The organism is Lishizhenia tianjinensis (assembly GCF_900116425.1).
In the GTDB taxonomy this organism is placed as follows: Bacteria; Bacteroidota; Bacteroidia; order Flavobacteriales_D; family Crocinitomicaceae; genus Lishizhenia; species Lishizhenia tianjinensis.
In genome coordinates this window covers 115,344-576,716 of sequence record NZ_FPAS01000001.1, presented here as the reverse complement: position 1 = coordinate 576,716, position 461,373 = coordinate 115,344, and the positions used below count along the sequence as shown (strand labels likewise).

General features: G+C 37.1%; 450 protein-coding genes, 3 tRNA genes and 1 riboswitch (2 of these 454 running past the window's edge). Of the genes, 261 read left to right on the top strand and 192 right to left on the bottom strand.

All coding sequences use genetic code 11. The features are described 5' to 3' along the window. The 3 genes in view from BM327_RS02825 to BM327_RS02815 are tightly spaced (at most 1 nt apart) and all read right to left on the bottom strand, a layout consistent with a single transcriptional unit that may run on beyond the window. Positions 1 to 609 carry the 5' portion of a shikimate dehydrogenase family protein gene (locus BM327_RS02825; protein WP_090246096.1) on the bottom strand. It extends 123 nt beyond the left edge of the window, so the window shows 609 of its 732 coding nt (coding positions 1-609); it begins with the start codon at positions 607 to 609; the stop codon falls past the left edge of the window. Further along, a complete protein-coding gene (locus tag BM327_RS02820) occupies positions 606 to 1,541 on the bottom strand; it encodes a DUF368 domain-containing protein (RefSeq protein WP_090246093.1) in 936 nt (311 codons plus the stop codon). Before BM327_RS02820 ends, BM327_RS02825 begins: the two co-directional genes overlap by 4 nt. Position 1,542: 1 nt before the next feature. Continuing rightward, a complete protein-coding gene (locus tag BM327_RS02815) occupies positions 1,543 to 1,860 on the bottom strand; it encodes a rhodanese-like domain-containing protein (protein ID WP_090246092.1) in 318 nt (105 codons plus the stop codon). 140 nt (positions 1,861 to 2,000) lie between these two features. Here BM327_RS02815 and BM327_RS02810 point away from each other — a divergent pair, with 140 nt between their 5' ends. Then, positions 2,001 to 2,585: a pseudouridine synthase gene (locus BM327_RS02810; protein ID WP_090246090.1), complete on the top strand. Its 585-nt coding sequence runs from the start codon at positions 2,001 to 2,003 to the stop codon at positions 2,583 to 2,585. Here the strand turns inward: BM327_RS02810 and BM327_RS02805 are convergent. Together BM327_RS02805 and BM327_RS02800 are read right to left on the bottom strand one after the other, a co-directional pair. Beyond that, positions 2,577 to 3,158, bottom strand: a complete 582-nt coding sequence (locus BM327_RS02805) for a hypothetical protein (protein WP_090246089.1) — start codon at positions 3,156 to 3,158, stop codon at positions 2,577 to 2,579. The two genes, BM327_RS02810 and BM327_RS02805, sit on opposite strands and share 9 nt — an antisense overlap. After that, positions 3,155 to 4,096: a 1-aminocyclopropane-1-carboxylate deaminase/D-cysteine desulfhydrase gene (locus BM327_RS02800; protein WP_090246087.1), complete on the bottom strand. Its 942-nt coding sequence runs from the start codon at positions 4,094 to 4,096 to the stop codon at positions 3,155 to 3,157. Before BM327_RS02800 ends, BM327_RS02805 begins: the two co-directional genes overlap by 4 nt. A gap of 153 nt (positions 4,097 to 4,249) precedes the next feature. Between BM327_RS02800 and BM327_RS02795 the strand changes: the two genes are divergently transcribed. The 12 genes from BM327_RS02795 to BM327_RS02740 all read left to right on the top strand — a co-directional run bounded on the left by BM327_RS02795 (position 4,250) and on the right by BM327_RS02740 (position 12,911). Next, a complete protein-coding gene (locus BM327_RS02795) occupies positions 4,250 to 4,396 on the top strand; it encodes a C1orf53 family protein (protein WP_317614728.1) in 147 nt (48 codons plus the stop codon). A gap of 168 nt (positions 4,397 to 4,564) precedes the next feature. Beyond that, positions 4,565 to 4,774, top strand: a complete 210-nt coding sequence (locus tag BM327_RS02790) for a hypothetical protein (RefSeq protein WP_139230220.1) — start codon at positions 4,565 to 4,567, stop codon at positions 4,772 to 4,774. 113 nt (positions 4,775 to 4,887) lie between these two features. After that, positions 4,888 to 5,343 carry a DUF6584 family protein gene (locus tag BM327_RS02785; protein ID WP_090246081.1) on the top strand — a complete coding sequence of 152 codons (456 nt, stop codon included), beginning with the start codon at positions 4,888 to 4,890 and terminating at the stop codon, positions 5,341 to 5,343. A gap of 40 nt (positions 5,344 to 5,383) precedes the next feature. Continuing rightward, a complete protein-coding gene (locus tag BM327_RS02780) occupies positions 5,384 to 6,082 on the top strand; it encodes a hypothetical protein (protein WP_090246079.1) in 699 nt (232 codons plus the stop codon). A gap of 71 nt (positions 6,083 to 6,153) precedes the next feature. Further along, complete coding sequence (locus BM327_RS02775) at positions 6,154 to 7,011, top strand: hypothetical protein (RefSeq protein WP_090246077.1); 858 nt, start codon at positions 6,154 to 6,156, stop codon at positions 7,009 to 7,011. Between the two features lie 205 nt (positions 7,012 to 7,216). Further along, positions 7,217 to 7,459, top strand: a complete 243-nt coding sequence (locus BM327_RS02770) for a lysozyme inhibitor LprI family protein (RefSeq protein WP_170853650.1) — start codon at positions 7,217 to 7,219, stop codon at positions 7,457 to 7,459. A gap of 219 nt (positions 7,460 to 7,678) precedes the next feature. Further along, positions 7,679 to 8,122 (top strand): Imm7 family immunity protein, encoded by a 444-nt coding sequence (locus BM327_RS02765; RefSeq protein ID WP_090246073.1) that lies wholly within the window; start codon positions 7,679 to 7,681, stop codon positions 8,120 to 8,122. A gap of 176 nt (positions 8,123 to 8,298) precedes the next feature. Next, the gene (locus BM327_RS02760; RefSeq protein WP_090246071.1) at positions 8,299 to 9,945 is read left to right on the top strand and encodes a SulP family inorganic anion transporter; all 1,647 of its coding nucleotides are present in this window, start codon (positions 8,299 to 8,301) and stop codon (positions 9,943 to 9,945) included. A gap of 64 nt (positions 9,946 to 10,009) precedes the next feature. Continuing rightward, entirely contained in the window at positions 10,010 to 10,714 is a 705-nt protein-coding gene (locus tag BM327_RS02755; protein ID WP_244526183.1) for a pseudouridine synthase, read from the top strand. Between the two features lie 173 nt (positions 10,715 to 10,887). Beyond that, positions 10,888 to 11,286 carry a hypothetical protein gene (locus tag BM327_RS02750; RefSeq protein ID WP_090247595.1) on the top strand — a complete coding sequence of 133 codons (399 nt, stop codon included), beginning with the start codon at positions 10,888 to 10,890 and terminating at the stop codon, positions 11,284 to 11,286. Positions 11,287 to 11,344: 58 nt separating this feature from the next. Then, complete coding sequence (locus BM327_RS02745) at positions 11,345 to 12,178, top strand: HvfB family MNIO-type RiPP peptide maturase (protein WP_090246069.1); 834 nt, start codon at positions 11,345 to 11,347, stop codon at positions 12,176 to 12,178. Then, complete coding sequence (locus BM327_RS02740) at positions 12,171 to 12,911, top strand: HvfC family RiPP maturation protein (protein WP_090246067.1); 741 nt, start codon at positions 12,171 to 12,173, stop codon at positions 12,909 to 12,911. Before BM327_RS02745 ends, BM327_RS02740 begins: the two co-directional genes overlap by 8 nt. A 27-nt stretch (positions 12,912 to 12,938) precedes the next feature. Here BM327_RS02740 and BM327_RS02735 read toward each other — a convergent pair whose 3' ends face one another. Continuing rightward, positions 12,939 to 14,660, bottom strand: coding sequence for a DUF255 domain-containing protein (locus tag BM327_RS02735; protein WP_090246065.1), 1,722 nt, complete (start codon positions 14,658 to 14,660; stop codon positions 12,939 to 12,941). Between the two features lie 141 nt (positions 14,661 to 14,801). Here BM327_RS02735 and BM327_RS02730 point away from each other — a divergent pair, with 141 nt between their 5' ends. From BM327_RS02730 to BM327_RS02720, 3 genes are read left to right on the top strand one after another with little or no spacing between them, the layout of a single operon-like run. Further along, the gene (locus tag BM327_RS02730) at positions 14,802 to 15,353 is read left to right on the top strand and encodes an acyl-CoA thioesterase (protein ID WP_090247594.1); all 552 of its coding nucleotides are present in this window, start codon (positions 14,802 to 14,804) and stop codon (positions 15,351 to 15,353) included. Further along, positions 15,354 to 15,956, top strand: coding sequence for an alpha-ketoglutarate-dependent dioxygenase AlkB family protein (locus BM327_RS02725; protein ID WP_090246063.1), 603 nt, complete (start codon positions 15,354 to 15,356; stop codon positions 15,954 to 15,956). 29 nt (positions 15,957 to 15,985) lie between these two features. Then, the gene (locus BM327_RS02720) at positions 15,986 to 16,456 is read left to right on the top strand and encodes a hypothetical protein (RefSeq protein ID WP_090246061.1); all 471 of its coding nucleotides are present in this window, start codon (positions 15,986 to 15,988) and stop codon (positions 16,454 to 16,456) included. 94 nt (positions 16,457 to 16,550) lie between these two features. Here BM327_RS02720 and BM327_RS02715 read toward each other — a convergent pair whose 3' ends face one another. Further along, the gene (locus tag BM327_RS02715; protein ID WP_090246059.1) at positions 16,551 to 16,943 is read right to left on the bottom strand and encodes a YchJ family protein; all 393 of its coding nucleotides are present in this window, start codon (positions 16,941 to 16,943) and stop codon (positions 16,551 to 16,553) included. A gap of 225 nt (positions 16,944 to 17,168) precedes the next feature. Between BM327_RS02715 and BM327_RS02710 the strand changes: the two genes are divergently transcribed. The 12 genes from BM327_RS02710 to BM327_RS02655 all read left to right on the top strand — a co-directional run bounded on the left by BM327_RS02710 (position 17,169) and on the right by BM327_RS02655 (position 26,134). Further along, the gene (locus BM327_RS02710) at positions 17,169 to 18,089 is read left to right on the top strand and encodes a lactate/malate family dehydrogenase (RefSeq protein ID WP_170853648.1); all 921 of its coding nucleotides are present in this window, start codon (positions 17,169 to 17,171) and stop codon (positions 18,087 to 18,089) included. A 536-nt stretch (positions 18,090 to 18,625) separates the two neighbouring features. Then, positions 18,626 to 19,576, top strand: coding sequence for a hypothetical protein (locus BM327_RS02705; RefSeq protein WP_139230219.1), 951 nt, complete (start codon positions 18,626 to 18,628; stop codon positions 19,574 to 19,576). Positions 19,577 to 19,608: 32 nt separating this feature from the next. Next, positions 19,609 to 20,403: a DUF3108 domain-containing protein gene (locus BM327_RS02700; protein WP_090246052.1), complete on the top strand. Its 795-nt coding sequence runs from the start codon at positions 19,609 to 19,611 to the stop codon at positions 20,401 to 20,403. A 143-nt stretch (positions 20,404 to 20,546) separates the two neighbouring features. Next, on the top strand, positions 20,547 to 21,116 hold the full coding sequence (locus BM327_RS02695) for a carboxypeptidase-like regulatory domain-containing protein (protein ID WP_090246050.1): 570 nt from the start codon (positions 20,547 to 20,549) through the stop codon (positions 21,114 to 21,116). Between the two features lie 84 nt (positions 21,117 to 21,200). Beyond that, entirely contained in the window at positions 21,201 to 21,692 is a 492-nt protein-coding gene (locus tag BM327_RS02690) for a YxiG-like protein (RefSeq protein WP_170853647.1), read from the top strand. 81 nt (positions 21,693 to 21,773) lie between these two features. Then, positions 21,774 to 22,205: a YbbD-related protein gene (locus tag BM327_RS02685; RefSeq protein WP_090246046.1), complete on the top strand. Its 432-nt coding sequence runs from the start codon at positions 21,774 to 21,776 to the stop codon at positions 22,203 to 22,205. 4 nt (positions 22,206 to 22,209) lie between these two features. Beyond that, positions 22,210 to 22,818, top strand: coding sequence for a hypothetical protein (locus BM327_RS02680; protein WP_090246044.1), 609 nt, complete (start codon positions 22,210 to 22,212; stop codon positions 22,816 to 22,818). 85 nt (positions 22,819 to 22,903) lie between these two features. Next, complete coding sequence (locus BM327_RS02675) at positions 22,904 to 23,293, top strand: hypothetical protein (RefSeq protein ID WP_139230218.1); 390 nt, start codon at positions 22,904 to 22,906, stop codon at positions 23,291 to 23,293. Between the two features lie 522 nt (positions 23,294 to 23,815). Next, on the top strand, positions 23,816 to 24,235 hold the full coding sequence (locus BM327_RS02670; protein WP_090246040.1) for a nucleoside-diphosphate kinase: 420 nt from the start codon (positions 23,816 to 23,818) through the stop codon (positions 24,233 to 24,235). A gap of 99 nt (positions 24,236 to 24,334) precedes the next feature. Further along, complete coding sequence (locus BM327_RS02665; protein WP_090246038.1) at positions 24,335 to 24,883, top strand: hypothetical protein; 549 nt, start codon at positions 24,335 to 24,337, stop codon at positions 24,881 to 24,883. Positions 24,884 to 24,994: 111 nt separating this feature from the next. Further along, entirely contained in the window at positions 24,995 to 25,585 is a 591-nt protein-coding gene (locus tag BM327_RS02660; RefSeq protein WP_090246036.1) for a hypothetical protein, read from the top strand. 93 nt (positions 25,586 to 25,678) lie between these two features. Further along, positions 25,679 to 26,134: a DUF1801 domain-containing protein gene (locus tag BM327_RS02655; RefSeq protein ID WP_090246034.1), complete on the top strand. Its 456-nt coding sequence runs from the start codon at positions 25,679 to 25,681 to the stop codon at positions 26,132 to 26,134. A gap of 6 nt (positions 26,135 to 26,140) precedes the next feature. Here the strand turns inward: BM327_RS02655 and BM327_RS02650 are convergent, their stop codons facing one another. Genes BM327_RS02650 through BM327_RS02640 form a run of 3 tightly spaced genes read right to left on the bottom strand, consistent with a single transcriptional unit; the run spans position 26,141 to position 27,930 of the window. Continuing rightward, positions 26,141 to 26,839, bottom strand: a complete 699-nt coding sequence (locus BM327_RS02650) for a tRNA1(Val) (adenine(37)-N6)-methyltransferase (protein ID WP_090246031.1) — start codon at positions 26,837 to 26,839, stop codon at positions 26,141 to 26,143. An 8-nt stretch (positions 26,840 to 26,847) separates the two neighbouring features. Beyond that, a complete protein-coding gene (gene rimM / locus BM327_RS02645; protein ID WP_090246029.1) occupies positions 26,848 to 27,378 on the bottom strand; it encodes a ribosome maturation factor RimM in 531 nt (176 codons plus the stop codon). 12 nt (positions 27,379 to 27,390) lie between these two features. Continuing rightward, complete coding sequence (locus BM327_RS02640; protein WP_090246027.1) at positions 27,391 to 27,930, bottom strand: 30S ribosomal protein S16; 540 nt, start codon at positions 27,928 to 27,930, stop codon at positions 27,391 to 27,393. 214 nt (positions 27,931 to 28,144) lie between these two features. Between BM327_RS02640 and BM327_RS02635 the strand changes: the two genes are divergently transcribed. The 7 genes from BM327_RS02635 (at position 28,145) to BM327_RS02605 (ending at position 36,320) form a co-directional block, all read left to right on the top strand. Continuing rightward, positions 28,145 to 28,762 (top strand): HD domain-containing protein, encoded by a 618-nt coding sequence (locus BM327_RS02635; RefSeq protein WP_090246025.1) that lies wholly within the window; start codon positions 28,145 to 28,147, stop codon positions 28,760 to 28,762. Further along, positions 28,752 to 29,672: an ROK family protein gene (locus BM327_RS02630; RefSeq protein ID WP_090246023.1), complete on the top strand. Its 921-nt coding sequence runs from the start codon at positions 28,752 to 28,754 to the stop codon at positions 29,670 to 29,672. Before BM327_RS02635 ends, BM327_RS02630 begins: the two co-directional genes overlap by 11 nt. Before the next feature lie 4 nt (positions 29,673 to 29,676). Beyond that, positions 29,677 to 32,532: a GH92 family glycosyl hydrolase gene (locus tag BM327_RS02625; RefSeq protein WP_170853646.1), complete on the top strand. Its 2,856-nt coding sequence runs from the start codon at positions 29,677 to 29,679 to the stop codon at positions 32,530 to 32,532. 97 nt (positions 32,533 to 32,629) lie between these two features. Next, positions 32,630 to 33,271: a tetratricopeptide repeat protein gene (locus BM327_RS02620; protein WP_090246018.1), complete on the top strand. Its 642-nt coding sequence runs from the start codon at positions 32,630 to 32,632 to the stop codon at positions 33,269 to 33,271. Then, the gene (gene ribH / locus BM327_RS02615; RefSeq protein WP_090246016.1) at positions 33,271 to 33,762 is read left to right on the top strand and encodes a 6,7-dimethyl-8-ribityllumazine synthase; all 492 of its coding nucleotides are present in this window, start codon (positions 33,271 to 33,273) and stop codon (positions 33,760 to 33,762) included. Before BM327_RS02620 ends, ribH begins: the two co-directional genes overlap by 1 nt. Continuing rightward, positions 33,763 to 35,148 (top strand): phosphoglucosamine mutase, encoded by a 1,386-nt coding sequence (glmM, locus tag BM327_RS02610; protein WP_090246014.1) that lies wholly within the window; start codon positions 33,763 to 33,765, stop codon positions 35,146 to 35,148. It begins immediately after the preceding gene. Positions 35,149 to 35,162: 14 nt separating this feature from the next. Further along, the gene (locus tag BM327_RS02605) at positions 35,163 to 36,320 is read left to right on the top strand and encodes a cysteine desulfurase family protein (protein ID WP_090246012.1); all 1,158 of its coding nucleotides are present in this window, start codon (positions 35,163 to 35,165) and stop codon (positions 36,318 to 36,320) included. A 273-nt stretch (positions 36,321 to 36,593) separates the two neighbouring features. Here the strand turns inward: BM327_RS02605 and BM327_RS02600 are convergent, their stop codons facing one another. The 4 genes from BM327_RS02600 to BM327_RS02585 are packed head-to-tail and all read right to left on the bottom strand — an operon-like array spanning position 36,594 to position 39,650. Further along, on the bottom strand, positions 36,594 to 37,259 hold the full coding sequence (locus tag BM327_RS02600; RefSeq protein WP_090246009.1) for a KdsC family phosphatase: 666 nt from the start codon (positions 37,257 to 37,259) through the stop codon (positions 36,594 to 36,596). A 3-nt stretch (positions 37,260 to 37,262) separates the two neighbouring features. Then, positions 37,263 to 38,264, bottom strand: coding sequence for a 3-deoxy-7-phosphoheptulonate synthase (gene aroF / locus BM327_RS02595; RefSeq protein ID WP_090246007.1), 1,002 nt, complete (start codon positions 38,262 to 38,264; stop codon positions 37,263 to 37,265). After that, complete coding sequence (locus BM327_RS02590; protein ID WP_090246005.1) at positions 38,261 to 39,265, bottom strand: CBS domain-containing protein; 1,005 nt, start codon at positions 39,263 to 39,265, stop codon at positions 38,261 to 38,263. The genes aroF and BM327_RS02590 overlap by 4 nt, the downstream gene beginning before the upstream one ends. Before the next feature lies 1 nt (position 39,266). Further along, positions 39,267 to 39,650, bottom strand: a complete 384-nt coding sequence (locus tag BM327_RS02585) for a hypothetical protein (protein WP_090246003.1) — start codon at positions 39,648 to 39,650, stop codon at positions 39,267 to 39,269. 93 nt (positions 39,651 to 39,743) lie between these two features. Here BM327_RS02585 and BM327_RS02580 point away from each other — a divergent pair, with 93 nt between their 5' ends. Beyond that, entirely contained in the window at positions 39,744 to 40,556 is an 813-nt protein-coding gene (locus BM327_RS02580; RefSeq protein WP_170853645.1) for an alpha/beta hydrolase, read from the top strand. 5 nt (positions 40,557 to 40,561) lie between these two features. Next, entirely contained in the window at positions 40,562 to 41,056 is a 495-nt protein-coding gene (locus tag BM327_RS02575; protein ID WP_090245999.1) for a hypothetical protein, read from the top strand. Here the strand turns inward: BM327_RS02575 and BM327_RS02570 are convergent. Further along, complete coding sequence (locus BM327_RS02570) at positions 41,053 to 41,502, bottom strand: FKBP-type peptidyl-prolyl cis-trans isomerase (protein ID WP_090245997.1); 450 nt, start codon at positions 41,500 to 41,502, stop codon at positions 41,053 to 41,055. The genes BM327_RS02575 and BM327_RS02570 overlap by 4 nt on opposite strands. A 138-nt stretch (positions 41,503 to 41,640) precedes the next feature. Between BM327_RS02570 and BM327_RS02565 the strand changes: the two genes are divergently transcribed. Next, positions 41,641 to 42,033, top strand: a complete 393-nt coding sequence (locus BM327_RS02565; RefSeq protein WP_090245996.1) for an RNA recognition motif domain-containing protein — start codon at positions 41,641 to 41,643, stop codon at positions 42,031 to 42,033. Positions 42,034 to 42,149: 116 nt separating this feature from the next. On the opposite strand, the gene BM327_RS02560 is transcribed toward BM327_RS02565, so the two are convergent. From BM327_RS02560 to surE, 7 genes are all read right to left on the bottom strand, one after another. Beyond that, positions 42,150 to 43,358: a sensor histidine kinase gene (locus BM327_RS02560; RefSeq protein ID WP_090245994.1), complete on the bottom strand. Its 1,209-nt coding sequence runs from the start codon at positions 43,356 to 43,358 to the stop codon at positions 42,150 to 42,152. A gap of 166 nt (positions 43,359 to 43,524) precedes the next feature. After that, a complete protein-coding gene (locus tag BM327_RS02555; RefSeq protein WP_090245992.1) occupies positions 43,525 to 44,400 on the bottom strand; it encodes a cation diffusion facilitator family transporter in 876 nt (291 codons plus the stop codon). Between the two features lie 68 nt (positions 44,401 to 44,468). Next, entirely contained in the window at positions 44,469 to 45,896 is a 1,428-nt protein-coding gene (locus tag BM327_RS02550; protein ID WP_090245990.1) for a nicotinate-nucleotide adenylyltransferase, read from the bottom strand. A 100-nt stretch (positions 45,897 to 45,996) separates the two neighbouring features. Continuing rightward, positions 45,997 to 47,184, bottom strand: a complete 1,188-nt coding sequence (locus tag BM327_RS02545; protein ID WP_139230217.1) for a SpoIID/LytB domain-containing protein — start codon at positions 47,182 to 47,184, stop codon at positions 45,997 to 45,999. 4 nt (positions 47,185 to 47,188) lie between these two features. After that, positions 47,189 to 48,301: a lipid-A-disaccharide synthase gene (gene lpxB / locus BM327_RS02540; RefSeq protein ID WP_090245986.1), complete on the bottom strand. Its 1,113-nt coding sequence runs from the start codon at positions 48,299 to 48,301 to the stop codon at positions 47,189 to 47,191. A gap of 2 nt (positions 48,302 to 48,303) precedes the next feature. Then, a complete protein-coding gene (locus BM327_RS02535) occupies positions 48,304 to 48,606 on the bottom strand; it encodes a hypothetical protein (protein ID WP_090245984.1) in 303 nt (100 codons plus the stop codon). 3 nt (positions 48,607 to 48,609) lie between these two features. Continuing rightward, positions 48,610 to 49,374 carry a 5'/3'-nucleotidase SurE gene (gene surE, locus BM327_RS02530; protein WP_090245982.1) on the bottom strand — a complete coding sequence of 255 codons (765 nt, stop codon included), beginning with the start codon at positions 49,372 to 49,374 and terminating at the stop codon, positions 48,610 to 48,612. A 162-nt stretch (positions 49,375 to 49,536) separates the two neighbouring features. Between surE and BM327_RS02525 the strand changes: the two genes are divergently transcribed. From BM327_RS02525 to fahA, 5 genes are read left to right on the top strand one after another with little or no spacing between them, the layout of a single operon-like run. Next, positions 49,537 to 50,127 carry a DinB family protein gene (locus BM327_RS02525; RefSeq protein WP_170853644.1) on the top strand — a complete coding sequence of 197 codons (591 nt, stop codon included), beginning with the start codon at positions 49,537 to 49,539 and terminating at the stop codon, positions 50,125 to 50,127. Between the two features lie 3 nt (positions 50,128 to 50,130). After that, the gene (locus BM327_RS02520) at positions 50,131 to 50,895 is read left to right on the top strand and encodes a C40 family peptidase (protein WP_090245977.1); all 765 of its coding nucleotides are present in this window, start codon (positions 50,131 to 50,133) and stop codon (positions 50,893 to 50,895) included. Between the two features lie 57 nt (positions 50,896 to 50,952). Further along, positions 50,953 to 51,870 carry an NAD-dependent epimerase/dehydratase family protein gene (locus BM327_RS02515; protein WP_090245973.1) on the top strand — a complete coding sequence of 306 codons (918 nt, stop codon included), beginning with the start codon at positions 50,953 to 50,955 and terminating at the stop codon, positions 51,868 to 51,870. A 3-nt stretch (positions 51,871 to 51,873) separates the two neighbouring features. Then, positions 51,874 to 53,145, top strand: coding sequence for a serine hydroxymethyltransferase (gene glyA / locus BM327_RS02510; RefSeq protein ID WP_090245971.1), 1,272 nt, complete (start codon positions 51,874 to 51,876; stop codon positions 53,143 to 53,145). A 9-nt stretch (positions 53,146 to 53,154) separates the two neighbouring features. Next, positions 53,155 to 54,426, top strand: a complete 1,272-nt coding sequence (gene fahA, locus BM327_RS02505) for a fumarylacetoacetase (RefSeq protein WP_090245969.1) — start codon at positions 53,155 to 53,157, stop codon at positions 54,424 to 54,426. Between the two features lie 79 nt (positions 54,427 to 54,505). Here the strand turns inward: fahA and BM327_RS02500 are convergent, their stop codons facing one another. Together BM327_RS02500 and BM327_RS02495 are read right to left on the bottom strand one after the other, a co-directional pair. Continuing rightward, the gene (locus BM327_RS02500) at positions 54,506 to 55,138 is read right to left on the bottom strand and encodes a nitroreductase family protein (protein WP_090245967.1); all 633 of its coding nucleotides are present in this window, start codon (positions 55,136 to 55,138) and stop codon (positions 54,506 to 54,508) included. A 61-nt stretch (positions 55,139 to 55,199) separates the two neighbouring features. Further along, positions 55,200 to 55,832: a Crp/Fnr family transcriptional regulator gene (locus tag BM327_RS02495; RefSeq protein WP_244526182.1), complete on the bottom strand. Its 633-nt coding sequence runs from the start codon at positions 55,830 to 55,832 to the stop codon at positions 55,200 to 55,202. Between the two features lie 226 nt (positions 55,833 to 56,058). Here BM327_RS02495 and BM327_RS02490 point away from each other — a divergent pair, with 226 nt between their 5' ends. From BM327_RS02490 to BM327_RS02480, 3 genes are all read left to right on the top strand, one after another. Further along, positions 56,059 to 58,293 (top strand): RelA/SpoT family protein, encoded by a 2,235-nt coding sequence (locus BM327_RS02490; RefSeq protein WP_090245966.1) that lies wholly within the window; start codon positions 56,059 to 56,061, stop codon positions 58,291 to 58,293. A gap of 74 nt (positions 58,294 to 58,367) precedes the next feature. Then, positions 58,368 to 59,024 (top strand): fructose-6-phosphate aldolase, encoded by a 657-nt coding sequence (gene fsa / locus BM327_RS02485; protein WP_090245964.1) that lies wholly within the window; start codon positions 58,368 to 58,370, stop codon positions 59,022 to 59,024. A 42-nt stretch (positions 59,025 to 59,066) separates the two neighbouring features. Beyond that, the gene (locus BM327_RS02480; RefSeq protein WP_090245962.1) at positions 59,067 to 60,128 is read left to right on the top strand and encodes a hypothetical protein; all 1,062 of its coding nucleotides are present in this window, start codon (positions 59,067 to 59,069) and stop codon (positions 60,126 to 60,128) included. A gap of 56 nt (positions 60,129 to 60,184) precedes the next feature. On the opposite strand, the gene BM327_RS02475 is transcribed toward BM327_RS02480, so the two are convergent. The 4 genes from BM327_RS02475 to gyrA form a co-directional block, all read right to left on the bottom strand. Next, on the bottom strand, positions 60,185 to 60,463 hold the full coding sequence (locus BM327_RS02475) for a DUF3817 domain-containing protein (protein ID WP_090245960.1): 279 nt from the start codon (positions 60,461 to 60,463) through the stop codon (positions 60,185 to 60,187). Further along, on the bottom strand, positions 60,463 to 61,227 hold the full coding sequence (locus BM327_RS02470; protein ID WP_090245958.1) for an MBL fold metallo-hydrolase: 765 nt from the start codon (positions 61,225 to 61,227) through the stop codon (positions 60,463 to 60,465). Before BM327_RS02470 ends, BM327_RS02475 begins: the two co-directional genes overlap by 1 nt. A 126-nt stretch (positions 61,228 to 61,353) precedes the next feature. Beyond that, positions 61,354 to 62,478: a tetratricopeptide repeat protein gene (locus tag BM327_RS02465; RefSeq protein ID WP_170853643.1), complete on the bottom strand. Its 1,125-nt coding sequence runs from the start codon at positions 62,476 to 62,478 to the stop codon at positions 61,354 to 61,356. A 13-nt stretch (positions 62,479 to 62,491) separates the two neighbouring features. Then, positions 62,492 to 65,029: a DNA gyrase subunit A gene (gene gyrA, locus BM327_RS02460; protein WP_090245954.1), complete on the bottom strand. Its 2,538-nt coding sequence runs from the start codon at positions 65,027 to 65,029 to the stop codon at positions 62,492 to 62,494. Between the two features lie 231 nt (positions 65,030 to 65,260). Here gyrA and BM327_RS02455 point away from each other — a divergent pair, with 231 nt between their 5' ends. The 7 genes from BM327_RS02455 to BM327_RS02425 are packed head-to-tail and all read left to right on the top strand — an operon-like array spanning position 65,261 to position 72,826. Further along, the gene (locus tag BM327_RS02455) at positions 65,261 to 67,792 is read left to right on the top strand and encodes an ATP-dependent Clp protease ATP-binding subunit (RefSeq protein WP_090245952.1); all 2,532 of its coding nucleotides are present in this window, start codon (positions 65,261 to 65,263) and stop codon (positions 67,790 to 67,792) included. A 54-nt stretch (positions 67,793 to 67,846) separates the two neighbouring features. Then, complete coding sequence (locus tag BM327_RS02450) at positions 67,847 to 68,713, top strand: hypothetical protein (RefSeq protein WP_090245950.1); 867 nt, start codon at positions 67,847 to 67,849, stop codon at positions 68,711 to 68,713. A 35-nt stretch (positions 68,714 to 68,748) separates the two neighbouring features. Then, positions 68,749 to 70,170, top strand: coding sequence for a CCA tRNA nucleotidyltransferase (locus tag BM327_RS02445; RefSeq protein WP_090245948.1), 1,422 nt, complete (start codon positions 68,749 to 68,751; stop codon positions 70,168 to 70,170). Positions 70,171 to 70,207: 37 nt separating this feature from the next. After that, positions 70,208 to 70,768: an IS1096 element passenger TnpR family protein gene (locus BM327_RS02440; RefSeq protein ID WP_090245946.1), complete on the top strand. Its 561-nt coding sequence runs from the start codon at positions 70,208 to 70,210 to the stop codon at positions 70,766 to 70,768. A 1-nt stretch (position 70,769) separates the two neighbouring features. Beyond that, positions 70,770 to 71,480 carry a class I SAM-dependent methyltransferase gene (locus tag BM327_RS02435; RefSeq protein ID WP_090245944.1) on the top strand — a complete coding sequence of 237 codons (711 nt, stop codon included), beginning with the start codon at positions 70,770 to 70,772 and terminating at the stop codon, positions 71,478 to 71,480. Further along, a complete protein-coding gene (locus BM327_RS02430) occupies positions 71,473 to 72,366 on the top strand; it encodes a TraB/GumN family protein (protein ID WP_090245942.1) in 894 nt (297 codons plus the stop codon). The genes BM327_RS02435 and BM327_RS02430 overlap by 8 nt, the downstream gene beginning before the upstream one ends. Before the next feature lies 1 nt (position 72,367). Further along, positions 72,368 to 72,826: an FKBP-type peptidyl-prolyl cis-trans isomerase gene (locus BM327_RS02425; protein ID WP_090245940.1), complete on the top strand. Its 459-nt coding sequence runs from the start codon at positions 72,368 to 72,370 to the stop codon at positions 72,824 to 72,826. A 37-nt stretch (positions 72,827 to 72,863) separates the two neighbouring features. Here BM327_RS02425 and BM327_RS02420 read toward each other — a convergent pair whose 3' ends face one another. The 7 genes from BM327_RS02420 to BM327_RS02390 are packed head-to-tail and all read right to left on the bottom strand — an operon-like array spanning position 72,864 to position 79,757. After that, positions 72,864 to 73,211, bottom strand: coding sequence for a translation initiation factor (locus BM327_RS02420; protein WP_090245938.1), 348 nt, complete (start codon positions 73,209 to 73,211; stop codon positions 72,864 to 72,866). Beyond that, on the bottom strand, positions 73,201 to 74,019 hold the full coding sequence (locus tag BM327_RS02415; RefSeq protein WP_090245936.1) for a glycerophosphodiester phosphodiesterase: 819 nt from the start codon (positions 74,017 to 74,019) through the stop codon (positions 73,201 to 73,203). Before BM327_RS02415 ends, BM327_RS02420 begins: the two co-directional genes overlap by 11 nt. After that, positions 73,982 to 74,452, bottom strand: coding sequence for a hypothetical protein (locus BM327_RS02410; protein WP_090245934.1), 471 nt, complete (start codon positions 74,450 to 74,452; stop codon positions 73,982 to 73,984). The genes BM327_RS02415 and BM327_RS02410 overlap by 38 nt, the downstream gene beginning before the upstream one ends. Further along, positions 74,452 to 76,080 carry a DUF389 domain-containing protein gene (locus tag BM327_RS02405; protein ID WP_090245932.1) on the bottom strand — a complete coding sequence of 543 codons (1,629 nt, stop codon included), beginning with the start codon at positions 76,078 to 76,080 and terminating at the stop codon, positions 74,452 to 74,454. The genes BM327_RS02410 and BM327_RS02405 overlap by 1 nt, the downstream gene beginning before the upstream one ends. Beyond that, complete coding sequence (locus BM327_RS02400) at positions 76,077 to 78,335, bottom strand: hypothetical protein (RefSeq protein WP_090245930.1); 2,259 nt, start codon at positions 78,333 to 78,335, stop codon at positions 76,077 to 76,079. Before BM327_RS02400 ends, BM327_RS02405 begins: the two co-directional genes overlap by 4 nt. Positions 78,336 to 78,355: 20 nt before the next feature. Further along, positions 78,356 to 79,336 carry a formimidoylglutamase gene (locus BM327_RS02395; RefSeq protein ID WP_170853642.1) on the bottom strand — a complete coding sequence of 327 codons (981 nt, stop codon included), beginning with the start codon at positions 79,334 to 79,336 and terminating at the stop codon, positions 78,356 to 78,358. After that, complete coding sequence (locus BM327_RS02390) at positions 79,326 to 79,757, bottom strand: acyl-CoA thioesterase (RefSeq protein ID WP_211664702.1); 432 nt, start codon at positions 79,755 to 79,757, stop codon at positions 79,326 to 79,328. The genes BM327_RS02395 and BM327_RS02390 overlap by 11 nt, the downstream gene beginning before the upstream one ends. A 375-nt stretch (positions 79,758 to 80,132) precedes the next feature. Here BM327_RS02390 and dnaA point away from each other — a divergent pair, with 375 nt between their 5' ends. Both dnaA and BM327_RS02380 read left to right on the top strand, forming a co-directional pair. Next, complete coding sequence (gene dnaA, locus BM327_RS02385) at positions 80,133 to 81,563, top strand: chromosomal replication initiator protein DnaA (RefSeq protein WP_090245925.1); 1,431 nt, start codon at positions 80,133 to 80,135, stop codon at positions 81,561 to 81,563. Positions 81,564 to 81,696: 133 nt separating this feature from the next. Beyond that, positions 81,697 to 82,578 (top strand): transglutaminase-like domain-containing protein, encoded by an 882-nt coding sequence (locus tag BM327_RS02380; protein ID WP_170853641.1) that lies wholly within the window; start codon positions 81,697 to 81,699, stop codon positions 82,576 to 82,578. Between the two features lie 3 nt (positions 82,579 to 82,581). Here BM327_RS02380 and BM327_RS02375 read toward each other — a convergent pair whose 3' ends face one another. Beyond that, positions 82,582 to 83,037: a tRNA (cytidine(34)-2'-O)-methyltransferase gene (locus tag BM327_RS02375; RefSeq protein WP_090245922.1), complete on the bottom strand. Its 456-nt coding sequence runs from the start codon at positions 83,035 to 83,037 to the stop codon at positions 82,582 to 82,584. 329 nt (positions 83,038 to 83,366) lie between these two features. Between BM327_RS02375 and BM327_RS02370 the strand changes: the two genes are divergently transcribed. The 6 genes from BM327_RS02370 (at position 83,367) to BM327_RS02345 (ending at position 89,483) form a co-directional block, all read left to right on the top strand. Then, positions 83,367 to 84,122, top strand: a complete 756-nt coding sequence (locus tag BM327_RS02370) for a hypothetical protein (protein ID WP_090245920.1) — start codon at positions 83,367 to 83,369, stop codon at positions 84,120 to 84,122. Between the two features lie 128 nt (positions 84,123 to 84,250). After that, positions 84,251 to 85,360 carry a DUF4386 domain-containing protein gene (locus BM327_RS02365; protein ID WP_090245917.1) on the top strand — a complete coding sequence of 370 codons (1,110 nt, stop codon included), beginning with the start codon at positions 84,251 to 84,253 and terminating at the stop codon, positions 85,358 to 85,360. Between the two features lie 477 nt (positions 85,361 to 85,837). After that, positions 85,838 to 86,554 (top strand): hypothetical protein, encoded by a 717-nt coding sequence (locus BM327_RS02360; protein WP_090245916.1) that lies wholly within the window; start codon positions 85,838 to 85,840, stop codon positions 86,552 to 86,554. An 85-nt stretch (positions 86,555 to 86,639) separates the two neighbouring features. Next, positions 86,640 to 87,779 carry a hypothetical protein gene (locus BM327_RS02355; protein ID WP_139230215.1) on the top strand — a complete coding sequence of 380 codons (1,140 nt, stop codon included), beginning with the start codon at positions 86,640 to 86,642 and terminating at the stop codon, positions 87,777 to 87,779. Between the two features lie 629 nt (positions 87,780 to 88,408). Next, the gene (locus BM327_RS02350; RefSeq protein WP_090245911.1) at positions 88,409 to 88,894 is read left to right on the top strand and encodes a hypothetical protein; all 486 of its coding nucleotides are present in this window, start codon (positions 88,409 to 88,411) and stop codon (positions 88,892 to 88,894) included. A 31-nt stretch (positions 88,895 to 88,925) separates the two neighbouring features. Beyond that, a complete protein-coding gene (locus BM327_RS02345; protein WP_090245908.1) occupies positions 88,926 to 89,483 on the top strand; it encodes a hypothetical protein in 558 nt (185 codons plus the stop codon). 27 nt (positions 89,484 to 89,510) lie between these two features. On the opposite strand, the gene BM327_RS02340 is transcribed toward BM327_RS02345, so the two are convergent. After that, positions 89,511 to 90,125 (bottom strand): hypothetical protein, encoded by a 615-nt coding sequence (locus BM327_RS02340; RefSeq protein ID WP_090245905.1) that lies wholly within the window; start codon positions 90,123 to 90,125, stop codon positions 89,511 to 89,513. Positions 90,126 to 90,259: 134 nt separating this feature from the next. Between BM327_RS02340 and BM327_RS02335 the strand changes: the two genes are divergently transcribed. The 12 genes from BM327_RS02335 to BM327_RS02285 all read left to right on the top strand — a co-directional run bounded on the left by BM327_RS02335 (position 90,260) and on the right by BM327_RS02285 (position 98,478). After that, positions 90,260 to 90,904, top strand: a complete 645-nt coding sequence (locus tag BM327_RS02335) for a hypothetical protein (protein WP_090245902.1) — start codon at positions 90,260 to 90,262, stop codon at positions 90,902 to 90,904. Between the two features lie 23 nt (positions 90,905 to 90,927). Next, a complete protein-coding gene (locus BM327_RS02330; protein WP_090245900.1) occupies positions 90,928 to 91,530 on the top strand; it encodes a hypothetical protein in 603 nt (200 codons plus the stop codon). Between the two features lie 12 nt (positions 91,531 to 91,542). Next, a complete protein-coding gene (locus BM327_RS02325) occupies positions 91,543 to 92,187 on the top strand; it encodes a hypothetical protein (RefSeq protein ID WP_090245897.1) in 645 nt (214 codons plus the stop codon). Between the two features lie 205 nt (positions 92,188 to 92,392). Next, complete coding sequence (locus tag BM327_RS02320) at positions 92,393 to 93,829, top strand: hypothetical protein (RefSeq protein ID WP_090245894.1); 1,437 nt, start codon at positions 92,393 to 92,395, stop codon at positions 93,827 to 93,829. A gap of 103 nt (positions 93,830 to 93,932) precedes the next feature. Next, the gene (locus BM327_RS02315) at positions 93,933 to 94,478 is read left to right on the top strand and encodes a GNAT family N-acetyltransferase (RefSeq protein ID WP_090245891.1); all 546 of its coding nucleotides are present in this window, start codon (positions 93,933 to 93,935) and stop codon (positions 94,476 to 94,478) included. Positions 94,479 to 94,550: 72 nt separating this feature from the next. Then, entirely contained in the window at positions 94,551 to 94,967 is a 417-nt protein-coding gene (locus BM327_RS02310; protein WP_139230214.1) for a DUF8192 domain-containing protein, read from the top strand. A 24-nt stretch (positions 94,968 to 94,991) separates the two neighbouring features. Further along, positions 94,992 to 95,153, top strand: coding sequence for a hypothetical protein (locus BM327_RS15825; RefSeq protein ID WP_170853640.1), 162 nt, complete (start codon positions 94,992 to 94,994; stop codon positions 95,151 to 95,153). Next, a complete protein-coding gene (locus tag BM327_RS02305) occupies positions 95,150 to 95,782 on the top strand; it encodes a hypothetical protein (protein WP_090245886.1) in 633 nt (210 codons plus the stop codon). Before BM327_RS15825 ends, BM327_RS02305 begins: the two co-directional genes overlap by 4 nt. Positions 95,783 to 95,824: 42 nt before the next feature. Then, entirely contained in the window at positions 95,825 to 96,502 is a 678-nt protein-coding gene (locus BM327_RS02300; protein WP_139230213.1) for an MBL fold metallo-hydrolase, read from the top strand. Positions 96,503 to 96,648: 146 nt separating this feature from the next. After that, entirely contained in the window at positions 96,649 to 97,179 is a 531-nt protein-coding gene (locus BM327_RS02295) for a carboxymuconolactone decarboxylase family protein (protein WP_090245882.1), read from the top strand. Next, positions 97,169 to 97,597 (top strand): nuclear transport factor 2 family protein, encoded by a 429-nt coding sequence (locus BM327_RS02290; RefSeq protein ID WP_090245880.1) that lies wholly within the window; start codon positions 97,169 to 97,171, stop codon positions 97,595 to 97,597. The genes BM327_RS02295 and BM327_RS02290 overlap by 11 nt, the downstream gene beginning before the upstream one ends. Beyond that, a complete protein-coding gene (locus BM327_RS02285; protein WP_211664701.1) occupies positions 97,594 to 98,478 on the top strand; it encodes a helix-turn-helix domain-containing protein in 885 nt (294 codons plus the stop codon). Before BM327_RS02290 ends, BM327_RS02285 begins: the two co-directional genes overlap by 4 nt. Here BM327_RS02285 and BM327_RS02280 read toward each other — a convergent pair. Further along, entirely contained in the window at positions 98,475 to 99,893 is a 1,419-nt protein-coding gene (locus tag BM327_RS02280) for an SDR family oxidoreductase (RefSeq protein ID WP_090245878.1), read from the bottom strand. The genes BM327_RS02285 and BM327_RS02280 overlap by 4 nt on opposite strands. A gap of 225 nt (positions 99,894 to 100,118) precedes the next feature. Here BM327_RS02280 and BM327_RS02275 point away from each other — a divergent pair, with 225 nt between their 5' ends. From BM327_RS02275 to BM327_RS02265, 3 genes are all read left to right on the top strand, one after another. Beyond that, positions 100,119 to 100,916 (top strand): hypothetical protein, encoded by a 798-nt coding sequence (locus tag BM327_RS02275; RefSeq protein ID WP_139230212.1) that lies wholly within the window; start codon positions 100,119 to 100,121, stop codon positions 100,914 to 100,916. Positions 100,917 to 101,060: 144 nt separating this feature from the next. Continuing rightward, complete coding sequence (locus tag BM327_RS02270) at positions 101,061 to 101,657, top strand: class I SAM-dependent methyltransferase (protein WP_090245872.1); 597 nt, start codon at positions 101,061 to 101,063, stop codon at positions 101,655 to 101,657. A 24-nt stretch (positions 101,658 to 101,681) separates the two neighbouring features. Further along, positions 101,682 to 102,092 (top strand): DUF4870 domain-containing protein, encoded by a 411-nt coding sequence (locus BM327_RS02265; protein ID WP_090245870.1) that lies wholly within the window; start codon positions 101,682 to 101,684, stop codon positions 102,090 to 102,092. A gap of 37 nt (positions 102,093 to 102,129) precedes the next feature. Here BM327_RS02265 and BM327_RS02260 read toward each other — a convergent pair whose 3' ends face one another. Beyond that, positions 102,130 to 103,371, bottom strand: a complete 1,242-nt coding sequence (locus tag BM327_RS02260; RefSeq protein ID WP_090245868.1) for an NAD(P)/FAD-dependent oxidoreductase — start codon at positions 103,369 to 103,371, stop codon at positions 102,130 to 102,132. 248 nt (positions 103,372 to 103,619) lie between these two features. Between BM327_RS02260 and BM327_RS02255 the strand changes: the two genes are divergently transcribed. The 6 genes from BM327_RS02255 (at position 103,620) to BM327_RS02230 (ending at position 109,364) form a co-directional block, all read left to right on the top strand. Continuing rightward, positions 103,620 to 104,219 carry a hypothetical protein gene (locus tag BM327_RS02255; protein WP_090245866.1) on the top strand — a complete coding sequence of 200 codons (600 nt, stop codon included), beginning with the start codon at positions 103,620 to 103,622 and terminating at the stop codon, positions 104,217 to 104,219. Between the two features lie 63 nt (positions 104,220 to 104,282). After that, positions 104,283 to 105,377: an FAD-binding domain-containing protein gene (locus BM327_RS02250; RefSeq protein ID WP_090245864.1), complete on the top strand. Its 1,095-nt coding sequence runs from the start codon at positions 104,283 to 104,285 to the stop codon at positions 105,375 to 105,377. Continuing rightward, a complete protein-coding gene (locus BM327_RS02245) occupies positions 105,370 to 106,818 on the top strand; it encodes a cryptochrome/deoxyribodipyrimidine photo-lyase family protein (RefSeq protein WP_090245861.1) in 1,449 nt (482 codons plus the stop codon). Before BM327_RS02250 ends, BM327_RS02245 begins: the two co-directional genes overlap by 8 nt. A gap of 157 nt (positions 106,819 to 106,975) precedes the next feature. Continuing rightward, on the top strand, positions 106,976 to 107,104 hold the full coding sequence (locus BM327_RS02240) for a DUF2256 domain-containing protein (RefSeq protein WP_090245859.1): 129 nt from the start codon (positions 106,976 to 106,978) through the stop codon (positions 107,102 to 107,104). Next, positions 107,079 to 107,744: a flavin reductase family protein gene (locus BM327_RS02235; RefSeq protein WP_244526181.1), complete on the top strand. Its 666-nt coding sequence runs from the start codon at positions 107,079 to 107,081 to the stop codon at positions 107,742 to 107,744. The genes BM327_RS02240 and BM327_RS02235 overlap by 26 nt, the downstream gene beginning before the upstream one ends. Positions 107,745 to 107,885: 141 nt before the next feature. After that, entirely contained in the window at positions 107,886 to 109,364 is a 1,479-nt protein-coding gene (locus tag BM327_RS02230) for a cryptochrome/photolyase family protein (protein WP_090245855.1), read from the top strand. A gap of 4 nt (positions 109,365 to 109,368) precedes the next feature. Here the strand turns inward: BM327_RS02230 and BM327_RS02225 are convergent, their stop codons facing one another. The 5 genes from BM327_RS02225 to BM327_RS02205 form a co-directional block, all read right to left on the bottom strand. Further along, the gene (locus BM327_RS02225) at positions 109,369 to 109,707 is read right to left on the bottom strand and encodes a hypothetical protein (RefSeq protein ID WP_139230211.1); all 339 of its coding nucleotides are present in this window, start codon (positions 109,705 to 109,707) and stop codon (positions 109,369 to 109,371) included. A 15-nt stretch (positions 109,708 to 109,722) separates the two neighbouring features. Continuing rightward, positions 109,723 to 110,646 carry a DnaJ C-terminal domain-containing protein gene (locus BM327_RS02220; RefSeq protein WP_090245850.1) on the bottom strand — a complete coding sequence of 308 codons (924 nt, stop codon included), beginning with the start codon at positions 110,644 to 110,646 and terminating at the stop codon, positions 109,723 to 109,725. Positions 110,647 to 110,652: 6 nt separating this feature from the next. Continuing rightward, the gene (locus BM327_RS02215) at positions 110,653 to 111,093 is read right to left on the bottom strand and encodes a hypothetical protein (protein ID WP_090245848.1); all 441 of its coding nucleotides are present in this window, start codon (positions 111,091 to 111,093) and stop codon (positions 110,653 to 110,655) included. Positions 111,094 to 111,153: 60 nt separating this feature from the next. After that, positions 111,154 to 111,564: an Hsp20/alpha crystallin family protein gene (locus tag BM327_RS02210; RefSeq protein ID WP_090245846.1), complete on the bottom strand. Its 411-nt coding sequence runs from the start codon at positions 111,562 to 111,564 to the stop codon at positions 111,154 to 111,156. A gap of 135 nt (positions 111,565 to 111,699) precedes the next feature. After that, positions 111,700 to 112,923 carry a BaiN/RdsA family NAD(P)/FAD-dependent oxidoreductase gene (locus BM327_RS02205; protein WP_244526180.1) on the bottom strand — a complete coding sequence of 408 codons (1,224 nt, stop codon included), beginning with the start codon at positions 112,921 to 112,923 and terminating at the stop codon, positions 111,700 to 111,702. Between the two features lie 68 nt (positions 112,924 to 112,991). Between BM327_RS02205 and BM327_RS02200 the strand changes: the two genes are divergently transcribed. From BM327_RS02200 to BM327_RS02150, 10 genes are all read left to right on the top strand, one after another. Further along, the gene (locus tag BM327_RS02200) at positions 112,992 to 113,510 is read left to right on the top strand and encodes a hypothetical protein (protein ID WP_090245842.1); all 519 of its coding nucleotides are present in this window, start codon (positions 112,992 to 112,994) and stop codon (positions 113,508 to 113,510) included. 80 nt (positions 113,511 to 113,590) lie between these two features. Next, entirely contained in the window at positions 113,591 to 114,085 is a 495-nt protein-coding gene (tpx, locus tag BM327_RS02195) for a thiol peroxidase (RefSeq protein ID WP_090245840.1), read from the top strand. A gap of 88 nt (positions 114,086 to 114,173) precedes the next feature. Beyond that, positions 114,174 to 114,671 (top strand): thiol peroxidase, encoded by a 498-nt coding sequence (gene tpx / locus BM327_RS02190; RefSeq protein WP_090245838.1) that lies wholly within the window; start codon positions 114,174 to 114,176, stop codon positions 114,669 to 114,671. Positions 114,672 to 114,945: 274 nt separating this feature from the next. Beyond that, a complete protein-coding gene (locus BM327_RS02185) occupies positions 114,946 to 116,391 on the top strand; it encodes an amidohydrolase family protein (protein ID WP_211664700.1) in 1,446 nt (481 codons plus the stop codon). 289 nt (positions 116,392 to 116,680) lie between these two features. After that, complete coding sequence (locus BM327_RS02180) at positions 116,681 to 117,751, top strand: pirin family protein (protein ID WP_244526179.1); 1,071 nt, start codon at positions 116,681 to 116,683, stop codon at positions 117,749 to 117,751. 317 nt (positions 117,752 to 118,068) lie between these two features. Further along, a complete protein-coding gene (locus BM327_RS02175; protein ID WP_090245836.1) occupies positions 118,069 to 118,890 on the top strand; it encodes a T9SS type A sorting domain-containing protein in 822 nt (273 codons plus the stop codon). Between the two features lie 246 nt (positions 118,891 to 119,136). Continuing rightward, entirely contained in the window at positions 119,137 to 120,162 is a 1,026-nt protein-coding gene (locus BM327_RS02170) for a hypothetical protein (RefSeq protein WP_090245834.1), read from the top strand. Between the two features lie 382 nt (positions 120,163 to 120,544). After that, positions 120,545 to 121,678, top strand: coding sequence for a hypothetical protein (locus BM327_RS02160; RefSeq protein WP_090245830.1), 1,134 nt, complete (start codon positions 120,545 to 120,547; stop codon positions 121,676 to 121,678). 53 nt (positions 121,679 to 121,731) lie between these two features. Next, positions 121,732 to 122,196 (top strand): hypothetical protein, encoded by a 465-nt coding sequence (locus tag BM327_RS02155; RefSeq protein ID WP_090245828.1) that lies wholly within the window; start codon positions 121,732 to 121,734, stop codon positions 122,194 to 122,196. A gap of 92 nt (positions 122,197 to 122,288) precedes the next feature. Beyond that, on the top strand, positions 122,289 to 122,939 hold the full coding sequence (locus tag BM327_RS02150; protein WP_090245826.1) for a hypothetical protein: 651 nt from the start codon (positions 122,289 to 122,291) through the stop codon (positions 122,937 to 122,939). A 1,235-nt stretch (positions 122,940 to 124,174) separates the two neighbouring features. Here the strand turns inward: BM327_RS02150 and BM327_RS02130 are convergent. Further along, positions 124,175 to 126,358, bottom strand: a complete 2,184-nt coding sequence (locus BM327_RS02130; protein ID WP_090247587.1) for a glutamine synthetase III family protein — start codon at positions 126,356 to 126,358, stop codon at positions 124,175 to 124,177. A 160-nt stretch (positions 126,359 to 126,518) separates the two neighbouring features. Then, the gene (gene lhgO, locus BM327_RS02125) at positions 126,519 to 127,730 is read right to left on the bottom strand and encodes an L-2-hydroxyglutarate oxidase (RefSeq protein WP_090245815.1); all 1,212 of its coding nucleotides are present in this window, start codon (positions 127,728 to 127,730) and stop codon (positions 126,519 to 126,521) included. A 176-nt stretch (positions 127,731 to 127,906) separates the two neighbouring features. Here lhgO and BM327_RS02120 point away from each other — a divergent pair, with 176 nt between their 5' ends. Then, the gene (locus BM327_RS02120; protein ID WP_090245813.1) at positions 127,907 to 129,013 is read left to right on the top strand and encodes a transporter substrate-binding domain-containing protein; all 1,107 of its coding nucleotides are present in this window, start codon (positions 127,907 to 127,909) and stop codon (positions 129,011 to 129,013) included. Beyond that, a complete protein-coding gene (locus BM327_RS02115) occupies positions 129,013 to 129,480 on the top strand; it encodes a YehS family protein (RefSeq protein WP_090245811.1) in 468 nt (155 codons plus the stop codon). Before BM327_RS02120 ends, BM327_RS02115 begins: the two co-directional genes overlap by 1 nt. 47 nt (positions 129,481 to 129,527) lie before the next feature. On the opposite strand, the gene BM327_RS02110 is transcribed toward BM327_RS02115, so the two are convergent. The 5 genes from BM327_RS02110 to BM327_RS02090 all read right to left on the bottom strand — a co-directional run bounded on the left by BM327_RS02110 (position 129,528) and on the right by BM327_RS02090 (position 136,186). Next, positions 129,528 to 130,178: an outer membrane beta-barrel protein gene (locus tag BM327_RS02110; protein WP_090245809.1), complete on the bottom strand. Its 651-nt coding sequence runs from the start codon at positions 130,176 to 130,178 to the stop codon at positions 129,528 to 129,530. A 122-nt stretch (positions 130,179 to 130,300) separates the two neighbouring features. Then, the gene (locus tag BM327_RS02105; RefSeq protein ID WP_090245807.1) at positions 130,301 to 132,577 is read right to left on the bottom strand and encodes an aconitate hydratase; all 2,277 of its coding nucleotides are present in this window, start codon (positions 132,575 to 132,577) and stop codon (positions 130,301 to 130,303) included. A 223-nt stretch (positions 132,578 to 132,800) separates the two neighbouring features. After that, positions 132,801 to 133,916 carry a toxin-antitoxin system YwqK family antitoxin gene (locus BM327_RS02100; RefSeq protein WP_090245805.1) on the bottom strand — a complete coding sequence of 372 codons (1,116 nt, stop codon included), beginning with the start codon at positions 133,914 to 133,916 and terminating at the stop codon, positions 132,801 to 132,803. Position 133,917: 1 nt separating this feature from the next. After that, positions 133,918 to 134,310: an acyl-CoA thioesterase gene (locus BM327_RS02095; RefSeq protein WP_090245803.1), complete on the bottom strand. Its 393-nt coding sequence runs from the start codon at positions 134,308 to 134,310 to the stop codon at positions 133,918 to 133,920. Continuing rightward, positions 134,294 to 136,186: a polysaccharide biosynthesis protein gene (locus tag BM327_RS02090; protein ID WP_090245799.1), complete on the bottom strand. Its 1,893-nt coding sequence runs from the start codon at positions 136,184 to 136,186 to the stop codon at positions 134,294 to 134,296. Before BM327_RS02090 ends, BM327_RS02095 begins: the two co-directional genes overlap by 17 nt. Before the next feature lie 184 nt (positions 136,187 to 136,370). Here BM327_RS02090 and gcvT point away from each other — a divergent pair, with 184 nt between their 5' ends. Further along, positions 136,371 to 137,453 carry a glycine cleavage system aminomethyltransferase GcvT gene (gene gcvT, locus BM327_RS02085; protein WP_090245797.1) on the top strand — a complete coding sequence of 361 codons (1,083 nt, stop codon included), beginning with the start codon at positions 136,371 to 136,373 and terminating at the stop codon, positions 137,451 to 137,453. Between the two features lie 55 nt (positions 137,454 to 137,508). After that, positions 137,509 to 138,978 carry a 1-hydroxycarotenoid 3,4-desaturase CrtD gene (gene crtD, locus BM327_RS02080; protein ID WP_090245795.1) on the top strand — a complete coding sequence of 490 codons (1,470 nt, stop codon included), beginning with the start codon at positions 137,509 to 137,511 and terminating at the stop codon, positions 138,976 to 138,978. 3 nt (positions 138,979 to 138,981) lie between these two features. On the opposite strand, the gene BM327_RS02075 is transcribed toward crtD, so the two are convergent. Beyond that, entirely contained in the window at positions 138,982 to 139,539 is a 558-nt protein-coding gene (locus tag BM327_RS02075) for a 1-acyl-sn-glycerol-3-phosphate acyltransferase (protein WP_170853639.1), read from the bottom strand. Between the two features lie 141 nt (positions 139,540 to 139,680). Between BM327_RS02075 and BM327_RS02070 the strand changes: the two genes are divergently transcribed. Beyond that, a complete protein-coding gene (locus BM327_RS02070; RefSeq protein WP_090245791.1) occupies positions 139,681 to 141,018 on the top strand; it encodes a hypothetical protein in 1,338 nt (445 codons plus the stop codon). Here the strand turns inward: BM327_RS02070 and BM327_RS02065 are convergent. The 3 genes from BM327_RS02065 to BM327_RS02055 form a co-directional block, all read right to left on the bottom strand. Beyond that, positions 141,008 to 141,763, bottom strand: a complete 756-nt coding sequence (locus BM327_RS02065) for an ABC transporter substrate-binding protein (RefSeq protein ID WP_262987293.1) — start codon at positions 141,761 to 141,763, stop codon at positions 141,008 to 141,010. The genes BM327_RS02070 and BM327_RS02065 overlap by 11 nt on opposite strands. 19 nt (positions 141,764 to 141,782) lie before the next feature. Further along, a complete protein-coding gene (locus BM327_RS02060) occupies positions 141,783 to 143,144 on the bottom strand; it encodes a pyridoxal-phosphate dependent enzyme (RefSeq protein WP_090245787.1) in 1,362 nt (453 codons plus the stop codon). A 92-nt stretch (positions 143,145 to 143,236) separates the two neighbouring features. Next, positions 143,237 to 144,283, bottom strand: a complete 1,047-nt coding sequence (locus BM327_RS02055; protein ID WP_090245785.1) for an acyl-CoA reductase — start codon at positions 144,281 to 144,283, stop codon at positions 143,237 to 143,239. 113 nt (positions 144,284 to 144,396) lie between these two features. On the opposite strand from BM327_RS02055, the gene BM327_RS02050 reads away from it, so the two are divergent. Beyond that, the gene (locus BM327_RS02050) at positions 144,397 to 144,750 is read left to right on the top strand and encodes a 4Fe-4S dicluster domain-containing protein (protein WP_090245783.1); all 354 of its coding nucleotides are present in this window, start codon (positions 144,397 to 144,399) and stop codon (positions 144,748 to 144,750) included. 318 nt (positions 144,751 to 145,068) lie between these two features. Here BM327_RS02050 and BM327_RS02040 read toward each other — a convergent pair whose 3' ends face one another. Together BM327_RS02040 and BM327_RS02035 are read right to left on the bottom strand one after the other, a co-directional pair. Continuing rightward, positions 145,069 to 146,055, bottom strand: coding sequence for a T9SS type A sorting domain-containing protein (locus tag BM327_RS02040; RefSeq protein ID WP_090245777.1), 987 nt, complete (start codon positions 146,053 to 146,055; stop codon positions 145,069 to 145,071). A 371-nt stretch (positions 146,056 to 146,426) separates the two neighbouring features. Next, complete coding sequence (locus tag BM327_RS02035; protein ID WP_090245775.1) at positions 146,427 to 147,605, bottom strand: acetyl-CoA C-acyltransferase; 1,179 nt, start codon at positions 147,603 to 147,605, stop codon at positions 146,427 to 146,429. Between the two features lie 176 nt (positions 147,606 to 147,781). Here BM327_RS02035 and BM327_RS02030 point away from each other — a divergent pair, with 176 nt between their 5' ends. After that, entirely contained in the window at positions 147,782 to 148,735 is a 954-nt protein-coding gene (locus BM327_RS02030) for a DUF3078 domain-containing protein (protein WP_090245773.1), read from the top strand. 116 nt (positions 148,736 to 148,851) lie between these two features. On the opposite strand, the gene BM327_RS02025 is transcribed toward BM327_RS02030, so the two are convergent. The 4 genes from BM327_RS02025 to BM327_RS02010 all read right to left on the bottom strand — a co-directional run bounded on the left by BM327_RS02025 (position 148,852) and on the right by BM327_RS02010 (position 151,966). Further along, the gene (locus tag BM327_RS02025; protein ID WP_090245770.1) at positions 148,852 to 149,652 is read right to left on the bottom strand and encodes an XRE family transcriptional regulator; all 801 of its coding nucleotides are present in this window, start codon (positions 149,650 to 149,652) and stop codon (positions 148,852 to 148,854) included. An 83-nt stretch (positions 149,653 to 149,735) separates the two neighbouring features. Continuing rightward, positions 149,736 to 150,620: a YihY/virulence factor BrkB family protein gene (locus tag BM327_RS02020; protein ID WP_090245767.1), complete on the bottom strand. Its 885-nt coding sequence runs from the start codon at positions 150,618 to 150,620 to the stop codon at positions 149,736 to 149,738. Then, the gene (locus BM327_RS02015) at positions 150,613 to 151,539 is read right to left on the bottom strand and encodes an ABC transporter ATP-binding protein (RefSeq protein ID WP_090245765.1); all 927 of its coding nucleotides are present in this window, start codon (positions 151,537 to 151,539) and stop codon (positions 150,613 to 150,615) included. The genes BM327_RS02020 and BM327_RS02015 overlap by 8 nt, the downstream gene beginning before the upstream one ends. After that, positions 151,532 to 151,966, bottom strand: a complete 435-nt coding sequence (locus BM327_RS02010) for a hypothetical protein (protein WP_090245763.1) — start codon at positions 151,964 to 151,966, stop codon at positions 151,532 to 151,534. Before BM327_RS02010 ends, BM327_RS02015 begins: the two co-directional genes overlap by 8 nt. Positions 151,967 to 152,190: 224 nt before the next feature. On the opposite strand from BM327_RS02010, the gene BM327_RS02005 reads away from it, so the two are divergent. The 14 genes from BM327_RS02005 (at position 152,191) to BM327_RS01940 (ending at position 164,845) form a co-directional block, all read left to right on the top strand. Next, on the top strand, positions 152,191 to 153,360 hold the full coding sequence (locus BM327_RS02005; protein ID WP_090245761.1) for a class I SAM-dependent rRNA methyltransferase: 1,170 nt from the start codon (positions 152,191 to 152,193) through the stop codon (positions 153,358 to 153,360). Then, positions 153,360 to 154,688 (top strand): MATE family efflux transporter, encoded by a 1,329-nt coding sequence (locus BM327_RS02000; RefSeq protein ID WP_090245759.1) that lies wholly within the window; start codon positions 153,360 to 153,362, stop codon positions 154,686 to 154,688. The genes BM327_RS02005 and BM327_RS02000 overlap by 1 nt, the downstream gene beginning before the upstream one ends. Further along, complete coding sequence (gene fmt, locus BM327_RS01995; RefSeq protein WP_090245757.1) at positions 154,688 to 155,647, top strand: methionyl-tRNA formyltransferase; 960 nt, start codon at positions 154,688 to 154,690, stop codon at positions 155,645 to 155,647. Before BM327_RS02000 ends, fmt begins: the two co-directional genes overlap by 1 nt. A 315-nt stretch (positions 155,648 to 155,962) precedes the next feature. Continuing rightward, positions 155,963 to 156,235 (top strand): HU family DNA-binding protein, encoded by a 273-nt coding sequence (locus BM327_RS01990; RefSeq protein ID WP_090245755.1) that lies wholly within the window; start codon positions 155,963 to 155,965, stop codon positions 156,233 to 156,235. 55 nt (positions 156,236 to 156,290) lie between these two features. Continuing rightward, positions 156,291 to 156,965 (top strand): TrmH family RNA methyltransferase, encoded by a 675-nt coding sequence (locus tag BM327_RS01985; protein ID WP_090245754.1) that lies wholly within the window; start codon positions 156,291 to 156,293, stop codon positions 156,963 to 156,965. A gap of 97 nt (positions 156,966 to 157,062) precedes the next feature. Then, a complete protein-coding gene (locus BM327_RS15995; protein WP_090245753.1) occupies positions 157,063 to 157,371 on the top strand; it encodes a 30S ribosomal protein THX in 309 nt (102 codons plus the stop codon). Between the two features lie 242 nt (positions 157,372 to 157,613). After that, on the top strand, positions 157,614 to 158,672 hold the full coding sequence (serC, locus tag BM327_RS01975; protein ID WP_090245751.1) for a 3-phosphoserine/phosphohydroxythreonine transaminase: 1,059 nt from the start codon (positions 157,614 to 157,616) through the stop codon (positions 158,670 to 158,672). A 29-nt stretch (positions 158,673 to 158,701) separates the two neighbouring features. Continuing rightward, positions 158,702 to 159,667 carry a D-2-hydroxyacid dehydrogenase gene (locus BM327_RS01970; RefSeq protein WP_090247586.1) on the top strand — a complete coding sequence of 322 codons (966 nt, stop codon included), beginning with the start codon at positions 158,702 to 158,704 and terminating at the stop codon, positions 159,665 to 159,667. 74 nt (positions 159,668 to 159,741) lie between these two features. Further along, positions 159,742 to 160,989: a DUF1015 domain-containing protein gene (locus tag BM327_RS01965; RefSeq protein WP_090245749.1), complete on the top strand. Its 1,248-nt coding sequence runs from the start codon at positions 159,742 to 159,744 to the stop codon at positions 160,987 to 160,989. Next, a complete protein-coding gene (locus BM327_RS01960; RefSeq protein WP_090245747.1) occupies positions 160,986 to 161,651 on the top strand; it encodes a YggS family pyridoxal phosphate-dependent enzyme in 666 nt (221 codons plus the stop codon). The genes BM327_RS01965 and BM327_RS01960 overlap by 4 nt, the downstream gene beginning before the upstream one ends. A 1-nt stretch (position 161,652) precedes the next feature. Beyond that, the gene (locus BM327_RS01955; protein WP_090245745.1) at positions 161,653 to 162,261 is read left to right on the top strand and encodes a DUF1684 domain-containing protein; all 609 of its coding nucleotides are present in this window, start codon (positions 161,653 to 161,655) and stop codon (positions 162,259 to 162,261) included. 30 nt (positions 162,262 to 162,291) lie between these two features. Then, the gene (corA, locus tag BM327_RS01950; RefSeq protein WP_090245744.1) at positions 162,292 to 163,302 is read left to right on the top strand and encodes a magnesium/cobalt transporter CorA; all 1,011 of its coding nucleotides are present in this window, start codon (positions 162,292 to 162,294) and stop codon (positions 163,300 to 163,302) included. Positions 163,303 to 163,341: 39 nt separating this feature from the next. Continuing rightward, positions 163,342 to 163,929, top strand: coding sequence for a thioredoxin family protein (locus BM327_RS01945; protein ID WP_090245742.1), 588 nt, complete (start codon positions 163,342 to 163,344; stop codon positions 163,927 to 163,929). A 130-nt stretch (positions 163,930 to 164,059) separates the two neighbouring features. Then, on the top strand, positions 164,060 to 164,845 hold the full coding sequence (locus BM327_RS01940) for a penicillin-insensitive murein endopeptidase (RefSeq protein ID WP_090245739.1): 786 nt from the start codon (positions 164,060 to 164,062) through the stop codon (positions 164,843 to 164,845). Here BM327_RS01940 and BM327_RS01935 read toward each other — a convergent pair. The 3 genes from BM327_RS01935 to BM327_RS01925 form a co-directional block, all read right to left on the bottom strand. Beyond that, complete coding sequence (locus tag BM327_RS01935; RefSeq protein WP_139230210.1) at positions 164,838 to 165,215, bottom strand: hypothetical protein; 378 nt, start codon at positions 165,213 to 165,215, stop codon at positions 164,838 to 164,840. The genes BM327_RS01940 and BM327_RS01935 overlap by 8 nt on opposite strands. 104 nt (positions 165,216 to 165,319) lie before the next feature. Then, complete coding sequence (locus tag BM327_RS01930) at positions 165,320 to 165,952, bottom strand: peroxiredoxin (RefSeq protein WP_090245734.1); 633 nt, start codon at positions 165,950 to 165,952, stop codon at positions 165,320 to 165,322. Between the two features lie 115 nt (positions 165,953 to 166,067). Further along, positions 166,068 to 166,514 carry a Dps family protein gene (locus BM327_RS01925; protein ID WP_090245732.1) on the bottom strand — a complete coding sequence of 149 codons (447 nt, stop codon included), beginning with the start codon at positions 166,512 to 166,514 and terminating at the stop codon, positions 166,068 to 166,070. Between the two features lie 95 nt (positions 166,515 to 166,609). Between BM327_RS01925 and BM327_RS01920 the strand changes: the two genes are divergently transcribed. Further along, a complete protein-coding gene (locus BM327_RS01920) occupies positions 166,610 to 167,524 on the top strand; it encodes a LysR family transcriptional regulator (RefSeq protein ID WP_090245730.1) in 915 nt (304 codons plus the stop codon). Positions 167,525 to 167,801: 277 nt separating this feature from the next. Here BM327_RS01920 and BM327_RS01915 read toward each other — a convergent pair whose 3' ends face one another. The 5 genes from BM327_RS01915 to BM327_RS01895 form a co-directional block, all read right to left on the bottom strand. After that, positions 167,802 to 168,224, bottom strand: coding sequence for a hypothetical protein (locus tag BM327_RS01915; RefSeq protein ID WP_090245728.1), 423 nt, complete (start codon positions 168,222 to 168,224; stop codon positions 167,802 to 167,804). Between the two features lie 103 nt (positions 168,225 to 168,327). After that, a complete protein-coding gene (locus BM327_RS01910) occupies positions 168,328 to 169,119 on the bottom strand; it encodes a (Fe-S)-binding protein (protein ID WP_396442386.1) in 792 nt (263 codons plus the stop codon). A 4-nt stretch (positions 169,120 to 169,123) separates the two neighbouring features. Further along, a complete protein-coding gene (locus tag BM327_RS01905; RefSeq protein WP_090245724.1) occupies positions 169,124 to 169,546 on the bottom strand; it encodes an LNS2 domain-containing protein in 423 nt (140 codons plus the stop codon). Further along, positions 169,536 to 170,870, bottom strand: coding sequence for a 4Fe-4S dicluster domain-containing protein (locus tag BM327_RS01900; protein ID WP_090245722.1), 1,335 nt, complete (start codon positions 170,868 to 170,870; stop codon positions 169,536 to 169,538). The genes BM327_RS01905 and BM327_RS01900 overlap by 11 nt, the downstream gene beginning before the upstream one ends. A 19-nt stretch (positions 170,871 to 170,889) precedes the next feature. After that, the gene (locus BM327_RS01895) at positions 170,890 to 171,930 is read right to left on the bottom strand and encodes an MlaD family protein (protein ID WP_090245720.1); all 1,041 of its coding nucleotides are present in this window, start codon (positions 171,928 to 171,930) and stop codon (positions 170,890 to 170,892) included. A 254-nt stretch (positions 171,931 to 172,184) separates the two neighbouring features. Between BM327_RS01895 and BM327_RS01890 the strand changes: the two genes are divergently transcribed. From BM327_RS01890 to BM327_RS01830, 13 genes are all read left to right on the top strand, one after another. Further along, positions 172,185 to 173,027, top strand: a complete 843-nt coding sequence (locus BM327_RS01890; protein WP_090245718.1) for a transketolase — start codon at positions 172,185 to 172,187, stop codon at positions 173,025 to 173,027. 36 nt (positions 173,028 to 173,063) lie between these two features. Then, entirely contained in the window at positions 173,064 to 174,380 is a 1,317-nt protein-coding gene (locus BM327_RS01885; RefSeq protein WP_090245716.1) for a vWA domain-containing protein, read from the top strand. A gap of 12 nt (positions 174,381 to 174,392) precedes the next feature. After that, a complete protein-coding gene (locus tag BM327_RS01880; RefSeq protein ID WP_090247585.1) occupies positions 174,393 to 175,346 on the top strand; it encodes a transketolase family protein in 954 nt (317 codons plus the stop codon). Positions 175,347 to 175,355: 9 nt separating this feature from the next. Then, the gene (locus tag BM327_RS01875) at positions 175,356 to 175,919 is read left to right on the top strand and encodes an RNA polymerase sigma factor (protein ID WP_090245714.1); all 564 of its coding nucleotides are present in this window, start codon (positions 175,356 to 175,358) and stop codon (positions 175,917 to 175,919) included. Between the two features lie 20 nt (positions 175,920 to 175,939). Further along, the gene (locus tag BM327_RS01870) at positions 175,940 to 176,386 is read left to right on the top strand and encodes a hypothetical protein (RefSeq protein ID WP_090245712.1); all 447 of its coding nucleotides are present in this window, start codon (positions 175,940 to 175,942) and stop codon (positions 176,384 to 176,386) included. A 10-nt stretch (positions 176,387 to 176,396) separates the two neighbouring features. Next, positions 176,397 to 176,852: a hypothetical protein gene (locus tag BM327_RS01865; RefSeq protein ID WP_090245710.1), complete on the top strand. Its 456-nt coding sequence runs from the start codon at positions 176,397 to 176,399 to the stop codon at positions 176,850 to 176,852. Positions 176,853 to 176,990: 138 nt separating this feature from the next. Further along, positions 176,991 to 178,187 (top strand): aspartate aminotransferase family protein, encoded by a 1,197-nt coding sequence (locus tag BM327_RS01860; RefSeq protein ID WP_090245708.1) that lies wholly within the window; start codon positions 176,991 to 176,993, stop codon positions 178,185 to 178,187. A 4-nt stretch (positions 178,188 to 178,191) separates the two neighbouring features. Then, positions 178,192 to 178,644, top strand: coding sequence for a YcxB family protein (locus tag BM327_RS01855; RefSeq protein ID WP_139230209.1), 453 nt, complete (start codon positions 178,192 to 178,194; stop codon positions 178,642 to 178,644). Between the two features lie 7 nt (positions 178,645 to 178,651). Continuing rightward, positions 178,652 to 179,074, top strand: a complete 423-nt coding sequence (locus BM327_RS01850; protein ID WP_090245704.1) for a hypothetical protein — start codon at positions 178,652 to 178,654, stop codon at positions 179,072 to 179,074. A 258-nt stretch (positions 179,075 to 179,332) separates the two neighbouring features. After that, positions 179,333 to 179,920, top strand: a complete 588-nt coding sequence (locus BM327_RS01845) for a hypothetical protein (protein WP_090245701.1) — start codon at positions 179,333 to 179,335, stop codon at positions 179,918 to 179,920. 305 nt (positions 179,921 to 180,225) lie between these two features. Beyond that, positions 180,226 to 180,918 (top strand): aquaporin Z, encoded by a 693-nt coding sequence (gene aqpZ, locus BM327_RS01840; RefSeq protein ID WP_090245699.1) that lies wholly within the window; start codon positions 180,226 to 180,228, stop codon positions 180,916 to 180,918. Between the two features lie 131 nt (positions 180,919 to 181,049). Beyond that, positions 181,050 to 181,754, top strand: coding sequence for a hypothetical protein (locus BM327_RS01835; RefSeq protein WP_139230208.1), 705 nt, complete (start codon positions 181,050 to 181,052; stop codon positions 181,752 to 181,754). Between the two features lie 130 nt (positions 181,755 to 181,884). After that, the gene (locus BM327_RS01830; protein WP_090245693.1) at positions 181,885 to 182,109 is read left to right on the top strand and encodes a putative antibiotic biosynthesis monooxygenase; all 225 of its coding nucleotides are present in this window, start codon (positions 181,885 to 181,887) and stop codon (positions 182,107 to 182,109) included. Here BM327_RS01830 and BM327_RS01825 read toward each other — a convergent pair. Further along, complete coding sequence (locus BM327_RS01825) at positions 182,106 to 182,678, bottom strand: TetR/AcrR family transcriptional regulator (protein WP_090245691.1); 573 nt, start codon at positions 182,676 to 182,678, stop codon at positions 182,106 to 182,108. The genes BM327_RS01830 and BM327_RS01825 overlap by 4 nt on opposite strands. Positions 182,679 to 183,249: 571 nt before the next feature. On the opposite strand from BM327_RS01825, the gene BM327_RS01820 reads away from it, so the two are divergent. The 4 genes from BM327_RS01820 (at position 183,250) to BM327_RS01810 (ending at position 184,999) form a co-directional block, all read left to right on the top strand. Then, positions 183,250 to 183,579: a hypothetical protein gene (locus BM327_RS01820; protein ID WP_090245690.1), complete on the top strand. Its 330-nt coding sequence runs from the start codon at positions 183,250 to 183,252 to the stop codon at positions 183,577 to 183,579. A gap of 52 nt (positions 183,580 to 183,631) precedes the next feature. Beyond that, complete coding sequence (locus BM327_RS01815) at positions 183,632 to 184,459, top strand: HAEPLYID family protein (RefSeq protein WP_090245689.1); 828 nt, start codon at positions 183,632 to 183,634, stop codon at positions 184,457 to 184,459. Positions 184,460 to 184,523: 64 nt separating this feature from the next. Further along, the gene (locus BM327_RS15820; RefSeq protein WP_170853638.1) at positions 184,524 to 184,661 is read left to right on the top strand and encodes a hypothetical protein; all 138 of its coding nucleotides are present in this window, start codon (positions 184,524 to 184,526) and stop codon (positions 184,659 to 184,661) included. 17 nt (positions 184,662 to 184,678) lie between these two features. Next, the gene (locus tag BM327_RS01810) at positions 184,679 to 184,999 is read left to right on the top strand and encodes a thermonuclease family protein (RefSeq protein ID WP_170853637.1); all 321 of its coding nucleotides are present in this window, start codon (positions 184,679 to 184,681) and stop codon (positions 184,997 to 184,999) included. Here the strand turns inward: BM327_RS01810 and BM327_RS01805 are convergent. Next, complete coding sequence (locus tag BM327_RS01805) at positions 184,996 to 185,364, bottom strand: winged helix-turn-helix transcriptional regulator (RefSeq protein ID WP_090245685.1); 369 nt, start codon at positions 185,362 to 185,364, stop codon at positions 184,996 to 184,998. The genes BM327_RS01810 and BM327_RS01805 overlap by 4 nt on opposite strands. Positions 185,365 to 185,464: 100 nt before the next feature. Here BM327_RS01805 and BM327_RS01800 point away from each other — a divergent pair, with 100 nt between their 5' ends. Continuing rightward, positions 185,465 to 186,337: an SDR family oxidoreductase gene (locus tag BM327_RS01800; protein WP_090245683.1), complete on the top strand. Its 873-nt coding sequence runs from the start codon at positions 185,465 to 185,467 to the stop codon at positions 186,335 to 186,337. A 13-nt stretch (positions 186,338 to 186,350) separates the two neighbouring features. Beyond that, positions 186,351 to 187,253, top strand: a complete 903-nt coding sequence (locus tag BM327_RS01795; RefSeq protein ID WP_090245681.1) for a dioxygenase family protein — start codon at positions 186,351 to 186,353, stop codon at positions 187,251 to 187,253. A 167-nt stretch (positions 187,254 to 187,420) separates the two neighbouring features. Here the strand turns inward: BM327_RS01795 and BM327_RS01790 are convergent, their stop codons facing one another. Continuing rightward, positions 187,421 to 188,107: a hypothetical protein gene (locus BM327_RS01790; RefSeq protein ID WP_090245679.1), complete on the bottom strand. Its 687-nt coding sequence runs from the start codon at positions 188,105 to 188,107 to the stop codon at positions 187,421 to 187,423. An 87-nt stretch (positions 188,108 to 188,194) separates the two neighbouring features. On the opposite strand from BM327_RS01790, the gene BM327_RS01785 reads away from it, so the two are divergent. The 15 genes from BM327_RS01785 to BM327_RS01710 all read left to right on the top strand — a co-directional run bounded on the left by BM327_RS01785 (position 188,195) and on the right by BM327_RS01710 (position 201,841). Beyond that, positions 188,195 to 188,593 (top strand): hypothetical protein, encoded by a 399-nt coding sequence (locus tag BM327_RS01785; protein WP_090245677.1) that lies wholly within the window; start codon positions 188,195 to 188,197, stop codon positions 188,591 to 188,593. Between the two features lie 1,101 nt (positions 188,594 to 189,694). Continuing rightward, entirely contained in the window at positions 189,695 to 190,573 is an 879-nt protein-coding gene (gene sucD / locus BM327_RS01775) for a succinate--CoA ligase subunit alpha (RefSeq protein WP_090247584.1), read from the top strand. Positions 190,574 to 191,277: 704 nt separating this feature from the next. Further along, positions 191,278 to 191,736: a WapI family immunity protein gene (locus BM327_RS01770; RefSeq protein ID WP_090245673.1), complete on the top strand. Its 459-nt coding sequence runs from the start codon at positions 191,278 to 191,280 to the stop codon at positions 191,734 to 191,736. 166 nt (positions 191,737 to 191,902) lie between these two features. Continuing rightward, positions 191,903 to 192,313 (top strand): hypothetical protein, encoded by a 411-nt coding sequence (locus tag BM327_RS01765; RefSeq protein ID WP_090245671.1) that lies wholly within the window; start codon positions 191,903 to 191,905, stop codon positions 192,311 to 192,313. Between the two features lie 170 nt (positions 192,314 to 192,483). Continuing rightward, positions 192,484 to 193,077: a hypothetical protein gene (locus BM327_RS01760; protein ID WP_090245669.1), complete on the top strand. Its 594-nt coding sequence runs from the start codon at positions 192,484 to 192,486 to the stop codon at positions 193,075 to 193,077. Positions 193,078 to 193,204: 127 nt separating this feature from the next. Continuing rightward, the gene (locus BM327_RS01755; protein WP_090245667.1) at positions 193,205 to 193,621 is read left to right on the top strand and encodes a hypothetical protein; all 417 of its coding nucleotides are present in this window, start codon (positions 193,205 to 193,207) and stop codon (positions 193,619 to 193,621) included. 208 nt (positions 193,622 to 193,829) lie between these two features. Then, positions 193,830 to 194,645 (top strand): hypothetical protein, encoded by an 816-nt coding sequence (locus tag BM327_RS01750; RefSeq protein ID WP_090245665.1) that lies wholly within the window; start codon positions 193,830 to 193,832, stop codon positions 194,643 to 194,645. An 86-nt stretch (positions 194,646 to 194,731) separates the two neighbouring features. After that, positions 194,732 to 195,481, top strand: a complete 750-nt coding sequence (locus BM327_RS01745; protein WP_090245663.1) for a hypothetical protein — start codon at positions 194,732 to 194,734, stop codon at positions 195,479 to 195,481. A 93-nt stretch (positions 195,482 to 195,574) separates the two neighbouring features. Beyond that, positions 195,575 to 196,216 carry a hypothetical protein gene (locus BM327_RS01740; RefSeq protein WP_090245661.1) on the top strand — a complete coding sequence of 214 codons (642 nt, stop codon included), beginning with the start codon at positions 195,575 to 195,577 and terminating at the stop codon, positions 196,214 to 196,216. Positions 196,217 to 196,304: 88 nt separating this feature from the next. Beyond that, positions 196,305 to 196,655 (top strand): hypothetical protein, encoded by a 351-nt coding sequence (locus tag BM327_RS01735; RefSeq protein WP_090245659.1) that lies wholly within the window; start codon positions 196,305 to 196,307, stop codon positions 196,653 to 196,655. A 55-nt stretch (positions 196,656 to 196,710) separates the two neighbouring features. After that, positions 196,711 to 197,430 (top strand): hypothetical protein, encoded by a 720-nt coding sequence (locus BM327_RS01730; protein ID WP_139230206.1) that lies wholly within the window; start codon positions 196,711 to 196,713, stop codon positions 197,428 to 197,430. Positions 197,431 to 197,595: 165 nt separating this feature from the next. Next, positions 197,596 to 197,973, top strand: coding sequence for a hypothetical protein (locus BM327_RS01725; protein WP_090245652.1), 378 nt, complete (start codon positions 197,596 to 197,598; stop codon positions 197,971 to 197,973). Positions 197,974 to 198,543: 570 nt separating this feature from the next. Continuing rightward, entirely contained in the window at positions 198,544 to 200,193 is a 1,650-nt protein-coding gene (locus BM327_RS01720) for a serine hydrolase domain-containing protein (protein ID WP_090245650.1), read from the top strand. Positions 200,194 to 200,463: 270 nt separating this feature from the next. Beyond that, positions 200,464 to 201,066, top strand: a complete 603-nt coding sequence (locus tag BM327_RS01715) for a hypothetical protein (RefSeq protein WP_090245648.1) — start codon at positions 200,464 to 200,466, stop codon at positions 201,064 to 201,066. Positions 201,067 to 201,154: 88 nt separating this feature from the next. Further along, entirely contained in the window at positions 201,155 to 201,841 is a 687-nt protein-coding gene (locus tag BM327_RS01710) for a hypothetical protein (protein ID WP_090245646.1), read from the top strand. Between the two features lie 10 nt (positions 201,842 to 201,851). On the opposite strand, the gene BM327_RS01705 is transcribed toward BM327_RS01710, so the two are convergent. Then, positions 201,852 to 202,565 carry a hypothetical protein gene (locus BM327_RS01705; RefSeq protein WP_090245644.1) on the bottom strand — a complete coding sequence of 238 codons (714 nt, stop codon included), beginning with the start codon at positions 202,563 to 202,565 and terminating at the stop codon, positions 201,852 to 201,854. 155 nt (positions 202,566 to 202,720) lie between these two features. On the opposite strand from BM327_RS01705, the gene BM327_RS01700 reads away from it, so the two are divergent. The 15 genes from BM327_RS01700 to BM327_RS01630 all read left to right on the top strand — a co-directional run bounded on the left by BM327_RS01700 (position 202,721) and on the right by BM327_RS01630 (position 214,244). Then, positions 202,721 to 203,356, top strand: coding sequence for a hypothetical protein (locus BM327_RS01700; RefSeq protein WP_090245642.1), 636 nt, complete (start codon positions 202,721 to 202,723; stop codon positions 203,354 to 203,356). Between the two features lie 22 nt (positions 203,357 to 203,378). Then, positions 203,379 to 204,620: a hypothetical protein gene (locus tag BM327_RS01695; RefSeq protein WP_139230205.1), complete on the top strand. Its 1,242-nt coding sequence runs from the start codon at positions 203,379 to 203,381 to the stop codon at positions 204,618 to 204,620. A 225-nt stretch (positions 204,621 to 204,845) separates the two neighbouring features. Next, on the top strand, positions 204,846 to 206,096 hold the full coding sequence (locus BM327_RS01690; RefSeq protein ID WP_090245639.1) for a thioredoxin fold domain-containing protein: 1,251 nt from the start codon (positions 204,846 to 204,848) through the stop codon (positions 206,094 to 206,096). A gap of 54 nt (positions 206,097 to 206,150) precedes the next feature. Next, the gene (locus BM327_RS01685) at positions 206,151 to 206,540 is read left to right on the top strand and encodes a hypothetical protein (RefSeq protein ID WP_090245637.1); all 390 of its coding nucleotides are present in this window, start codon (positions 206,151 to 206,153) and stop codon (positions 206,538 to 206,540) included. Between the two features lie 56 nt (positions 206,541 to 206,596). Beyond that, entirely contained in the window at positions 206,597 to 207,343 is a 747-nt protein-coding gene (locus BM327_RS01680; RefSeq protein ID WP_090245635.1) for a metallophosphoesterase, read from the top strand. 41 nt (positions 207,344 to 207,384) lie between these two features. After that, complete coding sequence (locus BM327_RS01675) at positions 207,385 to 207,909, top strand: hypothetical protein (RefSeq protein WP_090245633.1); 525 nt, start codon at positions 207,385 to 207,387, stop codon at positions 207,907 to 207,909. A gap of 19 nt (positions 207,910 to 207,928) precedes the next feature. Beyond that, entirely contained in the window at positions 207,929 to 208,822 is an 894-nt protein-coding gene (locus BM327_RS01670; RefSeq protein WP_090245631.1) for a DUF2262 domain-containing protein, read from the top strand. Positions 208,823 to 208,854: 32 nt separating this feature from the next. Continuing rightward, positions 208,855 to 209,181 (top strand): hypothetical protein, encoded by a 327-nt coding sequence (locus BM327_RS01665; RefSeq protein ID WP_090245629.1) that lies wholly within the window; start codon positions 208,855 to 208,857, stop codon positions 209,179 to 209,181. Positions 209,182 to 209,226: 45 nt separating this feature from the next. Next, the gene (locus BM327_RS01660) at positions 209,227 to 209,454 is read left to right on the top strand and encodes a hypothetical protein (RefSeq protein ID WP_090245627.1); all 228 of its coding nucleotides are present in this window, start codon (positions 209,227 to 209,229) and stop codon (positions 209,452 to 209,454) included. A gap of 264 nt (positions 209,455 to 209,718) precedes the next feature. Continuing rightward, positions 209,719 to 210,258 (top strand): hypothetical protein, encoded by a 540-nt coding sequence (locus tag BM327_RS01655; RefSeq protein ID WP_139230204.1) that lies wholly within the window; start codon positions 209,719 to 209,721, stop codon positions 210,256 to 210,258. Between the two features lie 39 nt (positions 210,259 to 210,297). After that, positions 210,298 to 210,675, top strand: a complete 378-nt coding sequence (locus tag BM327_RS01650; RefSeq protein ID WP_090245623.1) for a hypothetical protein — start codon at positions 210,298 to 210,300, stop codon at positions 210,673 to 210,675. 159 nt (positions 210,676 to 210,834) lie between these two features. Continuing rightward, positions 210,835 to 211,137 carry a hypothetical protein gene (locus tag BM327_RS01645; RefSeq protein ID WP_090245621.1) on the top strand — a complete coding sequence of 101 codons (303 nt, stop codon included), beginning with the start codon at positions 210,835 to 210,837 and terminating at the stop codon, positions 211,135 to 211,137. A 116-nt stretch (positions 211,138 to 211,253) separates the two neighbouring features. Beyond that, on the top strand, positions 211,254 to 212,348 hold the full coding sequence (locus BM327_RS01640; protein ID WP_090245619.1) for a hypothetical protein: 1,095 nt from the start codon (positions 211,254 to 211,256) through the stop codon (positions 212,346 to 212,348). Between the two features lie 115 nt (positions 212,349 to 212,463). Then, a complete protein-coding gene (locus BM327_RS01635) occupies positions 212,464 to 213,009 on the top strand; it encodes a GNAT family N-acetyltransferase (RefSeq protein WP_090245617.1) in 546 nt (181 codons plus the stop codon). Positions 213,010 to 213,200: 191 nt separating this feature from the next. Continuing rightward, complete coding sequence (locus BM327_RS01630; protein ID WP_090245615.1) at positions 213,201 to 214,244, top strand: sensor histidine kinase; 1,044 nt, start codon at positions 213,201 to 213,203, stop codon at positions 214,242 to 214,244. A gap of 12 nt (positions 214,245 to 214,256) precedes the next feature. Here BM327_RS01630 and BM327_RS01625 read toward each other — a convergent pair whose 3' ends face one another. Both BM327_RS01625 and BM327_RS01620 read right to left on the bottom strand, forming a co-directional pair. Next, a complete protein-coding gene (locus BM327_RS01625) occupies positions 214,257 to 214,721 on the bottom strand; it encodes a hypothetical protein (protein WP_090245613.1) in 465 nt (154 codons plus the stop codon). Between the two features lie 4 nt (positions 214,722 to 214,725). Beyond that, on the bottom strand, positions 214,726 to 217,374 hold the full coding sequence (locus tag BM327_RS01620; protein ID WP_090245611.1) for an ankyrin repeat domain-containing protein: 2,649 nt from the start codon (positions 217,372 to 217,374) through the stop codon (positions 214,726 to 214,728). A gap of 153 nt (positions 217,375 to 217,527) precedes the next feature. Here BM327_RS01620 and BM327_RS01615 point away from each other — a divergent pair, with 153 nt between their 5' ends. The 5 genes from BM327_RS01615 to BM327_RS01590 all read left to right on the top strand — a co-directional run bounded on the left by BM327_RS01615 (position 217,528) and on the right by BM327_RS01590 (position 221,578). Continuing rightward, on the top strand, positions 217,528 to 218,073 hold the full coding sequence (locus tag BM327_RS01615) for a hypothetical protein (RefSeq protein ID WP_090245607.1): 546 nt from the start codon (positions 217,528 to 217,530) through the stop codon (positions 218,071 to 218,073). Between the two features lie 719 nt (positions 218,074 to 218,792). After that, on the top strand, positions 218,793 to 219,380 hold the full coding sequence (locus tag BM327_RS01605) for an acyl carrier protein (RefSeq protein WP_090245603.1): 588 nt from the start codon (positions 218,793 to 218,795) through the stop codon (positions 219,378 to 219,380). Positions 219,381 to 219,410: 30 nt separating this feature from the next. Next, the gene (locus BM327_RS01600; RefSeq protein ID WP_090245601.1) at positions 219,411 to 219,974 is read left to right on the top strand and encodes a Crp/Fnr family transcriptional regulator; all 564 of its coding nucleotides are present in this window, start codon (positions 219,411 to 219,413) and stop codon (positions 219,972 to 219,974) included. Between the two features lie 60 nt (positions 219,975 to 220,034). After that, positions 220,035 to 220,646, top strand: a complete 612-nt coding sequence (locus tag BM327_RS01595) for a hypothetical protein (protein WP_090245599.1) — start codon at positions 220,035 to 220,037, stop codon at positions 220,644 to 220,646. 152 nt (positions 220,647 to 220,798) lie between these two features. Then, positions 220,799 to 221,578, top strand: coding sequence for a hypothetical protein (locus BM327_RS01590; protein WP_090245597.1), 780 nt, complete (start codon positions 220,799 to 220,801; stop codon positions 221,576 to 221,578). A 98-nt stretch (positions 221,579 to 221,676) separates the two neighbouring features. Here the strand turns inward: BM327_RS01590 and BM327_RS01585 are convergent, their stop codons facing one another. Together BM327_RS01585 and BM327_RS01580 are read right to left on the bottom strand one after the other, a co-directional pair. Next, positions 221,677 to 222,690 (bottom strand): S41 family peptidase, encoded by a 1,014-nt coding sequence (locus BM327_RS01585; RefSeq protein WP_090245595.1) that lies wholly within the window; start codon positions 222,688 to 222,690, stop codon positions 221,677 to 221,679. A gap of 11 nt (positions 222,691 to 222,701) precedes the next feature. Beyond that, a complete protein-coding gene (locus BM327_RS01580; protein WP_090245593.1) occupies positions 222,702 to 223,514 on the bottom strand; it encodes a hypothetical protein in 813 nt (270 codons plus the stop codon). A 226-nt stretch (positions 223,515 to 223,740) separates the two neighbouring features. On the opposite strand from BM327_RS01580, the gene BM327_RS01575 reads away from it, so the two are divergent. The 13 genes from BM327_RS01575 to BM327_RS01515 all read left to right on the top strand — a co-directional run bounded on the left by BM327_RS01575 (position 223,741) and on the right by BM327_RS01515 (position 236,068). Next, positions 223,741 to 224,118, top strand: coding sequence for a response regulator transcription factor (locus BM327_RS01575; RefSeq protein ID WP_090245591.1), 378 nt, complete (start codon positions 223,741 to 223,743; stop codon positions 224,116 to 224,118). Further along, the gene (locus tag BM327_RS01570; protein ID WP_090245589.1) at positions 224,115 to 224,927 is read left to right on the top strand and encodes a YaiO family outer membrane beta-barrel protein; all 813 of its coding nucleotides are present in this window, start codon (positions 224,115 to 224,117) and stop codon (positions 224,925 to 224,927) included. Before BM327_RS01575 ends, BM327_RS01570 begins: the two co-directional genes overlap by 4 nt. Beyond that, on the top strand, positions 224,918 to 225,619 hold the full coding sequence (locus BM327_RS01565; protein WP_090245587.1) for a HEAT repeat domain-containing protein: 702 nt from the start codon (positions 224,918 to 224,920) through the stop codon (positions 225,617 to 225,619). The genes BM327_RS01570 and BM327_RS01565 overlap by 10 nt, the downstream gene beginning before the upstream one ends. Next, the gene (locus BM327_RS01560; protein WP_090245585.1) at positions 225,609 to 227,060 is read left to right on the top strand and encodes a glycosyltransferase family 2 protein; all 1,452 of its coding nucleotides are present in this window, start codon (positions 225,609 to 225,611) and stop codon (positions 227,058 to 227,060) included. The genes BM327_RS01565 and BM327_RS01560 overlap by 11 nt, the downstream gene beginning before the upstream one ends. A 191-nt stretch (positions 227,061 to 227,251) precedes the next feature. Further along, the gene (locus BM327_RS01555) at positions 227,252 to 228,448 is read left to right on the top strand and encodes a hypothetical protein (protein ID WP_139230203.1); all 1,197 of its coding nucleotides are present in this window, start codon (positions 227,252 to 227,254) and stop codon (positions 228,446 to 228,448) included. 7 nt (positions 228,449 to 228,455) lie between these two features. Then, positions 228,456 to 229,196, top strand: a complete 741-nt coding sequence (locus tag BM327_RS01550) for a hypothetical protein (protein ID WP_139230202.1) — start codon at positions 228,456 to 228,458, stop codon at positions 229,194 to 229,196. A gap of 122 nt (positions 229,197 to 229,318) precedes the next feature. Further along, positions 229,319 to 229,519 (top strand): hypothetical protein, encoded by a 201-nt coding sequence (locus BM327_RS01545; RefSeq protein WP_090245579.1) that lies wholly within the window; start codon positions 229,319 to 229,321, stop codon positions 229,517 to 229,519. Between the two features lie 58 nt (positions 229,520 to 229,577). After that, positions 229,578 to 230,108 carry a hypothetical protein gene (locus tag BM327_RS01540; RefSeq protein WP_090245577.1) on the top strand — a complete coding sequence of 177 codons (531 nt, stop codon included), beginning with the start codon at positions 229,578 to 229,580 and terminating at the stop codon, positions 230,106 to 230,108. A gap of 372 nt (positions 230,109 to 230,480) precedes the next feature. Then, a complete protein-coding gene (locus BM327_RS01535) occupies positions 230,481 to 230,810 on the top strand; it encodes a PadR family transcriptional regulator (protein ID WP_090245575.1) in 330 nt (109 codons plus the stop codon). Next, a complete protein-coding gene (locus tag BM327_RS01530) occupies positions 230,807 to 232,381 on the top strand; it encodes a PspC domain-containing protein (RefSeq protein WP_090245574.1) in 1,575 nt (524 codons plus the stop codon). Before BM327_RS01535 ends, BM327_RS01530 begins: the two co-directional genes overlap by 4 nt. Before the next feature lie 210 nt (positions 232,382 to 232,591). Further along, complete coding sequence (locus BM327_RS01525) at positions 232,592 to 235,036, top strand: alpha-ketoacid dehydrogenase subunit alpha/beta (protein WP_090245572.1); 2,445 nt, start codon at positions 232,592 to 232,594, stop codon at positions 235,034 to 235,036. 121 nt (positions 235,037 to 235,157) lie between these two features. Beyond that, positions 235,158 to 235,700, top strand: a complete 543-nt coding sequence (locus BM327_RS01520; RefSeq protein ID WP_090245570.1) for a hypothetical protein — start codon at positions 235,158 to 235,160, stop codon at positions 235,698 to 235,700. After that, positions 235,679 to 236,068: a hypothetical protein gene (locus BM327_RS01515; RefSeq protein WP_090245568.1), complete on the top strand. Its 390-nt coding sequence runs from the start codon at positions 235,679 to 235,681 to the stop codon at positions 236,066 to 236,068. Before BM327_RS01520 ends, BM327_RS01515 begins: the two co-directional genes overlap by 22 nt. 85 nt (positions 236,069 to 236,153) lie before the next feature. Here BM327_RS01515 and BM327_RS01510 read toward each other — a convergent pair whose 3' ends face one another. After that, positions 236,154 to 236,834, bottom strand: coding sequence for a DUF4386 domain-containing protein (locus BM327_RS01510; RefSeq protein ID WP_090245566.1), 681 nt, complete (start codon positions 236,832 to 236,834; stop codon positions 236,154 to 236,156). A 197-nt stretch (positions 236,835 to 237,031) separates the two neighbouring features. Between BM327_RS01510 and BM327_RS01505 the strand changes: the two genes are divergently transcribed. The 5 genes from BM327_RS01505 (at position 237,032) to BM327_RS01485 (ending at position 241,483) form a co-directional block, all read left to right on the top strand. Beyond that, positions 237,032 to 238,804, top strand: a complete 1,773-nt coding sequence (locus tag BM327_RS01505; RefSeq protein WP_244526177.1) for a TrkH family potassium uptake protein — start codon at positions 237,032 to 237,034, stop codon at positions 238,802 to 238,804. 1 nt (position 238,805) lies between these two features. Next, positions 238,806 to 239,483: a potassium channel family protein gene (locus BM327_RS01500; protein WP_090245564.1), complete on the top strand. Its 678-nt coding sequence runs from the start codon at positions 238,806 to 238,808 to the stop codon at positions 239,481 to 239,483. 49 nt (positions 239,484 to 239,532) lie between these two features. Further along, complete coding sequence (locus BM327_RS01495) at positions 239,533 to 239,874, top strand: tRNA-binding protein (protein WP_090245562.1); 342 nt, start codon at positions 239,533 to 239,535, stop codon at positions 239,872 to 239,874. A gap of 39 nt (positions 239,875 to 239,913) precedes the next feature. Continuing rightward, positions 239,914 to 241,032 (top strand): glycosyltransferase family 4 protein, encoded by a 1,119-nt coding sequence (locus BM327_RS01490; RefSeq protein WP_090245560.1) that lies wholly within the window; start codon positions 239,914 to 239,916, stop codon positions 241,030 to 241,032. Between the two features lie 109 nt (positions 241,033 to 241,141). Next, entirely contained in the window at positions 241,142 to 241,483 is a 342-nt protein-coding gene (locus tag BM327_RS01485; RefSeq protein WP_090245558.1) for a hypothetical protein, read from the top strand. A gap of 2 nt (positions 241,484 to 241,485) precedes the next feature. On the opposite strand, the gene BM327_RS01480 is transcribed toward BM327_RS01485, so the two are convergent. From BM327_RS01480 to BM327_RS01395, 18 genes are all read right to left on the bottom strand, one after another. Beyond that, positions 241,486 to 242,253: an ABC transporter ATP-binding protein gene (locus BM327_RS01480; RefSeq protein ID WP_090245556.1), complete on the bottom strand. Its 768-nt coding sequence runs from the start codon at positions 242,251 to 242,253 to the stop codon at positions 241,486 to 241,488. After that, positions 242,254 to 243,264 (bottom strand): FecCD family ABC transporter permease, encoded by a 1,011-nt coding sequence (locus BM327_RS01475; protein ID WP_090245554.1) that lies wholly within the window; start codon positions 243,262 to 243,264, stop codon positions 242,254 to 242,256. It abuts the gene before it with no gap. After that, positions 243,257 to 244,147 (bottom strand): heme/hemin ABC transporter substrate-binding protein, encoded by an 891-nt coding sequence (locus BM327_RS01470; RefSeq protein WP_090245552.1) that lies wholly within the window; start codon positions 244,145 to 244,147, stop codon positions 243,257 to 243,259. The genes BM327_RS01475 and BM327_RS01470 overlap by 8 nt, the downstream gene beginning before the upstream one ends. 44 nt (positions 244,148 to 244,191) lie before the next feature. Continuing rightward, positions 244,192 to 246,516 (bottom strand): TonB-dependent receptor, encoded by a 2,325-nt coding sequence (locus tag BM327_RS01465; protein WP_090245550.1) that lies wholly within the window; start codon positions 246,514 to 246,516, stop codon positions 244,192 to 244,194. An 84-nt stretch (positions 246,517 to 246,600) separates the two neighbouring features. Beyond that, on the bottom strand, positions 246,601 to 247,152 hold the full coding sequence (locus BM327_RS01460) for a hypothetical protein (RefSeq protein WP_139230201.1): 552 nt from the start codon (positions 247,150 to 247,152) through the stop codon (positions 246,601 to 246,603). Positions 247,153 to 247,212: 60 nt separating this feature from the next. Beyond that, a complete protein-coding gene (locus tag BM327_RS01455) occupies positions 247,213 to 247,569 on the bottom strand; it encodes a hypothetical protein (protein ID WP_090245545.1) in 357 nt (118 codons plus the stop codon). 87 nt (positions 247,570 to 247,656) lie between these two features. Then, entirely contained in the window at positions 247,657 to 248,601 is a 945-nt protein-coding gene (locus tag BM327_RS01450) for a transporter family protein (RefSeq protein WP_090245541.1), read from the bottom strand. Beyond that, entirely contained in the window at positions 248,558 to 249,598 is a 1,041-nt protein-coding gene (locus BM327_RS01445; protein ID WP_090245539.1) for a cytochrome-c peroxidase, read from the bottom strand. The genes BM327_RS01450 and BM327_RS01445 overlap by 44 nt, the downstream gene beginning before the upstream one ends. A gap of 1 nt (position 249,599) precedes the next feature. Beyond that, on the bottom strand, positions 249,600 to 250,445 hold the full coding sequence (locus BM327_RS01440; protein ID WP_139230200.1) for an MbnP family protein: 846 nt from the start codon (positions 250,443 to 250,445) through the stop codon (positions 249,600 to 249,602). Between the two features lie 82 nt (positions 250,446 to 250,527). Further along, entirely contained in the window at positions 250,528 to 250,965 is a 438-nt protein-coding gene (locus tag BM327_RS01435) for a hypothetical protein (protein ID WP_090245535.1), read from the bottom strand. Between the two features lie 55 nt (positions 250,966 to 251,020). Beyond that, a complete protein-coding gene (locus BM327_RS01430) occupies positions 251,021 to 251,665 on the bottom strand; it encodes a 2OG-Fe(II) oxygenase (RefSeq protein ID WP_211664699.1) in 645 nt (214 codons plus the stop codon). 82 nt (positions 251,666 to 251,747) lie between these two features. Continuing rightward, on the bottom strand, positions 251,748 to 252,593 hold the full coding sequence (locus BM327_RS01425) for a patatin-like phospholipase family protein (RefSeq protein ID WP_090245533.1): 846 nt from the start codon (positions 252,591 to 252,593) through the stop codon (positions 251,748 to 251,750). A 76-nt stretch (positions 252,594 to 252,669) separates the two neighbouring features. Then, positions 252,670 to 253,662: a T9SS type A sorting domain-containing protein gene (locus BM327_RS01420; protein WP_090245531.1), complete on the bottom strand. Its 993-nt coding sequence runs from the start codon at positions 253,660 to 253,662 to the stop codon at positions 252,670 to 252,672. 176 nt (positions 253,663 to 253,838) lie between these two features. Then, positions 253,839 to 254,819 carry a T9SS type A sorting domain-containing protein gene (locus tag BM327_RS01415; RefSeq protein WP_090245529.1) on the bottom strand — a complete coding sequence of 327 codons (981 nt, stop codon included), beginning with the start codon at positions 254,817 to 254,819 and terminating at the stop codon, positions 253,839 to 253,841. Between the two features lie 144 nt (positions 254,820 to 254,963). Continuing rightward, positions 254,964 to 255,560: a CHAP domain-containing protein gene (locus BM327_RS01410; RefSeq protein WP_170853636.1), complete on the bottom strand. Its 597-nt coding sequence runs from the start codon at positions 255,558 to 255,560 to the stop codon at positions 254,964 to 254,966. 122 nt (positions 255,561 to 255,682) lie between these two features. Continuing rightward, entirely contained in the window at positions 255,683 to 258,313 is a 2,631-nt protein-coding gene (locus BM327_RS01405; protein ID WP_170853635.1) for a T9SS type A sorting domain-containing protein, read from the bottom strand. A gap of 233 nt (positions 258,314 to 258,546) precedes the next feature. Then, entirely contained in the window at positions 258,547 to 259,665 is a 1,119-nt protein-coding gene (locus BM327_RS01400; protein ID WP_090245525.1) for a lipid II:glycine glycyltransferase FemX, read from the bottom strand. Between the two features lie 212 nt (positions 259,666 to 259,877). Then, a complete protein-coding gene (locus tag BM327_RS01395; RefSeq protein ID WP_090245523.1) occupies positions 259,878 to 260,414 on the bottom strand; it encodes a hypothetical protein in 537 nt (178 codons plus the stop codon). A gap of 204 nt (positions 260,415 to 260,618) precedes the next feature. Between BM327_RS01395 and BM327_RS01390 the strand changes: the two genes are divergently transcribed. Together BM327_RS01390 and BM327_RS01385 are read left to right on the top strand one after the other, a co-directional pair. Beyond that, entirely contained in the window at positions 260,619 to 261,515 is an 897-nt protein-coding gene (locus tag BM327_RS01390; RefSeq protein ID WP_090245521.1) for an AEC family transporter, read from the top strand. A gap of 152 nt (positions 261,516 to 261,667) precedes the next feature. After that, entirely contained in the window at positions 261,668 to 262,999 is a 1,332-nt protein-coding gene (locus BM327_RS01385) for an AbiH family protein (protein WP_090245520.1), read from the top strand. A 374-nt stretch (positions 263,000 to 263,373) separates the two neighbouring features. On the opposite strand, the gene BM327_RS01380 is transcribed toward BM327_RS01385, so the two are convergent. From BM327_RS01380 to BM327_RS01345, 8 genes are all read right to left on the bottom strand, one after another. Beyond that, a tRNA-Arg gene (locus BM327_RS01380) sits at positions 263,374 to 263,447 on the bottom strand. Between the two features lie 92 nt (positions 263,448 to 263,539). After that, positions 263,540 to 263,812 (bottom strand): ATP-dependent Clp protease adaptor ClpS, encoded by a 273-nt coding sequence (locus BM327_RS01375; RefSeq protein WP_090245518.1) that lies wholly within the window; start codon positions 263,810 to 263,812, stop codon positions 263,540 to 263,542. A 61-nt stretch (positions 263,813 to 263,873) separates the two neighbouring features. Next, positions 263,874 to 264,509: a glycerol-3-phosphate 1-O-acyltransferase PlsY gene (plsY, locus tag BM327_RS01370; protein ID WP_090245515.1), complete on the bottom strand. Its 636-nt coding sequence runs from the start codon at positions 264,507 to 264,509 to the stop codon at positions 263,874 to 263,876. Continuing rightward, positions 264,509 to 269,092: a hypothetical protein gene (locus BM327_RS01365; protein WP_139230199.1), complete on the bottom strand. Its 4,584-nt coding sequence runs from the start codon at positions 269,090 to 269,092 to the stop codon at positions 264,509 to 264,511. The genes plsY and BM327_RS01365 overlap by 1 nt, the downstream gene beginning before the upstream one ends. 199 nt (positions 269,093 to 269,291) lie before the next feature. Further along, positions 269,292 to 270,131 carry a 50S ribosomal protein L11 methyltransferase gene (prmA, locus tag BM327_RS01360; protein WP_090245512.1) on the bottom strand — a complete coding sequence of 280 codons (840 nt, stop codon included), beginning with the start codon at positions 270,129 to 270,131 and terminating at the stop codon, positions 269,292 to 269,294. A gap of 24 nt (positions 270,132 to 270,155) precedes the next feature. Then, positions 270,156 to 270,908 carry a triose-phosphate isomerase gene (gene tpiA / locus BM327_RS01355; RefSeq protein ID WP_090245510.1) on the bottom strand — a complete coding sequence of 251 codons (753 nt, stop codon included), beginning with the start codon at positions 270,906 to 270,908 and terminating at the stop codon, positions 270,156 to 270,158. A 9-nt stretch (positions 270,909 to 270,917) separates the two neighbouring features. Then, positions 270,918 to 272,813: a DoxX family protein gene (locus BM327_RS01350; protein WP_090245508.1), complete on the bottom strand. Its 1,896-nt coding sequence runs from the start codon at positions 272,811 to 272,813 to the stop codon at positions 270,918 to 270,920. Between the two features lie 13 nt (positions 272,814 to 272,826). Continuing rightward, positions 272,827 to 273,369: a DUF1599 domain-containing protein gene (locus BM327_RS01345; RefSeq protein WP_090245506.1), complete on the bottom strand. Its 543-nt coding sequence runs from the start codon at positions 273,367 to 273,369 to the stop codon at positions 272,827 to 272,829. 28 nt (positions 273,370 to 273,397) lie between these two features. Here BM327_RS01345 and folP point away from each other — a divergent pair, with 28 nt between their 5' ends. The 8 genes from folP to BM327_RS01305 all read left to right on the top strand — a co-directional run bounded on the left by folP (position 273,398) and on the right by BM327_RS01305 (position 281,461). Next, complete coding sequence (folP, locus tag BM327_RS01340) at positions 273,398 to 274,249, top strand: dihydropteroate synthase (protein ID WP_244526176.1); 852 nt, start codon at positions 273,398 to 273,400, stop codon at positions 274,247 to 274,249. Between the two features lie 6 nt (positions 274,250 to 274,255). Next, positions 274,256 to 274,996 carry a Dph6-related ATP pyrophosphatase gene (locus BM327_RS01335; protein WP_090245499.1) on the top strand — a complete coding sequence of 247 codons (741 nt, stop codon included), beginning with the start codon at positions 274,256 to 274,258 and terminating at the stop codon, positions 274,994 to 274,996. A gap of 232 nt (positions 274,997 to 275,228) precedes the next feature. Next, complete coding sequence (locus BM327_RS01330; protein ID WP_090245497.1) at positions 275,229 to 276,149, top strand: ankyrin repeat domain-containing protein; 921 nt, start codon at positions 275,229 to 275,231, stop codon at positions 276,147 to 276,149. A gap of 8 nt (positions 276,150 to 276,157) precedes the next feature. Continuing rightward, entirely contained in the window at positions 276,158 to 276,673 is a 516-nt protein-coding gene (locus tag BM327_RS01325; RefSeq protein ID WP_090245494.1) for a hypothetical protein, read from the top strand. A 76-nt stretch (positions 276,674 to 276,749) separates the two neighbouring features. Beyond that, positions 276,750 to 277,514, top strand: a complete 765-nt coding sequence (locus BM327_RS01320) for an SUKH-3 domain-containing protein (RefSeq protein WP_090245492.1) — start codon at positions 276,750 to 276,752, stop codon at positions 277,512 to 277,514. Between the two features lie 366 nt (positions 277,515 to 277,880). After that, the gene (locus BM327_RS01315; RefSeq protein ID WP_090245490.1) at positions 277,881 to 279,926 is read left to right on the top strand and encodes a DUF262 domain-containing protein; all 2,046 of its coding nucleotides are present in this window, start codon (positions 277,881 to 277,883) and stop codon (positions 279,924 to 279,926) included. Positions 279,927 to 280,024: 98 nt separating this feature from the next. Then, on the top strand, positions 280,025 to 280,285 hold the full coding sequence (locus BM327_RS01310; RefSeq protein ID WP_090245488.1) for a hypothetical protein: 261 nt from the start codon (positions 280,025 to 280,027) through the stop codon (positions 280,283 to 280,285). 291 nt (positions 280,286 to 280,576) lie between these two features. Next, positions 280,577 to 281,461, top strand: a complete 885-nt coding sequence (locus BM327_RS01305) for a pirin family protein (RefSeq protein WP_090245486.1) — start codon at positions 280,577 to 280,579, stop codon at positions 281,459 to 281,461. Between the two features lie 657 nt (positions 281,462 to 282,118). Here the strand turns inward: BM327_RS01305 and BM327_RS01300 are convergent. Then, entirely contained in the window at positions 282,119 to 282,748 is a 630-nt protein-coding gene (locus BM327_RS01300) for a TetR/AcrR family transcriptional regulator (protein ID WP_170853634.1), read from the bottom strand. 149 nt (positions 282,749 to 282,897) lie between these two features. On the opposite strand from BM327_RS01300, the gene BM327_RS01295 reads away from it, so the two are divergent. Beyond that, a complete protein-coding gene (locus BM327_RS01295) occupies positions 282,898 to 283,770 on the top strand; it encodes an alpha/beta fold hydrolase (protein ID WP_090245482.1) in 873 nt (290 codons plus the stop codon). A gap of 213 nt (positions 283,771 to 283,983) precedes the next feature. Here BM327_RS01295 and BM327_RS01290 read toward each other — a convergent pair whose 3' ends face one another. The 3 genes from BM327_RS01290 to BM327_RS01280 form a co-directional block, all read right to left on the bottom strand. Then, positions 283,984 to 284,586, bottom strand: a complete 603-nt coding sequence (locus tag BM327_RS01290; RefSeq protein WP_090245478.1) for a YdeI/OmpD-associated family protein — start codon at positions 284,584 to 284,586, stop codon at positions 283,984 to 283,986. A 79-nt stretch (positions 284,587 to 284,665) separates the two neighbouring features. Further along, on the bottom strand, positions 284,666 to 285,280 hold the full coding sequence (locus BM327_RS01285; protein ID WP_090245476.1) for a deoxynucleoside kinase: 615 nt from the start codon (positions 285,278 to 285,280) through the stop codon (positions 284,666 to 284,668). A 62-nt stretch (positions 285,281 to 285,342) separates the two neighbouring features. After that, positions 285,343 to 286,137 (bottom strand): hypothetical protein, encoded by a 795-nt coding sequence (locus BM327_RS01280; protein ID WP_090245474.1) that lies wholly within the window; start codon positions 286,135 to 286,137, stop codon positions 285,343 to 285,345. Positions 286,138 to 286,430: 293 nt separating this feature from the next. Here BM327_RS01280 and bioB point away from each other — a divergent pair, with 293 nt between their 5' ends. Continuing rightward, positions 286,431 to 287,531: a biotin synthase BioB gene (bioB, locus tag BM327_RS01275; protein ID WP_090245471.1), complete on the top strand. Its 1,101-nt coding sequence runs from the start codon at positions 286,431 to 286,433 to the stop codon at positions 287,529 to 287,531. A 1-nt stretch (position 287,532) separates the two neighbouring features. Then, positions 287,533 to 288,606: an aminotransferase class I/II-fold pyridoxal phosphate-dependent enzyme gene (locus tag BM327_RS01270; RefSeq protein WP_090245469.1), complete on the top strand. Its 1,074-nt coding sequence runs from the start codon at positions 287,533 to 287,535 to the stop codon at positions 288,604 to 288,606. A 7-nt stretch (positions 288,607 to 288,613) separates the two neighbouring features. Here BM327_RS01270 and BM327_RS01265 read toward each other — a convergent pair whose 3' ends face one another. After that, positions 288,614 to 289,225 (bottom strand): hypothetical protein, encoded by a 612-nt coding sequence (locus BM327_RS01265; protein ID WP_090245466.1) that lies wholly within the window; start codon positions 289,223 to 289,225, stop codon positions 288,614 to 288,616. Positions 289,226 to 289,385: 160 nt separating this feature from the next. After that, positions 289,386 to 291,383 (bottom strand): flavin monoamine oxidase family protein, encoded by a 1,998-nt coding sequence (locus BM327_RS01260; RefSeq protein WP_090245463.1) that lies wholly within the window; start codon positions 291,381 to 291,383, stop codon positions 289,386 to 289,388. A 219-nt stretch (positions 291,384 to 291,602) separates the two neighbouring features. Between BM327_RS01260 and BM327_RS01255 the strand changes: the two genes are divergently transcribed. Beyond that, positions 291,603 to 294,062: a PIG-L family deacetylase gene (locus tag BM327_RS01255; RefSeq protein WP_090245460.1), complete on the top strand. Its 2,460-nt coding sequence runs from the start codon at positions 291,603 to 291,605 to the stop codon at positions 294,060 to 294,062. Between the two features lie 109 nt (positions 294,063 to 294,171). Further along, positions 294,172 to 295,830: a sodium:solute symporter family protein gene (locus tag BM327_RS01250; RefSeq protein WP_090245458.1), complete on the top strand. Its 1,659-nt coding sequence runs from the start codon at positions 294,172 to 294,174 to the stop codon at positions 295,828 to 295,830. Positions 295,831 to 295,962: 132 nt separating this feature from the next. Here BM327_RS01250 and BM327_RS01245 read toward each other — a convergent pair whose 3' ends face one another. The 3 genes from BM327_RS01245 to BM327_RS01235 form a co-directional block, all read right to left on the bottom strand. Further along, the gene (locus BM327_RS01245) at positions 295,963 to 296,355 is read right to left on the bottom strand and encodes a hypothetical protein (protein ID WP_090245457.1); all 393 of its coding nucleotides are present in this window, start codon (positions 296,353 to 296,355) and stop codon (positions 295,963 to 295,965) included. 158 nt (positions 296,356 to 296,513) lie between these two features. Next, positions 296,514 to 297,974 (bottom strand): acetyl-CoA carboxylase biotin carboxylase subunit, encoded by a 1,461-nt coding sequence (locus BM327_RS01240; RefSeq protein WP_090245455.1) that lies wholly within the window; start codon positions 297,972 to 297,974, stop codon positions 296,514 to 296,516. Between the two features lie 17 nt (positions 297,975 to 297,991). After that, a complete protein-coding gene (locus tag BM327_RS01235) occupies positions 297,992 to 302,539 on the bottom strand; it encodes a translocation/assembly module TamB domain-containing protein (protein WP_170853633.1) in 4,548 nt (1,515 codons plus the stop codon). 34 nt (positions 302,540 to 302,573) lie between these two features. On the opposite strand from BM327_RS01235, the gene tsaD reads away from it, so the two are divergent. Then, entirely contained in the window at positions 302,574 to 303,596 is a 1,023-nt protein-coding gene (gene tsaD / locus BM327_RS01230) for a tRNA (adenosine(37)-N6)-threonylcarbamoyltransferase complex transferase subunit TsaD (RefSeq protein WP_090245451.1), read from the top strand. Here tsaD and BM327_RS01225 read toward each other — a convergent pair. Continuing rightward, a complete protein-coding gene (locus tag BM327_RS01225) occupies positions 303,585 to 305,594 on the bottom strand; it encodes a ComEA family DNA-binding protein (RefSeq protein WP_090245449.1) in 2,010 nt (669 codons plus the stop codon). The genes tsaD and BM327_RS01225 overlap by 12 nt on opposite strands. Beyond that, positions 305,587 to 306,417: a PorV/PorQ family protein gene (locus BM327_RS01220; protein ID WP_090245446.1), complete on the bottom strand. Its 831-nt coding sequence runs from the start codon at positions 306,415 to 306,417 to the stop codon at positions 305,587 to 305,589. Before BM327_RS01220 ends, BM327_RS01225 begins: the two co-directional genes overlap by 8 nt. A gap of 162 nt (positions 306,418 to 306,579) precedes the next feature. Between BM327_RS01220 and BM327_RS01215 the strand changes: the two genes are divergently transcribed. The 3 genes from BM327_RS01215 (at position 306,580) to BM327_RS01205 (ending at position 309,452) form a co-directional block, all read left to right on the top strand. Next, positions 306,580 to 308,148 carry a hypothetical protein gene (locus tag BM327_RS01215; RefSeq protein ID WP_139230198.1) on the top strand — a complete coding sequence of 523 codons (1,569 nt, stop codon included), beginning with the start codon at positions 306,580 to 306,582 and terminating at the stop codon, positions 308,146 to 308,148. A 69-nt stretch (positions 308,149 to 308,217) separates the two neighbouring features. After that, positions 308,218 to 308,646 carry a VOC family protein gene (locus BM327_RS01210; RefSeq protein ID WP_090245441.1) on the top strand — a complete coding sequence of 143 codons (429 nt, stop codon included), beginning with the start codon at positions 308,218 to 308,220 and terminating at the stop codon, positions 308,644 to 308,646. A gap of 89 nt (positions 308,647 to 308,735) precedes the next feature. After that, complete coding sequence (locus tag BM327_RS01205; protein WP_090245438.1) at positions 308,736 to 309,452, top strand: hypothetical protein; 717 nt, start codon at positions 308,736 to 308,738, stop codon at positions 309,450 to 309,452. Between the two features lie 69 nt (positions 309,453 to 309,521). On the opposite strand, the gene BM327_RS01200 is transcribed toward BM327_RS01205, so the two are convergent. After that, on the bottom strand, positions 309,522 to 310,544 hold the full coding sequence (locus BM327_RS01200; protein ID WP_090245435.1) for an LLM class flavin-dependent oxidoreductase: 1,023 nt from the start codon (positions 310,542 to 310,544) through the stop codon (positions 309,522 to 309,524). Positions 310,545 to 310,791: 247 nt separating this feature from the next. Beyond that, positions 310,792 to 310,977, top strand: a riboswitch (cobalamin riboswitch). Between the two features lie 176 nt (positions 310,978 to 311,153). Between BM327_RS01200 and BM327_RS01195 the strand changes: the two genes are divergently transcribed. After that, positions 311,154 to 311,540 carry an acyl-CoA thioesterase gene (locus BM327_RS01195; RefSeq protein WP_090245434.1) on the top strand — a complete coding sequence of 129 codons (387 nt, stop codon included), beginning with the start codon at positions 311,154 to 311,156 and terminating at the stop codon, positions 311,538 to 311,540. 297 nt (positions 311,541 to 311,837) lie between these two features. Here BM327_RS01195 and rpsA read toward each other — a convergent pair whose 3' ends face one another. The 3 genes from rpsA to gap all read right to left on the bottom strand — a co-directional run bounded on the left by rpsA (position 311,838) and on the right by gap (position 316,160). Beyond that, positions 311,838 to 313,622, bottom strand: a complete 1,785-nt coding sequence (gene rpsA, locus BM327_RS01190) for a 30S ribosomal protein S1 (protein ID WP_090245431.1) — start codon at positions 313,620 to 313,622, stop codon at positions 311,838 to 311,840. A gap of 809 nt (positions 313,623 to 314,431) precedes the next feature. After that, positions 314,432 to 315,163 carry a subclass B1 metallo-beta-lactamase gene (gene bla / locus BM327_RS01185; protein WP_090245428.1) on the bottom strand — a complete coding sequence of 244 codons (732 nt, stop codon included), beginning with the start codon at positions 315,161 to 315,163 and terminating at the stop codon, positions 314,432 to 314,434. 1 nt (position 315,164) lies between these two features. Next, positions 315,165 to 316,160, bottom strand: a complete 996-nt coding sequence (gene gap / locus BM327_RS01180; RefSeq protein WP_090245426.1) for a type I glyceraldehyde-3-phosphate dehydrogenase — start codon at positions 316,158 to 316,160, stop codon at positions 315,165 to 315,167. Between the two features lie 126 nt (positions 316,161 to 316,286). Here gap and BM327_RS01175 point away from each other — a divergent pair, with 126 nt between their 5' ends. After that, positions 316,287 to 317,228 (top strand): SPFH domain-containing protein, encoded by a 942-nt coding sequence (locus BM327_RS01175; RefSeq protein ID WP_090245424.1) that lies wholly within the window; start codon positions 316,287 to 316,289, stop codon positions 317,226 to 317,228. A gap of 61 nt (positions 317,229 to 317,289) precedes the next feature. Continuing rightward, positions 317,290 to 317,718: a hypothetical protein gene (locus BM327_RS01170; protein ID WP_090245422.1), complete on the top strand. Its 429-nt coding sequence runs from the start codon at positions 317,290 to 317,292 to the stop codon at positions 317,716 to 317,718. On the opposite strand, the gene dinB is transcribed toward BM327_RS01170, so the two are convergent. Continuing rightward, positions 317,704 to 318,777 carry a DNA polymerase IV gene (gene dinB, locus BM327_RS01165; RefSeq protein WP_090245419.1) on the bottom strand — a complete coding sequence of 358 codons (1,074 nt, stop codon included), beginning with the start codon at positions 318,775 to 318,777 and terminating at the stop codon, positions 317,704 to 317,706. The genes BM327_RS01170 and dinB overlap by 15 nt on opposite strands. Before the next feature lie 91 nt (positions 318,778 to 318,868). Then, the gene (locus BM327_RS01160) at positions 318,869 to 319,327 is read right to left on the bottom strand and encodes a hypothetical protein (protein WP_139230197.1); all 459 of its coding nucleotides are present in this window, start codon (positions 319,325 to 319,327) and stop codon (positions 318,869 to 318,871) included. A gap of 135 nt (positions 319,328 to 319,462) precedes the next feature. On the opposite strand from BM327_RS01160, the gene BM327_RS01155 reads away from it, so the two are divergent. Beyond that, positions 319,463 to 320,578, top strand: a complete 1,116-nt coding sequence (locus BM327_RS01155) for a T9SS type A sorting domain-containing protein (protein WP_090245414.1) — start codon at positions 319,463 to 319,465, stop codon at positions 320,576 to 320,578. Here the strand turns inward: BM327_RS01155 and BM327_RS01150 are convergent. Further along, positions 320,553 to 320,801, bottom strand: coding sequence for a hypothetical protein (locus tag BM327_RS01150; protein ID WP_090245411.1), 249 nt, complete (start codon positions 320,799 to 320,801; stop codon positions 320,553 to 320,555). The genes BM327_RS01155 and BM327_RS01150 overlap by 26 nt on opposite strands. A gap of 16 nt (positions 320,802 to 320,817) precedes the next feature. On the opposite strand from BM327_RS01150, the gene BM327_RS01145 reads away from it, so the two are divergent. Genes BM327_RS01145 through BM327_RS01135 form a run of 3 tightly spaced genes read left to right on the top strand, consistent with a single transcriptional unit; the run spans position 320,818 to position 323,047 of the window. Next, positions 320,818 to 321,444, top strand: a complete 627-nt coding sequence (locus tag BM327_RS01145) for a tetratricopeptide repeat protein (protein WP_090245408.1) — start codon at positions 320,818 to 320,820, stop codon at positions 321,442 to 321,444. A 1-nt stretch (position 321,445) separates the two neighbouring features. Beyond that, positions 321,446 to 322,090, top strand: coding sequence for an endonuclease III (gene nth, locus BM327_RS01140; protein ID WP_090245405.1), 645 nt, complete (start codon positions 321,446 to 321,448; stop codon positions 322,088 to 322,090). Between the two features lie 36 nt (positions 322,091 to 322,126). Beyond that, positions 322,127 to 323,047 (top strand): DUF58 domain-containing protein, encoded by a 921-nt coding sequence (locus tag BM327_RS01135; RefSeq protein WP_090245403.1) that lies wholly within the window; start codon positions 322,127 to 322,129, stop codon positions 323,045 to 323,047. A 3-nt stretch (positions 323,048 to 323,050) separates the two neighbouring features. Here the strand turns inward: BM327_RS01135 and BM327_RS01130 are convergent, their stop codons facing one another. Continuing rightward, the gene (locus BM327_RS01130; RefSeq protein ID WP_090245400.1) at positions 323,051 to 323,503 is read right to left on the bottom strand and encodes a DUF2147 domain-containing protein; all 453 of its coding nucleotides are present in this window, start codon (positions 323,501 to 323,503) and stop codon (positions 323,051 to 323,053) included. A gap of 172 nt (positions 323,504 to 323,675) precedes the next feature. Here BM327_RS01130 and BM327_RS01125 point away from each other — a divergent pair, with 172 nt between their 5' ends. Further along, positions 323,676 to 324,566 (top strand): 3-hydroxybutyryl-CoA dehydrogenase, encoded by an 891-nt coding sequence (locus tag BM327_RS01125; protein ID WP_090247580.1) that lies wholly within the window; start codon positions 323,676 to 323,678, stop codon positions 324,564 to 324,566. 69 nt (positions 324,567 to 324,635) lie between these two features. Here the strand turns inward: BM327_RS01125 and BM327_RS01120 are convergent, their stop codons facing one another. Then, the gene (locus tag BM327_RS01120; protein WP_090245395.1) at positions 324,636 to 325,352 is read right to left on the bottom strand and encodes a DUF3575 domain-containing protein; all 717 of its coding nucleotides are present in this window, start codon (positions 325,350 to 325,352) and stop codon (positions 324,636 to 324,638) included. 159 nt (positions 325,353 to 325,511) lie between these two features. On the opposite strand from BM327_RS01120, the gene BM327_RS01115 reads away from it, so the two are divergent. The 4 genes from BM327_RS01115 (at position 325,512) to BM327_RS01100 (ending at position 331,913) form a co-directional block, all read left to right on the top strand. After that, positions 325,512 to 327,695, top strand: a complete 2,184-nt coding sequence (locus BM327_RS01115; protein WP_090245393.1) for a S9 family peptidase — start codon at positions 325,512 to 325,514, stop codon at positions 327,693 to 327,695. A gap of 2 nt (positions 327,696 to 327,697) precedes the next feature. Next, positions 327,698 to 328,210: a thioredoxin family protein gene (locus tag BM327_RS01110; RefSeq protein ID WP_090245390.1), complete on the top strand. Its 513-nt coding sequence runs from the start codon at positions 327,698 to 327,700 to the stop codon at positions 328,208 to 328,210. A 117-nt stretch (positions 328,211 to 328,327) separates the two neighbouring features. Then, entirely contained in the window at positions 328,328 to 329,617 is a 1,290-nt protein-coding gene (locus BM327_RS01105; RefSeq protein ID WP_090245387.1) for a citrate synthase, read from the top strand. Positions 329,618 to 329,729: 112 nt separating this feature from the next. Further along, positions 329,730 to 331,913: a hypothetical protein gene (locus BM327_RS01100; protein WP_090245384.1), complete on the top strand. Its 2,184-nt coding sequence runs from the start codon at positions 329,730 to 329,732 to the stop codon at positions 331,911 to 331,913. On the opposite strand, the gene bshC is transcribed toward BM327_RS01100, so the two are convergent. Then, entirely contained in the window at positions 331,910 to 333,502 is a 1,593-nt protein-coding gene (gene bshC / locus BM327_RS01095; RefSeq protein ID WP_090245381.1) for a bacillithiol biosynthesis cysteine-adding enzyme BshC, read from the bottom strand. The two genes, BM327_RS01100 and bshC, sit on opposite strands and share 4 nt — an antisense overlap. Positions 333,503 to 333,746: 244 nt before the next feature. Between bshC and BM327_RS01090 the strand changes: the two genes are divergently transcribed. Both BM327_RS01090 and BM327_RS01085 read left to right on the top strand, forming a co-directional pair. Further along, positions 333,747 to 334,178 carry a peptidylprolyl isomerase gene (locus tag BM327_RS01090; RefSeq protein ID WP_090245379.1) on the top strand — a complete coding sequence of 144 codons (432 nt, stop codon included), beginning with the start codon at positions 333,747 to 333,749 and terminating at the stop codon, positions 334,176 to 334,178. 95 nt (positions 334,179 to 334,273) lie between these two features. Then, positions 334,274 to 335,509: a purple acid phosphatase family protein gene (locus BM327_RS01085; RefSeq protein ID WP_090245376.1), complete on the top strand. Its 1,236-nt coding sequence runs from the start codon at positions 334,274 to 334,276 to the stop codon at positions 335,507 to 335,509. A 331-nt stretch (positions 335,510 to 335,840) separates the two neighbouring features. Here the strand turns inward: BM327_RS01085 and BM327_RS01080 are convergent, their stop codons facing one another. From BM327_RS01080 to proS, 8 genes are all read right to left on the bottom strand, one after another. Then, positions 335,841 to 337,019, bottom strand: coding sequence for an OmpA family protein (locus BM327_RS01080; RefSeq protein WP_170853632.1), 1,179 nt, complete (start codon positions 337,017 to 337,019; stop codon positions 335,841 to 335,843). 10 nt (positions 337,020 to 337,029) lie between these two features. After that, complete coding sequence (gene hemE / locus BM327_RS01075) at positions 337,030 to 338,061, bottom strand: uroporphyrinogen decarboxylase (RefSeq protein WP_090245370.1); 1,032 nt, start codon at positions 338,059 to 338,061, stop codon at positions 337,030 to 337,032. Positions 338,062 to 338,141: 80 nt separating this feature from the next. Next, a complete protein-coding gene (ung, locus tag BM327_RS01070; RefSeq protein WP_090245367.1) occupies positions 338,142 to 338,804 on the bottom strand; it encodes a uracil-DNA glycosylase in 663 nt (220 codons plus the stop codon). A 61-nt stretch (positions 338,805 to 338,865) separates the two neighbouring features. Beyond that, positions 338,866 to 339,117 carry a 30S ribosomal protein S20 gene (gene rpsT, locus BM327_RS01065; RefSeq protein WP_090245364.1) on the bottom strand — a complete coding sequence of 84 codons (252 nt, stop codon included), beginning with the start codon at positions 339,115 to 339,117 and terminating at the stop codon, positions 338,866 to 338,868. A 32-nt stretch (positions 339,118 to 339,149) separates the two neighbouring features. Beyond that, positions 339,150 to 339,221 (bottom strand) — tRNA-Glu (locus BM327_RS01060). Between the two features lie 87 nt (positions 339,222 to 339,308). After that, positions 339,309 to 339,383, bottom strand: a tRNA-Glu gene (locus BM327_RS01055). A gap of 92 nt (positions 339,384 to 339,475) precedes the next feature. Further along, positions 339,476 to 340,156, bottom strand: a complete 681-nt coding sequence (locus BM327_RS01050; RefSeq protein WP_090245362.1) for a hypothetical protein — start codon at positions 340,154 to 340,156, stop codon at positions 339,476 to 339,478. A 29-nt stretch (positions 340,157 to 340,185) separates the two neighbouring features. Continuing rightward, the gene (proS, locus tag BM327_RS01045; RefSeq protein ID WP_090245360.1) at positions 340,186 to 341,658 is read right to left on the bottom strand and encodes a proline--tRNA ligase; all 1,473 of its coding nucleotides are present in this window, start codon (positions 341,656 to 341,658) and stop codon (positions 340,186 to 340,188) included. A gap of 84 nt (positions 341,659 to 341,742) precedes the next feature. Between proS and BM327_RS01040 the strand changes: the two genes are divergently transcribed. Both BM327_RS01040 and BM327_RS01035 read left to right on the top strand, forming a co-directional pair. Further along, positions 341,743 to 342,813, top strand: coding sequence for a hypothetical protein (locus BM327_RS01040; protein WP_139230196.1), 1,071 nt, complete (start codon positions 341,743 to 341,745; stop codon positions 342,811 to 342,813). Positions 342,814 to 342,815: 2 nt separating this feature from the next. Further along, positions 342,816 to 344,318: a hypothetical protein gene (locus tag BM327_RS01035; RefSeq protein WP_090245355.1), complete on the top strand. Its 1,503-nt coding sequence runs from the start codon at positions 342,816 to 342,818 to the stop codon at positions 344,316 to 344,318. A 46-nt stretch (positions 344,319 to 344,364) separates the two neighbouring features. Here the strand turns inward: BM327_RS01035 and BM327_RS01030 are convergent, their stop codons facing one another. From BM327_RS01030 to BM327_RS01020, 3 genes are all read right to left on the bottom strand, one after another. After that, positions 344,365 to 345,894 carry a hypothetical protein gene (locus BM327_RS01030; RefSeq protein WP_139230195.1) on the bottom strand — a complete coding sequence of 510 codons (1,530 nt, stop codon included), beginning with the start codon at positions 345,892 to 345,894 and terminating at the stop codon, positions 344,365 to 344,367. A gap of 75 nt (positions 345,895 to 345,969) precedes the next feature. Continuing rightward, entirely contained in the window at positions 345,970 to 347,013 is a 1,044-nt protein-coding gene (locus BM327_RS01025; protein WP_090245349.1) for an NAD-dependent epimerase/dehydratase family protein, read from the bottom strand. A gap of 64 nt (positions 347,014 to 347,077) precedes the next feature. Continuing rightward, on the bottom strand, positions 347,078 to 347,671 hold the full coding sequence (locus tag BM327_RS01020; RefSeq protein ID WP_317614727.1) for an RNA polymerase sigma factor: 594 nt from the start codon (positions 347,669 to 347,671) through the stop codon (positions 347,078 to 347,080). Positions 347,672 to 347,939: 268 nt separating this feature from the next. On the opposite strand from BM327_RS01020, the gene BM327_RS01015 reads away from it, so the two are divergent. The 5 genes from BM327_RS01015 (at position 347,940) to BM327_RS00995 (ending at position 351,994) form a co-directional block, all read left to right on the top strand. Continuing rightward, on the top strand, positions 347,940 to 349,136 hold the full coding sequence (locus tag BM327_RS01015) for a pyridoxal phosphate-dependent aminotransferase (protein WP_090247579.1): 1,197 nt from the start codon (positions 347,940 to 347,942) through the stop codon (positions 349,134 to 349,136). Between the two features lie 96 nt (positions 349,137 to 349,232). After that, positions 349,233 to 349,742: a CAP domain-containing protein gene (locus BM327_RS01010; RefSeq protein WP_090245346.1), complete on the top strand. Its 510-nt coding sequence runs from the start codon at positions 349,233 to 349,235 to the stop codon at positions 349,740 to 349,742. Positions 349,743 to 349,829: 87 nt separating this feature from the next. Then, positions 349,830 to 350,198: a DUF3703 domain-containing protein gene (locus tag BM327_RS01005; protein ID WP_090245343.1), complete on the top strand. Its 369-nt coding sequence runs from the start codon at positions 349,830 to 349,832 to the stop codon at positions 350,196 to 350,198. A gap of 1 nt (position 350,199) precedes the next feature. Then, positions 350,200 to 350,826, top strand: a complete 627-nt coding sequence (locus BM327_RS01000; protein WP_090245340.1) for a Pr6Pr family membrane protein — start codon at positions 350,200 to 350,202, stop codon at positions 350,824 to 350,826. 82 nt (positions 350,827 to 350,908) lie between these two features. Further along, positions 350,909 to 351,994: an FUSC family protein gene (locus BM327_RS00995; RefSeq protein WP_090245339.1), complete on the top strand. Its 1,086-nt coding sequence runs from the start codon at positions 350,909 to 350,911 to the stop codon at positions 351,992 to 351,994. On the opposite strand, the gene BM327_RS00990 is transcribed toward BM327_RS00995, so the two are convergent. Next, complete coding sequence (locus BM327_RS00990; protein WP_139230194.1) at positions 351,995 to 353,935, bottom strand: tetratricopeptide repeat protein; 1,941 nt, start codon at positions 353,933 to 353,935, stop codon at positions 351,995 to 351,997. 255 nt (positions 353,936 to 354,190) lie between these two features. Between BM327_RS00990 and BM327_RS00985 the strand changes: the two genes are divergently transcribed. The 8 genes from BM327_RS00985 to BM327_RS00950 all read left to right on the top strand — a co-directional run bounded on the left by BM327_RS00985 (position 354,191) and on the right by BM327_RS00950 (position 361,163). After that, the gene (locus BM327_RS00985; RefSeq protein WP_090245335.1) at positions 354,191 to 356,920 is read left to right on the top strand and encodes a fibronectin type III domain-containing protein; all 2,730 of its coding nucleotides are present in this window, start codon (positions 354,191 to 354,193) and stop codon (positions 356,918 to 356,920) included. 134 nt (positions 356,921 to 357,054) lie between these two features. Continuing rightward, positions 357,055 to 357,879, top strand: coding sequence for a 4,5-DOPA-extradiol-dioxygenase (gene ygiD / locus BM327_RS00980; protein ID WP_090245333.1), 825 nt, complete (start codon positions 357,055 to 357,057; stop codon positions 357,877 to 357,879). A gap of 2 nt (positions 357,880 to 357,881) precedes the next feature. Further along, positions 357,882 to 358,451, top strand: a complete 570-nt coding sequence (locus BM327_RS00975) for a Crp/Fnr family transcriptional regulator (protein WP_244526175.1) — start codon at positions 357,882 to 357,884, stop codon at positions 358,449 to 358,451. Positions 358,452 to 358,512: 61 nt separating this feature from the next. Continuing rightward, positions 358,513 to 358,935: an SRPBCC domain-containing protein gene (locus BM327_RS00970; RefSeq protein ID WP_090245329.1), complete on the top strand. Its 423-nt coding sequence runs from the start codon at positions 358,513 to 358,515 to the stop codon at positions 358,933 to 358,935. A 264-nt stretch (positions 358,936 to 359,199) separates the two neighbouring features. Further along, positions 359,200 to 359,661, top strand: coding sequence for a hypothetical protein (locus BM327_RS00965; RefSeq protein WP_090245327.1), 462 nt, complete (start codon positions 359,200 to 359,202; stop codon positions 359,659 to 359,661). Positions 359,662 to 359,663: 2 nt separating this feature from the next. Then, positions 359,664 to 360,023 (top strand): hypothetical protein, encoded by a 360-nt coding sequence (locus BM327_RS00960; RefSeq protein WP_090245326.1) that lies wholly within the window; start codon positions 359,664 to 359,666, stop codon positions 360,021 to 360,023. Next, positions 360,016 to 360,552: a Crp/Fnr family transcriptional regulator gene (locus BM327_RS00955; protein WP_090245323.1), complete on the top strand. Its 537-nt coding sequence runs from the start codon at positions 360,016 to 360,018 to the stop codon at positions 360,550 to 360,552. Before BM327_RS00960 ends, BM327_RS00955 begins: the two co-directional genes overlap by 8 nt. Before the next feature lie 59 nt (positions 360,553 to 360,611). After that, positions 360,612 to 361,163, top strand: a complete 552-nt coding sequence (locus BM327_RS00950) for a DinB family protein (protein ID WP_090245319.1) — start codon at positions 360,612 to 360,614, stop codon at positions 361,161 to 361,163. Here the strand turns inward: BM327_RS00950 and BM327_RS00945 are convergent. Beyond that, the gene (locus tag BM327_RS00945) at positions 361,160 to 361,534 is read right to left on the bottom strand and encodes a Fur family transcriptional regulator (protein WP_090245314.1); all 375 of its coding nucleotides are present in this window, start codon (positions 361,532 to 361,534) and stop codon (positions 361,160 to 361,162) included. The genes BM327_RS00950 and BM327_RS00945 overlap by 4 nt on opposite strands. An 89-nt stretch (positions 361,535 to 361,623) precedes the next feature. Here BM327_RS00945 and BM327_RS00940 point away from each other — a divergent pair, with 89 nt between their 5' ends. Continuing rightward, positions 361,624 to 362,535, top strand: a complete 912-nt coding sequence (locus BM327_RS00940) for an NAD(P)/FAD-dependent oxidoreductase (RefSeq protein WP_090245311.1) — start codon at positions 361,624 to 361,626, stop codon at positions 362,533 to 362,535. 113 nt (positions 362,536 to 362,648) lie between these two features. Here BM327_RS00940 and BM327_RS00935 read toward each other — a convergent pair whose 3' ends face one another. Together BM327_RS00935 and secDF are read right to left on the bottom strand one after the other, a co-directional pair. After that, entirely contained in the window at positions 362,649 to 363,356 is a 708-nt protein-coding gene (locus BM327_RS00935; protein ID WP_090245308.1) for a hypothetical protein, read from the bottom strand. Positions 363,357 to 363,420: 64 nt separating this feature from the next. Then, on the bottom strand, positions 363,421 to 366,525 hold the full coding sequence (gene secDF, locus BM327_RS00930) for a protein translocase subunit SecDF (RefSeq protein WP_090245305.1): 3,105 nt from the start codon (positions 366,523 to 366,525) through the stop codon (positions 363,421 to 363,423). Positions 366,526 to 366,653: 128 nt separating this feature from the next. Here secDF and BM327_RS00925 point away from each other — a divergent pair, with 128 nt between their 5' ends. Further along, positions 366,654 to 367,211 (top strand): GNAT family N-acetyltransferase, encoded by a 558-nt coding sequence (locus BM327_RS00925; RefSeq protein ID WP_090245302.1) that lies wholly within the window; start codon positions 366,654 to 366,656, stop codon positions 367,209 to 367,211. A gap of 73 nt (positions 367,212 to 367,284) precedes the next feature. Here BM327_RS00925 and BM327_RS00920 read toward each other — a convergent pair whose 3' ends face one another. Continuing rightward, positions 367,285 to 367,710 carry a hypothetical protein gene (locus tag BM327_RS00920; protein ID WP_090245299.1) on the bottom strand — a complete coding sequence of 142 codons (426 nt, stop codon included), beginning with the start codon at positions 367,708 to 367,710 and terminating at the stop codon, positions 367,285 to 367,287. 119 nt (positions 367,711 to 367,829) lie between these two features. On the opposite strand from BM327_RS00920, the gene lpcA reads away from it, so the two are divergent. From lpcA to BM327_RS00900, 4 genes are all read left to right on the top strand, one after another. Beyond that, entirely contained in the window at positions 367,830 to 368,408 is a 579-nt protein-coding gene (lpcA, locus tag BM327_RS00915; RefSeq protein ID WP_090245296.1) for a D-sedoheptulose 7-phosphate isomerase, read from the top strand. Next, positions 368,395 to 369,783: an FAD-binding oxidoreductase gene (locus BM327_RS00910; protein ID WP_090245293.1), complete on the top strand. Its 1,389-nt coding sequence runs from the start codon at positions 368,395 to 368,397 to the stop codon at positions 369,781 to 369,783. Before lpcA ends, BM327_RS00910 begins: the two co-directional genes overlap by 14 nt. Positions 369,784 to 369,855: 72 nt before the next feature. Next, complete coding sequence (locus BM327_RS00905) at positions 369,856 to 371,691, top strand: T9SS type A sorting domain-containing protein (protein ID WP_090245290.1); 1,836 nt, start codon at positions 369,856 to 369,858, stop codon at positions 371,689 to 371,691. A 79-nt stretch (positions 371,692 to 371,770) separates the two neighbouring features. Then, positions 371,771 to 372,553, top strand: coding sequence for a hypothetical protein (locus tag BM327_RS00900; protein ID WP_090245287.1), 783 nt, complete (start codon positions 371,771 to 371,773; stop codon positions 372,551 to 372,553). A gap of 58 nt (positions 372,554 to 372,611) precedes the next feature. On the opposite strand, the gene BM327_RS00895 is transcribed toward BM327_RS00900, so the two are convergent. From BM327_RS00895 to BM327_RS00865, 7 genes are all read right to left on the bottom strand, one after another. Beyond that, a complete protein-coding gene (locus tag BM327_RS00895) occupies positions 372,612 to 372,869 on the bottom strand; it encodes a type B 50S ribosomal protein L31 (RefSeq protein ID WP_090245284.1) in 258 nt (85 codons plus the stop codon). Positions 372,870 to 373,031: 162 nt separating this feature from the next. Then, a complete protein-coding gene (locus BM327_RS00890; RefSeq protein WP_244526174.1) occupies positions 373,032 to 374,531 on the bottom strand; it encodes a GH3 auxin-responsive promoter family protein in 1,500 nt (499 codons plus the stop codon). Positions 374,532 to 374,890: 359 nt separating this feature from the next. After that, positions 374,891 to 375,487, bottom strand: a complete 597-nt coding sequence (locus BM327_RS00885; RefSeq protein ID WP_090245279.1) for a hypothetical protein — start codon at positions 375,485 to 375,487, stop codon at positions 374,891 to 374,893. Next, complete coding sequence (gene map, locus BM327_RS00880) at positions 375,488 to 376,267, bottom strand: type I methionyl aminopeptidase (RefSeq protein WP_090247578.1); 780 nt, start codon at positions 376,265 to 376,267, stop codon at positions 375,488 to 375,490. Positions 376,268 to 376,755: 488 nt separating this feature from the next. Then, entirely contained in the window at positions 376,756 to 377,286 is a 531-nt protein-coding gene (locus tag BM327_RS00875; protein WP_090245276.1) for a hypothetical protein, read from the bottom strand. Between the two features lie 381 nt (positions 377,287 to 377,667). Continuing rightward, on the bottom strand, positions 377,668 to 378,879 hold the full coding sequence (sucC, locus tag BM327_RS00870; protein ID WP_090245274.1) for an ADP-forming succinate--CoA ligase subunit beta: 1,212 nt from the start codon (positions 378,877 to 378,879) through the stop codon (positions 377,668 to 377,670). A gap of 99 nt (positions 378,880 to 378,978) precedes the next feature. After that, positions 378,979 to 379,206, bottom strand: a complete 228-nt coding sequence (locus tag BM327_RS00865) for a hypothetical protein (protein WP_139230193.1) — start codon at positions 379,204 to 379,206, stop codon at positions 378,979 to 378,981. A gap of 5 nt (positions 379,207 to 379,211) precedes the next feature. Here BM327_RS00865 and BM327_RS00860 point away from each other — a divergent pair, with 5 nt between their 5' ends. Then, positions 379,212 to 380,897 carry a hypothetical protein gene (locus BM327_RS00860; RefSeq protein WP_139230192.1) on the top strand — a complete coding sequence of 562 codons (1,686 nt, stop codon included), beginning with the start codon at positions 379,212 to 379,214 and terminating at the stop codon, positions 380,895 to 380,897. 137 nt (positions 380,898 to 381,034) lie between these two features. Here BM327_RS00860 and BM327_RS00855 read toward each other — a convergent pair whose 3' ends face one another. Next, complete coding sequence (locus BM327_RS00855) at positions 381,035 to 382,174, bottom strand: geranylgeranyl reductase family protein (RefSeq protein WP_090245266.1); 1,140 nt, start codon at positions 382,172 to 382,174, stop codon at positions 381,035 to 381,037. Positions 382,175 to 382,342: 168 nt separating this feature from the next. Between BM327_RS00855 and BM327_RS00850 the strand changes: the two genes are divergently transcribed. Beyond that, positions 382,343 to 384,010 carry a hypothetical protein gene (locus tag BM327_RS00850; protein WP_090245264.1) on the top strand — a complete coding sequence of 556 codons (1,668 nt, stop codon included), beginning with the start codon at positions 382,343 to 382,345 and terminating at the stop codon, positions 384,008 to 384,010. Between the two features lie 65 nt (positions 384,011 to 384,075). On the opposite strand, the gene BM327_RS00845 is transcribed toward BM327_RS00850, so the two are convergent. The 3 genes from BM327_RS00845 to trxB form a co-directional block, all read right to left on the bottom strand. Further along, on the bottom strand, positions 384,076 to 385,692 hold the full coding sequence (locus BM327_RS00845) for a T9SS type A sorting domain-containing protein (RefSeq protein ID WP_090245261.1): 1,617 nt from the start codon (positions 385,690 to 385,692) through the stop codon (positions 384,076 to 384,078). 293 nt (positions 385,693 to 385,985) lie between these two features. Then, positions 385,986 to 387,677 carry a T9SS type A sorting domain-containing protein gene (locus BM327_RS00840; RefSeq protein ID WP_090245258.1) on the bottom strand — a complete coding sequence of 564 codons (1,692 nt, stop codon included), beginning with the start codon at positions 387,675 to 387,677 and terminating at the stop codon, positions 385,986 to 385,988. Positions 387,678 to 387,888: 211 nt separating this feature from the next. Beyond that, a complete protein-coding gene (gene trxB, locus BM327_RS00835) occupies positions 387,889 to 388,839 on the bottom strand; it encodes a thioredoxin-disulfide reductase (RefSeq protein WP_090245255.1) in 951 nt (316 codons plus the stop codon). Positions 388,840 to 389,088: 249 nt separating this feature from the next. Between trxB and BM327_RS00830 the strand changes: the two genes are divergently transcribed. After that, a complete protein-coding gene (locus BM327_RS00830) occupies positions 389,089 to 390,603 on the top strand; it encodes a DEAD/DEAH box helicase (RefSeq protein ID WP_090245252.1) in 1,515 nt (504 codons plus the stop codon). 84 nt (positions 390,604 to 390,687) lie between these two features. Continuing rightward, positions 390,688 to 391,056: an iron chaperone gene (locus tag BM327_RS00825; RefSeq protein ID WP_090245249.1), complete on the top strand. Its 369-nt coding sequence runs from the start codon at positions 390,688 to 390,690 to the stop codon at positions 391,054 to 391,056. 4 nt (positions 391,057 to 391,060) lie between these two features. On the opposite strand, the gene BM327_RS00820 is transcribed toward BM327_RS00825, so the two are convergent. The 16 genes from BM327_RS00820 to BM327_RS00745 form a co-directional block, all read right to left on the bottom strand. Continuing rightward, a complete protein-coding gene (locus tag BM327_RS00820; RefSeq protein WP_090245247.1) occupies positions 391,061 to 391,960 on the bottom strand; it encodes a hypothetical protein in 900 nt (299 codons plus the stop codon). Further along, positions 391,957 to 392,895: a hypothetical protein gene (locus tag BM327_RS00815; RefSeq protein ID WP_090245244.1), complete on the bottom strand. Its 939-nt coding sequence runs from the start codon at positions 392,893 to 392,895 to the stop codon at positions 391,957 to 391,959. The genes BM327_RS00820 and BM327_RS00815 overlap by 4 nt, the downstream gene beginning before the upstream one ends. Next, positions 392,892 to 393,842, bottom strand: coding sequence for a hypothetical protein (locus BM327_RS00810; protein ID WP_090245242.1), 951 nt, complete (start codon positions 393,840 to 393,842; stop codon positions 392,892 to 392,894). The genes BM327_RS00815 and BM327_RS00810 overlap by 4 nt, the downstream gene beginning before the upstream one ends. A 47-nt stretch (positions 393,843 to 393,889) precedes the next feature. Further along, positions 393,890 to 394,780, bottom strand: a complete 891-nt coding sequence (locus tag BM327_RS00805; RefSeq protein ID WP_211664697.1) for a DUF4846 domain-containing protein — start codon at positions 394,778 to 394,780, stop codon at positions 393,890 to 393,892. 78 nt (positions 394,781 to 394,858) lie between these two features. Next, positions 394,859 to 397,408: a T9SS type A sorting domain-containing protein gene (locus tag BM327_RS00800; protein WP_090245239.1), complete on the bottom strand. Its 2,550-nt coding sequence runs from the start codon at positions 397,406 to 397,408 to the stop codon at positions 394,859 to 394,861. A gap of 135 nt (positions 397,409 to 397,543) precedes the next feature. Continuing rightward, complete coding sequence (locus BM327_RS00795; RefSeq protein ID WP_090245236.1) at positions 397,544 to 397,849, bottom strand: hypothetical protein; 306 nt, start codon at positions 397,847 to 397,849, stop codon at positions 397,544 to 397,546. 119 nt (positions 397,850 to 397,968) lie between these two features. After that, positions 397,969 to 401,841: a T9SS type A sorting domain-containing protein gene (locus BM327_RS00790; protein WP_139230191.1), complete on the bottom strand. Its 3,873-nt coding sequence runs from the start codon at positions 401,839 to 401,841 to the stop codon at positions 397,969 to 397,971. An 81-nt stretch (positions 401,842 to 401,922) separates the two neighbouring features. Continuing rightward, positions 401,923 to 402,540, bottom strand: a complete 618-nt coding sequence (locus BM327_RS00785) for a matrixin family metalloprotease (RefSeq protein WP_090245232.1) — start codon at positions 402,538 to 402,540, stop codon at positions 401,923 to 401,925. 4 nt (positions 402,541 to 402,544) lie between these two features. Beyond that, the gene (locus BM327_RS00780) at positions 402,545 to 403,753 is read right to left on the bottom strand and encodes an MFS transporter (RefSeq protein WP_090245229.1); all 1,209 of its coding nucleotides are present in this window, start codon (positions 403,751 to 403,753) and stop codon (positions 402,545 to 402,547) included. Positions 403,754 to 403,809: 56 nt separating this feature from the next. Continuing rightward, positions 403,810 to 404,610: a metallophosphoesterase family protein gene (locus BM327_RS00775; protein ID WP_090245227.1), complete on the bottom strand. Its 801-nt coding sequence runs from the start codon at positions 404,608 to 404,610 to the stop codon at positions 403,810 to 403,812. Continuing rightward, positions 404,610 to 405,311 carry a hypothetical protein gene (locus tag BM327_RS00770; protein ID WP_090245225.1) on the bottom strand — a complete coding sequence of 234 codons (702 nt, stop codon included), beginning with the start codon at positions 405,309 to 405,311 and terminating at the stop codon, positions 404,610 to 404,612. Before BM327_RS00770 ends, BM327_RS00775 begins: the two co-directional genes overlap by 1 nt. Beyond that, positions 405,308 to 406,048, bottom strand: a complete 741-nt coding sequence (locus BM327_RS00765; protein WP_090245221.1) for a GNAT family N-acetyltransferase — start codon at positions 406,046 to 406,048, stop codon at positions 405,308 to 405,310. The genes BM327_RS00770 and BM327_RS00765 overlap by 4 nt, the downstream gene beginning before the upstream one ends. After that, entirely contained in the window at positions 406,038 to 407,399 is a 1,362-nt protein-coding gene (locus BM327_RS00760) for a sodium:solute symporter family transporter (RefSeq protein WP_244526173.1), read from the bottom strand. The genes BM327_RS00765 and BM327_RS00760 overlap by 11 nt, the downstream gene beginning before the upstream one ends. Further along, on the bottom strand, positions 407,387 to 408,805 hold the full coding sequence (locus tag BM327_RS00755) for a SusD/RagB family nutrient-binding outer membrane lipoprotein (RefSeq protein WP_090245219.1): 1,419 nt from the start codon (positions 408,803 to 408,805) through the stop codon (positions 407,387 to 407,389). The genes BM327_RS00760 and BM327_RS00755 overlap by 13 nt, the downstream gene beginning before the upstream one ends. 11 nt (positions 408,806 to 408,816) lie before the next feature. After that, positions 408,817 to 412,014, bottom strand: coding sequence for a SusC/RagA family TonB-linked outer membrane protein (locus BM327_RS00750; protein ID WP_090247575.1), 3,198 nt, complete (start codon positions 412,012 to 412,014; stop codon positions 408,817 to 408,819). Positions 412,015 to 412,082: 68 nt separating this feature from the next. After that, positions 412,083 to 412,784, bottom strand: a complete 702-nt coding sequence (locus tag BM327_RS00745) for a DUF2064 domain-containing protein (RefSeq protein WP_170853631.1) — start codon at positions 412,782 to 412,784, stop codon at positions 412,083 to 412,085. Between the two features lie 182 nt (positions 412,785 to 412,966). On the opposite strand from BM327_RS00745, the gene BM327_RS00740 reads away from it, so the two are divergent. Further along, positions 412,967 to 413,839, top strand: a complete 873-nt coding sequence (locus tag BM327_RS00740) for a helix-turn-helix domain-containing protein (protein WP_090245214.1) — start codon at positions 412,967 to 412,969, stop codon at positions 413,837 to 413,839. A 73-nt stretch (positions 413,840 to 413,912) separates the two neighbouring features. Here the strand turns inward: BM327_RS00740 and BM327_RS00735 are convergent, their stop codons facing one another. From BM327_RS00735 to BM327_RS00725, 3 genes are read right to left on the bottom strand one after another with little or no spacing between them, the layout of a single operon-like run. Continuing rightward, positions 413,913 to 415,295 carry an efflux transporter outer membrane subunit gene (locus BM327_RS00735; RefSeq protein ID WP_090245213.1) on the bottom strand — a complete coding sequence of 461 codons (1,383 nt, stop codon included), beginning with the start codon at positions 415,293 to 415,295 and terminating at the stop codon, positions 413,913 to 413,915. Further along, positions 415,295 to 418,411: an efflux RND transporter permease subunit gene (locus BM327_RS00730; protein ID WP_090245211.1), complete on the bottom strand. Its 3,117-nt coding sequence runs from the start codon at positions 418,409 to 418,411 to the stop codon at positions 415,295 to 415,297. Before BM327_RS00730 ends, BM327_RS00735 begins: the two co-directional genes overlap by 1 nt. Before the next feature lie 3 nt (positions 418,412 to 418,414). Continuing rightward, the gene (locus BM327_RS00725; protein ID WP_090245209.1) at positions 418,415 to 419,509 is read right to left on the bottom strand and encodes an efflux RND transporter periplasmic adaptor subunit; all 1,095 of its coding nucleotides are present in this window, start codon (positions 419,507 to 419,509) and stop codon (positions 418,415 to 418,417) included. Positions 419,510 to 419,721: 212 nt separating this feature from the next. Between BM327_RS00725 and BM327_RS00720 the strand changes: the two genes are divergently transcribed. The 7 genes from BM327_RS00720 to BM327_RS00690 all read left to right on the top strand — a co-directional run bounded on the left by BM327_RS00720 (position 419,722) and on the right by BM327_RS00690 (position 426,685). Then, a complete protein-coding gene (locus BM327_RS00720) occupies positions 419,722 to 420,525 on the top strand; it encodes a helix-turn-helix domain-containing protein (protein WP_090245206.1) in 804 nt (267 codons plus the stop codon). Between the two features lie 49 nt (positions 420,526 to 420,574). After that, positions 420,575 to 421,192: a hypothetical protein gene (locus BM327_RS00715; RefSeq protein ID WP_090245203.1), complete on the top strand. Its 618-nt coding sequence runs from the start codon at positions 420,575 to 420,577 to the stop codon at positions 421,190 to 421,192. A gap of 296 nt (positions 421,193 to 421,488) precedes the next feature. After that, positions 421,489 to 422,205, top strand: coding sequence for a pirin family protein (locus tag BM327_RS00710; protein WP_090247574.1), 717 nt, complete (start codon positions 421,489 to 421,491; stop codon positions 422,203 to 422,205). Between the two features lie 23 nt (positions 422,206 to 422,228). Further along, a complete protein-coding gene (locus BM327_RS00705) occupies positions 422,229 to 422,747 on the top strand; it encodes a YceI family protein (protein WP_211664696.1) in 519 nt (172 codons plus the stop codon). A 187-nt stretch (positions 422,748 to 422,934) separates the two neighbouring features. After that, complete coding sequence (locus tag BM327_RS00700; protein ID WP_090245198.1) at positions 422,935 to 424,068, top strand: ABC transporter substrate-binding protein; 1,134 nt, start codon at positions 422,935 to 422,937, stop codon at positions 424,066 to 424,068. A gap of 2 nt (positions 424,069 to 424,070) precedes the next feature. Further along, the gene (locus tag BM327_RS00695) at positions 424,071 to 425,204 is read left to right on the top strand and encodes an ABC transporter substrate-binding protein (RefSeq protein WP_090245196.1); all 1,134 of its coding nucleotides are present in this window, start codon (positions 424,071 to 424,073) and stop codon (positions 425,202 to 425,204) included. Continuing rightward, positions 425,201 to 426,685: a sensor histidine kinase gene (locus BM327_RS00690; protein ID WP_090245193.1), complete on the top strand. Its 1,485-nt coding sequence runs from the start codon at positions 425,201 to 425,203 to the stop codon at positions 426,683 to 426,685. Before BM327_RS00695 ends, BM327_RS00690 begins: the two co-directional genes overlap by 4 nt. A gap of 249 nt (positions 426,686 to 426,934) precedes the next feature. Here the strand turns inward: BM327_RS00690 and BM327_RS00685 are convergent, their stop codons facing one another. Continuing rightward, positions 426,935 to 430,315: a methylmalonyl-CoA mutase family protein gene (locus BM327_RS00685; RefSeq protein ID WP_090245190.1), complete on the bottom strand. Its 3,381-nt coding sequence runs from the start codon at positions 430,313 to 430,315 to the stop codon at positions 426,935 to 426,937. 148 nt (positions 430,316 to 430,463) lie between these two features. Between BM327_RS00685 and BM327_RS00680 the strand changes: the two genes are divergently transcribed. The 5 genes from BM327_RS00680 to BM327_RS00665 all read left to right on the top strand — a co-directional run bounded on the left by BM327_RS00680 (position 430,464) and on the right by BM327_RS00665 (position 433,204). Further along, complete coding sequence (locus BM327_RS00680; protein ID WP_244526172.1) at positions 430,464 to 431,321, top strand: EamA family transporter; 858 nt, start codon at positions 430,464 to 430,466, stop codon at positions 431,319 to 431,321. A 42-nt stretch (positions 431,322 to 431,363) separates the two neighbouring features. After that, positions 431,364 to 432,053, top strand: a complete 690-nt coding sequence (locus BM327_RS00675) for an SDR family NAD(P)-dependent oxidoreductase (protein ID WP_090245187.1) — start codon at positions 431,364 to 431,366, stop codon at positions 432,051 to 432,053. Continuing rightward, positions 432,054 to 432,323: a TIGR03643 family protein gene (locus BM327_RS00670; RefSeq protein WP_090245178.1), complete on the top strand. Its 270-nt coding sequence runs from the start codon at positions 432,054 to 432,056 to the stop codon at positions 432,321 to 432,323. It begins immediately after the preceding gene. A gap of 61 nt (positions 432,324 to 432,384) precedes the next feature. Continuing rightward, positions 432,385 to 432,699, top strand: coding sequence for a hypothetical protein (locus BM327_RS15760; protein ID WP_139230190.1), 315 nt, complete (start codon positions 432,385 to 432,387; stop codon positions 432,697 to 432,699). Positions 432,700 to 432,871: 172 nt separating this feature from the next. Beyond that, entirely contained in the window at positions 432,872 to 433,204 is a 333-nt protein-coding gene (locus BM327_RS00665; protein ID WP_090245176.1) for a hypothetical protein, read from the top strand. A 48-nt stretch (positions 433,205 to 433,252) separates the two neighbouring features. On the opposite strand, the gene BM327_RS00660 is transcribed toward BM327_RS00665, so the two are convergent. The 3 genes from BM327_RS00660 to purL all read right to left on the bottom strand — a co-directional run bounded on the left by BM327_RS00660 (position 433,253) and on the right by purL (position 437,469). Then, complete coding sequence (locus BM327_RS00660) at positions 433,253 to 433,453, bottom strand: hypothetical protein (protein ID WP_090245173.1); 201 nt, start codon at positions 433,451 to 433,453, stop codon at positions 433,253 to 433,255. Positions 433,454 to 433,545: 92 nt separating this feature from the next. Further along, positions 433,546 to 434,859 carry a 30S ribosomal protein S12 methylthiotransferase RimO gene (rimO, locus tag BM327_RS00655; protein ID WP_090245171.1) on the bottom strand — a complete coding sequence of 438 codons (1,314 nt, stop codon included), beginning with the start codon at positions 434,857 to 434,859 and terminating at the stop codon, positions 433,546 to 433,548. Positions 434,860 to 435,228: 369 nt separating this feature from the next. Further along, positions 435,229 to 437,469: a phosphoribosylformylglycinamidine synthase subunit PurL gene (gene purL / locus BM327_RS00650; protein WP_090245169.1), complete on the bottom strand. Its 2,241-nt coding sequence runs from the start codon at positions 437,467 to 437,469 to the stop codon at positions 435,229 to 435,231. 465 nt (positions 437,470 to 437,934) lie between these two features. Between purL and BM327_RS00645 the strand changes: the two genes are divergently transcribed. After that, positions 437,935 to 438,762 carry a hypothetical protein gene (locus BM327_RS00645; protein ID WP_090245166.1) on the top strand — a complete coding sequence of 276 codons (828 nt, stop codon included), beginning with the start codon at positions 437,935 to 437,937 and terminating at the stop codon, positions 438,760 to 438,762. A 97-nt stretch (positions 438,763 to 438,859) separates the two neighbouring features. On the opposite strand, the gene BM327_RS00640 is transcribed toward BM327_RS00645, so the two are convergent. The 3 genes from BM327_RS00640 to BM327_RS00630 all read right to left on the bottom strand — a co-directional run bounded on the left by BM327_RS00640 (position 438,860) and on the right by BM327_RS00630 (position 440,666). Then, the gene (locus BM327_RS00640; RefSeq protein ID WP_090245164.1) at positions 438,860 to 439,696 is read right to left on the bottom strand and encodes an SPFH domain-containing protein; all 837 of its coding nucleotides are present in this window, start codon (positions 439,694 to 439,696) and stop codon (positions 438,860 to 438,862) included. After that, a complete protein-coding gene (locus tag BM327_RS00635; RefSeq protein WP_090245161.1) occupies positions 439,686 to 439,886 on the bottom strand; it encodes a hypothetical protein in 201 nt (66 codons plus the stop codon). The genes BM327_RS00640 and BM327_RS00635 overlap by 11 nt, the downstream gene beginning before the upstream one ends. Before the next feature lie 150 nt (positions 439,887 to 440,036). After that, positions 440,037 to 440,666, bottom strand: a complete 630-nt coding sequence (locus BM327_RS00630) for a helix-turn-helix transcriptional regulator (protein WP_244526171.1) — start codon at positions 440,664 to 440,666, stop codon at positions 440,037 to 440,039. Between the two features lie 203 nt (positions 440,667 to 440,869). Here BM327_RS00630 and BM327_RS00625 point away from each other — a divergent pair, with 203 nt between their 5' ends. The 3 genes from BM327_RS00625 to BM327_RS00615 all read left to right on the top strand — a co-directional run bounded on the left by BM327_RS00625 (position 440,870) and on the right by BM327_RS00615 (position 442,595). Continuing rightward, the gene (locus BM327_RS00625; RefSeq protein WP_090245158.1) at positions 440,870 to 441,493 is read left to right on the top strand and encodes a superoxide dismutase; all 624 of its coding nucleotides are present in this window, start codon (positions 440,870 to 440,872) and stop codon (positions 441,491 to 441,493) included. A gap of 62 nt (positions 441,494 to 441,555) precedes the next feature. Beyond that, positions 441,556 to 442,056, top strand: a complete 501-nt coding sequence (locus tag BM327_RS00620) for a DUF2480 family protein (protein WP_170853629.1) — start codon at positions 441,556 to 441,558, stop codon at positions 442,054 to 442,056. After that, positions 442,053 to 442,595, top strand: coding sequence for an NADPH-dependent FMN reductase (locus BM327_RS00615; RefSeq protein WP_090247572.1), 543 nt, complete (start codon positions 442,053 to 442,055; stop codon positions 442,593 to 442,595). The genes BM327_RS00620 and BM327_RS00615 overlap by 4 nt, the downstream gene beginning before the upstream one ends. 324 nt (positions 442,596 to 442,919) lie before the next feature. Here the strand turns inward: BM327_RS00615 and BM327_RS00610 are convergent, their stop codons facing one another. The 14 genes from BM327_RS00610 to BM327_RS00545 form a co-directional block, all read right to left on the bottom strand. Next, positions 442,920 to 443,633: a 3-oxoacyl-ACP reductase family protein gene (locus BM327_RS00610; RefSeq protein WP_090245151.1), complete on the bottom strand. Its 714-nt coding sequence runs from the start codon at positions 443,631 to 443,633 to the stop codon at positions 442,920 to 442,922. After that, on the bottom strand, positions 443,618 to 444,502 hold the full coding sequence (locus BM327_RS00605) for a GNAT family N-acetyltransferase (protein WP_090245146.1): 885 nt from the start codon (positions 444,500 to 444,502) through the stop codon (positions 443,618 to 443,620). The genes BM327_RS00610 and BM327_RS00605 overlap by 16 nt, the downstream gene beginning before the upstream one ends. Further along, positions 444,492 to 445,487 carry a polysaccharide deacetylase family protein gene (locus BM327_RS00600; protein WP_139230189.1) on the bottom strand — a complete coding sequence of 332 codons (996 nt, stop codon included), beginning with the start codon at positions 445,485 to 445,487 and terminating at the stop codon, positions 444,492 to 444,494. The genes BM327_RS00605 and BM327_RS00600 overlap by 11 nt, the downstream gene beginning before the upstream one ends. Positions 445,488 to 445,741: 254 nt before the next feature. Further along, complete coding sequence (locus BM327_RS00595; protein WP_170853628.1) at positions 445,742 to 446,926, bottom strand: McrC family protein; 1,185 nt, start codon at positions 446,924 to 446,926, stop codon at positions 445,742 to 445,744. A 42-nt stretch (positions 446,927 to 446,968) separates the two neighbouring features. Beyond that, positions 446,969 to 449,725 (bottom strand): AAA family ATPase, encoded by a 2,757-nt coding sequence (locus BM327_RS00590; protein ID WP_090245135.1) that lies wholly within the window; start codon positions 449,723 to 449,725, stop codon positions 446,969 to 446,971. A gap of 5 nt (positions 449,726 to 449,730) precedes the next feature. Continuing rightward, positions 449,731 to 449,880, bottom strand: coding sequence for a UvrB/UvrC motif-containing protein (locus BM327_RS00585; RefSeq protein ID WP_090245132.1), 150 nt, complete (start codon positions 449,878 to 449,880; stop codon positions 449,731 to 449,733). A gap of 68 nt (positions 449,881 to 449,948) precedes the next feature. After that, positions 449,949 to 452,546, bottom strand: coding sequence for a toxin-antitoxin system YwqK family antitoxin (locus BM327_RS00580; protein WP_139230188.1), 2,598 nt, complete (start codon positions 452,544 to 452,546; stop codon positions 449,949 to 449,951). Between the two features lie 67 nt (positions 452,547 to 452,613). Beyond that, the gene (locus tag BM327_RS00575) at positions 452,614 to 453,099 is read right to left on the bottom strand and encodes a GIY-YIG nuclease family protein (protein ID WP_090245126.1); all 486 of its coding nucleotides are present in this window, start codon (positions 453,097 to 453,099) and stop codon (positions 452,614 to 452,616) included. Positions 453,100 to 453,223: 124 nt separating this feature from the next. Further along, positions 453,224 to 456,658, bottom strand: coding sequence for a DEAD/DEAH box helicase family protein (locus tag BM327_RS00570; protein ID WP_170853627.1), 3,435 nt, complete (start codon positions 456,656 to 456,658; stop codon positions 453,224 to 453,226). A 6-nt stretch (positions 456,659 to 456,664) separates the two neighbouring features. Continuing rightward, complete coding sequence (locus tag BM327_RS00565) at positions 456,665 to 457,753, bottom strand: HigA family addiction module antitoxin (RefSeq protein ID WP_090245119.1); 1,089 nt, start codon at positions 457,751 to 457,753, stop codon at positions 456,665 to 456,667. A gap of 13 nt (positions 457,754 to 457,766) precedes the next feature. Then, positions 457,767 to 458,099: a type II toxin-antitoxin system RelE/ParE family toxin gene (locus tag BM327_RS00560; RefSeq protein WP_090245116.1), complete on the bottom strand. Its 333-nt coding sequence runs from the start codon at positions 458,097 to 458,099 to the stop codon at positions 457,767 to 457,769. 51 nt (positions 458,100 to 458,150) lie between these two features. Further along, positions 458,151 to 459,347 carry a restriction endonuclease subunit S gene (locus BM327_RS00555; RefSeq protein WP_090245111.1) on the bottom strand — a complete coding sequence of 399 codons (1,197 nt, stop codon included), beginning with the start codon at positions 459,345 to 459,347 and terminating at the stop codon, positions 458,151 to 458,153. Then, the gene (locus BM327_RS00550) at positions 459,347 to 460,825 is read right to left on the bottom strand and encodes a type I restriction-modification system subunit M (RefSeq protein ID WP_090245105.1); all 1,479 of its coding nucleotides are present in this window, start codon (positions 460,823 to 460,825) and stop codon (positions 459,347 to 459,349) included. Before BM327_RS00550 ends, BM327_RS00555 begins: the two co-directional genes overlap by 1 nt. 281 nt (positions 460,826 to 461,106) lie before the next feature. Continuing rightward, positions 461,107 to 461,373, bottom strand: partial view of a hypothetical protein gene (locus BM327_RS00545; protein WP_090245102.1) — the final stretch only. The gene runs 393 nt beyond the window's last position; only the last 267 of its 660 coding nucleotides appear in the window; its start codon lies off the right edge, out of view; it ends in the stop codon at positions 461,107 to 461,109.

Below are 461,373 nucleotides of genomic sequence, written 5' to 3'. Positions count from 1 at the left end.
AATCAAATCAACCACCAAGTGATCGGGAGTTAAATACTCTACCGGGAAATCGGGCATTTCATCAACGTTGGGATACATGCCAACTGGTGTGGTATTTACAATTAATCCACAGGCTTGTACCATAAAGGAATTGATGGCTGAGTAAGAAAAATGTTCTTCGTTTTTCGGATCTCTAGATACAAAAAGCACGTCTAATCCTATGTTTTCTAATACGTGCGCTACTGCTTTAGATGCTCCACCTGTTCCTAATATCAAGGCCCTGTGGTGGGTGTTTTTCAAGAAGGGTTTAATGCTACGCGCAAATCCATAGGCATCGGTATTATGACCTATCGTTTTACCATTTTGAAAAGCTATCGCATTCACTGCACCAATTTGCTTGGCTTCTTCAGAAACTTCATCTAAAAAAGGAAGTATAGCTTCTTTATAGGGAATGGTTACGTTAAGACCGTGCAAATCTCCTCTTTTGAGGATTTCTTTTACATCCTTAATGTCGCTGATTTCGAAGTTGTGGTATTCGGCTTCGGTGTTTTCTTTGATAAATTTCTCTGTAAAAAAATCTTTTGAAAAACTGTGTTTTAATGTTCTACCTATGAGTCCGTAATTTTTCACGATGTTTCTTTTGGTGCAAATCTATCCATCAACAAAATCAAAGCTAATCCTGCCAATACCAAGAGTATTGCGAGTGTTAATTGACTATCTCCATTGTAATTCTGTGGCAAAACGTTCGCTTGCATGAACTCTGCTCTACCATCTGAATGTACCAAATAAGGGACGTCACTAATATTATTTTTCCAAGGCCAAATTTTCAAAAGAGATCCCAACAAGAATCCACTTAAAATAGCCAGGGTTAAGTTCTTATAATGTGCAAATAAATACTTCAGCAATTTAGAGAAACTTAAAAGTCCTACCAAACAACCACTTGCAAAAACCGCAATCAAAGCAAAATCTAAGCTTTTCAAACCATTCATCGCCGTAGCATAACTTCCCATCAATACTAAAATGAAAGCTCCACTAATACCCGGAAGTATCATAGCACAGATGGCTATAGCGCCACTTAAGAAGATGTACCAGTATTCGTTGGCCTGACCAGCGGTATTCTGTGCCAATGAAATGTATCCCGCTATTACTGCTCCTATAATTAAACCAATGATGTTGGCAAGGTTCCAGTTTTGTATTGTTTTAACGATCAACAAAGTACTGGCAATTACCAACCCAAAGAAGAAAGACCAAAGCAAAACAGGGTGATGCTCTAACAAACCTACGATGATGCGGGAAAGCGTAATCAAACTCACGGCTATTCCTCCGAATAAGGCCACAAAGAAATTACCGTTGATGTGTTTCCAAAAAGCTTTCAATCCTTCTGCTTTCAAAACTTTTAAAGCCGATAGGTTGATGTTGCTTAAGCTAGAAATTAACTCTTCGTAAATACCTGTAATAAAGGCGATGGTTCCTCCTGATACACCAGGCACGGCGTCAGCAGCTCCCATGGCAAGTCCACGTAAACTCACCATTAAATATTGAAGTAGGTTGCGTTCTTTCATCTTAGTACAATTCTAAGCTGTTGTCAATTTCTTTGGCGTAAGCCTCTACTCCACCTTCTATCACTACCAAGTTTTCAAAAGCATAGTCTGTAATTAATAAATTACAAACAGCCTCCGCTCTTTTTCCTGATTTGCAACAAACGTAAACTGGATCTTCTCTTTCCAACTCATCAACACGCTCTGTAATCTCTCCCATTGGAATATTTACAGCACCCTCTATTCTACAAATGTTGTATTCGTATTCTTCTCTAACATCTAAGATGATAAGACTTTGGTTCTGTTGTAAGGCTTTAAGATCGTTAACGTTTATTGTTTTCATTTACTTCTATTAAACATGGTTTTTGAAATGGCCTTCGTTTCGGCCTCGACAAAAGTATCCATTTTAACGAAAAATTGAAGATAATTAGTCATAAACTTATTGTAAACGATTTGGATTATAAGCTTAATTTTGTCTCTGAAATGGAACACAAATACTTTATTTTTAACAAACCTTTTGGTACGCTTTGTCAGTTTTCTGGAGAGGAAAGCGATAGCTTATTGGGTGATTTTTATAACTATCCTAAAGATGTTTATTCAGTAGGTAGACTCGATAAAGACTCTGAAGGCTTACTGTTACTCACTAATGATAATAGACTGAAAGATAAAGTTTTGAACCCTTCCAAAAAGAAGGCTAAAAAGTATTTAGTGCAAGTAGACGGAGCCATAACTCCTGAGGCGGTAAACCAATTGCAAAATGGGTCCCTTCAAATCAAACACAAAGGAAAAACACACCAAGTAGCACCGGCGAAATGTAAAATCGTACCTCAACCCAATATAGAAGAAAGAGATCCTCCCATCAGAGTTAGACAAAACATACCTACTTCTTGGATAGAATTAGAACTTACAGAAGGTAAAAACAGACAAGTACGCAAAATGACCGCCGCTGTTGGTTACCCTACCCTACGTTTATTACGTATTTCTTTAGGTGAGATTCTTTTGGAAGGATTGAAAATAGGTGAAGTAAAAGAATTGAGCCGAGAAGTAGCCTACAAAGCCCTACGATAAGGTAGTTGTATGGTTGGAGATAAAATCGAAAGCAGTGAGTATTTCTAACATCTCTTCTTTGTTTTTCGGTAAGGATTTCAAGTCTAAAACCAAACTCTCCTTTTTAGGTTTAGCTGCTAGCGCTTGACTATTTGCATGGTCTCTTATGTTCTGAATTTGCACGCAAGGTGAAAGTGCACATAGTTTCACCAATTCTGGTTTTAAGACCTCAATGTTCAAAGGTTGAGAGGCATGAACATGCATGCGATGAAACTGATTTCCTGCATAAAGCAAGTTGCGCTTGTAAAGCCCTCTCACATACTTAGGAATTTGTTTTATCGCTAGAGAAAAAGAAAATCCTAAATCGGCTTCTGTAATAATTATTGTTTCGGAGTAAGAAATGAACTTGATATGATAGGCTTTTTCCTTAAAGAGGATGTTAAACGTGATGCGTATGTCATCAAAACCATCTTCAGCATGCGCTGATGCATCTCCCAAAGGGTTTTTAACTCTGTGATTGAGCACCAAACCTGGAGAAAAATCCTCCAAGAGCATTTGATAATGTTCGAGATGTTTTTGGTGCTCTTCTGTCATGACTCTGGATATAAATTTACAGCTAATTTTTCTTGCATGTACTGTGCACCTTGCACCCCGCCCGTGTGTAAGAAAACAAGTTTTCCTGTAGGCGAACATTGCTTCCAATTCTTTTGCAACCACAACATGCTTTTCCCTGTATAAACGGGGTCTAATTTCACGCCCGTCTGTTCGTAGATAGATTGTATAGAAGCAATCAGTTCAGGTGATGTTTTGGCATAGCCTCCACAATGTGCATCATAGATGAAATGGGCCCTTTGCAAAAGTTCATCCACGGCTTCTTCATCAAATAAGCTATACATCAATAACTTTTTCACCTCCTCTTCCATCCATTCTCCTTTTAAGGCAGAAACGATATGTATGGTTTGGTGCGACCTACTTCCCATAAGGAGTCCAGCAGCAGTTGTTCCCGTGCCAGCGCTCACAAAAATATCACTCACATCATCTGGCAATTCACCTATGATTTCAGAACAACCTATAATGCCGTAGTAATTTGCACCACCTTCTGGAACGATGTAGACATTGGGATGATCTACGTGCAATTCATCGGTATAAAACTTTTCACTTTTTAAATTGTATTCTTCGCGAGAAATGAAATGCAATTCCATACACAGTTCAGCACATTTTTGCAAGGTAGGATTCGCGTTCTCGTTCAGCTCCTCTCCCCTTACAAAACCTATAGATTTTAACCCCACTTCTTTACACGCTGCAGCAGTTGCTACCAAGTGATTACTTAAAGCTCCTCCAAAAGTTAGGATGGTCTCATTTTTATTTTGTTGAGCCTTCGCAATGGAATACTTCAATTTTCGCCATTTATTCCCAGAAACAATGGGATGAATTAAATCATCTCTTTTCACCCAAAGATCGATTACTTCATTGGCATCTACAGTTGAAGTAAATTGCAGGTTTTCTAATGGAGAAAATTGTATGGTAAGCATGTGTTATCCTTTCTTACAAAGAAAAGAAATTCCCCTCATTAAATAATCATCTTTCTTAGGAGATACTTGCACTGCACGACAAAGGTTTTCAACAATTGTACTTATTTTTGTGACATGAATGATGATTACAGCGCTTTCTCGGGAAGGAAAAAAATGGATCCTGAAGATTATTACGAAAGTCCAGACGGATACATCGTCTTTACAGAAAAGTACCACTTAAAGCGCGGACATTGCTGTAAAAGTGGTTGTAGACATTGTCCTTACGGATTCAATGGGAAAACAGGAAGAATAAAAAGATAGAGCCGAAAATACTTCGGCTTTTTTTTGTGGCTTTTCCCTCTTTCAGCACCTTCTCTCCTAGCTCAGCATTAACCAAAATAATTTCTATTTTTAGAGTCCTGTTTCAATACATGCTTGAAGATGTCAAGTTCATTAAACAGCAGAATAACCTTAAACACATCACTGATCATGAAAAACGAAAAAATCATCTTTATACTAGGAGTTGTAATCGCAATCATAGGCGCCGCAATGAAATTCTTCGAATTACCTTATGCACAATTCGGCGATATTCTTTTTAAAATCACTTTTGTGGCCATCACCTTTTACTTGGCTTTGAGGTATACGCATTTGAAAAAGAAAGTGAAGCAGTTGAAGAGTAATAACAAATACACTGCTTAATCAGACACTGTTAAGCCTATATTGATGATTTAGTAGTGAAGAACAGATAGTAAAAATAAACGGTATTGCGTTTATGCATATGTTGGCAGTTATTTCAGAGAAAGACCAGAAAAATGAATAGTTTGGATCACAAAATTGTAAAAAAGATTGAACTGATTCTAATAGAAGAATCCACTGAAGTTGCCATCGAAAGGATTCAGGGTTATATGGAGCACTATTTTTGGTCTGATTGGATTAGAGAGAAATTAGGTGGTTTATATTATAAAGTTGGGAACTATCCATTAGCTGGAAGATATTGGTACTTTAAAGAAGACTTAAACTCAGAAGAAGAAAAATGTATCAACTTATATACGGAGTCTAAGGGTAAAAACTTAATCGACATAGCTAGAGAACAAATAGGTCATGAATTTAAATCTCCAAGAAACCTTAGTGAAGCATTTAAAAATGGATTATGGTCTGTTTTGACTGAAATTCAAAAAACAAATGGGCAAGTACCTGATTTCGCAAAAAACTGGTACGCTTTTATTAAAAAAGAAAAACAACTGCAAACAAAAAATAAACAACATTAAAACGACGGTTTATTCAAACCGTTAACTACAACGAAAAAGGATGAAAACAGTTGAAAAAAATGCTAAATGGACTAAGATTATAAATAATCAAAAGTTCGAAAACATAAACTTTGAAGATCTAACTGTGCATTCAAAAAGAATAGAGAATTGCGTATTTCTTAAGGTAGATTTTAAACAATCAACTCTAGGGGCTACAACCATATACAAAAACTGTAAATTTATAAAATGCAACTTTAGTGGAAAGCACACATCGCTTGGCAATCCAGCTGATTATATAAATTGTGAATTTGAAGACTGTAAATTTGAAGGTAAGAGGATTTTTTTAGGATCAATTTTTAAGAATTGTAAGTTGTCTGGAAAGATGAAAAACAATCTTCTGATTAATGAAAAAAGATTCCTAAAAAAAACTTTCAAGTTTGACAATTGCGACTTGACGGAGACTGAATTTGAAAATATTACTTTTAATGGAAATAGGTTCTTTAAGGCATGTAATCTCCCTAGAACTTCAATCAGAGTTTTTAAAAATGACAATGATGAACTGATTAATTATGCAGTAAATCAAATTGCAACATTAGATGAAGAAACAAAAAATAGCCTATCCATTCTCTTACACAAAAAATTGAGAACCGGATTTAATCCTTTTATAATAGATACACCTTTCCTGAATGGTTTCCTTGAAAAAAAGGGAATGTTAGAATTTGAAAAAATTGTAAAGGAATTTGAAATTATAAACAGTTAACAAAACCTGAACTGTTTCGAAAAGCAGTTTAATCAAACCGGTATTCATACGAACAAAACTTTATTTACATCATGAAATTTTTCTTACTATTTGTTTTTATCTTATCAGTAACTCAATCTGCCTTAAGTAATAAGAACAGTTCTATTCAGGTAACTACCTTCATCATTATTGAAAAAGATGCACTTGACGCTGAAGAAATCGGTTTACTTTTTGAAAATACTGAATATGGTTTCACTTTTAAATTTACAGAATTGATGAAGGCAAATGGTTATTTCCTCAACCAAAACATTTACGCCTACTCTCAGCAAGTCCATTTGAATAAAGAACTTAATGTAAAAGTTAATTTTCAAACTCAAGACACAGTTAGCAATTTTTCAGAGTCTTTGTTCCTTAATTCTAATTTGTCTAGTGTCACTATAAATTGCTTTATAAAAAAGAATGAGCGCGGACTAAGTCGGTTAACAAACATTGAAGTTGAAAAAATAGTAAATAACCCGGAAGACATTTACTTGGAAAAAATCAATAATCCTGAATATCCTAACCAGTATATTTTCCAATTAATTAACAAAACAACAGACACGCTATACCCTGCTAGTTATTTTAATACAGTTAGCAATGGAAAACTTTGTGCGTCTTCTTTCTTTGGAAAAACATCAAAATTCAAAAGCTATGGATATATTCATGTTTCAGGGTATAGCTTTTGTGATTCTCTAGATAACACAATGCGAGAGTTATTACCACCTCATGAATCTACTTTATGTTTTTCTCTAGGTGAACAAAATTGTTCTCCTTATAATCACAAAGACCAAGGTAAATACGCTTTCTATCTTAATGTATCAAAAAGTCCAAGTTACTTTAGGAAGAACGAATCCAGTATTTTTAGCTTTAAAGATGTGTTTCATCTTTTTCAATTCTACGAATTGAAGTGAGAGGCCTTGTAAAAGGTTATTAACATCAAATAATAACTAATAGCAAACGTATATAAATACTGACCAAAGGTGTCTAAATTGCAGAATATTGTACAACACATAAAACATGATTAAACTTTTAGGTATATTACTAGTTGTCATTTCTACTCAACATCTCTACGGTCAGGACACAACTGATGTACATAGGCTTAGACAAATGAGTTATATGCAATACGCAAACAAAATTGATTGCGACAGTACTTCGGGATCTAACCTTGAACATAGAATTTGTCTAAATCTTGAATTCCAAGAATTAGACTCTTTAATGAATAACAACTTTCGTGAATTACTCCAAAGAACTGAAAATGATTCAATCAAATCTAAGTTGAGTGATTATCAATTGACTTGGGTAAACAACAGGAGATTGCAAAGTGAGTTAATATCAGGAGGCTATACTGGACATATGTGAGGAATTGTCTATTTACATTGTATGGTTGAAGCTACTCGCTGTAGAAATGAAGAATTAATAGAAATATTAAAATTAAAATAACATAACAACGGGTATATGGTACTCCTTTTGGACCACGCACGATACCCAATCCCATGTAAATGGCAATACATTTCTTTATTCATATTCCTTTGATACAGGTACACCTCCATTTAAGAGGAATAAATACACAGATAAAAAATGATAGAATATCACGGTTGGATTACATTACGCTTTAGCGATTATCATGTTGGTAACAAAAAACAGGAAGATTTTAAGAATAAATTGAATACATTTCTCAAAACAGAGTTTCCAGTAGTATTAGAAACTAATATTAAAATAGGAAGCTTTAATGGTATGGACATGTTAATGATGAATGGATGTCATAACCATAGAGGAACAGACAGGTTTTATCCCCTTCAGATTTTTAGATGGATTTCTGAAAATGGCCCTGGATCTTACGGACTTTTATATATTCAAGATGATGAAGACCGTAGAAAGGATTATGCAGATAATTTCCGTGTTTGGGTGCTAAAACGTGGACAATTGGAGGAAAAAGAGGATACTCTATTATCCCCGTATATTCCTCAATGTGAGAAAGAATTTGATGAAGAAAATCCTCCGATCGATTATGATTCTGAATAAAAAGAACACTACCTTTTTCCTTTTTATACTTGAAAGCCTAGTCAGTTTGATAAAACCATAATACTCCCCTTCCTCCCTGCTAAATCTATACTAACTCCTCTCCATTCTCAAATTTCTCCCTCATCATTCGCTATTGCATTTTGAGTTCTCTATCTTTGCCCCCTTAAAATTTTGGTATGAAGAAGTTTTTCCACGGATTTACAGCAAATCCTAAGAATGATATTTTAGCAGGAATGACCGTTTCTTTGGCAATGATACCAGAGGTTGTAGCCTTTGCCTTTGTGGCGAGGATAGATCCTTTAGTAGCCTTGTCGGGAGCATTTATCGTAGGTCTAATTACAGCGCTTTTTGGTGGTAGACCCGGTTTAATTTCTGGCGCTGCAGGTGCCGTAGCAGTCATCTTCGTGAACATGATAGCCGAAGGTCACGAAAAAGGTTTGGCCTTTGAAACTCCTGTGGAAAACATGGGCTTCTTTTACCTTTTTGCCTGTGTTATCTTAATGGGTATTATACAAGTGGCAGCGGGTTACTTTAAGTTAGGGCGCTTTGTCCGACTAATACCCCACCCTGTAATGTTGGGCTTTGTAAACGGTTTGGCGGTTGTGATTTTCATCGCACAATTAAAAATGTTCCCGGTGCACGCAGGTACAGAAACTCAATCCGCATTTTCAGCTTTCTTTAGTGATTTGTTTTCGTGGAGCGCATTAAGCAAGATGTCAATTTTGGTGGCGGTAACCATGGCCATCATTTACTTACTACCTAAATGGAAGGTAACAGCGAAATTACCAGCAGCATTAACTGCCATATTAATTATAACCTTCTTTGTCATTTTCTCAGGAATGGATGTTGCAACCATAGGTTCTTACATCAGAGAAGGTGGTGGTGAAGGTTTAAAAGGTAAATTCCCAACGCCTAACCTAGAATTGTGGGCCAACTTACCCTTGAATTTAGATACCTTGAGCTTCATTTTCCCTTATGCATTTTTAGCTGCTTCTGTAGGTTTAATTGAGTCATTGATGACCATGAACTTGGTGGATGAAATTACAGAAACACGTGGGAATGGAAACAGAGAATGTGTTGGACAAGGTTTCGGAAACATCGTAAGTGGATTATTTGGTGGTACAGGTGGTTGTGGTATGATAGGTCAAACCATGATTAACGTGAATGCTAAAGGTCGTGGTAGATTATCGGGTGTAATAATGGCCTTGACTTTATTGTCTTTCATCGTATTTGCAGCTGAATACATAGAAATGGTGCCTATCGCAGCATTAGTAGGTGTTATGTTTGTTATGGTGATAGATACTTTTGCTTGGTCGAGTTTACGTATCATGAAAAAGATCCCAAAATCTGATGCCTTTGTATTGGTAGCCGTTTCTGTCATTACCATCGTTGCCGATTTAGCGATTGCGGTATTCGCAGGTGTTATTATCTCTGCTTTGGTATTTGCTTGGGAGAACGCTGTTAGAATTAGAGCGCGTAAGAAATACAAGGAAGATGGAACAAAGGTGTACGAAATCTTCGGACCTTTATTCTTTGGAAGTATACAAGCCTTTAATCAGAAGTTTGACATTAAGGAAGATCCTGAAAATATAGAAATTGACTTCTTAGACTCTAAAGTTTCTGACCACTCTGGAATTGAAGCCTTGGTAAACTTGGTCAACAAGTATGAAGCACAAGGAAAGAAAGTGAAATTAACCCATTTGAGTCCGGATTGTAAGACCTTGTTGATTAAAAACAACGAAGGGTTTAAAGACATCATAGAAGAAAGTATAGATGATCCTAGATATTATGTAATGACCGATACACCGGCCGTTACAGATTAAAAAATAAAAGCAGGACGTAGCAATACAACCTGCTTTTTTTAGCTTTACACTTTAGCTTAAAACTGTGGAAGAATTAGCAACACAAAAGGAATTGGACGTCCTTTATCAGGATGAACACTATGTAGCGGTAAACAAGCCTACAGGACTTCTGGTACACCGTACAAATTTGGCATCAGATGCAGAAGAATTTGCACTTCAAATTGTAAGAGACCAAACCCAAAAGCACCTCTATCCTATACACAGACTCGATAGAAAAACTTCAGGGGTACTCTTGTTTGCCTTTAGTTCTGAAGCTGCCCAAAAGATGCAGGAAACTTTGGCTTTTACAGAAACACAAAAGAGATACGTAGCCATAGTACGTGGTCATTTTCCAGAAGAGATCTATGTGGATCATCCTTTAAAAAACTTAAAAGGAAAGGAACAGGAGGCACAAACCAACTATCGCTGTTTAAAACAATCCGAATGTGATTTTCCTTCGGGTAAATTTTCCACCTCTAGATATTCTTTAATAGAAGCTTTCCCGAAAACTGGACGTATGCATCAAATCAGAAAGCACTGTAATCATTTACGCCACCCTATCATTGGAGATAGACCCCATGGCTGCAACAAGCAGAACAAACTCTTAGGTGAGCGTTTTGGATTGGAGCAAATGATGTTGCATGCACTTGATTTTACATTTAAACATCCTTATTTAAAACAGGAAATCATCATAAAAGCACCTTTGTTTGACGAATTTGAACGTATGCTAAGTACCTTACAACTAAAATAATTTCAATTTTATTTCATCCAACAATCACCCCCTACTACCCTTTCATTTACAAGCGTTTTAGTCAAATACATTTAAACTCAGGTGTCCATCAATTTTATTTTTTTTCACCTTTTTAAAATCCAAAAGAAGTGGAGGGTAGTATGTATGTCAAATACGATACAAAACTCAAAAAGATGAAAGCAAGTAAAAAAAACACGACGAAATTAGGATTATTAGCAGGAGGATTAGCATTAGCAACTTTAGGTTCTGGAGCATTCGCAGCAACTTCTTTAGGTTCTGCAGGTGAATTAAGAAGCGAGTTAGCAGCAGAAACTATCCAAGCTGGAATTGATTTCAAATCACAAGATGCAAAATGTGGTGAAGCTAAATCTACAGAAGCAAAATGTGGAGAAGAAGGTAAAGCAACAGAAGCGAAATGTGGTGAGGAAGGAAAAGCTACAGAGGCAAAATGCGGTGAAGAAGGAAAAGCTACAGAAGCAAAATGTGGTGAAGAAGGTAAAGCGACGGAAGCGAAGTGTGGTGAAGAAGGTAAAGCTACTGAAGCTAAATGTGGAGAAGCAGGAAAAAAATAAACTCCCTTTACATAGAATTAATGGGAGGATTTGTTCCTCCCTTTTTTATTTTTAGAAGATGCAGAACGTAGGACTAGGATTTAGAAAGGATATTTACAAGGATATTCTCAAGCTGGAAGACGAAAACCGCCCGGCTTTTGTTGAATTGGCACCCGAAAATTGGATAGACTTAGGTGGTTTTTGGGGAGGAGTGATGCGTGAAGTCGCGGAGAAGTTTCCCATAACTACGCACGGACTCTCACTTTCTATCGGAAGTCCAGATCCTTTAAACTGGGAATTCATTAAGAAAATCAAAAGCTTTTTAAAGACCTATAACGTTCAAGTCTATTCAGAACATTTGAGTTACAGTCACGCACAAAACGCACATTTGTTCGACCTTCTACCTATACCCTTTCGTGAAGATGCTGTAAAACACATCGTTCAACGCATTAAGGAAGTCCAAGATTATTTGGAAATGCCCATTGCCTTGGAAAACGTTTCTTATTACACGCCTGTAGCCGCTGAAATGGATGAAGCAACATTTATTCGCTCCATAGTGGAAGAATCGGGTTGTAATTTACTTTTAGATGTGAACAACGTGTATGTTAATGCTTTTAACCACAACTATGATGCGACAGCATTTATTGACGCTTTGCCACTCGATAAAGTGGCCTACGTCCACATGGCCGGCCATACACAAGTTTCAGAAGATACTATTATTGACACCCACGGAGAAGCGATTATAGATAAAGTCTTTGAATTGTATACAGCCACTTTGCCTAAACTCAAAGAAGTTCCCGTCCTTTTAGAGCGCGACTTCAACTTCCCCGAGATGACTGAAATTCTAACAGAAATGCAAACCTTGGACACCATTGCTCAAAAAGCTTGGAAAAAAACACTACATCATGCTTAAAAAAGAAACACAACACATACAAGAAGACTTGGCACTTTACTGTAGAACCAATGTTCAACAGGACTTACCCAATGTTAGAGAAGATAGGTTACACCATTACCGTAGACTTATTTTTACCATAGTCAACGATGCGCTTAAGGGCAACTACCCCATAGCATACAAACAGTTTTCATCCAAAGCTTGGGAAGAAATTGTTACAGAATTTTTGGCTGAGCATGCTTTTCAAAACAACCAGCTTTTTAAGATGCCCGGTGAGTTTATTGCCTTTGCTGAGGAGAAAAATTATGCAGAGAAATACGCCATCCCCTATTTAATTGATCTTTTAAAATTCGAGTGGGTAGAGGTTGAAGTGCACACCATGGCAGATGAAGATATCCCTGAGGTCCAACAAGACTCAGATCTCATTACAGATACCTTGTACTTTTCTCCCTATCTAAAATTATTGACTTTAAACTACCCTATTCATTTATTGAAACGTCAAGAAAAACTTGAAGAGAAAGCTACTTACCTCTTGATATACAGACAAGAAAATGGAACTGTTCAATACATGGAACTGGCACCCTTGATGTTCAATATAGTAGAGAATTTAATAGGATCTGGTCAGTCTGTTTCAACTTTATTGGAAGAAGAATTAAACCAATTACCAGAAGTTCAAAAACAAGAAATACTTCAAGGTATTAGCGCTAGTTTAATGGACTTACTTCACAAAGGAATAATTCTCGGAACGAAATAGAAGTCCCGATAAAACATTTACCCAAGCCTAAGGTTCTACAAAGAATGCTTGGGCTTCTTTTTTGGTACTTACCGGAGGCGAACAATAGCGATCTGTGCAAATCAAAGTGGTAGATACTTCAAAACCTTCAAACAGTTCTTTTTTATCTAAAGGTAAATCTCCTTGGGCATAAGAGTGCAAATAGCTGTAAAAAGGAGCATAAGCTTTAAGTATTTCATAGGCTATATTCTCCTCCTCCATTTTTAAATTTACATAATGAAAAGCTTCCTGCTTAAGTTCTTGGGCAAGCATTAGTACTGCAGGTTCATTGTAATAGGTTTTCATGGTTTCATCTTGCAAGACATACACTAAAATCTTCTCTGCGTAATCTTTAAAATTATCATCCTTTGAAAATTCGGCATACCAATTAAAGATTCTCCCCATGTGAATATTCTCTTCCACTATGGGTAAAGCATCCAAACCTATATTCCCAACAAAACTTTTGAGCGAGCCATTGGTTAAACCGTACTGCTTGGCAATGTTGACCATTAAATCATCCAAGGCTTGTGTGTATTTGTTCGTTGCCTCTCCTTTATCTTTGATGAGAGCAATTAACATGTTCGCCATAGCAATTTGATCTTTCAAACTAAATACGGGCCTTTGTTTATCGGCATGGAAATACAGTCCGTTACTCGCTACGCGTTGAAGTAAAACATCTGCAATAGCATAAGCCCTATCTTTGGGCACTTGCGCATTTTTCACACTCCCATAGAGTAACAAAGAAGCGGCAATTTGTGCATTTCGTTCCGTAAAAACATTGCTATCTATAGCCGGTATACCTTGCGCTAAACGTTGTGCTTCATTTAATGCAAAAAATGCCTCAGCGTGTTCTCCTTTAATAACATCCGCATCCTGGGCATTGGAATACAAAACACCATCATAATTCAAGAACCTATCTATATACGCTATAATTTGATCTGCTTTGTCCAGAGAATTAGGATTGTGCGTATAGAGATAATCGTAGAGGAAGATGTTGAGGTAACGTGCTTGTACCATCATCAATTTCTCAAAGTGCAAATGCTCCCAATCGTTGTGCGTAGAATATTGATATACACCTCCCCAAACAGGATCTACTAAACCATAAGCCCCATTCACACTTGCGTTGAGCCATTGTTGTGTACTGTCCGTAGTTTTAAAAAAGCGTGCATATTCGTAAGTATCCCAAGCAATGTATTTTTGATTTTGATCAAAACCTCCCCTTTCATAATCCAGGGAAGCGTCGAAATTGTTTTCTACACGCTTAAGTTTAGCTGTTAAGTCTATATCGTAATTTAGATCGGCTTTCGTTTGTGCTAATGGTAACTCTGGACTTGGATCTTTCACTATAGCCTTCATCAACTTTAAAAACCATTGTGGCGCTATATACCCCGCTCTTTTTACGATGTCTTCCCCATCTGCATTCAAAAAGATAGTCGCTGGCCAACCATATTCCTTGTAGCGTATAGATAATTCTGGAGAAGCATCTTGGTCTGCACTTACTGGAATGAAATGCGCATTGATGTAAGCAACAACCTCAGGATTGGAATAGGTAGAATCGTGCATGACATGGCACCAATGACACCAATTGGCTTCTAAATTCAAGAGTACCATTTTGTTTTCTGCCTTTGCTTCTTTAAAGATTTCACCACTCATTTTTCGCCATTGAATCCCCTCAGCGGCTTGTAGGGATATTGTGAAAATTATAAATAAAAGTAGAAGAGCTCTGCGCATAACAATTTTAAAAGATATACGTCGAGAATTTGAATTTAGATTGAAAACAATAGTTCTAAAATGACCATTTCACTAACTTGAACCATGCTTTTTACTTTCACGACAGGTATTTCCTTATCTTCAATTCCTAAAAGTGAAGCTATGAAAGAATTTAAACACAATTCAGCATCCCAAACCGTACTTTCGGAACTCATGGTACCCTCATACGCCAACTTTGGTGGTCGTGTGCATGGTGGAACCATATTATCTATGATGGACAAAGTAGCCTATGCCTGTGCTACCAAACATGCCGGAAACTACTGTGTTACAGCATCCGTAGAAACGGTTGACTTCCTAACCCCCGTTGAAATTGGAGATCAATTGTCCTTATATGCCAGTGTAAACTATGTAGGAAATACATCCCTGGTGGTAGGAATTAAAGTGGTTTCTGAAAATTTAAAATTGGGAACGGTAACCCATACCAACAAATCTTACTTTACCATGGTGGCCATAGATGAGGATAAGAAACCCGCACAAGTACCTGGTTTAATATTGAGAAACCACGAGGATGTACGTCGTTTTTCTGAAGCTAAAAAGCGTAAGGAAATCAATAAATACGTAAAGCAACAGTTCATCGATTTTACCAACAATATGGATCTACTTTCTGAAATAGATAATTTGCAAAACGACAACTGTAAAATAGAAATTGACTAGATGGATTTGTTTCAAAACCCAGATGAAAATTTACTCCCTCAAGATGGCACTTTGTTGGATTTTGGATGTATTTATTCCGTACAAGAATCCCAACGTTTGTTTGATGAATTATTAGCATCTGCGAATTGGAAAAATGATGAAGTCACCCTTTTTGGGAAGAAGCACATTACTGCACGAAAAACAGCTTGGTATGGTACTAAGGACTTTGCTTACACCTACTCCAACTCCACCCGTTTTGCAGAACCCTTCACAGGTGAACTCCTCTCAATCAAAGACAAAGTAGAAGATCACTTAAAGGAAAGCTTTAACTCTTGCTTATTGAATTTATACCACGATGGTAACGAAGGTATGGGCTACCATGCAGACGACGAAAAAGACTTGGTTCGCCATGGAAGTATAGCTTCTTTAAGTTTTGGAGCCACACGTAAATTTGTCTTTAAACACAACACAGAACCTTTGAAAAAAGAACTCATTCTTCACCCCGGTCAACTGATCCTAATGAAAGATGAAATCCAAGATTTTTGGAAACATGCCTTGCCCAAATCGAAAAAGGTAAAAGCACCCAGAATTAATTTGACGTTTAGGAACATTAGAACGAATTAAAGACTTTACTATTTTTATCAAAAAAACTAATGAAAAAGCTACTCCTCCTATTGTCATTGTTCTTAATCAGTATTTCCTATGGTCAAGACAAACCAGGTCAGATTTTACCTGATATTACTTGTTGCGATAGTTTGATTAAGGTAAAACAAGATGTGACCCAACTCTTAGATGAATTAGATTCAAGAAAAAAAGAATACATCATTACTGTAGAAAAATTAATAGTTGAAAACCGAACCTTACGAAAAATAATGAAGGGTTATCTTTTCCAAATCGATAGCATACTTACAGAGAACGTTAATCAATCCGAAGAAAATGAAAGGCTAAAGAATGACACAATTCTATTATCTAAAGAAAAAGAACAGCTAGAATTAGAAGTCCAAGCTTTAAAAATTAGGAACAAAGAAGTGAATCAAGAATTATTAGACCTTAAAACTGAAAATGAAAAATTAAAAAAGGAGTTGTTAAAGGAAGAAGAGGAAAGAACAATCAAAACGGAATAAGCAAATCAATCGACCCTTGAGACTTATCAATTAAAAAAACTTCAAACCATCAAACAGAGCTTCCTGAGCAAAACTGAAGGACAAACTCCTAGTCTCACCTCGCATCCATATAATACCACTGCCCATCTATTCGCTCGAAGTAGGAATCTTCGGCAATCACCTCTTGTTTCCCATCCATGGTAAAGAAAGCTTCGAATTTTACGCGTCCGTTTTGGTCGGTAGCTTGACCTTTTTTGGTCTTTTTCACCTTTAGTTTAGTAAACTTAGCCTGACCACAGAACAAGAACAAATCATGAATATCTAAATTCACACGTGTTTTAGGATGATGGGTTTCCACCAAGTAATCCACGGTTTTAGTGGCAAAAGCCGTGTAGCGTGAGCGCATCAATTGTTCAGCGGTTTCTGCCTTTTGCTGAAACTCTATCAAAGGTTGGCAACATTCCTCAAAACTCTTTTTACTTCCACAATAACACGCTGTACTTTCCATTTCACTAAAATTGAAGGACAAAAATAAAGAAAGTAATTAAGAGATAGTGATTATTATTCTAAGTGAACAACTGAATTTAAATTAGGACCTATCCACTACCTAACTTCGATACAATTAATTGCACCTAAAAACCATCCTTCAACCCTTTTCTTGATAGTTATCAATGTTTGACCGCTCCAAATAGTTTATCTTTAAGTGTAGATCTAAGGAAAAATTATGCAACAGATGATTACACTCATTGGCTTTGGAAACATAGGGAGAACTTTGACCGCTTTAATAATGGCGAATTCCAAAGAACCTATTCATTTCAATATCATGGAAGTATCTCAAAAAATTGGAGGTACTTTGCTAGATGTAGAACACGCCTTGGAGCTTTATCCACAACACACTTGGAGCTTGAATGATCAGGACAAAATGAACCATTCTGATTTTATTATTCATACGGCTGGAGCTATAGTACCGCCGGGAAAAACAAGAAGAGATGCCAGTGAAATCAGTATAGCGATTACAGAGGAAGTTTTCTCTAATTATACGCCCATCACCATTCCTTTTATTATCGTTGTTGCCAACCCTGTAGACATTATTGCTTATGTAACTCAAAAACTGACTGCCCTTCCACCAGAACGAGTTTTTGGAACGGGTACTTTTTTGGATAGCATACGCATGAACCATTATCTCAAACCTCATTTGCCCATAGGTGCCGACATCAACAGTGTGCTTTTGGGAGAACATGGTAGTGCCATTTTTATGAGTCAACAACTCTCTAAAGCCAACGATAAACACCTCCACAAACTCCTAACCGAAGATGAACTAGACGCCTGTATGGAGGAGGTGAAAAATGCTGCGAATTTGATCAAACAAACCCAAGGCGCAACTATTTATGGGGTGAGTCACATCCTTTACCAATTGTACTCGGCCTTAAAAGCGGAAGAAGTCCAACACCTCCCCTTAAGTACGCTTATCCCGAGGTCTTATTTGCAAGATCCATCCATCACCTCCATCTATCTCAGTACCTATTGTGAAATCAATAAAGAAGGTGTCATTCCCTGCACCCATTACCATCCCGATCCCATAGAAGCTGCTAAATTTCACCACACCATACAAGAGTTAATCGCTTTGATTCCCCAGAAATATTTGGAGAGTTAACACTATACAGTATGAAGATGTGTGAACCTCCAAATCATCGCTTCTCTCTACTCTACCTACCTAAGCTTTCAGACCTGCAACGCAACATTTATCGAACTTTTCATCATTGATGATCTTTAATTAAATCAGAAAATTGGAGGAGGTTTTCGGCTTTTTGTTGCTTAGGAAATTCAGCCTTTTTTGAAGATAGATAAACTTTATTTTGACAAATATTTCCATTAATTTATTTGTACCTCCCTTCTATTCATGAGGAACAAATAATCAAAACTTGAATTGAGTTTATTCCCCAATATTGGTGGTATAAACGCATTACATATATACTACCATATACCGAGATAAAGCGTACTTTTTAAGTCATAACCTCACTCCGATAACAAAGAAAAACCAACTTTGCACCGAAAGAATTTCAAAAAAATAACTAGCTTTAAACCGCTTAGACTTACAACCACCACTATTCTCAAGAGTAAAGGCGGTTTTAAATAATTATAATTTATTAAGGTGTATTTATACACTTGTTAGCCGTAATTATAAATAGGATGAGACACATATTGACAGTGATATTATTACTTTGTTTATTGGATTCTTTTGGTATGCGACCATCAAAAGGATTTTATCAATTTCACGATCCAATTTCCAGTATTAAGCCTGTTTGGAAGACCTCAAAGCAAAGATCATCATACATTTTAGCCAGTAGTTCTATTCAGAAAAAGAATAAATATTTGACTTCACTCAATTATTACGACCCTAATGGAGAGCTTTTAAAAATTGAATCGTGGATAGAAAACAGAAAGAAGAAAACGGCCAAACTAGTTTTCATTGAAGAATACACAAATCGCAACTTATTCGATTCTGTTCAAGGTTTTCAAGTCTCTTCATATGAAACAGAATCCTATTATTACTATGATTCTGTAAAATTTATAAATGATAGCACATTGGGATATCGATTAGAATATTCAGTTGATATAATTTCTAGGGACACTTTTAGAACCGAATATAACTTAACTGAAATATATGATGATATTAAAAAATACAAAGTCATAACCGCATTTAATGATACATGTTTATACACTTATCATAATAATCGACCTATTTATGTGAATAGAAGTAATTATTCAGATTCAATAGTATATGATGATTTTGAAAATCACACAATAGCAACATACTATTTTAAAGGTAATACGGATTCTCTGTATTTTATTGGTCAAATGGATTCAATCAGTAACAATCTAATTTATAGTAGACAACGCCATGAACGCTACTATCCTCATGTCATGATTCGCGAAAGCTATTTTTACGACAGTCTAAATAGATTAGTTTTAAAAACAGAAAACGATTATCACTGCTTATTTATTTATAATGGAGTAAAGACTATAGAAATTTCAGTTTTTCCACACGGAACATATAGAAGCATCAACATAAAATACAAAAAATTTCCATTTGAAGGATGGACAATAAAAGAACGGCTAACAAAACCTAAACTGCATTAAAACGCAGTTTAGCCAAAACGTTACCACCAATTATGAAAAACAGAATTTTAATATTGATACTGCTAATTTCAAATCTATCTTTTGGGCAGCAATATGATGGCTTACATATTGAAAAAAGAAAAGTTGATAAAAATAATCGAATCTACACTTTAGGTAAAGAGTTTGTTTTCAACATAAAAATTACTGAAGACGATTCGACTCTATTTTTAAAAGAAAATGATTCAGATAATTTTAAACTTACTAATAACATTGATTCACTTAAAATTTCTGAAATTCATTTAACAATGATAAAACCGAGATTATTTCAAAGAACAAATACAAAACAAACAGAAGTCTGTTACAGCTATGAACCCAATCCAAAAATAATCGCCTTTACGGGAATTGTGGAGAATAAAGAAAATATTTGGATTCACCCACCAAGAAGTGGATTTTTTAAATCTCTAGAAACTTGTCCTTTTCCATATATAAAACTAAACAAACCTAAAGGTTATAAGTGGACTGACAGTATGAGTATAGGCAATCATTGGTCTAATGAAAAATGGGGGAAATGGGACGGTAGGCTATTATTAAACTACCGTTATGAGATTACTGGAAAAGAGAAACTTAATTGCAAACTCGGAGAAATAGACTGTTTCGTAATTAATGCTGTTGCAACATCTAATAGTGGGAAGTCCAAACTTAAAGCCTACTATTCTAACAAATATGGATTTATTAAGTTAGAATACACCCTATTCACAGGAATCAAAGTTGAACTAGAACTTGAGAAAGTAGTAAATGGAACTATATTGAGAGATGGAAAGGATTTTTTTGAAAGTAAGTATAATTAACTGGTGTTAACAAGGCATATAGCTTATGGCAGGTGAACGAGTGCGAGCAAGGTTTCGCTCCGTAGCAAGCTTTGGTTTCTAGGGACGGTAAAGTGCTTCGAAACCGCCACAAAGCCATATGCAAAACGTTATAGTACATTAAGATGAAACTGACATTTCTCATATTATCAATACTTTTTACTGTTCAATGCTTTGGCCAAAAATGGCACTTAAATAAGGTTGATAAGAACGAAGATTACCCGTACGAATATTGGTTTCAATTTGAGAATAAAGAAGATACTTCTTCGTATCAACTGACTACAAAATTAAATAGGGAAAATTCGACAATAAGATTAATTGACAACCAAGGTGATACCGTAATTTTTGCTAATATCAAGGTAATAAATCTTGCAATTGAATCCGAAACAAATCTGACTTCCGATTTCAACGGTAATACTCAACTTCGTCTTGAAAATGGAAAATATAGAATTGAAGTAAAAGCTTCTAATTATGCCCCCTTCAATTTAGAATTTGAAATTGGAAATGGTCAACAGATTGATCTAAATATAATATTAGGGCTTGCTCCTGAATTGGAAGTTTACCAAATTGACTCTAAAACAGAATTAGAAGAGACCGAAATACTTGAAATAATCAAATGTGTAAGAATAAATCGGGATGATTTTCATAAGATTTGTTCTAACTTGAAAAAGTATCGAATAATGATGCACATATGAAAATGAAAACATGCAACAACAACACCTATGCGCAATGCCCTAAGGTAAACTGCGCATAGCCAAACCGTTGTGTACAAGCGAAAAATGACAATGGGAATTGACGATATAAAATTAGAAGACATATACGATGTTGCCATTTTAAAACATGGTTTTGCTGATTATGTTCGAGACTACCAATTTGAAATCGAGGCAAATTGGATTGGCGACTCGGCAGGTCGATATATATTAACATTCAAGCACTGTTACGATTTAACGTACAAAACATTGGTAAAAGATGACGTACTTAGAAAATCGTGGGACGACCTTTTCACCGACTATCAAATTTGGGAAAAGAATAATGAACCAGATGGCTTTGTATGGGGTACAAATTGGTCATTGGCATATCCAGGATTTAAAGTAATCAGAAACTCTGACAAGGCAACCAATTGGAGTGACAGACTTGGAAAGAAAATAAATGAAGTAAAATTAGAGACTAATTCGTTTCAGATGAATTTGATATATGAGACATGGACCTTAGAAAAAATAAATGATGACAATTCACTTATTAATCAAGTGATTATGCCATTGAATGAATAAAAGAAAAAAGCCATAACACAATAACACTTATACGCAATGACCTACGATAAACTACTCATAGCCAAACCGTTAGCGTAAATCATGAAATTTCTCGTTCTTCTGATAATATTGATAGGAATTGCATCGTGTTCTGATGAGTTCCGACAAGAATATGAAACATTAAAAGAGTTTGATAAATCTAACCTTCGAGCAAAGAGCTGGTTTCCTGATTGTGTTGGTAAAGATGCTTTTAATTTCAAAAGTATTTCCGGTCTTGACTCTCTATACGCTTTTTCCAGGTTTGAATATATGGAGGTAGGATTCTATGACTCAATTTTAAGTTCTTCTGATTACACTAAAATTGATTTTTCTAATTTGGAAAAAGTCATTGAAAAACTCTCAGGTGCCAAGCCAGATTGGTTTATAGATTTGGAGACAAACAATAAGGGAAAACTGATATATCGCAAAAACGATCGTTGGTATATTATCAAGGATTCAGAAGATAAAACAATTTACTCGCTGTTAACGAATTGAAATAATGAAGATTCTAATTTACATATTGATTGTATTGACATTTTTTGGATGTGTTAATACTCAGGAAAACGATAATATTGCTACCTCTGACGGAATAGAACTTACTCCAGGACCAGATAAGGAACAAAGAGAAGAATATGCTAAGTCAATGGAAAAAGATTCAGAGCAAGTTGCTTCTACAATTTGTATGGGAAAAGCTGAGGATTTTTTGAAACTTAAGGGCACAGGACTTCAGGCAGATTTCTTTTCCAAACTAGATTCAATTAGAAAGGTGCAATATCCTAACAATGATCAAGAAACATCAATAATGGTCGACTTGACACTGGAATATTTAAAGGAGTTTCTAGCTGACATTAACTTGGACTCACTAACTGCTAACAACCAGTTCGAAAAAGAGTATCATTTTAACATAGCTCCTAAGGGTTATACAGACCCCGAGATTTGTAAAGACAAGATTGCTATGAATTTTGAAGCTAAGAATTGCTCATTCAGATTGAGCGTTTACAACACCTTTCTAGCTCAACCTGATTGGTGTGTAGAATCAATGGTCATTTATGGATTCAAAATAGAAAATGATAAAATCGTTCACTTTTGGAGGCAAGAAGCCGGATGAAAAGTTAAAAACGTGTTCCAACAAGTAATTTAAAGATATATTTAGCGTCCTGATCGTTAAGCAGGCAACCTTAAAACCAAATTTAATGAAGACTCACATCTTAGTAATAGCAAGTATTTTCCTTATAGTTTTTATGCTAGGCTGCTCTAAAGAGAAACCAAGTGTAGGTAAGTATCAAGGAACATTCACCTACAGCACTCCTCAAGGAGTAGTTGAAACTGCTGAAATAGAAATATCAGCATCTTCTAAAAACAAAATTATCATCAACGATTCTGAGCTAACGAAAAATGGTAAAATCATTGAAGGAAAAATAGAAAACATTTCCTTCTCCCAATTTGGAATGGATATAGATGGAGAATGGTCCAACAAATTATTTAGTAAAGAATACTTCATAAAAGGAAACTTTACAGAAGTTTATTACCAAGGAGGAAGCCAATACGAAAACCACGGAACATTTGAAATTAAATCCAACTAATCCTCTAAAAGCACGAAAAATTCAATTTTAAGTCTAGTATAAACTTAGCAATAATCGAAGTTTACTAAAACCTATCTCCAATTTCAAATCTCCAATTTCAAATCTCCAATTTCCAATCTATTTTCCCTACAAGGGATAGCAGCGGATACCCCGGAGGAACAAAAGCTATTGAATAGCCAAGCCTATAAAGCGACTAAAGAAGCTTTGCAGGGTGGTTGATGAAAAGCTTTTGGGGAGAGGAGTAATAGCGTATAGCCCGACCCAAGCGGACATCGGTAGCTTGGGATGTAGCCGAATGAGTTCAAAATTCAAAGTTCAAAAGTCAAAAGTCATAAGTCAAAGTTCAAATTTCAAATCTCCATTTCTAATTTCCAATCTCCAATCTCCAATTTCAAATTTCCAATCTTTACATTGTTTCCAAAACGTTAAACTTTCCCTTCCAAACACACTTTTATAGTGAACTATTGAATTAAGAACTTTATATGTATATCTTTGCACCAAATTTTTTGAAAAACATTTATAATGGCAACGAATAGAACATTTACAATGCTTAAGCCTGACGCAATTGAGAACGGGCACATGGGGAAAATCATCGATATGATTATCGAAGCTGGTTTTGACATCAAAGCGATGAAATACACACGTTTAACTGAAGAGCAAGCTAAGAAATTTTACGAAGTTCACGCTGAGCGTCCATTCTACGGTGAATTAGTTGAGTACATGACTTCTGGTCCTATCGTTGCTGCTATCTTAGAGAAAGACAACGCTGTTGCTGATTTCAGAACATTAATCGGTGCTACTAACCCAGCTGAAGCTGCTGAAGGAACTATCCGTCAGAAGTACGCTGAGTCTATCGGAAGAAACGCAGTTCACGGATCTGACTCTGATGAGAACGCTGAGATCGAAGGTAACTTCCACTTCTCTGCAAACGAGATTTTCTAAGGAGCTACTTAAGTAAGCTTTAAAATATATTAACAGGTCGGCATAATTGTCGACCTGTTTTTTTATGTACTTTCCTCATCTAATTCTAATCAAATAAATATGAAAGTTTATAAATTATTGATCGCGACAATAGTTGCAAGCTTAGGTATGATTACCACCACCTATGCCCAAGCACCAACCAAGGGTAAAGCTGTAGGACTAAGAACCAGCAATTTCAACAACCTAGACCTCACCTTTTCACTCATGCACAAGGAAAACAAAGCCATCCGTTTTAGAGCAGGAGGGTTAAATTACAATTATCATGTAGATACCAAAAGTTCGACAGGTGGTTTAAGACTAGCTGTAGGTTTTCAACGATTTAAACCCATCAACGATAAGTTCTCTTTTCAGCATGGATTTGAACCGGCCATTAACTTTGCCTTTACAGCCGTCCAAGGCCTACAGCAAAGTAATACATCTTTAGCACTTGGGTACATGCTAGGGTTTAATTATGCCCTCAACCAAAACTTCAACATCTACCTAGAAACGATACCGGCGTTGTACGTGAATAATAACCACTACCCTTCGAATCCAGGTTTATCCACCACCTATGTAGGTTTTAATACGAGTAGTCAATTAATAGGTCTGGGAGCAACCTATAATTTCTAAGGTAAAATATGATGAAGGTGAGTATAATACTCACCTTTTTTTGTTTATCATTTGAAATCTCCAAAATGAATTTATTTTTGTAAATCATTTTGAAAATAACACTTAAATCACATGAATAGAATTTTTACCCTTACTACGTTTATTGCCTTCTTCATCGCACAAAATTTTTCCGTACACGCTCAAGGAAATACAGATTCTAAACTATATACAAAACCAAGTGTAACCCTTGGTAAAGAAATGGGAGTACGTGTAGATATGAAAGGAAACCTAGGTTTTACTTATCTAAAACATAAAAACGAAAATCGGGCTTTTAGGTTTAGAACGGTAAGTACGGGTCTTGTGGGGTCAAATGTAAGTAGCTTGAACCGACCTTTGGATAGAGAGTATTTGGCCTTAGGAGCAGGTGGAGCCTTTTCTTTCCTTAAAACAAAGCAATTGGATAATAAATTCACCTATTACCATGGTTGGGAACCCTTTGTTGGAGCCTACGTTTCTCTAAAGCATTTTGGTTTGTACGCAGGTATTGGTCACACTTTTGGACTAACTTATGACTTATCAGAGAAATTTATTCTAAATCTAGAATTTGTACCTAATGTAGGTTTTGGAATGAGCCAGTTCCACACTGGAAAAAACAGATCTCTACTTTTCAAAAACTCAAGTAATTCTTTAGCCTTTAGTTTGCATTACAAAATATTTAATTAATAAAAAGGTGAGTGTAATGCTCACCTTTTTTATGTCCTCAACTTTTGAACTCTCCGAATTAGCTTTAATTTAGTGTTTACATAAAATTTAAACATGCAATACAAAGCCAATACGCCAGAAGAGTACATTGCTCAGATTCCTGAAGAAAGAAGAGAAGTCATTCAGAAATTAAGAGAAATCATTAATGAAAACATTCCGGAAGGTTTTAAAGAAACGATAAGTTATGGTATGTTGGGATGGGTTGTACCTCATGATATATACCCTAGCGGTTACCACTGTACACCAGAGTTACCCCTTCCCTTTTTGAGCCTTGCTTCACAAAAGAATTTTATTGGTTTTTACCACATGGGGATTTATGCTAACCCAGAATTGTACAAATGGTTTGTGGAAGAATATCCGAAGCACAGCAAATACAAATTAGATATGGGCAAAAGTTGCTTGCGTTTGAAGCGAATGAATGATATTCCTTATGATTTGATCAAAGAGACGGTTCAAAAAATGACCGTTCAAGATTGGATAGATTTATATGAAAAGAATTTGAAACGTTAGTTTCGTTTATAATGCTCGGTCGTGCAACTCTTTGGTTAAAGCGATGTATTCGGCCGAGTATTTTCCATCCATGTTGCGTATAGTAAAGTCCTGATACTGCTTCTCCTTTTCCTCCTTTTCAAGTACCAAAATTTTACGCTTTAAAACTGATGGTTTACCGAATACATTGATTTCTTTAGTGATGTAGAGCTGATGATGTTTTATAGCTTTAAGATAAGTAGTCATGAAATCTGCCGACAAAATCAACCAGCATATTCCAGAATCACTTAAAAGTTCGGCAACGTTAGAAATTAATTCCTCTGCACTTAAACCATTGTTGTGTTTCACCCTGTTGTTTACATCAGAATCTGCTGCACTCGAATTCTCAAAAAATGGTGGATTACTTACGATAAGGTCGTAAGTAGCATGACTTTTATAGTCTTGAAGAGCAGTATGATGAATATGCAAACGCTCTTTCCATTTCGAATTAGTAAAATTAAGATTTGCCAACTGCGCACTTTCTTCATCTATCTCAACAGCATCAATATGTGCCCTGTTGAATTTCTGCGCGGCAATTAAAGACAAAACACCGGTTCCTGAACCAATATCCAAAACGCTTTTCGGTGAGGTAGCCTCCATAAAAGCTCCTAAAACAAAAGCATCCGTACCCACTTTAAGTACGGCATTGCTTTGTTCAATAGAAAAATGTTTAAAATTGAAGATCATAGTGGATACTATGCTTCTAGATACATTTCAACCAACCCATCCGGTGCTGCAACATGCAATTCTTTGTTTGCTCTGTCTACCTTTTGAATCAATCCATCAATAAAAGGAATCAACACTTCTTTTTCACCGTTTAATACTTGTATTAACGGGTTAACGTTGTTATCGATAATACTTTCCAATATACCTACTTCACCGTAAGTTGCATCTATCACTTTCCACCCCACCACTTCATGGTCGTAAAAGTTTAACCCATCTAATTCTGGTAAAAGCGACAAAGGCAAAAACAGATCTTTACGCAAAATAACTTTCGCATCGTTTTCTGATTCTACACCTTCGAATTTTACTTGAACAAAACCTTTTTGTTTGGGCTTGATAGATTCTACAAAAAAGGGTGTAAGGTTGTCGTTGATGTCTATGTACACTGCATCGAGTGTGTGATAATCTGAAGGATTTGTGACATCAAAAAAAAGCGAAACTTCACCTTTAAAACCGTGAAGTTTCGCCACATATCCTAGATTAAAGCAATCCGCTTTATTCATAGTTCAATGTTTTTACTCTGCAGACTCTTCTGCGTTTTCATCAGCTGCTGGTGCTTCTTCAGTAGCTTCAGCTTCTGGAGCCTCTTCTACTTCTGGAGTGTTTTTAGCAGCGATTTCTGCAGCTCTCTTGTCGTTAGCTTCTTTTTCAGCAGCTAAACGGTCAGCAGCCATTTGCTCAGCAGATTTAGTAAGTCCAGATCTTTTTGCTTCAATCTTCGCTTCTTTTTCTTTTGCCCAAGCTTCAAATTTAGCTTCAACTTGCTCAGCAGTTAAAGCACCTTTTTTAACACCGTTTACTAAGTGGTTTTTGTATAAAACACCAGTGTACGACATCAAAGCTCTTGCAGTATCTGTCATTTGAGCTCCAGTTTGTACCCATGATAAAGCTCTCTCGAACTGTACATCGATAGTTGCTGGGTTAGTGTTTGGGTTGTAAGTACCGATTTTCTCGATAAATTTACCGTCTCTCTTCGCTCTTGAATCAGCTACTACAATGTGGAAAAATGGTTTACCTTTTTTTCCGTGTCTTTGCAATCTAATTTTAGTTGCCATAATTGTTTATTGTTTTGGGTTCGAAACCCACGTTAATAATTAAGGCTGCAAAGATAGAAAGAAAAAACTTTAGTGAGAAAAGAAATTCACTAAAAATCAAGTAAAAAGAAGGAATTAAAAAGTCCTTATTAACAAATCATAAAGATTTTTGTTAAAAACAATCCGCTAGTCTTTGTAAACCACCATAGTTATCCTTTTAAATTTATCCTCATTCATGGAATTATTTGAAACATATAAAGGACTTGTAGAAGAAGTGAAAAAGGACTTTTTAGGCGAAGGAAGTGGTCACGATTGGTCGCACATTGAACGCGTGTTACACCTTGCCTTAAAACTTCATAAAGTAGAAGGTGGAAATCAAGACATCATCTTTCTTGCAGCACTCATACACGATGTGGGTGATCACAAATTTCATGATGGTGATTATTCTGTAGGACCCAAACTGCAGCAAAGACTTTTAGAAAAACATGCGGTGAGTTCCGAAATCATTAAAGCCGTAATAGACATTACTGCCAATATGAGCTATAGCAAGGGAGCTCCAGCACTTTCAACCCTAGAAGGTAAAATTGTACAAGATGCTGATAGATTGGACGCCATGGGTTATATGGGAATAGCTCGATGTTTTGCCTATGGTGGAAATAAAAACAGACCCCTCTACTCGTCTACAGATTCCGGAAATTCACTACAACACTTCGACGATAAGCTTTTAGAACTTTATGGGTTATTAAATACGAAGGCGGCTCGAGAAATTGGAAAAGAACGTCACACCGTGATGCAAGCCTTTAAAGATGGCTTTTTAAATGAATGGAATTTAACACTAGAACATGCAAACTGATTTAACATTAGGTATAGATATAGGTGGAACCAACATTGCTTTTGGTTTAGTCAACCAAGAGGGAGAAATAGTATTTGAAGGAAACTTAAGTACAGCAGAAGTAAGAAACCCATCACTACTACCTGAATTAATAGAAGAACAAACTCAAAACTACACCTTCAGAGAAATAGGTATAGGTGCGCCAAGCTCAAACACCTTTAGTGGTATGATAGAAAACGCACCCAATTTAAGATGGGGCGTAAACATTCCTATCGTGGAGTACTTTGAGAACTATTTTAAAGTACCAACAAAACTAACCAACGATGCCAACGCTGCGGCTGTGGGAGAAAAACTCTTCGGCGCAGCAAAAGATTTTTCTGAGTTTGTAGTAATTACACTCGGAACCGGACTAGGAGCTGGAATATTCATCAACAATGAAATATTTAACGGTAAGTTTGGAACAGCAGGTGAATTTGGTCACGTAATGGTTGATAAAGACGGTAGACCCTGTGGATGTGGTCGTAAGGGGTGTTTGGAAACTTATTGCTCGGCAACGGGAATGCTACGCAGTATAGATCTTTTAACTTCTCCACATAAAGCCAACTCTCCCCTTGTTGAATTAGAGAATCCTAATCCGCTTGATATTTTCAATGCTGCCCAACAAGGCGATCAATTTGCAGAATACATCATCGATTTTACCGCAGAAAAACTAGGATATTGGCTGGCTAATTTTGCGTGCTTTTCAAATCCTGAAGCTTTCATACTCTTTGGAGGCATTGCAAAGAATGGTGAATATTTCCGCCAAAAAGTAGATCACTATACGCAAGCGAATTTATTGAATTTATACCAAGGTAAAGTTCAAGTATTAAGCTCTGAATTACACCATAGAAACGCAGCTATACTTGGAGCTGCAGCCTATGCAAAATATTAAAAACATGAAAAAAACTGTACTGACCCTTCTCACAGCGCTATTCACGTTTGGCGCAAATGCTCAGAATGAAACAAGAAATTATGCGCACGTTGTAAATCCCTTTATAGGAACGGGGGGACATGGGCATACTTTCCCGGGGGCAAGTTCACCTTTCGGCATGGTTCAATTGAGTCCGGATACCCGAAAAGAAGGTTGGGATGGTTGCGGAGGATACCATTACACAGATACAACCATTCATGGATTTAGTCACACCCACCTAAGCGGAACAGGCGTGCCCGATTATGCAGATTTACTCATCCTACCATTACTAGGAAAACACCAAATTAAAGCCGATGAAACTTATGCAATTCCCTTTTCTCATGCACATGAAAAAGCACATGCCGGTTACTATACAAACACGTTTCACAACAATAAAGTAAAAGTTGAATTAACTACGAGTAATAGAACTGGCTTCCATAGGTATACATTTCCAAAAGATAAACAAGATAAGTACCTCTTACTTGATTTAGATTACCGTGATCAACTCCTTGATGTAGAATTTAATAAAGTAGATAAAAATCATCTTTCTGGTAAGCGTATTTCAAAAGCCTGGGCAAGGGAACAACATTTCTATTTCTACCTAGAATGTAATGAGGATATAGCAAAGATTGAACGCGTAGGAAAATCAAATAAGTACCTGATTTACTTTTCTCCTAAAACAAAAGAACTCGAACTTAAGGTAGGCATATCAGCTGTAGATGTCGCGGGCGCACAAAAAAATCTTAAAGCGGTAGATAAATCTAATTTCAAGACAGTCAAAACTCAAAATGAGACAGCTTGGAATAAAGAACTTAATAAAATAGAGATCTTTACTTCAAATAAAAGTGTAGATACCATCTTCTATACAGCACTATACCATAGTTTTATCGCTCCTAATTTATTTAGTGATATTGACGGCAGATATAGAGGTACTGACCTTAACATTCATCAACTCAAAGAAAACGAAAAGCAATACACCGTATTTTCTTTATGGGATACTTTTAGAGGTGCCCACCCCCTCTTCGCTTTAACACAGAGAGAAAGAAGTGTAGATTTTATCAATACCTTTTTAAACCAATACCAAGAAGGCGGAAAACTACCCATGTGGGAACTTTCTGGTAACTACACAGGATGTATGATAGGTTATCACGCCGTTCCAGTTATCGTCGACGCTTACTTTAAAGGCATTCGAGAATTCGACCATGAATTAGCTTTAGAAGCGATGATTTCAACTGCAAATGCCAAGGAGTTAGGGAAAGACTTTTACAGAACACAAGGTGTAATCTACCAAGAAGATGAGGCTGAATCCGTTTCAAAAACTTTGGAATACGCCTACAACGATTGGTGTATAGCACGTTTTGCGGAAGCGTTAGGAAAAGATGAAATTGCACAGGAATTCTACCTGAGAAGTTTAAACTATCGCAACCTTTTCAATCCAGCAAACAAATTCATGCAACCCAAAACCAATGGAGCCTTTGTAGCTAATTTTATCCCTTCAGAGGTAAACTTCAATTATACAGAGGCAAATTCTTGGCAATACTCCTTGTTTGCTCCACATGATATTGAAGGGTTAACTCAGCTTTTAGGCGGACAACAGGCCTTGGAAAAATGGTTAGACAACTTATTCTCCACTTCAAGTGATTTAGCGGGTAGACACCAAGTGGATATTACCGGACTTATAGGTCAGTACGCCCACGGAAACGAACCCTCTCACCACATGGCTTACCTCTACAACTACGCGGGTAAACCTGAAAAAACAAGACAAATGCTTCATAAAATCCTCAAAGAGCAATACAGCAATGCACCTGATGGCTTGAGTGGAAACGAGGATTGTGGTCAAATGAGTGCTTGGTATGTTTTAAATGCCTTAGGCATGTATTCTGTTACACCGGGAGCATCTTATTACGACCTAGGTCTGCCTTTAGTTGATAGCGCTAGAATTCACCTGGAAAACGGAAATACACTTATCATTACTAAAACCAATGATCCAAAAGGTCAAATTACCTGGAACGGAAAAAAGTTAACCGATTTATCCATTGATGCACAAACCCTTCAGCAAGGTGGTCGACTTCAATTCGCAGGTTTGAACACTTCCCTTCCGGCGCCGAATTCTCAGGTACACGATGAAAACTTCCTTACAAACCCTGTTTTTGAGGCTACGCAGAGAGTATTTCAAGATAGCATGCGTGTTAAACTTATGAGTACTGATGACAACCCTATCTATTACAGCATCAACAACGCCTTGAACTGGAATTACTATCAGGATGAATTTTACATTTACGAAGACACCAAAATATTTGCAAAATCAGCTACTAAGCTCGGTGAAAGTAAAACAGTAATTGCCACTTTCCATAAAGACTTCAACAACTATAGTTATCAATTACTCACTCCCTATGACAACCAATACAACGGTGGTAATGAACAAGCCTTAATGGATGGATTGAAATCGGGTAACAATTACAGAACAGGGCTCTACCAAGGGTTTGAAGGAAAGGATGTAGAACTCCTTATAGACCTCGACACCTTAGTAAACCTTGAACGCGTTGAAATATCTTTCTTGCAATACATAAATGCATGGATTTTCCTGCCACAGCAAGTAGAGGTTGATTATTTAGATGCAAACATGAAAGTTATAGCTTCAGATCTTGTTCAAGTGAATGATCCGGCCTTGGAAAGCGAATACAATTTAGAGAAAAAAACTACTCTCGCACTCGATAAAGAAAGCACTGCGCGTTACCTCAAACTAAAAATTAAGAACTACGGATCCTGTCCGGACTGGCACCTTGGATCCGGTGGAAAAACATGGATTTTTATGGATGAAATTGAAATTTTCACGAAATAGGTGGATAATTCGCTTTTATTAACCACATCTTGTTTATAATAAAGTATGAATCCCTGAAAAAAAATTATATTTTTGCAACGCTAAAAACGCTAAATAAATGGATGAAAATTTAAACACAGAAGAACTTATTGATCAATTAAAAGGAAACAAAGTTCTTAAAGGATTTACAATTGCAGTTGGAGTTATTGTTGTGATTGTTTTAGGAATCTTTGGATACAACAAATTAATTGTTGAGCCAGGAGAAGCTGAAGCATCAGATTACAATTCAACAGCAATCAGTTTATTGCAGAAAGATAGCGTAAACCTTGCCATCGCCGAATTTGAAAATCAAGTAGCTGACTACGACGGGTACAACCAAGGAGAAATGGCTCAATTCCAATTAGCGAGCTTATACTTCGATAAAGGAGATTACCAAAGAGCTTTAGAAGAAGTAGAAGGAGTTGAATTAAACGACGAATTTATTGCTACGCTTGCCAAAGGTTTAGAAGGAGACTGTAACGTTGAATTAGGAAACTTAGAAGACGGTATAGCTGCTTACGTTACTGCAGCAGAAAGAAGAAAGAACGAACTTACTACTCCACACTTCTTGTTTAAAGCAGGAAAAGTTTGTGAGGAACTAAAAGACTTCGAAAAGGCAACAGAAATTTACCAGACAATTATAGATGAATATCCAGCTTTTGCTAGTCAAAACACAGTTGAAAAGTACAAAGCTAGAGCAAGCAACTCAACAGCTAAATAATGGCAACAGAGAATAGAAATTTATCAGAATATAATCAGGAGTATGTTCCTAATGGTGCCGATTTTAAAATCGGCATCGTTGTTTCTGAATGGAATGAAAACATTACCCTGAATTTATTAAAAGGTGCTAAGGAAGCACTTTTAGAAAACGGTGTTAAAGAAGAGAACATCATCGTTCGTTTTGCACCAGGAACCTTTGAATTGCCTTTGGCAGCACAGTACATGTACGAATATACAGACGTAGATGGTGTGGTGGCAATTGGATCAGTAATACAAGGTGAAACACGTCATTTCGACTTCGTGTGTGAAGGTGCGACATTAGGACTAAAAGATGTAGGATTAAAATACAATAAACCTACTGTGCTTTGTGTTCTAACTGATAACACCCTTCAACAGGCCATAGATAGATCTGGTGGTAAACACGGGAACAAAGGAATTGAATGTGCTATCGCTTGTATGAAAATGGTTGGACTTAAAAAAAACTTTGAATAAATGACATTAATCAAATCTATATCAGGAATTAGAGGAACGATAGGAGGAAAAGTGAACGAAGGTTTGACTCCGATTGATGCAGTGAAATTCGCTGCAGCTTACGGTACTTGGCTTCAGAACAGAAACAATGCAAAGAAATTAAGTGTTGTGGTTGGAAAAGATGCTCGTATCTCAGGACCTATCATTTCTGACTTAGTTGTTTCTACCCTACGCTCATTAGGTATATCTGTTACAGACTTAGGTTTATCTACTACTCCAACTGTTGAAGTTGCTGTAGCTATGGAGAAAGCACACGGAGGAATTATCTTAACGGCGAGTCATAATCCAAAACAATGGAATGCCTTAAAGTTATTGAATGAAAAAGGAGAATTTATTTCTGCCGAAGACGGAGCTGAGGTATTGCGAATAGCAGAGGCTGAAGAATTCATCTTTGCTGAAGTAGATGATTTAGGAAAATACAAAGAGGATAACACTTATTTAGACAAGCACATTGATGCTGTATTAAAATTAGATGGTGTAGATGTTGAAGCAATTAAGGCTGCTAATTTTAAAGTAGTTGTAGATGCCGTAAACTCAACTGGAGGAATGTTCGTTCCTGCACTATTGAAAAAACTAGGTGTTTCAAATATTACAGAGTTATACTGTGAACCTACAGGTCATTTCCCGCATAACCCTGAGCCTCTTCCTGAGCATTTGACAGATTTATCAAATGCAATTCTAGAGCACAAAGCAGATTTGGGAATAACAGTAGACCCAGATGTAGATAGATTAGCTTTCGTTTGTGAAGACGGATCTATGTTTGGAGAAGAATATACTTTGGTTGCTGTTGCAGATTACGTTCTACGTAATACACCAGGAGCAACGGTATCTAATTTATCTTCTACAAGAGCTTTACGTGATGTAACTGAAAAATCAGGAAATCAATACTTTGCATCAGCAGTTGGCGAAGTGAATGTTGTAGAAAAAATGAAGGCAGTTAATGCTGTTATCGGAGGAGAAGGAAATGGAGGAATCATTCTTCCTGCCCTACACTACGGTAGAGATGCATTGGTTGGAATTGCACTTTTCCTAAGTCACTTGGCGAAAGAAAAGAAAACAATTTCTGCATTAAGAGACAGTTACCCGAAGTATACTATTTCTAAGAATAAAATTGAATTGACACCTGAAATCAATGTGGATGAAATATTGAAAAACATGGCTGTGAAATACCAAGATAAAGAGGTAGACACAACAGATGGTGTTAAAATTTATTTCGACAAGGAATGGGTACACTTAAGAAAAAGTAATACAGAACCTATCATTCGTATTTATTCAGAAAGTTCTACTACAGAAATGGCGAATAAATTGGCTGAGCGCATTATGGATGATATTATGGCTTTAAACTAATTAGAAGAAAATCAATGAGAGTTTATTTAGATAACGCAGCAACTACTCCTATTGACCCTGAAGTAGTAGAAACAATGATTCCTTACCTGCAAGACGGTTTTGGAAATCCATCTTCTACGCACTACTATGGTAGACAAGCAAAAGCAGCGATTGAAACTTCAAGAAGAACAGTTGCAAAGATTATCAATTGCCTTCCTTCAGAGATTATTTTTACTTCAGGAGGAACGGAAGCTGATAACATGGCAATTAACATCGCTGTGAAAGAGTTGGGATGTAAAACTATCATCACCTCTCCTATCGAACACCATGCTGTTGGACATACGGTAGAAAACATTTGTGAAGAAAAGAATATAGAATTCAAACTCGTTAAGTTCGACGAAAAAGGTCATGTGGATTTAGCGCATTTGGAAGAATTGTTAGCCAACGCTCAAGGACCAGCATTTGTTTCTTTGATGCACGGTAACAACGAAGTTGGAAACTTACTTCCTTTAAAGAAAGTAAGTGAGATGTGTCGTAGACATGGAGCCTACTTCCACTCTGATACAGTTCAAACCATGTCGCACTACAAATTCGACATGCAAGAATTGGACATAGATTTCATTACCTGCGCTGCGCACAAATTTCACGGACCTAAAGGAATCGGATTCTTATACATTAAGAAGGACATCAAAATAGGTAACCTTATTTTTGGTGGTGGACAAGAAAGAGGATTTAGAGGTGGTACAGAGAATCTATATGGAATCGTTGGTTTAGCCAAGGCAATGGAAATTGCCGATAGACATTTGGAGCAACACCAAATTCATGTTCAAGCTTTAAAAAGCTACATGATAGAACAACTACAAAATCGTTTTGAGGATATTAAATTTCACGGAGATGTTACTCCTGAAAAATCCTTATACACGGTTTTGAACGTATGTTTCCCAAATACTGAAAAGTCAAACATGTTGCTTTTCACCTTAGATTTGAAAGGAATCGCTTGTTCAGGAGGATCTGCTTGTAGTTCAGGATCTGTAAATGCATCACATGTGTTACAGGGAATAAAGGCAGACATATCTCGCCCAAATGCAAGGTTCTCTTTCTCTAGATTTACAACCAAAGAAGAAATTGATTATGCTTTAGAAGTTTTGGTAGAAGTTTTCGAACACAATTTGAAATCTACACCCGTGGCATAATTCCAAAAATATTCAATGTCAAAAGGTCAGGTTGTAAAGCTTGACCTTTTTTTATGCATTCCTAGCAAGCTTAAATCAATATTTCCCACAGATAAAGGGAAAATTAAGGTGACTGGCACATTTATTGACTAATTTATATTACATAAAACCAGGAAATCATGAAAAAGAACAAAAAGAACAAAGGATTTGATGATGCACTTTTAAGATTAGGGATAAAAATTAAGGGTGACAAACCTAATTATCACCCTCAACCAAAATATGTATGCACTACAACTAAATAGCTTCTTGTAGTAAATAGTTATCAATAAACTCTCTTACACAGGCTTTACCTCCATTCATTCTCAAATGAATATTCGCCGCATTTTTAATTTTGTCAACCGCATCATTCGGGCAAGCGGCTATTCCAATATTTTCCATAACTTCTAAATCATTGATGTCGTCACCTATCATGGCTACTTCATCTAAAGTTATATTGAGCTCAGCGCACCAGGCTTTTAAAACATCAAGCTTTCTATCTCTACCGACATAAAAATGTTGTATTCCCAATAAATCAGCTCTAGCTTTAACCATCTCAATTTTAAAACCACTAGAAATAATTCCAACTTGGTACCCCCTTTTGATCAAATGCATAATGGCCATTCCATCTTTGGTATTGTATTTCTTGATTTGATCACCATTCTCTGTGAAATACATTCCACCATCTGTCATTACTCCATCGACATCCAAAATCAAAAGTTTTACATTTTTCAATTTTTCATGGTTCTTCTCAAATGAAGAAAACAACAAATCTCTCAATGTAGTTTGATAGTGCTCGGCAATTTCATTTAAAGCATCAATAGAAAATTCATCTACGTCTTCCACTTCATTTCTATCCAGAAACTCCTCCAATTCTACATCTTTTTGTTGGAGTAAATACGCCAGGTTTTCTTTTAAATACATGTCTTAAACGATTTTGTATCCAACCGCCTGAGCGATAGGATTTAATTCATCTATTAAATGAGAGAAGCTTTCATGATCCAACTGCTGAGAAGCGTCAGATTTTGCCAACTTTGGTGTTGGGTGTGCTTCAATTAATAGTCCGTCAATTCCCATAGCCACACATGCTTTTGCTAAAGGAAGTACTCCATAAGCAAATCCCATTGCGTGAGAAGGATCTAAAATTATTGGAAGGTTGGTATGTTCTTGCAAGTAAGCAACTCCACATAAATCTAAGGTAAATCTTGTTTTTGTTTCAAAGGATCTGATACCTCTTTCACAAAGAATTACATTTTCATTTCCTCCAGATAAAACAAATTCCGCACTTTGCACAAACTCCTGTAAGGTTGTACCAAATCCTCTTTTGATCAATACTGGTTTTTGTGTTTTTGCACAAGCCCTTAGAATACCTTGATCATACATGGCCTTGGCCCCCACTTGTATTACGTCACTATGCTCTATAACTTCATCTACGTGTGTAGCATCTCTCACCTCTGTGATCACTTTAAGTCCATACTCTTCTCGCATTTTTGCCAAAAGCATAAGTCCCTCTAAACCTAACCCTTGAAAACTGTAAGGAGAAGTTCTTGGCTTATAACAACCACCTCTTAGTGTTGTTAAGCCCATACCCTTGATCAATTCTGCAGAAGTTCTAATTTGTCCTTCAGATTCTACAGAACAAGGTCCACCTATCAAAATAGTATTGCCTGTATCACCACCAATGCGTGTATCTCCTATGGCAACGGTTCTCGTTTCTTTTTTATATTCACGAGAAGCCAATTGCATATCATTTGGAAAAACCCAAAAGTCATTTACTTTATCTTCCACCTCTTTTGGTAATTCCTTCACTGAAGAAGAAGTCACCAAAACCTTTTTCCCTTCTTGGTCTTTAAAATAGAAAGCTTGAACACTCTCCGCTAAGTGATGAGCATCTTGCTCGTTTATGTTATTTTTTAAGTGTATTATCATAATTCTCCTTTTATCAAGTTTACAAAAGTAATCATACCAACAGCCTTATTTTCTTGAGATATAACTGGAAGATAAGAAATAGGAAAAGCTTGTTCCTTTACATGGTTTAACATTTCCTCTACCGTGGCGGTTTCTGGTATAACTACGGGTGTTTTATTTATCATATCACTCACCTCCGCTGCATACACATCGGTGATATTCGCCAGCAAAAATCTTCGAACATCTGCATTGGTTATTATTCCCAAAAAGTGTCCATCTATATTTTTCACGATGGCTAAACCTTTATTTCCTAATTCGATCGCGTTTAAAATTTTCTCCAAATTCAATCCTTCTATGTAAACAAAAATATCTTCATGGAGCATCTCCATAAAGTCCTTTACACAAAAAGAAGAAACGTGCTCTCTGTTGGTCAAATTCATCAAAGCTTCACCTACACTGGCACTTTTAAACAAGTAACTTCCAGATACGCTCGAACGCACCCCTAAATTTCTTAGAATAAAGGAAACTTCCGCATTTACTCCACCATCTACGTGTATCGCTTTTCTCGGATAGAGTTTTTTAAAATCCCTTACTTTTTGAAAGTTTACCGGGTCAAAAACTCCCCCACTTTGTCCGGGCACCGTTGCCATAACTAGTAAGAAGTCGAAATCAGCAAACTCATTAAATACGTATATAGGAGTTGGCGTTGTAATTGCCAAGCCTTTTTCTCCAGCAATATCTAAAGGTAAACTAAAATCAGCAGGCAATTGTTCGTATTGAAAAGTTAGGTATTCAACAGGAACCTCTCTTAATTTATCGAAATACTTTTCAGGTTCTTCGGTGATGATGTGCAAATCTATTGGTAAATCACACCAAGTTCTGATCTCTTTTATATCGTCGAAAACAGACAAATCATCGTTACAATCTACATGTAATAGATTTACATTATGGGCCACCAAATCTTCAATTACTGCTTTTAGTGGACGTTTTTTATCTGAATATATAGATGCTGAAATCTTCATGTTATTGTTTTACGAGAGGTCTAAATGTATTGTCACACGGTACTACCCTAACCTTGGTAGCTGTAAATACCTCCTTTTCTAAAGTACGGGCTAATTTAGACAACATAGCCTGTTCATCGAGCGATAACCTACTTTGTTCAAACTTTTTGTCTTCTATCAGTTTTACAATTAACTCCTTGTATTCATTTCTTATTAATTGTATGGTTTGTTTTTGATCGCCCACAAAACCGTTGTCTCTCCAATACGTGGCAAAATCAACGGCCTCCTGTGCACTTACTCCATCCATATAATAAACATGTAAATTCTTAGAATCGATACGATCTCCCAAGGAAGCTCCACATGCTGAAAGAGTTAAGAAAAGTAAGGCTACGAAAAATAATCTCATTGTCTTCATTACAGCCTAAAAATAGTAGTTTTAGGCTATCAATTTCAGGAAATACAAGGTATTTTTGAAGATTAAGCAGTGGATATTATGAGGATGGATAAGCGAAACGAAATTTACACGGGTGCTCAAGGCAGAAAATCTGTCTACGATCTAATTGTTCCAGAAAATTGGAATGGACAACTCATACTTTTCATGCACGGATACAAAGGTTACAAAGATTGGGGTGCATGGCACTTAATGGGAAAAGCTTTTACAGATGAGAACTATGCCTTTTGTGCTTTTAATTTTAGTCATAACGGAGGAAGCGTTGAAAACCCCATAGATTTCCCAGATTTAGAAGCTTATGCTCAAAACAGATACAGTTTCGAGGTAAAGGATGCTCATATAATGGTAGACCTCTTGAAAGAAAAGTTTGCGCCTTCCCATATCCACCTCATTGGTCACTCCAGAGGTGGAGGAATAGCAGCTTTATGCGCTGCTCAGAACCAAAATATTAATACACTTATCACCTTGGCAGCTGTGGATGATTTTGAAAAAAGATTCATACAAGGAGAAGCACTCAATAATTGGCAGAAAGAAGGAGTATTTTCTGTAAAAAACGGAAGAACTCTCCAAGACATGCCTCATTATTATAGTTTTTACACAGATTATTTTGAAAATGAGGCCCAGTTAAACATAGGTGAGAATTTAAAAACACTCCAGAAACCCGCCCTGCACATACATGGAAGCGAAGACGAAGCAGTGGACCCTAGCTGTTCCCTTTCCTTAGCGAAGCATTCAAAGGGTAAATTGGTCATTGTTGAGGGGACGGGACATACCTTCCATAGCAAACATCCATGGGAAAATGATCAACTACCAACGCCTATGCAAGAAGCGGTACAACATATTTTAAACTTTATTCAATAAATCAGATGGGACTTTTTAGTAAAAAACGAAAGAAAAAAAGACAAGTTGATATTACGAAAACAACAAAGTTAGAAAGTAAGGAACTTACCTATCACCCGAAGATTATTATAGCCTGGGCAAAGGCCATAGAAGGAAATAACGATTTATTAAACTACCTCAACGAAAATGGTTTTGAAGAGCTGTTTATGGCTACCTATGCACTGAAATTAAAGGATGAAGCCCGAGATTGGTTGATGAAAAATGGTTACCCTCACTTAATGGCTTTCATCAATGCTGCAGAAGGAAACCAGCAAGCCTTAAGATGGTTAAAGATGAACAATTTCACGGCACTTTACTACATGGCCGAAGCTGTAGATGGAGAAGAAAATGGATACAAAGGTTTTGCTTGGTTAAAAAACAATGCAACTCCAGACGTGTTCGAACTTACACGTATCATTAAAAAACTAAAAGATGGAATAGAGGAAAACCACAACGATGTTCACTCCTTCGGGGTAGATTAAAGTACCTCTATTAAGTGAATGTCAAAAATCAACACTTTATTGGGAGGAATAGAACCTGCACCAGAGGTACCATATCCAAGTGCAGATGGAATATATAGAGTTCCTCTTGCTCCTTGTTTAAACAAAGGAATACCTTTTGTCCACCCTTTTATTACTTGTTGAAGATTAAAGCTAATTCCTTCAGGCTCACTTTCATCAAAAACACTTTGGTTGGTGAAGTATCCTGTATAGGCAACTAAAACATCTGAGTATTCTGTGGGTTGAGGTCCTGTTCCTGCTTTTTCAACAGAATAGTATAAACCGTTGTCTAATTTCTCAGCAACAATTTCATAGGTCTCTAAATAATCCTGAATAATTTCATCATCTATTTGTGCTTGCTCAGCAGGATCTACCTTTTTACATGATAAAACCACTAATACCAAACTTACAAACAATAAAAATCTCATATCCCTCAAATATTTTTACAGCAAATATAATATTCTAACAGTTAAGATTTAATTCTCAGAGATTTATTGTTGATTTTGAGTTAAGAACTTTAAACAGTACATTTGTGGTGCATACTGCATTAGATTAATAATTTTTAGATGACAAATATCTTTATTGCCAATTTAGACTTTGGTATTACTTCAGAAGATTTAAAAGCAACATTTTCCCAATTCGGTGAAGTTAGCTACGCCCATGTTGTTTACGACAAGAAAACAAAAAAATCGAGAGGTTTTGGGTACGTAGAAATGGAAGATACCGATCAAGCCATTGCTGCAATTCAAGCATTAAATGGTGTTGAGGTGAATGGAAGAGCTTTAGATGTAAAAATTGCATCACCAAAAGGATCACGACCAGATACCCCGAAAAAACCAACGAAAAGCTTCAAGGATAAACCACAACGTTCTTTCTCTAATAACACGAGAGATAATTCTAGCAGAGAGGCAGATGGAGAACAAAAACGTGTAATGCGTCCGAGAAGAAAACGTATTTAATACAAAAAGGGTGATCATACGATCACCCTTTTTTTTCTACCTCAAAAAAAGGAAATATCAATTGAATAATGATACCTTCCCTATTTTACTTTCTAGCCTCTTTGATATAATTTCTCTTACTTAATGTCTTTTATTTTGGGGATCACTACCGTAAAGCAACTCCCCTCTCCCAAGGTGCTGGTTACCGAAATTTCGCCCCTATATTGCTCTACTATTTTCTTCAATATAGACAAACCTAAACCACTACCGTAATTCCCGTATTTGTCTTTAGTTTTTAATGTAGTGAAGGTTTCAAAAACCTTTTTATAATTCTCAGGTGCTATACCCACCCCATTATCCTTAACGGTTAAGGTACATTCTTCTTCATTAGAGCTTAAATTGATCTCTATTTTTACATGATCTTTATCGTTGTACTTTATAGCATTAACTACCAAGTTATGCAAGATCTGGTAAAAGGATAACTCACTAAAATATACTATTTCTCTGTCTGTAGAGACTTTTATATTCACGCTGTCACTAGAATGTAAGTCAACAATGGTGTCCATGACCTCTTGAACATTCACCTCCTTTACCTCATTCATCTTTGCATCTACCTGAGAATACTCAAGCAATGCATCTACGAGTCTTTTTAATTTATCGGATGTATTTTGTATCATCCTCAATTTGGTTAAAACTCCTTCACTTAAATCATCCACATCTTTTTTCAAGATCAAATCTACCAATGCGCGTATATTGTTCAAAGGAGATTTAATATCGTGTGCTGCGACATACGCGAACTGCTCCAGTGATTCGTTCTTTAATTCAAGCTCTCGTATGATCTCATCCAAAACCATCTGATTTTTACGCAACTTGAGTAAGTTTTCCACTTGTTTACCCAAAGCAATTAAAGCTTCTATCTGTGCTTCACTCAATTGCTTTTTCTCTGAGTCAATAACACATAAACTTCCTAGTTTGTAGCCGTCATTCCCCTCTAAGGGTACACCTGCATAGAACATAATGTGTGGAGGTCCGGTAACTAAAGGATTGTCTTTATAAGTCGGATGTTCTTTTGCATTGTCTATGATGTAAATGTCCTTTTGACTAACAATTGCACGCGAACAAAAAGAATATTCTCGGGGTGTTTCTGTGGCATCTATTCCTAAATGGGATTTAAACCATTGTCTATCGGCATCCACTAAACTCACCAAAGAAATTTCTGTATCACATATTTGTGCAGCAATTTTTGTGATAGCATCATAATCCGCCTCAGGCAGAGTATCTAAAATGGAGTAGCTTTCTAACTCCTTTATACGTTTTTTTTCAGCCTCATTTAGCTTATAATGCATACTTCAGTTTGTTTGATTTACTCAAAATACTACAAGCTAAAAAAGTAAAACTTCTTTAGTTTGCCGTTATCAATATGTAATTTGAGTTGTTTGTGTAGTGTGGGAGTTAAAATAGGAAATATTCTAGAATATATACCGCCTACCGTCAATAAATTTCTCCACTAATTTAATTCTCAGAAAATGGTTCTACATGTATTAACACCACTCCTATCTCTGAAAAGGTATTTTTTAAATGATCTTGCAGCTGATGTGCTATGGTATGTCCTTCTGTTACCGTTAAACGTCCATCTACCTCCGCATGTAAATCAACATGGAATTTCTTTCCAATTTTTCGGATGTAACATTTTTCTGTTCCTAACACACCTTTAACTTTCATTGATTCCACACGAATACCTTTTTCCAATTCCTCGTGCAAATGCTCATCCATAAATTCAGCAATGGCCGGTCTAAACACACCATAGCTGTTGTACACGATAAAACCAGAAGCTACAAGAGCTGCATAATCGTCGGCTACCTCAAATCCTTCACCAAAAAATAAGGCGATGGATATACCAATAAAAGCCAATAAGGAAGTAATTGCATCACTTCTATGGTGCCAAGCTTCAGCCTTTAATGCCGAACTATTCAGCGCTTTACTTTTCAATAGCAAGCGTCTGTAATTGATTTCTTTCCAGGCTATAATTACCAAAAGTACAAGTAAGGTCCACCATTCCGGTAAAGCATGGGGAGTTTGTATGTTGATGATACTTTGATAGGCTATAAAAAAAGCCGAACACATTAAGAAGAAAACCACAAAGAAGGAAATCAGCGGTTCAATTCTTCCATGTCCATACGGGTGATTTTCATCTGCAGGTTTTGCTGCGTACCGTAAGCCAAAAAAGACCAATAAAGAAGAGAATACATCTGCGGTAGATTCTATAGCATCGGCAATCAGCGCATAAGAATTACCAAAAACTCCAGCCAATCCTTTAACTACGGCGAAAAACACGTTGTTGATTACGCTATATAGACTTAATTTGACAGCTTGATCTTCTTCTCTCATCTCCTCTAATTTACACAAAATCACAGAAAAGAAAAGGAGGTAAAAACTTACCTCCTCTCACTTTTATATTAGTCTTGTGTTACCTTTTCTTTTTTTCGCTTGTAACCAAAAAGCTCCAAGAATTTAATGGCTTTTACAACGCGTGGTGGAACATCTTCTTCCCAGATCTTGGTTCCTGCTTTAATTTTAGAAAGCACATCATCTGATAGAATGTGTAATAGTTTTTCGTCGTATTCTTCTATTCCTTCCAACTTGTTGTTTGCGATCATAAAATCTAACAAACCTTTGAGCTTAGCAGGAATTCTAACATCTTCAAATTTGTACAACTCACCCGTTTCAACATCACGTGCTGGGTAAACGTACATTTTTACTTTGTGACCAAATCCTCTACCAAACGCCTCTAACAATCCACCGGGTAAATTGTCGTAATATTTCTCATCGAAAATGGTTTGTAAGTTATAGATACCTACCAAAACCCCCATTTGTTTACCTCTAGCAATGGTTGAAAGGTAATCCACCATTTTGTAGTGTTTCAGATAGTTAGATATCATTACTGTATATCCAAGTGAACCAAGTAATTCTGCTCTATCTACGAAATCTTTATCTGATATTTTACCATCTGCTGTAAGGTCTTTAAGCGTTAATTCAAACACTACCCTTACATTGTCTTCCTTTACATCTGGCTCTTTGCGGAACAATTTCTCTCCCGCTTCTATCATGTCTATGTGTACTTTCGTTACTGGTCTAAAACGACCACGCATCAAAAGAATATTTTTCTTGTATAGCGCTGCTGCAGGTTGTAAAACATTCCCTGTTAAATCGAACATAGTAGCATCCGTTAAACCTCTTTTTACAAGGTTTAAAGCTATGATACGGTTATCCACATCTTCGAAATCAGGACCGTTTACACGCAACATATCAATTTCCATACGCTCTCTTGGTAATCTGTGTACCAATGCGTCTAGAAATTCATTAACATCTTTCGAAAGGAAGTATGCACTGTGAATAAGGTTTACCCCTAAAATACCCAAGGCATCTTGTTGTGCACGGTTACTATTATCGTGCATTTTAACGTGCAAAATAATATCGTTCGGTTCGCTTTCTGGTGTTAATTGAAAACGCAATCCTACCCAACCTTGACCTTGGTTTGTTTTATGATAGTTTAAAGATTCAACCGTGTTACTGAAAACGAAGAATTTTGTATCCGGTGCTCTGTCTGGTAAATTCATCGTTAACGACTCATACTCTGTAGTTAACATCGTTAATAACCTATCTTCACAAACATAACGGTGCGCCTTACCATACTTGGCATCAGAAACTGTCATGTCGTAAGCCGAATGAGTATATGCAATTGTACCTGAGCTTCCTCCTGCCTTAAAAAAATTAGCTGCTACTTCCTGTCCAGCTCCAATTTCGGCAAAAGAACCGTAGATATCAGGACTTAAGTTGATTTTAAGTGCCTTTTCTTCTGTTGTTAATCTTCTTTCATCTATCATTCTCTAATCTCCTTCGATCTTTAGCTAATAAAAACAAAATTAGTAAGAATTCACAAGTATTACACGCAATTAAAAGGAAATAAGAACAGAAGTTACCAACCTACAAAAGTTCATTATCTTTTTGTTGATTTTCTTGGGTAAAAAAGATTTCATTATAATTCCCTATCACTTCGATGTTTGAGAAGTAAAACTTTAAAATTTGCTCATACGTAAAACCTCTCTTTGCCATCTCCATCGCTCCTTCTTGACACAGTCCTACTCCATGCCCGTAACCTTTTCCTACTATCACCACATCATCCCCATCTTCATAACACGAGAAAAAGGTAGATTTCAGCTTAAATTTATAACGTAGACTCGTTAACTTTATTCCAGTGGATTCATCCTGAAAATACTTTTGCCTATCGTATTGTATAAAATTGTAAAGTAAAGGACCATATACGGGATCATTCTCTGGATATCCGAGCTGGTTTACTAAGTAATTTCTCCATTGAGCTTTCGGCACGCGTGTGGTATAGTTGGCCTGAACTGTATAAATGCAGAAACTGTCTTGTATAGGAGCTAAATAAGGAATTCTATTGCGCCAAACATAGTCTGTCCAAGTTGTTTGTCCCCCACAATTAGCATGAAAAAAACCTTCAACCAAGTGCAAGTCTTCATCTACCATGACCTCACCGACTGTAGCCAAAACTGCCGTGTCTATACTTGGCGTATATTTTTGTCGGTTGTGGTAGGCCTGACAATGCACCTGATCACACAACTGGAAACCATCTCTTCGATGTCTATCCAATCTATCTCTGGCATAGGTTCTCGAGATCACCGCTTGGGCCTTGTAATATTCCAGTGGTTTTCCTCCTCCTCCTTCTGACTCAACAACTCCCGCTAAATAATGATGTTCTTGCACCAAATTTACAATAGTTAGATGTCCACGCTTCCCAAAGATTACAAAATCATCGAGGTACTGCTTTTCATGCCTATTCGGAGATTTAGGAGTTAAACGCAAACCATAATCTTTTCCGGTTTGTTTGAGCTGTATAGAATCGAAAATACCTAAAGATTGAACCCCGAATAACAACTCCACTTTGTCATTGGCTCTATAGCGTATATCCACAAACTCATTAGGCAAAATTGTTTTTAAGCGCGCCGTATCACCGTAAACATTGTAGCTACCGTTATAGTAAGAGAAAATTACACGGTCTATATCATGAGATCTTACCACACCTATTCTCATTTGTTGGCCCATCACAAAGCTCAAACAAAAAGAAAGTAATATGGTAAATATCGTTTTCAATGTTTTAATTTATTGTCTTTATAATGCCCTCTGCAATTCGATCAGAGGCACCACCTCCACCTAAGATTTGTGAAAGATTTTGGTAATCTTCTAACACCTGATGCCTTCTATTTCCATTTGGTAAAACGGCCTTCAATTCCTTGGCTATGCGTTTTGGATTGCAATCTCCTTGTATCAATTCAACAACACTGAGTTTGTCCAAAATTAAATTCACTAAAGAGATGTACTTAATTTTAACCAAACGCTTTGCGATGTGATAGGAAATTGGAGAAGCTTTATAGCACACCACTTGAGGAACTTTAAACAAAGCAGTTTCTAAAGTAGCAGTTCCTGAGGTTACCAAAGCAGCTGTAGCCACATTCAAGACATCGTACGTTTTCCCAAAAACGATTTCAGTTCCTTCGGGTAAAGGAAAAGAGGTGTAAAAATCTTCGTCTAAAGAAGGTGCGCCTGCTATAACTACTCTATACTGACCAAAGTCTTTAATAGCCTCTAACATTACGGGTAATTTTCGAGAAATTTCTTGCTTTCTTGACCCTGGCAACAAGGCAATAATTTCTTTCTCCTCATTTTCAAATTGCGGATGATTATTGGCTTTGTATTGCTGTATGGCATCTAACAAAGGATGACCAACATACTCCACTTCGTAATCAAAACGTTGGTAAAACTCCTTTTCAAAAGGAAGAATTACAAACATTTTATCGACCACTTTTTTGATCTTGTGCACACGGTTTTGTTTCCAGGCCCAAATTTGAGGAGAGACATAGTAAATCACCTGTATGCCTTGTGTTTTGGCCCATTCAGCGATACGTAAATTGAAACCAGGGTAATCTATCATGACGATAGCATCTGGTTTATATTTTAATATATCTTGTTTACAAAAATTGATATTCCCCAGGATAGTTCTTAGGTTCATCACTACTTCTGCAAACCCCATGAAGGCCAAATCTCTGATGTGTTTAACCGATTTTTGCTGGGTTTGGGCTTCCATTTTATCTCCTCCCCAAAAACGAAAATCTAAAGTGGAATCTTTCTGTTGCAAAGATTTGATCAAATTGCTGCCGTGCAAATCACCACTTGCCTCACCAGCTATAATATATATTCTCTTTTGCCCCATCTTTAAACCACTAAACTTACCACAACTCCCAAGGCTAAAAGTACCGTTACAAACACAAGTCCTTGTGTAAACTTATCCCATCGCCATTGGTAATTTGAAAAGTAAAAGAGCACTAAATTAGGGATTAAAGGAAAAATCACTAACTCGTTTCTATTATTCGCACTCGCTTTCATAAATCGCCAGAGCTGATCCCAAGGTTTATTGGCGTAATTCAATTCTTTAAAGAACAGAAAACCAAGCACTGGTAAAATCAATGCGATCAATCCTCCCACAAGAGGTTTATCTATTTTTTGCTTAAAACTCATATATTATAAATCCCATTCAGTTAATTCAGGAATTAAATGGTGTGCTGTCATATCATATTGAATAGGAACAACACTCGCCCAGTTTTGATCTAAAGCCAAGGTATCCGCTTCCGAACCTTTATCCACTCTTTTAAATTCTCCGGTCAACCAATAATAAGGTTTGCCAAATTGATCCAATCTTTTATCAAATCTATCTTCCCAATGTGCTTTACCTTGTCTACATATCTTTATTCCTTTTAGATCTTCAACAGCGCAATTCGGAATATTCACATTCAAACAAGTACCCAAGGGAAACTTTTGGGTTAAGAGCTGTTGCATCACCTTTTTAACCACGTGTTTCGAAGTGGTAAAATCTGCATCTGATCCGTGGTCCAACAAAGAAAAACCTACACTAGGTATTGCTTCCATGGCACCTTCTACTGCTGCCGACATCGTACCAGAATACAAAACATTAGAAGAAGAGTTATCTCCATGATTGATGCCCGATACTAAAATATCTGGTTTGCGTTTAAAGATTTCGTATATGGCCAATTTTACGCAATCAACCGGTGTTCCTGTGCACGTATATGCCTCTATGCCTTCAAAAATTGTTGAAGCAGTTAATCGCAAGGGTTGGTTTACTGTAATGGCGTGCCCCATACCACTTTGTGGACTATCTGGAGCTACAACTACCACATCACCAAACTCTTGCACGGCCTCTACTAAGGATTTTATTCCTTTCGCAGTTATACCATCATCGTTGGTTACTAATATCAAAGGTTTTTTCATTAGATATACGCTTTAAATCTCTTGCGAAAATAAAAAGAAATCTGGCAATAAACACGGCAAATGCTTCTCAGACGATAATGCTAAAGAAAACTCTACAAAAAGACTTCTTTTAGCTTGTCCTGTTAGAATTAGATGTTATTTTTGATTCAGAAGTTAAAGAAAATGAAAACAGTGGTAATAAATAGCTGGGTGGACGAGTTGACACAATTGAGTCAAGACCAAATCCAAAGAATTCAGTCGAAATTTAAACACCTGAGTGACAAGCAAAAAACTTGGCGCCCAAATGAAAGCACCTGGAATTTATTGGAGATTTTCGCACACTTAAATCAGTTTGCTAAATATTATCATCCTGTTTTTGAAGATAAAATTGAAAACACGAAGTTTAAAGAAGCCAAAGCACCTTTTGTTTCCTCTCCGCTGGGTAAATCTGCTTGGAAAAGCATGAAGTTAGGTAGAGCCCGTAACGTAAAGCGTAAATTCAATGCGCAGAAAAATTACAACCCCACCCTAGACCCAAGTATGGTTACAGGAAATGATATAGAGGAATTCGTTAGTGGACAACAAAGGTTTTTAAAGATCTTAGAAGGTGCCAAACACATTAATCTAAGAAGAACGAAAGTTCCAATTTCTTTATCGCGTATCGTACGTTTAAGAATGGGTGATGCTTTATTATATGTTGCCTACCACGAAGAACGTCACGTAGAACAGGCTTTCAATTTATTTAAACATCCAAATTTTCCGAAAAAGAAATAAACTATGATAGGAGAAAACTTCTTTTGTTTCTTACCCGTAATTCCCGTTCGTGCAGCAGCTAGTGATCCTTCTGAAATAGTTACACAACTACTTTTTGGAGAAGTAGGTGAAATTCTAGAATTTGAAGAGCCTTGGCTGAAAATAAAAAATGCCCACGATGGATATGAGGGATATATTGATTACAAACAAATCTTTACCATCAGCAATGCTGCGAAAGAAGAGATTTTGAATAGTGGTCAACGACAAAAGTCAGCTCTCCTCTCCTACAACACCCCCATTGGTCCTATACAAACCTTGAAAGGATCTATGCTCAACGAAAATCTATCACAGTTTAAGGTAGATGACTATTCCTTCGAGAAAATCACTCAAAATAACAGTCCTTCTAAGCATGCAAACATAGGAGAAGTTGCATTGGAATTTTTAAACGCACCTTATTTATGGGGAGGGAGAACACAATTTGGGATTGACTGCTCTGGCTTTACTCAGGCGGTATTGCGTGAGTTTGGCGTAGAACTACTCAGAGATGCCAGCATGCAGGTTACACAAGGTATAGCCATAGGTTTTGAAGATATACAAGTGGGTGACTTAGCTTTCTTTTCAAACAGTAAAGACAAGGTTACCCATGTAGGAATACTTTTAGAAGACAATAAAATCATACATGCCAGTGGAAGGGTTAAAATTGAAACCTTGAACAAAGAAGGCATTTTTTCTACAGAATTAAATAAACAGACACATCGCTTAACACACTTGAGAAGATATTTAATTTAAGTACTTTTGCAAAAAGTAAAACTTAGGTTAACATTTCTTCTAGGGAAATACAACACTATGAAAATATTAATAACAGGAGGCGCAGGATTTATTGGAAGTAATCTTTGTAAAAGATTAGTAAACGATGGTCATGACGTTACTGTACTCGATAATTTACTGAGAGGAAATAAAATTGACCCTGAAGTTTTTAAGCAGATTCACTTCATTAAGGGTGATGTCAAAAACTATTCTATCGTCAATACGGCTTCAAAAAATGTGGATATAATTTTCCATTTTGCAGCTGTTTTAGGTGTGGATGTTGTGGCAGACAACCCCGTTGAAACAATGGATGTGGAAGTAATAGGTACGCGCAATGTTGTAGCTGCTGCTCAGGAGAACAACATCAAACAAATACTCTACGCCTCTACTTCTGGTATTTACGGTCATTCTGCCATAGAAAATGCTTTATCTGAAGAAGTTTTGGTAGACCCGAGAACTTCTTATGCCATGGCCAAAAGGTACAATGAAATCTATTTAGCTTCTCACAATGAAGAGAAAGGTTTGGAAGCCGTTTCCTTACGTTTCTTTAATGTATACGGAGGAAATCAAGACAACAGAATGGTCATCCCACGTTTCTTTGAACAAGCGCAAAAAGGAGAACAAATTACCGTGTATGGTAATGGTGAACAAACCCGAGATTTCACCTACATAGATGATACGATAGAGGCTTGTGTTCGACTCATGAATATCAAAGGCTACCACATTGTGAACATTGCCAATGAAGAAGAATGGAACATAAAAACCTTGGCAGAGCACATTTTAGAAATCACAAATTCAACTTCTAAAATAGCCTATATAGATGCCCCAAAAAAGCGATATGACTATGAAGTTGAACGCAGAGTGGGTAGCTCTAAAAAATTAAAACAACTTGTGAATTATAAACCCTCTACTCCCTTAGTAGATGGCTTAAAAATGATATATAATATAAACAATTAAAAAATGGTGAAGGACACTGAAATTTTTGGACTCATTGAAGACGAAAGAGCTCGTCAAACAAATGGTATAGAACTTATCGCTTCTGAAAACTATGTAAGTGATGAAGTACTTAAAGCAATGGGATCTATCCTTACAAACAAGTATGCTGAAGGTTTACCTGAAAAGCGTTACTACGGAGGATGTGAGGTAGTTGATAAAGTAGAACAACTTGCCATTGATAGATTGTGTAAATTATTTGGTGCAACTTGGGCTAACGTACAGCCTCACTCAGGAGCACAAGCAAACGCTGCAGTAATGCTAGCATGTTTGCAACCGGGAGATAAAATTTTAGGATTTGATCTTTCTCATGGTGGTCACTTAACACACGGTTCTCCCGTAAACTTCTCTGGTAAATTCTACGAACCACACTTCTACGGTGTAAAAGAAGAAACAGGAACGATAGATTACGAAACTTTGGAAGAAAAAGCACGAGCTGAGAAACCAAAATTAATCATCTGTGGAGCTTCTGCTTACTCAAGAGATTGGGATTACGCACGTATTAGAAAAGTAGCAGACGAAGTGGGAGCTTTGGTTTTAGCCGATATTTCTCACCCAGCAGGTTTAATCGCTGCAGGTTTATTAACAGATCCATTGGAGCACTGTCACATCGTTACTTCTACTACCCACAAAACATTACGTGGACCAAGAGGTGGAATCATCATGATGCGTCACAACTTTGATAACCCATTTGGAATTAAATGGAAAAATGGAAACCCTCGTTCTATGGCAAGTTTATTAGATGCTGCTGTATTCCCAGGAACACAAGGTGGACCTTTAGAGCACGTAATTGCAGCCAAAGCTGTAGCTTTCGGTGAGGCACTTTCTGATGATTACAAAGCTTACGCAAAACAAGTAGTGAAAAACGCTGCTGTTATGGCGGAAGAATTAGTGAAGAGAGGATATAAAATCATTTCTGGTGGTACAGACAACCACTCTATGTTAATTGATTTAAGAGCGAAAAACATTACGGGTAAAGATGCTGAAATCGCTTTAGGTAAGGCAGAAATCACTGTAAATAAAAACATGGTTCCTTTCGACACTGAATCTCCTTTCGTAACTTCAGGAATTCGTGTAGGTACTTCTGCAATTACAACACGTGGAATTAAAGAAGACAGCATCGCGACTATCGTTGAATACTTAGACGAGGCAATTTGCAACGCGAACGACGAGCAAAAATTAGAACAAATTAAAACAAAGGTACATTCATTAATGAGTGGATTACCATTATTTCAATAGTATATACATATGATACAAGCAAACAATCCGGCGTTAAAATCATGGGTAGAAGTTCCATCAGGATCTGACTTCCCTATCCAAAACATTCCGTTTGGAGTTTTTAAAACAGGAAACTTAACACCACGTGTAGGAACACGTATTGGTGATTTCGTTTTGGACTTGAAAACACTATATGTTTTAGGTTATTTGGAGAATTTGCCCTTCGAATTAGAAGATTTCGATACAGATAGCCTTAACCCTATGATGAAAAAAGGGAAACAGGCAACAAGAGATTTAAGAAACAGAATTTCTAAATTATTAGCTACAGATCACAAAGATCTTTCTGGAAACGAACACCACGTTGGTCAAGTTTTAATAGAAGCAGAAGCCGTAGAAATGTTAATGCCCGTGCAAGTTGGTGATTATACAGACTTCTACTCTTCTAGAGATCACGCAACGAACGTAGGTACGATGTTTAGAGATCCGAACAATGCATTATTGCCAAACTGGTTGTGGATTCCTGTTGGATACCACGGTCGTTCTAGCTCTATCATTGTTTCTGGAGAAAGCATACACCGTCCAAAAGGTCAAATTAGACCAAATCCAGAAGAAGATCCAATTTACGCTCCATGTAGATTGTTAGACTTCGAATTGGAAATGGCGTTTGTTACTTTTGACGGAAAACCATTAGGAGATTCTATCACAACTGCAGAAGCTGAAGACTACATTTTTGGTATGTGTTTATTCAATGACTGGTCAGCTCGTGATATCCAAACATGGGAATACGTTCCATTAGGACCTTTCTTGGCGAAGAACTTTGCTTCATCTATTTCTCCATGGATCGTTACTATGGATGCATTAGAGCCTTTCAAATTAGAAGGACCTGTTCAAGATCCTAAGGTTCTTTCTTACTTAGAATACGAAGGAAAACACCACTACGATATCAACTTAGAAGTTGCTATTACTCCAGAAAACGGTGAAGAGACGGTGATTTGTAATTCAAACTACAAGCACATGTACTGGAACATGGTTCAGCAGTTGGCGCACCACACAGTAAATGGATGTAACATCAACTGTGGAGATATGATGGCATCTGGAACAATTTCTGGTCCTGAGCCTAATTCTTACGGTTCTATGTTAGAATTATCATGGAGAGGTACAAAACCACTTCAAATGAAAGATGGTTCTGAGCGTAAATTCATTCAAGACCACGATACGGTAACGATGAGAGGTACATGTATGAACGGAGACGTTAAAATTGGATTTGGTGAGGTAGCTACGAAAGTACTTCCAGCTAAATAAGAGATACAAGAAACTAAAAAGCCCCGATGATTTTTTTATCGGGGCTTTTTAGTTGAACAAATTCTTACGTCAACTCGGCTTAGTCTACTTTTATCAATAAGTCTTCTTTGCTCTTTCTTACTTTAGGTAGGTTTACCAACCAATCGTTTTCAGCATCTCTGTAACCCAATGGCAACATAACACAACTCTTCAAACCTTTGGCTTCCAATCCTAAAATTTCATCTACAGCTGCTGTATCAAACCCTTCCATAGGAGTAGCATCAACACCTTCGAATGCTGCCGCTGCAATAGCTTGAGAAAAAGCAATGTATGCTTGTCTTGCTGCGTGTTCAAAGTTTTCTTGTGCCGGACGAGGTACATAAACACCTAACAATTGCTGTCTGTAATTTTCCCATCCTTCATTTTTAAACCCTCTAACTTCGTTTGTTAAGTCAAACATAAAGTTAATTCTATCTGCTGTATAAGTATCCCATGCTGCGAATACTAATAAGTGTGAACAATCAGAAACTACAGACTGGTTCCAAGCTACTGGTCTAATTTTATCTTTTACTTCTTGATTGGTTATTACCACTACTTCGAACGGTTGTAATCCACTTGAAGTTGGCGCTAAAGAAATCGCCTCTATAATGTTATCGATCTTTTCTTGAGAAATTTTTTCTCCATTCATTGCCTTTGCGGCATATCTCCAGTTTAATTTTTCAATTAATTCCATGTGTCTTTTTCAATTTGACTGCAAAGTTCGTTGCCAAAGACTAGTAAAAAATTGACCTATGTTAAGAAATCGCCCTAGCCTTGTCTTTGCGCGACAATTCTCTTCGAATTCTACTTAAACTCTCAGAAGTGATCCCTAAATAGGAAGCAATGTGATAATTCTTCACTTCCCTTTCAATATCGGGATAAGCTTGAATAAAATTTAGATATCTCTCCTTTGCAGTTTTGGAAAGATTTTCCATAATCCTGCGTTGAAAGGCTGCAAAAGCCCCTTGTAATTTTCTTCTGTGGAAACGTTGAACATCTGGGAATTTATCACAAGTTTCTTCCAAATCATCCATGTGTAGGGCAAATAAAACGGTATCCTTAAGTGCCTCAATATTCATCATGGCAGGTTCTTTCTTCAACATTGCATTGTAATCAGATGTCCACCAATCACTTAAAGCAAATTGAAAAGTATGTTCCTTCCCTGCATCATCAATAAAATATGCACGCACACACCCATCAAATAAATAATAGTTGTGCTCTACTCTATTCCCTGCTCTTAGCAAATGCTCGCCTTTTTTTAATTCTATACGTTCAAACTTAGAGGCCAAATAAGCAAATACCTCTTCCGATAAATCTAGCGTACTAAAAACTTGTTGTATCTCGCGTTGCGTAATTCCCATAATCGAGACAAAAATAAGGGAAAGCATTGGCCAAAGCTCATTTTGGTGGGGCAATCTACACCACTTGACTTGTAAAATACCTAAACCTAAGATTTCCAGAAGCCTAGTTCCTTACGAATTTATACCATTATTCAACTTTACATCATCAACAGTACTATCTTCATAAAAAAAAGTGCAAAAGCCTCTATTTTATTGGGCTTTAGATTTCACATGTTTAACATTCTTATTATTTTAGGTATATAATTATACACGTATGGCTGAGGACGCTGGGAACATAGATTTAGAAAAGGAAAGAAAAGATATACTCAATGCTTTTAGGGGCTTATTGCGCACCTTTAAGCAGGGAACAAAAGAGGAGAATAAAATGATACGTAAAGCCTTTGATGTTGCTGTTGAAGCACACAAAGACATGCGTAGAAAGTCTGGAGAACCCTATATTTTTCACCCCATTGCCGTTGCAAGAATTTGTTCGGAAGAAATGGGCTTGGGTGCTACAGCAATAGCTTGTGCACTGTTGCATGATACGGTTGAAGATACACATATCACCCTTGAAGATATAGAAGAACTTTTCGGTCCAACAGCCAGAAAAATAATTGATGGTCTTACAAAGATCCCTGAGGTTTTCGATGAAAATGTTTCTATACAAGCAGAAAACTTTAGGAAGATGGTGTTAACTATCTCTGATGATTTAAGGGTACTCCTTATTAAGTTAGCGGATAGACTCCACAATATGCGTACGCTAGAAAGTATGCGTCCAGATAAGCAATTAAAGATAGCATCTGAAACCAACTTTTTATACTCTCCTCTGGCCCACAGATTAGGGTTGTATTCGATAAAGAGTGAGTTGGAAGATTTGGGATTGAAATACATGAACCCGCCTATCTACAACGAAATACAATCTAAATTAAAATCGAGCAAGGAAGCAAGAAATCGATTCATTCGTCGATTTATGCAACCTATAAAAGATAGCTTAACCAAGGAGGGCTACGATTTTGAAATCAAGGCGCGAACAAAATCAATTTCGTCTATCTGGCGTAAAATGCAAAAGAAAGGAATTCCTTTTGAAGAGGTGTACGATCTTTTTGCCGTTAGGATCATCTTAAATACACCTGAAGAATTAGAAAAACCAGATGCTTGGAGAGTCTATTCTATTGTAACTGATTATTACCAACCCAACCCAGACAGGTTAAGGGACTGGATTTCTACGCCACGTGCAAATGGGTATGAATCCTTACATACAACGGTAATGTCGCCACAAGGTAGATGGATAGAAGTTCAGATACGTTCGAAACGTATGGATGAAATTGCCGAAAAAGGATTGGCAGCACACTACAATTACAAAGAATCTAAAAACGGCGATACTAAGTTTGACAGGTGGATAGCAGAAATCAGAGATTTAATTGAAAATCCTTCTACAGATGCTATGGATTTCATCAATGATTTTAAACTGAATTTGTTCAGTGAAGAAATCTATGTTTTTACTCCAAAGGGAGAACTTCGCGTATTACCCAATGGTGCTACTATTTTAGATTTTGCTTTTGATATTCACACCCAAGTTGGTTTAACATGTATAGGTGCAAAGGTTAACAATAAGCTCGTTCCTTTAAGTCACCAATTAAAAAGCGGTAACCAGGTTGAGATCATTACCTCTTCGAAACAAAAGCCGAATGATGAATGGTTAAAATATGTAATTACTGCTAGGGCCAAACAAAAAATTAAAAATGCTTTAAATGAAGAACGCAAGGAAATCGCTGCTGATGGTAGAGAAATACTTGAACGTAAACTAAAGAATTACAACATTAAGTTTACTAGCGAGAATGTAACTACTCTCGAACGTTTCTTTAAAGTACCCGGTGCAACAGAGTTATACATAAAAATTGCCAAAGGAAAGATTGACTTACCGAGAGTTAAGGAAATTCCGCAGGAAGGTGGACATTTTAAATCAGACAAAAAACGTCCGAAGAAAGGAGTGCAAACAGATGCTCCTGAACCTAAAACGGTGTTAAATCCTAAGGACACCATAATTATAGGAAATAATAACGTTGAACTAGATTACAAATACGCCAAGTGTTGTAATCCACTTCCAGGTGATTCAATTTTTGCGTTTAACTCTATAAGTGAAGGATTAAAAATTCACAGAACCAATTGTCCGAATGCAGAAAACATGATGAGTAAAATGGCTTATCGCTGCATACCTGCCACTTGGGAATTAGATGATGTAAAAGAACACATCGGTAAATTAAGGTTGATAGGTATAGACGATTTGGGATTGGTAAATAAAATTACAGACATCATTTCCCACCAACACAGCGTTAACATGAAATCTATCTCTTTCTCCTCTCATGATGGAGTGTTTGAAGGATGGGTTGAAGTTTATGTTCACGATTTACAACACTTGGAATCTTTGATACACAAGTTTGAAATTGTTGAAGGTGTGAAACGCGTTGAACGCTGGGATGAAGCTGAAATTGAAAAAATCAGTGATTGATTCCTAACAAAGATTTAAAACAAAGACAAGGAATAGTCGAACAAAAGGTGATAACTTTCTAAAAAAAGAATGATATGAAATTTTTTATTGATACAGCCAACTTAGCAGATATTAAACAAGCATACGATTTAGGCGTATTGGATGGAGTAACTACCAATCCTTCTCTAATGGCAAAGGAAGGAATTACCGGACAAGAAAACATATTAAATCACTACGTTGAGATTTGTAATACAGTTGAAGGAGATGTATCTGCTGAAGTAATTGCCACGGACTTCGACGGAATGGTAAAAGAGGGTCATGAATTGGCTGCTTTACACAAAAACATCGTAGTTAAAATACCGATGACACCAGCGGGAATTAAAGCCATTAAACATTTCTCAAATAAGGGAATTAGAACCAATTGTACCTTGATATTCTCAGCGGGGCAAGCACTTCTGGCTGCAAAAGCGGGCGCTACTTACATATCTCCTTTTTTAGGAAGACTAGATGATATTTCCTTTAACGGTCTTGATTTGATTGAACAAATTCGCGGTATTTACGACAACTATTTATTTGATACGGAAATATTGGCTGCATCGGTTCGTCACCCTATGCATATAATAAAATGCGCAGAACTAGGCGCAGATGTGGTAACTGCACCATTGAAAGCAATTATGGCTTTGGCCAATCACCCCTTAACAGATGCTGGATTAGCTCAATTCTTAGCCGATCACGCCAAAGGAAACCAATAACATTAACAGGCACTCGATTTTATATGGAGTGCCTTCTTTTTTATGCAAATATTATCGCAAAACATAGCTTGGGCACTACCCTTTCTACTGCTCTTATCTACAGTTGCTTTTGGTCAAACAAAAACTACCCAAATCGATTTACTGAAATATTTAAACCTAGAGGAAGGAAGTCATGCTATTTATTACAACACCTCAAAATACACCCGTGAAAATAGCATAGATACCTTAAGGCTTCAAAGCGTTCATACTCGCGGAAAGGACTATTTCTATTATGTGCAGAACAAAGCCCCCATGTACTTTGTCAACGAACATTTTATTAAAGGACCCTTTCGCATAGAAAACGACAGTCTTTTCTATTTCCCGGTAAGCGCAGAGCGAGAAATTTTATCTAGCAACGCACCAGAACAATATTTTCTGCCACGTTTTATAGATACCAAGAAACCGTACCTTTCCAAAAACATCTTTCAACAAAAGGTAAATTATCAATTTTTCAAACCCTACACTTCTATAGACACACTTGGTATTAGCATACAGACAGCTACTTTTCTGGGAAATAGTTCCGATACGGTTTATTTGGTTTTAGGTAAAGGACTTTTTAGTTATAAAATGGAAGGAAACGCTTCCAAAAATATGATAAAGACCTATTACCTCCCTGAGCCAGTAAAACAGCCGACAGGTGTTTTGTATATAAACAGTTACGGAGACACCTTAGATCAAGTACTTCTAAAAGAAAGTTACAAATACCAAAGTGATTTTTCAACGGCCGTCTATAATAAACATGGAAAATTAATCAGAGAAGATTTTTATGGCACAACAGGAGATCAAGGTGTAAAATTCATCATCTACACGTTTGATAAAAAAGGAAGACTTATAAAAGAAGAATTGCACTACACAGGAAGCTATGAACCGAAAACACTCATCATAGGGATCTGGGTAAATGAATATTACTACAATAAAAAAGGTCAACTCATAGAAAGTAGACATAAAAGGAATGCATCAGACGCTGATTATTATGCCATTGAAACCTACCTCCCAGAGGGAGGAATAACAGCAAATGAAAAACGATTTAGTCAACGACACGCATTAGAACTCTCTAAAAAATAGGATTCATAAAAAAGGGAAGTGCATCAACACTTCCCTTTTTTACTAGGTAAATTATCCTACATATTCTTCAAATATTTTTTATCTAAATAAAAGGTACCGAAGGGTAAAAGTGAAGCGACAAAGGCTAAAACACCAAAACCAAACTTCCATTTTTTTGTGTACAAAAAGTACAAGAGGAAAAAAACATAAGCTATGAACAAAAAGCCATGCGCATAGCCTACAATTTTATTGGGCCAATAAATATCCATTCCATATTTCATTCCCATGGTCACCAATAACAAAAGCCAGCTTACTCCTTCTAGGATGGCAATTTTTCTAAAGTTTTCTAAATTCATTATATATTTATTTCTAATCCATCATAAGCCACAAAAACATTTTCGGGCAATTCATTTTCAATTTCTTCTTGGGTACCAAACATGTGACTAATGTGCGTAAGGTAGGCTTTCTTTGGTTTTACTTTAGCAATAAGTTCCAATGCTTCATCTTTTGTAAAGTGAGAGATATGTTCTTCTCTACGCAAGGCGTTTACAATTAACACTTCACTCCCTTTTAACTTTTCTATCTCTTCGTCTGCAATAGTTTTTGCGTCCGTTACATAGCTAAAGTTGCGAATACGAAAACCTAAGACTGGCATTTTATAATGCAATACTTGTATGGGCGTTATCTCTTCACCACAAGGTAAAAGAAACTTCTCATTTGTTATGGTATTTAAATTCACCTTAGGTATTCCTGGATAAGTATTTCCGCCAAAAATATAATGGAACTCTCTGTGCAGAGCCTCTTGAACCTGAGTCGAGGCAAAAACTTCCATATCTCTTTTTTCTTTGAAATTGAAAGCCCTTACATCATCCATTCCTGCTACGTGATCTTTGTGCTCATGTGTAAAAATTAATGCACGTAGAGATTGCACTTTTTCGCGTAACATTTGCTGTCTAAAATCAGGTCCAGAATCAATCACATAATTTTCTCCATTTACCGTAAACATAACAGAGGTTCTTAAACGATTATCCTTTGGGTCCTCACTTAAACACACCTCACAATTGCAAGCAATTACGGGTACACCTTGGGAGGTTCCAGATCCTAAAACAACAATTTTCATAGCGTAAAAATTTCGTTTATAAATGTAAGGTTCATTTTATAAAAGGACGAATGACAGAAAGGAAAAAACATAAAAAAAGGGAGACAAACATCTCCCTTTTCACTTTTAATTATTTCAACTCACTTTTTATAGTGCGTCTAATCTCTTTTTGTAAGATAAAGCTTTCTCAGTATCTCCAGCTTGTCTACTCGCCTGCATTAAAATCGTTAAGATTTGCTTGTTCTCTCCTGTAGCATTTAAGTAAATCTCAAAAGGAGTAACTGCTTTCGTGTACATAGCTTTGTACGCTTTTTCAGCTTCGTTCATTCTAGGATCATCAATGTTCATGTTCCCGTATTCTCTTTGCAACATTTTAGCTTTCTCTAAGTAAGAAGCTCCTAAAATGTAGTTGTAATCTGCGTTTTGAGAATCCAAAGCAATTGCTTTTTCTAATACACTGATAGCATCATCCATACGGTTAGCATTGTACATGATAGAACCGTAGCTGTAGAATAAATCAGCATTTTCACTTTCATACTTCAACACTTTATTGAAGTAATCGTTTGCCTTGTCGTAATCCTTACCAGCGATAGCAATATCAACAGCAGCTAAGGTTAAATCCACGTTTTCAGGTGCAAATGCAATAGCATCATCAATTGCATTGTAAGCCATAAGCGTATCACCTTGCTTAACCAAAGTATCTACTGCACGTTGAGCAGAAACAATTGCGTTATCTTTAAATTGCTCATCTGCTTGTCCAACACCTTCACTAAATTCGTAACCCGATTTAAATACCATGTAAGCACCCGCGAACTGTTTCGCTGAAAACGCTCCTGCACCTAACCTCATTAATTCAGCTTTTTGCTCTTCAACGTAAGCCTCTGCTCCTCTTTTAGTTTTACCGTTAGAGTTTTCAGAGTTAATTGCGTAATTCAAAGATTTCATGGCTTTGTTGGCTACCTCTTCATTGATCATGGCAATCATTGTTGTGTCACCAGTCATCCCAGCTACCTGCATGATTTCAGAATAAATCATACCATAGTACCAGTTTGCCTTACCATCTTCTTTCGTATCCACGTGTGCTATCGCTTCATCGATGTACTTTTTTGCCGCTAACAATGCTGTTTTTGCTTCGTCAACTTTACCTGTAGCGATTGAACTTGAGTAATCTCTATATTCTAAAGCCGCATTTACTACGTTACTATTTTGTGCGATAGCTCCAGTAGTTAATACTAAACTAGCTCCTAGAACTAAATTCTTAAACATTTTCATTTTCCCTTTATTTTTATTCTTCCTCCTCTGATGTAGCATTTTCCATACCACCTTCAGTTAATTCCTCATTTTGCTCTTCGTCTTCGTCTCCTTTTGGAACTTTAGCAACGGCCGCAATTTCGCCATTTTTCTTTAAAGTTATCATACGAACACCTTGAGCTGTTCTACCCATCACACGAATTGTACTTAAATCGAAACGAATGGTAATTCCTGACTTCGTAATGATCATTAAATCATCCTCATCACTTACGTGCTTAATAGCGATCAAAGAACCTGTTTTTTCAGTAACAGACATCGTCTTCACACCAACTCCACCTCTGTTTGTAACACGGTATGTTGGCTCTCCTGTTTCAGGATCATTCAAGTAAGAACGCTTACCATATCCATTTTCAGAAACTACTAAGATGGTATCCTTTGTATCGTTTTCAACACAAATCATTCCTACCACTTCATCGTCTTCTGACTTGAATTTAACTCCTTTAACACCAATAGAATTTCTTCCTACTGTACGAACAGTTGATTCGTTGAATCGGATAGCGTAACCCGACTTCTTAGCCATAATGATTTCATTCTGACCATTTGTCAATTTCGCTTCTAATAGTTCGTCTCCTTCATTAATGTTAATAGCGTTGATACCATTTGTTCTTGGTCGAGAGTAAGCCTCTAAACTCGTTTTCTTAATGATACCTTTTTTCGTACACATTACGATGTAGTTCGACTTCACGTAATCCTCATCCTTCAAATCATTTACACAGATGTAAGCTTTAATTCTATCATCTGGTTCAATGTTGATTAAGTTTTGGATAGCTCTACCTTTAGAAGTTTTGTTTCCTTCTGGAATTTCGAATACACGCATCCAGAAACATTTTCCTTTTTCAGTAAAGATCAACAAGTAATTATGGTTGGTTGCCACAAAGATTTCTTCCAAGAAGTCCTTATCTCTAGTATTCGAACCTTTCGATCCCATACCACCTCTTTTCTGAACTTTGTATTCCGTTAAGTTTGTACGCTTGATGTATCCTGCATGAGAAATTGTAACCACTACTTCTTCATCTGGAATCAAATCTTCGATTCTCATTTCTGTAGCAGAGTACTCAATTACAGATCTTCTTTCATCTCCGTACTTATCTCTAACGTAAATTAATTCTTCTTTAATGATGTCCATTCTTCTAGACTCATTTGCCAAGATGTCTTTTAAGTCCGCAATCAACGTCATTAAATCGTCGTATTCTGCTCTTAACTTATCTTGCTCCAGTCCTGTTAACTGACGCAATCTCATCTCAACAATAGCTCTCGCTTGTAAGTCTGATAAATCAAAACGACCCATCAATTTTTCTCTTGCCTCATCTGGAGATTTAGAACCTCTGATTAAAGCAATTACTTCGTCTATGTTATCAGAAGCGATGATTAAACCTTCCAAGATGTGCGCTCTATCTTCCGCTTTCTTAAGGTCAAACTTCGTTCTTCTAACAATTACTTCGTGTCTAAAATCAACGAAGTGAGCGATCAATTCTTTAACATTTAACTGCTTTGGTCTACCATCAACCAAACAAATGTTATTTACTGAGAATGAACTCTGTAATGCTGTGTACTTGTATAATTTATTCAACACTACATTGGCCAATGCATCACGTTTAATTTCATAAACGATACGCATACCATTTCTATCCGATTCATCTCTAATATCAGAGATACCGTCTATCTTTTTCTCGTTTACTAAATCAGCAGTTTTCTTAATCATGTCTGCCTTATTTACTAAATAAGGAATCTCAGTTACGATGATTTGTTCTCTATCTGATTTGGTAACTTCTATTTCTGCTTTCGCTCTAAGTACTACTCTACCTCTACCTGTTGTTAACGCTTGTTTAACCCCTTCGTATCCGTAAATAATACCTCCTGTTGGGAAGTCAGGTGCTTTTACGTATTGGATTAATTCCTCTACGTCTATATCTCTGTTGTCTACGTAAGCAATAGCTCCATCAACTACTTCAGTAAGGTTGTGAGGGGCCATGTTCGTAGCCATACCTACAGCAATACCAGAAGCTCCATTCACTAAAAGTTGAGGGATTTTTGTAGGAAGTACAGTTGGTTCTTTTAAACTCTCATCAAAGTTAGGTGCAAAATCTACGGTGTCTTTTTCAAGATCCGCTAACATATCTTCTGCTACCTTTTGCAATCTAGCCTCCGTATAACGCATGGCTGCCGGACTATCACCATCTACAGAACCAAAGTTACCTTGTCCATCTACTAAAGGATAACGTAAAGACCAAGGCTGCGCCATACGCACCATAGTATCATAAACAGAACTATCTCCGTGTGGGTGATACTTACCTAATACTTCTCCAACAATTCTTGCTGACTTTTTATATGCTCTATTCGAGAATACTCCTAAATCTTGCATACCGTATAAAACACGTCTATGCACAGGCTTAAAACCATCACGCACATCGGGCAATGCTCTAGAAACGATTACCGACATTGAATAATCAATGTATGCGGATTTCATTTCATCCTCAATATTTATCTGAATTATTCTTTCACCATCTGCCATGTTGTCACAATTTATTTAATGTTTGACACCCATTAGGGTTCAACGTTACGAAGTTTCGAAAATAAGTATAAAATCTAGAGTTTTAAAGTAAGAGAAGTCATTTTACTAACAAATTTCTGTGAAAAATTGTGGACAACTTAAACAGTTTTGGTTTGTTTTCGTTTTATATTTGGTAAATGGACTAATTATTGATTTTAGTCTACCAAAATAAACAAACACAGAACTCATTATATGGAAGCAAAATTTTCACCCCGAGTAAAAGATGTGATCAACTTTAGTAGAGAGGAAGCCTTACGCTTAGGCAACGACTACATTGGGGTTGAGCATTTGTTACTTGGATTAATTCGAGAAGGTGAAGGTCTTGGAATAAGGGCTTTAAAAGAGTTCAATTTAGACCTTAAGCAAATAAGATTAGAAATTGAGTCATACTTAACTCGATCTTCAAAGAGCAACATCAACCTGACAAATATTCCTTTAGTAAAACAAGCTGAAAAAGTTTTAAAGGTTACCTATTTAGAAGCGAAATTGTTTAAAAGTCCGGTGATAGGAACAGAGCACTTACTCTTGTCTATCTTAAAAGACGAAAACAATGTTGCGTGCAGAACATTGAACAAGTATGGCGTTATATACGACAACATTAAAGACGAAATAGAAGCTATGCTAGAAGATGAACAATTACCAAAAGCTGAATTCCCTGGAACAGCAGATGAAGGTGGAGACACTGGATTTACAGGCGGAGCTGGAGGTGCTCGTAAACCTGGAGAAGGAAAAAGTAAAACTCCAGTACTCGACAACTTTGGTAGAGATTTAACCAAATTAGCAGAGAGCGGTAAGCTTGACCCTATTGTTGGTAGAGAAAAGGAAATCGAACGCGTTTCTCAAATCCTATCTAGACGTAAAAAGAACAACCCTATATTAATTGGAGAGCCTGGAGTTGGTAAAAGTGCCATAGCCGAAGGTTTGGCTTTAAGAATTGTTCAACGTAAAGTCTCTAGAGTTTTATTCGATAAAAGAATTATCTCTTTAGACCTAGCGAGTTTAGTAGCCGGTACAAAATACAGAGGTCAGTTCGAAGAAAGAATGAAAGCCGTAATGGCCGAAATCGAAAAGAACCCAGACATCATTCTATTTATCGATGAAATTCACACCATAGTTGGTGCGGGGGGAGCAAGTGGTTCTTTAGATGCTTCTAACATGTTTAAACCAGCCTTAGCGCGTGGTGAAATGCAAGCTATAGGAGCAACTACTTTAGATGAATACAGACAGCACATCGAAAAAGATGGAGCTTTGGAAAGAAGATTCCAGAAGGTTATCATCGAGCCAACAGACATCGATGAAACTGTTCAGATTTTAAATAACATTAAGGAAAGATACGAAGATCACCACTCTGTAACTTATACAGACGAAGCTCTTTTGGCTTGTGTTAAGTTAACAGATAGATACATTTCTGATAGACATTTGCCAGATAAGGCGATTGACGCTTTAGATGAAGTTGGATCTCGTGTTCACCTTACCAACATTAACGTTCCTAAAGTAATCGTGGATATAGAAGCGAAAATTGAGGAAGTTAAAGAGAAGAAAAACGAAGTAATCAAATCTCAGCAATACGAAAAAGCAGCTGAATTAAGAGATGACGAACGCAAGCTTCAAGAGCAATTAGAGTTGGAGAAAAACAAGTGGGAAGAGGAAACAAAAACGCATAGAGTTACCGTAACAGAAGAACATGTTGCAGAAGTAGTTTCTATGATGACAGGTATTCCTGTTCAACGTGTTGCAGAGAAAGAAAGCGGTAAGTTGGCGAAAATGGCCGAGACCATGAAAGGTCAAGTTATTGGACAAGACGAAGCTGTTGATAAGGTTGTAAAAGCCATTCAAAGAAACAGAGCTGGATTGAAGGATCCTAACAAACCAATTGGTTCTTTCTTCTTCTTAGGGCCAACAGGTGTGGGTAAAACACAATTGGCAAAAGTATTGGCCAAAAATGTATTTGATACAGAAGACGCTTTGATTCGTGTGGACATGTCTGAATACATGGAGAAATTCTCTATCTCTCGTTTAGTTGGAGCACCTCCGGGATACGTTGGTTACGAAGAAGGTGGACAGTTAACAGAGCGCGTAAGACGTAAGCCCTACTCTATCATCTTATTGGATGAGATAGAAAAGGCTCACCCTGATGTTTTCAACTTGTTGCTTCAAGCTTTGGATGACGGACACATGACAGACGGTTTAGGAAGAAAGATAGACTTTAAGAATACGATCTTAATTATGACTTCTAACATCGGTGCACGTCAGTTGCAAGACTTCGGTACTGGAGTTGGATTTGGAACAAAATCTAGAGAAGAATCTAAGGAGGAAGATCAGAAAGTTGTGATTCAAAACGCTTTAAGAAAAGCCTTCTCTCCAGAATTCTTAAATAGAATTGATGATATGATCTTGTTCAAATCATTAGATAGAGATAGTATCCACAAAATCATCGATTTGGAGTTAGACAAACTTTACGGAAGATTAAACAACTTAGGATACCAAATTGAAATGACAAAAGAGGCCAAAGACTTTATCGTAGACAAAGGTTACGACGAGAAGTTTGGAGCACGTCCATTGAAAAGAGCTATCCAAAAGTATGTTGAAGATCCGTTAGCTGAAGAAATTATCAATGCTCACCTTCAAGAGGGTGATACGATTAAAGTGAAAGCAAATACAGATCATTCTGCATTAGAAATTGAAATCGAAAAAGGAACAAAAGAAACCGATTCGGCGAAATAATTTCCTAACACATTATAGGGGGATAATACTATCCCCCTTTTTTTATGTTTCAAAATGAAATTCTACATCACCCTTATTGTTTTAAGTTTTAGTTTTATAAGTAAGGCAGCAGGAGTTGTGTATGAACACCTTCCCCTTAATATGATCCATGGTCTACGCACCCATGTAGATAGCGTTTTTATTGCTACTCCTGAATTAAAAGAAGCTGTAAAAACCCTGTACACAGGGAAAATGATTAATCATTATTTAGAAGATGATGGTCGCGAAAACTTCGAAACTTACTTTAGCCTTTACAAGGAATTTTGGCATTTTATTGATCTTAACCAAGACGGCCAATTAGAATTACTTTTTCAAGGTAAATACGAGGCTACCGACGATAGAGCTTACACAGAAATTTATACTTTATCTGAAAATAAATACGTGCTCAGCTATGTAGAAATAGGCGCTCTGTTGGGGTATAAAATCAACCCTAACAACAATGAAATTATCCTGTACACACATGAATATCCTTGTTGTGAAAGTTACACCCACAACATAAGCACGCTCCGTTTTATCCGTGGTGAAATTAAAGTGAAAAAGAAGTTTTTCATCGCCAGAGACAAAGAAGACATGAAGGGTGAATTCTTTCCAGATAGCCTTCATTTCAAAGGAACCTATCAAATAAGTAAACAAGAAATTGCTCTGTATTGGTCACCTACCCCAATTACAGAAAATGCCTTTGTTGGAGGCATACGTAGGTTGCAAACGAATTTAATTTGCCACTTCCCCGAACATACACTTTTTAGAATATTAGCAGAGACCCCAGATGCGTATTACATCTTAATAACGGGTAAGGCAAAGGAGGAAAATGGACTTCCTATAAATGTCGCCAACTTAGAAATGATACCGATTTATGGTTGGATACAAAAGAAAGCCCTTTAAATTGTAGAACTCTCCTTATATTTGCAAGCTCGAAAATGAAAACAAATTACGCAGAATATTTAAAGCACCCCGTTTTTAAGGTTGCCAAAGAAATCGTTACCAAAAACAATCAAGAAGCTTATGTAATTGGAGGTTTTGTGCGCGATTTAATTCTAGAACGTCCTTCAAAAGATATAGATATCGTTGTGGTAGGAAACGGACTGGATTTGGCCAAAGAAATTGGGGAGAAATTACGAGTTAAGAAAGTCTCTTATTTTAAGAATTTTGGAACAGCGCAATTTCGCTATAAAGATTTAGAGGTAGAATTTGTAGGAGCTAGAAAAGAATCTTACAGTAGAGACAGCAGAAAACCCATAGTAGAAGACGGTAGTTTAAGTGACGATCAAAATAGACGTGACTTTACCATTAATGCTTTGGCTCTCTCTTTACACGAGGATAACTTTGGTGATATCATAGATCCATTTAATGGATTAGAAGATCTAGAAAAGGGAATAATCAGAACTCCTCTAGAACCTGGTCAAACCTATAGTGACGATCCCTTGCGCATGATGCGTGCCATACGTTTTGCGACTCAGCTTGACTTTACCATAGAGAAAGCAAGTTTAGAAGCGATTCAAAACAATGCAGAACGCTTGGACATCATTTCTGGAGAACGAATTATAGATGAATTGAACAAAATCATTCTTGCACCAGTACCTTCTCGTGGGTTTAAATTGTTGAATGCAACAAGTTTATTGGAGCGTTTCTTCCCAGAACTCGTTAAGTTAAAAGGAGTTGAAACCAGAGATGGTAAATCTCACAAAGATAATTTCTACCATACTTTAGAAGTACTCGATAATATTTCAGAAAATACCGATGATTTATGGTTGCGCTGGTCGGCAATTATGCACGACATAGCCAAAGCCCCCACAAAACGTTTCGACAAGCGTGTGGGATGGACCTTCCACGGTCATGAAGAAATAGGTGCACGTATGACGCCAAAAATCTTTCGTCGTTTGAAACTTCCCTTAGATGCTAAGATGAAGTACGTCCAAAAGATGGTTAGACTCCACCTCCGCCCTATCGCTTTGGTAAAGGGAGATGTTACGGATTCTGCTGTACGAAGATTATTGAACGACGCCGGAGACGACATGGAAGATTTGATGACTTTGTGTAATGCAGACATCACCTCAAAAAACGAGTTTAAGGTAAAGAAATACAAGCGCAACTTTGAACTGGTAAATGAAAAGTTGAAAGCCGTTGAAGAGAAAGATAAAGTAAGAAATTTCCAACCACCGGTAAGTGGAGAGCTAATTATGCAAACTTTCGGTATAGGACCTTGCCAAGAAATTGGTACCATTAAATCAGAAATCAAAGAAGCCATCCTTGACGGAAAAATCCCTAATGAATATGACGCCGCTTATCAAATGATGCTTTCTCTGGGAAGCTCACTTGGTTTAGAGGTGAAAAACAATTAATTTTAATACATACGTAGCAATACAAAATATACTTTTTATGTCTGCACTAAAATTCCGTGTTTTACTTGATTCTGAAACAAAAGAAGAAGTTTTTAGAGATATACTTATACACGACGAGGCAAACTTTGAAACGTTTTACAACACCATCTTAGAGGCTTTCAACTTTAAAGGAGGACAAATGGCGTCCTTTTACAGCAGTAATGAAGATTGGGATAAAGGTCAAGAAATTGGCTTGATGGACATGAGTTTTGGCGACGAAACAGATGCCGATGCTCCGTTAGTGATGTCGAATACATCACTCAAACAACTCATAGAATCTCCAGAGCAAAAATTCATCTTGGTTCACGACTTCTTAAACATGTGGATCTTCTTGATTGAATTGCAAAGCATAGAGAAAACTCCCGTAGATGAGCCACAAGTTATTTTAGCTATAGGAGACGCACCGGATGAAAACTCAAAGCAAGGAAACGAAGATATTCAATTCTCTACTGAGCAAATGAGTGCCGATGACTATTTAGATGGTTTTGACGAATTCGATGATTTCGACGAAGAATATTCTTCTTCTGACTTTGATAATATAGACGACTTAGATATATAAGATGCTAAAAGAAAACGATGCTTTCGGAGCAGCGATTGCAGACTACGAAAACGGAATTCACGGCGAAAACATAATTGTTCACTCAGATATTTGTGAGGACGATGTTATACCTGTAGACTGGTTATTTAGAACAGAAAACCAAATGCCCGAAATTGAAAAGAAGGCATTAGAGCTGTGTAAAGGAAAAGTCCTGGACATAGGAGCTTGTACAGGTGTACATGCGGAAGCCTTGATATTAAAAGGATTTGAAGTTGAAACCATAGATGTTTCCCCTGGTGCTGTTGCTTTTCAACAAAAACTTGGCATACATGCAAAGGAGCAAGATTTCTTTGAAATGACAGGTGGTGATTACGATACACTTTTAATGATGATGAATGGAATCGGAATTGCTGGACGTTTATCTGAATTAGAAAATACCTTGTTTCAAGCCAAAAAACTCTTAAATCCAGGTGGTCAAATTTTGTGTGACTCTACAGACATTAAATACCTCTTTGAAGATGAGGAAGGTGGAATGTGGGTTGACTTAAGTACAGAGTACTATGGAAACTTTCAATTCCAAATGGAATACAAAGACGCAAAATCAGAATGGTTTGATTGGTTGTACGTTGATTTCGAAAACTTAAAACAAACAGCTAGTAAACTTGGTTTTGATGTGGAATTGGTTTTAGAAGACGGTCAAAGCTATTTGGCAAAACTTACATTAAATGCATAAAATAAAGATACTCAGCCTAGCCCTTATTTCAACCTTAATACTAACGGCTTGTTTCCACAAAAAGCAAGTTACCCCTCTTGCACCTGCAGAAAAATCTACCTTGCTCTGGCGCGTAGAAATGGATGGTCAAACCAAAGCTTACCTCTTTGGAACTATGCACATCATCGCAGAGAAGTACTATTATTTCCCTGAGAATTTAAAGCAGCTCGTTTTAGATGCTGATAAGGTTGTTTTGGAAATTGGTGAAAAACCAGGTCTTTTAGAAGTGATGCGACTTATGCAATCCTCAGACGGTAATATTTTTGATAAAATGACGTCGGAACAAAAAGACTCTGTTTATACCTTCATCGATAAAGAAATGGGGAAAAACCCGGAGAAAATTGCCCCGCGTTTAGGTAGGATGAAACCTATGCTCTTGCAACAATTTCTAGCCTCTGCTGCTTTTCCTAATAACTTTGAAAGCTACGAGGAAGACATCTACAAACTTCAAAGTAAAGCAAAAGCTCCTTACATTGGTTTAGAAACGATGGAAGAACAAATCGCACTTCTTGATCAAGCAGGCACAAAAGAAAACATAGAAAGCATCATGGCTACGATACGCGATATAGAAGGAGCTCGACAGGAAATGATGGAGCTATCTAGACTTCACAGAGAAGGTGACGTAGAAGCGCTATACGACATGATTAATGGTCACCCAGAAATGGACGGCTTAAACATAGACGATTTACTTTTTAAACGCAACGCCAATTGGATACCCAAACTCATAGAAATAATGGATAAGGAAAATGCATTTATTGCTGTAGGTGCAGGACATTTAGGAGGAGAAAAAGGTTTGATTAATCTATTAGAAAAAGCTGGGTATACCCTAAGCCCTATGAATTATTAGTATGAAAAGATTTCTAACATTTAGTTTACTGGTATTTACAGCTTTTGCGTGTAAAACTTATAATGACGACCAGAAGGCAATTTTTAATGCAAAAATAGAAGCACATATAGACAGTGTTTACACCCAAAAATTCGAATCTTTAGAAAGTGGTTTGTATTATAGAATCATTAAAGAAGGCGAAGGAAAACATAAAATAAAATACACCGATAATGTAGATATTTACTACACAGGATCCTTACTTAATGGTGATGTATTTCAGGTTATCACACCAGAAGAAGCCCTAAATTTTGATGTAAAAGATCTAATTATCGGTTGGCAAGAGGCCTTAAGCTTGATTAGTGAAGGTGGAGTAGTTGAAGTCTACATCCCACCCTATTTAGGCTATGGTGATAGACAAACCGAAAAAATTCCACAAAACTCCATTATACATTTTGTGTTAGGAGTCAAGAAAGTGATATAAAACAAAAAAGCAGCTACAAACGAGCTGCTTTTTTTATTTAATTCCCTCCTTTTTTCTTGGTCTTATAACCTTCAGCTGTTAGTATCTCAGCCACTTTATCTTTAAAATTTCCTTGAATCAAAATCTCACCATCTTTAGCACTTCCTCCTACTCCACATTTGTTTTTCAGAATTTTGGCCAAATCTTTTAAATCTTCAGCAGAACCAATAAAACCTTCTACTAAGGTCACTTCTTTTCCCTTTCGCTTCTTTCTATCAATAGATACATACAAGAGCTGATCTCCCGGATCTAAAGTCTCCTCTTCCAACTCATCATCATAGTCGTAGGAAAAATCTTGATTGGTACTGTATACGATATCTACTCTCTTTTTCTTTTTATTTCCCATTACTCACAATATTTATCGCGGTTTTAAAATCGTCCGTTTCTATAAAGTCTGGATACAAATTTATTGCTTTTCGTATAGTTTTGGCAGCTCTTGTCTGAAAAACCCCAACATAAAGTCCTTGATTCTTCCAAGAATTGATTTGCGCCGCATTTGTTTCTGAATATTTCACCTCTATGCCGTACAAGCCTGGATGCTCTTCCAAAATGTTCTCAAATCCTTCTCCCGAGTTAGCAACAAAAATTACACGTTCATAACTACCTATCACCGTATCTAACCAAGTTTCTGTGCTAAATAGTAAATGAACTTTTGCGGTTCCAACACCTGACCAGTTCATTTTACTCAAACCTTTCATTAGAATTTCTTCTGTATATAACCCACAGTCATTCCAATGCTTAATGTCCAAGTAAAAGGACTTATTGGGATAGCGAGAAAAGTCAAAATCGTTTAAACAAATCAATCCTTCTCCATTGGCATATTGTAAATCCCTTAATTCTTCATCTGTGTAAGAACTGACACAAAATTCATTATCAAATTTCTCCAGGAGATTTGGATCATGAAAAACCCACATGGCACTATCCTTACTGAATTGAACATCTAGTTCTACACCTTCACACTGCTCAAAACTCAAGGCGTAATTCACGGCTTCTAAAGAATTATCTATGTAAGGAGAATGTATGGCAGTTATACCTGCACCAGCATGACTCACAACAGCTACATCAGAGTATTTGGCTTTTTGACAAGCAGAAAAAAGTATGAGAAACATCAATAAACTAAAACGCATAGCTCCATCCCATATTAAGATTTGCATTCAAATAAGTCGTAGTTCCCTTTGGGAAGGATTCTAAGCCTACCCCCCCCCCTAGGTTTAGGTGGTATTTCAAACGTGTTCCCACAACCAAACTCGTGTGCAGTCCTACTTCATTGAAAAAAGTACTATTCTTTTCACCAACTGGCAGATATGTAGAAAGCGTATTTCCTCCTATTATTAAATTCAATTTCTTGCGCTGCAAATACGCATAGTTATAACGTATGTTCAAAGAAGGATGTAGCGTTCTAGCTGCAAAAGTAGAGCGCACACCAGTACCTATTGCAAAAGTAATATCCTGATTGCTTTGAATAGAATGTATGTAGCTTATCTGCGTATACACATCAAACCTATTCACCAAGGCCTCTATTCCCCATTGCTTTTGTGACCGAACAAAGAAAGAGGTAAGAAAAAGTACAACAAGACAAATTCGCATTACTGATTGTACACTTTCACTTTAAAATTACCCAGTAAATTCTGATCTTTCAATTGAATTTCTAATTGCCTTCTCAACTTTTCATTCACCTTTAACTTATCTACTTCTAAACTATCAAAATAGTGAACTGCCAAAGCAAAGATGGTATCGTTTACCTGATCATTTTGAGCGTGTACACCCGACAAAACTTCAATAGATTCAACTTCTGGATAGTGCAAAGCAATGGTAGATGCTAAGGTTCTTGCGTTTACCTTTTGGTTCTTTAATTGATCTATAGAGTTCTTTAGCGTTGCATTTTGAATGTTTAAATCTCTAATCAATTCATCTTTTTGCTTGATAACATCATAACCTGCACCAGAAGAAAGGTTTTTGTTTTTGAATTCATCCAAATATTCCTTCAACTTCTCATCTACATCTTCTCCCTGAATAATAGAGATATTATCTGTACTTAGGTTGTACGTTTTCAATTGTGCATTCCAGACATCCAACGTAGATTGAGGTACTGTTTTGTTGGTTAAGATTACCTCTACCTTAGGTACTTCCCCAGTTAAATCAAACTTCTGGTTTACATCCAAGGTCTCATCCGTTTCTATTACATTACGTATGTAGTTGGTTGCATTTTCTGTAAAGATTGTTTCCTGTACTTTTCCGTAGAATAAGTATACCGATGGAACTATAACCAAGAAAATCAATACTGTAGAAACTACCTTAACCTTCTTCTCCACTTTTGGGTTAATAAAATGACGAATAGGGAATTTCAAATACCTCACTACCAAAATAGTAGACAAACAAATGAAAAGTGTATTGATTAAAAATAAGTAGGAAGCTCCAAAGAAAAACTGCCAGTTACCATTGGCCAATCCGTAACCTGCCGTACAAAGTGGTGGCATCAAAGCTGTTGCAATGGCTACCCCCGGAATTACTGTATTGTTATCTCCCCTACTAGCCGCTATAATTCCTGCCAATCCCCCGAAAAAGGCAATGAAAACGTCCATTAAATTAGGTCCAGTTCGTGCTTCTAATTCAGGAGTTAAACCGTGTAAAGGTGTGATCAGGAAGTAAATGTATGCCGTGAGTAAAGATATACCTACTGCTACGCCGAAGTTCTTCAATGAATCTACGATAAGCTTTATGTCGTTGGTTCCTACACCGAGTCCCATACCACGTATAGGTCCCATTAAAGGCGAAATCAACATGGCTCCAATAATTACCGCCACAGAGTTGGTATTCAAACCTACAGAGGCGACAACAATAGAACACATCAACACCCAAACATTGGGACCAACAAAGTTTATCCCTTCTCTAATGTTTTTGATGGTACCATTGATATCAGCTCCATCTTGGAAGGATACAGTGTCCTTTAAGAAGTTGAAAATGGACTTTACTCCTTCTTTAACATCTGTATTGATTTTAATTTTTGTGGGATCCCCTTCTATCGGGTCATCGTACATGTTATCGTTGTTGTACAGATGTTCAAAAGCCTTTTTGCGCCTTTGTTTTTCTGCGTGTAAATCATCTGCTGGTTGATCAGAAGATGAAGTTTCGTTTGTGGCATCGTTTGTTGATTCAGATGCGTCATTTTGAGCCTTATTTTGCTCGTCTTTAGGGTCTAATTTTTCCTCGTTCATTGTAATAGCTTAAGCAACCTTTGCATTTCCTTAGAATTCCTTTCTGTTGAAAGTGCCTTCTTAATGAGTTGTTTCTCTTGCTTGGTCAGATGCCAAGATAATGAAATTTTGTCCTTCGGTGTTTCTCTTAAATTTAAACTTACGATGTCTATGGGGTAATTTTGGTAGCGCAAGAATAAATTCACCAATTCATCTTGGTTGTAATCCTGTACTTTAGGGAAGTTTCCGTAAACATTCGACAATGGTTTAAACATTTTCTCAAACAGCGTAATGGAATGCTCTTCTTCTTGCTCAAGTCCTTTCTTTGTATCCCTAATCTGCACAATGACCACCCCACTCGTATTTTCCTTGATCCAATCTTCCAAAGCGCTTAAGTACCTTAAAGTGGTTTTAGCTCCGTAATTATCCCGTATACCAGCATCCATAATGTGAATTTCTGGATGGGTCGGCAAGGTAACCATGGGTGTGATATAAGGGAAAGTTGCATTCATTCTCAATGCTGTGGTAAACCTTAACTCTCCCGCATCTTGGTGTTGAATGATCTTACTCAATTCCACATTTTCACTCAAAACAGAATCTTCTTCCACTATGTTGGGCACAAACATAAATCCTATGTCTTGACTACAAATTATCAACCTTCGCCCATCCTCTATAATGGTGGGTGAAAAAATAAAAGTTGGAATAATCGCCTCCTGTTCTGGTTGTCTGTAATCCTTCAATTGTTTATCGAGTACATAATTGGTATTGCTCAAGAGTTGTTGTTCTAAAGAATACCCCCTGTCTGTTGTGTAGGTTTGACCGTTGTAATCGAACTTTTGGTACCTAAAGAAAATATCATTGGTGGCCAAAGACACGCCTATACCATTCAACAAATCTTTGGCGATATTATTGGCATAATAGGAAGAAACCATACTCTGGTGCAACAAGGTATCGTAATTCTCCAAATACATCTCTCTGTAATAAGATGCACCCACCATACCCCCAGAGGCCCCTGTGACCATTTGTACCGATTTGGTGAAAGCACCTTTGGAGACACTGTCTAGGTGCTGCATTACTCTGAAGGTCCACAAAGCACTTCTTAAACCACCTCCACTGGTATTGATAATTACTAATTTGGGTTTCTGTTTATCTCCACTTCTCTTCTTCCAATTGGTCAGTGTTTGCTTAAAGTCTTTTTCATCTTTGAGGTTTTGTGTGAAATCCTGTTGAAGATGTAGTAAAACAGTATCATTATAAGGTGAACTTTCTTGGTAATTTAAACCATAGGCAAAGTTCTTAAACTGCATGTAGTCGGTATGCTGACTCATGAAATTCATCACCAAAAAGAGCACAATGAGTATGGGGTAGGTCCATAATTTAAACCAGCTAAAAAAGGCACTGATTAACATCAAAACGATGGTTAATAGCAAGAAAATACTAGAAGCTGCCGGCAAAACAAAGACTTCTTGGTTTCTCAATAAACCTAAAATGAAGAAAGATAAAATTACCGTAATCTCAAAGATGGACGCATTGATGTGGTTTTGACTGAATACATTTTGTATCACCTGATAATCGTAATGCTGTACCCCTCTCGAACGCTTAAAACCGAAGTTTTTACCGATGTAAACGTAAAGTTTATCATCTACTTCTTTAAACTCTTTATCCCAAGATAAATTTCTGTGTAAGGAGGATTTGATACTCGAATTTTTAGGTTCTTCTGGTCCGAGTACCTTGCGTTTCTTCTCAATTTTAAAAATGTCTTTGTTGGTGGGAAAGAAATATAAAAGCGATAATAGCACAAATATCAACGACCCTCCGAAAACAGACAGAATGTAAAGGGTTATGTCCCAATTATTCAGAAATTCCTCCTGACTTTGGAAAACAGCAATTTTATACCCCAACACCACAAAGAAGATAAAGGGAAGTATACTGTTGTTTACACAAAACTTAAAAAAGGGTCTGTGGAGCGTAGCAATGAAAGGGAAATGCGGCCCCATTCTGATGTAGCTGTAGGTATGAAAAGCCATGGTAAACCCACCTATACTAAATCCAAGAAAAAGAAAACTCAGCCAAGAGGTTTTTCCGAGGTATTCAGGACCATAGAAGAGATATGCCATACCAAAGCTTTCTCCAATAACACCATAAAGTACCAAGAAGAGGAAAACCCAATACAACACCGCAACGATGTTGTATTTTAAATGGGCTATTAATAGATGAAAAGGAAAAAAATCAAGTATGCCTTTGAGCACATCTTTGAACGTTATTTTTCCTTTCATGGTCTTTTATCTTTAGGAGATTATTTAATCAACTCTCTTTTATTTACGGTCTTAATGAAATCACTCACAAGGTAAGTTAGTGACTTACCAACGGCAATATTTTCTTGGGTTGTAGAAGGGGCAGCCTCGGGTAAATGAAGATACGCAACTTTTTCGACATTAGAAACTGTTTTCAAATAAATTCTGGCTCTTTCTAAGGTCATTCCACTCGGTGTTCTTGCACTCGACGGCATATCAATAATTGAATCCATATCCAACTCTACTCCCAATGGTTTTTTCATATTCTCCTTACATACATTCAAGAAGTCCTCATTGATGTTTGCTTGTCCCGCCAAATAGTCTTCAAATATGGTAAAGTAATGACCGTCTTTCTCTAAACGCGACAACATTTCCTCTGAGTTATAATTCTCGTGTAGACCTATCACATGGTATTTCTCGAGGTAACCTTGTTGAAAAGCATAACTAAAAGCATTACCACTGTGACGTCCCTCGTGTTTTCTATAATCCGCATGCGGATCTAGATTCACTACATTAATACCCTTCTTTAAACGTTGTGCAGAGAATTTCATTAATGGGAAAGCATTGTTGTGTCCCCCACCAATTACGATAGGAATTTGATTAGGCCCTACATGTTTATTAAGTACTTCAAGTACAAAATCATCCAACTCTTCCACCAAGACTCTGTTCTTCTTCAAATCCGAAAAGCGATTCAACGCAGAGATTCTTCCCGCTATTTTCACTCCTTTCCCCAAAAGAAAACGATTGGCTTGTATGTTCAAAAAGGTAGATACAAAAGGCGCAAAACCACCCTCAGCACCTGGCTTACCTAAATTCGCAACGGGGCCAACAGATTCCTCTATACCAAAAATGACAAACTTCTTTTGTTCCTCACTGACTACATTTTCACCCAAACGCTTTTCGCCTTCACGTAAGGACACCATATTCAACAACTCCTCTGAAGTGTAAGGCGTATAAATAAAATTCTCTTCTCTACTTTTCATTCTCATTCACTTGATAAGAAGCAATGGCTTCTAAAAATGCAACCGGTGGCTGAATCGGACGCATATTTTCTTTACTTACAAAAACCAAAGTGGTACTCGCTTTACTCAAAACTTTACCTTCTTCATTTTCTATGGCATAATTAAAGTAAATTCTAGAACCTTCCACCCTGGCAATTTTTGTAATAATAGTTAATTTATCATCATATAAAGCAGGACGAATATATTTCACATTGTATTCACTTACGGGTAACATCACGTGTTCTTCTTCCATGCGTTTGTATGACATTCCAATTGCACGCAGTGCTTCTACCCTTCCTACCTCAAAATATTGGGCATAATTACCGTAATAACAATATCCCATTTGGTCCGTTTCTCCGTATCTAACACGTAAAGTTGTACTATGTTCAAAATCGTAATTCACTCTGTTCTAATTTGGTAAAAAACAAAGATGTAAAAAAAGAAAAAATATGTTTCAATTTTTGTAACTTTCAAACAACTTTGCCAGTAAATAGTTGTCGAAACTATTGATATCACTAGGTTACAGCACTTTTGATTCATTTTTAAAATAGAATAAAAACTGACAATTCAAACTTTATTCTAGATTAAATTTTCGGAAGGAATAAACTAAATTTTACTGTAAAAAAAACTATAAAATCAAGAGCGATTTGACTTTTTTTTTAACTTTTTTCTGTAAATATTTGTTCCGCTCGTAACTCAGAAAGTTAACTACGTTGTTTACAGCGTTTTAATAACTAGAAAAAGTTTTAAACACAAAAAATTAATAAAGTCTACATCAATGAGTGCATTACACGAAGAAAAATGGGAAGCCTGTTTAAAGGTAATCAAAGACAACATCTCGATTCAAGCTTTTAAAACATGGTTCTCACCCATTACTCCTATTAAATTAGAAGACAGTGTATTGACGATCCAAGTTCCTTCTCACTTCTTTTACGAGTGGTTGGAAGAACACTACATCTCGCTGCTTAAAAAAGTCATCAAAAAAGAATTAGGTCAAAACGGTAGGTTGGAATACTCTATTATTATGGAGAAAAACCAAACCAACTCAACACCTTATACAGTAAAGTTGCCTGCATCTAACAAAAGTTCGTTGCACAACTCACCTGTAACTATGCCTTTGCATGCGAGCGAAAAACAAATCAAAAACCCTTTTATTATACCAGGGTTGAAGAAAGTAAATGTAGATTCAAACTTAAATCCGTCTTACTCTTTTGAGAATTTTGTTGAAGGAGACTGTAACCGTTTGGCAAGATCAGCAGGTTATGCTGTAGCTAAAAAGCCAGGAGGAACTGCCTTTAACCCTTTATTAATTTATGGTGGTGTTGGTCTAGGTAAAACCCACCTTGCGCACTCTATAGGAATAGGTATTAAAAATCAATTCCCAAACAAAACAGTGCTTTACGTAAGTTCTGAAAAGTTTGCACACCAATTTATTGATGCCATTAAGAACCAGACAACCAATGATTTTATTCACTTCTACCAAATGATGGATGTGTTGATCATTGACGATGTTCAATTCTTTAGTGGAAAAGAGAAAACGCAAGATGTATTCTTCCACATCTTTAACCACTTGCACCAAAACGGAAAGCAAATCATTTTAACTTCTGATAAAGCTCCGGTAGAAATGCAAGGTATGGAACAGCGTTTATTGTCGCGTTTCAAATGGGGATTATCAGCAGATTTACAGGCTCCTGATTTAGAAACAAGAATTGCCATCCTAGAAAACAAGATGTACGGTAACGGTATAGACCTTCCAAGAGAAGTTGTTGAATACCTTGCATACAGCATCAACACCAACATTAGAGAAATGGAAGGTGCACTGACTTCTTTATTGGCACAAGCTTCATTAAACAAGAAGGCAATTACCCTAGATTTAGCAAAACAAATGATAGACAAGTTCGTGAAAAATACAGCACGTGAAGTTTCTATCGAATACATACAAAAAGTAGTTTGTGATTACTTCGACTTACCGATTGAGTTGTTGAAATCTAAAACAAGAAAAAGAGAAGTTGTACAGGCGCGTCAAATTGCCATGTTCTTCTCTAAGAAAATGACAAAGTCATCGTTAGCAAACATTGGTGCTCACTGTGGAGGAAAAGATCACGCTACAGTATTGCACGCTTGTAGAACGGTTAACAACCTTTCAGAAACAGACAAGCAATTCAAAAGCTACTTGGATGATTTGGAAAAGAAATTATCGATTCAATAAGAATCAAACAGATAAAATGCAATGTCTCTCCTTTCTGGAGGGACATTTTTTTTGTAATTAACATTACCCTTTTCATAAAAACGATTATGCACGTTTAAAACATGGGAGTTCTCCCCCTACCTTTGTAGTGTATATGTCTAATTACTCTTCCATAAGTGCACTCATTAAATTGATAGATGATCCAGACGACGCTATCTTTTTACAAGTGCGTAAAGAAATATTGAACCTTGGAACAGATGCCATTCCTTTGTTGGAATCATCTTGGGAAGAGGATGATTATGGTTTACTCTTTCAAACGCGTATAGAGGAAATCATTCATGACATACAGTTTCTTGCCACCAAAGACAATTTAAAACAGTGGTTAGAAAGCGATGAAAAAAACCTTTTGGAAGGAGCTTACATCATTGCCAAATATCAGTTCCCCGATTTGGAGCTAGATACCTTGAAGAATGAAATCCTTAACATACGTAAAGATATTTGGCTAGAGATCAATACCCAACAAACCATCTTTGAGCAAATCAAGGCTTTTAATGAGGTGTTTTACAGGATACATGGTTTTCAGGGGAACACAAAGAACTATCATTCTCCTTTGAACTCTTATTTGAACGTGGTACTTGAAACACGTCGAGGAAACCCTTTGAGTTTAAGCATACTCTATAGCATCATTGCGCAATCTTTAGATTTACCTATTTATGGGGTGAATTTACCCAACCATTTTGTGTTGGCCTATGTAGATAAACATAAGAATTACTTGAACCTGAATGAGGAAGACGATAATTCTGGAGTACTGTTTTACATCAATGTTTTCAGCAAAGGAGCTGCTTTTAACCGAAAGGAAATTAAAGACTTCTTGAAGAAACTGAAAATCGACGAGAAAAGAGAATATTTCGAGCCTTGTCCAAATACAACCATCATCAAGCGCATGTTAACCAACCTTATTGTAGGTTATCAACAACAAGGAAATGCGGATAAAGTAGATGAACTTACAGAATTGAAGAATCTCTTTGATAAATAATAACTAGTCTTTTAACCTTCTTATTCCTTCATAAACAGCTATAGCTACGGCATTGGCAATGTTGAAACTTCTAATTTTATCAGAAAACATAGGAATTTGATAGGTATCACGCGCATACTTATCTGTAATCCATTCATCCAAACCTTTGGATTCTTTTCCGAAGACTAAAAATAAATCATCTTGGTAAGGTATTTCCCAGAAAGACTTTTCTCCCTTGCTACTAAAAAAAGCAAACTTCGCTTCTGGATGTTGAGCAAAAAACTCTTCTACGGAGTTGTATTCCCTTAAGTTGATATGTGGCCAATAATCCAAACCTGCACGTTTGAGCTTTTTATCAGAAATCTCAAAACCGTAGGGTTTTACCAAATGTAAGTTACATCCCGTTCCTAAAGCGAGTCTTCCTATGTTCCCTGTGTTGTTGGGTATTTCTGGTTCAAAAAGTACAATGTTTAAGGCCATAATTCTGCTTTGCGGCGAAGATAAGTGTTGTCGCGTAAACTTAACAAAACAAGAGCGTAGAAATCATGATTGAATTTCACAAACCGTACATACTTCCGAACAATCACATAACTAAACCTCACAAAAACAACCTTTTAAAGAGTTACTGCGTTTATTCTATACACGCTAACTAATCATAAACAAGAATGCTTAATTCACGAGTGGGTTAGGCATTTTTGTTTTGAGTCCCCTTTTCAAAAGCATAAGCTCAGCTTGAATTTATTCTTTGCTTTCGAACACAATCTACGAAAGATTCCCCCGTTATCATTTCAACATCAACACTTTAAATCATGAAACTACTCTTTTCAAGCTTTACGCTATTCCTCTTATTTACGGCTTGTAAAAAAGAAATTCCTCCCATCACTAAAGAACCAGATGTTCAAGAGAGATTTATAAGTGCCATTAGTGAATACATAATATACACAAGGCTGGATAATTATTGTGCCTTTGAAAACTCTACTGATCCAGACCATTATCATTATGAAAGAAATTATAGAATGGTAGAAGGCTATGCAAAGGACAATCAATATTATTATAAAGTTCAATGTAAAACAACTGAATATTTTAAGTCACCCGGTGACACTGGACCCTATGAATATCTATATATCTCTGATTGGGAGGAGATTAATTTCCTATACAGATACGACTGGGCAAATAAAAAGTCCTTTGTTTATAGGAATGAAGACTTTGAACACCCGACAGAGGTGATGGATTTCAATTTAGAGGTAGGTGAAAGCTATGATGTTGCGCACCACATCGACTCATTAAGTAGGTCCATTCTTATAGATAGTATTGGGTACAATACCATAGACGGATTGGAATTCCCTATCCTTTTTATGAATGTAGGAACTGGTAATAAATATTATGGTTACAGCTTTCTTTTTCCAAATGCCCTTGCTTTTGAAGAAGATTCTGCACACAAAGTATTAAAAACAAATGCCAATGTTCCACCTTGTGGAAACAATTACCCGGCGCATGAATCGTATAAATATTTCGTTGACGGTCTAAATACTTCCTACTCTCATTTTCTCTTTTTCACCAATTAAAACACACAAATAATTTAAGTAAGCCAACTTTTAGCTGAGACTTTTTTACCCTTCCGTCAAAGTCTTAACTTAAGTCAATAGATTCCATATGCACCCGCGCTAATTTTACGTCAATAAAGCTTAGCGTCATGAAACGATTACATTTTATAGGGTGCACTATCCTTGTTTTAATAAGCACCGTTCTCCTTGCTTCTTGTACCCTACACAAAAGGGTACATAGACCCGGTTATCACATCAGCAATTCCTTTAAAGGCAAGGTTTTCTCTACGAAAAAGAAAGAAAAAGAGCTTGTTCTCAACTTGGACTATAATACAGACACCACGCTACAAAGCTTGTCTCAAATTCCACATGATAGAATCAGTCGAGAGTATAATGCGCTTGAAAAGAATAATTCATCCACTCAATCAAGAACTACAAAAAAGTCACCAACACTCAAAAACAGCGTGGGAAGAATAAATTCTACTCCTGAAAAAAACACCCCAAAAAAAATAAGTTTAAACTCAAAACAACCCACAAAAAAGAGTACTCAAACCGAAGACCTAAAAACAGCTAAAACAAAGACAAACAACGCCAGAAAACTAGCGATTATCATAGGGCTTTCACTTTTACTCATGGCAATTTTAGCTGGACTCTCCGTGCCTATTTTAAACAAGGTGTTCTCTCCCACCTCACCTCTTACTACTTTTACGCAAATAGGTGTCAACAAGTCCAGCTTTTTAGGATCTCTATTCGGATGGATAGGCATATTTCTACTCGATCTTTTGGTAGCGTGGGGTGTTTTCAAATACTACCAAAAAAGCGACGAAGGCAAAGCCAAAATTTCTGGACTTCTGAGATTGATTTATTCCCTTGTATTGGGTGTTGCCATCCTTCAATTGTTTAGAAGTTACAGTGCCGGTACTGCTCTACTTGCCCATCAATCGCTATCAAGTTTCTTTACCCTTTGGAATGCCGGACTCATCGTTATTGGAATTCACCTCATGGTATTGGCCTTTTTATTCAAAGCAGACACAAGCAAAAAATGGTTAAACATTGCCTTGTCCATAGCCCTCTTTCTCGGTGGCTTGGGTTATGTTTTACAGTACGCCACTTACTTCCTTTTCCCCCAACAATTAATCATAAGTACCACCATAGAAAGTCTTTTCATTGTCTTTATGATCTTGGGTGAAATTGGTTTTGCACTTTGGATGTTGGTTAAAGGAGGGAAATCAGTAGAGAGTGTGAGTAGAGAGTATTGAGAAGTGGTGTGAGGAATGAGCGTAGAACGTTTTAACCACAAGGGAAGCAAAGATTTTCACAGAGCTCATAAAGAAATTTCTAACACAATAAAGAGCTTAGTACATCCTCTAGCTTTTCAAAAAAAATCTAGATATCTAAATATGATTCTATCTGTCTAAAAGTCTTAGGACAGTATTGAGAGTAAAAATCGAGAGGTTAACGAACGGACCACCTCCCAAAAGAAGTTCACATTCCCACCCCTCTTTTGTGAACTTCTTTTTATCCACCAACTCACCCACTCTGCTATTAATTTATTAGTTTTAGTCCGCCCTCTCCTTTTCGAGACCACCGTAGATCAATTTTCAGAAATTTATAGGTGGATTAGAATATTGGAGAAGCTGTGTTTTATCTGCTGATTTGGTAGGTGAATGCAATGAAGAATTAACTAGAATGAATGCAATTGTAGGTGTACAGTTGTAATACTCAATTAAATAATTATGCCTTATTCAATATTAGATGCAACGAACGATTTCACAGACCTTTCAAACGAAATAGGAATGTTCAAAAAGAAATTATGTGAAGACCAAGATATACCATATTCTGAAGAAGGTGTGAAGCTTATTACTCCTACTAATGATATCAGATTTATAACCTTGGATAGTATTCAGCAAATACTATTATCGCTGAGCGGATACATTAGAGGATTCATGGATCTACAAAGAAGAATAAACAATACTGAAGAGTTTCTGAAGGTTTTGAATTTAGGAGTTACAGTTGATCAAATGGAGAAAGGCTTAGTATACAAATTCCCAATCGAATCCTTAGTGACTATGGTACATTTTCAAATTGATTCTTATTTTGGTGAAGTTTGTTCATCGCTAAATGAACCTAAGACAGGGTTTTACAATAGAATGGTGAAAGTTTTAGAAGAACAAAGTGAAAAAGAACAATATCAAAATTCATTACAATGTTTAGCAAGTATTCGTAATTCATTTCATAGTAGGGGATTCCATACGATTCATAAAAGCAATTGGAATAATGGTGGCGAGCCACTACTAGGAATTCTAGATAGAGAATTTGAAAAAGATGGATATAAAATTGAGTTTAAACATAAAGAAGTTATAAGATACAATTGGAAAAGTATGTTTCTCCTCATTAAAGAATCAGTGTGTATATTAAAAAAGGTAATAAGCGCCAATGAACAATGCGTATAATACGCTCTATAAAAAAAGGCCGTAACAATTCTCAAGAAAAAAGTCTTCTTTTCATTGCGCGAAAATGTTAGGGTACATTAAAAAAATGAAAAAGGACTTAAATAGAAAAACAAGGGGAATTAATCATTATCTCCATTTCAAAAGTGACTATGAAAAGAAGTCAGATAGACTTTTTAATAGCTTACCTCTCTTTTACCGAATAATGTATTTAGATCAACCCAACCCTTGGGTCAATGAAATCAATCGATTTGATTTTATCCGTTTAGCTACTTTATCAGCAAAATTTAATGTATATCAACCAATAAAAATTGCCAACTTCGAATATAAAAGAATTACACCAAACTCTAAAAAGGATATCCTCGAAATCAAACTTGATGAATTCTTCAACAGCAATATCCTGAAGTATAAAAAGGAGGAGTTCACCGTTCAGGAGTTCATTATGACCTTGGGGTACAATGGTGGGATTCATATGATTCCTGATAATAATGTTGATAAAGTAAACCTTCTTTACGAAACACTTTTTCTCGAACAACCCGATTTCTGCTTTGATATAACGATGTCAATTTCAAAAGTCCTTCTAAATATTTATGATGAGCTGCATAGTCTTACTGTTGGAGATAATAATGGTCATTCACCAAATATCAACTATCAAGCAAAAATTGTTGACCAAGGTAAAATGCTAGACGGAATATTTTTTGAAAGAGCATACATGCAATTTCCTATTAGAGCAAAAAGAAATAAAGGAATTCGTTTTTGCATTGAGATTAAGTTGAGTGAAAGTCATACTAAGAATTTCATTTTGTCCTATGGTCATAGAAAAAATGACAATTTGAGAATTTCTATTTGGCAGCAAAAAACAAAACTTATTTCAAAGGTATCAACTGCAAATTCTAAAAAGACTATTGTTGTTGACATCAAAGATAAAATTGACAATTTCTTTCTACTTGAAATAACTTGTTATCCAAACGGAAAGGTAGTTTGTGCGATTGATGAGACCCTAAAAGCAACTGAAGAATTACAAACTGAAATAAATATCATAGACGGAAAAGTCATTTTAGGGTCTAACCTAAATGGAGATGAATTCGGAACTTTTTTTGAAAAGTGCTTAGTCACACAATCAATTGATAAAAATGATAATACAAGAAATTTGGGAGTTTATGGCCTGAGAAAGATGAATATTATGACTCAGAACTTACCCTATAACATAATAAAAAGAAAAATATAAAAAACGTGCCCCAACAAAATGTTTGGTGAATACCCAGTGGGATACACACCAAAGTTAGACCATTACCAAAAATATTGCAATGAGAGAATCGTACACATCAATGAAAGATAGCTTCAATGTAATCGTGAATAGTCCAAATGCTATTAAATTATTACTGCTTCTTTTTTTCTCATCTTATGCATTAAAAACATTTATCTATACAACTACAAATAGTCTCTACAACCCAGAAATATCAGAGCTCCTAGCACCTGTAGACTTTTATTCCATGCTATTTATGGTAAGTTCAGGTTTGATTCTTTTAATTTATTACCTGTTACAAAATAAACTCAATGATTATTTGATTGTCGGCTCAACTCTCTTAATATTGACATCATTAGTTTTAGCGTTATATGATTTTCTGCCATGTTTATTTAAGCATTCGAATTCCTTTGAAGACCATATTCATCCGCACACCAATGAATATATTTTAAAACAATCATTTTTATGTCCATCTTATTCTCAAAGATCAAGGTTGAACTTATTAATGTTAACCAGTTTTGGAATTACGACGTTAATAATATCAATTTTGATAAAAAGAAAAAGGTATAAAATGCCTTAAAATATAGTTTATACATAACGCTAAACATTCTATGACCCCAAACAAAACAATCGGATTACTCGGAACAGGGATTTTCTTATGTCTAACACTTCAAGGCTTTTCCTTCTTATCCTTCACGATATTGGAAGAAATTCTTCTGTTTAGCCCACTAAGTCCCATGTTGATATATGGAATTTCAGCTTACGGAACATTATTGTTCGAACTGCTCCTTTTCGTTTATGCTTTAAAACGGATTAAGAAAATCGATTTAGATCAACCACCATCTCTTAAGCGAGTTTTCTGGACATTTCTTATCGCCTTTATCTTTACCCAAGTTCTAAGCTTTTTACAACCTATGGTTTCAAGTCTGTATTTAACCGAAATGTATTATAACTTAAAACAGACGTACTATGAAGGCCTAAGAGAACATTATGCCGTGCAAAGTTTTGCCATCGACACACCAGTTTGGACCTTGAAGTACGTCATTATGGCCTTACTGATTTTAAAAGATATAAAGTATTTTAAGGATACAATTTAAATGACATCATCCCCGGTTTAGCCATAAATTAATGAAAACAATCACATATATCTCAGCTATACTTATTTCAATAATAGGTTTCTCGCAGTCGAAAGAAGATGTTCAACAGATAACCCAAGTTTTGGTAAATAACTATGCGAAAGATTCAATAAAAGTTTATAACAAGTATGTCAATTCATCACTGATTAAAGAACTAGAAGACTCAAAGCTAAACTTGTTTATAGAATGGTTAGATAGGGAAAAGATTAAAGAAGATACCCTTTCAAAAGATCGACAAATTGATTTTTTCAATGATAGTATGAAGTTTGACTTTGAAGGAATTGAAGTGATTTATTGTTCTGATGAAAGACTAGAAAAAAAGAATAACTCAAAGTTCAAAGCCAAAGCAAATAAAGAGTATTTAACACGAAAAAGGAAGACGCCCATGGCGTATATTTCATTTCCCATAGTTTCAGTAAACGGCAAAAATGCAATTGTCTATTGCACTTATCTCTGTGGTCCTTTATGCGGTGAAACGGGAGTTCAATTCTTAAAAAAAGAAAATAATCGGTGGATAATTGTCAAATATGAAACTCGATCAATATCATAATCTATATCGTTATCCAAATTGTAAGCATTAAATTGAGGGTTTTCTATTTGGATCAATATAGTTCATCAAAAGTTCTCCAGTTTTCGATTTTAACCAATCTTTACCATCATGCGTTTTAAGCCAATCCCTTCCATTTTTTGATTTAATAAAAATTAGAAAATCCTCCTCTTGTGATTTTAATAAAAAACTATCATTTGACCCTCCAATAATTAATCCCAGATTCTCTTTAACAGTATTAAAACCGTCAATATCAACACCTTCTCCTAACTCAGTCATTTCTATCGCTATTAAAATCAATTCAAGATAAACTTCCACCGGAATTGTTTTAAGATAATTTGAATGTTGAAAGACAAACTGTTTATCCACATCCCAATCCAAACCATCTATTTCAACGATATGTTTTTCAGGAAATACAATTACAAATGTTTTTTCCTTCGTTTTCCTATTTAAAAAGGATTCTTTTATTTGCACGTTATCGACTAAATCCGCTTGAACCGAAAGAATAATAGAATACTCACTTAACTTATGTTTAAAGGATCGATTTAATTCCTTCTCTAACATTTTTGTAAAAGCAACATTCATACGAAAAAAAAATCTCGGATTTGTTTGCAATGAGATAATCTTTATTTGAAAATTTTCCATTTAAGCTAAAATATTAACTTATTTTCTTCGGCGCTAAGAAGATTAAAAAAATCGCAATAGTATTTACCCACTTTGAAATAAAAATTTATAAACCGTATATTGCTCTGCAATAACAAAATCAAATACTAATCACTATGAAAAAATTCATGCCCCTACTGGCCATCGCCCTAATCACTCTTTTGAGTTGTAACAACCAAAACAAAATTCCCGAAAACTTTGACTTTGGACAAGTCTCAAACGGTCTCTATACCAACGATTACTTTGAAATGGAAGTTCATTTTGACCCTAATTGGGCGGTTCAAAACAAAGAGGAAATGAACAATTTGATTGAAATGGGAAATGAGTTGGTTTCTGAAGGTGATGAGGAAATGAAGAAACTCATTGAGGCTTCGAAAGTAAATACAGCTTATTTGCTCACTGTTTTCAAATATGAGGTTGGAACGCCTGTAGAATTCAATCCTTCTTTTATGATCATTGCTGAGAATACCAAAAACTTCTCTCGTATTAAAGATGGTGGAGATTACTTGGTTGAAGCAAAAAAAACGTTAAAGCAAACTCCGATGAATTATAGCTTTAACAAGCCAGTCTATGAAAAGATCATCAACAACACTAGCTATCATATTTTGGAAGCCGAACTCAGCTACGTTGGAAAAAGCATTACCCAAGAGTATATTTCAACCGTTAAAAATGGCTTTAGTTTGCTCTTTACCCTTTCCTATTCTACAGAAGAAGAAAAAAGCGAACTATACAAGGTGTTGAATAAAATTAAAATGAAATAAGAATCAACTAAGGAAGATAATACATGACCAATAGTTACGATAGACAAGAAGCAAAACGCAGGGCTGCAGAAAAAATAAGGTTAAAAAAAGAGCGCGAAGAACGCGAGAGTAATGCATTTTACGAGCGCATAACCAGTGGAAAACAGTGGTTACTGTTCAAAGTGGTAGTGGTGATCTGTACCTTGATGTCCATCGTCTTTACCATAGAAACTTTCGTGGATGGTCCTACCAAAACCCTCACCGAGGAGGATTGGAAAATCAACAGAGATTGGGAATGGACTTGGCACCAAATATTGGATGTGGAAGACTATATCTTCGCCCCTTTAATGTCAGATTGGTTTGATCACGTCGAAAACACCTTAGAAATCACCTATACTCCCATTTTCAAAACGGGAAAGAAACTCAGCTACGAAATCAAAATAGACGAAAACACGACTAGACACCATGTAGAATGGAGGTATCGTTCCATCTTTAATTGGTTCCCTTGGTTGCAAATCTTCTTGCTCATTCCTTTGTTCACTTTCATCTTTAAAAGAAAGAGTCCGTGGTTTGTTTTTGCCCGAATTATTTCCTTGGTTTTCGTACTTCCAGGAACAATTATGGTAGTTATTTTCGCGATGTATTAAAAAAACACAAACATGAAAACCCTACCTTTCCTTATCGTTTCTCTCATCATTTTCTCTTGCACAAGGGATATAGAGCCTCTTAAGATTCCGGTTGTCAAATTGGAACCAGGTAAAAAAATTCCAAAGGAAGAAAATGTCGATGCAGATAGTTTACATACTGTTTTTAATTGGGAAGAAAGCTTTGATGAAGATATACAGGATTGTGTACTTGAAGCGGTGGTGAACAAAGAGTATATAGAAAACCTTCGGCCACAAGCCAAAGCGGCGCTCGCCTATGCAGCTACCTACGTTGGTTCTGATTGTGAATGGGATGGCGAGGCCAATGTCGACAAAAGCAACCTTTTGTGTAAATTAACCCAAACCTTAGATATTGGTTATCAATGTTCTGAACAACACCTTGATTTTTTGCGTAAATATTTCGCAAAGGATGATAAGAACTTGAAAAGAATTACGAAAGACAAATGTTATTGCGTTCCAACCACCGCCACAGTACAGAGAGGACTCAATTTTTTGAAAATGAAACAAAATGGAGATACCATAACCATCCAGTCAGAAGTTGATTTTGTAGACCTGGCAGTAAAGGAATATTACACGGATAATTTTGTTTTAGAATTTTTGATTGAGGGTGAGTTTATTCGATTATTGGATGAAAAATAGACTTGTTCAAAACAATAGTTTTATAGAATTGTTGAATGTATAGTTTATTTTCGTGCACCTATAACCCTTCTAAAAACGCTTTTCTCTACCTATCTCCCTAAAACTCCCTTAGGAAAACTCCCCTATTTGAGTTTCAACAAGTTATATCTTTTTCAACTAAAGATTTAATAGTTTACATTGCGGTGAAAATGATAAACACACTACAATGAAAAAACACACGTATGCACTAGGAGTACTTACGTTGGCAGGAATGATGAGTTCTTGTGGCGGTGAAACCACTCCTATTACGAAAACGGATGAAGGTCAGGAGCTAAAATTCCAGTACCAGGCCATCACCCCCACTCCTATGCCCGATTTAAACATTGAGGGCTTTAACTTCCCACAAGATTCAACAACCTTGAACAAGTGGATCAAAGCAGACCAAACCGATAGTATCTATTTACACGGTTGGGGAATTTGGGCTGGATTAACCAGTAAAACAAACATCAAAGCAGATGGCGATAAAGATTTCTTGCGTGTATTTGAAACGTGGATGACACCTGAAGAAATGATAGAGGCCATCAAAACGAATCCTAAACTTTACCGTTCTAGCACGCGATCTAACCGTGCCAACTTAAAACGACCCCATCAATTTACCCACTTTGCTTCCCTCAACCAAACCATAAACGACAGTATACACGAGTCGGTTTCTTACAACCCAGCCGCAGCTCAATTTGCCATAGACAACAAGATATTTATGGCGACTAGTTTATATGACATGGCTCAAAATGGTCAAGATGAAGTTACTTTCTTCCCCAACAATGCCGTAACCATTAAACCAGTATTTAAAGTGTTACCTGCGTCAAACGGAGATAATAAATTCCACATCACCGCTTGGAACGGACCAAAGGATACGCCAACAGGTTACCCAGAGCAAGATTGGGCTTCTTACGTAACCATAGATATCTCTAAGAATGCCAAACAAGAGGGTTCTGTTTACCCACTAGAAGATTTTATTCACTACACCCTTAATGAGGAGGATGCACATTTCTTCAACAAAGAATTTACAGAAAACTCAGAGAATAAAATGAAGGCAAAGGCAGGTGATATCGCCGTATTGGTAGGTATGCACGTAGGAACCCGTGAAATTACAAATTGGACCTGGCAAACCTTCTGGTGGGAAGATACACCAGACAACCCAGAGTTGCCAAGTAGCAAAGCGATTGCAGACATGCGTCCAAAGGAATTAAAAGGAGCCGCGCGTCACTACGCCATGGCAGTTGCCTATTACATGGTAGCACCAAAAGAGCCCTATTCAGGAAAAGATGTGGTAGGTCCTGGTTTATATGCCTACAACCCGTATCTAGAAGCTGGTTTTGGCCCGAGTACTTTTGACACTACTTTGAGTCGCTTTACAGATTCTACAGGTAAAATTAATACCACTTACCTCGGAGTAAAAACCAACTGTATGAGTTGTCACCGTATGGCTACCGTAAATCCAGAAGCTTTAGGAACACAACACAATTCTAAAACTCCTTACGTAGGAAATGCCTACATCAGTAGAAACGACAGTTTATTTAAGGGCCAGTTGTTGTTAGATTTTGCATGGTCTATACAAGGAAACATAGATACCACAGGGTTTAAAGCCCACACCAAACAGTAATTGTTTACATATACTTCCAAAAACACAGTGCTTTAGGGTACTGTGTTTTTTTGTGTTCAACTTTTATGATATTCACTAATTTAGTCCCAATATTTTATAGACAATGAACACAGCATACCTCTTTACTTCCTCACGCTTAGGCTTTAGAAACTGGAAAGCATCCGACCTCACTCCTTTTGCAGCAATGAATGCAAATGCGGAGGTTATGCGCTTCTTCCCTACACTTTTAACTCCAGAAGAAAGTGAAGCAAGTGTGGAAAGATTTAAGCAACAACTTCATGATATAGGCTACACTTATTACGCCGTAGATGAATTGGGAAGTGGCGAATTCATTGGTTTCATAGGTTTGAGTTGGAAAGATTTTGAATCACCTTTTACTCCAGCAACAGACATAGGTTGGCGACTCAAACCCGCTGCTTGGGGAAAAGGATATGCAACAGAAGGTGCTAAGCGATGTTTGGAATATGCTTTTCAGGAGTTAAACCTAGAGAAGGTAATTGCGATTTGTCCTGCGGTAAATACTCCTTCCGAACGCGTTATGCAGAAAATTGGCATGCAACTTAAAGGCAGGTTTGATCACCCTTTCCTTCAAGCTCACCCTAAATTACAGCCCTGCTTGTGCTATGCCATCACCGGAAAAGAGCTCTAAATGAATATTAAACTTCCGTGTTAAACCTTTTGAATGTTGGAAGGTCTAAACTTCAAATCAACAACATTGAGAATGAAACATTTACTAATTACCCTCCTGCTTTTTCCTTTCGGAATTTTAGCACAGTACAAGCTAGACAGTATAGGATTGAACGACGATATCCTACTAAATACGCACGAGGTACTCTACTTAAAAGAGTTGTTAAGCAAACATGATAGTGTTCCTACTTTGGAAAACCAGCGTATACACTTCGCTGCTAATAACTGGGGTGCAAAGCATCTGAGTAAGTCGGCATTTTTCAACACGTATTGTAAACCGAGAACAGAGGCAGAATTATCTATGAGTCTGGTTGTTCTTGTACTTACACCTGAAGAACGTGAAGAACTCAAGGTAGATGTGATGATCGTGGCATGGAGTAAAATTACCCCAGTGGGAAGAGCACGAAAAAAGTTCATAGCAAACATTAAAAATTCTACTTCTGAAAATTAACTTCTATATTTTATCCTTTAATCTTTGTATTTTTCAGAGGTAAAACAAGGAAAAGGTTGGAACTTCTACGCTGAAGAAGAATATGAAAAAGTCATAGAGGCAGGGCATGACCTACAGGAGAAGTACCCGAATTACGCTGATGCCTACCTTTACATATTTCAATTAATGTTAGAGGAAAAAACATGACATCTCACTTTCAAAAATATCATTCCCCTTACATCCTTAAACTAGGACTTTTATTACTTACACTTTGCTTGAGCAATGCTCTACACGCACAATTTGGCCTTATTCGCTTAATGAATAGACCTAAAGGAGGCATAGAAATACATCCCCATTACCTTTGTGTTGAAAGCGGTGTGTTTAACCGTGCGGTTACCGGTATATCTTACTACAACAATGAAGAGCTCCTTCCCAATCATTCTTTTGTGTCGACTTTTATTTCTGTAGGAAACCGGGGATTTAAAATTGAAGAAGGGTCTAATTTCTACAGCACCGTGGGAATGGCCTACAACAGGGGATCTTACAACAATTATTTTACAGCAGGATTAGATCTAAAATACGTGCGCTTATATTATTGGGAAGACCTCGACTGGAGTGTATCTACAGGTAATTTCGCTGGAGGAACCTATGGAGGATTTTTAGGTTATACGCGCTTCAATGGCGCCTTTATGTTACAATGTAGAATTTCCTACATGCGCTCTTTCAATGATCTTCAAGACGATGAACCTTGGTATAATTTAGGTAGACAAAAATTATCTGCTCTAGGTTTTGGTATTTCCTTGGGTTGGAACCTTCGATTCAATAAGGGCTTATAAAATTTAAAATAACTGCTACCTTCTATTTTTAAACACGAATTCATGAGGCTACTATTCACCATGCTGTTACTTTGTCTTTCCTTCACCATGAAGGCTCAAGACACTACTATTACCGCTAAATTCATTGGTAATTGCGGACTCTACCTAACCGATGGTCACTCGCATTTATACATAGATTTTCCCTACAAATCAGGGGCACACAAATACATGGAGTATGACGCTGGCGAATTAGACAGCATACAGGAAAATGCCATTTTCCTTTTCACCCATCATCATTCCGATCATTATTCTAGAAAACTGATGCGCAAAACCAAACAAGCCAAGGGAGGTAAAGTGTTTGGTAATTGGAATGCTGGAGAACTCGACAGTTTAAAGGAAACCTTTACAATAGAAGCCATAAAAACCTCACACCGTTTCTCCATGAAACACTATTCTTACGTGGTGACTTGGCATGGCAAACGCTTTTATTTTTCGGGAGATACAGCCAGTACTAAGGAAGTGAGCACACTCGAAAACATAGACTGGGCCTTTATCAACCCTTGGCTATTTATGAAATTACAGCGCGAAAGAATAAAGATAGATACGGACTTTTACGCCCTCTACCACTTCTATCCTACCCAAGTCTTGCCCGAAGAAAAACCAGACAATGTATTTTTCTTAATGAACCAAGGAGAACAACTTATTTTACATAAAAAGGAAGAAGAATCTGCGGAAAAATAAAACAACTCCTCTTTCTGAAATAAGAAGGCAAATAAATCACATAAGTAAAATTGTCCATGCCTTGGCATAATCTGTCTATTCTCTCAGGGGACTAGTCTTCCCAACTTTGCAGTGTCGATAATGACAAACAATTTAAACACTGTAAAATGAAAAATTTAAATGTACCCACAAGAGAGGAAGTAAATGCAAACAACCAAGCCATTTTTGATAACCTTAAAAGTTCTTTAGGTTTTGTACCTAACCTTTACGCTGCCATGGCGCATTCTGAAACTGCCTTGGATAGATACTTGACTTTTCAAGGAGGAAAATCATCTTTGAGCAACAAAGAAAAAGAAGCCGTTAACCTTGTAGTGAGTGAAAGCAACAATTGTCGTTACTGTCAAAGTGCACACACGGCCTTAGGTAAAATGAATGGATTCGCAGAGGATGAAATTCTGAAGCTTAGAAAAGGAAGTGCTTCTGATGCTAAACTCAATGCTTTGGTTAAAATTGCCCAAGACATTACCTTAAACAAAGGAAGAGTATCTGATGCTCATCTAGAAAACTTCTACGCACAAGGCTACAACCACGGAAGCTTGGTAGATGTAATCGTTCAAATTGGAGATAAAATCATCATGAATTACTTGCACAACTTATCGCAAATTGAAATAGATTTTCCTTTGGCAGATGAGCTTTAATGGTAAAGTAGAAAAGCGTCCACCACTTCCGCCATTTGATTATGAAAGTGCCACATTAAAAGTTCAATTGGCAGAAGAGGCTTGGAACAGTAAAAACCCACAGCAAGTAGCGTTGGCCTATACTCCAGATAGCTTGTGGAGAAATAGAAATCAATTCTTACGCGGTCGGCAAGAAATTGAAGAATTTCTAACGCAGAAATGGGAAAGTGAACTTGATTACAAACTTAAAAAAGAACTCTGGAGCTATAATTTTAACCGCATTGCTGTAAGGTTTTTCTATGAATACCGAACCAAAGAAGAGCAATGGTTTAGAGCCTACGGCAACGAGATGTGGGAATTTGCTTCTAACGGACTCATGCAAAAACGCTTTGCAAGTATTAATGACATCCACATAAATAAAAACGACAGATTACTGTGATAGCAAACAATACATATACTTTGCTGGATGAAAAAAATGGTGAATTGGCTTTCAAACTATATACGTTTGAAAGCCTTCATCAATTTGATCATATACAGCGGCTGCCCTATTATTCCATCATTTGGATACAAAGTGGAAAGGGCAAAGCCTTGATAGATACAGAAGTATACAACTACGAAGCAAACACACTTTTTGCTTGTTCCCCTTTTCAACCCTTTATGTTTGCTCCTCAAATGGAAAGCAAGGGCGTGGTACTTCATTTCCACCCCAACTTCTTTTGCATTCACAAACACCATTCAGAAATTGCCTGCGATGGCATCTTGTTTAATAATGTCTACGAGCATCCTTTTGTTGAAATAACAACTGAAGATGTACAACAATTATCTTGGCTGATTGAAGGCATGAAAAACAATGTTTGCGCCGATAAATTGGCCACACAGGATGCTATTTTGTCTTATTTAAAGCTCATACTTATTCAATGCTCTAGAATAAAACAAGAAACTCAAGAACCTCAATCTGATCCAGCATCAATTGTAGAAGAAAACGAACTCTTACACCGCTTTAAGGGAGCCATAGAACAACACTATAAAAACTTACACGCGCCTAAGGATTACGCCGAATTACTGCATATTTCTCCCAACGCATTGAGCAAATTTGTAAAAGCCAATTATGGAAAAACACCCTCTCAGCTCATCGCCGAACGCATCATTATAGAAACCAAAAGAGAATTGTACTTGACCAATAAAACCGTAGAAGAAATTGCCTATGAATTGGGCTATGAAGATCCTTTTTACTTCAGTCGTTTCTTTAAAAAGCATGTGCAGGTATCTCCGAGTGCTTACAGACTCAGAATGGGATCCAACAAAGCAGCTGCCCTTTAATCTTCGGCTATGCCCTTCAACATCTTGCTAAACACAACTCCGTGGAAGGGTAAAACAGCATACCAATAGAGTCGGCCCATGAGTCCACGCGGACGAAAAGTTGCCGTTTGCACCAGTCTTCCATTGACTATCTTAAACTCCAACCAAGCCTCGCCAGGTAATTTCATTTCGGCAAACAAGAGCAGTCTGCACTCTTCCTTATCGGCATAGAGTACACGCCAAAAATCTATGGCATCTCCAACATCTATTTTGTTTTCGTGGGTTCTCCCCCTTCTCAAGCCCACACCACCTACAAATTTGTCCAAAAGTCCGCGCATACGCCACAAAAAATTGGCGGCATACCATCCCCTTTCTCCTCCAATTTGCCAAATCTTTTCTCTACTACTCTTCTCATCATCAACGCGCATGCTGCGTACGTCTCTAAAACAACCGTAGCGGGGAACGGTAATAAAATCTGATATTTTAAAGTTGAGGTGACCACTGGCAAAGGCATCCTTCCAACTCGATACAATTTCGTGTTGACTTATTTTATCAAAAGCACGTTGTAAAGCCTCGTCATAACTGAGCAAATCTTGCTTAATAAACAAACGTATATCCTGGTTTTTACACACGACTTCCACCTTCATGCTTTCCACCAAAGCACTGGCCAAAGGATAAGAAGTGGAGGTCACAAAATAAAGCCAATACGACGACAGTTTGGGCGTCATCACCGGCAGAGTAATTATGGTGCGTTTCAATCTTCTAACCTTGGAAAAATGTAACAACATCTCTTTGTAGGTCAACACATCTGGTCCGCCTATATCAAAGACTCTATCCTCCACAAAAGGTAGGTGTATGGCCTTTTTTAAATAGGTTAACACATTAGATATTGCGATAGGTTGCGAACGCGTATTTAACCATTTTGGGGTGATCATAAAAGGCAGCTTCTCTACCAAATCTCTAATAATTTCAAAACTCGCACTCCCCGATCCTATGATAATCCCCGCTCTAAAAACCAAGGTATTAAAAGCTCCCTCCATCAATATCTCCTCCACGCGTTTGCGCGACTTCAAATGTTTGGAAAGTTGCTTGTCATTGGCTATTCCACCTAAGTAAATTACGCGCTCTGTCTGACGCTCCTCTAAAATTTGAACAAAATTCAGGGCCGCCCGCTCTTCTAATTTCGCATAATCTTTACCCGTTGACATGGAATGGATGAGGTAGTAAGCGATGTCTATCTTCTCCGGAAAATTGGCAGGTTTATCCCCCGTTAAAAAATCAATTTCAACTACTTCTATGTTTGCGCGTAAAGAATCCTCTACCTCAAACCTATCCTTATCACGCGTACAGCAATACACCGTGTGTCCATCGGCTACCAACAAAGGCAATAAGCGTCGACCAATATATCCCGTAACTCCAGTAAGTAGTATGTTCATGATTTAAAAACACTTAGTCTCCACCTATTGTTTGGTCCATCACTTGGACTTGTATAATTTGGGGCTTCCCCAAGCTAACTATGTCCGCTTGCGTCGGGCTTTCCGCTATAGTCCCCAAGCGGCTTGGGGAGCTGCCGCTACTATCCCTAAGCCGTAGCAAAAGACTTTGGTTACTTTTTAGATTAAAATTCTTATTTTGGTTCAAATTCAACAAAACAAGAAACCATGCATCTAAAAATAACGCTTTCTACTCTACTAATCACCTTTTTTACCTCGTTGACATTTGCACAATATTCTACCGATAGATACTACAACCTTGATTCCATTGTAAAATACAAAGTCAAGAGCAGCTATCAATACAAAGTAAAACCAGATGGATCACGTTTTTTATTAGAGCAAGTGAATTTTGATAGCATAGGTAACATCATAGAAATTCTCCGTCCAGAAACTGAAGAATGGACGCGTTTCACTTACAACTCAGACAATCAACTTATTCAGCAAGAACAATATGCCGCCACGATAGATTTTTATGAACTCACGGAGTTTTATTACAACAAGAAAGGATATCTCACCAAAGAAGTAGTGCGCGATAGCACTCAAATTACCTACATTAAAGAAAATAAATACAAAGGTGGATTGTGTATTGAATCCCACAAAGCACGTGTCAACTCAAAGAATAACTACGAAATCACTTGGTATTATCAATATGACGATCAAGGTAGATTAGAATATGAAGGAACAACAAAAGGTTCTAAAAACACACAATTTATATACAATGAAAATGGTTTACTTATCAACTTTCTTCAAAAGAGTGGTAGTGAGATTTCCCTTAACCACGAATTCTATTACCAAAATAACTTTCGCGTTGGGGGATATTTAAAAACAAAATATAGTCAAAGCGCCTACATCATAACTTACGATGAAAAAGGTTTTCCACTGCAATACTTAGATTGCGATGATTGTGATCGAAACACTTCTCAAGATGAAATGAAAGTACTTTTTGAATATGAGTTTAAAAAATGAAAGTGGAAAGTGTCCATTTTCAATTAAGAAACACCAATAAAGTTTATTGGAAAATTGATTTTTCAAGGTGTGAAACTCCAAAAAGAATTTGTACGCCTATCATGATGTGGCCTGTAAAAATTAGTGATGTTTAAATAGAGTTTTATGAAGGGTAAAATTAAAGCTAACACAGTAGATAAGTACCTCCTACCTATTCGCAAACAAATTGTTGATCTTATTGGGAGTAATTCCTCCGTTGTAGAATTAGGTTGTGGAAATGGTGATTTACTTTTTCATCTCTCCTCTAAAATTAATCAAGGAATAGGTTATGATAATAACCCGCAACTTATCACCTATGCCAAAGAAAAATCTAAAACACTTAACTTAAAGCATATTAGTTTTGAATGCTCAGACCTGAGTCAGTCAACAGAGGCACCTTGTAGTGATTACTCCATTGCAAGTTTATTTTACCATGTTATGCCAAAGGAGACAGCAATAAACCTCTTGAAACTTCAACTCAAACATGCAAAAACAGTTATTATTTGTGGGTTTAGCGCACCTTCTTCAAGTAAACAGTCTTTTCTTCTTTGGTTAGACCAAAGGTTTAGTGGTCATTTCAAAAACTTTAAGGAATATCAAAACTTTGGATACATGGAAGGTCTTCTCAATTCAATTGAAAACCTGGAATATAGGTGTATAGATACTTTTGATCCTGTGATTAAGATTTATTGCTTAGAGCAGCTTGACAAGCTAAGTTATTAATACCTTCACTTTAAAATCATTCACATGGAAAATGATAATCTTTATTTAGACGATGAACTACTTGATCTCGAAAACGAAGATAAAAACTATAAACCTTGGGGTATGTCCATCAATCAATACTCCATGCTTATGCATTTATCGCCATTAACCTCTATCCTATTCTCATTTGTAGGTATAGCCCTCCCTATTATCATGTGGAGTACACAAAAAAATCAAAGTAAAACGATAGATAAGCATGGTAAAAACATTCTCAACTGGATGATCAGTTTAATCATCTATTTCACCTTATCCTATTTATTAAGTATTATTTTTATTGGACTTATTTTCCTAATAATTCTGGGAGGACTAGGACTAATATTTGCTATAATTGGAGCCGTAAAAGCCAGTAATGGTCAATTTTATAAATACCCTTTGAGTATACCCTTCTTTAAATAAAACAAAAGCCCAATTCAGTAGATTTGCGCTTTATCATTTAAATATCCTTTCCTTTCAGCATCATATTCCAATACATAAAAGGCAATCCATATTTCTTGAGCATCCACAAACGCCAAAGTTCTTGGGAAGAATCACGGATGAACATCATTTTTAGTTTAGGATCTGGAATAAAGTTGTTGTCGTAGTCAAATTCGGCCAAGACCATCTTTCCATATTCTGTAACTATCGGACAAGAAGAGTAACCGTTGTATTTTTTAGTCCCCAAACCACCATTGGCTTTGAGGGCTTTAATATTTTCTATGACCACAGGTACTTGTTTACGAATAGCAGCTCCTGTTTTAGCCGTTGGCAACGCCGCCGCATCTCCAATACCAAAGATGTTCGGGTATTTCTTGTGTTGTAGCGTATGTATGTCTACGTCTAACCATCCTCCCTCATTTACTAATTCTGAATAACGCAAAAAAGCGGGAGTAACAGAAGGAGGCGCCGTATGCAACATATCGTAATGTATTCCTGTCAAATCACCATCTTTCTCCATTTTAAGATCCTTAGGGTGCACTTCTCCCTCATGTTTATTCATTCTGTACCAAGCAATTCTCTTTTCTCCATCTATTTTAACCAGTTCATGACCAAATTTCACATTGAGCTCCTTTCTATCCACTACGGCCTGCAGTGTTTTCTTTATTTCTGGTATTCCAAAAATTGTAGAACCTGGCATGGCCAAAACCACATTTGTTTGGTCTTTTATTCCTTTCTTTTTAAAGTAAGCATCCGCTAAATAGGTAGCTTTTTGAGGTGCACCACCACACTTAATAGGAGTTGTGGGTTGGGTAAACAAGGCTGTTCCTCCCTTAAAATTTTGCAAAACCTCCCAGGTGTGTTCCGGGTTGGTGTAATTACTACATACCACACCCTTTCCCAAAGCATCTTCCAATCCTTCCACCAAACTTAAATCATATACCAATCCTGGAGATAGGACTAAAAAATCATAAGTAAAAGATCCACTTTTGGCTGTTTTCACCGTGTTTTCAGCACCTTTAATTTCTATGGCACTGTCTTGTATCCATTTCACCCCTTTAGGTATAAGTGAAGCCATGGAGCGCTTTGTCTTTGCCAAGCTGTAATCTCCAGCCCCAACGAGCGTAAAAGCAGGCTGGTAATAGTGGTGTTCTGAAGGATCTACAAGAGCAATCTGCTGACTCACACCTTGTCGTTGCATTTGCGCAGCCAACATTAACCCTCCTGTTCCTCCTCCAATTATTATGATTTCGTAGTGCATATATCTTGTTTTTGTAAGCAAGTTAGCTCACTTCCAAAAGTAAATCTGTAACAAGAGTTACCCATTGACAATTGTCAATTATACTTCCTACAACTATCAATAGCTTGAATAATGGATTAAGAAACCACCTTCATTTCAACCTCGGAATCAATCACTTAACATTCCAGATGAAATACCTATTTTTATTATAACAAATTGGCAAAGAACCATTCGTAGCGTATATAGCTGAGGGAGTAAAAAAAGTAGATATGAGTAAATTGAGATTCGGTATTACCTGTTTAAGTTTGGTACTTGTTTTCACCTCTTGTTTAAACATTGAGTACACCAGCCCTCAACCTTTTCTGTCCAAAAATTTACAGGAATTCCCGAAAGAATTACAAGGAGATTGGTATGATGTATACTTGAAAGATGGAGATACTTCTGAAACCTTTCACATTGGTGTGGATGCACATGGATTTGTAGTCGAAAACACAGAAAAACTTGAGATAAAACGTAGATATTACGGACTTTCAGACAGTGTTCAACTAAGAAAGAAAAAAGATGTTTACATGTTGAATTGTAGGGAGGATAACATGTGGAAAATAAGTATAATTCAAGTTCTAGAAAATGGTGATATAAAATATGTAGACCCTTTGAATTTAAACCTATTACTCACTGATCCTCACTTAAAAGTTAGCCAAGCCTATTACAAAAAAAACAGTGTAACCGTAAGCAAAGACAGTTTGGAACATGCTGATGTTGACCATGTTATTTTTTCTGGTAAAATGACGTATAAAACTCTGCAGAAATGCTTAAACGAAGAAGAATACACAGTTTTTAAAAGGAATGGTGAAATCATAAATTTTTAGAACCACTTCTCAACCATCGAACCTTTCTTTCTTCCATTTGTTTTGCCTTTAAAGCAAAGCAATATGAATTTTCCTACTTCTTATTCTGAAATACTAGAACGCATAGAACAAATAGATGTAGAAGCTTACGGCCGAACAAGGAATTTCAAAAATGGAGCGGTTAGTAACCTGAGTCCCTACATATCTAGAGGGATTATTTCAACAAAATTCGTTTACGACAACATTAAAGCATCTGGAGCGAGTTTTCATGCCGCAGAGAAATTCTTACAAGAACTTGCTTGGAGAGACTATTGGCAATTGCTGTGGTTGGTAAAAGGGAATGCAATCTTCAAGGATTTAAAGCACAAACAGAGTCCTGTAATGAGTCATGCTATGCCAAGGGCTATCTTGGAGGCGAAAACAGGCATAAAGGCTATAGATGAGGCTTTGATTACGATAAAAGAAACAGGCTATATGCACAACCACATGCGCATGTACGTGGCTTCCATTGTTTGTAACATTGCCCAAACGCATTGGAAAGTTGGAGCAGATTGGATGTATAGTCAACTTTTAGATGGAGATTTGGCTAGTAACTACTTAAGTTGGCAATGGGTAGCAGGTACAAATTCCAACAAAAAATACTACGCCAACCAAGAGAACATCAACAAGTTCTTCGGTACAGATCAAAGTGGTACTTTTTTAGATACCAGTTATGATGCCTTACCTAACATGGAACTTCCAGATGTCTTGGCGGAAAGGTCTGAATTTGAACTTAAAACGGACTTGAGTCACCTTGAAACAGACGATATCACTCCTTCTACCCTAAGTTTAATTCACACTTACTACAACATTGATTACCAAAAGAATAAAACTAAGCAAATTCAAAACATACTTTTATTAGAACCCGAACATTTCAAACGTTATCCGGTAACTCAGCATTGTATAGATTTCACCCTAAAATTGGCTAAAAATATGGATGGCATTAAAATATTTGTCGGTGCATTTGATGAGCTTTTAGAACTATTGGGAGAGGAAAACATCATCTTTAAAGAGCATCCAACACACCAACATTTTAAAGGGAACCGACTAGAAAGAGATTGGATGACTAGCATCAAGGGTGACTTTCCTTCCTTTTTCAAATTTTGGAACAAGGCCAAAAAGGAATTGAGCTATGAATAAATCGGTAAATGTAGTTTGGTTGAAGAGAGATTTACGTCTTAACGATCACGCACCTTTCTTCCATGCAGAACAAGAAGAGTTGGACTACATCATCCTCTATTGTTTTGAACCCAAGCTCATCGCGCACACAGATACCTCTTTGCGTCACCTCCAGTTTATCTATCATTCTTTGGAAGAAATGAAGGGAAAACTTCACGAAGTAAATAGAGAAATAACCACTACCTACTCTTCTGCTTTAGAAGCATTTAATCACATCAATCAAAAGTATAACATTAATAAAGTTTTTTCTTACCAAGAAAGTGGAATTCAATTGACGTGGGAGCGAGACAAGGCTTGTACGAAATGGTTTGCAACACAAAATATTACATGGATAGAATTTCAACGTGATGGCATTTTGCGTGGTATAAAGAATAGAGAAAAATGGGACAAAGCCTGGTACCGTGTTATGCATGCCCCTATGTTAAAAAATGGCTTCACCCCTTCTCAACTTCCGAAATTGGATCATCCCTTTGCTTTACCGAAAGAATTTGAACAAGACTTAAAAATCTACCCTGAATCCTATCAAAAACCTGGAGAACACTATGCTTGGAAATACTTGATTTCCTTTTGCGCGGATAGAGGAAAAAACTATAACAAGTACATATCAAAACCGGCAGAAAGTCGACATTCATGTGCGCGTATTTCACCTTATTTGGCTTGGGGAAACATCAGTATACGTCAAGCCTACCAATTTATAAAGACACACCCCAATTATGAGAGATACAAGCGTCCTTTTAACGGCATGATTACCCGTTTGCATTGGCACTGTCATTTCATTCAAAAATTTGAAGTAGAATGCAGTTATGAAACGCTGTGTATCAATAAAGGCTATGAAGAATTGGTATACAGTAACAACGAAGTACTTCTTCAAAAATGGAAAGAAGGAAGAACGGGAATTCCTATTGTAGATGCCTGTATGCGCTGTTTAACCCAAACGGGCTGGATCAACTTTAGAATGCGCGCCATGTTGGTTTCTATACTTTGTCTTCACTTTGATGTTTCGTGGAAAAAAGGTGCTTATCATCTTGCTCAATTGTTCTTGGATTATGAACCCGGTATTCATTATCCGCAAATACAAATGCAGGCAGGTACAACGGGTGTAAATACTGTCCGACTCTACAACCCAGTTAAACAATCCAAAGACCATGACCCTCAAGGAGAATTCATCAAAAAATGGGTTCCGGAATTAAAAGAAGTACCTGTTGCATTTATCCACGAACCTTGGAAAATGACACTTTTCGAGTTGGCCGATTTTAAAGAACCCTTTACCTACCCCGTGTTAAACATGGATTTGGAGGAAACAGCACGTAAAGCAAGAGAAAAGATTTGGGGACATAGAAAACACCCAAAGGTTAAAGCTGAGGCCAGACGCATTGTAGCAACTCATGTGAGGCAGTCGTGAGCGTGAGCTTGATGGTTTGAGAGATTGAGACTTGGAGGGATTTAAAAATTTAAACTCTCAATGGTATCGAGAGATTTAAAGATTTAAGAAGTAATTAATTCCTTAAATTTTTAAATCCTGAGCCTGCGAAGACTTAAATTTTTAAATAATTCTTAAGATGAAAAAAGAACATTTACCTACTAAAATTTGTCCTGTATGTAAGCGTCCCTTTTCCTGGCGTAAGAAATGGGAGAAAAATTGGGACGAAGTAAAATATTGCAGTGAACGCTGTAGAAGAAACAAATAAATACATGGAATTTACACAGTACGAATTAACACAACTAGACCGCAAATACAGACTCAATCTTATCAACTCCATTTCAGGGATAAAACCTGCAAATTTGATTGCTACAAAATCAAAGGATGGGAAAGAAAACGTAGCAATTTTCAGCTCTGTGGTTCACTTAGGGTCCAACCCAGCACAATTGGGCTTTGTACTTCGTCCACAAGGAGATGAACCGCGTGACACCTACGCCAATATTCTGGAAACGGGTGTTTATACCATCAATCACATTCCCGAACATTTGCACAAAAATGCGCATTACACTTCGGCTAAACTGGAACGTGGTGTTTCCGAGTTTGAACGCATGAACATTGCTCCTGTTTACTTAAAGAACTTCCCAGCACCTTTTGTGAAAGAAAGTCCGGTTAAACTGGGTATGAAGCACCTACACAGTATTCCTTTGCCGAACGACTGCTCTTTTATTATCGGTGAAATTGTACACATAGATCTTCCCGAAGAGGCTGTAAATGAATTAGGACAAATTGATTTAGCGCACAACAAAACCGTGGGTATAGGCGGTTTAAACACCTACTACAAACTGGAAAAATTAGAAACTTACCCTTACGTCCGAACGCATGAAATTCCAAAGAAAGAAGATTTTTAGACCGTTAGAGATGGAATTCTAAGATTAAAGAAAGTAATGTTAACAATTGCCTTCTCTTTAAATTTTTAATCCTGAGCCTGCGAAGAATTAAATCTTTAAATCCCCCTTAAAGCCTAGTAGAAACAAAGAATAAACGAGAACATGAAAACATCCATAGCCCTTGTATTTCCGCATCAATTGTTCAAAGAGAGTAAACTATTGGACCTGGGTGTAGACGTTTATATCATAGAAGAGTTTCTTTTTTTCAAATTGTACAAATTCCACAAACAAAAGATAGCTTTTCATCGCGCATCTATGCAGGCGTACAAAAGCTACCTGGAAGCCAAAGGATTGAACGTACACTACATTTCTAGTCAGGATAAAGGTTCAGATATACGTGAATTGGATATTCTCTTGAACCTCGGAGAAATTGACACCATACATCTTTTACACCTAGTGGATAATTGGTTGGAAAAACGCTTGTTTGCATTTAAGGGTAAAGTAAAATTTGAAGTCTATGACACCCCTTCTTTCGTATTGAGTAGAGCTGATATAGGAAAAGAATTCAAAAGCTCGCGCAAATCCTTTTTTCAAACTACCTTTTACAAGAAGCAAAGACAACGCTTCCAATTACTTTTAGATGAAAAGGGAGAGCCTGAAGGTGGACAATGGAGTTTTGATGCCGATAACCGAAAGAAATATCCCAAAGGTAAAACCCCACCTCCAACAAGTTTTCCAAGTGCTGATAAGGCTTGGGAAGAAGCGATCATTTATGTAGATAACTATTTTTCCGAGAATCCAGGAGAACTTCAACCCAACAGTCATTATCCTTTAAATTTTCAAGAGGCTGAAGCGTGGTTCCAACAATTCTTAGATTATCGTTTCCACGAATTCGGTGTGTATGAAGATGCCATCGTTAGAGAAGAAAGTGTGCTCAACCATAGTTTACTTTCTCCCTTGCTAAATGTAGGACTTCTTCTCCCTATGGATGTAATCAACACCAGTATAGACTTTGCCAAAAAGAATCAAGTTCCTATTAATTCTTTGGAAGGATTTGTTCGTCAAATTATTAGCTGGCGCGAGTTTATAAGAGGTTTGTATGTGAGTCATGGTGTTTCTTCAAGAACCCAAAACTTTTGGAAGTTTACCCGACCTATACCTCCCTCCTTTTACACGGGGGAAACAGGCATTCCTCCCATAGATGAGACCATCAAGAAGGTATTGAAAACAGGGTATTGTCACCACATAGAGCGACTCATGGTTTTAGGAAACTTCATGCTGCTTTGTCAATTCGACCCCGATGAAGTGTACCGTTGGTTTATGGAGTTATTTATAGATGCTTACGATTGGGTGATGGTACCGAATGTTTACGGTATGAGTCAGTTTGCAGACGGTGGACTTTTTGCTACCAAACCTTACTTATCCTCTTCCAATTACATCTTAAAAATGAGTAATTATTCCAAAGGTGATTGGCAACAAACATGGGACGGACTTTTTTGGAACTTTATCGCCCAACACGAGGATTTCTTTGCGAAAAATCACAGAACCGGTTTCATTTTAGCTAATTATAGGAAACAAAGTAATGAGCAAAAAGCCGCACATTTAGAGGCGGCACAAACATTTTTGAACAAATTGAATTAAAGGATTACTGGAACAAATCTATTTGTACCTTGGCCACATAAAGATTATTTGGGTCTCCATTGATGACAACGAGTTTACGGGCCAAAGCAGACAAACGCCAATCTCTGAGTAGTATCCCTTCTCTACACAGGTAAATAGCCTTGAAATGTTTACGCACCTCAACCCCTGCTACTTTACAAATATTCATGGCACGCTTTACGGCTTGTTGCATTTCTTCAAAGCCCATGTGACCAGTAGTTACCAATTCCGTTGCTCTGTAACGCAAATCAATATCGATTAAATGTTCCTCCAAATCATTTAAATCTACATTGGTATTCACCGAGTTATATAGTATAATATGCATTGTAATAAGTTTTAATTAATTCACCTCTACCGTGTTCATGCTTTTCAATTTCAAGAAAAGCTCTTTTTCTTCGGGACTTAAGTGTTCTGGGAGGATTACATTTAAAACAACGAATAAATCACCAAAGGCATTCTTGCCATAAACAGGCATCCCCTTACCTTTCAAGCGTAGTTTTTGTCCGTTCTGAGCACCTTGAGGAATTTTTATTTTCAATTCCCCGGCTAGTGTTTTCAATTGTATCTCACCTCCTAAAACAGCTGTAAATAAGTCAACATTAAGATACTGTATTAAATTGTCATTTTCAACTTTAATTGAGGGATGGGGTAAAACATGAATTTTCACATACAAATCTCCCGACTCTCCACCATTAATTCCCGGTGCTCCTTTTGCTTTTATCTTCAAAGTTTGCCCATCTCTAGTTCCAGGTTTGGTGTTGATTCTAATTTTCTGGTTTTCCAATTGTATAATCCTACTCGCTCCGTGATAGGCCTCAGACAAACTCAATTCAATTTCTCCTTGATAGTCACTTCCCTTAAAAGACCGCTGTCTCCTATAATTATTAGCCCCTTGTTGGCCAAAAATGCGTTCGAAGAAATCTGAAAAACCCTCTTCACCAAACATTTCAGAAGGATCACCTTGATAGTGAAATTCATCCCCACCAGCAGATTGCCATTGATTTTGATTAAACCCAGCACCAGGGCCACCTTGTTGAAAACGGTTCCAATTCGCACCCAGCTCTTCGTATTTTTTCCGCTTCTCAGGATCTCCAAGAACTTCGTAGGCCTCGTTGATTTCTTTAAACTTCTCTTCTGCTGAAGCATCTCCTTGGTTTTTATCGGGATGATATTTCACCGCCAATTTCCGGTAAGCCTTCTTGATTTCCGCCTGAGTCGCTTTTTTATCAACTCCCAATACCTTATAATAATCCTTGTAGTCCACTTGAATTTAACGGGTTAACAAATGTTGTAACTTTTCCTCATCCATAACGGTTTCAGTAACCTCAAACAATTTGCGCTTCAAAATTCTAAAGTCCACAGAAGCTCTTTTGAAATCATCCTCTAGCACCTCATGTTCTGCTCTAAACACTTCCTCCTCTTGTACAAAAGCATTTTCCAGTAACAAAACCATTCTCGATCTGTGTTTGACCATGCGTTCGGACAAGCTATTAAAGGTTTTATCAAGCTGGTTAAGTTCTGCGCTCAATGCACTTACTTTTTCTATATGTTCATCTTGGGTCATCCAAATGAAATACCTATCAATTAATCCATACAAGAATCTAATTTCATCCTTGTAAAAGGCTATATCAGATTCCCAATACTTTGTCAATACATACAGATTAACCCAAGATGCTTTTTGGAGATAATCACTTTTTGGTCTTAGTCTCATTTTGTTTTCGTTTAGTTGTAAAAAAGAAAGAGCAGTAGGCCTACTCTTTCGTGTTGAACTTTAAGCAATGGTGATTTCTTTTTTGGGCGGAAGTTCTTTATCCACCTTATACAAGGTTAATTTCAAAACACCGTCATCATATTTGGCTTCTATGTGATCGGCGTCTACATTTTCGGGAAGTGTAAATGATTTTGAAAAAGATTTAGAGCTAAATTCCTTACGGGTATAATTTTTCTTTTTCTCTTCTTCCTCTTTTTGGGTTTGACCAGAAATGTTCAAAACCCCATTTTCACAAGAAACAGAAAATTCATCCTTTTTTAAGCCTGGAGCGGCAATTTCGATTTCATAATTTTCTGCATTATCCACCACGTTTACCGCGGGCGACCAACTTGTATTTGAGAATCTACTTTTCATCCATGATTCATCAAATAAATCTGACAACGTTGGCCATTCATGTTTAATCAGTGACATAACTTTTCGTTTTATTAGCAAAGAAAAAGTTACAACCTAATTCATTCAGGCACAACTTATTTACACATTAAAAATATTGAGATTTATCATTGTGCAAATTGTACAAAAAGTGTATATGAAGTGAGCTAAAAGGTTTTATTCCTTATTGAAACGATGGGCCAAATATGCACCCATACTAAAGCAAGATTGCAACAAGTATCCACCTGTAGGCGCGTCATAATCGAGCATTTCACCTATACAGTAATGCTTGGGCAATGCTTTCAATTCAAAGTTATCTTTTACTGCATCAAGGGCAACCCCACCCACCGTTGAAATGGCTTCATCCAATAGAGCTTGTCCTGTTACGGTTAAAGGATAAATTTTTATTAAATGGGCCATGTGTTTCTTAGACAGGAATTCTTCTTTGCTTGTAATCCCTTTCAACAAATTGATTTGAACCTTACTCAAACGAAGGTCTTTCTTGAGGATGTCCGTCATTTTCGTTAGACGAGAATTCTGCATCACATCCATGACTTTTTTCTTGGACCAAGTCGGTTTAAAATCAATTTCTAAACGAGCACTTCCATCCTTCTCTAAGGCGGCTCTTAAATCCGGACTCAACGCATAAACTGCATTCCCTTCTATACCTTTCTCAGTAATAACCGTCTCCCCTTTTTGTGTTTGTCCCCCAGCAGAATAGGTACAATTTTTCAAAGGCTCTCCCGTATTTTGTTGGATGAAAGATTTGTCCCAATCTACCGTGTAAGCACAATTCGAAGCTTGAAAAGGAAGCGTATTGACTCCCTGCGCTTCAAAAGGTTCACGCCATGAACCATCAGATCCTGTTACCTTCCAGCTCCCACCTCCAAGGGCAAAAACAACTTTGTCCGCTTGTACCTCTTGATCATTTTGAAAAAGCAAAGTATGGGAATCACTCCATCCTAACCATTCCTGTTCATAATTGATCTCAACACCTCGTTTTTGTATAACATCCAAAAGGGTTGACAACACCTCTATGGGTTTGATATGATCTTCGGGGTATACTCTTCTACTACTACCAATAATCGTTGGCAAACCTATTTCTTTTAACCACGAACGCAAATCAGCATTGGAAAAATGTTGAAGCGCGGGTATTAAAAATTCTTGGGGTGTATAACGGGTGATAAATTCATCCAAAGGCTCTGAGTGTGTTAAGTTAAAGCCACCTTTACCTGCTACTAAAAATTTACGTGCTCCTTGTTTTTTCTTTTCGTAGATGGTTACCTGGTATTTTGAGGTATCTACAAAAGCGGCAAAAAATAAGGCTGCAGGACCTAAACCTATAACTGCAATGGATTGTTTGGACATGGTGCAAAAATACGCTTTTATTAAACTTAGCATAGAAAAAAACGTTCAAAACGCTGAGATTTACTCGGCTTTTGCTACATTCGCCACCGAAAATAAACAACATGAACACACCACTTTTAGAAAAAACTGGAACACGTAAATCGACTTTATTAGTTTTTAGTGCTATAGCGCTTTATGCCAATGAGGTATTGAATAAAAATGAGTCTTGGTTTCAAATTAGCATCACCATCTTCATGTTACTTTTCTGCTTATATGTCTTTTTTAATGAACTCATTAAAATCAAGTTTTCATCTGAAGAAATAGTAATAAAGAGTATACTGAACAAACTTTCTTTGAACTACGATGATATAAAAAAGCTACATGTAACAAGGAGTAACAAATATTCTCATTTTACATTCCGAATGACATCAAATGAAGGGAAAACATATTTATTTCATAACAATAACTTTTGGAGCGAAGATCTTTGCAATTTGATGTATAAGAATGGTGTTCCAATAGAAGTACATAAAAAAGCAACTAAATGGTTGAGTTTTGATGATAACAAAGAAGTTTATACCGTAGACTCTAAGCACCCCAGAAATGAAAAGGAGTACAAGAGAAAAGTAAACATTTTCGCTTAAGTCAAGAATTTTCCCACGCAACAATTCTCCAAGTCATTTGTTTCAATAAAAAGACTATTTTCAAATCAAAATAAAACAAGATGGCGATAACAAAATTAAAAGGTGATGAAGTAGTAACTTCAGGAAACCTACCAGAAGTTGGGGTTGCGGCTCCAAACTTTGAATTGATAGCAGGAGATTTATCACGCAAAACTTTAGAAAATTACAAAGGTCAGCGTTTGATCCTAAACATATTCCCTAGTGTGGATACGAGTACATGTGCAACTTCGGTAAGAACCTTCAACCAAAAGGCAGCGCAATTAGACAATACCAAGGTGTTGTGTATCTCAAGAGATTTACCCTTCGCTCAAAAACGTTTTTGTGGTGCAGAAGGAATTGAAAATGTAGAGATGTTATCGGACTACGCAAAAGGAAGTTTTGGTCAGGATTACGGATTAGAAATTGAAAATGGCGCGCTTTACGCCTTACATGCAAGAGCGATAGTTGTAGTGGATGAAAATGGAATTGTTCAGCATACAGAATTGGTTCCAGACATCGTTGATGAACCCAATTACGAAGCAGCATTGAATGCATAGTATTACGAATCCCCGAGTTTAAGCTTGGGGATTTTTTTTATTCAAGCGATAATACCGTACCTTTAATACTGAACTAAAACCTTGTGTTATGTCAGTAGTATTATTAAGCGGGAACAAAGTCCACACCTCAGGAGACTTGCCCAAAATTGGAGATCAAGCTAAAGATTTCGAACTCACAGCCACCGACATGAGCACCAAGACCTTGGCAGATTTTAAAGGTCACCAACTCATTATCCTTACCTTTTTAAGTGTAGACACTTCTACGTGTTCTGCCGAATTACGAGAATTTAATAAAAGCGCAACCGCCTTTAAGAATACCAAAGTACTTTGTGTATCTAGAGACCTACCCTTTACCCAAGATCGTTTTTGCGGTGCGGAAGGAATAGACAACGTGGTTATGCTTTCCGACTTTAAGAGCGGAGCTTTTGCCAAGAGCTATGGCATAGAAATGATAGATGGCCCCCTGCAAGGACTTCCTTCTAGAAATGTTATTATCATAGACGAAGAAGGAAAAATTCAATACACCCAGCAAGTACCAGAGGTTTCGCATGAACCGGACTATGCAGATGTGTTGGATGTGCTGTAGGTCAGTTTTGAGTGTGAGTCATCAGTTTGAGTGTGAGTTGGGAGAATATTTAAGAATTTAAACTCCCGATGGTATCGGGATATTTAAAGATTTAACAAGCAATCATTCTCCTTTTCTTTAAATCTTTAAATCCTAAACGCAGTTTAGACTTAAATTTTTAAATCTAACCTACTTGCCCCTTTTCTATATAGGAAAAACACGAAATCTTTAGTTTAACATCTTTCATTTTGAATTTATTCCATTTCTTTGGCGGCGAAACTCACTATTCAAAAAAATGAAAAAACTCAGTTTAATGGTACTGACCCTTATCAGTGCCTATGGTTTGCATGCGCAAAACATTGATGTAAAAAGCAAAAACTTTAAAGCTACATCTAACTACTACAACAGCATAGTTGAGGGCGACGCCCAAATTTCTTTGCTTAACCTTTTCTTTAGCAACATGCCCAAGGGTGCAGATCTTCATCACCACTATACGGGAAGTATCTATGCAGAAACTTTCTTGGATTGGGTAGAAACTAAGAATTGGAGTATTGACCAAACCACCTTGAAAATCGAAAAATCACCGGCTTCAAGTGGTACAGATTTAATTAGTGTTGCTGAATTGCGCGCGAATGATGCTTTGTATAGAGAATTATTGACCTTATGGTCGGACAAAGACTACGACAACCACTATCACCAACAAGTAGCTCCAGACCAGAATTTCTTTAACACTTTTGGTTATTTCGGAACCGTATCAGATGAATACATGCTGGATGGTTTGACTTTACTGAAAGAAAGAGCGAAAAAAGAAAACATACAGTACTTAGAAACTATGTTAAGTTCTGTGGGTGTAAGTAGTAAAAACTACCCGAATGCAGACACTATGGTGGCGCATCTAAGAGCTGCTAAAACCCAAGCGCAAGTAGATGCTATTTTGACACAAATTGATACTTACTACCAAAGCGATGAAAGCTATACGGGTCGTATTACAAATTTTGTGGCAGAGGTTGATAGCTTACACCAAAAGGTAGAAGACGAAGATTTCACCTTGCGTTACCAAAGTTATACAGCGCGTGTTATGAATCCTTTGGAAGTTTACACAGATTTATCAGCAGCATTTATAGCGAGTACAAAAACACCTTTGATTGTTGGAGTAAACATCGTTGCTCCAGAAAACAATGTAACCGCTTTGGAGGACTACACCCTGCACATGATGATGTTCAACTACTTGAACAGAAAATACCCTACTGTACACAGAGCTTTGCATGCTGGTGAATTAACTTTAGGCATGGTAAGACCAAAAAACTTGACTTTCCACATCAACGAGGCGATTCATATTGCACACGCACAACGTATTGGACATGGAGTTGATATCCCTTACGAAAGCGGATCTATGGATTTGATTCAATACATGAAAGACAGCACAGTTGTGGTTGAAATCAATTTGACGAGTAATGAATTTATTTTAGGAGTAAAAGGTCAAGAACACCCCTATTTGATTTACAAAAAATACGGAGTTCCTATGATTATCTCAACGGATGATTCTGGTGTTTCAAGAAACAATTTGAGTAATCAATACATGTTATTGGCAAGCAGGTACGCACCAAGTTATGCTGAAATTAAGCAATATGTGTACAACAGTATTATCCATTCTTTCTTAACGGAAGAAGACAAACAAAGAGAATACAAAAAGTTAGATGCCAAATTCGCTGCATTCGAAGCAATAATGGCCAAGAACTAAGATTTTCACACGTTTTTCAAACCAAGAGTCCTGCCAATTTGGTGGGGCTTTTTTTGTGAGTTGTAATGCCATCAGTTAAAGGTTTTAGACAAGTATATTTAAAATTTAATCACGCGCATTGCGCTTGTTTAAGGATTCAAAGACATCCATAAGCTTCTTCCTTAAATCTTTAAACTTCGACCGAAAGGTGGTACTTAAATTTTTAAATTTTGTCACCTCTTCTAACAATCTAAAAGTCTAAGGGTCTAAATGTCTAGCATACCCAAATATTCTATACTTTGGTCTATCAATGGATGGAAGAATACCTATCCAAAAGTCAATACAATTAATTACAGAATACATGAATACAACATCTATACTTCGCACAGAGCCCTTGAGCTCACCTTTTAGAACAGAAGACCCTTTTATGTTTTGTGCTTACCACAAAGACCATTACCCGAAAGGAAATGAAAATCTGGGTATAAACCCAGATCAGTTAAAAGGACATAGCATGGGGAGTGATTTTGATCCAAGACTTGATTTTAGAATGTATCACGGAAGTGATGTGCCCGGTTTCCCTTACCACCCTCATAGTGGTTTTGAAACCGTAACTATAGCCGTTGAAGGCGCTGTTGATCACTCCGATTCTTTAGGTGGTGCCGGAAGATTTATGAATGGAGACGTTCAATGGTTGACAGCCGGAAATGGTGTACAACACTCGGAGATGTTCCCGCTCTTGCATACAGACAAAGACAACCCTTTTGAACTCTTTCAAATTTGGTTGAATTTACCGAGTAAAAGTAAAAAGGTAGATGCTCACTATAAAATGCTTTGGAGTGAAGATATTCCAGTAGTTGAGTCGAAAGACGACAATGGAAAGCTAACCAAAGTAAATGTAATTGCAGGTACTTTAAACGGAACCAAAGCCTTGGATCCCAACCCAAATTCTTGGGCCGCTGACCCAGCAAACGAAGTTGTGATTTTGACACTTAAATTAGATGCTGGTGCAACTTTCACCTTACCTGCAGCACAAACAGCTGTAAATAGAAATGTTTACTTCCACGAAGGGGATGCACTAAGCATAGATGGACAAAACATTAAGAATAACACTAGAATCGTATTAAACCCAAGTACACCAACAACTATTGTAAATGGAGATAAAGAAACTTCTCTACTCCTACTTCAAGGTAAACCTATAGGTGAACCTGTGGTACAGTACGGACCATTTGTTGCCAATACGCAAGCAGAATTGCATGAGACGATGTCGCTCTACCAACGTACAGAATTTGGAGGCTGGCCCTGGCCCATGCGCGAGCAAGTTTGGGACAAAGACAAAGGTAGATTTGCCAAGTTCGCAGATGGTACCGAAGTGGTGAGATAAATGAATTGAAGGAGTGGGTAAATGAATACCTGCTCTTTTTTTTGAGTTAATCTTAAACTGAGTAATGATTTGAAAATTTGAGAGATTTGACGGATTTGAAAGATTTGAAGGATTTGAAGGATTTGAAGGATTTGAAGGATTTGAAGGATTTGAAGGATTTGAAAGTTATTTGAAGTAATAACTTGAAGAACAGTTGAAAAAGATATCTCAACATTTCCTTAAATTTTCTAAACCCAAAATAAACCTTTCGGCTTAAATCTTTAAATTCACTTGCAACCCTTATTCGTTGAGCTTCATTATAAAAAGAAAAGCTTATAATGAAATCAATTTTACTCGCAATTTCAATTCTAGTTTCAATTCTTGCAGCAAAGGCTCAAAATGTTTACTATACAGGATGGGATAATGCTGCTGAAAATGCAGGATGGACACAAATTCAAAAAGGTGATATCGGCCTTTACCAATGGGACAAAGATGCTTCTACATCTGTGAGTCCGGATTCTTGTTTAGCACATTATTACCCTGTTGGTGGAACAGTACCGACAGACAATTGGTTCATTTCTCCGGTATTTGACTTCAGTGCTGGCGGTTGGATAGATACCTTGTGGCATAACTTCAGCGGATTCGGTACACCAATGACAGGGGATTCCATAGTTTTATATTTGCTAAATGGTTCAGCAGATCCCGATTTAGCAACGAAAACCGTTCTTTATAATTTTTCAGATTCGACCTACACTCCAGACAATACATGGTATGAGCATTTGATGATTCCCGTAGGTACACATCCTGGTAATTCTTATTTAGCTCTCAAATATTACACCACCAACAACTGGCTGGATGTTAAGTTTGATAATCTATTTGTTACTTCTTTAAGCACTGCTTCTATAGGTGAAAATATAAAAAATGAACAGATCAAAGTACACCCTAATCCTGCTACAAATTTGGTCCATATAGATATTCCAACCGACTTATACAATGAAATGATATCAATATCTATCTATGATAACTGTGGAAGTTTGGTTCAAGAAATTGAAGTAGATCAAAAATCTATTGATGTTTCGCAGTTGGAAGCTGGCCTCTATTTTATCAAGCTTCTCTCTGATGAACAAGAAATTACAAAGCAGCTAATTATCCAGAATTAGTACATTTTTCTAGTAAATGTTGGCGGAGCTTAAAGTACCTTTCAAGGAATAATGCATACTTAGACTTGGTCAAATTTATACTATGTGTTTTCGGGAATTTAAGCTTCTTAAAAGCTCTCAACTCTGTTTTGAATTTCGGCCAACAATCATTACCTTAACACCGGTTTCGGGGGAATTACATTTATACTCGAAACCAAGGTGTTTCCTTATTCATTAGACGTCATTTATAAGTTTTAAACGTAAGCTATGCATTCCACGATCAAACTACAAAAAAAACTATTAATCTTTGGTCTCCCCCTTCTGATCATTGGGTTTTCGGTGTTTCTAGCGCAATCCCATATCTTTCAAAGTCACGCTGATAGTTTAGCCATGGGTATAACCTTTGACTTGTTGATCGTTGGTCCCATATTGTATTTTCTCTTCATACGTAAAACCAGTATACCCAACACTACTGTAGTCCCAATTTTTATCCTTGGAATTGTAGTTTGTTCCCTTATTATTCCTGTCGAAAATCAGCATTACTTAAACCTTTTCAAATCATGGGTACTGCCCGTGGTAGAAATATTTGTTTTGACTTTTTTCATCTACAAGACCCGTAAGGCTGTGAAAAGTTTCCAGCATAAGAAACATGAATCCATTGATTTTTACGATGCTCTAAAACTAACTTGCTCAGAAATACTTCCGCGAAGAGTAGTAAACCCCGTTGTAACTGAAATAGCTGTTCTCTTTTATGGATTTATTTATTGGAGAAAAAGAAAGTTAAAAGAAAACGAATTCACCTACCATAAAGATAATGGTGCTGTTACACTTTATTTTGCATTGCTTTTTATTGTTGCATTGGAAACCATTACACTTCACGTGCTTCTTTCTAAATGGAGTACAACGGCCGCTTGGATATTAACTTTGCTAAGTGTCTATTCCGGAATACAGATTTTCGGTTTTGTAAAAGCTATGTTTAAAAGACCCATTTACCTCAAAAACAATACGCTTTACCTTAGATATGGAATAATGAAGGAAACTACCTTAAACCTAGCTAACATCGAGAGTATAGAAGTTTCATCAAAAGATATAGAAATCGGGGATGAAGCACAAAAATTGTCGCTATTGGGTGAGTTGGAAAGTCACAACCTTATACTAAAACTAAAGGAGCCAGAAACGATGTTTGGACTTTATGGTACACAACGAAAATATAAGACCCTCGCTTTACATGTTGACCAAAAAGAGGAATTTGTACAGCTTATTCATAAAGCCCTAGAACAGAAACAATCATGATTCCTTATCTAGATGTATATCTTTTCTTACAATGCCTTTCTACTGTCATATGGGCCTTAAATATTAAAGGTGATCAAAGAGCTTCGCGAAACATTGTGAGACTAAGACCCTTTCTAATTCTTTCGCTTGTATTAACATGTTTACTTCCCCTTCTAGCCAGCTTAGGACTTTTTCGTATTACTATAGAACCCTTTCTTCGTTGGTTCATCTACCTACTGTTGATATCTCCTCTAGTCCTTACAGCATGGATACTTATACTCTTATTCAAAGTAAGCATTCCTCGCTTTTCATTTTCACATGAAAAAAGAAACTTAATTATCTTACTTGCGATTGTTTTTGTGCCCTTTGGTTTATTATTTTTAAAGCAAAACACATCAATACAATGACCCGAATCACACTTATCATCACCACTTACATCATTTTATTCTCTAACCATGTTTCCGCTCAAAATATCTATGTTGATCTATGTTTACAGCAAAATGTAGAACTGTTCAAATTGAGGGAGCCACTTAAATTATGGTTGGACTTTTTACATTCCGAAGACGAAAGATCGGGTGCTGTTTACTGGAACCAACAAGAAGTTGAACAATTTAGTGATAGCACTTATTTTCAGCTGCAAGACTTGGACTATTTTGAAATGGGTGATAAAATTCAAACCCTACAATATGGACTTACTGTTCTTAGCATAACGCAACAGGACTCCCTATATAAAATCACTTCTAAATTTGGTTTTGCTTACAATGACAGCATGAGTGTTACACCTTTCATTTTTCATGTTTATGCCAAAACTGAAAGTGTTACCAATAAATTAAAACTCTACAACCCTTTCCCCATTAACCAGCGCTTACATATGACAGAAACAAGAGTGGGCAATATCACCTATATCTATCCAAACAATTATAAATTCAATACATCTTTGGCGAAAAAGCAAAACAAGGAAATCAAGCAAATTGCAAAAGACTTTGGTTTCATGCTTGAAGATTATCGTTATTTCTTTACAACGAATAGAAGCAACTATTATGAAATGAAAGGCTTTGATTTTCACTTTGAAAATATAGGTCATGAGCGTCCATTCGGAAAGGCAGATACAACAAACAATATCGCATATACTTACGGAGGTGGTGAATATTTCCCTCATGAACTCATACACCTCTTTTTAAATCCAGAATACCCCGAGGCTCATCCTTGGTTCATAGAAGGATTTTGCACCTACTTTGGAGGAAGTACAGGTCAAGATTTAAATTGGCACAAAGAAAGGCTCAAAAATTATTTACTAGAACACCCTGATTTCGATCTAAATCAAGCACCAGAACTCCTCAACATGGATGAATTCACAGGTTACAAATATGTACTTGGTGGATATTTTATTGAATTGGCCTACGAAAAAGGCGGTGCTCAAAAGGTAAAAGAAGTTCTCTCCTTTGGAAATAGTAAAGCAGAATTTTACAGCGCACTAGAAAAGGTTCTAGGCATTCAAAAGGAAGATTTGAATGCGTTTGTTAGGGAGAATTTGTAAAACCAAAAATCTCTATCTTGATTCTAAAAAGTAAATAATTCATATTTAACCACATGACATTCATTGATTGGCTTGACACATTTTTCACGCACTCAAAACGGAAAAAAGTTTTGGGAGAAAAATATACATCCCACCTAAGTACGCGAAAATTTACAACAAGTGAACTCCTCCAACTCAATCCAAAGCTAAATAAATCGGATATCGAGTACATATATAGAATAGGTTGGTGTTCAGCAGACGAGAAATACCTCAACAAAATTAAAAAGTGTATAGCCAAAGATCAGTTGAACAAAATTTCTAAACTCAGTGGAATTACCTATGCACACGACGATTTGGGAGAAATACCAACAGGGAATTATATACAGACCTTTTTATTTAAACTAAAAAATGGATCTAGTTTTGTTCAACTTGTTTCGGCTTCCTTTGAGGAAAAAGGCGCAACTGTTTTGTATCAAAAAGAAATTGCAATAGTCAATGTGAATAGATTGAAAACTCGACTATTGATTTATCCGATTTAAAGAATGAAATAATTAGATTTAAACCTACTTTAAAAAAACAACCTTGTCGATTTACACATTTTAAAATTCAACACTATTACAAGACATCACCAATGAAAAACACGATTATCACTTCTCTCTTATTTGTTATCATCTTGAATAGTTGCAGAAATAATGTTAACGAAAATCAATCTATTGAAATTGAAGCAGGTATTGAAACAAGCATTGAAAAAGTTGATACCCTGCAGCCTATAACCAACATAGATAAAATAGAGAGAGCTCGTGAGCTTATGGTAAACGTGCTTCAGTGGAGCGATTCTGTTCAATCTTTTCACCTTCTTACTTTCAATCAAAATGATTCTGTATTTAATAGTATCGATACACTACAACTCGAAAGAAACTTGGAACTTCTAAATTCAAGTCGATATTTTACGCAAAACTTTATAGACAATTACGAAAATATTATTCGAACGATAAGCAAAAAACTGAATAATGGTGAGTATCCTATATGGTATCCGGGTGAACTTCCTCCCTTCTATTTTTCGAGTGATTTAAATCCTTGGTGCTTGTGTCAGGACAACTACGGTTGGAACAGCATAAAGGTGGAAGTAATCAATGAAAAAGAAGGTGAATTTAAATGGACCTGGAAAGAATTAAACACAAACAATTGGAGTTACACTTTCAAAGTAATAAACGTAAAAAATCAAATCAAAATTGACTATCTAGAAGGCTTTGATTATGCGAATAGTATTAATGCAGACTGAATTAACAAAAGGAAAAAATAACACTCTTTTTATCTAAAATGATCAAGAAACTGCTAACATCAAGCTTTTATTCAATGATAGTATTCTGTATACTTTCATTCTTTTCGGTAATTTATTCTCTACTACTTTCCGCTGGAAATCCCTTAACAAAACCCGTTACTAATATCGGATTTCCTTACAAGTACTATTATCAATTTTGGCTTTCAGGTGCTGACGCTCCTAATTGTGGTTGGAGGATGGATTATTTTATTTTTGATGCTTTTCTCATATGGATAGTAGTAAGTATAGTATATTTCATTATTAAAATGAAAAGGCCCTTAGTCTAAACTTTACAAATCATCAAAATGACAAATCTCAAAGAGTACATAAGCAACACAAAATGGGTAAACAAACTTCTATTTGTTTTATTTCCATTCACAGGCGCTTTAATTTTTTTAATACTTGTATTTTTTTTACGACAATTCAGGACTCATGAATTAGTTATCATCCTAACCTATATGGTAATAGGTGCATTTACAACTATCTTGTACTACCACTTCGAAAACAAAGCTAAGCTATTCAAAACCTTAATCTTAATAATCATTTACTATTACATTTGTTCTGGAGAGGATTATCTACTATACCCTAAATCTATGCTTCCAATGACCCTCGAGAACATAATTACACCAAGACTTGTTAGATCAGTTAATTTCTTTACAACCGAACTTGGTATCGTACTGTTTATCAGCTTATTCTTTACGGAAAAATTTAAAAACAAATTAAGGTAGCTTATTCGGTTTTAGGATGACAGCTTGACTCTTTATTCCAATGATAGATATACTCCATTTAGCCTAAAGCAAAACACTTTCAATTCATTTTCATTGTGTGTCCTTTTTACTTTTATTGGTTTAGAAGGAACAGTTTACTCAAATAAGGAAAACAATCACTTCGACTTGAACCCTAAGCTTGGTTTCGATTATGGTTCTTGGAGTTTGTTTTACGGATATAAACTCCCTATTTCAAAACCCCGTTTGGAGGAGTATTCTGGACACAACATTAGTTTTAAATATCATCTTTATTTAAGTTCATTCAAATACCACAAAACGAGAAGAAAATCAATGGGATATTAAAACCAACCCCTCAAATCGAAATTTTACATAAATTTTAAATCACCTTCTCTAGCCATCTAGCTATCTAAACAAAAAAGAGAGTGCCCTTACGAACACTCTCTCCTTATCATCTATATTTTTTGTCTACTATTTTGTAAACAACATCTCTCTCAATTTTGGGAAAGGCCATAACTCATCGTCAACTAACATTTCTAATTTGTCAGCGTGGTAACGAATTTGGTCAAAGAATACCTTCACTGTATCACAGTAAGCTGTTGCTTTGTCACCGATGTTTGCTATGTTGTTGGCTACTTTTCTAGCTTCTAACATTTCATCACATAAAGCTTTCATTTTGTTCAAGTGCATAGAAATTTCTTTTACCATACCCAATTGAACTTTAGAAGCCTCTGCAGCATCTGCACCCAATACATCGTTTAATCCTTGAATATTTTTAATCAACTTGTTTTGGTAGTTGATTACTGCAGGAATGATGTGGTTTTGAGCCAAGTCATTGATCATTCTCGCCTCGATTTGAACACGCATGATGTACGATTCGAATTCAATTTCTTGACGCGCCAATACTTCACGCTCAGAGAAAATGTTCAAGTCTTCGAACAACTTGATCGTCTCAGGACGCTCCCATACAGCTAATGCTCTTGGTGTATCTTTCAAGTTAGATAATCCTCTTTGTTCAGCTTCAGCAACCCACTCGTCACCGTAACCATTACCTTCGAAACGGATTTTCTTAGACTCCTTGATCAACACTTGTAGTTCTTTCAAGATTGCTTCGTCTTTGCTGTCTCCAGCTTCGATTCTAGCATCTACAGAAGCTTTGAACAATCTCAACTGGTTAGCCATAATCGTGTTCAATACGATCATAGACTGAGAACAGTTTGCCATAGAACCTACCGCTCTAAACTCGAATTTGTTTCCAGTAAATGCGAAAGGAGAAGTTCTGTTTCTATCTGTGTTATCTAATAAGATTTGAGGAATTTTTCCGATGTTTAATTTCAACTCCGTTTTATCCTCTGGTGTCATCTTACCAGCTTTAACGTTTTCTTCTAAATCATCCAAAGCCTTTGTTAACTGAGACCCGATGAAAGCAGAGATAATTGCTGGTGGCGCTTCGTTTGCTCCTAAACGGTGATCGTTAGATGCAGATGCGATAGCTGCTCTTAATAAATCAGCATTATCGTGAATTGCTTTAATCGTGTTCACAAAGAAAGTTAAGAACTGTAAGTTGCTCTTAGGGTTCTTACCTGGTGCTAACAAGTTCACTCCTGTGTTTGTAGAAAGTGACCAGTTGTTGTGCTTACCAGAACCGTTCAATCCTGCGAATGGCTTCTCGTGTAACAATACTCTAAAGTCGTGCTTACGTGCAATCTTCTCTAACAAGTCCATCAACAATTGGTTGTGGTCGTTTGCTAAGTTACACTCTTCAAAGATAGGCGCACACTCAAACTGGTTTGGCGCTACCTCGTTGTGACGTGTAGTTACAGGAATACCTAAACGGATTGCTTCGTTTTCGAATTCTCTCATGAAAGCAACTGCTCTCTCTGGAATAGAACCGAAGTAGTGGTCATCTAATTGCTGACCTTTAGCAGGAGAGTGTCCAAACAATACTCTACCTGTCATTTGCAAGTCAGGACGTGCATTGTACAATGCTTTGTCGATCAAGAAGTATTCTTGCTCCCATCCTAAAGTTGCGATTACTTTATTTACGTTCTTATCAAAGTACTGACAAACGTCAACAGCTGCTTTATCAACTTCGTGTAATGCTTTTAATAAAGGCATTTTAAAGTCAAGCGCTTCACCTGTGTAAGAAATAAAAATCGTTGGAATACATAAAGTTCTCCCGATTACGAAAGCTGGAGATGAAGGATCCCATGCTGTGTAACCTCTTGCTTCGAAAGTATTACGAATACCTCCGTTCGGAAAAGATGATGCATCAGGCTCTTGCTGAACCAATAAATCACCGTCAAATCTTTCAATTGCTCTACCAGGACCAACAGGCTTAAAGAAAGCATCGTGCTTCTCTGCTGTAGCACCTGTTAAAGGTTGGAACCAGTGTGTGTAGTGTGTAGCTCCTTTAGAAATTGCCCAGTCTTTCATTGCTGAAGCAACTTGGTCTGCAATACGTCTGTCTATACGCGCTCCTGTATTGATCGCTTCTTTGATAGACTTGTATGCTTCTTCTGGTAAATACTCACGCATTACCTCTAAGTGGAATACGTTCTCACCAAAAATCTCAGAGATTCTTGTTACTGGTTCTGAGTGCTTAGGTGTTCTGTGAAGAACATCTTGATAAGCTTGTTTTCTAATAGATGACATTTGAAAAAATTTAATTTGCGGCAAATATACACCATTTTGTTCTCCACACAATATTAATTTATCGTAAAATTAAAAACACCCCCTTGTTGATAAGGGGGTGTTTTTACAAATCACCTAATTTTATTAAGAACACCCTTTAATTTTTAGGGGTGATTTTTTTCTACTTCAAATTAAAATGCTTTTCTGCCTTGTCTGCAATCTGACCACCTATGGCTAAAGATGCCGTGGCAGCAGGAGAAGGTGCGTTCAATACGTGTATAGAGTTTTCCATGTATTCTATACGGAAATCGTCACGTGTATCACCGTCTTGTCCTAATAACAAAGCTCTTACTCCAGATCTACCCGGACGAATATCATCCATCGTTAAAGAAGGAATCAATCCTTGAAGTGTTTTTAAGAATAACTTTTTAGAGAAAGCTCTTCTGTACTCGTCTATACCAAACTTCATGTTATTAAAGAACAATTTCCATGTTCCACCATAACTTAAAGCATCTGCTGTATCTTTTAAACTGAAATCTGTTTTACCGTACCCTTCTCTTTTAAATGTAAACACGGCGTTAGGTCCACATTCAATTTCTCCATCTGTCATACGTGTAAAGTGTACACCTAAGAAAGGAAAGTCAGGATTTGGAACAGGGTAAATCAAGTTATTTACTTTGTGTTTCGCTTGATCCGTTAACTCGTAGTAGTCACCTCTAAAACCTACAACTTTCTCTTTTAAGTCAACCCCATCTTTTTTCGCCATTCTATCGGCTTGTAGACCTGCACAGAAAATCAAATGTTTAGCTTCATATTTAGTAGAAGCACAAACTACAGTACTTTTCCCCTCACCTTTTTCAATGGCAATAACTTCTTCACCCAAAATAGCTTTCGAAGCTTCGTTCATACCTTCAGCAATTTCTACCATTTTTTCGGTAGCACCTCTAAAGTCAATAATACCCGTACAAGGTACCCAGATACCTGCTATACCCTCTACAAATGGTTCGTGGTCTTTTACTTGTTCTGCCGTAATCTTCTCTATTCCTTCTGTATTGTTGGCAATACCGTTTTCAAAGATCTTGTCCATGAAAGGCAATTCAGATTCTTTGGTAGCTACAACCACTTTACCACATACATCATGGGCAACGTTGTGCTCTTTGGCGAAGGCAACCAATTCGTGTCTACCTTTTACACAGTTCTCTGCTTTCAAAGAACCCGGCTTATAATACAAACCAGAGTGAATCACACCTGAGTTATTACCCGTTTGGTGATCTGCAAAACGCTTTTCTTTTTCAATCAAAACGATGTTTAAACCAGGATTTTGCTTTTGCAATTTGTAAAAAGTTGCTGCTCCAACAATTCCTCCTCCAATAATAGCTACGTCGTAAGTCATTCTCCTTTTATTGTATTATTTTGGGTGCTAATTTAAGAAATCGTAAAGCTTGAACGTCATTTCAGACCATAAAAAGAAGAACAAAAACTAAGGTACATAATATCGATAAGATATTACCTCATTTTTAAGCTCCCTGCTTTCCATTATATTTGTCCCTCATTAAAGTTCAATTGCATATGACAAAACAGTTCGTCTATATAGTGATTTTGGTATTTTCGCTTTCTGCTCTATCAAAAATTTCTTTCGCTCAAACTGACAGCTCCTATCATCAATCCGATTCCTCCTTAAACATTGCCTATCACATCACTCCTCCTTTTGTGAGTGTAGAAAACAACAATATTCAAGGTCCGGGTGCTTGGCTTTGGAAACAAGTAAACCTAGAAATAGATTTATACCAACAACCACAAATCTTGAGTTTTGAACAAGTTCTCTCCAATTTAGAAAACGGTGAAGTAGACATTTGTATTTCGCCCTTGAGCATAACCAGTCAACGCATGGAAAAATTTGATTTTTCTGTTCCTTTCTATACCACCAAAACAACCCTATTAACAAGATCTATTCCTACTTGGAAACGCAGTTGGAGGTTTTTCAAATCCTTCTTTTCTTTGAACTTCTTTAAAGCATTGGGCGCCCTTTCTTTTGTTATCTTGATATTTGGCTTTGCCGTTTGGTTATTTGAACGCAAACACAACAATGAGGAATTTGGGGAAGGAATTAAAGGCTTGTGGAATGGCTTCTGGTGGAGTGCTGTAACTATGACAACTGTGGGATATGGTGATAAATCTCCCAAAACACTTGGCGGTAGAGTTATTGCGTTATTCTGGATGTTTACCGCCATTATAATAATCAGTGGTTTTACAGCGGGAATTACCTCTAGTTTAACCACCAATGAAATGAGTACCAATATAGCATCTACCCAAGATTTAAAAAATAAAAATGTAGCCACTGTTAAGAATTCTGGAACCGCAAAATGGTTCGAAGACAATTTCTTTAATCAGGTGCATTATTATACGACCCTTGAGGAAGCGCTCGAAGCCCTTGAAAACGAAGAGATAGATTATATAGCTTACGACCAACCTATTTTGCAACACGTCATCAATACAGATGAAGCCAACAGCTTTGAACTTATTGACTTTAGTTTTAATGCTCAGTTTTACGCCATGGCTTTTCGCAAAGAAATACCTGCAGAACTAAAAAAGAAAATATCTTTACAAATTACCAAGGCAACAGAAAGTTTAGAATGGAAGTTGCTTTTGAATGAATACAATTTAATTAAGGAATAATGACCAACAACGATATCATAAGAAAACTTAGATACATACTCGACTACGGAGATGATCAAATGATGGCAACTTTTGCTTCTGCCGGAAAAGAAGTAACAAGAAGTGAGGTTAGCGATTGGTTAAAAAAAGACGATGATGAGCAATTTGCAGCCATCAACGATGAAAACCTGGCTTACTTTTTAAATGGGGTGATCAACAACAAAAGAGGAAAGAAGGAAGGACCTTTACCGGTTGCGGAAAAAAAACTAACCAATAACCTTATCCTTAAAAAGTTGAAAATCGCTTACGCTTTAACAGATACTGATATTTTAGATTTGTTCACCCTCGTGGGCTTGAACGTAGGAAAAGCAGAATTGAACGCACTCTTTAGAAAGCCGGGACACAAACATTATAGAGAATGTCACGATCAATTTTTAAGAAACTTCATTTACGGATTAGATAAAAAATATGGTCCGAAGAAAGCATAAAAAAAGGCTGTCGAAATCGACAGCCTTTTTTTGTGGTTAATTATATTTTAAAATTTGAAAGTAAAACCACCCGATACCAATGGTCCACCTAAACCTAATTCTGCATTAATAGCTATATCATCTGTTACAAAGAAATTAGAACCAAAAGCAACTCTAGCAGATACAGGAAGGAAGGTTGCGTTAACCCCTGAAACTTGTCCATCCTGAATGTCTTGACCGTTATCTACTATAGAAATAAATCTTCCGTTGTATCCAAGACCTGCACCAAAATAAGGTTTAAACACTTCTGAGTTTGTTTGAAACATGAAGTTAAATCTTGCATGAACTCGAATTCTATTCATTGTAAGTTCTCCAAAATAAACTTGTTGATTTCCTTGATCATCAAAATCTGTGTAACTGTAGTCTACATTAAATCCGTTGTAAATAAAATCCAATCCAAAAAACACTTTATCTGTGATCATGTAACCACCTCGAATTCCCAAAGGTCCCAAACCTGTTGTTCTTACACTACCGGTTTGAACTTGTTGACCGTTGATAGCAACATCTGCTCCTGAAAACAGATTTTTCCCAAAATTAGGTCCTCCATAATAAGGATTGATGAGTATATCTCCTTGAACAGGAGTTGATTGTGCTTGAACACTTGATGCCATCAATAAAGAAGCTGCACAAAGTAAAAGGGTACTGTAGATTTTTTTCATAATGTCTTAATTTATTCAAATATTAGTTTCTTTTTCGACTAAAGCAATAGTCGGGCCATTTTTGACATAAAAAAAGGGAGGACCAAAATTGATCCTCCCTCATCTTTAAAAAGCTAAAGTGCTTATGCGTTTGCTGCTGCTTGTGCTTTGATTAAGTTCAATGCAGAACCTGCTTTGAACCATTCAATTTGCTGCGCATTGTAAGTATGGTTCAACATAATTGTATCTGTTGATCCATCCGCGTGTGCTACTTCTAATGTCAATTGTTTTCCTGGAGCAAAGTCTGCTAAATCAGTAAAGTTGAAAGTATCATCCTCCTTGATTAAATCGTAATCTGCTTCATTGGCAAACGTTAATCCTAACATACCTTGTTTTTTCAAGTTTGTTTCGTGGATACGTGCAAATGATTTAACGATTACCGCTCTCACTCCTAAGTGACGTGGCTCCATTGCCGCGTGCTCTCTTGAAGAACCTTCACCGTAGTTGTGGTCACCCACAACAACTGTAGGAACTCCAGCTGCTTTGTAAGCTCTTGCTGCTGCAGGAACTTCTGCTTTATCTCCCGTTAATTGGTTTACTACTTCGTTTGTAGCACCACCGAATGCGTTAACCGCACCGATTAAACAGTTGTTAGAGATATTATCTAAGTGACCTCTGTATCTCAACCATGGTCCAGCCATAGAGATGTGGTCAGTTGTACATTTACCTTCAGCTTTGATTAACAACTTCGCACCTGTGATGTTTTGACCATCCCATGCATCGAAAGGAGTTAACAATTGTAAACGCTCAGATTCTGGATTAACGATTACTTCAACGTTAGAACCATCTTCTGCTGGCGCTTGGTATCCGTTATCTTCTACAGCGAATCCTTGTGTTGGAAGCTCGTCACCGTGTGGTGGATCTAATTTTACTTCCTCTCCGTTTTTGTTAGTTAAAGTATCAGTAATTGGGTTGAAATCCAATCTTCCTGAGATTGCGATTGCTGCAACCATTTCTGGTGATGCAACGAATGCGTGTGTATTTGGGTTACCATCAGCTCTCTTCGCGAAGTTACGGTTGAAAGAGTGAACGATAGAGTTTTTAGGAGCGTTCTTAGGATCGCTGTATCTTCCCCATTGACCGATACATGGTCCACAAGCATTTGTAAAGATAGTAGCATCTAAATCTTCGAAAGTTTTCAATAAACCATCTCTTTCTGCTGTAAATCTTACTTGCTCAGATCCTGGGTTAATACCAAATTGCGCCTTAGTAACTAATCCTTTATCTACGGCTTGTTTTGCGATAGATGCAGCTCTTGATAAATCCTCGTAAGAAGAGTTTGTACAAGATCCGATTAATCCCCACTCTACGTCTAATGGCCATCCATTTGCATTTGCCTTCTCTGTCATAGATCCTACTTCAGTCGCTAAGTCTGGAGTAAATGGTCCATTTAAGTGAGGCATTAAAGTATCTAAATTGATTTCGATAACTTGATCGAAGTATTGTTCTGGGTTTGCGTAAACTTCAGCATCACCTGTTAAGTGCTCTGCTACTTGGTCAGCTAATTCAACAACATCAGCTCTACCTGTAGACTTTAAGTATCTTCTCATTGAATCATCGTAACCGAAAGTAGAAGTTGTAGCTCCAATCTCAGCTCCCATGTTACAGATAGTACCTTTACCTGTACAAGACATAGATTCTGCTCCATCTCCAAAGTATTCAACGATACATCCTGTACCACCTTTTACTGTTAAGATATCAGCAACTTTTAAGATAACGTCTTTAGGGGCAGTCCACCCGTTTAATTTACCAGTTAACTTAACACCGATAAGTTTTGGAAACTTCAACTCCCAAGCCATACCTGCCATTACGTCTACTGCGTCAGCACCACCAACACCAACTGCAACCATACCTAAACCTCCGGCATTTACAGTGTGTGAGTCAGTACCTATCATCATTCCACCTGGGAATGCGTAGTTCTCTAAAACTACTTGGTGAATAATACCTGCTCCTGGTTTCCAGAAACCGATACCGTATTTATCACATACAGAACTTAAGAAGTTAAATACCTCGTTGTTCTTGTTGATTCCTTCTTGTAAATCTTTAGAAGCACCTAACTTGGCTTGGATAAGGTGATCTGCGTGTGCTGTTGAAGGCACTGCAACCTTATCTTTTCCTGCTTGCATGAACTGTAACAAAGCCATTTGCGCTGTTGCATCCTGCATAGCTACTCTATCTGGAGCAAAATCAACGTAAGAGTTACCTCTTTCAAATGCTTGTGTTGCTTCACCTTCCCAAAGGTGAGTGTATAAAATTTTCTCAGCAAGCGTTAATGGTTTATTAACAACTTTACGAGCCGCCGCAATACGCTCAGGGTATCTGTCGTATACAGCTTTAATCATGTCTATATCAAACGCCATAGTCTTTTTGTGCTTTATAAATTTAAAGATGTGCGAATTTAACAAATTTGAATCTTATTTAAAAGCGCATTGGACTTAGATTTTTTAAGATTGAATAGTTCTAAATAAAGGTGACAAAAAAAGGAAGCCGTCTTTAAAGACAACTTCCTTTTTATTTAAAGATTTAAAGATTTGAGAATTTAAAGCTCATCGGTGGAAGAACTTGAATCTTTAGTGGATATCCTCATTCTTCTTTGTTGACTTCCTTCTCTTTTTTCTTCTTACGTTTCTTTTTCTTTCCTTTTTCAGTAGGCATGGCGTCATCTTCGGCCGCATTTTCATCTTGTTCTACCCCAAAGGTTTTGATTTCATTCCCATACTTATCAAAAACGTGCTCTTCAATCAACACATCTTTTTCATACAAAGCTCTGCGTTTGATTGAATTATCCGGGAACCTTTCCTCAAACCATCCGTTTTTTTGTCCTTTTTTGTAGACTTCAGTACTTTGAACATGACCTTGAATGTAGAAGGTTGTGAAAGTCCCTTCTTTTTGAAACTTCTTCCAATTCTCCGTTCTTAAAGGCGCTCCATTGTCGTAGTAATATTTCTGTTCACCTTCTTTCTTACCCTCCTCAAAATTGAGGTCTTCCAAAAGGGTTCCATCTTCTCCATAGGTTTTAAAACTTCCGTGTAACTCTCCCATTTTGTAGTTCACATCACGCTTAATTTTAGAGTCCTTGTAGAATTCCTTTTTATTTCCGTGCAATATTCCATCCACGAAGTTCTCTATCTTAACCGTATCTATGGTATACCTTGGTCTACCCTCTCTATCTTTACCATTTGGATATTGTTCAAAATAGATGCTTCTACCGTTCTTCTTTTCGTTGAGGTAATTGATTTCCCATGCAACATAACCCGAGCTATCAAAATAATAGGTCCATGTTCCATTTTCCTTTCCAGCAGTGTAACTGGTTACAACTTGTGGACATCCAGATTCGTAATACGTAGTGTCCTTTCCATTCTGCAATCCCTCTTCGAAATACACCAAACGCTTTCTGGTTCCATTGTCATGACAAGATTCACAATACCCAGTAAACAATTGTCCACCCGTCGAAAAGTTGTCTGTATTCCCATTGGTATACACCCTTTCGGTTTCAGGATCCAACTGCAGGGCTTGGTTACAATCCACTATCTCCGGATCTCTTCCACATTCCCAACTTACATACCTTGATTTACTTTTCTTCATGGCCTCTTGTCTATCCAAGGTTTTTTGGTAACAAGGTTGTCCTAATTTCTCCACTTGCCCAAAGGCTAAGAATTGAAATAAGGCGACCAGAGCTATTAAACTAATTCTTTTCATACTATGCCATTTTCGTAAGTGCTTCCTTCATTTCTGGATAAACATCAGCTGTTTTATTTGCTATAAAATCAAAACAAACCAAAATCGATTCTCCTTTGGTTTTTGTAATGCCGTTTACCTGTAAATCATAAGTCATGGTAAAACTTTTGTTACCAATATGACTCACATTAATGAAGATATTCGGTTCATCGTGCAGAAAAACAGGAGCAAGGTATTCAACTGTATTTTTAACCAATACTATACCTTGTTTTTTCCAATCCCATTTCTGATCAATAACTTGTTCGAAGTAATGCATACGCGCCATTTCGAAATAACTGAGGTAAACAGCATTGTTTACATGTCCCATCATATCACAATCGGCAAAACGTACTTGAATTTTAGCTGGCTTTATCATTATCTAAACTCTCGTATTCGGAATTATTACTCTTAAACTCTGGAACTATAGCCTTCATACTTCCAACAATTTGGTAATTATCCTGGTTATCAAATAAGGTTATTAACTCCTCCACCTTCTCAATATTGTTCATATCTACCTGAGGTAGTATGGCTTTTAATATTTGAGGGTGATGTGTTTCTATCGTATTCTCTGTATTCGAAAGTAGCTCTTCATAAAGTTTTTCACCTGGTCTTAGTCCGGTAACTTTTATACTTATGTCTTTACCTAACTCTAAACCACTTAAACGTATCATCTTCTTGGCCAAATCCATAATTTTCACAGATTCACCCATGTCGAAAACAAAGATTTCTCCACCCTTCCCCATGGTTCCTGCTTCTAAGACCAATTGACATGCTTCAGGTATGGTCATAAAGAAACGCGTCACCTCCTTATGGGTCACCGTTATTGGTCCTCCCTGATCAATTTGCTTTCTAAACAAGGGAATTACAGAACCATTCGAACCCAAAACATTTCCAAACCTTGTGGTAATAAATTGAGTTTTAGAGTTAACATTAATGGCTTGAGCAAAGAGCTCGGCAACACGTTTAGAAGCCCCCATTACATTGGTAGGATTGACGGCCTTATCTGTGGAGATCATCACAAATTTATCTACACCATATTGGTCGCTTAATTTCACCAAATTACGCGTTCCCTTAATGTTGGTCAACATGGCCTCAGAAGGATTCTCTTCCATTAAAGGTACATGTTTGTAAGCCGCAGCGTGATACACCATTTGAGGCTTACGGGTACGGAAAAGTTTATCCATGCGGTGGTAAGATCTTATATCTCCTACTACCAATTCAAAATCATGAAAATCTAGGTTATTGATGAGTTCATTTTGAAGATCGTACAAAGGAGATTCGGCCTGATCTAACAAAATCAATTTCTCAGCTCCATACCTTGTAAGTTGTCTTACCATACCGCTACCAATAGACCCTGCAGCTCCAGTAATTAACACAACTTTTCCTTGTATATCTTCTTTTATCTTCTCCTCATCTAGAACAATTTGTTTTCTTCCGAGTAGATCTTCTATCCTCACCTTTTTAATTTGTTTGGTAGAAAACTCCCCGTCTATCCAGCTTTTAACCGAAGGCACATTTACTACATCCACCTCCAACTTTAACGCTCTTTCAATGATTTCCTTCTTCCTATTGGCGTCGGGTTTCTGAATGGCTATAATCAATTCATTCACCCCTTCCTCTGACACGAGTTTTTCCAACGAACTGGTGTGGTAAATGATTTTACCCTCTAACCTATTGCCTTTAAGTTTTTTATTATCATCTAAAAAGCCAATAATTTGATAATCGGTCAAAGTATCTTTCTCTATGGTTCTTTTGGTAATTAAACCAGAAACTCCTGCACCGTATATCAATACACGTTTGGATATTTTCTGTTTGTCTTTCACCTTATCGAGGTGCAAACTTTTTACGGCAAACCTACTTGCTGTTAGGAGTACTAGCGACACAAAAAATTCGATAATCAGAACAGAGGTTGGAAATAAAAAGTACTCATCAATTAAGGTATATCGAAACAAGCCCACTACGCCAAATAACAAACTTGAACTCAGCACGGCTAAAAACAGTCTTTTTAAATCTTCTGTTGAAGTATACCTTACTAAACCCTTATGAACCTGATAAGTATAAAAAACCAAATACTTAATCAATAAGAAAACAGGTAGAGAAAAAACAACAATGGAAAGCTCTGCTTTTATTTCGACAACATCTGAATAGAAATCAAAACGAATTAAATATGCGATCACCAGAGCCAAAAAGGAGATGAATAAATCTCCCAATATGATTATCCACCTGGGGGTACTCGTACTTGGTAATTTCATAAATAAAGTAAATAGTGCTTGTGGGCAAAGATAAAATTAATGTAATTAAAGTTAGGATTTCAATAAAATTGATTGATGCTTAACGAAAGTTATTAATTTTGCGCCCTCGGCTATTAAGCGAAGAAACTAGAGTTATAATTGTAAACGCCCACTGGGATAGTTTACCCTAAAAAGCACGATTGAGATGAAAAATACAGCTTTAACACATGTGCACGAAGCACTAAACGCAAAGATGGTTCCTTTTGCAGGTTATAACATGCCTGTACAATATGAAGGAGTAAAGGTAGAACACGAAACTGTTAGAGAAGGTGTTGGTGTTTTTGACGTTTCTCACATGGGTGAGTTTTTTATTGAAGGTGACAAAGCCTTAGAGTTGATTCAAAAAATCTCAACAAACGATGCTAGTAAATTAACAGATGGAAAAGCACAATACAGCTGTATGCCAAACAATGATGGTGGTATAGTTGATGACTTAATCATCTACCGTTTCAACGCTGAAAAATATTTATTGGTAGTGAATGCTTCTAACATAGAAAAAGATTGGAATTGGATTTCTTCTCACAATACTATGGGAGCTAAAATGACGAACGCTTCAGAAGAATACTCTTTATTGGCGATTCAAGGACCAAAAGCTGCAGAGGCAATGCAAAGCTTAACGAACACTGATTTGGCAAACATCAAATTCTACACTTTCGAAGAGGGAACTTTTGCTGGAAGAGAGAATGTGATCATTTCAGCTACAGGTTACACAGGTTCAGGAGGATTTGAAATTTACATCAAAAACGAAGATGCTGAGCACGTATGGAATGAAGTGTTTAAAGCTGGGGCTGTCTTCGGAATTAAACCTATTGGTTTAGCAGCACGTGATACTTTGCGTTTAGAGATGGGATACTGTTTATACGGAAACGACATCAACGATACAACTTCTCCTTTAGAAGCTGGTTTAGGATGGATTACAAAATTCACCAAAGATTTCGTGAACGCCGATGCTTTAAAAGAACAAAAAGAAGCAGGTGTTAAACGTAAGTTAGTTGCCTTCGAAATGGTTGAAAAAGGTATTCCAAGACACGACTACCCATTGGTTGATGCTCAAGGAAACGAAATAGGTATAGTTACTTCAGGAACAATGTCGCCTTCTTTAAACAAAGGAATAGGATTAGGATATGTTACCGTTGAAAACGCTGATTTGGATACGGAAATTTTTGTTGCGGTTCGTAAAAAGAACGTAAAAGCAAAAGTGGTAAAATTACCTTTCTACAAAGGATAAAATTTAGTACATTAACCAACGGGTATTGAAGTTTCAATACCCGTTTTTTTATGGTATGAAAAAAGCAATAGTAATAGGTTCTGGCATAGGAGGTTTGGCCGCAGCAGTACGTTTGGCCAAAATTGGTTGTAGTGTAGATTTATTTGAAGCCAATCCCTTTATAGGTGGAAAAATAAACAACAAACAGATGGGAGAATATAGGTTTGATACTGGACCTTCTGTTTTTACAGCACCTAATTATATTGAAGACCTTTATGCTTTTGCCAACAAACCCTGTCAACTCCCCTACAAAAAAATTGGAGAAGGATTCAGGTATTTCTACCCCGATGGAACACGCTTTACCCTTCCCAACTCACGAGAAGAACAAGTAAATTTGCTTTCTGAAAAGTTAGGTGAAAACCCTGTTACTTTAAATCAATATTTAGACAAAGCAGCGCGTAATTATAAACTCATCGCACCTTTGTTTATAGAGAAGTCATTGCACAATTTCAAAAGTTTGTTGGGTTGGAAATTAGTGAAGGCCTTACTAAACATTCGCCAGTATGCTTTATCTGAAACCATGCACAGCGAAAACAAAAACTTCTTTTTCAATCCTAAAACGCTTCAGTTCTTCAACCGTTTTGCAACCTACAACGGAAGTGATCCTTACAAAGCTCCAGCTATGCTGAATATGATTTCCCACCTTGAGGTAAATGAAGGTATTTATTTACCCGAAAAAGGCATGCAACAAATTTCGAGTGCTTTGGGGAAACTCTGCAAAGATTTAGGCGTGAAATTTCACCTAAATGAGAAAGTAGAGGAAATAGAATTAAACGGTAAAGACATCAGTGGTATACGTACTAAAAATGGCCTTTATTCCGCCGATATCATTGTTTCTAATATGGACATTAACTTCACCTACGAGAAACTTATGCCCAAGGTTAAAATTCCTCGCAACATCCTAAAACAAGAAAAGTCCAGCTCGGCTGTAGTTTTCTATTGGGGAATTAAAAAGGAATTTCCTGAATTGGGGCTACATAATGTCTTTTTCAATTCTGATTACAGAGATGAATTCAATACTATTTTTGACGATAAACAAATATATTTCGACCCAAGTATATATATAAACATCACCTCTAAAGAGGTACCTGGTGATGCCCCAAAAGGTTGTGAGAATTGGTTTGTGATGGTGAATGTACCGCACAATGTAGGACAAGATTGGAAAGAAGCCATACCTACCCTACGCAACATTATTATCTCGAGGTTGAACAAAGAGTTGAAGGTGGACCTTAACACACTTATAGAAGTGGAAGATGTTATGAGTCCTGTAAGTATAGAAAAAGATTACTTTGGAAAAATGGGTGCAATTTACGGCAACGCTAGCAACAATAAATTTGCCGCTTTTTATAGACACTCCAACAAACACAAGAGCATTAAAGGACTCTATTTCGCTGGTGTTTCTGTTCACCCAGGAGGTGGAATACCACTTGCTTTAAATGCAGCAAAATTAGCTGTAGAATACGCCAAAAAGGACTTTAAACTCTAGTAGTTATTCCTCTTCTACCCTGCGTATTCCGTTTTCAGGAAATCTACCTTCAAATTGGCTTAAGGTAGCTTTGATTTCTGCGATATCAGCATCGACGTCTTCTGTCATTTCAAAAGGTTTTAAGAAGCCCCCTTTTTTGTTCTTGTAGTCTAAATAACAAATGTAAATAGGAACCTTTGCTCTTTTAGCGATATAATAGAAGCCTAATTTCCAATTCGGGTTATAGCTACGGGTTGCCTCTGGAGTAAAAATCAGGAACATCTCTTCATTGTCCGTAAAATAACGCACCGCTTGATCGGTAAAATTATGGTTCTTGTTTTTTCTATCCACAGGGATTCCTCCTGCTCTTTTTAAAAACCATCCTAGCGGACCAACAAAAAGCTCTTTTTTAATGAGAAACTTAGCCTTAACCTTGTAGGAACGCAGCGCTAAATACCCGATTACAAAATCCCAATTCGAAGTATGTGGCCCCACCACAATCACCATTTTCTTTACACCAACAGGAGCTGTTTTGTCTACATCCCATCCTGCTAACCTTAATATTCCATTCCAAAATGACATAGCACAAATGTACATTTTTTTCAGTGTTTCAAGGAGTTAAAAAATCAACATCAAAACAGGAAATAAGTTATTTAAACTAAAGCTTTAAATTCCCTTTACGCCCCGAATATTTGGCTATTTTTGTAATTACAAGAACAAGCAATGCAGAAGATCAAAAACTTACTTGTTGTACTGAGCCTGATTTCCTTTTCATGGATCTCACTTTATGTTTTCAAAGAAATCAAGGCCTATACTCCAGAAAAATTGGAGAATCATTTACCTCAAGACACTTACTTCGCATTAAAAGTCAACAATAAAAAGTTATTAGGTCCTGTAATCAGCGACATTATTTTCAAGCAAAAACTAAGACGCAAGGACCTTATTAAACTAGACAAATCAGAAAAAGGTGATTTCAACGATGTGATGAAACATCTTTTCCCAAAAAATGAACTTTTACTATTTCAGGAAAAATGGAACGACAAGTTTATAACTGCCATTTTATTTAAGCCACAAACACCACCTTCAGAAATAGCCGAAATTAAAGACTTCCCCTACTACATAAGCTTTCATAACGACTTAGCCTGCTTGGTGATTTCTGACACCAATGATGTAGAATTTACACAAGAAATTAGACAACACATAGATAATTTACTGGTACAAGACCTCATAAAATCTCCCGCTCGCAGTAAATTTGTTCAAGCAAAAAATAAGGAAGATCAAATACAGGTATATATTTCTGGAGATTTGGAAAGTAATGTTCAAGAAAGTATTTCTGCGGTTAACCTTATCGCTAACAAAATTGAACTACGAGGGATAGGTACAAAGAATCCTGTGAAAGTAAAGCAAGGTCAAAAATTCCATTATATCAAGGAAGATACAAGCTTGGTAAATACGGTTACTGGAGAACTTCCAGACACCTTGAATTACTACTTTACCAGCAGCTTAAAAATGCTTGGGATACCTTCTACCAACATCGTTTCTACCCAATTTCACTACAAGGGAGTAAAACTAAAAACGGATCACACGCAGTTAAAGTTATTACCAGAATACAACGGTGTATTCCGTTTTGAGGATAGTTTGCGCGTAGAAGATTTTCAAACAAAAGGAATAACTGTAGATGAATTTGGTAAAATGGAATTTCCTCCTCTAAAAGTTCTCGGCGAATACTTTTATGTACTGCATTTAAGTGCCAACGAACTCTATATAGGGATGGATGAAAACCCTGAAATTATTAGCACTCCTAAACCCAAGGAGTTTGAGTTAAAAGGAGATATTAAAGATTTATTGACGGTGGATACAGATCCCTTTATGTTGGGCATACTCAACAACTTCCCTTTGTATAAAAACTCTCGCACTCTCCTGGACAATGTAGAGCATTTCGAAATCTGTGCCCATGAGGTAGAAAATAATCAGTTGAGAATTGAAGGAGAACTTCGATTTAAAAACCAACAAGAAGCGAGTGTACAACTGGTAAAGTACCTACTCTCTTTTATTCACTAAAAAGTTGCTGAAAGTATTGAGGAGCTCCTAAGAGTCGAGAACCATACCAAGAAAAATACTCTCCATCTACCAACAATATTTCCGCCTTCGGAAAAAGCATTTGAAGCTCTAAGCTGTGTTTTTCTTTAAAAGGAAAGGGTTCTGAACTCAACAATATCATTTCTGGTTGAGGCATTAAATTAGCAAGTTCCAAAACAGGATACCTCTCCTCTTCCAAAATATTTATAGCACCTAGATGGTCTTCCAAAATATGATGGACAAAGGTATTGGGACCAACCCCCATATAAGGATCTTTCCAAATCAGATACAACACCTTTTTGTTGAGATGAAGCGGTTTTAACTTTTGAAACTCTTTGGTAATGTCTTGACATAATCCTTCCGCTTTCTGCTTCACATCAAGCATTTCCCCGAAGGAATTAATCATGGAAAGACTATCTTCCAAATTAAAGATATCCGACATCCAAACTGGAGCTATTTCTTCGAGCGAAAGAATATCTGACTTTTCATTCTCCTCCTTATTCCCGATAATCAAATCAGGTTGAAGGGCTTTTACCTTTTCTAGGTTTACATTTTTAGTACCACCAATGCGGGTTTTATTTCTGAACCACTCCTCTGGATGTATGCAGAATTTGGTAATCCCCACAACTCTATCTCCTAGGCCTAAATCGTAGAGCAATTCGGTTTGTGAGGGCACTAACGAAACAATCCGCTCAGGCACTTGGCCCAGGCGGATTGTTCTATGCATTTGATCAATAAATTCCATGTTATGCTATCGCGTCTATGATATCGTAACGAGTAATTATATTGTATTTTCCGTTGTCTAATTTCACCAATACTGCTGGAGTATCTCTGTTGATTAACTTTGAAATCTTATCAATGTTTGCAGAAGCTTCTACAACAGGTAAAGGATCTTTCATTACTGAAGAAATAGGATCATCAACGATGCTTGGGTTGTCGATTAACAATTCAAAAATTGTTTTATCATCTACCAAACCTACAAACTCTCCGTCTTTCATTACTGGAATTTGAGAGATCTTGAAATCACGCATTTTAGAAACAGCATGAGAAATTAACTCTTCACTCATTAAAGAAACTAAAGGTAAGTTAGCATGACTTTCAATTAAATCCAATGCTGTCTTTTTTGTCTCTTCCAAGAAACCTCTTTCGCGCATCCAATCGTCGTTAAACATTTTACCTACGTAACGCGAACCATGATCGTGGAATAAAACAACCACAACATCATCTTCTGTCAACTCCTCTTGTAACTGCAACAAACCTTTGATGGCCGCACCTGCAGAGTTTCCAACAAAAATTCCTTCTTCACGTGCCAATCTACGTGTGTAAATAGCAGCATCTTTATCCGTAACCTTTGTAAATTTATCTATGATATCGAAATCTACGTTTTTCGGTAAAATATCTTCACCAATCCCTTCAGTGATGTAAGGATAGATTTCATTTTCATCAAAAATTCCTGTTTCGTGGTATTTTTTAAATACAGAACCGTACGTATCTATACCCCAAATTTTAATGTCTGGATTTTGTTCTTTCAAGAATTTACCTACTCCTGAAATCGTTCCTCCAGTACCTACACCTACAACAAAGTGAGTAATCTTACCTTCTGTTTGCTCCCAAATTTCTGGTCCAGTTTGTTCGTAGTGTGCCTGACGATTGGCCAAGTTATCGTATTGGTTCACATACCAAGAATTTGGTGTTTCAGCGGCCAATCTTTTAGAAACAGAATAGTAAGAACGTGGATCTTCTGGCTCAACTGCAGTAGGACAAACAACCACCTCTGCACCTACGGCACGCAAGATGTCCATCTTTTCCTTACTCTGCTTATCTGCCAATACACAAATTAGTTTGTAGCCCTTTGCAATTGCTGCTAGCGCCAATCCCATACCTGTGTTTCCTGAAGTACCTTCGATGATGGTTCCACCTGGTTTGATCCAACCCCTTTCTTCTGCATCTTCAACCATTTTCACGGCCATTCTATCTTTTACAGAGTTTCCAGGGTTTGTAGTTTCTACTTTGGCCAATACCAAAGCTTTAACGTCCTTAGTTAATTTGTTAATTTTCACCAAAGGAGTGTTTCCTATGGTTTCTAATATATTGTTGTAATACTTCATATCAATTTGTTGTATTCTAAATACGCACACAAAAATAACAGTACTTTAGAAAAGCGAAAGTATGATGCGTGTTTATTTAAGACATGTTTACATTAAGCTAAAGTGGCAATGAACTCCATGGTGTTCACTCCATCAGCATAATCTTCTAACCCAGGGGTTTGAACAGAACCAAAAGGCAAATAGTTTTTCCCGACCACCGCTTGTATGTCTTCGGCTCTATCTTTTAAATATTGTTCCACCTCTTCTTGATTTTCATACCTATGGTAAAACAACACACCTATAGGAGAGAATAACTTGTCGTCTTCTTTAGTTAATAAAAACCCGTTCTCTAACAAGTCATCTTGGTTCATTAAATAAATGGCTCTGTAGTAATCATAGTTATTTGCATATTTATTATGATTGATGATTTCACCATAGCCTACAATTGCACCAAAAAATCTATCTAAATCAAAGTCCTTGGGCATTAACAACTGTGTTACATTTCGGCATCCTAAACCAAAGTGAGTAAAGATATCACTCCCCAAAGCTTCCAACTCCTCTTTGGTCTCCTCTCCAGTTAACACAGCCAAAGAAGTTCTTCCTTTACGTATGATATTTGGGTATGCACCAAAGTATTTTTCGAAGTATTGTGCAGAATTATTAGAACCAGTTGCGATAACAGCATCCGGATTTTTAAGGTTTCCTTGTACAAACTCTATGTACTCAAAAAATTGAGGATCAAATTTGGCCAACACTTCACAAAAGGCAGGAAGCAAGTGCTTATCTTCAGATGACAACTTACACACGGCTTTATTTCCAGAAAGTAAAACGCATAAAAAGTCGTGAAAACCTACCATAGGAATGTTACCTGCCATGATAATAGCGATGCGTTTACCTGTGGCTGTAAACTTATATTTACTCACCCACTCTATCAAAGCATCTTCTTGCAACATGGAAGCAAGGTTTCTCAAACTGGTTTGTACATTATCTTTTGAAAACCAACCGTTGTGGTGGATTTGTGTATTGATTACGCGTTGTAATTTTTCATATTCAGCAGCGGTAACACCTAATGCTGTACTTTCCCACTCTTTCCCTTCTCCTAAATGTTGCATAACCTTACCTAAGGCTACAAAAGCTTTAATGCGTTGCTCTATTGTCATATTGTTGTTAACAATGAATATTTTACAAATATTTTTCAAAAACGAACCAAATATAAGCTTGCTTCGTTTTATATTTGCAAACTTACGTTTTAACGTTTAAAAAATACAAGAGAATGGCAATAATGATTACGGATGAGTGCATCAATTGCGGAGCATGTGAGCCAGAATGTCCGAATAATGCAATATATGAAGGTGGAGCTGAATGGAATTACGCAGACGGAACATCTTTAGCAGGTATAATAACAACGCTTGACGGAGAAGAAATGGAGGCCGATCAAGACCACGAACCAAAAGATATGGATGTATACTACATTGTATCTGACAAATGTACGGAGTGTGTAGGTTTCCACGATGAGCCTCAGTGTGCTGCTGTTTGTCCGGTTGACTGTTGTGTAGACGATCCTGACTTCGAAGAATCAGAAGAAGAATTGTTAGCGAAGAAAGACTTTATGCACTTAGGTGAATAAAGAAAAGATACAAGAATAGAAAGCTGCTCGATTGAGCGGCTTTTTTTATGTCCATTAAACAAGTCATAAAAGCAAGAATTTCATTCGCATTAGCGGTAGTACTGGAAAGCCTGGAGTTTTTTTACTGTAGAAAAGCAGGAGAAGGAAAAGCGGTTGAGCTTTTTAGGCGACTAACTTTTTTAAGTGAAAAACGAAGCCTTGAAGGGGATGACGCGGTATTTTACTTACTGTAGTTTACGGAAGGAAGGAAAATGAATGCCCAAAAAAAGGGAAAGACCATAAGCTCCTTCCCTTTGAATATTTTTGGACTACTTCGTATTATTGTTTCACCACCTTTTGTGTATCTAACACCTCTCCTTCTTCACCAAAGGCCTTTAAGATGTACATCCCTTTTTGAAGGTCATCTGTAGCGATAATGGTTGAAGTAACATTTTCGGTAACTACAGTTTTAACCACTTTACCAGAAAGATCGTAGATTTCAATTTTCTCAACAGACTCTGTTAGGTTGTCAATTTTCACCTCTGTGTTAAACGGGTTTGGAGAAATAGTTAAAGTCAAATCCTCTTCTACTTCTTCTGTACCTATTGTTTGATCAACGAACATAGCTCCAGATTGCGCAGTTTGACCTTGAGAAGTAAGCGATGAGAATTGTAAGATATAACCATGAACTCCCGCTGCGTACCATGCATAAACTTCCGTGGTTGTTGTGGCATATACTTGGCCCATATATGCATCTTCTATTGTAGAGGTAACGTGAACACGCAAAGCATTTTGGTAGGTCTGATTCGGTAAAATCAAGGTACCTTCTCCATCTATGGTAACTGTAGTAGTTCCTGTTCTATCTATGGTCATTCCTTGCCCTGTCATGGTTGCAGTAAAAGCATCCGTTTGCGCATCATTTAATGTCATAGGAAAGAACATAGCTAATTGAGGATCTGAATAAACGATATCTGCACCCGTCACTTCAATTCCGTGTACCAAAACGCTATTTGCCGTGAGGTCAACAAAGTTAGAAGTTACACTTGTCTGTCCCCCATTTACAGCTGTAGTAACATAATTAAAGTTAGCACCAGGATAATTTGCATTCGATGCAAAAACTTCTGTTTGAGCGGTAACATTTGTGGTAGTGATATTTGAAAAATCCCACGTTTGGTTTGCACCAGCTGATCCAGGATTAACATAGTCTACCCCAACGATATCAACGACTTCTCCCATTACCGGGCTTACATCTGAAGAACTAAGGGTTGTTTGTGCGCATAAGACACCGGCGCTGAACAGCGCTGCTGAAAGTATTAAGTGTTTCATAGTATTGATTTATAACGTTGCGTTAAAATTAATAATGATTCTCAAGAATTTGAGGGATGAACTAAGAAAAAACTCAGGGTATGGTTAAATGAAGTATGTGAAAAACATTCCTCTCAACTTTGTATTTACTCCATCGCATGAGCTGTAGTACAGGAAAGCCTGGAGGTTTTTGATGTAGAAAAACAAGAGAAAGAAAAGCGGCCAAGCTTTGAAGGCGACGAGTTTTTGTAGTTAAAAGAGGAAGCCTTGCAAGGAATGACGAGGTAGTTTACGCTTTGGAGTTTATGGAAAAGAGAAAACTACATGCCCAAAAAAAGGGAAAGAACCTAAAGCTCCTTCCCTTCCTAATATTCTGTAGATAAAACTACTGCTTACGCGATGTTTTCTATCACCATAGCAGAAGCACCACCACCACCATTACAAATACCAGCAGCACCGATTTTACCATTGTTTTGTTTCAATACATTGATCAAAGTAACCAAGATACGAGATCCTGAAGAACCTAGTGGGTGACCTAAAGCAACCGCACCACCGTTCACGTCAACTTTGTTGGCATCAATTCCTAAGATTTTAGTGTTCGCTAAACCTACAACAGAGAAAGCTTCGTTTAATTCCCAGAAATCAACATCATCGTTAGTTAAACCTGCTTTTCCTAATGCGATAGGCAATGCTTTAGCTGGAGCCGTTGTAAACCATTCTGGCTCTTGAGCTGCATCTGCATAAGCAACGATTTTCGCGATAGGCTTCAATCCGTGCTTTTCAACAGCCTCTTTAGAAGCTAAGATTAAACAAGAAGCTCCGTCATTTAACGTAGAAGCGTTGGCTGCAGTAACTGTTCCGTCTTTTTGGAATGCTGGACGCAAGCTCGCGATTTTATCCATTTTCACATTCTTGTATTCCTCATCTTCAGCAACGATAATAGCGTCACCTCTTCTTTGTGGAACCTCTACAGGAACGATTTCATCTGCGAATTTACCTTCTGACCAAGCTTTTGCAGCTTTTTCGTAAGAAGCGATAGCGAAAGCATCTTGCTCTTCTCTTGAGAAGTTGTGCTCAGCTGCACATTTCTCAGCACAGTTCCCCATGTGGGTATTGTTGTAAACGTCAGTTAAACCATCTTTAACCATACCGTCTACCATTTTCATATCACCTAATTTTGTTCCTACTCTACCTTGAACGTAGTGAGGAACCGCACTCATGTTTTCCATACCTCCAGCAACAACGATGTGGTTGTCACCCGCAAGAATACTCTGAGCTGCAAGGCTAACTGCTTTCATTCCAGAAGAACATACTTTGTTAATTGTAGTACATGGAACGTTTTCTGCTAAACCAGCTCCCATTGCCGCTTGGCGTGCAGGTGCTTGACCTAAGTTCGCTTGTAGAACATTACCCATAAATACTTCATCAATCAATTCTTTGGCTACACCACCTTTGTCTAAAGCACCTTTAATAGCTGTTGCTCCTAATTGTGTTGCTGGAACACTAGATAAAGCTCCAAGGAAGCTTCCCATTGGCGTTCTTACCGCCGAAACAATATATACTTCTTTCATGTTTTTTAATTTCGATTTTTGCGAAAATAATAAAACTAAATGGTACCCTTATGGAAAAGCGATGGAACTTATCGACAAAGATGCACTTTTACACCGTAGGCTCTTGATAAATACTATGCTTAACACGCCAAATATTGGATAAAAAGTGCCATTTTTGGAACATTAAACAACACATTATGAATAAACTTTTTACACTTACAGCAGTAATTTCATTTGCGCTGAGCTCTTTTGGAGCAGAAAATGATACTGTACAAAAACCGCTAAATCCAGACTGGAAATTAAAATCTTTGTTTGGTTTAAACTTAACGCAATCTACATTTACAAATTGGGCTGCTGGAGGTAGAAATAACCTCTCGGGTTTAGGATTTGCAAACTTACAAGCCAATTATAAAAAAGATAAGATTAAATGGGACAACCGTTTGAATTTTGCTTTAGGGGGGATTCAATATTTAGATGACGGTGATGGAGACATGTTGCAAAAAACAGATGATGTTATTGATTTCCAAACCAATTTTGGCTACGGACTAAAAGACCCATGGTACATTACAGTATTAGGAGGCTTTAAAACACAAACTTTGAATGGTTTTGTTTCACCAGAAGATTCTTTATACTCTTCTACTTTTTTAGCTCCTGGTTATGTAAACTTATCACTGGGGATAGAATATGCACCGAATGATAATTTCAACGTATTTGTATCGCCTGTTTCGTCTAAAATGACCATCGTTAGAGACCAAAGATTGGCGAATCAAGGTGCATTTGGCGTAGAACCAGGATTATTTGATGTAAATGGATTACTCTTAACTCCTGGAGAACAATTTAGGTTTGAACTCGGATCATACGCCAGAATCTTGTACAACAGAGAATTGATGGAGAATATACAATTGAAATCAAGATTAGAACTTTTCTCTAACTACATGAACAATCCTCAGAATATTGACGTTAACGCTGAAGCAATTATCACCTTTAAGGTTAACTCATGGTTTTCAGCTTCAGTTCAAGCCAATTTAATCTATGACGATGATATTACCATTAGAGATGCGAAAGGAAACTCAGGACCTCGAACGCAATTCAAACAGGTGATAGGAGTTGGTTTAGCGTACACCATGGCTAATTACCGTGAGAAAAAATAGAACTTATTCAACAAAAAAGCCCTGAAATAATTCAGGGCTTTTTTATGCTTTAAAGTTTCCTATCTAATTACTGGAAGTCTTTTCTGAAAAAGTCAAAATAAGAGAGAGTTACTATTCTAACGTTTCAATGTATTTTTCAATTCGTGAATTTCGGCTTGTAAATGCTTCATGGTGGCCAACAATTCTCCTTCCTCTAGTTTAATATCTGGCAATTCTGGAGAGATGTAATTTACAAACTTCCACATTTCCACAATTTGATTCACGTGAACATAATAAGGATCGTAGTTTAAGTTTGTAGAGCACAATTGGTAAGATTGCTTTTCCTCCAAATGGTTGTTAACGATTTTAAAAACGATTCCATCTTCTTTCGTCACCACTATACAAGGCGTTCCTGATTTAATGGTTGCCCAATTCTGTATAAATTCAGCCACTACAAAAGAACCCGGACCAACTGGCGGCATACTATCTCCCTGAATAGGAAAAGACCTGTACTTTCTGTTTTTAGATAAGAAAGGTAAAGAGAAGGTTGGCAGAACTTTAATATAATCAGGATCTGCATAACCTGTTGTATATCCAGCTCTCGCCTTTTCGGGTATCATTTCTATGATTTCTTCATTGTCTTCGGTCAACACCGTAGTTAAAACTCTCAGGTTTTTTCCCGAAACATCCGCATACAATCCTTTTTCGACAGAACTTAAGGTAGATTCATTCATTTTTGAAAAATCCTTCTTAATCAAATCGTCTAATGGAATGTGGAAATACTTCGAGATATTCACCAAAGTTTCTATACCTGGCTCAGCAACACCGTTTTCGTAACCACTGTAAGTAGAACGCGTTAAACCAAGCTTTTTAGAAATATCTTCTTGGGATTGTTTCTTGAGTTTACGGAGTATTTTAAGATTTTGACCTAAATGCATGATGAGTTTATTAGCGAATAAATGACTGAATTTCAATCAAAGATATAAATAAACTATTAAAATCCCATCATAGAAACGCTTAATTATTTGGCAACAATAGGTCTACCCACCATTTTCGCATACACCGCTGTAAATTTGGCACCTAAAAAAATAATTTGTGAAGAATAGAACATCCAAGTAAGGATAACCATCAAAGTACCTGCAAAACCGACGTTGGCCGCAAAGAAATAATTGACCAAATAGAACTTGATTAATAAGTGTCCGAGATAGAGCAAGATGGAGGTAAACAAACTTCCTCCCCAAGCTAATTTCCATTTCACTGTACCATCGTGGAGGTACTTAAAAATAAAGGCAAAGAGTATAACATTCACCGCTATTAAAGAGCCATGCTCTACGATAAGGTAAAAGGTAGAACGCACGCCGCTTCCCGAAGCGATAAATTGATCAGTTAAAGAAAAAATGATGGTTTGCGTAAAATAAGTCACTATTAAACACACCCCAAACAAGGATAAAATACCTATGCTAATGGCTCTAGAAATCAAGGTTTCGAGCACGAAATTCTTATTCTTCTTAGGCGTAATTCCAAAAAAGTTATTGATGGAATTTTTAAGGGCATTTAATAAAGCCGTTGAGGAGAAAAGTAAAACCACGATCCCCACAACTTTCAATATGATATTACCCTGAGAAATATTTAGTTCAGCAACGAAGGCCATAATACCACTCACATCTGTAATGCCAATATTTTGTTGTAAAACATCTTGAATGATTTCTAAAATCACCTCCTCACCCACTACACTTCCAAAGATGGTAATGGCCAAATAGACTATGGGAACCAAGGCGAAAATTGCATAGTAGGCCAACGCCGCACCGTGCATAAAATTGTCCGCATTGAAAAACTCCATCAAACTGGTTTTACTCAATTTAAAAATTTCCTTCCAGCTGAGTTTTCTTACTTGGTCTTTAGACATAACAGGTGTTTAGTTCTTTTAAGTTGTTTGGTGCATACAACACAATCTCTTCCTCACCACATGTAAAGAAATTAGCGAAATAAGCACCTCTAAAATCGGCGTATTGATATGAAATTTCTAATTGATGTTTATAGGTATCATCTTTCGATAAGCCGTAAGCGTGTGGTCTAAAGAAATATTCCTTTTTATCGATAACAACCACATTGCATTCTCCAAAAAATGAAGCCTCAAAATAATCTTTGGGCGCATTGTACACCGCTAAAGGTGCACCTCTTTTCTTCATTTTGTGCTTGTAAAAAAAGTAAAGTGTATCTGCCCAACTTAAGGCTTCTTCTCCTTCGTGGGTTACCAAAATCACACTCATTTTACGTATTTCACACAGCTTTTTAATGTAGTGTCCTACTTTACGACGCAAGTGAATATCTAAATGTGAAAACGGTTCATCTAACAACAATAACTTGGGTTCCTTGGCCAATGCTCTGGCTAATGACAAACGTTGGCGTTCACCTCCAGAAAGGGTAATAGCTTGTTGCTTAGCCACCAAATTCAAATCCAAGAGATCCAATAATTCTTGTACAAATTCATCTCTTTCCTTTTTAGGAAGATTTAAGATGATGTTGCGTATGTTCTCTTCTGTTGTATGATAATCATCTAAAGCAAAATCTTGGTTTACCAAAGCGATGTCATCGTGTCCTGCTATTAACTGTTCAAAAAGTCCAAGTACCTTTTCTCCGTTTATTTTAATTTTCCCTTCCTTGGGTTGTAACAAACCACCCAAACACTGTAAAAAAGTCGATTTACCAGAACCAGAAGGACCAACAACGGCGGCAACTTCACCTTCTGCCACTTCCATATTCAGCTGAGTAAAGGTGTCTGGATTATCCGGATAATTAAACGAGAGATCGGTAACTTTAAGCATATTCTAAAATCAATTTCGTAGGGTAATCTTGTGAAGCAATGTACACTCCTGGAATAGGATTTGCCAATGGTTCATAATCTTTTAAATACACCTTCAAAACCTTCTTATCCTCTTCGTCTTCTATGGTGTAGTGATCGATAATAGAAGTTGAAACGGCAAAATAAGTTTTACTTTGATCGTCACCCAAGGCTTCAAATAAGGTCATGTTAGGAACAGCCTCATTAAAAGCTTCTCCATTGGGCAATTCACCTTGTAAGGGATATTCTCCTTCAAAAACATCTAATGCTACAATTTCATTTTTTAAACTCATAGCATCCTCCCACTCGTATTTTATGTTGTTTTCAGACTCCTCTCCATTGTGATGGGCTGCTGCATATTCGGGTGAAAAATCTATGTTCAACAAGTAAAAATGTGCCTTTAACTTCATAATGATGCGTTCTATTTTATCTCTAAATTAATTATTTTCTCTAAGTGCGTGCTAAGTTAATTTCTTTCTTTCATTCTCCTCTTTATTTTCAGCTCAAGAACTACTATCATTTGCTCTTTTCCTTCATTAACGAACTTTTTTGGATAAGATTTAACCTCAAAGCAACGCCAGATGCACGGCAATTTCTATTTTAGTCGCCTCAATATACATACACGAAAGAAAAGATGAAAAATATCGCCATACGCAAATCGAAATTAGATGCCATTAAAAGAAAGCACCCTTGGATTTTTTCAGGAGCTATTTTAACCGATACTTCTGAATTCGAAGATGGGGAATTGGTAAGATGTGTAGACCCCTATGAAAACTTTTTGGCCGTGGGTCATTTTCAACCGGGTTCTATAGCGGTTCGTGTATTGAGTTTTGACGACGTTGAAATCAACCAAGAGTTTTGGAACCAGCGTATTGTCAATGCCGTTGAAATGCGCCGTACGCAAGGATTGATTTCTGAAAACAACCAGATTTGTAGGTTGGTGCACGGTGAAGGAGATAATTTACCCGGATTGATCATCGATTACTACAACGGAGTGGCCATATTCCAAGCTCATGCTGTGGGAATGTTCTTGTCTGCGGCGAATATCGTTGAAGCTTTAAAAGTAGCTCTAGGAGATGATTTAAAAGCGGTGTATTCCAAATGTAAAGAGACCTTACCAAATCGTGTAGATGTGGAAAATGAATATTTATACGGTGAAGTCCCTGTGCCACACATTGCTAAGGAGAATGGTATTCCTTTTTCTATCAATTGGATTTCTGGACAAAAAACAGGATTCTTCATTGACCAACGTGTAAATAGAAAATTATTGGCCAACTACTGTAAAGGCAAAAAAGTATTGAACACCTTCTGTTACTCGGGAGGATTTAGTCTCTACGCCTTAGAAGCTGGTGCTACGCAAGTAGATAGTTTAGACTCATCTCAAAAAGCGATTGATTTAGTAGAAGAAAACGTAGCCTTGAATAATTTAGGAGAACGTCATAACAGCATAGTAGCCGACGCAGTAAAATACGTACACAATCTTGAAACAGATTACGATGTTATCGTATTGGATCCTCCTGCTTTTGCCAAGCATAGGGACAAACGTCACAAGGCCATCAAGGCCTATACGCGTTTGAATGCAAATGCTATTCGTCAAATTAAACCGGGAGGAATTATTTTCACCTTCTCCTGTTCGCAAGTGGTAGATAAGTTCTTATTTAACAAAGCGGTTATCGCTGCGGCCATTCAATGTGGAAGAAACGTAAGAATATTGGAGCAATTGCACCAACCTTCAGATCACCCTATCAATGCCTTCCACCCAGAAGGTGAATATTTAAAAGGATTGGTGATTCAAGTTGACTAATGCTAAACCCGAGTTACATATCTATTTTAAAAATTGCCATTCCTATGATGTTGGGAATGTTTGTGCAGTCTATTGTAATGATAACAGACGCGGCAATTTTAAACCATTTCGATACTTTAAGTTATGACGCTTCGGGTAACGCCGGTTTGGTATATGTAACCCTATTCATGGGTATGAGCGGATTGGGAGATGCTTCGCAAATATTGATTTCTAACCGTATAGGGGATAAAAAAATTGATGCCGTAAAGTACATTGTTCCTTCCAGTATCTTAAGTAATCTAGGTTTAGGACTCTTGTTTTTCCTTTTCCTACAATTCTTGATGCCCTCTGCCCTTCTATCCTATTCCAATAGTCAAGCACTCGCCTACGAACAAATCGACTTCCTTTCCATAAGGAGTTTTGGTTTCTTCTTTGGTGCTTTAATGCTTGCCTTAAATGCCTACTTTTTATCACTGGGTAAAACCTGGATAATAATGTTAGGCTCTATTATACTGGCCATCTCTAATATAGGACTTGATCTTCTCTTGGTTTTTGGAGCAGGAAGCATACCTGCCATGGGAATAAAAGGCGCGGCCCTAGCAAGCGTTATTGGCGAAGTATTGGCCAGTCTTTTCTTACTCACCGTACTTTTTAAATCGAAGGAAAACAAAACCTATAAGGTATTTTCTGAATTAAAAGTAAAATGGAGTAACATTAAGGAATTGTGGAAAATAGGTACTCCTTTGGTTTTGCAAGGATTTTTAGCATTGGCAACATGGACAGCCTTTTTCACTTGGATAGAACAAAGAGGCTTGTATGATTTAACCGTTTCACAGAACATCAGAAACATTTACATGCTGGCTTTTGTGCCCATTTTTGGATTCGCAGCCACTACCAAAACCTATGTATCTAATTACATGGGAAGCAGAAATTTTGAGGGCATCAAACTTGTGCAAAAGCGCATCATTCTTCTCGTAATTGCCTTTACGCTACTTATATTTCACGGGGCGCTTTTGTATCCAGAAAAACTTATAAGCATAGTAAATAGTAAAGAAGAATATTTAGAGGAAAGCGCTCGTATACTCAGAATGGTCTTTGGTTCCATGTTAATATTCGGCTGTTTTACGCCCTTTTTTCAAACCATCAATGGGTCGGGAAATACACGCGTAACCCTAATCATTGAAATTACTAGTATTATCATTTACCTTGTATGCGCCTACTTCTTTGTGAAGGTTTGGCAATTTGACATATTCAATGTGTGGTTTGTAGAGTACATCTATTTTGGAAGTTTAAGTATACTTTCCATAGGATATCTCAAATTTTTTAATTGGCAACAAAAAGTTATTTAATGAAAAAGTTGAACATCGTTTTTATGGGAACTCCTGAGTTCGCCGTTACTATATTAGATACATTATATAAAAGCACAGAGGTTAATGTAGTAGCTTGTATTACTGCTCCAGACAAACCTGCTGGACGTGGACAAAAGATCAATCAAAGTGCCGTTAAGCAATATACTTTGGAACACGACATTCCTTGTTTACAACCTACCAACCTTAAGGATGAAAATTTCATTGGTAACTTAAAAGCAATCAATGCCGATTTATTTGTAGTTGTAGCCTTTAGAATGTTGCCAGAAGTAGTTTGGTCTATGCCGCCAAAAGGAACCATAAACCTTCACGGTAGTTTACTACCACAATACAGAGGTGCTGCGCCTATTAACTGGGCTGTGATTAACGGCGAAAAAGAAACTGGAGTAACAACCTTCTTTATAGAAAAAGAAATAGACACTGGTATGGTTATCGAAAGAGAAGCCATTGCCATAGGTGAAAACGAAACTGCGGGAGAATTACACGACAGATTAATGCACCTCGGAGCAAAACTTACCCTCCAAAGTGTTTTGAAAATATCAAGTGGAGAGTTCGAAGCAATTGATCAAAGTCAATTAACGGAGGAAGAATTGAAACCTGCTCCGAAAATATTTAAACCCGATTGTGCTATTAATTTTGATTGGGATGTACAACAGATACACAATTTTGTGAGAGGAATGTCGCCCTACCCTACAGCTTGGTTTACCATGCACAATACGAAGGCCGACAATAATAAAACATTCAAGGTTTTTAAAACGACCCTACACTCTTCTAAAGCGAACGAAGTTCCAGCGCTTATAGAATTGGATGGAAAATTAATTTTAGCCCTAAGAACAGGAAGCTTAGAAATTCATGAAATTCAAATGGAAGGTAAAAAGCGTTTAACTGCGCAGCAATTTATGCAAGGTTACCGTCCGGAAGAATGGGAAATTACCTTGTAAGAAGAGCTTGACGAGTATCTCGTCAAAACTTTTGACAAAGCCCGGTTCTACTAAGTAATACGTTGTAGGGAAAAACCTCAGTAAAATAGGGGGATTAAAGCGTTTATTATACAAAATTGAAATTCGCAGTATTTTTTTTATTATTCGCACAACACCTTCAAAACCCTCGAATACAAAGGTTTACAAGGATTCTTATCAACATTTTGCCGGAATTATCAACAGAAGCGACTATTTTTTTTCTGAAACCCTTGCTAAATAAGCTTATTCGTATATATTTGTTACAGTTAATTTTGAAAACAAACAAAAACCAAAACTATGAACAAAGCAGAATTAATTGAAGCGATGGCTTCAGATGCTGGATTATCAAAAGCTGATGCAAAAAAAGCATTAGACGGATTTATCAACGCTACAACTGACGCGTTGAAAAAAGGAGATAGAATCTCATTAATCGGATTTGGATCTTTCTCTATCTCTGAGAGAGCTGCTAGAACTGGAAGAAACCCACAAACTGGTAAAGAAATTCAAATCGCTGCTAAGAACGTTGTTAAGTTCAAAGCAGGTGCTGATTTACAAGACAAAGTAAACTAATAAGGTTTATCAAAGATGAAGGGAGCCTCGGCTCCCTTTTTTTATTGCTATAAATATGGATAATCAAAGAGAACAAGTACTCGCCGCCTTTTACGATATCATTACAGAGAACAAACAAGAAATGTTTGACCGTCTCTCTCAATTGAGAACACGCCACATGGCCATAGTTGTTGAAAATATGTACCAACAACACAATGCCTCTGCGGTTGTAAGAAGTTGCGATTTATTTGGTTTTCAAGATTTACACATCATAGAAAACGAATTCAAATATAAAGTTGATCCAGAAATTGCGAAAGGTGCAACACAATGGATAGACTTAAAACAGTACACTTCGAAAGAGAATGCAACCAAAGATTGTATCAATCATTTAAGAAGTCAAGGCTATAAAATTGTAGCTACAAGTCCACATAAAAAAAGTGTAACCATACACGATTTAGACATCACTCCCAAAACCGCCATCATGTTTGGGACGGAGTGGACTGGACTTTCGGATACAGCCATGGAAATGGCCGATGAATACGTGCATATTCCTATGTATGGATTCACCGAAAGTTTCAACGTGTCAGTTTCAGCAGCATTGGTGATGCACACCCTTAGAAATCGATTAGAAAACTCCGAAGTTGATTGGAAGTTATCTCCTGAAGAAATCGTTGAACTAAAAATTTCTTGGTGTAAGCAAATACTGCGCAATGCAGATGAAATGGAAAGAGAAATCATAAAACGTCTATAAGTCGCGCTATACACAACTTCTTCTCCTCTGCCCTTCAAGTGCTTGATAATTAAGTTTTAAATACTTACATTAGAGCAAACTATAAACAAAAAAGCACATGGGAAAAGGAGATGTGAAAACAGCAAAAGGTAAACGATTTAGAGGCAGCTACGGAATTACTCGTCCGAAGAAAAAAGCGATGCCCAATGCAAAACCAAGCGCTGAAAAAGCAACGAAAGCTGAACCGGTGAAAAAGAAGGCACCTGCAAAAAAAGCAAGTACAACAACGGCAGCTAAAAAAACTACCACGGCTAAAAAAACCACAGCGGCCAAATCAACAAGTACAACTGCAAAGAAAACTACAGCAGCTAAAAAGACTTCCACAGCAAAGAAGTCTACCGCTAAAAAGAAAGACGAAGAAGAATAGTATAAACATAAGATGAACAAAAAGTCTCCATTCTATTAAGATTGGGGACTTTTTTTTATTGTGTTAAAATCTTTTCATTTTAATTCATTTTATCTCCTTAAATTGTGGTGAATTTCATAAATAATTTTACAATTTTGTGCTGTGGATAAATCACTGTAATACACACTTGTAATAAACTATACTTACACATTGATTACAAAGTATTTACACCGCACAATTGAACATATCAAAAAATATCAAAAATGAAACACAATTTTGGAGCTGGTCCTTGTATCTTACCACAAGAAGTTTTTAAAAAAGCTGCAGCAGCAGTTATCGATTTTAATGGACTATCAATTTTAGAAGTTTCTCACCGTAGCGCTGACTTCGTTGCAGTAATGGAAGAAGCTAGAGAGAATGTTAAGAAAGCATTAAACGTTCCGGCTGGATACACTGTATTGTTCTTACAAGGTGGAGCGAGTTTAGGTTTCTTGATCACGGCTTACAACATGATGGGGAAACACAAAAGAGCTGGTTACATCAACACTGGTACTTGGGCTACAAACGCAATTAAAGAAGCAAAAGGAATTGGTTTAGATGTTGTAGAAATTGCATCTTCTCAAGACAAAGGTTTCTCTTACATCCCTAAAGGATTCGAAATTCCAGAAGATATAGATTTCTTACACTTTACTTCTAACAACACCATTGCTGGTACGCAATTCAAAGACTTCCCAAAAACAAACGTTCCTTTAGTGTGTGATATGTCTTCTGACATCTTCTCTAAAGAAATCAACGTTGCAGATTTTGATATTATTTACGCAGGAGCGCAGAAAAACTTAGGTCCAGCAGGAGCTACTTTATACATCGTTAAAGATGAAATTTTAGGTAAATCTACAGCTGAGCACATCCCAAGTTACTTAGACTTAGCGATCCACGCGAAAAAAGATTCTATGTTCAATACACCTCCAGTATATTCTGTATTTGTTGCTAACTTAAACTTGCAACACATGTTAGAAAATGGAGGAGTTCAAGCAATTGCTAAAGAAAACCAAGCAAAAGCTGAATTGATTTACAAAACAATAGACGAAAACCCATTGTTCGAAGGAACTACAGCGGTAGAAGATAGATCTGAAATGAACGTTACTTTCCGTTTAACTGACGAAAGCTTAACAGATAAGTTCAACGCAGCTTGGAATGCAGCAGGTATTGTTGGATTGAAAGGTCACAGATCAGTTGGTGGATTTAGAGCATCTATGTACAATGCATTGCCATTAAGCAGTGTTGAAGTACTTGTTGATGTAATGAACAACTTCAATAAATAATACGCTTAATTCCAAAAGAAAATACAATGATGAAAATATTAGCAAACGACGGTATATCAGCAGAAGGTAAAGAAGCTTTGGAAAAAGCTGGACATACAGTTAGCACAGAAACGATAGAACAAGACAAATTAATCGAGGTTATCAACAACGAAAACTACGAGGCTTTGATCGTTAGATCTGCTACTGTAGTGAGAGAAAACTTAATCGATGCTTGTCCTAACCTTAAATTCATCGGAAGAGGTGGTGTAGGTATGGACAACATAGATGTTGAGTACGCGCGTAACAAAGGAATTATTGTTTCTAATACACCTGCAGCTTCTTCTCAATCTGTAGCTGAGTTGGTAATGGGACACTTATTCTCTATCTCTCGTTCTTTACACGATTCTTTTAAAAACATGCCAGCGAATGGTGCAAATGACTTTAAAGTATTGAAGAAAAAATACGGTAAAGGAGTTGAGTTAAGAGGGAAAACTTTAGGTATTATCGGATTCGGTAGAATCGGTCAATCTTTAGCATCTTATGCCTTAGGATGTGGAATGAAAGTAATTGCTGTTTCTAGAGAAGAAGAAAGCGTAAGCATCCCTTTAACGATAGAAGGTGTGGGTAGAATTGAAGCAGAGGTTAAAACAACTACAGACATTTCTGCAATGTTGGCTGCTTCTGATTTCATCTCTTTACACGTTCCAAAACAAAAAGACGGATCAGCAGTTCTAGGAGCTTCTGAATTTGATAAAATGAAGGATGGTGTTCGCATCGTTAATGCTGCCAGAGGTGGTGTTATTGATGAAGATGCTTTATTGGCAGCTATAGAATCTGGTAAAGTAGCAAACGTTGCTTTAGACGTATTCGAAAACGAACCAAACCCTCGTCAAGATTTATTGACAAACGACAAAATCGCTACTACGCCTCACATTGGTGCAGCTACAGTTGAAGCTCAAGCACGTATAGGTTTAGAATTAGCAGATATCATTGTTTCGAACTTCGGTTCTAAATAATTTTTTACAAATACTTTTAAAGGTTGGGCTTCTGTCCAACCTTTTTTGTGTCCCCTTTTTACTCAATTGATATTATGGCAAAACTTAAAGCATTTAAAGCAGTACGACCAACAAGAGATAAAGCTCATTTAGTAGCTTCACGCCCTTATTACACGTACAAACCCAACATTCTTGAAGCCAAACTAGAGGATAACCCTTACACCTTTATACACATCATTAACCCAGAACACAACATTTCGGAAGAGTTGAGAACAGAACCCAATTCACCCGAAAGATTTAAAAATGTGCGTAACGTTTTTGAAGAGTTTTGTGCACAAGGTATCCTACAACAAGAAGATGAGGAAGCTTTATATGTTTATCAACAGACTAAAAATGGACACGTTTACACAGGTGTAATTGCCGGTGCCAGTGTTGAAGAATACAACAACGATCTCATTAAAAAACACGAAGCAACCCTAACGGAGCGCGAGGAGATGTTTACCAACTATTTAGACATCGTTGGTTTTAATGCAGAACCTGTTCTTATTTCTCACCGCAAAGACAAATTGATAGACGATTTATTAGAAATCATTTGTTCGGCACGACCAGAATATGAATTTTGTACAGCAGATACCGTTAAGCACGAATTGTGGGTAGTACAAGATGTATTGAAGGAAAAATTAATTGAAGCTTACCAAAGTATAGAGGCAACTTATATTGCTGATGGACACCATAGATCGGCAAGTTCTGCGCTTTTAAGTGAACGATTAAAGGAAAGAAATCCTAATGCAACGGGAGACAAAAACTACAATTACATCCTTGGTTTCTTAATCGACGAAACGCGTTTAACCATTTTAGAATTTAACCGTTTGGTGAAAACTATGAATGGTCATACACCGCAAGAAATCTTATCCGCCCTTGAGGAAAACTTTGAAGTTAGCAAACTAGATGGAGCCTGTTCACCAGAAAACATGCACGAAATGCACTGTTGTATGGATGGGAATTGGTACAAGTTAAAATGTAAACCCAACATCTTAAAATCGGATGACGTTGTGGATCAAATTGATGCACAAATTTTGACAAAGTACATTCTCTCCCCTATCTTTGATATAAAGGATTTAAAAACCAACAAAGACATCAATTTCATTTCGGGTGAAGAAGGTCATTTAGGTGTAGAAAGAGAAATCGCCAAAGGGAAATATAAAGTAGGATTTGTATTGTTCCCCGTAACGATAGATCAGGTAAAGGCCGTTGCCGACGAAAATAAAATCATGCCGCCAAAATCTACTTGGGTAGAGCCAAAAATGCGAAGTGGTTTAACCATTTATAAGATTAACGAATGATAGTTGAAACGATAAATAGGATAAAGGAAGAAATTGGTGAAGAGGTTACCCTTGTTGCCGTATCCAAAACAAAACCTGTTGCTGATATAGAAACTGCCTACCAGGGTGGTCAACGTATTTTCGGTGAAAACAAAGTGCAAGAACTCGTTGAAAAACACGAAGCTCTTCCCAATGATATTAAGTGGCATTTAATCGGGCATCTACAGCGTAACAAGGTGAAATACATTGCCCCTTTTGTAGATTTAATACATGCTGTAGACAGCATGCGTCTGTTAAAAGAAATCAATAAGCAGGCCGCTAAAAATGATAGAATCATCAAGGTGCTACTTCAATTTCATATCGCCCAAGAAGACACAAAATTTGGATTCTCTTTTGAAGAAGCCAAAGAACTTTTAAACGACAATGAATTTGTGGAAATGCAAAACATCAATGTTGTTGGGGTAATGGGTATGGCAACCAATACAGAAAACACTTCGCAAGTAGCAGACGAATTTAGAACCTTACATAACTACTTTCAAATCATCAAAAGTCACTACTTTAAATTCAACCCAGATTTTAAAGAAATCTCTATGGGTATGAGTGGTGACTACAAAATTGCCGTTGAAGAAGGCAGCACGATGATACGTGTAGGAAGTACTATTTTTGGAACTAGAAACTACTGATATGAAAACACTATTTACCTTTTACGCGCTACTCCTTACTTTTATAAGTATAGGACAAAACAGCTACGTTGATTCTATAACACAACTTAGAATAGAACGCAACCAACACATGTTAGACAGCACCTCATTTTTAAATGAAGATGAAAAAGCACACTTTGTACGTTTAGACTTCTTTGAGGTTGACAGCAACTGGGTAATCACTGCCGGTTTCAGAAAAGATGTGGGGGACGTGATTAAGATGAAAACCAGTACATCAAGAAGACCTAAATACAGAAGGTACGGATACCTAAGCTTTTACGTTGGAGACTCCTTGTTAGAGGTTCCTGTATATCAAAACATGAATCTTTTGGAAAAAGAAGAATACGAAAACTACCTCTTCTTCCCTATTGATGACTATACCATACCTGATGAGAGTTATCCTACGGGTAGATATTTGGATATCAATAAACCTGAAAAAGGAGATAGCATAGTACTTGATTTTAACATGTTGTATAACCCTTATTGTGCTTATTCTTATAGATATTCTTGTCCGGTTACCCCAAGAGAAAACAAAGTACACGTTAGAATAGAGGCCGGAGAAAAGATTCCAATTTTAAGAGAGGACCCATAAGTATATCGTCAATTCTACTATTTTAGTAGTATGGACGACAACAAATTGAAAATACCTACGCAGTATTACGCTTACAATGCTGAGGAGGTGAACCTTATCAAAAGCAATGCGCAGGAATGTTTTCCTGTTTGGTTAGACAATTATAAACACGATCACAGTGTACATTGGCTCAACTTTCATTCTATAGATTGCAAGGAAGAAATTGAAGATTTCGCCACAGAAATGGGCTTGCACCCACTTTCTGTAGAAGATATTTACACCTTTGTACAACGCCCTAAGGTAGAAGAATTTGATAGCTACATTTTCTTTTCCCTGCGCTCTCTAGAGCCAAACACAACAAGTTTAGAACTTAAAAAAGAGCAGCTTAGCTTTATTTTAGGATCGAATTATTTAATCTCCTTCCAAGAGAAAAAATCTGATCACTTTACAGATGTAAGAGAGCGTATAGAGTTTGACAAAGGTCGAATTCGTAAACGCGGTGCGGATTATCTTTTGTATAAGCTCCTCGAAGCCATTATTGATAACTATTTTGAGGTAATTGAAGACGTTCAGCAAAAAATCGAAGAATATGATATACGCATGGCTGAGGAAGATGATCACAGTCTGTTCAAAGAAATAGAAGCTGAAAAACGACAACTCATAGAATTAAGACAGGTTGTATTCCCACTTAAAGAATTATTCGGTCAACTCGAAAAACTCAACAACATTCAAATAGATGAAGAGAACAAATACTTCTTCTCCGATTTACGCGATAATTGTTTGAGTTTACTGGATGAGATAGAGAGTAATAAATCCATTTTAGAAGGTTTGGGCAATATCTACTACGCCATTCAAGGTCAAAAAATGAATGAAATCATGAAGGTATTGACCATCGTTGGTGCCATATTTATTCCCTTAACTTTCATTGCAGGTATCTATGGTATGAACTTCGACAACATTCCAGAATTGCATTATAAAAACGCCTATTTCTATTGCATGGCCGTTATGATAATCTTAGCCATTGCCATGCTCATTTATTTCAAACGAAAAAAATGGTTGTAAGGAAATAATTTTCAAACGTTCAAAAGGAAAAACAATATTATGGCAACATCAAACATCCTTACTTGGGAAGAATATTTAGAACAATTTAATGCTATTTTAAGCGGAGCAATTACAGCCGCACCTTACGACAAAGAAGCCTATCTTAATTATGTGAAATTAAATAGATCAAGGCAAGATAGATGGCTTAAGAAACTAGAATTGAATGAAGCTTTGATACACCAAGTTAAAGGCATAGATGCACCCCAAACCTGGTATGCCATAACAGAACCTTGGTGTGGAGATGCTGCCCACAACCTTCCCTTGTTCTATTTGTTGTCCGAATTAAACAGTAACATCAATTTTAAAATTGTATTGAGAGATACTCCTCCCTTTATGATAGATGATTACTTAACCAATGGCGGTAAAAGTGTTCCTAAAATTGTAGTGCGCAATGCTAAGGAAGAAGATCTTTTTACTTGGGGACCAAGACCGAAAGAAGCACAAGAACTCTATTTGGGATTCAAGAAAAACAATACGCCCTTTGAGGAGCAAAAAATTATACTCCAACAATGGTATAATAAAAACAAAGGACAAGACTTACAGCAAGAAGTACTTGAACTGTTGAAAACAGCAGAAGTTGCCGTTTAAACAACTATATTTTAAAATACAACAAGGAAAACCCCTAAAGACTTCAATATCTGTAGGGGTTTTTACCTAAATTACATTTTACCCTAATTGGGTGATGCATCTAAATTGATTTTTCTGTTTTCTTTGCAACATGAAACGACTACCTTCCATCCTTCTTGGTCTTCTAATATTCGGGTGTACAGAAACCTCCGAAACAGAAGTAATATACCTTACAGACAAACAAAATGACACTTGCAACACCTGTGCCTTTAGCTTGGTAGATTACTATTCAATCAATAGTTTGGACACCCTACCCTCAACCTATACAGGAACACCCGCAAACGGTAGTTTAAATCATGCCAAAATTCTTCCTCCCAAAGGAAAAAACTTCTTTTATTTCGACTCTACGAGTTACTTAAAAGACAGGGCCTTTACCCATTCAGATATACGAGATATCGTTCTAAACACCTACGCCAACTTGGATGTTATCTATCCCGGAAGAATATTCTCCATTATGGAAGCCAGTAATAAAAAGGGAGGGAAAATGGATCCACACCGCACCCATCAAAACGGTATGAGTGTAGATTTTATGTTTCCAAAACTAAAAAACGGTGTTCCCTATCATCATTTGGATACTTTAGGATTTTTACACTATCTCTTAGATTTTGACGAAAACGGAAGATATACCAAAGACACAACAATAAGCATAGATTTTGAAACCAGTACCCATCATATTTACCTGCTTGCTTTAGAGGCTGAGAAACTAAATTACGCTATAGAAAAGGTACTCATTTACACAGAATACAAAGACGAACTCTTCCGAACCACCTATGGTAAAAAACTAAAGCAAAAAGGAATTTACTTTGCGCAATACCTCACACCAAAAATCAATAACCTTCACGATGATCACTATCACATCGATTTTAAGGCTAAATAGTATCTTCCTTTTTTAAAAGAAGCATAATTATACCCATCAAAGGAGAAAGAACGAGAAAAAGCGAACCAAAATCTGTTACATCATGCAACCACTCGCCTTCTTCGTATTTAAGAAGTAAAGGAATGAGTATGGCGATTAACCCGAAGTAATACAACCAGTCGAACCAATACATACGCTTAAACAAAAAGCGCTTTAATAATTGCAAAACTATAAAAATAGCTACGGCTATCAATACACTATTGGGCAAGGCTCTTAAATCTGCCATACTTTCTGCCGCCTGGTAATATCCCACCAAATAAACGGCTGCTATCAAACTCAACACTAAAAATACATAGTGTATTACTTTTCTAGTTTTAACATTCTGCATCATAGCTTCAAAGATAAAAGGATTCTGTATGAAAAATAAGTGCACATAAAAAAGAGTGGCTGAACAAACAACCACTCTTTCTTTTATCTTAAAACTTGTATGTTCTACTAGTTTGCGCTTAAGTATTCTGCAACACCTTCGAAATCAGCTTTCATTCCTGATTCACCTTTTTGCCAGTTTGCTGGACAAACTTCACCGTTTTCTTCGAAGAACTGTAAAGCATCAACCATACGCAAAGCTTCGTCAACGTTTCTTCCTAATGGGAAGTTGTTTACGATTTGGTGTTGTACAACTCCTTCTTTGTCGATCAAGAACAATCCTCTGTAAGCGATCATTGGTCCTGTAGCAACTAATCCTTTTTCGATATCGTATTCGTACTCACCAGCCAATACTCCAAATGCATCAGAGATAGTCTTAGAAGTATCTGCTACGATAGGGTATTTAATACCTTCGATTCCACCTTTGTTTTTAGGAACTTGTAACCATCCCCAGTGTGACTCTTCTGTATCTGTAGATACAGCAACAACTTTACATCCTCTTTCTTCGAATTCTGCTAACTTGTTTTGGAAAGCGTGTAATTCTGATGGACATACGAAAGTGAAGTCTTTTGGGTAAAAGAACAATACTACTGGGTTCTTTCCAACGTACTGATCTAAAGAGAAGTTCTCAACAATTTCTCCTCCGTTTACAACTGCTCCTGCGCTAAATGAAGGAGCTTTTTTTCCTACTAATACTGACATTATATTGTATTTATTTGTTCTTAAAATTCTGTGCAAAACTACCGCTTTTCGGCAGTATAATCAAATCTTTACCTTTATTCTTTGGTTGTGCAATTAACAATTCACCAAATCTGTTTTACTTGTTAATCCAAGCCTTGAACATCCAGTTCGTTTTCTCTTTTTCTCCGATTAAGTCGGATGCCAAACTGTTTGTACCTTCGTCTTCCAGTTCACCAGAAACTGCTAATATCTCTCTTTCTAACACTAACAATTCTTCTTGTGCTTTTACCACGTAGCTCATTCCTACTCGCGCTTCAGAAATGTGCTCATTTTCTGCAATTACAGATTTATCTAAGTAAGCTTGGTAAGAATGTAAGGGTTGTGCCTCTAAGGTTAAAATACGCTCTGCTAAATCGTCTATAATTGTTTGAGTTCTTAAGTATAACTCTTCGTATTTAGCGTGGATTTCGAAGAAGTCATTCCCTCTAATATTCCAGTGTAAAGCACGCAAATTTTGGTAGTGAATTTGATACGTTGCTAACAATGTGTTTAAGAGTTTTACTAATTTTTTTGACTTTTTCATCTTCGTTCTTTTTGTTTTGGTTCACTACAAATATAAGGGGGATAAGTCTTAGTTTTCATCTATAAATTTTATATTTACATAAATTTAATTTATACATGATTTCACACGCTCAGATTCAGTATATCATACACGTATATCAAGAGAAATCTTTTCAGAAGGCAGCTGATAAGTGTTTTGTAACCCAGCCCACTTTATCTATGCAAATTAAAAAAGCAGAGCAAACCTTAGGATACCCCATTTTTAACAGGGATACCAATCCTATTTGTTTAACTTCTTTTGGCGAAGAATTGATGCCGCGTTTGTTTGACATAGAAGAGTCGTTTCAAAAACTCGATATTTTCATACAACAAAAGGAGGGGAAATATCAAGAAGAAATCAAATTGGGAATTATACCTACGGTGTCTATTTACATGGTTCCTTATTTATACAAGGTTTGGGACAAGGAGTTTCCGAATGTGAATCTTAAAATTGTTGAATTACCTACAGAAAAACTATTACAAGCTGTGGGTGAGAAAAAAGTAGATGCAGGAATCATGGCCGGTCCTGTTCCCGGTGAACGTTTTGACGATTGTATATTATTTAATGAAGAAATTAAAATCTACGCACCACAATACGAGGGGAACGGGGTTCTTGCAGACGATTTAAAAAACATGAAACCGTGGCTCTTGAGTAAAGGAAACTGTTTGCGTACGCAGATGATTAACTTCTGTGCCTTAAAGCAAGAAGAGAAATCTTCGTGGGATTATGAAGGTGGAAACTTAGAGTTGTTAACCAAAATGGCCAAATTACATGGTGGATTCACTCTACTGCCAGAGTATTACTTACAAATGCAACCTAAACTTCAAAAAACAGTTTTAACCGCAGAGAATCCAGCACCCGCACGATCAATAGTGGGGTTCCATCTACCAAGAAACACCAAGCGCGTTAACATACAGAAAATTTACAATGTCTTGAAAAAGGGTTACCCGCAACCATCGGATAAAAAATTGAATATACTCCCATGGAAATAGGCACTTTTCTTACCCTTTCCTTAGGAATTATCTATGTAGGTTTCACGCTGTGGGTAAGAAGGAAAATTACAAAAGCTTTGTACCTTTCTTCCAAAAGGAGAACCCTTCATTTGTGGTTTATATGGTGTGTCCCATTTCTTGGTCCGTTAATTCTTCGAGGTTTTTGGAAACAAAGAGAAATTCTAAAAACTAGGACAATTAAGGATAGAAACCCAAAATCTGATCATTTTTTTTGAAAGTAAAACAGGCTTTCCTGGAAGCCAATAAGTATTAAAATTTAATACACGATACTTTCCTCTTTCTCTTCAGGATAAAACAGGGCTTTTACTTCTGGTTTGGTTATTTCTATTAAGGTAAATATTCCTAGAACAAGTCGTAAAACCCCACTTAAACAAGCCACTATTGCCATAACAAAGATAAAGTTATAGTTTTTTCTACGCCTTAAACAAGAAGCAGTGTACAGGTTTAAAACACCTAAAAGCGCACAAATAAATGCACCTACCCCACTAATCAATAACATTATCCACCCTACATCCTGATCTGTATTTTGAAAATCTTGGATAAAAATAAAACCAAACACTGCATATAAGCCAAAACCAAAAACACCTAAAAAATTCAGTACTGCCGAAACAATGTATAATATCCTGTAGGTATCTAAATTGTTTTTATACACTCCCAATTCATCTATTACTTGCTTCATACTTGAGATTTTGATTCTAAAATACGAATTAATAAGATCAACCACCTATAAAAAAAGCCGCTTCAATTGAATGAAACGGCTTTTCAATATGTTTGAAAAAATCTTAAAGATCAGCAGCTGTTGCTATTAATTCGGCAACATCCAATACTTCAATTTCTCCTTCTTTTTCGAAGTTTTTAACTCCATCTGTCATCATCGTATTACAGAAAGGACAACCTGTAGCAATTACGTTTGGCTTCACTTCTAACGCATCCTCTGTACGCTCAATGTTTACTTCTTTGTTACCTTTTTCAGCTTCTTTAAACATCTGTGCTCCACCAGCTCCACAACAAAGTCCGTTTGTTTTACAACGCTTCATTTCTACCAATTCGGCATCTAACTTTTGCAATAACTCTCTTGGTGCTTCGTACACATCATTTGCTCTACCTAAGTAACAAGGATCGTGGAAGGTAATTTTCTTTCCTTTGAAAGTCTCGCCTCCCTTAATAGCCAATTTACCGTCGTTTATTAACCCTTGGATCAATTGTGTGTGGTGAATCACTTCGTAATCGCCTCCCAACTCTGGATATTCATTTTTCAAGGTATTGAAACAGTGTGGACATCCCGTAACTATTTTCTTTACCTCATAACCATTTAAAACCTGTATGTTCATCATGGCTTGCATTTGGAACAAGAACTCGTTTCCGGCTCTTTTTGCAGGATCTCCTGTACAACCTTCTTCCGCTCCTAACACTGCAAATTTAACATCACAATGGTTCAATATTTTAACGATCGCTTTCGTGATCTTTTTTGCTCTGTCATCAAAACTACCCGAACAACCTACCCAAAACAATACGTCTGGCGTTTCTCCTGTAGCTAGCATTTCTGCCATCGTTGGCACTTTCAATCCACTCATAATATTATGACTTAAATACTTGAATTTTTGTTGTTTTATCTACCAAATCCGTAAACTTCCCTTCGAAACGTGTTGCACGTACAATGTGGTTGTCTACCCAATGGTAATTTCCTCCTCTTGGTTTTCCAAACATAATTCCATGGTATTTAAAACCATGTTCTTTCAACCAAGTTTCAGTTACTTCACGATGTTCTTCTAAACGCGAAGTGAAAAATGTAATGATATGACCTTGATCATACCATTTATTTAAAGTTTCCAATGCGTCTGGATATACATTGGCTGTGGCCATACGCTCTGGTTCCTCGTTTGGAATATCATCACATACAGTTCCATCTATATCTATAAGGTAGTTTTTTACCTCTTCGGGTAAAACAGGACTGATATGTTTTCCGTCCACTACCTTATTTATAAGCTTTTTACTGCTCATCTCTCCAGTTTAATCGGTCGGCTTGACTAAATTGCCATGGCGCACCGTTATTCTCTATGTTTGTAAACATCGTTGTTAATTCAGAAGGAGCTTTCGACTCTTCCATCACCAAGAAACGACGTAAATCAACAATGATAGATAAAGGATCTATGTTTACAGGACATTCTTGAACACAAGCGTTACAAGAAGTACATGCCCAAAGTTCCTCTTCAGAAATATAATCTCTTAATAAAGATTTACCATCGTCGTGATCTTTTCCATGCTTACGGATGTTATTTCCAACTTCCTCCAAACGGTCACGTGTATCCATCATAATTTTACGAGGAGACAATAATTTACCTGTTTGGTTAGCCGGACAAGATGACGTACATCTACCACACTCTGTACATGTGTAAGCATCCAATAAGTTCTTCCAAGTAAGGTCTGTAACATCTTTGGCTCCAAAACGCTGTACTTCTCCTTCAGCAGGAGCTGGTGCTGCAAATGGATCAGCGGTTGGATCCATCATTAACTCCACCTCTTTTTTCACTGCTTCCATGTTATTGAACTTCCCTTTCTTCTCTAAGTTAGAGTAGTAAGTATTAGGGAAAGCTAACAAGATGTGGAAGTGCTTAGAGAAGGGCAAGTAGTTTAAGAAACCAAAAACCATAATGATGTGTCCCCACCATCCGATACGCTCAATAATGTGAAGTGTGTGTGCATCCATACCCCCAAAAAGAGCAGGTCCGATGAACTGAGAAATAGTTAATCCGAAAGAACCAGACTCACCCGTATTGTAGTGAGAAGCTCCTTGGTTATACAGAGCTTCATCAGCTCCGTTCATCATAAAGATGAAACACACCAATAAAAGTTCAGCAAACAAAATGATGTTACCATCCATTTTTGCCCAACCTGCCATTTCTTTCATGTTGAAACGCGGAATCTTCAATACGTTTCTTCTCAATAAGAAAATGAAAGTAGCTACAAAAGCTAAAACAGATAGTACTTCTATAAAAGAGACCATAAAGGTGTAGAATCCACCCAATCCATCTCTAAATATTCTGTGTTGACCACTTAAACCGTCAACAATAATTTCAATTAATTCAATTTGTGTGATGACAAAAGCGGCATACAAACAGAAGTGTAAAATTGCCGGTATAGGACGCTGGAACATTTTCTTTTGTCCGAAAGCCACCAACAACATGGTCTTCCATCTTTCCTTTTTGTTATCAGATCTGTCGATGTCTCTACCCAACAGAATGTTCTGCCTTATTTTGTTCACGTTCATCGCGAAGTAACCACCACCTGCGATCAACAATAAAGCAAATAAAATAATAGCTATCATAGATTTCGAGTTTACAAGTTTAATTAATAGAGTCTAGAATTTTTTTCAATTTTCTTTCTTCATCCTTTGTAAGTGGAGCACCTTTTGTTCTGGCACCAAAAACACTTACGCTGATGTAACGCTCTGGGTGATGTCTAAGATCTTCCAACAAGATACTTAAATTATCACTGGCATCTGTAATTTTATGGTAAAGCTCTTCGTCTTCCAATAATTTACCTAAGGTTCCTTCACCTGAATTCACTCTTGTTAATACCGTATTAAACTCAGCCAAGGCTAAATTTGCCATATCTATAGTTCCATTGATATCTGCCTTCTTTAAAGAATCTGTAATGGTACCTACATTTTTAGTTATGTAGTTTACTTGGTGAATGGTTTCATTTAAGCTATCTGTTAAAACTTCCACATTTGTAAAAATTCTATCCAATTTCGCACGCTCATCGTCTATCATTCCATCTAGGTTCTCCGCTACCCTACCAAAAGTATTGATGGCTCTTTTCACCTCACCTAAACTCGCGTCTAAGGAATAAGCTGCAGAAGTATCCCAGAATGCATTAATAGAAACTACGATATTGTCTACAGACTCCATTAAGTTTTCTAATTTTTGCTTCACTGGTAACAATTCTGTTTGCAATTGTTCTGTGATTTCTTGCGACACGGTTCCGACTAAAGTATCTCCTACTTTGTGGAATCCACCATCTGCTATGTAGTGCTGATCTAAGTTCATGGCAACACTCAACAAACCTGGAACTATTTCCACCTTGCTACCTAGCGCCGGTTTTAATTCGTTGTCTTGTATGCTGAATTTCACCAAAACACGCTTGTTCTTATCTATAAATTGGTTTGGGCGTACTAAATCAACATCCAATACCTTACCTACTTCAACACCATTTAAAGTTACAGAAGCAGAAGGAGTTAACCCTCCTGAAGTTGGGAAATATGCGTAGTAAAAATCATCTCCTCCAAAGAAACTATTTCCCTTGAGGTAGTTCACTCCAAAAATGAGCAGTAAGATGGATAAGACCACTACTAATCCCGTTTTGAATTCCTTTGTTACTTTCAAACTCTTTAATTTTTGTGGCTAATTTAATAGATAGATGTTAAACAAACTACTTTAGGCCCTAAAACCCTTAGTATTTCTTTCCTTATTTATATGTTAATAACCGCCAGATAAATCAAAATGTAAAAATTAAAATTCAAAATAGGAGATGTGTTTTGAATTTTGAACTTTGAATTTTAAATGAATTTATTCGTCATCTTAAAAGAGAAAAACTTAGATTTGCAGCACCAAATAATAGAGTAAAAGCATCCGTAAATATGGACACATTGAAATTAGAAGAATTCGCTTCGCAAGTAAGAAGAGATATCGTAAGAATGGTAGCAGCTGTTAGTTCTGGACACCCTGGAGGTTCTTTAGGTTGTGCTGACTTCTTAACAGTTTTGTATCAACATACCATGACTCACAATCCAGAGAACTTTACAATGGACGGTTTAAACGAAGATATTTTCTTCCTTTCTAACGGACACATTTCTCCAGTATGGTACAGTGTTTTAGCGAGAAGCGGATACTTTAATGTGGCGGATTTAGCTGGATTTAGAAAATTGGGATCTCCTTTACAAGGTCACCCAAGTACAGATAAAAATTTACCGGGAATTCGTATGGCTTCTGGATCTTTAGGTCAAGGTTTATCTTGCGCTTTAGGAACAGCAGAAACAAAAAAACTAAACGGCGATAAAGCTTTAGTTTACACCTTACACGGTGACGGTGAATTACAAGAAGGACAAATTTGGGAAGCGGCAATGTACGCTGCAGCCAACAAAGTAGATAACATCATTGCTACTATAGATTACAACGGTAGACAAATTGATGGAGATTGTGACGATGTACTTTCTTTAGGAAATTTAAGCATGAAATGGCAAGCTTTTGGTTGGGAAGTATTAGAGATGGATGGTCATAACATGGCAGATATCATCGCAACTTTGGATAAAGCTAAATCAATGACAGGACAAGGTAAGCCTATCGTTATCATCATGAAAACAGAAATGGGTCAAGGTGTTGACTACATGATGGGAACACACAAATGGCACGGTTCTGCTCCGAATGATGAGCAATTAGCTTCAGCTTTATCTCAGTTAAAAGAAACTTTAGGAGACTATTAATTGAAACGCTTTTTAAGCATATTATTATTTTGTTGGGTGAGTGTTTTTACATTCGCCCAACAAGATTTGACGCGCATCCTTTTCATTTTGGACGCGTCCAACTCTATGAATGGTAAATGGGGTTATGAAGCCAAAATTGATTTGGCCAAAGACATACTCTCTAAAACTGTTGATAGCTTAACCGGTGTAGAAAACCTAGAATTAGCACTCCGCGTTTACGGTCATCAAACACCAATTACAGCAACCTACCAAGATTGCGCCGACACTAAATTAGAGGTGCCTTTTTACTCAGGAAATGAATCCTTAATAAAAGGAAAAATCAAGACATTAGAAGCGAAAGGTACCACACCTATCGCAAGATCTCTAGAGGCAGCAGCCGGAGATTTTCCAGACAATAAAAGTCGAAACATTATTATTCTTATAACAGATGGTGTAGAAGAATGTGATGATGAACCATGTGTTATCGCAGATAAACTCAGGGCGAAAGGAATTAAAATTAGTCCTTTCATTATTGGTCTAGGCTTAGACACTGCTTACCTTTCAAAGTTCGATTGTGTTGGTCAATTTGCCAATGCCGATGACAAACAATCTTTTGAAGTATTACTCAAAACTGTTGTAGATAAAGCCCTGGTGAATACTACAGTGCAAGTAAATTTAAACCGCTTGGATGGTCGCCCGTTAGAGACCAACTCTACCCTCTTCTTTTATGAAGCAGGTACTAAAAAATTGGTGTATAGTTACATGCACACTTTAAATGAGAACAACCTTCCGGATACTATAGTTATAGACCCGAACAAAAAATACGACCTTGTAGTTAATACCCTGCCCCGTGTTGAGAAGAAGAACATTAACATCAAAAAATACCAGCACAACATCATAGAGGTAGATTGTCCGCAAGGCTATTTAGATATTAAAATTAGTAACAAAACAACCAACTATTATTTCCCTTACAGGGTGGTACAAGACGGTAAAGAAGTTACTTTGAATCATCAAGAATTAGAACAAAAGCAGAAATATTTAGTCGGTGATTACAAGGTGGAAATTTACACTTTGCCGCGTATTACTCTAGATGCGACAATTTCTCAAAGTAAAACAACAACACTTACCATTCCAGCTCCTGGGCAAGCAAAATTCAGGGCTTACAATTACAATACAGGACAACTTTTCGTATTCAGAAATGGTGAATGGGAATGGGTAATTGATATCAATGCAAATACCAAACAACAAGAATTTATTTTGCAACCTGGAAACTACAGAATCGTTTATAGAGATATAAATGCCAAAGAAACCGAATACACCAAAAATCAAGAATTTAGAATAACATCAAATAGAACAATTTCAATAAATCTTTAAATGGAATTAAAAATGAAAAAAATAGAAGTACTTGGCAAGAAAGACACGCGCTCTGGATTTGGAGCTGGACTTCACGAATTAGGTAAAAAGAACCCAAATGTTGTTGGTTTATGTGCTGACTTAACAGGTTCTTTAAAAATGGATGCATTTAAAGAAGAATTCCCAGAAAGATTTTTCCAAGTTGGAATTGCTGAAGCAAACATGATGGGTATGGCAGCTGGTATGACTATCGGTGGTAAAATTCCTTACACAGGAACTTTCGCAAACTTCTCTACAGGTAGAGTTTACGACCAAATCCGTCAATCGATTGCTTACTCTAACAAGAATGTTAAGATTGCAGCATCTCATGCAGGTTTAACTTTGGGAGAAGATGGTGCAACTCACCAAATTTTGGAAGACATAGGAATGATGAAAATGTTGCCAAACATGACCGTTGTTGTTCCTTGTGACTACAACCAAACAAAGCAAGCTACTATTGCATTGGCAGATCACGAAGGACCAGCATACTTAAGATTTGGTAGACCATCAGTTCCAATTTTCACTCCTGAGGATGCTAAATTTGAAATTGGTAAGGCAGATGTTTTAATCGAAGGAACTGATGTAACTATCGTTGCATGTGGTCACTTAGTATGGAAAGCTATCGAAGCTGCGGAGCAATTAGAAGCTAAAGGAATTAGTGCAGAAGTAATAAATATGCACACCATTAAACCTTTTGATGCAAAGGCAGTCTTAGACTCTGTAAGCAAAACAAAATGTGTTGTTACTGCAGAAGAACACATGATTAACGGTGGTTTAGGTGACTCTGTTGCCCAGGTATTGGCACAAAACACTCCTACTCCTCAAGAGTACGTTGGTGTTAACGATCAGTTTGGACAAAGTGGTAAACCAGATGAGTTAATGACCAAATACGGAATAGACACAGTTAACGTTGTTCAAGCTTGCGAGAAAGTAATTAAACGTAAGTAACAAAAATATATGCTCCTCCTTGACGATAAAGAAATTTTAAGATTACATCGTAAAGGAGGAGCTTTTTCACAAAAGGCCTTTAACGCCCTTGTTAGCCAATACGCCCAACAATTGTATTGGCAAATTCGCCGCCAAACCAAAAACCACGAAGATACCAACGACGTACTTCAAAACACCCTTCTTAAAGTTTACAAAGCCCTCGATAAATTCGAAGGTAAAAGTGCGCTTTCTACTTGGATGTACAGTATAGCACGCAATGAAACCTATACTTTCCTGGAGAAAAGAAATAAGCAAGTAAAGCAAGAATATGATGACGCCAGCTTGGAGCTTATCAACCGCTCCGGAGATTTGGGCGGACTCACCCCAACACAAATAGAAAATCTTCTTTTTGAAGCACTAGATACGCTGCCCGAAAAACAGGCTCAAGTCTTTCAATTAAAATATTTCGAACACCTTAGTTTTAATGAAATTAGTAAGCAACTTGGAACCAGTGTAGGCGGACTAAAAGCTTCCTACCACCATGCCGTTAAAAAAATTGAAGAAAATTTAAAAAACGCATTAAACCTATTATAATTCTAATAGTCTAAAGAACAGTGAAAGAGGAAAACAACATATTCAATCAGTTTAAACCCAGTGAAAAGCCAGGAATACCAGCGGGTTATTTTGAACAACTCCAAAAAGAGCTGAACCAAAGCATTACTCCAGGAGAAAGTCAACGCAAAAGCAGCTTAAAACTGGTACTTTACAGCGTAGCCTCTGTTGCTGCGGTGCTTCTGTTATTTTTCACGTTAACACACAAGGAAATCACTACTACCCCTAGCGTTGCGGATATAAAAGAAATTAATACCCAAGAAATAGACGGTTACATAGAAGATAATATTCAAAACTTCGATGAAGAACTCTTTGTTGAAGCAGGATATATAGCTTCCGCTACGCCGAGTGCTGTAGAAAATATAGACCAACAATTAGATGCCTTAGATTTAGATGACATCTCCAATTACTTATCGGATGATGATGATTTTACCTTAGAGGATTTTTAAAACGAAAACAATGAAATACATACTTATAACACTTTTAAGCATTATAGCCTACACAACAAGTTTTGCCCAAGGTCCGCATCCAGACAAACGCCCAAGTAAGGCTGAACATGCAAAAATAGAGCAATTAAAGCGCACTTATTTCTCGAAAGAACTGAGATTAAGCAAAGAAGACTCTATCGCTTTTTGGCCTATTTACGATGATTATTCTAAGCAGCTTAAAGCCTTACATCATTCAATTAAATCGAAATACAGATGTAAAGAAGACAATACACTTACTGAAACCGAATACAAAAAACTCATCCAAGAAATTATTGTTTTGGAAAAGAAAGAAGTAAACCTCAAAGCCGAATTCATGTTAAAAATAGGCGAAACCATAGGTTACGAAAAAGCCTTAAAGCTTCCTTGCTTAGAGCACGAGTTCAGGAAAAAACTGTTGGCAGAACTCAAGACCAGAAAAAAATACTAAGACTTTTTAGTTTACATAAGTACAATTTACAAGTAAAGGCAGTTAAGTAATCTTAGCTGCCTTTTTTGTGTTATAAACAGACAATTATCACTGTAATTCTCGCGCTTAAACAGGCAATTATTCACTAAATTCGCTGCCATGGACAGACGTGAGAAATTTCTATCGCTACAAGGGCAAACTACCCCATTTCCCTATCTATTGGATATAGATTACGCCAAGGGAATTTATATGTACGACAAACAAGGAAAAGCTTTCATGGATATGATAGCCGGTGTTGCCGTCAACAACATTGGGCACAATCACCCTAAAGTTGTAGACGCCTTAAAACAGCAAATAGACAAGCACCTTCACGTCATGGTTTATGGTGAATTCATTCAAGACGCTCCTTTGTTAATGGCTGAACGTTTGACAGCTATTTTACCTGAACAACTCAATTGTGTTTACTCCGTAAATTCTGGTGCAGAAGCTAACGAAGCAGCCCTAAAACTTGCCAAACGCGTTACGGGAAGATCCCAAATTATCGCTTTCAAAGGAGCGTATCATGGAGGTACGCATGGTGCGCTAAGTGTTTCTGCCAACGAAACCAAAAAAGAGAAGTTTAGACCGCTCTTGCCAGGTATAAAATTTATCACTTTCAATAGCATTGAAGAACTAGAAGCCATTACCGATCAAACAGCAGCGGTAATCATGGAAACCGTTCAAGGAGATGCGGGGGTGCGAAAAGCTCAACCTGATTTCATGCGCGCACTTAGAGACAAATGTACCCAAACGGGTGCACAGCTTATTTTCGACGAAGTACAATGCGGTATAGGAAGAACAGGACAAAATTTTGCTTTTGAAATGTATGAGAATGTAGTTCCTGATATCTTGACCTTAGGTAAAGCCCTTGGTGGTGGAATGCCCATAGGTGCTTTTGTATCCAGTCAAGAAAAAATGAAGGAGCTGACCCACGATCCCATGTTAGGGCACATTACCACTTTTGGTGGACACCCCGTAGTTGCCGCAGCGGCAGCAGCCACGCTAGAGGTATTGACAACTGAAATAGATTACACGCAAGTAGAAGCCAATGGTCAATTGTTGGTCGACATGCTTCAGTACGATCCTGAAATCAAAGAAATCCGTCGTGTAGGTATGATGTTCGCCTTTGATATGGAATCTTTTGAGCGCGTAGAAAAGGTGGTGAATAGATGTTTGGAACTCGGTTTAATTTCTTTCTGGTTCCTTTCTCACCCCTACTCGTTTAGGTTGAGTCCACCCATTAACATTACCCGAGAAGAAATGAAAAAAGCCGGAGAAATTATCCTCCAAGCCATAGAAGAAACCAGAGAAAAATAAACAGATGACCATAACACAAACACTTACACAAAAAGAATTTAGAAACGCCAGCATGAGCATACTATGGAGTAAAATAGGTGTGCGCATTTTCACCGCCTTATTTCTCGTCGGAATGATCATCTTCCCTATTATATCTGCCTTTTACACGGGTAACTACCAAGAAATAGTATCGCCTCTATTGTTCATCGTCGTTTTTGCTGTCTTCATCAATTTCACCTACAAAAGAGCCTACACCCAAAACACAGATTTACAACATCCGGTAAGCTATACTTTTAAGAAAAATGAATTAATCATTAGTGGAAACTCTGGGAAATCTACCTTAGAATTACCCCTGAAGAAGGTCCATGAGTTCAAACATTCTTTCGGTTTGCAACAAAGTAAGCAAGTCTTTTACATCATTTCTAAAGCTGGTTTAAGCGAGCAAGAATTGGAGTTTTTAAGGAAGATGGTCAATTAATTCGAGCATGATCAAAGGTCTCTACTTGCTTTATTTAACCGCCCTTTTCGTGGGATGTGTTAGCCTCTTTTTTAATTTTGTATCCCTCGGTTTTTACACCATTCTCATCTGGGTGTTCTTAGGAAATATTCCAACTTCCTTACTTTTTTATCGAAAGGTCAACGCCTTTTTAACCTTACTCACACAAGCGTATCCAGAACAAGTTAAAGAACACAAACTACCCATTTCGACAAGAAGAAATAAGCCCTACATGTTCTCGCTAGAGCTATTTAGTTACTACGATATCATCTCTAAGTTTTCGGAAGAATGCCAAAGGAAACTCAATGAAATAAGATCTTTTAACAACGTACTGATGTTGAGCTTTCTGGGTATATTGTTTTTAGGAGGAATCATTTTCATAATTAATGTCCTTATCCTAGAAAATCCTTAGCAAATTGGTGAAGAATATCAACCTTTAGGCAAACGGCCGGGCTATTCCTTTTAGTCCCTCGGCGTTGGTGTTTTCGCCTAAGTACCGGCCTTCGCTCCTAAGGTCGCACATGCCTGCACAGGCTCAATACACAAACGCTGTCGGGCGCTGCCAGTGCTATCCCTGTTTGACTTTAATTATTTCTGAATCAAACTCGTAATAGCAGCGATGAAATTAAAGTAGTTCTATTATATTCGTATTCTTAACTATTTGAATCAAATGAGAACACTAGAAAAAATACTTATCCTACTATTTGTCTTAACACTCGGACTCCAATTCTTTCTAATTGCAGGTACAACGCTACTTTTTGTATTGGTGGCTATGCTTTTATCTTGTATTTACTTTTACTTAGGTTTTGCCGTACTCAATGGAGTTCGCTTCAGATCAATATTCAAAAAAGCAGCTTACGAAGAATTCAAGGGGAAAGAAATAGCTTTTGCCATAGGTATTGGACTCTCACTTAGTACACTTGTAATCGGTATACTTTTTAAAGCGCTTCAATGGCCAGGTGCAGAATTTATGCTTCAATTTGGACTCGGAAGTGGCCTTATTTTATTACTCGCTGTTGTTCTATTTTTTCGTAAGAACAACCCTGTTTTTTTCAAATTCAATACGCTGAGAATAGGAATATTTGGTCTTCTAGGAATTATTTTCTACTTCATATCCAACAACACCTTTTTAGAAATAAAATACGGTGAATATCCAGAATACGTAGAACTCAGAAAGCAGCTTTACAATGACCCAACCAACCTTGAGCTTCAACAACAAGTAAACGACGCATACTTTAAAATAGAACAAGAACACTAGTACGAGTCACGTTGAATTTAGGCGCCTTTTAATTATACATCCTGTCTGTTCAGTCGAGCATAACTGTATAATAAGCCCAAAGAAACAGTTGAATTGCGCAGCTAAAAAAAACGCATTTAACAACATGTATTCTGAAAATTTCACTTTGAACACATTTTTTTATTAAAAAAATATTTCCCTGCATCCCTTGTAAAATAACTAGCTACAAAACTTTTGCACAATCCCTAGTACCCACAATGCTTATTTTGAAGGCATTTAGTTCAATTAAAAAAGTAATTTTGGCGGCACATTACAACTAAACTTTTATGACGCAAAAATTTCTAGCAGAGTACTTTGGTACGATGTGGTTAGTTTTCGGTGGCTGTGGAAGTGCCGTATTATCTGCCAACTTCCCAGAATTGGGTATAGGCATGTTGGGCGTTTCACTTGCCTTTGGCCTTTCTGTACTTACCATGATTTATTCCATAGGTCCAATTTCTGGAAGTCATTTAAACCCAGCCATTTCTTTAGGACTTTGGGTAGCGGGTAAATTTGAAGGAAAAAACCTTCCCTATTACTTTGTAGCACAACTCTTAGGTGCCTTAAGTGGAGCAAGCTTTTTATACGTCATCCTAATGGGTAAACCCGATGCGATAATTGGCTCTTTTGCTTCCAATGGATATGGAGAACTCTCTCCTGGAAAATTTGAATTACCCTCCGCCTTTTTGATGGAACTGGTCATGACCTTCATGCTTATTTTCATCGTATTAGGGGCAACTTGCGACAAAGCTCCCAAGGGTATCTCTGGTATCTCCATCGGTTTAGGGATTACACTAATTCACCTCATTAGCATACCAGTAACCAACACTTCTATAAACCCTGCAAGAAGTACGAGTCAAGCAATATTTAGTGAAACCGCGGCCATGGAACAGCTTTGGTTATTTTGGGTTGCACCCTTAATTGGGGCAGCAATAGCTGGATTAATCTATAAAATATTTACCATAGAGGTACCCGAGTAAATATCTTTCTTTGGGGAAGAAAAATTAAAATCTATCCCACAGACGAGCTATTTTCAACTTTTCTGGCTAAAAATTTAGTGAGTTTTATTACTTTTCTGATGGTAAGCAAGCTTACCCAGAAACACACGCACATGTATAAGTATATTTTTATCCTCACTCTTTTGCTAAATAATGCCTTTTGTTCAATGGCTTCCGATGAGAAATCTAAGGTCTTGGAACGACTAAAAGCCTATAATTTCAATGAAACTACGCTAACAGAGCATCTGATAGATACCCTCGCTAAATATTCGTACAATACTCATACGACTACTTACATCAAAGACGAACAGAAAATTAAAAAGGCGAATTATAATCCAGCCTTAAAACTGGGCGAAAGGTGGCATTTGGACAGTGTTGACCATCGAATTCCTACAGAAAAAGAAAGGGCAGCTTTTAATAAGAACCATAATCAAGACAAGTATGGAGCAAGCGGTAAAATTGCTGATACCTCATGGCATATAGTAGCCGAAGATCTAAACTATTTAAAAGTTAGTTTCCGTTTCGAACCCAATGGTTTACCAGAGCTTTTTAGTTTCTTAGGTAAATGTATAGGTTATGCTTACTTTAATAAGAAAACCAAAAAACTAGAACGTGCACAATTCATCAATGAAGAACCAGTGCGTTTCCACATATTTCAGGTTAAAGATTTAGAGGTAAATATTTACTACTCTTTTAATACCGCTAAAAAGAAATACTTTGTAGATAAGGAAGTTGCAGAGTTATCTATTAGTTTATTGGGGAATAAAGTTCAAGTTAAAGAAATCTGTAGGTTCAGCAATTACAAGAAAGTGAAATAACCGCAGTAGATTTATTGGCTGTGGATTAGCTTTGGTCATCTAAAAGATATTTAAGTTTAATATCCTCCAAAACTCGCGTATACTTTTACTTTGTCCTTTTAAAACTGGTACTTTTGCAAAAAGTATCGACATGTCGAAAAGAAGAAATACCCTCATTGTTTGGGTAGCTATTTATCCAGCAATTACACTTTTAACCTATTTAATAGGGAATGATATAAAGCATCTTCCCATATACATTAGAACGCTTATTTTAACAGGAGTTCTTGTGCCTTCTATGATTTATTTTCTAATTCCTTTCTGGGCTAAAATCATCAATAAAATCCCCAGTCGCAAGCACCCTAGAACTAAAGCTTAACTTTTGGGTGAAATTCCCTTAAATACTATTTCTACAGCCCTATTCATCATCCCTTCAAGGTTTACTTCTAAGGCTTGTAGGGTGGCACTTCCCAGCATGGTTACAATTAATGCCGAGTCGGTTAGCGGATCAAAATTCTCCATGAGTATACCTCTTTCTTTGGCGCGTTTTACCGGTCCCTTCATGAGGTTGATTATACTATTATTTAAGTCATCTGTAGACTCTGGCAAATAAGGGATCAAACCTTGATAATGAAGTTGTAATTCTGCTGTCTTTTTGATGAGAATAAAAAACTCATGCTCGTCCTGTTCCATACCCTGAGCAAAAGCATTTAGCTCTTCCATGTTGTGAAGCATGAGGGCAAAAACCAAATCAGATTTGTCTTGAAAATTTCTATAAAGCGTTGCTCTACTCACCTTGGCAGCTTTTGCAATTTCACTCAAAGAGGTGTCTGGCCCCTTTTCTTTAAATAGCTTTCTTGCGGTTTTAATTATGGTCAATCTATTTGCCGAAGCATCTATCCTCTTCGCCGAAAACGACTTGGTGTTCTTTGTGGAATACTCCCTCATAAACCAAAAATATAAAGTTTAAGTGATACATATTGTAACACTTATGAAAAAATCATTATTTTTACTGAAGGAAATAAAACTAAAAAGCGAGTTGATAAGCATATATAAATGTATTACTTAACCGCTTTCCAAAGAAAGAATGAAATCGTTTCTTTTCTAAGGTAAATTAATTGCCTGTTCTGGTTCTCGAGCTAGAACAGGCTTTTTTACAACCAGCGTTATTTGAAAATTCGAACCAAGATTAAGCCGGTTTTCAATGGTTATCTCCCAATTTCACCATTAATTCCACCAGGGTATTGAGTCTTCTATCTACTCAAAACCTAAGCTTAATTTAATTCGTGGAGCACAGTATTAAAAATGTCAGCACTATTTAATACATCAACTCCTAATTCAGGCACGCGTAAAAACGTGCCTTTTTCTTTTCCTTTGATTCTAAGTTCTTTTTGGTTGATTGTATGACAACTTTTTTCCCTCCCTCTCCCTTATATTTGTTGCCTGCGAAAATCAAGTGATAACGAAAATAAAACATAGCACCTTTTTTAAATTCTTTTGGGTTTTTACACTACTCTACATGATCAACATCTCAGTAGATAGTAAAGATCCGAATGCTTTTCGCGTCCATGAGGATACATCCATAAACGATCAAGAAAGTTTACTTGAAATTTTTGTTGAAAAAATACTTGGCTTTGAAAATGCTTTCGCTGAATACGATGATCAAGATGGTGAAAACCAGCAGCCCAGTTTAGAAAAATCCACAAAATTAGATTTTTACCCTTCCTCCTTTACAAGCTTTCATGCCCATGTAGATGACGAAGAAAAGCAAAATGTTTTTGCCCTTTATCTTTTGAAAACTAAGGATGGACATCCTCAAAAATTCACTCCCCCTCCCCAAGTAATTTGATACTTACGAAATACCCTGTTTTGGGGCTTTTTACTTATCAAATTATTATACAATGAAAAAAATTATTTACCTGCTTGTTTGCGCAAGTAGCACCCTATCATGGAGTCAATTAGACAAAGACCAACGCGATAGTTTATACATAGAAGAAATTGAAAATAAATACCCGAAAGATAAAGTTTTACATGCCGAACCGCTGTACATAGACCTCATTCGCGACCTTGGGGCCCGAAAAGGAGAAAAGGAATGGAACCTGGGCTTTGGGCTTACTGACAAAGATAACTTCGACGAGTACGAAGCTTTGATAGAATACGAATGGGCGCCGATGGACAGGTTAGGTTTAGAAGTTGAACTCCCCTTCTCCTTTGAGGCCGGACATAGTTCTGTGAATGCCAACGCTAGAAGTGGTTTAAACAGTTTAAAGCTAGCCGCGCAATGGTCTTTTCTGGTCAATGAGAAACACGCCACATCCATGGCTGTAGGTTACATAAATGAACTCTTACTCACCCCTCAAATTCTAACTACACCAGAAGGGAATGTTTTCAATCCATTTTTGGTCATGGCCAAACGCTGGGGACAAAATTTTCATACATTAATCTACACCGGGCCACATATTAGCTATGGTACACTTGGTCATACCTGGCATAGTTCCTACGCTATCAATACCAATGTACATTACATGATAGATGGTACACGTAATTTTATAGGTATGGAAATTAACAAAAACTTTGCGCGCCACCACAGCACCTATGTATTGCGCCCTCAAATGCGTTTGGGCATCAACGATCAGATGATGCTGGGTATAGTGGCGGGTATTCCGCTCAACAAAGAACATGAACGGTTTAGTACCTTTCTAAGACTGATCTGGGAACCCAAACATTAACATAAAAAAAGACGCTCTGACGAGGAGCGTCTTTAACCCTTATATTTAAAGAATAATGCAAGCTATGAAACTTTTATATGTTACCCTTATACTAATAACACTTGGAGTAACAAGTTGTTCTACACCAACAAAAAATAATGCAAAATACAAGGTTACACGCATCATAGATGGTGATACTTTTTGGGCAGTTGATGAAAATTAAACGGTGAAAAAATTCGCTTGATAGGCCTAAATACGCCCGAACTTAAAGGAAGGAATCAAGAAAAAGAATTTTACGCCGAAGAAGCCAAGAAATTTTTAGCTGATCTTATTTATCAAAAAGAAATACGCTTGGAATTTGATGTAGAACACAAGGATAAATATGGTAGAACTTTGGCCTACGTTTATGTTTTTGATACGCTATTTGTAAATGAACTTTTAATTGCAAAGGGCTATGCACAAAAAATGCGTATTCCACCCAATACAAAATACGCAAGTCAATTTGCTGCTCGAGAACAAATGGCCAAAGCAAGAAAAATTGGAATATGGCAGAAGCCTTAAGACATCACTGCTTCTAGGTTCACTTTTCTGTGTTTGAGTCCCCATTTTATCATGGCATTCAACACTTCGGTCAAATCCTTACCGGAATCGGAAAGCTCATATTCTATCAATACAGGAGTGGAGTTGTGGACAATACGGTTCACAATTCCATTCATTTCCAAATCTTTCAATTCTTTGGATAACATACGGGGTGTAATCTTACCAATATTATTTTCCATGTCCTTAAAACGCATTTTCCCTTTTGATAAAGACGCAATGATAGGCATCTTCCATTTCCCACTAATTGCGTTCAAAGCATCATTTACGGCCAATACATAACGTACCGGACAACTATTGATCTCTTTAAAATCTTTCAAACCCTCCATAACTCTAAAACTATACAAAAGTATAGTACTATTTTTAGTACACTTACTTCTTTTTATATAGCAAAGGTAGTAATTTTACATCAAACATAAAGAAAGAAAAATGATACTAATAACAGGAGCAACAGGAAATTACGGTGGTTTAACCATTAAACATTTATTGAACAAAGGCGTAGCTGCTAATCAAATTGTAGCTTTAGTGAGAGATGAAGCAAAAGCTCAAGATTTGAAAGATAAAGGTGTAGAACTACGCATAGGAGATTACGACAATGTAGAAAGTTTGAAAACGGCATTCCAAGGCATAGATCAATTACTATTCATTTCTGCCAGCGATGTTGAAAAACGTTTACCCCAACATGAGAATGTAATGGAAGCAGCCAAAGCAGCAGGTGTTGGGCATATCGTTTACACCAGTTTTGAACGCCAGAACAATACATCTTCTTCACCTATTGCCTTTGTTGCTGAAGCACATTTGCGTACTGAAGAACTTTTAAAAGAATCAGGTATTTCTCATACGATATTGCGCAACAACTTATACATGGATTTTGTTCCTGTATTTATTGGTGAGCAAGTTTTGGATCAGAAAAACATCTATCTTCCTGCTGAAAATGGAAAAGCCGGTTTTGTTTTACGAGAGGACATGGCAGAAGCGACTGCTCAAATTTTAGTAAATGAACCGCAAGAAACTCAGGTATTAGAATTCTCTAACGAAGAAAATTACAGCTACCAAGATGTTGCAGATGCTATTTCTAAAGTAACGGGAACACAAATTAACTACACTTCTCCAAGTGTTGAAGAATACACCTCTACCCTTTTAGGATTAAATGTTCCTGAAGGTTACGTACACATGTTTGCTGGATTTGCCAAGGCACAAGCAGATGGAGAATTGGCAGTAAGTTCAACGACTATCAATGATTTATTGGGTAGAAAAGCAACGACCCTGGAAGAATTCGTAAATACTGTTTACGGAAAATAATTTATAACACACCATGAAAAGAAACGACTTTATAAAATCAACTTTAGCATTATCGGTGATGAGTAATTTAGGATGTTTAAATCGATTTGCGGAGAAACTTCCCTTGCAAAGTAAAAAGATGCCCGTTTTATTTACCTCTCATGGCAACCCTATGGATATTCCTTTAAGTAAGGAAGAACGTCCGTTTTGGAACACCCTTTTTAATTTAGGAAAAGATCTAAAGGCGAATTACGATGTGAAAGCTGCATTGGTCGTTTCTGCCCATTGGTGTACACGCGGTACCTTTGTAAACTCTTCTTTAGAACAAGAACAGATTTACGATTACTACGGTTTTCCAGAACATTATTACGATCCAAAATACAAAGCATTTGGAGCACCAGAAATAGCTCAAGAGATACATGAACTCATACCTGAGGTTAAAACAACAGACGATTGGGGGCTTGACCACGGAGCTTGGCCCATGTTAATGCACCTTTTCCCTGAAGGAGATGTCCCTGTTTTTCAAATGAGTTTGGATTATTATGCAGACCCTTCTTATCACTATGAATTAGGAAAACAATTGGCTACGCTTCGTCAAAAAGGGGTGTTAATTATAGGAAGTGGATCTTTGATTCACAACCTTCAATTGGCCATGAGTAAAATGCAAAAAAACGACATGTCGCCCTACTGTTGGGAAGCTGAATACGATTATTGGCTCAAGCAACAAATTGACCAACGTAACTTTGAGAATTTGATCAAATATCAAAGTAGTCATAAACTTGGAAAATTAGCCGCTCCAACTCCCGATCACTTTGTACCTATTTTGTACACTTTAGGACTCACCACATCCAAAGACAGTATAGAATACTTCTACGAAGGAGAACCAAGTATTCCAGCCTTTAGTGAACGAAGTTTTATTGTTTCGGAGAAAGGATAGTATTTTAATTAAGAGTTAAGAATGCAGAATTAAGAGTTATGAATGCGGAATTAAGAGGTTAGAATGAAGCATCAAATGGAATATAGTACTAAAAACCGAGACTATTACTTGTTTTAGGATCTAAAAAAAGGAGCTGTACTTTGTTGAATAGCTCCTTTTTATGTTAATTAAATGTCATCGATCAAAACATCTTCTTGTTGGGGTTTCTTTGGCGCTATGTATTTTCGAATTGCTTTTAATTCTCTGATAAAATAACTCAACACCATGGCTTGAATGATAAAGAAGAAAATAGAAGTAAACACATCATAATCTAAACGTATTCCTAAGGGGTAAACGTTTACCCAAGAAAGGATGTGAAGTAAAACCATGAAGGCGTAAAGTGAGGTTCCTACATAAAAGACTTTTGGGTAACTTTTGATGAGAATTGCACTTAACAAATAGCCTGTAAAGAAAATTCCATTATAGACAAGTATTTCCCAAAACGTCCAGAGATTAATGGAGTTGACCACACTCATTATACCTATCGCTCTTGTAGTAGCAAACATGATAAAAAGAGCACGCAGCAAGACAAAGTTGGGCAGCTCTCGCTTCAACTTATTTACTGTTCTATATTTTTTACCATTTACTTTCAGTTCTATCTTCATAGGCCTATCTTGAGTAAAAGCCAGCGATACTTTTCCTACATCTTCTGAGTCAAACCACGTTCCTCGTTTTAATTCTACAGGATCTTCTATGACTTGAATGAGTTTCTTGAAATAATAAATATGAATATTTCTATAGCCCTGTTCCCAAACAAGGGTCAAATGTTTGTGCTCATCTTTTGGGTCGAAATAACGTTTGGTGAAGGTGCTCATGTAAAGAGATTTTAATGCGAATCTAACATTTTTTTACTTCCTCGAAGAATATCCGTAACTTGTATATACAATCAAAAAACACAGGTCATGAATTGGAAATTGATTCTCTCATACGCATCATTTGGTATCTTGGTAGGACTCCTTTCCGTTTTTACCAATTCCATAGTTACAGAGCCCGTATTTTGGCTCATTTATGCATTTATAGCGGCACATGGTTTTAAAACCAAGGTTACTTCTAACCGCATTGCCCATGTACTTTTTTTCGGTTTAATCTGCGGAATTTTAAACGCGGGAGTACAAGCCTTATTAGTAGATAGTTATTTGGCAAACAATCCCGTTTTCGCAAGAGAATTTAGCGCAGCACCCGTTTCGCCTAAGGCATTAATTATGTTCACCGGACTGCTTTTTGGAATTATTTATGGGGTTATCGTATTTGTATTAACCATGATTTTTCAAACTAAAAAAGAAGTCAAAACGGCTGATTAAAATTTATTTACAAAGGCTTTAAAGAATTCTGATTTTTATTCCTTAACTTACTATCCCGTAACAGGATAGGTAATGAAAAACGTGACAGATCAGCAAAAATGGGTAATTCGCAGCAAGATGCTAGAATTTCAAAAAAGTGGATTACTCTCTTACGGGAAATATTTGGACGAACAGCTCAAGTTCGCCTCCAAGTCTCATCTTCGAGTAGCTTATAAAAGTTATATCGAACAGGAAATCATTCGGAATAACGATAAGATAAGGACATTGAATGAAAGACTTATGTAGATTTCTAGACGGCTAGATTTCTAGATAGCTAGACTTTTAGACCTTTAGATGGTTAGACTTTTAGATAATTTGAAGGATTTGAAGGATTTGAAGGATTTGAAGGATTTGAAGGATTTGAAGTATTTGAAGGATTTGAAGGATTTGAATTATTCGCTGCGCTCATTTGTTTAAAGATTTAAATATATCTACCATTTTTTAAATTCTTAAATCATTAAATTTTTAAATACTCGTATGAGCATACATAGATTGAGACTTCCGATCAATTTACACCTCTTACACCCTACTCAAACTCCAAACTGTCCTCTGTTAGGGATATGAGCGTATACCCCGATGGAGCGAAACACATTGATACACCACGGCTATAGAGCGACCTTGGAAGCTTTATGGCTGAGGATGTAGAAAGTGTTTGTCTACGAGGAGTAGCAGCGTTAGCCTGACCCTAAGGAGCCTTTGGCGGATGGGGAACAGCCTAATCATCGTCCACTCTAAAAAAATAGCTCCAACATCTTCCCATTTATCATCTTCTCACTCAGCTATAATTCAAAATTTAAGGTTCAAAATTCAAAAAGGACATCTATCTAAAGGACTACCTAATAATAAAATTCACCTACTGTCTACTGCCTAATCCCTTCTGCCTATTGCCTTCTTCACCCTACCACCTACTCCCTTTAACTTATCACTTCTCACTTCTCACTTTTCACTTATCACTCCTCACTTATCACTTTTATAACAATTTCTCGCCTCAATACTTTGGATTAATACTATAAACGGCTATTTTTGGAAGCGCAAATTAAAACAGACAAAAAACTCGCATTCATGAGCGTATTAGTAAATAAAGATTCTAAAGTAATCGTACAGGGATTCACAGGAAGTGAAGGAACTTTCCATGCTGGACAAATGATTGAGTATGGAACAAACGTTGTTGGAGGGGTAACTCCAGGTAAAGGTGGTCAAACGCACTTAGACAAGCCAGTATTTAATACTGTTGCTGCTGCTGTTGAAGAAACAGGTGCTGACGTATCTATTATCTTTGTACCGCCTGCATTTGCTGCTGACGCAATTATGGAAGCTGCTAACGCGGGTATCAAAGTTATCGTTTGTATCACTGAAGGTATTCCAGTAAAAGACATGATTTACGTTCAAGAATACTTGAATGGAATGGATTGTACATTGATCGGACCTAACTGTCCGGGTGTGATTACTGCAGGTGAAGCGAAAGTTGGAATTATGCCAGGATTCGTTTTCAAAACGGGTAAAGTTGGTATCGTTTCTAAGTCTGGTACTTTAACTTACGAAGCTGCTGACCAAGTTGCTAAAGCTGGTTTAGGAATTACTACAGCTATCGGTATTGGTGGTGACCCAATTATTGGAACAACTACTAAAGAAGCGGTTGAGTTATTGATGAACGACCCAGAAACTGAAGGTATCGTTATGATCGGTGAGATCGGTGGTAACTTAGAGGCGAACGCTGCGAAGTGGATCAAAGAAAACGGAACGAAGCCAGTTGTTGGATTCATCGCCGGAGAAACTGCTCCTAAAGGAAGAACAATGGGTCACGCAGGTGCTATTGTTGGTGGAGCTGATGACACTGCTGAAGCGAAGAAAAGAATCATGAGAGAATGTGGTATCCACGTTGTTGATTCTCCAGCACACATTGGTCAGAAAATGGCTGAAGTATTAGGTGTTACTGCTTAAGACAAAACAAAAATTAGATATAAAAGATCCTCTTTCTAGCGAAAGGGGATTTTTTTTTGAGACATTTAGACTTTTAGAGTACGGTAGGGCGTGGTTTATGAGATGATTTGATTATTTGATGATTTGATTGTTCGCAGGCTCACTATTTGAGGGATTTGAAAACCTCACAGATTTAAATATTTAAAGCATTCGCGGGCTTAATATTTAAAGATTTAAAAAGCAGGGTGATAATACGTTAAAAGGTATTTTTTTTAGCTAGCAAGCTTTCAGTAAAAGTCGACTTCGAGACTTCTCATACCGCAATCCTCTGGTCTCCGTGGATTGGCTAAAGGAGAGACTCTTTATTTAAAGAATTATTGATAAATATTTCTTATAAATCCTTCCATCCCATTTTTTAAATACTTAAATCTTTAAATTATTAAATACCGGTTTAGAGAGCCAAATTTCTAGATCTCAAGAAGCGAAAGGGCGTGGTATGTTTGATGGTTTGAGTGTTTGATGGTTTCGAGCACACAAATTAAAAACCTCATAGCCTTCAACCTTTGATTGATGCGCTTTAAATAAAAAGAAAATTTATTACTTTAGAACATCACTTAAATCTCTTTCTAAAAACCAATATTTGAGAAGATAATGTACATGTTGATTGAAAAATATTCAATTGTAATCTTGCCATTGTTATTGGCCAACTAAAAGTCGTCACAGCTATGACAGAACAACAAAACAATTATTTGGAATTATCAGATTCGGGAGATTTAGTTCGACTTGAATCGATTGAATTGATAAAATATGACTCTGACATTGATTGGGACAAGAATTGGTTAAAAACTCAAGTAACTGTTAAAGGTGGTAAATTTTCAGGTCAATATTTAGGAGAGTTTATGACCTTTGACTTTGAGAAATTAAAGCAAGAGCTATCGCGACTCTATGACAACCTCAAAGGAACAGCGAACTTTAACGACTTAGAAGGCTACCTCGAACTTAAAATTGAAGGCGACGGTATTGGACACTATGAAGTTGAAGTTAAAGCTTGTGACCAACCGGGAATAAATGAAAGTACATTGACTTTCACAATGAATATTGACCAGACAGAGTTGAAAGAACTTATAAATCAACTTGACAGAATTACACAACAATTTCCTATAACAGGCGACATTAAAATATAGAATGAATAATAAGTCTACTCATAACAAAGCTTATCATTTATGGTATATAAACGGTCCCAAACATGGTTTGCGTGTCAAAGCTACGTATGATTTCGACTTACAACAGGAAAATTCAATATCAGTTCATAAATTAGACTATTCCGTACAATGTTAATTAGAAAAAAGTATGTTTAAGATAAAAACCTTGAGAGTTGATGATGAGTATGACATGCAAATTCGTGTTTCTTTAATCGCAGAGTTTTGTTCATGCTCTTTAGACTTTTATATAGGCGGAAATGAAGAATTTAAAACTTTTGCAGAAGAACTAAAGGATTTCCCTTTTAGAGGGAAAAAAGAAATAGAATTTGTCTATGGCGAGGATAATTCAAGATGGGCTCATTATTTAAAAATAGGAGTTAATTTAATCGACGGATCTGGAAGGTCAGTTATCAAGGTAATTATGGACAATAAAGGAGAAGTTGACGAGAATTATCGCTGTGAATTTCCTATTAACACAGATGTTCATACACTTAATAGATTAGGACAAAAATTATCTGAATGGAAGCCAATAGAAGGTGAAATTTGGAGCTTTGAATGAAATTTAACTGGAATGAGTTCATCTAACTTACAAACAATACTACTCGAAAGATAAAAAATCTTAGCGCTAAGAAGTTTAGAGAAAAAATATAAAAGTGCCAGCCATAAACTTCAATGTAAACTCCATCATTTAACGGTACAAAATACCACCATTATGGCTAATTAAAAAAAATGAAAATCTACTTAATATTTGTATTAGCAATTATAACCAGTTCATGTGGACAAGGAACCAAGACTGAAATAGAAGATGTCAAAGAAATTACGACAACTTCTCAACCTGAAAAAAACCAGACGAAAACAAATGAAATTGAAATTGACGATTTAAAAGGTAAAGTATTTGAAATTGGAAGTAAGACACATTTCACAGATACTTGTGCTTTTTATTTTGAATGTGACTGCTGCTCAGGTGAGTTAATATTTGAACCCGGTATGAGTTTCTACTACTTGGACTTTTGTATGTCTGACCAAACCTTGAGAAAAGGAAATTATAAAATAGAAAATGGATATTTGGTCATGAATTATGGAACTAAATGTGTATCCAGACAATACAACTATCAAAATGAAATTGACACTTCAGCAGTCGATTTTTTCATGACAGACACAATTGTTAAAGAGATTACAGTTACCTATTCAATGACACTTTGTGAAAACAAGATTAAACTTACCAACCAACATCATGAAGAAGTTGCAATAGAAGTTAAATCCAATTTTTCTGAGAGCATTAAGTACTTAAATTCAGAAGGTTTTTTAGAAAGAATTGATTAATGAACTAGTAAGAATAACGCAGATAGGAGAAACATTGCTGTTACTACTACCCAACTTTAATTGCTATGGACATGAAAACAATTCGAACCCGGAACAGGAAACCTGAAAACCATCAGACAACATAATAATGAATCATACATTCAAAATAGGAGATCATCAGATTGAAGTTGATATAGATGCAACTCGTGAATTTTACACTAGGCAAAATAAAATTATTGATGATTGTGAATGTCAAGACTGTTTCTATTTTCACAATGACTTCATAAATCAACCTCTAAATATTTTCAAGATTTTAATATCATTTGGAATAGATATCAAAAAAAATTTAAACTCTGAACCTACAGGTCTATGGTGTATCAGAAATAAAAATGGACAAGTTTCACATTTAGTTCAGAGGTTTCAGTTAATTGGCAAACTAATTCAAAACAAAGAGAATTACTTTATTTTATCAAGTCACGATAATGGTTTTAAAGTAAGTACTAGTTTTTCACAATCGGCAAACAATAAAATTGATATTGAATTAATAATTGACGAAACGGTATAACACGTTGCCCAACATTATATAAACCCAATTGGGCGGATAAAGAGGAAACGAGAGGTCTTCTCTCCTACTGACAGCACTCTTGTTCAATTTAATTTTTGAACAAAAGCTAAAAACAAAAGAGAAAAAGAGCTGTGGAAGTCAGCCAGTTTATTAACTTAGAAATTGCCCACGTGGGTTTATATGAGACGTTATGCTCAATTAAACTGAGATGATAAATCCGACTCGCAGAAATAGAAATATTGGAACAGCTAAACAGGGCTATGGTCAAGACAACAAATTAGTTGTTCCTTATCCTGCTGTTGAGATGAAATCTTTTTACGAGAGATTAGGAGAATACAAAACGGTTGAGAAAATTATCAATGGACATAAATTTAGATTTGTTGTAGAAAAAACTCGTCAGAATTCTTTTCACGCCTGTACCATTGCGGATATTGAAATAATAATTAGTCAAATACCTAAAAAAGATTATGGGGAATTAGAATTAATCATTTTAAGACAACCGACAAGAAAAGAGGAAAATTTAAAATCTGTTTGGGGCAGGTTAATCTACTCTTATGAATTTGAGGATGATTATTTGCCTGCTATTATAATTGAGGCTGTTAATTTAGACAGAAGCTTTAAATGGACTAAAAAACTAAGTGTTGGTTCTCAAAAAGAATTAGAACGCCTAAAGGAAGACGGACATAAAATAAAAATGGGTAAAAGATTTTATGAGGCAGAATATGAGATTGATAATATCAGGTCAACTCAACTTTATAGAACAATTCCTCACGAGTTTGGACATTATGTTCATTATTTAGAAGTAGTTGAACGACCAGGTCATGATGAGGAAGAGTTCGAAGAATGGGAAAAGAGATCTGATTATTACCATAGTTTACCAACTTCTGAAAAAGAAGTATTTGCTCATTCATATGCTAATGAGCTAAAAACAGATTTAACCCAAAGAGGTATTGTTCCTTTTGGGAGAATCATTAATGAAAAAGTGATAGTTGAAAATGGTCTGAGTTTATCAGATTTTAAATAACGAAAAAAGAGCATAACACTATGTAAAAAGCATTAAAACGACTTTTTACATTAACCGTTGGCACACATTAAAAAAGAAAACTAAGAATGAAATTGAAACAAACAATTCTACTATTTGGACTTACTGCATTCATTACGAGCTGTGCGGAAAAACGAGAAGGAGAACAAAAGACCACCTTGCTTTCAAATTTTTTAAGCATTACTGACAATGAAGACAAAGGAGTTAAGGAAATACTCGACTTCTATGGAGGACAATGTAAATATGCAGTTGGCGCTTCTGCCTCAACGACTTCAGGAAAATCAAAGTATTTTGAACTTGAAATGAGCCAAAGTGAAGCAATTGAAAGATATTCTAAAATTCCACAAATGCCAGCTTCGAATGTTGCTTACTTATTTTACAAAAATTTGAAAGACGAAAAAAACAACTATGACGAAATTCATACAGTTTTAAAACTCAATGATGGTGATGAAATGACCTTCAAATACCCAATTGAGCAGCTTGACATAGTCGCATGTAGAATGCAGACCGTTGAAAAAGTAGTGGAATTAATAAAATCAAAACAGTTCCATGAAATAAAAACACTTCTAAATGATACTTCTGTTGCTAATTATTACAAAAACGAACTTGTGACTAACCTGGAGAATATTGATTCTCAATTAGGCGAATTACAGATGTTTTTGCCCTACGGTTTCAGGATCAATGAAACTGAAGAAGGCAAAAGATATTTACACATATCAGGAGCAATTTTTAGAGACAAGCAAAACCATGAATTTAGTGCAGACTTTGACTTAGATAGGGCAAAGGAGGAATTACTGATGATTGGATATAAACTTTAATAAACTTTTGCTAACAAAACCTATACGCTATCCCCTTCGGGATACTTCGCAAAGCCAAACTATTGGGAACCATTAGTGAAGTGATTAGATATAATGATTTGGAAGAAACGAAATAAACATACTGAAACTGTGATAAAAGAATTCCCCGAGATTCTTAAGCAGGAAAATATGAACCATAGAAATTATGAGTTCTACAATGCTTTTATGGAGTTAACTTCGGATTGTATAACTGAAGATACCTCTCGAATTATTGAGAAGATATATCAGACAACAAAACTTGTTGAATTTAGAAAACAATCCCTAAAGCTACTTTGCCAAAAAGACTTTGATCACTTAGTCAAATTCTTTGCAGATGCATATAAAAGAGAGCGATACCTTGATATGAAGATTCTAGCTATTAGAGGTCTTGCTCAATTTATATCTGAAAGCGAAATAGATAAATTATTGACCAAGTTCAATACTACTTTAAAAAAACGGCCTCAAAGCACTCCGTATAACTATCAGGAGTATGAATTTTTAAAAGGACAAAATGCTCTGCCTTATCTTGTTGATAGATATAATTACCCTTCTTTTAAGGAAACTTTGGAGATAGTAGAAAGACAATACAACAATATGCCTGATGCATTCAAAGGTCATTTCACGGTTGATTCTGACGGTGAAATTATTCAGTTACGCTCATCTGAAAAATCTAGAAAAATAATTGATGAATTCTTTAAGAAGCAAGGAATAAGATAAATAATAAAAGCCCCTAACACTGTATATAAATCATAACAACCTACGGTATGCTGCGGTTCATATACTAAACGTTGAAAGGAATAATAACATGACAAAGAAATTCGTTCACAGTGACAAATCAGCAAAAGGACAAAGAGATAAGAATGAATTCCTTATACCTGACATCTTTACTAAAACAAGTCGATTAATTGGAATTGATTCCGGGAGAGAATACGATTACGGTTTGATCTGTTACACGGGTGTTGATTTGGACGCAAACGTTGTTTTTGAAAAAGTCACGGCTTTAAAGAAAATAAGTATTTTAAGACATCGAGGAACTAAGAAATTATTGACGAATTACTTGGAACGAATTAAAAATATTAGGATTAGTAAGTCAGTTGCTATAGACGAAAGTTTTAATCTGGTTGAAATAAAAATAACAGCCGCGAACAAAACCTAAACTGCATTGAAACGCAGTATAGTTAAAAGGTGGGCGGTAAAATAAAATGAACCGAATGAAAATATTAATAATAACAGGAATAATAGCTTTAATTATGATTTTGGTTTGGTACGCAAAAAAGAATGGCGTAACATCAGAATTTAAACCAGAAACAATAAAAATTGAAACTGAAAAAGATAGTCCAATTGACTTTGGCTACAAAACTGTTTGGATTGCTGTTAAAACTAACAATAAGCAAAGAATTTCCGAAATCTTAAAACTTAAAAATATTCAACCGTCAAACTGGAAAAGTGGAATTGAAACAGCCTATAATAATGGTGTTTTTATTACACCACAAGTTGGACAATGGACTTTGGCAGTCGGAATGAAATTAGTAAACAACGGAAACCTTGAAAGCATCAATCAACTTGAAAAAACTTTAAATAAATTGAGTTCTGAATTTGGAGAAGCTCAATCTTTTGGAACTCACCGAGTAGTTGAATATCATCATTGGATGAAATCTGTAGATGGAGAAACAAAGAGAATTTATTCTTACATTGGAGAAAGTGGCGAAAACATTAAAGTTTACGGAGATATAACCGAATCAGAAAATGGATTAAACTTATTCAACTCACTTTCCAAAGAAGCAGAATCTGATGAATATTGGGAACGTGAAGATTTAGATTATGCGGACGAGGAACTTGTAATGAAAATAGCTGAGAATTGGAGCGTTAACCCAACAAAATTGACTGAAAGAAAAGACTTTAAAAACGAATTAGGATTAACTGGAAATTAAAAATACAACTGCCAATAACGACTATAAGCAATTGGGCCGAAAGTAATAAAACGGAAGTATAAACATAAAACAAGGGTCGATGCCAAACCGAAAAGTTAGGGCATAATATCCCCAACTGTTCAGAGCGCAACCGTTAGTCACAAATTGAAAAACAGAATCAAAAAAATGAATTACGAAATACCAAACTCATATAATTGGTTTGCTAAACTAAATTTAACTCAATTCATTCCGTGGCGTTTTGAATCCGAAATTAATCCGAACACATCGATTAACGAACGGTTTAAAATTGAATGTGAACAGAACCGTGAAGTTCTGACTTTTGGAAGAAGACAAGATATGGACACTTATGTAGGATTTGAAATTGTAAACGAAAAAGTAACGGAAAATTTAATTGTCTTTCATCCTTCATTCGGGACGAATGTGAAAGGTTGGGACATAATCGAATCTGAACATTCGGATTTTTTTGACTTTATGCAAAAAAGAGTTTTACCTGAAATGAAAGAATGGATTCCTGAAGATGACGTGAATGATTATATTGAATAATAAAAACCAGTGGCTAACAATGTATAAAAATAATTGCTCACTTTTGGGCTTAACCAATGGTCGTTGCAAGTTTACTACGTCTGATTTTCCTACGGAAAATCCTCGCACGTAAACTCGCAACTATTCTTATAATAACCATTGTACTTAATTATTCCCAATATGAACATTAATCCTCTAAGACCAGCAAAAGAAGAGATCATATAGCGATATTAGTTTGGACAAGCTAATTGATTTATTATTTACCAAAACATTGAAATCACTCAAAGATTCTTCTGAATATGATAAACACAATGAAGGTGCTTCATTTCATATAAAAAGGCTCGGAAACACAACATATATTAGTTGTTGGACTAGGAAAGAAACCAAATCCAGATCGCTTTGGGCAACATATTTTGGATTTGATAAATTTGTGTAGCTATTAAATCTACGGTAGGCAATTTTATCGACTCTTTGAAATAGAATAAACCCGATCCAAACAATACCTAAACCATACGAACACCCAATTTCATCAAACCGAAAGCCTTAATTAATCTGTTACTTATCGGTATTACTGCATTGAACCAAATAAAGATGAAACGCTATCTCCTATTATTTTCTCTTCTCATCCATTTCATTAACTATTCTCAACAGTATCCAACGGAGTCGATCAACAAAATTTTACGTTCACATGTTAGTTCAGCTTCTCAACCTGGACTCACCATAGGAGTAGTAAAAAACAACAAACTGATTTACCACAACAGTATTGGATATATGCAGCTTGCGGATGCCATACCATTTAATGATACTACCATTTTTGATTTAGCTTCTGTCACGAAACAATTTACATCAGCCTGTATTGGAATACTAGAAAACCAAGGTAAATTATCCTTGGATGATGATGTGCGAAAGTACATTCCTGAACTTGCAATTTATGCAGACACCATACGAATTAAACACCTACTCAATCATACAAGTGGAATTCGAAACCACAATGTATTACTTGATTTAAAAGGGTTTGACTATCAACATCAAGGCTATACAAATCAGATGATACAAGAACTCATGTTTTACCAAAAAGGTGTCAATAATTTGCCCGGTGAAAAGATGTTGTACTCCAACACGAACTATGTGCTTCTTGCATTAATTGTAGAAAGGGTTTCCGAAATGAAAATTCATGCATTTGCGAAACAAGAATTATTCGAACCTATGGAAATGAAAAATTCATTTTATAGAAGTAAGCTTGACGAGGAGATAAAAAACAAGGCATATCCCTATTATAAAGTCGATGATGCCTACCAACAACACAAATCATTAACCCTTTGCGTAGGTGCTGGTGGTATGGAAAGTACAGTTCAAGATTTAGCTCAATGGTCCCGTATTTTCCTAGATGAAACAAATAGGTTGTCCTACTTAGGTGATTTTATAACAAAATTAGACACCTTAAACAATGGAACACCCATGAAGCACGCACGAGGTATGTTCATTGATAATTACAGGAACTTTAAAACACTCAACCACAGTGGTCGAGATGTAGGTATGCGCTCTCAATTCATTTGTATACCAGAGAAAAATCTGGCAGTTATAATTTTTACAAATTCAGAAGAAATAAACGCTACGAACATTTCATACCAAATACTAGATTTGTTTTTTACCGATACCAGTACGAATGATAGCACAGTTAACCACTACACTCATTCCGCAATAGAGCTAAAGAAGTTTGTGGGTGTATATCAAGAAATGAACAGCGATTTAAGAATGACTATTTTTATGGAAAATGACTCCTTAAAAGCAATGAGCAGTCTGGGTAATACTCCAACTCCCCTAGTTTCTCATAGTAAAAACACCTTTTGCAGAACAAACAATTCCTCCATCAAATATTCATTTAAAAAGGGTCTAGCAGATGCGTCTGACTTAAACGTTGATTTTGGGGGCGCCATCTTTTATTTTGAAAAGGTTGACCTAGCATTAAACCCTAATCAAAATTTAGAGGATTATGTTGGTAATTACTACTCTGAAGAACTTCATGTAACTTATTCTATTCGATTAGAAAATGATAATTTAATCCTTAGCTATCCCAACAATGAAAATATTGTAATTACAGAAGGGGTAAAGGATACGTTTGGATCCAACCGAAGAACTAAATATTTCTTTATTCGAGATAATCAAGGAACTGTGGTTTCCTTTAAGGTTGCTGCTGAGGGTACAGTAAAAGACATACTTTTTAATAAAACAATCGAATAGTAAAATTCTGTTAGAAACAATTAAACGAGGGATTATGGACGTATATAGCATCCTTTCATAGCCACAAACTGAACAAGTATACGAACATAAAATGTGTCCGTAAATGGTTTATTTAGGAGTGGATGAGAGAAGTGAAATGGTTTAAAACCAAGCCCAACAAAGTCTAATTGCAAAACTCAACCCTTCATTCACAAAGCAACATGTAAATCTCACAAACTCAAACTAAAATATTATTTCTATCCTTTCGTTATCATTTCAAAACCCACACTAATGACGAACCTTAAACCACCTCTTTTTATATCCCTAATCATTCTTTTGAACCTTGGCATATATTTCACGGCACTATCCACCGAAACGGCAGAAAGCGTTTATGCAGAATGCGCCAGAAATTCAGGAAGAACGGCAGCAGCAATTAATCTAATCCTCTTGTTGTTAATGGGACATTATGGACTGCAAACTATATACAGAGAGAAGTTTAAATTAAAATTGTTTAAGCTTTTCATTACCCTTTTTGCTGTCAATCATTTGATCCATTTTTTCTTTGTATATAAAAATTTCGAAAGGCAAGAAATGGAATTAAATGTTTACGAAAACCTCCATGGATTCTTAACCTTCATTTCCCTACTTCTACTGCCCTTTCTTGTTTTTAAATTCAAACGATTAACTAAAACCTTATACTATTTATTACTGCTTCATTTTTTCAATGTCACCTATTTCATTGCAATATCATTTTACGCCCGATATAAACCTGGAATTGATGAGGCCTATCTTCATCGTATAGGAATTCTACTCATGATACTTGCACTACTCTATATTATTGTTAGGGTTTTTATCGAGAAAAGAGAACAACTTCAAGCGTCTAAAGAACTTTAGAAGAGGAATAAAACTAATTTAAAGGCAAAGGAGGGATGCCCGCCTTCTCATTAATTCGCAAGCTATGCAAAGGACAAAAAACATACTTATGTTACTACTTCTAGGAGTACTCCTTCCCCCTTGTCGTGAAACAAAAAAGAAAGATGCTTTGGAGCAAACTACTCAACAGGAAAATTGGAATTTTGACTCCTTAAAGCACAGAGCTTCTCAAAACTTAGATAGTGCACAATGGGACATGGAGCTCTATCATCAAGACTTGGAGAATTATCAAAAATTCAAAGAAATCTTTCAAAGCTTTCCGTTAAATAAATCTCCTTTTCCCGTAGCAGAATATGACTATGCAGTTGCCTCTACTCCATTTATGATTGAATTGGACACCCTTATTTTCAAGGGTGTAAGCCTAGGAGAACACGAAAATCCGGAGAGTGAGAAAATTATATATAAACTAAGCTTAATTGTCTTAACCAATGACAAAAATACTCAGGAAAACACCTTGGTAGAATCTAGAAACTATCCTTATTTAACTGCACAAGGTACCTTCGAGGTAGAAAAGAATAGTTTAGATTGGGTATTTACCGCTAGTACAGATGGATATTCTACCTTACTTGTAAACATGAAACTCTTTGATTTACGTTTTGGGGAAACCATCATTATTTATCCTCAAAAGGATGAATCCTTCTTGTATGACCAAGTAAAGGACTCACCCAATAATTATGAGAATTTTGAAGAATTTAAGAAAGCTGTATTGAATCATCTAAAAGTCAGAAAGCTCTAACGAGCTTATTTTAATACGATATATGGATCTGATCTGGAGTATTTCCTAAAGTAAGACCGTGCGATTCAGTATAGGTATTTACTACGCCTGATTTTTTCGTAGTTATTTGAAAAACGGCATAATTCGTATCATAAACACATGTGATATTCTCCATATCTCCTGCATGGAAAATCCCTGGATAAGTGGTATCGGCACAACCGTAAGCTTCATACTCATATGTTGTTCCTACTGCTTCTATCCAAACACTATCTGTAGCCGCACTACAATTTACATTTTCTGCAGAGAGAATGATAGAATAAAAAGGATTCAAGGCTAAATCAATATTTACTTCACTATCAATGGAAACCGGTAATACCTTACCAAATCTATCATCATTAGGTTGTCCATAAACGTTAAAATAACCAGAACGCTGTATTCTCAATACAAAATCACCTCCTAATCCTATGTATTGGTCGGGAACTACGCTTTCTAGTTGAGCTATACCCTGAGCATTTGTTTCTACTGTATGAAGAACTTCATGACTTAACCATCCTCCTCCACCTGGTGCAACCCAGATGAAATCTACCTTGGCTTTTACAGCATCTCCCGTTAAGGAGTCATACACATGAACGTTCGCAACAAATAAATTATCGTTTTCATCCTTCGTATCTACAGTATCTTTTTTACATCCAAGTATAAGCGAAGATGTTAATGCCACAATAAATAATGCTAATATTCCTTTCATAATTGATTTGATATACGTCTAAAACGTAAAAAGTGGTTAAAATATATTTAAAATTAAGAAATCCTTTCAAAGGAAGAGCGAAACACCCAAAGGATTTTATTTTTGTTCGAGAAGCATACTTATAAAACACACAAAATCATCACCTACATAAATAAATGAGATTTAACAAACCAGCATATCCAACAGTATACTTTAGCGAAGAAATTTGGGTAAAATGTCCTAAATGTTTTAAAGCCGCTTTGGCTAAAACCAAATTACCACAATACAAGATCCCCTTTCCTCGGGGGCATCAATCCGCCTGTAACTGTGCCTACTGCGGTTTTCACGAAATCGATGAGAATCATTGGTCAGGATATCTTCAAGGGTTCCTTAAAAATGTGTGTGGACATTGTGGGAGTGGAATATCCTACGCAACAGAACCTACAAAAGAACCCTACATCAAGTCAGAAATCACTTGTGAGGTGTGTAAATCAACGCAAGAATATAACCTTAAATGGTATCGCTATAGAGAGGACAAACCCACAGACCCCTTTTTTGGTTTTGATTTGTGGCTACAAACCAGTATAAAAGAAAATGTACTTTGGGTGTATAATATCGATCATTTGGATTATTTAATGGAATACGTAAATGCAACGCTACGAGAAGATAATGGAAGACATAAATATTCCATGATAAGGAATTTACCGCATTGGGTAAAGTCCGGTAAAAATCGTAAAATCATTGTAAAGAAATTATCCAAGCTCAAACGAGAATTCCAAGCTGGACAAAACCATGTCCTTCCTGTACGATAACCCCAAATAAATTCCTAATCCAATGGATCAAAAAAAATTAGGCTACATGAACCCTACCTTTAAAGCATTTATTCTAGCACTATTAGTACTGTCTCCCTTTTGCAGTTTTGGACAACCAGAATCCAAAACTATTTCACTGGGAGTCAATCATCTTCGCTTTAAAATCAGCGATTCTATACATTTTTATTGTAAGGACAAACTCCTTGGTAGCTACCCCTTGAGTCAAACGTTTAATATCAATATTAATGAATCCGATTCCCTTATCTTCCTAGAAGAAAAATGTTTGAATTACGATCTGTCACCAGCAGACTATTACAGGTACCAGAGATATTGTAATTCCAATCGAATGATCTCTTTAATATATCTCGGTGCTTCACATTTTATTTTCAACGACTTCCATCCATCCGAAAATTGTTCCAACTTCCCCATTCGTTATACCAGCGCCCCATTCCTCGACTCCTTTTCTTCGGAGGGTTATATTCTCTATCCCGGAGAATCCCCAGGAGAAAGCAGGTCGTGTATAATAGATATAAGTACGAACAAAAATCTACTTTTAAATTCGCACCAATTTTTACAAGTTATTGAAGACATCGTTATTGGTTATAACAGAACCGAACAGATTATCTATGATTCTTACGAAACGCTTACCACATTTACTACCTATCAATTCGAAGCGGGGATACTGACCGTATGTTATTCAGACACGCTGAAGGTTGAGAAGTATGGGTATGAATTTCAACTTCGAGATGCTCACCTTTGTTCAAAGCGCATTGAGGAAACTAAAAAGCTGAGTAAATTCACCTATGCCTTTAAGCTCGATCAGGGTTGGAATGTTTACCAATCCAGTAACTCTGAGAATCTTTTACCACCCTCCCACACATTAATTGCTTCAGAAATTGATTCTGTTTATGCAATTCCTTTCTTTAATGGATGTTTCGTTGTTAAAGAAGGCGAATCCTATCAACTATGGATACATGAAGAAAATGGTTTCCAAAAATATGTATCAAACAAAATAGAGCTTAGAAGCTACTTAACACCCGGAATTGGACGACCGGATAAAAATTTACTTATCATCACCTTAGATAGAAACCAGAATTTTATCATTGATCATTACAGAGGAAGAGTTTTTACACCGTATATTAAATACACAGTAGTAAAATCCAAATCCCCCCTCAAGGAAATAAATGAAACACATTATTCTTTGAACAAAAAACCGATTCGTACCTTGATATTTGAAAATGTCACCAACAAGAACAATAAATGAAATAGGGTTATCGTGTGTATTTAAAGGAATTTATAACTGACAGATATTGATAAAAAACAATCTTAAAAAAAATACTACTGGAAAAATAAAAACATGTTCTTAGATATAAAATGTTACTTTCTTAAGCTCTTCCGTAACTTAATTGAATTAAATAACTTTATGGAAAAAGAGGTTAAAGGTCAAAGAGATTAAAACCCTAAAAACCAAACTATAAAAAACTCAACTATGAAACTAATCACTACATTACTTTGTCTTTTCACGCTCATTAATTCTAGCAAAGCTTCAGATAGCACGATTATCTTTAGAGATATCCCTTACTCAAGTGTTTTTGAAGTGGCTAAGCAAGAAAACAAACCTGTACTGCTCTACTTTCACTTTAATGGATGTGGGGGCTGTATAAACATGGAAAAGAATGTTTTTGTGGACAGTGCCGTTGCCAATTTTTACAACAAAAACTTTATTTGCTTTGAGGTAAATACCCGAGAAGGTGAAGGTATAGAAACCAATAAAATTTATGGTATACAAATGCATCCTACCTTTCTTTTCTTAGATAAAACAGGAGAAGATGTCCATAAAATTGTTGGTTCTTTTAGTCCAGTTCAATTTATACAAGAAGCCAAAAACGCATTGGAGCAAAAAAATACATTAAACAGTTATATAGAACAATATCAACAAGGAAATAGAGACCCTAAATTTCTTTTGGACTATTGTTACCGACTCCAAGATGCTTATGAAATTGATTCACTGCATATCGTTGAGTATATAAATACACAATCTAAGGCGGACTTAGCGCAAGAGCACAACATTAAATTCATCTATGAATTTGCCATCTATCATTATGATATATTCATGCCTTACGACAGTGAAGCTTTTCAATTTATGCTGCAGAATCAGGACTTATTTGCAAAATACTTTGACCCAGAACAGGTGGAGACAAGAATTGTTTGGATACTCAGCAGTGCTATTTATGAGGCCATTGAAAATCAAGATGAGAAAAGATTTAATATGTTGATGGAAAAGAGAAGTCCTTACGACACGGGGAAAACTTATTTATTCAAGGAAATGGATGGCAGAACTACTGGAATAATGACCAGTAAATCTTTGGCCTTAACTTCTCTAATGCTCTATTACAAAAAGGCTGGAGACACAGTGAAGTACCAGGAAACCCTTGAACGTTACATCTCCAAAATATGGGATGATGCTGAAGCTTTGAATCAAATAGCTTGGAATTATTATGAGCAATACAACGATGCTCAACAAATATCATTGGCCATAACTTGGGTAAAAAGATCTATAGCGCTAGACAGCAATTATGCTAACCATGATACCTACGCTGCCTTACTCTACAAATTAAAAGATTACAAATCATCTTTAGAACAGGCTGAAATAGCCATAGATATCGCCAAGGAAAAAGGATTGAATTATCAAGAGACCACTAATTTGATAAGGAAAATACAACAGGAATTTGAAAAATAAAAAAGGGTTGATTCGAGGAAGTACAGGCTTGGTGAATATGAAAAACTACCCTCTATGAAGAAAATTATTATTTGTTTTATACTATCCTTATTTGCGAGTATAGGATGGGCATGTAATTGTCCTTTTCCAGGAAGTGCAAAAGCAGAAATGAAAAAACACGAGGTCGTTATAATTGGAAAAGTTATTTCTGAAAAATGGATAAATGCCAACGATGGAGAGTATTACATCTATACTTTTCAAATCAAAGAAATTTTAAAAGGAGAAATTAAAACCCAATTAATTTCTATAAAAACAGCACCTCCTTCTCCATCTTGCAGTTTTCCTTTTAAATTAGAAAAAAACTATGTTATTTACGCAAATAAAGTGGGTGAAGAATTAACCACGAGTCAATGTACCCGTAATACAAGACACTGGCGAAAAGAGAAAAAGGCACTGGAGGATTGATTGCATGAACATAAAATTTGCCCGTTTATCAATTATTGAAAATATTAACTAATTAAATGAGAATACAAATCATTAGCGATTTACACCAAGAATTCGGATTAACAGATTTGTCTTTTGATCAGGCTGACATCGTAATTTTTGCCGGTGATATTAATCTTGGAACTAAGGGCATAGAATGGATGAAATCAACTTTAAAGAACAAACCCATCCTTTACGTGCTAGGAAATCACGAATATTACAAAGGATCTTATCCAAAAACACTGCATAAAATTCAAGCTCTTTCTGAATCAACCCATATTCACGTCTTAGAAAATAAAGCAATCACACTTGATGGTATACGTTTTCATGGTGCCACATTATGGACGGATTTTTCACTTTTTGGAAATCCTAAAATTTATGGTTCACTCTGCCAAAGTAAAATGAACGACTACAAGAAAATTCGTCGTGATCCAAGTTATTCCAAACTGAGATCTATAGATACTTACCAGATCCATAACAAATCAGTGAAGTGGCTAGCGCTTAGTTTGGAAGAAAGTGAAAGTGCCGTCAATGTTGTTATTACACATCACGCTCCGAGTTTGAAGTCTGTACCCCATCAGTTTCAAGAAAATCCTATATCGACCGCATATGCTTCTAACTTAGAGGACTTAATTACAACGTTTCAACCCAATTATTGGATTCATGGTCATATTCACGAACCTAAAAATTATCTAATTGATAAAACACGAATTATTTGGAATCCACATGGATACTTAGACGAACCTTATAATGGATATAACCGAGAATTGATTCTTGAATTGTAAACCTAGGTACTCTTTAATAATTTCACTACTGTTGTAAAACCATGAAAAATATATACTCACTTCTTATTATTGTACTATTCGCTGCATGTTCAAACCCAAATGAAAACGATGCATTCTCCTACTTTGAGGAATGTAAAACAAGTTCTATTGACACCCTAGTAAACCACGAGCTTTTTGAGATTGGTTTTACGAACGAATGGATAGATGACAGTAAATTTAAAATGGTACAGGGAATAGATATCGCGCAATTCGACAAAGATTCTGTAAAAATCGATTTTATGTTAAGCGTACTCCCCTACCAAGATTATTATCTGAAAAGGAATCCGGGTATTGAATATTTTAGCTTTGAGAGGATACAATACAAAGGATTGCAAGGAATTCACCTGATAAGAAATGATCTATTCCCTGGAGATAGCACCGTATACTGGAGGAGTGAAATTAAACTCTATGACACCAAGAAAGAGTATGTCTACCACATGATCTTCGGAAAACGTAACGACCAAAACATAGCGCCCGACTGGTGTGTTTTCGCACCCATTGTAACTTCTTTTGAAGCGAAAAACTAACTGATAGAATCCATCCTAAATGAAACTCTACTTTTTCAATAAAAAGAAAAATGGTTGGGAACTTCCCGACTTATTAGCTCTGTTGGAAAAAAAACCATCGAAATTGGAGAAGTACTCGAAATCCTATGCTTTAAGTGCGCTAAATCTTGCCAAGGACAGGTTTGTAATCATCAGGAAGTACGCTGCTCGGGAGATGAATGGGAAAATTGAAATGCTCAATGCGCATGAGTATTATGATCAAGAAAACTTTCCACTTTCACAGTATGGTATGACCTTGATTTCTATCTCAGAACATGGGGCCTCTAGTCAAAATATATTCCTACCCAATTCCTTAAAATATGCAAAACTAAGCATGGATAAGGATACCATCACCCTCCATCATACCAAAGGAACCACAACCACCAATTACGAAGAACTACATAAATTAGGGTCCATTGAAAACCTCACTCAAAAGGAGATTTTGAATAGATTCAATACTTTACAGAACTACAAAGAAGCTCCTCAACACAATGACAATTCCAAGGTTCTTAAAATAGAAGATAATTTCTTTGGTTGCATCCTATACAATGAAGAGCTCGATTGGTATACCGTAACGAAAGATAGAATTAAATATTCTTTCAAGAATACGACCATGGATCAACTCAAAATCAACATCAAAAACACTCAAAACATTGCGATCGATTTAGAGGATATTGAAAGTAAAATGATAGCAGAGATGTTACCTTATGTATACGAAACTCATTTAGCCAATGCAGAAGAATTCAAAAAACAAATTAGATGCTATGGAGTAACAATATTCGAAGATGGAAGTGCTCACCTCTACTATAAAGTGAATGATTTATTTGGTGACCATGAAATTCAAGTTACACTCAACCCAGAACATGCCTATTTTTCTGCAGACACGGTGGGTTAATACATATCCCCCCCTCATTTTAAATCTTATCTATGTCCTTAACTAAAAAAAAGAGTCGTTCAATTACGGTAAAAAACAAAACCTACAGGTACAGCATATCTCAAAGTTCTACGGCGAATCCTGAAATCTTCCAACTTAAGGTAACCATACAAATCGCTTCTGGAACAGGATCCTATTTAGTTGTAGAAGGCTTTCAAACTCGAGATTTTTGGCTAGATGCCTCTAATATAGATAAACATGATTCGAGGGAATACATCACTTTAACACCTGCAGATATAGCAAAATTCATACACGAAGCATTGAAATTGGGGTGGAAACCAGATGAAAAAGGTGCTGCTTTTCGTTTAAACAAAAAATAATCAATTAACCTTCAAGCATCAGAAATTCATTAGTAATTTTATATCATGAAACCACTTCTACTTTTCCTTTTTGTAACATTTTACAACCTTCTTCTTAGTCAAGGCAACTATCTATACGTTGAAACAATAACTGAGGATGAAGATTTCGCTTTTCCATTAGTCCTAGCGAAAGACAGTTTGGTTGAACTCAAAATCAACACTTACTTACAATTGGCTGAACTTGAACTTTTAAAAGGGCATGAAAAAGAGCATATATTTGAACGCGTAAACTGAGAAATTGAAACCCTATATGGTAGAAAGGTTGATATCAAATATGAAATACTACAAAACTCATCACATAATTTTTCTGTAAAATTTGATGAAATAAGTTCTGGCATTACTGTACGCTATTGGTCCAGGTACTACAATTTCAATCCTCAAAATGGCGAGCGGTATTTTCAGCAAGATTTTTTTGACAGCACAGCATTTAAAAGCTTCCAAAAAATTCTCACAACCAAAAGAATAAGCAAGCTAAAATCTGAACTTAACAAAGCAGGGATGACTGAATACCACCAAAAATTTTTAGAAAGCATGATTAGCTCCATTACAGATGATGGACTTTCTGAATTTTATTTCACAAAGGATTCCATTTATGTAGATAGTGATCATTTGTTAACCAAACATGAGAAATTTATGGAACTAGATCATCTCACTGCTATAGCAATTTCGGACATCAAATACTTATTGAACGCACATGGAAAAGGAGCTTTACTTACAGGAAATAGGCTTTCCTCCTATTATTCTCAACATGAGCCACAGCTTTATTTCGGTAAGATTGATCATAAATACCCCTTTGTTCTTTTATATAAACCCTCAAATCAAAATACCTGCTACGGAATCTATGCTTATCAAAAATATGGTTTAGGCATCAACCTAGAAGGAGAATACAATTTAAATACTTTCACAATGAAGGAATGGGATTTCTATACAGAATCCACTGGAAAAATAAGTTTTGAGAAAACAGGTAAAGGATTAACAGGTACATGGACCGATTCTAAATCCAACAACTCACTGAATTTTGAAGCAATAAGAAAGTAAAGTTCTTCCCAAAGCAAAAATACTATACGTCATTTAAACATGAAATTTAATCACAAAATCACCATAGACTTTGAAGACTTTTTTAGGACAGGAAAATTTGATTACCTGCAACTGGGTAAAACCAAGGAATGGGTGCTCAATAATTTTCCGGATCCTGATGGAATGGAAGATGATAAAGAAACCATTGATAGAGATATATGGTTTTACGGCAATTTAGAACTCCATTTTGAAGAGGATAAACTGTTCTTGATATATTCAGATTACATCACTGAACTGAGCGGTGGAGAACAGTTGGAATTGAAAAAATCCTTTCTTGAAAACATCGATGAGCTTAAGCTGATAGACATCCTATCTCAACTGAACAAGCTTCACATAGATTTTATAAAAAAACGATTAAAGTTGAGCCAAAAAAATTGAACTTATTCTTCAAAGTGGCGTTGAACTGACCTTTGCCTTAGAAGAGAAACACACAGAAGATTATTCTACTTATCTACAACGTGTAAAAATGACGAATCAGAATGAATTTACTTTGAGTGCTTTTAGTTTTTCCAAAAACGCTTAAACACACCTAAATGAATGAAAATTAAAAAGAAGCATCTCCTTCTCACCCTTCTCTTTGTTATTGCCAATGTCTTGATCTACGTTAGTATACTCCCCTATGCACAACATACGGCCAATCAACATATGAATTGTGGTCCTGCAATTGGATATTTGTTTTATGCTTTAAGCTTCGTTTTCATTCTCTTAGGGGGATATCAATTCCTTAAAACCAAAACCGTCCTTTCCTTTCTAGTATTTTTCACTCTTGCGCTAATCAGCAGCTATTGGGGCTATCAATTTCAGAACCTTCAATGTTTAAAATGTGCCTTGGGAGGATGAATAAAAGCATACAAAGATTTGATTTTTAAAACCATCGCATCACCTAAAAACCAAGGTAAGATGAAGTATTATTTTTCGTATATTTCCTTCACACTTCATATAACAAAGAACACCCTATGCAAATCAAAACCATCTTTTTGTCCCTAATCCTTGGAAGTACCCTTACCAATTGTACCACTGAATCCCCCCTAAAAATAGAACCTTTACAGGCCTTAGCTCCGGTGGATTCACTTCTAAATACGCTCGCAACACCTACTCAAAATTTCACAGTTCCTTCTGATACTTTGAGCACAATTACGGGAGAAAAAGGTACGGTTATTCATGTAGATCCAAGTCAGCTAGAAACAATGGATGGTTCTCCAATAGGGAACACAATAGACGTTAAGCTATTGGAATTGACAGACCAAGCGAGCATGCTTACGCATAACACACCTACAGTTTCTAATGGAAAAATGCTGGTAACAGGTGGAGCTTATTACATCAATATGAGCGCTGAAGGTAAATCGTTAAAGATAAAAGAAGGTCAAGGTCTGGCTGTTGAATTTCCGAAACTAACGGAGGATGAAATGAGACTTTTTGTGGGTCAGCGAGATAGTTTGGGTCAAATCAACTGGGTAGCTACCAAAGATAATTTTCAAGCAAAAGAATTAGAAGAGCCTGTAGAACCCAAAGAACCGGTTAAAAAGAAAGTAAAAAGACAGACCACGGCCATAGATGCTATTTTTGATTTTGTTGACGGTAAAGAATTGGAAGATTTTACAGAAGCCGAATATACTGAATACCAGAAACAACGAGAAGAATATGAGCAGAACCTTATCGCCTTTGAGCAAATGAATAGAACTTATGCGGCTGTCGACTTATCTACTTTCGGTTTCATCAATTGCGATCGTTTTTACGAGGATACTAGACCCAAAGTGAACCAAGCTTTGATCGTTCAAAATGAATCTATTATGAGCGCCCGTTTCTATGCTGTTTTTAAAGATATCAACAGTTTGATGCAAGTGAATTATTGGAAGGGACATGCCGACACCCTTTATTTCAACCAATTACCAGAGGGTGAAGATTTGATAATTATAGGTATTAGTTCATTAAATCAGCAAGCCCAGTATTTTGAAGCTACAGTAAAAGCGAGTAATACAGCTCTTCCGGTCAGTTTCAAGCCCATTGACCAAAACGAATTGAAAACAAAAATTAACGCCCTAAATAAATGAAACGAACAAAAAACAAGCTCTTCTTAATCACATGCCTAAGTCTTCTACCGCTTATTGTAGGATGTTCACTTCTTTCATCCTTGAAGTTCTAACAATGTAAAGGAACTTTCAACTTATGCCCTTTCCTCTTCCACGACTTGAGATCAAATCACTTTCGCAAAAGGACTTTCCTTATTTTGTTGAATTGGTCACTGCTCCTGAAATTGTAAACCCCGTTCCTCATGAACCTTGGTCAAAAGAAAAAATTGATGAGAATTTTAAGGAATTCTCGAAGTATCAGGAATATTCCGAAGCTAAAAGCAGAGCGGTCTGGGGAATCTTTGAGCAAGGAAAAAAGGAATTAATTGGACTCTGCGCCCTACTGCGTAACGATGAAGACCAACCCGAAATTGGCTATCGTTTCCGTAAGAAATATTGGGGTAAAGGTTACGCCACTGAGCTAACCCAGGGGATGATACACTACTGCTTTAAGAACTTAGGATTAGAACTTGTTACCGCTGATGTAAATATTGAAAATATAGGATCTGTAAAAGTCTTGGAGAAATGTTTTACGCCTGTACGTGAATTTTACAATGAAAGGGATAAGTCCACAGATAGACGTTACCAACTGCTCAAAGAAGACTACAACACATTATGCCAGAATAAGGGCAACATCCATTAATTGCATAATTTCAGCTAAACATAAACTATTAACTTTCAATAAGTTTATAAAATTGGCATTACAAGTCCTCGTTAATTTTTCAAGGAAGAAAATAAAATTCAATTTATTAAAACCGTATATTGGTCACGAAAATCCTTCCGCTTATCGCAACAACCTACATACACACTTGATAATTAACGGTATAACAATAAATGAATCTTTACGCAAAACTTTCGAAAGTAGGCTTTCTTAAAAACTATGCATCCAAATTTCTAGCTGTCGCTTTCTTAGGAATTCACGTGCCGTTAATAGGAATAATTTTGTTCGTTATTTTCAACGAAGGAGCACTTTCATCCACTTCTGTAATCGTTTTAACTCTATTACTTACTCTTGCCGCAACAGGAGTTACTCTTTATGTGCTCAACAAATTATTGGCTCCCCTAAAATTGGCAAAGTCATCCTTAAAGAACTATTTAGAGAATCAAGAAATACCCCAATTACCACTGGATTATAAGGATGAAGTTGGAGAGCTCTTGAAGGATTTACAATTTTCTATTCAAACCCTTGATCAGCTCTTAGAGACCAAACAAAATACCATAGAGGTTTTATCACACGACTTAAGGAGTCCTTCGATTACCATCAATATGCTCACCGATATGCTTCAAAAAAAGAAAAGTGATGAAGAAAAAGCTGTGGTCATAGAGCATATCAAAACCACGGTAAATGAGCAGTTACAATTGATAAGTTCTACCTTGGAAAACCTTAAAAATGAAACCCAAACCAATGGGAAACTTCACAAAGAGCAATTGAAACTAAAGGAAATACTCCTAGAGGTAATAGCCTCGCAAAAAGTGGCCATGGAGAACAAAAACATTCAACTCAATTTCAACCCTTCCTCCGAATTACCTTTTACAGGAAATGAAGCTGCATTTCGTCAGGTATTTGCCAACCTGATTAACAACGCCATTAAATTTTCTGAGCTCAACAGTGAAATAAAAATTATTGCAAAAATCTTGGACAAAGAGATGCATATAGACTTTGTAGACCAAGGTTTAGGCTTCGATAAGAAAGATGCAGAAGCTTTATTCAAACCTTTTACTGAACACTCGCGCAAAGGAACCCAGGATGAAATGAGCGGTGGAATGGGGCTTTTTATCTCACGACGCTTTATCAACAAACATTCTGGTACTTTAGAAGCAAGCAGTGAGGGTCCCAACAAAGGATCTACCTTTAGTATACAGTTGCCGTTGAATTAATTACTTTCTGACCTACTTGTAGTCTGAATTCAATGATGATGGAGTTAAATATTCACTAACATTCTGCCCTTCAAGAGTGTACATAGCGCCAGAAACTGGGTCTACTAACAACAATCCTAATGCTCCACCACCAAATAAAATATTCCAACCATAAAGCCCATCTACTCTTGGCCTCAAGACAAAGTATTTTGGATCAAAACCGGGTTGTTCAATCTTAATGTGATAGACAAACCGCTTAAAATAGAATCCTCCAGCTTTAAGCACCACCTGTTCTGGGCACCTCCCCTCCCTGAGCAATTCACCATACTCTGTAAAAATCTTATAAGTGGCTCCAGTTGAATTTTGAGGTAAAATGTTTGTAGTTTCTATAGAAACAATTGACTCATTTCCATTCACAATAGTAGCACACGAGTTTGTACCACATACTAGTATTAACAGTGAAAGTGCTTTAAATATTCTCTTTTTTAAAATGATCATTTTACTACCTTTTTTTTAATACATCTACATAAGACTTGAACCCCTCTTTTTTTGCATAAGCTAAAGCCGAAATTCCGAATTTATTAGTAAGTCTGGGATTTGCACCATATTCACACAAAACTAATAAAGTGGACAATCCACTATTTAAATGCAAAGCATAGTGCAAGGGGGTATTTCCCTCTGTATCCATTTGATTGGGATCAAGCCATCCCCTTTTAAGCAGTAAATCCAAGAGCTCCAAAGTTGAATTCTCAATACAATAGTGTATTAAACCTTTTCCATTTTCATCTAAGGTATTCAAATCGAAACCTGACAACGCTAAATTGCTTCTACAAATATCAATAGGACTAAGTTTGCTAATGGTTGCATAGATACTTTCAATTTGGTTAGCACATACAAACTTAAAATCAAGTTCCTTCAGTTTTAGAAAAAAATCGACATCATCTACCTCCATACAAATTTGATATAAGCTCCTTCCATTAATTACCATACTTTTATCTGAAATATAATCTAACAGTAGAAACTTCTCTTCGCTTTCCAAGCCATAATTCAAGTAACATTCAATCATTTTTTGGTCGTCTAACATATTTGAAGAAAGCGCCTTTAACATTAGATTCTTATCATTATTTTTAAGCCCAGCACTCAACAAATATTCAGCTATTTTTTTTTCATCCTGATGGTTATTAATAGTGACAATCTGATATGATACACCTTCGTTTAATAACCAAACAAAAACATCTGGGCTATTAAATTTAAAAGCATAAGAAGCTGCCTTATTATTTAGTTTTTCTTTGTCAGTTTGGATTGATTTATTTATCATTTTAAAAACATCTAAAGCATTGTATTTAGCGGCTAGTAAATAATAGTCCGCCATTTTTGATGTAAACACATCAGAATATTGATCAATTAAATATTCGAAGCACTGATTACTTTTAAGAGCAATACTATAGGATAAAGGCCACATAGAGATCAAATCAGAGGAAGCGGTTGGTAAGACATTCACAATCCCAGCTTGCATTAGAAAAAGTACATTATCCTCTCTTATCGCTTTATAATATTGATGGTTAAACTCATTCTCCAGTTCCAACAACATTTCATCCTCCTCAAAATCTGTTAGTAGCAATTCTTTTGCTGCATATAAATCTGCTATTCGATGTGGTAAATTATTTGTAGCCACTTTTGCTCGCATAATCAATGCTCGTGGAGAATTGGTTTCTGAAATTTCTTGATTTAACAAGTTAATTGCTGACTCTTTAAAGGGATTATAATTAAGTTGATCAAAATAGTCTAACTTCCTTTCTACCATATCCATTCTGGTTATACTAGAGTTTTCTGAAACTTCCTTAGGAATTCCACATCGATTAGAAGGGTTAAACCAACTTGCATCTTTATAATTAAAGCTACTGCGTAATTCGTTTTCTAAACACAGATAATATTTGGCATATTCGAAAGCAAGGGACTCATCTTTCAATGATTCTGCAAATGCTGCTTGATCTAAGAAAGTGAAACGTGCTTTACTATACTCGGTCAAAAGCTCGTTCCCGAATTGATTAAACATTTTTTGCTTTGCTAATTCAGCCGCTTTCAACTCCCTTTTTGCTTCCATTGATGAACCTATCGTCACAGCCGCAGTAAAACCAACAGATAGGAGGTCAACAGTTAAATCCTCCTTAGTACCCGTACTATTATTTAAAATTTGAAAGGTTGAATTGTAAAACGCCTCATTGGTTTGTTTCACCCTCATTTTATAAGCGTTGATAATATTCTCAGTATTTTGTAAGGCTTCTTGTGGAGAACTCGAAGTTCGGATTTGAGAAATATCTACTTGAACCGGTTGAACCTTAGAAAATTGGTGATAAATTATATCTAAGTTTTGAGTGCTTGATTGCTCATAATTGTTCATCCTAGTTTGAAAATCAAGAAGCTCAGTAGATTTATTTTCCGTTGGGGTAGAACTAAACGAATTGGATCTAGTGTTGTTTGTATTGTCATTGGGTTCCGCAGCGTTTTCTATTTCAGTAGAGTTATCTAAGGCTTTATTTTCCGCTTTTTCTTCTAGATTTTGTAAATATTTATCAATGATATGTTGTCCCATTTCCAAGGAAATCTTCACCTCTGTTACTTCAAATTTTAAATTTGCTTCAGCTATTAAATTTCCGATTGAAAAATCTGTACTTCCTTTTTTACGAAGTGCTTCCTTGGCTTTATTCAGATATGTATTCGAAATAATCATTGCGGTATTCTTTTTAATGACCCCATGATTAATGTTCATGTATTCTGTTTTACTCTCCGACCCGTATTTTGAGGAAACCGTATAATCAAGTCTAATTTTAAATCTAAATTTGGACAAATCTTCTTTTAATTGTCCGGGTTGTATGATAATAGACGATTTAAAATTCCCATTTCTTCTCCAATAGGAAAAACCTTGAAAAGTTGCCTCACCAGCAAGTCTATATTGTAAATCCTTGTCTATTTGAACCCAAACATCCGAGTGTAAAATGATTTCATTTAGATTTTCGTGGGCACCTTTATTTCCTTGAATATTTTTAGGTGCTATAACATGATAGGGATAAAGATTAACCCTATCCAATTGCCCCAATAGAGTAAATGAGGATAATACCATGAGAACAATAAGACTTAAGCAGTGTTTCATTTTTAATGAGTTAGTTAGAAACGATGGTTTAAAAATAAGCTTTTAATTAATTATCCTTCTCAACCGATAGGTATTATCTCTTCCTATTTTTCTCAACAAGATGAGATTACTCTTGACTTTTTAATAATATATTCGTCGTAAGAACCAAAATGAATGCACAGAAGAAAAATTAAATTTTTATCCTACCTCGGACTAATGATAACCTTGGTTCTATTCAATTGGTATTTCAGTGACTACGCCTATTTAAGGGGAATTATTTCTGATCACCAACTCGAAAATCCTGATGATATTTATGAATTCATCATCAATGAAACTCCGTCTACACGTGAGAAAAACACAGGTTCTTGCCTCTATTGCTCTCCCCAATATTTACTCGAAGAAAATTTGGCTTTGTCTTGCGATGAAGGCGCCATACTCATTGCGCATCTCTCCTATTTGTTGGGGTATGAAAGTAGATTGGTCGACTTAATAGGTACAGATGGTATTGCCCACCATACCTTGGTAGAAGTACATGTGGATAACACATGGCAGCGTTATGACTATTTATTTGAGCGTAAAAACAGCCCATACACTACAGATGTCAACTTTGAGTTTTCACATCCCTCTTACAGAGCATTTCCCAAATGGTACAACAAACTCATTTATAATTTCTATGGCTTGAAATATTTGGCGGTGAAATTAAGAGGAGCGAGAGGATAACGTTTTAATTCAGAATTAAGAGTTAAGAGTTAAGCGTTTAGAATTATGAATGTGGAATTATGGATAGGCGATTTTAAAAGGTCTAGAGATGTAATTGGGATAAGGATTAATTAATTTATAGGATAAAAACAACCTCATGTACTTCGCTACTTTTCTACAATACTACCTAACAGGTTTTGCTATTTACTCACTGATTTGGATTCTTTTAAAGAAAAAACTCATAAAGCATTCCTCCTTTGATTTTCTAAGCTTTGATACAATTGCGAGTAAGGGAACCGCTTTTTTTTCGCTGCTCTATTTCCTTTTTGTTCTTCTAGATTTCCTACTTCCGCATGAATTGGAGAATACCTATACGCAGCAAACCCTATACGCTGCATCTCCTTACTTCATTCTTCAATGTTTTACTACCGTACTCACCCAAAGCCTTTGGTTTAAACCAATGAGAAAGGGTACAATATTTAGAATTCTAATACTACTGTTGCTTTTTATAGATAAGAGTGAAAGCATTCTTTATCTTACTTCCCTGCATAGAGGAAGTACGTCAACCCCTTTGGTGCTATTTTCGATAAATACGTTTTCACAAGCTCTTTTTGCTGTTGTTGATTTTACACTAACAACCGTGTTTATATATCTCATTTTTAAGCGCACAAGTTTATTAAAAATACAAGCATGAAAAAACCTATTTTACTACAAATAGCAAGATCTAATAAGAAAATATAATGGGCCTAGACAGTGTTGATCTTCTTGTTTCCATAGAAAAAACTTTTAACGTGGAATTCAGTGATTATGAAGCGGCGCATATCCATACCATTGAAGAAATGGTAAACGCGCTTGGTGCTAAAATTACTTTATCAACGGTTGATTCTAAGGTATATGACCAAATTTCGCAACACTTAAAAGCGGAAATAAACTCATTTCTTTCTTGTGAAATAGCGCTAAAACCCCAAAGCTTATTGGGTGATATTTTTCAAACCGAAGTTTTTACAACTATGTGGAACGACTTCAGAAGCCAAAGTTCATTAAAGCTTCCCAAACCAAGTAAAAAAGAGAAATATGCCCATTCTAGATGGAAGGATTTTAAATTCTATACTCAACGCCCTATCCCCGATTTGAATTCATCAAGCTTTGAAACTTTAGTAGCTTGGACCTATTCTTTAAATTGGAAGAAGTTTATTACGATTCAGGAAATATCAGCTTTATATGACGTAAAACGCATACTTTGTGGAATTATAAACGAACAAATAGGAATGGATATCAAAGAAATTCAACTTACAGATTCATTTACTTCAGATTTAGGGATATACTAAAGGAAAGGCTCCTCAGTTAAAAGGTAAATAATGATTGAACTTAAACAACAATTCCCACAACTTTCAGAAAGTTGTTTGGTAGACTTAAAAGAAGCGGTAAATTATATTCAAACCAAAACGAACGAGCTATTGGTTAGAGAAGGTGAATATGCCAACAAAGCTTTTTTCATTCTTGAGGGTAGCGCCAGAGCTTATTATCTAAAGGAAGGTAAAGACATTACCGATTGGTTTGCCTTAGAAAATGACTTTATTAGTGCCATCGTCAGCTTCTTTAGTGCAGAACCGAGTCCACACTTCATTGAAACGTTAGAACCCTCAAAACTTCTAGTTATTTCAAAAGATGCTATAGAAGAGCTAGCAATAAAACACGCTGATTTTGAAGTTTTGTACCGTCAAATTATCACAAATACGATGCTCCAACAACAGCGACGTTTAAATGCAATACTTTTTCAGAGAGCTGAAAATAGGTACCACCAAATGTTGGACAATTACCCCGGAATTACCCAAAGAGTGCCACTCACACATATAGCCTCTTACCTTGGTATCACTCTAGAAACTTTGAGTCGAATAAGGGGAAAACTTCTAAAATCCTAACACAATTTGATTTATATCAAATGACAGCACCTCCCCCCCTAGTAGTTTTGTAAATAAAATATGAAACGTTTTCATTACTTTTCCGGAATTACAATAAGTCTCTTTATTGGGATACATTTATTCAACCACTTCCTCAGTATTTTCTCACCCGAATTGCATATAGAAAAAATGGGAGTTCTAAGAGTAATCTACAGAAATCCCTTTTCAGAACTAATCATATTACTCGCCGTAATTGTTCAGATAACAACAGGAATGCAACTGTTTTTTAAAACTAAAAAAGTAAAAGCCACTCTTTTCGAAAAAATTCAAATTTACTCTGGACTTTATTTAGCTTTCTTTCTACTAATTCATGTAAGCGCAATTCTATTTGGTCGATATCTTTTAGACCTTGATACAAATTTCTATTTTGGGATTGCAGGACTAAATACATTTCCCCATCTCTTATTTTTCCTGCCCTATTATTCGCTCGCCGTATTCGCATTTTTTGGTCATATTGCCTCCATTCACGCCCTCAAAATGAAGAAAAAGTTAGGCGGATTAACACCTCATCAACAAGCTTTTATCCTACTGATTTTGGGTGTACTATTAGGAATTACAATACTCTTAGGGTTGACGAACTTCGGAGAAGGTTACCTCATCCCAAAGGAATACAATATACTCATAGATAAGTAAATGAAGTATATTTTAGTAAGTACAAGTTTACTTCAGAATACATGCAAAAAATAGGAGTTCAATTTATAATAGCCTAGAGATATTTTTGTATTTCTTTAACGCTTTAATGTAGGTTTAATCCATAGATTTGAAACCAACAAAACCCATCTAATATGAAACTTTTAATACTCCTTATCACTACTGCACTTTTGGTAAATAAAAGCGGCTCGTCAATCATTCGTGAATACGTATTGTTAGATAGAAGCACCTATGAATACCAAGGAGAAACACATGCATCCATTACGCCGCGAATGAAAAGCGAAGGTGACTTGAGTCCTTTTAATATGCGCTTTGACTACCTTTTAATAAAGAAAGGTCATTTTTACAAGGCTCCGCATTTTGAAAACACAAAAAAAGTACTTGCGCTCTATCCCGACACTGCAGCAATGGACCAAGCCTTTATGAATTTATTAACCGAAGACACACTACTAAACCATTATTTTCAAACCACTTATGCCGGTATCTTCAACAATGCAGAAATAAAGAAAAGTACTTTTAAAGAAGCTGAGGTGATGGAAGTTGCTGCAAGATTTTTCTATTGTCATGACGTGAATCCAGATACAAGTATTCAATGGCACATTTGTTTAGGGATTAACGAAGTTGAGAAAGGAGATTGGCACGAAGATAGAACCCTCGCGGAGGCTTTTGCCATTGAAGCACTTTTTGATGACCTCCTAGAAAATAATTCCCCCGTTATGAATGATTTCGACCAGAACATAAATAAAGCTCAATCAAAATTCGAAGCAGATCTAATAGACTCAGACCTATATATAAGCAAGGTGCAAAATCAAATTTACCGCGATATGGAGAAGAGCAAAGCTTTAAAAAAGGGACTCCGAAAATATTACAAAAAGCATATAAATGACTTGGCTTTTACGGTAGAGGGTTGGTAAAAGATATACCTCCAATTGTTACTTTAAACCATATAAACCAAAAAGGAAGAGCTTGATTACTCTTCCTTTTTTAATGCTTATCAACCCTATTATTTATCCTAAAACAAACTCAAGGCATGTTCTAAAGTAGCATCTGTTTTAGCTTGCATTTGGGCACTTGTATTTTCTATGAGCACGTCTGGTATAAGTCCTATACCTTCATAATTCATTCCATCATGACTTTCTACCTGTTGTGGACAAACTGAAAAATTCCAGGCATTGGGTAGCTCTCTTAGTATCATAGAGGAAATAGAGCCATTGGTCGTATCTCCTACCGTCGTTACGTTGGGTAAAGTTTGCAAGGCCATAACCAAACGTTCCCCGGCACTTATAGTATATCTATCCGTCAATACCATTATCTTTTTGTCGAAATACTCACCCTCTGGATAGATTTTCCAAGCATAAGGCGCTGTAAAATCATTCGGTCCAGCTCCATTTTTTGTTTTAGAGGTAAAAGCCAAACGTTCTTCCTGCGTAAATCTTCCCATGCGTGAAAAGGCCAGGGTAAAATCCCCTCCTCCATTGTGTCTGAGATCTATAATTAGCCCTTTGGCAGGATCACTGTAACTTAATATTTCATCCATTCCTTCCCAGTTATCAGAAGTCCATACCATGTGCACATAAGCAATATCATTCTCTATCATACCATAGGTATTGAAACCGTAACCGTTCACCTCGTAATCGTCCTTCAAATATTTACTTTTAATGAGTTCCAAATCAAACAGGTCATCCTCTAATCGCGTTTGATAATATATGTTAGGGGTATATTGTATTTCATTGGGAGCTATAAGTTTAACGTGACCATCATTTAAAGGCGCGACCATGTCCTTCAATCTTTCAAATAAATCTGCATCACTCATTTCATCGCTTACCATAGGTCTGTAGGTATTGTACTGATCTTCCCAGTTTACATTTCTCTGATCAAACAACACATAATCTTCTTGATAGGCCTTATAGAAGTAATCAAAAATTGCAGTTTGTGAATTTTCGGGTTGGGGTTGAAAAGTCATTTTTTTACAAGCACTTGCGCTTACAAGCAAAACACTGAATACGATGTATAAAGAATATTTCATTTTTTCCTTGATTAAAGTGTATAATTCATTCCTAAGTACAGAACATTAAGAACGGAAGCAAAATGTGTGGGTGATTGATTAAAGTTCAGTCCTAATTGATAACTCGCATTAAAACTCCATTTATCATTTAAGGTCCTATCATAAACCATCAGAATATCTAGGTATTGGTATTTTCCTAAAGATTGAAATCTAGCGTTAGAGATATAGTTCAAAAAAGCATTGAAGGATTTATGGCTGTAGTTATCCTCTAAATAATGATCATCTATTCCCAAATAAGGAGACCGGGCATTAAAGGCAAACAAGGATGCTCTTCCCATTAGGGTGAATTTGTTTTCTTCCTTCCACGCATACTCGGCTTTAACTGCCGCATTTACACCAAAAGAGAAATAGTAAGAAAAGCTAGAGGAAATGGCATAATAGTATTCTGAGGCAATGAGTCTATTCTCTTGGTTAAGTCCAGCTTTCACTTTTAAATTTCCATTCTCATAAATCGTGTACAAAAAGGTATAGCCCAGGTTTAACTGTTTAAAATTGTGACGGTACGAAGTAGAGCTGTCTCCCCCTTCTGTATAGAAAGTGAAAGGTTCTACCAAAGAAGGTGAATAGGTCGCAAAGCCTATTTGTATCAGGTGTTCTTGAAACGAATTTTGATAGTTAAAAGTTCCTGTCAAGTTTAAAGGAGAAATTGTGCTGTGCTTCATCGATGAAAAAGACAAATCTTGTCTTTGCAAGTGTCCGGTACCCCAGCTTAAACCAACACTTTTTTGTGCAAGTGCGCTGGTAAACATTCCAAGGCCCAAAAGCCCCATTAATAACTTTTTCATGTTGAAGAATCTACGTGTTTATGTATAGACAAGTTAAAACAATTCTTCCCCTATTGCACCATTTTTTTTCTTCCAATTTATTGGACCATAACTATGTCGACTATAGAATAATACTTAATTTCAAACTTAAATTTTGGAACAAGCTGAACATGTTAAGTAGCTTCATCCCTTATGACAGAGTGTCCGTAGGTATGAAAAATGAAATGTTCATCTATTTTAGAACTGCATGGAAGAAAATCAAAAACAATGTGTGCTTTTTTGTTCGCCCGACAGATTGATACAGAAAATCATAAAAAAACGCTTAAAAAGCGAAGGATGCAAGGTGAATGTTGCCTCCAATGGTAATGATGCCCTAACCCTCATAGAAGAAGGGAAAATTAACCTAATGGTTACAGAAGAAATGCTTCCTTTTAAAAGTGGTTTCGAGATCATAGAAATCTGTGATCAAAAAGACATCCCTTCTATTATTATCTCCGACTCTGATTTAGAAAATAAAATACTAGAAGCCTTCGATTTGGGGGCCTATGATTTTATAGACAAACCTTACAGTCCTAATGAACTCGTGGTAAGAATTAAAAACATTTTTAAACACCACCGTGCATGATGAAAGGAATATATATTGTCCTGCTTTTAACCCTACACCTGTACACTTTCGCCCAGCCTTCGTCGGCCAGTGGAGATACCCTTCCCTTAACCCAAAGAAATTATGTGGGTCTCCAAGGGGAATATGCACATTTCAGTAAAGATCTTAAGGCATGGAAAACGGTTGCCTTGGAGAGTCAACTCTTACACAAATCTTGGGTTTTCCTCCCAAAGTTGTCCTATTCAGAACGCTTTGAGCAAAAGGCATGGTTTACAGAGTTAGACCTCTACAAAAAATGCGTTAATAAGGATTACTTCTACCTGAAGGGAGCCTATTCCGCTTCTGAGGTATTTGCCCATCGTCGTTTTGATGCTGAGTATTTCAACACCTTTGCCAAGGTATGGGAACATTCTGTTGGTTTAAAATACATGCACTACAACGGCAATATTGATGTCAGTTTGCTTACGGCTAGTTTATCTAAATACAGCGGTAAGTACTATACTTTACTCCGTGCCAACCTTGGTGTGCAAAACAGTATCACCCCTAATATACTTTCGGCAAGTATACAGCAACGTTATTACCACAGTGACTTGGCCTTTTCTGCCGTTAATATTTCCTATGGTTTCGACCCTAGTGCTGTAATACTGAATGGAAACACAACAACTGCGGTAGCGCAAAACAAAACCTTTAGCCTGGGAGTTAGTACCCAACAAGCTATAGGGAGTCGTTTTTTCCTTGAAGCTCGGGCTGACATGATTAAATACACCTTTGTCAGCAACCAACGCTCACAATTTCTCTACAGTTTAAAATTGATGTACACATGGTGGTAAACACGGATAGTATTTTGCTCCTCATCGTCGGCTTAACACTGGGGTCTGCCCTAGTAGTATTCCTTCTTATTGTGAGCATCAAATTTTACTTTATTGAACGCGATAAACACATTAAGCAATTAACCAATGTTCTGGAAGATTGTTTAGTTGATTTTCTCTTGCATGAAAATGAAATAGCAGACAGAGCCTTTGCTAGGATACAGAAATTGATGAAATCTAAAACCAACCAAAACATAACCATAGAATTACTGCTCAATTTAAACCATAATTTCTCCGGGGTTTACGCCGAAAAAGCCTATGACCTTTATGAAGCTTTAGCCCTTCAAGAAGTTTCTATGGCCAAACTAAAAAGTAGAAAATGGCACCAAAAAATAAGAGGGATGTATGAACTCTCTACTTTAGAGTACGAAGAAGCCTTCGATGCCATTGCTGCATACATAAATCACCCCAACGATGATGTGAAAAGAAATGCCCGTGTATCCTTGGTAAAAATAAAAAGGAAAGAAGCTTTGATTGCTTTGAAAGATTTGGAAGGGAGCATGTCGCTTTGGACCTTCATTAACATCATTGCAACCCTAAAGCGCAACCCTGTGAAGCTCTCTGAACTTGAGCTTTCTTCCTTAAAAGAAGCTAAAAACACCTACATCAAAGAATTAGCTAACGAATTAGAAACAACGGTTTATGTTCAATAATATATTTACCTACGAGAATATTTCATCCTTTTTTGAGTACTTTATCTTTTGGTATGCCTTGACCATTATGAGTTTTTATTTCATATTGGCCATCTTTTCCATACTGGCTATATCCAATCATTTAAAAAGAGGAAAATCTGTCAACTTTGAACACATACTAAGGTCATCTTTAGCCCCAAAAATTGCAGTAATAGCACCGGCATTTAATGAAAGTGCTACCATCGTAGAAAATATAAGATCCCTCCTTTCTTTAAAATACAACAACTACGATATCATCATAGTAAATGACGGCAGTAAAGATGATTGTTTGGAGAAAATGATTGCCGCCTACGATTTGGTTGAAAGCAAGGTAAAAGCCAAGAGTAAACTCAAGCATGCCCCAATTAGAGCAATTTACAAATCTACCAACAAAGCCTTTCACAATTTGGTGGTTATAGACAAGGAAAATGGCGGTAAGGCAGACTCACTCAATGCAGGAATTAATTATACCAATGCCAAATATGTGGCCAACATAGATGTGGATTGTATCATAGAGGATGATGCTCTCTTGCGCATGATAGAACCTTTCTTACAATCCATAGATAAAAAAGTGATTGCCGCAGGCGGTGTAGTGCGTATTGCCAACAATTGCGAAATCAGTAACGGAAGAATTTTAAATGTGAGGCTTCCGAAAACTTTACTTCCGCTCTATCAAACATTAGAATATTTGCGCGCCTTTCTTTTGGGAAGAATGGCTTGGAGTAGACTCAATGGACTTTTGATCATTTCCGGTGCCTTCGGACTCTTTGACAAAAAGATACTCATAGAAGCTGGAGGTTACAACCCTAAAACCGTGGGTGAAGACATGGAGCTTGTGGTGAGAATGAGAAAACTCATGCACCAAAAAAAGGAAAAATACTCGGTAACCTATGTACCAGACCCTTTGTGTTGGACAGAAGTACCAGCATCTGCAAAAGTATTGGACAGACAACGTAACCGATGGACAAGAGGCACAATTGAAACCCTTCGTATGCACAAGGATATGTTTATGAACCCCAAATATGGCATACTCGGAATGTTGAGTTATCCCTTTTGGTTGTTTTACGAATGGTTAGCTCCTATCATAGAGTTTTTAGGCTTGGTTTACTTTTTAGTACTCGTTTGTTTAGGATGGGTGAATTGGCCTCACTTTCTTTTACTTTTAGGAATGGTATATTCCTTTGCCGTATTATTATCATGGTTTACCATCTTAATTGAAGAAATAACCTACAGAGAATACAAGGGCTATAAATCCTTGTTTACTTTACTTGGCGTAGCCATACTCGAGCCGCTGTTTTTTCACCCCATAGGTGTCTGGGCAGCCGTTAAGGGAAACTGGGACAAATTCGTACGCAAGAAAAGTGCGTGGGGAACACAAACACGCGTAGGCTTTAATGCGCCAATTAGTAAGGATAAACCTTAAGCCTCAAAAAAGCAGATGGAAACATTTCTTCCTTTAAAAACAACAAGCCCTTAGGGTTCAAAAACTTATACAACAATTCATAATGCTTGGTGAAAAACAGTTAGATTTTTAGTTCTTAAAAATTGAAGTATTCTGTAACTTCACCGGCTTTGTTACTTATAACTATCGAAATCAAAAGATCAACAAACAGTATGAAGCCACTTAATTTATTCCGTATGCTGTGTATTCTAGGTACCCTAGCATTTATTCCTAAAACACATGCACAATTCAACTACCAATTGGAAGACAGTATTTCACTAGATTTAGAAAAGTTTGCTCCACTGAACGATTTTGCATACGGTTACCATCTTAAAACACACCAAAACAAACTTTACCTTTTTACACTCAAAACAAAAACACTCTACAGCTATGATATACAAAATCAAGCCATAGATAGTTTACATTTCGAAGTAATAGAAAAAGAAAGTCTACCTTATAATTCTAATATTATCCTTGATGACAGCCTCATTCATTATATCACACGCAACCAAGAAATCATACAATTTTCTTGGGAGGGTAAGGAAGTTAAAAGAATGAAAACGGCTCATTTCTTTTCAAAATATAATTTCCCAAACAAAAGCTATCCTTATTATCATCCTCCTAGTAAATCTTACTTTTTAAATCTAAGTCCTTCCTACGATCCAAAAAAGTACGACTACAGGAAAAATCACTACCGTAAACATGTAGTTGAAACTCCGCGTATTGTCCGTATCAATGCGAAAGGAAAACGCACGAAATATTTTGGAGATTTTGATAGCCTGTATTACCAAGGAAACTATCAATACTATGCAGACAGTTACTTTACGGTACAAGATCAATCTGTACTATTTTCTCAAAATTTGAGTCACGACATAAAAATCTACTCCCTCCAAGGTGAATTAGAAAAGGTCTATCATATCCCTGGAAAATGCATAACACAAGCGCAAAATGAATTAAACTCTATTGATACCCTCATAGATTTCGAAATGCTCAACACCCTACACTTGGAAAACTATCACTATTCTCAACTTCGTTCTTTGGGTACCGGCAAGCTAATTTACCGCTACTATTACCCTGCTGTTGAAGACACCAGTGTTGTGATGCCGAAAACGGAAGAACCAACAGCGTTTGTATGTGGTTCTAGAACGATTAAAGAACTTGAACAATCAGAAATTTTCAAAAATCGCAAGGAGTTTTTACAGGTGTTCGACGCACAAAGTGGAAAGCTAGTGTATGATGACGAGTATCCTTTCTTAGGATATTTTATTCTTCAACCCCTAGTTGACCAACGAATTGCAACGGCAACAGCCTCTACAAATGCGATTCAACTCTATATTTACAAAGCTCAAACTGATAATCTACAAGAATAAAAAGATTATGAAAAAGCAATCGAAAGAAATTTGGTTGATGTCCTTTATTCTCTTGCCCGTTGTCATCGCGCAAGTGATTGGTAATGATTTTGGGAATTCTACCATGGAGACCTTTGCCTGGCAAGTGCTCTTCTCTTTTGTAGGAACTTTACTAGGATTTGGTACCCACCAATGGGTGAAAAAGAAATCAACAAGTACTAAGGTTGGAGCATTAATAGGGATGTTAACCATTATACTCATCCCTTTATTGGCTTTTACTCCTTCCTTAAGCGATGAAGAATTATTAGAACAAGACTGGTTAGAACAAAAAATTGGTCAATTCGAATTTGAAAGTCCAACACAGTTAACCTTATACAGTTCAGTAGTTCCAGCAGGACTCGAAAACCTTTACACTGAGCTCAACATGTACACAGACAATGAAGACAGCAGAACCATCTCTGTTATTCAATCCAAAGTAAAAACCGATACACTTTTAGTAGAGGATGCTTTTCTAGGAAGCTTGGAGGGAATGTTAACGCGCATGGTAGTTGACTTGGAAACCTTAACCCTTTATGATTTATTCATGGACGAAGAAGAAATAAGCACTTCCTATAGTTATGTAAGTAAGGGCGATACGCTGAGAGGTTTCGGTCTAATGTTCAAATATCCTGGAGCACTAGAATCTATTTGGTTATTGCCTCAAACAAGAACATTCTCTAATGAATTCATTGCAACGTTTAGCGATCTAATAGACATCAATTATCCTTAACATAGCATAACAATTACCGTTTAAATAGTAGACTAAACATTTCAGTAATTCAAGCACCTGAAAGTTACAATCCATGAATTATTTTATTTATTTTTAGAACACTAAAAGTAAACTCAAACTGCATGGACCTCCAAAAAATCAGAATTTTTGTAATTACACTAGCTGCGGCGCTGGCAATACTCAACCTCACTGTTCTTATGAATTTCAACAACCTAAGTTGGGATGAAAACAAATCCTCTTACCTCATGCTCATAAGTAATGTGGCCGTAATTATTGGAGTACTTTCCTCTTATTTCTACGAGCGTAAGAAATTAAATCAATAGCACATTTATCTTCAGATTTACGACCTAAGCTATTAAAGCATTTGCTATTTTTGGCAACATGCGCAGCGACTATACTCCAGCAGAAATTGAAGCCTTTGTACTCGATTTTAGAAAGTACAGACACGTTAAGGAAACCATAGGTTTAGCTAAAAACACCGAGTTTTTGAAAGCCTTGGCCAACATCGCTTTGCGCACCACCTACCCTTTTCCAGAATACAGCACTTGGTACCTCAGCAAAGTTGCAGAAGCCAAAAGTTACCCCTTACACACTATTCAAAAAGAACTTTTAGACCTTTATTTAAACCACGAAAATCCGGGTTTACAAAGAAACGTCTTAAAATCACTCACCTTTTGTCCTCTCATCGCCTACAAACAAGGAGAATTTCTAGATAAGTTATTTAAGGATTTAGCAGCAGCTGAAGTTAAAGTGGCTGTTAAAGTCCATGCCTTGGAAAATCTACAAAAATTCATACCCAATTATCCAGAGCTATTGGGTGAAATAAAGCAAATCATGGAAATGCAGCAAGACAATTTCACACCAGCCATCCGAGCGCGTTATAAAGCATTTTGCAAGAAAAATAAAATGTAACAGGCTGCCATTTCTGGCTATTCACTTTAGTTCCTAGTCTTGCATTTAAGTGCACATTCCCCTAAAACAACACTTCTAAAGTCGTGCTTTTTTAGGTGTGTTTACTAAAATGCCATCCTAGAAAGCTGCCGTTGCTATCCAGGGCAGAAAATACTTCTTTCTATTAAGTCCCTTAAAATTCTACGAGCAGACTTTTCACATTTCTACCCAAAGGTTTCATTCAATACTTATCTTAAAAACACCACTCAAAACCTTTTATACCTCTATACAACCATTCATGTATTAAAAACAAAGAAATATAGTACCTTGCAATGCAAAGTACCTTTTAAAAACTATATCTTTGTTATGTATTAGTACTATAAGAATCGAAATATGAAATTAGAAAATACAAAAGCTCAGATGCGTAAAGGGATATTGGAGTATTGTATTCTTTCTATACTCAACGTTAAGGAGGCCTATCCTTCGGAAATAATAGACCAATTGAAAGCCGCCAAAATGATCGTTGTAGAAGGAACACTTTATCCCCTATTAACGCGACTACTCAAAGCCGATTTACTCGGTTATAGATGGGAAGAATCAACGAGTGGTCCCCCCAGAAAATACTATTCACTCACCACAGAAGGTGAAAATTTCTTGGCTGAATTAAACGCGACGTGGAATGAACTAAGCACAGCCGTTAACATTATTACTCAGAAATCATGAACAAGACGATATCTATAAATTTAAGCGGAATCATCTTCTATGTGGAAGAAGAAGGTTATGAAAAACTCAAATCATACTTAGAAAACATCCGCGCCCAATTTAAAAACAGCGACGAGGCCGACATGGTGTTGGAGGATGTTGAATTGCGTATCGCAGAAATTTTCACAGAAAGATCCAGTGGCGGTCCGGTTACCTGCGAAGACGTAGACTATGTGGTTGCCGTAATGGGAGAAGCTACAGCCTATGCACCTGACGAGGATGAAGACGAAAACGAGGGTGACAAAGGAAGAAGAAGCTCTACCGAAGAAAGTTCACAAGGCAGAGAAAGAAACCAACTTTATCGCGATGTAGAAAACGCTCAAATTGCGGGTGTTTGTGCAGGTTTAGCTCATCACTATCAAATTAACGTAGATATCGTGAGAGTTTTGTTTGTTCTATTCGCGCTAACCACGTTACTTACTTTAGGAATTATACTCTACCTTGTTTTGGTTGTGGTTATTCCCCCCGCTACAACAACCAGTGATAAACTAAAAATGAAAGGAGTACCCGTTACGGTTGAAAACATCAAAAGAGAACTCAACAATACAGGAGAAAAAGTAAAATCAACAGGACGTAAAATTTCACGTCATTTTCAAGGAGATGGGAAGGAAAGTATGCATAAACTCGTGCGCTTTATACTTACGCTTGTGGGAATAGCCCTTATTTTTATGGGACTCTCGCTTATCCTTAGTTTCCTTACCTTTTTTGTAGGAGGATTTGGAATTGTAGGAAGCAATGGACAAGGTGAACTTTTATCTCTCTTCGATTTATCAGGTATTTTCTTCGAAAACAACTTGGTAAAAACCTTGGCCTGGACCTGTGTTTATGTGGCCAAGTTCAGTATCATTCTACTCTTAATCCTCACCGGGGTACGTTTAATTTGGAACCTTAAATCCAAGAGCATCAGATACTTTAGCATTTTCCTCTTTGTACTCTTCATCGTTACCTTCATTTCAAGCATAGCTATCGGCATCAAGACAGCACTACAATTTGAAGCTTCGGCAGAAAACAAAATAGAGGTAGGTTCACTTGTAACAGATACTTTAGAGGTTCACTACATCAGTGAAAGACCGGTGGGCACTAATGTTCTATATAACCCAGAACGCGATGAAGTTTTACGTTTAGAACAAAACCGAATTAGTTTGCGCTTTGAGGATATGGATTACCGCACGGGAGAAGATAGTATCACAAGAATCTATCATACCCTAAAGGCAAATGGTTCAACATCAGTGGATGCTTATGAGCATTTAGAACACATCAAACACAATGTTTTCATGGAAGGAAATAAGCTTTTTGTCGACTTAGATTACAGCTTCCCTGCCGAGGATAAAATCAGAGGTCAAGAAGCAGAAATAGACATTTACAAACCTAAAAATGTGGTCATTCAAACCTATATCAATAAGGAACTTCATTCAACAAGAACCTACAATGGTGAAGAGGATGATTACGAATACCACAGACATTATGGAAGAGGTGTACACATCCGAGAAGACAAACAAACCGGTAAACATGAAGTGAATATAAACTTTTGATCAATAAATTGTTTTAGCAGCAAACAACAGCGTAAGAAAATGCACTTTTTTCAGTAGTGTATTCCTAAGTTTAACTTGAAAATCAGCAACTTCTAACGCATCTCAATGAACAATTGAGTTTTCTAACCAAAAACAGACAAGAGCCTGTGATTCAGACACTACGAATTGCAGGCTTTTTTTATTATCTTTGCAAGGCTTAAAAATACATCTATGACGAAAAACACTGAGACTCTCGAGACTACAAATACAGATTTACAAGCATACAAAAACGAAATCATTAACGATTACAGATTGGCTTGTATTTCAAGAGAAACTTCTTTATTGGGAAGACGAGAAGTTCTTACCGGTAAAGCGAAGTTCGGTATTTTTGGAGATGGGAAAGAATTGGCACAAATCGCTTTAGCAAAGCAGTTCCAAAACGGAGACTTTAGAAGCGGTTACTACAGAGATCAAACTCTGATGATGGCCATAGATCAATTAAATGTACAACAATATTTTGCTGCCCTTTACGCACACACAGATGTAGAACATGAGCCTGCATCAGGTGGACGTCAAATGGGTGGACACTTTGCAACGCGTAACATAGATGAGAACGGAGAGTGGAAAAACTTGATGGAACAGAAGAACTCTTCTGCAGACATCTCTCCTACTGCCGGACAAATGCCTCGTTTATTAGGATTGGCGCAAGCATCTAAAGTGTATAGAAATCATCCTTCATTAAAAGAATTAGAAGACTTCAAAAAATTCACCAATGGTGGAAATGAAGTTGCTTTCGGTACAATTGGAGATGCCTCAACATCAGAAGGTCCTTTCTGGGAAACAATGAATGCTGCAGGTGTATTACAAGTACCTATGGTAATGAGTGTTTGGGATGATGGATACGGAATCTCTGTTTCTAGAGATCACCAAACAACGAAAAACTCTATCTCTGAAGCTTTGGCTGGTTTCCAAAGAACAGAAGATACGCCAGGATTTGAAATTTTCGTAACCAAAGGATGGGATTACGCTGACCTTTGTATCACTTACGAAAAAGCAGTGAAATTAGCACGTGAAGAGCAGATTCCTGTTTTAGTTCACGTAAAAGAAGTAAACCAACCGCAAGGTCACTCTACTTCTGGATCTCACGAGCGTTACAAATCTGAAGAAAGATTACAGTGGGAGAAAGATTTCGACTGTATAGAGAAATTCAAACAATGGATTACTTCTACAAGCCTTGGTGAAGATGCAGCTATTGCAACTCTTGAGGAATTAGAAGCCATAGAAAAAGAAGCGAAAAAAGAAGTTAGAAATGCTAAAAATGCTGCGTGGAAAGCTTTCACAACAGATTTGTTAGCAGATCTTTCAACTGCCGTTCAATTGATGAAGAACGTAGCAGACGCCTCTCCAAACAAAGCTTTCATCAACAAAGAGATTGAAGCCTTGGAAAATGCATTCGAACCTATTCGTAAGGATGTATTAAACGTAGTTAGAAGTGTTATCCGCAAGGTAAGAGGTGAAGAAAACGCAGCGAAAACTGCTTTGGTAAACTGGTTACATACACAGTTGAACAACAACGCAAATCGTTACAGTTCTGCCCTTTACTCTTCATCTAAATACAGCATTGCTAACATCACTCCAGTTGCTCCAACATTTGAAGGAGAAGAAATGGTTGATGGAAGAATTGTATTGAGAGATAACTTCGAGAAGATATTTGAAAAGTACCCAGAAGCCTTGACTTTTGGTGAAGATACAGGTAAGATTGGTGGTGTAAACCAATCTATGGAAGGTATGCAAGAGAAATTCGGTGAATTAAGAGTTTCTGATACTGGAATTAGAGAGGCTACCATCCTTGGTCAAGGTATAGGTATGGCCATGAGGGGTTTACGTCCTATCGCTGAAATCCAATACTTAGACTATTTGTTGTACGCTATTCAGATTATGTCTGACGATTTAGCAACTGTACAATACAGAACAGCTGGTGGACAAAAAGCGCCATTAATCATTCGTACACGTGGTCACCGTTTAGAAGGAATCTGGCACTCAGGTTCTCCTATGGGAATGATCATCAACGCGATTCGTGGTATGCACGTTTGTGTTCCTAGAAACATGGTGCAAGCAGCGGGTATGTACAACTTGTTGATGGAAGCAGATGAGCCAGCATTGGTTATTGAACCTTTGAACGGATACAGATCAAAAGAACAAAAGCCAAGCAACTTAGGAGAATACAAAATTCCATTGGGAGTTCCGGAAATCGTGAAAGAAGGTACTGATTTAACCATCGTTTCTTACGGTTCTACTTTTAACTTATGTGTGCAAGCTGAAAAGTTAATGGCAGAAACAGGAATGAATGTAGAATTAATAGACGTTCAAACCTTGTTACCTTTTGACGTGAACCACATGATTGTTGAATCCTTGAAGAAAACTAACCGTTTGATGATCGTTGATGAAGACGTGAGCTCTGGTGCTACAGCATTTATCTTAGATCAAATTTTGGTGAAACAAGGTGGTTATTACCACTTGGATTCTCAACCAATTACTTTGAGTGCGAAGGATCACCGTCCAGCTTACTCAACAGATGGAGATTACTTCTCTAAACCAAACGTAGACGATATCTTTGAAACAGCTTACGGCATGATGCACGAAGCGAATCCAACAGATTTCCCTGCTTTGTTTTAAGGAGAAAGACTTTTATAGATTTAGAAACGCATCCTTAGGGGTGCGTTTTTTTTGGTTTTGGGGTATCGGGTCGACACGCGGGTCGACACCGTACGGGAGTTTTTTGTATTTTCATAGGGAAATGAAATTGATTGGGGGTGCTATATTGTTTGTAGGGATATTTTTATCCTTTGCTTCTCAAAGGGAACATGGTGAATTCACGGAGCATGTAGATTGTAATCAAGACAGCTGCTATGGCTATTACCAAGGTCCAGAATTCATAAAGGGTGATGATATTGCCCATCAATTCTCCAATACCATGTCGGCCAAAGTAGGCGACCAACTCAAAAAACTCTATAAGGAAAAAAACTACGTAAAGGTTGATTTCAATTCCCTTAAAATGTCTACCGTTGGCATGGGCTCAGGAAAAGTCACCTATAAACTCACCATACCCTTTATAAAAGTAAGCGACTCTTGCGCTGCCAGAACTAGCTTCGACCACAGCGGAGGGTGGAACCATGCCCCTGCCCTTTCTGCGCGCAAAAAACAGTTACAAAAAGCATTACTTCCCGGAGAAAATTTAGATATTAGTCCCTTAACTAAAACACCGGAAGGTCTCCAAGAATATTGGATACAGTGGCGCAACAAAACTACTCAAGCAGCATGCGCGATCCAGAAGAAATAAAAGTTACCTATAACCTACTATTCGCTCTCTTGCATTTCATTGTCTTTGTAATTTTTGCCAGCTACAATTCGAAAACACATCAACATTTAAAGGCTCAACATAGAAAACTTAAACGACAAAGTAAAAATCATACTACAATTAAGGCTGATATCACTAAAAAAGAAATTCAGATCGCTCAACGTAAAAAACAGATATGGTTCTACTATATAGGCCTAGCTGTGCTTCACGTTTTCCTTTTAGGTCAATTTCCAAAAATTGGGATATGGCAGTATTTGTTTCCCCTTATCACCCTTATACCTTTTGTTCTTTTTACGCTTGTTTACCATTGGATGAAGGGGGCTGGAAGAGGTTCTGGGGTGCGGGTGTAGTTTTGGGGTGGGTCGACACGCGGGTCGACCCTTACGGGGGGGGATACATATGCCTTGTACATGTGAGCGACTCGAAAAGCTGCGCCTACGCGGGGATGATTTTTTTGTTGCCTTTGAGGATTAAGTGAAGGGCAAAACCAAGTTCTCCTATTACGGCACATCCCAGTAGCACCCCATTGACAATGCTCCACATTTCATTTTCAGCGAAAAAGAAATGATACAAACAGTCCGTAAAATATCCTATTCCTCCTAAGAATACAAAGCCCTGCATCCATTTGGCAATTTGTGTTTTACAAATCAGAAAAGACAAGGCAATCATGTGTACAGCAAAAAATACTTGCCAAGCAAATACGCCCATCCCATGTAGCTCTAAAAACAAATAACTCCAGTTTTCCAAATCCGTTTGCTCTAAAGCTAAACCCGACTTCATCATTATATAAGGAGCCACATAAAAAATCAAGTTCACACTCATAATTATAGCCATAGCTATTCTACTAAATCCAGCGACGTTTACCGCGGTGGGATTGAAATCTTTGAATAAGCGCATCAACATAACCGTGAGCAAAGATTCAATTAAAATAATGAGTAGGTCTCCGGTTAAACCCAATTGAAATAGTCCTTCTTTGTCTATCAAATTCTGAAAAGTGGCCTTAGCATCCCCTTCAACAAAAAGGCTTTCTCCTACGTACATTATGCTAAATCCACCAATAATCGCAATCAAGAAATAAAGCACTCCGGCTGTTCTTGCAAATTTCATTGTTTCCATCTGTTACTTTTTTTTACAAAGTTCTGGAGAAACAGAAGTTTATGCATTGACTTAAGTTAAGACTTTAAATCCTCTTCCACATCAAGTATTTTTATCGTTTTCATACTCATAAAAAAAGAAATCGCCGAAATACAAAGACTTCTTTCATTTCCCTTCATTTTTAGTTATGCATTCTTTACATTTAACAAAAAGACGCTGTGAAAAAATTCATAACCAAAACGGTTAGCCTCAAAGCCTATTTCAAGTTTACTTTTATCCTAAGTATAATCGCTTGCGCTGCTCTACTCTTTGATTATGGTTTTCAAAAGACGATAGACATAGAGGTAAACTTGGTCGTATTTTATCAAGTAACACTTTCTTTTGGAGTTTTGGCTGTAGTACTTCGATTACTGCGCATGGCACATAAACCCAAAATTCCAGTTTTCCTATTTGACACGCTCAGCACGCTATATACCTTGATGATAATAGTTAACCAACTCATCCACCTTTTAGGAAAGGTAGATTACAATTTTCTTCACCATGATACATGGTTGTCTCTAGCTGTCTTCTTGATGTTCATCAGAGAGTTTTCTGAAATTCGCATACAATACAAAAGAACACTTTTGAACCCCGCGCAATTATTCATTCTTAGTTTTCTCTTCATTATATTGGTGGGTGCACTACTCCTTAAATTACCATTGGCAACGAGTCATGGCATCAACTTTTTAGACGCTTTATTTACCTCTACAAGTGCCGTTTGTGTAACTGGATTAATTGTAGTAGACACCGCAACTGCATTTACACAATTTGGGCAAACTATTCTCATGATACTTATTCAAGTGGGAGGTTTGGGCATTCTAACTTTTGCCAGCTATTTCAGTTTCTTTTTTAAAGGTAAAAGCTCCTATGAAAATCAATTGACCTTAAGTGAGATTACCAACGCAAAAAGACTCTCCGAGGTATTTTCCACCTTTAAACGCATCATAATTATAACTTTTGGCATAGAGATCTTGGGAGCTCTACTCATTTATTTCAATTTAAATAAACATGATTTTTCGCATGCTGGAGATCAACTTTTTTTCGCGGTTTTTCACTCTATCTCTGCCTTTTGTAACGCTGGGTTTTCCACCTTAAGTGATGGAATAGCGGATAACCATTTTAAATTCAATTATGGTTTTCAAATGATATTGATAAGTTTATTTATCCTTGGAGGTTTAGGTTTTCCCATCTTCTCCAATGTATTTACCTATACACGTCGCTTTGTAATTCGCAAACTCTTTTTTTGGCGAAAAAAACAATTAGAAAACAAACCCTGGGTGCTTAATTTAAACAGCAGAATAATTCTTATCACAACCTTCTTTCTAATCTTTTTTGGAACCCTCTTCTTTTTAGAATTAGAATATGACAATACACTTGCTGAACACGATAGTTTTTACGGGAAGTTTGTGACCGCTCTCTTTGGAGCAACCACACCCAGAACTGCTGGATTCAACACATTTGATTTCGGTGCCTTACGTTTCTCTACTTTTATGCTTATCATGTTCTTGATGTGGGTGGGTGCTTCTCCTGGTTCTACAGGGGGTGGTATTAAAACCACGACCCTAGCCATTGCTACCTTAAACCTTCTATCCATTGCAAAAGGAAAAAGTAGGATAGAAATTTACCGCAGAGAAATATCCATGCGAACAGTTCAGCGAGCATTTGCAGTAATTTCACTGTCCCTTATGGTTATCGGCTTCGGAATAATGTTGGTGAGCATCTTTAACCCTGAACTAACCCTAAAAGATATCGCCTTTGAATGTTTTTCAGCATACAGTACAGTGGGACTCACCGTTGGAATCACAGCAAAACTCAGTTCCTTAAGTAAAATTGTAATTATTGTGCTTATGTTCGTTGGACGTGTAAGCATGTTAAGTATTTTGATAGCCCTATTCAAACGCACAAAGCATAAGAATTACCGCTATCCAATGGAAGAAATTAGCATTAATTGATATGAAATATATAGTATTCGGACTCGGTAGTTTTGGATCGAGTTTAGCAGAAAAATTAACCAGTCGTGGTCATGAAGTTATAGGTGTAGACAAACGCATGGAAAAGGTAGATGCCTTAAAGGAAAAGATTACCCATACCATATGCATGGACGCTACCGATGAGCTTACCGTTTCTGGTTTACCCTTAGACGATACAGACGTAGTTATTGTAGCTATAGGTGAAAATGAAGGTGCGAACATTATGGTAACGGCACTGCTAAAAAACCTGAAAGTAAAACGTTTAATTAGCAGAGCGATAAACACCTTACACGAAAAAGTATTGAAAGCAATTGGCGTGCATGAAATTGTACATCCTGAAGAAGAAACAGCGGAACGATGGTCTAAAAAGCTCTGTTTATCTCGTGTTGTTGACTCCTTTCAGTTGAGTGATAATTACAGCATAGTTGAAATTCAGGCTCCTCAAGAATTTGAAGGTAAAACCTTAAAAGAACTCAACATACGTCGCAAGTACAACCTCATTGTATTAACTACCCTAATGCCTAATACAGATTCTGAATTTCCAGAAATTAAATTGGACAAAAGAAGTAGCGGTGTGGCTTCCTCTGAAACGCGAATTAACAAAGATGAAATATTGGTGGTTTATGGAAGAAATACTGATATCAATAGCTTTTTGAAGTAAGAAAGGACAAAATCAATTAAAAAACACAATTCACTTATTACAGAATAACATGGAAGAAAACAAGCTCACTTGGGAAGAATTCACCAAAGTTGAAATGCGCATAGGAACTATAGAAAGTGCTGAAATTTTCAAGGAAGTTAAAAACCCTGCCTATAAAATGATCATAGATTTTGGTCCCTTAGGTAAACGCAAAACATCTGCACAAATCACTGCTTTATACCAACCTGAAGATCTTATCGGAAAACAAATTGTAGCCGTGGTTAATTTTCCACCGAAACAAATCGCCAACATTATGAGCGAATGTTTAGTGCTTGGCGCTTTGGGTGAAAACAAAGATGTAACCCTCATTGAACCTGGCTTGAAATTGAAAAACGGTGCGCGCATCGCCTAAAGCCTAGAAAAAGCTGTATTTTAGCGCTGACTTAAAAATATGGAAACACTTGCTTTTTATTGTAGTTCGGTGAGCTGGGGAGGTTTAGAAATGAACTTTATCCGCTACGCATACTGGATGCACGAACGTGGTTTTAATGTGGTATTGTACTGCGTTAAAGATGCTTATATCGATGAGAAAAACAAGGAATACCAAATTCCTGTACGCTACGTAGCCCACAATAAAAAGTATTTTGATTACTCCAACGCCAGTAAAGTCGGTAAACAATTCAAAAAAGACAATGTAACAGCCGTTTGGATTAGAGACAGACGCGACATGAACATTATGGGCTTGGTGAAGTCTAAAATGAAGAAAGACTTCAAAATCCTCTACCAACAAGCCATGCAGATAGATGTTAAAAAGAAGGACCTTTTTCACACACGAAGATTTGCCAAAATAGATTTATGGATATCACCGCTAAAGTTTTTGGCAGAACAAGTAAAAGAAAACACGAATTTTCCAGCACATAAAATTCATCAAATTCCTTTAGCTACAGACAAAGTTGCAGGAACGAAATTATCTAAAGAAGAAGCCCGAGCGCTATTAAACCTTCCTCAGGACAAATTTATTTTGGGTATACTCGGACGTCTGGATCCTTTAAAAGGTCAACATTTTCTAATCAAAGCACTGGCGGAGTTAGAAAAAAAACACCAAGATGTAGAATTACTCATCGTAGGAGATTTAACCCACAATGAAGGCGAAGATTATTACCAACTCCTTCAAGATGAAGTTAAAAATTTAGGCCTCTCTTCTAAAGTTCACTTCAGACCCTTTATGAAAGATACAGAAGCATTTTACAAGGGTATAGATCTTTTTGTAATGGCATCTGAAGGAGAAACCTTTGGTATGGTTACCATAGAAGCTATGAGTTACGGACTTCCCATTATAGGAACTCGTTCTGCAGGAACACCAGAAATCTTAGGTGAAGGAAAGTTTGGGAAACTGTATGAAGTTAACAACCTTGAAGATTTCTCTATGCAATTTTCGAGTATATACAATGCCTACGACCAAGCCACTTTGATGGGTGAAAACGCTCGTAAAAAGGCATTAAAAACGTTTAGTAAACAGGCCGTGTGCGAAGCTTTAGAAGACCTACTCGTCCAACATATAAAAAAATAGGTTACTTGTCTATTAAAACTTGACGTTGGTCTAAATACACTTCACTTTCTTTTCGGAGTCTTTATATTCGCTGCTCCTATCTTTTCCTTTAAACCATATACAAAATTGTATGTCGTTTAAATCAGAAAATAAAACAGTAGATCACAGTAATGAGCTTCAAAGTGCCAAGGAAATTTTGCATTTAATATTGCATGAGCTCATCCTAGAACTTTCTGTTTCAACTGAAATCAAACAAATTGAATTCACCACAAACTTTCTGCATAGTTCTAAAAAACTTCACCGCGTTTTAAGAATACCCTTTGACAAAAGTTATGGCGATAAGGATTATCAAAAAATCGCAGAAGATGCAAAGATTTTAATAGATAAACTTTTCTTGGACAAACATTTCAATTTTAAAGTTTCAGATCGCGTTTTGAATGAGGTTTTACAATATTATCAATTAGAAAATTAAGTCTAAAACACAAAGAAGTCCCTACCCTGGTGTTCAAGCACGTGAGGCTCAACCTTGAAGTACTTCTGCATATTTTCCCTGCTTAAAACTCTACTTCCATCCCCCTGTTCCACACATTTACCTGCATGCATCAATAAAAAATTGTCACCATAATTAATGGCCAAATTGATATCATGAATTACCCCCACTATAGTGAGGTTAAATCGTTCTATTAAATCGCGAAGCAATTGTAAAAACTGCACTTGATACTCTACATCCAAGTAAGTTAAAGGTTCATCTAAGAACAAGTACTTCCTGTGCCCTTCTTTTCCCCAAATTTGAGCAATGCATTTTGCAAACAAAACACGCTGTCTTTCACCACCGCTCAAACTCAAGAAATCTCTTCCCACAAACTTTTGCAATTCAAAGAGCGCAAGGGCTTTCGCTACAATTTCTTTATCTTTTTGCGTGGCATTTTGTTGAAAAAAAGGATAGCGGCCCATCATTACTAATTCTTCCACTTTAATAGGAAAAGCATTGAAATTAGACTGTGATAACACCGCTCTTCTTTGGGCTAATTCCTCCATTTTCCAATCTCTTAAACCCCTTCCTAAAAAAGAAACTTCACCTTTGTAATTGGGTTCTAAACCACTTAATATTTTAAGTAGTGATGTTTTACCCGCTCCATTTTTACCCACCACAAAATGTATCTTTCCTTTTTCGAGGTAAGCATCCTCAACTTGAGCGATTAATTGTTGCTTAATACTGAATTCTACTCCTTCTATTTTCATCTAAAATTGATAATTATTCTTGCGTAAGAGGTAAATAAAAACGGGAACTCCTATGAGTGTAGTAAGGATACCTATGGGTAATTCTGCAGGTGCAAATAAGGTGCGTGAAAGTAAATCGGACAAACATAACAATACCGCTCCCACCAAAGTACTGATCCACATCAAACGTTTATTTTCCGAACCTAAAAACATGCGGACCAAATGCGGGACCACCAAGCCTACAAAACTTATCACCCCAGTAAAAGCAGTTGCCACGGCTATCATCAACACATTTAAAAAGAGAATAACGAATTTTAAACGTTTTACATTCACACCTAGATATACAGCTTCATCCTCTCCTAGAATTAGGGCATTTAAAGATTTAGCATAGCGCAGAGAGATCACCAAACAAATTACAAAGGCTACACTCACCACTTTTAAATTATCCCAATTTGCACCTGAAGTTGTACCTAAATTCCAAAAAGTAATGGACCTTGCTTGAGGATCTCTGGCCAAGTAAGATAGAAAACCTACACCACTTAAAAACAAGGCATTGATGGCCAAACCAGAAAGTAACAAGGCAACGATGGCCAATTTTCCTTTTTTATTTTGAGATAGCAAAAACACTAGAGCGGTTGAAAGTACCCCTCCTAAAAAAGCCATGAATGGCAAACCAAATTCGCCCAAAGGTAGGTTCACCCCTAAAGTAAAATAAAGTGCTGCTCCAAAAGCAGCACCACTAGAGGTTCCAACCAAACCTGGCTCAACTATAGGGTTTAAAAACAAGGCTTGTAACAATACTCCTCCTAAGGCTAGAATGGCTCCTACCACAGCTGTGAGCAAAACTCGTGGCAAACGGATATTCATAAAAATAGCTTCGTTGGTCGTTAAACTTTCTTGTGTCCCCAACTTAGAAAGGGCTTGGAGAATTTCATTCGTATTCACCTCTACGGCACCCAATTTTACAGCGGCAAGCATTACGGATAGCAATACCCCACATCCTAAAATAAATATCCAAACAGCCTTAGTCATTGCGGTGAATGATTTCGTGAAGTTTTAACACATTCTCCCCTGTTCTTGGACCAAAGTAAATCAGGTCATAACCCTCAATTCTATAGATCTTTCCATTTTTGGCAGCATTCGTTTCCGCAATACCGGGTAATTCCATCACCTTTTCTTTGCTCCCTAATCTGTCGTACCCAAAGTCGGTTAACAAGATTACATCTGGATTGGCTTGGGCAATGAGTTCTGGAGAGGTGATACGTTCCATGCCCTTTTTATCCAAGCATATTTTACCACCGGCCATTTCTACCATTTTACCAGCTACACTTTCAGCTCCTACAGCCAAATATATGTTCATGGCCTGACCAAAATGAATCACGACAACTTTCACAGTATCTTCTTGCTTGCCCAATTGTTTTTGCGCTTCAACCAAATCTCTATCGAGCTTAGAACACAAAGAATCCGCCTCCTTTTGTTTCCCAAAATAAGCGCCCATTTCTCTTAAAAGAGCTTTTGTAGATGGGATGTCTTTGGCTTTGTTTTCAAAGGATAGCAAAGGAAGATTTAAGTTCTCCAGTTGTGTAACCACTTGCTCTGGACCTATGCTGAAATGTCCACCTTTGTGCAAGAGCAAACTAGGTTTTAGGGACATAATTCCTTCTAAACCGAGGTGCATATGATACCCTATATTCGGCAATGCTCTAGCAGCTTTTGGATAAGTACTACTCAAATCTACACCTACCAAATTTTCTTCGGCTCCTAAGGCATAGATAAACTCTGTGTATTGCTTAGAGGCACTAATGATTCTGGGTTGTGTATCCTTTCCTAATTCGCTTACAACCGCCCTATCCTCTTGGGCATTACAAGCCACCAATAAAACACCAGCAGCTATTATTTTAACTAAATTTTTCATGTGATAAAAAATCGGGGACCAAGGTCCCCGATAGGTTTTAATGATTAAAAAGTATACTTCAATTTAACACCTCCGTAGAACAATGCTTGGTAAGCACCCGGAGCGTAAATAGCTGGTTTTGGACCTTTTTCCCAGTTCACAAACACCATGTTGTAATACAATGAATTCGTAAGGTTATTTCCACCTACAAAGGCATCTACCATAAAGTGCTCTCCGAACATTTGGTTATATCCTACTTTAGCATTTACCAAAGTATAGGCTGGAGCGCTGTGTGCATTATCAAAAGTAACATACATCTCATCAACAAATTGGAAGTTTACATTGACGTATGCTCCAAATTTAGTTTGCGCATCTATACCTGCATTGAACACCATAGGTGGAACTCCAATTACGGTATTTCCCGTGTAATCTCTTGTATTAGCGTTATCATTAGAATCACTCTTAAAATTGCTATAAGTAAACGCATTGTAGGTAAAGTTGGCAAACGGACGCAACAATGAAAGCGTTTTCTTTTCATCCTTAATAATCACATAAGAAAGGGCGATTTCAGCACCTAAATTTCTTTGATCTCCTGCATTTACACCGTAGGAATAAAGTACAGTTCCAGAAGTATCTACTACTGCTTTAGAAGTGATTTTATCTTTGATGTTGATGTCAAACAAAGCCACTTGCCACGACAATTTATTTTTCAATGCACTTCCACGTGTTCCCACCTCAAACTGTGTGGCCATTTCTGGTTTCAAAGCTTTGTTGATTTCTCCCGTGTAAGCAATTACAAATTCTGATGTTGTTGGAGGCGAATATCCTTGTGCTACATTCACAAACACCATTTGATGTTTACCCAACTCTTTTTCCAAAGCAATGCGGGGTGTAACAACCGTGTTGAACTTGTGCGATCCTGAACCATCTAAATGATTGGCATTTCCTGACGTTGCCATTCTATCCCACACCGTGTAGTTAATTTGATTGGCACTCACTCCCGCACTTAATCTAAAACGATGTGGCATGGTCAAATTCCACTCCATAAAATAGTTTCCTTGGAAAGCAGTGATGTCGTTATTCGCTCTTAAATCTCCTAGCACAGCATTGCTTAAACCAAAAGATTTGTAGTTCCCTTTTGATTGCTGAACTTCAGCTCCAAGATTACCTGTTAATTCATACTTCTTACCTAGCGGGAAGAACAACGTGAATACAGAACGACCACCTACATTTTGTGAAATGTTATCCGATAAACCTACGGCATACGCTTGACTCAACGTACTACTGGACAAGAAGGCCGTAGTTTGGTTAGAGAGGTATTTGTTAAAGGTGTAGTTGTGGGTCAAACCTGCTCTGTAGCTCTCCACTTCAACATGACCGTCGTTGTTTAGGTATTTATCTTCACCTATGTTTTGTCGACCAAAGAATTGAGCACTGTCTAGTTGTCCGGCCAACTCCTCGTAAGAATTATTGTAAGCGAAATAGGTTGATAAACTTTGCTTTTCGCTTACGTTAAAATCACCGATAAACGATAAGTATCTTTTTTGAGAAGCCGAATGAACTCTATAGCCATCGTAATTTTGAACTCCATAATTTAGCGCAACATTAGAACTTGCTGTATTGCTTTTTAATGAAGTAGTCGAACGCATTAATCCGTAGCTACCTGCAATTACATTTTCCTCCAAAGAAGTTCCATATTGTTTCGGTTTTGCAGTATACATATTAACTACACCCCCTATACCTGTTCCGTACAAACTAGAGGCTGGCCCTTTGATGATCTCAACTTTACCCAAGGTAGAAAAATCGATGTCATCTAAAATTGTGGTACCGTTTGCATCTGTTAAGGGAATACCGTTTAAGTACGCCTTGTACCCCATTCCGTTGAAGTTGGTGTTGTTCCCATACCCACGAATGGTAAAACGTTGTCCACCACTCATGGTACGCTTTTCCATACGAACTCCGGTTTGCAAGTTCACTGCCTCTTCCAAGAATAAACCTGTTGTACGCTTCAAGTCCTTTTCAGAAAGTACGTTAACAGATTGCGCCGTTGAGGCATCCGTTTGGTTGACCATCTTTTCCCCCTTCACTTCAAAAGTACTGAGGTTTAAAGCGGTTGAGTTCATACGTATTACTAGGTCATCTGTACACGTGATTCCCATAGCCTTCCAGCTAACATAGTTTTCATGTGTTACGATGATGTTTGTTTTTTCTGTACAGGCAAAAGCAAAGCGTCCATCCGCTTGGGTGATGACAGTTTTTATACCGTTACTTACAATTGCTTCGTTAATTGGTGTTTGCGTGTAGTTGTCTATAATGATTCCACGCAGAGAATCCTGTCCAACAGCATACAACGATGCCATTAGAACAAATAATGTGAAAAATTTATTCATTAGTTTCCTTTTATCCCTAGAATGCAAGGGAATTATACCTCATGTTATTAATGTGCACTTCAACAAAACTGAAGTGCTTAATGCTTAAATAAAGGCAAGGAATTGTGGGGGCGGTGAATGGACTTCTCCAAAGCGAGAAGTATAGTTAATGAAGTAGGAATTCGTCCATTCCCTATCAACAGGAAAATGCTCAGTGATTACATATACAGGAAAGGAATTGTTCCATTTATCTGCTGTACACAAGACATGGGTTTTCGATTTTTGTAGCGGACTATTTTGATTCAATGCAGCCTGAAACCATGCCGTATAGCGCTGACTCAATACCGTTTCTTTGGTATCTTTCCAACATTTGTAAAGCACACTGTCGCCCTCATAAACGCGATGTACGATATCATACATCATCTCTTGATACTTGAATTCACGCGCGTGTTTCCACTCCATGATGTGAGCAGTATCTTTTAGAGCAAATGTGAAATTCACTAATTCATCCTCTGCAGCACCGGCTTTGATCATGGATCTTACCTCGTGTCTTACCGCTTTCTTTTGCACACCATACATCACCCTCAATCCTATAAAAGGAAAGAGTAAAACGATGGAAAATACCACGATAACCGTATGTAAGATGTGTTTTTTCAACGCAAAGTAAAATGAATAAAAATGAGGAGGGTGGATAGCGTGTTGATCTTAAAAATTCAACTAGGGAATTTTTAAACAGACATGCTTAATGAAAAGTACAGCAAACACCCTATTCGAATGTGATACACGCATCCCTTTTCCAAGGACTAAACTGGGATATTGAACAAAGGCATGCGTAGCTATTCCTTCATGAAAATCATCAGCATTCACATGTTCTTCGTTTTCTTCTTCCTGCTCTTCAATGTTGATGTATTCCATTTTATGGGTATCATCCTCATTGTTTGAAACACTTAGAATTTCAGAAGAGAGCGTTGAAGTATGCGCTGCATGAGAATAATCAACAAAAAAAAGAGCAGCGACCAATACGATTAAAAACCGTAGTCCACTACTCTTCAATATGTTAGTAAATAATTTCATTCTCGCGGTGAACAAATATAGAGATTTGTAGGTAATAGTAAGCCTTTCTCCATTTCTTTTAGTTCAATGAATGTCATGGAATTACAATTAAAACCTATACCTAATTCCCAAATTCAATCGCTTTCCTCCACGAATAGTACTCAATGCATCTACATTGTAAGATTGATGAATCACTGGAAGAAACTTCATCCAATAGGTCAGTTTTGAGGTTTTAACGGCCACGCCAATATCTGCTAAAACAGCATTTCCTCCTGTATTAAAAACAATTTTACCGTCTTCTGTATGCTGCTCTCCGTGTTCAAAGTACGCACCTAAAGAAGGATAAATCGTTGTATTTCCCCAGTTAAACAACCGACCGAAAGAAGCAAACACATTCAACTGATTACCAAAGTGATAATCATCTTTATTTACAGTATTCCATCCATAAGATAAATCCGTTGTATAGCGCCATTTTTTAAACATAAACATATATTTCACTACCGCGGAATAAGCAAAACTACCTTTTCCGGCTTGAAAATTTCTGTTGACGATTTCACCTTCATGTTCCAGTTGATAAGCGCCTGTTGGCAAACTAATATTCGCTCCAATATCTAAAAGATGACCTCGAATTTTTGTTGTATCCATGGGAGGAGAAATTAGTCGGTACGCTAACCCTAAGGAAGCGTCTCCTAAACTAGCATGCGCTATATTTTCTGTATTCCCTCGCATGGTATTGTACACCACAGGTAAAATGGCCATTCCATAGATTTTCGGAGTAAAATGATATTTGGAAGTGAGCTCCATTCTGTGATAGCTATCGTTCGAATATATATCTTCCAAATATTGACTGTTGTAGTTGATTTGCGCATTGAACTGTACATGTGAATAGCGCAAACCGAAGTAGTTATTGGTCGTTTCCATCCCCAAGCCCATGCTCATCCCTCCTACTGCACATCCACAAACATCACAGGCTTTTGCATCGGGAGTGATAAGTAGTAAGGCTAAGAGGCTAATTGTACTCCACAAATTTTTGATCTTGTATAAAGTCAACATCACTTAAAGTTTTTAAAAATGAAATAATTGCTTCCTTCTCCACCTCTGAGAGCGGAATTCCAATTTGAGGCTCGTTTCTAAGTTCTGGCGCTAAATTTTCAACCTCCAAAACACCTGTGTCATAATGGTCCAACACCTCTTTTAAACTCCAAAATCTGGCGTTATGCATGTAAGGTGCTGTTAAAGCCACGTTGCGCAAACTCGGTACGCGAAACTTGCCGTCGTCCAAAGGATTTTCTGAAATCAGGGCTCTGCCTTTATCGGGATAGATGCTGTCCAACCCTATGTTTCTATATTCGTGGTTAGTAAACAAAACACCTGTATGACAAGTAGCACATTTACTCTGAAACAAGTTCAAACCTTCTTGTTCTTGTTGCGTTAACTCGCCACTATGATTCAACCATTTGTCGTAAGGACTACTTGCACTTACCATCATCAAAGTAAACTGACTCAAAGCTTTTAAGAGATAAGGAGAACTTATACTATCCACATCAAAGGCCTTTTTAAATGCAAGTAGATACTCAGCGTTTGCATTGAGTTTACTCACCACATTACTTAAGGATTCTTTCATTTCTATCTCAGACTCAATGGCATTGATGGGTACAAAGTCCAAATGCGTTACTCCTCCATCCCAAAAGAACTCTTTGAAAAAGGCCAAATTGGTTAACATTGGAGCATTTCTGATTCCCACTTCATTGTCTACCCCTATGGAAAAAGGATGCTGTTGTCCGTCTGCAAAGGCAGTTCCTTGCTGGTGACAATTCGCACAAGCCACACTACCATCTAGAGAAAGTAATGGATCATAGAATAACTTTCTCCCCAATAAAAATCCTTCTTCGGTGATTTCATTCTTAGAAAAATCATAGGTAGTATTTGGGAAATGCTCAGGTTTTACGAAAGCAAAAGACTGAATTTCACCACGATTCTTACTACAAGAAAGCAAAACAAGAACTACGCATGTCATGCACGCGTAGCTCAATTTATATGTCCTTTTCATCTTATTGGTGTACGTGATCCATGACAAACATACTTTGGAAAGTAGCTGCAAAAGGAGCCCCCGCCATAGGAGAATGTACAGAATAAGAAGTTGTAAAATCGTTGTTTGAAGCATTGAAGAAAGGCAATACATCAACCACTACGTGTGCTTCGGGAGCATATTTCTCACCGATTAAAATAGGTGAACCAAAATCTAAGGTTAAGGTTTTCAGGTTGTTCACAAACATACTTCCTTCCACATCTTTCCAACCACCTACATGAAATTCCATGCGTTTTGCAGGGATACTTGATCCGTTTCCTTGGTCAACAAATTCTTGCGGAGAATCGGCAGCACTGCCTTCTACTTTCATGGCTATGTAACCTGCATTCCAATTCCAGAACCATGCTCCATTGGCAGGATCCAAAACACCACCAGAAGCTCCAGATTGCACTCCTTCTTCACCTACACCTATGGTGAAGCTCACTTGATCGTAACTTCCTTCTGGAATATTATCAAGGTTAATAAAACTAGATGATGGATTACTCGCTTCCACTTTATAATACCCTTTAGCCGATTCAGCCGTAGCTTTCATTTCTTGGGTATAGCTCTCACCGTTAGGTCCACTTAGCGTGAAAGCACTTACATAAAAACCAAAATTTGAGACGTTAAAAGCCTGGTTATTTGATGTATTGTAATCATAATTTACAGTATCCCCAGCTGCTCTTAACGCAAGCGGAGAACTTCCCGCTTTCAAATCAAAATTCACCAAGATTTCACCTTTGTATTCGTTTTGATTTTGTTGAATATCTTCTTTCTTACACGCCACAGCAAACACTGCTATAGCGAACATTCCTATAATTTTTTTCATTGTTTTGTACATTAAATTTTGCGCATAGGCGCACGCCTGCGATGGGTTTCTTCGCAAAGCAATTTCTAGCATGATTTTTAACTTATATGTACAAAACTTGGGGAGGTGGAACGGTGATATCTCCAGTAAACGTAGCTAAATGATAGCTGTAGGGAATAAAATTCTTTTCGTCCTTCTCTAAAAAGTAAATTGGTAAATCTACAGGATTGTTTAAACGTTCGTAGTCTTTTTGTTTGAACTGAGATTTTGAATCTTTCTTTGAGGGTTTGGAATTCTCCTCGGAGTTTAAGGCTTGATCATCGTTAACTTCGTTGGCCAACTCTTTCATCAAATAACACTTACCGTTACACTCTAATTCTTCTTGGTCTTTGTTCTCACAAAGTTCTTCGGCAATTTGTTCTTGATTTTGCGTAAAATGAAGGATGGTTTGCACGGGCTTACTCAAAGAGAAAACGTAAATAAGGATTACTATGCCGGCAAATATTCTCATACCTGCCGACAAAATTAATCTTTCCTCCATTTCTCAGTTGAAAAATGGAAGGATAATTATCATTTTTTGGTGAAATTATGCTCCACTACAAGAATCCTAAACCAACGGGGTTATTCAACATCCAACCGGTTAAACTCATCCTACCTGTTTCTGTGGTAAGCACTTCGTGTTCTACTACTCCACTTTTAAAAAGTACCAAACGATTTGCCTTCGGAGCAATGTCTAAATCTCCTTCCTCTCTAAAAATTCTCAATTCTCCACCATCGCCTTGTTGCCAATCTTTGTTGAGGTACAAAACGTAAGAAAGTTGTCGGTTATTTCTACCCTTAAACTGGTCTAAATGCTTTTGATAATAAGTTCCTTTGGGGTAAAAAGCCAAGTGGTATTCAAAATCTGAAATACTTAAGAACAGGTAGCGATTAACTTTGGCCACTAAATCGTCCATTTGAACGTGAAGTGCATCCAATTCTGTATCGGTATTTTTGTCTATCCAATACACATAATCTCCTCTAATTTCTTTGGCTATCGTGTGATCTCCTAACGTTCCTATCCCTGCTTTTGCAAGGGCGTCATCATCACGTTTCACTTGAAAAAAATCAAAAACTTTAGCAAAGATTTCTTCGCTTAAATAATCATCAATTACCACAAAATCCTTTTGTGCCAATTCGTCAAACCACTGAAGGTAGACCTCGTCTGAGTATGCTTTCAATTCAATAAATAAGGTGCGCAAAATTACACCAAAAAGAAATTCCAAATACCGGGGAGGAAAAATAAATATATGCGCTGCTTAAACCCAGTTTTACCTCACTATCTTAAAGCTTACTGCAGAAATTCTCTGTAAGTTCTTTCGCTTTGTTAAACAAACTTTCCTGCTCTTCTTTAGTGATATCGAAATGCGTAGATGAAATGTGCAAATTATCTAAGAAAATTGTGCGCTTTCTTACTTCATCTGATTTAAACATATCCATGTCTTGCCCCTTTAAGACGGCCTTAAACAAACGTTTAATGTAACTCCCTATCTGATCAAAGCCCAAGTCTTCATCCTTATCTTCGGTATTGATATACAATCCAAGAGTTTTATCCAAATTGTCAAAGGCTGATATGGGATAATTATACAACACTCCACCATCGATGAAAATGTGTTTATTCATGTCTCCATTTGGGAACTGCCAAGCATTGAAAAAAAAGGGAATGGACATAGAGGCTCTGATTGCTTCTGCAATTTTAATATGCGGAGTTTGTTCAAAGGAAAACTCTTGGAGTCCGGTAGTATTTAGATTACAGGCAAAAACCTTTAAATCCCAACAATCGCAGGCGTTAAGATCTTTAAAAGTCATTTCTGGGTCTTTATCCTTTGCTGCAATGATTTCTTTGATCCAGGTCAACAAAAAATTCCCCTTATACAACCCATAATCATGTGTAATTTTCAGGTAGTTGGTCTCTTTCTGAAATTTTTTAAAATTGGTTTGGGCCATTAATTCCTTTAGGTCATTCGCCGTGTACCCCAAGCATAAACTCAATGCAGTTAAGGCTCCAGCGGATGTACCTGCAACACGTTGAATGTTACTCAAAAGTCCTTTCTCTTCCAAAACATCAATAGCCCCTGCATAGGCCATTCCAAGGACACCACCTCCTTTAAAAACCAAATTTTCGTACATCTTCAATGCTTTGGTTTAAAAATAAAATAAAGTCTTGAAAGCTTTCTAAATTTGAGCTCTATTAATTGTAAATTAACTATACCACCACCAAACTATAATCTTTCATTTCTGAACTCCTAAGATGGTAAACCCCTTTCGGAAGGTTACTTAGATCAAAAATCACGCGATTTTCTCCCATGGACTGGAGGTATTTATCAGGTGAAATAATTTGTCCTTGAGCATTGAATACCTTGTAATTCTGTTGTTCTACAGCTTTCCCCTCTAAAATGAATTTACCATCCACAGATGGATTGGGAAACAACACTACTTCATCTTTTTCTTTGAGTTTGTAGGACATCAACTTTAAAAAGGTGGTATCACCATTTAAATCCACCTCCATCAATTTAAAGTAATGCACTCCACTTTTTGCTAATGGCAGAGTTACGGCATAATCGGTTTTGACTTCTGAGTTTCCCTGCGCTTGAACCTCTTCTAACAATTCAAACTCATCGCCCTCGTAAAGGTGTTCTACCAGATAGGATTTGGTATCTCTTTCAACAGCAGTAGTCCATTCAAAGGTTATATCTCCCATTTCAGTTGACCGAATATCGGTACTATATAATTCCGTGAAAAGAGCAAAACCGGGCAAACAAATTTGATCATAGGTAGCGAACATTTTTCCTATGGCAGTAATGATTACTTGGTTGCACAGCAAACTTACTGGTGTATCTGAGGCACAATTGGTAGAATTGGTGCTAAGGGAACTAGTAACGGTTAAACCTGATGCCGTGTCTGTAGGTAAGGGAAAAGAAGTGTTATTTGGGGCTATCGCGCCGTAACAATTTAACTCCGTATCTATACTGTGTATATTTCCTGCCTTGTAATTTCCAGAAGAGGTGATGGCGTATTGTATATCCACGGTAAAATCGTAGCCCGTGGTACAACTTGCTTGCACAGGATTCACTTGTAAAATCGTGAAATCGAAAAAAACCATGTAGGTGTGATTGCTCGCCTCAACCCAACACTGCGCGCCCAAATTCTTGGAGCATAGAAGCATAGGGAGGCTTAAGAGAAGTATTAAGCGTCTCATAGTAAAGTTGTAAAAAAGGTTTAGAACAACAATTTACGACAAAAGCTTTTGAATAAAAAAAATATTTAGTTCAAAACTAAAACCTAAAACACTATAAACTAGATAGTTAATTCAACTAATTTAAACATTCAAAACCACTCCTTTATGCAAGTAAGAGTATACAAAAAAGAAATAAACTAGGCGTAGATTAAGCGATAACAACTCCCCTTTTCATCCTTTAAATAATAGACTCCCTTCTGAAGATTATTTAGTTGAATCTTCATTTGATTGCCTTCGTGAATCAAAATAAATTTTTCGTCCGACACCAAATTTCCTTGAGCATTGCATAAAATGAAGGAATTTGGGATCAAATTAGAGGCACTAAGTGTAAAATTTCCACTTGAAGAAGGATTGGGGTAAACTTGAATATCAGATGGAGCGCTTTTGGTAAAGCTCATCAATTTTAAAAAAGTGGTATCCCCATTTAAATCTATTTCCGATAATTTAAAATAGTGATTTCCAACTTGAGCATTTTTCAATTGACTCTGGTAATAGGTTTTAACTTCAGAATAACCCTGGGCAGGAATGTTTTCTAACACTTGCCAATCTTCTTCATCAAACAAATGCTCTACTAAATAAGTAGCCGTATTCGACTCTGTAGCGGTGATCCATTCAAAATTCAGATCTTCATTGTTCTGGGTAAGCTCTGCACTCAGTAAGCTTGTACTTAAAGGAACGGCAGGTATACAGAACAAGTATTGTGAACTCACTTGCTTTGCATTTATGTGAAGGAAAAAACCATCACACAACAAATCAGTAGGCGTATCTGAAGCACAGTTTGTTGAGTTGGTAGAAAAGATAGTTGTATAAACTTGTCCACTTGCCGTGTCTAGTGGTAAAGGAAAGACACCGGCGCCCGTTCCTCCATAACAATATAATTCACCATCCAAAGCCAGTATATCACCCTGCGTATATCCTTGTGAGGCAGAAATCACATAGTCGATAATTACTTTAAAGTTATAGCCATTTGGACACCCACTTTGTTGCGGTACTATTTGCACTGGGTTTAAATATATATTCAAGGAATAAGCTCCATTGTTGGAAACGACGGTACATTGTGACCAAAGTACAGACTGTATTCCCCCCATAAAAAGGAGAACCAATAAAAGGTTTTTCATGTTTAGTTGTTTCTGTCAAACCCTGTTGGTATTCAGAATTTGCAGTTAGACTAAACGAAATTAGTCGGTATAAGCTTCCCTACGCTATACAATCAATAAGCGTAAGGAAGGAATTAATATTCAACTAAAAATATTTTTCTAGTACTATTTCCGACGCAAATACCCCAATATTCCAGTAGCATGAATCTTATAGGCATCTTCTTCTTTTGAGATCTTGTAGTTAACGCGACTTTGTTTACCGGTATTTTGTTGGACTAATTCTAGCTCATCCTCTTCTACTTTAGAAATGATAGCTACGTGTCCGAAAGAATTAAAAATAGATCCGTCAAAAACAACCAAGTCACCCTCTTTTGGAGGATGAACTGAAGGATGATTGTATTGAATCAAATTTCTATCTAAATTCAAGCTAGCATCATTTAAACTTTTATTGAAGAAATCTTTGGCGTGACCGTAAGAATTGGGCATTTTATGGTTGTAAACTTCATAATAGTAGCGTTTAACAAACTCTACACATTGATATTTTAAGCCCAAGTTGTAGCCGTCTGGCGTTGTATTTCTACCCGAAACATTTCCCGTAGAGCCGTTGTAATAAACCACTACCCCTCGGTGCACATCCAAAGTATCGCCTACTTCGTGGTTCTTAAATACAGCCATTTCACCTATGGCCTCTCTGTGATAAATTAGCGCAAATACGCTGCCCGTAATGCAAGAAATAAAAATGATTTTAAGTAAGGTTTTCATGCTTTTAAAAGTACGAATTCAGTTCGACTTTTACTTCACAAGGAATAACTTTTACCCCTAAATTTCCTACAATTAAAAACAGCCCTCCAAAGACGAGCTTAGCTTATAATTTTTTGAAAAACCTAGTATATAATCAAACGCTCTTCTCGGGTTCCTAAATTCGTTGTGAATTTTAAAATGTAGCTTCCTGGATTCAGTACTAAATTGAGATGCACAGTAGATACGTTAGAAACATCTTTCTGCACTACTACCCTACCTCTCATATCTACAATTTCTATACGCGCATGGTCATAGGTGTTTTTTAATTCACAAGTAAAATGTCCATTATTTGGATTCGGATAAACCTCAATCTCACGCCATTTTTGTTCTTCTACACCTGAGTAATCTCGCGTGTACACTACACAAGCACTCGTGTCATAGCAACCTTCTAATTCTACACTCACGGCATAAACACCACTTGTATCGGGTATAAAATAAGAATTGGTTGCTCCTTGAATATCCGTTAAACTGTTTTCACAATCTAGCCATTGATAGGTGTAGTCAAAGGTGTCTGAATGCACAAAATTGATCGTACCATCCATGTAATTTTGATTTTGAAAGGCTTCTATTTCTATAGCATTCCAAACAATATGAGACTCAACGATGCTATCACAACCAAATATAGACTGTAGGGTATCTGTAAAAATACCCTCCATATTCATGTAGCTATTATTCCCCACCTGATATACTTCATTGTTACATATCGTATCGAATTTCGTACTAAAAAAATGAGGTCGGAGCTTGAGTTCATACATCACAATGCTATCATTTCCATTAATATCTGTGTAAGTTTCTAAGGCACTTTGCGGATTTGAATAGTAAATTCCCCCCACCATTATACTATCACCAACACAAATCGCCAACTCTTCTTGAATGGGTTGATACCCCAAACCTAAAGTATAGCGCTGGTAATTCAAATTAGTGCTTGTAGAAAGTAATTCACCTGCATTGTTTCCTGTACAACTTCCGTTTACTGTAGCTGTATTATTCAGCCAATTGCTACCATCCAAGCCCAATAAAGTTAAGCCAGAACAAGTACCCAAAGCATGTTGTGCTGCATCCTCCCAATTTAAACCTACTTGCACTTCATTTGTTCCGTTTAAACAATTTACCTCCCAATAATCTAAACTGCTTACAGCTACAGTAGGAGATGAAAAATTGGTCAAATTTCCCGGGTTATTTCTAAAGTAATTGGCACTGTAATTCTGGTTTGAATTTGAGGAAAGAAGTCTGATAGGTGCGTAAATACCCGCATTTCCTAAAGGAAATGTAAAATCCAAGGTATTCATTTTAACAACCTTCCCTTGCAAGTAAGACAATGAATTTCCTCCCGTAAAATTGGCTTGATCACCGAAAATAAAGCTCAAAGAATCACTTAAATCAATACTACCCTGAAGGAGCCTTAGGGTATCAGTTATTTTCAAATTCACTAGAGGGATTACCTCACCACTTGGTTTATCTATACTTAGGTAAGTCATCGCCAAAGTATCTTGAATTGAACCAAAATAACCCACTTTTAAACTTTGATCATTCGTACCGTTGAGAACTATACCCTGACTACTTAAGCCCAAACCGTTCTTCATTTTTAAATTGCCACTAACATACAAGGGCTGTTGTGTATTTTGTTGAATAGACGTATCTACATCTACCCTCAAATTATGAAATTGAAAAGCTCCATTTCCTGAAATATGTGCTCCATTTTGAAACCATAATTCAGTACTGCTAATGTTCATGTACCCCTCATTCTCTATAATAGAAAGTTCATTATTGGGATTCAAATGGTTGAAAAAAATCACCTCATTACCCTTTGCCTGTATACTGTCTTGGGGATGATCTAGTTTTAAGAAAATATTTTTAAAGTAAGACGACAAATGTGTTTCAGCAATATTCAAATTGAAATACACATCATTGGGAGATGTATTAAGGATTGCATTGTAAAAATCACCAATTCCTTCAATAAAATCTATGTCAACTGTACCCGTGTAATTTCCTGAACCTTCCACCTGAAAAGTATCCATAAAAACTACATAAGCCCCGTAGCCTGTAGTTTTAAAAAAGGGTGAATAATTTCCTGTAGACACTTCATAAGTCGTTGTTCCTTCTACATAAAAATGTGCATTATTTACGGTAATTCCAGAGTTTTGGGTTGACAACCCGTTTTCTACCTTTAAATAATCCAGAAAGAAGTTTCCGGACTCCACTAAAAGTTGACCTCCATTTGTAACGCTCAAACTATCTATGTTCGTTGCATTACCATCAAAACTGACTGTTGCTCCTTGGTCTACAAATATATTCCCATAAAAAATCAAACTATTGAAATCAAAATCTGCGCTTGCTTCATTGAGAAATTGTAAAGTACCTGCAGAATCTTGAAGGGTTAAAACCCCTGAATTCATTTGGATGAAACTACCAGAATCTGAACAAATTATATTTTCATTTACCATTAAATTGGTTTCTATGGTCAATAACGCACCATTGAGTACGTGAATAGAATTCGGCACGAACAGAGGAATACTATCCAGAAAGGGCGAAGCTGCCACTCCTGTATAATTAGCTGGATCTATTACAATATCTTGTCCTGTAAGTGGCCATGCCGACCAATTTGCAGCATTATTCCAAACAGAATCTACGTTACCTGTCCAATGCTGACCATAACTGAAATTAGAAAATAGAAAGAATAAAATGAATGCAAGGCGAGTAAGGAGTACTTTCATATAGCGTGAATTTAGGTTTGGAGCCATACCATCATAGATCTATGCAACTCAACGGTTAAATTATAAACATAGTTGGTAATTTCCTAACGATGTTGTTTTTTAACCTTCACATTCTTAAGGAAGTAACTGTAAACACTAAGATCTACATGAAAAAAACGTATCCCACGCTTACAATTCCTCCTTCATAGAACCGCCATTGCTTTTAGCTAGCACCCTCACTTCAATTCACAATCTTAATTATTATGAAAACTTTTGGCTTGTATTTCTTTCGCTCTATAGATTTTATATTCCTGTTCCATTAATGGATAATCCCAACATCCCATGCGGTGAAAAAGCTCCGCGCCAAAGCCGTGTTTGAAACGAAAGAGTCCGGCCATAGGATGTGAAGGATAAGGATGGGGTGAGGTTCCAAACATATCATATTCTACACACCCAGCTTTTTTGGCGCGCTGTATGGCCTCCCACTGTAAACAATACGGCGCCATCAGCCCCCTGTGCTTTGCCGTTGATGCTCCATATAAATAAGTGGCCCTACGGTTAGAAATTACAAAAATCATAGCCGCCAGCATCTCTCCTTTATAACTAGCCATCAATAGCTGTACATCGCTGTCTACTCCCCTTCCCTCTGCTTCTATTACGGTTTTAAAGAATTCTTTGTCTTGCAGCTGCATGCCATTGCGCTGCGTAGTTTCTGCATATAAAGCATACCACTCATCCAACATTTCTATGCCGTACTGTTGTACTTCCACGCCTTTGCGTTGAGAAAGACGAATATTGTAGCGCGTTTTGGGCTTCATTTGGGCCAAAATCTCTTCTTCACCTTGTCTTAAATCCACAAAGAAAGTATTGGAGGGAAGGTTATCCGTTCTGCTTTTGAGTAACTTGCCATATTCTGTATTCCAATTGAGTCTGTACTCTTGCGTTTTATTTTCGGGTGGACCTTTCCAGTAGTTGTTTTCATCATAAAAAGTATCCTCCTTACTCCACAAATTCTCCCAAGGTAAATCGTAGCGTATGAAAATGCATGTTTCTGGCAATTGGGACTTAATGCGTTCGGAAAGGGTTTCAAGAAAAAAACCGTAGTTCTCTTCTTCGGGTAGAAGGTTTGGGCCATAAGGTACGTAGGCAAAAGTAGCCGAAGCTCCAATTTCGTAGAGATAAACGATCAAATCTTCTGTATGAAATTTGTTTTCTTCCCCCTCTACATTTAAGAGTTCATCGCTTACTTTGATTTCAAAAGCCAAAGGTTGTGCACCTTGTCGACTTTTAATATCTGCCCAAATAGGGTCTTGTGTTAATATATTATTTGCTGCTACTTCCTCTAACTCTTTCGGCTCTACCGAACACTGCATACCCTTTTCCTTTTTTTATTTTGGGGTGCAAAAGTAGGGAGCTCTGTACAAAAGACCAACCAGAAGCTATTGAGTTTCTTTATAGCTAAATAAATTACATAAAGGAAGTTAATACAAACAAAAATTCCCTCTCCCCAAATGGAAAGAAGGAATCTTCTCGTATCAACATAGCTGCACAAAGAAAGCTAGCTACATCGTAATTTTTTTATGTTCTATTTATGGATGCGTTCAACGCTGGTAATTTCATCCAAACCGTGGTAGAGAAAACTCACCAAATGGAGCATTTGATCGCGCCCTTTGTTTTGTCCGAATTTGGAAGTAAAAAAGATGGATACCGTTAAAACTATGCCTGCAGGTATTACCCATAACCAACTCGCGTCATCATACTGTTGGTATTTTACTAAACTAAAGATGCCTCCTATGGTAGAAAGGATGACAATAAAGGCATAGCAGAACATGAAGAACAACCAAACAGAAGGCTTGGGTCCGAGTAAACAATGCACCAAGATGTCCTCCGAGAACTCTTCTTTTTCTATACGCACGGAGAGTTCTGGCGACCAGTAATGTTGTTGACTTGTAGGAATTTTAAGAAAAATATAATGACGTGATTTTGTTGTAACCACCGTTGGATCGCCCTTGGCTTTATCTTCCAAATACTGCAGTGCTTTGTCGGGTTCTACCTCCACCTTCAATTCAAAACGCGGACGAATTTCTCCCAAAACAGAATGATCAAAACGATTAAAAGCCATAGTAGTTATCTCGTGTGTGGATTAAAAATAAGAGAATTTCGTTTTGGTCTTTGTAGGTGAGCTTAATTTAGAATGGGTCTAGAACTATATGTTCAATCTTCTGCTATCGTTTTATTCTTTTAGATTTTAAATCAAGGGACAACAATGCTATCCCATCTCTAAAATATAGCGCATATTTGTCGCGGTAAAAAACGACGAATAGACATGGCAAACTTTCTATTGATACTCATCTGCTTTGTGGCAGGTTTTGTAATGCGTAAAACCAAAGTATTACAGGATGGGAGCCACTTGGGTATAAACGCATGGATTATCTATGTAGCCCTGCCTGCAGCCGCTTTGTTTTATTTACCAAAAATCACTTGGTCGAACGACCTATGGCTCCCCGTATTAACGCCACTTATTTGTTGGATAGGAGCTTGGGTGTTGACCCAAAGTGTACAGCGTTATTTCAAATTTGACAGACCCACACGCGCTGGATTTCTCATTGTAACTGGCTTGGGAAATACTTCCTTTATTGGCTTTCCCCTCATCTCGGCCTATTATGGCGAAGAATATTTGTCTATAGCCGCTATTGTGGACCAAGCCAACTTCTTTTTGTTGGCCGTCTTTGCCTCTTTTGTGGCCATGAAAAACGAACCTGGAGGAAATGTGTCTTTAAAGTTCATTTTAAGAAAGCTTGTCACCTTCCCTCCTTTCTTTGCCTTGCCTTTAGCTTTTGTATTACCCAGGTATATGGATATGACACAGATAGAGCCCTTGTTCAAAACTTTGGCTGCGACGCTATCTCCTTTGGCTATTTTTAGTGTGGGAATTCAGTTTGAATTAAAAGACCTAAAAAGCATTTGGAAACCCGTTGCGGCAGCCTCTATCTACAAACTCATCCTCTCGCCTATTTTAGTGCTCCTTTTGGCCTTGCTATTAAACATAACAGGTATGCCCCGCACCATCTCCGTGTTCGAAGCCGGAATGGGTACTATGATCTCTGCAGGAATTTTGAACGATCAATTCAACCTAAACCCGAAGTTGAGCAACACTATTGTGTTTACTACGATATTGCTTTCGTTTTTGACCAGTGGGGTGTTGTATGGGGTGATGGGGTGAGGTGGTTAGTTACTGTTTTGGTAATGCTCAAGTATGGAAGTCATTAACTAAGAGTTACACTCAACTTTAGGTTAGGTTTTTAAAAGCAAGGAATTCACGTTCACCTCCTTTTTTAATTCTTGTTAAATTAGCACCAAACCATTTTAACAGACATGAATAGGATCATTTTATTAGGAAATGGATTTGATTTGGTAAACGATTTTGAATCCTCATACAATAACTTTCTCAGACATCTTAGGGATGAAACTATTAAAGATCTAGAAATAAATGGAACTGGAAATCGGTATAATAACGGTATTGTAGATTTAAAGAGTATCGGTAACCCTATTAAAGAGATAAATCACTTTAACGCAATTCAAATATTATTTAGAGGAAATAATTTTGGTAATGACATTTTCGAGGCAAGAATTTGTAATAAATTTCTTCAACGACTAATAAAGAAACAAAGAATACAAAATTGGGTCGATATTGAACAAGAATACTACGAGTTACTAATCAATATATTCTTACAAAAAGAGGGGTTTATTACTATTGATGAACTAAATGAAGATTTAACATTTATTACAAATAAGTTGATTGAATTTCTAAAGATTAAGGAATCAAAGTTCACTGAAAAATTAAATGCACTTGACCCTATGGATTCGGATTTCAATAAATTACAAAACATTACCCAAAACTTATTAGATGATATTAACGTCTTTCACCTCGCACCAAAAGTTATTAATCAATACTTTACAATGATTGGTGAGGAGTTACTTTTAAATACTGAAAGTATAACAGAAACTAATAACAAGTTCGAATTTAAAGCCAAATACAAGGAGGATTTATCAGCTGAATTAAATGAGTATTGTTTAAATAATGGGATCGAACAAGCTCGATTAAAAGACGTTAATAAGGTATTGGATAGATATGAAAAATCAACATCTCAATTAAATGAATTAGTTTCTATTTCACCTGAAAATATTTTAGTTGTAAATTTCAATTACACAAACACTTTAAAATTGATTATTGATTGGTTGATTACAATGGAAAAAATCTCAACTGATAGGACAAAAAATATAAGGATTTTAAATATTCATGGTAAACTTAAAAGTCGGGATTCAATAATATTTGGATTTGGAGATGAAACTGACAGTCAATATTCTTCGATAGAAAATTCCAAAAAGGATGATTATATGTTAAACTTCAAATCTATTAACTATTTAAACTCTTTTGGCTACAGGAGCCTACTTGAGTTTTTAGAAACTGAAAACTATCAAGTCTACACTGTCGGACTATCATTTGGACAATCCGACAAAACTCTTCTAAATACTATTTTTGAACACGATAACTGTGTCTCAATCAAACCATTTTACAGAAAAATAGATAATGATAACGACAACTATTCAAAACTAGCAATGGCGATATCTCGTAATTTTCGTAGTAAAGCAAAATTGAGAGAACGTGTTGTTAGTAAAGTCTTATGTAAATCTATTATTGAATAACACCTCTTAAAGAACCAAACTTTTAAACTCCTCCCTATCTCTTTTTTACTGATTAACCCTATAAATCACCGTTGTTTTTCCACTAGTATTAGACGCAATTTTCATGGTAATATCTTCGGTTAAACAATCTAAAAAGGAATTTCTAAGTTAATATTTCATTTTCCGCCTTATGTGAATGTAATTCACAGCTAGAGAAAGGCTTTCATCAGAATTACTGGCGTGATCCTCTTCGCATTGGTAGTACTCAAGCATGAAAGTCCATTCTGATACCGCGTATCATAATGACTTTTTTCGCTTTCCGCCTTTCAAGAATGCAATTCTTGACGACGTAAAACGAAAAAAGTCCTTCACTATTCGTGAAGGACTTTCTTTTGTGACCCCGTCAGGATTCAAACCTGAAACCTCTACAGCCGTAATGTAGTGCTCTATTCAGTTGAGCTACGGAGCCTTTTGTTTGCGAGTGCAAAACTACAGAGTTTATTCTGTTTTACAAAGCTTTTTGGTGACTTTTTTAAAACTTTTTTTCTTCTTTTTTACAAGCTACTGAATCTCAGCGCTTATCCCTCTATCCAATAATGCTGTACACATTGGCTCGAGTTTGCTGTACTCTCCTCTTTTCACTTCACACTTCCCGTTAAAGTGAATAATGTGGGTACATTGTTCAGCTTGTAAGCTATCGTGTTTACAAACTTTAATCAACGAATCTATTACATGATCAAAGGTATTTACGTCATCGTTGAAGACAATTAAATTTTTCTCACTAACTAACTTCTCTACTACCTCATCTGCAAATTCAACGTCTGTTTCAATCATACTTTCAAAATTTATATTCACAAAATTAATGCATTCTCAAGGAAGGATAATCCTCCTCCCTCTAGTTTTTATCTTTTTTAGCAAAAAGGGACATCTTGTTTTCTTCTCCTTTCAACAATCTCTTGATGTTCTTTTTGTGGGTGATGACTACTGCCAAACCTAACACGATACTAAAGACGGTTAAAGCGACATTATGGTTGTCGAAAACGAAATGTAATACCAAAGGAAATGCAATAGCCGCCGTAATTGCTCCTAAAGACACGAAGGATGAAGCGATGAATACGACTAAGAAAAGTCCTAAACAAATAAGTGCTGTTAAAGGGTGTAAACCAATAATTACACCTAAAGACGTTGCCACACCTTTTCCTCCTTTAAAACCTGCAAAGAGAGGAAATACGTGACCTAAAACGGCACATATACCCGCCGTTAATTGCAAGTGGATTAAATCATCTGTGGCCCAAGCGTACTGAGACACAAAAAAGGGCATTAGCACTGCCAAAGCCCCTTTTATAATATCTACGGTAAGTACAACTTTACCTGCCTTCTTTCCCAACACACGGAAAGTATTGGTAGCTCCTGCATTTTTAGAACCGTGTTCTCTAACATCAACTCCATACTTTGCTCTTCCTACCCAAACGGCTGTGGGAATAGATCCCAAGATGTAAGCTATACTTCCAAATAAAACGTAATCAAACATTAAATACCTCCAAATATTCTAAGGAACTGACTCTTCAACACTGAATCGTCTGAAATTCCATATTCAAATTTCTTAATTTTTCTTTTATCTTCTTTGATTTCCATTACGCTTGTATTGAACTCTTGATCACTTGTGATGATGTCCATTTGCCCTCTCTTCTCTCCTTGTTCGTAGAAGAAGTAGTAGGCATATCCTCCGGGCATATCTATCATGAATCCAACTTTATCTCCTAACAACACACGTTGCTCGGCGAATAATTTGAAGTCGACATACTTTAATACAGGTACATCATTAATAGAAACTAAAATGACTTTCGACATGCTTGTCTTCAATCCTTTTTGGTAATCATCTACTAAATCATACGTACTTAAACGTACACCTGAGAAAACGAAAGTAGCTTCCATTTCCTTCGGTAACTTTTTAACGGCACCTGTTTCTGTTAACTTATCAGAGAAAGCTTTCGCTTCTTTCTCAGACGACCAAGTTGCAATCGCATCTACCAAAGTATTCGATTTTAAATCAGCCGCCACCAAGTTACTTTGCAAGTTAATTTTGTTTGCCACAGCCTCGAATACTTTCTCGTCCATAGGCGTCTTCACCTGCATGGTTAAATTGAAGTTTGCATCCTTCTTCTCTTGGTTGTAAATCACAGTACCCACACTTGCAATTTCCAAATCCCCGAAGTCCATACCTAAATCAATCTTACCGTTACCGTACATTCCGCACGTCTTCAAATTCAAAGAAACGTAATTTCCAACAGCCGTTAAATCTAATAATTTTTCTTTATTACCGATTTCGAACTCGTAAGAAGCAGGGTTATACTTTAAGAAACCTGTACCTGCAATCACTTTTGTATCTTCTTTGTTTTCTACAGCAGAAAGGAAGGTTGGGTAGATCTCCAATGAATCTATGTTCTCTGTATTTCTCCAAACTAGTCCTGCTGAAATTGCATTCCCCTCTAAATCTACAGGATTCTCTCCTACAGGTATTTGAACATCTTTAGGATCTATGGCAGAACTAAAGGCCATCCAGTTTTTCGCTATCCCCTCACAATCGTGAACGATCTTGGTAGCTCCTTTAAAGTTGATCAAAGGATTGTTGGCATAGAGCTCTACATCTCCATAGAAATCAAACTGAGGTGAAAGCATGAAGTCTGTTCCTTCCGCTACTTTACCATTGGCCCTGGTCTGTAAATCTTTGTCTACATACACCTTGTGCATAGGAATGTAGTGCAAAGTTGAGTCTAAATCGAAGTACTTGTAATCACCATAACTCAAGAAACTTTCGCTTGATTGTATGGTCGTATTTGCATTAACAATCGTGTGTAATACTTCTTCGTCACGTGATTTAATGATTGAGTTTCTCAAGGTATCGATTACCGCTTTAGGTTGAATTTCTACATACTGACTATCTGGATAAATCAAAGCATCGGCGATCTCTACGAACTCTGTTTCATAACAGTTGATGATACGCTTCTTCATATCGAACTGTGCGTTACCACTTTCTATGGTCAACATCTTTTGTTCTGGACGCAAAGCGTAGAATTTCGCTTTCTCTTCTGGGTTCACTAGTGTGATTTCATCTTCATCTATTTTCCAGTCGAAATCTTTTACTGAACATCTAAACTCGTTTACAGGGAAACGCAATTCAGAATCATCATCCATAATAGAGAAGGTTCCCTCTCTACCTTTCAAGTCTATTTTCGTTTTCACATTCTCACTGGTCAACAAGTACTCAGAAGCCATCAAATCTCCCGGTTTCTTGTCTAAATTTTTCAAGTAATAGGCTGCTGAATCTGAAATGATGTCCCATCTATCAAATTCAAAGGCTTTTGAGGTCAACAAGGCTTTCTCCATGTCTACTCTACCCATACCTGTCATTCCTGAAGGTTGAATAATCGTAGTACCAAACAAGTTGGTTTCTCCACCATACATCACAATAGGATCTCTGGTTGATTTCACCTTCAACATCTTGTTCTTTGGAAGATAAGTCATGAAAGCATTTGGCGATTCTGCCTCAGCAAACTGAACTCCTGTAGCCAAAGGTTCATTTCTAAACTCTACTATTCCTATGGTACTATCAGGCAAGAAAGTAAAGGCTTTAGATATAGATGTCGATTGAATGAAATCAATTTGTCCGGCCCCTTGTAACCCATTATTTGAAAGCACAATTTTGTTTTCATATTTGGCCACATCACCGTAGAAGTCATACCCTCCTGTAGGTGCAACGGTGCTAAATCCTAAAGAATAATCACCCATGATGCTCAAATCTTGTTCGAACACAGGGAAGATACCTGCAGAGTGCATTTTACCGTTAAAGGCAATAGATTTTTCATCAAAATTATCCAAGCTATCTACTACGAAAGGCTCCACCTCAAAGAAGAAAGTCTCCTTTTTATACGCACTCTTGTGAATGGCATCGTACTCCCAGAATACTTTCGTTTTTCCTTCAGAATACAACATAGGATAGTTGTGGAATTCTTCTTTTAATCCACTTCTGTTGTTTGGATCATCTACTAAGATATAACCTACAATACCCGTTAAACTTGATTGCAGAGGAATAGGACTCTTCCCATCTTCCTCACGCAAAGGATTGGCTCTAAACAGGGCATTATTAGAAGAAGTGATGTTGATTTTATTTTCTGCGTAATCATAGTACCCATTGGTAACATCTACTTGCCACTTTCCAGAATTTACCCATCCTTTAAAGATGATATCTCTGTTTTCTTTGATCATTACTTTGCTCGAATCTGGGAAAATTGCCGTGGCTTGGTAATCAGAGATAGGTACTTGACTTACGGCTACAAGTCCCATATTCATGGTATTTAAATTTATACTACCATGACTCTGAACTCCTTTAATGTAGGCATTGTGATCTTCAATTTTTTTAATTTCATATTGTAAGCTCGGCTCCTTTTCCAACTCTTCCTTGGTATAGTTCTTAGGTCGCATAGGCGCCAGGTTAGATTCAAACACGATGTTATCATAATCTTGTTTCCCTGAACGCGCATTAATAAAGTTGTAGAGTTTATCTTTTAAGATGATTTCTCCCTTATCTGTATCGTAAGAAATAAAACCTAGTGCCGATAATTTCAAGAAGGTTTGCTTGGCTTGAGAAATAGTTCTTCCCAAAGCTGAGGCAGCTGTTCCTTCTGGTAAGACTTGTAAGTCGTACTTATAAGAATACTTAGACAAAGCCACCAAAGGGTGCACAGATTCCATACCTTGTAAGGACTCATACAAACCTTGATCGTAGTAATTTCTAGATTCAAAACGCGCAATACGTTGTTCTTGAGAAGTTCCTATACCGAAATCAAAGGCTAAAACATCGCTATCTATAGCCCATGAAATTTGAGTAACATACATATCTAAGTCGTGGAAGGTATTGGTGAAAGGAGATTGCTCTACCCCTACATTACCCCTTACCAATTCAATACGTTTGTTCACTCTATCGTAAGCAAAACGTAAACCAGGGTGCCAAATAGAATCTTTAGAACTTAGGTGAATGATGGTTTTACAGTTGTAAGTTGTCAATTTATCTTCTGTAATATTCAAGGATTGTGATTCTGTGGTAATGAATTCTTTTCCTCCCTTTTTGAAAGAAAGTCGAATGGGTTCTTCTTGGGTTCCCAATCCAACGAATTCGGCTCCTTTTAAAGAGAATCCTCCTTCGTAATTTACACCTTCTACAATGTTGGGAATGCTTAATCTATTTTCAAAAGAAGAGAACTGTGGGTATTCATCTCCCTTCCCTTCCTTGTAAGCTCCACGCTGGGCTCTTTCAGACAATTTACCTATGGTCTTTTCTGTAAAGTAAGGAGAAGTTAAATAAGCGGTATCTATGTTCATATAAGGCGATTTCATGGATACATCGTAGTAAGAAATTTCAGCACGTGTCTTCCCGCGCTCTAGTCCTACCTTCTCCCAAGTAATCGTACCTCCTTTTCCTTGCCACTTTTCCAAAGCAGGATCATATACACCTGAGGTTCTGTAGACTACCATACTGTCTGTGTAAGGAATGTCCTTTTTCGTCGAAGATGACGTATTGATGGTTCTACAAATCAAGTTTCCTCCTTCTAAAACGATTTCCGGACCTCTGTTGTAAACGAAGTCAAAGGTTCCCCCTTCATAAAACCATTCAAATCCATTGTTGATATAAATCACTCTTCTATCAAAGAAAGCTTTAGACACCTGAATGAACTCTTCAAACTTTTTGGAGTTTCGAGAATCTAACTGCTTATCTATAGCTTGGTGCCAAGCTGTATACGAATCATTGGCTCTTTTCTCCATCAGAGAGTTCACCGAGTATACATAATTATAGACTTCTGGGTAAACGTCCATTCTCTTTTCTATGATCAGGTTAGATGTTTTGACCATACGCTCGAAAACGGCGTCTTTGATTAAATCACTTTCCAAAAGATTGGCTTCAAAGATGTTCTCTATGAAATCATACTCCTCTTTTGGGGTTAATGGTTTCAATTGTTTCTGAAGCTCTTTGAAGAACTTCTCTCTGTCGGCACTAAAGCCCTGAGCCAAAGTGTGAAAAGAGAAAAAAAGTATACTTAGTACTACAGCTATTTTCATGTTTACTAATTTACAATAGAATGAATAATTTAAGTCCACCACAAAAGCGCTCTGTTTCATTTTTCTAAAAAAAATAACAAAGGGCTAACGCAATTTTAATTTACGCCAAACGGGGTAAAAAATAAAAAGGGTGTAAGGTAAAGGAAAGGTTTAGTGCCGTAAAAATCAAGACTTTTACGGCACCAAGTATTAACTGCTCTTAGTTTTTTATTAACTGTATCACGGCCCAACCTTCCTTCAGAAGTACACCTTCCTTAGTAAAACCGTTTTGGGCAGCAATAGTTACAAGTTCATCTACATCAGATTCGAAAAAACCACTCAATTTTAGTTTTCCACCTGATTTCAATAAAGCTGCATACGTTGGCATATGTGCCTTCAATACGTTTTTGTTGATGTTGGCCAAAAGCAGATCAAAATTATCTTCTTTCACCACATCTATATCTCCCAATAAGAAAGTAATATCGTTGATATCATTTCTTCCTTGGTTTTCTATGGCATTTTCTACCGCACCTTCTTCTATGTCTGTACCCATGGTAAAGCCAGCGCCCAATTTCTTGGCGACTATGGCCAATACTCCAGTTCCAGAACCTACATCCAATACGCGCTTACCTTGTAAATCTTCGGCAAACAATGCTTTGGACATTAACCATGTTGTTTGGTGGTGACCGGTACCGAAAGACATTTGCGGTTGTATCTCCACCTTCATTCCCTTTGCGATACTTGCATCGTGGAAAGGGGCCAAAATGGTCAATTTATCTTCTACAAAAACAGGTTCAAAATCTGCCTCCCAGGTCGCGTTCCAGTTTTGTTCTGCAATTACTTCTTGCGTAAAGCTCAAGGTCAACCCTTCTGGAACATTGCCCAAGATAGATTGCGCCATCACTTCTTCCATATTTACATCGGCGGTTGGTCCGTAAGCCTTCACCCCTGTTTTATCATTGGTAAAGCTTTCAAAACCTAATTCTGCCAACTGAGAAACGATGATGTCGTCCCAAGGTGAAACTGGATTTAATTTAATGTCTAATTCTAAGTACTCCATATAAAGTAAGCGTATAGATTTCTCTTAAAGTGCGTTCGCGATAGCGATGAAATCAGCCGCTTTTAAACAAGCTCCACCTACTAAACCACCGTCTACATTCTCACAAGCAAATAACTCTACTGCGTTGTCTGGCTTCACACTTCCTCCGTATAAAATTGAAGTAGACTGTGCTACGTCTTCTGAGTACTTTCCTGCAATTGCTGCACGTATGTCTTTGTGCATTTCATCTGCCTGTGCGCTAGAAGCAGTTTTCCCTGTACCAATGGCCCAAATAGGTTCGTAAGCGATCACTACATTTTTCATTTGCTCTGCAGATAGGTGGAATAAACTCTCCTCCAATTGCTTGATAACAAAATCCTTTTGTGTTCCTTCTTCTCTTACTTCCAAAGGCTCACCACAACAGAATATCACTTCTAATCCTTCAGCCAAGGCTGCATCTACTTTCTTTTTGATGATAGCGTTGTCTTCTCCAAAAATTTCTCTTCGCTCAGAGTGACCTACCAATACAGACTCCACTTCAAAAGCCTTCAATTGCGCCATGCTGATTTCTCCAGTAAAAGCACCTTTTGCTTCAAAGTATCCGTTTTGTGCACCTACCGTAATGGGTGATTTCCCCAACTTTGCCAAAGCTTCTGACAAATAGATAAATGGTGGAAACACCTTCATTTCTTTATTTTCCTCTATAAAATGATAATCTGTAATACCGTCGAACAATTCAGCAACTTCTGCTGGGTTCAAATTCATTTTATAATTCCCTGCTACTATCTTTCTTCTCATATCTTGTAATTAATCTTCTAAAACATTTTCTTTCATCCAGCTCCACTCTTGGATAGAACGGTAAGGATATTTGGCTTTTACAACGCCATTTTCTATGACCATTAAGGTAGGATTTGCTCTACCCACGGCTTTCAATATTTTCTCGTCATTCATGAAAGTAGGAACGATGATTCCTGTTTCCTCTCTGAACTTCTGAATATCTGCTGTAGTTGTTACCGCTGCCATAACTACAGGAACTCCGTCTGCTTGGGCATCGGCGATAACGCTCTTAATTCTGTCTATGCGTTTCTGACTCAACTCCACATTCGGCAAGTTTTTACTCACCAACAAGATCATACGTGGAGATGTTAAAATCAACTCTTGTACACTCACCTCTGGGAAGTAAGGATCTAAGCCCATAACTGTATCTCCAATGATGTACATCGTAGAATCGTAAGCTTCTGCACTGAACTCTTCTAAAGGCACATAGTAACCGCCTCCACTTTCAATCTCTTGCACAAACACTTGAGCCACTTCGTGCGCTTCTAACATTTCTTTTACATAAGGCATGTTAGATTCTACCTCTGTTAAATCTGAAACATTCAAATTCGGGTTGAATTCTGATGAAACGATAGAAGGTAAACGCGTAGGAACGATGGTTTTGGTTTCACTACTTACAAACTCCCACTTGTCTTTGTTCTCTGGCTTCCAAATGTCAGAAGCACTGAATTCAGCAGAGGTAAAGTCTTTCAACTCTCCGGTTTGTAAATTTTTGTAGGTCAAGAAAGTTTCAAATACTCCCTCTCTTCCATCGTTCATTTTCTCGTTCAAGTCACTACCTGCTGCATAAGGTCTGTAATCCTTCACCGGCATGTAGGCCAATACATAAGTCACAAACAAAGTACTGATGAAAATCACCCATAAAGCAGCTACCCAGTAGTTACCTACCCATTTGTTGTTCGAACGCTTCACCCATAAAGCACCTAAAATGGTAATCAAGGCAAAGAAGATAGGGAAATACCAACCGAACACATAACTAAAGAAGATACTCACAAGCATAGATGCTGGTATCATCAACAAGTTTTGGTTGCGCGTGTTTGGTGCTGATCTAAATGACGCTATAAAAATGAAAATCGAGAAGTATAAGAAAATCAAATCTTTCCAGAAAGACTCTTGCGGTGTTAATGATCTACCCACACTTCCTTTCAAAGCATCTCCGAAACATCCACAATCGCTTACACACTGCGTAGACTTGTACTCGCCTACTTTCACGTAAGTCGGTGTAGTTTCTAAAATACGCACCATGGTATCGCTTTCTGCAGCTTGTATTTTTTGTTGGGCAGTAGATGAATTGATTTCATACCTGTCCACATCCATAAACATCGCGTTGGGATCACATTCTTTGGTGTGCCAGGTCAATAAGGTAAAAAAGAACATCATTCCCAAAGTTAGGAAAGACGCCAGCTTTAGTTTTCCTCCTATAATTAAAAGGACACCTAAAACGATTTCTAGTATACAGATGATTACACTTAATGGAAGGGCATACTTTATAAAAAACTCTAAACTAAATTCGGGTGCATTGAAAAGTTCTTTTACACGGAAAGCCAAGGCTCCATCTTCGAAATACTCTTCTAATTTGTAGGCAAATCCTAAGGGATCATTGGCTTTGATGAGTCCAGAAACAATGAACAAACCACCTGAAATGGCTCTAAATACATAAGAGCTGAGTTGCAATCCTTTCAAGGCGATAAACCCTGCCATTCCTAAAAAGAAGAGGGCACTTCCTATACTCTTGTAGAGCATGGCGTCGGCCTCAAAATTGTCGTGATATCCTATCACTAAAAAGGTTAACCCCGTAAGGTTTAATAAAATTGCTATCAGGTTTAAAAGTAGGGAACGTCCTTGTATTTGGTCAACTGTTCTCATATTTATTTAGCGCTTAGTTTTCTTCGTTTAAATGTATCAATGAAAAAACAGCATAGTTCAGCATGTCGTAATAGTTAGCATCTATCCCCTCGCTTGCTATGGTTTTTCCAGCGTTGTTTTCAATTTGTTTGACGCGGAGAATTTTGGCCAAAATCAAATCGGTTAAAGAACTCACACGCAAATCTCTCCAGGCTTCCCCGTAGTCGTGGTTCTTTTTCTCCATCAATTCTTTGGCTTTCTTAATGTAGGCGTCGTACAACTGTATGGCTTCCATTTGGGTCAATTCCATGGCCAAGTTTTCATCTTGCTCCAATTGAATCAAGGCCATTACACAGTAGTTCACTATGGCTACGAATTCGTCGTAAATGCCCTCGCCTACTTTGCTTTCTCCGTTGACTTGAAGTGTGCGTATTCTCTGTGCCTTGATAAACAACTGATCGGTCAGTGAACTCGAGCGAAAAACTCTCCATGAAGTACCGTAATCTTTGGTTTTCTTTTCAAAAATTTCCCTGCAAATGGAAATCACTTTTGTATATTGCTCCGTTGTTTTAGACATCCTTTAATATTACTTCAAAAAAATAGACGTGAAAGATAAGAATAATAAAATTTCTAGCCTACTTCGATACCGTGACAAAGTACTCGATTTGAGTACACCACGGGTGATGGGGATACTGAATTTGACCCAAGACTCTTTCTACGAACCTAGTAGAAATCAATCCACTAAGGAGTTATTAACAACTGTGGAGAAAATGTTGCAGGATGGAGCAGATATTTTGGACTTAGGGGCTTATTCTACGCGACCAGGAGCTATAGAAGTTCCCGTAGAGTTAGAAGTACAACGCGTGCAAGAAGCCGTGCAGGCCATTCGCAAAAATTTTGGAGAAGTTTGGATATCTGTAGATACCTTTAGAAGTGAAGTCGCCCAGCGCGGAATAGCCGAAGGGGCCGACATCATCAACGATGTTTCTGGGGGGACTTTGGACGAGGCCATGTTTGCAACCGTAGCCCAACACCAAATTCCTTACATCCTCATGCACATGCGCGGCACACCTCAAACCATGCAGAGTATGTGTAACTACGACAATTTGATCGAAGACATCTACGAAGATTTGATGAAAAAGGTAAGGAAGTTAAATGCCTTGGAGCACAACAACGTCATCCTCGACCTCGGTTATGGTTTTGCCAAAACTTTGGAACAGAATTACGAACTCTTGGCCCAACAAAATAAGTTCACTACGATGGGCTACCCTATCTTGACAGGGATTTCGAGAAAATCTATGATCTACAAAGCGCTCGACATCACAGCCGCAGAGAGTTTAAGTGCAACAACAGCCTTGAACATGTACGCCCTAAACAAAGGTGCTAACATCTTGCGCGTACACGATGTGAAGGAAGCCAAACAAGTGGTAGAATTGAACACCCTTTTAAATCAATAAACTAAGATGCAAAAAGTAATCTTCGCCTGGAGTGGCGGAAAAGACTCGAGTTACGCCCTTTGGCAAACTTTGCAAGATCCGAATTTCGAAGTGGTGGCCTTGATGACCACCTACAACATAGATTTACAACGTGTTTCCATGCACGGTACCCACATAGATTTAACGCGTAAGCAAGCCCAAAGCATAGGTTTGCCCCTCATAGAAATGACCGTGAGCGAAAGCACCAATACGCACTACGAAGAGCAAATGCGCAAGGTCTTGGAAGAGTACAAAGGCAAACACAACATCGCCGGTGTAGTTTTTGGCGACATCTTTTTAGAAGACTTGAGAACTTACAGAGAAAACAACCTGGCGCAGGTCGACCTTAAAGGCTTCTTCCCTTTGTGGAAAAAAGACACCCATGAACTCTCCAAAGCCTTCATAGCAGCAGGTTTTAAAACACGTATTTGTTGCGTAAGTGATGCCTATTTAAATGAAGCGCATGTCGGCCAAGACTACGACCACAACTTCCTCTCTTCCCTCCCCGCAGAAGTAGACCCTTGCGGCGAAAACGGCGAATTCCACAGCTTTTGCTACGACGGTCCTATTTTCTCAGAACCTATTCAAATTGAAAATGGCGAAAAGGTGTACAAGGAATTGGAAGCGAAGTATATTACCGAGGAGAGTTTGGTGAGAGGGTTTTACTACGTAGAGATAAGTGATAAGTCAAAAGTAGTTTTGAGTTTGATATTGAGCAAGACGAAATAGTGAGGTCAGACAAGTGAATCTTCAAATCTTTCAAATTCTCAAATCCCTCAAATTTAAATTTTTGAATTTTTGAATTTTTGAATCGTTGAATCATTGAATTCCTTTGTGCCCTCCGTGGAAAAACATTGTGCACTTTGTGGTTAACCACCAAGTATCCTAGACACGAAGAATTAACCACAAAGCACGCAAAGACTTTCACAAAGTACGCGAAGAATAAGTATATTTAAGTCCTATGAAAATCATCTTAATACTCCTTCTTTTCATTTTTAATGTGAATATTTCATTTGGCCAATGTGAAAGTTGTGATTCCTCTGAATTCCCAATTCACTGTGCAATCGATAACGGAAATTGTTCCAAAACAGACATCATGCGCTATATCGAACAAGGATACGATGTAAATGGTTTACACCCACAACGCAAAGACACCCCTTTATTACGAATAGCCTATTTGTTTCGTCCCGAAGACACCACCTTGATTGATTTCATGTTAAATCATGGTGCTTCACCTGAAATTACAGATGCATTTGGAAACAACGCGATAGACAAAGCACTACAACACCGTAAATATATACTTGTGGATTTATACATTGAAAGAGGTCACTACCCCGTAAAACGAGTTGACCACCCTTATTACAAAGCTAAAATGAGGTTGGTGCCGAAAGGAAATAAACTAACCCAAACTTATAAACGCTATGAAAAGTATTTTGATTGGTCTCCCGAATTATTTATTCCACTTTCTTTTACTTATTCGAGGGCTCAACAACATAACTATTACTCCATACAAAGTGGTCTTATTTTTTGGAATGATGATTACTATCTTGCAATGTCATCGCTAAGATTACTTGCTGGTCCAATGTTTTCATCTACAAATACGGTTGGACTAGATGTTAACCTCTCTTTTCAATACATGCTCACAGATATAGGACTTTCGTATAAGATCCTTCCTGACCAAAACCGTGTTTCCGCTATTGAACCCCATATAGGTATTTCGTTAGGTCCAATTTTCTCGGCTGGATATAGCAGAAGAATTTACTTTACACCCAACCCTACTGCCAAAAACTTTCTTTACGCCAGATTAACCCTTTTTCACCCATATCTTTCTGTAAAACAACGTAAGAAAATGGAGTACGTAAAAGCCATTTATAATAATTAACGTAGCAAATGAAAACCACTCTCCTACTCTTCTTGCTTTTCAATCTCACTTTGTCGCATGCACAAACGGACTCCACAATTCTCGTAGAAACCCCAAATGCAGAAAATGCGTTGTATGTCTATGACTCTCTCTTACAAACCAAGCTCCTCCACTACCAATATTTTAACCATTGCGACCTAGATGGAGATGGAATATCAGACTCCCTCACTTTCATAAGTAATGGCGGAGCACATGCCTATTTTCACCCGGTAGTAGTATTAAGTTCAGACAACACAGAGCAAGCATTTACTAACCTTACCCTAGACATGCCCTTCCTCCATACAACGGATACCCTCACAGAAAGCACCCAATTCTTCATCAAAGATTTCGACGAAGATGGAAAAGATGAAATTTATTTGAAGGTGGAAAATGAGGATGCTACAAAACAGGAATCGGAAACTCACTATAAGGAAGTTATTCTAGATTATAAAAAAGGAGAATTGGTGGTAGAAAAGGTGGTTAGATTTGAGGTGGAAAAGCATTAAACAATTTGAACAAGACTTTCATGAGAAACACGATAATACAAATGCTACTTTTGAAACTTTCATTTAACATTGTCACATGAATACCAACCCATTAAACACCGAAGACAAGGATAAACTATTTGGTTTTCTCAATGGAGATCTTTCAACCGAAGCATTAGAACAATGGCTTTATTACACTCCAGACTTAGAAGAAAGATTGGGGAAGGAATTCTATTTCGAACTTATTGATACCAATTACAGGAATAAGCAAGTTCGCCACGAATTAAAGAAAATAGTATTTCAAAATTATATAACCACCGATGATTTTAATGAATGGAAACTGCACGCATTACTAAAAAAATCGGGTTGGTTTAAAGATAGAAACCTAGAGATTAGTAATTCCACATTTCCCAGTACTCAAGCCTTTGAAAACGCGCTCAGCATAATTAATGAATTCGGTAGGTTGAAATTTAATTCAAATGAAACGCATGAAGAATGGACTCCAACCCTACTTGAGTTTCTAACGGAACCTTATGAAAAAAATACAGATGAATTTGAAACAAATATTTCACTGGTATGTTTTGCATACACCCATAACGCACATGTCTATCTTTATGTAGACGATAACAACAACTACTATACAGACAATATTGCTGGTGACTTCCTATATAAATACACAGGACCAACTTTTGACCAATTACTAAAAGAAATCCTACAAATTGTAGATGAGGACAATTTTGAAAAATTTGCTACGTCTAAAAAAATAACCCAAGAAAAAGCTATAAGGAATAAACCTACCGCACTTCATTCAAGCCCAACTAAAAGTTTCCTAACTCGCTTATGGAATTGGATGAAGGATTGATAGTTAATATCTATAAACAATTTCTCTCTTACAATCTCTTGCTCCCTACTCACACTCATTACTGACTTTGCTCACACTCCTTACGGAATTTCGCCTATCCTTTTTCAAATCACATTTTTTTGCGCCACCCCACCCAACTACATAATTAATTTATTAGTTTTAGCCAGCCTTCCCACCACTTAGGGGACTTTTCCCCTTTTTGCGACCACCCTTGATCAATTCCTAAGGTTTTAGCATTGAAAAAGGTATTTTCGGAAGATTTTTTTTGGGTATTTGCTGTATATAGCAAATAAATTCCAATGATGTTTTAGAAAAAAGTACATCTATTCTAAAACAATTTTGAATTAATTGAAAATAATAAGAAATATGTATGAAATAAGACCTGAATCTTTAAAAAGCTTTATAGAAGACACTAACATTAAATTACCACGATTTCAAAGGAAACAAACATGGGATGACAAAAAGAATTTTCAATTATGCATAAGTCTTTTTAAAGAGTACCCTCTCGGAGTCAGTATTCTTAATGTCGAAGATCACTCTGGCATGAAAACAAGATGGTTATTAGATGGTAGACAAAGAAGAAATGCACTAACTAAGTTTTTCCAAGATCCTGAGAACATATATGTATGGGCTAAAAAGTTTATTGGTATTAAAGCAAATGATCAATTACTTGATATTGATGATAAATTCTGGAAGTCTATTAATGAATATTTAGAAGAGGACGAACTTGAAGAAGACGATGGACTTAATGAAGAACCTCAATCAGAGGATGACAAAGAAAAACTTAGCCTATTTAAAGAGCCAGAAATAGAAAATTATGATTCTTCAAAAACAGGACTGGACCTTCTTTTACATATTATTAAATTAACACATACTAAGGCAATAAAGCACAGTGGTTTTACTCGACCATTTGATTTCACAAAACACATTGAAAAACTACCATATCAGATTATCGACAATGGTAAAAAGGTGTTGAATTCACAAAAACTAAAGTCCTTCATTAACGAATATAAGTCTTATTGTTCTAATGATTCACTTGATTACAAATCCTTAGCAAGCTTTGAGGATTTTATGGAATATAGGTTCTCTTATGATGAAAAAACAAAAAAAAATATCAACAAGCAAATAGAACAAAGTTGGGAACACATTTTAGAAAGAATTGACATTTTGGATAAAATAACAAACATCTATTTAAATTCGAAGATAGGACTTATAGAAGTGAAAAACCTAAAATCTGTAGATTCTCAAAAAATATTTAACATTATCAACTCAGAGGGAACCAAACTTTCAGCTGTTGAAATACTTTCAGCTAAACCTAGTTGGAATGTTAAAATTACAAACCCTACACCTCCACAAATCGAAAGTGTCAAAAATCTTTATAATACTATAAATGTTGTTAATTCCGACATTGTAAAATGGGATCTACCTGCAACTTTAATATCTAGAATGGATTCTACGGATTTCCTGTTTAAAAATTTCAGTCCAAATTCTAAAACTGATTTTTCAAAAAGAATAACTCTAGGTTTTAAAATTTTAGCAGGTAAGTACCAAAAGGGAGTAAACAAGGATGACATTGATAAACTAGGCAGAAATAAGAAGATTCAATGGGAATCTGAATTTGAGCAGTTTATAAGTGATTTAAATACCGTATCTAAATTATTATTAAGCTCTGATTATTTTAAGTACCTAAAATCATGGAAATTCTCAATAATAAATACTTTAAGTGATGCTATTGCTATTAATTTCGTTTTGATCACCTATGAAGATTGGGTTAGAAAAGGGAAACCAATTGGTTATGATAATAGAGTTAAGCAACTACAAAAGAATGCGTTCTCTATACTAGATCAATCCATATACGAATATGTAACCAAAGGATGGAGAGGTTCGAGTGATTCTAAAATTTCAAAGAACATATCTGAACTCACTTATAAACCAGATATATTACCTCCTGTATCGAAGGAGAAATGGAGACTTTTAATCGATGAAATTTTAAATTCAAATTCCATTGATGGTAATAAAATCAATCAAGGTCTAATGCAACCAATATTATATCACTTCTATGCTATTTCTAAAATCCAAGGACCTGATACAAATTACGATATAGAAGTAGATCACATTATACCTCAGTCAATATTTAAAAGTTCAACTCTAATTGACAAAGATATTCTTGTGCACAATATTTTTAATTTAGGCTTATTGCCAAAAGATGAAAATATCGGCAAAGGCAATAAAAAACTAATTGAGATTACTAATCAATGGTTAATTGACCAAATCGAAAAGTATGAATCTATAAATTTATTGGATTTCCGAAAATACTCTAATCTTAACAATATCCTCGATTTAAAAGAACTAAGAGGTGATATTATACTTAATGCTTTCGATCAAAAAAGAGATAACATTTTAAATAATTAATACAATTACTAAAAAAACCAATTAGAAATAATAACCGCAAAACCTAATGCTTCCATTTAAATCATTTTAAGTAAATCCAAATTTTACAATAAATCACAATGACAGATTTTGACAAAAGCAGTCCTGAATACATTTCAAATGGACATTATAAAGTAAACGGAACAGATTTTATGTCTGTATGGACATATAAGAAAAAATTTAATCCTTCTTCAGAGAATAAAACACATATTAACGGGCCTGAGGGTCAAAAATTAGCACAAATATGTTCTGAAGTTTATTCAACAACACCTGACTTCGGAGGATTCGATGAAATCTTAATATTTCCATTAAGTGAATTAAAAGAGTACTACAGTAATTAATTTGTAATTAAAAAGGGAGTTTCTAATGGGAACACCCTTTTTTTTATATTTAAATCACAATAACGAATCAGTTGAAATACACATACATCCCCTCATCACTAAACAATTTACACCTTTTTTGATTCTTGTGTATTCTTAAAAATACGATATTTTCTTTCTTGCTCCTCACTCACACTCAAAACTGTCTCCTCTTGTCACTTATCACTCCTTCCTAAACATCTCTAAAAACATAAAAGAATAAGTTGCTCATTAATCCCTATATTTCCCCAACAAACAAAAATCTCAAAACGCATGTCCAACACAACCCTCATCATCGAAGAAAGAGCAGCCAACATTGGTAATTTTATGGTAGGTAGATTATTGCCTTTTCGTAAAAAGAGAATGGTGGGGCCTTTTATTTTTATTGATCACATGGGGCCGGCGCACATGGGACCAGCGGAGAACATGGACATAGGTCCGCACCCGCACATTGGGCTCTCTACCCTCACCTATTTGTTGGAGGGCAGCATGCAACACAGAGATAGCATAGGGTCTGACATAGAGATAAAACCCGGGGCGGTCAATTGGATGTCGGCCGGGAAAGGTGTGGTACACTCTGAGCGTACGCCCAATTATTTACGCGGGACAGAAAAAGTAGTCCACGGATTACAAATATGGGTAGCACAGCCCAAGTCAGTAGAAAATGACGAACCTTTCTTCTCCCATACCGAAGCACAAGATTTGCCCCTTTGGCAAGATAACAAGGTCAACTATAAACTCGTTGCCGGAAAAGCCTTTGGCAAGACTTCACCTGTACCTGTACACAGCGAATTGTTTTTGTTAGAAATCACAACGAAAGAAGAAGCTGAAGTGTGTATAGGCAAAGAATTGTATGGAGAAGTCGGCATATACATTTTGGACGGAAGCATAAGCGCCGAGGGCAACATTTACGAAGAAAAACAACTCTTGGTCAACACCGCAGACGAGTTGTGCAGCATTACCCTATCCCCCAATGCCCACATCTTCATTTTTGGAGGAATTCCTTTCGAAGAAGAACGCTTTATTTTCTGGAATTTTGTGTCGTCCAACAAATACGTCATAGAAAAAGCCAAAGAAGATTGGATGCAGAAGAAGTTTCCTATGATAGAAGGGGAAGATGATTTGGTAGCGGTTCCAGGGAGGGAGTTTGCAGAGTGAGGTGCAAGTGGAGATTCTAGTTCTCATTCATTGTAAAGCTTGAGATCTGACCATCAAGTAATGTTCATTGTAAAGCTTGGGTATTGTTCATTTCTTTTCCATCGATGAAAAGAAACGAACCAAAGAAAAATCTAGGCTGGAAAACAATTCTTTTAAAAGCTACGAAACACTCTGGTCATTCACCCCAACTCGCAAACGCTTTTAACTGATTTTTCCGAGAAAAATCCGAAAGCTGAGCTCAAACACTGGGTTCATTTCCCGGCGTTTTTTCTTGTTTTAATAAGAAGTATTTTCAAGGCCGACTTCAATTCAAAGTTTAAAAATTAAAATTCAAAAAAGGAAAATTCAAGGATTCAAATTCGAGGGATTTGAGAATTTGAAAGATTTGAAGACTGACTTGGTTCACTACACCCCTATCGTCTTGCTCATTACTCACACTCAATACTGTATTTGGGGAACGAGAAGTCTCGAAGGCCGTCTTCAATTCAATTATTCAAATTTGAAAGATTTGAAGATTTGAAAGATTTGAAGATTTGAAGATTTGAAAGATTTGAAAGATTTGAAAATTGATCTATCTGACCACGCCCTTTCGTCTTGCTCAATACTCCAAACTCAATACTGCTTTTGCCTCTTTCCGTCTTGCTAAATACTCTTAACTCAATACTGTCTTTTTTCCTTATTAAATTCTGATTTACCAAGCGGTGTTAGGTAAGGATGGAACATGTACATGAGTTGGTGACAGAGTTCTAAAAGTTCTTGCTCGTCAATTTCATTGTCGTAGATAAAAGAGTTGTAGAGACTCGTATTACTTAGGGCTATCATGCGTTCTATGAGGAGGTGTTTTTCTTTTTTAGAGTCGAAAGGTGCCATCCATTCTTTTTGTTGGAGGTAGTCGAACAAAAATTCATAGCCTTTGTAGCGGTCTTGGTAGACTTGTTCAAAATGGTGTTTCATCTTTTCGTTGATGCGAAGCAGGTTGTACAAATCTGTCCAAATGAAACGATAGTCTAGCATCTGTCTTAAACTACTGAGCATGTCGGCTTGTATAGTAGCAAAAGTGATGGGTGTATTTCCCAAATCCTTAACCCTAGTGTCAAACATTTCTACCATTTCAAAATACAAAGCCTCCAATATTTCTTCGCGGGTTTTGTAATGGTAATTCAAATTTCCAGCACTCATATTCAGTTCCATGGCTATCATTCGAATGGTTACCTGACTAAAGCCTTGCTCATTGAATAACTTTCTAGCCGCTGCCAATATTTTGATTTTTGTTTTCGATTTTTTCATTAGTAAACTTGTCCTAAAATAAAGTTTTAGTAAATTTGTCCTAAAAATAGAAATAATAAGTTGAAATGAAGACAACATCAGCACTAATAAGTTTGGCACTTCTATTTATAACAAGTCTCATTCAAGCACAATAAAAAACAGAAACACCCATGCAATCCCTCTACAAAACTCCCGCAGGAAAAGAAGCCATACTTGAGCTTTACGATCAAAAACTAGAAGAACTGAATGTACCCACGACGAGTATAAATATTGAAACACAATACGGTAGCACACATATTTTACAAGCTGGAGACCCTTCAAAGGCACCATTAATTTTGGTACATGGATCAAATGGATGTGCGCCCATAGCTTTGGAAACCTATGCTTTGTTGCTCGACCATTTCAATGTTTACGCCGTAGATGTATTGGCGCAACCCAACAAGAGTGCAGAAACACGTTTGAGTATGAAGGATGCTTCTTACGGTATATGGATGAATGAAATCATAGATAGTTTACAACTTACGGAGGTGAGTTTGGCTGGTTTCTCTTTTGGTGGTTTGGTCATACTCAAAACCCTAGAACACGATGAAAGTAAAATCAAAGAAGTCTTTCTCTCTGCTCCAGCTTACATCGTCAACGGCAATCCTTTCAAGTCGCTGTTCAAAGTTTTTAGGCCCATGAAGAAATACATGAAAACCCAAGACAAAGCCTACGTCGAAAACTTTTTAGGAGAAGTATTTACCCACAGAGACACCTTTGCAATTGAATTTTTGTCGCAAATTTTCCTGCATTTTAACATGGACTTCACCCCTGTTCCCGTTATTAAAAAGAAAAATGCTCAACAAATCACCACGCCCATTACCCTTTTTGCCGCAGATCAAGACATCATGTTTCCTGGCAAAAAGATGCTTAAACGCGCAGAGAAGATTTTTCCATCTCTTAGAAAGGCTGTGCTTTTAGAAAATTCTAAACATGTTCAGAATTCCGAGCAGAATAGAGTGATACAGGAGGAGATATTGGCTTCTAGTTTGGATGCATTGTAAGGCTTGGGTATTGTTCATTTCTTGTACATTGCCAGGGGAATTCAAGGATTCAATAATTCAAGGATTTAAATTTGAAAGATTTGAAAATTGATCTATCTGACCACCCCCTTTCGTCTTGCTCATTACTCACACTCAATACTGATTTTTCTCACACTCAATACTGCTTTTGCCTTATCACTCCCCTCTTAACTCTTAATTCATAATTCTGCATTCTTAACTCGTCCTGTATCTATCATTCAACCCCTTCCCTTCCAAAATCATGGGGATCACTTTTTCTAGGCGTGATTGCTGCGTAGCTTCTCGTTTGGCGGAGGAAATGTACTCGGCGTATTCTTTTTGTTTGTAAGGCGTAAGGCTTTTGTATTGGGTGTTTAGTTGGGCGTTGGTGTTTAACTCCTTTTGGAGAAGTTCTGGAATTACTAAAGCTGTTTTCTTGGGTTTGAGCTCCTTGCCTGCTTTTTGGTTTTCTATGGCTTCGAGGATGTAGGCATGGATAAGGTCTTCGTGCTCTTGGATTTCTTCCAAGCTCGTAAAACGCCATTGGCGCAAGGCTTTGGTGACATCTTCTTGGGCATTGATGAGTTTTTGGGCTTCGTCCTTGAGGTAAACGCCGTTGTGGAACCAGAGTCCGACATAAGATTTAAACGCAGCCATACCGACAACGTTTTTTCCTTTCAACATGTATACAGGAGCACCCCATTTTACACCCTCTTCTAATACTGTACGTTGTAAAATACTGCGCAAAACATTGAGTTGTGCAACCTGCTCTTCTGTTCTTTTGGCCAAATAGCCTTCCACCGTCTTATTCTTTTCCATACCTTAAAACTTCATTTGTGAAAATAAAAAAGCCTCACCCAATCAGGCAAGGCTTTCGCTATATTTTTTTATCGCGTGCTTAGAACAATCCGTTGATCTCCGCGTCGATTTGATTGACAATTTTCCCCAAATCTTCTTGTACTTCGTGGAAGTTGTTGTTGTCTACATCTACAATCAATAATTTCCCTTTATCGTAAGTAGAAATCCATGCTTCGTAACGCTCATTCAAACGCTTTAAGTAATCCAAACGAATAGATTCTTCATAATCTCTACCACGTTGTTGTATTTGATTTACCAAAGTAGGAACAGAAGCTCTCAAGTAAATTAACAAGTCTGGTGCAGAAACGAAAGATTCTATCAAGTTGAACAAAGAGAAATAGTTTTCAAAATCTCTGGTTGTCATTAAGCCCATAGAATGCAAGTTAGGTGCAAAAATGAAGGCATCTTCATAAATGGTTCTATCTTGAATTACATTATGGTTGGTTTGCTTAATCTCTTGTATTTGCGTAAAACGACTGTTGAGGTAATAGATCTGAAGGTTGAACGACCAACGCTGCATGTCCTCATAAAAATCATTCAAATATGGGTTTTGTTCCACATCCTCAAAATGAGTTTGCCACCCGTAATGTTTGGCCAATAACTTGGTTAAGGTAGTTTTCCCAGAACCTATGTTTCCTGCTACAGCTATATGCATTTTTATGAATATTTTTTAGTCCGAATGAGCTACAAATCTAAACTTTCTCCCCATTCGATCTACTATTTGTTTAAAGAATATTTAATAATTTTCGTATCCGTTTGAACGTAAAAGTCTTGCTCTTCGATGGCGAATTGTTTGACTTTTTTCAACGGAAATTCTAGTTCCTTTTGCGTCCCTAATTGGGTCCACTCCATGAGCTTTTCATCTTTGAAATAAAAGATACTTCCATTCCAATAGGTTAAGGCGTCTGCGTTTTCTATTTTGTAGGTTTTGATCAAGGAACCGTAGACATCAAATTGATACACACCTTTGGCTTTATCCCATATAAAGAGTTTGTTTTCTGCTTCAAACAAAGCATCGACAGTGAGTCCGTTCAACACCCCACTCAAATTTTCTATTACCGTTGGTTTCGGCATCAAATCATCAAACAACCATAATTTAAAGTTGTCTAAATCGTATACCCAATAACGCGTCGGTTGGTTGGAATAACTCACATGGGTAGCGTAAGCAATGTTTTCTTGATTTAAATCTATGCTCGCATCGGCCAGTGTAAGGGTATTGTCTAAAAAGAAGATCTGTTGTTGATCTTCCGAAAAAACCATGGTCTTTTGGGCGTGAGAAGCATCTACTTCTGTAATCTCACCCAAGCCCTTGGTGCTTTGTTGAAACTGAACGTTAAAACTGGTGTCGAGTTTATAAATGACATCTCCTTGTGTATACACCACATTTCCCAAAGGATCTACACTCCATGCGGTAGGCTGAACTTCAAGTTCTGCAACCTTGGTCCAGCTTAACTTCCCTTCCTCAAAAAAGAAAAGTGAAGTGAGTGCGATTATACTTAATAGGAGTTTCATTCTTGCTGCAATATACAAATAGTATTCCTTATATGTTGGTGCAAGTTTGGAGATGTGACCAATTTTAAAAAGTTAGTTTCCAAGCAATGATTATACGCGGAATAATGGGGGATAAATAAATTGACATTTGTTCTCATTCACCAAAACTTTCCCCTCCTTCCTTAGGGTTAAAAAAGGATATAATTATATTTGCAGGGTTATACATGAGGGGAAAAGCGCAAAGAAATTCGGCTTCTTTTTAAGAACGAAATTCTTCTCTCATTGCTAAACAATTAAAAAACAAAGCAATAAGCATGAAAGTAAATCCAAAATATACATCAGTTGAAGCTTTGGTAGAGCTTTATAATACTCCTTTAATGGAATTGGTATACGAAGCTGCTACCGTTCACAGACAACACCACGATCCTAACGAAGTACAAATGTCTTCTTTGTTGAGTATCAAAACAGGTGGATGTCCGGAAGATTGTGGATACTGTCCGCAAGCGGCACGTTACCACACAGATGTTGAGGCACACAAATTAATGACGGTTGAATCTGTTATTGAGCAAGCGAAAAATGCGAAGGCCAATGGTTCTTCTCGTTTGTGTATGGGTGCCGCTTGGAGAAACATTAGAGACAACTCTGATTTCGACAAAGTAATACAAATGGTACAGGGTGTAAACAGTTTGGATATGGAGGTTTGTTGTACCTTAGGTATGATGAACGAAGACCAAGCACAGCGTTTGAAAGATGCTGGACTTTACGCTTACAACCACAACTTAGATACTTCAGAAGATTACTACGATGACGTAATCTCTACACGTGAATACCAAGATAGATTGGATACAATCGGTAACGCTAGAAAAGCAGGAATTTCTGTTTGTTCAGGTGGTATTATCGGAATGGGAGAATCTGTTGAGGATAGAATGGGACTTCTTTTATCGTACACGAAAATGGAAACTCCACCAGAATCTATTCCTATCAATGCATTGGTTGCTGTAGAAGGTACACCTATGGAAGACCAAAAGCCAGTTGAAATTTGGGAAATGGTAAGAATGGTTGCCACTACGCGTATCGTATTCCCTGAGTCTGTAGTACGTTTGTCTGCAGGTAGAACTTCTATGAGTCAGGAAGGTCAAGCACTTTGTTTCTTAGCTGGAGCGAGCTCTATTTTTGCCGGTGACAAATTGTTAACAACACCTAACCCAGAATACAACGAAGATGCTGAGATGTTCAAAACATTAGGATTGAAATCTAAAGCTCCTTTCCAAGATGGTGAAAAGCCAGAAACAAAGGAAGACGCTATTTTGGTAGAAAAGCAAAAAAAGGCAGAAGCACGTAAGGCAGAAATCGCAGCAGCGAAAGGTAAGCCGGCTGACTTCCAACCAAGAAAAGTTACTGTAGTAGAAGACTAAGATGAATGCGTTGAACCAACGATTGGCTGATAAAATCAATCAGCGTAATGAAAGTTCAACCCTTAGATCTTTGAACATTAATAGCTATGCGGTAGATTTTTATTCGAATAATTATCTGGGCTTAGCACAAAAGAAATTCGAGACTCCAACACACTTCTTAGAAAGTGGAACGGGGTCTCGACTCATTTCTGGGACTTCCTCCCTACACCACGAAGTTGAAACTTTATTGGCCCAACGCTTCCATTCAGAAGCAGCTCTACTTTTCAATTCAGGCTATGATGCCAATTTGGGTTTATTACAAGCCTTAGTAACACGTCATGATACGGTTATCTACGACGAACACATCCATGCCTCCTCTAGAGATGGATTGGTATTGGCCAGAGCAAAAGCCTATAGTTTTCAACACAACAACCTACAACATTTAGAAGAACGTTTACAAAAAGCAGAAGGGATAGTTTTTGTTTTGGTAGAATCCCTCTACTCCATGCACGGAGATTTGGCTGACTTAAAAGGAAGCATTGATCTGTGTAATAAGTACGGCGCACACCTTATCGTTGACGAAGCCCATGCTGGAGCTTGTTTTGGTAAAAATGGTGGCGGAAGAATAGAAGCATTAGGATTAGAGAAGGAAGTCTTTGCCCGTTTACTCACCTTCGGAAAAGGATTTGGCGCGCATGGCGCAGTCGTTCTATCTTCACAATTGGTCAAAGACAATTTGATCAACTTTGCACGATCTTTTATCTATACTACTACCCTACCAGAAAGCAGTGTTTATCGCATACAGCAAATTCTTACGCAAACTGATTTCACTATACTTCAAGAAAAATTACAAGAAAACATCGCTTATTTCTGTGCCTTGTTTGGCATTCCCAACAATGGTAGTCCCATACAGTGCCTAACCGCAGAAAACATAGCAACCTTAAGAATTTGGGAAAAGAATTTAAAAGCCGCTGACATCGGTATTAAGTGCATACTCCCCCCAACCGTAAAAGCCGGTGAAGAAAGGTTAAGAGTTTGTGTTCATGCTTTTAATACGAAGGTGGAGATGGAGGAGATGAAGAAGATCCTTCTGTAAGCGACAGTTACAAATTTTCGATTTTCCTTATTGTATCTATCATCAGACGTATCTGTTCTTCGTTCAATTCCAAACCATTCGATTTGATTTCATATACAGGAGAATTACTCCTGGGATAAAAGTATTCCTCTTGTCTCCTATCTTGACTGCGCTGTATTAAGTACATGGGAATAATAAGTGGAAGTAATAACAAAAAGATTTTAGAGAAAGTACTTTTTCGTTTCTCAGGCTGAAAAACCTGAACCCTTTCTTCATCGTCATCCAATTCATACTCTGCATTTTCTGCGTTAACTAAAAGTACTTGGTGCTGATGGTATTCTTTTAAGTATTTATAATCTTCAAAATTTGTATGAAACCAGTCCGTTTCTAGCTTAGACCACAATTGATGTTCGCTGTATTCATAATATTCGATGGATAAAAAATAGAAATCTAGTTCCTCCTCAATGAAAAATTGTGCTTCCAAAAATTTCAGTAGTTCAAGTCGAAAACCCTCGTCATTTTTAAACCTAAGAAGGCTTTCATCACCCTTTATTCCTTGATTTTCATTCTCCTTCAAAACAAGTAGAAAACTAAGTAGTTCATGAAGAACTTCATCAAGATTATAATCTAAGTGGCTCATTTTTCTTCTCTAGATTTTGTAGTAGAGCTTAAAAATAAGAAAACATCAGAAGTAAAACTCTCGACCATCACCGAAGTACCTAAAAATCCATTAGCTAAATATGGACAGAAAGGGCTTTCAAGTGATAGTCGAGAAATTAACTCTAATAATTCTACCCCAACTAATTCACCGAAAACAACTCTGTATCCGTACTCACCTTAACGGTTTGCTCTTCTTTCTTATAGTCATAAGTAGGCCAAGAGGGATAGTCTTCTTCGAAAGAGAAATTTGGATGTTGTAACTCCGCACCCGGTGTATGCTTAATCATGTGTAATACGCAATCTATAGCAGAACGCAAGGCTGGCTCTGTCCAACCACCTTCTACCCCATAATTTTCTCCGGCGAAGTACAAGTGAGACGCTTGGGCAAAGTGTTCGTTGTAGCCCAAGTCTATCATGTTTTCAGCTTCATTGTGCGCCCTGTATAATTTAGAACAACCTAAATAAGTGGGTTCTTTAATCCATTGAATAGAAACAGGTTTTGTGGTATCTATATATTCGGTGATATCTTCTCCCAAGGTTTCTAGCGTGATGGCTTTCAACTCTTTTAAAACAATATCACTTAATTCTTCATTGTTAAATGCCAATAATTTTAAGGAATCATCCTCCCAAGTATAACTCGCCAAAATCACTCCTGGATCTTCGGGTTTGTTGCTCCACGCCAACCCGTACATGTCCTGAATTAAAGTATCAGTTACAAGTACTTGCGGTATCTTACAGTCAGGAAATTGTTCTTTGTCCCAATACCTTGCTTTAAGCGGGAAGAATAATTTACAACTCGAAATGTTGTGCTGGGTTTGCGCAGCTATGATCTTATCTTGGGGTAATTCTTCTTCTGGAAATCCTTCAAAATCCATAGACAACTGGGCAGCCCATTTGGTAGAGGTCACCAAAGCTTTGTCAAAAAACTGACCTTCTGGATGCTGTTCTGAATACACCAACACACCCTTTTCTGTCTTCTTGATTTTCGTAACCGGTGTTTCCATGAACAAATCACCTTCTGTATATAAAGACTTTTCTTCTTCTCCTGGTAAAGGTGCAAACATGAGGTATTCTGCCAAACCTTGAATTCCTTCATAACTTGGACCTTCAAAAGCTTTTTGAGGCGTAGATGAATCCAAAACGGTACGCATGAAATAGGGCAATTCTTCTGGATGAGAAAGTCCTTCTACGGTTTGCAGGTTAGAATCAAACCCAAAGTAAGTACAACGGATGAACCACATGGCACCTATATCATAAAAGGCTCCCCAACTTCCATCTCCTGTACCTATGATGTACAATAAATTGGCTTCCTCTGTGGTCATTCCAAAGCCACCCAAATCACCATCAAATTCTTCTAGGTGAGCGATTTTATGTAAAATTTCTTCACGTGTTAAAGAAGGTTCTAAGACCAAATCTTTAAAACTCATGCCTTGGTAATGCGCGCGCATTTTACGCCAACAAATGGTCCACAACTCATTGTTTTGCGTGTAGTATTGTTTGGCTGCTTGCTGGAAATTTTGTCCGAAGGCCTCAACTTTCTGACAAAGCTTTTGTAAAACTTCATTCTTCGGGTAACGTCTTACGCCGTCTTCATCCAAGGGCCAGAAAATCATACTTGGTTTTTCGCTTTCTGCACCTTTTGGTCCGTAGCCTTTATTAATATAAATACCTGTATTTCCGGGTGCAGCACCTGGGTTAGGGAAAGGTGTCAGTATAGCTTTATTTCGACCTGGTTCATGATTTAAATAATAGCCCAACAAACAGTTTTCATCTCCTGGTTTACTAAAGAAAGGCATACGCATAGCTCCCATTTCTAATCCAGCATGCTTACGTTCCACACCTTTATCTAAAGGATTTTTAAGCGTATATAACCTACCTCCAATTCGATTAGAGGCTTCGAAAAGGGTCACTTTATACCCACAACGCAAAAGTTCTCTCGCGGCAGTTACACCCGCCACACCGGCTCCCATAATGGCTACAGAAGGTTGTTCTTGTTTGAGTTTGGCCAAGCCCTTAGGTGATTCTTTCAATAACTTAAAGTAATCAAACCTAAAATCGGCAGGATTAGGAAAATTAGGAACCCAACTTTTAGGATCACTGTCTTGTGTTTTGATATTATTTGTAATACCAGGTTTCATATCTTTTGTTTACCGTGAAAGTGTAAGGAAGGAATTATGCACCCTCCGTAATTTGCGCGCAAAGAAAAGGATTTAAAGATTTAGTGGAGAAAATAATGTTTTAAGTTTCGATGAAAAAGGGATGAAATAAATGCGAGCGCTTAGCAAAGCAATTGGATTGTCATTTATTATCAAAAATTATCCTCTCAGGGCACGTTCTTTTATTTATTTTTAAGCCCTATGCGAAGAAATTATATCACTCAGGGTATTTTAGTATTGACCCTTTTCTTTACCTCATTTGCGCAGGCAGCTCAGCCTGCCTCATCCATTTATGTTCAAGTTCAAAAATTACACTCTCTCAAACGTGTATTGTACGTGGCTGCTCACCCCGATGATGAAAACACCAGAGCCTTGGCTTGGTTCTCTTTGGGCGAAAAAGCGGAAACGGCTTATTTTTCACTGACACGTGGAGATGGTGGACAAAACCTGATAGGCAATGAACTCGGTGATGCACTTGGAGTATTGAGAACTCAAGAATTATTAGCTGCCCGTTCGCATGATCATGCCAAGCAATATTTCTCTCATGCCGTTGATTTTGGTTATTCCAAATCAGCAGAAGAATCTTTCCAAAAATGGGGAAAGGACGTATTGATGGCAGATTTAGTATTGATGATACGTCGTTTTAAACCCGATGTGATTGTTACACGTTTCCCGCCCGATGAAAGAGCTGGACACGGTCACCACACCGCCTCTGCCCTTTTGGCTTTAGAAGCTTTCGATAAAGCTGCCGATGCAACTTATTTACCCGAGCAGGTAAAAGAATTGGGTACCTGGCAGGTAAACAGCGTGTACTGGAATTCATCCTACTGGTGGAATCCGAGTATAGCAGACAGTGCCCAAAACAATCCTGACTATTTGGTGAAGGACATCGGTGGTTATGCACCTCTGTTGGGTCAATCCTACAATGAAATTGGTACGTTAGCGCGTTCGCAACACAAATGTCAAGGTTTCGGAAACTTGCTTGAACGTGGGGAACAAACAGAGTACTTTCAATATTTAAAAGGTAAAAAACTTAAAAACTCTTTCTTTGAACACGCGCAGCGCGATTGGTTTAATTTGACCAAAAGCAATGTAGATAAGCACTTCCATAAACTTTTGGAGAATTTCAATTTCCAAGACCCGGCGCAAAACATTCCTGCTTTACTCGAAATACTGGACTACATGGAGCAAATTGTAGATCCTCAATTGCGCGATGAAAAAGTTGCACTTTGTAAAGAAATTATAGCTCAATGTTTAGGGATGAATTTAGAACTTTTAGCCGACGACCACAGCTTTGCATTAGGTTATAAAATTCCTCTAGAATTAGTAGCGATCAATAGATCTTCTACTCCTGTTCGTTTAAAAACTTTGCGTTTGAATGATGGTACAGAAATAGAAATCGGTACAGAACTTCCGAACAACAAAGAGTACAAACATGCCCTTACTACAGCACCCACAACACTACTTTCTACGCCTTATTGGTTAAGATCATCACATACAGATTTGTACACCATAAACGATGAACAAAATATATTAAGAGCTGAAAACAGAGCAGCTGTACACGGAAATTTAGAAGTAGAAATCTTTGGTGAAAGCTTTACTTTACCCGTCGCAGCGGATTACAAATGGAGAGATCCTTCTTATGGTGAAAGACGCCGACCGCTGGTGATTGCACCTAGCCTCACCGCAACGTTGGATCAAAATATTTTGATTGCAAAACCAGGTGTTGAAAAAGAAATTGTACTGACTTTACACGGTTACCACAGCAATTACGAGGATGAATTAAGTGTAATTGCACCTGAAGGATGGACGATTAATCTATCCAAAATAGCGGTTCACTTCACCAAAAAACATCAGGAACAAAGTGTGACTCTCAAGTTAACACCTAATGCCGGAGCAAAGTCAGGTGAACTCATCATAAAAGACAGTAAAGGAAATAGGGTCTTTGACGCTACAGAAATTAGCTACGACCACATTCCTACTCAGGTTATTTTTAGTCCAGCAGCCCTAAAATGCATACCACTGGATCTTCAAGTAAAAGAAAACTTAAAAGTGGCCTATATCAAAGGGGTCGAAGACGATGTAGCCAATGCTATTCGTCAACTTGGAGTGCAGGTAGATGAATTTGAAGTCAGTGATTTAGTGACGATTGACTTAAGCAACTATACCACTGTTGTATTAGGAATTCGTATCTACAATGTTCATCCTGAATTGGAAAATTTCCATCCTCAAATAGAAAACTTCGTAAAGGCAGGAGGAAACCTCATCATTCAGTACAATACGGCTTCAAGGTCTGGTGATTTCTCACCTTTCTCACCTCTACCTTTTAAAATTGGTAGAAATAGAGTTACCGAAGAAGATGCTACAGCCATAATATTAAACCCTGAGCACCCCATTTTTACTCAACCCAATGCTATCACGAACAATGATTTTGAAGGATGGGTTCAAGAACGAGGTTTGTATTTCGCAGAAAATTATTCTCCAGAATACCAAGCCTTACTAAGTTGGGCAGATCAAGGAGAAGCACCACAAGAAGGAGCTTTAGTTGTAGCGAAAATGGGCGAAGGTCAAGTTGTATACACAGGTATTTCTTTCTTTAGAGAATTACCCAAAGGAGTAATGGGTGCTTACCGTTTATTTGCGAACCTTTTGAGTTATTAAACATGGAAGAAAAAGACAAGACCAATTGGAAAGCCTGGTATTGGGCGCTTGTAGGCTTTTTAGCTTTGCAAATATTAGTTTATTTATGGATGACTAACACCTACACTTTATGAGTTGGATAGATTGGACCGTATTACTTGTTACCTTGTTTTCCATTGTTGCTTATGGAACTTGGAAAACGAAGCTCAACAAAGACCTTAAAGGCTATTTAAAAGGCGATAATTCTGAAAACTGGGCCACCATAGGTTTGTCTATTATGGCAACACAAGCCAGTGCCATAACCTTTCTTTCAACACCTGGTCAGGCCTACGAAAGCGGAATGGGCTTTGTGCAATTCTATTTTGGATTGCCCCTGGCGATGATATTCATTTCTGTTTTCATCCTTCCGATTTACTATAGATTAAAAGTTTACACGGCCTATCAATACTTGGAAGAACGCTTCGATGTTAAAGTACGTTCGTTCACGGCATTTTTGTTTTTACTCTCTAGGGGATTAGCCGCCGGAATTACCATATATGCTCCCGCCATCATCCTTTCTACGCTCTTAGATTGGAATTTGCAATTAACCTGCATACTCATAGGAGGATTGGTGATCATTTACACGGTATCTGGAGGAAGTAGAGCCGTTTCTCTCACCCAAAAGTGGCAAATGGGGATTATTATGACCGGAATGTTCATTGCCTTTTACTACGTTTTGAATAGCTTCCCAGAAGGTATAGGCATGAGCGAGGGAGTTGACATTGCAGGTGCTTTGGGAAAAATGAACATTATAGATTTATCCATAGATCCTGAAAATAGATATACGCTTTTTTCTGGACTCACAGGAGGCTTGTTTTTGTTTATTTCTTACTTCGGTACAGATCAATCGCAAGTACAACGTTATTTAGGAGGAAAATCATTGAAAGAATCCAGACTGGGGTTAATGTTCAACGGTTTGATGAAGATACCTATGCAATTTTTCATACTCTTTATTGGTGTGATGGTCTTTGTATCTTTTCAGTTCAATAAACCGCCCATCGTTTTCAACCAACATTTGGTAGATATCAATACAGAACAACAGGCTGAGTTAAGTGCCATTGAAAATGCTTACGATAGGGTATTCGAAGAAAAGAAATTGCTTTTAAGTGAGGGTGGAGATTTACATCTTGCTCAACAATTACAATTAACGCAAGATTCTTTGCGCACAAGCTACAAAGAAAAACTAACGGCCTTTGATCCGAATTACGAACAAAAAGACAGTGACTATATTTTCCTTGGTTTTATATTGGAGTATTTACCACCGGGTTTAATAGGACTTCTACTTGCAGTTATCTTCTCTGCAGCTATGTCCTCTACAGCAGGAGAGCTAAATGCCCTCTCTTCTACTACAACCATAGACTTCTACAAGAAGTTTTGGTCTAAATCTGACGAAGATAAAAAGGACGTACGCGTCTCTAAAATGCTCACTATTATTTGGGGAGTATTGGCCATCGTAATTGCGTTAACGGCCGGACTCTTTGAAAACCTCATCCAATTGGTGAACATACTCGGATCTTTGTTTTACGGAACCATCTTGGGTGTATTCCTATTGGCTTTCTTCTTTAAAAAAGTGGGCCATCAAGCAGCACTTATTGCAGGAATCATTGGTCAATTAACCGTACTTATCATTCACGTATTAAAGGTGTATGAATTCTTTGAATTAAGTTACTTGATGTACAACATTATTGGAAGTACCGTGGTAGTTATAGTCGGAATATTGATCCAACAAATCCTTCCTAAAAAAGCATAAAATAAAAAGCTGGAAATCAAAACAAAACCTTGATTTCCAGCCCTTCTTTCCTAGTGACGGAAAATTTTGAACAACAAAATTAGAATCTTTAAGCTTACACTTAAAGCTTGGTAAAGTTACAGTAGTAGCACCTCATAACTTCAGGTACCATTCTGGGTCCATGAATTTCAACGCATGTTCTCCAAATGTTAATTGTCTTTCATCTGAAATTAAATAAGTAGACCTTTCACCATTAATAGCTGAGAAGATAACTGTGTGTTCCACTCCATTGCTATCTGTTTTCAAAATCCTTACTAAACGTTCGTCAGAAGGTAAGTGTAAAGATTCTGTGCAACTAGGACAATGAAAGTGAGTTAACTCTCCTTCATGTATATCTAGCTTTGGGTTAATTTTAGTAGTGTAGTCTCCTATTTCTTCACTTAACAATATAACACCACTGTTTCCATGCGGTTTCTTCACTCCTAGAGCTATGTAACCAGCTGCATTTAAATATGCATGACAATATGGACAATTATAGTGTTTCATGTTTGAGAAGTTACGAATATTTAATGGAAAATCACAAAGAAATTAAGCCTATTCTCAACTAACTTCAACGAGAAAATTCATTGTAACTTAGATCTTTATTCATAAAAAAAGGACTACCCAACGAGTAATCCTTTTTCTATCTTCTAAGAAGTTATTAGTTACCTTACAGGTTGAACTGCAAATTCTTCTTTCTCTCTTTCTTTTAATCTATCCCAGATTTTGTTGATACCAGCTATCAAAGCTTTCTCTTCTTCTTTCTGTGCTCCTTTCATCACTGAAGGAACTTCAAAATAATGCTTCACAAAGTTAGTATCGAAATTACCAGAAGTAAAAGCGTTGTGCTTCATTACATACTTACCAAAATCTAAAGTTGTTCTTAAACCTGAAATTTCATAGTTATCTATGGCTTTGATCATACGCTCTATAGATTGCGCTCTATCTTCACCATAAGTCACCAATTTAGCGATCATTGGATCGTAGTAGATAGGTATTTCCATTCCTTCTTCAAACGCGTCGTCTACACGTACCCAATCAAAACTTGGTTTTCTGTATCTTCTTAAGGTTCCTATGTCTGGTGCAAAATTATTCAAGGCATCCTCAGCGTACACACGTACTTCCACGGCATGACCTTTCATTTTAATTTCTTCTTGCTTTAAAGGCAATTCCTCACCTCTGGCAACTCTAATTTGCCATTCTACCAAATCAAGTCCAGTAATCTCTTCAGTTACCGGGTGCTCTACTTGCAAACGTGTATTCATTTCCAAGAAGTAGAAGTTTAAATCAGCATCAATTAAAAATTCAACGGTACCAGCTCCTTCGTAGTTACAAGCTTTTGCAACATTAATCGCTGCTTGTCCCATTTTTTCTCTAATCTCAGGTGTTAAAACAGCACTCGGTGCCTCTTCAATTACCTTTTGGTGACGACGTTGAATAGAACATTCACGTTCAAACAAATGAACTGTATTTCCATGACTATCGGCAAAAACTTGTATTTCAATATGACGAGGTTTGGTTACAAACTTTTCCACGAACACCGCATCATCTCCAAAAGAAGAACGCGCTTCAGATTGCGCCAATTGCATTTGTTCGATTAAATCCTCTTCACGCTCTACCAAACGCATTCCTTTACCTCCACCACCGGCAGAGGCTTTGATTAACACAGGGAAACCAATTTTTTTGGCAACATCCAAGGCCTCATCAAAATCAGAAACTGCTTTATCGATACCAGGTACTAAAGGCACATCAAACTCTTTTACGGCTTGTTTGGCACTTAACTTATCCCCCATCAACTCCATGGCATGAGCCGATGGTCCTATGAAGGTAATTCCTGCTGCTTTTACTTTCTCAGAGAACTCTGAATTTTCTGATAAGAACCCGTAACCTGGGTGTATACCATCTGCACCCGTAGCTTTTGCCGCCTCTAAAATTCTATCTTGCACCAAATAGCTTTCTGCTGAAGGAGAAGCTCCAATATGAACAGCTTCATCTGCTTCCAAAACGAAAGGCGCATTAGCATCTGCGTCAGAATATACAGCTACACTTTCAATGTTCAATCTGTGCAAGGTTCTAATTACTCTTCTTGCAATTTCACCACGGTTGGCTATCAGTACTTTTTTCATCTCTTGTATTAAGTATATTAGTTCTCCTCATTCAACAACGCGGGGTTGTCTATATACTCCTGAGGAATCTTCTTTTTATTCTTATTATCTTCTTTTTTGTTGTCTTCTTTTCGAAACAGGTTCCCAATATACTGGAATAATTTGAAGTCGCTTAAATTTTGGAAGTCTTCTTGGTAGTGAATACCAACTCCCTGGGTATATTGTCCTTGATTATTGTCCTGTATTACAGAATAGTCATTAGACTCATTGTACACGTTCACACGCATGGTTCTAGCATCATTAAGGACGTATTCTACCCTTACATCACCGATAAAGTTACTGGTATTTGTGGCAGAATTTGCAGCACTATTTTCCACTCCAAATGAAGTGGACACAATTAACTTATCGTCTAAAAATTCTTTACTCACACCAAGCTCGACGGTGTTGTCTCCTGTTAACTCATCTTTATCCAAGGCTACGCCAATATTGGCTCCCGTATTGAGCTTATCGATGAGTGAATTAATTTGAGTACTTACCAAATCTAATCCACCTCCAAGAGAACCTCCAGAGTTCAGGGGAGTGAATTGTTTAAAGACCATCAAATTGATGAACTGGCGGTTCAATTCATCTTGGTCTGAACGTATTCTGGCCAAGGTGGCTTTCCCCATTTCATTGGCCTTAGGAGCTTTAATATCAAAGGTAATGTCTGGTTTCATCAAATCACCGTTTAAGCTGAGGTAACAGTTTATCTCATCTTTTCTGGTTCCATTGTTCGTCATTACATCTTGGACCACCACATCTAAATTGGCAGTAGTTTTATAATAGGTCTGTAAATTCACTGTAGCGTCGTAAGGACTCCCCGACCATTGCACCGTTCCTCCTTTTTCAAGTATAAAGTTTTGTTTGTAAGGTCCTAAAACAAAGTTATAATTCCCTCTATCCACAGTAAATACACCCTCCATACTCAATTGATTCAGGTTATCTAAACCAATGATAATATTCCCCTCTCCAAAAGCAGTAATTTCATCACCCGTTTCTTCGTTAAATATCACTTTCAAGCGAGCATCTGGGGTAACTCCTATGTTTAAGTTTAACTCAACACCCGTAAAATCTATTTTCGGTTCATCCGCAAGCAAAGAATCGGCAATACGTGGCAGCCATTCTATAAATTGTGCTTCCTCTATTTCTGATGCTCCATACATGGGGAAATCTATCCAAGTACCTTTGCGAGTATTGGCATTCACGTCTATTCTTAGGTTATCCGTAGAACCTGAAATATTGGCCGTTCCTCGTATGTAAGCCTTTCCATAGTAATATTCATCCTCGTTATACTTGGTGTTCATTACTAAGAAACGATCGATAGGGATGAACTTGTTGTTCACCAATTGTTCCTCCATATCAAAGGTTAAATCAAAGTTGAAATTCTTGAATTTATTATGGAAAATTTGTCCTACAACAGCCCCTGTATTTCCTTCTTCATCTTGAATGGGAATATTGTTTAAGAAAACACCGCCGTCAACCACTTCTATTTCTCCACCAAATTTAAAATTGGCACCCAACAACTGCAGTTTGGCATTACCATCCGATAACATTACTTTACCTTCCAAGATAGGAGCATCTATCTCCCCGCGAACCTGTATTTTTCCGGCTAATTTCCCGGCGATATTAGACACTACGTCTTCATCCATAAAGGCGTTGGCTACTTGTAAATCTGCCCCTTTGAAATCGAGTAAAAAATTAAGGTTATCCTTTTTAGCGATAACATCATAATAGCCATTAAAATCGAAGGTTTCTATCCCTCTATAATTGATTTTACCTTCAACATCTATTTTCTTTTGTTTCTGTCTGTAGCCTGCCAATAGCGATATATCTCCTACTTCTTCATTGTTGATAAATAAGGAATCAATATTTCCCTTCCCCGTAAAAAATAAATCCGTAAATGGTGTGGCTACTTCTCCGGTTATATTGGCAATACCTTTAACGGCAAAATCACCAAAAACTCCGGCGATATCACTGAGGTCGAAATCTTTGGCTATGACCTCTAGTTTGTCTTCGGGTTGATTGGTAATTAATCCATCTAAACTCAAGAATTGTTGGTCTCTTGCCATACGGAAATTGTCTATATCCAAACTATCTCCTTTCATGTGAATTACAGAGTTCTTTCGTATATCCCAACGGTGATCTCTGATGGTGAAATATGAGGTTTTAATGTCAAATTTCAAATCATCTTCTCCATTAATGAAGGTATACCAAGAAAGAGATGTAGGGTTTGTTTTCGTAGCATTCCACGACAGTTGGGCATCTAATAAATCCCCCAAACTCATACTTGTGAAATGGAAATCTTCACAATTTAAGGTATCGTTTAAATACACCGTATTCATGTCGCATACCGCAATTAAATTCCCCGAATACAATTCTTGCGTAGTTGATATTCCTTCTCCATAATAATCTCCAAAGCTGATTTTGGGTGAATTAAGGGTTAAACTGTAATTCTTTTGTGGTGCATCGAACGCACCGAAAACCAAGGTATTGTTTGCGATACCCAACTCAGGATATAAAACATCCAATACGGGTTGAGCGTCTTTTATTAGTAAGTGATAGGTAAAGTCATTCTGAACATTCTCTATTTCCTTTTCCTTACGTATAAAAAGGGCGGGGAATATTTGTTCCAACTGAAAGGATATATTACTTGGTATTTCCGCAAAATTGAACTTCCCTTCCATGTCGGCATCCAAGTAATCTGAGTTCAAAGAAAACTTGTCTTTGGTTGGACTTCTTTCCGCCTTCACCTCTAGTTTTTCCAAATCGAAGGATTTACCAGATTGGGCGTAATGTATGTCTGCTATATTCACCGCTCCTTTAAAAGATGCCTTTGTATAATCTTTTAAATCGACCTTCATGTGTGCTTTTAAATCCACAGAATCTGGTAAGCCCAGGTTTAATGCCTCTAAGTGTGAGGCATCTACAGCAACTTCAAACTGCATGAATTCTTTATCTGAGAAATTTATATCGCCATCGAACTGTAGATCTACCAACTTATCTTGCATATCGAGTTGTGCACTTACTTGATTTCCGATGAGTTGTCCTTTCTCAATGGTGATATTAGAGTAAGGATAATTGCGATAATCAAAACGTTCCACGAATCCAGTAATGGAAGAAAAATTTATTTCACTAAAACTCGGGGCATATCCACTCACCGCAAAACTAGCCGTGGTGTTTCCAAAATCTTCTAAGCCTAAGAAGTTGCCCAATTGAAAGTCTTCAACATCTATGTAATAGGATGAATCTTTAAATTCTCCAAAGAAATAAGCCGCATCCTCGGGATGATAGTGAAAAGCCAAATCTCTTGAAATATGCACTATCCCCAGAGCCGTTCTGATATTTTTAGCTTTCAATTTAAACTCCTCCAGGTTACCTGTAAAGTACACATTGCTCCCGTTGACATAGTCAAAATTCATCACTTGCTGGGGCAACAGTAAATGCGGATCACCAGCACTTTCTGGCAAATGCAATCCTTCCAAATCTTTAAGCGTGATGTAAAAATCTTTAATCAGCTCATTGAACTGTAAATCATCCATTTCTCTAAAATCTGGCAAAATAAAATCACCGGCTATGTAAGAGGAAAGTCCAAACTGTAGGTACACGTCCTTCAAATTCAAGTTCTTGATTCTATCCGAAGCCTTCACATCCAAATGGACAATGTCTGTCATCCCCTTTAATTCTGGAGCAAACATAGAAACGTCCCTCATAGAAACCTTAGCCCCAGAAATGCTCACGTCAAAATCTACACTGTCTACAAACTCTAAATAATTTCCATAACTATGGGTAATCAAAGCCAACTTCTCTGCTTTCAAATCGGTTTCAGCGGTTTTGATTATCATTTGCTCAAAGAAGATACCTTCTCCACTGTGTTTTACTTTGCCGGAAAGTTCATCCAACTGAAAACCGGAAAAATTCTCTTGGGTACTCAGGTGATCTAAAGTCGCAACCAATCCCTTTGACGTATAGTTTAAATCACTAAAACGAACATGGGTATTTTTAAAATGCATGTGGTCATAATCCACACCATAGGGATTTAAAGCTTTGTTCTCATCTATCAACGAAAAATCAACATTCTCAAGAATTAATGATCGCGCATTTAGAACAAAGTTAGGTGTGGGTGAAGCTGGTTTATCACTTTTAAAATAGTCAACAATGTACTGTAAATTAAGGTTCTTCTCTCCCTTATAAGTTTTCAGATTCACGCGTGCATTTTGGAGCTTTACCTCATCTAATTTGAAAAGTAATTGCTTTGCTTTCAAAGCGTTGATATTGACTTCCAAAAGTTCTATGGCAGCCAAAGTATCTTGTTTGTGATCTTCAACGAAAATTCCTTTCAAATAAACGCGGTCAAAAAAACGTATATCCACCTTTTCTATCTCTATGCGCGCTTGCAGTTCTTCACTTAAAAAAGATGTTGCTTTTTGTGCGGCGTAGGTTTGAAATTTAGGACTCCTGATGGCTAAAACGAGAAGAAAAATGATAATCAAAACCCATTCTAAGAGTCCCAAGAATCCTTTTCCTAGTATTTTGAGTAACTTTGCCATCGAATTGTAAAAATAATCAAAAGTTGGTCCAATCATGAAGGATAAAGAAATTATCATTTTAGGCATAGAATCTAGCTGTGACGATACTTCTGCGGCGGTTTTAAGAAATGAAGAAATTTTATCAAATGAAATTGCGGGTCAACGTGTTCACCAAGAATACGGAGGGGTAGTTCCTGAGTTAGCATCAAGGGCACACCAGCAAAATATTATTCCTGTAGTTGATACTGCCATTAAAAAGGCTGGAATTAAAAAGGAAGACATTGATGCCATAGCATTTACGCGTGGTCCGGGACTTCTTGGGTCTTTAATTGTAGGAACTTCTTTTGCCAAGTCTTTTGCCCTTGGAATGAACATTCCTATGATAGATTGTAACCACATGCACGGTCATGTTCTTGCGCATTTCATAGATGATGAAGGTAAAGACAAACCCGAATTTCCTTTCTTGTGTTTAACTGTTTCTGGAGGACATACACAAATCGTATTGGTGAAAGATTATTTAGACATGGAAGTTATAGGCACTACCATAGACGATGCGGCAGGTGAAGCTTTTGATAAATCGGCTAAAATTCTCGGACTTCCTTACCCAGGTGGGCCCTTGATAGATAAATACGCAAAGTTGGGAGACGAAAACAAATTTGAGTTTGCCAAGCCACAGGTAAAAGACTTAGATTACAGCTTTAGTGGACTTAAAACTTCCATCCTCTACTTCATTCAAAAACAAGAGAAAGAGAAACCAAACTTTGTAGAAGAAAACATGAATGATTTGTGTGCTTCTATACAGAAAACGATTTTGGATATCTTGTTTAAAAAGCTCATTAAAGCAGCCAAAGAACAAAACATCAAAAGCATAGCCATTGCGGGTGGAGTTTCTGCCAACTCGGGCTTAAGAACACGCCTTGAAGAAGAAGCTAAAAAACGCCAATGGAAAACCTTTATTCCAAAATTCGAATACTGTACAGATAATGCAGCCATGATAGCGATAACAGGAAGGTACCATTACTTACGTGGAGAATTTGCCGATCAGAAGATTGCGGCCACAGCTCGTTTAATATTTTAAGCGTAGTTGACAGGTCACCTCTGTTTTTTGACTCCCTTTAATCTGTTCTAAACCAGAGCCTAACTCTTTTTTATTTGAATAGTGCGTTGAGGCTAATCTTAGGTTAACATCTAGACTTTTATTCATGCGCCAACGCACAACAATATAGTAGCGCGAACCTTTATCATAGTAAGGTGGAATACTAAACACATTGAGTACATTATTTTCATAGGCATAGATTCTCGCTTCATAATTATCTGTGTCAAACAAGGCGTAACGTAAACTAACATCCACTGGAAAACTCAGAGGTCTATAATTCAAATCTTGCAAGAGTAAATTACCTGTAATGACCTCTCCTCCTCTTTTAACCTGTACTCCCTCCCAACGCATTTTCCAGGTCAATCCTTTTAGAATTTCCACTTGTAATTGAAAACGATAATTCTCTTGGATAACATCTTCAACAGGGTTGGTTTTCTGTGGACTATCTTTTACATTTTTCGGTTTATTCCTAAAACGGTAACGTAAATAGAAAAAAGCATGTTTTCCCCAATTGTATTGATACATGGCATTCAACTCTTGACCAGCACTTGGAGCATCTACTTGATACTTTAACCAAGGAAACCGGAACACATCCACATAAGCATTGAATTGATGGCGACCTCTTTTGTAAGCGAGCGCCATAAAAGTACCTTGCTCGTTTTCAAGGTTAGAATTCTCTGCAAAAGCTTGGGCATAAAAAGCGTGATAGGCCCTATCGTAATTTCTATGGAGCACACTCATGCTTAGGGATTGATTAAGTGCAAGTAGCACACCTTGAAGATGAGCCCAAGCACTTTGTTGCCAGGCATAAGCGGATTCACCAAAGAACTCGAAATTTCTATAATTCCAAGAGTAATCAATACTAGTGTTGAATGCTTCCTGACCTCGAAATTGAAAAGCATTGTAAACATTCTCAACTTTGAAATAGGGTAAGTTATAACGTTGATAAATGGCGTTTACACCGAGCTTTAACTGCTCTCCCTTCCGCTGAATGGATGCACCTAACATACTTTCCTTCAAATTCCCCTTTGTGCTGAATTCGCTTTCTGTTCGGTGATAGCCAGAGCGGAGAATACTCAAAGCGGTATCTTGTGTTGCGTTGAGTCGAGCACTTAAACTCTTACGAGAAATAAAAGTCATGAATGCATAGTCTTTATGTTTAAAATTCACCCCTACGCCTCGCAAAAACCTACTTTCATCTACAGATGTAGAAGGTCGCAGCGCACGTGCATTTTTCTTTACACTTGTAAGCACCATAGACTTACCCGAAGCATACCCCGTAAAATGGGTTAAACCTTGTCCCATTTGTGCGGTGAAATCTCCCAGAACTAAGGCATCTAGCACACCTCTTTTTCCAACATAAAAATGAGCCGATGAAAAGTCGGGAAGTTTAGACTTTGTTAATTGCTCACCTGCATCTTGCTCTAAAGTAAAACCCACACTAAAAAGATTTCCATAATGCATTCGTGCACGGAGGTAGTAGGACCTGGGAGTTCCCAAATAGCCATTCACAGACGTATCAGCGCTATACCCTCTTTTTTGTTGCGTTATTCCTAAACTTTTCAAGTAAAGCTGTTTGTTGGCATAAAAAAACAGGTCGCGCAAAGGCAAGGACCTGTTTTCAAAATTCTGTTTTACTTCAACAAAGGGAAGTACACGTGCAATTACCTCTTGTGACAAATGTTCTACACTTTGTAATTCATAAATACTGAGCAACTTCCCAGCCTTTTGTATGTGTTCTTTCAAGGCCTTTGCTTGAAGTTCGGAGAGTAAACCTAAATCAACCAAAGGTGCTAAATCTTCTTGATTTAAATTAAGGGGGTGTTCCTTATAAAACAACAATAAATCTCTACTTTGCGTAAGGTCTACCTCCTCTACTTCTTGTTGTTCAGCCAAATATTCTAGACTTTGTTGTACCTCTTCTTGTGCGTAAATCGCATGGCAAAAAAGTAGTAATATCACACCCCAAAACTTATTCATTTTCAAAAGATTTTAGAATAAAACTTGTAGCTGGCGACCAACTCAATTGTTGCGAATAACGAAAGGAAAATATGAGTTTGAGCCAAGAGGCTTGGTAGGCAAAACCGAAAGCATATTCCCAGGTTGGAAACCGTATCCCAGCCATGCATTGGAATTTTTCATGGGGTTGGTAAAGAAGTCCTGTTGAAAGACCATAGGCTTTTTGTGTTGATTTATCCAGTTGTGCCAAAACTTGTACCCCTTCACTTAATTTATGTTGAACCCCCATAAGAATAACGGAGGAATAACCTGCATCTAAAAAAGCATCAATTCTGGGTTGGTTGAGGTGATTGATGGACATTCCCAAGCGGGTTTGTGCATTTAAGTTGTACAACAAGCCCACATCTCCACTTAAACGATGTTTCTTAAAATTTCCTTGTCCTATGTTGAGGTACAAATAATTCAATTTTATCCCTAGCGATAATTGTTGGGAAAGCTCCATGGAGTAAGCTGAGCTCCATCTCAGGTCACTATATAAACTATAACCATAATGCTGGAGACTGAAAAGAAATGACTGTGCATGATTTGAGCTTTTTAGGGGGAAATGCAATACCAAACTTTGGGCTTGGAGCTCTTTCAGCATGAATTTATTGTTATAACTGAAAGCGAAAGAAGCTTGTTTTTGCAAACTCGCCAACGACGGATTTTGAATACTTGAAAAGGGTGAGTCATAAACAACCGAAATACCGGCCAACGCTTGCACATCTGCACCATGACTAGGGTTGATTTGGGAACTTACATATATAACTGCACAGCACCCGAAAAGAGTTAGGTAGGTTTTCATGCCTAGAAGGTACAACTTCGCTTACCTTCATCAAAAAAGTTTACCCTGTGGAAATTCGTAATTCAGAGAAAATCTTTTGATTAATTTAGGAGCCCAAAGTGACTATTTAAGATTCGAGATTCAAATTAACATGAAAAGAACATACCTGAAATCACGTAGAAAATGAACACCAGCCTTAAGCAAAAAATCACTTCCAAACTCCACCAACCACCTTTCCTTTTTGGATTTCTGGTAGTTGTATTACTGGTGCTTAAAACCATAGTATTAGTAAACTACAGTTTTGAGTTTACTAGTAATGATGCTCTGATTTATTGGCAAGGCGCAACAGATTATGCCCAAGGAATATTTCATGAACCTTACTTCTACGGTCAAAACTACAACCCTATGCTGGAAGCTTTGTTGGCTCTTCCATTAATAAAATTGGGAGTTTCTGTAGAACTTGCATTGCCCATTGTTTCAAGCTTTGTGGGTGTTTTTCCTTTTGTTTTTATCGCTTTTGTACTGTTTAAAAGACACTACCATTATCCGGCTTATCTCTTTTTATTGATTCCCATTACCCTAGCTACAGAATACGACATACTTACCTCATTAACAAGAGGTTTTACCAGCGGAATTTTTATCTGTTCATTTTTAATCTACCCTCTTCTCCAACCGCAAAAAAAATCTTCTTTCTACCTCTTAGGACTTATTTGCTCTTTGGGCTTTTGGTTCAATGCAAATTCCGTTGTTTTTAGTCTGCCCGTTTGTCTGTACCTCTTCTTTTTAAATTACAAATCCATCACCTTCTACATCGGAACTCTCCTTGCTGCCCTACCCACCTTTCTACTCATGTATTTTGCCAATAATTTCTATGTGGTCAACCCGAGTTATTTAACACATGCTTTAGGAAGAATGGATTTTTATCTTGAGCTCATAGTAGAGGCCTTTCAACATTTGGATCAATTCTTTCGGTACCTCACTCCCGTAATATGGAGTGGAAATTGGTTGGTTTTACCTGTAATTTTAGTCATCGGATACCTGATCATGCGCAAAAATTGGCAAAAAGGAGTGAGTATCATTTTAGGAGTAATTTTCATTCTACTTTCACTGGGAGTACACAAAATCCACGATGACATCGGTGTGCTATTTCTTTCTTCTGTCCGTATGTTTTTAGCCCTTCCTTTACTGCTAGGGTTAGCTCTATTTTGGTTAAATCCTCAACCTAAAAATAGCAGGAACTGGAATTGGATAATACTGACACTTGTTCTCTTTGTAGGTATTCGTAAAATCACTACAAGCTCCTCTATTGTTGAAAAGCACACCCAAACCACAAATTTTGGTCCCATAGCCATAAAGGATATAAATGAACTCCAAGAAGGATGCGATGAACTCCAACACATCGTTGCAAAATATGATGTTGATCTTGTGGTTTATATAGCTGACTGGAAAATCAATGCTGCAGAAATAGGACTATACAACTACGGCTGCCCTATACTTGAAGATAATGCACAAAACACAGTAATGAACGTTTACGAACGTAGAACTTGGGTATTTGAAGAAGAAAAGAATAAGGTTAGAAATAATGTTTTGCTCTACAATGCTTATGTACCCAATCTTGATGAAATTCAAAAAAACATGGATTGTAAAGTTGTGCAAGAAAATCCCACACTCTTACTTATAGAAAATAACACCAAAACACTTTCGGAACTTTCGGAAATCTTCAATTTTCCATACAAGAGGCATACGTATTAATTAATTATAATCTGAGTACTTTTGTATGAGACAAGGTGAAAAATTAAATCTTTACCAATATTAAAAACTATGCAAACAACATCCTTCTTAACTTTCGTAGGCGGCCAATGTGGTAAAGGATTAGAAGCAATTGAGCTCTACACTTCCCTTTTCCCTAATTCAGAGATTAAACGTTTAGATCATTATAAAGAGGGAGAACCTGGCGGCGCACCTGATTTGATCAAGTTTGCGGAGTTTACTTTGAATGGAACTTCCTACTTGCTTTCAGAAAGCAATTACAACCATGAATGGGGTTTTACTCCAGGAGTATCGATACTTGTACGAGATAATTCAGAGGAGCAACTTCAACATTTGTACAATCAACTTTCAACCGAGGGCGGTCAAGTTATGGTACCCTTAGACGATTATAAAGGAGAAGGCGACTATGGCTTTGGAAGAAAATTCGGTTGGTGTGCGGATAAGTTTGGAGTGAATTGGCAGTTTGTTTTGATGGAGTAATAAATCAGTTAAAAGTTTCTATGTGCGAATTTTGAGTTGTTACTGTTAGTAATCCTATCTTTTAAAAAGAGAATCAATCACTTGATACTATGAAATTATTTAAATTACTCTTACTTATGGCTTTTCTACTGCCTAATGTAATTAACGCGCAGGATTACGCAATTTTCACCATAGATTCCACAAGGTTGTTCCTGGAAAGAAATCATAAAACACAAAACTTACCAAATTATGTAACCCAGCAAGAATGGTACATCAATGGGCAAAAAATGACCTTCCTTTCGGACACTGTTAAGGTGAGGGTAAATGCTCAACAGATGGATACTATTTTATTTGGATGGGGAAATAATTTTGACACCCTACTCTGTAACATCAGTCAACCGAAAGAATACCGTCTCTTTTACATCGCCTGTTGTAGTGCATTTAATATTCAAGATGTAGCCTTGGGCAAATTCATCAGCGGAAACGTAAACTTTGAATTAAAAAATAGTGATACAAGTAAACGATACTTAGCTCTACTTTCCGATTCAGGTATACTTTTGAATGGCCAAATGAAAGATACGCTCACAGACCATTGTAGAAGTGCCATGAGTAATAGTTTTTATAAATTAGAATTAAAGGAAATTTATTCTACAATAGACAGCACAAAAATAACGGAAGAAACATGTCTTCAAACAAGCTCTAAAGATGCCATTTACTTTAATTACCAAACCAAAAGAACATTTTTCTCTATTAATTACTTCCCCCTAAGCAGTCAACCCGAAAAAATAATTTATGATTTTGAAAGTGGAGAACTAAGAATTGAATAAAATCAATTCATAAAAAACAGGAACAACTCCTTCGTCATTCCCGTTCCTATATCTTAAAAGAAGTAAATTCTACTCCCCCATTCTCTCTTCATTCAATTCATCCATCAACTCTGCAAATAACTGCACAGATTTGATTCTGTCTTCCACATAGTAAGCATTCGTTGACGTAATGACTTCATCCACACCCGTTTCGTTTAAAAATTGGCGCATTTGTGTTTTCACGCTTTCTTTACTTCCTACAAAAGAGTACTTGATCATCTGATTTACGCGAGGATGCTGGAACAATTCAGCATATTCTTGATTCATAGGTTCCGGTGCTTGTATAGATTCTCTAGACCCTGTCAATATACTTACAAACAAACGAATTAGGGAGGTAAACATGGCTTCGGCTTGTTCGTCTGTATCGGCGACAAAAACGTTGATACCGGCAATTGTATAAGGTCTATCTATTTCTTCTGATGGTTTAAACTCTTGTCTGTAAATCTCCAAGGCTTGGTGTAAATACGTACTCGCAAAGTGACTCGCAAATGCATAAGGTTTACCCGTTGCAGCCGCCAAATGTGCAGAATCTGTACTCGAACCTAAAATATATAAGGGAACATTGGTTCCCTCCGCGATGGCGGCTCTTACATTGGAAGTTTTATTTGCCTCAGAAAAGTAAGTTTCTATTTTCTCAATTTCTCTGGGAAAAGATTGCGCCGCCTGCATAAAATCTGCACGTATAGCATGTGCTGTTGCCTGATCAGTACCTGGTGCTCTCCCCAAACCTAAATCTATACGATTCGGATACAAATGTGCCAAAGTCCCAAACTGCTCTGCAATGATTAATGGAGAATGATTCGGTAACATTACACCACCTGAACCTACACGTATGCGTTCGGTATTTTCGGCTACGTACCCTATCAATAAGGAAGTAGCGGTACTCGCTACATTTTCTGTATTGTGGTGCTCTGCGTACCAAACACGCTCGTAATTACTCGCTTCGGCTGCCTTGGCAACGGCCAAAGAACGGTGTAAGGTTTCTTGTATACTATTACCTTGGGCTACTACGGCAAGGTCTAAAACTGAATATGCTACTTTGTGTGTGTTCATGCTCTTTATTCTTTTCTGTAGGTTCCGAAAAGCGTGCGACAAATGTAAGGATAGCCAAAAGAAAAAGAGAGTTATAAAATGACAATGCACCGCACTTTTAACTTCGAACGTGCAATTCCACCCTTAAACCCTTACATAAAAAGTTCTCCCGCGAAGCCTAGGGATGAATCTTTGAATTGTTGAATCCTTGAATCTTTGAATCTTCGTCTTTGCCCACATAATTTTACTACTTTCGCCGCCAGAAGTTCTTTTTAAAACAAGAAAAGGTTTTGCTTAACGCAAATGAAAAGGGAATCATGTGTAAATCATGAACTGTCGCGCAACTGTAAGTAACAAAGAAGCTTTAACGATTATCCACTGTTCTAAAACATAAGAATGGGAAGGAAGTTAAAGGGTTATAAGTCAGGAGACCTGCCTCTTCTAATTGACGATGCTTTCGCGATTTGAAGCTATGAGTCAGGTTGAGTACATGAATAAATCCCTATAGGAGATGTGAAATCTTCACTTCTTCATGTTACACCCTTTCCCTTATTTTCTCGCAAGCATGGTCTGTTAAGAACCGAATAAAATGTAACAACGGCGTTTAACGCCACATTAAGAGAAAATAAAATGACAAAGGAAGAAAGAATCCAAAAATCTGAAACACGCATATTCAAAGCGGTATTTCCCAATACTACGAATCATTACGACACCCTATTCGGAGGTACAGCCATGCAATTGATGGACGAGGTTGCTTTTATTACAGCTACGCGTTTTAGTCGCCAGCGCATGGTTACTGTAAGTAGTGATAGAATTGACTTTAAAAAGCCCATTCCTGCAGCAACCATTATAGAATTATTAGGAAAAGTAACTTACACCGGAAACACAAGTTTAAAAGTAAGGGTGGATATCTACATTGAGCAAATGTATACGGAAGAAAGAGAAAAAGCCGTAAGTGGTGAATTCACTTTTGTGGCTATAGATGAGAACAAGAAGCCGGTGAAAATTATGGAATAGGAGTCAGTTTTGAGTGTGGGTATTGCGTAAGCAGAAATAGTAAAATATAAAATGTTTTGTTATAATACGGCCACTCAACTCCCATCCTGAACCTCCGTGTTTACTCATCTAAGAAATCGGAGAATGAATTGATTTGAATAATATGAAAGCTCATTCTTTCATCTACCCAAGGTGATACTCAAACTATTTTAAATCTTTAAAGTCCACGCAAGTGGATCTTAAATCCTTAAATAAAAAATCCCGACCAATTACTTGGTCGGGACTTCTAACAGAGATCTGTTTTATAAATCGGTTGGATTATTTTCCTTCCATTTTATCTTTCAAAGCAGCCAATGCATCTAAATCTCCTAATGTAGATTTTTCATTGCTCTTATTCAAGTTCTCAACAGCTTTAGAGTTTCCTCCTCCACTTCTCTTACCACCTCTTGCAGAAGTAGATGGCTTGTCTTCACCTTCTTCGAAAGTTCTAACGTGAGAAACAACAATTTTCTTAGCGTCTTTGTTAAACTCGATCACTTTGAAATCTAAAGTTTCGTCAACCTTAGCGTTAGATCCGTCTTCTTTACGCATGTGCTTAGCAGGACAAATTCCTTCTACACCGTATGGTAAAGCAACGATTCCAGACTTATCTTTTTGTTCGATAATTGTACCTTGGTGTACTGATCCTTCACCGAATAAAGTTTCGAATACATCCCATGGGTTCTCTTCTAACTGCTTGTGACCTAAAGAAATTCTTCTGTTTTCTTTATCGATTTCTAATACAACAACTTCCATTGCATCACCTACCTTACAGAATTCAGATGGGTGCTTGATTTTCTTTTGCCAAGAAAGATCAGAAATGTGGATCAATCCGTCAACACCTTCTTCTAATTCTACGAATACACCGAAGTTAGTGAAGTTACGAACTTTTGCGTTGTGCTTAGAATCAACTGGGTAACGCTCAGCAATTCCTTCCCATGGATCTGGCATCAATTGCTTAATACCTAGAGACATTTTTCTTTCTTCTCTATCTAAAGTAAGAATAACAGCCTCAACTTCGTCTCCGATAGCTAAGAAATCCTGTGCAGTTCTCAAGTGTTGAGACCAGCTCATTTCAGAAACGTGGATTAAACCTTCTACTCCTGGAGCGATTTCAACAAACGCACCGTAGTCAGCCAATACAACAACTTTCCCTTTAACTTTATCTCCAACAGCTAAGTCAGTTGATAAAGCGTCCCATGGATGTGGTTGTAATTGTTTCAATCCTAATGCAATTCTCTTCTTGTCATCATCGAAGTCAAGAATTACAACGTTTAATTTTTGATCTAATTCAACGATTTCCTCTGGGTGATTAACTCTACCCCAAGATAAATCTGTGATGTGGATTAAACCGTCAACTCCACCCAAGTCGATGAATACACCGTATGAAGTGATGTTTTTAACAGTTCCTTCCAATACCTGACCTTTTTCAAGTCCAGAGATAATTTGTTTTTTCTGCTCTTCAAGCTCAGCTTCGATAAGCGCTTTGTGAGAAACAACAACGTTACGGAATTCTTGGTTGATCTTAACAACTTTGAACTCCATGTTCTTACCAACGTAGATATCGTAGTCACGAATTGGCTTAACGTCAATTTGTGATCCTGGTAAGAAGGCTTCGATTCCGAATACGTCAACAATAAGACCACCCTTAGTTCTGCATTTAACATAACCAGTGATAACCTCTCCTGTTTTCAATACTTCGTTCACTTTAGCCCAAGCACTGTGCATACGTGCAGTTCTGTGAGAAACTACTAACTGACCGTACTTGTCTTCTTGAGATTCAACGTAAATATCAACTTCGTCACCTACCGCTAAATCTGGGTTGTAACGGAATTCGTTGATAGGAACTACTCCCTCAGACTTGTACCCGATGTTTACAACAACTTCTTTCTTAGTAACTGCAACAACAGTTCCTTTGATAACTTCTTTCTCGTTGATAGAAGTTAAAGTTGCTTCGTAAGTCTCAGCGTACTCTGCTTTTTGTGCTAATGAGTAACCCTCATTTGCTAAAGCTTCCCAATCGAAATCAGCAGATCCCTGCTCTAAAATTTTGTTTTCAGCCATAATGGCGTATAATAATTGTATTTTGGGTAATCCTGCAAACCTCCAAAAGAAATTAATAATGAGTTACTTAACGCAGGATTCGTAACATTTTTCCTAAATGGACTGCAAAGATAGGGAGTTTTCTCAGATATAACAAAATTTATTCTGTCTTCTGAATTGATAATTAATCCATTACAGGGTGTTAATAAGTTAGATAGCTCTCTAGATTTCTAGATGGCTAGATTTCTAGACGCCTAGACTTTTTGATTTTTAGACAAAACAAGGTTGAAGTAATATCAAAGGATTCTCAGAGATTCCTAAGCAATACTTTATCCTCGTAAATAGAAGGTTCTCGAGCGAGCGTTGTGGTGCGTTGTGCTGAGCGAAATCGAGGTGAGCGGAGCCGAACTATCGAGATATGAATCTTCAAATTAATGAATCCTTGAATTGTTGAATCCTTGAATCCTTGAATATGCTATGTTTTTGGCAAACAGCCGGGCTGTACTTACAAGTTGGCTACCAAGGCCTAAGTTCTGCAACTTATGCAGTGGCTTCTGTATGTCGCCCCTGCCTAAGGAGCATAACTAACCCCATGCTACACCAAGCTTTTCATCCCATCCCTGTTTGGAGAAAGAATTTTAGATGCTTGTATCACTAGGATGGATTTGGTTGAATCAACATCTTAAAGTCTTTACTTAGACCTCAACACTATCTCTTTATCTTCCAATCTTTGAATTAAGGAACCCGAGGGATAAATCCTTGAATTGTTGAATCTTTAAATTTTTGAATCCCTGTATCCTTAAATCATAACTTCACCGTCAATACTTCAACTACAAAGCAAAAAGTTCTTTGGTATAAGTCAATAATTCCTTTCCCCCATCTTTACCATGACCAGGAATGACGTGTTTTACATGCGTGAACTTCTCCTCCACATGTTCAATAGTTGTAGACCAATCCTCAACGCGCGCATCACTTAAGTTACCTTTGCTCGCACCTAGACTTTTCACCAAACATCCTCCGAACAGACTTTGATCTTGCTCAAAATAGACTACTGTATTGTCCGCGGTATGACCTGCACCTAAATAGTAAACGTTCAATTTTTCTTTTCCAACAGCGAGCATTAACGAATCTTTAAAGGTATGCTGCGGAATTTCCTCTCCATTTTTTCTAGCCAACTCTTGCGTTAAGAAATAGGCGTAAGAGGGAATATTTTTTTCGTGAAAGGATTTCAAACCTCCCAAGCAATCCTCATGAAAATGAGTAACAACAACAGCTTTTACTTCAGCGTTCAAATCATTCTTCACATAATACAGTAAATCAGCTGCTGCTTCATCATTGGTAGGGGCGTCTATAACTACAGCTTCGTCTTGGTCTATCACAATCATTCCGTTACATGCTACTTTTCCAAAACGCTCCGTCTCCAAAAAACTAACATGTCTGTAGGTATGAGGTGCTACCTTATAAATCTGAAGTACAGGATTTTCACTATCCAATTTCTGATAACGGGTAGCACACGCTGAAAAAAGGACCAACATTAAAATAACCCCGAATGCAACTTTCATTCTAGGCTATTTTTGCAATCAAATCTACCAAACGGTTAGAATACCCTGCCTCATTGTCGTACCAACCCACAATTTTGATCATATTACCAACCACAGAGGTAAGCAAGCTGTCAAACACACAACTGTTGGAGTTTCCAAGTATATCTGTAGAAACTATGGGATCTTCTATGTAACTTAAAATTCCCTTTAAATCTGCCTCACTCGCTTTTTTAAACGCTGCATTGATAGCCTCCACACTCGGTGGATTAGATTTTACGTTAATTGTTAAATCTGTCAACGACCCATCGGGAACAGGTACGCGAATTCCACATCCACCCATGTAACCTTCTAACTCTGGAAATATTTTGGTCAATGCCTTCGCCGCTCCAGTTGTCGTTGGAACGATAGACTGTGCAGCCGCTCTGGCCCTTCTTAAATCGGCATGCGGTGCATCGTGCAAGCGTTGGTCGGTTGTGTAGCTGTGAACAGTTGTTATGTACGCACTTTCTATTTCGCACAACTCCTTAATTACCTTAATCATTGGCGCCGCAGAATTTGTTGTACAGGAAGCATTCGATACTACACTTTCATCTCCAACGAGCAAATCATCATTGACTCCCAACACTACCGTTTTCACATCTTCACCTTTCGCTGGGGCACTAATAATCACCTTCTCGGCTCCCCCCTTCAAATGTTGAGATGCTAATTCTTTTGTCCTAAAAATACCTGTGGACTCCACAACTATTTCAGCGCCCAATTCTTTCCAAGGAATTTGAGCTGGATCTTTGTACTGGGTAAAAGTAATTTGCTTCCCATTTTCAAAAACTAAACGCTGACCGTCTATTTTAAAACTATGCTTCAATCCCCTATGAACACTATCATACTTTAACAAATGCGCCAAGGTTTCTATATCAGCAAGGTCATTTACCTGAACCACATTAATGTCTTCTCTATCTAAAATCAATCGTGTTAAATAACGACCTATTCTTCCAAAACCATTAATTCCTATATGTATCATTTCGCGTTGCAATCTTTGTTCTACTTGTCATTAAAATTAGCCCTTCATAAATTTCTGCTAATTTCTTTGACATAAATACCATTATTATCCAAATTTAATCTTTACATTTAGAAAAAACATTAAATCATGCAACAAACAGACTTAATTTTCAATGCTGCTATAATCGCCGTTATTTTCGGTTTGATTTTCAAGAGTATAGTCATTGTAAAAGAACAGAGTTCAGCCGTAATTGAACGCTTAGGAAAATTCAATAAAATATGTCCTTCAGGACTTCACTTCATCATTCCTTTCATCGATAGAAAAGTAGATATCGTTAACCTTAGGGTGCAACAGTTGGATGTGGGGGTTGAAACCAAAACTATGGATGATGTGTTCGTAAATTTAAAGGTTTCGGTGCAGTTTAAAGTGACGCGAGAAAAAGTAAAAGATGCCTTTTACTCTTTAGATAACGCCAGAGGTCAGATCGCTTCTTACGTATTTGATGATGTAAGAGCCGAAGTTCCAAAATTAGAATTAGATGATGTTTTCGCCAAGAAAGATGATATCGCCAAGGCCGTGCGTATTAACATTGCTGAAATCATGGAGGAGTTTGGATATACCATTATCAAAACCTTGATAACAGATATAGATCCCGACCATAAAGTTAAAGAATCTATGAACAGAATTAATGCTGCAAAAAGAGATAAAGAAGCGGCCATGGAAGTTGCGGCGGCAAGAAAAATCACCATCATTGCAGAGGCTGAAGCAGAGGCCGAATCTAAGCGTCTATCGGGAGAAGGTATTGCTCGTCAGCGTTTAGAAATTGTTCGTGGTTTTAAAGAATCTGTAGAAGATTTCCAGAAAACCTTGAAAAATGTATCTCATGAAGAGGTAATGCAGTTTGTATTGTTAACGCAATATTTCGACACCATCAATAATGTTGGATCTAATTCTAAAAACACTTCTATCTTAATTCCGCACTCTCCTGGTGCGATGCAAGATTTCCAAAATCAAATTATACAAGGTACCTTCATCGGTGAAAAACTCAACGAGTTTACAGATCCGGATGAAGAAAAAGACAAAGATTAAATGTTTGCTGCCGGTTGGTGAAAGACCGGCAGTTTTTCCTTTCATTTTATAAGATTACTTCATGCTCAAGTCCTTATTCATAGGCTTTCTCACCTTACTCATCCTTTGGGTTCCTTCTTATTTACTCGATTACCAAATTACACAAGAGATACAGGTCCCCATCAAATGGCTACTCATCATAGTAGGTGCTATTTTATTGGAGCGCGTGGTTAAGTACCTACTCTTTTATCCTTTTAAATTCTTTGGTATACACAAAAGCAAGAATGTTATTGTTAAACACCTTCTTAATTTTTCCTTTAGCGCTGCCTACATTTCTTTGTGGCTTGCTGTTGGAATTAATCCTATAAATGCGGTTGTTCAGGGCAAAGTTCCTGAAAAGATATTTTCCAATGCCGACTTTTTGATGAGCGCTTTGTTCTTCACTGCTTACGCTTTTCTATTCTCTTTGCTTTGGATACTTTTCAACCGAGGAAAATCAGAGCAAGCTTAATTGAACAAACTCTTCCTTTCGCTCATCTCCTTCATCTGTAAAATTTGATATTGCAACACCCAACAGGCGTAGAGGCATTTTTCTGTCGTAATTCTCTACAATTAACTGAAGAGAAAGATTCCATATTTCGGCCTTTGTTTGTATGACCTTATTTCCTGTAAATGCTCTTGTTAGCTGGGTAAAATCAGAAAACTTCAGTTTAATGGATAAGGTATAACCCTTCTTTTCGGCTTTTTCGTAGCGTTTCCAAAGTGCATCGACTACTTTTTTCAATTGAAACTCAATTTCATCTCTCTCCAAAATATTTTCACTCAAAGTTCGCTCTGCACCTATGCTTTTTCGTTCTCTGTGCGCTTTAACGGGGCGATGATCTATACCCCTGGCGATTTGATAAAAAAAGTGTCCCGCCTTTCCAAAATAGGTACTCAACTCTTGTTCACTAAATTTGAGCAAGTCTCTACCAAAATAGATCCCTAACTCCTTCATCTTTTGGGCCGTCACCTTACCTACACCAAAGAATTTATCTACTGAAAGTTGCGCTACAAAGTCTGCCCCTTCCTCGGGTGCTATGACAAACAATCCATCCGGCTTGTCTTGATCAGAAGCAATTTTTGCCAAAAACTTATTATAAGAAACTCCTGCAGAGGCCACCAAACCTAAAGATTCGTAAATATCATTCTTAATGGCTTTCGCAATAAAAGTTGCTGATTGCATGGGATGGTCGGTTACATCCAAAAACGCCTCATCCAGCGCCAAGGGTTCTATAAGATCTGTGTAGCGTTGAAATATGGATCGGATTTCTTGACTCGCAGCTTTGTATTTATCAAAATGAGGCGGAACAAAAATCAAATCCGGACAAATTCGTGCGGCTTTCATCGAACTCATAGCCGATTTCACACCAAACTTTCTGGCTTCATAACTGGCCGCGGCTATAACTCCACGCTCAGCATTTCCTCCTACTGCAACGGGCTTACCTTTTAGATCAGGATTGTCACGCTGCTCTATAGACGCGTAAAACGCATCCATATCTACGTGTATTATTTTTCTAAAATTGGTCATTTTGCGCGCTACAAAAATAAGAGAAAGGTGGAAGTAAAACTCCCACCTTTCAATGATTCGTGCGGTTTTAAGGCCGCGCTATATTTAGATCTTAATCTAAAGCGACATTTTTGTGTTCCCGCTTATAATTTTTCCAATACTGCATCAATGTAAAAGCCACAATTGCTGAAGAGGCCATTCCCTCCAAAAATAACACGAGTACTACACGCATACCTGTCAAATTTCTACCGAATAAAAAACTTCCTTCCAAAACCTCTGGAAATTCGGGAGAAACGAAGGTGGTGTATACTAACATGCTCGCACAACTTAAAAAAACAGCAGTGGCAGATGCACCAAATGCAGTGCGGAGATTGTAAAGGTATCCAACTTTATCATCCTCTATGAAATTTCGTACGATCAATTTATTCACGAAATAAATCACAAACACAAAATTGAATAATCTCAACTCACTTACATCCTCTAGATTAAACACTTTCATTAGGGCAAAAAAAGCAACTATACTTAAGTAAATATAGAGGCCATATCTAAACGTAAAATTTCGTTTCTTCATAGTCCTTCTCTTTTTTTGGTTTACCCTTCAATTTACAACTTTATCTACTGACACACAAAATTTTATATACACACTGTCACTTTCCTTTAAGTTGATAACTTTTATTCCCTAACTTTAGAACAAAATTGAAAGTTCATGCACAAAGCCTTACTACTCTTCATATTTGTGTGTAGTATTTGTACTGCACAAGCACAACAATTCTCAGATACACTAGATGTAAATGGTGTAGATAGAAATTTTATAACCTATTTACCCGTAAATTTTGACCCTCAAACAGAGTCACTTCCTTTGGTTATTGTTTACCATGGTTTAACCATGAATAATGAGACCTTGACTTTTGCTGGTTTTAATGCAATTGCTGATACTGCACGACTTATACTCATGTATCCTCAAGGATTAACCAATAGCTTTGGTCAAACAAGTTGGAACAACGAAACAGGGTTATCACCTATGGCTGAGGATATTTATTTCAGTAACCTTCTGATAGACACAGCGATGTTAATGTATAACATAGACCTGAGCCGAGTTTATGCGGCTGGAGTATCTATGGGGAGTATTATGAGTTACCGATTGGCATGTGACCTTAACGACAGATTTGCAGCCATCGGTTGTATTTTTGGTCCTATGGCCACAAGTGTAATGGCCGATTGTGACCCTTCCTACTCTACCCCCATTATACATTTCCATGGAACGGACGATGCAACAGTTCCTTACGACAGTAATCCTTTACCAACACTAAGTTTGGCAACAGAAACCATAGCTTGGTGGGAAAATGAAAAAACCTGCGATGGAAGCATGGACTCTACACGAATTGCCGATATTGCCAATGATGGCTTAACAACCGATAGATTTGTTTACAACGGATGTACTGCAGACGGTTCTTTAGAACACTGGAGAACCAATGGTGGAGATCACGATTTCTACATACAACCCGTAAACGATTTTAATCACTTTATAGAAACCTGGAAGTTCTTGCGCAAATGGCAACATCCCAACCCTAGGAACACCTTAAGCACGGCAAGCTTTAACACAATAGAAGCGAGTATTTTCCCGAACCCTAGTTCGACAAGCATATCTCTACTTTTCGACCAAGAAAAGTTTAAGGTTGAAATCTATGACCTACTGGGTCAACTTGTTTTAGAAGTTGAGGATAAGAAAAATATAGACATAAACCACCTCAAGGAAGGAGTTTATCAATTGGTAATTTCAACGAAAGAAGCTATAACTAGTCAGCGATTTGTTGTTCAATAGTTAAGTATTCCTGAGCTGGAATTTCTAAATACAAATCACTAGTTTCCAACATATCATTCAGGCGCAGTATTTCGAAATATTGCGCCGCTTTTATTTGATAACAAAACCATTTCTCTCCTACCTGCTGTAATTCAACAAATTCACTACTACTCGTTATTTTGTAATATGACTTACCATTAAACAGCCTGCGATATTGCGGAAAGTCCTTAACTTTGTGTTCCATAAAACGAAGATAGAAAATGTTTGTCAACGCGAATCATAAAAAAGCTCAGGAATTCATCGATACCAAAGAACTAGACAAAGCCTTAAGGCACTTTGCTAAAGCATTGGAGGAACATCCCAACAATGCGCAGATTATCAATGATAGAGCTGTACTTTACATTCACTTGCAACAGGAGCATTTGGCCATGCAAGATTTTAACCTTGCAGTAGAATTAGATCCAGAATACAGTTACAGGTATGCCTCGCGCGCTTACGCCAAAGACTTTTATGGTGATACAAATGGAGCCATAGCGGACTATCAAATCGCGGTGCAGTTAGACCCTGATGATGCGGTAGCCAATAATAACTTAGGTATTTTACTAGAGAAAAAAGGCTATAAAGAAAAAGCAGATAGACATTTTGCCAAAGCAGATAAAGTTGCCAAACACGAGAAACATTTTGAGGAGCTTATGGCTCAAGAAGAAGCTGAAATAGCCGGTGAGGAAAACACGCCCAAACCAGAAAATGGTGTTAAACTGCAACCTAAGAAAATCGAAAAAGAAGAGGAATTAAGTAAAGGAAAACTAGTATCTAAAATCGTTACTGATAAAAGTACTTTTAAAGAATTTGTTAGATTTATCAAAAACGGATTTAAGGTAAAATAGCATGACAAGAAAAGAGAAAGCTGAATTTGTAGTTGAAGAATTAGAAAAATTATATCCCGAAACTCCAGTTCCCTTAGATCACACCGATGAATACACCTTATTAATCGCTGTTCTTTTATCTGCGCAATGTACAGATGAACGCGTTAACCAAATTACACCGAAGTTGTTTGCCAAAGCGAATAACCCGGCAGACATGGTTAAACTCGACGTTGAAGAAATTCGAGAAATTATCAAACCTTGTGGTTTATCACCGCGAAAATCAAAGGCTATCTACGACCTTTCTCACATCTTACTCGACAAACACCAGGGCAAAGTTCCTCAAAGTTTTGAAGATTTGGAAGAATTACCAGGTGTGGGGCATAAAACGGCAAGTGTTGTAATGGCACAAGCTTTTGGAGTTCCTGCTTTCCCTGTAGATACACATATACACAGGCTTATGTACCGTTGGGGACTCACGAATGGTAAAAGTGTAGATCAAACAGAAAAAGACGCCAAGAAAATTTTCCCGCGTGAATTGTGGAACAAACTCCACTTACAAATTATCTTCTATGGAAGAGAATATTCACCTGCACGCTCTCCAAAATTAGAGAAAGACTACATTACAGTAGCTATAGGAAGAAAATCTGTCTTAAAAGATTATAAATAATCCACATCCCCCCTCTTTTTTCTTATCTTGGTCGATATGGCAACTACGATTAAAAGAGAAGACTTAGTACAGTTTGGTAATCTTGAATTACTGGCCAAACAAGTTGTTGAAGGATTTATAACAGGACTCCACAAAAGTCCTTTTCACGGTTTCTCTGTAGAATTTGCCGAGCACAGACTCTACAATAAAGGAGAATCTACACGACATATAGATTGGAAACTTTTTGCCAGAAGTGAAAAACTCTTCACTAAAAAGTATGAGGAGGAAACCAACCTTCGTTGCCAAATCGTTTTGGATTGTTCGAGTTCCATGCAGTTTCCTTTAGAGGAAGAAATGAATAAAATGCATTATGCCGTTTATGCCATTGCCTCTTTAATAGAATTACTAAAAAAACAACGAGATGCTGTCGGTTTAAGTATGATGAAGGAAAATTTATCTTTACATACGGAGGCCAAATCCTCGCTTCGTCACCACAAATTCTTATACGCGCAACTGGAAAAAGAACTTCAAAATTTCAACAAAGAAAAAGGAACGAGCACAGATGCAAGTGCCTTATTGCACGACATTGCAGAACTCACCCACAAAAGAAGTTTAATTATACTCTTTTCAGACTTTTTAGACGATCCTGAAAAAGTAGACGATTATTTTGCGGCTATTCAACACTTAAAACACAACAAACACGAAGTTATCATCTTCCAAGTTGTGGATGAGAAACGCGAATTAAATTTTGAATTAGACAACAAGCCACATGTACTAATTGATATGGAAACGGGTGAAAAAATGAAGCTTCAACCCAATCAAATCAAAGAAAAGTACGCCGAGCAATCCAAGAAATACTTTGATGCCATAAAATTAAAAAGTCAACAATATGCTGTTGACTTTATTACAATAGATATACATGAAGATTTACAAAGCGTTCTCACACAATACATGATTAAACGCAGTAAATTGTATTAATGTTTATTCCGGCAATCTCACCCAGATTTGAGTTCTATAAAAGAATCCTAAGTAACCTCTCACCATTAAACGGTTCGTGTTGTCTTCGTTTAACCAAAGAGCACAATCGTAAATTTTACCGTTTTCTGGGTCACAGATAGTACCGTCTTCGTACTCGTCATCATCCTTCTCCATGTCTCTGATAATTTCTAAACCAACCAAAGGTTGATCTTTTCTGTCATCCGTACACTTGTCACATTTCGGATTAGGTCCTCTACCTTCTCTAGGATAGAGTTTAACAATTTTACCGTAGACCTTTCCATCTCGCTCAAAGATTTCAACTACAGATTTCTTTTTATTGGTTTCATCATCTATAGTAATCCACTTCCCGAAAATGGTTGGTTCTGCAGTAGATGATGATTTGGTAGTAGCTCCCATAAGAAGTACACAACTAAACATAAGCAATAGGCTTTTCATACAATCACATTTTTTAATTAAGGTTTTACCCTTACAAGTTATTTAAATTTTGATAAAACAAAAACATCTGTATGCATAAAAACAAAAATCTTACCGTATTCATAAAGACAGCACTTCCTTGGGATATTAGAAAAGTACTTTTAATTTTACGACACCAAAAAATTATAAGATGATAAAAAATGTTGCAGTAATTGGTGCAGGAACAATGGGGAATGGAATTGCCCACGTTTTTGCTCAATGTGGATATAAGGTTTCTTTAATTGATATTTCAGAAAAGAGTTTAGAAAGAGGAGTTGCTACGATCACTAAAAATTTAGATCGTATGGTAGCGAAGGAAAAAATCTCTGCTGACGATAAAGCGAACACTTTAAACAACATCACAACTTTCACTTCTACAGAAGACGGTGTAAAAGATGTTCAATTAGTAGTTGAAGCGGCTACTGAGAATGTAGATTTAAAATTGAAAATCTTTAAAAACCTTAGTGAAGTTACAGCAGATGACGTGATTCTTGCAACGAACACATCTTCTATTTCTATTACTAAAATTGCAGCGGTTACAAATCGTGCAGATAAGGTAATTGGAATGCACTTCATGAACCCAGTTCCAGTAATGAAATTGGTTGAGATAATTAGAGGTTACTCTACTTCTGATGAAGTTTGTAACTTAATCATGGAGACTTCAAAGAACTTAAATAAAGTTCCAGTTGAAGTGAACGATTACCCTGGATTCGTTGCCAACCGTATTTTGATGCCTATGATCAACGAAGCTATCATTACTTTACACGAAGGTGTTGCTGGTGTTGAAGAAATTGATACTGTAATGAAGTTAGGTATGGCGCATCCTATGGGACCATTACAATTGGCAGATTTCATCGGTTTAGATGTTTGTTTGGCAATCATGGAAGTGTTGTACGAAGGATTTGGTAATCCAAAATACGCACCTTGTCCGTTGTTAGTAAACATGGTTACTGCAGGTAAATTAGGTGTTAAATCTGGAGAAGGTTTCTACAGTTGGACACACGGAACAAAGGATTTAATTGTTGCTGATAACTTTAAGAAATAAGCACATTTTAAAGCATAGAAAAAGGGCGACTAATTATAGTCGCCCTTTTTTGTATCCGTTCAATTTATATTAAAGTGATGACCAACCAATACCGAATCTTAAACCGGCATTAATTTGTACGGTAGGAAAAGAAGTAGATTCTTGTACCCATTCTGTTGTCATCTCACCGTTCTGACTCCAATTATACGTGGTATATGCAGAGCTTTGATTTCTTTGAGCCAATCCCATACCTATAAAATAATCAATAGACATCGTTTTAGATACCCAATGTTGATAACCGATGTTAAAGGTGTAATAGATACGCGTATCATTTCCTGAGAAAGGGTCTGGTGTTACCTGTCCTTCTAATACAGGCGCGTGGTATTCTGAATTAAAATGCTTCACACCAACAGCTGGCATGATGTAGAATTGATTAAGAGCAGATAATTCTCGAAGTGGATAATATCTGAATCCAACTTCTGCAGAAACTCCCATTTTACCGACTTCACCTCCGTATTGAGAAAGAAATCTACCTGACCAAATATTACTTACGTTTGGTCCTGCTGTTAATTCTATAGATGATTTATCTCCAACTACGTGTTCGTAAGAGAATCTCATTTCTCCGTTCAATTGATTTAATAAGTCGAATTTAACCACATTCATGTGCTCAACTTCTATTCTTTGTGATGGTGGTGTATTAAAAAATCTCGAACGCTTGTTGGTTACATAAACTTTTTCAGTTTGAGCATAAGCAGTTACTGTCGAAATTAATAATCCACCGAGTAGGATTAAGGTTTTCTTTTTCATGATCTTAGTTTTACAAGTATTAAATTACGGATTTTCATTTACAAGCCATATGCCAAAAATGTTAAATCTTTGTTTATTTAACATTTCTATTGGTCAGACACCTTGGTTACAGAGCTATTCGGAACTTTTAATTATTTTCGCAACAGACAGATTTAAACAATGAAAAACACTTTATTACTTACACTTCTTGCGCTAGTTACACTGGGAACAGCAAATGCACAATCGAAAAAATTGGATGTCGAAACCATCTGGAAAGATTATACTTTTCAAGAAAATAGCGTTGCTGGTTTTAGATCAACAAATGATGGTGAACACTACACACAGTTCAAAAGAGAAGGAAAAATTAAATCCATTTATAAATATTCTTTTACGGATGAAAACAAAGAAGAATTAATCGTAGATGGAAGTACTTTATTCTTTAGAGGTGAGGTTTTAAAAATAGATAACTATTTCTTCAACGCCGATGAAAGTAAAATGCTTTTTACTACACAAACGCGTAAAAAATACAGAAGATCTTTCGATGCACTCTATTACGTGTACGATTTAAAAACAAAAGAACTTGCGCCATTAGACGAAATACATTTCCCACAAACCTTGGCCGAATATTCACCCGATGGTAGCAAAGTAGCTTATGTAAGTGAAAACAATTTGTTTGTAAAAGACCTAGAATCTGGAAATATCAAACAAATCACCAAAGATGGAGAGTTCAATAAAATCATCAACGGTACCACGGATTGGGTAAACGAAGAAGAGTTTGCACTTACCAAAGGTTTTGAATGGTCGCCAGATGGAAACTACATCGCTTACTTAAAGTTTGACGAACGCAATGTGAAAGAATTTACCTTAAACTGGTACAAAGACCTCTATCCTACTGCCTATACTTACAAGTATCCCAAAGCTGGAGAAGATAACAGTAAGATTGGTCTTTATATAGCGAAAACAAAGAACGGGAAATCTAAACAAGTTGATTTAACAGAGTATGAATACATTCCTCGCTTTAGCTGGGCGGTTCATACCAACCAATTGGTTGCAATTACATTAAACCGTCACCAGAATAGGTTGCAATGTTTATTAATTGATGCAGAAGATAAAAGCTTAACACCTAAGTTGGTGTACCAAGAGGAGGACGAGGCTTATGTAGAAATTGATGATAACTTGGAGTTCTTACCGGATGGCTTATCTTTTATAAGAACAAGTGAAAAAGATGGTTTTAACCACATCTACCAAATCTTTTTAAACGGAGAGGTAAAACAAATCACAAAAGGAAATTGGGATGTAATCGAATACAAAGGATACAATGCCGAAAGTAAAGACATATACTTTACCTCTGCCCAAGAAGGAGCCATGTATAAAGCCCTTTATAAAACGAATATAGAAAGTGCTAAAACTCCAATTAAACTGAGTGCAAATAGAGGTTACAACCACGCAGAGTTCTCTACAGGTATGAAATACTACATTAACCGATGGAGTGATGCGAATACACCTACAATTACGACACTTCATAAAAACAATGGAGAAGTGATTAGAACCTTGGAGGATAACGCAATTTTTGCAGAGGAACTAAAACTTTACAATTTCCAACCCAAAGAATTCTTCACCCTTGAAGGTGCAAATGGAGATCTATTGAATGCTTGGATAATTAAGCCAGATAATTTTGATTCTACAAAACAATACCCGGTATACTTTAACATTTACTGTGGCCCTGGTAGCAATATGGTGTTAGATAAATTTGATGGACATAACTTTGCATATCATCAACTACTTGCCCAATCGGGTTACTTGGTAGTTTCTGTTGACACGAGAGGAACAATGTATAGAGGTGCGAAATTTAAAAAGTCGACCTATTTACAACTCGGAAATTTAGAATCTGATGATTTAGTTGCGGCTGCTAAAAACTTTGCGCAACTTCCTTATGTAGACGAAAACAGAGTGGGAATCCAAGGTTGGAGTTTTGGAGGAACGATGACAACCCTTTCTATGTTAAAAGGAAATGACGTTTTCAAAATGGGTATAGCTGTGGCTCCAGTAACACATTGGAAATATTACGACAATATTTACACGGAGCGTTTCATGCGTACACCTGCTGAAAATCAGGAAGGTTACGAAAACTACTCTCCTGTTAACTTAGTGAAGCGATTGGAAGGGAAATTCTTCTTGATACACGGAGCTTTTGACGACAATGTACACCACCAAAATACCATGGAGTTGATAAACGCCTTTGTTGATGCCGACAAACAGTTTGATTTGTTCATTTACCCTAACAAGAATCACGGAATTTATGGTGGAAATACACGTAACCATCTCTTTAAAATGATGTATACTTACACCTTAGAACATTTATAAAAATGAGAGGATTTACATATACTATATTAGGGCTGGGCTTATTGCTATTTTCTTGTGCTAACTTAAAGGATAAGAAAGAAGCAGAAATAACTGAGACCACGCACAAAGTAACTACTATAAATGATAGTACTGTTCATTGGTATGGTATGGAAGAAGGAATTTCTTTGGCCCAAAAACAGAACAAACTAATCTTTGTAGATGTTTACACAGACTGGTGTGGATGGTGTAAGAAAATGGATGCTTCAACTTTTAAAGATAAGGAAGTTATCAAGGCATTAAATCAAGACTACATCGCCGTGAAATTTGACGGAGAAGAAAAGGATACGGTTAACTTCTTTGGAACAGATTATAAGTTTGTAAACAATGGCCGAAGAGGCTACCACGAACTGGCAGCAGTATTGTTAGATGGTCGTTTAAGTTACCCTTCATTTGTGGTGCTGAACAACAATGGAAACAGAGAAAAAAAACTAATAGGATTTATGAATCCTGAGCAATTTTTGACACAATTGAAATAATTGCGACAATAAAAATTATTTCGCGTTTAAGATAGAATGAAATTCTTTGAACAATCAAGTTTATTACTATCTTAGTCGTCGATATATTTTAACCTTAAAATTTATTAAATTTAAAAAATGAGCGAAGTAGCCAAATTAGAACTCAACGGTACAGTTTACGAACTACCAGTTTTCACTGGAAGTGAAAACGAAAAAGCGATTGACATCAAGAAATTAAGAGCGGAAACAGGGTACATTACCTTAGATCCAGGTTTTAAAAACACAGGTAGTACATCAAGTGCTATTACTTTCTTAGATGGAGAAAAAGGAATCTTAAGATATCGTGGGTATCCAATTGAGCAGTTGGCTGAGAAAGCATCTTTCATGGAAGTTGCATACTTGCTTATTTACGGTGAATTACCACAGGCTCACGAATTGGAAAACTTCCACAACAGCATTACAAAGCACACGTTGGTTCACGAAGATATGAAGCAATTCTTCGAAGCTTACCCAGCTCAAGCTCACCCTATGGGGATTTTGGCTTCTATGGTTTGTTCACTTTCTACATTCTACCCAGAGTCTCAAGATCCAAACAGAGGATACGAAGCAATTGATTTAACAATCCACAGATTGTTAGCGAAGCTTCCTACTTTGGCTGCAATGTCTTACAAAAACGCAATGCGTCACCCAGCAATGTACCCTAAGAATGAATTAGGATACTGTGAGAACTTCTTACACATGATGTTTGGAATGCCTACTGAGGAATACACTCCAGACCCAGTTGTTGTTGATGCATTGAACAAATTGTTAATCTTACACGCTGATCACGAGCAAAACTGTTCTGCTTCTACAGTAAGAATCGTTGGTTCTTCTCAAGCAAACTTATACGCTTCTATCGCAGCAGGTGTTTCTGCATTATGGGGACCACTTCACGGTGGAGCTAACCAAGCAGTTATCGAGATGTTGACAAAAATCCAAGAAGACGGTGGTGATCTTCAGAAATGGGTTGACAAAGCAAAAGATAAAAATGACGCATTCCGTTTAATGGGATTCGGACACAGAGTATACAAAAACTTCGATCCACGTGCTAAGATCATCAAGAAAGCAGCTGATGATGTATTAGACAAATTAGGAATTGATGATCCTATCTTAGATATCGCTAAGCAATTAGAGAAAGTTGCTTTAGAGGATGAGTACTTCGTACAAAGAGGTTTATACCCTAACGTTGACTTCTACTCAGGAATTATCTACAGAGCATTAGGTATCCCAACTGAAATGTTTACAGTAATGTTCGCATTAGGAAGACTACCAGGATGGATCGCACAATGGAAAGAAATGGTTGAAAACGGAGAGCCAATTGGAAGACCTCGTCAGGTTTACACTGGAGCTAACGAAAGAGACTACGTTCCAATGTCAGATAGAAAATAAGAATTTTTCAATATTCAAGAAGCCTTGTTACATTTTGTAGCAAGGCTTTTTTTTTGTAACTTTTCTTTCGACTTAGTTAACGAAGTCATTAAACTAATCAAACCTACCTAATATGACTACCTTTCTAAAAAAGGCTGTCGGACTCATTTCTGTAGTCCCTCTTTGCCTCAGCATTCAAGCACAAGACACCCTATTCTTTGAAGGATATGAAACAACGTCCTATCAAAACTTAATTTATTCAACTCCCCCCTGCTCTAACCTACCTGATTTATGGGATACCATAAGCAACCTGAATGGAACGATACCTCCTTCATCTAGCTACTTTTGGGGAGTTAGAGATCTCAATGGAAATTGCGGTGGAAGTCTTTTCGAAACTATACAAACGGATACCTTCGACCTAAGTAACCATAATTTCAGCTTCTTTAGTTTCGACTATTTCTATTTCGAACTCGATAATGGAGATGAAATGAAATATCAAATCACTTATAACCTAATACCACAAACAGAGGTTATTTTAATCAATGGAAGTAACAACATTTCCTCCAATGGATGGTTAACAGAATCCATTCATATTCCCGATTCCGTATCCTCCTTTTCAATCTCCATTTCTTTTAAACAAAACGGGGATAACGATTACTTAGGACTAGACAACCTGTGTTTAACTGGCATACATAAAGACTCCTGCTTTATCCATGCACCAACTTTGAGCGCCTTAACCTGTAACAATCACGGAAGTAACTCCAATGCTTTAGATGATTATTTTGATTTTACCCTACTTTGTGAAGGACAAAACACCACTACATTTAATATTTACCAAAACGACTCTTTACTTCAACAGAACTTAGACTTCCAGCTCCCTCAATCCCTAAGCAGTATTTCAGGCTCAACATTTAATATCAATCACTTCGAAATTAGAGATAGTGCCAACACACATTGCTTTACAGAATTTAGCCTAGACAGTTCCGCACATTGCTCAACCAATTATCAAATATCTCTAAACTTACTCTCAACGACTAATTTAAACTCAAGCTGTAACCAAGGCGATTCAATACTTATAAGTCTAAACAGTATTGGAAATTTTGATAGCACTAATTACTTTGAGATCATCTTATACGATAGTACCCAAAATAACTTTAGCAGCCTTCTTACTACCTTAGCAACAAATACGCTGGACACCCAGCTTTATCTATCTACACCTCACGCCTTAGTTACCAGTAACACCTACCAATTAAGTATCAAAAGCAGTTACCCTTACCTAACAACTACCTCCACAACTTTAAATATTAACAACCCTCAGAACTGCATATCACCCTACTTAACGGTAATACTAATCAACGCGTGTAGCTCAGGGATGAATGAGGGAAGCGGAGAACTTATTTTTGGTTATACAGGAAGCTACACCATAAATACTTCTGCAGATTTCAAATTCTATTATGCTGCCAATCTTCCCTTTTCGTCCTCCCATTTAAAAATTGACAGTTTTACGCATGAACCAGTCAACACATTATTATTGAACAGTGCAGCGGGTTGTCCAAACCTTTTCATTGATGCCTATCAACAGATTATCCCGAGCAATTCTCGCTTTATGATATGTAGAAATGACGTAGATATTAATTCTGTTTACTGGTACAACCTCTGTGGACATGGTCCTATTTACGTACTTTACGCTGAACCGACAAACTGGCTAGACAACGGTCTATTTTCCAATTTAACTACTACCGGTATTCGTTATATGAAGGCTAGTTTTACTGACACCTTTGCGCATGTGTACACCAATGAAATTGCTTATGACAGAACACTAAACAGTGGTTTGGATGGAGATTTCACTTCTTACCAAGCCCCGGGTGGCTTCCCATCGCAGTATCAAAACTTTGGTTGTTATTTAACTCCTGGTATTTTACCTATACATTTACTTGATTTTCAATTGCACAAGCAAAATGAAAATATTCAAATCGATTTTTCTTTTGCAGATCAATCTCATTTCAAACTTTATCATTTAGAAAAATACATAGATGATGTGTGGAGAGAAATTAAAAACTTCAAGGTAAATGATAACTATCCCTATTACACATACGTGGATGAATTACCGCTTAGCGCCAATAATTATAGATTACTGGCGACAAATGATCAAGGTAAAATTGAATTATTAGGCGGTGAAAGTATTGCCTTTGAACAAAATGATAAAAAAATAATTGCCCGAACAAACTTGCTCGGGCAATCTATTAATGCTTCAACCAAAGGCTGGCAAATCATTTTATACGAAGACTACAGCACCCAAAAGGTGTATAATCCTTAGTTTTCTGAAAGAATAATAAGGTCGTTTTCCAAAGGATCCATGTGCTCTTTCAATAAATTTAAAAAGTTATCTATGCCGTATTTAGAGAAATAGGCCAAAACGTTTTCTTTTCTTTCCTGTAATCCACCACCAGGAAACAATCTATCGTGCACGCTGTCTATGTTCTTTAAAGTATCATCATATTTTTTCTTTTGATGACGAATCAACTTGCTTTGCATATTCTCTATTTGTTTACGCATTTTAGTCAATTCTCCCTTGCCGTAATTTTCCAAAGCCTTATCCACACTTAAAACATCTCGCTCAACGGTCTTTTCTAAGACATCAAAAGCCTTATTTAAGTCCTCAAAATTGATTTCTTCATCAGAATTATTCAATACAAAATCCTTCTTTAAGGCATCGGTAGAATTAAGAAAATCAGCAAACTCATAGCCAAGTTTGGCCATTTTTTTCTGACTCACCCCGTCTACAATTTGCACACTATTCCTAACTTGAATCAGAGGATATTGTAAATCCAAAGCGTCAAACACACCTTTTAATTGTAACCAATAGGCCATTTCACCACCACCTCCAACGTAAACAAGATTTGGAAGTATCCATTCTTGATATACAGGTCTTAACACAACATTTGGACTAATCAATTCGGGCTTTCCATCTATAAGCTCTAACATTTCTATTGCTGAAAAAGACACATCATCGCCGGCTGTAAAATTTCCTTCCTCTGTCTTGATAATACGCTCACGTTTTCCATTCTCCATGAAAAACAAATTGATTTCTCTTGGATGCACCTGACCGTGGAAGCCCTTCTCTATCAATTTATCTGTACTTTTTTGAACCTCTTTTTCAGAAAACTGTTCACCAATTTCCTTAAACAAAACAGGTCTGTACAATGCTTTTAACTCTGGAGCATCGGCATCAATAATCACCAAACCTTCCTCACCAAAAAGTTGATTCACCAACTTGAGTGTTGCTTGAGCTAAGTTATCTTCTTCTGCATAACTCTCTTCTACTAAATGAGCTATTTCAGGCTGATTTTCAAAGAGAGATTTTACCTCATGTTTTAAAGCTTCAAACCCTTGTAAATTAAACTTACCCACAGCTCCTGTTTGTTCACTCTCCCAAGTTCTTTTCTGGTTGAATAAATTCAAATGATTTATTTCTGCAAAATCGTGATCCTCAGAAGCCATCCAATACACAGGAACAAAATTGTAACTCGGATATTCTTTTTTTAGAGTTTTCGCCAACTGAATGACATGTACTATTTTATAAATAAAGTAGAGTGGTCCCGTATACAAATTAAGCTGATGTCCCGTGGTTACAGTAAAAGTATCCTTCTTTTCTAACAAAAGTGTATTCTGTACTACTGCATCCGGTGTATTCACATTGGCATACTGCTTAATTAAACTGTCGCGCAATACCTTCCTATAACTGTGGTTATAATTTGCATCTTTATCTTTGATTTGCTGAGCAAATGCCTTAATGTCAAAAGGTTGATGGATGAATTCCTTAAGTTCGTCTTGCTTGTAAACAAGTGTATTTGCTATATCGCTAAAAAAGCTCGTTTCTTGTCTGTCTATGGTATGTTTTTCCATGTCGCAAAAATATCCGTATTTCTGAATTGTAATTTTTAGTTCCCATGAAATACATGGAAATGTCCCGCTTATTTCGTTCACTACTCAACGGCAGTAAAAAGAAACAATCAACGCAATGAAAGATAGTAAAAGCACTTTAATTAATTCTAGAATTCCCCTCTAGATTACACTTTTCTCTACCTTTTCAACAAAGTCAAGCACTTCTTTGAAATTTCCTTTAAATTTGCAGCTAAATTTGAAGAATATGAAAGCTACAATAAAAACAAACAAAGGTGAAATGCACGTGGAGTTTTACGAAAAAGATGCTCCAAATACAGTTGCAAATTTCGTTAAACTAGCAAAAGAAGGATTTTACGACGGATTAACATGGCACAGAGTTATTCCTAACTTCGTAATTCAAGGAGGATGTCCTAAAGGAACTGGAGTTGGTGGACCTGGTTACACAATTGATTGTGAATTAGATGGTGACAACCAACACCACGACAGAGGTGTATTATCTATGGCACACGCTGGAAGAAATACAGGTGGATCTCAATTCTTTGTTTGTCATTCAAGAGAAAACACTTCTCACTTAGATAGAAACCACACATGTTTCGGAAAAGTTGTAGAAGGATTAGATGTTATTGATGACATTAGAGAAGGTGATGCTATCGAATCTATCGTTATCGAAGACTAGTCTCGAAATACATGAATATTTAAAGTCGGTGTTTAAGCATCGACTTTTTTTGTGTCTTAAAATCATCTTTCCACAACTCTTTTTAAATTTAGCTCATGAAAAATATACTTATACTTTGTTGTGCCTTAATCAGCTTTAATCTTTTTGCAGAAATAAGGTTTGTACGTGTTATGTTCTATGGTGATGCATCAACTACAGCAACCATTGGTTGGGACCAACTCAATGTGGAAGCCGAGTATCTTTACATAGATACCCTGCCTTTAGATACAACACATCTCAATAATTGTATAGATAAGTTTATTCAGCGCAAAGACAAAGGAATGAACAATCACTTTGTTGAACTTGAAAATTTAAAAGCGGATACGCGATATTATTTCTGTGTGAAAGACAAAAATGGTTTCTCTAAATCTTTTTATTTTCATACAGTACCCAACACACCCAATACACCCCTCGCCTTTGTAGCAGGTGGAGATTCAAGAACCAGATCAGCGGTTAGAAGACAAGCCAACCTATTGGTAGCTAAATTAAAACCTCATGCTGTACTTTTTGATGGAGATTACACGGCAATTGACACTCCAAACGAATGGATACAATGGTTTGATGACTGGAGTTTAACTGTTGGGCAAGATGGCAGAATAACCCCTATCGTTCCTTCTCGAGGAAACCATGAACGCACCAATAAAGTGATGGTCAATATTTTTAACGTTCCTTCAAAGCGAGTTTATTATTCTACACAATTTGGTGGGGGCTTACTTAATCTAGTAGTATTGAATAGTGAAATCTGGAAAGGAGGAGCACAAACTTGGTTTCTTAGAAACAACTTAGAAAAACATAAAGACTTTACGTGGTCTGTACCTATGTATCACCGCCCCATGCGTCCACATGTAAAACATAAAAAAGAAATGCAAACACAGTACAAACACTTTGTGCCTGTTTTTGAAGCATACAAAAATGTACGTTTAGCCATTGAATGTGATTCTCATACTTGTAAATCTACTTGGCCTATTTTGAAATGTGAGGAAGGTGAAAATTGTGAGGAAGGATTTGTACGTGATGATAGTTTGGGAATTGTTTATGTTGGAGAGGGATGTTGGGGAGCACCTCCGCGTGCTGCCGACGATCAAAAGTCATGGACAAGAAATGCCGATATGAATGACAGTTTTAAGTACATTTTTGTATATCCCAACAAAATAGAAGTACGCACCATTCTTTATTCTAATGCTCAGGAAGTTGAAGAAGTTGATCCTGAAAATAGGTTTGTATTACCTCAAGGAATTCAACTTTGGGAACCGAGTAATGGTGCTGTAGTGACAATAGAACCCTTGCAATAAGCTTAATATATCAAAAAGATTTCCTTAACTTTGTACTAGATCTTCATCCTTATAGAAGGCACAGAAAGATTAGACCGCAAGGTCGACCCATGCAGTTGTTTTTGAAACTTAACATTACAATATTTAGAGATCAATCGGTGCAATGATATCGAGCTTCTCCCTGAAAAGGGCTAACCCAAGAAGATTTTAGATTTACACCTGCGTTTCTATCCATGACATTCTGAAGTTTTCAGAAAATGCCCTGCATGGGTTTTTTAAGAGAATAATTTGACTTAAATAAAAAAAGTCCCGGCAAACAACCGGGACTTTTTAATTTTATACTTCGATGTTCTTATTGAACCATCTCAAAGCTAATTCTTCTATTTTTCGCCATTCTCAAATCGTCAGGATCTCCCTCTTCAATTAACGAAGATTCTGTATTTGCTTTCGCATCCACAATTTCAATTTGGTTTGCTGGAACACCTAAACTTACAAGTAAAGTACGCGCAAACTCTGCACGTTTCTTTCCTAAATCTTTCATCTCTTCTTCTTCCGTAGAAGCTTCCAACTCAGTTCCATCTATGTGACCCGTGATGATTAATTTTGCACTTGGATTATTTTTCATTTCCGCCACTACAGCTTTCAATGAACTCACACCCGCTGGAGTAACTGTAGACTTACCGTAGGCATAGTATACGTTCTGTGCAGATACTTTCTCAGCACTTGTCATCTCATTGGTAATCAAAGGAGCAGTTTGAAACACTAACTGAGAAACTTGTTTAGGAGCTTTTTCATAGTTACACTCACAAACTTCATCTTCTTCTAACAAACGAACACTAACTTCATCAATGTAGTAGTAAGCTGCAATTATTTGCTTTCCTTTTACATCTTGAGGTTTTCTAATTCTTTCGTTCTTAACATCAGCTGTATTTGTAAAGTTTCCAATAGTTAAATACTTCTCACCACCTTTGGCTACGTACTCACCACAAACTTTATCCCATCCAAACATTCCGTTAAAGACTTCTTCCTTTGGGTGTAAAACCAAATTCTCTTCAAAAACCAATGAATTTAATTTTTCATCAGAACCTGGTTCCTTTTTAGAGATGTGGGCTGCTAATTTATTGGTTGCATATTTAGATAAGTCAGATAAAGAACAGTAAAACTCCACACGGTAACGCTCCCCTTTTTTCAAAGGTTCTGTAAATTTCGTTGTGATGTAGTTTCTTTCTTGTTTATCTCCATAAGAAAAGGAAATAATACCTGCATAATTAATTCCGTCTTTAGGCTCTTCCGTACCCATTACGTTTTCCGGAGTCATTACATCCGGCATTTTGCTATCTCCCACAAAAAGGTCAGCTCCAGCACCTGTTGCTGCTGTCCATCCTTCTGCTGCTTCTATTTGTCCTAAACGACGAACTTTTCCTTTTACAGATTCAAAGCTCCCGTTTTCTACCAAATTTTCATTTTCATCTTGTCCAAAAGAAAAAAGAGAAATTGCTACCAATGGAATTACGGTAAATAGTTTCTTCATTGTTTTCGTTTTATAATTCATAGTTTTTTACGGTATTAATAAAGGTTTTTACTTTTTCAGGATCAATATCTGGATATACTCCATGTCCTAAATTCAGAATGTGCCTTTTACTTGTAAATGAATTTAACAAATTATTCGTTGCAAGCTCCACATTTTTATGAGAATCGTACAAAGCACAAGGGTCTAAGTTTCCTTGTAAGGTTCTTGTCTCCCCTACAATTTGACGCGCTCTAGCCATGTCCATATTCCAGTCCAAGCCAACGGTGTTACACGAACAGTTTGCTAAATCTTCTATAGATCTGTACGCACCTTTAGAAAATAAGGTAACTGGAACTTCAGTGATAGCAGCGGCTATTTTCTGAATATAAGGAAGTGCAAACACATCGTATTGTTCCTTTCCTAAAATTCCAGCCCAAGAATCAAACACTTGAACCATGTGGGCTCCAGCTTTAATTTGAGCCTTCAAATACTTAATGGTTACATCCGTGATTCTATTTAACAACTCATGTGCCAAAGAAGGATTTGTATATAAAATCTTTCTCGCTTTTGAGAAGGTTTTCGAACCTGAACCTTCTGTCATGTAACAGAAAATTGTCCAAGGAGCCCCTGCAAAACCAATTAAAGGTACTCTACCTCCTAATTCTTTGTTGGTAATCTTAATGGCCTCTAATACGTAAGACAATTTATCCTCAACATCTATATCGGCTTGTGCCCAATGTAAATCTGCTTCAGACTTGATTGTATTCTCGAACCATGGACCTTTTTTCTCTATCAATTGATACTCCAATCCCATCGCTTCGGGAACCACCAAAATATCTGAGAAAATGATGGCTGCATCTACCCCCAATAAATCAACAGGTTGAATCGTAACCTCTGCTGCTAATTCAGGTGTCTCTACCAATTCTTTAAATCCAGAAAGAGAAGCTCTTACTTCTCTGTATTCAGGTAAAATTCTTCCTGCTTGACGCATCAACCACACCGGGTAGCGCTCTATATCTTCTCCACGTGCTGCACGCAGAATTAAATCATTTTTAATTTCCATCGCAAGCAAAGATAAATAGTTTTATAGAAAATTTAAGTGATTCATACAGAATATTCCAAGGCCTTTAAACACTTTTAAAACTACCAGTTTATAGGCGTTTTATTATGCGCACTTAAATAGGCATTACACTGGGAAAAATGACGGTTACCAAACCAATGTCCCCTATTTGCACTTAACGGAGATGGATGTCCACTTTCTAAAACCAAATGCTTATTTGCATCTATGAGTTTGGCCTTCTTTCTCGCATAACCACCCCACAAAAGAAAAACGATATTCGAGGTTTCTTTAGATAGAGTCGCGATGACTTGGTCTGTAAACCTCTCCCATCCTTTATTTTGATGACTCCCGGCTTGACCACCGCGCACGGTTAAGGTTGCATTTAACAAGAGTACTCCTTGCTCTGCCCATTCTTCCAAACTCCCTGTAAAGGGAATCTCCTTACCTACATCTTCTTGAAGTTCTATTAGAATATTTCTCAAGGACGGAGGGAAAGTTACGCCGTGAGGTACAGAAAAACATAAACCATCTGCCTGCCCAGGTCCATGATAGGGATCTTGTCCTAATAGAACAACTTTAGTTTGTTCCAAAGGACAACGATTAAAGGCTTTGAAAATATTAGCTTCTGCAGGATAGATAGGGTGATTACCTTGATACTCTTCCTGTACAAAAGTCATTAATTCTTTAAAATAGTCTTGCTCAATTTCCTCTTTAAGCAAATCCTTCCATGCTGATGATAAATCCATATAACCCTAAACAGAAAAAGGAGACCCTTTTGGAGTCTCCTTGAAATTTCTTATAAGCTTCTTACAACGTTGCGATGTGTGCAGCTAATCCTGACTTTAAGTTCGCAGCTTTATTCTTGTGAATAATGTTTCTTTTCGCTAATTTATCTAACATTGAAGAAACAGTTGGGAACATTTTTTCCGCTTCAGTCTTATCAGTAGTTGCACGTAAATCTCTAATCGCGTTACGAGTTGTTTTGTGCTGATATTTGTTACGAAGTTTTTTAGCTTCGTTTGATCTTATTCTCTTTTGTGCTGACTTATGATTCGCCATTATCTTTCTTGTTTATTATGCTGTTAGCTTTGTAGCCCATAGGAGAATCGAACTCCTGTTTCCAGGATGAAAACCTGGCGTCCTAACCACTAGACGAATGGGCCGTTGTTACGGGTGACAAAAGTAATACTTATTTTTTAATTAGCAAGTAAAAAATTTACTTTAGTAAAACTTTTTTTCGATGTCAATTTTGGTAGCCCATAGGAGAATCGAACTCCTGTTTCCAGGATGAAAACCTGGCGTCCTAACCACTAGACGAATGGGCCTTTTTTCAAGTCTGCTAAGCTCGTTTGCTTTGCGATTGCGGGTGCAAATATACACACATTTCTTAAACCTGCAATACTTTTTTTGAAAAAAATTAAATTATTTTTTCTTGCTCCGCCTGAAACTTAAATCCTAGACGCTTACTCGTCTTCATTTGAAGACTGGAACTCAAGGACTTAATTTGCATCACACTCACCACACTCACATTTTCATAAGGTGGAGAAATTAAATCAAATTCTATAGCATGAATGAAAGTATGCTCTACTACATCTTTCCAAACCTCTTTTGTTAAGGTAGTATTTACGAAGTCGCGGTACAAAACTCCGAGCTTTCCTTTCCCCTCAACGATGAAATGATTTTCTTTATTTAAGAATATACGACCGATTAAAAAACCAGCGTCGTTCATTCTTCCTTGCAGAAAAGATTCTGCAAGGAAGTTATAAACGTTAATTACCCCACAATATCCCATACCTTTATTGTTCGCCAAGTAAGATGATTTCCATAGAGGATTATCATCTGTAAAGCGAAACACATTCGTATGCATATTAAAGACTAAAACATCACTACCTATATATGCATGAATTTCGTAATCTCCTTTATCTTCATAAAACAATCGAACTCTATCGTTATTTAATTCTGATTTCAAACAATCGATTTCGTTTTTAACAACCTCTTTAAACATTTGAAATTGCTTTTTGGTATTCTCAAACACATCTTGTTTAAGAACTGCTCTATTGATCAGGAGATCTTTGATTTTATCCGTGCACTCGCTCATAAATTCAGTTTTAGCAAATAAGGTATATATTAATATGCTTTAGCAAATAAAACTCTTCCTTTAGAAGGCTTTCCTGTTACCATACAGACACCCTCCTCTTTTTCTGTAAAAGGAATACATCTTATTGTTGCTTTCGTTTCATTTTTAATTTGCTCTTCTGTTTCCATGGTTCCATCCCAATGTGCAGAAACAAATCCACCTTTATTTTCAATTACCTCTTTAAATTCATCGTAAGAATTCACTTCTCTGATGTTTTCATCTCTAAAGGTCTTTGATCTATTTAAAAGGTTTTCTTGAATTTCATTCAATAAATTAACAATGTATTGATCTACACCTTCAAAATCTACTAAGTTCTTTTCTTTGGTATCTCTTCGTGCAACCTCAGCCTTTCCATTTGCCAAATCTCTTTGACCAATAGCCAATCTCACTGGTACCCCCTTTGTTTCGTATTCAGCAAACTTCCATCCTGGTCTTCTGTTATCGTCATCATCAAATTTAACGCTAACACCTTGCTTTCTTAAGGACTCAATAACAGGCGTTAACTTCTCAGTTATTTCTGCCAATTGTTCTTCTCCTTTATAAATAGGAATGATTGCTACTTGAATAGGTGCTAAAGCTGGAGGCAATACCAATCCCTCATCGTCAGAGTGCGTCATAATCAAAGCACCCATTAGACGTGTAGAAACTCCCCATGATGTAGCCCAAACGTGTTCTTGTTTCCCTTCCTTATCTGAGAATTTTACATCAAATGCTTTGGCGAAGTTTTGTCCTAAGAAGTGAGAAGTACCCGCTTGTAAAGCCTTTCCATCTTGCATCATCGCTTCGATACAGTAGGTCTCATCGGCTCCTGCAAATCTTTCACTTTCTGTTTTCAATCCTTTGATCACAGGCATAGCCATGTAATTCTCTGCGAAATCAGCATAAACGTCTAACATTTGCTCAGCTTCTGCAATTGCTTCAGCTTTCGTAGCATGAGCCGTATGACCTTCTTGCCATAAGAATTCAGCAGTTCTTAAAAACAAACGCGTTCTTAACTCCCAACGAACAACATTTGCCCATTGGTTAATCTTAATCGGTAAATCTCTGTAGGATTGAATCCATTTTCCAAAAGAGTTCCAGATAATCGTTTCTGAAGTTGGACGTACAATTAACTCCTCTTCTAGTTTCGCATCTGGATCAACAACCACACCATCACCCGTTTCATTGGTTTTCAAACGGTAATGAGTAACTACTGCACATTCTTTGGCAAATCCATCAACGTGAGCCGCCTCTTTACTTAAGTAAGATTTTGGTATGAAAATGGGGAAGTAAGCATTAGAGTGCCCTGTTTCTTTGAACTTTGCATCTAATATCTCTTTCATCTTTTCCCAAATCGCAAAACCATATGGTTTAATTACCATACAACCTCTTACGTCAGAGTGTTCAGCCAAATCTGCTTTACCAACCAACTCATTGTACCAGCTAGAATAGTCCTCTGATCTTTTCGTTAATTTCTGTGCCATATAAAACGGTATAATTATTGTATCTTTAGTTCTCAACAAAGGTAAAAACTTTGCCTTATAATGAATTTTATAAAAGACAAAACTATGAAAAAATTGATCGCATTTAGTTCAGTTTGTCTATCAGGCTTACTTCTCGGCTCCTGCGCTACTTCTGGCGCTGTAGCTGATAATGACGTCTACATGCAACAACCCACTGCCTCAACTCTATTTGAAGACGAAACAGACCCTACTTCTTTTGCTAACTTTAAAGCACAAGAACGAGAAGACATCATCGTTACTCAAAACAGCTTTACTCCCTTTTCAAGAAATATAAATGTATTCAATAATTTTGGATTTATGGGTTCTCCCTTTATGGTTTACCCTTATTACGGAACCATGTATTTGATACCTTATTATCAGAATGGTTTTTACCAAGGAGTGACTTATGGTCACATGTATGGTATGTACGGAAATCCATTTTATACTCCCTATCCTTGGATCAATCAACACCAAGTATTTATAGGACCTAACTTCTATTACGGTTATGGACAATACAGCAATGGATTTGGGGGCAATGTAGCTTCTCACAACACCAATCATTATTACCAACATAGAACAACACCTACGGTAGGAGCGCCAAGAAATTCAAATTATCCTTCTACTTTGAAAAATAAGCAAGTTGCCAGTGTTAATAACACGCCTAGAACACCTGGTAAAATTGAAAGAAACAACAATAGTACTCCCGAGCGAACTGTTCGAAGAAACATAGGAACAGAATATCAACTCGGAAACGCAAAACCGACGCGAACAGAAAGTGTTGGTGTTGGGAGCAGTACAAAACGACCATCAGGACAAGCTTCGTATGCAGGGAATGTTCCCTCAAAACAACCCACACGAACATACAGTTCTCCGAAATCTTCTTCAAGCTCTAGAACAACACAACCTATTAATGGTTCAAGTAGAAGAAGCTCAGGTTCTACATCAAGTGGAAGATCCACTACGATTGGAACACCATCTAACGGAGGTGGAGTAAGAATTTCAAGTCCGAGCAGCAGTCCGAGAACAGCACCAAGAACAATTTCTAGTGGTTCGTCAAGCCGATCAAGTGGAACGAGTTCTGGATCTTCAAGTAGATCAAGTTCTGGTGGAACATCAACAACATCGAGAAGAAGATAAACATGAGAAAATATTACATTATCGCATTGGGGATACTTATCTCTCAGGTAACTTTTGGCCAAAATGAAGACGATGCATTGCGCTACAGTATGGCCGACTACCAAGGTTCTGCGCGTTATGAATCTATGGCGGGATCTTTTGGTGCACTTGGAGCTGATTTTTCAAGCATACAAAGTAACCCTGCCGGACTGGCTCGTTTTTCAACCAGTCAATTCTCATTTAGCCTCCGCAACAACTTAATTAATACTACGAGTAATTTTAGCAATCAGCAAAGCAAGGACTTTGGGAATGCTTTTAAAGTTGGTACAATGGGGCTGGTTTTAACTACAGATCAATCCAGAGGTAGATCAGGCATCACCTTTAGTCAGATTACTTTAGGCTATACCCGCGTCAATAATTACCATTCTAACATAAATATCAGTGGAAGAACTGAAGCTTCTTTGCTGCATGAATTTGCCGACTTAGGTACAGGAATAGCACCGGACAACGATAACATTTATTTTGAACGTCCATTCACTACAGGTTTGGCCTACGAAGTTTATCTGTTGAATTACGACCCTTCCACTCAAGAGTATTATTCCACTTTGGACAACCCTAATATTTCCTCTGCTCTTGTAAATCAGAGTAGAAACATAGAAAAAAGAGGTGGGATGGGGGATTACAACTTTGGGTTCAGTCTCAACTACTTGAACCGTTTTTACTTTGGAGCAAGTGCAAACTACAGAACCGTAAACTACAAGGAAGAATATGTGCATAATGAAACTGCGGTTGCCAAGGATGAAGTAGACTTCGAGTATTTCAATTACAGATATAATCTAGAAACTAAAGGAGGTGGTTTAAACTTGAAATTTGGATTTTTGTACCTTCACTCAGAAGCTTTGCGCATGGGCTTAGCCGTTGAAACACCGAGCTTTTTGCGCTTAACTGACAATTGGACGGCTCGTATGGATGCCAACATTTGGAATGGAACGCAATACGTTAGCACCTTTACAGATCCGAGCTATATTCCTACGGGAGAATACGAATATAAAATTTGGACCCCAACCAAAACAAAGGCTTCGATTGCTTACGTATTCAACATGAAGGGTTCCATAAATGTAGACGTTGAACACGTGGCTTACAACACAGCCCGCTTAAAGTCTATGGCGTTTAATGAACTTTCTTATGATTTTGCCCTAGAAAATCAAGAAGTAAGAAATCAGTATAGAAATGTGCTTAACCTAAGAATAGGTGGTGAGTTATCTATAGGAGGTACCTTCTTTGTACGCGGTGGTTATGCATTTTTACCAAGTCCGTACAAAAAAGACATCTCCACTAATTTTGCTACACAACTAATCACGACGGGGATAGGTAAAAAATGGAGAAATTCTCAATTTGACATTGCCTACAAAAACAAAATATTTGATCAAGAATACTACATGGTAAACCCAGCCTATGGAGATGTAGGAACTACGATAGCAACAGCTTCTAACTCTGTAATCGTTTCCTATACTTTAACTTTTTAATGCATAAAAAAGGCTTTCAAAACATTGAAAGCCTTTTTTTGTGTTCTTAATTCAATTTGGATAGAACTGCTTCAGTAAAACTGATGTTCTTCAATTTAGACTCTAACCAAGCCTCAATATCTATATACTCGAGCACCACACGCTCGTCATAATCTTTGAGCAAATCTTGCGTTTCAGCACTCATTGCTTCCAAAATTTTCTGTTCATTCTCCTTATTACCCGCCTTGGCCAATTGTTTCACTTGTTTTACAAAAACATTCTCAATTCTATGATCTCTTTCTGTTTTGTTTAAATAACGATTGGTTGATTTTACCACATATTCTAAGAAATCAAAATTTCCTAATTCATAATGTATGATAAGGTTCAATAACCTAGAGAAACTATAAATATCTTGTCTTAAAATCTGTTCATTATCATTCAACACATCATTTATATAACTCAATGCTGTTTTATAATCCGCCAAACCGAAATAAGTGTAGGCCAAATTAAAGGAGAATAATAGTTGTTGTTCTTTATTAATTTTCTCTCCATACTTCTCAATTCCAGTATCGATTTCTTCAATCAAAGCTTTCGCCTTTTCAAACTGCCCCATGTGATTATAGAGGTGCAACTGTTCATTGCTTGTAATTGAAAACAACCTTACTTCAAAATCTATGTTTTTGAAATTCTTATCCTTCTTAAGGGCTTTTATTTCATCCAAACATTTCTGAGCACTTTCGAAATCATTTTCATCCATATGACATCTCAACAAATGAGATAGCGTAAAAATATAGCGCTTTCCAAGGTCTTTTTTGATCTTTGGGTTATGGTCTAATATGTACTTGGTTCTGTTGAAAAAAGTATAACTATCTGTATACTCTCTACTTGTTGCCGCACACAAACCTTTAATGTAATAACAAATAGAAGCAGCCCTTGAGCTCAGTGCCGTATTCTTTCCTTTGATCAAATGATGGTTGGCAATTTCTGCTACAACATTTCGTTCTTCAGCATTTCTTGTAAAACCTCCTGATCTAAAAATGTAATTAATTTTTGAGTAAAGAACTTGATACTCCGCCAGGTTTCTAAGTTTTTCAATAACATCTGACTCTTCCTCTATCAATTCATCTAAATCTCTATCGAATTTACCGGCTTCATAGGCTTCTTCTAAGAGCTTTTTCTCCCAAGAAATTAATTCAAACCAGTAGTAGAATTTTTCGTATTCCTCGGCAATTTTCTTGGCGCGTTTTAAGAATTTATCACACTCTTTATACAAAGCTTTTTTATACAAAATCTCAATGTTCTTGATTTCTTGCTTCAATAAACTATTGATACTTTGATCGGAATAATAAGATCTTAAACTCTTTAAAATAAGCTTATACAAGTGATTTTTCTCAGAAGGCAAATGTTTGATGAAGGTTTCATTTTTGAAATAATCCTTCAATTCCTCCTCATCATATTCTTCTTGTTTTTCAATAAAGTCAAATATTTTAAGATAATTCTTCTCCCCTGACTGCAAGGAAGACGACAACTTAAAAAATCGCTTTTCCGATTTAGAAAGCGATTGTATCAATTTGAATAATTCTGTACTTGGCTTCATTCTGGTTTATTCTGAGTTTATTTCTTTAACGCTGGGTTAATTTTTTAGTTTCTTATTTCCTAAAGTACAAAGAATTTATTTTTTAAGTATACCATCCTTAATTAATTGATGCGCATGATCTACTATCGTTTCTTGAACTGGTCTATATTCAACTCCTAGCTCTTCTGTAGAACGTGTGTTATTAAATTTCAAAGGAATACCTATGTTCTTTTTAACATAAGACCAGGTTAAACCAGCCATAATAGGACCCAAAATGTAGAAGAGAAATTTGGGCAAGACTCTTGAACCTATTTTGTATTTTTTTCCAAATTCCTTTGAAAGGATGTTTGACATCTCTAACATGGTTAAACTTTGGTTACAACAGATGAACCTCCCTTTTACATCCTGGTTTTCTAAGGCTAGAATATGTGCCCCTGCAACATCTCTAACGTCTACCACTCCAAAATACAAATCCGGCATTCCCATCGCCATTTTACCATTGAGTAAATTCAGCATGAAATCAACACTTGTACTATCAGTGCGCTTAGTTAGAGCAGGACCTAAAATAAACCCTGGATTGATGCTCGCCAAACTCCATTTTGAAGTTAAAGACAAGGCCAAGGCTTCTTTTTCCGCTACTGTTTTCGAATAATTATATGGTTGATGAGAAATGGAGCTTGTTGCATTCCAGTTCTTTTCCGAAAAGGTATCTCCTTCTATCATTTCCACATCGATTGCATCACCATACACGGCAACAATACTAGAGGTTTGAATAACACGCTCTATATCTCCTTTACTTGCTGCGTTTAACACATTTCGCGTACCGATTACGGCAGGATCTACGAGTTCTTTTTTAGGATTTTTTATTCCTTCTATTTTAAACGGACTCGCTGCGTGAATCAAGGCTTTAGCCCCTTTCATCACCTCATCATAACTCCCCTCTTCTAATAAATCAGCTTCATAGATGTGTAATTTTCCTGGATATTTATCTAAGAGTTCTTTAATTAAAGGATCTTGTTGGGTGCGCTGTAAATTGCGGGTAGTAATTCTTACCTCATATTCTTTTGCCAAAAGTTGCGTTAAGATATGGGAGCCTAAATAACCTGTTGCACCTGTTAAAACTATTGGAGATAAAATCATACAAATTCTTTTAAACAAAAAAAGCCTGTTTCTTTTAAAAACAGGCCTCAATATAATTAAATAATTATGCTATCTCTGTCACTAGATTATGTTTCTCTATCATTTTTCTCAAATTGATAATTGCATAACGCATACGCCCCAAAGCGGTATTAATGCTAATGTCTTTTTCTAAGGCAATATCTTTGAAAGACATGTCCTTAAAAATTCTCATTTCTACAATTTCTCTTTGAGTTTCTGGCAAATGATCAATCAACCCAACCATTTGTTGTTCAAGTTCATCCTTCATCAGGCCTTCTTCAACATTCTTATCTGTTAAACTTAAAACAGAAAAAATATTGAATTCGTCTGACTTAGAACTTGATTCAGAAATCATTCTTGTTTTGTTGGCTTTTCGAAAATGGTCTATCACCAAGTTATGTGCAATTCGCATAGCCCATGGTAAAAACTTCCCTTCCTCATTGTAGGCACCTCTTCTTAGCGTGTTTACAATTTTCACGAAGGTATCTTGGAAAATGTCTTGACTTAAGGCATGGTCACGAATTTTCATGTAAACAAAACCATAGATTTTGTCTTTGTGACGCATTAATAAAGTTTCGAAAGCTTGTTCTTTTCCTTTTAAATATAACGCAACGAGTTGTTGGTCTGTGAGTTCTTGCATAGCCATAATTTACCCTGTTTAGAGATTAAATAAATTTCAATTCTTTTCGTAGAGTAAATGTTTATGCTATAAGCTATTGTATTTAAAAGTTTGTTTTTTTGCGAACCCCAAATATAGAACAAATTTCGAACCATACCAAGGGCTTCTGTTAATAAACAACGAAATAGAAGTAAAAAGGGTTGCTCGAAAAGTAAAAAAAGCGCAGATTTTCATCAATTTCTTCGTTCTATTGCAAAAGGGAGTATTATTTTTGGCAAAAATTTATTGTATGCCAAGTATCTCAGAAAAAGCACAATTGATGCCAGCATCTCCAATTCGTAAATTGGTACCTTACGCTGAGCAAGCAAAGAAGGCTGGTAAAACGGTTTTCCATTTAAATATTGGTCAACCAGATATTGAAACTCCAGAAGTAGCTAGAGAAGCTATTCAAAATACAGACATTAAAGTATTAGAATACTCGCATTCTGCTGGTTTCGAATCTTACAGAGAAGGATTATCTGAATACTATAAGAATTCAGGAATTGATGTAAACAAAGATCAAATCTTGGTTACTACAGGTGGTTCTGAGGCGTTAACCTTTGGATTCATGTCTTGCTGTAACCCAGGTGATGAAGTAATTATTCCTGAACCTTTCTATGCAAACTACAATGGTTTTGCAACGGCTGCAGGTTTAAATGTAGTTCCTGTAACATCTTCAATAGAGGAAGGATTTGCTTTACCGGCTATCTCTGAAATTGAAAAGTTAATCACAGATAAAACGAAATGTATCGTAATCTGTAACCCAGGAAACCCAACAGGATACTTATACTCAAAAGAAGAAATTCAACAATTGGGTGAGTTGGTTAAAAAACACGACCTTTTCTTATTTGCGGATGAAGTATACAGAGAATTCTGTTACGATGGTGCTCAACCTTTCAGCGTTATGCAATTGGAAGGTTTAGATGACAATGTTATCTTGATTGACTCCGTTTCTAAGCGTTACTCTATGTGTGGAGCTCGTATTGGAGCTTTGATTACAAAGAATGAAGAAGTAATGGCTTCTGCATTAAAATTCGGTCAGGCTCGTTTGTCTCCTCCAACTTACGCGCAGGTTGCAGCGGAAGCAGCATTGAAAACTCCTCAATCTTACTTTGATGATGTTATTGCTGAATACGTGGAAAGAAGAAATATTATGGTAGATGGATTAAACAAAATACCAGGTGTATTCTGTCCAAAACCAAAAGGTGCCTTCTACGCGGTAGCTAAATTCCCTGTTGATGACGCTGAGAAATTCTGTCAGTGGTTATTAGAAGACTTCGATTACAACGGTAAAACGGTAATGATGGCTCCTTGTGCAGGTTTCTACTCTACTCCAGGATTAGGAAAACAAGAAGCTCGTATTGCTTATGTATTGAACAAAGAGGCTTTAAAAGAAGCTTTAGTTTGTTTAGAAAAAGCATTAGAAGTTTACCCAGGAAAAATATAGTAGCTTTTAAAGCTCATAGAAAAGTCCCGACAAAACGTTGGGACTTTTTTTATGCCCTCTATGTAATTTTTCCAAATTTATCCGTTTTAATAATAGATGAAAAAGTGGTTAATCATATTGAGTGTTTTTTGTTTATCGGCCAGTTCTACGGTTAAGTTTACAGCGATCAACCGTGATGAATTACGCCATGAAATTACCCGCTTGGTAAATGATCTGCGTAAACAAAAACATCGTTCTCAATTAATGTACAACGACACCTTAAAAAGAGCTGCTCAACACCACAGTGATTATGTAGCCAAACACGACAAACTCACGCACTACGAAGGATATCACAAATATAGATCTCCCAAAGACAGGGTAAAAGCCTATGGTGGGACGAACTTTGGAACCGTAGGAGAGAATGTACTCTTCACCACTTTAGATTACACGAGCTACACCCCAGAAAGAGTCAAAGCACTAGCTAAAGAAGCCTTTGATTTATGGTACAAATCTCCTGGTCATTATAAAAACATGGTGTTTAAAGATCTGAGTTACGCCGATATAGGAATCGCTATACATTACCCTAAAAAGAGAATATACATTACCCAAGTATTTGGAGAAAAGTAAATCACTTCCACTGTCTTATTAGAGGGACTCATTCATTTTTGTTATTTTTAAAACAGAAACAAGAGAAAGATGTAAAAATACCTCAGCATGAAACTTTACACCAGAATCCCCAAAAGCCTTAAAAAACATTTTGTAGCAGAAATTAATGCTGCACAACTGGCTTTCGATAATAACGACTTACAAAAGTCTTGGCGTCATTTAGAGAGGGCTCATATATTGGGACAACGTTATCCTTTCACACACAATTTGGCCCATTGGAAAATGTTAGTTTTCGGAATACGCATTAAAAACTTCAAAGAGATAATCGGTCAGATACCTAGGTTGATAACGGGAGGTGTAAAATCATTTGTAGGCAAAGTACCTGTAGGCAACCCGGGTGGTTCCAATGTTCATCCTTTAAAACCTTTTCCTATACCAGAAGACTTAGCTTTAATTCTAGTCCAAAATCAACTTTAGTATGGAAACCAAAAAAGTATTTAGCTGCATAGGTATGCTCATGGGAATTTTCGCCGTAAGCACACAATTCATACTCTTTTTTCAAGGAAGCAATCAATCCTTTGTTCACGTCCTTCTCCGCTTTATAAGTTTCTTTACTATTGTCACCAATACCCTAGTTGCGCTCTATTTTTTCACTCATTTTTTTCAACTTAAAAAAGGCTTTTGGAAACTCTTTCACCTATCTGGTAGCTTAACTGCGCTGACCACCTTTATATTTATTGTTGGACTCGTTTATCAAATCGCACTGAGAAGTCTATGGAATCCTACAGGGATAAGTATGATCGTAGACGAACTCTTGCATTCAGTCATTCCAGCCTTCACTCTTTTATACTGGTACCTGTATAGTGGAAAGGACACAGAAAAGGCATCGGCAGTTTTTCGCTGGCTAGTTTATCCGGCTATTTACTTAAGTTATGCCATGTTGCGAGGAATGATTACCCATGACTACCCCTACCCTTTTTTAGACCTTACACTAATTCCCACAAGTACTGCAATAGTAAATGTTGGTGTAATTCTCACCACAGGCTTTCTTTTCATGCTTTTGTTGATTTTTATAGGACGACGTAAAGAAAAAAGCAAGGTCTAAAAGTGACCAATCACAACGAAATGTTTAGAATAGGTCAATATTCTTCAAAGAAGTACTTGTACCTTTGCGCAAAACTTTAAAAATGCTCTACAAGGAAGCGATAAAAAAAGAAATTTTAAACCTCTTTCATTTAAAGCAAAATAACAGGGCTTTATCTATTCCTTTCTTGGCTGCATTTTCAGTTGGTGTCCCCATACTTACAGGTTACTTTTTAGGCAATTTACAATATGGAATTTATGCCTGTATAAGTGGTTTGGTGATTTTATACCTTCCCCACAAAGGCTCACTTACCCATAGAATGATTACCATACTGATAAGTTCCTTTGGGTTTATGGCCTCCTTTGCACTCGGACTCCTATTCAGCTTCAATCCTTATGTAGCTTCTGTTGCTTTAGGACTATTTTCCTTCATCGTGCATTGGGTGGTTCTATACTATAAAACATCGCCTCCGGGTAGTTTCTTCTTTATTCTAATAGCCTCCATGGCTTTGTCTAACCCCTTTGATTTAGCCCAAATTCCCGTTAAGACAGGATTGATAGGTTTAGGTACCATATTCACGTGCATACTTGCATTAAGTTACACTGCTTTTATGGTAAGAAAAGAGGAAAATGCAGGAACGCGTGAAGCACCTAAAATGATACAGAAAAACACCTTTGCAAACTCTATGGAGGCCATCATTATGGGGGTATTTATGTTCCTTTCTTTGTTGATAGGTCATCTCTTGGATTTCGATAAGCCTTACTGGATTCCCATTTCTTGTTCAGCAGTAATGATGGGAGCCTCTCTTTATCACATTTGGCAAAGAACCCTCCACAGAATACTGGGGACCTTTATTGGTATGGGCTTATCTTGGCTTATCTTAAACTTTGTAGACAGTGCCTTGGGGATTTGTATCGCCATCATTGTTTTACAGTTCATTATTGAGATGTTGATTACCCGACAATATGTATTGGCCGTAATTTTCATAACACCGATGACTATACTTATGGCAGAAGCGGCTAGTCCTATGATGCAAAACCCCAACGAGTTAATTCAACTTCGCTTGATAGAAATTGTTATCGGCAGTATACTTGGAGCTATAGGTGGTTGGTTCTTGTACAAAGAAAAGATTAGATATCATGCTATTAGAGGACTACAAAAAATATCACTTACGGTAAAAAGAAAGTAATTACAAGGTTTCTATGTAGTTCTTCATTTCTTGCATTTCCTGCATGCCCATTTTCTTTTTTAGTCTTTGTCTTGCCTTTTTAACAGAGTCGGGAGTAATCCCCATAATATTTGCCACTTCTTTGGTTGAGAGTTTCATTTTAATAAATACACAATGTTTGTCTTCGTTTTGTGTTAATTGGGGGTAGGCTTTTTTCAACCTCTTGAAAAATTCAAAATTGGCCAAATCAAAATGATGGATGAATTGCTCCCAGTGTTTATCTGAATCGCTACTTTTCTGTAACAAGGCTCTCAAATCTTCTTGTTTATGAAGGGGCAACACCTTTGTGCGTTCGAGCTTATTTTCCAAAACACTGAATACTTCTTTTTTCAAGGCCAACTGCAAATTTGTCATCGCAGCCTGTTGATGAGAACTATTGACTTCCTCCTCTTTTTCCTTCAATTGTTGAATTAACGCAAGCTTTTCAACTTCTCTTTTAGCGATCTCTTGGGTGATGTCCTCCCCCTCCAGTAAATATCCCACAACAGAAGGATCATTAAAGCACTGGGTAAGCGTAAAAGAAACAACCTTGGAATTCCTTCTGTCTTTGTACCACCTAAACACAACTTTTTCATAGTGTTGTAGGCTCTGGATTCTGTTCATCATTTCCTTTACCTCGACTTCTGACAACAGCATTTTTAAACTTGATTCGGCCTTCAAGTTCGTCATCTCCTTGAAAACAGAGTTCCCTTCAATTAATTGCAAATTTTGATCAAAAATAGCGCAGGGATAATTCGCTTGCATACGCATTTGATGCATTTGATTGTCCTTTTCTTTTAAATGTACCAACTGCTTTTCTATTTTCTTGTTCTTCTTCCAAACCAAAAGCGAAAAGATGGCTATTAGCGTAAGTATAGATCCTAATAGGACACATACGAGTAAAAAACTAAAACTTTTAGCTTCAAGTAATTCATTGCTTTTCTGTACCCTATTAAGCTCAGAATCTTTCAACTCTGCTTCTTTTGTTTTTAAGGCCATCAATACCGTTCCAAGGTTAGATTTATTCCAAATATCACGCAAACCTTTTTGAATCTCTACAGCCAATTCCAATTCACCCAAAGCCTTATGCTTTAGACCTCTACTTTTATAAAATTTGTACATTTCCTGGTGATACCTTTCCTGCTGCTCGGGGAGAAAATCTCTGTAGGCATTCCGTTTCGTTTTGGCCGCCCAATATTTAAAGTCATTGGGTTTGTTTAAGGCTTGATAGATTTTCATATACAGAATACCCATGTCCGCTTCCCACATGGCCACGCCCATACCTTCATACCAGTTGCGCACGGGTTTCAAATATTCAAGTGCTTTGTGGTATTCCTTTTGATCAATTAAGAGTTGCGCCAATCCTTCATTTCCATAATGAGGAATTTGTCGAATAGTATCGGCAGCAATGGAACTTAACTCATAATAATACCACGAAGAATCTTGCTCTTTTAATGCATAATTCACTTCTGCCATACACCAAAAAGCATAAGGCAAATTACATTTGAAGGGGTATTTTTTCTTGAACTGCAAGGCCTTTCTGTAATAGGTCAAAGCCATAGGATATTCTCCTAGTTTAAAGAAAAGTTCTCCAGTATTGGAAAGACTATGCGCATAAAACACTTCATCCAATTCTGAGAAAATATCACTCGCCTTAAGATAGTTAACCAAAGCCGCTCCGAAACTTTTTTGTTGTTCATAAGCGCGCCCAAGCTGTAGTGCAATATGGGCCCGTAAACTATCTCCAGCCACATCCTCTGCAATGATTTGCGCTTGTTTGAGATAGTTAACAGATTGGTCAAACGCAAGGTCTTTTTCCCGAAGTTCTTTTCCCTTGCTGTATAAAAGCTCTACAGCTTTAAGTTTGTTTCCTTCTTCTAAGAGTTGTTGATAGCGTGCCTCAAAAGATACAGAGCTTGACATAAAACTATCCTCCTTTGCATCTTGACTCCTACCTATCAAAATAGAACACAAGCTAATTATTATACAAATACTATACTTCACATAGCAAATGTACCACCCTTATGTTTCCTTTAAATTGTCCAAAAATGAAGGCTAAATTAAGCACGCGTTAAGGTCCACCCTTTGTCCACCTACCCTCCTCTTTTTGTCTCCTCACAACATGCTCTAAACCATGCTTTCGCACCCGAAATTTGCGCCAACTAAAAATTTTAACACATGAGAAAAATTCTTTCACTATTTTCTATTTTGCTGGTCAATTTAGGTTTTGCACAAAGCATTAAGCCCTATCTTCAAGCCAAAACAGAAAACTCAATTTACGTCAACTGGATTTCTGACGCACCGGGTACTCCGTCTATAGAAGTTGGAAGTAGCGCCACTAACTTAAACTCAACAGTTACAGGTACACAATCTCAATTTATAGATGGAGTAAATAGTTATTACTACAATACCGTCCAGCTCGTAAACTTAACGGCCAATACAAAGTATTTTTACAGAGCTTTTGATGGAGCCTCAAGTTCAGATACATTAAGTTTCAAAACTTCACCACTTCCCGGACAGGCAGCAACGGCTGATGGTCACCTAAAATTTTTAATCATGGGTGATAATCAAATTCAAAGTTCTGGAAGATATGATACACTTGTAGCACAAGCTCGTAGAAAAGTATTGGAAAAATGGGGTGGAGATCCTGCAGACAACATTGAACTTACTTTCATGGTAGGAGATCAAGTTGATTTAGGAAACTTGGACCAATACAGAAATATACACTTCGCCTACAACGAGGCTCTTTCTGGAGAGATTCCTATTCAAACTACTGTGGGTAACCACGAAACTTATGGTTCTCTTGGGATGAGTGCTTATTACTCTCATTTCTATTTGGATCAAATGGCCTATCAAGGTATCACTTCTGGAACGGAGAACTACTATGCTTACCAAGTTGGTAACGTACTCTTTGTAAGTTTTAGTTCTGAACATACAGGGAACAGTCAATACAACTGGCTCGATCAGGTATTAACTGCGGCTGCAACAGACAACACCGTAGATTGGATTTTGAGTTTCTCTCACCGTCCTTATGAAGCCGAACAATATGTAGGTGATATTTCAGGTTGGGTAAAAAATACAGCTGTTCCAAGATGTATGCAGAATTCAAAATACTTAATGCACGTAGGAGCTCACCACCACATTTATTCTAGAGGTCAGTTTAAAGATGGGCCTGTATACAACATCATTTCCGGTGGTACAGCTTGGGATCAATATTGGGGACAATCTGCTGAACAAGATTTCGATTACATCCAAAAAACGATTTCTAACTGGTGTTACCAAATTGTAGATGTTGATGTTACCAATGGAAAAGTAGATGTTGAAACTTATTCGATTGGAAGTCCCATCATGTATGCCAACAACCAATGGAAAAACAATGAATTGGTAGATGAATTTCACCGTTATTTAAATCAACCAGCTCCTAACCAACCTAGCATCACCAATAACTTTGGCGATTCATTGGAACTACCTTATACTTTAGTTTCTTCACCTTACACCACTTCAGGAACAGAGCTTTTGAATACCACTCAATTTGAAGTTTCTCAAGTAAACGACTTCTCCATCATCGAATTTGAAGAATTGAGAGATTTCGAAAACTTATACGGACAGGCCCCTGGACAAAATGCGGATTCAACACAAGACATCAACGCTGGAGTTAATATTTTAGAATTGGAAATTCCTAACAACTCAATTTCTAATGGTTGGCACTATGTAAGAGTGAGACATAGAGATAGAAATTTAGAATGGTCGCCATGGAGTGAAATTGACTCTTTCAAAGTATTCAATTCTTACATTTCTGGTCCGCATTTAGCAATGGATTCGAATGAATACCACATGGGAAGTCCTATGGTAGCTACCTACAGTAATGGTCCGGCAAACTCAACAGACTGGGTAGGTATTTACCCCATTGAACATACACCAGGTCCCAACCCATCAACAGCATGGCAATACTGTAACGGTGCAACAGGAACGATTAACTTTTCAGGTACTGCTTTAAGCAATTCAAACCTCTATTATGCAGCCTTCTTTGAATTAAATGGATACAACGAAGTAGCACCTAGAGACACCTTCTATTACGGAAACATTCCTGTTATTTCAAGCGATACAACAGAATATCCTGTAGGACAAGATGTATTATTAAATGTAAGTAATGCACCAGCACAAATTGATACTATAGAAATCATGAAGGTGGGTCATACACATGGCGTACAAACAGCATATTTTAAAACACCAGTTAACGCGAGTATTGAAAACTTCACGGTAAGTAATCTACCGAAAGGATATTACGCTGCACGTTACTATTTCAAAGGATTAGAAAACATAGGAGAAACTTACTACTTTTCTGTAGGAGATACCATTACAAGCCTATGGATAGATCAACCGGTGTATGATTTAGGTGAAGACATCATTGCCACGTGGACAGATGCGCCTGGAATCGTTAAAGACTGGTTAGGAATTTACAACGATGGAGATGATCCTAATGTAGATCCTTTGATCATGTACGCTTACTTCGATGGTGAAGCAGCAGGTACGAAAACCATTACAGATACACTTCTACCAACACAAACCGGTGACTACTTTATTGTAATGTTTACCGATGATTCATACACAGAGGTATCCAATAGAGAATATTTCACGATTGTAGATCCTTTCTTAGGCGTTGAAGAAATTGACAATGGAATTCAAGTATATCCTAATCCTGTAAAAGACCAGAATTTAACGGTTTTCTCTTCTGACTATCCAATAGAGAGTATCACCTTACGTGATTTTACAGGAAGAGTTGTTTACAGAACAAATAATGTAAAAGGTCAAAAATACTCCATGCTTTCGGAGCAATTACCAAGTGGAACATACATGATAGAAATTCAAACTAGAAAATTATATCGCTATAAAATTGTAGTTCAATAAATTTCTCAAAAGGGGCAATCGAAAGGTTGCCCTTTTTACATTTCTCATTTTAATTCACTAAGAATTCAATTCGGACGATAATCTAGCGTAACTTCTTTGTAAATTGATGATATTTATCCTTTAAAGAAGGCGCTATGAATTTAAATTACTTGGATAAGCTTACCAAAAGCTTTGGAACAACCCCTAAAATGCCTGTATTATTTTTAGGTCATGGCTCTCCTATGAATGCCATAGAAGAAAATGAATTTGTAGAGGGGTTCCGTAAAGTTGCAAAAGAGCTGCCTAAACCCAAAGCCATACTTTGTATTTCAGCGCACTGGGAAACCAATGGTACTATGGTAACTGCTATGGAAGCACCACCAACTATACATGATTTTGGAGGCTTTCCTCAAGAACTATTTGACGTTGAATACCCCGCTCCGGGTAATCCTCTATTGGCGTATACAGCAAAGGAAATCTTAACCAATACAACAGTAGACTTAGACCATGCATGGGGCCTAGATCATGGAGCTTGGAGTGTTATAAAACACCTCTACCCTGAAGCAAATATTCCTGTGGTTCAATTGAGTATTGATAGAAGAAAAGATGCTGAATACCATCATAAACTCGCCAAGCAATTGAGTGTATTACGCGAAAGAGGTGTGTTGATTATTGGTAGTGGGAATATGGTCCACAATTTAAGACGAGTGGCTTGGGATAAACTCAACGATGAATACGCCTTTGATTGGGCAGCCGAAGCAAGTGATCTTATGACGTCTTTTGTTATGAACAATGATTATAAAAATTTGATCAATTACCGCAGTCATGGTGAAGCCTATGATTTAGCCATTCCCACTCCAGAACATTACATACCCTTGTTATACACCATGGGGCTTTTCCAAAAAAGTGATGAGCTAGAACTGTTCAACGATAAGGCCGTTGCAGGTTCACTTACTATGACCTCTGTAAAAATATTTTAGTCTTGGAACTCATACAACACATACAAAATCATTTCAGAATTCCCTTAGATGAGGTTGCTAAAGTAGCAGCTTTGTTTCAGCCATCTCAACTCAAAAAAGAAGCTTTTTACTCCAAAAAAGGCGCCTATTGTTCCCAACTTTCCTTTCTTCAAAAAGGGCACATACGCATTTTTGATCAACAAGGAGATAAGGAAATAACACAATGGATAGCAGGTCCTGGTCAGCTTATTACCGACCTTCGAAGTTTCGTATTTCAACATCCTTCCCGATGGCAAATGCAGTGTTTAGATGAGGTAGAACTATTTAGCATTGACCGTAAAAATTTCGAAAGTTTACATCAACTAGTCCCCAATTGGGCACAGATAGAAAAAGAATTCATCTCTGATTGCTTTATCACTTTAGAGAACCGTGTTTTTAGCCATTTAACCATGAGCGCCGAAGAGCGTTACCTTCATTTTTACAATTACAATCCAGAGTTATTTACCAGTGTACCTCAACAATACTTAGCTTCTATGTTGGGCATGACACCTGAAACTTTCAGTAGAATACGAAAGAAAATTGTGCTTTCTTGATATAGGTCAAGAGGACGAGCTCCCTCCTACCCGAACTTTGTCGTAAACAAATCCACGAAAAATGGCAAAGACAATTTCATCACAAATAACAATAGACGCACCCGTACAGAAAGTATGGAAAGTATTGATGAACACCACAGCTTACCCTGAATGGAACCCTTTCGTAAAAAAATTAAAAGGTGAATTAACGGTAGGTAAAAAAATTACCGTGGACCTACCAGGGATGAAGTTCAAACCGACTGTTGAGGTACTAGAGGAAAACAAAGAATTTCGTTGGCAAGGACATCTGCTTTTCCCGCGTATTTTCGATGGACAACATCAGTTTCTTCTAGAAGAAATCAATTCTAATCAAACGCTGTTTACGCATCAAGAACATTTTAAAGGTTTACTTGTCCCCTTCCTTAAAAAGATGTTAGAAGGTGATACAAAAAAGGATTTTATTGCTATGAATGAGGCGTTGAAAAAGAAATGTGAAACACTGTAGTTATAAACTTCTACCCCCCCTACCCTTTTCTAATACATCTTTCAATTGATTCCATTCAGAGGTATTGAAATATGGATAATGAACTGGAAAAGTAGATGCAGTATTTAAATGAATTCCTCCGCAGGTAAAGCATATTTTTGCTAGACCATTGGATTGGTGTAACCGGTAAATTTGAATTTTGACCTCCTGTTGATTTTTAATTGTAGCCGATGGGTGACATAGACATTTTTCTTAAAAATAACTATCTTTCCTAAAAGCTAAAAAATGAATACAACATTTAAAGAAACTCAAAAATTTACGCAACTCTGGATATGGGTAATATTACTTGCCGTTGGAGGAATTATGACCTATCAATTTGTATGGGGTAATAATCAATCACAGTTTAGAATGGATGAATTTCTTGTTAGTGTAGTGGTTATCTTTTTAGTTATCCTTCTCTTTTTGGTTTGGAAACAAAGCACAGAAATCAGCGAAAAAGGCATTAAAATTCAAGTCTTTCCTTTCTTTACCAAAAACTACAAATGGGAAGATATAGCGGAATGTCAAGTTATAAAATACGGTTTTGTAGGATGGGGTATTCGCTTTGCTCCAGCTTATGGATGGGTATATAATATAAAGGGAAACAAGGGCTTAAGACTCGTTTTTATAAATGGAAAAAAGCGCTTAATTGGCACTCAAAAAGCTGAAGAATTGCAAGAGTTTTTAAAGCAAATAGGGAAAGTTTAACAATGCGCTTTTATTACGACAATAAACTAAAGCTCAAAGATTTAAACCTTCAAAATCAAACCGAGCATCACGCGCATATTGATTTAGGTAGGGCAGGTAAACACATCGTTACCTACGAGATAACTTATCTGGGAAGAAAGAACTATCATAGCTACGAAATTCAAGCAAAAAGCAATATTCTTTATTCTGTCCTCATCCTTTCAGGTATACTTGCTTGTGTTATTGCTATTCTAGTAGATCGACTTGAAGTATTGTATTACTTGCCATTTCTAATTCTGATAGAATTTATAATTGTAAGAGCCGCTTTACGCTCCAAAATCAGAACAGATTTGGACAAATTATTAGAAAAACAATATGCCTGAAGAAAACAACTTACTCCAATACATCCACTCCCATGCACTTTGGGAAGGTGAGCTCAGTTTAAAAAGAGGAGATTACATTCAAAGCTTTGACAAAACAGATACCAACATCTATTTCATCAAAGAAGGTTGTTTGCGCATATTTTGGATGAATGAAGAAGCCGAACATACCATACGTTTTGGATATACGAACAATATCATTGCAGCCTTGGACAGTTTCATTCAACATACTCCCTCTGCTTTTCACATACAAGCTTTGCGTAAAACAGAGATTTTGATGCTTTCTAAAAGTAAATTTGAAGAAATAATACAAGCGCATCCAAATTTGAAAGAAGAATGGATAGTGATGTTACAAGCTTTAATTATACAGCAACTCGATCGTGAAAAAGACCTTTTGATTTCCTCACCCTTGGATAGGTATGAACGCGTGCTGAAAAGGAGTCCACAATTGTTCCAAGAAGTGCCCAACAAGTACATCGCCGATTATTTGCGTATGACACCCGAAACACTTTCTAGAATCATGAATTCTTAATTTCAATCAAGATTTAAGTCTAAACAATGTCCGAACTTTGATCTAGGAAAAGTAAACACATGGAAACTCAAAAATTAATAGAACAACTCATCGGAAATAGTGAAAGACATCTTCAATTTGCAGAAGCTTGCAAAAAAATTGATATATCACATTTAAACTACAAAGCAAACGCTGAAAGCTGGAGTGTTTTAGAATGTATAGAACACTTAAACCTCTACGGTGATTTTTACAATCCTTCTTTAAAACAAAGTCTTTCAAAAGCAAAACCAGCAGTCCGAAGGCATTTCAAACCTGGCTTATTGGGTAATTATTTCACGCAAAGTATGTACCCTAAAGAGAAGTTGAATAAAATGAAAACCTTCAAGGATAAAAACCCTGTAGGTAGTACTTTAAATTTATCTCACTTGGATAGGTTTATAAATCAACAACACCAATTTATTGAACTGTTAAAAGAAGCAGAACACAAAAACCTGAATTTTAAAACTCCAATTTCCATCAGTAAATGGTTGAAACTTAAATTAGGAGATACTTTTCACTTTGTAAGTGCTCATAATGAACGACACATACAACAAGCAAAAAGAATATTAAACCAACAAAAAATAAACCTTTAAGAATTACACTTCTTGCAAACGCCAGATATTACCCCGTTGAAATTTTCAGCGATATAGCCTTCTGGCATTTGCAAGCTAATTTCCTTATCTAAACAAACAACCTCATTGCACTGTACACATCTGAAATGAAAATGATTGTGTACATGTTTGCTTTCACCACAATTTAAACAAAGTGCAAAATATTGTTTACCGTCATCTCCTACAATTTTATGCACCTTGCCGTCTTCATGAAAACGGTTGAGAATACGGTAGATTGTTGCTCTATCCACCCCTTCTAGCTGTGCCATTATTTTCTCATGACTCACTGCAGCCTCCTCCTTTTGAAGGATTTCCAACACTTCTTGCGAATTCTTTGTATTTCTCCTCTTCATTTATTGCGACATAGTTGCATTTAAAGAAATTATCTTACATTTGTTTCAATAGGAAGAGATGCGCACCTCTTTATTGAACTTTTACAAATATGAAAAAACAATTCGAAGTAATCATCATTGGCGGGAGTTTCGCTGGACTATCAGCAGGTTTAACCTTGGGAAGAAGTTTAACTCCCACCCTAATTATTGATTCAGGTGAACCCTGTAATGCCCCCACACCACACGCTCATAATTTGATCACCCACGATGGAAAGGTTCCAGGGGAAATAGCTCACCTCGGTAAAAAAGACCTAGAAAAATACGACCACGTTGAATTTATTAATAATCGTGTTGTACACATCGAGCAAAAAGAGGATCAATTTCTAATTCTCACAGATACCGATGAAGAATATTTTGCGGAACAAATCATTTTTGCAACAGGAGTAAAAGACCTCCTTCCTGAAACAAAAGGATTTAAGGAATGTTGGGGAAAGACAATTATACACTGTCCGTATTGCCATGGTTACGAAGCAAAAAATACTAAAACCGGCATACTAGCGAAAGGTGAACAAGCTTTTGAAAAGGCCAAGATGATTTTTCACTGGACAAAAGATCTTACCATATTCACCAATGGTCCACACGAAATGACAGCCGAACAACTTGAAATACTTTCTAAAAAGAACATTTCAGTACTAGAGAAAGAAATTAAAAGCTATCTGCACGACGAAGGTAAATTAGAGGCTCTGGAATTTATGGATAACACGCGTATGGAACTTGATCATCTTTACGCTCTACTACCTACGGCTCAACCTAACAGTTTAGCAATTGACTTAGGAATAGAAATATCCGAAAGCGGACATATAGTTACCAATGAATTTCAAACGACCAGTCAACCCAAAATTTTGGCAGCGGGAGATGGAACCACGCCCATGCGTTCTCTTTCACAAGCCATAGCCCAAGGTAACATCGCAGGCGTTGTAGCTAATAGAACTTACATACAGAATAAGTACGATTTTGAATAAATCCTAGCATGGAGAAAGGTGGATGAATGGGGAATTCATTTTATACTAACCAAACATTTACCTTTCTGCTCGCGGAGTATTTCCATACCCTACAAAGAATTGAACGTTTGGTACTAGTTTAATTTGGTTATTCTCTTTTTGGGTAAATCCTTACCAAAATTTTCTTTCACCTCTCTGAGTTCAATGGCTTTCCAGACCACAGAATCTAAGGTCATTTCCATTAAATAACTATATTCTCCCGTAGAAAGATTGCTTTGATAGATTTTAACATAAGGATGCGCTTGCATAAAACTATCCATTCCGAACTCCTTTACATCACGGTACCATTTCTTGTTTTGCTTCAAGTTTTTCTGAACGATACATTCTTTTATCCAAGGATATACTTTATAGTTACTTGTTTTGTAGGTTTCATACTTTATCCATACTGCTTTTTCTCCTCCTACAACCGTATCTTTGTGTTCAAGTATCCTTTCCTTCCATAAAGATTCACGCAGGTCATAATAGAACAATGTATCTACATTAAAACTAATAAACTTCAATTCCTTTGCGTCCACGTCTAGTAGGTGCTGACCAAGAGTGTCTCCTTCCTCACTTAAAGAAGTAAAAAACTCGTTACCTTCTTTATATTGACTCCTTATTTTACTGCTACCAACCTTCTCGCCCTTTACCCTTTTTCCATCAACGAGGGACATACTATAAATAGATTGTGTAAAAAACAACTCTCCTTCAAAGTACTTTTTATTTCGCGTACTACTACTGAACACAAGTAAAATACCGAATGCCAGAACCAGTCCCAACAATTTATTATTAACCACTTCCATTCTTTGAAAATAAAAAATCCCCGCTGTTTACACAACGGGGATTTTCAATATTTAAAAAGTCAGATTAAGCCATCGCTTCTTCTTCTACTTTTTTCTCAGCTTTTTCTGGGTCAGCCTTTGCTCCTAAATCTACTACTGCAGGAGTTGCAATACAGATAGAAGAGTAAGTACCTACTACAACACCTATCATTAAGGCGAATACGAAACCTCTAATTGCTCCACCTTCATCAAAAATGAAGATTGTTAACAATACGATGAACGTAGATAACGAAGTATTGATAGTTCTACTTAACGTAGTGTTCAATGCTAAGTTAATAACCTCTTTTCTATCCTTACCTCTGTATTTGTTTAAGTATTCTCTAATTCTATCGAATACAACAACAGTATCGTTAATAGAGTAACCCACAACCGTTAAGATAGCAGCGATAAACGCTTGGTCTATCTCCATGTTGAAGCTTAACATTCCGTGTAATCCAGCGAAGATTCCTAAAACGATAGTAACGTCGTGGATCATTGCCAAGATAGCACCCGCACCATATTGCCATTTACCAAATCTTACTAAGATGTAAGCGAAGATTATAATTAATGACATTACGATAGACAATAAAGAAGATGATTTCAATTCTTCAGAAACTGAAGCAGAAACTGAACGAGAGTTCTCAATCTTAGAAGTACCATATTCTGCAACGTGTGCTTTCAACGTGCTTTCGATTGCTTCTTGAACTTGCTCTCCTGAACCAGGTACAGTAGATAAGTAATCTGTAGCAATTTCTACACGGTAATCAGAATTTCTTGACTTAACTTCAACTGATGCCGATTTTCCTTCTTTATCAATCAAGTTCGCTCTTAATTCTGTTTCAATTTCATCAATTTTATCCGCTACTGGCTCAGTAAATACCATTTCGTATGTTCTACCACCAGCAAACTCAACAGATTGTTTCAATCCTCTAGAGAAAATTGCTGCCAATCCTAACACTACCAATACACTTGATAAGATGTAGAATTTCTTTCTGTTTTTAATGAATTGGAAGTTTAAGTTCTTAAACAATCCTTTAGATACTTTCGTAGAGAAATCAAATGTAGCTGATTTTTCTAATCTCCATTCGAATACCAATCTCGTGATAACTACAGCTGCAAATACAGAAGTGAAGATACCAATGATTAATGTAGATGCGAAAGATTCGATTGGTCCTGTACCGAAAGATTTCAATACAAAAGCAGTTAATAAAGTTGTGATGTTAGCATCCAAAATAGCAGCTAATGCTTTTTTGTAACCATCTTTCACAGCTAACTTCATTCCTTTACCGTCAGCAATTTCTTCTCTAATTCTTTCGTAGATCAATACGTTAGCATCCACAGACATACCGATAGTTAATACGATACCTGCAATACCTGCTAAAGTTAATACCGCTCCGAAGGCAGCTAAACAACCAACGATGAATAAAATGTTAGCGATCAATGCGATATCAGCAACAACACCTGCTTTACCGTAGTAGAAAATCATGTAAGCCAATACGATAGCTAAAGCAATACCGAAAGAGATTAAACCACCTCTAGAGTTCGCTTCACCAATTGTAGGTCCTACAACTGCCTCGTCAACGATAACACATGGTGCTGGTAAAGCTCCACCGTTCAACAAGTTTACTAAACCTTTTGCTTCTTCAGCAGTAAAGTTTCCTGTAATTTGTGTGTTTCCACCTGGGATTGGTCCGTTAATACGTGGAGCAGAGAATACTTTGTTGTCCATTGTAATGGCAATGTATTCGTAAATCATTCCACCGTTTGGTCCTGTTCTAGGTCTTAACTCATCTGTCATCTGTCCCCATTTGTCAGCACCCTCTGGGTTCATCGTAACGTTTACAGAAATAGTTGCAGAGTTTTCATCTACACCAACGTTTGCTTTGTCTATATCAGAACCACCTACTCTAGCTTTTCCATCTTCTGGTACTTGTAAAGCGAATAATTCGTAGTATAAAGTATCGTTGTTATCAAACTTAGTTTCGTAGTTCGCCCAAGCAAAAATTACTTGACCGTTCAACATCTCAGCAGCTTTAGCATTGATCAACTCGTTTACACGTGCTGTATCTTTTGCTTTTGCGTAACCAATGATAGGTGTTGGCATGAAACCTTGATCTTGAGAAATCAATGGTTGGAATATCTTTAATAACTCAGGAGTTTTCGCTGGAGCGTCTGCCTCTGCTGTTTCTCCTTCTAATAAAGACTCTAAAGAATTTGTATCTTCTACTGTAGTTTCAGCAACTGCTGTAGAATCTGCTGTATCGTTTAATAAATCGTCTAATACATCCGTTTCTTGCTCATCTGCTAACAATGCATTGATGATACCACCAATTTCATTTCCTTTGATAGCTCTGTAGAACTCAAGGTTTGCAGTTGATTGCAATCTATTTCTTACTGTAGTTTGATCTTTAACACCTGGTAATTCGATGTAGATTCTGTTTGTTTCCTCGTCTCTAGTAATGTTTGGTTGAGCTACACCGAATTGGTTAATACGGTTTTCCATGATCGTCTCAACTCCTGAAAGCGCATCTTTGTATAAAGACTTTAAGAAAGCAACAACTTCCTCATCTGTAGACTGAATAGAAAGCTCTTCTAACGTTTCTTGAGTAGAAAAGTCTTCAATCAAACTAACTTCTGGAGATAACTCTTTGTGCTTACGTGCGAAAATGTCAACAAAATCACCACCTACTGTATTGTACTCCTCCACTGCAGCATCAAAAGCTGAAGAAAAAGAATTACTGTTTACATCTGCAGCGTAGTTTTTCACCAATGCTGGAGTAGATAATTCTAAAGTTACAGACATTCCACCTTTAAGGTCAAGTCCTAAAGCAATACTCTTGTTTTTTACGTCGTTGTACGTGTTTCCTAAGAAAACCTCCTCAGAGTTCTTTCCTTTTAAGATGTCGTTTAACACCGCAGCTTCTGCAAAATCTCTAGCCTCGTTGTCGTTAACATTAACCGTAGTACCATTTGGAAGCGCTAAAATTGTGTCTCCGGCTGGTAGGTTGGCAAACATTTCTTCAACTTGGGCTTTAGCTTCAGCCTCTGCGTCGTTTTCAACACCGTTCGAAACGAACGTAAACGTTAACTGGTATAAACACACAACTGCCAATACAATTGTGAAAAACCAAAAAAATCCTTTGTTACGCATATCGTAATCTTATAGTTTGAAAATTTAATAGCTCGCAAATATATCATTTCATATCATTAATATCAACTATATGACAAAGTGTTATTAACATTCCTAACTTTGCTTGGCGTACTATATCTGATAATCAAATGAAGACATTCAACAAACACTTTCAAAAAACAGAAGAATTGGACCATTTGGTCCACTACATGATACTCGAAGTAATACCTGAGATCAACATTTCTAAATCCGCTGATCTTAAACTTGATACTGTACAAATAGAGGATGCTGAAAGTTATTTCAACAACTGGTTAACAGTAGGAGAAAAATGGAATTGGGTAGGACGAATTATAGCAGGCGAAGCTGCGTTAAAAGAAGATCTTTCCAAAGACACAAAACATATATTTAACATACAATTAAAGGAGGAAACGATAGGATTGTGTGAATATGAAATAAAGGATGGGAATTGTGAGATTATTTACTTTGGGTTAAAAGAGGCTTTTATAGGAAAAGGTTGGGCAAAAAAAGCCTTTGAACTCCTACTCCACCGCATCTACCAACATGACCTAAAAAGAGTATGGCTACATACCTGTAGTTTAGATGCTCCACAAGCGAAAGTCTTTTACAGAAACTTTGGATTTAGAACCTATAAGATCCAAAAAGAACGCGTTACACTTTGGAAACAAAAGAAGGAGCAAGTACAATAAGAGATAAAGATCACTTCTTATGCCTTCCGGTATGAATACAAAAAAAGTCCCAATTTGCATTGGGACTTTTCGTTTATAAATCGTTTGGCAATTCTGCCTCTTTGTATTTCTTTTTCTTCGGTTTTAATTGATCGATGAAAATAACCTTAAACTTCTCACCGTCTTCTGTTGTAATCATTTCAGAAATTCCGTTGGTAATTCTCGGAGCTTGTCTGTTATCATTATAAAATTTGCGGTCCAACATTTCAGAGGTGTTATCATCATAAAAGAAGAAAATGCTTGTAATTACTCCATTTTCAACTCTTGCTTTTCCTTGAATACAGTAAACTTCTCCGTTCTCAAAAAATGAAATAACCACGTTTCTGTGCATATCATCAGAAACTGTGTAAGAACCTCTTTCTTCAAACGCCTTTTCATAACGCTCAAAACATGTAGCTTCCTGTGCTACAGAAGCTAAGGTTAAAAGGAGTGTCAAGGCCGCCAATAATGTTTTCTTCATATTTTATAGTATTAGTCCCAGAGTTTATAAAATCGGGAGCATCAAATATAATAATCTTGTTACATTTTCAATAGGGTCTACTTCTAAATTTCATTATTTTTGGAATTCAATCCAGACATATGAATGAGATAAAAGCGCATTTCGAAGAAGCTGCACAAATACTATCTACTTTTTATACAAATCCAGAAAATATAGCTGCCATTGAAGCGGCTGGAGAAATTCTAGTGAACAGTTTTGAACAAGACGGTAAAGTAATGTCTTGTGGAAACGGAGGCTCTATGTGTGATGCCATGCACTTTGCCGAAGAATTAACAGGAAGGTATAGAGACAATAGAAAAGCGGTAGGTGCACTTTCCATTTCGGACGCTTCACACATGTCTTGTGTTTCAAATGATTATGGATACGACCACGTTTTTTCGCGCTTTTTAGAAGGTGTTGGAAGAAAGGGAGATGTTTTATTGGCCATCTCTACCAGCGGAAACTCTACCAACGTTATTAATGCCATCAAAGTGGCAAAAGAAAAAGGAATTCACGTAATTGGATTAACAGGTAAAGACGGCGGAAAAATGGCAGAACTATGTGATGTTGAAATCCGTGCACCTCATTCTAAATACGCCGATAGAGCGCAAGAAATCCACATTAAAGTAATACACAGTTTAATTGATTACGTAGAAAGAAAATTCGATGGAATTCACTAAACACCTTCAATATTTTCAAAGCATCTTATCCAACAGGTGTTTCGTAGATCAGGAAAACTTATACAAGTATAGTAAGGACGAAACAGAAGACATTTCTGTGCTGCCAATCGCTGTACTCAAACCAAAAACTACACAAGAAGTTGCTGCCATTTTAAAGTATTGTAATACACACAAAATAGCAGTTACCCCTCAAGGTGCTCGAACAGGATTAAGTGGCGGAGCTATACCGCACGAAGGATCCATAGCCATGAGCATGGAGTACTTCAACAACATCTTAGAAATAGACGAAAAAAATCACCAAGTTACAACCGAACCTGGCGTGATAACGGAAGTTCTTCAGAACGCGGTAAAGGAGAAAGGACTCTTCTACCCTCCAGACCCAGCGAGTAAAGGTTCTTGTTTCATTGGAGGAAATGTTGCAGAAAACAGTGGCGGACCAAAAGCTGTGAAATACGGTGTTACTAACGCCTATGTATTAAATCTAGAAGTAGTATTGCCTAACGGCGAAATTATCTGGACGGGTGCCAACACCTTAAAGAACTCAACAGGCTACAATTTAACGCAACTCATCGTGGGAAGTGAAGGAACATTAGCCGTGATTACAAAAATAGTTCTGCGCCTAATTCCCCACCCTACCGATAATTTATTGATGCTTGTGCCCTTTTTCAAAGCAACAGAAGCTTGTGAGGCTGTCGCAGCCATCTTTAGAAAGGGAATTACACCAAGTGGATTGGAGTTTATGGAAAAAGATGCCTTGAACTTAGCCAAAGCCTTTACCGGTGATGAAAAGATAGAAGTTAAGGAAAACCATGAAGCTCATTTACTCATAGAAGTTGATGGATTTGATAAGAAGGTGCTTTTCAAAGAGTGCGAACAAATCATGGAAGTTTTGGGTGAATTCAACACGGATGAAATACTATTTGCTGAAGATGAAGCTCAGAAAAATAGCTTGTGGAATCTAAGAAGAAAAGTAGGTGAAGCCGTTAAAGCTCATTCTACGTATAAGGAAGAAGACACTGTAGTTCCACGTTATGAATTACCACAATTGTTGTCTGGTGTAAAATCAATAGGAAAAAAATACGGTTTCCAATCTGTATGTTACGGTCATGCCGGAGATGGAAATTTACACGTGAATATTTTAAAAGGAGATTTAACCGCACAACAATGGGAGGATGATTTACCTAAAGCGATCACTGAAATTTTTGAACTCACTAAAAAATTAGGAGGAACATTATCGGGTGAACACGGTATAGGCTTGGTCCAAAAACAGTACATGCCCATCGTATTTAATGAGGTACAATTAAACTTAATGAAAAACATTAAAAATCTCTTCGATCCCAATAATATCTTGAACCCAGGGAAGATTGTCTCTTAATTGTCTTTGACAAAAACTAGCTTTTCTGCGTGATTAAAGGTATATTCGTTAGACACGAAATAAACCATAATCATGAAAAAATTTACTGTAACCCTAGCATTGCTAGCAGGTACATTTATGACCTATGCGCAATACACCGCCATAGCCACCACTGGATATAACGAAGACATCGTAGCCGAAACCACACCCGCTGCAACTACAACCTCACTAAGCATGGATGGTTCTGATTTTGTTTTTTATTCTCAGGCTTATGGCACAGCTTCAGGATCAACAAAGGGCCTACCCGATAATCTTATAGTAAGTTCCGCTGGATATAGCTTTGAACTTCAATCTTACACAGGAAATAATGCACTCTTTTTAAGAAATCCAAATCAGCCTTCAGGTCAAACCGATACTCTTGAAATTACAAGTCCGGCGAATTACTCAAGCCTTAGCGTATTGTGTGTTTCTACAGAAGGTCAGGGTTTAATGAGCGCTCAAATTATTTTCTCTGACGGAACAAGTGAAACAACTTCTGGACATATTGTGAAAGACTGGTTCAATGGTACAAATTACATCATGACCAATATTGACAGAGTTGGAAGATCTACCGATAACATTGCTAATATTTTCAATAACCCAAGATTATATAGTGTTGACATACCTGTATCTTGTGCAAACGAAACTAAGAGCATTTCTAAAATTGTTTTTACCAACCAGAGTACAACAAACGGTAGAATTTACATCATGGGCTTGGCAGGATCAGGTCAACTGTCTGTTACTTTAGGAAATACTTTTGATTTGATATGTAACAATGGAAATGACGGGTTTGCAGAAGCTGTGGTTACTGGAGGACAAGCACCTTATTCTTACAACTGGACAAATGGTCCTACAACAACCACAAACACAGTGAACACTTTATCGGCGGGTGCACATAAATGTATCGTAACAGATAACAGAGGGTGTCAAGATTCAACAGCTATCTTCACCTTAACAGAACCAGCACCTATATCGGTAACAGAAAACGCTACAACTTGTCAGGGTTACCCTTATGTAATAGGTAACAACTATTACTACAATGCAGGTACATACACAACAGCACTTACGGCTGCCAATGGGTGTGACAGTCTTGTTGTAACCAACTTAACCGTTACGCCAGCTCCAGAATACACCGAAAACGTATCAATTTGTGCAGGATCTAGCTACCAAATTGGAAACAGTACTTATACAGACGCTGGAACCTACACCAACACTTTATACTCTTCGAGTTTTTGTGACAGTGTAGTAATTACAGTTCTTACAGTAACTCCAGCACCAGAATACACTCAAAACGTTTCGATTTGTGCGGGTGACAGTTACAACATCGGAGCAAACAGTTACACCACTGCAGGTACTTACACTGATACACTGAGTGCAACTACAACTTGTGACAGTATTGTAATCACTACTCTGACGGTTGCTGATGTTATTGCAGAAATTGACGCATCAAGCTCTACTTTTAGCTCAGTAAATCAAGCTACAAACTTCACTTACCAATGGTTGGATTGCAACAACGGAAATCAAGCCATTGCAGGAGAAACTAATGCAACTTTTAACGTAACTCAAAATGGAAGTTATGCACTAGTTGTTAGCAATGGAACATGTACAGATACTTCAGAGTGCTACATCGTTGATAATGTAGGAATAGAGAATAACGAAACATCTTTTATCGCTATTTCTCCTAACCCTACAACAGGACTTGTTAAAATTTCAGGAAATAATATAATTAAAGAAGCGGTAGTATTTACAACGCAAGGAAAACAAGTAAATACTATTATTCAGGAGGATATTAAATCAATAGACCTTACTGAATTACCAAGTGGAGTATACTTTGTTCAGCTGACTTCAGTGGATAACCAACAACACGTTATAAGGTTGGTGAAACAATAGTATATCAAACTATTCTAAGGAAAGTCTCGGCAGTTTTGTCGAGACTTTTTTTATACCTTACACCAACTTAATTAACAGCATGAAAAAGACCATACTCTACCTCTTCCCTATCATATTCTTAGGTTGCTCTACAACCGACGAAAACACTGAAAAATCAGAAGCAAATAGTGATCTGTTTAAAGTAACAGAATATGGACTATTTGAGGGCACTGAACTGAATGAGCACATTTATTTTGTAGAATTTCAACAACACGGTACATTGGGTCAGATGGTAAAGTATTATCCCTTGCCAGAAAATCTAAGCGATACGTTTACTTTCAATAAAGAAGATTATTTCTCCTTTCCCATTAAATATAAGTTTAACTACCCCACGCAAATCGATAAAATCCTCAACCCAAAAGATTTTTTATACCACATTCGCGCCATGGCTAAAGACAAATTCGATGAAGTGATAGCGAGGAGCAACGATAGTATAAAACCGATGTTAATCCAACTCAAACAGGTTGCTACAGATAGTGCTAGAATCGTAGATCACAACACAAAAGAATTCTATTTATACAATTTTGGTAAAGCCTTGTTAAAAGACACCTTACCCGGTATATTAAACCTGGCCTATTTAAATGTTCAAGACTCTTTGGTAGAATTTGGCGGAGCCCATCGTACACGACAAACAAACCTTGTATTTAGCGACTATTTCTTAGCGTTTCCAGATTTACTTGATGAGGAACTATCAGTAGAAGATTCTACCTTCATAAGAACCAATAGAGCCAGTCAGAAAATTAACTACATCTATCAAAGTACTTCATTCGAGAATGAAAATGGAAGAATAAGTAGGGTGATGATTTTAGAAGAAATTAGATAAACACAAAAATCCCGACTCATTTGAGTCGGGATCAATACTTAATATATAGATGTCAATCTTATTTCTTGATGTGACGAGCGTATCTGTTCTTGAACTTATCGATACGTCCTGCAGTATCCACAAACTGAGCCTTACCTGTAAAGAATGGGTGAGATTTGTGAGAGATATCCAATTTAACTAAAGGATAAGTGTTTCCATCTTCCCACTCAATATCTTCTGTAGAAGGTGCACATGAGTGACAAACGAATGCGTAATCATTAGTCATATCTTTAAATACAACTAATCTATAGTTCTCTGGATGTATATCTTTTTTCATCTTACTGTGTTTTCTAAATTCTTTTCCCTCAATTGGGAATGCAAAATTAATAATCTTTTTTCGGATTGCAAATATAGAGAGAATTATTTGATTAATTCTTTGGTTTTAAATGAAAATCGTAAGAAATCTTCCTCTTTTATAAACAATCAACTTTTAATTAAGCTAAGGTACTACTTTCATTTGAATGGCCTCCATAACTTCTTCTAAAACTCTTCTATCATTCATGAGTCTAGGAACTTTGTGCTGTCCACCCAATTTCCCCTTCTGTTTTAGCCAAGTATTAAAACTTCCCTTGGTCAATTGATGCACTTTAGGAAAGGCCAAAGCCATGTCTTTATAACGTTTGGCTTCATAGTCAGAATTTAAACTTTTAAGGGTATTATCTAATACCTCTACGAAATAATCAAAGTCTTTTGGTGCCTCGGCAAATTCTATCAACCATTCGTGTCCCCCACTCTGCTGCCCCTCCATAAAGATAGGTCCGGCTGTATACTCATGCACCTGCGCTCCCGCTCTTTCACAAGCTACAGACATTGCTTTCTCTGCATTTTCAACAATCAATTCTTCACCAAAAACATTGATATAGCTTTTGGTTCTGCCCGTTACTTTAAATCGCTTAGGTTTGAGTTCTGTAAACATAATGGTATCACCAATAATATACCTCCACAACCCACCATTAGTTGTAATAACCATAGCATAATTCACCCCCAATTTCACTTCATTTAAAGGAATTACTACCTCAGAGTTCACCCCTTTGTACTTATCCATAGGAATGAATTCATAGAAAATACCATAATCCAACATCAAAAGTAAATCTCCATCTTGTGTATCTTGAATTCCGAAAAACCCTTCTGATGCATTGTAAGATTCTACATAGTTCATGTAAGGATTTCCAATGATGCGATCAAACTCCTTGCGGTAAGGTTCAAAACTTACTCCCCCATGCATAAACAACTCTAAATTGGGCCAAACTTCTTTGATGGTTTGTTTTCCGGTAATCTCTAAAATTCTGTTGAGAATAACCATGGTCCAGCTCGGCACGCCTGCAATGATGTGTATATCTTCTTTAATCGTAGATTGCGCAATACACTCTATCTTTTCTTCCCACTCGCTCATGAGTGCTATTTCTTTCGAAGGTCTACGTTTTAATTCAGCCCACCAAGGTAGGTTGTTCACAATTATTGCCGAAAGATCTCCTATGTAAGAAGAGGAAGACAAATGCTGTTCATTACACTGAGAAGAACCACTAATGATCAAATGCTTACCGTTCCATAGTTTAGTGCCTGGATGCTGGGCGTAATACAAACCCAACAAGTCTTTCCCACCTTTGTAATGACAAGCTTCTAAGGAGTCTTTGGTAACGGGAATGAATTTACTTTTATCAGAAGTTGTACCAGACGATTTCGCGAACCATTTGGTTTCTCCTGGCCACAAAACATCATCCTCTCCCTTCATGGCGAAGTCCACCCAATGCTTTAAGCTCTCGTAATCCATCAACGGGACTTTCTCATTGAAATCTTTATACTCTTCTATGTGTTCAAACCCCATTTCTTTACCAAAACGCGTTGCACGTCCGGCTTCTATATTGCGGTGAAAGAGTTCTTCTTGAACTTCATCCGGGTATTTGCGAAATAAATCGATCTGATGAATGCGTTTTTTCATCAGCCAACTAAAAATGGAATTGAACGGCATAAACAGTGTATTTGAAAAGTAATATACAATTTTCTGCGGTAATGCTGTAGGAGATTTAAAAATTTAAGCGCAAACGAGCGTTCGCTTCTTTGAAATTCAAAGATTCAAGGATTCAAAAATTCAACAATTCGAGAATTTGAAAATTTGATGATTTGATGGATTCTTTAATCCTTATCGAATTTCTAGTCATCTAGCACTCTAGAAATCTAGCTTCTCAAAATACAAGATAACCTTTTGAACACAACTCACGTTTAAGTAAGTAGTTATAATTCAATAGTTTTGGTTTTTGTAATTATACTTGTAAAGGTCTATGCGTTTTGTGTAGACCTTTATTTGTTGATCCAAATGGCAAGAATATCTATCGCTCCTAAAACAGCAAAACCAGTAAACCACATTTTGATGGCGTGGTATTTATCGGCATTGATTTGATCTTCATCTGCCTTGTGGTATTGAATATAAAAAGCAAGCGACAAAGGCAAAATGGCCAAAGCTTCCCATGATTTTTCTCCAAAAAAGTTAATGAGTACAATGGCAATTAAAGTCAAAAAAGGAAAGAGATTGAAACGTATTTTTTCTGCGATGCGTTCCAGCGACAAATAAAACAACAAAATACTCATCAAAATGAGTTGTGCTAAGCCTATGAAATCTGAAACTTCCTTGTTGAATTGTATACGTTCTTCGGCGCTTAAAAGTATCTCTAGGGTAAAATTTGAAAAAAGGAGTCCGATGAGTCCATAAAACAAAAGATAAGCATAGGGCTTTTTATCCTTACGCCAATTCATTACGCCGAGAGCAATGGCCATAAGCGCCACCAAAACTTCTTTGAGGGGAAGTATGGGTAAAAAAACACCAAGGCCCAGCAAAGACTGCAGGGCCATGATTAAATATAAGATTGTGGTTAAACCAACAAGTTTGGCTGCCGACATTTATTTCTTTTTCGCTAATGCTTCTTCTACATACTTAAAGGTAGAAAGAACATCTGGTTTTCCATCTACAACGGCAACATCGTGCTCAAAGTGTGCACTTGGTTTGTTATCTGCTGTAACTATAGTCCAGTTATCACTCAAGTATTTCACACGCTCTGTTCCCATGTTCAACATCGGCTCAATTGCGATAGTTAATCCTTCTTGAATTTTCTTTCCTCTACCTCTTTTACCGTAGTTCGGTACTTGTGGTTCTTCGTGCATGGTTGTTCCCAAACCGTGACCTACCAATTCTCTTACTACTCCGTAACCGTGCTTTTCTGCGTGTTGTTGGATGTGGAAACCTATATCACCAATTCTATTCCCTACTCGGGTTTGTTCAACACCTATGTTCAAACATTCTAAAGTAACATCTAATAACTTCTGAACTTCTGGATCTACATTTCCGATACCAAAAGTATAAGCGTGATCACCGTAGTACCCTTCGAAGATAGCTCCACAGTCCACAGAAACAATATCTCCATTTTGAAGAGGTTTGTCTGTAGGGTAACCGTGAACAACAGCATCATTCACAGAAATACAAAGTGTATTTGGGAAATCGTATAAACCTAAGAAACCTGGAATAGCATTTTGCGAGCGAATGTAGCACTCAGCGATAGCGTCCAACTCTAGCGGAGTTATCCCCTCCTCTATGGCTTCTGCTACTTTTCCCAAAGTTCTACTTACAATTTGAGCAGCCTCACGCATAATCTCAATTTGCTCTCTAGTTTTATAAACGATCATATCTTTTTTTAAAAATGTTCCCACCTGTATAGTATTGGAAGCGCAAAGTTGAACAAACTCTGTATTTTTTACAAGTTTTTTCTTTCTTATTGTCGCTTAGCGCGACAAAGACTTTTAGACAGTTGGACGGTTAGACCTTTAGACGGTAGTGAGCAAGAGTTTTGAGCAAGATAATAATCTATGATACGTATACCGGCATCTCGATACTTCGGCTCCGCTTACTTCGACATCGCTCAGCACAACGCACCACGGCACTCCGCTCGAGAACCTCCTACTCCTTAAATCTTTGAATTCTTGAATGTTTGAATCTCTCAAATTCCTCAAATCCTTCAAATCCTTCAAATCATTTAAATCTAAGGTGTCGGCCTTCGAGACGGCTCTTTTTCCCCAAAAAAAATCAGTTGTGAGTGTGAGCGTGGAACAAGAGGATAAAATGTGGTATTAACTGCAGAGGTCAGAGAGCTTTTATAAAAAAAGAGTAATTTTTCTTATCTACAAAGATCAACAAAGTCCTCTTTTAAGTAAGGATGGATAAGCTCTAGTAGTTTGTGAATTTCATCCGCACCACCAATATTATACGCGTCAATTCGTAGCTCCTCATTGTACTTTAACAACATTCTTTTCTCATCATTCATTTTTGAATTATCTTTCACCTTAACATCTACACTTAGATTCTTAAGTACAGAATGGATAGAATCGAGAACATTTATATTTCCAATTTTAAAAGAATAGGTATCATAAACTTCTGAAAATTCATCATTTCCCAAATCTTCAGTACTGGAATAACCTCTAATAAATTTCCCATTGCCTTCTTCTGTTAACTCAATTCGATAAACACAACTCCAACCTTCTACATAAATAGCTAAGTTATTCACCTTTTGGTCCTTCCTATCTATTAAAGCTTCTTTATTGTTTCTATTTCCCTTTGATTCCTGTATAATCTCATTGTTACAGGATAAAAACAATACAACAAAGGCCAAAGAAATAATGCTTGCTCGAAATTGAATAGGTTTTAACATGGTGATCGTATTACATCCTTAAGGTAAGAATTTATGATGAATTAAAAGACGGTTAGAAAGTCAGCATAGAGCAAGAGTATTGAGCAAGATTATAATCTATGATACGTATACCGGTATCTCAATAGTTCGGCTCCGCTTACTTCGACATCGCTTAGCACAACGCACCACGGCGCTCCGCTCGATAACCTCGTACTCCTTAAATCTTTAAATTCTTGAATGTTTGAATCTCTCAAATTCCTCAAATCATTCAAATCCTTCAAATTTGAGCCGTCTCGAAGGCCGACACAAAAAAAAATCTTAACTCTTAATTCATAATTCTTAACTCAAAAAAAAGGGGATTCCAAAATTTGGAATCCCCTTTTTTTTAATATATCTATCGGACTAAGCCAAGATCTCTTTTACTAAGTCAGCAGCTTCTTGTAATTGAACTGCAGAGTGTACGTTTAATCCTGAATCGTCGATTAATTTCTTCGCTTCAACAGCATTTGTTCCTTGTAAACGAACGATGATAGGAACTGGAATGTTACCCATATTCTTGTATGCATCAACAACACCTTGAGCAACTCTATCACATCTTACGATACCACCGAAGATGTTGATTAAGATTGCCTTCACGTTCTCATCTTTCAAGATGATTTGGAATGCTTTCTCAACACGCTCAGCATCAGCCGTACCACCAACGTCTAAGAAGTTAGCTGGGTTACCACCAGACATCTTAATGATATCCATAGTAGCCATTGCCAATCCTGCTCCGTTTACCATACAACCAACGTTACCGTCTAATTTTACGAAGTTCAATCCAGCTTCTCCAGCCTCAACCTCTGTTGGATCTTCTTCTGTTTTATCACGCATTTCAGCGTAGTCTTTGTGACGGAATAAAGCGTTATCATCTAAAGTTACTTTAGAATCAACCGCAATAATTTTATCATCAGATGTTTTCAATACTGGGTTAATCTCAAACATAGAAGCATCACATCCTTCGTAAGCAGCGTATAATGCAGCAACGAATTTTGTCATTTCTTTAAATGCTTTTCCGCTTAATCCTAAGTTGAAAGCAATTTTTCTAGCTTGGAAACCTTGTAATCCAACACGTGGATCTACTTCTTCTTTAAAGATTAAGTGTGGAGTCTCTTCTGCAACAGTTTCGATATCCATACCACCTTCTGTAGAGTACATAATGATGTTTCTACCTTTATCTCTGTCCATTAATACAGACATGTAGAACTCAGATGGCTCTGATTCACCTGGGTAGTATACATCCTCAGCAATCAATACCTTGTTTACACGCTTACCAACACCGTTAGTTTGTAATGTAGTTAAGTGACCCCCTAAAATTCCTTTAACAGTCTCTTCTACTTTGTCGATACCTTTCGCTAAAACAACTCCTCTAGAACCTGTTTCTTCTACAGTACCTTTACCTCTACCACCTGCGTGGATTTGAGCTTTTACAACGTACCACTCAGTTCCTGTTGAAGCCGTTAATTCTTTCGCTTTCGCTACAGCATCTTCTACTTTATCTACAACAACTCCTTCTTGTATTGCTACACCGAAGCTTTTTAAAATGGATTTTCCTTGATATTCGTGTAAATTCATGTCTTCTTTTAATTTGCGCGATAAAAGTAATCTTAATCTTTATTAAAGTCAAAATTTCAACTTTAAATTTCTGAAAAGTCTTCCCGCTGAAGCTACTTTCTAATTTGTTAAGGACTTTTTTTGGGCTGGACATTCACCGCTTTCCACTCTATAGCGCTTGCCTTTTTCCAATTCTTGCTCCCCTTTTTTAGCTTCTTTGGTCGCTAAGCAAAGTGGACAATAATCAAGTAAAAAGTCTGCCCCCCATGCCGCTACTATCGGTGCCAGAATTCTCTGATTACAAATTTTAACCATAGAAATATTATTTTGGTCAAAAACTTTAATCAAATCACATGAAACTAAAACTACTTCTAATGCTTTCTGTACTAATCTTTGGTACACTTTCAATTGCGCAAACCGCTCCTTTCGAAATTGAAATCATTAAAAAAGAAGGTAAAGTCCTACCTACTCCTTACAGAAATCTCAATCTTAAAACAAAGGGGGCCAAATTAAGTGTGGCGTTCAAGGACGTTAATGATAAAAATGAAAAATTCACGTTAAAAGCCGCCCAAACATTGGCAAACGGCAAGTATTTAAAATACACCCAGGCGGGAGATCACCTCAACATTTTAAGTATAACCTACGTTAAAAGTGAATACATCTATAAGCACATCCGTGTGGATTTAAGTACACAAACAATAGTGGACGAGAGAATTATTAAACGTTTGCACACCAAACATAGCAATTACACCATTGAAACCTTTAGTATAAAAGAAAACCACATTTTCATTCATGCCTCTCCGAACATGGCAGGAGAAGAAGAACAAATTATGGTACTCGATGAAAAGTTCAATATTCAACACGATCTTCAAATCAATTTTTACGATGAGATTAAAAGAATTTTGCAAAAAGATATTGATGATACCGAGGAAAACATAAAAAATCCACCCGACTACTATCAGGTTCTTAATCATGGAGCAAGCATACTAGAATCGAAAAAAGAAAAGTTAAAAAAACTCCAAATCATAGAAGCTGAAATGGAAGAAGGAAAAACCTACCCTTCTGATTTTTCAACTTTTATACTTTACCCTTACAATTACAATGGAAAATATATAACTTTAGATTTAGGCTACAGTCTAAGCCAATCCCCCCATTATTATGTACCGACTCCTAACTTTATCAATGCAGTGAATTTTTTGGACAAAACCCTTTTAGATACAGAAACTAAAAAATCAATTTCCTTGAAGAAATTTGCTCACCTGAATAAAGAAGCATTGGTATTGGATGTAGAGTTATTTGAAGACGTGATTCAATTTAAATCATATGAAGATAAAACAACAACTCATCACGCCTTTTATATTGATTCAGAAATAGATCTTACCCTAAGAAGAGATACAACCAAAAGAAAAACAGACAATTCTATCTTCACTATTGACGAACACGTATTTTTAGACGTTAATAGGGTAAGTGAATTCCAGTTTATTTCTACCTCTATTCTGGCAGAATACATTCCCTCTAAATACGACTCAACTCAGACAGAATTGGGTGTTAAATACAGTTATTCTACCAACCAAAATGTGCGTATGCATGAGAGATATATCAGTATTACCCTTGAAAATTATAAAGGCACAAACACGGTTACCAATAGAATTCCCCTACCCGTATTAAAAGACGAATTGTACTATGGAACCAATAGCGGGTCAGGTAGATCAACTAATACATTGGATTTTAAAAATGACTTGGTCCTTCATTCTTCCCTTACGAACAACTACTTACACCTTACGGATGGTAATTATATCTATGTAGCCATTCCAAGAATTAGGGTGAAATACAACAATGAAAATCAACCGAAAGCGGAATACTTCGGTTATGATGTTTTTTGTATAGATGCTCGTACTGGAGACTATTCTAGCACCAAATTCTTCTATCCCAAACATTCAGGTATTTACAGCGGAGCAGAACTTTCTAAAAACGACCAAGGAGAAATTATCTTGACACATCCTAACGTAGAAATGATCTATTTCATTCAAAAGAAATAAGACTAGACGTAAAATTGGACATTAATTTCATTTACACCTAGAATAGGATACTATAAAACCGTTTCAACAAAAAAAGCAGCAATTACAAAAAGTAAATGCTGCTCTATTTTTAAAAAGTTCTAATCAGAGATTTAATGCTAAAAGACTAGCTCTTTCACCTTTTCTTTAATCGCTTTTTTAATATCTGTAGGATAACTTCTTTCTCCGTGGAATACATCTGCCATGGCTTCACTGAAGCGTTGTCCGTACTTTTTCAACATTAAATTCCTCACCGTTTTTTGTTCGTAGAACCACTTCGATAACCAAAGTCCTGTTCTTAACTCCGGAAGCAGTTTACTTTCTAATTTATCTTGGTATATTTTCTCAGCTAATCCTTTTTCACCTTCACTCTCAACAATAGCTTCTGCTGCCAGTTTACCACTGTAAATAGCGTTAGAGATACCTTCCGCAGTAATCGGATCTGCAAAACCTGCTGCATCTCCAATTAAAAATACGTTGTTCTTTACAAAACCATCCGTTCTAGGAGAAACAGGAATTTGGAAACCGTGTTGCGACTCACTTACCACTTCTTTAATCCCCAAAGTTTCTAAGTAATCTTGGTAGTACTTCTTGAGGTTAATTTTTGTTCTTCGTGCAGAAGCTACACCCAATGACAAGTGATTTTTCTTTGGAAAACTCCAAGCATAACCATAAGGAATGGCATCTATATCAAAACGAACTTCTTTCGATAAACGCTCAAAATCTTCGTCAGAAACCTCTACCTCGTACTCCAAAGCTGGAATTAACTTACGTGTATCTTCTTTCCAACCGGCTAACTTGGCTGTCGGACTCAAAGCCCCATCTGCAGCAATCACAAAATTAGCGGTGTATTCTCCCTGCGATGTTTCTAAACAAATTTTATCGTTCTCAAACCTTAGGCCTGTTAGCTTATGATTTTCTAACAATTGCGCACCAAACTCTTTCGCTTTCTCAGTGATCAAATTATCGAAAGAATCACGCATTATCATAGAAATGGTTGGGTCTTCTCTTTCCGTTCTAAAATGTAATTTTTCACCTAGAAAAATATCTACGGCTCTAAATTCAGCCTCCACTACCTCACTTATGTCAAACGATAGATTTTTGCGTCCTCTAAACACAAAACCTCCACCACAGGTTTTATAACGTGGTAAAGTTTCCTTTTCTATTATTACCGTTGAAATTCCTTTTTGGGCTAAATGAAATGCTGTAGAAGCTCCTGCCGGACCACTCCCAATCACAGCAACATCAAAATGATTCATACTTATTAAATTGGTCGGGGTAAAAGTATAGTTTTATTTATTTCCTGTCCTTTCATCCTTCAAAAAAACACATTATAAACCAAATAATCGCTAGAGTAAAGAAAAGGACCTTCTGTTGTTCTTTAATATTTCTCCAAAATGATTATTTTGAGCAAAAATTAAATTACTATGAAAAACTTCCTACTCCTAGGTCTTGCTTCTGTATTGACCATGAACACAGGTTGGTCGCAAGAAACACCACCTCCTCCACCCACTGTTTATCCCGATAATCCAACATTTAGTTTAAGGGTTAAAAACGAAGATGTGAGAACCTCGTCTTTGTACTATTACAATTTCGAAGACAATTACGTAGACCTTGAGTTAGACAAGAACAAAATTCTTCTCGAATATTCTCATGAAGGCAGTGTTGTACAAAAGAAAAAGTTAAAGACCCTTGAAAAAATCAAGGAAAGAACTGACTACAAATATTACATCGAAGACGGTGAAGCAAAACTCTTGATTTCCATCAAAGAAAAAGAAGGTTTCAATTTATACGCTGTAAGAATTGATTTAGAAAGTCAGATTATTACCTCACAAAAATCAGTGAAACGCTTCAAACTTGATCCTGAAAAGTGGGATATAGATTTAACCACTGAGTCTGGTAAAACACGCAACTACGTAGCAAGATGTTACGCAAGAAGCTTTAAAGAAAAAGATTTAATAACGGTGATGGACAAAGAGTTCGACATCTTATATGAATCTGAAATTGATGTAGCGGATAAAGTAGATTACATAGACGAAATGCTTGAAAACGCCAAAGACGAAAGTACTTTAGACGAAAATAGAAGCATATACAAAGACATCCTTAAAGCACACAAAAACGGGGATGATTTTCCTTACAACTTGCGCTCAGTTTACATGAATATTCAATTGAGTGAAAGTGGACGTTACCTGATTTACGGTGTAAGAACCTACACTTATTTGCCTGATTACTCGAGCTCAAACACCTACAGTTTAAATGACATGAATACACTTTATGTCTATGACATGAAGAAGGAAAAAGAGTTCAAGATTCAATTGTTTGAACACGAAAGTTCTAAAAAACTTTTAAAGCGTTTTTACAAAATTATTGATGATGCAATTATTGTAGCAGCTATTAATGAAAACCCAACAACAAAAGAACTCTCGCAAGAAATTAGCGTTTACAACTTCAAAATGGAAGTTGCAATTGCTTCTCACAAAGCTTTGGATTTCAAACGTCTTCAAACAGATGATGAAGACAGTAGGTTCTATACAGATATAGACATCATTGACGTTGCCAAAACGGGTGAATTCAACTACAATACGATACTATCTATTGAAGAAGGAGAATATTTAGAAGACGATGATGACGAAGACAGATTGGTGGCTATTCAAACAACCAGTAAAAAAATCTTACAAATCCACAGCAATGTAGAGAATGATGACATTAAAACGATTTCAACAGCTGTGCACCATCACGAAGATGAATTGAGTTTTAAACTGTATTTCTTACATGTATTGGCCAACAAAATTATGGACCAAAGTACAGATGAGTACATCATTCTTGCCATCCCGAAATTAGATATCAAAGAAATCCAAACCGGAAGTACTTTGGTTATGGAGTCTGAATTAGAAGGGTATGAGTTTACGTGTATCAATACCACTACAGGAGAAGTCGTTAAAAAATCTTTAAAGGTAGATGACGACAACTACTTCAGTTTCGATGAAGAATTAATGGAAGTTGAGGATGAAAAAAACATGGTAGAATTGATTCGTTTCCACGGTGGTAAAGATGAATCTGAGCGAATTACTGTTCAGGTAAAGCCAGCAAAATAATTCAAACAAAAAAATACAAAGCCCACTCTCCTATGGTAAGTGGGCTTTTTTGTGTTCCGTTCAAATTACTGTTTCACAATTTTATAGGTTTGCATTGGATGTCCCTGCAAGTTCAAATAATAAACACCCGAAGTTAAGTCACGAACATCAATGGTAGTGGCAATATTTATATCTCCTGTTCGTACGATTCTTCCCTGTACATCTCTTAAGAAAAATACATCTGACGCTCGATTTGAGATCTCTATGTAAACCAAGTCTGTAGCAGGGTTTGGAAATACTTTACAAATAAACTCATCAATTTCCTCAGTGGCCAACCAACCTCCAGAACAATTAGTGATTTGATTGTCATAATAATATTGAACATCTTCAATGTCTTCGATCAATTCATCAATACTTCCCAAATTTCCTTGTCCCGCTAAATGATCTTTAGCATACACAAATGCAAAATCATAACTTAATTGCTCACCAACATCTAGCATAAAAGGTCCAACTGCACCCTGCATTCTTCTATCACCCGGCGTATTCACCATTCCATTTCCATCACTGTTACTTTCTGACCACTGGTAGGGAGTATTGCTTGTGTAAGGAAAAGTAAAGGCAGTTGCAATTTGAGTTCCTGGAAAATATTTCACACTTCCATCGGTGTGGTAACCGCGCATAATGTTGTAGTACTCTATTGGGGTTAAAACATCAATATCAGCAAAACCAGCACCACTTAACTCATGATTTAAACAAAATACACCTTGGGCTGGAAGATGGTTTTGAAACCCCGTACTGAATGAACTTGTTTCGTCAAAATCATCACCGTTGTAAACAAAGTAGCCATTGTGATCGGGCAAAGTCCCTATGTAATCATCCAGAGGGTTTCCTAAATCAAAATCTGTGTAGTTGGAAAAATAGAAATCGGCCAAAGGTGTTGTGCTTCTGTTGATCACCTTATAACCTACAAATACGGTATTCAACAAAGGCGGGTTATTTGGGCCCTCCTCAAATTGATACACTTCAACTTGTATTTCTATCCCTCCTGGCGCAGTATTTACGGAAGGATCTACCAAATAATTATTCATTATAAACCAAGCGTACACTTTTCCCTTAATGCAAGGGTAATCTCCGTCTAGTGGGTTGTATACATTGTCATCATTTACATCGTTAAAAGCGGCTAGGTTGTAGGGTTCATTTAAAGTTGTATCACCATGTGCAGGCCAGTTTAAGATAGAAGGTGGAATTTGATACCCTGGGAAGTTTGTTTGTTCATCACAATTCGGGTCATTCAAACAAGCATTATACTGGTAAAATTCTGAAATTTCCGAACGTGTGATCACAAAAATCTGACTCCATGCATTACTTTGCGAAGGTGTTATGGTTGCTGGTCCAAACTCCATCCCTTGCAAAACGCTTAATGGACCATTGGCCAGATTATTACTTCCATTTGGTTTGGTCATCACCAAATCCCCATTAGGTCCTAATCCGGCAAATACGATACGATTAGAGAAAATCGTATGTAGATTTTGTGAGTTCTCGACGTTGAACCCTGATTCTACATTAAAAAGATCGGTAAATAATTCGCCATTGCTGTTTACGATACATTGAATGGCATTCTCATCTAATTGAACAAAACTGTTCATTTGTGCCGAAATGCTACTTGTCAAAAACAAGCTTACTAAGAGTAATAGTTTATTCATTGTGGTGTGTTTTATAGTTCTTTCATTAAGTTAAAAGCAAAGAATATTCACACCTAAAAGTTATGTTAAAACGTAGAATTAATTGAGTGATTGGTAGCTAATTACGAATGATAGAACCGAGGGTGTTTTATCAGAAAAAAGTCAGAAAATCAACACTTTATACACATCTAATGCTAATTAAGAATGAAGAATTCAGAATTAAGATTGAGGAATGATTTAGGATGATTTGAATAGAATGAACAAAAAAAGCCCTCCTCTATACTGAGAAGGGCTTTTAAAAAAAATTTAAATAGTTATTGCTTTACTATTTTAAAAGGAGGATTTTCACTTCCTTCAATTTCTAAATAATATAAACCTGGAGTTAAGTCACTTAGGGTGATTTTTGTTTGCTGATTTCCATTACCGGACAAAGCTACTCTTCCGCTTGCATCGAACAAGGTGTAGTTGAAATTTACGCTTAAATTGCTTCTTAGAATTACGAAATCACTTGCTGGGTTTGGGAAAACACTTATTTCATTCCCTTGCGTGAAGTCTGTACCTAAATTCCCACTGAGTCCTGGACCACATACAGAAATAGAATCATTATAAAATTCTTGAACCAAAGGTAAGTCAACATACATTTGGTTTAAACTCGCTAGTGCCCCATTTTGGTTTGAAGTAGAAACCACAAAAGCATAATCATACTCCAATTTTGTTCCCGGTAAAAACAATTCTCCTCCAGCAACGAGATGTCCTCTTCTATCATCAGAATCATTTGAATTACCTTGACCATTTGTATTTGTTTCTGTCCAATTAAAAGGAGTTGTACTTAGATGAGGATAAACCCAATTCGTGGTCATATTTGTGGCTCCTGTAGTACCTGGAAAACCTGTTCCTCCATAGTAAAGACTATCTCCATTTTTCCACAATCCATGTAAGTAATTATTATACTCAACATCTGTATTTGGGTCTCCTAAAGAACCTGAGCTATTGATAAAATAACTCCCATGTATTGCAGTTTTATTTAACAACTTCATCGTAAAGGTTGGGGGATAATTTCCATACCCAGTAGCTCCGTCATCGAAATCATCTCCATTGTAAACAAATATGGCATTTTCTGAAGGCAAAGTCCCTATGTAATCATCCATGGGGTAACCTAAATCAAAATCTTGGTATTCCAAAAAACGAAAATCAGTTAATGTATCGGTAGAACGGTTAATTACATCATATTCTACAAAAATGGTTTGATCAAGTACATTTCCATCTTCCTTGTCAAATCCATAAACAGAAATATGTATTTCGACACCCATTCCTCCGGCATTTTCGCCCGACAATGGTTGGTCATTCAATATCATCCATGCAAAGTAATCTCCTTTGATACAGGGAAAATCTCCTGCATTAGGGTTATAATTCCCATCGTTATCATAGTCGTAAAAAGGTGCTAAGTAAAAAGTTTGATCTTGCGTAATATCTCCATGTGCAGGCCAATCCATAATAGAACTTGGAATCTGATAATTTGGATAATAGACATTCGCATTACAATTTGGGTCTTGTTCACATATAAACCACTGCTTAAATATTTCAATATCTTGTTTGGTAACTATAAAAACCTGTTCCCATTCTAGCATCTCTAAACTATCTATGGAAGCATCACCAAAATCTTCTGTAGTTCCTGTATTTAATGTTGGATCAACCGTTAAAGGACCATTGCCAAATCTATAATCATAATAACTCCATTTACTGGCACTAATTTCCAAACTATCATTGTTATACTTTCCTCCAAACCAAAAGGAATTCGCAAAAGAAACATGGTTATTACTACCCACTGGAAATTCAAATCCAGCCGCTCCGTAATTCACTATATTCATACAAGCTCCCAATTGAGGGGTAAGTGTAATTCTGATTTGATTCGGTGTAAAACCTGTAAAAGGCAAGTAATTTTGTTGCGCCCCGAGATAAACACTCAACAAAGTACTGAGGATTAAAGTAAAAATTGAATTCTTCATAGGATCTGATTTAGGGTTAATACCTACGGTAAAAAGTAACCGTTTTAATTGTCATTCAATTTATCTTTTTTTCATCAAATTTCTGATAGAGAAACTTTATCCGTAGCATTTGTTGAGTCAGATGTTCATCTTGTTCGTCTCCATAAACATTATGAACAAAAAAAGCCCTCCTCTATTCTGAGAAGGGCTTTTTAAATTGTTTATGTAAGGCTTAGTGACCTTTCGCCGCTAAGTAACGCTCTGCATCTAAAGCTGCCATACAACCTGTACCTGCCGCTGTAATTGCTTGTCTGTAGTTTTTATCTGCAGCATCTCCTGCAACAAAAACTCCTGGTACATTTGTTTTAGACGTTCCTGGTTGCTCGTATTTGATGTACCCTGTTTCGTCTAAGTTGATGTAATCTTTAAAGATATCTGTGTTTGGTTTGTGTCCAATCGCTACGAAGAAACCAGTAGCTGGAATTTCTTTTTTCTCTTGCGTTTTGTTGTTGTACACACGTACACCCGTTACCACTTGTCCATCTCCTAAAACTTCATCCGTTTCTGTATTGAACAAGATCTCAATGTTCTCTGTGTTTTTCACACGCTCTGCCATGATTTTAGAAGCTCTAAACTCATCACGTCTTACCAACATCGTAACTTTCGTACAGATTTTAGATAAGTAGTGTGCCTCTTCACAAGCACTGTCTCCAGCACCTACGATTACAGTTTCCTGACCTCTGTAGAAGAAACCATCACAAACTGCACAAGCAGAAACTCCACCACCTAATTTCAAGTATTTTTGCTCAGAATCCAATCCTAAGTACTTCGCTGAAGCTCCTGTAGAAATAATCACAGTATCTGCATGAATTTCTGTTCCATCATCTGCCCAAGCTTTGTGAATCTCACCAGAAAAATCAACTCTTTCAATGAATCCCCATCTTACGTCCGTTTCAAAACGCTCTGCCTGTGCTTTTAATTCTTCCATCATTTGTGGACCAGTAATACCTTGTGGGTAACCTGGGAAGTTTTCTACTTCGTTTGTAGTAGTTAACTGTCCACCTGGCTGCATACCTTGGTACATAACTGGTTTCATATTCGCACGTGCTGCGTAAATCGCTGCTGTATATCCTGCAGGACCAGAACCTATGATCAAACAAGAAATTCTTTGAACTTCGCTCATTTTATATGTCTTTTTTATATTCTAATTTTTCGCTGCGCTAAAATAATACTTTTAGCTTTCGGTGTACAAAGATAAAAGGCTCTACAATTGGAATGCTTAGAAAAAACAAATATGGGTATAGAAGTTATTTATACTACAAATGGGCTTAAAATCAGTCACTTTAACAATCCTTTACGATAAAAGCGTCCGATAACTTTTTTCTTCAGGAAAAAGGCTGTAGTTTTGTAGCCCAATTTTTGAAGCGTGGAGATGATAGAAGAAGAAGTAAAAGTAAAGGCAAAAAAGTTATATCCGTTCCAAGAGAACACTGTTAACCAGATCGTTAACGAACTAGAAGCGAATGGAAATAATTTCAACTTGCTTTATCAGCTTCCAACAGGAGGAGGTAAAACAGTTATTTTCTCAGAAATTGCGAGACGCTACATAGAGCTATTTAACAAAAAAGTGCTGATTTTAACGCACCGTATTGAGCTTTCTGTACAGACCTCTCGTCAACTTAACGCCATAGCAGTAAACAACAAAATCATTAACAGTGATGTGAAAACCTTGGAAGACCAAGACGAGTATCAGTGTTTTATTGCCATGGTTGAGACCCTAAACAACCGTTTACAAGACGATGCGAACTTTATCCAAGATGTAGGTTTAGTAATTGTGGATGAGGCGCACTACAACAGTTTTAGAAAGATTTTTGCTTATTACCAAGAGGCGAACATATTAGGAGTTACCGCTACTCCCCTTTCATCCAACAAGGCCTTGCCATTGAACGATAACTACGATAAGTTATTGGTGGGAGAAAGTATTGCTTCTTTGATAGAAAACGGATACTTGGCGAACGCAGAAACTTATACTTACGACGTGAACTTACACGGCTTGAAAATAGGTACGAATGGTGACTTCACCGTTTCGAGTTCTGAATTAGTGTACGGTAACTACTTCATGCAAGAGAAACTTTTGTTTGCTTACGAAGAAGTTGCTTTAGGAAAGAAGACCTTGATTTTTAACTCGGGAATAGAAACCTCTATACGTGTAAGAGAGACCTTTGAGAAAAGAGGATTCAAGATTAAGCACTTGGATAGTACTTTCTCGGACAAGGATAGAAAAGATACCCTTTCATGGTTTAAAGAAACCCCAGATGCTATTTTAACGTCTGTAGGTATCTTAACCACAGGTTTCGATGAGCCAACGGTAGAAACCATTATTTTGAACAGAGCAACGCGTTCATTGACTTTATATCACCAAATGATTGGTCGTGGATCACGTAAATTGCCGCATAAGGATGAATTCTTGTTGATAGACTTAGGAAACAACGTAAGACGTTTTGGTTTATGGCAAGATTACATCAACTGGCAAGATGCTTTCCAATTCCCAGATCGTTTCTTAGAGTCACGTTTATCTGAACAAGATGATTTACAATTCGAAGCTGCTTTTGAATTACCAAAGCGTATTCAACACAGAGTGGATATGGACATCATCAACAAGTTTAGGATGAAGGAAGTCTACGAAGATTTGGTGGATGAAGGTAGACCAGGAAAAATGGCGGTAGATTTATCTGTAGATAATCACTTTGATGCCATTAAAGACAAGGCTACGGACTTCTACGATGCTCTTGACATTATGGAAAGCTTACAAGAGCACATAGAGCACCGTTTAAAGCAGTATACGAAATTAATAGCTAAGAGTACGAAAAATTACTTTAAGTACTTATTAGAGACTTATAACCGTCAATTAAGACAAAAGCTGAGAGCAGTTTTAGACGACGAGTAAAGATTTATAAAAACGGCACATTTTTAACGACGAAATTCAGTAGAGTTTCGTCGTTTTTTGTTGGGTTTACTTTATATTTAAGTCATGCTACAAGAAATAAAAGACCATATAGAAGCGCAGCCTCAAGACGTGCAAGAACAACTCTTAAAGCTCCACCACTCCATCCTAGAATTATCGGACGAAATCGAAGAACACTACGGCTACAAAATGCCCGGTTTCAGATACAAAGGAAGAATATTGGTGTATTACAGCGCCTTTAAAAAACACATTGGTTTCTATGGATTCTCCAGTGTTTTTGGGGAAAAGGATGAAGAAATGCAACAGTACAAAGGCGGAAAAGGAACCTTACAATTTCCACATGGTACTGAGGTTCCCCTTGCGTTGGTTCAACGTTTGACGCGGGCAAGGATGATAGAGAATGAAGAAGTAGCAGCCAAGAAGGGGAAGAAATAACTTATCAATTCATCATATCTGGTGGTGTTAGACGTTGCACATCTCTTGCAACGGGTTTACGCCAGAACATCCTATTTTCATGGTATTGCTCAAAGTCATAATCGATTTTTACAGTGTCTTTAGTTTTGTCTACTTTATGAATGAAATAGGACTCTAAAATGGATGTATTTCTCAATTCACTTAGTAAATCATACCTATAAATAGAATCCATGTACAATATATCCAAACGGTATCCAATACCGCACCTAATCCCTGGAAAATCTGAGCAATTTCTGTTTTTTATAGTGCCACCTATAAACGAATTGATGATGACAGAATCTTGATGATTCAATTCTTTTACCTCTTTATAAAATGACCTTTCCTCTTTTCTATTTTTATTGTACATGAGGTAGATATTTGTTTGACCCAGCGTGTCAAAAAAAATATTTACAGCACCATAATAACCTCCACGATATTTCCAATAACCTACATCTGAATTCAGTTTTCTGTCATACATTTTTACATGAAGTTTACGGGGGGTAAAATGTGTTCCGTAAGCTTTTTTCAAATGAATAACCCCAGTACTATCTTTTGTTATGATATAAGCACTTGAGTCTAGATTTTGGTCTCCATTTTTCCATTTGAAATAAAGTGAATCTATGAACTTAAAATGATTGTAAAGTAGATTATTGGGTATAAAAAGTGTATCATACCTTAGTTGTGAAAACTCAAAATTATAGGTTTTAATTTTTGTACTATCCATTATTAAATTCCCGAAATAGTAAAAATCTTGATGAGCTGTATCCTTATCACTCCACATTTGACCGAAACCCAAGAGTTCTTCGTGCCAGTTTATTTCTTTTTCATGAACTTTTGGAGTACATGAAACAACTATCAATAGGAAAATAAAAGATATACTTCTCATCGTGCTATTTCAGTTAATGGAACTTCAGGTAAAGATATTGCTACAGGATAATTGTCTAATGGAAAAATTGTGTCTAATGAAGGGTATGCATCTAAAGCACTCATCTTTTTATCCTTGTCAAGGTTTATCTGATAAATAAAATACTCAACTAAACTTTGTACATCAAATGGAATCGTGTTTTCATCAAAATAAAACAAGGAATCATTGTACACCATCCTTATATCCAATACCCAAGGAAAAGAACAAGCTGTAGTACTTAGTTTATCTTGGTACCTTCTCTCTATCAACACATTTAAGAAGCTGTTTACGACCAAAGAATCTCGGTGATTTAAGTTTGAATTATACTGAAAGTATGTAGAATCCGAATTTAAATCGTACTTATCTGTAGCTATCAATATTTTACTATCCGACTTTAAACCATATTGAAAATGAACGTAGGATTTGTTGTATTCTTCATAATCTAAATAAGTAAAATTTGTTGGAGTAGCTTTCGAAGCCATTTTTAAAAAGAGTTTTGGTGGAATTTGAAGTGCGCCCGACAATTTTTCTAAACACAAGAAATCCTTTTGTTGTGATATCACAAAGGATGAGCTATCCTTCACTTCTAAAAAATCTTGGTTGAAGTTGTTATCTTTTTTCATATTCCTCCACCATTCTTCAGGTATCATTTGAACAAGCCTAAGGTTTGCAATTGTGACAGTATCTCCATTAAAATTAAAAGAGGACGAGTCTTTAATTTTTCTGTATTTCGTATCATCCATGGCACGGTTACCGAAATAGTAGAAGGTTTTGGTCATACTTTCTGGAGAAAAACCAATTTGACCATAGCCTATTAATTCTTCTTCCCAATCTCTATAATTCTCTACTTCTGGAGCAGAACAAGAAACAAAAAAAAGCATCACTAAAACACTAATTAACCAAGTATAATTTTTCATTTAGAATTGGATTTTAAATTGTCCAAGGCTTTTAACTCCAGCTCTAAAGCTATATTACTCTTTTCGCTCTCAGAACGTTTTCTTGCATAGGGCAAGTGTTTATAGTTATCTGTTATGAGAAAGTCATTTGTATCCAATACAGGTTCTTGGGTCGGTGTATTTGGCTTAAAATCAATGGTAAGTCCATTCATTAATAAAGAAATTGGAATTGGAAATGCATGCCTTCCGTATTCATAAAGTGAATCTTTGTACACTACTGTTAATACGCTTTCATAATCACTAGAACCACAACTTGTTTCAATTTCCTTAAAGGGATGATTAAAATGAGCTTTGTACAAATTCAAAAAACTGAATAGAACTTTCTCTTCCCTGTGGTTCAAAGTCTTCTTTTCTATCTGCAACTTTTTAAAGGATTCAAAATCCTCTCCATTCCAATAAGTTTTCTGGTGATAGAGATACACTCCCTTTGCAACATCCCAATGAAAAACATCATCTTTTTTCTTCTGATTTTCTAAATGCAGTAAGTCAAGGTATTTAGGAACAACGGGGACAAACATCTGTAAGGAGATCTCTGAAGGCCCATCGCTGTCTTGAATTAAATTTGTGAGGTGGATTACACTATCCATCTTTTTTAGTTTATACTTATAAATTGGAGCAGATAAGGTCCAAAGAATAGGTCTTCGGATCAAGGAGTCTTTACCTTCTGTAATGCTACTGTAATAATTCAGATAAGCTCTCAACTGAGAAGATGAAAACAATAAAGTATCCCCCTTTAGAGAAAAATCTTTCGACTCTTTTCCAAAATGAAAAAATAAATGAACGAAATTCTCCTTTTCAATTTTTAAGTTTCCAAAACCGTAAAGTTCTTTTTCCCAATTGATTTCATTTTTTCCCTCACCTTGGGTACAAGAAAACAACAATATCAATAGAGGAAAGAAATAACGCATGTAATTTTTAAGTAGCTTAACAACAAAAATCACTCCAATTAACCCCCTTAAAACCTCATCAAACTTTCACGTGCAAAAGTCCATTCTGGGGTGTAAATTTTATCTTCTATATCTTCTAAACAATACCAGGGATTGGCTCCGGGTATGTTAGGATTCACAAGGATTTGCGTCTCTTGCGCCGGCATGTAACTTTGGGCCAGCATGAAGTAATGTTTTTGGGTGAGGGTGTCTTGGGCCATATCTACCACCAGAACTGCATGACCGGGAGAACCTCCTTTGATAATGACATCACCAATTTGCATTTCATTTAAAGGAATGGGGTTTAATTCACGAGACAAAGACAAGGTACCTGCGTAAGTAAAAATGCACTCCATGTACTCCCAAAAATCATGATAGGTATTTGAAGCCTGCGCCCTTTGTACCCACTCTACCTTATTTCCCGAAACACGTATGCGCTTTCCTTTCATCCATTGGGTATAATCTACTCTAAACCCGTTGGTAAAATTGAAATGGATTTCATCGTAACGTTTTTGTTCCCATAAATATTCTGCTCGAAAACGCATAACGGCATCCGCACATTGATGAAGGTCTTTTTGACCTATAGGCAAATCAACAACAGCGCAATAAACCGATGCATTGTATTTGAAATCTCCGTCGTAATACTTTACCTGAGCACCTTCTTTTTTAAGTGGAAGGTTTCTGAGATAAGTTCCAAAAGAACTACTATCTACTTCTGTTCTTATCGCATGGAGGGGTGTATTAAACCTTCCTGCCAGGGTAAAACTTGTGGTATCTTTCAAGGATTTTGCCTTTTTACCTGGTGAACTTTTAATTTCAGAAAAAGTATTGTGATTTACAGTTTCCACCGTACAGGAAAACAGACTTTGAAGCACGAGAAAACTTGTGAGCAACTGGAAATACATAGGTCTTTTACGCATTGAATACATTTGTGAGAAAAAGTAACAGACTAAAAATACGAAAGGGATGAAATAACACTTCACCCCTCTCGCTCTTTTCTATTGCAAAACTATGCGCTGTCGTGCAATCACTTGTTTCGATTGTTCTTTTTGTACTTGAATAAAGTAAACGCCCTTACTCCATCCTTCATTTGCAAGGGTTAATTCTTCGGAGGCATTAAATGAATAGGTTTTTATCATCCTTCCAGAAGCATCAAACAATTTCATTTCCATTTTTTCATCTCCATAGCCTACAAGGCTTATTTGCGTTGCTACATCAAAAGGATTTGGTGCCACATGGAGTTGCCCATCACCAGCCATTGCATGGTTAAAGTTCTCTATACCGACTAGTGGTCCAGGAGCATCGTTTTGGGTACTCATTAAACCTATACCATAAGCTAAATGACGCCAAATTAAATCTGCATCACCATCTCCATCTAAATCACCATATTGTAAACCGTGAACATCAAAATAGTCTTCATCATTGATATTCATAAAATCTAACAATACCACACTGCTATTAAAACCATTTGCGTTTTGTTCATAGCAAATGATTTCGTTAATATCACCTACAATGGTAGTGGTGTGCGCTATGAAATCTTTTAAATTGTCATTGGTGTAATAATCGTAATCTAAATCTTGAATTACGGTACTATTGGTCCAAGCATCCACTACTACAGGGTTTAGGTTAAATTGAAGTGCTTGTCCTGATGTTGTAATGGCATGAATGAAAGCGTAGTTATTCATCGCACTCGGATTACCCCAATAGACCATATCCTTGTGACCATCCAAATTATAATCAAAAACTCTAAGTCCTGAGGTTTGCACCCCTGTGTTTAAAATGGTAGCACTAGAAAATTGATTGTTTGCACCTCCCATACAGTACATGATATCATAGTAATTCTGATGTCTACCCACAACATCTAAAATCTGATCACCATTCAAATCTACAATTTGAAAATCTTCTTGAATAAAATCGGCCAAGACTCCCAAGCTTGTGTTTAAGTTTAAATTGCCCAAACCATCATTTAGGTGGAGGTTTAAATTATAATTATTGGGATCAAAGGCGATCACATCCATTACTCCATCACCGTTATAATCTACCAATTGTTTATAGGCTGTGGAAGAAAGGATGGAAATACCCGGAGCATATTGTTGATTGGGTTGTCCTTCTAAAACATAAATATCATTATTTCCATTGGCTGGATCTCCGTAGATAAAGATATCCATAAGTGTATCACCGTTGTAATTACCTGCAAACACCTTTAAGTCACTGGCAGATGTACATTGATATTCCCAATGAGACATCATGTAGCCTCCTCCCGAAATATTCTCAAATAAATTAATGCGCTGTTGTTGGGTATTTATATTGATAACATCGTTCACTCCATCGTTTGAAAAATCACAAATCACTGCATTCTCCCCTCCAGCATCGCGAAGTTTGTATTTAAAACTGATCCCATTTCCGGGTAAATTTTCATAATAAGATTCCGAGAATACAATATCATCCAATCCATCATTGTTATAATCGAGTATTACAAAATTCACATTTTGAGCTTGCGTTAAACTCGTTACATAAGCATAGGTTGAAACTCCGGTTTGTTCATATATTTCTTTGACATATCCTTGTGAAGTTGAATAGCTCGACAAGACTAAATCCGTTTGATTGTCTTGGTTAAGATCATAAGATTTCACTTTTATGAACTCAAATCCATTCGGTACTGAAATCAACAATTGAGAATTATATACTCCACTCACACTGTTCAAACAATGTACTCCCGTTGGTGAGGTATAATAAAGATCTTTCTCACCATTGTTATCTTCATCGGCAAAATCAGAAAGATAGATTCCAGTTTCGTTAAGTAGAGCAATTGAAGATGCCGTATTAAAAACAAAGCCTGTAGAACTTTCCAGCACTTGAACCTCTGTAGTAGAACCTATTTCTTCGGTGTAAACGATGTCTAACCTACCATCATTATTAATGTCCCAGAATTTCGGTTGACTGGGTAAAGACCAACTTTGCACAACATTAAACACCAAACCATTATTAGACACTAAACGAACTTCGCCGTAACTATCTGTATAGAGTATATCCTGGTAACCGTTTCCGTCAAAATCGTAAAATGCGACATCTACAATTCCTGCTGCATTTGTAATGTTTTGAGGCGCTAAAAATTCACCGGTTTGATTGTTTAAAAAATAAGCAAGATTACCTGTAAGGTAAGTACCATTAGGTGTTAAATGAACTCCCATTACTATATCCAGGTATCCATCATTATTGAGGTCGACATGAAAAACAGGAGAAGTTTCATAGGGATTAAGAATGGAGTCAAAATAAGCGATATCTTGCTGGGATCTCAACTTCTTCTCTCCTTCATTTCGCAAACAAACTAATTTATAGTTGAAAGCAAGTATTCCAGAACCATTCGGCTGTTCGAGTCCTATTTTATAAACCCAGTCTTTATCTCCATCGTTATCTACATCAAAAAAGGCTTCGTTTTGATAAAGGTTATGGAAGTATCCTTCTAGTATGGCTTTACTCTCCCAATTACTTTGGGCGAGGATAAAAGTTCCAAAAAATAAACTTGAAAATAGTAGTAGTGCTTTCATAATCCATTAGGTGTTTTTAGTTATTTAACTAAACGTGAGATTATTAGACTCAGTTGGTATAAGAATGCTTTTAAGCATAAAAAACTCCCATACCTTTTAAAGATATGGGAGCTGGTGAAAAATATTAAAAACTACTTATTTGAAAAATGGACTTTCTGTCCAAAGCACCACAATAGAAAGCAAAAGTGTAAGGGCGAGTAACCCCTTTTTCAGGCCTTCCTTTTTCCTACCCAGTACAAAGATCCAAGCCAAAAACAGAAGGGCAGCGCAGGCACCTAATATTAGTGGGAGATGAGAAATGGGATTTGGATCCAAAACTCCTTGTACATCCTTGGCAAATCTTTCCAAATCATTCTTTGGCAAGGAAGAAAAATATATAACCGACTCTATACTAGCAAGCAACAAACAGTATACTAAAGCTAAATAATGAACAATACGCATGACTACCTTTTAAATTTATAACAAGCCTAGCTAGTTTTTGTTCATTTTCAAATGTCTTTCCCTTCCTTTCTATACTGATTTATTTTTCGAGAATGCTCAACTATAATTTACGTCTTCATCTATTGAACCAAGAGTTTTACATTAAAAAGTAGCTCTTTGTTATCCTCTTTTGAAATTTTTAGGATGTACATTCCGGCCACCAAAGTATCTCTATACACTATCACCTCTTGATTGGCAGAAAACACTTCACTTCTCAATTTTTTCCCCGATAAATCGTATAATTCATAGTGAAGCTTCTCTTGATTTAAACCTTCAACGCTTAAGGTGGCAAATTGATTGAAAGGATTTGGTTGTATAGTAAGGGATAAGGAAGAAGCATAGGTATCAACTCCTAAACATGCGTCCATGTATATCTCATATTCTCCTTCGTATTCACAACCAAACAGTCCTGTGTAATTGTAATAAAAAGTATTCACCCCCATATTCAATGAATCGGCCTGAAATTGAAGTCCATTAACACCCGGTCCAGAAAAAGAACCTCCTTGTGGGAAGACGTCTGGCAAGTTGAACAACCCTGAACTACTCTCACACAAGGTATCTTCGTAATTATAGAAAGCGAAATTGGGAACGGTAAGATCACAACTGTGTATCGTTCTTTTAACTTGATTGGTAATTATGGCTGGGTTTTGATCAAAGTAAATTTCAGCTTTGTTTTTAATGACATCTCCCGGTTGTGTTGTGCTGGCCAATTCTATAGTAAAGGTTGCATAACCTTGACTCCCCATGTAATTTACATTACTATCTGGCAAATAGATATTGGCAAAATCAAAGGTTAATAAACCATTCTGACCAATTGAATAATTTACAGGATGTTTTGATGTGATGAATTTGAAGGTTGAATAGTCAAACTTATCACTTAAATAATCTTTGATTACCACATTTCTAGCCGTATCTGTACCTGTATTTTGGAAATTAATAGTGTATTGCAAAAGCGTGTCTGTTTCAGTAATATACTGTTGATTCCCAACCCCTAAAGGCAAAGCTCTCTTTTCATTGGGGTCGTAGGCACAAGTTACGATTTCCGGTTGACTATCTACATCTGTGAAGATTACATTTCCTCCTACCAAAATATCTGCAGAACTCACATTATTAATGGTATCACCCATGTTAATATAACCAGGTAAAATTACTTGAAAATCAACTCCCATAGAAGCACCAAAAAACAAATTATTGTATGAAAAATAATATGCATTACCAACAATAGAATCAGGAGTGGGTTGAATGTTATTTAACGTTAACATCGTATCCAAGGCTATGGTCAAAATACCAGAGGGTTGCGTATTTCCTACATTTGTTAGTGTAGTATGAAAATTCGTTATTAAACCACACGTTCCTCCATAGGCCTCAGTTATAACCTTTACAGAATCTACAGGAAGACCTGGAACAATTCCAAAATCATAACCCGCAGTTGTTGTGTAATTAGAATCTACGGTAAAATTATAACTGGTAGGAACCACTAATTGCCAATGTGGATGATTAAAATCTAAGGTATAATTCTGCGTAGTATTGGCAAAAGTAAGTTTGTAATTCCCTACTGTATCCAATTGATACACTCCTGGAGTTGGATTTACCTGTAATCCATCTATTTGCATTCCTATTTCATTTCCATCTTGCACTCCATTTTGGTTTACATCATAATAAATTACTCCTAAAGCTTGACCATTAAAAACGAAATCACTTTCGTATTTGGTTATACTATTGGAATTACTTGAATAGGCGCAAAAATCCATGTATCCATCCGCATTAAAATCATGTAACCTCAAATTTTCAACAGCGTTTCTTGTATCAATTAAACCCGGAGTATTAAAATTTCCACCTCCAAAATTTTCTAGAAGGTAAAGTGAAGCAGGATAATCTCTGTTGGTAAAGATTAAGTCCATGTTGCCATCTAGATTGAAGTCTAGTTTTTCTAATTCATTCATTGCAAAATCATCCTGCAATGAAGAGGCTATTGTTACTGCGGTTTGAAAATTAACATCATAGGGTCCTCCATTAAATAAAAAATCCAAATCTTCAGCATACTTAATTTCACTACCTACCACATTGTTTAAACTATAAATGGCCTCTAAATCTCCATCATTATCCCAATCATTAAAATATAAACCCGTTAAATTTGGAGAGTTCAACCAAGATGGGTAAGCAGCTATAACCCAATACGTAGCTGAATAGATTGTAAAATCTATGGTTACCAAATTATTAGCATCTGATTTATAAACCAAAACAGGGTTAATTGAAGAAACAATATCCTGAAAGGCCAGAAATTCAATCTTATCATTACTCAATTTTGGAGTTACGGAATTATTTAATTGAGAATTATAAACAGAGTAATTTATTATGAAGGCACCTCCTGTATTAATACCTGCATTAGCTGTATCTTGATAGTAGGGTTGAAAATAATCGGTTAGTCCATCGCCGTTAATATCCTTAAATAAAATAAAGCGCTTGTCTGAAATCAAAGAAAAAGGTGAAGCAAATTGACCATTTCCCTGCCCCAATAAAACGTAACTCTCAATAATGGTATCAAAGTCTTCTTCGTAGATAAATAAATCAGGAATATTATCTGTATCAAAGTGACCTATTTTTACTGCGTTTAACCTATCATTGGCAATTCCCAATTGAAAATTGATAATTGTATACGTATCATTACCATTGTTCATTAAGGTTTGAATAGCATCTGATTTACTTGAAATTTTCACAAGGTCAATAAATCCATCGTCGTTGAGATCACCTGCATCAAAATTATCAAACTCTAATTGTAGCTTGTTTTCCTCAAACACAAGTAAACCTTGCTGGTTATCATATACTGTAATTCCGAAATCTCCAAAAATGGTATAATTAAACATTTCCTTAAATCCATCGTTATCTACATCCTTAAAAACCATTCCCCCATTTACTTGTAACAACCCATCATTGATAATTTGAGAACTTGAGTAATTGCCTGCACTTACTTGGTCTATTACTTCATAGCCATTTGAAGGGGTTATTGTTGCGAGGATATCTGTCCAACCATTATTATCTATGTCTTCGAACTGTATATTCACGTAATTATTGGTATTTCCCGAATTGTAGAGATTTTGATAACTGTAACTCGTACCGTTGTACACATAACTATTGATTTGTCCAGGTTCAGTAATGATAAGATCAATGTCTCCATCCTCATCCATGTCACCAATTCCTTTGAAGGATTTTGGGGAAGCTATATCAAAGTTCAATGCCGTTGGAGAGTTCGCAAACCCATTAGAAGTTTGATTGTAATGAATAAATAAGCTATCTACCCCAGACTTTTTAGCGAGCACATCAATTTTCCCATTGTTATCAAAATCTCCTATATGAGGAAAAACAATGTTAGCTCCATCGAATAAAATTGTACTGTCCACTAAACTCATATTATTGTTAACTAACAACCTGAATTCCTGAAAAGCACTATTGACAAAAGCATCTAAATCACCATCCAAATCATAATCAAAAAATTGTGGGTGCATGGTAAAACTTCCTCCTCCAAAAATTGGAGCTTTTAAAGTACTAGAAGGACCGTAATGCCCTGTTCCATCATTTAAAAAGACGCCTATTTCTCTCAAAGTGGAAGAGTAAACAATATCTTCATCCCCGTCTCCATCTATATCTAAAAATTGAATGCGTTCTATAGTGCTATTCAAATAGGGTAAAGAATCTAATATTTGAGCCGAAAGAAAATCACCAGAACTTGTTCCCGCATAAAAAGCAATGTAACGTTTTGCACCCTGCGAAATGAACTCTTCGTCTTTTAAAACAACGATATCATCTATACCGTCAGCGTTTACATCCTTGAATAAATAGGGGTGAGTTCCAAGAATTGAAGAAGCATTTGTAATTCTTTCAGGGTTAAAATATCCTTGACTGAAGGAAAGATGACTGATAAGTATCAGTACAAAGGGGAGTAAAAATTTACGCATGGCTAAAGTTTTGGTTATAAACAATATAACGCAAAATTTTACACAAGCGTTGAAAATTCAACGAAGAAATTAAAAGTTAATTTACTTTATATCTTCCTTACAATGAGTACAAAGCGTGCTTCCCACCTTGTCTATGGTTTTAATCGACTCCGCAGCGTCGCGCATGACGCAATCGGAAGTTCTATCACAATGGGATAAACCGAGGTTATGACCAATTTCGTGGTTGGCAATTTTAATCAATTGAGATCTTCTGTCGGGTCTTCGTTTACTTAACCTATAGGTAGAAACTATGCAACTTACTCCCGGTCTATATCCTAAACCAAATATTCCCCAATCTTTGTATTTAGAAGCGGGTTCTTTTACACTTCCATCGGCATTTTTCTTGGTGGTTGAAATATCTTTAGCAATCAAACCTATGATATGATCTATTGTTTCTTTTTTGTTCTCTTTTAAAAACGCGATCAATTGATCGGCTCTGTATCTGGGTGTTTTTACATGCGTAAAGGTAGATTGAGGTATATCCATAGTTTCCAATACATATACCTTGGCTTTGTAATTTTCTGCCAGAGAGGATTTGATGAGTTCAACATCTACTTGATTTACACCTTCAAAGGGTTGAATGGCAATTTTCAAAGGCTGATTTGAACTACAAGCTGAAAGAAAAAACGCGACAAGAACAAGCGACAAGATGGTTTTCATATGCTTAAATTTTAGGCATACGCAACTTAATAATAAAAGCGGAAATAACAGTTAAACAACCGATTAAATAAACCGAAGCATCTATACCAAAGGCATCTGCAACTATACCTGAAATGATAGCTCCAAAAGCATAACCCAAGTCTCTCCACAACCTAAATATCCCTATGCTCTCTGCACGTTGGTGAGGTTGTGTAGCACTTGCTATGGTGGAAAGGAAAGTTGGATATACCAAGGCTGTACCCAATCCAAGTAATGCTGAAATGCCAATTAACACATAAAAGTTACTACTGAAGGGTAAAAGAAGTATAACCACACCTTGCAACAACATGCCGTAGAACAACATTTTCTTTTTTGAAAAATGATCGGACATTTTCCCTGTAAACAACTGACCTATTCCCCAAACAGCCGGATAAACAGAAGCAATAACCGCTATACTGTCTGTATCAAAATTCAAGGATAAAAGCAGTATAGGAAGTAATCCCCATATCATTCCATCATTTAAATTGTTGATGAGACCGGCTTGAGAAACGGAGCTCAGTGTTTTGTTCTTAAAACTTGTTTCTATAAATACATTGTCGAATTTCTCAGTTTGGGTGGTTTTACTTTCTTGGTGCACAAACTTACGTGTATCTTTTACCCAAATGATACTCATCAATAAACCAACTACGGCTATGGCCAAACCTAGGTAAAAAGGATAGGGTGTCACCCCATACTCACTGGCGATATAACCCGATAGTAAGGCCACCATTCCCACAGCGAAATATCCTGCAAATTCATTGAGTCCCATGGCAAAACCACGATCTTTCTCCCCTACCAAATCTATTTTCATAACAACGGTACTGCTCCAAGTTAGTCCCTGATTAATACCCAGCAAAACGTTAGAGAAAATTACCCACCCCCAACTTGGGGCATACATCAATAATAAAGGAACAGGAAGGGCAATTATCCAACCTGCAATAAGTAGATTTTTACGACCAAATTTATTGGCCAACTTCCCTGTAAAGTAATTGGTAATTGCTTTAGTAATTCCAAAAGCCGTGATAAAAGATAAGATGGCCGTGTAAGATTCTTTTCCAAATACTTCGTGCGCAAATTCAGGGAAAATCGAACGTTCCAAACCTACCATTCCACCCACAAAGGCATTGACGATTACCAATATTGTAAATTGTTTCCAATTGGCTTTTAAACCTAATTCCACTTTATCTCTTGTCATACTTTAATGAAAGCTCCAAAGATGAGGATAATAATCAAAAAAAAGCGCAACTCATGTTACGCTTCAAATATCATAGGTTTACCCCGTTCTAATTTTTCTTGTTCTGGAAGGATTTCCATGTTGTCCCAAAGTCCTGTTTCCAAGGTCTTTGAATAAGCAGCGGGTAAATTCGCTTGTTCCATTAGCGCTTTTGCAGTTTTCCAATCGTAGGAAAAAGAACGGTGCTCTACCGTTTTAGTTTTAAGATCAACAATGGCAAACCATACCTCTTGCTGCCCATCATTTGCAGGCATACCAATAACACCCGCGTTTACCCAGAGTCCTTTTTCTAATCTCTGGTGAAAGGGTATTCCACTATGACCCGCCACAACGATGTCTACACCTAAGCGGTCCAGAATTTCTTCTTTTACTTCAGGCGAGGTTGACTTAAAAATGAATTGAGAAATATCATCCAAACCGCCGTGAACCACACCTACCTTATACCCACTTATTTCCAATACCAAATTTTCGGGTAAAGTTTTCATTTCTTCCTTTGCGTTCTCACTCACATGAATTTGTGCATAAGGAAACCAGGTTTGAGAAAAATTGGAACAGCGCGATCCTTCGTCAAAATTACAGCCACAATCCTCAGCTCCAGTAGCCAATTGTTGCTCAACATTTCCTGCTAGCCAATGTATACCCCAGCTTTTTACCAAGTCTATGGTCTCTTGGGGTTGTGCGCAGTATCCTACTACATCTCCAGTACATATTATTTGACTCGGTTCAAATCCCAATTCAACAGTTATTTCATACATTTTTTGAGTAGCTTGCAGGTTGCTGTAGGGACCGCCAAACACAAGAATTTTATCTTCAAGCATTAGTTTTTACTTTCATCTGGATTAAAACTTCTCGACCTATTTTCATAATCTCCGAAGGAAATAGATGTTTTGATGTAAAAGAGCGATTTCACATCAGGTCCGCCGTTTAATTTATCATCAGTAGAAACATCTATCCATCTTCTAGAAATATAAGGCAATTGCGTACCCACTTTTATACTGTAGGCAACAGATCCATTGATGTTAAATCCTATCCCTACATTAGCTCCATGCATTCTATTTTCTAGACTTACATAGGCAGTGTTTTGCGTCAAATAACTCTCAAAATCAGTTGCCAATTGATCATAACCTTCATATTTGTATGCATAGGTTAAAAGTCTATATCCTATATAAGGGTAAATATCCCAACCATCTTTTTTAATTAAACTATAACCATAAGAAAAGGCAACACTTGAAAGTGAATTGGTTACCCTGTAATTACTTTGTTCACTTGTATTGGTATTGGTTGAGAAGTCAAATGAAACAATGTGCTGTCTTCCTTTAATTGAAATATCAAAACCATACATTACATCTGGTGTATTTCCAAGTGGTAGCGATTTACTGTCTAAGTAGGTATTAAACTGCCCACGTTGAAAGTCTGCATATTCCACTTGAAATCCAAACGAACTTCCTACAAAATTTTCACTTTGCCCATAAGAAAAAAGGGCGCTAAATAAACTTAATCCAAGTACTAATTTTTTCATACAATAGTATTTAAAGTGTAAAAAACATCTACCTCATCCAACACAGAAAACCCAAAACGGTCATACACCTTTTTCCCTTGCGGAGTGGCTTGTAAAACCAAGTATTCGATATCCATAGCCTCACCCAAGTGAAAGGCATATTGGGTAAGTAAAGAACCCAACCCATGGTTTCTATACTCAGGTAAGGTAACCACAAAATAGAGTCCGAGCGTATTTTGGTAAGGATGAAACATGGCAGCGCTTACGGCTTTATTTTCATGATGACCTAAAACCAAAATAATTTCTTCATCCTCCATCAAGTTCCAAAATACCTGATGATTTAAGTTGCGTTCTGCCAAGAGTGTGTTCTCTACTAACTCCATCCAACGCTTAAAATCATGTGGATTCGTTACTCTGCTAATTTTTGAAAAATCTATGTTATGAGGTAAGGAAAAGACTGTCCTTTCCGCTTCCATTTCGTACCAAACTCCGTGCCTGTTATAAATCTTTTTCAAGGTATTGATCAGCTCTTTTTCGGTTTTGGATTGCGGCAATAAAAGTGTAATTGGCTGCGCTAATTTTTCAAGTTCTCTTGAAGATAGCTCATCAAAGTTCTGAACGTGCATCCCTAAATTTGGCCACGTAGAGCTAGAGGAGCTATACACTTCTAAATTGTGCATACTCGCCTGCTCTGCCCCTCCATATTTACATACAGTTTGCAACAAGTGTTCGTAATTTATCAACCAATTAGATTTCACTTTTAAGTTTTAAGCCATAAGGTAATAAATATAAAAACACACAAAGGAGTACTCCAAAAATATTGGCCCAAAGTAAGGCGGCATACGGACCATCTGTAAATATCAAAAGCTCTGGAAAACTACCAAAAGCATGTATGATTCCTATGCACATTCCTCCCAATACGCTTAGGTAAAAACTCGAGGGAGGAGCCTTCATCTTCCAAAATAAAAAAACAGGGGTTAGACCTATAACCATGGTTCCGCTTACTGTGGTTGCCGATAGTACTGAAGGATTGAAAAATATAGGAACACTACCTAAAACTGCTACAACTATCATGGTTAACCTTCCTATTCTAACTGACTTCCCAACACCTAAATCTATGGCCACCAACTTACTAAATGATGCAAAAGAAGAATCTAAGGTAGAAGCTGCTGAAACGATCATGATGAAATTAATGAGTAGCAATAATACAGGACCGAAAACTTTACCGTAATCGGATAAATTCCCCGGCTCCATTCCTTGCATTTTTCCAAAAATCCCCAAAAAGCTGAACAAGAAAATACAAATACCACCGATAACCCCTGCTGCAATAAAACTCCACAACATTACTTTGGGCTTGGTAATAAAGGCCCTATCCGTCATTACAGGATCGTGAAAAGGATAACTGAACGATTGAATCAAGGCTGCAAACAATAAATTGATTCCTCCATCATAGGTAAAGGAACCACTTCTTGCAATTTCTGAGAACTGGAAACTTTCTTCTTTCATTAAAAAGCTTAAAATTACCGTGAGTAATACTGCAAACAAGCCCATTTGTATGAGGTCGGAAAAAATAGAACTACGCAAGCCTCCTTTAATTGTATACGCTAAAGTTAAAGCCGTAAACACAAGGATGGAAGCGTAATAGGCAGTTGAACCCTGCTCTCCAAAATAGCTTCCTATTACCATGGTGTTGGACCAAATTTCATTGAACAAACGGAAGGCTATGATAAGTGAAAAAAGCTGTAGGGCCCTTTTGCCAAAACGTTCATTTAAAAAAAGGTGTATGCTCTTTAGCTTTCCTTTCACCCGCATGTAATAAATAATTACACCTGCTACGATAAAGGATAAATAATAAGCTGCATAGGCCAATCCTCCAACTGCTCCAAATTTGTTTCCTAAATCACTGGCATTGGCGATGGATTTTGCAAAGACCCAGGAAATAACCAAACTTCCTGTAAGCATCAACCAATTGGGTTGCTTCTCTTTTGTCTTCGCTGCGAAGAATTGTCCACTGGTTTTCGACCAAGGTGAAAGTAAAAAAAGTGCGACACTGGAGGCTATTACCAGTCCCCATTGCCACACCTCTATGTTGTTTATTATTGCTCCCACCAACCTTTGCTGTTGTAGTTATCTCCTCCTATTTGACTTACCGCCTCGGTATAATTGCTTCCATTTACCGCTTGTTCTGTAGACGGATATGCATAGCGTACAGGGTAAACATCTCCATTAATATTGTCTGCCGGAAGTGTTAAGTTAGGGTAACCCGTTCTGCGTATATCAAACCAAGCTTCATAACCATTCATAAAAGAATTGATCCATTTCTGTGTCATAATGCGCTCCAGATTATCCGCGCCATTTAGCACCACCTCAGGTGAAAGTAAGTAATTGTTGGGCATGGCCACTTCGAAATAATCGTAAGAAGCTTGTATACCTTCCTCATAGTAACTCTGCGCACTACCCGAAATCCATCCCTTCTCTGCTGCTTCTGCCAAACAGAATTGCAACTCTGCGTAATTCATATAAACGGCCTTCATCCCATCAGGAATATCGCGCAAAAAACTTCCCATTAAGGAGATGTCGTTTAAATCATAGTTGTTTTGAGACTCTCTGCTTAAACCATTGGGTATTCCTTTAAATTCTGGCGTTCCATTTTGTTGACTCAAGTTGGTTGCCTTATAAAAACGACCCACCCTATCATCAGACAAAGTACCAAGAATCGTTTCTGCATTTTTACTCATACGCACATCTACATACCTTCCTTCACGCTCTGTAAAGATGACCCATTGGTTGGGTGAAGATGTTAAGTAGGGCAACACAGCATTGTCCATATTTCCTTGAAAGAAATTTCCTTCTGTAACTATCTCTTGCAATTCTGTACTCCCATCATAATGCTTTGAAATTCTTACCAAATAACGTACACGCAAAGCATTGGCAAACTTGATCCACTTTGTTAAATCTCCATTGTACAAGATATCTCCATCCACGGTTTGATTGGTGTTTTCCAAAACACTTACCGCATTGCGAAGAAGGTCTAAAATTCCGCCATCCTTCAAATAAATATCTTCTTGGGTATCAAAAGCTGGCGTAAAATTACCCTCGCGTTGTCCTTGTAAAGCCTCGAAGTAAGGAACATTGGTCCATAAATCCGTTAACAAAGATGCTTGATGCGCCTGCAAAATATCGGCGATTGCTTTGTAGGCATCATTGCTTTCATCGGCTTCTCTTACGGATTTTAAATCGTTGAGTAAACGGTAAGTTTCATTCCACAAACCTTCGTTATTTCCCATATCATATCTATCTACGGGTAAGAATTCTAGGTTGGCAGAATGTTGCGCCAAAAGAGCACCTGCGTGCCATCCCCAGTAGGCTTGGTTATCTGCACTTTCTGCTATTACGTTTGACAATAAAAATTGAGGATGCACATCTTCCGGTGCATTCGGGTTGACATTGTATTCATCGAACTTTTTACAAGAAAAAGCCAAGAATACACTCGCTATTAATAATGAATATTTCATGATAATTTCTTTTAGAATGTAAGTTGAATATTGAATCCGTAACTGCGCGTTGAAGGGTAAGATAGATCTTCTACACCGTAAACTTGTTGTGTTCCTTGCATGGCACTTAACTCTGGATCCACGTGTGGATTTTCTGTAATTGTAAATAAGTTTCTGGCTACAAATCCTACTTTAAAGCTGTTCAAATTCATCTTTTTCACCCAAGCATCAGGGAAAGTATAGTTTAAACTTACTTGTCTTAACTTCACATAACTCGCGTCTAATAAAGCGCTTTCTTCGTTGGCTCTGTTATAGAATTGATTGTAATACTCTGCTGCAGAAATTGCCGTTGTGTTTTCTTCGTAAATCGGATTTGTCTCCGTACCCACGTTCACTAAACCATCACCAACGATTCCTTCTTCTCTTCCTATTAAGGTTTCTTCCAAAACTCCAGAAGTTGATCCTATCGCTTTGGTTCTCGAAACAAATACACCTCCATAACGCCAGTCTACCAAGAAATTTAAAGTAAAGCCTTTGTACTTGAATTCATTTCCAAATCCTAACATAAAATCAGGATTGTAATTTCCTAAATAACGCAATTCAGAATCTCTCACTGGTAAACCATTGGCATCATAAATAATTCTTCCGTCGGGAGACTTTTTGAACCCTGTACCATACATATCTCCTATTCTACCACCTTCTTGAGCGATGTAATACACAGAGTTATCCGTACTTGTGTACACGCGTGTATATCCTGTTGTGTATTGATCTACTCCTTCTGGCAATTCCTCCACATAACTCGCTCCTTTCGTGAAGTTGGCATAGGTCTTCCAAGAGAAATCTTTCTTTTTTATCACATCTGCGGTTAAGGCAATTTCAATTCCTTTGCTTTGAATAACACCTCCATTAATCACTCTGTTGGTATATCCACTGGCCGCCGATGCAGGCAAACTGATAATTTGGTCTTTGGCTGTATTCTGATAAGCCGTTACATCTAAACCTATTCTATCTTTTAAGAAATAAAGTTCTACACCTGCCTCCAATGCATTGATACGCTCTGGTCTTAAATCTGCATTTAATAAAGTAGATGAGTTACTCAAGAGCGGATAACTGCCGTAGTTTTGATTGAAGGTATAAGTGTTTCTCAATTGAAATGGATCTGTGTCATTCCCAACGCTTGAAGAAGACATTCTTAGTTTAGAATAACTCAACCATTCTGGTAAATTGAACCAATCGCTTAAGACAAATGCAGCTGAAGCTGAATAATAAAAGAATGAATTGTTCTCCTTCGGCAGTGTTGATGAATAATCATTACGCAGTGTAGCATCTAAGTACATCTTGCGCTTGAAGTTGTAATTGGCCAAGGCATACACACTGTTGATTTGCTTTTGTCCGCTATACTGCGAAGCTTGTAAAGGAATCTTAGAGTTCTCAAAGTTGTATATCCCTGGAACAGATAATTCGCCTGCTGTTATACTCTGGTAAGCAATATTCTGGGTAAAATTATTTGCTCCTACTCCTACATTCCAAGCATCGTGCTCTGTAAATTGTCCTGTATAATTCAACAAGGCATCTGTATTGATTTCGCTGTAATTAACCACATCCTCTCTGTAGGCTCCATTCTTGAAACGCTGCGTACTAAAAGCTCTTTTTGAAGTTCTCACATCGTTGTAAACATCTGCACCCGATCTTAATCTAAAGCTGATTTTATCGGTAATATCATAGGACAAAACCGCATTTCCTAACAACCTGTTTTTATTGAATCCATTCGTGTTTTCATACACGTTGAAATAAGGATTATCTAACCATTGGGTGTTGTAGTTGTATTGCTGAAACCCTTCTTGACCAGCTTGCCAGTAATCTTCGGCATTGCTCAAGTTAACCTGACGTCCCATCCATAAGAAAGAGTACATCAAGTTTTCAGAACCATAGCCTAAACCTGGTCGGTGTGTACTATTCGAATTGATGAAATTGGCATAAGTTCTTAATTTCAACTTGTTGCTCAATTGATAATCTGCCGTAAAGGCCAAATTATTTCTTCGGTAATCTGAATTAGGAATGGTACCTGTATTGTCCAAACGCGAGTAAGAAAATCGGTAACCACCGTTATCATTTCTACTGTTCAAGGCAATGTTTTGTGTGCTTGTAACTCCAGTTCTAAAGAAGCTTTCCACATTATTCGGGTTGGCTACAAAAGGGGTAGCTGTGATAGGATTTCCGTCTCTTGCTATCACGTCTCCTCCTCTTACAGGGTTACCATTTTTATCGTAAGAAACACCATCGTATTGGGTAACGAGTTGACCATTCATTTGCGCTCCAAAACTGGTTAAACCACCATCATTTATACCGCCACCTAAACCATCTTCATAGGCAAATTGTCCACCTGAACCTTGTCCGTACACATTTTGAAACTGGGGTAAAAAGGCGATTTGATCAAAAGTCACGGAAGAATTTACGGTAACCCCAACACCTTTGGTAGCTTGAGCTTGCTTGGTGGCTATGATAATCACACCGTTGGCTGCTCGGGTTCCATAAAGTGCAGCCGCACCCGGACCTTTTAACACAGTTATGGAAGCAATATCATCGGCAGCAATTTCACCACCCCCATTTCCGTAGTCTACTTCTTGAAAACCTGATTCTAAATTCTCTGTATTGTTGGCTATCATTTGGTTAGAAATGGGAACTCCATCCACCACGTATAGCGGTTGGTTATTGCCCGACAAACTTGTTTCTCCTCGTATGATTACACGCGTAGAAGAACCCACACCAGATGATCCTGCAGTAGTTTGTACTCCTGCAATTCTTCCTCCTAAATTGTCGGATAAATTCGGTGTTCTTACCTCTCCCAAGTCTTCTCCATCAACACTTTGAACGGCATATCCTAAATCGCGTTTGTTGCGTTTTAGTCCCAATGCAGTTATCACCACATCATCAAATTCTTTGACTTCTGCCACCAAAAACACGTCAAAACTTTGTGCATTGGCCACAACAAGTTCCTGTTGAAAATAACCCATTAATGCAAAAGTCAGTGTATCCTGCTTCTGAACATTCAGGGTATATTTCCCGGTAATATCCGTTCTAACTTTGGTCTCTGTATTTTTAATCCCCACTGTTACAAAAGGCAAAGGTTCCTGGGTTTCCAGGTCTTTAATAACTCCTTCAACATTGTTTTGTGCCCATAGGGTTGATGCACAAAAAATGGAAAGAAATATGAGTAGATTTTTCTTCATAGTAAATGTTTTGTTGAAGTGGTTGCCCACTACTTTATAAATAATATTGGTTTCAAAAAAGTCGGTAATTACATGGTCACGGGGGGACCTCTATAAGCTTCCGCTTTTTGAATAAAGTCTTGGGTCAATTCCAAATTTTGATAAACCAGGGTTTGGCGTTGGATGCAAAGATTTAGAAATTGAGAAGTACAAAACGTACTCATTTCAAGCTCTTCTATTTGTTCCAGAAAGAAACGCGTATCCTTTGCTGTATTGATTTCAAGAAAAACCTGATCAAACAAATAATAATTCAATTGCTTTTCCTGTAATTCTTGATAAAGTGTATCTAGTAGGCCTGAATTCTGCCAAGCAATTTTATGAAAATCAAAACAATCAAAACCTTCTTTGGTTAAACCCAAAAACGCTATTCCTCCTCTCTTGGTTCTTGCACTAACCAAATCATTACACTGTAGTAATTCTTCTATCTCTAGTAGAGTATTAGAAGAAATTTGAGGAATATCATTCCCCACACAAATCACTCTTTGATAACCTATGTTAAATAAATCCTGAAAAGCGCGTTTGTATTTATCTACAAAGGAATTCTCGTGAATATGATTGCTAAAAAAAACAGGAAGTTTAGTGGCTTGAGCCTCTGTTTTTATTTTTATATTGAGAAGGCTAATGAAAGCCTTACTTCTCGAATAATCATGCTCAAAAAACTGTTTCACCTGAAGTTCAATCACTTCTGAGCGAATAAATATGAGTAGGGCCGTTGAGTTATCGTTGTTCACGCGTGTGTTTTTAGGAATTTACGTATCTGTTAGGGCTTTGGATTTTCTCAACTAATTTTTTCTGAATTTAATCAAAATAATTCCATCCCAAAGATTGTCTTTACGGAGGGTTATACAATCGAACAAAGAAGAGGTGGGAATGTTCTCTACATATTGTATTTTTAAACAGCATTTTAAATAGCATGATCAAAACCTATAAACACATAGAAGACAACAGAGAGGATATCTACTTTAAGGTAGTACGCATGTCTGAACTCGTGGATAGAAATAAGGGGGAAAAGGAGGATCCTCACCGTCATGATTATTATACTGTACTGGTGGTAAACAAAGCCAAAGGCGTTCACAAAATAGATTTTGAAGCTTATGAATTGTCAGAGAATCAAATTTACTGTGTGAGTCCGGGACAAGTACACCAAGTCATAGAAGAAGAAAGTTCTGAAGGATTTGTCCTCTTATTTTCCAATGATTTTTTAGTTCAAAATCACATCCCTCTTCGCTTCATAGAAGATTTGAATTTGTTCAGAAATTTTGGAGAAACTCCCCCCGTTACGCTCGACACCTTAAACATGATGCGTGTAAACAGCTTGTGTGAATTGTTGATTGATTACCAGAACAGAAGCATGAAATTCCATTCGGAAGCACAAAGCTCTTTTCTTAAGTTGATTTTGATAGAATGCAATAACGCTTGTGAACTCCCTACCCATCAGCATACGCAAGGAATAGAGGTTGGAAATACCTTGCTAAAAAACTTCAAAAAGTTAATCAATCAGCACTACAAGGAAATACATACGGTGAATACCTATGCCGAAAAAATGAACATCACTGCTGATCACCTCAACAGAACCATCAAGCATTTAACAGGAAAAACAGCCAAAGATCATCTCGATGGGAGAATTACCTTGGCTGCAAAAAGACTATTGTATTTTTCTACCTTGAGTTTAAAGGAAATTGCCTTTGAATTGGGCTTTAATGAACCTGCTCATTTTAGCAGCTACTTTAAAAAAATAGCCGGACAAAGTCCTTCCAACTATAGAAAATCCATGCAAGAAAAATAAAGAGGTTTGCTCCCCTACGGGCTATTTAAACTAAGAACTTCTAACTCTAATTGAGGGAAGCAAACCTAGCTCTTTATTTCCATCCACCTCCCAGAGATCTGTAGACCTCAATGAGTGACAAGTACTTTTCTAACTGCACATCTATGGCTGAGAGTTGTGCGTTTAAATATTGTTGTTCGGAAGTGAGTACAACTGTATAATTCACCTTTCCGTAGGTTAACAACTCTTCGTTCATACTCACGGCCGTTTGCAAAGCCTCGGTTTGTTTTTGAGCGTGGGCTATTTTTTCAGTAGCCATTTCAAAATTGAACAAGGCATCAGAAACTTCTCTTCCGGCATTTAAGAAAGCGTATTTATAATTGTAAAGAGCTATATCTTGCGCTGCCTTTTGTCTTTCTAAATTCGCTCTATTCAATCTTTTATTAAATATGGGTTGAACTAAACCACCTGCGAGGTTGGCAAAGAAAGAAGTTGGGTCAAACAAAGCAGCAGGATCGTTACTCACAAAACCACCTCTACCTGTTAAGGTCACAGAAGGATAAAATTGCGTTCTAGCCACGTGCACTTGTTCAAAGGCGCTGCGCAATTGCCATTCTGCTTGCATCACATCGGGTCTGTTCCCCAACAATAAGGCCGATACTCCTTGATTAAAATCATAGCTCAACGCCTGCTCAGTCAAAACTCCACGTTCAATTTTACCAGGTGTTCTCATTAACAACACACTAAGGGCATTTTCTGTTGAACGTATGGCTTGTTTAATTTGAGGAATGATCAATTTTGCCGCCGCCAAGTTAGCTTCGGCTTGTTGTACATCCGCTTCTGTAACCAAAGAGGCTTGTTTCAAATCCTTTAAAGTCGCCACATAGGCTGCTCGTTTTTCTACCGTAGCTTGAGATAAAGCCAATTGCGCATCGTAGGCCATTAATTGATAATAACTCCCACTTACATTGGCGATTATTCTCGTTTTAACGGCATTCAAAAAATTCTGGTTCGCAAATAAATCTGCCAAAGCTGAACGTTTTGCTGCCCTGAATTTCCCCCAAATATCTATTTCCCAACTGGCACTTAAATACGCCGAATATTGTTGCTGGGCAAACCCTGTAGCCGGTGAAATGGTATTGGCCAATTTAGATTGCGTTGCCGTTACGTTTAAGCTTGCATTCGGCAATTGAGCCCCTTTTTGTTGCAGCAACATTGCTTCTGCGCTTTTGATATTGGCCAAAGCAACATTGATATCTAAATTACTGTCCAAAGCCTCTTGAATTAAGGCATTGAGTTGAGTATCCTGATACAACTCGTCCCATTTCACATCTGCAAATGAGCTCGAATCTGAGGATGTATTTTCCCGAATGACTTCCAAATCTTGATAATTCGGCATGTCGTAATCCTTGCTTAAATTACAGGCTTGTAAAAATGCAGCAAGGGCAATGTATCCTATTATTTTATTGATTTTCATTATGCTTCTATTTCTTTAGGTGCTCCCGTTATTTTCTCTTGTAAATACTGGAACATGACAAATAAAATTGGAATGACTAATACTCCGAGTATCGTTCCTAACAACATTCCACCTATGGCTCCTGTGGCGATAGATTTATTACCTATGGCTCCAGCACCGGTTGAAAGAATCAAAGGAACCAATCCGAAAATAAAGGCGAAGGAGGTCATAATAATTGGACGTAAACGCGCCTTGGCTCCCATGATGGCTGCCTCTACTAAGTTCACTCCACTTCTTCTACGCTGTAGGGCAAACTCTACAATCAAAATCGCATTCTTGGCCAACAATCCAATTAACATAATCAGAGAGATTTGTAAGTAGATGTTATTGTTTACACCTAAGAAATACGCCAAGATGAAACTTCCGGCCAAACCTACAGGTAGTGATAAAATCACTGCTAGCGGAAGTATGTAACTCTCGTATTGTGCAGATAGTAAGAAGTAAACGAAGATGACACACAGCATAAAAATGTATACTGATTGTCCACCAGAGCTCAACTCTTCACGTGTTGCTCCCGAGTAATCGTAGCTATATCCAGGAGGAAGTTTTTGCGCTTCTTCAGAGATTGCTTGAATGGCATCACCGGAAGAATAACCTTCGTTTGGTGCACCTTGTATGTTAACAGAAGTATATAAGTTAAAACGCTTAATGGCTTCTGGTCCATAAACCTTCTCCATAGAAATAAACTCTTTGATAGGTGCCATTTCTCCCTGCTTGTTACGCACATAAATTTGGTCAAGAGTTTCTATGTTTTTTCTATAATCCACATCCGATTGAACCATGATTCTGTACTGCTTACCAAATCGGTTAAAGTTAGAGGCATACACTCCTCCATAGTAACCTTGCATGGCACTCATGATGTCTTTCACAGTTAAACCAGCCTCCATCGCTTTCGGTACGTTCACAGAAAGCAAGAATTGAGGGTAAGAAGTTTTAAATGAAGTTGTTGCGTATTGAATTTCTTCTCTAGCATTCAAGTTACCAATAAACTCTTGGGTTACTGCACTAAGTTCATCAATAGACTTACCTGTTCTATCCTGCAATTCTACTGTGAAACCAGAACTAAATCCGAATCCTCTAATAGTTGGTGCTGGGAAGAAAATAACTTGGGCATCAGTAATTCCTCCAACTTTGGCCCACAATTCACCTAAAATTGCATCCAAATCTCTATCGCGCTCTCCCCATGGATCTAATTTGATAATTACCATACCATAGGCACTACCTTGTCCGTTGATGATGGAGTTACCTGCCATTTTCAATGTATTTCTTACACCCACCACATCTTGCACGATGCTATCTACCTTCGTTGCAATCTCCTCACTTCTCTCCAAGGAAGAAGAAGGTGGCAAAGTAATATCACAGAAGATGGTACCTGTATCTTCTTTGGGTACGAAACCAGTTGGTGTTGTTTTGACTAAGGCTACCAAAACCACAGTAAAGGCTAAGATTATTCCTATAGGTATCCATTTGTTCTTGGTAAAGAAACGTAGAGCTTTACCGTATCTATTGGTCAAATTATCAAAAGAGGCATTGAAGGCTGTATAGAAACGACTAAACAATTTCTTTTTCTTTCCTTCCTCATCATGAGATTTTAAGAAGATGGCACAAAGTGCTGGACTCAAGGTTAAGGCATTAACTGCTGAAATAATAATGGCAATTGCCAAAGTGATTCCGAATTGCTTGTAGAAAACACCTGCCGAACCAGAGATGAAGGTTACCGGAACGAATACTGCAGCCATTACCAAGGTAATAGAGATAATAGCTCCCGAAATTTCGTCCATAGCATTAAGCGTGGCTTCTTTTGCTCCCTGATGCGTTTCTTCCATCTTCGCGTGCACGGCCTCTACCACAACGATGGCATCATCCACAACTATACCGATGGCCAATACCAATGCGAAAAGCGTTAACAAGTTCAAACTAAATCCAAATAAATTAAGGAAGAAGAAAGTACCAATAATGGCTACAGGAACTGCAATTGCTGGAATTAAGGTAGACCTGAAATCTTGTAAGAAGAGGAAAACCACAATAAATACCAAAACAAAGGCTTCTAATAAGGTTGAAATCACTTTTGAAATAGACTCATCCAAGAAATCATTGGCATTTACTAACTCTGCATATTTGATTCCTTCCGGAAAATTCATAGAAGCCTCATCCAATACTGCCAAACAGTTATCAATTACTTCTTGTGCGTTAGATCCTGCAGTTTGCGCTACAGCAATACCTGCTGCCAGGTTACCATTGAAACGGAAGCTTCGGGTATAGTTCTGAGATCCTAACTCTACACGAGCTACATCTTTTAACATTAAAATCTGACCTTTATCGTCGTATTTTAAAACGATGTTATCAAACTCTTTTTCCGTTTTTAATTTACCGGTGTAACGAATTACATATTGAAAAGCTTGGTTTCCATTTTGTCCAAACTGTCCTGGAGCTGCCTCAATGTTTTGTTCGGCCAAAGCTTGGAAAACATCAGCTGGAACCAAACCATAGGCCTTCATTTTATCGGGCTTTAACCAAATACGCATGGAATAGTTTTGCTCTCCAAAAGAACGCGCACTACCTACCCCATTTACCCTTTTAATGGCGGGAATCAGGTTAATTTCTGCATAGTTTTGCACGAATACTTCATCGAAATCTTCGCTTTCACTGTACAGGGCAAAAATCAAGATATTATCACTTTGTTGCTTGCTGGTTGTTACCCCAGATTGAGTAACCTCTTGCGGTAACAAACTTGTAGCACGCGACACTCTGTTTTGCACGTTCACCGCCGCTAAATCAGGATCTGTTCCTTGTTCAAAGTAAATTTGTATGGTTGCAGTTCCGTTGTTGGTAGCCGAAGAAGTCATGTACGTCATGTTCTCCACCCCGTTGATTTGTTCCTCCAAGGGAACCACCACAGAATTCAATACCACATCCGCACTGGCTCCTGGGTAACTTGCCGTAACCTGAACCGTGGGTGGTGCTATTTCTGGATATTGGGAAACGGGTAAATCCATCAATCCCAATACTCCGAGTATTACAATCAGTATAGAAATTACTGTAGATAATACGGGTCTTTGTATAAATTTTTGAAACATTTTTTAAGCTTTTTCTGGATTGATTTCCATGCCGGCTTTTAAACCGTTGATTCCACTTGTTACAATTTGATCGCCTACCTTCAAGCCATTTTCAACAATAAAGTATTGTCCGTCATCTGTAGCTACGGTAGTAATGAGTTGTGATTGTACCGTATTATCTGATTGTACCACATAAACAAAGCGTTTGTTTTGTATCTCAAATGTCGCCGCTTGTGGAATTAAGATAACGTCATTTCTCTCCTCCTTGATTTTGATTGTTCCGCTTCCTCCACTCTTCAACAAGAGTTCTGGATTTGGGAAGGTAGCACGCATAACGATGGCACCTGTAGATTTGTCAATGATTCCACTTACGGCATCCAAACTACCTGCATGTGCATAAGGCTGACCATTGGCTAAAATTAAATCTACTTGAGCAGAACTGTCTACGTTAAAATCATTAGTGAAGTCCAAATAGGCCTTTTCGTTTACGGAGAAATAGGTTCTTACCTCAGCATTGTTGGCCAAAATAGTTATGGGTGATGTGCTTGTAGGACTCACTAAACTTCCCTTTCTGTAGGCAATTGTACCGATCACACCATCGCTGGATGCAGTAATTCTACTGTAATCGATGTTGGTTTGCATATTTTTAACGTTGGCTTGCGCTTCTACCAAAGCAGCTTCAGCTGAAGCCAAAGAAAATTCTGCTTGTGTCAACTCAAAATCTCCCACTACACCTTTTTTCACCAAAGGTTTCAAACGACTTACTTCATTATTTGCCGATTGCACCGCAGCTTCAGCAACTTTCACTTTTGCTTTGGCAGAAAGTACTTGCTGTTCAAAATTGTCTGCATTTACTTTGAAAAGAAGTTGACCTTTTTTAACGCGTTGACCTTCATCAACGTAAATCTCTTCCAAGTATCCTTGAATTCTAGGTCTAATCTCTACGATTTCCTTCCCCTCTATACTCACAGGGTAAGTTTGATGTAAAGTTGTATGTTGAAGTGTAATGCTTTGTACAGGAACAGTTTTAGGTCCTGCTTGACCTTTCGCTTGCGGTTTTTCTCCACAAGCACTCATTAAAAGGGCCAATGCACTGGCCACAGTTAGAATACGCATCATATTTCTTAGTTTATTGGGCGAAAATTTTATGCAAACTTAGTATGAGTGCACCTATTTTATTTTATACTTTAGCTTCAATTATTTGTACTAATTGAACATTTGGAAAAATTATCATTTAGTTGACATTCTTTTATTTAAAACAAAACACATGCATTTACAGGTGCTTATAGTATTTTAAACAAAAGTTATATTTTATACAATTCTGAACTCTTATGCTTCACAACTTAGTAGAACTTAATGATATCAACTCCTGTTATTCGCAACGAACCAAGCATTATGACAGACACGATTGCTCTGAAATTTTGTGGATCAATTACATGGAAAAAGGAAGCAGTATAACTGTGGACAGCGATACATTTACGGATCTGAATTACCAGTTCATACTGATAGGAAAAAACCAATATGCGGCATTAAATGGCAGGGCAAAAGGACTCTCCTTGTGTTTGAAAAATGAATTTTTTAGAATGGGTGAATTTAGTACACTTCGCGCCTTATTCTCTCCTTTCGTGAATACACCCGTTCAAGCAAAAGAGGAAGACATTGAGATGTTAGATTCTTTTTTACGACTTTTTCATTTAGAAATCTCCGGAACGAACTATCAACCTATACTTGTTTCACTTCTGGTAGGTCTACTCAATAAAATTTACTTATTAAGACCCATAGAAGGTGCCAGACACAAGCGTTCACGAAGGTTAGAAAAACTCATTGATTTAGTAGAAGAAAATTACACAAAAAACAGAGGAACAAGCTTTTATGCCAAAGAACTTGGAATTACACCCAAACGGTTAAATGAGATTTTAAAGGAAAGAATAGGTGTTACTTTAAATCAATTCATTGCAAATATGATAGTGCTTGAGGCAAAAAGAAGATTGGTTTTAGTGGATAAAAATGTAAACGACATTTCCTACGAGCTGGGCTTCAAAGAACAAGCCTATTTTAGTCGTTTCTTTAAAAAACATACAGGGCAAACACCTACAGAATTTATAAGTAGCACCAATAGACCTACCCTTCCTTAATTTGTAATTGTAGGGGAATACAACTATTTTCGCAGCAAATCTTTAGAGCATGAAAACAGTACTACTTTGGGCAGGGATATCTGGTTTATTTTTTAGTACAGCCAGTACTTCTTACTTCAACTTACCTAAAGTTGAGTTAACCAAAGTAAACTCCAACTTCTTAATAAAGTACATGGAGAACAGGTTACAAGTTTTTCATGACAGTATACCTGCCTATCAACTCGGTGTTAAAGTAGATGGTAAAATCATTAACCCTTACGGCGGTAGTTTTACGCACAAACCCAAAATGGAAGATACTGTGCTCTTTACTGTAGAACATAAAAACACGGGAAAGGTACTGTTCAAAAGACAATTCTTATGTATCTACAAAAGTGGTATAGAGAAATTTACCAATGCTGATACCTTTCAAAATGACGCCAGTTTTAATTTCATTTTAAATAGGGATGCTCAGCGTTTCCTTACTAAAGGTGTAGCCAGTAACTTTGAATTGCACGCGGATAACGTAATTCCTAAGAACCTCACCTTTGAAACTGAAAACTTGGAAGTTGTTTGGGTAAATGACTCTACCCTTTCCATCAAAGCTTTGGAAGAAGGTAAAGCAACTTTACTTATCAGTCATGAAGGTGATTTCGTAAGCAAGAAAGAGTTTCCGGTTAAAGCGAATTAGTCCTCTCCACCCCTAATATCCTCCCTATTTTCCCTTCTCAGTTTGGGCCTTTTTTTAAAATGTCGGATTTTTATAAGTTTTTGTCGTTTTTAAATAGTTACCCGGGTAAGTAAACAACTTAACTTTGTACCCAACAAAGGGAAACCATGAAAAGAGATAAATTTTTAAAAAGCGTTTTTGGAGTGAGTTTACTTGGGATGTTACCCAGTAGCTCCAAAGGTTTGACAAAGGACAACCAAGACGAAAAGTTAAAAATTGAAGGATTTAATCACATCCCTACAAAGGAGGAAAAAAAGATGAATACGATCTTACACAAAGCAGATACGAGAGGTTTGGCCAATCACGGTTGGTTGGTATCCAGACACACCTTTAGTTTTGCCAATTACTACAACCCCGAACGCATGCACTTTGGCGTGTTGCGCGTACTCAACGACGATTTGATTGCCAAGGGAACAGGGTTTCCGAAGCACCCGCACGACAACATGGAAATTGTGTCTATTCCTCTAAAAGGAAATCTAGAACACAAGGACAGTATGGGTAATACAGCCATCATTAAAGAAGGCAACATACAGGTGATGAGTGCTGGAACTGGCGTAATGCACAGTGAGTACAATCAGAGCAAAGAAGAAGATTGTTCCTTTCTACAGATATGGGTGATTCCGAAAAAACGCAACGTTGAACCAAGGTACGACCAGGTGAGTATTTCTGAATTAATGGAGGAGAATGCCTTTAGTCAAATCCTCTCTCCTAACGCTGATGATCAAGGAGTATGGATACATCAAAACGCTTGGTTTCACATGGGTAATTTCGAAGAAAATAAAGAAGGTACTTACACTTTAAAAGATAAAAGCAATGGTGTTTACCTCTTCGTTCTCGAAGGAGAAATGAAGGTTAACGATGACATCACTTTAGAAAAAAGAGATGGACTTGGAATAAAAGATATAGAAGAATTTAAAATAAAAACGAATAAAAAAACCAAGGTACTTGTAATGGAAGTACCAGAATTAATCTAAAAAACGAAGACAAAATGGAAACAATGACAAAAACAGTTTGGGCTGTAGATCCAACGCACACAGATGTAATTTTCAAAGTGAAACACATGATGATTTCAACAGTAACAGGTCACTTTTCTTCTTTCTCAGGAAGTGTTCATGCGAATGAAGAAGATTTCTCTGACATGGAGTTGAAAGCTGAAATCGACATCGATTCTATTCACACAAAAAATGCAGATAGAGATGCGCACTTAAAGTCAGAAGACTTCTTTAATGCAGAACAATATCCTAAAATGACTTTTGTTTCTAAATCATACGATGGAGAAAACTTAGTAGGAGATTTAACGATCAGAGACGTAACCAAAGAAGTTACTTTAAACATTGAGCACAACGGAACAGCAGTAGATCCTTACGGTCAAACAAAAGCAGGTTTCGAAATCACAGGAGAAATCAACAGAAAAGAATTTGGTTTATCTTGGAATGCGGTAACTGAAGCAGGAAACGTAGTAGTTTCTGACAAAATCAAATTGAACATAGAAGCACAGTTTGTAAAGCAAGCATAATAGTAATCCCTTACAAAAGAGGACGTTCGAATTGAACGTCCTTTTTTTTTAATTTACGTTTAACCCCTATTTTACATCGTTCAACAGAAAATATAATCATCTATGTTAAATTACTTTATATTTACCTCGTCTATCCTCGCTTGGCAAAACTGAACTATAACCTCTTTTAAGTGTTAATTTTAGTTATATGAGATTTTCGATTTTCTTGCTGCTTCTTATGTTGTTGGTCTCTTGTACTGAAGAAAGAATCAATGAGGTTCACATAGGGTTTATTGGTCCTCAAACCGCGAGAGCCACCAATTTAGGTATAGCCCCCGGTCAGGCCATGCAACTTGCAATAAAACAATACAACACTTCACGGAAAGAAGGAGAGCCTAAACTCATTCTACACCTTGCAGATGATCAGTGGGACGCGTCTCGTTCTGTCCCCCTATATAATCAACTGAGAACTGAATTTGATATAGACGCCGTTTTCATTAGTAATTCAAATGGTACCATAGCTTTAAAAGATCATTTATTGAAAGACAACCTTATCGCTATTAACCCCTTGAATAATGATGAAGAATTAAGAGAAAACACCAACAACACCTATTTTATAGCCAAACGTACAGAACAAGCCAACAAAGTAATTGCTAATCGCCTACTCCAATTGGGGAAGAAAAAGGTTGCCATTTTTAGACCGGATTACAACTTCTTTGTGGTAGCTGCGCAAACCATAAAAGATGAGTTAGCCCCTCGGGGAATACAAGTTGACATCATCCCCACTAAATTAAATCAGAGAGATTACACTTTAGAATTATCTATGTTGAAAGACGAAGGAATAGAAGCCTACGGTTTTTTTGGATATGTTGAACTAGGTTTTGCCATGCGCCAAGCCAGAGATTTGGGAATAACAGCACCTTTTTTTGGCTGTACAGAGGTCTTGGATGAAAAATTCTACACCTATTCAGAAGGAGCTATTTCTGGAATAGAATTCAGTTACTTTACACGTTTAGATGGTAACCCTACATTGGCCAATGAGTTTTTTGAAAATTTTCGTTTAGAGTACGGTCAAACTCCCCCATCCGACTGGCCACCTATGCAAGCCTATGATGCTATGAACATTTTCATCTCCTGCATAAGAGACATTAACGATTTAGGCCTAAGTAAAAACGAGCTAACGAATCACCTCAACAACAAGCTACAGAACATAAAAAATTACGCAGGTATTTGTGGTTTTTTAAATATGAATACCAATAAAAGTATACAGGGAATTAATTTCAATTTATATCAACTTACGAATAAGGGCGAAACAGAAAAAGTTTTTACCCAGTACCCATAATTATGCATCATTTATTTTCTACCATATTATTCTTTTTAACACTCGTTCTATTTTCGGGATGCACTTCTAAAAAAGTTGAGCAAATAAACATAGCCTACATTGGGCCGCTTAGCGGAACTGCCATAGATTTGGGAGTACCCGCGAAAAATTCTATTGCCCTTTCCATTAAAAAATATAATGCTACAAGAAATGCAGACCAGCCCGAGATAATTTTCCATTGGGCCGATGACAATTGGGAAGGATACAAAGCAGCACATTTGTATGATTCACTCAATGCCTTGCATGACCTTGACATTGTTTTTATAAGTAATACAGAAGGAACCATAGCCTTACAAGACCGCGTGGCAAAGAATAAAGATATATTGATCAATCCTTTGAACAGTGATTCTCTTTTATCTTCCATGAATAAAAACACCTTTACCATTGCTAAAAAAACCGAAGAAGCGAACCAAATTATAGGTTTTAGAATGATAGAGTTAGGACTTAAAAAGAATGCCGTACTCTATTACCCCAACGATTTTATGCAACGTGCTGCACGTTCTGTAGAAGAGGTGATTGAGCATACCAATTACACCTGCACCTTAATTGAAACGCAAAAGGGAGATTCAAATTTTAGAGATGTTTTGCAGCGCTTGAAAGATGAAAACTATGAATCCATTGCCTTTTTTGGTTACGCCAATTTTGGACACGCCATGAAACAGGCACGCGAAATGGGAATTAGTGTACCTTTTTTCGGGAGTACGGTTTTACTCGATACAAACTATTACCTGAACGCACAAGAAAGTATTATAGGCACGGAATGTACCTATTTTAACTTGGCAGATGGAAACTATCCTTTAGCCAAGGAATTTATTTCTCAGTTTTATAAAGAATACAATAGAAAACCTCTGTCTACCTGGCCTGCCTTACAAGCTTGGGATGCCAGCGAAATCATTTTATCTTTTATCAGAGGTGTAAATCAAAGTGAAGACTTTACTGATTTAACCACTTACATTCAGAATTCTTTCGAGGATTTGGAATTTTACCAAGGAGTTTGCGGAAACATCTCTATAGATGAAAATGGAGCAGCTAAAGGAATCTACTTTAGTTTATATGAATATTCTGGTAAAAACTCTTTATCGAAGGTTAGACGATGAAAAAAATCCGCAACATATTATTGTTGAGCTTCTCCCTCTTCTTTGTTTTGCTTGCCGTAGTGTTGGGACTAAACCAGTACCTTTCTTATCATGCAAGTAAGACCAACAAGGTTATCGCTACAGAAATCACCCCTGCTCTCACTAGCATTAAAACCATACATGCTTTGAACAGAGAGGGTATGCTTTTGCTCATTGATAGATGGACAGATAAAAACAACATTAACACCCACAACAGAGTTAAACAAATCTTGGAAGTTGAGATGCCACATGCGCTTAATCAACTGAGAAACTTAAGGGTAAATTCAGCATACAAAACCAAACTCATACGTAAACTTGATACTATTATGAGTAAAATTGAAATCCGGGTTCATCGTATGAATGCCATTTTAATGATTACCCATGATGAAAACGCCATACTGAATTCGACTGAATTAAAGTCCTTGGTAAGAACAGAAATCCCCCTTCTCAGTTTCGAACTTAACAACACATCAACAGAGTTAGAATCCTTGTACACCAAAGATTTAGCACTCCTTCAAAGTAGACTTGAAAAAATATTGAGCAATGCTTCGAATTTCGTACTTATGGCCATTATTATCGGTAGTGTATTTGGGGTCATACTCGTACTTTTAGTAACCAGAACCATAGTCTCCCCCATACAACGATTAATTCAGGCTACAGAAAGTATGCAACCCGGAGAAAGTGTGGAGAAACTAGACATAGAAAAACCTGAAGAACTCGCTGAATTGTCGAAATCCTTTAACCGTATGTCTAACAACTTGGCCTATAGTTACAATGAAATTCAAAAGAAAAATGAGGAACTCGAACAATTCGTTTACATCACTTCTCATGATTTACAGGAACCACTAAAAACTTTAAATACCTTAACTGAAAGACTTCAACTCAAGGCTAAAAATGATTTAGATCCTACCTCAAAAAAGTTCTTAGAATATATCAATACCTCTACCCATAGAATGAGCGCTATGGTGAATGGTTTAATGGAACACAGTAAACTTGGAAACCAAAGTGAAATCGGAGAAGTAGATCTCAATAAAGTGGTGGAAGATGTGAAAATGGATTTAAGTATTTCTATACAAGAAACGATCACTCAATTTCAAACAGAAAAACTTCCTATAGTTAAAGGGTATCCGGTAGAATTACACCTTTTATTCCAGAACATCATTTCTAACGCCATAAAATTTAGGTCAAAAAATAGAATACCAAACATTTCTATTTCCTGCACAGAAAATGATAATTACTACATTATCTCTATTACGGATAATGGTATAGGTTTAAATCCAAAATACAAGGATAAAGTGTTTGCCATGTTCCAGCGCCTTCACGGTCAGGATGAATACAAAGGAACGGGAATAGGTTTGGCTCACTGTAAGAAAATTGTGGATTTACACAGAGGAACCATAGACATTAACGGTGAAATTGACCAAGGAACAACGGTTTCTTTCTGTATTTCAAAATATTTATAACGAAAGAAATCAAGCTAAAATAACTGCGCTAAATACTTGATAAGGGCTGCTTCATTGATTTGAAGTGGTCTTTTTTAATTCAATAATTCAAAGATTTGATGATTTGAAGGATTTGAAGGATTTGATCATTTGAAAAATTCCTTAACACAATTCAACCTCTAGGTATCTAGAAATCTAGCTGTCTTATCATCTCAACAAAAAAGGCCATCCTTGCGGACAGCCTTTTCAATATCAGTTATAGTAATTTGCTTACATGTTTCTTCTGTACTGACCACCCACCTCGAATAAGGCTTCAGTAATCTGTCCTAAAGAAGCGTGCTTACATACTTCCATCAATTGTTCGAAGATGTTTTCGTTAGAAATGGCTGCGTTTTGAATTTTCGCAATTCCTTCTTCTATCTTCTCTTCTTTTACATTGTGCAATGCAGACAACATATCAATTTGGTAATCTTTCTCTTCTTTGGTTGCTCTAATCACCTCTTTCGGCAATACCGTTGGCGAACCTTTAGACGATAAGAAAGTATTTACACCAATGATAGGGAATTCACCTGTGTGCTTTAATGTTTCGTAATACAAGCTTTCTTCTTGAATTTTAGAACGTTGGTACATCGTTTCCATCGCTCCTAATACACCACCTCTTTCAGTGATTCTATCAAACTCTGTCAATACCGCTTCTTCTACTAAATCTGTTAACTCTTCAATGATGAATGAACCTTGTAACGGGTTTTCATTCTTTGCCAATCCTAACTCACGGTTAATGATCAACTGAATGGCCATTGCTCTACGAACAGACTCCTCTGTAGGCGTTGTAATTGCCTCATCGTAAGCATTCGTGTGTAATGAGTTACAGTTATCGTAAATCGCGTACAATGCCTGTAGCGTTGTACGGATATCGTTGAAGTCTATCTCTTGTGCGTGTAATGAACGTCCAGAAGTTTGGATGTGGTATTTCAACATCTGTGCTCTTGGGTTGGCTCCGTATTTTTTCGCCAAAGCTTTGGCCCAAATTCTACGTGCAACTCTACCAATTACTGCGTATTCTGGATCAATACCATTCGAGAAGAAGAACGATAAGTTCGGTCCGAAAGCATTGATGTCCATACCTCTACTCAAGTAGTACTCTACATACGTAAATCCATTTGCCAATGTAAAGGCCAACTGTGTAATTGGGTTGGCTCCTGCTTCTGCAATGTGGTAACCAGAAATAGATACAGAATAGAAGTTTCTTACACCTTTATCGATGAAGTACTGTTGTACGTCACCCATTAAACGCAAGGCAAATTCTGTAGAGAAAATACAGGTGTTCTGTGCTTGATCTTCTTTTAAGATATCGGCTTGAACTGTACCTCTAACCTTCGTTAACGTATCTGCTTTAATTGTTGCGTAAACATCTGCTGGTAATACTTGATCACCTGTTACACCCAACAACATCAATCCTAAACCATCGTTACCTTCTGGTAATTCTCCTTGGTAAGTAGGACGTAAGTCTTCTTTCCCTTTGTAAATCGCTTTGATTTTCGCTTCAACTTCAGCTTCTAGACCATTTGCTTTGATGTACTTCTCACATTGCTGATCGATGGCAGCATTCATGAAGAAACCTAACAACATAGGCGCTGGCCCGTTGATGGTCATAGATACAGATGTTTTAGGATCTGCTAAGTCGAAACCAGAGTATAATTTCTTGGCATCATCTAAACAACAGATAGAAACTCCGGCGTTACCAATTTTTCCGTAAATATCCGGACGAATCGCTGGATCATTACCGTATAAAGTAACTGAGTCAAATGCCGTTGACAAACGTTTGGCTGGCATACCTAAACTCACGTAGTGGAAACGCTTGTTGGTACGCTCTGGTCCACCCTCTCCGGCGAACATACGTGTTGGATCTTCTCCTTCACGTTTGAATGGGAACAAACCAGAAGTGTAAGGGAATTCTCCCGGTACATTTTCTTGTAAAGTCCACTTTAATATATCTCCCCAAGATCTAAACTTCGGCAAAGCAACTTTTGGAATTTGAGAGTGAGAAAGCGACTCTGTGTGCGTTTCTATGCTTAATTCCTTATCTCTTACCTTAAATTTAAATACGGGCTCTGTGTATTTTTTCACCTTATCTCCCCAGGTCTGCAATGCTTCCCAGTTGTGTGGATCTAAGTTTAACTTTTCTTTTTCGAAAGACTCTTGTAACCCTTTGATTAATCTGTCTTTGTCTTCGACATCCATTTCAGAAATCGTATCGATAGAACGTTGGATACTGTACAATCTATCTGCCGTTTCCACTTGTTGCTCTACCCATTTGTCGTACGCTCTGTTGTTTTCAGAAATCTCAGACAAGTAACGTGTACGCTCTGGTGGAATTACAAATATCTTTTCAGACATCTCTTTTGTAATCTCAAAAGTAGACTCCAACTTAAATCCAGCTTTCTCCTTCAAAGTATCCATCAACACCGTATATAAAGTGTTCATTCCTGGATCGTTGAATTGAGAAGCAATAGTTCCATGAACCGGCATGCTATCTACATCCGCATCCCACAATTGGTGGTTACGTTGGTATTGCTTACGTACGTCGCGTAACGCATCTAATGCTCCGCGCTTGTCAAATTTGTTCAATGCAATTACATCGGCGAAATCTAACATGTCAATTTTCTCCAATTGCGTAGCGGCACCGTATTCTGGTGTCATTACATATAAAGAAACATCAGAGTGATCTAAAATTTCTGTATCCGACTGACCAATACCAGAAGTTTCCAAAATGATTAAATCGTACTGAGCTGCTTTTACCACTTGTAAAGCTTCTGCAACGTGCTTAGACAACGCCAAGTTAGACTGACGTGTTGCTAAAGATCGCATGTAAACTCTAGGATTTTTAATAGAGTTCATTCGAATTCTATCTCCTAATAAAGCTCCACCTGTTTTACGCTTCGATGGGTCAACAGAAATTACAGCGATGTTTTTCTCTGGGAAATCGATCAAGAATCTTCTTACCAATTCATCTACCAAAGAAGACTTACCTGCACCACCTGTACCTGTAATACCCAATACTGGCGTATCTATTTTCTCGGCCATGGCGTGTACTTCATCCAAAATCGCTTTCGATTCTTCTGGGAAGTTTTCTGCTGCAGAAATTACACGTGCAATGCTGTGTGCATCTTTCGAAGTAATTTTCGCTACCGCTCCATTTACTTGGTCTCCTACTGGGAAATCACTTTTCTGAATCAAATCATTGATCATTCCTTGTAAACCTAATTCACGTCCATCATCTGGGTGGTAAATTCTTGTTATACCGTAGGCTTGTAATTCTTCTATTTCTGAAGGAAGAATGGTTCCTCCACCTCCACCAAAGATCTTGATGTGTGGTGCACCCTTCTCTTGCAAAAGGTCGTACATGTACTTAAAGTATTCTGTATGTCCCCCTTGGTAAGAAGTCATTGCAATAGCTTGTGCATCTTCTTGAATTGCACAGTCTACTACCTCTTCCACACTTCTATCGTGACCTAAGTGAATCACCTCACAACCTGTAGATTGGATGATTCTTCTCATTATATTGATGGCTGCATCATGCCCGTCAAACAAAGACGCTGCTGTAACTATACGTACTTTGTTTTGCGGTTTATAAGGAGCTATTTTTTCCATAGTTTGTATCGTTATTGGTGTGGCAAATATAGGGTTTTAAAGCCATTTTGTAAAGGGCTTAAAGCGTAAAGCGCATTACCTTACTAACAGATAATTAACAAGTCAAAAAACTATTTGTTTTCACGGCTAAAATCTCCACTTTTGTGGGGTGGAAAAATTAAAGGGATCACTCTACGTTGGATTAGCTGCAGCCAGCTACGGCGTATTGGCGAGCATCGTAAAGTATGCCAATATTCATGGAGTACATATGAGTTTACTTACTGGCGGACAATTCTTCTTTGGTCTACTCCTCCTCTTTTTCCTACAACGGCGAGAAAAAACAAGTCCGAGTCTAAAAGACAAAAGAAGCTTACTCCTCTACGGTTTATCCTTCGGAGCTACAAGTATATTCTACTACGTTTCATTATTATACATCCCCGTTTCCTTGGCCATTATTTTATTGATGCAAGCGATTTGGATGGGAGTAGTATTAGAGATCATTCAACACAAAAAATTAGAGGTAAAGAAAATTTTCGGAGCGCTGCTAGCCATACTTGGAACTTTATTCGCAGCGGATATTTTTGATGTTTCTACGCGCCTCGATGCTAAAGGAATCTTGTTTGGAGTATTGGCAGCGATGAGTTATACGTGTAACATGTATGCCTCCAATAAAGTAGCTCCCCATGCGGGTAATTTAAAGCGAAGCTTTTATTTTATTTTGGGTGGTAGCATTACCGTAATCAGCTATTGGAATTTGGATTTAATCCATTATTTCTCTGTACAAGACTTTCTGATTTGGGGAATTCCTTTAGCACTATTTGGTACCATCATACCTCCCATATTGTTTACCATGGGTATGCCCAAGATAGGTACCGGCCTGGGTGGAATTATATCTTCTTTCGAAATACCAGTTTCTTTGGCTTGTGCCTATTTTATTTTGGGTGAAAAACTCAACTTACTGCAGTGGCTGGGTGTCCTCATCATACTATTTTCCATTCTTTTGATCAATTTGAATAAAAAAGCTTAGAACATTTGTAGCTTACGTGTGTTATGAAAGAAAAACAAACACGTGAAAAATTATTTAATTGTAGGAGCATCTTCTGGCATAGGTAAAAGCATAGCTGAACAATTGGCCAAGGAAAATCAAATTTTTGGAACGTATAGAAATACAGCTGTAGACATCGCCCAAAACATACACTATCATTATTTAGACGTGATGAGTGATGAAAAAGACCTCAGTTTTCTACCCGATACATTAGACGGATTAGTTTACTGCCCTGGTACCATCAACCTTAAACCTTTTAAACGCTTTTCTGCAGATGATTTTGTAGACGATTTTAAACTTCAAGTGAGTGGTGCCGTTGATATTATTCAACAATGTTTACCTCAATTGCAGAAATCCAAACAATCGAGTATCATCCTCTTTTCTAGCGTAGCCGCTCAAACAGGATTTAATTTTCACACACAAGTTTCTGCCTCGAAAGGAGCCATAGAAGGTTTTGCAAAAGCTCTGGCTGCAGAATTAGCACCCGGTGTTAGAGTGAACGTTATAGCGCCTTCTCTCACCCACACCCCTTTGGCCAGTGCCTTATTAAACACAGAGAAAAAGATAGAAGCCAATGCCGATCGTCACCCTTTGAAGAGCATAGGCCAAAGCGAAGATATAGCACACCTTGCTTGCTTCTTATTGAGTGATAAAGCCAAATGGATTACCGGACAAATACACCACATTGATGGTGGAATTTCAACCTTAAGATAAATGGAACTTACAGCTAGAAACATAGACAGAATCATAGAAATGGCATGGGAGGATAGAACGCCCTTCGATGCCATTGAGTTTCAATTCGGACTCCCGGAACAAGAGGTTATTAAATTAATGCGCCGAGAACTGAAAGAAAAGAGTTTTAAACGCTGGCGTCGCCGTGCCCAACAAAGAGGTAAGCTAAAACACCGTGCCTTAAGAAGTGATGAAGTTAAACGATTCAAGTGCTCACGTCAGCGAAGTATAAGTCAAAATAAAATCACCTAACATCCAAATCAACTTTTCATGCGTAGGTATGTGTAACCGAATTCAAAACACCCCATATCGCATGAATTATCCATTAAACAAACATTTGTTTTTCTGGTGCTTCTTAATACTAGGAAGCTTCACCCTAGTGGTCATCACCTACATTTGGCACCTGGAAACACATCCCTACCCGAGTTATAATTTCATAGACTATATCAGCTATGGACTTTATGATATACTCAACTTCCCCTTTCAGTTTATCTACCAAAAACTAATCAGCATGGAATTGCTATCTCCATCTATTAGTTGGTTTTTTATAGGTACGCTCTTGAACAACATCTTGTATGCTTTTTTCATAGAACGACTGGCAAAACTGATAGAGCTTTTAAAAAATTAATGTTCATTCTTTAATACATATACTAGAAATATTAACGTAGCTACAATAGAACTAACGAAACTTACCGTTAAAAAACTAAAAGCTACTCTTTACATATTATCCGTACATAACAGGCAACTAATTCGCCCTTGCTGCGTATTTTTGTGGCAAGCCCTAAATCTGAAAATAGACAATGAAAAAAATTGTAAAACAAACGAAAAAACCTTTCAACAAAACCTTACTCCTAGTCACCTTTCTAGTTTTTGCTGGATTAATCTTCTTTAGCTTTTTACAAGCGTGGAATGCAGAAGTACAGTTAAACAATGTAAGTGCAGTTACTTTATTCTTTGCAGAGAGTTATGACTTATTGCGCTACCCCTTACATTCTTTACTGAACCCTTTTGTTGACCTAACAGAAGGAAGTGGTGTCTTCATGTATTTTCTTTTCTTAATCTTAAATGCAGCCTTGTATGCCGTAGTTTTTGAACGCGCTTACAACCTAATGCTTATTAAGAAAAGAAGATAACACGGGTTAATATTAACAGGAGCCGGAGTTTTAAAGCTTCGGCTTTTTTTATGGCTTGTTAAAATAGATCAAAGAAAAAGTAAATATACTCATTGCCACAAGTGCACCAGCCGCAATGATAGATTCTCCTTCATCCCCATTATGTGCATTAACTAGAAACACGTAAAACAATATAAAGATACCTATCATTAAAAATAGGTTGATTCTTCGTTTCGTATATATCTGTTGATTGTCTTTTGGTGATTGCATGCTTTAAGTTTGATTCGAAAATAATCATTTATTGGTACAAAAAAACGCCAAGACTTTCATCCTGGCGCTTTCTAAATATTTTCTAAGTGAGCTTATTCTACCACAGTACCGTATAAATCGTAGTGATCTGCAGAATTGATTTTCACATTTGCGAAATCTCCAATTCTAACGTAAGCATCTGCTTTCTTCACCAATACTTCGTTATCTACCTCTGGAGAATCGTATTCTGTTCTACCAATGAAGTAATCTCCCTCTGCTCTATCAAACAATACTTTAAATTCCTGACCAATTTTCTTCTGGTTCAATTCGTAAGAAATACCACTTTGCAATTCCATAATGGCATCTGCTCTCTCACGCTTAATTTGATCTGGAACATCGTCCGTAAAGTTAAAGGCGTGGGTATTTTCCTCGTGCGAGTAAGTAAAGATTCCCAATCTGTCAAATCTTGACTTCTCTACCCAATCATACATTTCTTGGAAATCCGCTTCTGTTTCTCCTGGGTAACCAGAAATCAAAGTCGTTCTCAACGCGATGTCTGGAACTTTATTTCTAATTTGGTCTACTAACTCTTCTGTTTTCTCACGCGTAATACCTCTACGCATGGCTTTCAACATATTTGTTGATCCGTGCTGAAGTGGCATATCCAAATAATTACAAACGTTACTTCTGTTGTTCATTACATCCAATACATCCATAGGGAAACCAGATGGGAACGCGTAGTGCATACGTATCCATTCTATTCCTTCTACGTCAGATAAACGATCAACCAACTCGGCCAAGTTTCTTTTCTTGTACAAGTCCAACCCGTAATACGTCAAGTCTTGAGCAATCAACATCAATTCTTTCACCCCTTGAGAAGCCAAAGATTTTGCATTGCTTACCAATTGTTCTATGGGTGTAGAAACGTGTTTTCCACGCATCAATGGAATGGCACAAAAAGAACAAGGTCTATCACATCCTTCTGCAATTTTGAAATAAGAGAAGTGAGAAGGTGTAGTTAACAAACGCTCCCCTACCAACTCGTGCTTGTAATCTGCCTTTAAGGTCTTTAACAAACGTGGCAATTCTCTGGTACCGAAAAACGCATCAACTTCTGGAATCTCCTCTGTTAATTCATCTCTGTAACGTTCAGACAAACAACCTGTCACGTAAACTTTGTCTACCTGACCGTCTTTTTTTGCCTCCGCGTAACGTAAAATTGTGTCTATAGATTCTTGCTTAGCATTGTCTATAAAACCACAGGTATTGATAATAACGATTTCCGAATCATCCTGCTTTGCCTCGTGCTCAACTTCAAACTTATTAGCCTTCAATTGCGCCATCATCACTTCAGAATCGAAAATGTTTTTCGAACATCCCAAGGTAACTACATTTACCTTATTCTTTTTGAGCGTCTTCGTTTTCATGCCGCAAAGATAGGTCATTATTTATGAATGCAAAGCATACTCTGGTTTACATTCTTTAAGATTCTTTAGATTATCTGGCAAATCCCTTCATTCACCATTCCGGGTCGGGTCAACGCTATTAGTACGGGTAGGCTTCAACTTAAAATACTACAAGCAAGAAGGGCTTCTTACAGTCGCCCTTTTCCTTTGTGTATTTTCAACCTTTCTTCCCACCCTAGCTAGCCGCTTATCCCCCTATTTGAGCAAGAGTAAGGAGCAAGAGTATGGAGAGGAGTTGTGAGTAAAGAGTAAGAGCCATTCGAATAATTACAAAAAAAAGAGGCTACTCTTTCGAATAGCCTCTTTCTATATTTTTTATTTAAGCGCTGCTTAAGCCTCCATGTGTTGACCTAAAGCGTTGTCGTAAATATCTTTTGCTTCTTGGATAAATCCGTAGTGCTCTTCATCGATCACCATTTTACCTTTAGTAACGTGACCTAACAATGTGAAGTTCGTTCCAGAATTCATCATGTACTCGATAAATGCATCTTCGTTGTCTTCGTTCACTGTAACTACAACTCTTGATGCAGCTTCACCGAATAAGTAAGCATCTTCTCTTACTTCGCTATCTGTAACGATGTCGAATCCTAACTCATTTGGCATCGCCATTTCAGTCAACGCGATGAACAATCCACCATCTGCAACGTCGTGAGCTGCATTAATCATTTGGTTTTGGATCAATCCTTTCACTGTTTCTTGTAATTGGAATTCTTTCTCGATATCGAAGTGAGGAGCTGGAGATGCTTTCACACCGTGGTAAGAAGCTAAGTACTCAGAAGAAGCGATATCTTCTGGAGTTTCACCCAAGATAAAGATCAAATCACCTTTTTGTTTAAAGTCAAGGCTCATTACTTTGCTCTTATCGTGTACCAAACCAATCATACCAATAGTTGGCGTTGGGAAAACAGGCTCTTCTTTACCATCTAATACAGTCTGGTTGTAGAAAGAAACGTTACCACCTGTTACCGGAGTTTTGAATTTCTCACAAGCCTCAGACATACCTTTGATAGCTCCAACAAACTGCCAGTAAGATTCTGGGTTGTATGGGTTACCAAAGTTCAAACAGTTTGTAATTGCTGAAGGCTCACCTCCAGAACAAACGATGTTACGTGCTGCCTCAGAAACTGCAATTGCAGTACCTACGTGTGGATCAGCGTGTACATATCTTGAGTTACAATCAACTGTCATCGCCAATGCTTTATCAGAACCTTTGATGTTCACGATTCCTGCATCTGCTGGACGGTTAGTTGTCATTGTTTTCGTACCTACCATAGAATCGTATTGCTCGTAAACCCAACGTTTGCTTGCAATGTTCGGGTGCTTTAACAAGTGAATAGCAACCTCTTTTAAATCTTCTGGTTGTTTAACGTCATTGATGTTAAACTTCTTGTACTCTTGGTAGTAAGCTGGCTCAGAGTATTCTCTGATGTAAACTGGTGCTCCACCACCCAATACTAATGATTCTGCTGGTACATCTGCTACCAACTCATCATTCATATAGTAATTAATTCTTCCACCTTCAGTAACTACACCGATTTGCTCTGCGTGTAAATCCCACTTGTCGAAGATGTCTTTTACAACTTGTTCTCTACCTTTCTTCACAACCACCAACATACGTTCTTGTGATTCTGATAAAAGGATTTCGTAAGGCAACATGTTTTCTTGACGTGTTGGTACTTTATCTAACCAAATATCCATACCTACGTTATCTCCAGCTGCAGACATTTCACAAGAAGAACAAGTAATACCTGCTGCTCCCATATCCTGCATACCAACGATAGCGTCAGTTTCTGCCAACTCCATTGTTGCTTCTAATAACAATTTCTCTTGGAAAGGGTCACCCACCTGTACTGATGGTAAATCGTCTGCTGATTCCTCTGTAATATCTTTCGATGCGAATGCTGCTCCAGCAATACCGTCTTTACCTGTAGAAGAACCTACGATGTAAACCGGGTTACCTGGTCCTGCAGAAGTTGCAGAAATTACTTTAGAAGGATCCATGATCCCTGCAGAGAATGCGTTTACCAATGGGTTTTGGTTGTACGACTCATCGAAGAATACTTCTCCACCAACGATAGGAATACCGAAAGAGTTACCGTAGTCACCAATACCTTTAACCACACCTTTTACTAACCATTTTGTTCTATCCTCTTCGATAGATCCAAAACGTAAAGAGTTCAATTGCGCTACCGGACGTGCACCCATAGTAAAGATATCACGGTTGATACCTCCAACTCCTGTTGCAGCACCTTGGTAAGGCTCTAATGCACTCGGGTGGTTATGTGATTCAATTTTAAATACACAACCTAATCCATCACCTAAATCAACTAAACCAGCGTTTTCTTCACCAGCTTTTACCAACATGTGCGGACCATCCTTTGGTAATTGCTTTAACCAGTGTATAGAGTTTTTGTATGAACAGTGTTCACTCCACATTACTGAATAAATACTTGTTTCTGTGAAATTTGGGGTTCTTCCCAAAATTTCTTTAATCATATCAAATTCTTCTGGACGAAGTCCGAGCTCTACAGCTTGCTCTACTGTAGCTTCTTGATTTATTGTGCTTTCCATAGAAGTGTTATAAAATCTTTTGCAAAGATAATTATTCTTTGGGTTGTATCCATAAAATTATCAAGAGATATTCACAATGGAATTTGGAGAGGGGGTAAAATGGATTCAAAAATTCAAAGATTCAACAATTCAATAATTCAAGGATTTGAATGATTTGATGGATTTGAAGGATTTGATGATTTGAAGTCCGGGTTGAAGTGATTTAATGATTTAAGCATCAACCTAAGGTTGATTATTTAAAGATTTAAAGAACTATGATGGGTTATTTCATCTTAAACATCTGGCGGTCTTTAGTCTAAACTGAAATGAATCACATCCTCAATACTCCCTACTCACACTCAATACTGTCTCGACTCACTCTCCCTACTCTCTACTCACACTCAATACTGACTTGTATTGTACCCAAAAGTGAGTATTTTTTAGGTTTCATTTTTTGATGTGCTACTTCTCCTTTACTTTTAAAACATGAAAAAGACCTCACTGCTCTTGGGTTCCCTTTTAGTTCTCTTCTTATTTGGAGGATGTACTAAAAAATGGAAATACGAACATTTCCCCAATATTATACGCTTGGTATTGCCGGAAGATTGTCAAGAATGCGCCATAGTTTTACATGAAATAGGTATAAACCTCGACGAGGAATATCTCGAAGCTCGAAGAATTGGTGATGAAGACGAACCGGATGGTTACAGTTATTACTCCTACCAACCGGGGGCCTCAGTCGAAGACAACACGGTAGAACTCTATATAGATTGGAGTGATTATAGTCCTTATGTTGAGCCTAAATCTAAGAACATGGAGCTTTCTATTTTTAATGATATTTACTCTTTATCTAACGGTAGAGAACGCATTGCAAGTCAGGAAGCTGAATTTAAACCCAAAGCAATTTACGATTGGGATCCTGATAAAGGTATTTTTGAAGATACAGGTGAAAAAACTGAAAAATTAGAACCAGAAAGTTCTTCTTCTTCTTCCAGTGCGTGTATTGTTGGTACTTGGAGTAGACCAGTTGACGATTGTGACAATCCCAGCGCCATTGATAAATTCACTTTTAACGCAAATGGGTCTGGACAAAAAATCACGTATATAGTTGAAGGATATGGCGGTAATTGTCAAATTCTTTGTAAAGTCACTTTCTATTACAATTGGACCTATAGTGGAACTACATTGACATTAGACTACACGGATGTAAGTACGTCTTGTGGCCAAAATCCAGCAACACCAGGGTCTGACAGTCCAACAGTAACGTGCAGTGGTTCTTCCATATCTGTAAATGGACACACATTTTCGAAATAAAAATTTCAATCAAGATTCTTCATAAAAAAAATCCTCCCACCCTATTTTAGCAAGGGCAAGGGAGGATTTCGTGATTTAGGTAGTTGAACTGGATCTATTAGTTGGGCTTAAGAATGCTGATACTCTTATCTCCGAACACGTTATTTTGTCCGTAAGGAGAACCTGTTCCGTCCCATTTCTCCCACTTTTTAAGCTCTATATATTGTGGGTTTTTAGAAATTTGCTCGGCTTCCAATTGAATAGCTTCAGCTTTAAAGCGCGCAGAGACTACTAATGCTGAGTCACCTCTTGCCTTTTCAATTTTAGCATTGGCCAAATATTCTTCTTCTTTCTCTTTCTCTTTGGCTGTAAGGTTTTTCTGCTTTTGCGTTTCCTTCACTGTAATTTGCTGCGCAATGTTTTCGGGTAAATTCACATCTGCAATTTCCACGTAATGCAACTCTATGAAGTTTCCTTGGAAATCATTCTTTAAAATTTCCTCTATCTCATTTTCCAACACCTCTCGCTTCGAAGAATAAACCTGTTCGTAGGTATATCTACCGATGACATCTTTTATAGCACCTTTTGCTTTATCATCAATAAAACTTACATACCCCGGACCGTGTTTTAAGTGCAAATTGGGTGTGTGTCCTTTTTGTGCAGAATAGTTCACCGCAACATCAACTCTCACTTCCGTACCGTTCAAGTCCATCACCTCTTGGTTATAACCTTTAGACAATTGTCTAACATTATAGGTGATCATCTCGTTCCAAGGAGCAATAAAACGCGTACCTTCTGTATAGGTAACATTAGTATCTACCCCCGTTGTATACGGCTTGTACACAAAACCTTCTTCACCCGGTTCTACATCTTGCCACGAATTGAAAAAGATGATTACTGCCACAAAGGCCAGTACTCCTAATCCGATGTACTTCACTAAATTTTTACTTTCCATAATTGTCTTTTCTGTTTTGTTTTTTAACGAAATCTATACTTAAATAAATGATGGCCATGTTTGCCAAAAGCACAAATACTTTAATCATAGGTGGAGTTTTAAAAAGCCACCTCAAACTCACATAAGCAGAGCCTGCAATGAATAAAGCTGCCAAGGCAATTCTAAAGCGCTGTTTTGTTTTTGTATCCATGCTAATTATTTTAGCACAATATACAACTTTTTTTGAGATATTTAAATGTAATGTCAAAAATCTTGACACAATAAAACTCCAACACCACGTAAACACGCTGTAAAACAGGAGAATAGCAAGAAATAAAAATGCTAATATTTTTAGATAAAATTAAGATTTAGGGGTGATCTTGTACACACAACGTTTACCTTCACTGAGTATGTGCTTGGTGCGTTCTACTTGAAATTCATCTCCCAATAATTGTTTAAAGTTATTGAGCTCCGCAGCGCAAAAACCTTGACATTCTCTGGCGGCAGAACAAATGGGACAGTGATTTTCTATTAAGTAGTAGCTCCCGTCTTTCTCTTCCCAACTGGCCATGTAACCTTCTTTGGTTCTCAGTTGACTCAACAGGCTTAACTTTTCTTCAACTATTTCCTTCTGATCCAATTTGGAAGCATAACGTTGATAGTTTACCTTCTCTCTATTTTCAATGAGTTGATCCAAGGCGCTTTCTCCCAAAAGTTCTTTTACAGATTGTAAGAGTTCTACAGTAACTTGTGCATGTGTATCTGGAAATTGCGCATCTCCCTTTTCGGTTAACCTATAATATTGCACAGGTCTACCAACACCCGACTTATTTGCATAACCTTCTATCCAACCACCTTTTTCGAACTTCAACAAATGCTGACGTGCACCTTCCTTGGTAATACTCAAAGCTTTCGCCAACTCGGCTGCATTAATTTCATCATGCAATTTGATTTGTTCCAATACCTTTATAAGAAGATTGTCTTTTTCCACGCTACTACTTTTCTAATGTTCTGTTCTTACCTAATACTAGGATGATGATGTAAAGTTAGTATTAAGCCAGGAGCTATCACAATCAAAGCACATGAAAAATTGTCACGAAAATGATAAACGAATCAATAAAACAAGTAAACACTTGTTTTATTTCAAGAACCCTGTAATTTTGTGGCAAGTAAAAAATAAAAAAACAAAGAAATATGAAATATACATTGCCTGCATTATCCTATGCACACGACGCTTTAACACCACACATTGACGAAGAAACAATGAAAATTCACCACGGTAAACACCACCAAGGTTACGTGGATAAATTAAACGCTGCTTTAGAAGCAACACCAGCTCAGCACGACAATCTAGAAGACATTCTTCGCAATATTAGTACTTACTCAACAGCAGTAAGAAATAATGGTGGTGGTCATTACAACCACAGCTTATTCTGGGAAATTTTATCTCCTACACCACAGAACTTACCTACCGGAGAATTAGCTGACGCGATCACTCGTAAGTTTGGAAGTTTCGAAAATTTCCAAGAACAGTTCAACAACGCAGGAGCAACACAATTTGGTTCTGGATGGGCTTGGTTATTGGTGAAATTCAACGGTGAATTAGAAGTTTCTTCTACAGCAAATCAAGATAATCCCTTAATGGACACGAATCCTACAAGCCAAGGATATCCTATCGTTGGAATTGACGTTTGGGAGCATGCTTATTATTTAAATTATCAAAACAGACGTCCTGATTACTTAAACGCATTCTGGTCTGTTTTAGACTGGGCTGTAGTTGAGAAAAAATATCAAGAAGCCTTGGCGAAAATTAAATAATTCGAATGGTTTACACCGGGGGAAGTGAGATCCTGCACTTCCCCCTTTTTTATGTTCAAAACATGCATACCCTTCACAATAATATACCCAATAAGTCAAAGATTACAGCGCTGGATCTAGCAGATTACGCCCCAAAAGAAGAATGGGTTAGTTTTGATTTAGCAGAACTTTTATATGAGGGTCTCATAGTAAAAGAAAAACAATTTAAAACTACTTTAAACAACTTAGACCTAGATGTGTTTAAGGGAAAAAGTGTGGCCGTGCACTATGATGATGAATTAATTTTACCTGCTTGGATTTTTATGTCCATAACCTCTCGTTTTTTGGAGGTTGCCCAGAATGTATCTTTTGGACCTATGGAAAACTTAAAGCTGCAAGCTTGGTTAAAGCAATTAGAAAACACTAATTTTGCGCACCTGAAAGATGAGCGTGTTGTAATTGTAGCCAGACCCGGAATTCCTCCGGAGGTTTATGCTAAAATCACACAGCTTCTTTCGCCCCTAGTTAAAGCCCTCATGTATGGCGAAGTAGGTTTACCCAAAGTAATATGGAAAAGGAAATGAAAGTATTGATATTTAACGGAGCTATAGAGCCAGTTGTTCAGTCTACATCTGCAAAGATTAGCACACTTTTAAAGAACAAATTTGATACTTTGGCATGTGAGACGGAGATCTTTAACATCACCGATTCTAACATCCCTCTTTTCAAACTAAACCCTGAAACTTTGCCTGCTCCTGTTGAGGCGATGAACAAATTGTTTAGAGCCACAGACATACATATTTGGATTACTCCTTTGTACCATGGCGGTATGACAGGTGCGATGAAAAACTGTTTGGACTGGTTGGAATACGGTAAAACTGAAGATCAAGTATACTTGGAAGGTAAAGTAATCGGTTTTGCGTGTTGGGCTGGTGGTGTACAAGCCATCAATGGTATCAATGCCATGGATACAGTTGCCAAAGCCTTGCGTGCTTGGACAGCTCCTTTGAGTGTTCCTATGCAATATGCTGATTTGTATACAACTGAAGGGGATATCAACCCGCATTATCAAGAAAGATTGGAGTTATTGGCTGAGGTGGTTACGCAATCGAAGCTGGGGTAGGTCAAATTCAATAATTTGATGATTTGAAGGATTTGATGATTCCGATAGGACGTGGCTGAACCACAAAGTTCGCAGAGGATTACACAAAGTACGCTGAGTGAATTTATAGATTTAAGCATCAACCTGCGGTTGACTATTTAATGATTTAAGGATTCAATAATTTGATGATTTGGAAATTTAGTCATTGAATTATCGGTATCTCGATAGTTCGGCTCCGCTCACCACGGCTCTCCGCTCGATAACTTATATTTTGCTCGACAACCTATATTTCGATACATCTAATTTTAGATTCGCTCATACTCCATACTCACACTCCATACTGCATTAGTATAGTCCTCCATTGAGGTTGAGGGTTTGACCGGTGATGAAGCTTCCTTCTTCTGAGAGGAGTAATTCCAAAGTTTTGGCGATGGTTGCTGGTTCTCCTAATTGATTCATAGGTACATTTTTTAGGATTTCAGAACGCAACTCTTCGGGCACATCATCTATCATTCCTCTGTTGAAATAACCTAAAGCCAAAGCGTTTACAGTGATGTTGAAGGCAGCTAGTTCTTTACTCATGGTTTTGGTCATACCGATGAGTCCGGCTTTGGACGCTGCATAGGCTGTGGTACCAATAAAACCTGTTTGCGCCACTACGCTACTGATGTTTACGATACGTCCCCAGTTGTGCTTACGCATTAGTGGAATGGCGTATTTACTGGTTAAGAAAGGTGCTTTGAGGTTTACATTTAAGGTAGCATCGAAATCTTCGCTAGACATTTTCCAAGAAATGGCACTTTTAGAGATCCCTGCATTGTTGATGAGCATATCTAAACGACCAAACTTCTCCTCTATTTTCGCCATCATCCCTTTCACCTCATGTTCTTGAGTAAGGTCTGCCTGCGTAAGTAAAACGTTTTGGTTGTCTATGTTTAAAATAGGATTCGCATTGAAGTGGAGCACTAATTTAATGTGACTTTGGGCTCTGAAATGTTCCGTTAAGGCCGTTCCTAATGCACCTGAGGCACCTGTAATCAATACTACTTTTTCTTCCATGCTTTTAAACTTTGTGCGAGTTTAAACCAAAAAGGAGAATTATCATAGTGATAAGCAAAATACTTTTGGTCTACTCCACCTAATTTATAATTGAAGGATTTAACGCTATCTACGCGCGATCCACCAAAATCAAATATTTTATGTTGGGCCACAGCTTCTTCTCTAGCATTGTTGAGCAAAGCGTACATGGCTCCTAATTTTTTCAAATCTTCAGAACTTGCTCCCTTTAAGTAAATACGGCGCTGCCCGAAATCCATTAAAAGTATACACGCTGCAATTTCTCCGGCAATGCGTACAACATGACTCACCAACTGTTGGGTTCCACTTAAGTTCTTGGCCAAGCGGTCAATGATTTCTACCTCATCACCCTTGTAAAAATCTAACTTCTCAGCCAAAGTATTGGTGATAAACTCGAGGTGTTCTGGTGTAAACGCTTCCTTTTCTATGCTATAACCCGACTTCTCAAATTTCTTGAATTGACGTTTGGCATTTGTAGAAATTTTGGCTTGCTCGTCATAACTTTGGTACACATAAATTTCAGAAGGAATCCACTCCGGAATTTCTCGTCTGAAGTTGACCATAGAACGCTTGAAATGCTGTTTTATTACCTCTTCGAGTTCCGACCTCCCAGCAGGAACATCTCCGATTACCTCTTGGTAACGACTAAAGAAGGGTTGGTACAAGGTTTTGATCCCCAAACGCACGGTATAGGGCAAGGCTACTCCCCAGTTTTCGTCCTTTTTCCAATAGACAAACCAGTTTTCTGCGGTAGCATCTAAATAAGTAGAAGTAGAAAAAATAGTTGCTCCGTGTTGCGCTACAAAATCATCCCAAGCCGCCTTATCCAGACGCTCTGCACTAATCAGCATGGGGCAAATCTTTAAAGGTTAAAAACTCGTGTTTCTTTTGCATGGCCTGAATATAACGTTCTAAACGCTCAAATGAAAATTCAGTCATGCTTTTTGGATGACCGATCACCACTAAATCCGTTCTTCCCGACTTTGCAAATTTGCGTGTAGCACTTTTGAGTTTAGAGGCGAAGTATCCATCCATACTAATATGGTTCCAAGAAGATTTTGTCAAATGTTTTTGTTTACGTCCGGGTTGGGCAATAAAATTACCATCTCCCAGCATTTTATGTCGCGAAGGTCTAACTCTCCCCCACCCATACAATTGCCAGTAAAACAAAGGATGATATTTCATACCCCCTATAGGAATTTCCGTAAAATAACCCTCAGGATTTTCATGGGTCAATACACTTTGAAATTGATAACGCCCCTTGTTGGGTGCTGAGGTAAAATCAAAGGCATAGTGCTCAGAGGAAAACTTTCCACCTTGAAAAACGGTGGTATCGTATTTTATTCCGAGTTCTTGAAAGGCTTTTTCCACTTTAGAAAAAGGTTGCAAACACCAACCTCCTGCTCTAAAACTATTCACTTTTCTTCCGATAATCTCTTCTAACTTTTCCTTGTAACGCTTCACCAAAGGATAGATTTCTTCTTCGGGGAAATCATCCAATTTATAGTGCAAATGCGTAATCATATTCCAACCTTCTGGCGTATAGTTACAATCTTCCCAATGCGGGTGAATGTGCAATTGAACATCGCTGCCTTCTGCAATGATTTTGTGCAATTGATCTACGACCAAATTATAGTCGTGCTGCAATTGCGGAAAATGTATCATTTCTCTTTCCATTGCCAAGAGGTACCCAATATCTACAAAGTAGGTCATCCCCACCCCATATTTGCGCGAAATATTAAGCAAACGCTCGGTAGGTTCCAAGATACACTTCTCCACGCTCCCCGTGGGGTTGCCGAAGAAAAGTTCATAATCGAGGGTCAGAAAAATGTTCATGCCGACTAAGATAGAGATTTTAGATGTTTAGACATTTAGACGGTTAGACTTTTAGAAGGGAATTTAAGAATTTAATATCGAACTGAAGTTCGACATTTAAAGATTTAAAGAGGTGTTGGCCTTCGAGACTTCCACTTTGTGGAACCTCAGGTCGGCCGTTAATTCTTAATTCAAAAATTAATATTTAAAAAACCTCAAGGTACTGAGGCCTGAGGGGTGAGGTACGAGCTGTCTTGAAGACCTATATTTATAGCTTAAACATTAAAAAACAAACTCAAATCTTGCATCCATGATTTCAATTTCTTTTCTGGGCGAAGGGTAATGATAGAACAAGATTGATCGCCAAGTTCTTTGGTGTGTTCGTGATAGTAGTTACCGGTAAACTCAGCATTTTCTATTCCGGGGTATACTAAGGCTACCTTTTGGGTTTGGTAGAATTTTGCGTAGACATACATTTGTCGTAAGTCTTCTGAACTTGGCACTGATCCATTGAGATTTTTCCATTTTGTATCTAAAACAATACAATCAGGTTCTCCCTTGTTGATGACAATATCAGGTCGCATAGTGGAAGCATTTCCCTTTTCTTGTTGCCAGAACTTTTTGGAGTGTTGCATGGAAATAGATCTTATCCCTTTGAGGTTCTTTTTTAAGCCCACATATACATACTTCTCCCACAGTTTGTTCATATCAAACATCAAGGCCAGTACATTGTCTCTACCATTGGTTAGGTCTGGGTGATAATTGAGAAGTATCAATTCTGCAATTTGAAGGGCTTTTTTGTAGCCTTCTGTTTTTCTATCTAAAGCAATTCTCTTGAGAGTGCTTTCAGTGATCTTAATATATTCCTGTTCTGGAAAGTTTAATAGAAGTGTAGAAATTCTACTCGTTAAGCTAGCATTGGTATTGAGTTGCTTTAAAACCATTAGGGCTTGCAACAATATCGCGTGTAAAACATGTTGCTGATCATACACGGTATGAGCGGTGTAAAAGCGTTCTTTATGAATGAGGTTATGATCTAAGTGTTTAGTAAAGTTTAAACTCCCCTTTAGACTTTTAACATTCCCTTCTGTTCTTCTATACTTTTTGACTAAACCTTGGTGTAAGAGATACTCCACCTCTTTTACAAACAAGGCAAAATAGAGATCTAACACAGAATTATTTTTCAGGGTCAATAGACTCTCAGAAGGTGCATCCACATTGAATTCTCCTACCGCGTGCAGCATTTCAATTAACCTTGACCTCCATTCATCCTGTGTCCCTGTTTTATCCGCCTTAGGCAAAACCTCCAAGGTGAGTTCACCAATCTGTAAAACACCTACAAATTGATTGAACTTTATTCCCTTATGTACCAATGAGAAATAAGGAACACCCTTCTCTCCATGGAAGGTTTGTAAAACCTCCAAATGTCGGCGCGTGAACTCCTTATTCTTTAAGGTCAAAGTTTCATGTTCGAAAACAGCTATTTTATGACGTATCCCCACCTATCCTATCAATTGATTCAAAGCTTGTTTGAATTCATTATCCTTCAAAGCACAAGGCTGTATGATATGATAGACATTTTTCTCCTCATACATACTTGCGTCATAATCATCGAAAATCGCAAATATATTGTGGTTGGTTAGCATTGATTTTTTCACAAAACCTTCTCCCAACACCAAACCTATCTTTCCATAATCACCATAAAAATACTCTTGCAATAAAGGAATGATCTTGTCCTGAAAGGCTGCTTTCAATTCCCTTAAGCTTGCGACATTAAGGAAATAACTATGACCAATACAATGATCTTTGTCCAACAACACCTCTATACGTTGATTGATTACCGAAAGGAGTTGAACCAAATCTACACCCTCTACCTCCCCATTCTCAGCTTTTCCAACTTCTCGAATTAATTCAGGTTTTGGCCCGACTTCCTTAAAGCTAAAACGACGTCTTAAGGCTGTATCCAAAGCTTCAACGCTACGGTCGGCTGTGTTCATGGTACCGATGATGTATAAATTACTCGGAACACCAAATTCTTCTTTTGAATACGGCAAAGTCACTTTGATTTCCTCCTTGGCTCCCAAACGTTTATCCTCTTCTATGAGCGTAATTAACTCACCAAAAATTGCAGAAACATTTCCCCTGTTAATTTCATCTATGATGAGGACGTGATTTTTGAACTCCGTCTCCTTTTTACTTTTTGAAAATTTCTTTTCAAAATAGTCTACTTTAATATCATCGTTATAGAACTGATAGATTGTTTGTTGTGATATGTTCTTATCCACGAATAAACTAGGGTCTGCATTCATATTTGTGGCAATCCATCTAACTTTTCTAAAATGATGATAAGGAATTTCTTCGCTTTCTCTGTATTCGTAATTTCCTGTTACAATCCCAACAGCATCTATGATTCTATTGCCTTTAGAAACTAATACAACATCCCCTAACTTTATTACATTTTTAAAGTAGTAAGTTGAGTTTACATTATAACTAGATTTTTCTACTAATTGAGGGAAATTCTCTTGAAATTCAACTTGGTAATCCTTCCAATTACTCGCTCCTATTGTATCTAGGTCATTATTCCCACCATAACCTAAAGCAATAACATTGTTGGTTATACACCAATCATGAACATCTTTTCTATTCTTCCCCCCTAAACTCATCTTAAAAAATTCTAACGTAGAAAAATCAATAGCACTTTCTTGCTTTTCGATTCTACCATCTACGCCTTTAGCCAGAGAAGATATTTGTTTAAAAATTCCGTCTTGGATTTCGTAAGAAACTTGCCCATCTTCGGTTACAGGTTTAATTCCCTCTACAAAATCCTCGTAAGACATGCTTTGGTGAAAAGTTGAAAACAAGATGTTTTTAGACTCAACAAGTCTATTGTATTCTGCGTTTAACTCATCTCTTTTTTCAATTTTATTACCCGTGATGATTTCAACGGCTTTAGATTTTGTCTCGTATGTTTTACCGGTACCCGGAGGACCGTAAAGTATTTCGTTTAAGGAATAAGGCATAGAATAATTTGTTTTCGGTTCTCTCAATTCACTTTTAGCATTTCGTTCTTTTTGAAATTCTAGATAAGCACCTATTGAAGCTGAGTAAAACCCGTTGTTGGCATAAGAAGGTGGGGCTGAAGCATTGTAATAGGGACCGTCGATGTTCTTCTGATTGGCTATCAAGTCTACGTGCAACTCACCTAATAAATCAAGATCATCAGTTTCATAAATAACATAATCTAAAGACTCTTGCAACAACTCTATCGCCCTTAAATAAGAGGCCACTTTATTACTTCCTTTTCCATTTGACTTCTTCAGCCATTTTTCGAAATCTTTCTGGTAATTAAAATGTTCACTATTATCTATTCCTTCTAACATAGTATAAAGTATATCTTGTGCTAACAATAAATGATTCTTACCATCATATAACTTTGGAAGAAGAGATTTTACAAGATCAATTAACTCTTCATCTTTTTGAATATATCCAGAAATAAATTCATTTAACAATTCTAAATAATGAGCGTATTTCTTGTTCTTTGAAGCAGTTTTAACATCCAATAACTTACAGAAAGCTTGATAAAATGAATTTTTATAAAAGGTGTATTTATCTGGGTTGTGATAGGTTAAATATGCTGAAATAGTTCGCTCATCCTGATGATGTCCGTGAGATCCGTTCAGTGACTTGTAAAGCTTTAAGGTTTGTTCAGTAAACTGCCTTACACGTTGACTTAAATCTATTTGATCATCAAACAATTGTTGAAAACAAGTACGAAACTCCTCAGGTTTTTCTTCTGCTAAAAACTTACGAACGGAATTAGACATTGCATAAACCAGGTTAGCAAAATCCAAAGCTTGAATTTCATCCTTGAAATTTTCAGTATTTACATCAGGTCGACCTTTAAATTGCTGAACTAACTCCCATTTGTAACGCTCGTTTTCTAATTTAGATGTACAGATATGGGATTTATAAGCATCAATCAGTTCCAAAATTTTGGTATCAGCGAATATTTTAGCTTTTATTTCAAAACCATGTGTTTTCAAAATTGCATTTGTTTGCTCTCCACCCGAATAATTCCAAATGCGTTCTCCATTCATTTCTTCATGCGCAAATCGCATGATTTCTTTTGGTGGGTAAAGATTCTCATCGATTTCAACATCCCATTGCATTGAAGGAAGTAATTCTATACTTTCCTTTTCAATACGGTTAGCTGCCCGTATGATATGATCTTTGGTTATCTGATTTGGGAGGAATGGCATAAGTTTTATCTTTTAGAAATATTCTTCAATTGGTTTTCGAATTTCAAAATCTCATCTCTTAAATCTGTAGCTAAAACGTACTCTTGTTTTTCTATAGCCTTTGACTTTTGTTGCTCAAGTAACCTAATTTTCTCTTTAATTTCTTGTACGTCCATATCTACTTATTATCTCCCCACCAACAATTAAAATACGTGATGTTTGCAATTTTCTTCGTTACCATTTCCTAACTAATCTTAAGTCCAGTTTTGTACTTGTCCTTTTTAATTACTTTACCTTCTTTATCGTAAAATTTCGTATTTCCTTCTCTTAACCCGTTTTTCACCTTTACTTTTATCAGATCTGCTTCTTTAGATTCCTTTATAAAATAATCCCCTGTAAAAGCTTCTGAACTATTTATATAAAAATACTTCTCTAAGGTAACCTTATTGTATTTATATGTTTTTATCACGTATATATCTTGCTCATAGTCATAATAGTACCAATCACCGATTTTGGTTCCCAATGACAACTCCCCCTTAACAGTAAGCCTTTCCTTAGTATCATAAAGTACGTATAACCCAATTTCTTGGATATAATATTTACCAATATTATTAAGACCATTTACGAAATCTTTATGGAACTCAAATGGATTACCATCTCCAGTAAATCGATATTCTTGTTGAGAAACTTTCAATCCATCTCGGTATATTGTTTGTATAACTGTTTTATTTGAAAAGTTATTTATTTTGTATGAATGAGTCATTAAGCCGGATAACTCATCATATACCTTAATAGATACCAAATTGTCATTTTCAAATTCTAGCTCTTGTAAATTGTCTCCATTTAAATTATTCAACCTTGTAACACCGTCAAATTCATCCTTGACATAATTGATTTCCATCAAAACCACTTTATCCTTACCGTACGTAACCCAATTACCTGTTTTAAGGTCAGATTGATATTCCCCTTCACTAAAAACATACCCATATTCCTTATTTAACAATGCAGATTCTAACCATACACCTTGTTTTTTACCATAATAATATTCACCCTTTTCTATTACAGTACCTACTGAATCCTTATAAATAACATCTCCATGAAGTGTTCCATTTAAGTAATGTTCTTTCAGGTAAGCATCTTCAATTTCATAACAATCTCCACCTCCTTGACAAGGTATTTTTTTCATGTAAGAAAATCGTTCAACAACACCATTTAGTAGTCCATTATTGTATTGTTCTTTTAATCTTAACTGACCAGGTAAATTCATTAACTCCCCATTTTCTACCGGTATTGACATCCCATGATGATAATAACTCCAATTCCCATGCTTTTTACCTTTATTATAAGGACCTTTTTCCATAAGCGAACCTGAGTTAAAATAGTAGCTCCACATTCCATGCTTTTTACCAAGTTGATATTTACCTTTCTTCAATAAAACTAGTTTTGAAGAATCAGTGCGGATCACAGTGTTAAAAAGGGATGCCGACAAATCAAAATACATCATATAATCCCCTTGTAGGCTACCCATGTCATAAGAACAAAATACTAGTGTATCGTTGCTCGGTATCATACAAGGACCATTTAACTCACCTTGATAGTAGGTTTTAGATTCCAACAATCTAAACTCTTCTCCCTCCTTGATTTCACCTTTCCACAATCCATTCTTTTTATCATATAAATAATCACCTGTCAATTTGTACCCTATTTCTCCCTCATCATTATAAAAATAATTAACATACTCCCCATGCAATTGATCATTTTTATAATTAGATTCCAAGATTAACTTACCATCCTCATACTCATAAAACTTCCCTTCATTAACACCATTCTTTTTGAAATAATGATATTCCAATTTCCCCTCCTCATTATACTCTTTAAACTCACCACTTTCTACACCATTAGCAAAAGCACCGATCCTTTTCAATTGACCATTCTCATAATATACTTTAAAACTCCCGTCAAATTCTCCGTTTTTCTTGTTATATACAAGTTCAAGAACACCTTCTTCTGTATATTCTTTAAAGTTCCCATGTTCCTTACCATTTAACATAAAACCTTCTTTTTCCAATTTAGAATTTTCGTAGTACGATTTTATGCTACCGTTAAGTACTCCATCCTTTACATTATATTCAGACTCCTTACTTCCATCGCCCCTATATTCTACAAAAAAACCATGCTGCTCACCGTTTTTAAACACACCCGTTTTCTTCAATGTACCGTTGTAATTATAGGATTTAAAAGGACCATGTAACTCACCATCCTTCATGACATACTCTAACTTTAGTGTTTTTCCATCCCAGTAATATTCGTATTTCTTACCATTATCAGGGTCATAAACTCCAGACTTTAAAATCAATTCAAAATTATAGGCAGTAACTCCCCCATCGTCATAATAAGAACTACTACTTTCTCTTTTCTCAGTTGTTAATTCTAAAAAATACCTACTATTTTTATACGTAGATATAATTTCATTATCCTCTATTACGCTCTCATTAAGTTTATAGCCTAAAGAATTGATTTGGTTATGAACCTTATTGTACGAAGTTTGATTAAATACACTATAAAGTACTTTATTAGATAAACCATCGAATGTATACAGATGAAACCATCCTGATGCTTTCCCTCCATAACCTCGATTAAAAGTCCATGTTATCGTGTTATACCGATCGGAAGAGCCTTTTTCGGATTCATAATACTCCCACCCTTTGTCAGTTAGGTAATTATTAACTTTTGTCCAATCAGATTGACTACATACATACTGAAGGTCTTTCAACGTTAAGGTTTGATTGAAGCCGATAAAAACTTGGCTTAAAAAAAACAGAAAAACGATTATTTTTTTCATTGAATTTAATTTTCGGTTTGACTTTATTGGTTTTTAATCTTTTAATTTAGTTTTTTTTAGTTTGTATCTAATCTACTTTAGCATCCACCCACCAAAAGTTGGTGCATGATGTCTGTAAACAACCGTACTCTCCGTTATTAATTACAATTATTTTTCCGTCATCTTGCGTATCAACTTGCATCGCCGATGAATCTAGGTTATGGAGATACTCCTTATTAAAAGCGGGTTTATGATTTGCTATCAATATAGATTCTAACTTTTCAAGTTTGAATCTATATTTTTCATCTACCTGACCGATAGAAATGGTCTTATTATGAACATAGCTAAAAATTCCCTTTAAGTGTTGATTCATCCTGCCTTTAATCTGTTTGGAAATCCCTATATACAGCAATACGTTTCTTCCGTATACTGGGTGATCTCCGTAGATTTGGTATAAAAAATCGGTCTTTTGTTCTAAAACATTTCCGAACTTACTCTTAAAGTCATTTAAAGAATTTACTTTTTCACTTGCCGTCCAATCGATAATGATTTCTTGATAAGGGGTGGTTTTCATTTTATTAATTTTATTCAATTGTGTTGGCCTTCGAGACTTCCACTTCGTGGAACCTCAGGCCGCAAATCTTTGATTTAACGGAGGCCTGAGGTCCGACGAAGGAGGAGTCTCGAAGGCCGATATTTTATGCTATCTCTGCATTTTCATTTATTCTATCTAAAAGTGAGATGACTTTGAAGGCGTCGGCATCGTCGAAGACTCCGAGGAGGCCTTGGTCGTTGATGTCGGTGAAAGGGGCTTCGAAGAGCATACTCTTGTCTATGGTTCCATTCTTTTCTAAGAAAGAAATGATGTTTTTTATAAAGGTCATTTGGTCGGCTTTTAGGTTTCTAAGTTGAATGAACTCCGAAAACGCAGCATTTGCGGCTTGTATGTCTAACCCAACTATAGAGCGAATAAATACACCCAAGGGTTGTTCTCCAAATTCTTCTGTAAAGGTTTCTTTCGTTCCTCTTTCTTCACCGTCAAAAAGTAAAGTTTCTAACGCTTCTAACTCCTCTTTTGTGATGGGCTCGTTGTTACGGAGCTTTTGTATGATCAAATGGTGTTTGTTCTTTCGAATGTAGCTTTCTACCCTTTCTCTGTAAGTAGCCAAAGCATTTCCGTAAGGAACAGGGTCTTCGTTTACCATAGAAAGTTGCACATCATCGGTTAAGGAAGTATAGACAATTTCTGTGGGTTCGCTCTCAAGGTATTTCATGAGCTCACGCACGGTTAATCTTACCTCATCCAAACGACGCAAATAAACTTGTTTCCAGAAATTTGGACTTTGTAAATCATCCAAAGTTTTGAGTTCTCTTTTTACGTCGGGTACGTTAACGCGACTCAAATTCTTACCTACCTCGGCTGCTTTTCTTATGTAATTGCTTGGAACTTTACCGGTTAACTTGGCCAATGCTATGGTTAACATGATGATGTCGAACCTACGGGCCAATTCATGGTCTCCTTTTTTCGGTAGAATTATGGGCGCTATCTCAGATTTCAAATCAATGTAATCTGTCTTTTTTAAGTGATTCCAATTTTCGCGGTTAGAAAAATAGGTCTTTGCACGCAATTTCATTTTCACTTGAAACCTGTCTTCATCTAAGGTGCTTACCCTTTCAAATAATTCTCGCGTATAACTTTCATTTAACTCTCGCTCTTCTTCATTGGCATCCATTTTCTCACGGATTTCTGCCATGATGTCGAGCTTCATTTCAAAAATACGCTGGGTAAGACTAGTGGTAACACCACCATCTATACCGTCAGGATTGGTACCGAAAAACTCAAAATTTTCGCAGAGATCGAAGATTAGGAAGTCTTTTTTATCTCTGTTCGGACCAAAAAGATTAGGACACAAACGTGTTCCTCTTCCTATCATTTGCCAAAACTTGGCGTAAGATTTCACGGCTTTGAAGAACATCAGGTTTACCACACGTGGCGCATCTACTCCTGTATCCATCATATCTACAGAAACGGCAATTTGCGGATTTAGCTCTTGGTTGGCATCCGTAAATTTGTCTAACAAATCTTGCGCTTTACTTTCATAGTTATCAATCACCCTTAAAAAGTTACCCGCATGTTCTGGGTACATGTTGTTAAAGCGTTCTTCTATGAAAACAGCGTGTTTGTGGTTGTTGGCAAATATGATAGTTTTACCCAACTTGTCTCCACCCTCTACTTTAATTCCGTGGGTCATTAAATGATTAAGGGCTTTGTCTACCGTATCTGTATTGAATAACCAGTTGTGTAAGGCAGAACCTTCTATGGATTCTGGAATTTCTCCCGTCAAGGGATCTCCAAACTTTTCTTCGTATTCCTCTTTTTCTCTTTCGTCTAAATCTTCATAACGGATTCCTTCTCGCATGAATTTGATGGGCATGGTGATTCCTTTAAAAGGCACCAAGAAACCATCTTTTACCGCATCTCTGAGCTCGTAACCGTAAGTTGGGTTCTTGTCTTCTACGCGGAATAATTGATAAGTACTTCTATCTACATGATCTATGGGCGTTGCCGTTAAACCGACTAACAATGAATCAAAGTACTCGAAAATTGCACCGTATTTTTTATACACAGAACGGTGGGCTTCATCTATGATGATGAGATCGAAATGACCTACGCCGTAGTAGCGTTCATCGTCTGTTTTGAGTGCATCTATTTTATTCATGATGGTTGGGTAGGTACTGAACACAATACGCGTACTTCCATCTTCTTTTTCTTTGGTTAAATCTACCGCACTGAGGTGAGGCAGGTGTTCGTTAAAGGCATTTTTGGCCTGCGTTACCAAAGCATTTCTATCGGCCAAAAACAATACGCGTTTTACCCAATTACATTTGGTAAGCATATCTACCAAAGCGGCCGAAGTTCTTGTTTTACCCGAACCCGTTGCCATAACCAAAAGGGCTTTTCTACCTCCCGCTTTCAGTTCCCCGTTGGTGGTAGTACCTACAAAGGTTTCTGCCACACGTTGCAAGGCTTCCTTTTGATAGTACCTGCCAGCTATGTTTTCGTTGACTTTATATTCTCTAATATCTTTTCGGGTAGATCTTCTATCAATTAAGAGTTGTAATTCATCTTTGGTGTAAAAACCTTGTACTTCTCTATCGGGGTAAAAGGTATCATCCCAAATAAAATTCTCGAAACCGTTGGTGTAGAAAATAATAGGACGTTGCTGGTGCATTTGCTCCAAGCAATCTGCATACAACTGCGCTTGGTGTTTTCCCTTACGCGCATCTGCCATGGTTTTCTTGGCTTCTATAACTGCCAAGGGTAAACCATTGTCTCCCCAAAGTACGTAATCTGCATAGCCTTTGCCCGATTTATTGGTAGTAAGCGGCATACCTTTTACCTCGTACTCTAATTCATATCCCTCACGTAAATTGCTCCAACCGGCTTCTTTGAGGAAAACATCTATGAACATTTGGCGTGTTTTGGCTTCTGACACCAATACAGGCACTACCTTTTCTATTTCAACAACTTGTTCTCGCTCAACCTTACGCGCTTTAACATTTTGTTCTTGATCTAACAATTGTTGTTGCAAGGAGGCAATGAGTTCTGCTTGTTCTTCTAATTGTTTTCTTTCTAGAAGGGCCTGTTCATTTTTAAGGTTCAATTGCTTTTCTAGCAACTGAATTTCTTCTAGGGTTTGTTTAATTTCTTCTCCGGTGGGTATGAGCGACTCATCGAAGGGAAGAATAAGGGGTTCGTTTTCTGAATAATATACGGCCACAAAAGCCGTAAACCTGTATAAATTCTGTAGAGCAACCAAGGCCTCTTCTTTGCGAATGGAGTTACCATGTGCGGCATTATCTCCTATTTTTTTAAGGAGGTAAATTTCTCTAAACATGGAAGGTTTGAGGATGTCTTTGAAACACTGCTCGTGCAACAAGGCGCCCAAGTTTTCTCTGTAGGGCCTTTCTAAATCTGGATCGTTGTTGAACAACCAGTTTACGGTTTTCTCCAAGGCACTTCTACAAATAACTGCACAAGCTTTGGGCGAAGTAAAAGTTAATTTTTCTGCCTCTTTAGCCTCTTTGTAGATGGCTCTCCATTCGGTAGCTAAGAATTTAAAGTTGCTCATTATTTTTTATTCACTAAGGTTTATAGATTGAATAAATTCTCTTCCTAAGCTGTAAGGTAATAATTTTTTAAAGTGAAATCTTCCTATTATCATAGCTGGGTGTGTACCAAACTTCTTTGCAAACTTCTCTATATCCTCAACGAAGAGAGGTTTTTTGGATAAAACTTCTTTTTCCTCCGCCTCACTAAATGTTAACTCTACTGCAAATTTATCTGCTTCTTTTTCTTTCAACTCTTCCTCGTCATCGTAATCTACATTCTCCATAGAAACAAATTTTTTCCCATGTAATAAGATATGACCTATTTCATGAAAGAAGGTAAACCAAAAAATGTCATTTTGTTTATAGCGTGCAGAAAGTTGAACGAGCGGTGTATCTTTAACCCATCGCGTTGAACCATGAACTGAAGCTCCTGGTAAACAAGGTGTATACACCACTTTAACTCCTGCTTTTAGACAGACTTCTTGTATTTTTTTGAAAAAATTTGAAGGGTGGTTCGCCATTATTTTCTTTAACTCGGGAAGAAGCGACTTTAAAGTAGATTTGTCGAAAGGTGGAGCACTTAACTCTTCTGCCTGCAGTTCACCTCTTCTCAACCAAGCCGCCATAGCATAGGGCTTTTTAGCGTTTGATAAGGATATTCTAAAACTTACGGGTACTTTTTGTTGGAAATAGTATGCATCAAACGCAGCTTTGGAACTAATAGAAAAATAATCGTAAATATTCTCGAGCTTTTCCTTCTTCTTACGTGTGGTTGTAATCCATCCAAGCCTTGCCATTTCTGCATAAGGAAAATTAGATCCCCATTCAAGCTCTGCTTCAATTTGTTCTTCTCTCTTTTTACGTGCTAAAAATATATCGTACTTTTTTTGACGCTCTAACCAAAAATTAGCTGGAATTTTTAAAACATCTTCAAAAAGCACTGCCATATCTGGTGTAATAGCACTTGTAGCATTTAATATTTTGCTTATCGTTTTTTCAGGCTTTCCAGTTCTTACAGCAAACTCTTTTGGACCTAGCTTTAATTCTTCTAAAATTTCTGCAAGGGTTGCACCTGGGTGACTTACAAAATCTGGTAAATAACTATTTGCTTGCATGTTCAACTCCTTTCTAATGATAATCTGTTATTTCTATAATTTCAACACCAAGTATTTCTATCCAAAGGTATTGACCGTTTTTATTGGTAGGAATAGGATTTTCATGGGGTTCAAAAATTAAGCGGTAGGGTTGATCTAAATCACATGCCCATTGCCCTTTTCTATCTCCTGTCAATTCATGATACTTCCCTGGCAAATACCTCACATCTTCCAAACTACTTGCTGCAGACAAATCATCTAAGCGTTGTTTTAGTTTTTTCGCTCTTAACATACCCAACTTACTAACCGCAACTTTATGTTGGTTGGCGTACTTCTCTAACTTGGTTGTGGCAAATGTAATATTCATTAGGTGATAAAAAAAACAATTAACACTTTCTGTTAACTAAAAAACTTTAAACTATACTATTTCTTTACTTAACTCCCCTTTAAATGCCCGTTGGAGTAAGGAATTAAACAAATCTTCTGCCTTGGCCAAACTCTCTTGCGCTTGGGCTTTTTGTTGTTCTATGGCTTGAACGCGTTCGGCGAATTGGTTTTGAAGGTTTAAAGGTGGATTATTAATTTTTAACCTACGCAATTGACTCAAACTTAAAAATTGCTGTGCTCCTCCTAAGGAAGCCATCCAGACAATCTTTTCTTTCATGTTTCTACTATTTAGTAGATATTCAATATAACGTCCGTCAATTATCCCTTTTATTGGTTTTAATAACGCAACATTTTTCATACTAAATTCATAATTTACAATGTTTAATGCTGCAGTACCTAAATTTGCTCCTATGTTAGTGTACAATACATCCCCATATTCTGGATTACATCTTTTATATATATCTTCATGCACAGATTCTTCAACATAATCGCTATTTATATAATCAATTTTAAAAGGACGTATATGTTTTCCTGTAATGAACTTCACACCACTAGATATTCTTTGGGGTGTATCATGCGTTCCATCTGTCACCTTGTTACAAACCTCACTCATTAAAACAACCTCCCACCCTTTCGGATTGGTAACAGGATCTCCAAACATCTCCAAAAACAAACTTTGGGTGAGTTCATCGTATTTGGCAATGAGAGCTTTTGTTTTTTGTCGGTACAGGTCTGCGGCATCTAAAATGGCAGCAATTCTTTTTTGTTCTTCGAGGGGGGGGAGAGGGATTTTTGTTTCTGAAACATACCTCTTTAATTGGAGATTAATTATTCCTGTCGTTTTATTTTGAAAGGCATTGGTATAACCAAACTTATGATTTGCAAACAAAACGTACAACAAGAATTTCGGAGAAATCAACTCCGTTTTAGGTCTAAGTACAGATGTGAAATTATTACATAAATATTCTCCTTCTTCGTCAAAAAAGACAACCCTTCCCACAGGTTGTTTTGGACCTCCACCTGATTTTTCAATAATCACATCACCTTTTCGAAGTTTTTTTTCCTCAACTTTTTTTAGAGTTATATTTCTCTCAACTACGTCAGATAATTCCAATTTTCCTTCATTCGTGAAATTTGTGGTTCTAATTACTTTTACTCCTTCACCATCGCTTCCCCATTCACCGGATATTGGTTTATCAATTACTTCTTTTAATTCAATAAACTTCATTACCCTAATATATCTTTCAATACTTTTAACGCCTTATTTCTCTCCTTATCCAATCCTTCAATCTCTTTAATCAACACCTCTGGAGCAGCATATTCAATTTCCTCGTAAACAATTTCTTTGTAACGGTTAATGGAAAGGTCCCAGTCGTTGTTTTTAATTTCTTCAAAAGGAACTAAGAAAGAGGAGTCGGTACGCTTTCGCTCTTTTTCTTGCTCTAACTGGCTGTAACGCGCCAAGATGTCTGGGATATCATTTTCTTTCACCTCGGCACGCTTGTCGTCTAAACTATAACCATCGGCTTTCATGTCGTAGAACCACACATCATCTGTACCGCCATTGCCCGTTTTGGTAAAGATAACCACCGCCGTACTTACCCCTGCATAAGGTTTAAACACCCCGCTTGGCATAGAGATAACGGCTTCTAGTTTATTGTTTTCTATAATTTCTTGGCGTATTTGCTTGTGGGCTTTGCTGCTTCCAAATAACACACCATCGGGTATAATTACCGCGGCTCTCCCTCCTATTTTTAGCATGCGCAACATAAGGGCTAAGAAGAGCAATTCAGTTTTCTTGGTTTTTACCGTTTTGAGCAAAGAAGATTCTACAGAATCGTAATCTAAACTCCCTTTAAACGGAGGATTGGCCAAAATAAGCGAGAATTGGTTACGCACATCGGCGTTGCTTTCGCTTAGGGCATCCTTGCCTATTAAGTTAGGGTGGTCTATACCGTGGAGTTGGAGGTTCATGGCACCAATACGCAACATGGTGCTGTCAAACTCTACTCCGGTAAACATTTTATTGTGGTAATGTTCTCTAAAATCTTTTTCGTGGAACCATTCCTCATGGTTTTCATGTATGTATTCACCGGCACTCACCAAGAAGCCCGCCGTACCACTAGAAGGGTCACAAATGGTATCTTCTTTTTGCGGCTGCATCATTTCTACCATCATTTTAATGATGTGGCGCGGTGTACGGAACTGTCCGTTCTTCCCTGCAGAGGCCGTTTTAGACAACAAGTATTCGTACAAATCACCTTTGGTGTCTCTGTCTTCCATTTTAATACCTGCTATCATCTGCACCACTTGGTCGAGTAGTCGCGGTGTAGAAATCATAAAAGTTGCTCCTTTCATGAATTCGCCAAACACACCTGCATCGCTCCCTACTTGTTTCATGTGGTCAAAGACGGTCATGTCATCTACCATAGGTTTGGTAAAGAGATCGAACATCACTTCCGCATCTTGGTCTTTGAGTTTGTTCCAACGCAAAGCCTCTTGCGCTGCGGTAAAGAAAGGAGGTTTCTCCAAGGGCTTGCCAATTAGATTCGCTTTCTTCTCTTCTAGCAACTGCTTTTCATCCAAACGACGAATGAACAACAAATAGGTAAACTGTTCAATAACTGTAATGGGGTTGGTAATACCACCTGTCCAAAAAGACTCCCATATTTTATCTACTTGCGACTTTAATTCTCCTGTAATCATGTATATGAATGCTCTTAATTCTGTATGTAATTCTTAGGCAGATCAAGGTGTTTTGATCGTGTAGGTCAAAAATATTGATTTTGTTGGGTTATGGGTGGTTTATCTTTTGAATTTATTGTAGAAAGAGGGGATTTTCCTGTTTGGGGGTTGGCCTTCGAGACTTCGGCTTTGCCGAACCTCAGGCCGCCCGTTAATTCTTAATTCAAAAATCAAAATTTAAAAAACATCAAAACTCTGAGGCCTGAGGGACGAGGTAGGAGTAGTCTCGAAGGCCGATATTATTACTCTTTCACCCTATCCTTTACGGGGTTTCTACTTTGTAGGTAGCCGAGCTTTTTAATTCCATCGTGGATTTCTTGAAGGTTGTTGGGGACTTCGTTATTAAGGAGCCAATTGAGTTGGAGGCCGTGGGAGCGGGCGGAGCGGGTGAGGTATTTGTTGTTTTGGTAGTGGTGACCGAGTTCTTCTAGGTCGGGATAGAGCTCTAGTTGTTCTTTGTTAGTCAATTGTGTGCGCTGCAACAAGGCTTTGAAGGTTTTGGCCAAAAT

Bases quoted from the DNA above. Each gene is read 5' to 3' on its own strand.
- crtD (WP_090245795.1), top strand. From the start codon at position 137,509: ATGAAAAAAGCAATAGTAATAGGTTCTGGCATAGGAGGTTTGGCCGCA.
- BM327_RS00970 (WP_090245329.1), top strand. From the start codon at position 358,513: ATGGCAAAGACAATTTCATCACAAATAACAATAGACGCACCCGTACAG.
- tpiA (WP_090245510.1), bottom strand. From the start codon at position 270,908: ATGAGAAGAAAGATAGTAGCAGGGAATTATAAAATGAATTTGAACCCA.
- BM327_RS01690 (WP_090245639.1), top strand. From the start codon at position 204,846: ATGAAACTAATCACTACATTACTTTGTCTTTTCACGCTCATTAATTCT.
- BM327_RS02090 (WP_090245799.1), bottom strand. From the start codon at position 136,186: ATGAAATTACCAAGTACGAGTACCCCCAGGTGGATAATCATATTGGGA.
- BM327_RS00590 (WP_090245135.1), bottom strand. From the start codon at position 449,725: ATGCCATTCCTCCCAAATCAGATAACCAAAGATCATATCATACGGGCA.
- BM327_RS02100 (WP_090245805.1), bottom strand. From the start codon at position 133,916: ATGAAAAGAATTAGTTTAATAGCTCTGGTCGCCTTATTTCAATTCTTA.
- BM327_RS02355 (WP_139230215.1), top strand. From the start codon at position 86,640: ATGAAAAAGGACTTAAATAGAAAAACAAGGGGAATTAATCATTATCTC.
- BM327_RS00625 (WP_090245158.1), top strand. From the start codon at position 440,870: ATGAAATATACATTGCCTGCATTATCCTATGCACACGACGCTTTAACA.
- BM327_RS01135 (WP_090245403.1), top strand. From the start codon at position 322,127: ATGGCAACTACGATTAAAAGAGAAGACTTAGTACAGTTTGGTAATCTT.
- BM327_RS01090 (WP_090245379.1), top strand. From the start codon at position 333,747: ATGAAAGCTACAATAAAAACAAACAAAGGTGAAATGCACGTGGAGTTT.
- BM327_RS01850 (WP_090245704.1), top strand. From the start codon at position 178,652: ATGATCAAAGGTCTCTACTTGCTTTATTTAACCGCCCTTTTCGTGGGA.
- BM327_RS00830 (WP_090245252.1), top strand. From the start codon at position 389,089: ATGATAGAAGAAGAAGTAAAAGTAAAGGCAAAAAAGTTATATCCGTTC.
- BM327_RS02015 (WP_090245765.1), bottom strand. From the start codon at position 151,539: ATGCTTAAAGTTACCGATCTCTCGTTTAATTATCCGGATAATCCAGAC.
- BM327_RS01105 (WP_090245387.1), top strand. From the start codon at position 328,328: ATGAGCGAAGTAGCCAAATTAGAACTCAACGGTACAGTTTACGAACTA.
- BM327_RS01245 (WP_090245457.1), bottom strand. From the start codon at position 296,355: ATGAAACACTATAATTGTCCATATTGTCATGCATATTTAAATGCAGCT.
- gap (WP_090245426.1), bottom strand. From the start codon at position 316,160: ATGATACATATAGGAATTAATGGTTTTGGAAGAATAGGTCGTTATTTA.
- BM327_RS01285 (WP_090245476.1), bottom strand. From the start codon at position 285,280: ATGCATATAGCTGTAGCAGGAAACATAGGTTCTGGGAAAACTACCTTA.
- BM327_RS02430 (WP_090245942.1), top strand. From the start codon at position 71,473: ATGCATAAAATAAAGATACTCAGCCTAGCCCTTATTTCAACCTTAATA.
- BM327_RS02720 (WP_090246061.1), top strand. From the start codon at position 15,986: ATGAAAAAGCTACTCCTCCTATTGTCATTGTTCTTAATCAGTATTTCC.
- BM327_RS01315 (WP_090245490.1), top strand. From the start codon at position 277,881: ATGTATGAAATAAGACCTGAATCTTTAAAAAGCTTTATAGAAGACACT.
- BM327_RS01550 (WP_139230202.1), top strand. From the start codon at position 228,456: ATGAAAAAGCAATCGAAAGAAATTTGGTTGATGTCCTTTATTCTCTTG.
- BM327_RS01495 (WP_090245562.1), top strand. From the start codon at position 239,533: ATGGAAGAAAACAAGCTCACTTGGGAAGAATTCACCAAAGTTGAAATG.
- BM327_RS01540 (WP_090245577.1), top strand. From the start codon at position 229,578: ATGCGCAGCGACTATACTCCAGCAGAAATTGAAGCCTTTGTACTCGAT.
- BM327_RS01215 (WP_139230198.1), top strand. From the start codon at position 306,580: ATGAACACCAGCCTTAAGCAAAAAATCACTTCCAAACTCCACCAACCA.
- BM327_RS02250 (WP_090245864.1), top strand. From the start codon at position 104,283: ATGAATTTTCCTACTTCTTATTCTGAAATACTAGAACGCATAGAACAA.
- BM327_RS02155 (WP_090245828.1), top strand. From the start codon at position 121,732: ATGACATTCATTGATTGGCTTGACACATTTTTCACGCACTCAAAACGG.
- BM327_RS01745 (WP_090245663.1), top strand. From the start codon at position 194,732: ATGAAATTGAAACAAACAATTCTACTATTTGGACTTACTGCATTCATT.
- BM327_RS00935 (WP_090245308.1), bottom strand. From the start codon at position 363,356: ATGGAAGTGGTTAATAATAAATTGTTGGGACTGGTTCTGGCATTCGGT.
- BM327_RS02555 (WP_090245992.1), bottom strand. From the start codon at position 44,400: ATGAGAGAAGAAGATCAAGCTGTCAAATTAAGTCTATATAGCGTAATC.
- rpsA (WP_090245431.1), bottom strand. From the start codon at position 313,622: ATGGCTGAAAACAAAATTTTAGAGCAGGGATCTGCTGATTTCGATTGG.
- BM327_RS00895 (WP_090245284.1), bottom strand. From the start codon at position 372,869: ATGAAAAAAGATATACATCCAGAGAACTATAGATTAGTTGTATTTAAA.
- BM327_RS01575 (WP_090245591.1), top strand. From the start codon at position 223,741: ATGGAAGAAAATCAAAAACAATGTGTGCTTTTTTGTTCGCCCGACAGA.
- BM327_RS02260 (WP_090245868.1), bottom strand. From the start codon at position 103,371: ATGCACTACGAAATCATAATAATTGGAGGAGGAACAGGAGGGTTAATG.
- bla (WP_090245428.1), bottom strand. From the start codon at position 315,163: ATGAAAGTTGCATTCGGGGTTATTTTAATGTTGGTCCTTTTTTCAGCG.
- BM327_RS01955 (WP_090245745.1), top strand. From the start codon at position 161,653: ATGAAAACACTATTTACCTTTTACGCGCTACTCCTTACTTTTATAAGT.
- BM327_RS01510 (WP_090245566.1), bottom strand. From the start codon at position 236,834: ATGGAAACAATGAAATTTGCAAGAACAGCCGGAGTGCTTTATTTCTTG.
- bioB (WP_090245471.1), top strand. From the start codon at position 286,431: ATGAAAGTAAATCCAAAATATACATCAGTTGAAGCTTTGGTAGAGCTT.
- BM327_RS01015 (WP_090247579.1), top strand. From the start codon at position 347,940: ATGCCAAGTATCTCAGAAAAAGCACAATTGATGCCAGCATCTCCAATT.
- bshC (WP_090245381.1), bottom strand. From the start codon at position 333,502: ATGGAAAAACATACCATAGACAGACAAGAAACGAGCTTTTTTAGCGAT.
- BM327_RS01305 (WP_090245486.1), top strand. From the start codon at position 280,577: ATGTCCAACACAACCCTCATCATCGAAGAAAGAGCAGCCAACATTGGT.
- BM327_RS02435 (WP_090245944.1), top strand. From the start codon at position 70,770: ATGCTAAAAGAAAACGATGCTTTCGGAGCAGCGATTGCAGACTACGAA.
- gcvT (WP_090245797.1), top strand. From the start codon at position 136,371: ATGAAAAATACAGCTTTAACACATGTGCACGAAGCACTAAACGCAAAG.
- proS (WP_090245360.1), bottom strand. From the start codon at position 341,658: ATGGCACAGAAATTAACGAAAAGATCAGAGGACTATTCTAGCTGGTAC.
- fahA (WP_090245969.1), top strand. From the start codon at position 53,155: ATGATACAAGCAAACAATCCGGCGTTAAAATCATGGGTAGAAGTTCCA.
- BM327_RS02820 (WP_090246093.1), bottom strand. From the start codon at position 1,541: ATGAAAGAACGCAACCTACTTCAATATTTAATGGTGAGTTTACGTGGA.
- BM327_RS00665 (WP_090245176.1), top strand. From the start codon at position 432,872: ATGAAAAAAATTGTAAAACAAACGAAAAAACCTTTCAACAAAACCTTA.
- BM327_RS01375 (WP_090245518.1), bottom strand. From the start codon at position 263,812: ATGATTGAAACAGACGTTGAATTTGCAGATGAGGTAGTAGAGAAGTTA.
- BM327_RS00750 (WP_090247575.1), bottom strand. From the start codon at position 412,014: ATGAAGAAAAATCTACTCATATTTCTTTCCATTTTTTGTGCATCAACC.
- BM327_RS01520 (WP_090245570.1), top strand. From the start codon at position 235,158: ATGAAATTGATTGGGGGTGCTATATTGTTTGTAGGGATATTTTTATCC.
- BM327_RS02365 (WP_090245917.1), top strand. From the start codon at position 84,251: ATGAAACGATTACATTTTATAGGGTGCACTATCCTTGTTTTAATAAGC.
- BM327_RS02655 (WP_090246034.1), top strand. From the start codon at position 25,679: ATGCAATACAAAGCCAATACGCCAGAAGAGTACATTGCTCAGATTCCT.
- BM327_RS01755 (WP_090245667.1), top strand. From the start codon at position 193,205: ATGAATCATACATTCAAAATAGGAGATCATCAGATTGAAGTTGATATA.
- BM327_RS02330 (WP_090245900.1), top strand. From the start codon at position 90,928: ATGACCAATAGTTACGATAGACAAGAAGCAAAACGCAGGGCTGCAGAA.
- BM327_RS01685 (WP_090245637.1), top strand. From the start codon at position 206,151: ATGAAGAAAATTATTATTTGTTTTATACTATCCTTATTTGCGAGTATA.
- BM327_RS01580 (WP_090245593.1), bottom strand. From the start codon at position 223,514: ATGAAAAAGTTATTAATGGGGCTTTTGGGCCTTGGAATGTTTACCAGC.
- BM327_RS01585 (WP_090245595.1), bottom strand. From the start codon at position 222,690: ATGAAATATTCTTTATACATCGTATTCAGTGTTTTGCTTGTAAGCGCA.
- BM327_RS01405 (WP_170853635.1), bottom strand. From the start codon at position 258,313: ATGAAAGTACTCCTTACTCGCCTTGCATTCATTTTATTCTTTCTATTT.
- BM327_RS01770 (WP_090245673.1), top strand. From the start codon at position 191,278: ATGACAGAACAACAAAACAATTATTTGGAATTATCAGATTCGGGAGAT.
- BM327_RS02240 (WP_090245859.1), top strand. From the start codon at position 106,976: ATGAAAAAAGAACATTTACCTACTAAAATTTGTCCTGTATGTAAGCGT.
- BM327_RS02010 (WP_090245763.1), bottom strand. From the start codon at position 151,966: ATGAAGTTAAAGGCACATTTTTACTTGTTGAACATAGATTTTTCACCC.
- BM327_RS02320 (WP_090245894.1), top strand. From the start codon at position 92,393: ATGAAAAAACACACGTATGCACTAGGAGTACTTACGTTGGCAGGAATG.
- BM327_RS02315 (WP_090245891.1), top strand. From the start codon at position 93,933: ATGAACACAGCATACCTCTTTACTTCCTCACGCTTAGGCTTTAGAAAC.
- BM327_RS02455 (WP_090245952.1), top strand. From the start codon at position 65,261: ATGGAAGCAAAATTTTCACCCCGAGTAAAAGATGTGATCAACTTTAGT.
- BM327_RS00640 (WP_090245164.1), bottom strand. From the start codon at position 439,696: ATGGAAAGTAAAAATTTAGTGAAGTACATCGGATTAGGAGTACTGGCC.
- BM327_RS02120 (WP_090245813.1), top strand. From the start codon at position 127,907: ATGACAAAACAGTTCGTCTATATAGTGATTTTGGTATTTTCGCTTTCT.
- BM327_RS00620 (WP_170853629.1), top strand. From the start codon at position 441,556: ATGCATACCCTTCACAATAATATACCCAATAAGTCAAAGATTACAGCG.
- BM327_RS00670 (WP_090245178.1), top strand. From the start codon at position 432,054: ATGGAACTTACAGCTAGAAACATAGACAGAATCATAGAAATGGCATGG.
- BM327_RS02440 (WP_090245946.1), top strand. From the start codon at position 70,208: ATGTCTGCACTAAAATTCCGTGTTTTACTTGATTCTGAAACAAAAGAA.
- BM327_RS02375 (WP_090245922.1), bottom strand. From the start codon at position 83,037: ATGGCCTTAAACATTGTACTTTTTGAACCAGAAATACCCAACAACACA.
- BM327_RS02760 (WP_090246071.1), top strand. From the start codon at position 8,299: ATGAAGAAGTTTTTCCACGGATTTACAGCAAATCCTAAGAATGATATT.
- purL (WP_090245169.1), bottom strand. From the start codon at position 437,469: ATGGAAAGCACAATAAATCAAGAAGCTACAGTAGAGCAAGCTGTAGAG.
- BM327_RS01675 (WP_090245633.1), top strand. From the start codon at position 207,385: ATGAAAAATATATACTCACTTCTTATTATTGTACTATTCGCTGCATGT.
- BM327_RS01345 (WP_090245506.1), bottom strand. From the start codon at position 273,369: ATGTCTAAAACAACGGAGCAATATACAAAAGTGATTTCCATTTGCAGG.
- BM327_RS00885 (WP_090245279.1), bottom strand. From the start codon at position 375,487: ATGTCGGCAGCCAAACTTGTTGGTTTAACCACAATCTTATATTTAATC.
- BM327_RS02665 (WP_090246038.1), top strand. From the start codon at position 24,335: ATGAAAGTTTATAAATTATTGATCGCGACAATAGTTGCAAGCTTAGGT.
- sucC (WP_090245274.1), bottom strand. From the start codon at position 378,879: ATGAATTTACACGAATATCAAGGAAAATCCATTTTAAAAAGCTTCGGT.
- BM327_RS01160 (WP_139230197.1), bottom strand. From the start codon at position 319,327: ATGAAGAAACGAAATTTTACGTTTAGATATGGCCTCTATATTTACTTA.
- BM327_RS02705 (WP_139230219.1), top strand. From the start codon at position 18,626: ATGAGACACATATTGACAGTGATATTATTACTTTGTTTATTGGATTCT.
- BM327_RS01635 (WP_090245617.1), top strand. From the start codon at position 212,464: ATGCCCTTTCCTCTTCCACGACTTGAGATCAAATCACTTTCGCAAAAG.
- BM327_RS01915 (WP_090245728.1), bottom strand. From the start codon at position 168,224: ATGAAGCAAGTAATAGATGAATTGGGAGTGTATAAAAACAATTTAGAT.
- BM327_RS00920 (WP_090245299.1), bottom strand. From the start codon at position 367,710: ATGAAGAAAACATTATTGGCGGCCTTGACACTCCTTTTAACCTTAGCT.
- BM327_RS01435 (WP_090245535.1), bottom strand. From the start codon at position 250,965: ATGGAGGAAAGATTAATTTTGTCGGCAGGTATGAGAATATTTGCCGGC.
- BM327_RS01445 (WP_090245539.1), bottom strand. From the start codon at position 249,598: ATGAAAAGGACATATAAATTGAGCTACGCGTGCATGACATGCGTAGTT.
- BM327_RS01835 (WP_139230208.1), top strand. From the start codon at position 181,050: ATGTATAAGTATATTTTTATCCTCACTCTTTTGCTAAATAATGCCTTT.
- BM327_RS01235 (WP_170853633.1), bottom strand. From the start codon at position 302,539: ATGGCAAAGTTACTCAAAATACTAGGAAAAGGATTCTTGGGACTCTTA.
- BM327_RS02000 (WP_090245759.1), top strand. From the start codon at position 153,360: ATGCTAAACCCGAGTTACATATCTATTTTAAAAATTGCCATTCCTATG.
- BM327_RS00990 (WP_139230194.1), bottom strand. From the start codon at position 353,935: ATGTCAAGCTCTGTATCTTTTGAGGCACGCTATCAACAACTCTTAGAA.
- BM327_RS02515 (WP_090245973.1), top strand. From the start codon at position 50,953: ATGAAAATATTAATAACAGGAGGCGCAGGATTTATTGGAAGTAATCTT.
- ribH (WP_090246016.1), top strand. From the start codon at position 33,271: ATGGCAACAGAGAATAGAAATTTATCAGAATATAATCAGGAGTATGTT.
- BM327_RS01130 (WP_090245400.1), bottom strand. From the start codon at position 323,503: ATGAAAAGCCTATTGCTTATGTTTAGTTGTGTACTTCTTATGGGAGCT.
- BM327_RS01330 (WP_090245497.1), top strand. From the start codon at position 275,229: ATGAAAATCATCTTAATACTCCTTCTTTTCATTTTTAATGTGAATATT.
- BM327_RS00955 (WP_090245323.1), top strand. From the start codon at position 360,016: ATGCCTGAAGAAAACAACTTACTCCAATACATCCACTCCCATGCACTT.
- nth (WP_090245405.1), top strand. From the start codon at position 321,446: ATGACAAGAAAAGAGAAAGCTGAATTTGTAGTTGAAGAATTAGAAAAA.
- BM327_RS02620 (WP_090246018.1), top strand. From the start codon at position 32,630: ATGGATGAAAATTTAAACACAGAAGAACTTATTGATCAATTAAAAGGA.
- BM327_RS02765 (WP_090246073.1), top strand. From the start codon at position 7,679: ATGATAGAATATCACGGTTGGATTACATTACGCTTTAGCGATTATCAT.
- BM327_RS01905 (WP_090245724.1), bottom strand. From the start codon at position 169,546: ATGAGCAGTAAAAAGCTTATAAATAAGGTAGTGGACGGAAAACATATC.
- BM327_RS00560 (WP_090245116.1), bottom strand. From the start codon at position 458,099: ATGAATATTACATTTGCCACAACCAAGTTAGAGAAGTACGCCAACCAA.
- BM327_RS01925 (WP_090245732.1), bottom strand. From the start codon at position 166,514: ATGAAAAAGTCAAAAAAATTAGTAAAACTCTTAAACACATTGTTAGCA.
- BM327_RS02070 (WP_090245791.1), top strand. From the start codon at position 139,681: ATGCAGAAGATCAAAAACTTACTTGTTGTACTGAGCCTGATTTCCTTT.
- BM327_RS00985 (WP_090245335.1), top strand. From the start codon at position 354,191: ATGAGAAAAATTCTTTCACTATTTTCTATTTTGCTGGTCAATTTAGGT.
- BM327_RS01730 (WP_139230206.1), top strand. From the start codon at position 196,711: ATGAAAATATTAATAATAACAGGAATAATAGCTTTAATTATGATTTTG.
- BM327_RS02255 (WP_090245866.1), top strand. From the start codon at position 103,620: ATGAGTAAATTGAGATTCGGTATTACCTGTTTAAGTTTGGTACTTGTT.
- BM327_RS02445 (WP_090245948.1), top strand. From the start codon at position 68,749: ATGAAAACAAATTACGCAGAATATTTAAAGCACCCCGTTTTTAAGGTT.
- BM327_RS01615 (WP_090245607.1), top strand. From the start codon at position 217,528: ATGCACAGAAGAAAAATTAAATTTTTATCCTACCTCGGACTAATGATA.
- BM327_RS00860 (WP_139230192.1), top strand. From the start codon at position 379,212: ATGAAACTAAAACTACTTCTAATGCTTTCTGTACTAATCTTTGGTACA.
- BM327_RS01365 (WP_139230199.1), bottom strand. From the start codon at position 269,092: ATGAAAATAGCTGTAGTACTAAGTATACTTTTTTTCTCTTTTCACACT.
- BM327_RS02625 (WP_170853646.1), top strand. From the start codon at position 29,677: ATGAAAAAAACTGTACTGACCCTTCTCACAGCGCTATTCACGTTTGGC.
- gyrA (WP_090245954.1), bottom strand. From the start codon at position 65,029: ATGGCAGATGGTGAAAGAATAATTCAGATAAATATTGAGGATGAAATG.
- BM327_RS00905 (WP_090245290.1), top strand. From the start codon at position 369,856: ATGAAAAAATTTACTGTAACCCTAGCATTGCTAGCAGGTACATTTATG.
- BM327_RS01320 (WP_090245492.1), top strand. From the start codon at position 276,750: ATGAATACCAACCCATTAAACACCGAAGACAAGGATAAACTATTTGGT.
- BM327_RS01600 (WP_090245601.1), top strand. From the start codon at position 219,411: ATGATTGAACTTAAACAACAATTCCCACAACTTTCAGAAAGTTGTTTG.
- BM327_RS02050 (WP_090245783.1), top strand. From the start codon at position 144,397: ATGGCAATAATGATTACGGATGAGTGCATCAATTGCGGAGCATGTGAG.
- BM327_RS00845 (WP_090245261.1), bottom strand. From the start codon at position 385,692: ATGAATAAACTATTACTCTTAGTAAGCTTGTTTTTGACAAGTAGCATT.
- serC (WP_090245751.1), top strand. From the start codon at position 157,614: ATGAAACACAATTTTGGAGCTGGTCCTTGTATCTTACCACAAGAAGTT.
- BM327_RS02345 (WP_090245908.1), top strand. From the start codon at position 88,926: ATGAAAACAATCACATATATCTCAGCTATACTTATTTCAATAATAGGT.
- BM327_RS00635 (WP_090245161.1), bottom strand. From the start codon at position 439,886: ATGGATACAAAAACAAAACAGCGCTTTAGAATTGCCTTGGCAGCTTTA.
- BM327_RS02560 (WP_090245994.1), bottom strand. From the start codon at position 43,358: ATGCATTATAAGCTAAATGAGGCTGAAAAAAAACGTATAAAGGAGTTA.
- BM327_RS01845 (WP_090245701.1), top strand. From the start codon at position 179,333: ATGAGAACACTAGAAAAAATACTTATCCTACTATTTGTCTTAACACTC.
- BM327_RS02525 (WP_170853644.1), top strand. From the start codon at position 49,537: ATGAAAACAGTGGTAATAAATAGCTGGGTGGACGAGTTGACACAATTG.
- BM327_RS02500 (WP_090245967.1), bottom strand. From the start codon at position 55,138: ATGGAATTAATTGAAAAATTAAACTGGAGATATGCCGCAAAGGCAATG.
- BM327_RS01645 (WP_090245621.1), top strand. From the start codon at position 210,835: ATGAAAATTAAAAAGAAGCATCTCCTTCTCACCCTTCTCTTTGTTATT.
- BM327_RS01985 (WP_090245754.1), top strand. From the start codon at position 156,291: ATGGATAATCAAAGAGAACAAGTACTCGCCGCCTTTTACGATATCATT.
- BM327_RS01990 (WP_090245755.1), top strand. From the start codon at position 155,963: ATGAACAAAGCAGAATTAATTGAAGCGATGGCTTCAGATGCTGGATTA.
- glyA (WP_090245971.1), top strand. From the start codon at position 51,874: ATGGTGAAGGACACTGAAATTTTTGGACTCATTGAAGACGAAAGAGCT.
- BM327_RS01420 (WP_090245531.1), bottom strand. From the start codon at position 253,662: ATGAGACGCTTAATACTTCTCTTAAGCCTCCCTATGCTTCTATGCTCC.
- BM327_RS01625 (WP_090245613.1), bottom strand. From the start codon at position 214,721: ATGATCATTTTAAAAAAGAGAATATTTAAAGCACTTTCACTGTTAATA.
- secDF (WP_090245305.1), bottom strand. From the start codon at position 366,525: ATGCGTAACAAAGGATTTTTTTGGTTTTTCACAATTGTATTGGCAGTT.
- BM327_RS01750 (WP_090245665.1), top strand. From the start codon at position 193,830: ATGATAAATCCGACTCGCAGAAATAGAAATATTGGAACAGCTAAACAG.
- BM327_RS02200 (WP_090245842.1), top strand. From the start codon at position 112,992: ATGAACACACCACTTTTAGAAAAAACTGGAACACGTAAATCGACTTTA.
- BM327_RS01660 (WP_090245627.1), top strand. From the start codon at position 209,227: ATGAAACCACTTCTACTTTTCCTTTTTGTAACATTTTACAACCTTCTT.
- BM327_RS01710 (WP_090245646.1), top strand. From the start codon at position 201,155: ATGTTACTACTTCTAGGAGTACTCCTTCCCCCTTGTCGTGAAACAAAA.
- BM327_RS01395 (WP_090245523.1), bottom strand. From the start codon at position 260,414: ATGGCTTTTAATCGTTTTGATCATTCTGTTTTGGGAGAAATTCGTCCG.
- BM327_RS01005 (WP_090245343.1), top strand. From the start codon at position 349,830: ATGAAACTTTACACCAGAATCCCCAAAAGCCTTAAAAAACATTTTGTA.
- BM327_RS01120 (WP_090245395.1), bottom strand. From the start codon at position 325,352: ATGAAAAAGAAAACCTTAATCCTACTCGGTGGATTATTAATTTCGACA.
- BM327_RS00695 (WP_090245196.1), top strand. From the start codon at position 424,071: ATGCATCATTTATTTTCTACCATATTATTCTTTTTAACACTCGTTCTA.
- aroF (WP_090246007.1), bottom strand. From the start codon at position 38,264: ATGATAATACACTTAAAAAATAACATAAACGAGCAAGATGCTCATCAC.
- BM327_RS02295 (WP_090245882.1), top strand. From the start codon at position 96,649: ATGAAAAATTTAAATGTACCCACAAGAGAGGAAGTAAATGCAAACAAC.
- BM327_RS02475 (WP_090245960.1), bottom strand. From the start codon at position 60,463: ATGAATTTAGAAAACTTTAGAAAAATTGCCATCCTAGAAGGAGTAAGC.
- BM327_RS01500 (WP_090245564.1), top strand. From the start codon at position 238,806: ATGAAATATATAGTATTCGGACTCGGTAGTTTTGGATCGAGTTTAGCA.
- BM327_RS00755 (WP_090245219.1), bottom strand. From the start codon at position 408,805: ATGAAATATTCATTATTAATAGCGAGTGTATTCTTGGCTTTTTCTTGT.
- BM327_RS01295 (WP_090245482.1), top strand. From the start codon at position 282,898: ATGCAATCCCTCTACAAAACTCCCGCAGGAAAAGAAGCCATACTTGAG.
- BM327_RS02170 (WP_090245834.1), top strand. From the start codon at position 119,137: ATGCATTCCACGATCAAACTACAAAAAAAACTATTAATCTTTGGTCTC.
- BM327_RS00610 (WP_090245151.1), bottom strand. From the start codon at position 443,633: ATGGAAGAAAAAGTAGTATTGATTACAGGTGCCTCAGGTGCATTAGGA.
- BM327_RS02270 (WP_090245872.1), top strand. From the start codon at position 101,061: ATGAAGGGTAAAATTAAAGCTAACACAGTAGATAAGTACCTCCTACCT.
- BM327_RS01290 (WP_090245478.1), bottom strand. From the start codon at position 284,586: ATGGAAAAGAATAAGACGGTGGAAGGCTATTTGGCCAAAAGAACAGAA.
- BM327_RS00810 (WP_090245242.1), bottom strand. From the start codon at position 393,842: ATGCGTTATTTCTTTCCTCTATTGATATTGTTGTTTTCTTGTACCCAA.
- BM327_RS00735 (WP_090245213.1), bottom strand. From the start codon at position 415,295: ATGAAAATCAATAAAATAATAGGATACATTGCCCTTGCTGCATTTTTA.
- BM327_RS00945 (WP_090245314.1), bottom strand. From the start codon at position 361,534: ATGAAGAGGAGAAATACAAAGAATTCGCAAGAAGTGTTGGAAATCCTT.
- BM327_RS01335 (WP_090245499.1), top strand. From the start codon at position 274,256: ATGCAAAAAGTAATCTTCGCCTGGAGTGGCGGAAAAGACTCGAGTTAC.
- BM327_RS01805 (WP_090245685.1), bottom strand. From the start codon at position 185,364: ATGGAGGGTTTGAAAGATTTTAAAGAGATCAATAGTTGTCCGGTACGT.
- BM327_RS00820 (WP_090245247.1), bottom strand. From the start codon at position 391,960: ATGAGAAGTATATCTTTTATTTTCCTATTGATAGTTGTTTCATGTACT.
- BM327_RS02095 (WP_090245803.1), bottom strand. From the start codon at position 134,310: ATGATAAAGCCAGCTAAAATTCAAGTACGTTTTGCCGATTGTGATATG.
- BM327_RS01565 (WP_090245587.1), top strand. From the start codon at position 224,918: ATGGTGGTAAACACGGATAGTATTTTGCTCCTCATCGTCGGCTTAACA.
- BM327_RS01210 (WP_090245441.1), top strand. From the start codon at position 308,218: ATGCAAACAACATCCTTCTTAACTTTCGTAGGCGGCCAATGTGGTAAA.
- BM327_RS02710 (WP_170853648.1), top strand. From the start codon at position 17,169: ATGATTACACTCATTGGCTTTGGAAACATAGGGAGAACTTTGACCGCT.
- BM327_RS01240 (WP_090245455.1), bottom strand. From the start codon at position 297,974: ATGAAAAAAGTACTGATAGCCAACCGTGGTGAAATTGCAAGAAGAGTA.
- BM327_RS02335 (WP_090245902.1), top strand. From the start codon at position 90,260: ATGAAAAAATTCATGCCCCTACTGGCCATCGCCCTAATCACTCTTTTG.
- BM327_RS02415 (WP_090245936.1), bottom strand. From the start codon at position 74,019: ATGCAAATCTTAATATGGGATGGAGCTATGCGTTTTAGTTTATTGATG.
- BM327_RS01040 (WP_139230196.1), top strand. From the start codon at position 341,743: ATGAAAAAATTGATCGCATTTAGTTCAGTTTGTCTATCAGGCTTACTT.
- rimM (WP_090246029.1), bottom strand. From the start codon at position 27,378: ATGAATAAAGCGGATTGCTTTAATCTAGGATATGTGGCGAAACTTCAC.
- BM327_RS01155 (WP_090245414.1), top strand. From the start codon at position 319,463: ATGCACAAAGCCTTACTACTCTTCATATTTGTGTGTAGTATTTGTACT.
- BM327_RS01590 (WP_090245597.1), top strand. From the start codon at position 220,799: ATGAAACTTTTAATACTCCTTATCACTACTGCACTTTTGGTAAATAAA.
- fmt (WP_090245757.1), top strand. From the start codon at position 154,688: ATGAAAAAGTTGAACATCGTTTTTATGGGAACTCCTGAGTTCGCCGTT.
- BM327_RS02305 (WP_090245886.1), top strand. From the start codon at position 95,150: ATGACATCTCACTTTCAAAAATATCATTCCCCTTACATCCTTAAACTA.
- lpxB (WP_090245986.1), bottom strand. From the start codon at position 48,301: ATGGGGCAAAAGAGAATATATATTATAGCTGGTGAGGCAAGTGGTGAT.
- BM327_RS01735 (WP_090245659.1), top strand. From the start codon at position 196,305: ATGACAAAGAAATTCGTTCACAGTGACAAATCAGCAAAAGGACAAAGA.
- BM327_RS02065 (WP_262987293.1), bottom strand. From the start codon at position 141,763: ATGCATAGAACAATCCGCCTGGGCCAAGTGCCTGAGCGGATTGTTTCG.
- BM327_RS01525 (WP_090245572.1), top strand. From the start codon at position 232,592: ATGACGAAAAACACTGAGACTCTCGAGACTACAAATACAGATTTACAA.
- BM327_RS00570 (WP_170853627.1), bottom strand. From the start codon at position 456,658: ATGAGCAACTTTAAATTCTTAGCTACCGAATGGAGAGCCATCTACAAA.
- BM327_RS01195 (WP_090245434.1), top strand. From the start codon at position 311,154: ATGACAAAGGAAGAAAGAATCCAAAAATCTGAAACACGCATATTCAAA.
- BM327_RS02275 (WP_139230212.1), top strand. From the start codon at position 100,119: ATGCATCTAAAAATAACGCTTTCTACTCTACTAATCACCTTTTTTACC.
- BM327_RS02775 (WP_090246077.1), top strand. From the start codon at position 6,154: ATGAAATTTTTCTTACTATTTGTTTTTATCTTATCAGTAACTCAATCT.
- BM327_RS02725 (WP_090246063.1), top strand. From the start codon at position 15,354: ATGGATTTGTTTCAAAACCCAGATGAAAATTTACTCCCTCAAGATGGC.
- BM327_RS02180 (WP_244526179.1), top strand. From the start codon at position 116,681: ATGGATGGAAGAATACCTATCCAAAAGTCAATACAATTAATTACAGAA.
- BM327_RS01280 (WP_090245474.1), bottom strand. From the start codon at position 286,137: ATGAAACTCCTATTAAGTATAATCGCACTCACTTCACTTTTCTTTTTT.
- BM327_RS02730 (WP_090247594.1), top strand. From the start codon at position 14,802: ATGAAAGAATTTAAACACAATTCAGCATCCCAAACCGTACTTTCGGAA.
- ung (WP_090245367.1), bottom strand. From the start codon at position 338,804: ATGGATTTATCATCAGCATGGAAGGATTTGCTTAAAGAGGAAATTGAG.
- dinB (WP_090245419.1), bottom strand. From the start codon at position 318,777: ATGACCAATTTTAGAAAAATAATACACGTAGATATGGATGCGTTTTAC.
- BM327_RS01115 (WP_090245393.1), top strand. From the start codon at position 325,512: ATGAAAAACACTTTATTACTTACACTTCTTGCGCTAGTTACACTGGGA.
- BM327_RS01170 (WP_090245422.1), top strand. From the start codon at position 317,290: ATGCTCAAGTCCTTATTCATAGGCTTTCTCACCTTACTCATCCTTTGG.
- BM327_RS01900 (WP_090245722.1), bottom strand. From the start codon at position 170,870: ATGATAGCTATTATTTTATTTGCTTTATTGTTGATCGCAGGTGGTGGT.
- BM327_RS02780 (WP_090246079.1), top strand. From the start codon at position 5,384: ATGAAAACAGTTGAAAAAAATGCTAAATGGACTAAGATTATAAATAAT.
- BM327_RS01465 (WP_090245550.1), bottom strand. From the start codon at position 246,516: ATGAATAAATTTTTCACATTATTTGTTCTAATGGCATCGTTGTATGCT.
- BM327_RS00550 (WP_090245105.1), bottom strand. From the start codon at position 460,825: ATGATTACAGGAGAATTAAAGTCGCAAGTAGATAAAATATGGGAGTCT.
- BM327_RS02670 (WP_090246040.1), top strand. From the start codon at position 23,816: ATGGCAACGAATAGAACATTTACAATGCTTAAGCCTGACGCAATTGAG.
- BM327_RS02325 (WP_090245897.1), top strand. From the start codon at position 91,543: ATGAAAACCCTACCTTTCCTTATCGTTTCTCTCATCATTTTCTCTTGC.
- BM327_RS01300 (WP_170853634.1), bottom strand. From the start codon at position 282,748: ATGAAAAAATCGAAAACAAAAATCAAAATATTGGCAGCGGCTAGAAAG.
- BM327_RS00960 (WP_090245326.1), top strand. From the start codon at position 359,664: ATGCGCTTTTATTACGACAATAAACTAAAGCTCAAAGATTTAAACCTT.
- BM327_RS02660 (WP_090246036.1), top strand. From the start codon at position 24,995: ATGAATAGAATTTTTACCCTTACTACGTTTATTGCCTTCTTCATCGCA.
- BM327_RS02635 (WP_090246025.1), top strand. From the start codon at position 28,145: ATGGAATTATTTGAAACATATAAAGGACTTGTAGAAGAAGTGAAAAAG.
- BM327_RS01860 (WP_090245708.1), top strand. From the start codon at position 176,991: ATGGACAGACGTGAGAAATTTCTATCGCTACAAGGGCAAACTACCCCA.
- BM327_RS01815 (WP_090245689.1), top strand. From the start codon at position 183,632: ATGAAAAAAATTATTTACCTGCTTGTTTGCGCAAGTAGCACCCTATCA.
- BM327_RS01260 (WP_090245463.1), bottom strand. From the start codon at position 291,383: ATGAAACCTGGTATTACAAATAATATCAAAACACAAGACAGTGATCCT.
- BM327_RS01475 (WP_090245554.1), bottom strand. From the start codon at position 243,264: ATGACTAAGGCTGTTTGGATATTTATTTTAGGATGTGGGGTATTGCTA.
- BM327_RS01150 (WP_090245411.1), bottom strand. From the start codon at position 320,801: ATGGAACACAAAGTTAAGGACTTTCCGCAATATCGCAGGCTGTTTAAT.
- BM327_RS00740 (WP_090245214.1), top strand. From the start codon at position 412,967: ATGATCAAAACCTATAAACACATAGAAGACAACAGAGAGGATATCTAC.
- BM327_RS01640 (WP_090245619.1), top strand. From the start codon at position 211,254: ATGCAAATCAAAACCATCTTTTTGTCCCTAATCCTTGGAAGTACCCTT.
- BM327_RS01910 (WP_396442386.1), bottom strand. From the start codon at position 169,119: ATGAGTGGATTGAAAGTGCCAACGATGGCAGAAATGCTAGCTACAGGA.
- BM327_RS02740 (WP_090246067.1), top strand. From the start codon at position 12,171: ATGCTTAAAAAAGAAACACAACACATACAAGAAGACTTGGCACTTTAC.
- BM327_RS00720 (WP_090245206.1), top strand. From the start codon at position 419,722: ATGCTTCACAACTTAGTAGAACTTAATGATATCAACTCCTGTTATTCG.
- BM327_RS00825 (WP_090245249.1), top strand. From the start codon at position 390,688: ATGCTACAAGAAATAAAAGACCATATAGAAGCGCAGCCTCAAGACGTG.
- BM327_RS02360 (WP_090245916.1), top strand. From the start codon at position 85,838: ATGCCTTATTCAATATTAGATGCAACGAACGATTTCACAGACCTTTCA.
- BM327_RS00580 (WP_139230188.1), bottom strand. From the start codon at position 452,546: ATGAAAAAAATAATCGTTTTTCTGTTTTTTTTAAGCCAAGTTTTTATC.
- BM327_RS00815 (WP_090245244.1), bottom strand. From the start codon at position 392,895: ATGAAAAATTATACTTGGTTAATTAGTGTTTTAGTGATGCTTTTTTTT.
- BM327_RS01515 (WP_090245568.1), top strand. From the start codon at position 235,679: ATGCGCGATCCAGAAGAAATAAAAGTTACCTATAACCTACTATTCGCT.
- BM327_RS02425 (WP_090245940.1), top strand. From the start codon at position 72,368: ATGAAAAGATTTCTAACATTTAGTTTACTGGTATTTACAGCTTTTGCG.
- BM327_RS02310 (WP_139230214.1), top strand. From the start codon at position 94,551: ATGAAACATTTACTAATTACCCTCCTGCTTTTTCCTTTCGGAATTTTA.
- BM327_RS00910 (WP_090245293.1), top strand. From the start codon at position 368,395: ATGGAATTCACTAAACACCTTCAATATTTTCAAAGCATCTTATCCAAC.
- BM327_RS02700 (WP_090246052.1), top strand. From the start codon at position 19,609: ATGAAAAACAGAATTTTAATATTGATACTGCTAATTTCAAATCTATCT.
- BM327_RS02575 (WP_090245999.1), top strand. From the start codon at position 40,562: ATGGGACTTTTTAGTAAAAAACGAAAGAAAAAAAGACAAGTTGATATT.
- BM327_RS01050 (WP_090245362.1), bottom strand. From the start codon at position 340,156: ATGAGCGAGTGCACGGATAAAATCAAAGATCTCCTGATCAATAGAGCA.
- BM327_RS02490 (WP_090245966.1), top strand. From the start codon at position 56,059: ATGGCTGAGGACGCTGGGAACATAGATTTAGAAAAGGAAAGAAAAGAT.
- BM327_RS02370 (WP_090245920.1), top strand. From the start codon at position 83,367: ATGAAACTACTCTTTTCAAGCTTTACGCTATTCCTCTTATTTACGGCT.
- BM327_RS00600 (WP_139230189.1), bottom strand. From the start codon at position 445,487: ATGAACATTTTTCTGACCCTCGATTATGAACTTTTCTTCGGCAACCCC.
- BM327_RS01255 (WP_090245460.1), top strand. From the start codon at position 291,603: ATGCGAAGAAATTATATCACTCAGGGTATTTTAGTATTGACCCTTTTC.
- fsa (WP_090245964.1), top strand. From the start codon at position 58,368: ATGAAATTTTTTATTGATACAGCCAACTTAGCAGATATTAAACAAGCA.
- BM327_RS01875 (WP_090245714.1), top strand. From the start codon at position 175,356: ATGCTCCTCCTTGACGATAAAGAAATTTTAAGATTACATCGTAAAGGA.
- BM327_RS00555 (WP_090245111.1), bottom strand. From the start codon at position 459,347: ATGAAGTTTATTGAATTAAAAGAAGTAATTGATAAACCAATATCCGGT.
- BM327_RS01080 (WP_170853632.1), bottom strand. From the start codon at position 337,019: ATGAAGAAACTATTTACCGTAATTCCATTGGTAGCAATTTCTCTTTTT.
- BM327_RS02105 (WP_090245807.1), bottom strand. From the start codon at position 132,577: ATGGCGTTTGATATAGACATGATTAAAGCTGTATACGACAGATACCCT.
- BM327_RS02550 (WP_090245990.1), bottom strand. From the start codon at position 45,896: ATGATAGATGAAAGAAGATTAACAACAGAAGAAAAGGCACTTAAAATC.
- BM327_RS02215 (WP_090245848.1), bottom strand. From the start codon at position 111,093: ATGAGACTAAGACCAAAAAGTGATTATCTCCAAAAAGCATCTTGGGTT.
- BM327_RS02605 (WP_090246012.1), top strand. From the start codon at position 35,163: ATGAGAGTTTATTTAGATAACGCAGCAACTACTCCTATTGACCCTGAA.
- BM327_RS01570 (WP_090245589.1), top strand. From the start codon at position 224,115: ATGATGAAAGGAATATATATTGTCCTGCTTTTAACCCTACACCTGTAC.
- BM327_RS01595 (WP_090245599.1), top strand. From the start codon at position 220,035: ATGAAACGTTTTCATTACTTTTCCGGAATTACAATAAGTCTCTTTATT.
- BM327_RS02785 (WP_090246081.1), top strand. From the start codon at position 4,888: ATGAATAGTTTGGATCACAAAATTGTAAAAAAGATTGAACTGATTCTA.
- BM327_RS00615 (WP_090247572.1), top strand. From the start codon at position 442,053: ATGAAAGTATTGATATTTAACGGAGCTATAGAGCCAGTTGTTCAGTCT.
- BM327_RS01680 (WP_090245635.1), top strand. From the start codon at position 206,597: ATGAGAATACAAATCATTAGCGATTTACACCAAGAATTCGGATTAACA.
- sucD (WP_090247584.1), top strand. From the start codon at position 189,695: ATGAGCGTATTAGTAAATAAAGATTCTAAAGTAATCGTACAGGGATTC.
- BM327_RS01965 (WP_090245749.1), top strand. From the start codon at position 159,742: ATGGCAAAACTTAAAGCATTTAAAGCAGTACGACCAACAAGAGATAAA.
- BM327_RS00605 (WP_090245146.1), bottom strand. From the start codon at position 444,502: ATGCTGATTAGTGCAGAGCGTCTGGATAAGGCGGCTTGGGATGATTTT.
- BM327_RS00850 (WP_090245264.1), top strand. From the start codon at position 382,343: ATGAAAAACTTCCTACTCCTAGGTCTTGCTTCTGTATTGACCATGAAC.
- BM327_RS02230 (WP_090245855.1), top strand. From the start codon at position 107,886: ATGAAAACATCCATAGCCCTTGTATTTCCGCATCAATTGTTCAAAGAG.
- BM327_RS00775 (WP_090245227.1), bottom strand. From the start codon at position 404,610: ATGCTTGAAGATAAAATTCTTGTGTTTGGCGGTCCCTACAGCAACCTG.
- BM327_RS01110 (WP_090245390.1), top strand. From the start codon at position 327,698: ATGAGAGGATTTACATATACTATATTAGGGCTGGGCTTATTGCTATTT.
- BM327_RS15760 (WP_139230190.1), top strand. From the start codon at position 432,385: ATGAATTATCCATTAAACAAACATTTGTTTTTCTGGTGCTTCTTAATA.
- BM327_RS01630 (WP_090245615.1), top strand. From the start codon at position 213,201: ATGAATCTTTACGCAAAACTTTCGAAAGTAGGCTTTCTTAAAAACTAT.
- BM327_RS00645 (WP_090245166.1), top strand. From the start codon at position 437,935: ATGAAAAAGACCTCACTGCTCTTGGGTTCCCTTTTAGTTCTCTTCTTA.
- BM327_RS01175 (WP_090245424.1), top strand. From the start codon at position 316,287: ATGCAACAAACAGACTTAATTTTCAATGCTGCTATAATCGCCGTTATT.
- BM327_RS00705 (WP_211664696.1), top strand. From the start codon at position 422,229: ATGACAAAAACAGTTTGGGCTGTAGATCCAACGCACACAGATGTAATT.
- BM327_RS01545 (WP_090245579.1), top strand. From the start codon at position 229,319: ATGGACCTCCAAAAAATCAGAATTTTTGTAATTACACTAGCTGCGGCG.
- BM327_RS02075 (WP_170853639.1), bottom strand. From the start codon at position 139,539: ATGTCATTTTGGAATGGAATATTAAGGTTAGCAGGATGGGATGTAGAC.
- BM327_RS02185 (WP_211664700.1), top strand. From the start codon at position 114,946: ATGAAAAAACTCAGTTTAATGGTACTGACCCTTATCAGTGCCTATGGT.
- BM327_RS01800 (WP_090245683.1), top strand. From the start codon at position 185,465: ATGATACTAATAACAGGAGCAACAGGAAATTACGGTGGTTTAACCATT.
- BM327_RS01700 (WP_090245642.1), top strand. From the start codon at position 202,721: ATGAGATTTAACAAACCAGCATATCCAACAGTATACTTTAGCGAAGAA.
- BM327_RS02795 (WP_317614728.1), top strand. From the start codon at position 4,250: ATGGATCCTGAAGATTATTACGAAAGTCCAGACGGATACATCGTCTTT.
- BM327_RS00660 (WP_090245173.1), bottom strand. From the start codon at position 433,453: ATGCAATCACCAAAAGACAATCAACAGATATATACGAAACGAAGAATC.
- BM327_RS01930 (WP_090245734.1), bottom strand. From the start codon at position 165,952: ATGTCAGTATTAGTAGGAAAAAAAGCTCCTTCATTTAGCGCAGGAGCA.
- BM327_RS02300 (WP_139230213.1), top strand. From the start codon at position 95,825: ATGAGGCTACTATTCACCATGCTGTTACTTTGTCTTTCCTTCACCATG.
- BM327_RS01100 (WP_090245384.1), top strand. From the start codon at position 329,730: ATGACTACCTTTCTAAAAAAGGCTGTCGGACTCATTTCTGTAGTCCCT.
- BM327_RS02110 (WP_090245809.1), bottom strand. From the start codon at position 130,178: ATGAAAAAAATCTACAGTACCCTTTTACTTTGTGCAGCTTCTTTATTG.
- BM327_RS01785 (WP_090245677.1), top strand. From the start codon at position 188,195: ATGAATTGGAAATTGATTCTCTCATACGCATCATTTGGTATCTTGGTA.
- BM327_RS01470 (WP_090245552.1), bottom strand. From the start codon at position 244,147: ATGAAAAATTTAGTTAAAATAATAGCTGCTGGTGTTTTATTGGTGGCT.
- BM327_RS00715 (WP_090245203.1), top strand. From the start codon at position 420,575: ATGAAAACAGTACTACTTTGGGCAGGGATATCTGGTTTATTTTTTAGT.
- BM327_RS02025 (WP_090245770.1), bottom strand. From the start codon at position 149,652: ATGCATTTAGGTCAAAATCTTAAAATACTCCGTAAACTCAAGAAACAA.
- BM327_RS02205 (WP_244526180.1), bottom strand. From the start codon at position 112,923: ATGCTAAGTTTAATAAAAGCGTATTTTTGCACCATGTCCAAACAATCC.
- BM327_RS01085 (WP_090245376.1), top strand. From the start codon at position 334,274: ATGAAAAATATACTTATACTTTGTTGTGCCTTAATCAGCTTTAATCTT.
- BM327_RS02580 (WP_170853645.1), top strand. From the start codon at position 39,744: ATGGATAAGCGAAACGAAATTTACACGGGTGCTCAAGGCAGAAAATCT.
- BM327_RS01535 (WP_090245575.1), top strand. From the start codon at position 230,481: ATGAAATTAGAAAATACAAAAGCTCAGATGCGTAAAGGGATATTGGAG.
- BM327_RS00950 (WP_090245319.1), top strand. From the start codon at position 360,612: ATGGAAACTCAAAAATTAATAGAACAACTCATCGGAAATAGTGAAAGA.
- BM327_RS01220 (WP_090245446.1), bottom strand. From the start codon at position 306,417: ATGAAAACCTACCTAACTCTTTTCGGGTGCTGTGCAGTTATATATGTA.
- BM327_RS02565 (WP_090245996.1), top strand. From the start codon at position 41,641: ATGACAAATATCTTTATTGCCAATTTAGACTTTGGTATTACTTCAGAA.
- BM327_RS00575 (WP_090245126.1), bottom strand. From the start codon at position 453,099: ATGAAAACCACCCCTTATCAAGAAATCATTATCGATTGGACGGCAAGT.
- BM327_RS01205 (WP_090245438.1), top strand. From the start codon at position 308,736: ATGAAATTATTTAAATTACTCTTACTTATGGCTTTTCTACTGCCTAAT.
- BM327_RS02130 (WP_090247587.1), bottom strand. From the start codon at position 126,358: ATGTCATCTATTAGAAAACAAGCTTATCAAGATGTTCTTCACAGAACA.
- rpsT (WP_090245364.1), bottom strand. From the start codon at position 339,117: ATGGCGAATCATAAGTCAGCACAAAAGAGAATAAGATCAAACGAAGCT.
- BM327_RS00890 (WP_244526174.1), bottom strand. From the start codon at position 374,531: ATGAAAAAACGCATTCATCAGATCGATTTATTTCGCAAATACCCGGAT.
- rimO (WP_090245171.1), bottom strand. From the start codon at position 434,859: ATGAAAACGAAGACGCTCAAAAAGAATAAGGTAAATGTAGTTACCTTG.
- BM327_RS00700 (WP_090245198.1), top strand. From the start codon at position 422,935: ATGAGATTTTCGATTTTCTTGCTGCTTCTTATGTTGTTGGTCTCTTGT.
- BM327_RS02340 (WP_090245905.1), bottom strand. From the start codon at position 90,125: ATGGAAAATTTTCAAATAAAGATTATCTCATTGCAAACAAATCCGAGA.
- BM327_RS01480 (WP_090245556.1), bottom strand. From the start codon at position 242,253: ATGAAAATAGAAGGAGTAGAATTCAGTATTAAGCAACAATTAATCGCT.
- BM327_RS01715 (WP_090245648.1), top strand. From the start codon at position 200,464: ATGACGAACCTTAAACCACCTCTTTTTATATCCCTAATCATTCTTTTG.
- BM327_RS01490 (WP_090245560.1), top strand. From the start codon at position 239,914: ATGGAAACACTTGCTTTTTATTGTAGTTCGGTGAGCTGGGGAGGTTTA.
- BM327_RS00565 (WP_090245119.1), bottom strand. From the start codon at position 457,753: ATGCAAGCAAATAGTTATTTACCAGATTTTGTAAGTCACCCAGGTGCA.
- BM327_RS00805 (WP_211664697.1), bottom strand. From the start codon at position 394,780: ATGCGTAAAAGACCTATGTATTTCCAGTTGCTCACAAGTTTTCTCGTG.
- BM327_RS00730 (WP_090245211.1), bottom strand. From the start codon at position 418,411: ATGTTTCAAAAATTTATACAAAGACCCGTATTATCTACAGTAATTTCT.
- BM327_RS01820 (WP_090245690.1), top strand. From the start codon at position 183,250: ATGATCAACATCTCAGTAGATAGTAAAGATCCGAATGCTTTTCGCGTC.
- BM327_RS01605 (WP_090245603.1), top strand. From the start codon at position 218,793: ATGGGCCTAGACAGTGTTGATCTTCTTGTTTCCATAGAAAAAACTTTT.
- BM327_RS01555 (WP_139230203.1), top strand. From the start codon at position 227,252: ATGAAGCCACTTAATTTATTCCGTATGCTGTGTATTCTAGGTACCCTA.
- BM327_RS15820 (WP_170853638.1), top strand. From the start codon at position 184,524: ATGAAACTTTTATATGTTACCCTTATACTAATAACACTTGGAGTAACA.
- BM327_RS00710 (WP_090247574.1), top strand. From the start codon at position 421,489: ATGAATACGATCTTACACAAAGCAGATACGAGAGGTTTGGCCAATCAC.
- tsaD (WP_090245451.1), top strand. From the start codon at position 302,574: ATGAAGGATAAAGAAATTATCATTTTAGGCATAGAATCTAGCTGTGAC.
- BM327_RS01940 (WP_090245739.1), top strand. From the start codon at position 164,060: ATGAAACGACTACCTTCCATCCTTCTTGGTCTTCTAATATTCGGGTGT.
- BM327_RS02470 (WP_090245958.1), bottom strand. From the start codon at position 61,227: ATGAAAATTGTTGTTTTAGGATCTGGAACCTCCCAAGGTGTACCCGTA.
- BM327_RS01030 (WP_139230195.1), bottom strand. From the start codon at position 345,894: ATGAAGCCAAGTACAGAATTATTCAAATTGATACAATCGCTTTCTAAA.
- BM327_RS02810 (WP_090246090.1), top strand. From the start codon at position 2,001: ATGGAACACAAATACTTTATTTTTAACAAACCTTTTGGTACGCTTTGT.
- BM327_RS02290 (WP_090245880.1), top strand. From the start codon at position 97,169: ATGAGCTTTAATGGTAAAGTAGAAAAGCGTCCACCACTTCCGCCATTT.
- BM327_RS02265 (WP_090245870.1), top strand. From the start codon at position 101,682: ATGGAAAATGATAATCTTTATTTAGACGATGAACTACTTGATCTCGAA.
- BM327_RS01485 (WP_090245558.1), top strand. From the start codon at position 241,142: ATGTCGTTTAAATCAGAAAATAAAACAGTAGATCACAGTAATGAGCTT.
- BM327_RS01010 (WP_090245346.1), top strand. From the start codon at position 349,233: ATGAAAAAGTGGTTAATCATATTGAGTGTTTTTTGTTTATCGGCCAGT.
- BM327_RS01650 (WP_090245623.1), top strand. From the start codon at position 210,298: ATGAAATTTAATCACAAAATCACCATAGACTTTGAAGACTTTTTTAGG.
- BM327_RS02690 (WP_170853647.1), top strand. From the start codon at position 21,201: ATGACAATGGGAATTGACGATATAAAATTAGAAGACATATACGATGTT.
- BM327_RS00770 (WP_090245225.1), bottom strand. From the start codon at position 405,311: ATGAAAAAATTAGTACTTGGATTAAGTTTATTTAGCGCCCTTTTTTCT.
- BM327_RS02410 (WP_090245934.1), bottom strand. From the start codon at position 74,452: ATGCGAATTTGTCTTGTTGTACTTTTTCTTACCTCTTTCTTTGTTCGG.
- BM327_RS02420 (WP_090245938.1), bottom strand. From the start codon at position 73,211: ATGGGAAATAAAAAGAAAAAGAGAGTAGATATCGTATACAGTACCAAT.
- BM327_RS02465 (WP_170853643.1), bottom strand. From the start codon at position 62,478: ATGAAAATGTTTAAGAATTTAGTTCTAGGAGCTAGTTTAGTATTAACT.
- BM327_RS00780 (WP_090245229.1), bottom strand. From the start codon at position 403,753: ATGACAAGAGATAAAGTGGAATTAGGTTTAAAAGCCAATTGGAAACAA.
- BM327_RS01890 (WP_090245718.1), top strand. From the start codon at position 172,185: ATGGACACATTGAAATTAGAAGAATTCGCTTCGCAAGTAAGAAGAGAT.
- BM327_RS01720 (WP_090245650.1), top strand. From the start codon at position 198,544: ATGAAACGCTATCTCCTATTATTTTCTCTTCTCATCCATTTCATTAAC.
- BM327_RS01440 (WP_139230200.1), bottom strand. From the start codon at position 250,445: ATGAAAAAAATTATAGGAATGTTCGCTATAGCAGTGTTTGCTGTGGCG.
- BM327_RS01265 (WP_090245466.1), bottom strand. From the start codon at position 289,225: ATGAGCCACTTAGATTATAATCTTGATGAAGTTCTTCATGAACTACTT.
- BM327_RS02450 (WP_090245950.1), top strand. From the start codon at position 67,847: ATGAAATTCTACATCACCCTTATTGTTTTAAGTTTTAGTTTTATAAGT.
- BM327_RS00925 (WP_090245302.1), top strand. From the start codon at position 366,654: ATGAAGACATTCAACAAACACTTTCAAAAAACAGAAGAATTGGACCAT.
- BM327_RS01250 (WP_090245458.1), top strand. From the start codon at position 294,172: ATGAGTTGGATAGATTGGACCGTATTACTTGTTACCTTGTTTTCCATT.
- BM327_RS02005 (WP_090245761.1), top strand. From the start codon at position 152,191: ATGAAAAATATCGCCATACGCAAATCGAAATTAGATGCCATTAAAAGA.
- tpx (WP_090245840.1), top strand. From the start codon at position 113,591: ATGGCGATAACAAAATTAAAAGGTGATGAAGTAGTAACTTCAGGAAAC.
- BM327_RS02400 (WP_090245930.1), bottom strand. From the start codon at position 78,335: ATGAAAGGAAAAATAACGTTCAAAGATGTGCTCAAAGGCATACTTGAT.
- BM327_RS02480 (WP_090245962.1), top strand. From the start codon at position 59,067: ATGCAAATATTATCGCAAAACATAGCTTGGGCACTACCCTTTCTACTG.
- BM327_RS01560 (WP_090245585.1), top strand. From the start codon at position 225,609: ATGTTCAATAATATATTTACCTACGAGAATATTTCATCCTTTTTTGAG.
- BM327_RS02585 (WP_090246003.1), bottom strand. From the start codon at position 39,650: ATGAGATTATTTTTCGTAGCCTTACTTTTCTTAACTCTTTCAGCATGT.
- BM327_RS01325 (WP_090245494.1), top strand. From the start codon at position 276,158: ATGAAAACCACTCTCCTACTCTTCTTGCTTTTCAATCTCACTTTGTCG.
- BM327_RS02590 (WP_090246005.1), bottom strand. From the start codon at position 39,265: ATGAAGATTTCAGCATCTATATATTCAGATAAAAAACGTCCACTAAAA.
- BM327_RS00875 (WP_090245276.1), bottom strand. From the start codon at position 377,286: ATGTTAAAACCTATTCAATTTCGAGCAAGCATTATTTCTTTGGCCTTT.
- BM327_RS02800 (WP_090246087.1), bottom strand. From the start codon at position 4,096: ATGCTTACCATACAATTTTCTCCATTAGAAAACCTGCAATTTACTTCA.
- BM327_RS01795 (WP_090245681.1), top strand. From the start codon at position 186,351: ATGAAAAGAAACGACTTTATAAAATCAACTTTAGCATTATCGGTGATG.
- BM327_RS02570 (WP_090245997.1), bottom strand. From the start codon at position 41,502: ATGAGATTTTTATTGTTTGTAAGTTTGGTATTAGTGGTTTTATCATGT.
- BM327_RS02280 (WP_090245878.1), bottom strand. From the start codon at position 99,893: ATGAACATACTACTTACTGGAGTTACGGGATATATTGGTCGACGCTTA.
- BM327_RS01530 (WP_090245574.1), top strand. From the start codon at position 230,807: ATGAACAAGACGATATCTATAAATTTAAGCGGAATCATCTTCTATGTG.
- BM327_RS02715 (WP_090246059.1), bottom strand. From the start codon at position 16,943: ATGGAAAGTACAGCGTGTTATTGTGGAAGTAAAAAGAGTTTTGAGGAA.
- BM327_RS01855 (WP_139230209.1), top strand. From the start codon at position 178,192: ATGACCATAACACAAACACTTACACAAAAAGAATTTAGAAACGCCAGC.
- BM327_RS02175 (WP_090245836.1), top strand. From the start codon at position 118,069: ATGAAATCAATTTTACTCGCAATTTCAATTCTAGTTTCAATTCTTGCA.
- BM327_RS01760 (WP_090245669.1), top strand. From the start codon at position 192,484: ATGAAAATCTACTTAATATTTGTATTAGCAATTATAACCAGTTCATGT.
- BM327_RS02350 (WP_090245911.1), top strand. From the start codon at position 88,409: ATGACCCCAAACAAAACAATCGGATTACTCGGAACAGGGATTTTCTTA.
- BM327_RS01740 (WP_090245661.1), top strand. From the start codon at position 195,575: ATGATTTGGAAGAAACGAAATAAACATACTGAAACTGTGATAAAAGAA.
- BM327_RS02405 (WP_090245932.1), bottom strand. From the start codon at position 76,080: ATGAACGAGGAAAAATTAGACCCTAAAGACGAGCAAAATAAGGCTCAA.
- BM327_RS02535 (WP_090245984.1), bottom strand. From the start codon at position 48,606: ATGAGTTTTAAGCAAAAAATAGATAAACCTCTTGTGGGAGGATTGATC.
- BM327_RS02150 (WP_090245826.1), top strand. From the start codon at position 122,289: ATGAAAAACACGATTATCACTTCTCTCTTATTTGTTATCATCTTGAAT.
- map (WP_090247578.1), bottom strand. From the start codon at position 376,267: ATGATCGTTTATAAAACTAGAGAGCAAATTGAGATTATGCGTGAGGCT.
- BM327_RS02060 (WP_090245787.1), bottom strand. From the start codon at position 143,144: ATGAAGTATTACAACAATATATTAGAAACCATAGGAAACACTCCTTTG.
- lpcA (WP_090245296.1), top strand. From the start codon at position 367,830: ATGAATGAGATAAAAGCGCATTTCGAAGAAGCTGCACAAATACTATCT.
- BM327_RS01920 (WP_090245730.1), top strand. From the start codon at position 166,610: ATGATTTCACACGCTCAGATTCAGTATATCATACACGTATATCAAGAG.
- BM327_RS01415 (WP_090245529.1), bottom strand. From the start codon at position 254,819: ATGAAAAACCTTTTATTGGTTCTCCTTTTTATGGGGGGAATACAGTCT.
- BM327_RS02735 (WP_090246065.1), bottom strand. From the start codon at position 14,660: ATGCGCAGAGCTCTTCTACTTTTATTTATAATTTTCACAATATCCCTA.
- BM327_RS00965 (WP_090245327.1), top strand. From the start codon at position 359,200: ATGAATACAACATTTAAAGAAACTCAAAAATTTACGCAACTCTGGATA.
- BM327_RS01880 (WP_090247585.1), top strand. From the start codon at position 174,393: ATGAAAAAAATAGAAGTACTTGGCAAGAAAGACACGCGCTCTGGATTT.
- lhgO (WP_090245815.1), bottom strand. From the start codon at position 127,730: ATGACTTACGACGTAGCTATTATTGGAGGAGGAATTGTTGGAGCAGCA.
- BM327_RS02210 (WP_090245846.1), bottom strand. From the start codon at position 111,564: ATGTCACTGATTAAACATGAATGGCCAACGTTGTCAGATTTATTTGAT.
- BM327_RS00995 (WP_090245339.1), top strand. From the start codon at position 350,909: ATGCTCTACAAGGAAGCGATAAAAAAAGAAATTTTAAACCTCTTTCAT.
- BM327_RS01000 (WP_090245340.1), top strand. From the start codon at position 350,200: ATGGAAACCAAAAAAGTATTTAGCTGCATAGGTATGCTCATGGGAATT.
- BM327_RS01655 (WP_139230204.1), top strand. From the start codon at position 209,719: ATGACTGAATACCACCAAAAATTTTTAGAAAGCATGATTAGCTCCATT.
- BM327_RS02115 (WP_090245811.1), top strand. From the start codon at position 129,013: ATGACCAACAACGATATCATAAGAAAACTTAGATACATACTCGACTAC.
- BM327_RS02770 (WP_170853650.1), top strand. From the start codon at position 7,217: ATGCAATACGCAAACAAAATTGATTGCGACAGTACTTCGGGATCTAAC.
- BM327_RS02020 (WP_090245767.1), bottom strand. From the start codon at position 150,620: ATGTCTAAAGACCAAGTAAGAAAACTCAGCTGGAAGGAAATTTTTAAA.
- BM327_RS02750 (WP_090247595.1), top strand. From the start codon at position 10,888: ATGAAAGCAAGTAAAAAAAACACGACGAAATTAGGATTATTAGCAGGA.
- trxB (WP_090245255.1), bottom strand. From the start codon at position 388,839: ATGAGCGAAGTTCAAAGAATTTCTTGTTTGATCATAGGTTCTGGTCCT.
- BM327_RS00840 (WP_090245258.1), bottom strand. From the start codon at position 387,677: ATGAAGAATTCAATTTTTACTTTAATCCTCAGTACTTTGTTGAGTGTT.
- BM327_RS01830 (WP_090245693.1), top strand. From the start codon at position 181,885: ATGTCGAAAAGAAGAAATACCCTCATTGTTTGGGTAGCTATTTATCCA.
- prmA (WP_090245512.1), bottom strand. From the start codon at position 270,131: ATGGAGTACTTAGAATTAGACATTAAATTAAATCCAGTTTCACCTTGG.
- BM327_RS01425 (WP_090245533.1), bottom strand. From the start codon at position 252,593: ATGTACGAAAATTTGGTTTTTAAAGGAGGTGGTGTCCTTGGAATGGCC.
- BM327_RS02395 (WP_170853642.1), bottom strand. From the start codon at position 79,336: ATGAAAAGTAGAGAAGAGAATTTTATTTATACGCCTTACACTTCAGAG.
- BM327_RS01825 (WP_090245691.1), bottom strand. From the start codon at position 182,678: ATGAGGGAGTATTCCACAAAGAACACCAAGTCGTTTTCGGCGAAGAGG.
- BM327_RS00900 (WP_090245287.1), top strand. From the start codon at position 371,771: ATGAAAAAGACCATACTCTACCTCTTCCCTATCATATTCTTAGGTTGC.
- BM327_RS02680 (WP_090246044.1), top strand. From the start codon at position 22,210: ATGAAGATTCTAATTTACATATTGATTGTATTGACATTTTTTGGATGT.
- BM327_RS01865 (WP_090245710.1), top strand. From the start codon at position 176,397: ATGAAATACATACTTATAACACTTTTAAGCATTATAGCCTACACAACA.
- BM327_RS01620 (WP_090245611.1), bottom strand. From the start codon at position 217,374: ATGAAACACTGCTTAAGTCTTATTGTTCTCATGGTATTATCCTCATTT.
- BM327_RS01670 (WP_090245631.1), top strand. From the start codon at position 207,929: ATGAAACTCTACTTTTTCAATAAAAAGAAAAATGGTTGGGAACTTCCC.
- BM327_RS02695 (WP_090246050.1), top strand. From the start codon at position 20,547: ATGAAACTGACATTTCTCATATTATCAATACTTTTTACTGTTCAATGC.
- BM327_RS01390 (WP_090245521.1), top strand. From the start codon at position 260,619: ATGGCAAACTTTCTATTGATACTCATCTGCTTTGTGGCAGGTTTTGTA.
- BM327_RS02640 (WP_090246027.1), bottom strand. From the start codon at position 27,930: ATGGCAACTAAAATTAGATTGCAAAGACACGGAAAAAAAGGTAAACCA.
- BM327_RS01945 (WP_090245742.1), top strand. From the start codon at position 163,342: ATGGCAACATCAAACATCCTTACTTGGGAAGAATATTTAGAACAATTT.
- BM327_RS02805 (WP_090246089.1), bottom strand. From the start codon at position 3,158: ATGACAGAAGAGCACCAAAAACATCTCGAACATTATCAAATGCTCTTG.
- BM327_RS01725 (WP_090245652.1), top strand. From the start codon at position 197,596: ATGAATTACGAAATACCAAACTCATATAATTGGTTTGCTAAACTAAAT.
- BM327_RS01665 (WP_090245629.1), top strand. From the start codon at position 208,855: ATGTCCTTAACTAAAAAAAAGAGTCGTTCAATTACGGTAAAAAACAAA.
- BM327_RS00585 (WP_090245132.1), bottom strand. From the start codon at position 449,880: ATGGACGTACAAGAAATTAAAGAGAAAATTAGGTTACTTGAGCAACAA.
- BM327_RS02630 (WP_090246023.1), top strand. From the start codon at position 28,752: ATGCAAACTGATTTAACATTAGGTATAGATATAGGTGGAACCAACATT.
- BM327_RS02745 (WP_090246069.1), top strand. From the start codon at position 11,345: ATGCAGAACGTAGGACTAGGATTTAGAAAGGATATTTACAAGGATATT.
- BM327_RS01960 (WP_090245747.1), top strand. From the start codon at position 160,986: ATGATAGTTGAAACGATAAATAGGATAAAGGAAGAAATTGGTGAAGAG.
- BM327_RS00800 (WP_090245239.1), bottom strand. From the start codon at position 397,408: ATGAAAGCACTACTACTATTTTCAAGTTTATTTTTTGGAACTTTTATC.
- BM327_RS02380 (WP_170853641.1), top strand. From the start codon at position 81,697: ATGTCTAATTACTCTTCCATAAGTGCACTCATTAAATTGATAGATGAT.
- BM327_RS01705 (WP_090245644.1), bottom strand. From the start codon at position 202,565: ATGAAAGGAATATTAGCATTATTTATTGTGGCATTAACATCTTCGCTT.
- BM327_RS01790 (WP_090245679.1), bottom strand. From the start codon at position 188,107: ATGAGCACCTTCACCAAACGTTATTTCGACCCAAAAGATGAGCACAAA.
- BM327_RS02055 (WP_090245785.1), bottom strand. From the start codon at position 144,283: ATGACAATAGAGCAACGCATTAAAGCTTTTGTAGCCTTAGGTAAGGTT.
- BM327_RS01225 (WP_090245449.1), bottom strand. From the start codon at position 305,594: ATGAATAAGTTTTGGGGTGTGATATTACTACTTTTTTGCCATGCGATT.
- BM327_RS01695 (WP_139230205.1), top strand. From the start codon at position 203,379: ATGGATCAAAAAAAATTAGGCTACATGAACCCTACCTTTAAAGCATTT.
- BM327_RS01385 (WP_090245520.1), top strand. From the start codon at position 261,668: ATGAATAGGATCATTTTATTAGGAAATGGATTTGATTTGGTAAACGAT.
- BM327_RS01020 (WP_317614727.1), bottom strand. From the start codon at position 347,671: ATGCAAGAACTCACAGACCAACAACTCGTTGCGTTATATTTAAAAGGA.
- BM327_RS02030 (WP_090245773.1), top strand. From the start codon at position 147,782: ATGAATAAACTTTTTACACTTACAGCAGTAATTTCATTTGCGCTGAGC.
- ygiD (WP_090245333.1), top strand. From the start codon at position 357,055: ATGAATTTAAATTACTTGGATAAGCTTACCAAAAGCTTTGGAACAACC.
- BM327_RS00725 (WP_090245209.1), bottom strand. From the start codon at position 419,509: ATGATGCGTATTCTAACTGTGGCCAGTGCATTGGCCCTTTTAATGAGT.
- dnaA (WP_090245925.1), top strand. From the start codon at position 80,133: ATGAGTGCATTACACGAAGAAAAATGGGAAGCCTGTTTAAAGGTAATC.
- BM327_RS01025 (WP_090245349.1), bottom strand. From the start codon at position 347,013: ATGATTTTATCTCCAATAGTTTTAACAGGTGCAACAGGTTATTTAGGC.
- BM327_RS00855 (WP_090245266.1), bottom strand. From the start codon at position 382,174: ATGAATCATTTTGATGTTGCTGTGATTGGGAGTGGTCCGGCAGGAGCT.
- BM327_RS02685 (WP_090246046.1), top strand. From the start codon at position 21,774: ATGAAATTTCTCGTTCTTCTGATAATATTGATAGGAATTGCATCGTGT.
- BM327_RS01310 (WP_090245488.1), top strand. From the start codon at position 280,025: ATGACAGATTTTGACAAAAGCAGTCCTGAATACATTTCAAATGGACAT.
- BM327_RS01935 (WP_139230210.1), bottom strand. From the start codon at position 165,215: ATGATGCAGAATGTTAAAACTAGAAAAGTAATACACTATGTATTTTTA.
- BM327_RS02675 (WP_139230218.1), top strand. From the start codon at position 22,904: ATGAAGACTCACATCTTAGTAATAGCAAGTATTTTCCTTATAGTTTTT.
- BM327_RS01410 (WP_170853636.1), bottom strand. From the start codon at position 255,560: ATGAAAACCTTACTTAAAATCATTTTTATTTCTTGCATTACGGGCAGC.
- BM327_RS01200 (WP_090245435.1), bottom strand. From the start codon at position 310,544: ATGAACACACACAAAGTAGCATATTCAGTTTTAGACCTTGCCGTAGTA.
- BM327_RS01970 (WP_090247586.1), top strand. From the start codon at position 158,702: ATGAAAATATTAGCAAACGACGGTATATCAGCAGAAGGTAAAGAAGCT.
- BM327_RS01145 (WP_090245408.1), top strand. From the start codon at position 320,818: ATGTTTGTCAACGCGAATCATAAAAAAGCTCAGGAATTCATCGATACC.
- BM327_RS01350 (WP_090245508.1), bottom strand. From the start codon at position 272,813: ATGAGAACAGTTGACCAAATACAAGGACGTTCCCTACTTTTAAACCTG.
- BM327_RS00940 (WP_090245311.1), top strand. From the start codon at position 361,624: ATGAAAAAACAATTCGAAGTAATCATCATTGGCGGGAGTTTCGCTGGA.
- BM327_RS02035 (WP_090245775.1), bottom strand. From the start codon at position 147,605: ATGAAAGAAGTATATATTGTTTCGGCGGTAAGAACGCCAATGGGAAGC.
- corA (WP_090245744.1), top strand. From the start codon at position 162,292: ATGGACGACAACAAATTGAAAATACCTACGCAGTATTACGCTTACAAT.
- aqpZ (WP_090245699.1), top strand. From the start codon at position 180,226: ATGACGCAAAAATTTCTAGCAGAGTACTTTGGTACGATGTGGTTAGTT.
- BM327_RS02495 (WP_244526182.1), bottom strand. From the start codon at position 55,832: ATGCTTTCCCTTATTTTTGTCTCGATTATGGGAATTACGCAACGCGAG.
- BM327_RS02520 (WP_090245977.1), top strand. From the start codon at position 50,131: ATGATAGGAGAAAACTTCTTTTGTTTCTTACCCGTAATTCCCGTTCGT.
- BM327_RS01765 (WP_090245671.1), top strand. From the start codon at position 191,903: ATGTTTAAGATAAAAACCTTGAGAGTTGATGATGAGTATGACATGCAA.
- BM327_RS01455 (WP_090245545.1), bottom strand. From the start codon at position 247,569: ATGAAATTATTTACTAACATATTGAAGAGTAGTGGACTACGGTTTTTA.
- glmM (WP_090246014.1), top strand. From the start codon at position 33,763: ATGACATTAATCAAATCTATATCAGGAATTAGAGGAACGATAGGAGGA.
- BM327_RS02225 (WP_139230211.1), bottom strand. From the start codon at position 109,707: ATGCATATTATACTATATAACTCGGTGAATACCAATGTAGATTTAAAT.
- BM327_RS01450 (WP_090245541.1), bottom strand. From the start codon at position 248,601: ATGTTGACTTTATACAAGATCAAAAATTTGTGGAGTACAATTAGCCTC.
- BM327_RS02160 (WP_090245830.1), top strand. From the start codon at position 120,545: ATGACCCGAATCACACTTATCATCACCACTTACATCATTTTATTCTCT.
- BM327_RS00790 (WP_139230191.1), bottom strand. From the start codon at position 401,841: ATGCGTAAATTTTTACTCCCCTTTGTACTGATACTTATCAGTCATCTT.
- BM327_RS02650 (WP_090246031.1), bottom strand. From the start codon at position 26,839: ATGATCTTCAATTTTAAACATTTTTCTATTGAACAAAGCAATGCCGTA.
- tpx (WP_090245838.1), top strand. From the start codon at position 114,174: ATGTCAGTAGTATTATTAAGCGGGAACAAAGTCCACACCTCAGGAGAC.
- BM327_RS02815 (WP_090246092.1), bottom strand. From the start codon at position 1,860: ATGAAAACAATAAACGTTAACGATCTTAAAGCCTTACAACAGAACCAA.
- BM327_RS01270 (WP_090245469.1), top strand. From the start codon at position 287,533: ATGAATGCGTTGAACCAACGATTGGCTGATAAAATCAATCAGCGTAAT.
- BM327_RS02245 (WP_090245861.1), top strand. From the start codon at position 105,370: ATGAATAAATCGGTAAATGTAGTTTGGTTGAAGAGAGATTTACGTCTT.
- surE (WP_090245982.1), bottom strand. From the start codon at position 49,374: ATGAAAAAACCTTTGATATTAGTAACCAACGATGATGGTATAACTGCG.
- BM327_RS02040 (WP_090245777.1), bottom strand. From the start codon at position 146,055: ATGAAACACTTAATACTTTCAGCAGCGCTGTTCAGCGCCGGTGTCTTA.
- BM327_RS00685 (WP_090245190.1), bottom strand. From the start codon at position 430,315: ATGGAAAAAATAGCTCCTTATAAACCGCAAAACAAAGTACGTATAGTT.
- hemE (WP_090245370.1), bottom strand. From the start codon at position 338,061: ATGGAAATTAAAAATGATTTAATTCTGCGTGCAGCACGTGGAGAAGAT.
- BM327_RS00690 (WP_090245193.1), top strand. From the start codon at position 425,201: ATGAAAAAAATCCGCAACATATTATTGTTGAGCTTCTCCCTCTTCTTT.
- BM327_RS00785 (WP_090245232.1), bottom strand. From the start codon at position 402,540: ATGAAAACCATCTTGTCGCTTGTTCTTGTCGCGTTTTTTCTTTCAGCT.
- BM327_RS01035 (WP_090245355.1), top strand. From the start codon at position 342,816: ATGAGAAAATATTACATTATCGCATTGGGGATACTTATCTCTCAGGTA.
- BM327_RS02600 (WP_090246009.1), bottom strand. From the start codon at position 37,259: ATGTATTTAAAAGAAAACCTGGCGTATTTACTCCAACAAAAAGATGTA.
- BM327_RS02790 (WP_139230220.1), top strand. From the start codon at position 4,565: ATGAAAAACGAAAAAATCATCTTTATACTAGGAGTTGTAATCGCAATC.
- plsY (WP_090245515.1), bottom strand. From the start codon at position 264,509: ATGTTTGATTACGTTTTATTTGGAAGTATAGCTTACATCTTGGGATCT.
- BM327_RS01400 (WP_090245525.1), bottom strand. From the start codon at position 259,665: ATGCAGTGTTCGGTAGAGCCGAAAGAGTTAGAGGAAGTAGCAGCAAAT.
- BM327_RS15995 (WP_090245753.1), top strand. From the start codon at position 157,063: ATGGGAAAAGGAGATGTGAAAACAGCAAAAGGTAAACGATTTAGAGGC.
- BM327_RS00795 (WP_090245236.1), bottom strand. From the start codon at position 397,849: ATGCGTATTGTTCATTATTTAGCTTTAGTATACTGTTTGTTGCTTGCT.